The sequence below is a fragment of the Parabacteroides goldsteinii DSM 19448 = WAL 12034 genome (assembly GCF_000969835.1).
Classification (GTDB): domain Bacteria; phylum Bacteroidota; class Bacteroidia; order Bacteroidales; family Tannerellaceae; genus Parabacteroides; species Parabacteroides goldsteinii.
The window spans coordinates 2,503,373-2,964,745 of sequence record NZ_KQ033912.1 but is presented as its reverse complement, the minus strand read 5'-3'; the positions used below and the strand labels follow the sequence as shown (position 1 = coordinate 2,964,745).

At 43.2% G+C, this 461,373-nt stretch carries 333 protein-coding genes, 2 tRNA genes, 5 pseudogenes and 1 riboswitch (1 of these 341 running past the window's edge); of the genes and pseudogenes, 152 read left to right on the top strand and 188 right to left on the bottom strand.

What is annotated here, in order from left to right:
- On the top strand, positions 1-1,404 hold the 3' portion of the coding sequence (locus HMPREF1535_RS10745; RefSeq protein ID WP_046146107.1) for a sensor histidine kinase. Its footprint begins 507 nt before the window's first position; only the last 1,404 of its 1,911 coding nucleotides appear in the window; its start codon lies off the left edge, out of view; the stop codon is at positions 1,402-1,404.
- On the opposite strand, the gene ispF is transcribed toward HMPREF1535_RS10745, so the two are convergent.
- The 7 genes from ispF to HMPREF1535_RS10710 all read right to left on the bottom strand — a co-directional run bounded on the left by ispF (position 1,382) and on the right by HMPREF1535_RS10710 (position 10,481).
- The gene (ispF, locus tag HMPREF1535_RS10740; RefSeq protein WP_009859958.1) at positions 1,382-1,858 is read right to left on the bottom strand and encodes a 2-C-methyl-D-erythritol 2,4-cyclodiphosphate synthase; all 477 of its coding nucleotides are present in this window, start codon (positions 1,856-1,858) and stop codon (positions 1,382-1,384) included. The two genes, HMPREF1535_RS10745 and ispF, sit on opposite strands and share 23 nt — an antisense overlap.
- Before the next feature lie 30 nt (positions 1,859-1,888).
- Complete coding sequence (porV, locus tag HMPREF1535_RS10735; protein WP_010800828.1) at positions 1,889-3,082, bottom strand: type IX secretion system outer membrane channel protein PorV; 1,194 nt, start codon at positions 3,080-3,082, stop codon at positions 1,889-1,891.
- A gap of 68 nt (positions 3,083-3,150) precedes the next feature.
- Positions 3,151-6,543, bottom strand: coding sequence for a type IX secretion system sortase PorU (gene porU / locus HMPREF1535_RS10730; protein ID WP_046146106.1), 3,393 nt, complete (start codon positions 6,541-6,543; stop codon positions 3,151-3,153).
- 16 nt (positions 6,544-6,559) lie between these two features.
- The gene (locus HMPREF1535_RS10725; RefSeq protein WP_046146105.1) at positions 6,560-7,174 is read right to left on the bottom strand and encodes a fumarylacetoacetate hydrolase family protein; all 615 of its coding nucleotides are present in this window, start codon (positions 7,172-7,174) and stop codon (positions 6,560-6,562) included.
- Between the two features lies 1 nt (position 7,175).
- The gene (locus HMPREF1535_RS10720; protein WP_046146104.1) at positions 7,176-7,826 is read right to left on the bottom strand and encodes a redox-sensing transcriptional repressor Rex; all 651 of its coding nucleotides are present in this window, start codon (positions 7,824-7,826) and stop codon (positions 7,176-7,178) included.
- Between the two features lie 145 nt (positions 7,827-7,971).
- Complete coding sequence (locus HMPREF1535_RS10715; protein WP_046146103.1) at positions 7,972-9,426, bottom strand: aminoacyl-histidine dipeptidase; 1,455 nt, start codon at positions 9,424-9,426, stop codon at positions 7,972-7,974.
- 47 nt (positions 9,427-9,473) lie between these two features.
- The gene (locus HMPREF1535_RS10710) at positions 9,474-10,481 is read right to left on the bottom strand and encodes a lysylphosphatidylglycerol synthase transmembrane domain-containing protein (RefSeq protein WP_009859964.1); all 1,008 of its coding nucleotides are present in this window, start codon (positions 10,479-10,481) and stop codon (positions 9,474-9,476) included.
- Positions 10,482-10,577: 96 nt separating this feature from the next.
- On the opposite strand from HMPREF1535_RS10710, the gene rsmA reads away from it, so the two are divergent.
- Positions 10,578-11,381 (top strand): 16S rRNA (adenine(1518)-N(6)/adenine(1519)-N(6))-dimethyltransferase RsmA, encoded by an 804-nt coding sequence (rsmA, locus tag HMPREF1535_RS10705; RefSeq protein WP_010800833.1) that lies wholly within the window; start codon positions 10,578-10,580, stop codon positions 11,379-11,381.
- Positions 11,382-11,407: 26 nt separating this feature from the next.
- Complete coding sequence (gene mgtE, locus HMPREF1535_RS10700; protein WP_010800834.1) at positions 11,408-12,754, top strand: magnesium transporter; 1,347 nt, start codon at positions 11,408-11,410, stop codon at positions 12,752-12,754.
- 130 nt (positions 12,755-12,884) lie between these two features.
- On the opposite strand, the gene HMPREF1535_RS10695 is transcribed toward mgtE, so the two are convergent.
- Both HMPREF1535_RS10695 and HMPREF1535_RS10690 read right to left on the bottom strand, forming a co-directional pair.
- Positions 12,885-13,355 carry a glucosaminidase domain-containing protein gene (locus HMPREF1535_RS10695; protein WP_009859968.1) on the bottom strand — a complete coding sequence of 157 codons (471 nt, stop codon included), beginning with the start codon at positions 13,353-13,355 and terminating at the stop codon, positions 12,885-12,887.
- Between the two features lie 18 nt (positions 13,356-13,373).
- Complete coding sequence (locus HMPREF1535_RS10690; RefSeq protein WP_009859969.1) at positions 13,374-13,823, bottom strand: HU family DNA-binding protein; 450 nt, start codon at positions 13,821-13,823, stop codon at positions 13,374-13,376.
- Positions 13,824-14,015: 192 nt separating this feature from the next.
- On the opposite strand from HMPREF1535_RS10690, the gene HMPREF1535_RS10685 reads away from it, so the two are divergent.
- Complete coding sequence (locus HMPREF1535_RS10685) at positions 14,016-14,240, top strand: DUF4248 domain-containing protein (RefSeq protein ID WP_046146102.1); 225 nt, start codon at positions 14,016-14,018, stop codon at positions 14,238-14,240.
- A 252-nt stretch (positions 14,241-14,492) separates the two neighbouring features.
- Here HMPREF1535_RS10685 and HMPREF1535_RS10680 read toward each other — a convergent pair whose 3' ends face one another.
- From HMPREF1535_RS10680 to HMPREF1535_RS10660, 5 genes are all read right to left on the bottom strand, one after another.
- Complete coding sequence (locus HMPREF1535_RS10680) at positions 14,493-16,607, bottom strand: virulence-associated E family protein (RefSeq protein ID WP_046146101.1); 2,115 nt, start codon at positions 16,605-16,607, stop codon at positions 14,493-14,495.
- A gap of 118 nt (positions 16,608-16,725) precedes the next feature.
- On the bottom strand, positions 16,726-17,199 hold the full coding sequence (locus HMPREF1535_RS10675) for a hypothetical protein (protein ID WP_229102557.1): 474 nt from the start codon (positions 17,197-17,199) through the stop codon (positions 16,726-16,728).
- Positions 17,200-17,489: 290 nt separating this feature from the next.
- Positions 17,490-21,191 (bottom strand): DUF6383 domain-containing protein, encoded by a 3,702-nt coding sequence (locus tag HMPREF1535_RS10670; RefSeq protein WP_046146100.1) that lies wholly within the window; start codon positions 21,189-21,191, stop codon positions 17,490-17,492.
- 592 nt (positions 21,192-21,783) lie between these two features.
- Positions 21,784-22,104 (bottom strand): type II toxin-antitoxin system PemK/MazF family toxin, encoded by a 321-nt coding sequence (locus HMPREF1535_RS10665; RefSeq protein ID WP_009859974.1) that lies wholly within the window; start codon positions 22,102-22,104, stop codon positions 21,784-21,786.
- Positions 22,098-22,346, bottom strand: a complete 249-nt coding sequence (locus HMPREF1535_RS10660) for an AbrB/MazE/SpoVT family DNA-binding domain-containing protein (RefSeq protein WP_009859975.1) — start codon at positions 22,344-22,346, stop codon at positions 22,098-22,100. The genes HMPREF1535_RS10665 and HMPREF1535_RS10660 overlap by 7 nt, the downstream gene beginning before the upstream one ends.
- 190 nt (positions 22,347-22,536) lie before the next feature.
- Here HMPREF1535_RS10660 and HMPREF1535_RS10655 point away from each other — a divergent pair, with 190 nt between their 5' ends.
- The 6 genes from HMPREF1535_RS10655 (at position 22,537) to HMPREF1535_RS10630 (ending at position 26,224) form a co-directional block, all read left to right on the top strand.
- Entirely contained in the window at positions 22,537-22,887 is a 351-nt protein-coding gene (locus HMPREF1535_RS10655; RefSeq protein ID WP_009859976.1) for a CidA/LrgA family protein, read from the top strand.
- A complete protein-coding gene (locus HMPREF1535_RS10650) occupies positions 22,880-23,578 on the top strand; it encodes an LrgB family protein (protein WP_046146099.1) in 699 nt (232 codons plus the stop codon). Before HMPREF1535_RS10655 ends, HMPREF1535_RS10650 begins: the two co-directional genes overlap by 8 nt.
- 166 nt (positions 23,579-23,744) lie before the next feature.
- Positions 23,745-24,311 (top strand): elongation factor P, encoded by a 567-nt coding sequence (gene efp, locus HMPREF1535_RS10645; protein WP_009859978.1) that lies wholly within the window; start codon positions 23,745-23,747, stop codon positions 24,309-24,311.
- A 68-nt stretch (positions 24,312-24,379) separates the two neighbouring features.
- Positions 24,380-25,066 (top strand): RadC family protein, encoded by a 687-nt coding sequence (radC, locus tag HMPREF1535_RS10640; RefSeq protein WP_046146511.1) that lies wholly within the window; start codon positions 24,380-24,382, stop codon positions 25,064-25,066.
- A gap of 70 nt (positions 25,067-25,136) precedes the next feature.
- A complete protein-coding gene (locus HMPREF1535_RS10635) occupies positions 25,137-25,454 on the top strand; it encodes an SUF system Fe-S cluster assembly protein (RefSeq protein WP_009859980.1) in 318 nt (105 codons plus the stop codon).
- Complete coding sequence (locus HMPREF1535_RS10630) at positions 25,451-26,224, top strand: UDP-2,3-diacylglucosamine diphosphatase (RefSeq protein ID WP_046146098.1); 774 nt, start codon at positions 25,451-25,453, stop codon at positions 26,222-26,224. The genes HMPREF1535_RS10635 and HMPREF1535_RS10630 overlap by 4 nt, the downstream gene beginning before the upstream one ends.
- Positions 26,225-26,354: 130 nt before the next feature.
- On the opposite strand, the gene HMPREF1535_RS10625 is transcribed toward HMPREF1535_RS10630, so the two are convergent.
- From HMPREF1535_RS10625 to folP, 5 genes are all read right to left on the bottom strand, one after another.
- Positions 26,355-27,518 (bottom strand): hypothetical protein, encoded by a 1,164-nt coding sequence (locus tag HMPREF1535_RS10625; protein WP_010800840.1) that lies wholly within the window; start codon positions 27,516-27,518, stop codon positions 26,355-26,357.
- Between the two features lie 73 nt (positions 27,519-27,591).
- Complete coding sequence (locus tag HMPREF1535_RS10620) at positions 27,592-28,791, bottom strand: acetate/propionate family kinase (protein WP_009859983.1); 1,200 nt, start codon at positions 28,789-28,791, stop codon at positions 27,592-27,594.
- Between the two features lie 20 nt (positions 28,792-28,811).
- Positions 28,812-29,828, bottom strand: coding sequence for a phosphate acetyltransferase (gene pta, locus HMPREF1535_RS10615; RefSeq protein ID WP_046146097.1), 1,017 nt, complete (start codon positions 29,826-29,828; stop codon positions 28,812-28,814).
- A gap of 127 nt (positions 29,829-29,955) precedes the next feature.
- Positions 29,956-30,741: a diadenylate cyclase CdaA gene (gene cdaA, locus HMPREF1535_RS10610; RefSeq protein WP_044215084.1), complete on the bottom strand. Its 786-nt coding sequence runs from the start codon at positions 30,739-30,741 to the stop codon at positions 29,956-29,958.
- Between the two features lie 35 nt (positions 30,742-30,776).
- Entirely contained in the window at positions 30,777-31,631 is an 855-nt protein-coding gene (gene folP, locus HMPREF1535_RS10605; RefSeq protein ID WP_009859986.1) for a dihydropteroate synthase, read from the bottom strand.
- 119 nt (positions 31,632-31,750) lie between these two features.
- On the opposite strand from folP, the gene HMPREF1535_RS10600 reads away from it, so the two are divergent.
- Positions 31,751-33,034 (top strand): UDP-N-acetylmuramoyl-tripeptide--D-alanyl-D-alanine ligase, encoded by a 1,284-nt coding sequence (locus tag HMPREF1535_RS10600; RefSeq protein ID WP_010800842.1) that lies wholly within the window; start codon positions 31,751-31,753, stop codon positions 33,032-33,034.
- Positions 33,035-33,354: 320 nt separating this feature from the next.
- Here the strand turns inward: HMPREF1535_RS10600 and HMPREF1535_RS10595 are convergent, their stop codons facing one another.
- Complete coding sequence (locus HMPREF1535_RS10595; RefSeq protein WP_046146510.1) at positions 33,355-34,320, bottom strand: helix-turn-helix domain-containing protein; 966 nt, start codon at positions 34,318-34,320, stop codon at positions 33,355-33,357.
- 109 nt (positions 34,321-34,429) lie between these two features.
- Here HMPREF1535_RS10595 and HMPREF1535_RS10590 point away from each other — a divergent pair, with 109 nt between their 5' ends.
- A complete protein-coding gene (locus HMPREF1535_RS10590; protein WP_009859989.1) occupies positions 34,430-35,323 on the top strand; it encodes a PfkB family carbohydrate kinase in 894 nt (297 codons plus the stop codon).
- A gap of 94 nt (positions 35,324-35,417) precedes the next feature.
- Here the strand turns inward: HMPREF1535_RS10590 and HMPREF1535_RS10585 are convergent, their stop codons facing one another.
- Positions 35,418-36,617, bottom strand: coding sequence for an MFS transporter (locus HMPREF1535_RS10585; RefSeq protein ID WP_046146096.1), 1,200 nt, complete (start codon positions 36,615-36,617; stop codon positions 35,418-35,420).
- A 101-nt stretch (positions 36,618-36,718) separates the two neighbouring features.
- Between HMPREF1535_RS10585 and HMPREF1535_RS10580 the strand changes: the two genes are divergently transcribed.
- Together HMPREF1535_RS10580 and HMPREF1535_RS10575 are read left to right on the top strand one after the other, a co-directional pair.
- Positions 36,719-37,507 (top strand): DUF4846 domain-containing protein, encoded by a 789-nt coding sequence (locus HMPREF1535_RS10580; protein ID WP_392391963.1) that lies wholly within the window; start codon positions 36,719-36,721, stop codon positions 37,505-37,507.
- 149 nt (positions 37,508-37,656) lie between these two features.
- On the top strand, positions 37,657-38,217 hold the full coding sequence (locus HMPREF1535_RS10575) for a DUF4840 domain-containing protein (protein ID WP_009859992.1): 561 nt from the start codon (positions 37,657-37,659) through the stop codon (positions 38,215-38,217).
- A 75-nt stretch (positions 38,218-38,292) separates the two neighbouring features.
- On the opposite strand, the gene HMPREF1535_RS10570 is transcribed toward HMPREF1535_RS10575, so the two are convergent.
- The 4 genes from HMPREF1535_RS10570 to HMPREF1535_RS10555 form a co-directional block, all read right to left on the bottom strand.
- Positions 38,293-39,219 (bottom strand): Fic family protein, encoded by a 927-nt coding sequence (locus HMPREF1535_RS10570; protein WP_244275594.1) that lies wholly within the window; start codon positions 39,217-39,219, stop codon positions 38,293-38,295.
- Positions 39,220-39,388: 169 nt separating this feature from the next.
- Complete coding sequence (gene uvrA, locus HMPREF1535_RS10565) at positions 39,389-42,175, bottom strand: excinuclease ABC subunit UvrA (RefSeq protein WP_046146094.1); 2,787 nt, start codon at positions 42,173-42,175, stop codon at positions 39,389-39,391.
- A gap of 147 nt (positions 42,176-42,322) precedes the next feature.
- Complete coding sequence (locus tag HMPREF1535_RS10560; RefSeq protein WP_046146093.1) at positions 42,323-43,441, bottom strand: helix-turn-helix domain-containing protein; 1,119 nt, start codon at positions 43,439-43,441, stop codon at positions 42,323-42,325.
- Positions 43,438-44,637, bottom strand: coding sequence for a helix-turn-helix domain-containing protein (locus HMPREF1535_RS10555; protein WP_046146092.1), 1,200 nt, complete (start codon positions 44,635-44,637; stop codon positions 43,438-43,440). Before HMPREF1535_RS10555 ends, HMPREF1535_RS10560 begins: the two co-directional genes overlap by 4 nt.
- A 418-nt stretch (positions 44,638-45,055) precedes the next feature.
- On the opposite strand from HMPREF1535_RS10555, the gene HMPREF1535_RS10550 reads away from it, so the two are divergent.
- The 12 genes from HMPREF1535_RS10550 (at position 45,056) to HMPREF1535_RS10495 (ending at position 60,251) form a co-directional block, all read left to right on the top strand.
- Complete coding sequence (locus HMPREF1535_RS10550) at positions 45,056-45,655, top strand: DUF3575 domain-containing protein (protein ID WP_046146091.1); 600 nt, start codon at positions 45,056-45,058, stop codon at positions 45,653-45,655.
- 12 nt (positions 45,656-45,667) lie between these two features.
- Entirely contained in the window at positions 45,668-47,104 is a 1,437-nt protein-coding gene (locus tag HMPREF1535_RS10545; protein ID WP_187386424.1) for a DUF3868 domain-containing protein, read from the top strand.
- 48 nt (positions 47,105-47,152) lie between these two features.
- Positions 47,153-48,889, top strand: coding sequence for an Mfa1 family fimbria major subunit (locus tag HMPREF1535_RS10540; protein WP_187386423.1), 1,737 nt, complete (start codon positions 47,153-47,155; stop codon positions 48,887-48,889).
- Positions 48,890-49,095: 206 nt separating this feature from the next.
- Positions 49,096-50,130 (top strand): FimB/Mfa2 family fimbrial subunit, encoded by a 1,035-nt coding sequence (locus HMPREF1535_RS10535; RefSeq protein WP_044215082.1) that lies wholly within the window; start codon positions 49,096-49,098, stop codon positions 50,128-50,130.
- 14 nt (positions 50,131-50,144) lie between these two features.
- Complete coding sequence (locus HMPREF1535_RS10530) at positions 50,145-51,287, top strand: hypothetical protein (RefSeq protein WP_046146089.1); 1,143 nt, start codon at positions 50,145-50,147, stop codon at positions 51,285-51,287.
- 1 nt (position 51,288) lies between these two features.
- Positions 51,289-53,673 (top strand): DUF4906 domain-containing protein, encoded by a 2,385-nt coding sequence (locus HMPREF1535_RS10525; protein WP_232312343.1) that lies wholly within the window; start codon positions 51,289-51,291, stop codon positions 53,671-53,673.
- Positions 53,674-53,776: 103 nt separating this feature from the next.
- Positions 53,777-55,306: a glycoside hydrolase family 10-like protein gene (locus HMPREF1535_RS10520; RefSeq protein ID WP_009860003.1), complete on the top strand. Its 1,530-nt coding sequence runs from the start codon at positions 53,777-53,779 to the stop codon at positions 55,304-55,306.
- A gap of 9 nt (positions 55,307-55,315) precedes the next feature.
- Positions 55,316-56,167, top strand: coding sequence for an AraC family transcriptional regulator (locus HMPREF1535_RS10515; RefSeq protein WP_009860004.1), 852 nt, complete (start codon positions 55,316-55,318; stop codon positions 56,165-56,167).
- A 128-nt stretch (positions 56,168-56,295) separates the two neighbouring features.
- Positions 56,296-57,207: a DUF5119 domain-containing protein gene (locus tag HMPREF1535_RS10510; RefSeq protein WP_046146088.1), complete on the top strand. Its 912-nt coding sequence runs from the start codon at positions 56,296-56,298 to the stop codon at positions 57,205-57,207.
- A gap of 57 nt (positions 57,208-57,264) precedes the next feature.
- Positions 57,265-58,287, top strand: a complete 1,023-nt coding sequence (locus tag HMPREF1535_RS10505) for a fimbrillin family protein (protein WP_010800856.1) — start codon at positions 57,265-57,267, stop codon at positions 58,285-58,287.
- Positions 58,288-58,405: 118 nt separating this feature from the next.
- On the top strand, positions 58,406-59,338 hold the full coding sequence (locus HMPREF1535_RS10500) for a fimbrillin family protein (protein WP_010800857.1): 933 nt from the start codon (positions 58,406-58,408) through the stop codon (positions 59,336-59,338).
- A 7-nt stretch (positions 59,339-59,345) separates the two neighbouring features.
- Entirely contained in the window at positions 59,346-60,251 is a 906-nt protein-coding gene (locus HMPREF1535_RS10495) for a fimbrillin family protein (RefSeq protein WP_046146087.1), read from the top strand.
- A gap of 714 nt (positions 60,252-60,965) precedes the next feature.
- On the opposite strand, the gene HMPREF1535_RS10490 is transcribed toward HMPREF1535_RS10495, so the two are convergent.
- Complete coding sequence (locus HMPREF1535_RS10490) at positions 60,966-61,502, bottom strand: DUF3868 domain-containing protein (RefSeq protein WP_010800859.1); 537 nt, start codon at positions 61,500-61,502, stop codon at positions 60,966-60,968.
- Positions 61,503-61,509: 7 nt separating this feature from the next.
- Positions 61,510-62,070 carry a DUF3575 domain-containing protein gene (locus tag HMPREF1535_RS10485; RefSeq protein WP_010800860.1) on the bottom strand — a complete coding sequence of 187 codons (561 nt, stop codon included), beginning with the start codon at positions 62,068-62,070 and terminating at the stop codon, positions 61,510-61,512.
- A 118-nt stretch (positions 62,071-62,188) separates the two neighbouring features.
- On the opposite strand from HMPREF1535_RS10485, the gene HMPREF1535_RS10480 reads away from it, so the two are divergent.
- Positions 62,189-63,319, top strand: a complete 1,131-nt coding sequence (locus tag HMPREF1535_RS10480; protein ID WP_046146086.1) for a clostripain-related cysteine peptidase — start codon at positions 62,189-62,191, stop codon at positions 63,317-63,319.
- A gap of 64 nt (positions 63,320-63,383) precedes the next feature.
- On the opposite strand, the gene HMPREF1535_RS10475 is transcribed toward HMPREF1535_RS10480, so the two are convergent.
- The 3 genes from HMPREF1535_RS10475 to HMPREF1535_RS10465 form a co-directional block, all read right to left on the bottom strand.
- Positions 63,384-63,722 (bottom strand): hypothetical protein, encoded by a 339-nt coding sequence (locus HMPREF1535_RS10475; protein WP_010800862.1) that lies wholly within the window; start codon positions 63,720-63,722, stop codon positions 63,384-63,386.
- Positions 63,723-63,725: 3 nt separating this feature from the next.
- Positions 63,726-63,893, bottom strand: coding sequence for a hypothetical protein (locus tag HMPREF1535_RS10470; protein ID WP_154670872.1), 168 nt, complete (start codon positions 63,891-63,893; stop codon positions 63,726-63,728).
- Between the two features lie 121 nt (positions 63,894-64,014).
- Positions 64,015-66,396, bottom strand: a complete 2,382-nt coding sequence (locus tag HMPREF1535_RS10465) for a lamin tail domain-containing protein (RefSeq protein ID WP_046146085.1) — start codon at positions 66,394-66,396, stop codon at positions 64,015-64,017.
- Between the two features lie 129 nt (positions 66,397-66,525).
- Here HMPREF1535_RS10465 and HMPREF1535_RS10460 point away from each other — a divergent pair, with 129 nt between their 5' ends.
- On the top strand, positions 66,526-67,536 hold the full coding sequence (locus tag HMPREF1535_RS10460; protein WP_046146084.1) for an aspartate-semialdehyde dehydrogenase: 1,011 nt from the start codon (positions 66,526-66,528) through the stop codon (positions 67,534-67,536).
- Positions 67,537-67,698: 162 nt separating this feature from the next.
- Positions 67,699-68,976, top strand: coding sequence for an ATP-binding protein (locus HMPREF1535_RS10455; RefSeq protein ID WP_009860015.1), 1,278 nt, complete (start codon positions 67,699-67,701; stop codon positions 68,974-68,976).
- A gap of 198 nt (positions 68,977-69,174) precedes the next feature.
- Here the strand turns inward: HMPREF1535_RS10455 and HMPREF1535_RS10450 are convergent, their stop codons facing one another.
- From HMPREF1535_RS10450 to HMPREF1535_RS10430, 5 genes are all read right to left on the bottom strand, one after another.
- The gene (locus HMPREF1535_RS10450) at positions 69,175-70,731 is read right to left on the bottom strand and encodes a sulfatase-like hydrolase/transferase (RefSeq protein ID WP_046146083.1); all 1,557 of its coding nucleotides are present in this window, start codon (positions 70,729-70,731) and stop codon (positions 69,175-69,177) included.
- A 218-nt stretch (positions 70,732-70,949) separates the two neighbouring features.
- The gene (locus HMPREF1535_RS10445) at positions 70,950-72,137 is read right to left on the bottom strand and encodes a phosphoribosylaminoimidazolecarboxamide formyltransferase (protein ID WP_009860017.1); all 1,188 of its coding nucleotides are present in this window, start codon (positions 72,135-72,137) and stop codon (positions 70,950-70,952) included.
- Between the two features lie 20 nt (positions 72,138-72,157).
- Positions 72,158-73,045, bottom strand: a complete 888-nt coding sequence (locus HMPREF1535_RS10440) for an SDR family oxidoreductase (protein ID WP_187386432.1) — start codon at positions 73,043-73,045, stop codon at positions 72,158-72,160.
- Positions 73,042-74,265, bottom strand: coding sequence for a DcaP family trimeric outer membrane transporter (locus HMPREF1535_RS10435; RefSeq protein ID WP_046146081.1), 1,224 nt, complete (start codon positions 74,263-74,265; stop codon positions 73,042-73,044). The genes HMPREF1535_RS10440 and HMPREF1535_RS10435 overlap by 4 nt, the downstream gene beginning before the upstream one ends.
- Positions 74,266-74,280: 15 nt before the next feature.
- Positions 74,281-75,507, bottom strand: coding sequence for a hypothetical protein (locus tag HMPREF1535_RS10430; protein WP_046146080.1), 1,227 nt, complete (start codon positions 75,505-75,507; stop codon positions 74,281-74,283).
- A gap of 156 nt (positions 75,508-75,663) precedes the next feature.
- Between HMPREF1535_RS10430 and HMPREF1535_RS10425 the strand changes: the two genes are divergently transcribed.
- Entirely contained in the window at positions 75,664-77,028 is a 1,365-nt protein-coding gene (locus HMPREF1535_RS10425) for a TrpB-like pyridoxal phosphate-dependent enzyme (RefSeq protein ID WP_009860021.1), read from the top strand.
- 103 nt (positions 77,029-77,131) lie between these two features.
- On the opposite strand, the gene HMPREF1535_RS10420 is transcribed toward HMPREF1535_RS10425, so the two are convergent.
- On the bottom strand, positions 77,132-77,539 hold the full coding sequence (locus HMPREF1535_RS10420; RefSeq protein WP_009860022.1) for a DUF3836 domain-containing protein: 408 nt from the start codon (positions 77,537-77,539) through the stop codon (positions 77,132-77,134).
- Positions 77,540-77,907: 368 nt separating this feature from the next.
- Between HMPREF1535_RS10420 and HMPREF1535_RS10415 the strand changes: the two genes are divergently transcribed.
- Positions 77,908-79,116 (top strand): hexokinase family protein, encoded by a 1,209-nt coding sequence (locus tag HMPREF1535_RS10415; RefSeq protein ID WP_046146079.1) that lies wholly within the window; start codon positions 77,908-77,910, stop codon positions 79,114-79,116.
- 47 nt (positions 79,117-79,163) lie between these two features.
- Here HMPREF1535_RS10415 and HMPREF1535_RS10410 read toward each other — a convergent pair whose 3' ends face one another.
- The 3 genes from HMPREF1535_RS10410 to HMPREF1535_RS10400 are packed head-to-tail and all read right to left on the bottom strand — an operon-like array spanning position 79,164 to position 83,545.
- Entirely contained in the window at positions 79,164-79,835 is a 672-nt protein-coding gene (locus HMPREF1535_RS10410) for a DUF2461 domain-containing protein (protein WP_046146078.1), read from the bottom strand.
- A gap of 39 nt (positions 79,836-79,874) precedes the next feature.
- On the bottom strand, positions 79,875-81,284 hold the full coding sequence (locus HMPREF1535_RS10405) for a sialate O-acetylesterase (protein ID WP_046146077.1): 1,410 nt from the start codon (positions 81,282-81,284) through the stop codon (positions 79,875-79,877).
- A 50-nt stretch (positions 81,285-81,334) separates the two neighbouring features.
- A complete protein-coding gene (locus HMPREF1535_RS10400; RefSeq protein WP_046146076.1) occupies positions 81,335-83,545 on the bottom strand; it encodes a patatin-like phospholipase family protein in 2,211 nt (736 codons plus the stop codon).
- Positions 83,546-83,749: 204 nt separating this feature from the next.
- Here HMPREF1535_RS10400 and HMPREF1535_RS10395 point away from each other — a divergent pair, with 204 nt between their 5' ends.
- Positions 83,750-87,772, top strand: a complete 4,023-nt coding sequence (locus HMPREF1535_RS10395) for a glycoside hydrolase family 2 TIM barrel-domain containing protein (protein WP_046146075.1) — start codon at positions 83,750-83,752, stop codon at positions 87,770-87,772.
- A gap of 100 nt (positions 87,773-87,872) precedes the next feature.
- On the opposite strand, the gene HMPREF1535_RS10390 is transcribed toward HMPREF1535_RS10395, so the two are convergent.
- From HMPREF1535_RS10390 to HMPREF1535_RS10345, 10 genes are all read right to left on the bottom strand, one after another.
- Positions 87,873-88,463: a hypothetical protein gene (locus HMPREF1535_RS10390; protein WP_235438353.1), complete on the bottom strand. Its 591-nt coding sequence runs from the start codon at positions 88,461-88,463 to the stop codon at positions 87,873-87,875.
- Position 88,464: 1 nt separating this feature from the next.
- Positions 88,465-89,661: a 6-bladed beta-propeller gene (locus HMPREF1535_RS10385; protein ID WP_046146074.1), complete on the bottom strand. Its 1,197-nt coding sequence runs from the start codon at positions 89,659-89,661 to the stop codon at positions 88,465-88,467.
- Positions 89,662-89,675: 14 nt separating this feature from the next.
- Complete coding sequence (locus HMPREF1535_RS10380; protein ID WP_010800882.1) at positions 89,676-90,854, bottom strand: 6-bladed beta-propeller; 1,179 nt, start codon at positions 90,852-90,854, stop codon at positions 89,676-89,678.
- Between the two features lie 51 nt (positions 90,855-90,905).
- A complete protein-coding gene (locus HMPREF1535_RS10375; protein ID WP_235438470.1) occupies positions 90,906-92,420 on the bottom strand; it encodes a tetratricopeptide repeat protein in 1,515 nt (504 codons plus the stop codon).
- Between the two features lie 27 nt (positions 92,421-92,447).
- Complete coding sequence (locus HMPREF1535_RS10370) at positions 92,448-93,644, bottom strand: 6-bladed beta-propeller (RefSeq protein ID WP_046146073.1); 1,197 nt, start codon at positions 93,642-93,644, stop codon at positions 92,448-92,450.
- A 70-nt stretch (positions 93,645-93,714) separates the two neighbouring features.
- Positions 93,715-95,292: a tetratricopeptide repeat protein gene (locus tag HMPREF1535_RS10365; RefSeq protein WP_046146072.1), complete on the bottom strand. Its 1,578-nt coding sequence runs from the start codon at positions 95,290-95,292 to the stop codon at positions 93,715-93,717.
- A gap of 19 nt (positions 95,293-95,311) precedes the next feature.
- Positions 95,312-97,306, bottom strand: a complete 1,995-nt coding sequence (locus HMPREF1535_RS10360; RefSeq protein WP_046146071.1) for a M56 family metallopeptidase — start codon at positions 97,304-97,306, stop codon at positions 95,312-95,314.
- A 21-nt stretch (positions 97,307-97,327) separates the two neighbouring features.
- Entirely contained in the window at positions 97,328-97,690 is a 363-nt protein-coding gene (locus tag HMPREF1535_RS10355; RefSeq protein ID WP_009860035.1) for a BlaI/MecI/CopY family transcriptional regulator, read from the bottom strand.
- Between the two features lie 198 nt (positions 97,691-97,888).
- Complete coding sequence (locus tag HMPREF1535_RS10350) at positions 97,889-98,110, bottom strand: hypothetical protein (protein WP_009860036.1); 222 nt, start codon at positions 98,108-98,110, stop codon at positions 97,889-97,891.
- A gap of 51 nt (positions 98,111-98,161) precedes the next feature.
- Positions 98,162-99,940, bottom strand: coding sequence for a T9SS type A sorting domain-containing protein (locus HMPREF1535_RS10345; RefSeq protein WP_046146070.1), 1,779 nt, complete (start codon positions 99,938-99,940; stop codon positions 98,162-98,164).
- A 70-nt stretch (positions 99,941-100,010) separates the two neighbouring features.
- Between HMPREF1535_RS10345 and hflX the strand changes: the two genes are divergently transcribed.
- Together hflX and HMPREF1535_RS10335 are read left to right on the top strand one after the other, a co-directional pair.
- A complete protein-coding gene (gene hflX, locus HMPREF1535_RS10340) occupies positions 100,011-101,222 on the top strand; it encodes a GTPase HflX (RefSeq protein WP_009860038.1) in 1,212 nt (403 codons plus the stop codon).
- Between the two features lie 28 nt (positions 101,223-101,250).
- Positions 101,251-103,242 (top strand): DUF4954 family protein, encoded by a 1,992-nt coding sequence (locus tag HMPREF1535_RS10335; RefSeq protein WP_046146069.1) that lies wholly within the window; start codon positions 101,251-101,253, stop codon positions 103,240-103,242.
- 104 nt (positions 103,243-103,346) lie between these two features.
- On the opposite strand, the gene xerD is transcribed toward HMPREF1535_RS10335, so the two are convergent.
- Positions 103,347-104,252, bottom strand: coding sequence for a site-specific tyrosine recombinase XerD (gene xerD, locus HMPREF1535_RS10330; protein ID WP_046146068.1), 906 nt, complete (start codon positions 104,250-104,252; stop codon positions 103,347-103,349).
- 99 nt (positions 104,253-104,351) lie between these two features.
- Here xerD and aroQ point away from each other — a divergent pair, with 99 nt between their 5' ends.
- From aroQ to HMPREF1535_RS10305, 5 genes are all read left to right on the top strand, one after another.
- Complete coding sequence (gene aroQ / locus HMPREF1535_RS10325; RefSeq protein ID WP_009860041.1) at positions 104,352-104,789, top strand: type II 3-dehydroquinate dehydratase; 438 nt, start codon at positions 104,352-104,354, stop codon at positions 104,787-104,789.
- Positions 104,790-104,822: 33 nt separating this feature from the next.
- A complete protein-coding gene (gene pyk, locus HMPREF1535_RS10320; RefSeq protein WP_046146067.1) occupies positions 104,823-106,274 on the top strand; it encodes a pyruvate kinase in 1,452 nt (483 codons plus the stop codon).
- Positions 106,275-106,369: 95 nt separating this feature from the next.
- Positions 106,370-106,996 (top strand): O-methyltransferase, encoded by a 627-nt coding sequence (locus HMPREF1535_RS10315; RefSeq protein ID WP_010800892.1) that lies wholly within the window; start codon positions 106,370-106,372, stop codon positions 106,994-106,996.
- Between the two features lie 12 nt (positions 106,997-107,008).
- A complete protein-coding gene (gene rbfA, locus HMPREF1535_RS10310) occupies positions 107,009-107,344 on the top strand; it encodes a 30S ribosome-binding factor RbfA (RefSeq protein WP_010800893.1) in 336 nt (111 codons plus the stop codon).
- Between the two features lie 12 nt (positions 107,345-107,356).
- Positions 107,357-108,580 carry an ABC transporter permease gene (locus HMPREF1535_RS10305; RefSeq protein WP_046146066.1) on the top strand — a complete coding sequence of 408 codons (1,224 nt, stop codon included), beginning with the start codon at positions 107,357-107,359 and terminating at the stop codon, positions 108,578-108,580.
- On the opposite strand, the gene HMPREF1535_RS10300 is transcribed toward HMPREF1535_RS10305, so the two are convergent.
- Positions 108,573-109,655, bottom strand: coding sequence for a mannose-1-phosphate guanylyltransferase (locus HMPREF1535_RS10300; RefSeq protein WP_010800895.1), 1,083 nt, complete (start codon positions 109,653-109,655; stop codon positions 108,573-108,575). The genes HMPREF1535_RS10305 and HMPREF1535_RS10300 overlap by 8 nt on opposite strands.
- Before the next feature lie 176 nt (positions 109,656-109,831).
- Between HMPREF1535_RS10300 and HMPREF1535_RS10295 the strand changes: the two genes are divergently transcribed.
- A tRNA-Leu gene (locus HMPREF1535_RS10295) sits at positions 109,832-109,915 on the top strand.
- 120 nt (positions 109,916-110,035) lie between these two features.
- Here HMPREF1535_RS10295 and HMPREF1535_RS10290 read toward each other — a convergent pair.
- The 3 genes from HMPREF1535_RS10290 to HMPREF1535_RS10280 form a co-directional block, all read right to left on the bottom strand.
- Positions 110,036-110,797 (bottom strand): class I SAM-dependent methyltransferase, encoded by a 762-nt coding sequence (locus HMPREF1535_RS10290; RefSeq protein ID WP_046146065.1) that lies wholly within the window; start codon positions 110,795-110,797, stop codon positions 110,036-110,038.
- 961 nt (positions 110,798-111,758) lie between these two features.
- Positions 111,759-112,625, bottom strand: a complete 867-nt coding sequence (locus HMPREF1535_RS10285; RefSeq protein WP_046146064.1) for a hypothetical protein — start codon at positions 112,623-112,625, stop codon at positions 111,759-111,761.
- 116 nt (positions 112,626-112,741) lie between these two features.
- Positions 112,742-115,093 (bottom strand): ABC transporter permease, encoded by a 2,352-nt coding sequence (locus HMPREF1535_RS10280; protein WP_046146063.1) that lies wholly within the window; start codon positions 115,091-115,093, stop codon positions 112,742-112,744.
- Positions 115,094-115,294: 201 nt separating this feature from the next.
- Between HMPREF1535_RS10280 and HMPREF1535_RS10275 the strand changes: the two genes are divergently transcribed.
- On the top strand, positions 115,295-116,281 hold the full coding sequence (locus tag HMPREF1535_RS10275) for a sensor histidine kinase (protein WP_046146062.1): 987 nt from the start codon (positions 115,295-115,297) through the stop codon (positions 116,279-116,281).
- A gap of 10 nt (positions 116,282-116,291) precedes the next feature.
- Here the strand turns inward: HMPREF1535_RS10275 and HMPREF1535_RS10270 are convergent, their stop codons facing one another.
- The 3 genes from HMPREF1535_RS10270 to HMPREF1535_RS26100 all read right to left on the bottom strand — a co-directional run bounded on the left by HMPREF1535_RS10270 (position 116,292) and on the right by HMPREF1535_RS26100 (position 119,413).
- Positions 116,292-117,074, bottom strand: a complete 783-nt coding sequence (locus HMPREF1535_RS10270; protein WP_046146061.1) for a class I SAM-dependent methyltransferase — start codon at positions 117,072-117,074, stop codon at positions 116,292-116,294.
- Between the two features lie 94 nt (positions 117,075-117,168).
- Positions 117,169-118,815 (bottom strand): sigma-70 family RNA polymerase sigma factor, encoded by a 1,647-nt coding sequence (locus tag HMPREF1535_RS10265; protein ID WP_046146505.1) that lies wholly within the window; start codon positions 118,813-118,815, stop codon positions 117,169-117,171.
- Positions 118,816-119,092: 277 nt separating this feature from the next.
- Positions 119,093-119,413, bottom strand: a complete 321-nt coding sequence (locus HMPREF1535_RS26100; RefSeq protein WP_187386422.1) for a hypothetical protein — start codon at positions 119,411-119,413, stop codon at positions 119,093-119,095.
- 153 nt (positions 119,414-119,566) lie between these two features.
- On the opposite strand from HMPREF1535_RS26100, the gene HMPREF1535_RS10255 reads away from it, so the two are divergent.
- Positions 119,567-120,850 (top strand): hemolysin family protein, encoded by a 1,284-nt coding sequence (locus HMPREF1535_RS10255; RefSeq protein WP_046146059.1) that lies wholly within the window; start codon positions 119,567-119,569, stop codon positions 120,848-120,850.
- An 8-nt stretch (positions 120,851-120,858) separates the two neighbouring features.
- Positions 120,859-121,491: a DedA family protein gene (locus tag HMPREF1535_RS10250; RefSeq protein ID WP_010800909.1), complete on the top strand. Its 633-nt coding sequence runs from the start codon at positions 120,859-120,861 to the stop codon at positions 121,489-121,491.
- Positions 121,492-121,603: 112 nt separating this feature from the next.
- Here the strand turns inward: HMPREF1535_RS10250 and HMPREF1535_RS10245 are convergent, their stop codons facing one another.
- The 6 genes from HMPREF1535_RS10245 to HMPREF1535_RS25375 all read right to left on the bottom strand — a co-directional run bounded on the left by HMPREF1535_RS10245 (position 121,604) and on the right by HMPREF1535_RS25375 (position 125,739).
- On the bottom strand, positions 121,604-122,227 hold the full coding sequence (locus HMPREF1535_RS10245) for an LOG family protein (protein ID WP_046146058.1): 624 nt from the start codon (positions 122,225-122,227) through the stop codon (positions 121,604-121,606).
- A gap of 162 nt (positions 122,228-122,389) precedes the next feature.
- Entirely contained in the window at positions 122,390-123,910 is a 1,521-nt protein-coding gene (locus tag HMPREF1535_RS10240; RefSeq protein WP_082207515.1) for a BACON domain-containing protein, read from the bottom strand.
- An 84-nt stretch (positions 123,911-123,994) separates the two neighbouring features.
- A complete protein-coding gene (locus HMPREF1535_RS10235; protein ID WP_052716686.1) occupies positions 123,995-124,261 on the bottom strand; it encodes a GNAT family N-acetyltransferase in 267 nt (88 codons plus the stop codon).
- The gene (locus tag HMPREF1535_RS10230) at positions 124,243-124,488 is read right to left on the bottom strand and encodes an MBL fold metallo-hydrolase (protein WP_010800913.1); all 246 of its coding nucleotides are present in this window, start codon (positions 124,486-124,488) and stop codon (positions 124,243-124,245) included. Before HMPREF1535_RS10230 ends, HMPREF1535_RS10235 begins: the two co-directional genes overlap by 19 nt.
- Positions 124,489-124,499: 11 nt before the next feature.
- Positions 124,500-125,552 (bottom strand): winged helix DNA-binding domain-containing protein, encoded by a 1,053-nt coding sequence (locus HMPREF1535_RS10225; RefSeq protein WP_046146503.1) that lies wholly within the window; start codon positions 125,550-125,552, stop codon positions 124,500-124,502.
- Between the two features lies 1 nt (position 125,553).
- Positions 125,554-125,739, bottom strand: a complete 186-nt coding sequence (locus HMPREF1535_RS25375; RefSeq protein WP_010800915.1) for a hypothetical protein — start codon at positions 125,737-125,739, stop codon at positions 125,554-125,556.
- A gap of 107 nt (positions 125,740-125,846) precedes the next feature.
- Positions 125,847-125,973: riboswitch (FMN riboswitch) on the top strand.
- Positions 125,974-126,100: 127 nt separating this feature from the next.
- Here HMPREF1535_RS25375 and ribB point away from each other — a divergent pair.
- Positions 126,101-126,736 carry a 3,4-dihydroxy-2-butanone-4-phosphate synthase gene (ribB, locus tag HMPREF1535_RS10220; protein WP_046146056.1) on the top strand — a complete coding sequence of 212 codons (636 nt, stop codon included), beginning with the start codon at positions 126,101-126,103 and terminating at the stop codon, positions 126,734-126,736.
- A gap of 62 nt (positions 126,737-126,798) precedes the next feature.
- On the opposite strand, the gene HMPREF1535_RS10215 is transcribed toward ribB, so the two are convergent.
- From HMPREF1535_RS10215 to HMPREF1535_RS10190, 7 genes are all read right to left on the bottom strand, one after another.
- Positions 126,799-128,853, bottom strand: a complete 2,055-nt coding sequence (locus HMPREF1535_RS10215) for an alpha-L-fucosidase (RefSeq protein ID WP_082207512.1) — start codon at positions 128,851-128,853, stop codon at positions 126,799-126,801.
- 31 nt (positions 128,854-128,884) lie between these two features.
- Positions 128,885-130,345 carry a TolB family protein gene (locus HMPREF1535_RS10210; RefSeq protein WP_046146055.1) on the bottom strand — a complete coding sequence of 487 codons (1,461 nt, stop codon included), beginning with the start codon at positions 130,343-130,345 and terminating at the stop codon, positions 128,885-128,887.
- The gene (locus HMPREF1535_RS10205; RefSeq protein WP_046146054.1) at positions 130,342-132,102 is read right to left on the bottom strand and encodes a DUF6057 family protein; all 1,761 of its coding nucleotides are present in this window, start codon (positions 132,100-132,102) and stop codon (positions 130,342-130,344) included. The genes HMPREF1535_RS10210 and HMPREF1535_RS10205 overlap by 4 nt, the downstream gene beginning before the upstream one ends.
- A 97-nt stretch (positions 132,103-132,199) precedes the next feature.
- Positions 132,200-132,406 (bottom strand): DUF5011/hyalin repeat domain-containing protein, encoded by a 207-nt coding sequence (locus tag HMPREF1535_RS26095; protein WP_148499109.1) that lies wholly within the window; start codon positions 132,404-132,406, stop codon positions 132,200-132,202.
- Between the two features lie 37 nt (positions 132,407-132,443).
- Positions 132,444-132,635, bottom strand: coding sequence for a hypothetical protein (locus HMPREF1535_RS10200; protein ID WP_046146053.1), 192 nt, complete (start codon positions 132,633-132,635; stop codon positions 132,444-132,446).
- A gap of 76 nt (positions 132,636-132,711) precedes the next feature.
- Positions 132,712-134,466 (bottom strand): RagB/SusD family nutrient uptake outer membrane protein, encoded by a 1,755-nt coding sequence (locus tag HMPREF1535_RS10195; RefSeq protein WP_046146052.1) that lies wholly within the window; start codon positions 134,464-134,466, stop codon positions 132,712-132,714.
- A 21-nt stretch (positions 134,467-134,487) separates the two neighbouring features.
- Positions 134,488-137,808 carry a SusC/RagA family TonB-linked outer membrane protein gene (locus HMPREF1535_RS10190; RefSeq protein ID WP_046146501.1) on the bottom strand — a complete coding sequence of 1,107 codons (3,321 nt, stop codon included), beginning with the start codon at positions 137,806-137,808 and terminating at the stop codon, positions 134,488-134,490.
- A 1,440-nt stretch (positions 137,809-139,248) separates the two neighbouring features.
- Here HMPREF1535_RS10190 and HMPREF1535_RS10185 point away from each other — a divergent pair.
- From HMPREF1535_RS10185 to HMPREF1535_RS26220, 9 genes and pseudogenes are all read left to right on the top strand, one after another.
- Positions 139,249-140,292 carry an acyltransferase family protein gene (locus HMPREF1535_RS10185; protein WP_046146051.1) on the top strand — a complete coding sequence of 348 codons (1,044 nt, stop codon included), beginning with the start codon at positions 139,249-139,251 and terminating at the stop codon, positions 140,290-140,292.
- 8 nt (positions 140,293-140,300) lie between these two features.
- Positions 140,301-141,488, top strand: a complete 1,188-nt coding sequence (locus tag HMPREF1535_RS10180; RefSeq protein WP_046146050.1) for a DUF418 domain-containing protein — start codon at positions 140,301-140,303, stop codon at positions 141,486-141,488.
- 210 nt (positions 141,489-141,698) lie between these two features.
- Positions 141,699-142,268, top strand: coding sequence for an RNA polymerase sigma-70 factor (locus HMPREF1535_RS10175; RefSeq protein ID WP_046146049.1), 570 nt, complete (start codon positions 141,699-141,701; stop codon positions 142,266-142,268).
- Between the two features lie 118 nt (positions 142,269-142,386).
- Complete coding sequence (locus HMPREF1535_RS10170) at positions 142,387-143,328, top strand: FecR family protein (RefSeq protein WP_046146048.1); 942 nt, start codon at positions 142,387-142,389, stop codon at positions 143,326-143,328.
- A 141-nt stretch (positions 143,329-143,469) separates the two neighbouring features.
- The gene (locus tag HMPREF1535_RS10165; protein ID WP_046146047.1) at positions 143,470-146,940 is read left to right on the top strand and encodes a TonB-dependent receptor; all 3,471 of its coding nucleotides are present in this window, start codon (positions 143,470-143,472) and stop codon (positions 146,938-146,940) included.
- Positions 146,941-146,958: 18 nt separating this feature from the next.
- Positions 146,959-148,866: a RagB/SusD family nutrient uptake outer membrane protein gene (locus HMPREF1535_RS10160; protein WP_046146046.1), complete on the top strand. Its 1,908-nt coding sequence runs from the start codon at positions 146,959-146,961 to the stop codon at positions 148,864-148,866.
- A gap of 15 nt (positions 148,867-148,881) precedes the next feature.
- Positions 148,882-149,961: pseudogene (locus HMPREF1535_RS26230) on the top strand (BNR-4 repeat-containing protein); the annotation flags it as partial.
- A 324-nt stretch (positions 149,962-150,285) separates the two neighbouring features.
- On the top strand, positions 150,286-151,374 hold the full coding sequence (locus tag HMPREF1535_RS26225; RefSeq protein WP_187386431.1) for a glycoside hydrolase family 88/105 protein: 1,089 nt from the start codon (positions 150,286-150,288) through the stop codon (positions 151,372-151,374).
- Between the two features lie 42 nt (positions 151,375-151,416).
- Positions 151,417-153,885, top strand: a complete 2,469-nt coding sequence (locus HMPREF1535_RS26220) for a glycoside hydrolase family 88 protein (RefSeq protein ID WP_244275592.1) — start codon at positions 151,417-151,419, stop codon at positions 153,883-153,885.
- Positions 153,886-154,119: 234 nt separating this feature from the next.
- Here the strand turns inward: HMPREF1535_RS26220 and HMPREF1535_RS25790 are convergent, their stop codons facing one another.
- Positions 154,120-154,263, bottom strand: coding sequence for a hypothetical protein (locus tag HMPREF1535_RS25790; RefSeq protein WP_154670871.1), 144 nt, complete (start codon positions 154,261-154,263; stop codon positions 154,120-154,122).
- 140 nt (positions 154,264-154,403) lie between these two features.
- On the opposite strand from HMPREF1535_RS25790, the gene HMPREF1535_RS10135 reads away from it, so the two are divergent.
- From HMPREF1535_RS10135 to HMPREF1535_RS10115, 5 genes are all read left to right on the top strand, one after another.
- Positions 154,404-155,447, top strand: a complete 1,044-nt coding sequence (locus tag HMPREF1535_RS10135; RefSeq protein WP_010800923.1) for a sugar kinase — start codon at positions 154,404-154,406, stop codon at positions 155,445-155,447.
- A 33-nt stretch (positions 155,448-155,480) separates the two neighbouring features.
- Positions 155,481-156,149 (top strand): bifunctional 4-hydroxy-2-oxoglutarate aldolase/2-dehydro-3-deoxy-phosphogluconate aldolase, encoded by a 669-nt coding sequence (locus HMPREF1535_RS10130; RefSeq protein ID WP_046146045.1) that lies wholly within the window; start codon positions 155,481-155,483, stop codon positions 156,147-156,149.
- A gap of 3 nt (positions 156,150-156,152) precedes the next feature.
- Positions 156,153-157,556, top strand: a complete 1,404-nt coding sequence (gene uxaC / locus HMPREF1535_RS10125; protein ID WP_046146044.1) for a glucuronate isomerase — start codon at positions 156,153-156,155, stop codon at positions 157,554-157,556.
- Positions 157,557-157,691: 135 nt separating this feature from the next.
- Entirely contained in the window at positions 157,692-157,952 is a 261-nt protein-coding gene (locus HMPREF1535_RS10120; protein WP_010800926.1) for a hypothetical protein, read from the top strand.
- Entirely contained in the window at positions 157,949-158,251 is a 303-nt protein-coding gene (locus tag HMPREF1535_RS10115; RefSeq protein ID WP_010800927.1) for a type II toxin-antitoxin system RelE family toxin, read from the top strand. The genes HMPREF1535_RS10120 and HMPREF1535_RS10115 overlap by 4 nt, the downstream gene beginning before the upstream one ends.
- An 85-nt stretch (positions 158,252-158,336) precedes the next feature.
- Here HMPREF1535_RS10115 and HMPREF1535_RS10110 read toward each other — a convergent pair whose 3' ends face one another.
- Genes HMPREF1535_RS10110 through HMPREF1535_RS10095 form a run of 4 tightly spaced genes read right to left on the bottom strand, consistent with a single transcriptional unit; the run spans position 158,337 to position 165,878 of the window.
- On the bottom strand, positions 158,337-159,464 hold the full coding sequence (locus HMPREF1535_RS10110) for a DUF4998 domain-containing protein (protein WP_010800928.1): 1,128 nt from the start codon (positions 159,462-159,464) through the stop codon (positions 158,337-158,339).
- A gap of 27 nt (positions 159,465-159,491) precedes the next feature.
- Positions 159,492-160,679 (bottom strand): DUF5000 domain-containing lipoprotein, encoded by a 1,188-nt coding sequence (locus HMPREF1535_RS10105; protein ID WP_046146043.1) that lies wholly within the window; start codon positions 160,677-160,679, stop codon positions 159,492-159,494.
- 21 nt (positions 160,680-160,700) lie between these two features.
- Positions 160,701-162,617 carry a RagB/SusD family nutrient uptake outer membrane protein gene (locus HMPREF1535_RS10100; RefSeq protein WP_046146042.1) on the bottom strand — a complete coding sequence of 639 codons (1,917 nt, stop codon included), beginning with the start codon at positions 162,615-162,617 and terminating at the stop codon, positions 160,701-160,703.
- A gap of 18 nt (positions 162,618-162,635) precedes the next feature.
- A complete protein-coding gene (locus HMPREF1535_RS10095) occupies positions 162,636-165,878 on the bottom strand; it encodes a SusC/RagA family TonB-linked outer membrane protein (RefSeq protein ID WP_046146496.1) in 3,243 nt (1,080 codons plus the stop codon).
- A gap of 590 nt (positions 165,879-166,468) precedes the next feature.
- Here HMPREF1535_RS10095 and HMPREF1535_RS10090 point away from each other — a divergent pair.
- A complete protein-coding gene (locus tag HMPREF1535_RS10090) occupies positions 166,469-166,978 on the top strand; it encodes an RNA polymerase sigma factor (protein WP_046146041.1) in 510 nt (169 codons plus the stop codon).
- Between the two features lie 45 nt (positions 166,979-167,023).
- Here the strand turns inward: HMPREF1535_RS10090 and porW are convergent, their stop codons facing one another.
- From porW to HMPREF1535_RS09915, 36 genes and pseudogenes are all read right to left on the bottom strand, one after another.
- Positions 167,024-170,650, bottom strand: coding sequence for a type IX secretion system periplasmic lipoprotein PorW/SprE (porW, locus tag HMPREF1535_RS10085; protein WP_046146040.1), 3,627 nt, complete (start codon positions 170,648-170,650; stop codon positions 167,024-167,026).
- 47 nt (positions 170,651-170,697) lie between these two features.
- Positions 170,698-171,504, bottom strand: a complete 807-nt coding sequence (locus HMPREF1535_RS10080) for a metal ABC transporter permease (RefSeq protein ID WP_009860090.1) — start codon at positions 171,502-171,504, stop codon at positions 170,698-170,700.
- 169 nt (positions 171,505-171,673) lie between these two features.
- Complete coding sequence (locus tag HMPREF1535_RS10075) at positions 171,674-172,093, bottom strand: hypothetical protein (RefSeq protein ID WP_009860091.1); 420 nt, start codon at positions 172,091-172,093, stop codon at positions 171,674-171,676.
- A gap of 1 nt (position 172,094) precedes the next feature.
- On the bottom strand, positions 172,095-173,324 hold the full coding sequence (locus tag HMPREF1535_RS10070; protein WP_046146039.1) for a 3-phosphoshikimate 1-carboxyvinyltransferase: 1,230 nt from the start codon (positions 173,322-173,324) through the stop codon (positions 172,095-172,097).
- 29 nt (positions 173,325-173,353) lie between these two features.
- Positions 173,354-173,485: a hypothetical protein gene (locus tag HMPREF1535_RS26425; RefSeq protein WP_262362560.1), complete on the bottom strand. Its 132-nt coding sequence runs from the start codon at positions 173,483-173,485 to the stop codon at positions 173,354-173,356.
- Positions 173,482-173,793, bottom strand: coding sequence for a nucleotidyltransferase domain-containing protein (locus HMPREF1535_RS10065; protein WP_046146038.1), 312 nt, complete (start codon positions 173,791-173,793; stop codon positions 173,482-173,484). Before HMPREF1535_RS10065 ends, HMPREF1535_RS26425 begins: the two co-directional genes overlap by 4 nt.
- Before the next feature lie 202 nt (positions 173,794-173,995).
- Positions 173,996-174,451 (bottom strand): HU family DNA-binding protein, encoded by a 456-nt coding sequence (locus HMPREF1535_RS10060; protein WP_046146037.1) that lies wholly within the window; start codon positions 174,449-174,451, stop codon positions 173,996-173,998.
- A 259-nt stretch (positions 174,452-174,710) separates the two neighbouring features.
- Positions 174,711-178,106 carry an endo-alpha-N-acetylgalactosaminidase family protein gene (locus HMPREF1535_RS10055; protein ID WP_046146036.1) on the bottom strand — a complete coding sequence of 1,132 codons (3,396 nt, stop codon included), beginning with the start codon at positions 178,104-178,106 and terminating at the stop codon, positions 174,711-174,713.
- A 38-nt stretch (positions 178,107-178,144) separates the two neighbouring features.
- A complete protein-coding gene (locus HMPREF1535_RS10050) occupies positions 178,145-180,553 on the bottom strand; it encodes a polysaccharide lyase family 8 super-sandwich domain-containing protein (protein WP_052716685.1) in 2,409 nt (802 codons plus the stop codon).
- Positions 180,554-180,742: 189 nt separating this feature from the next.
- Positions 180,743-181,194: pseudogene (locus HMPREF1535_RS10045) on the bottom strand (HU family DNA-binding protein).
- A 255-nt stretch (positions 181,195-181,449) separates the two neighbouring features.
- Complete coding sequence (locus tag HMPREF1535_RS10040) at positions 181,450-183,843, bottom strand: glycoside hydrolase family 95 protein (RefSeq protein WP_052716684.1); 2,394 nt, start codon at positions 183,841-183,843, stop codon at positions 181,450-181,452.
- A 119-nt stretch (positions 183,844-183,962) separates the two neighbouring features.
- Positions 183,963-185,072, bottom strand: coding sequence for a DUF4998 domain-containing protein (locus HMPREF1535_RS10035; RefSeq protein WP_161799494.1), 1,110 nt, complete (start codon positions 185,070-185,072; stop codon positions 183,963-183,965).
- Between the two features lie 21 nt (positions 185,073-185,093).
- Complete coding sequence (locus HMPREF1535_RS10030) at positions 185,094-186,296, bottom strand: DUF5000 domain-containing lipoprotein (RefSeq protein WP_161799495.1); 1,203 nt, start codon at positions 186,294-186,296, stop codon at positions 185,094-185,096.
- A gap of 29 nt (positions 186,297-186,325) precedes the next feature.
- Positions 186,326-188,239 (bottom strand): RagB/SusD family nutrient uptake outer membrane protein, encoded by a 1,914-nt coding sequence (locus HMPREF1535_RS10025; RefSeq protein WP_046146033.1) that lies wholly within the window; start codon positions 188,237-188,239, stop codon positions 186,326-186,328.
- 11 nt (positions 188,240-188,250) lie between these two features.
- Positions 188,251-191,694 (bottom strand): TonB-dependent receptor, encoded by a 3,444-nt coding sequence (locus tag HMPREF1535_RS10020; RefSeq protein WP_082150332.1) that lies wholly within the window; start codon positions 191,692-191,694, stop codon positions 188,251-188,253.
- A gap of 135 nt (positions 191,695-191,829) precedes the next feature.
- Positions 191,830-193,020, bottom strand: a complete 1,191-nt coding sequence (locus tag HMPREF1535_RS10015; RefSeq protein ID WP_046146032.1) for a FecR family protein — start codon at positions 193,018-193,020, stop codon at positions 191,830-191,832.
- A 58-nt stretch (positions 193,021-193,078) separates the two neighbouring features.
- Positions 193,079-193,633, bottom strand: coding sequence for an RNA polymerase sigma factor (locus HMPREF1535_RS10010; RefSeq protein WP_161799496.1), 555 nt, complete (start codon positions 193,631-193,633; stop codon positions 193,079-193,081).
- A 586-nt stretch (positions 193,634-194,219) separates the two neighbouring features.
- Positions 194,220-194,675 carry an HU family DNA-binding protein gene (locus HMPREF1535_RS10005; protein WP_046146030.1) on the bottom strand — a complete coding sequence of 152 codons (456 nt, stop codon included), beginning with the start codon at positions 194,673-194,675 and terminating at the stop codon, positions 194,220-194,222.
- Between the two features lie 228 nt (positions 194,676-194,903).
- Complete coding sequence (locus HMPREF1535_RS10000; protein WP_228100051.1) at positions 194,904-196,376, bottom strand: TolB family protein; 1,473 nt, start codon at positions 196,374-196,376, stop codon at positions 194,904-194,906.
- Positions 196,363-198,045, bottom strand: a complete 1,683-nt coding sequence (locus HMPREF1535_RS09995; protein WP_229102435.1) for a DUF6057 family protein — start codon at positions 198,043-198,045, stop codon at positions 196,363-196,365. The genes HMPREF1535_RS10000 and HMPREF1535_RS09995 overlap by 14 nt, the downstream gene beginning before the upstream one ends.
- A 144-nt stretch (positions 198,046-198,189) precedes the next feature.
- Complete coding sequence (locus tag HMPREF1535_RS09990; protein WP_046146028.1) at positions 198,190-198,870, bottom strand: DUF4998 domain-containing protein; 681 nt, start codon at positions 198,868-198,870, stop codon at positions 198,190-198,192.
- Between the two features lie 24 nt (positions 198,871-198,894).
- Complete coding sequence (locus HMPREF1535_RS09985; protein WP_009860099.1) at positions 198,895-200,070, bottom strand: DUF5000 domain-containing lipoprotein; 1,176 nt, start codon at positions 200,068-200,070, stop codon at positions 198,895-198,897.
- Between the two features lie 32 nt (positions 200,071-200,102).
- The gene (locus tag HMPREF1535_RS09980) at positions 200,103-202,046 is read right to left on the bottom strand and encodes a RagB/SusD family nutrient uptake outer membrane protein (RefSeq protein ID WP_046146027.1); all 1,944 of its coding nucleotides are present in this window, start codon (positions 202,044-202,046) and stop codon (positions 200,103-200,105) included.
- 12 nt (positions 202,047-202,058) lie between these two features.
- A complete protein-coding gene (locus HMPREF1535_RS09975; RefSeq protein ID WP_009860101.1) occupies positions 202,059-205,280 on the bottom strand; it encodes a SusC/RagA family TonB-linked outer membrane protein in 3,222 nt (1,073 codons plus the stop codon).
- A gap of 725 nt (positions 205,281-206,005) precedes the next feature.
- A complete protein-coding gene (locus HMPREF1535_RS09970) occupies positions 206,006-207,253 on the bottom strand; it encodes a uroporphyrinogen decarboxylase family protein (RefSeq protein WP_046146026.1) in 1,248 nt (415 codons plus the stop codon).
- Between the two features lie 36 nt (positions 207,254-207,289).
- Positions 207,290-208,318: an L-rhamnose/proton symporter RhaT gene (locus HMPREF1535_RS09965; protein WP_046146025.1), complete on the bottom strand. Its 1,029-nt coding sequence runs from the start codon at positions 208,316-208,318 to the stop codon at positions 207,290-207,292.
- 5 nt (positions 208,319-208,323) lie between these two features.
- Positions 208,324-209,025, bottom strand: coding sequence for a vitamin B12 dependent-methionine synthase activation domain-containing protein (locus tag HMPREF1535_RS09960; protein ID WP_224264106.1), 702 nt, complete (start codon positions 209,023-209,025; stop codon positions 208,324-208,326).
- Positions 209,022-210,020, bottom strand: a complete 999-nt coding sequence (locus HMPREF1535_RS09955; RefSeq protein WP_046146024.1) for a methylcobamide--CoM methyltransferase — start codon at positions 210,018-210,020, stop codon at positions 209,022-209,024. Before HMPREF1535_RS09955 ends, HMPREF1535_RS09960 begins: the two co-directional genes overlap by 4 nt.
- 6 nt (positions 210,021-210,026) lie before the next feature.
- Positions 210,027-210,695, bottom strand: a complete 669-nt coding sequence (locus HMPREF1535_RS09950) for a cobalamin B12-binding domain-containing protein (protein WP_046146023.1) — start codon at positions 210,693-210,695, stop codon at positions 210,027-210,029.
- Between the two features lie 39 nt (positions 210,696-210,734).
- Complete coding sequence (locus tag HMPREF1535_RS09945; protein ID WP_009860107.1) at positions 210,735-211,058, bottom strand: L-rhamnose mutarotase; 324 nt, start codon at positions 211,056-211,058, stop codon at positions 210,735-210,737.
- 283 nt (positions 211,059-211,341) lie between these two features.
- Positions 211,342-213,603: a GH92 family glycosyl hydrolase gene (locus HMPREF1535_RS09940; protein WP_052716682.1), complete on the bottom strand. Its 2,262-nt coding sequence runs from the start codon at positions 213,601-213,603 to the stop codon at positions 211,342-211,344.
- Positions 213,604-213,610: 7 nt separating this feature from the next.
- Complete coding sequence (locus tag HMPREF1535_RS09935) at positions 213,611-215,602, bottom strand: beta-galactosidase trimerization domain-containing protein (protein ID WP_052716681.1); 1,992 nt, start codon at positions 215,600-215,602, stop codon at positions 213,611-213,613.
- An 83-nt stretch (positions 215,603-215,685) separates the two neighbouring features.
- Positions 215,686-217,443, bottom strand: coding sequence for a RagB/SusD family nutrient uptake outer membrane protein (locus tag HMPREF1535_RS09930; protein ID WP_046146022.1), 1,758 nt, complete (start codon positions 217,441-217,443; stop codon positions 215,686-215,688).
- A gap of 11 nt (positions 217,444-217,454) precedes the next feature.
- Positions 217,455-220,781: a TonB-dependent receptor gene (locus HMPREF1535_RS09925; protein WP_046146021.1), complete on the bottom strand. Its 3,327-nt coding sequence runs from the start codon at positions 220,779-220,781 to the stop codon at positions 217,455-217,457.
- 247 nt (positions 220,782-221,028) lie between these two features.
- Positions 221,029-222,039, bottom strand: coding sequence for a FecR family protein (locus HMPREF1535_RS09920; RefSeq protein ID WP_046146020.1), 1,011 nt, complete (start codon positions 222,037-222,039; stop codon positions 221,029-221,031).
- 68 nt (positions 222,040-222,107) lie between these two features.
- Positions 222,108-222,704 (bottom strand): RNA polymerase sigma-70 factor, encoded by a 597-nt coding sequence (locus HMPREF1535_RS09915; protein WP_046146019.1) that lies wholly within the window; start codon positions 222,702-222,704, stop codon positions 222,108-222,110.
- Between the two features lie 88 nt (positions 222,705-222,792).
- Here HMPREF1535_RS09915 and HMPREF1535_RS09910 point away from each other — a divergent pair, with 88 nt between their 5' ends.
- The 6 genes from HMPREF1535_RS09910 to HMPREF1535_RS09885 all read left to right on the top strand — a co-directional run bounded on the left by HMPREF1535_RS09910 (position 222,793) and on the right by HMPREF1535_RS09885 (position 233,949).
- Positions 222,793-223,770 (top strand): FecR family protein, encoded by a 978-nt coding sequence (locus HMPREF1535_RS09910; RefSeq protein WP_046146018.1) that lies wholly within the window; start codon positions 222,793-222,795, stop codon positions 223,768-223,770.
- Positions 223,771-223,926: 156 nt separating this feature from the next.
- Positions 223,927-227,400 (top strand): TonB-dependent receptor, encoded by a 3,474-nt coding sequence (locus tag HMPREF1535_RS09905; RefSeq protein ID WP_046146490.1) that lies wholly within the window; start codon positions 223,927-223,929, stop codon positions 227,398-227,400.
- A gap of 31 nt (positions 227,401-227,431) precedes the next feature.
- Positions 227,432-228,904: a RagB/SusD family nutrient uptake outer membrane protein gene (locus HMPREF1535_RS09900; protein ID WP_009860110.1), complete on the top strand. Its 1,473-nt coding sequence runs from the start codon at positions 227,432-227,434 to the stop codon at positions 228,902-228,904.
- A gap of 91 nt (positions 228,905-228,995) precedes the next feature.
- Complete coding sequence (locus HMPREF1535_RS09895; protein ID WP_046146017.1) at positions 228,996-230,168, top strand: family 16 glycosylhydrolase; 1,173 nt, start codon at positions 228,996-228,998, stop codon at positions 230,166-230,168.
- A 10-nt stretch (positions 230,169-230,178) separates the two neighbouring features.
- The gene (locus HMPREF1535_RS09890; protein ID WP_046146016.1) at positions 230,179-232,335 is read left to right on the top strand and encodes an alpha-N-acetylglucosaminidase; all 2,157 of its coding nucleotides are present in this window, start codon (positions 230,179-230,181) and stop codon (positions 232,333-232,335) included.
- A gap of 15 nt (positions 232,336-232,350) precedes the next feature.
- Positions 232,351-233,949 carry a glycoside hydrolase family 31 protein gene (locus HMPREF1535_RS09885; protein WP_046146015.1) on the top strand — a complete coding sequence of 533 codons (1,599 nt, stop codon included), beginning with the start codon at positions 232,351-232,353 and terminating at the stop codon, positions 233,947-233,949.
- Positions 233,950-234,099: 150 nt separating this feature from the next.
- On the opposite strand, the gene HMPREF1535_RS09880 is transcribed toward HMPREF1535_RS09885, so the two are convergent.
- The 5 genes from HMPREF1535_RS09880 to HMPREF1535_RS09860 all read right to left on the bottom strand — a co-directional run bounded on the left by HMPREF1535_RS09880 (position 234,100) and on the right by HMPREF1535_RS09860 (position 242,331).
- Positions 234,100-235,536 (bottom strand): Gfo/Idh/MocA family oxidoreductase, encoded by a 1,437-nt coding sequence (locus HMPREF1535_RS09880; RefSeq protein ID WP_046146014.1) that lies wholly within the window; start codon positions 235,534-235,536, stop codon positions 234,100-234,102.
- Positions 235,537-235,610: 74 nt separating this feature from the next.
- The gene (locus HMPREF1535_RS09875) at positions 235,611-237,212 is read right to left on the bottom strand and encodes a RagB/SusD family nutrient uptake outer membrane protein (protein ID WP_161799497.1); all 1,602 of its coding nucleotides are present in this window, start codon (positions 237,210-237,212) and stop codon (positions 235,611-235,613) included.
- 18 nt (positions 237,213-237,230) lie between these two features.
- A complete protein-coding gene (locus tag HMPREF1535_RS09870) occupies positions 237,231-240,518 on the bottom strand; it encodes a SusC/RagA family TonB-linked outer membrane protein (RefSeq protein WP_082207511.1) in 3,288 nt (1,095 codons plus the stop codon).
- Between the two features lie 166 nt (positions 240,519-240,684).
- Entirely contained in the window at positions 240,685-241,665 is a 981-nt protein-coding gene (locus HMPREF1535_RS09865) for a FecR family protein (protein ID WP_046146012.1), read from the bottom strand.
- 120 nt (positions 241,666-241,785) lie between these two features.
- Positions 241,786-242,331: an RNA polymerase sigma-70 factor gene (locus tag HMPREF1535_RS09860; protein WP_046146011.1), complete on the bottom strand. Its 546-nt coding sequence runs from the start codon at positions 242,329-242,331 to the stop codon at positions 241,786-241,788.
- 347 nt (positions 242,332-242,678) lie between these two features.
- Between HMPREF1535_RS09860 and HMPREF1535_RS09855 the strand changes: the two genes are divergently transcribed.
- Complete coding sequence (locus tag HMPREF1535_RS09855) at positions 242,679-244,649, top strand: TlpA family protein disulfide reductase (RefSeq protein WP_046146010.1); 1,971 nt, start codon at positions 242,679-242,681, stop codon at positions 244,647-244,649.
- Between the two features lie 1,078 nt (positions 244,650-245,727).
- Positions 245,728-246,192, top strand: a complete 465-nt coding sequence (locus HMPREF1535_RS09850) for a hypothetical protein (RefSeq protein WP_010800958.1) — start codon at positions 245,728-245,730, stop codon at positions 246,190-246,192.
- 141 nt (positions 246,193-246,333) lie between these two features.
- Here the strand turns inward: HMPREF1535_RS09850 and HMPREF1535_RS09845 are convergent, their stop codons facing one another.
- Positions 246,334-249,483, bottom strand: a complete 3,150-nt coding sequence (locus HMPREF1535_RS09845; protein ID WP_046146009.1) for a hypothetical protein — start codon at positions 249,481-249,483, stop codon at positions 246,334-246,336.
- Between the two features lie 103 nt (positions 249,484-249,586).
- Here HMPREF1535_RS09845 and ribF point away from each other — a divergent pair, with 103 nt between their 5' ends.
- From ribF to HMPREF1535_RS09830, 3 genes are read left to right on the top strand one after another with little or no spacing between them, the layout of a single operon-like run.
- Positions 249,587-250,549: a riboflavin biosynthesis protein RibF gene (gene ribF, locus HMPREF1535_RS09840; protein ID WP_046146008.1), complete on the top strand. Its 963-nt coding sequence runs from the start codon at positions 249,587-249,589 to the stop codon at positions 250,547-250,549.
- Positions 250,550-250,585: 36 nt separating this feature from the next.
- Positions 250,586-251,641 (top strand): M20 family metallo-hydrolase, encoded by a 1,056-nt coding sequence (locus HMPREF1535_RS09835; RefSeq protein ID WP_046146007.1) that lies wholly within the window; start codon positions 250,586-250,588, stop codon positions 251,639-251,641.
- A gap of 4 nt (positions 251,642-251,645) precedes the next feature.
- Positions 251,646-252,929: a lipopolysaccharide biosynthesis protein gene (locus HMPREF1535_RS09830; protein ID WP_046146006.1), complete on the top strand. Its 1,284-nt coding sequence runs from the start codon at positions 251,646-251,648 to the stop codon at positions 252,927-252,929.
- Positions 252,930-252,993: 64 nt separating this feature from the next.
- On the opposite strand, the gene HMPREF1535_RS09825 is transcribed toward HMPREF1535_RS09830, so the two are convergent.
- Positions 252,994-254,661 (bottom strand): nucleoside kinase, encoded by a 1,668-nt coding sequence (locus HMPREF1535_RS09825; RefSeq protein ID WP_010800962.1) that lies wholly within the window; start codon positions 254,659-254,661, stop codon positions 252,994-252,996.
- Between the two features lie 83 nt (positions 254,662-254,744).
- Between HMPREF1535_RS09825 and HMPREF1535_RS09820 the strand changes: the two genes are divergently transcribed.
- Positions 254,745-256,436 carry a Na/Pi cotransporter family protein gene (locus HMPREF1535_RS09820; protein WP_010800963.1) on the top strand — a complete coding sequence of 564 codons (1,692 nt, stop codon included), beginning with the start codon at positions 254,745-254,747 and terminating at the stop codon, positions 256,434-256,436.
- 51 nt (positions 256,437-256,487) lie between these two features.
- Complete coding sequence (locus HMPREF1535_RS09815; protein WP_009860126.1) at positions 256,488-258,293, top strand: Na/Pi cotransporter family protein; 1,806 nt, start codon at positions 256,488-256,490, stop codon at positions 258,291-258,293.
- A gap of 513 nt (positions 258,294-258,806) precedes the next feature.
- Here HMPREF1535_RS09815 and HMPREF1535_RS09810 read toward each other — a convergent pair.
- Both HMPREF1535_RS09810 and HMPREF1535_RS09805 read right to left on the bottom strand, forming a co-directional pair.
- The gene (locus HMPREF1535_RS09810) at positions 258,807-259,766 is read right to left on the bottom strand and encodes a helix-turn-helix domain-containing protein (protein ID WP_009860128.1); all 960 of its coding nucleotides are present in this window, start codon (positions 259,764-259,766) and stop codon (positions 258,807-258,809) included.
- 127 nt (positions 259,767-259,893) lie between these two features.
- Positions 259,894-262,071 (bottom strand): sensor histidine kinase, encoded by a 2,178-nt coding sequence (locus tag HMPREF1535_RS09805; RefSeq protein ID WP_046146005.1) that lies wholly within the window; start codon positions 262,069-262,071, stop codon positions 259,894-259,896.
- A 202-nt stretch (positions 262,072-262,273) separates the two neighbouring features.
- Here HMPREF1535_RS09805 and rpoN point away from each other — a divergent pair, with 202 nt between their 5' ends.
- The 11 genes from rpoN to HMPREF1535_RS09750 all read left to right on the top strand — a co-directional run bounded on the left by rpoN (position 262,274) and on the right by HMPREF1535_RS09750 (position 273,022).
- Positions 262,274-263,728, top strand: coding sequence for an RNA polymerase factor sigma-54 (rpoN, locus tag HMPREF1535_RS09800; RefSeq protein WP_009860130.1), 1,455 nt, complete (start codon positions 262,274-262,276; stop codon positions 263,726-263,728).
- Positions 263,729-263,740: 12 nt separating this feature from the next.
- Positions 263,741-264,361, top strand: coding sequence for a phosphatase PAP2 family protein (locus tag HMPREF1535_RS09795; RefSeq protein WP_009860131.1), 621 nt, complete (start codon positions 263,741-263,743; stop codon positions 264,359-264,361).
- A 16-nt stretch (positions 264,362-264,377) separates the two neighbouring features.
- The gene (gene gcvH / locus HMPREF1535_RS09790) at positions 264,378-264,758 is read left to right on the top strand and encodes a glycine cleavage system protein GcvH (RefSeq protein ID WP_009860132.1); all 381 of its coding nucleotides are present in this window, start codon (positions 264,378-264,380) and stop codon (positions 264,756-264,758) included.
- The gene (gene purE / locus HMPREF1535_RS09785) at positions 264,759-265,265 is read left to right on the top strand and encodes a 5-(carboxyamino)imidazole ribonucleotide mutase (protein WP_009860133.1); all 507 of its coding nucleotides are present in this window, start codon (positions 264,759-264,761) and stop codon (positions 265,263-265,265) included.
- A gap of 186 nt (positions 265,266-265,451) precedes the next feature.
- Complete coding sequence (locus tag HMPREF1535_RS09780) at positions 265,452-267,290, top strand: 4-hydroxy-3-methylbut-2-en-1-yl diphosphate synthase (RefSeq protein ID WP_010800966.1); 1,839 nt, start codon at positions 265,452-265,454, stop codon at positions 267,288-267,290.
- A gap of 39 nt (positions 267,291-267,329) precedes the next feature.
- Positions 267,330-267,764, top strand: a complete 435-nt coding sequence (gene dut, locus HMPREF1535_RS09775) for a dUTP diphosphatase (protein ID WP_009860135.1) — start codon at positions 267,330-267,332, stop codon at positions 267,762-267,764.
- Positions 267,765-267,894: 130 nt separating this feature from the next.
- Positions 267,895-269,655 carry a tetratricopeptide repeat protein gene (locus tag HMPREF1535_RS09770; RefSeq protein WP_009860136.1) on the top strand — a complete coding sequence of 587 codons (1,761 nt, stop codon included), beginning with the start codon at positions 267,895-267,897 and terminating at the stop codon, positions 269,653-269,655.
- Complete coding sequence (gene lolB1, locus HMPREF1535_RS09765; RefSeq protein WP_244275589.1) at positions 269,652-270,581, top strand: lipoprotein insertase outer membrane protein LolB1; 930 nt, start codon at positions 269,652-269,654, stop codon at positions 270,579-270,581. The genes HMPREF1535_RS09770 and lolB1 overlap by 4 nt, the downstream gene beginning before the upstream one ends.
- A 2-nt stretch (positions 270,582-270,583) precedes the next feature.
- Complete coding sequence (locus HMPREF1535_RS09760) at positions 270,584-271,882, top strand: murein hydrolase activator EnvC family protein (RefSeq protein ID WP_046146004.1); 1,299 nt, start codon at positions 270,584-270,586, stop codon at positions 271,880-271,882.
- Positions 271,883-271,938: 56 nt separating this feature from the next.
- Complete coding sequence (locus HMPREF1535_RS09755) at positions 271,939-272,469, top strand: chromate transporter (RefSeq protein ID WP_009860139.1); 531 nt, start codon at positions 271,939-271,941, stop codon at positions 272,467-272,469.
- 1 nt (position 272,470) lies between these two features.
- Complete coding sequence (locus tag HMPREF1535_RS09750) at positions 272,471-273,022, top strand: chromate transporter (protein WP_009860140.1); 552 nt, start codon at positions 272,471-272,473, stop codon at positions 273,020-273,022.
- Here the strand turns inward: HMPREF1535_RS09750 and HMPREF1535_RS09745 are convergent, their stop codons facing one another.
- The 5 genes from HMPREF1535_RS09745 to HMPREF1535_RS09725 form a co-directional block, all read right to left on the bottom strand.
- Positions 273,023-273,460 carry a DUF5053 domain-containing protein gene (locus tag HMPREF1535_RS09745; protein WP_009860141.1) on the bottom strand — a complete coding sequence of 146 codons (438 nt, stop codon included), beginning with the start codon at positions 273,458-273,460 and terminating at the stop codon, positions 273,023-273,025.
- Positions 273,461-273,496: 36 nt separating this feature from the next.
- Positions 273,497-273,661: a hypothetical protein gene (locus HMPREF1535_RS25780; RefSeq protein ID WP_154670870.1), complete on the bottom strand. Its 165-nt coding sequence runs from the start codon at positions 273,659-273,661 to the stop codon at positions 273,497-273,499.
- A gap of 313 nt (positions 273,662-273,974) precedes the next feature.
- Entirely contained in the window at positions 273,975-278,075 is a 4,101-nt protein-coding gene (locus tag HMPREF1535_RS09740) for a DUF6383 domain-containing protein (protein ID WP_046146003.1), read from the bottom strand.
- 485 nt (positions 278,076-278,560) lie between these two features.
- The gene (locus tag HMPREF1535_RS09730; protein ID WP_052716678.1) at positions 278,561-280,936 is read right to left on the bottom strand and encodes a DUF3987 domain-containing protein; all 2,376 of its coding nucleotides are present in this window, start codon (positions 280,934-280,936) and stop codon (positions 278,561-278,563) included.
- A gap of 70 nt (positions 280,937-281,006) precedes the next feature.
- On the bottom strand, positions 281,007-281,243 hold the full coding sequence (locus HMPREF1535_RS09725) for a DUF4248 domain-containing protein (protein WP_046146001.1): 237 nt from the start codon (positions 281,241-281,243) through the stop codon (positions 281,007-281,009).
- Positions 281,244-281,428: 185 nt separating this feature from the next.
- Here HMPREF1535_RS09725 and HMPREF1535_RS09720 point away from each other — a divergent pair, with 185 nt between their 5' ends.
- From HMPREF1535_RS09720 to HMPREF1535_RS09610, 23 genes are all read left to right on the top strand, one after another.
- Positions 281,429-282,526, top strand: a complete 1,098-nt coding sequence (locus HMPREF1535_RS09720; protein ID WP_009860146.1) for an efflux RND transporter periplasmic adaptor subunit — start codon at positions 281,429-281,431, stop codon at positions 282,524-282,526.
- A gap of 8 nt (positions 282,527-282,534) precedes the next feature.
- The gene (locus tag HMPREF1535_RS09715; protein ID WP_010800975.1) at positions 282,535-285,564 is read left to right on the top strand and encodes an efflux RND transporter permease subunit; all 3,030 of its coding nucleotides are present in this window, start codon (positions 282,535-282,537) and stop codon (positions 285,562-285,564) included.
- A complete protein-coding gene (locus tag HMPREF1535_RS09710) occupies positions 285,561-286,901 on the top strand; it encodes a TolC family protein (protein WP_046146000.1) in 1,341 nt (446 codons plus the stop codon). Before HMPREF1535_RS09715 ends, HMPREF1535_RS09710 begins: the two co-directional genes overlap by 4 nt.
- Positions 286,902-286,913: 12 nt before the next feature.
- On the top strand, positions 286,914-288,077 hold the full coding sequence (locus tag HMPREF1535_RS09705; protein WP_046145999.1) for an AraC family transcriptional regulator: 1,164 nt from the start codon (positions 286,914-286,916) through the stop codon (positions 288,075-288,077).
- A 122-nt stretch (positions 288,078-288,199) separates the two neighbouring features.
- Positions 288,200-289,417, top strand: coding sequence for an N-acetylglucosamine-6-phosphate deacetylase (gene nagA, locus HMPREF1535_RS09700; RefSeq protein WP_046145998.1), 1,218 nt, complete (start codon positions 288,200-288,202; stop codon positions 289,415-289,417).
- Positions 289,418-289,510: 93 nt separating this feature from the next.
- The gene (locus HMPREF1535_RS09695) at positions 289,511-290,851 is read left to right on the top strand and encodes a Gfo/Idh/MocA family protein (protein ID WP_046145997.1); all 1,341 of its coding nucleotides are present in this window, start codon (positions 289,511-289,513) and stop codon (positions 290,849-290,851) included.
- Positions 290,852-290,862: 11 nt separating this feature from the next.
- Complete coding sequence (locus HMPREF1535_RS09690) at positions 290,863-292,179, top strand: sugar MFS transporter (RefSeq protein WP_046145996.1); 1,317 nt, start codon at positions 290,863-290,865, stop codon at positions 292,177-292,179.
- Between the two features lie 17 nt (positions 292,180-292,196).
- On the top strand, positions 292,197-292,988 hold the full coding sequence (locus HMPREF1535_RS09685; protein WP_046145995.1) for a 6-phosphogluconolactonase: 792 nt from the start codon (positions 292,197-292,199) through the stop codon (positions 292,986-292,988).
- 11 nt (positions 292,989-292,999) lie between these two features.
- A complete protein-coding gene (locus tag HMPREF1535_RS09680; protein ID WP_046145994.1) occupies positions 293,000-293,995 on the top strand; it encodes a Gfo/Idh/MocA family protein in 996 nt (331 codons plus the stop codon).
- A gap of 30 nt (positions 293,996-294,025) precedes the next feature.
- Positions 294,026-297,196: a SusC/RagA family TonB-linked outer membrane protein gene (locus HMPREF1535_RS09675; protein ID WP_229102425.1), complete on the top strand. Its 3,171-nt coding sequence runs from the start codon at positions 294,026-294,028 to the stop codon at positions 297,194-297,196.
- Positions 297,197-297,223: 27 nt separating this feature from the next.
- Entirely contained in the window at positions 297,224-299,074 is a 1,851-nt protein-coding gene (locus HMPREF1535_RS09670) for a RagB/SusD family nutrient uptake outer membrane protein (protein ID WP_046145993.1), read from the top strand.
- Positions 299,075-299,101: 27 nt separating this feature from the next.
- Complete coding sequence (locus HMPREF1535_RS09665) at positions 299,102-300,682, top strand: family 20 glycosylhydrolase (protein WP_242507754.1); 1,581 nt, start codon at positions 299,102-299,104, stop codon at positions 300,680-300,682.
- Between the two features lie 10 nt (positions 300,683-300,692).
- Positions 300,693-302,060: a Gfo/Idh/MocA family protein gene (locus HMPREF1535_RS09660; RefSeq protein ID WP_046145992.1), complete on the top strand. Its 1,368-nt coding sequence runs from the start codon at positions 300,693-300,695 to the stop codon at positions 302,058-302,060.
- Between the two features lie 381 nt (positions 302,061-302,441).
- The gene (locus HMPREF1535_RS09655; protein ID WP_046145991.1) at positions 302,442-303,233 is read left to right on the top strand and encodes an O-methyltransferase; all 792 of its coding nucleotides are present in this window, start codon (positions 302,442-302,444) and stop codon (positions 303,231-303,233) included.
- 80 nt (positions 303,234-303,313) lie between these two features.
- The gene (locus tag HMPREF1535_RS09650; RefSeq protein WP_009860151.1) at positions 303,314-303,877 is read left to right on the top strand and encodes a cob(I)yrinic acid a,c-diamide adenosyltransferase; all 564 of its coding nucleotides are present in this window, start codon (positions 303,314-303,316) and stop codon (positions 303,875-303,877) included.
- 73 nt (positions 303,878-303,950) lie between these two features.
- On the top strand, positions 303,951-304,172 hold the full coding sequence (locus tag HMPREF1535_RS09645) for a DUF2795 domain-containing protein (protein WP_005633363.1): 222 nt from the start codon (positions 303,951-303,953) through the stop codon (positions 304,170-304,172).
- A 154-nt stretch (positions 304,173-304,326) separates the two neighbouring features.
- Positions 304,327-305,280 carry a PorP/SprF family type IX secretion system membrane protein gene (locus HMPREF1535_RS09640; RefSeq protein ID WP_009860152.1) on the top strand — a complete coding sequence of 318 codons (954 nt, stop codon included), beginning with the start codon at positions 304,327-304,329 and terminating at the stop codon, positions 305,278-305,280.
- A 3-nt stretch (positions 305,281-305,283) separates the two neighbouring features.
- The gene (gene porK, locus HMPREF1535_RS09635; RefSeq protein ID WP_044215073.1) at positions 305,284-306,711 is read left to right on the top strand and encodes a T9SS ring complex lipoprotein PorK/GldK; all 1,428 of its coding nucleotides are present in this window, start codon (positions 305,284-305,286) and stop codon (positions 306,709-306,711) included.
- Positions 306,712-306,731: 20 nt separating this feature from the next.
- Positions 306,732-307,838 (top strand): type IX secretion system motor protein PorL/GldL, encoded by a 1,107-nt coding sequence (gene porL / locus HMPREF1535_RS09630; RefSeq protein WP_224264082.1) that lies wholly within the window; start codon positions 306,732-306,734, stop codon positions 307,836-307,838.
- Between the two features lie 23 nt (positions 307,839-307,861).
- Positions 307,862-309,430 (top strand): type IX secretion system motor protein PorM/GldM, encoded by a 1,569-nt coding sequence (porM, locus tag HMPREF1535_RS09625; protein ID WP_010800989.1) that lies wholly within the window; start codon positions 307,862-307,864, stop codon positions 309,428-309,430.
- A 44-nt stretch (positions 309,431-309,474) separates the two neighbouring features.
- Complete coding sequence (porN, locus tag HMPREF1535_RS09620; protein WP_010800990.1) at positions 309,475-310,569, top strand: type IX secretion system ring subunit PorN/GldN; 1,095 nt, start codon at positions 309,475-309,477, stop codon at positions 310,567-310,569.
- A gap of 353 nt (positions 310,570-310,922) precedes the next feature.
- Entirely contained in the window at positions 310,923-314,147 is a 3,225-nt protein-coding gene (locus tag HMPREF1535_RS09615) for a SusC/RagA family TonB-linked outer membrane protein (RefSeq protein WP_052716677.1), read from the top strand.
- A 30-nt stretch (positions 314,148-314,177) separates the two neighbouring features.
- A complete protein-coding gene (locus HMPREF1535_RS09610) occupies positions 314,178-315,899 on the top strand; it encodes a RagB/SusD family nutrient uptake outer membrane protein (RefSeq protein ID WP_046145990.1) in 1,722 nt (573 codons plus the stop codon).
- A gap of 101 nt (positions 315,900-316,000) precedes the next feature.
- Here the strand turns inward: HMPREF1535_RS09610 and HMPREF1535_RS09605 are convergent, their stop codons facing one another.
- Positions 316,001-316,333 carry a hypothetical protein gene (locus HMPREF1535_RS09605; RefSeq protein ID WP_046145989.1) on the bottom strand — a complete coding sequence of 111 codons (333 nt, stop codon included), beginning with the start codon at positions 316,331-316,333 and terminating at the stop codon, positions 316,001-316,003.
- Positions 316,334-316,564: 231 nt separating this feature from the next.
- Positions 316,565-317,050, bottom strand: coding sequence for a glucosaminidase domain-containing protein (locus HMPREF1535_RS09600; protein ID WP_046145988.1), 486 nt, complete (start codon positions 317,048-317,050; stop codon positions 316,565-316,567).
- A gap of 88 nt (positions 317,051-317,138) precedes the next feature.
- On the opposite strand from HMPREF1535_RS09600, the gene HMPREF1535_RS09595 reads away from it, so the two are divergent.
- Positions 317,139-317,363 carry a DUF4248 domain-containing protein gene (locus tag HMPREF1535_RS09595; protein ID WP_044245457.1) on the top strand — a complete coding sequence of 75 codons (225 nt, stop codon included), beginning with the start codon at positions 317,139-317,141 and terminating at the stop codon, positions 317,361-317,363.
- Positions 317,364-317,397: 34 nt separating this feature from the next.
- Here HMPREF1535_RS09595 and HMPREF1535_RS09590 read toward each other — a convergent pair whose 3' ends face one another.
- On the bottom strand, positions 317,398-317,856 hold the full coding sequence (locus tag HMPREF1535_RS09590) for an HU family DNA-binding protein (protein WP_010800996.1): 459 nt from the start codon (positions 317,854-317,856) through the stop codon (positions 317,398-317,400).
- A gap of 252 nt (positions 317,857-318,108) precedes the next feature.
- Here HMPREF1535_RS09590 and HMPREF1535_RS09585 point away from each other — a divergent pair, with 252 nt between their 5' ends.
- From HMPREF1535_RS09585 to HMPREF1535_RS09575, 3 genes are read left to right on the top strand one after another with little or no spacing between them, the layout of a single operon-like run.
- A complete protein-coding gene (locus tag HMPREF1535_RS09585; RefSeq protein ID WP_010800997.1) occupies positions 318,109-318,462 on the top strand; it encodes a helix-turn-helix domain-containing protein in 354 nt (117 codons plus the stop codon).
- Complete coding sequence (locus HMPREF1535_RS09580) at positions 318,449-319,186, top strand: ImmA/IrrE family metallo-endopeptidase (protein ID WP_046145987.1); 738 nt, start codon at positions 318,449-318,451, stop codon at positions 319,184-319,186. Before HMPREF1535_RS09585 ends, HMPREF1535_RS09580 begins: the two co-directional genes overlap by 14 nt.
- Positions 319,149-319,673, top strand: a complete 525-nt coding sequence (locus HMPREF1535_RS09575) for a hypothetical protein (RefSeq protein WP_046145986.1) — start codon at positions 319,149-319,151, stop codon at positions 319,671-319,673. Before HMPREF1535_RS09580 ends, HMPREF1535_RS09575 begins: the two co-directional genes overlap by 38 nt.
- A gap of 171 nt (positions 319,674-319,844) precedes the next feature.
- Here the strand turns inward: HMPREF1535_RS09575 and HMPREF1535_RS09570 are convergent, their stop codons facing one another.
- From HMPREF1535_RS09570 to HMPREF1535_RS09550, 5 genes are all read right to left on the bottom strand, one after another.
- Positions 319,845-322,052, bottom strand: a complete 2,208-nt coding sequence (locus tag HMPREF1535_RS09570; protein ID WP_046145985.1) for a DUF3987 domain-containing protein — start codon at positions 322,050-322,052, stop codon at positions 319,845-319,847.
- Positions 322,053-322,239: 187 nt separating this feature from the next.
- Entirely contained in the window at positions 322,240-322,551 is a 312-nt protein-coding gene (locus HMPREF1535_RS09565; protein WP_148499106.1) for a hypothetical protein, read from the bottom strand.
- A 467-nt stretch (positions 322,552-323,018) separates the two neighbouring features.
- Positions 323,019-327,557 (bottom strand): DUF6383 domain-containing protein, encoded by a 4,539-nt coding sequence (locus HMPREF1535_RS09560; RefSeq protein WP_046145983.1) that lies wholly within the window; start codon positions 327,555-327,557, stop codon positions 323,019-323,021.
- A 517-nt stretch (positions 327,558-328,074) separates the two neighbouring features.
- Entirely contained in the window at positions 328,075-328,956 is an 882-nt protein-coding gene (locus tag HMPREF1535_RS09555) for an Rpn family recombination-promoting nuclease/putative transposase (RefSeq protein ID WP_046145982.1), read from the bottom strand.
- Positions 328,957-329,168: 212 nt separating this feature from the next.
- The gene (locus HMPREF1535_RS09550; protein ID WP_046146483.1) at positions 329,169-331,829 is read right to left on the bottom strand and encodes a transglutaminase-like domain-containing protein; all 2,661 of its coding nucleotides are present in this window, start codon (positions 331,827-331,829) and stop codon (positions 329,169-329,171) included.
- 141 nt (positions 331,830-331,970) lie between these two features.
- Here HMPREF1535_RS09550 and HMPREF1535_RS09545 point away from each other — a divergent pair, with 141 nt between their 5' ends.
- A complete protein-coding gene (locus tag HMPREF1535_RS09545; protein ID WP_009860174.1) occupies positions 331,971-333,488 on the top strand; it encodes a potassium/proton antiporter in 1,518 nt (505 codons plus the stop codon).
- A 157-nt stretch (positions 333,489-333,645) separates the two neighbouring features.
- Here the strand turns inward: HMPREF1535_RS09545 and HMPREF1535_RS09540 are convergent, their stop codons facing one another.
- Positions 333,646-334,863 carry a peroxiredoxin family protein gene (locus HMPREF1535_RS09540; protein ID WP_046145981.1) on the bottom strand — a complete coding sequence of 406 codons (1,218 nt, stop codon included), beginning with the start codon at positions 334,861-334,863 and terminating at the stop codon, positions 333,646-333,648.
- A gap of 218 nt (positions 334,864-335,081) precedes the next feature.
- Between HMPREF1535_RS09540 and porX the strand changes: the two genes are divergently transcribed.
- The 4 genes from porX to HMPREF1535_RS09520 all read left to right on the top strand — a co-directional run bounded on the left by porX (position 335,082) and on the right by HMPREF1535_RS09520 (position 338,345).
- Positions 335,082-336,632 carry a T9SS response regulator signal transducer PorX gene (porX, locus tag HMPREF1535_RS09535; RefSeq protein WP_009860176.1) on the top strand — a complete coding sequence of 517 codons (1,551 nt, stop codon included), beginning with the start codon at positions 335,082-335,084 and terminating at the stop codon, positions 336,630-336,632.
- Between the two features lie 79 nt (positions 336,633-336,711).
- Positions 336,712-337,131, top strand: a complete 420-nt coding sequence (gene tsaE / locus HMPREF1535_RS09530) for a tRNA (adenosine(37)-N6)-threonylcarbamoyltransferase complex ATPase subunit type 1 TsaE (RefSeq protein WP_046145980.1) — start codon at positions 336,712-336,714, stop codon at positions 337,129-337,131.
- A gap of 3 nt (positions 337,132-337,134) precedes the next feature.
- Positions 337,135-337,347: an immunity 17 family protein gene (locus HMPREF1535_RS09525; protein WP_009860178.1), complete on the top strand. Its 213-nt coding sequence runs from the start codon at positions 337,135-337,137 to the stop codon at positions 337,345-337,347.
- Positions 337,348-337,466: 119 nt separating this feature from the next.
- Positions 337,467-338,345 carry a hypothetical protein gene (locus HMPREF1535_RS09520; protein WP_046145979.1) on the top strand — a complete coding sequence of 293 codons (879 nt, stop codon included), beginning with the start codon at positions 337,467-337,469 and terminating at the stop codon, positions 338,343-338,345.
- 93 nt (positions 338,346-338,438) lie between these two features.
- Here HMPREF1535_RS09520 and rnr read toward each other — a convergent pair whose 3' ends face one another.
- Positions 338,439-340,619 (bottom strand): ribonuclease R, encoded by a 2,181-nt coding sequence (rnr, locus tag HMPREF1535_RS09515; RefSeq protein WP_046146482.1) that lies wholly within the window; start codon positions 340,617-340,619, stop codon positions 338,439-338,441.
- A 96-nt stretch (positions 340,620-340,715) separates the two neighbouring features.
- A complete protein-coding gene (locus HMPREF1535_RS09510; RefSeq protein WP_010801010.1) occupies positions 340,716-341,651 on the bottom strand; it encodes an SMP-30/gluconolactonase/LRE family protein in 936 nt (311 codons plus the stop codon).
- A 421-nt stretch (positions 341,652-342,072) separates the two neighbouring features.
- Here HMPREF1535_RS09510 and HMPREF1535_RS09505 point away from each other — a divergent pair, with 421 nt between their 5' ends.
- The 5 genes from HMPREF1535_RS09505 to HMPREF1535_RS09485 all read left to right on the top strand — a co-directional run bounded on the left by HMPREF1535_RS09505 (position 342,073) and on the right by HMPREF1535_RS09485 (position 348,244).
- Positions 342,073-343,203: a hypothetical protein gene (locus HMPREF1535_RS09505; protein ID WP_046145978.1), complete on the top strand. Its 1,131-nt coding sequence runs from the start codon at positions 342,073-342,075 to the stop codon at positions 343,201-343,203.
- 9 nt (positions 343,204-343,212) lie between these two features.
- Positions 343,213-345,078 carry a DNA topoisomerase IV subunit B gene (locus HMPREF1535_RS09500; protein WP_010801012.1) on the top strand — a complete coding sequence of 622 codons (1,866 nt, stop codon included), beginning with the start codon at positions 343,213-343,215 and terminating at the stop codon, positions 345,076-345,078.
- 23 nt (positions 345,079-345,101) lie between these two features.
- Complete coding sequence (gene coaD / locus HMPREF1535_RS09495) at positions 345,102-345,563, top strand: pantetheine-phosphate adenylyltransferase (RefSeq protein WP_010801013.1); 462 nt, start codon at positions 345,102-345,104, stop codon at positions 345,561-345,563.
- A 23-nt stretch (positions 345,564-345,586) separates the two neighbouring features.
- Positions 345,587-347,176, top strand: a complete 1,590-nt coding sequence (locus HMPREF1535_RS09490; RefSeq protein WP_046145977.1) for a S41 family peptidase — start codon at positions 345,587-345,589, stop codon at positions 347,174-347,176.
- 252 nt (positions 347,177-347,428) lie between these two features.
- Complete coding sequence (locus tag HMPREF1535_RS09485; RefSeq protein ID WP_046145976.1) at positions 347,429-348,244, top strand: hypothetical protein; 816 nt, start codon at positions 347,429-347,431, stop codon at positions 348,242-348,244.
- Positions 348,245-348,266: 22 nt separating this feature from the next.
- Here HMPREF1535_RS09485 and HMPREF1535_RS09480 read toward each other — a convergent pair whose 3' ends face one another.
- The 3 genes from HMPREF1535_RS09480 to HMPREF1535_RS09470 form a co-directional block, all read right to left on the bottom strand.
- Positions 348,267-348,578, bottom strand: a complete 312-nt coding sequence (locus tag HMPREF1535_RS09480; RefSeq protein ID WP_009860187.1) for a helix-turn-helix domain-containing protein — start codon at positions 348,576-348,578, stop codon at positions 348,267-348,269.
- The gene (locus HMPREF1535_RS09475; RefSeq protein ID WP_009860188.1) at positions 348,575-348,940 is read right to left on the bottom strand and encodes a type II toxin-antitoxin system RelE/ParE family toxin; all 366 of its coding nucleotides are present in this window, start codon (positions 348,938-348,940) and stop codon (positions 348,575-348,577) included. Before HMPREF1535_RS09475 ends, HMPREF1535_RS09480 begins: the two co-directional genes overlap by 4 nt.
- Positions 348,941-349,057: 117 nt before the next feature.
- Complete coding sequence (locus HMPREF1535_RS09470; protein ID WP_046145975.1) at positions 349,058-349,834, bottom strand: nitrilase-related carbon-nitrogen hydrolase; 777 nt, start codon at positions 349,832-349,834, stop codon at positions 349,058-349,060.
- 146 nt (positions 349,835-349,980) lie between these two features.
- Between HMPREF1535_RS09470 and HMPREF1535_RS09465 the strand changes: the two genes are divergently transcribed.
- Complete coding sequence (locus tag HMPREF1535_RS09465) at positions 349,981-350,619, top strand: HAD family hydrolase (protein ID WP_046145974.1); 639 nt, start codon at positions 349,981-349,983, stop codon at positions 350,617-350,619.
- 657 nt (positions 350,620-351,276) lie between these two features.
- Here HMPREF1535_RS09465 and HMPREF1535_RS09460 read toward each other — a convergent pair.
- Positions 351,277-351,693, bottom strand: a complete 417-nt coding sequence (locus HMPREF1535_RS09460; RefSeq protein WP_235438332.1) for a hypothetical protein — start codon at positions 351,691-351,693, stop codon at positions 351,277-351,279.
- A gap of 822 nt (positions 351,694-352,515) precedes the next feature.
- Here HMPREF1535_RS09460 and HMPREF1535_RS09455 point away from each other — a divergent pair.
- The 5 genes from HMPREF1535_RS09455 to HMPREF1535_RS09435 all read left to right on the top strand — a co-directional run bounded on the left by HMPREF1535_RS09455 (position 352,516) and on the right by HMPREF1535_RS09435 (position 362,674).
- Positions 352,516-353,889 carry an IPT/TIG domain-containing protein gene (locus HMPREF1535_RS09455; protein WP_046145973.1) on the top strand — a complete coding sequence of 458 codons (1,374 nt, stop codon included), beginning with the start codon at positions 352,516-352,518 and terminating at the stop codon, positions 353,887-353,889.
- 22 nt (positions 353,890-353,911) lie between these two features.
- Complete coding sequence (locus HMPREF1535_RS09450; protein ID WP_009860193.1) at positions 353,912-356,995, top strand: SusC/RagA family TonB-linked outer membrane protein; 3,084 nt, start codon at positions 353,912-353,914, stop codon at positions 356,993-356,995.
- Positions 356,996-357,006: 11 nt separating this feature from the next.
- A complete protein-coding gene (locus HMPREF1535_RS09445) occupies positions 357,007-359,028 on the top strand; it encodes a RagB/SusD family nutrient uptake outer membrane protein (RefSeq protein ID WP_046145972.1) in 2,022 nt (673 codons plus the stop codon).
- 38 nt (positions 359,029-359,066) lie between these two features.
- A complete protein-coding gene (locus tag HMPREF1535_RS09440) occupies positions 359,067-359,948 on the top strand; it encodes a BT_3987 domain-containing protein (RefSeq protein WP_010801020.1) in 882 nt (293 codons plus the stop codon).
- Between the two features lie 137 nt (positions 359,949-360,085).
- Positions 360,086-362,674 (top strand): hypothetical protein, encoded by a 2,589-nt coding sequence (locus tag HMPREF1535_RS09435; RefSeq protein ID WP_046145971.1) that lies wholly within the window; start codon positions 360,086-360,088, stop codon positions 362,672-362,674.
- Here the strand turns inward: HMPREF1535_RS09435 and HMPREF1535_RS09430 are convergent, their stop codons facing one another.
- The 5 genes from HMPREF1535_RS09430 to HMPREF1535_RS09410 form a co-directional block, all read right to left on the bottom strand.
- A complete protein-coding gene (locus HMPREF1535_RS09430; protein WP_046145970.1) occupies positions 362,675-363,766 on the bottom strand; it encodes a tyrosine-protein phosphatase in 1,092 nt (363 codons plus the stop codon).
- A 211-nt stretch (positions 363,767-363,977) separates the two neighbouring features.
- On the bottom strand, positions 363,978-364,865 hold the full coding sequence (locus HMPREF1535_RS09425) for a HEPN domain-containing protein (RefSeq protein WP_046145969.1): 888 nt from the start codon (positions 364,863-364,865) through the stop codon (positions 363,978-363,980).
- A gap of 57 nt (positions 364,866-364,922) precedes the next feature.
- Entirely contained in the window at positions 364,923-366,089 is a 1,167-nt protein-coding gene (locus tag HMPREF1535_RS09420) for a type II toxin-antitoxin system HipA family toxin (protein WP_046145968.1), read from the bottom strand.
- Positions 366,067-366,402 (bottom strand): helix-turn-helix domain-containing protein, encoded by a 336-nt coding sequence (locus HMPREF1535_RS09415; protein ID WP_010801025.1) that lies wholly within the window; start codon positions 366,400-366,402, stop codon positions 366,067-366,069. Before HMPREF1535_RS09415 ends, HMPREF1535_RS09420 begins: the two co-directional genes overlap by 23 nt.
- Before the next feature lie 107 nt (positions 366,403-366,509).
- On the bottom strand, positions 366,510-367,403 hold the full coding sequence (locus HMPREF1535_RS09410) for a HEPN domain-containing protein (RefSeq protein WP_046145967.1): 894 nt from the start codon (positions 367,401-367,403) through the stop codon (positions 366,510-366,512).
- 367 nt (positions 367,404-367,770) lie between these two features.
- Here HMPREF1535_RS09410 and HMPREF1535_RS26215 point away from each other — a divergent pair, with 367 nt between their 5' ends.
- From HMPREF1535_RS26215 to HMPREF1535_RS09395, 3 genes and pseudogenes are all read left to right on the top strand, one after another.
- Positions 367,771-368,028 (top strand): hypothetical protein, encoded by a 258-nt coding sequence (locus HMPREF1535_RS26215; RefSeq protein ID WP_244275587.1) that lies wholly within the window; start codon positions 367,771-367,773, stop codon positions 368,026-368,028.
- Positions 368,029-368,925: 897 nt separating this feature from the next.
- Entirely contained in the window at positions 368,926-369,504 is a 579-nt protein-coding gene (locus HMPREF1535_RS09400; RefSeq protein ID WP_010801028.1) for a GNAT family N-acetyltransferase, read from the top strand.
- 305 nt (positions 369,505-369,809) lie between these two features.
- Positions 369,810-370,118 (top strand): annotated as a pseudogene (locus HMPREF1535_RS09395) (hypothetical protein); the annotation flags it as partial.
- Between the two features lie 89 nt (positions 370,119-370,207).
- Here the strand turns inward: HMPREF1535_RS09395 and HMPREF1535_RS09390 are convergent.
- Positions 370,208-370,600 carry an ASCH domain-containing protein gene (locus tag HMPREF1535_RS09390; protein ID WP_010801029.1) on the bottom strand — a complete coding sequence of 131 codons (393 nt, stop codon included), beginning with the start codon at positions 370,598-370,600 and terminating at the stop codon, positions 370,208-370,210.
- 152 nt (positions 370,601-370,752) lie between these two features.
- Positions 370,753-371,331 (bottom strand): Crp/Fnr family transcriptional regulator, encoded by a 579-nt coding sequence (locus HMPREF1535_RS09385; RefSeq protein WP_010801030.1) that lies wholly within the window; start codon positions 371,329-371,331, stop codon positions 370,753-370,755.
- A 411-nt stretch (positions 371,332-371,742) separates the two neighbouring features.
- Between HMPREF1535_RS09385 and HMPREF1535_RS09380 the strand changes: the two genes are divergently transcribed.
- The 3 genes from HMPREF1535_RS09380 (at position 371,743) to HMPREF1535_RS09370 (ending at position 373,599) form a co-directional block, all read left to right on the top strand.
- Complete coding sequence (locus HMPREF1535_RS09380; protein WP_010801031.1) at positions 371,743-372,312, top strand: Crp/Fnr family transcriptional regulator; 570 nt, start codon at positions 371,743-371,745, stop codon at positions 372,310-372,312.
- Positions 372,313-372,407: 95 nt separating this feature from the next.
- Entirely contained in the window at positions 372,408-372,803 is a 396-nt protein-coding gene (locus HMPREF1535_RS09375) for a BSAP-5i family immunity protein (RefSeq protein WP_129698065.1), read from the top strand.
- A 280-nt stretch (positions 372,804-373,083) separates the two neighbouring features.
- Positions 373,084-373,599 carry a helix-turn-helix transcriptional regulator gene (locus HMPREF1535_RS09370; RefSeq protein ID WP_121719534.1) on the top strand — a complete coding sequence of 172 codons (516 nt, stop codon included), beginning with the start codon at positions 373,084-373,086 and terminating at the stop codon, positions 373,597-373,599.
- Between the two features lie 420 nt (positions 373,600-374,019).
- Here HMPREF1535_RS09370 and HMPREF1535_RS09360 read toward each other — a convergent pair.
- From HMPREF1535_RS09360 to HMPREF1535_RS09345, 4 genes are all read right to left on the bottom strand, one after another.
- Positions 374,020-374,101 (bottom strand) — tRNA-Leu (locus HMPREF1535_RS09360).
- A gap of 34 nt (positions 374,102-374,135) precedes the next feature.
- Positions 374,136-375,194: a S41 family peptidase gene (locus tag HMPREF1535_RS09355; RefSeq protein ID WP_010801034.1), complete on the bottom strand. Its 1,059-nt coding sequence runs from the start codon at positions 375,192-375,194 to the stop codon at positions 374,136-374,138.
- A 10-nt stretch (positions 375,195-375,204) separates the two neighbouring features.
- The gene (locus HMPREF1535_RS09350; RefSeq protein ID WP_046145965.1) at positions 375,205-376,074 is read right to left on the bottom strand and encodes a DUF3316 domain-containing protein; all 870 of its coding nucleotides are present in this window, start codon (positions 376,072-376,074) and stop codon (positions 375,205-375,207) included.
- Positions 376,075-376,077: 3 nt separating this feature from the next.
- Positions 376,078-378,801, bottom strand: a complete 2,724-nt coding sequence (locus HMPREF1535_RS09345; RefSeq protein WP_009860207.1) for a DNA gyrase/topoisomerase IV subunit A — start codon at positions 378,799-378,801, stop codon at positions 376,078-376,080.
- A 158-nt stretch (positions 378,802-378,959) separates the two neighbouring features.
- Between HMPREF1535_RS09345 and ilvA the strand changes: the two genes are divergently transcribed.
- The gene (gene ilvA / locus HMPREF1535_RS09340) at positions 378,960-380,159 is read left to right on the top strand and encodes a threonine ammonia-lyase (protein WP_009860208.1); all 1,200 of its coding nucleotides are present in this window, start codon (positions 378,960-378,962) and stop codon (positions 380,157-380,159) included.
- A 114-nt stretch (positions 380,160-380,273) separates the two neighbouring features.
- Here ilvA and HMPREF1535_RS09335 read toward each other — a convergent pair whose 3' ends face one another.
- Positions 380,274-381,992, bottom strand: coding sequence for a RagB/SusD family nutrient uptake outer membrane protein (locus HMPREF1535_RS09335; RefSeq protein WP_046145964.1), 1,719 nt, complete (start codon positions 381,990-381,992; stop codon positions 380,274-380,276).
- 13 nt (positions 381,993-382,005) lie between these two features.
- A pseudogene (locus HMPREF1535_RS09330) lies at positions 382,006-385,050 on the bottom strand (SusC/RagA family TonB-linked outer membrane protein).
- Between the two features lie 237 nt (positions 385,051-385,287).
- Between HMPREF1535_RS09330 and HMPREF1535_RS09325 the strand changes: the two are divergent.
- Positions 385,288-385,671, top strand: coding sequence for a helix-turn-helix domain-containing protein (locus HMPREF1535_RS09325; RefSeq protein WP_010801037.1), 384 nt, complete (start codon positions 385,288-385,290; stop codon positions 385,669-385,671).
- Positions 385,672-385,878: 207 nt separating this feature from the next.
- Here HMPREF1535_RS09325 and HMPREF1535_RS25775 read toward each other — a convergent pair whose 3' ends face one another.
- The 4 genes from HMPREF1535_RS25775 to HMPREF1535_RS09305 form a co-directional block, all read right to left on the bottom strand.
- Positions 385,879-386,046, bottom strand: a complete 168-nt coding sequence (locus HMPREF1535_RS25775) for a hypothetical protein (protein WP_154670869.1) — start codon at positions 386,044-386,046, stop codon at positions 385,879-385,881.
- On the bottom strand, positions 386,043-389,204 hold the full coding sequence (locus tag HMPREF1535_RS09315; RefSeq protein ID WP_046145963.1) for a GH92 family glycosyl hydrolase: 3,162 nt from the start codon (positions 389,202-389,204) through the stop codon (positions 386,043-386,045). Before HMPREF1535_RS09315 ends, HMPREF1535_RS25775 begins: the two co-directional genes overlap by 4 nt.
- Before the next feature lie 229 nt (positions 389,205-389,433).
- A complete protein-coding gene (locus tag HMPREF1535_RS09310) occupies positions 389,434-391,755 on the bottom strand; it encodes a TonB-dependent receptor (RefSeq protein WP_046145962.1) in 2,322 nt (773 codons plus the stop codon).
- A gap of 174 nt (positions 391,756-391,929) precedes the next feature.
- A complete protein-coding gene (locus tag HMPREF1535_RS09305; protein ID WP_046145961.1) occupies positions 391,930-393,813 on the bottom strand; it encodes a coiled-coil domain-containing protein in 1,884 nt (627 codons plus the stop codon).
- 186 nt (positions 393,814-393,999) lie between these two features.
- Between HMPREF1535_RS09305 and HMPREF1535_RS09300 the strand changes: the two genes are divergently transcribed.
- Positions 394,000-395,307, top strand: coding sequence for an ATP-binding protein (locus HMPREF1535_RS09300; protein ID WP_046145960.1), 1,308 nt, complete (start codon positions 394,000-394,002; stop codon positions 395,305-395,307).
- A gap of 44 nt (positions 395,308-395,351) precedes the next feature.
- Here the strand turns inward: HMPREF1535_RS09300 and HMPREF1535_RS09295 are convergent, their stop codons facing one another.
- The 3 genes from HMPREF1535_RS09295 to HMPREF1535_RS09285 all read right to left on the bottom strand — a co-directional run bounded on the left by HMPREF1535_RS09295 (position 395,352) and on the right by HMPREF1535_RS09285 (position 398,501).
- Positions 395,352-395,948, bottom strand: coding sequence for an HU family DNA-binding protein (locus HMPREF1535_RS09295; protein ID WP_046145959.1), 597 nt, complete (start codon positions 395,946-395,948; stop codon positions 395,352-395,354).
- A 436-nt stretch (positions 395,949-396,384) separates the two neighbouring features.
- Positions 396,385-397,821 carry a Gfo/Idh/MocA family oxidoreductase gene (locus tag HMPREF1535_RS09290; RefSeq protein ID WP_046145958.1) on the bottom strand — a complete coding sequence of 479 codons (1,437 nt, stop codon included), beginning with the start codon at positions 397,819-397,821 and terminating at the stop codon, positions 396,385-396,387.
- Positions 397,822-397,946: 125 nt separating this feature from the next.
- Positions 397,947-398,501 (bottom strand): NAD(P)H-dependent oxidoreductase, encoded by a 555-nt coding sequence (locus HMPREF1535_RS09285; protein WP_046145957.1) that lies wholly within the window; start codon positions 398,499-398,501, stop codon positions 397,947-397,949.
- Positions 398,502-399,079: 578 nt separating this feature from the next.
- Here HMPREF1535_RS09285 and HMPREF1535_RS09280 point away from each other — a divergent pair.
- From HMPREF1535_RS09280 to bamJ, 4 genes are all read left to right on the top strand, one after another.
- Entirely contained in the window at positions 399,080-402,370 is a 3,291-nt protein-coding gene (locus HMPREF1535_RS09280; RefSeq protein ID WP_046145956.1) for a SusC/RagA family TonB-linked outer membrane protein, read from the top strand.
- A 16-nt stretch (positions 402,371-402,386) separates the two neighbouring features.
- The gene (locus HMPREF1535_RS09275; RefSeq protein ID WP_010801045.1) at positions 402,387-404,048 is read left to right on the top strand and encodes a SusD/RagB family nutrient-binding outer membrane lipoprotein; all 1,662 of its coding nucleotides are present in this window, start codon (positions 402,387-402,389) and stop codon (positions 404,046-404,048) included.
- A 1,073-nt stretch (positions 404,049-405,121) separates the two neighbouring features.
- Positions 405,122-406,666, top strand: a complete 1,545-nt coding sequence (locus HMPREF1535_RS09270; RefSeq protein WP_010801046.1) for a glycine--tRNA ligase — start codon at positions 405,122-405,124, stop codon at positions 406,664-406,666.
- Between the two features lie 4 nt (positions 406,667-406,670).
- Positions 406,671-407,273, top strand: coding sequence for a BamJ family beta-barrel-assembly machinery protein (gene bamJ, locus HMPREF1535_RS09265; protein ID WP_010801047.1), 603 nt, complete (start codon positions 406,671-406,673; stop codon positions 407,271-407,273).
- 439 nt (positions 407,274-407,712) lie between these two features.
- Here bamJ and HMPREF1535_RS09260 read toward each other — a convergent pair whose 3' ends face one another.
- From HMPREF1535_RS09260 to HMPREF1535_RS09215, 11 genes and pseudogenes are all read right to left on the bottom strand, one after another.
- The gene (locus HMPREF1535_RS09260; RefSeq protein WP_046145955.1) at positions 407,713-410,055 is read right to left on the bottom strand and encodes an alpha-galactosidase; all 2,343 of its coding nucleotides are present in this window, start codon (positions 410,053-410,055) and stop codon (positions 407,713-407,715) included.
- A gap of 154 nt (positions 410,056-410,209) precedes the next feature.
- A complete protein-coding gene (locus HMPREF1535_RS09255; RefSeq protein WP_010801049.1) occupies positions 410,210-411,787 on the bottom strand; it encodes a RagB/SusD family nutrient uptake outer membrane protein in 1,578 nt (525 codons plus the stop codon).
- Positions 411,788-411,808: 21 nt separating this feature from the next.
- Positions 411,809-414,901, bottom strand: coding sequence for a SusC/RagA family TonB-linked outer membrane protein (locus tag HMPREF1535_RS09250; protein ID WP_046146481.1), 3,093 nt, complete (start codon positions 414,899-414,901; stop codon positions 411,809-411,811).
- A 21-nt stretch (positions 414,902-414,922) separates the two neighbouring features.
- A complete protein-coding gene (locus tag HMPREF1535_RS09245; protein WP_010801051.1) occupies positions 414,923-416,920 on the bottom strand; it encodes an alpha-galactosidase in 1,998 nt (665 codons plus the stop codon).
- Between the two features lie 23 nt (positions 416,921-416,943).
- A complete protein-coding gene (locus HMPREF1535_RS09240) occupies positions 416,944-419,148 on the bottom strand; it encodes an alpha-galactosidase (RefSeq protein ID WP_046145954.1) in 2,205 nt (734 codons plus the stop codon).
- Positions 419,149-419,326: 178 nt separating this feature from the next.
- Complete coding sequence (locus tag HMPREF1535_RS09235; RefSeq protein ID WP_046145953.1) at positions 419,327-420,547, bottom strand: hypothetical protein; 1,221 nt, start codon at positions 420,545-420,547, stop codon at positions 419,327-419,329.
- Positions 420,548-420,847: 300 nt separating this feature from the next.
- Positions 420,848-421,018 (bottom strand): annotated as a pseudogene (locus HMPREF1535_RS26210) (LytTR family DNA-binding domain-containing protein); the annotation flags it as partial.
- Entirely contained in the window at positions 420,975-421,289 is a 315-nt protein-coding gene (locus HMPREF1535_RS09230) for a hypothetical protein (RefSeq protein ID WP_046145952.1), read from the bottom strand. The pseudogene HMPREF1535_RS26210 and the gene HMPREF1535_RS09230, both read right to left, overlap by 44 nt.
- A gap of 2 nt (positions 421,290-421,291) precedes the next feature.
- Positions 421,292-422,041, bottom strand: a complete 750-nt coding sequence (locus HMPREF1535_RS09225; RefSeq protein ID WP_046145951.1) for a LiaF transmembrane domain-containing protein — start codon at positions 422,039-422,041, stop codon at positions 421,292-421,294.
- 405 nt (positions 422,042-422,446) lie between these two features.
- Positions 422,447-423,031, bottom strand: a complete 585-nt coding sequence (locus tag HMPREF1535_RS09220) for a DUF417 family protein (protein ID WP_010801057.1) — start codon at positions 423,029-423,031, stop codon at positions 422,447-422,449.
- A gap of 177 nt (positions 423,032-423,208) precedes the next feature.
- Positions 423,209-424,423: a radical SAM protein gene (locus tag HMPREF1535_RS09215; RefSeq protein WP_009860311.1), complete on the bottom strand. Its 1,215-nt coding sequence runs from the start codon at positions 424,421-424,423 to the stop codon at positions 423,209-423,211.
- Positions 424,424-424,663: 240 nt separating this feature from the next.
- On the opposite strand from HMPREF1535_RS09215, the gene HMPREF1535_RS09210 reads away from it, so the two are divergent.
- On the top strand, positions 424,664-425,509 hold the full coding sequence (locus HMPREF1535_RS09210; RefSeq protein WP_009860312.1) for a helix-turn-helix domain-containing protein: 846 nt from the start codon (positions 424,664-424,666) through the stop codon (positions 425,507-425,509).
- Positions 425,510-425,807: 298 nt separating this feature from the next.
- On the opposite strand, the gene HMPREF1535_RS09205 is transcribed toward HMPREF1535_RS09210, so the two are convergent.
- The 3 genes from HMPREF1535_RS09205 to HMPREF1535_RS09195 are packed head-to-tail and all read right to left on the bottom strand — an operon-like array spanning position 425,808 to position 429,293.
- Positions 425,808-426,563: a succinate dehydrogenase/fumarate reductase iron-sulfur subunit gene (locus HMPREF1535_RS09205; protein WP_009860313.1), complete on the bottom strand. Its 756-nt coding sequence runs from the start codon at positions 426,561-426,563 to the stop codon at positions 425,808-425,810.
- Between the two features lie 27 nt (positions 426,564-426,590).
- A complete protein-coding gene (locus tag HMPREF1535_RS09200) occupies positions 426,591-428,534 on the bottom strand; it encodes a fumarate reductase/succinate dehydrogenase flavoprotein subunit (RefSeq protein WP_009860314.1) in 1,944 nt (647 codons plus the stop codon).
- A 33-nt stretch (positions 428,535-428,567) separates the two neighbouring features.
- Complete coding sequence (locus HMPREF1535_RS09195; RefSeq protein WP_009860315.1) at positions 428,568-429,293, bottom strand: succinate dehydrogenase/fumarate reductase cytochrome b subunit; 726 nt, start codon at positions 429,291-429,293, stop codon at positions 428,568-428,570.
- Positions 429,294-429,531: 238 nt separating this feature from the next.
- Here HMPREF1535_RS09195 and HMPREF1535_RS09190 point away from each other — a divergent pair, with 238 nt between their 5' ends.
- Positions 429,532-430,929 (top strand): phosphatase PAP2 family protein, encoded by a 1,398-nt coding sequence (locus tag HMPREF1535_RS09190; protein WP_046145950.1) that lies wholly within the window; start codon positions 429,532-429,534, stop codon positions 430,927-430,929.
- A 3-nt stretch (positions 430,930-430,932) separates the two neighbouring features.
- On the opposite strand, the gene HMPREF1535_RS09185 is transcribed toward HMPREF1535_RS09190, so the two are convergent.
- The gene (locus HMPREF1535_RS09185; RefSeq protein WP_046145949.1) at positions 430,933-432,756 is read right to left on the bottom strand and encodes a heparinase II/III domain-containing protein; all 1,824 of its coding nucleotides are present in this window, start codon (positions 432,754-432,756) and stop codon (positions 430,933-430,935) included.
- A 730-nt stretch (positions 432,757-433,486) separates the two neighbouring features.
- Between HMPREF1535_RS09185 and HMPREF1535_RS09180 the strand changes: the two genes are divergently transcribed.
- Genes HMPREF1535_RS09180 through HMPREF1535_RS09145 form a run of 8 tightly spaced genes read left to right on the top strand, consistent with a single transcriptional unit; the run spans position 433,487 to position 442,007 of the window.
- Positions 433,487-433,963, top strand: a complete 477-nt coding sequence (locus HMPREF1535_RS09180) for a pyridoxamine 5'-phosphate oxidase family protein (protein ID WP_046145948.1) — start codon at positions 433,487-433,489, stop codon at positions 433,961-433,963.
- Between the two features lie 20 nt (positions 433,964-433,983).
- Positions 433,984-434,451 carry a hypothetical protein gene (locus tag HMPREF1535_RS09175; protein ID WP_046145947.1) on the top strand — a complete coding sequence of 156 codons (468 nt, stop codon included), beginning with the start codon at positions 433,984-433,986 and terminating at the stop codon, positions 434,449-434,451.
- A gap of 58 nt (positions 434,452-434,509) precedes the next feature.
- A complete protein-coding gene (locus HMPREF1535_RS09170) occupies positions 434,510-435,409 on the top strand; it encodes a serine O-acetyltransferase (RefSeq protein ID WP_046145946.1) in 900 nt (299 codons plus the stop codon).
- A gap of 25 nt (positions 435,410-435,434) precedes the next feature.
- Positions 435,435-437,033, top strand: coding sequence for a THUMP domain-containing class I SAM-dependent RNA methyltransferase (locus HMPREF1535_RS09165; protein ID WP_009860321.1), 1,599 nt, complete (start codon positions 435,435-435,437; stop codon positions 437,031-437,033).
- Positions 437,017-439,233: a S9 family peptidase gene (locus HMPREF1535_RS09160; RefSeq protein WP_046145945.1), complete on the top strand. Its 2,217-nt coding sequence runs from the start codon at positions 437,017-437,019 to the stop codon at positions 439,231-439,233. The genes HMPREF1535_RS09165 and HMPREF1535_RS09160 overlap by 17 nt, the downstream gene beginning before the upstream one ends.
- A gap of 60 nt (positions 439,234-439,293) precedes the next feature.
- Positions 439,294-440,562, top strand: a complete 1,269-nt coding sequence (gene purD / locus HMPREF1535_RS09155; RefSeq protein WP_046145944.1) for a phosphoribosylamine--glycine ligase — start codon at positions 439,294-439,296, stop codon at positions 440,560-440,562.
- Positions 440,563-441,573: a hypothetical protein gene (locus HMPREF1535_RS09150; protein ID WP_046145943.1), complete on the top strand. Its 1,011-nt coding sequence runs from the start codon at positions 440,563-440,565 to the stop codon at positions 441,571-441,573. It begins immediately after the preceding gene.
- Positions 441,558-442,007, top strand: coding sequence for a YqaA family protein (locus tag HMPREF1535_RS09145; RefSeq protein WP_010801064.1), 450 nt, complete (start codon positions 441,558-441,560; stop codon positions 442,005-442,007). Before HMPREF1535_RS09150 ends, HMPREF1535_RS09145 begins: the two co-directional genes overlap by 16 nt.
- 15 nt (positions 442,008-442,022) lie before the next feature.
- On the opposite strand, the gene HMPREF1535_RS09140 is transcribed toward HMPREF1535_RS09145, so the two are convergent.
- The 12 genes from HMPREF1535_RS09140 to HMPREF1535_RS09085 form a co-directional block, all read right to left on the bottom strand.
- The gene (locus tag HMPREF1535_RS09140; RefSeq protein WP_009860326.1) at positions 442,023-442,739 is read right to left on the bottom strand and encodes a DUF5036 family protein; all 717 of its coding nucleotides are present in this window, start codon (positions 442,737-442,739) and stop codon (positions 442,023-442,025) included.
- A 48-nt stretch (positions 442,740-442,787) separates the two neighbouring features.
- A complete protein-coding gene (locus HMPREF1535_RS09135; protein ID WP_046145942.1) occupies positions 442,788-444,077 on the bottom strand; it encodes a S28 family serine protease in 1,290 nt (429 codons plus the stop codon).
- Positions 444,078-444,080: 3 nt separating this feature from the next.
- A complete protein-coding gene (gene queG / locus HMPREF1535_RS09130; protein ID WP_046145941.1) occupies positions 444,081-445,100 on the bottom strand; it encodes a tRNA epoxyqueuosine(34) reductase QueG in 1,020 nt (339 codons plus the stop codon).
- A gap of 48 nt (positions 445,101-445,148) precedes the next feature.
- The gene (locus tag HMPREF1535_RS09125; RefSeq protein WP_009860329.1) at positions 445,149-445,760 is read right to left on the bottom strand and encodes a polysaccharide deacetylase family protein; all 612 of its coding nucleotides are present in this window, start codon (positions 445,758-445,760) and stop codon (positions 445,149-445,151) included.
- A 3-nt stretch (positions 445,761-445,763) separates the two neighbouring features.
- Complete coding sequence (locus tag HMPREF1535_RS09120; RefSeq protein WP_046145940.1) at positions 445,764-449,009, bottom strand: DUF2723 domain-containing protein; 3,246 nt, start codon at positions 449,007-449,009, stop codon at positions 445,764-445,766.
- 228 nt (positions 449,010-449,237) lie between these two features.
- On the bottom strand, positions 449,238-450,506 hold the full coding sequence (locus tag HMPREF1535_RS09115; RefSeq protein ID WP_046145939.1) for an ATP-binding protein: 1,269 nt from the start codon (positions 450,504-450,506) through the stop codon (positions 449,238-449,240).
- 295 nt (positions 450,507-450,801) lie between these two features.
- The gene (locus HMPREF1535_RS09110) at positions 450,802-451,512 is read right to left on the bottom strand and encodes a hypothetical protein (protein WP_046145938.1); all 711 of its coding nucleotides are present in this window, start codon (positions 451,510-451,512) and stop codon (positions 450,802-450,804) included.
- 326 nt (positions 451,513-451,838) lie between these two features.
- Positions 451,839-452,183 (bottom strand): hypothetical protein, encoded by a 345-nt coding sequence (locus tag HMPREF1535_RS09105; protein WP_010801071.1) that lies wholly within the window; start codon positions 452,181-452,183, stop codon positions 451,839-451,841.
- Positions 452,184-452,199: 16 nt separating this feature from the next.
- On the bottom strand, positions 452,200-453,312 hold the full coding sequence (locus tag HMPREF1535_RS09100; RefSeq protein WP_046145937.1) for a 6-bladed beta-propeller: 1,113 nt from the start codon (positions 453,310-453,312) through the stop codon (positions 452,200-452,202).
- Between the two features lie 91 nt (positions 453,313-453,403).
- Positions 453,404-453,634 (bottom strand): NVEALA domain-containing protein, encoded by a 231-nt coding sequence (locus HMPREF1535_RS09095; protein ID WP_010801073.1) that lies wholly within the window; start codon positions 453,632-453,634, stop codon positions 453,404-453,406.
- A gap of 19 nt (positions 453,635-453,653) precedes the next feature.
- Complete coding sequence (locus tag HMPREF1535_RS09090) at positions 453,654-454,082, bottom strand: DUF3244 domain-containing protein (protein ID WP_010801074.1); 429 nt, start codon at positions 454,080-454,082, stop codon at positions 453,654-453,656.
- Positions 454,083-454,244: 162 nt separating this feature from the next.
- Positions 454,245-456,032: a tetratricopeptide repeat protein gene (locus HMPREF1535_RS09085; RefSeq protein WP_235438495.1), complete on the bottom strand. Its 1,788-nt coding sequence runs from the start codon at positions 456,030-456,032 to the stop codon at positions 454,245-454,247.
- A 236-nt stretch (positions 456,033-456,268) separates the two neighbouring features.
- Here HMPREF1535_RS09085 and HMPREF1535_RS09080 point away from each other — a divergent pair, with 236 nt between their 5' ends.
- Complete coding sequence (locus tag HMPREF1535_RS09080) at positions 456,269-456,547, top strand: Fic family protein (protein ID WP_009860340.1); 279 nt, start codon at positions 456,269-456,271, stop codon at positions 456,545-456,547.
- A gap of 232 nt (positions 456,548-456,779) precedes the next feature.
- Here the strand turns inward: HMPREF1535_RS09080 and HMPREF1535_RS09075 are convergent, their stop codons facing one another.
- Positions 456,780-457,667 carry a Fic family protein gene (locus tag HMPREF1535_RS09075; protein WP_010801077.1) on the bottom strand — a complete coding sequence of 296 codons (888 nt, stop codon included), beginning with the start codon at positions 457,665-457,667 and terminating at the stop codon, positions 456,780-456,782.
- 274 nt (positions 457,668-457,941) lie between these two features.
- Here HMPREF1535_RS09075 and HMPREF1535_RS09070 point away from each other — a divergent pair, with 274 nt between their 5' ends.
- Together HMPREF1535_RS09070 and HMPREF1535_RS09065 are read left to right on the top strand one after the other, a co-directional pair.
- Entirely contained in the window at positions 457,942-460,755 is a 2,814-nt protein-coding gene (locus tag HMPREF1535_RS09070) for a M16 family metallopeptidase (protein WP_046145935.1), read from the top strand.
- A 326-nt stretch (positions 460,756-461,081) separates the two neighbouring features.
- Positions 461,082-461,373, top strand: a 292-nt coding sequence (locus HMPREF1535_RS09065) for an IS110 family transposase (RefSeq protein WP_046145934.1), incomplete at its 3' end; no start/stop codon positions are given.

Here is a 461,373-nt window from a genome sequence, read left to right as displayed (position 1 = left end):
ATTGAAACAATAAAGAAGCTACAGCCTGAACTGAAAAAAATAATCTTTATTTGCGACAACCGCTACATCAGTTTATATACCAAACAGGAGCTTTCAAAAACAATACAGGCAAATTATCCCGAGTTAAAACTGGAAGTGTTGTCCACTCCAGCCCTCTCTACCGAAAATCTGTTGGACAGCTTAAGTATATATGACCAGAAAGCAGGTATCATCTATTACTCCTGGTTTGTCTTCAAGAGTTCCAAAGAGAATCATTACCTGATCGATAACATGCAAAAGATGACCAACAGTTTTTCCCTGCCACCGGTCTATCTTCTGGCAGACCTGAACATCGAGACTGGTAATTTTGCCGGGGGACATTATATCTCGGAAAATGATTTCAGCGAATCTGTTATTACCACCGTCCGGTTAATATGGCAAGGAACCGCAGCCCGGGATATCCAAACCCATATCGGAGGGGAACCGCACACCTATCTCAATTACCAGCATCTGCTCAATCACGGCATCGAACCGTCCCGCTTTCCACCCAACGCCATTTATTACCAGCAGCCACCGACATTCTTTCAGAAATATAAAATACATCTGTTCAGTGCATTTGCAATCATTATCCTGCTGGCAACAATTGCCGTCCTGCGCTTCCGGCTTTATATCCAAAAACTGAAACAGGAAGACGAACGTCGCGAAAAGGAAAAAGCGGAAGAGGCTAACCGGCTGAAATCTGCGTTTCTGGCAAACATGAGCCACGAAATACGCACTCCGCTCAATGCCATCGTCGGCTTCTCCAACCTGATCGCCCATTCGGAAAGTCCGGAAGACACTGCTGAATTCTGTAATATCATCGAAACCAATAACGAGCTATTGCTCCAACTGGTCAACGACATACTGGATTTATCAAAGATAGAGGCCGGTCAATTGGATTTTACCTTCTCCAACATCAATGTTTCTTCGTTATTTACCACACTGGCACAGACATTCAAAAGCCGGACAAAAGAAGAAGTAACACTGGAATGTTCAACACCCGTACATCCCTGTTTTATCTATTCGGAAAAGACACGCCTGACACAAGTCATAACCAATTTTCTGACCAATGCCTGCAAATTCACTTTCAGAGGAACTATAAGAATGGGATATGAAGAAATAGAAGGCGGCCTGCGTTTCTATGTTTCCGACACCGGCAAAGGTATTTCCAAAGAAAACCTTCCGCACGTGTTCGAACGTTTTGCCAAATTTGACAATTTCATACAAGGTACAGGACTGGGATTATCTATCTGCCTGACAATTGTAAAACGTCTGAACGGAGAGATCGGAGTCGAATCGGAAGAGGGGAAAGGAAGTACCTTCTGGTTCACCATCCCCTGCGAAGTTCATCATAAAGACATTGTCATTTCTGAATCAAGACAGTAGCATAAGCGGCAATTCCTTCCTGGCGTCCGGTGAAGCCCAGCTTTTCTGTGGTAGTCGCTTTGATGGATATATCCTCTGCATCTACTCCCATCACTTCGGCCAATGTCTGTTTCATCAGCGGGATATGCGGATTCAATTTCGGTTTTTCAGCTGCGATCGTTGCGTCTATATTACCTAACGTATAGCCGGCATCACGAAGCAACTCCATTGTTTCATAGAGTAAAACTTTACTGTCAATACCTTCATACTCTTCAGCCGTATCAGGGAAATGATAACCGATATCACGCATATTGGCAGCCCCCAGCAAAGCATCACAAATGGCATGTATCAACACATCCGCATCGCTATGCCCTTGCAACCCCATTGAATGTTCGATTCGAATCCCTCCTAACCATAACTCACGGTCAGCGACAAACGCATGCACATCATAGCCGAAACCAACCCGTATCTTCATAATTTTCAGTTCTTAATATTCAATCTTCAATTATCTGAACAGGTTCTTTATCCCGTCCATATCAAACGACAGTGTGAAACGGAGTGTCTGGTCCAACGGGTTACTCTGAACGGTACTTACCAGATAGGCTGCATCCAACTGGAATACACTCATGCGGAAACCGGCTCCGACTGAGAAATACTGACGGTTACCCTTATTGGCATTCTCATAAAAATAACCTCCACGAAGAAAAAACTGCTCGTTATAACTATACTCGGCACCGATCGAGACCATCACTTCCTGCAATTCACCCTTGAAACCGTCAGGCGAATCACCGAAAGATTTGAAGATACCGGAGATACCGGAGACATTATTATATTCTTCTTTTTTCTTATCGTATTCGGCTTTTTCTTCATCCGTATACCCTTCCTGCAAATAAGGCAGACTCGGAACCAGATACTTACTCAAATCCAGATACAAACCGATCCGGTTATAATCATCGATCGGATACAGCAAACCGGTACCCAGACGAAGTGTTGTCGGAATAAATTCATTATGCTCTCCCCCGTCATAAGAGATTTTAGTACCAATATTAGACACATTGAAACCGAAACTCCACAAACATTCACTGTTACCCAGAATCACATATTTCTCCAGATAACCCGCAATATCCGCAGCAAAGGCATTACCGGGCACGCGGCTTTCATCAGCCGGGTCGGTTCCCATATCCGAACGGATATAACGCATGGCCACAGCCATCGAAAAAGATTCAGACAATTTACGGCTATAACTTACATCGAAAGCCATTTCATACGGACTAACGGAATAATTACCTGTCGACTCTCCGGTAATAGGATTATAGGGTACATCTCCCAACGAGAAATAACGCAAGGAAGCACCGACAGCCTGCAAATCGCTATCTCCGATTTTATAGTAACCGGACAGATTCGCCAAAGCCACATCATTGACCAACTTACGCAACCAGGGAGTATATGATAAAGAAACGCCTGCCTTACTATACATAAACGCATATTTAGCAGGGTTCCAATATTGAGAGTTTATATCGGGAGTAGTCGACGCCCCGTTATCACCCATACCACCACCACGTGCATCAGGTGCAATTGATAGCGAAGGCACTGCAGTATTAACCGGAGCAAATGTATTTTTCTTCTGAGCCCACACGGATAATACAGCCAAAAGGCTGAATACTACTATAAATGTACTGATTCTTAATTCTTTTATCATACTATATCTGTTAAAAACGCGGTAAATAAAATTTACCCTACCAACATATAAACTGATTTTATATTACTTTATTGTGCGAGGATTATTAATTTCTTTGCGTCTGTTGCCTCTTTGGAGCCACTCGAGCTGATCGCCGCACGATAAATATACACCCCGGGACGAAGGCGTCCTCCCCGGTTATTCGTCAGATCCCAGGTTACCGTATAGGACTTGAACAGTTCGGAAACGCCGGTCTCCTGATGCTTCCATTGCAGACGTCCCATCATATCGTACACCATGATACCGACTGTCAGCTGGCTTTCCGGACGATTATGGAACAAATGGAACTCCACCTGTTCACGTGCCGGACTGGGCGATGCCGTCAACTCCAACAGATAAGGCTTCAATCCCTCGACTACCTCAAATTCAAATTCATATGTCGTCGAATTGTTCTGTATATCCCAGACTTTAAACTCTGCGGTATGGATTCCCGGCGTTAAGGCAGGGATCAGGTATTTCGCGATCCCTTCTCCGTCACTTCCCGGAATCAGTTCATAATAACTGTTCAGATTAAAGCTGAACGAAGGATCGCCGTCGATAATCAGCATCATATCATGACCGATGCTGCTACCCGTTATATTCACGCCACTCTTATCCCAAAGACGCGCCACAAAGAACGGGGTTGTATTGACCTGGTCGCCACTGACGAATGTCGAATCGTTCAGGTATAAAGCACGGATTTCAGGACCATCATAATCGTCTTCCGCGTTATCATCGGTTCCCCCGACCCGATAATTCAGATAAGCACCCTGTGCCTCCAGATTATTTGTCTCATCCGATGCGTAGAGATTCATCTTACCGAACTCATTCGAATAAGAAATATCCTTCGGCACAGTAAACGTGAAACTGAACTTTCCGGCACGAACTGAATCATTGCCGATAAAAAGTATATTCGAATAATCTGTATATTTGAATTTCGTTCCGGTCTTATTATTATCCAATGTCTCATAAGATAGGCGGCTGTCCATGACGGTCGGGTTCAGCAGACCATTAAAGCCGGTTGCAATATTTCCTCCCGGATCCAATACTTCGCCTTCCACCGTTATCTTCTGCAATGCTTTAAAATCGACCGGTTCGTCCGTTACCGGATTCCCGTTTATAGCAGTCACCCGCATCCGGTACTCCGGATAAGCCAGCTTTAATGCGGGATCGCCGATCAAAGCGAATCCCAACTTATAGCGGCTGGAACCCAATGCCTGTTTGGTCGCTTTCATCACCTCACCCAACGTTAGCCGGCGTCCGTTCTTTTTCTCGAACAAGTTACGGATCAAGTTGTCATTAATAGAAAAGTTAGGACTGGAATAAGCCACACGAGTCGTAGTAAACAAACCGATACCACCACTTACCTTATTCAGGAACACCTGCTCGCCGGCGGAAGTAACCGGAGCATCAAAACGGCAGAAGTCACAAGTCGCCGTAATCCACACAGGCAGACGGGTATAAGTAGACTTCGTTATATCACTTTCTGTCAATACCTTTTCATCACTCCAGGATACAGTATTACCATGACCTGTATAATTGATCAGCAACAATCCGTTCTTAAGCTGTTTCTGAAGATTCGTCTTTACATCGGGATAGGTACTTAAACCTCCGGAAAAGTCCTTTTTATAAGAATCAAAATAAATCTTATTTACCATGAACTCCGGATGACTGGTATTTATATATTCGCCCAGATCATCAGCCTGTTGAGCATGCTGTATCATGTAACCGTCCGCATTACTTCCGTCATCTGCGACAAAGCAGACGTTATTCTTCCACGATCCGGTCTCTTTATTATCCATATAGTTGATAACCTTATCCACCATATCGGTCGCCTCAGTCAATGTCCGGACAGGGAAACGTCCGATACCGATATCCACTCTGGCTGACACTAACCCCTTTCCGTTATTGCTGTCATCCAGAAAACCGAAATAGTCATCTACCACATATGATTTATCATCCAAAGATTCCTCAGTCTGATAAGTCAGCAGCATATTGTTCTTTGCCACATTCTGCCAACTTGAAGTAATGAAGCGATTGTCAAATGCCCCGTCACCGAAAAGAAGCAGATATTTGGGAGCATCGGCCTCCGAAGTCTGCCGGTCATAAAACATCTTCATAAAACGACGGTAGGCTGTCGCATCCGGGGTTCCACTGGAAAATTCATTATAAATAGCATCCGGAGAAACGACCTGGACAGTCAACCCGTCGCGGGTACGATGTGCTTCGGCCAGACGTTCTGCCTGCGAAGCCAAACCTGACTGGGCGATAATAACCATATCTGTCTGCGGCAAAGCATGCAAATCCTGATTCGCCACATCGCCTATCACTTCGGGGGACGGCAATGTCTGGTTTCGCTGCACCAGGGCAAATTCCCTCAACGTTCCTGCCGGAATAGAGAAAGACAATTCGCTTCCGCTCAATTCCGTTTCCATCCGTTTCGGGTTCAACTTATCGGTCACATCAAAGACCAACGTATTCGCATTCGCATTCTGAATAACGAAACGGGAAGCGTTATTTACCGAAGCCAGGCTACGGAAAAAAGTACAGGCGCCATAGGATTGCAGTTCACGTTTCATCTGCAAACGGATAAAGTCCAGATGTACGTTCTTATGCCCTAACTGTCCGTATCTTACATTTACTTTTACATTTGTACTTTTGTCGCCTTTCCAATCGACGACCTCATATACCGAACGTGCCATAGTATACGTTTCACTACCACCCGTACTGCTATAAGAGATACTCCTTTCCAACACTTTGTTTCCATCCACGCTCATGGTCACACTTCCGTTACCACTTGTCGGCTTGGCGATAAAACGCAACGTTACCTTACCGTCATCATTGGTTATACCGGTTATACCGTTAAATGAAAAATCCCTTGAAAGGGTCATATCCATCGCTTCTCCAAAAAGCTCACGTCCTGAATTATTAACGGAAACAAGGTCTTTTTCATGCAGAAGATAATCATCATAAGTTGTCACTTTCAAAGAAGCACCGGCAGCAGACGCCACAGATTCCATTTCTTTTGTACCCGTCGCATCCGTCAGGAAGTAATAACCGTAATTGGAATAGGGATTATTGGTATGAATAAAACTTCCCGTACTTTTATCATAATCCCATTTGATAACCCCGCAACCATAGAATAGCAGATAATCGTCACCACGCCAGACCGGCACAGCAGGAACATCATCGATATAAAGAGTCGAGAAATCTTCATCCAACATACAACCGCCATACCCATGTACGGAAACCTTGGCAGGATCAGAGAACCCCATGCCACGCAGGTCGGCATATGTCAGTTTATAAAATCCTCTGTCTTCAACCTGTACCTTCACCCATTTGCCGGACGACAATGCGGAACTGGCTGCATATTTGCTACCATCCGCCCAGGCAGAAGTAAAAAAGCAGATACTTATTATTAATGTATATAGTATTCGTAGCATAGTCATTCATTTCCCGTTATCTCACGTGGAAATCCAAAAGCTTCCGCTCGCCGATATAGCCCTGCAAATGATCATCGATCTTAACCGGTCCTACACCCACCGGCGTACCTGTAAAAATCAAATCTCCTATCTTCAGGGTAAAGAAACGGCTCACATAAGCGATAATCTTGTCTACCGGAAAAAGCATATCCGAGGTATTTCCCTCCTGCACTTTCTGACCGTTTATATCCAGATGGAACGGGATACGGTTGATATCCCCTACTCTGTCCAATGGCACAAACGTTCCGATAACAGCCGAATTATCAAATGCTTTACTGATCTCCCAGGGTAATCCTTTCGCACGCAACTCTCTTTGCAGATCACGGGCGGTAAAATCGATACCGACTGTTACTTCATTATAGTAACGATGCGCAAAACGTTCGGCGATGTTCTTACCCAGCCGGTCTATCTTCACGACAATCTCCGTTTCATAATGTATCTCCGATGAAAAATCGGGAATGAAAAACGGTTTTCCATCCTTCAACAGGGAGGAATCGGATTTCATAAAGATAGTAGGCTCCGATAATTCTAACGAATGATGCAGCTCTTTATTGTGTTCTGCATAATTCATTCCTACTGCTATAATCTTCATTTCAGTGATTAATTGAGTTCAAGCGATTAAACATGACAGCCAGATGGGCATACATGGAAGTGTTCTGTACCACAATATGTTCCGGGACACGGATACGGAACGGGGTAAAATTCCATAAGGCTTTGATTCCTCCGGCAATGATCTGTTCGGTCACCTCCTGCGCTTTATCGACAGGCACGGTAATAACACCGATCGTCGCCCCGAATTCTTTTTGCTTGGCAGGAAAATCATCCAAATGAAATACAGGAATGCCATTGACAACCGTTCCGGCCAGTTCCTTGCGGACATCAAATCCGGCAACGATCTCCAGACCGTACTGATTCAACCCGGTGTCCTGCAATAAAGCAGCTCCCAGGCTACCAACACCAAATAAAAAGGCCTTGTGCTGCGCGGTAAAACCTAAAAAATCCTCCAACACATCCACAAGGGCACAAATATCATAGCCTACCCTGGTTTTCCCCGAAATATTTACAAACGAAAGATCTTTCGCCACCTGGCTGGGATCTACATTAATTTCTTTAGCAATCTGGGTAGATGATACAAACGTCTCTCCCTTACCTTTCATCAGTTTCAGAAAAGCAAGATACCAGGGCAATCTCCGAAGCGTCGGCTCCGGAATTTTCCAGGCTTGTTTCAAGTCATCATTAGCCATTTTCTTTACATTATTAATGTAGCCTACAAAAGTACAATTTTGTTCCTAATCCTAGGCAAAAGCATGAGTTTTTTGTTCCAAACTTATAAAAAAAAGGCAATCACTTTGCATTCAAAGGATTGCCTTTCTTTATTTCTATATTTTATTAAATTCTTTCCAGCGTAGCGACAATGAAGTCCCACACTTTTTGCACCGTCGCGATGTTCACCCTTTCATCCGGTGAGTGCGGGTGTTCCAGATCCGGACCGATAGAAATCATATCCATTGTAGGATAAGATTCCTGGATGATACCGCATTCCAGTCCGGCATGCATGACCTTTACCGAAGGTTTCTTTCCGAACAATTCCTCGTATGTCTGCTGCATTACGTTCAGAATCGGAGAATTGATGTTCGGCTGCCATCCGCCATAAGAACCGCCGTATTCCACCTTAGCTCCTGCCAAAGCAAATATACTTTCCAGGCTTGAACAAACAGAGGCCTTACGGCTCTCCGATGAACTGCGGACCAGTATCTTTATTTCAATCAATTCATTGGATGATTTGACGATGGCCAGGTTGGAAGAAGATTCCACCGTTCCGGGGAAATCACTCAACATGCTGATCACACCATTCTGGCAACCTTCGATCGCATTGATAATATCATCCTGAATCTCTTCCGGAATCAATGTGCCGGGCAGATCAGTCATATCGGCAACAAAGCTGATATTATTCTCAATGCCTTTATATTCCTCCCGGAACATATCCTGATAATCGCTCACCAGCTCCCATAAAGCCTCCACATTATCACCGGGAATGGTAACAACGGCAAATGCCTCACGCGGAATTGCATTACGCAACGAACCGCCTTCGATAGATGACAAACGAGCCCCATAGTCGCAAACGGCCTCTTTCAGGAAACGGAACATTAATTTATTGGCATTGGCACGTCCCAGATGGATATCCACACCCGAGTGACCGCCTTTCAATCCTGTCAGGCTCAACTTTACAGCCACATCCCCTTCAGGAATATAAGTATCTTCTTTAAACTGGATCGAAATATTCAGGTCTGCACCGCCGGCACAACCGACAAACAATTCGCCTTCTTCTTCCGAATCGCAGTTAATCAATGTTTCTCCTTTCAGGAAACCGGACTTCAAACCGAAAGCACCATCCATTCCTTCTTCTTCATCGATCGTGAAAAGAGCTTCTATCGGTCCATGCTTGATAGTCGTATCAGAAAGCACCGCCATAGCCAACGAAGCACCGATGCCATTGTCGGCACCCAATGTCGTTTCACGGGCTGTTACCCAGTCGCCATCTATATAAGCATCAATCGGGTCAGTCAGAAAATCATGTTTCACAGAAGAATTTTTCTGGGGAACCATATCCAGATGAGATTGCAGGATTACTGTTTTGCGACCTTCCATTCCGGGAGTGGCCGGTTTACGGATCAGAACGTTTCCTGCTCCATCCCGCAAAGTTTCCAATCCCAATCCTTTTCCAAAAGCTTCTACAAAACGAGTGACTGCTTCCATGTGTCCTGTCGGACGGGGGATTTGTGTGAGGTCATAGAAATAACCCCAGACATGCTGCGGGGAAAGATTCTTGATTTCTGCTGACATAGACTTAATGTTTAATTTTAAAAACTCTTATTTTATACATATAGTATCTATTCTGAAACAACGGCGGGTGTCTCTTTGTTCGTAAGCGGCAGAGCCACAATGCCGAACAGACCGCACAACACCGTCCATACCGTCTGCACCGTATGAACCACCAGGGCAAAAGCGGCAGCATCATTTTCGTTGACACCAAAGCAAACCAGCGTAGCGATCACCATGAAATGCCAGGCACCTATTCCCGCCTGTACAGGGACGGCAACCCCGATGCTACTCATGGTAAAAGCAATCAGTCCGACCGTTATTCCCAGATCACGGGTAAAGTCGAATGCATAGAACGTTATATAGAAATAACAGAAATAGCCACCCCATATCATCAATGTCTGTGCCACGAAACGTCCTTTCTGCTTCAGCAGCCAGATGCTCTTCATTCCGTCCCATACATTCAGCAACAACGCCTTTGCTTTCTGCACCAGCGTAAAGTTACTCATATATTTGAAAACAAACCAAATTCCGACCACTAAAATTACTGCACCGACGTAAATCCATATCGAATCGAACATTTTCTGAAAGCCTTCCAGCAATGCAGGGTTCTTCGCAAAGAAGCTGACAAAGAAGTCGAAATTGAAAATAAAAATCAACAAAGTAATCGATCCCACTACAATTGTATCGCTCACACGGTCGATCAGCAAGGTTCCCAGCAATTTGGTAAACGGGATCTTATCATACTTGGTGATAATACCGCAACGCCAGACTTCGCCGACACGCGGCAGCACCATATTCACGGCATAGTTTCCCAGCACGGCATAAATGATATTACTCATTTTAAAGCGCTCGCCCAATGAGGAAATCAACAACCCCCAACGCAATCCGCGAACCACATTGGCAAACAGGCCGAACAGTAAAGAAACCAATATGATATCATATCTTACCCCCTCACGGATGACACGCCATATCTCGGTGACATCCATATGACTATATAAAAACCAAAGCAGCAAACAGCCAAAAGCTAAGGGTAAAAATATCTTGACAAACGTTTGTAGGATACTCTTAAAATTCATTCTACGTAGGATACTTTAAATTATTTGTTGTATTTTTGTGCACCCGCAAAGATAAGCATTATATTTTAATACGAACATTTTACACCAAAGAACTGGATGAGATTAGTTAAGCCAAAGAAAGCATTAGGACAGCATTTCCTGAAGGATTTACAAATCGCTCAGCGTATTGCCGATACGTTGTCGGACTACAAAGATTTACCGGTTCTGGAGATCGGTCCCGGCATGGGGGTGCTTACCCAATACCTGCTGGAAGCGGGCCATGACCTGACCGTGGTGGAACTGGATATGGAATCGGTAGATTACCTGGAACAAAACTTTCCGGCGCTCGAAGGGCGTATCCTGGCAGAAGATTTCCTGCGATTGGATCTTTCCAAACTTTTCCCCGGCCAGTTCTGTGTGATCGGGAATTATCCTTATAATATTTCCAGCCAGATATTCTTTAAAGTCCTCGACTTTAAGGAACACGTGCCCTGCTGTTCGGGGATGATCCAGAAAGAAGTGGCCGAACGTCTGGCAGCCGGACCGGGCAGCAAGACCTACGGTATCCTCAGCGTCCTGTTGCAAGCCTGGTATACGGTAGAATATCTCTTTACTGTCAGTGAATTCGTATTCGACCCGCCTCCAAAAGTGAAAAGCGCAGTCATTCGCATGGTACGGAACGACCGGAAAGAGCTGGGATGCGACGAGAAATTATTCAAAACGGTAGTCAAGACCTCTTTCAACCAACGTCGTAAGACACTCCGGAACTCGATGAAACCACTGCTGGGAAAGGATTGTCCGGACTACGCCCTGCCGGTTTTCGACAAACGGCCCGAGCAGCTCTCGGTTGAACAGTTCGTCGAACTGACGTTGATTGCGGACCGGTGGCTGAAGCAGACGGGGACTATACAGAAGGAATAAAAACGGGGTTACAAACAACATGACCTATGATTGAACTGACGAAAGACTATATCGACAACCTGAAAAGTATCATCGCAGAAAAAGATGATGCCAAAGCACAGGCTTTACTTCACGATTTATATCCGGCAGATATTGCCGAACTATACCAGGAGTTGAATCTTGGGGAAGCAATCTATCTGTATTTGCTGATGGACGGCGACAAAGCCGCCGACGTCCTGATGGAACTGGATGAAGAGGACCGCCATAAATTACTGAAAGAACTACCCAACGAACTGATCGCCAAACGCTTCGTCGACAATATGGAAACCGACGACGCGGTAGACCTGATGCGTGAGTTGGACGAAGATACACAGGAAGAGATCCTTTCGCACATTGAAGACGTCGAACAGGCCGGCGACATCGTCGACCTGCTGAAATATGATGAAGATACCGCCGGTGGTTTGATGGGTACGGAAATGATCGTGGTCAACGAGAACTGGAGTATGCCTCAATGTATCGATGAAATGCGCAAGCAGGCGGAAGATATGGACGAAATCTATTATGTATATGTCATAGACGACGACGAACGGCTGAAAGGCGTACTTCCCCTACAGCGACTGATCACCAACCCGTCCGTCTCGAAGATCAAGCATGTCATGAAGAAAGAGCCGATCTCGGTCCGCGAAAGCGACAGTATCGAAGAGGTTGCCGAAACGATCGAAAAGTATGACCTGGTAGCCTTGCCGGTAGTAGACAGTATCGGTCGCCTGGTCGGGCGCATCACCATCGACGACGTAATGGATGAAGTCCGCGAACAGCACGAACGTGATTACCAGTTGGCATCCGGTATCTCGCAGGACGTGGAAACTTCGGATAATGTATTTACACAGACGGCCGCCCGCCTCCCCTGGTTGCTGATCGGTATGATCGGCGGACTGGCAAACTCAGTTATCCTCGGGGGGTTCGAAGGTAATCTGGCGAGTAATCCCAAAATGGCCTTGTTTATTCCCCTGATCGGCGGAACGGGGGGGAATGTCGGCATACAGTCGTCCGCCATCGTGGTACAGGGTCTGGCCAACAACTCATTGAAACAGGATAACATTCTTCCGCAGATATTAAAGGAAGGGATTGTTTCGTTGATCAATGCCAGCATCATCAGTCTGGTCGTATTCATATATAACTTCTTTATGCTGGGCGACAAAGGGATAACGGCTTCCGTCTCCCTGAGCTTGTTTGCCGTCGTTATGTTCGCCAGTATCTTCGGTACGCTTGTCCCGATGACGCTCGACCGCCTGAAGATCGATCCGGCATTGGCAACCGGACCATTTATCACCATCACGAACGACATTATCGGGATGATGATTTATATGTTCATCTCTTCCGCATTGACATAAGGGGCGGTTCGGTAAGGGCGGTTCGCGAACCGCCCCTACGGGGATCATCCTTGTTTCTTTCTTCCCAACAGGAACCCCAGCAGATCCATAATAAATTGCAGGATCGTTTTCACCTTGTTTGTCTTCTCGCTCATACACTGTCATTATTAAGATTATACACTATGGGAACCAGCGACTGTGCAATGCTCTCCAACATCTTGCAATAGGCCGCCCGGTTATCCCCGTTCACTTCACTGATATACCTGCTGTAAGCAATCTCACGGGCATACGCCCGGGGATAATGACTCACAGCTGCCGCCTGCTTATAGACCGTCGCTATCAGGCGGGCAAAATCCAGGAAACTGTTTTCAGGACTGTCGTAACGGCGAAACAGCAGACCGTCCGGTTTATCCAGATCAGTCTTGCCGCCATGCCAGTAAGCATTGGCTACACCATACCCCGTTAGTCCGAAAAAGTTATTGTAGCAGGTAGCCAGGGAACTCTCTCCCCAGCCGGTTTCGATAGCAGACTGAGCCAGGATCACTACCGGGTTCAATCCGTACAACTCACCCGCCATACGTGCGGCGGGGAGGTACTTACGGGTAAATGAATACTTATCCATACACAAAGGTTACAGAGATCATTCAATTTCAGGACGATCACTTCCACCGTCCGGTGTGGCAGGTTTCGATTCTTCGAGCTTGAAACGCTCGCTCTTGGCCGTCAGGATCAACTCACGCAACTTAGGACCGGGACGAAAGCGAAGGCGGGCGCGATACAACATATTCGAAGAGAACTCCTCAGCAGTCACACTCCCCGAACTGGTCTGCAACAGCTGGAAGGTACCCAGCTCGCCACACTGCACTACCTCCCCGCGGGCCAGGAACAGGAGCAGGAATTTGATCACACGGTCTATCACCACCTTCACATCACCGCTCGAAGCAGTGGAACTCTCTGCCACGATTTCGCACAACTCATCGAAGGAACACGTCCCCGTCGCCCGGGTCTGCGCATAGTAGAGTTTCTCTTTCCCCACCTCTACATTTTTACTAAGGTTCTTCCTCTGAACCAAATGAAACTGTAATGCCATACTTTATTCTTTTTAGTTGATTATTAATTACATATCAAAGATACGGCAAGCGCCTACCCACTTTGTAGACAGCGGTGACGTGGTGTGACGAAACGACATTTTATTTCCGATAAATATTGTAAAACCGCATTGAAATAATTTGACAAATCCATTGATTATTCGTATCTTAGATAGCACAAAAGCAATCTAACAATGAAACAAACAACCTTCGAAATACGAGCCTACGGAGTAGGTGAGCTGGCAGAGCTTTACAGCCCTCATATGAGTCACAGAGGAGCGATTATGCAACTTTGGCGGTGGATCAATTATCATGGCGTACTGAAAGCGAAACTGCTTGAACTGGGCTTCCGTCCCGGCATACGAAGCTTTACGCCCCGCCAGGTAAAATGTATTGTCGAACATCTGGGAGAGCCTTGAAGAAAAAGATAAGTGCCGCAGCTGTTTTTACCGGCTGCGGCAGCCACCGGAAATGGGTGCGGCAGCCGGTAAAAACAGCTGCGGCAGCCAATCTGTTCGGGGGCGGATGGGGGCGGCAAAAGGAGGGTTTTGAAAACTTTATAATAAGACGTTCCTTGTTCCTTCTACGATCTGATCGTAGAAGGAACAAGGAACACACTATACAGAAGTTTCCCAAAATGCCTTTTTGCCCCCCCCATCCGCCCCCGATCCTTAAAACGGAAGTGTTGGCTCAGGAGGTTCTTCCCCGTTATTATCCTCTCCGTCAGGCTGTTCCTCTCCATCTACCGGATCATACCCGAATCCCTTACGGCGGGCTTCTATCTGGTCATTCGTCAGTTCAATGACGGCAAAAAGACGCTTCCCATGTCTCTTTTGCGACTCAAAACCGGCACCTTTTAACACTTTTCCCAGTTGATTTACGCTCATTGTGGTCACGGAATAGCGTGTTCGTTCCGCTATTTGGGACATGATTTCGCTGGTGGAGAGCAAAATATACGCCTCGAAACGCACCGGTTTACGAAAATACGTGAAAAGCAATTCCGCTTCGGGACTCGATTGCTGGAAAGGTTCGTTGTTCTCGTTTATCTCCGTAATATCCTGGTCGGCAAACCAATAACGGAACCCCTGTTTATAAAGCGCCAGCGCCTGAGCATAAATGGCGGTATGATCTATCCCGGAAGTATAATCGATGCGGAGCGTTTCAAAACAAAGGAAACGGCGCGAACCGGTACGGTCGGTCAGTATCTGGCTGTCGTTCACCGTAGCGGCAAACGAAGCACGGCGCACGAACGTCTCCGCATTGCGGGCATACGGACGACGTTCAAGGATAGAGTCTTTCGTGATCAACGCCTTCAACTGGTTCAACTCCACGCGGCTCTGTCCCGACAGTTCATCGAGGATGATCAGGAAACAATCGCTCATCAGCAACGACGAGTCTTTTGCCGTAGGATCGAGATTGCCCGAATAGACATAGTTTCTAAGTGCGGGAGGCACCAGGTTACGCAACCAGGTAGTCTTGCCCAATCCCTGCGCTCCGCTCAGCAACAAGACCGTATGGTTTGCCTTCTGCTCGTTGATGGCACAGGCCACAACGGCCACCAGCCATTTCTTCAGGCACTTCCCCCAATATTCGGGGCAGGTGGTGGCGACAGTGGCGGCCAACTGCCCGATAGCGTCTGTCTTTCCGTCCCAGGCTGGCAGATTTTCAAAATAAGACCGGAATGGATTGTATTCGGGACTGAAATCGGAATGGATCACCGAACGCAGGTCAGACACACGACAAAACACATCCGCTTTCTGCAAGGCACACCAGACAGAGTTTTCCCAATAATCGGTGACAGGCTGATAAACATCGTGTTTCGTCAGGCTCCGATACTCCACTATACGCCGGACGATATTGCGGCGAAGCTTGAAACTTTTGTTTAGAAACTCCTGTATCTGAACGACAAAACTATCCCCACGATGCGAACGAAGCGCCGTTTTCCCCGCACCATGCTCCTCTGTATGCATATAAGCGCTATCCACAGCTTGCAGGCACTCTTCGGCCGGCAGGTCGGTAAAGGTTTTACAGGCATACTTCACAACTTCTTCTTTGGCCACTCCCAGACGGTTGCAGTTGGCGGCAAAGAGATGGACGTAATTGTTGCGGTTGCCCTCGGCATAAGCATACTTTCGGGTTGTCTGCTTACGGGCGGAAGAAATCAGTTGCATGACATCTTTTCCGATAACGACCTCTATCGGTGGCAGATCGCCGGGCCAAGTGCCCTCCCCTCTCAGCCAGGGTTCGAAACGGGGGGAAAGATAAAGTTGCGGATCGTACGAAACAATACAGAGACGCCCGGCATCGCTTCCCGAAGTATCGGCTTTAGTACCCAGCAGGCGTTGATACCAGTCTTTCACCCGCTTGTAGATAGCCGGATGACTCTGAGGCACCAGTTCAAGCCCGACCACCGGGTAGACAATGACTTTGATGCCACGCCCGCGCGGACTGATCCAGCAGGCCACCGTATAGACAGCCTCACGCACCAGAGCGAGCAGGTGGGGTAAATCCTCTTTTTTCAAGTCATCAAAATCGAGGATAATCAATGGATTGTAGGCTGTCATATATTCTACAAGGCGTTGCCCGCGATAGGTCGCGGAAATTGTTATAGCCGGCAATGCTTTTTTCTGCATATCGGCCGCTTCGAGATCACCCTTGTCCATACAGGCACGGATACGGTTAATAGACGTGGCATATTTGCCATTCCGGATATCAGAAAGGACGTCTATCAGGTTGACGTCGCCCATACAGGTTTTAAACCGGGCAAACACAGTTACTTTTATCATACCAGTTCGTTTAAAATTGAGGTTATTATTACTGCTTTCAAGGTCGGCAATTCTTTACAAAGGGGCCCGTTATTTTCTCTTTTATTATGATAAACACGGGCCCTGTAAATTCAAGCTCTTATCCGGGGAGATCGTCATCCCGGTGATTGTCGAGATATTCCTGTACGACATTCGTCAGTCTGCCCAACGCCAGGTAGTCTTTCTCCGGATCATAGCGTATATGAAAGACCGAGTCAAGCGAACGGAGGAAGGGTTGCACATCGTGCCGTCCGTTCACCGTCCATTTGCGGCTCATCAGCAAAGGGCCGATCAGTTCCACGAAATCGGCCGTCAGTCCGTTGAAGACGATAGGTTCTTCCGCTATCATATCTTCTTCCCAAACGGCATGTTCCAGCAGGTGTGCCAGTTTGTTACATTGTTTTTTCACTTCCCGAAGTTCGCCTTCGAGCTGCTCGCAGCGGAGCCTCAATTCTTGTGCCGCCTCTGTCAAAAGGCCGGCTTCCAGTTTTTTTTCATTTGGATTGTTTTTATTATTAGTGATTGACTGGTTGTAACTGGCTCCCCTCTTGAGAGGGGGAAGGGGGTGTGTCATAGTTTCGCCCTATAACTAGCTTTAACACACCCCTTATCCCCTCTCAAGAGGGGAATTGGTTACTCCCGGCACTATTAAGCAGATAGTTCATATTTTTCTAACAACGAAGCCCCGGAGGAAATCCCCCGGGGCTTGTTTTTGTCTGTCTTCGCTCTTCACAGAGATCGAACAGAAGAACTTTATTTCATTACTTTAGTATTAATATCGACCACTTGTTCACCCTCACGGGATAATTATCATTGTCCGAAGACAAGACACGCAGTCAAAATCTATTGATTATAAATAGTTTCTTATTTTACGATTGCTTTAACAGCAGGTTCACCTTCTACAGCTACAAATACTACACCTGCAGGAACAGAGATAGTAGCTTCGCTTGAAGTGATCACTGTGTTAGCTACTGCCTGACCAAGTACGTTGTTGATAACAACTTTCTTGCCCTGTGCACCCTTAACGATTACAGCACCATTAGTTGCTACTACGCTGATTGCAGAAGTACCGATAGTTTCGTTCTCTGTCGGAGTTGTAGCATTTTCAAAGTCAAATGTGAACGGAGTAGCCTGGTTGATACCTTCGTTGATTGCATCATCAGAACCTTCATGGTTACCGTTCTTGTTTGCTTTCTGAGCTAATACGGCAACACCGTCTTCTTCCTTCAACCAAGCAGCTGTTTCACCCTTGAATGCACCATAACCTGTTGCAGCTGTTTCGATATAGAACTGATTTTCTACAGCTGAACCGTCACCTTCGAAACCAACTCTTCTCAAAGCAAATGCAGCTTTGTTAGCATCGTCAGCCTTAGTTACATCAATTACAGCCAGGAATGCTTCGTTATCCTTGAAATATTTCGGATTGATATATTTGTGACCATCCTGTTCGATAGCGATAACAGTCTTGCTGTCTTTCTTTTCCCATGCTTTCAAACCTAATGTATAGTCAGATTTCAGGATATACAGCTTATCTCCTTTATGGATTGCTTCTACAAATGCCAAACGAGTTTTGTTGTTATGTTTGAAGACGCTGGCATTCTGGAGCTTATTGATGTTTTCATACAGGTCAACTGAATCCTGCAAGTTGATCATGAAACGACCAGCCAGGTAACCATCATAAGATTCTTCGTGTCCGCAAGAAGGATTCAATCCGTGAGGAGCTTCGATATTACCGTCTTTACAGAATGTGTAAGCAGGTACGCTATCCGGATCAACAACAAACATATACAACGGTCTGTAATCATCTTTCTTTGCAAGGTCGATATATACAGACGGAGCTTCCGGAGTTACATTCTTCGGCTGAACACCTACGAAATTCATACCTTTACCTGCTGAGTAAACAGAACCAGCATCTTCATACAAGAATGCCTGATACGGTTCTTTCTGGATATTAGCAGGAACATAAACCTGTTCGTCAGCCAACTGTACATAGATATGACTCTTAACCGGTTTGATATCGAAGATTGTAGTAGTCGTTGTACCCATTGATGTGCACAGATCATCCACTTTCATTTCATTGCTGATCGGTTGACGACGTAATACCTGCAGAGCTTCACCTTTTGCATTTGTGAGGATCATTGCATAATAATGAGCGCCATTTGCATGTGCATCTTCTTTGAATGCAAACCAAGCCATTGTCAAAGAAGGATCGCTTGTAACATCTTCTTCGTATTTAGCTACAAACTTATGATTCTGATCCAATGCGATATACTTGTAATCGTTATCGATCTGGTTAGCATCTTTAATCTTCAGTCTGTAGATAGTCTTCGTCCAACCGTTTGCCGTAACAGATTTTGCGTTATCCAACTGGAATTCCAATTGTTCTTTAGCAATTGTCAATGTGTCATTTACATCTGCTGTCAGGAACATTTCATTGTTCAAACCATCAATCAGGTTGAATACGTAAGTTGTATCGGTAACTTGTTTGCCGCTCAGGTCCAGATAACCTCTTGTAGCATCTTTTACATCATCGAAATAGATTGTATCGCCACAGTTCAGGAAGTTATAAGCTGCACCATGCTGGCTCAGACCTTCCAGATAATTTACATTAGCATCTTTTGTATGATCGATAAAGTAATATTTACCGGCAACAACATTACCTTCAGCATCTTTCACATTGTAAAGCTGACCTGTAAATGCTACATTTGCAAATTCGCGGTTAGTAATGCTTACGCGCGGAGTTTCATTGTCTTGAGGAGCAGTTCTGTTATCACATCCCAGTTGTTTAACCACCCACTGAGTTGCAGGCATATGATTGAAGTCCTGTTCGTTTTCTTTTACATCATAATACATATGTCCGGCAAAATCGGAAACGATATATGAACCGTCTACTCTCTTTTCACCCTGGCTAGCTGCTTTTGTTGTAGACAAACGAACAAAGTAAGTACCGTCCACTTTTGAAGCACGAGCCAAATAAGAATAATCGTGATCGAAACCGATACGGATCAGCATATCAGCCTGCTTGTTAGTTACATAAGCCTTACCATTTCCTTTTGAATTAATAGCCAGACCAGCATTAGCGAATGCACCTCCCTGATAAGTACGGGCACGGCCAACTGTAGGAACGACAGAACCATCAGACAAATAAGCGATTGTGATTGCAACCGGTTCGTTTTCGGCTTTCTTTACACCTGTATTATCTGCAGCTGTCATAGCACCTGTACCGCGGGCTTTACCTTCGTTTACAGAGTTATAGAACTGCTTAGTTGTAGCACTTGCCAATGATGTTGCAGTCCATGCAGTACCTGCCTGGTATTCAGCTACAGACATAGAAGAAGCATTCCACGGTTCGATAACCAAGCTATCCTGAGTCGGGAAATAAGTGAACTTAAAGATAGAACGTGCATTATATGCAGTCAGTTTTGTATAATCAGGAGCCGGAGCATTCACTAATTTCAGGTTGGGGCTCTTTTCCGGATTCAACTTATTTGCTTCATAAGCTTCTGTTGATACCATTAATACAGAATCAGGTTCAGTAATTGCAGCCTTCTTTACTCGCAATGCGATATTGAAACCTGCATAATCGGAGATATTTACATTACCTTCCAATCCGGAATAATCATGTTCTTCCGCAACATATCCTTTTTCTCTTACGAAATAATCATAATCAGCAGCAAGTTCCACTTCGTCTTTTGTTCCTGAATTGAATACATCAAAGATTGCCTTATTCCAATTATCTCCGGCAACACTATTACCGTATTCCCATGAACCATCAGCATCGATCATGCTATTGATATCATTAGCAGAAAGAACTTTAGCACCAGCTACAACCGGTGTCAAAGCAATTACATTCTGGTCTGCCATGTTTACACCGGCATCTGCATCTGAATATTCAACAGCAACAACGTCACCAGATGCATTCTGAGCTAAAGCAATTACTTTTTTAGAATTCGTATCATGTACAAAAGCCCATAATTTCTGTGCATCAAATGTACCAGTTGTTTTTTCTGCGATATTATACCAAGTCCATCTGTCGATACAACCGTCTACTAATGTTTTCTCTACAGCACCTGAGATCTTTGAATCAGCAGTAAGAGTTCCTCCTGCAACAGCATTCTCATGATCAAATGTCAGAGGATAGCCTGTTTCTTTATTGATGAATCTGAAGTTAACACCGTTAGAAGCATCTTCCTGCACATCGATTTTCCACAATGAAGAGGTTAATTTTGCGCCTATTTCTTGTGTTTCGTCAATGCTTACTACCTTTAAATACAATTTACCGGTTTTATAATCTCTAGCCTGCACAAGAACCTTCGGAGTTCTGATATACGCATTTTCGCCAAGTACATCAGTCTCTGCATTTTCATTTACCACCAATTGGTAGTACTTGTTTGAATCAAATTTATTGATTTTAGTAACAGCAATCTGATCCAAGCTTGCTGCAGTTACATCTTGGGTGCGAAACGGTACTTCCCAATCACTCTTATTCGCATGCTGAGCACTTGCGACAGTAATTGATCCTACCAATAACGCTCCCGTCATCAAAGTAGAAAACTTTTTGTTCATAATCTTTCGTTTAATATTAATAATAGTGTTATTTAAAAAGTCTTTTAACCTCAGATCAGGAACGTTTCTAAGAGCAGATGACTAGAGAAAACGTTCCTTTTTTCTAGTCATTGTTTTTTGCCCATTTTGTCTTTGTGGTCAAAAGGATGATTTTCGTACTAGTTTTGCTATTCTGTTGATAAGAAAGGATATAGGAAAGGAAAAAATATTTTGAAAAAGATTGGAGGATTAAAAGAATGTAGTAACTTTGCTGGCGAGAAAAAAGGAACGTTAAAATTAGTCATTCACTTTTTATATTCCATCCCTTATTATTCAATAGTTTATTTATCATTTTCCATCCTCTTCATATACATAAATATATACCCACGCACATTTCATAATACACTGTGTTCCAACACCTACTTTTTCAGTTTTTTGCCGAGAATTGTTAAAAGATAGGATTTAGCCTGTTTTAGGGGGGAATAAGCGGGGGATTTTCATTCATACAAAAAAGGCTATCGTTGAAACGACAGCCCCATCATTATTTTTAGAAAGGTTTTTACAGATTATTGATTTCTTCTCCAGGTTTATTCATATTTTTTTGATCCAAAGGCTACAGTATAAACATTTCTTCCAATACATCAATCAGGCTTTCTCTTTCATCTTCGTTCAATACACCTGCTTGCTTTCCTATCCTCAATTTATCGACAGTCCGAATCTGGTCGGTGGCTATCATACCCTCTTTTCCGTCTAAAGTACACTTCACCCGCCAAGGATAAGGAGTGAGTGTCGATGTCAAGGGAATAATTATAACCGTATTCAAATGGCGGTTCAACTCATCCGGTGATACGACAACTGCCGGCCTAATTTTATTAATCTCACTTCCTTTTGTCGGGTTAAAGTCGACCCAATAGATACCAAATCTTTCTACCATTCCAGTCCCTCCATCTTCTCATCCTCTAATATATCCGGCATAATCAGGTTATCATCTCCGGCTGCATGCATCTGTGATGCGGCAGCTTCCCAATTCCTACGCGGGACAGGCTTGATAATAATACTGTTGTTCCTATGTGTGATTGTTACCGGATCTTTAGCCGACAAATTCAGGCGCTTTAGAATACTAGCTGGTAATATAACGCCCATACTGTTTCCGATTTGTACGATATTTCTTTCCATACTACCACATGTTATAACATTTATACTACACAAATATAGTAATAAAGATACCGGGTTATAACATAGCCCTGTTAAAGGTTGTTATCTAGCAGCCTCATTCAACAAGTATTTATGTTAAATTACTATGTTGTAGAACATATTTCCTGCAAAGCTGTTATCTTTGCAGTGTCTATTTAAACAGTAAAGAGATATGCTAAAACAAGCATTTTACATTCTGTTCTTCTATTTTACCGGAGAGTTTATCAGCTCCTTTATCGACGGTTTCATTCCGGGAAGCGTGATCGGTATGATATTGTTATTCCTGGCATTGGTCTTTAAGCTGGTAAAGCCTGCCAACGTAAAAAAACTATCCACGATCCTCACTGAAAACATGGGGCTGTTCTTCCTTCCCGCAGGCGTCGGGCTTATGACGTCGCTGGGAGTCATATCACAATATTGGGCAGTTATTCTTACTGCCTCCGTGGTCAGTACAATCCTGGTGATAGCGAGTGTCGCACTTATCCAACAAAAACTCGGCAAGGAGGTCGGAAGCAATGAATAACCTCGCGCAATCGGAAATATTTTCACTCACATTGGTGATCGGTACTTATATGGCGGCATTGGCTTTGTATAAGAAAACCCGTATCAGCCTGCTGCATCCGCTGTTGACATCTATCCTCGTTATTATTGCCGTACTGAAAATGATGGGAATCGAATATGAGTCTTTCCAGCGGGGAAGCCATCTGATCCATTTCTTGCTGGGACCATCGGTTGTCGCATTGGGATTTGTCTTATACGAACAGATGCAATACCTGAAAGGGAATGTGATCTCTATCCTCACCTCCGTATTCGTCGGAGCCATTATCGGCATCGTGAGCGTGATCGTGATCGGCGACCTGATGGGAGCCGACCAGGCATTGATCGCCACCCTCCAACCGAAATCCGTTACAACTCCTATCGCTATGGGTATTGCCGAAAAGGCCGGAGGAATGCCTTCGTTAACAGCCGTTATCGTTGTAGCAGTAGGTATATTCGGCAGTATTGTCGGCCCGTTCGTGATGAAAGTATTAGGTATTGAAAGCCGGATCGCCAAAGGGCTGGCATTGGGAGCATCATCACATGGACTGGGAACTTCCGTTGCCATACAGATCGGAGCTGTCGAAGGTGCACTGAGCGGACTGGCTATCGGCTTGATGGGAATTATGACCGCCATTCTGGTCCCGGTAATCAGTTTTATCATTTCCCTGTTTTAGGATAACACCTTCTTCTGTGCCTTCTGAAATCATATCAGACTGATTTGCAACCTATTTCTGAATAAAAACATAGGCATATATTGGTACTTTAAGAGGAAAACACTACTTTTGTACCCGAAAATGACCGAAGACAATTCAAAAAAACATTATAAATAAAAATATTCATATGATTAATTCACAAGACATTAAAAAAGGGACTTGTATACGTTTGGACGGTAAACTCTATTTCTGTGTAGACTTTCTTCACGTAAAACCGGGAAAAGGTAACACAATTATGCGTACTACATTGAAAGACGTAGTAAAAGGAGGCCAGATCGAACGCCGCTTCAATATCGGTGAAAAACTGGAAGATGTACGTGTAGAACGTCGTCCTTACCAATATACTTATGCAGAAGGCGAACATTACCACTTCATGAATCAGGAAACATTCGATGACGTAATCATCGACAAAGACTTGATTAACGGAGTAGATTTCATGATCGAAGGTCAGATTGTGGAAGTTGTTTCCGATGCATCTACAGATACTGTTCTTTTTGCTGACATGCCTACCAAAGTACAGTTGAAAGTAACTTATACAGAACCGGGTGTAAAAGGCGATACTGCTACAAACACATTGAAACCGGCTACCGTGGAATCTGGTGCAGAAGTTCGTGTTCCGTTATTCATCAATGAAGGCGAAATCATCGAAATCAACACAACAGACGGTTCTTACGTAGGACGTATCCGTGAATAATATTTATATATTGTAAGGGCGGTTTTATGGACTGCCCTTCTATTTTTTCTTATCCAAAACATATTGCTATGAAAATAAAAGAATGGGCAGCAGAAGACCGCCCGCGCGAAAAAATGTTACTCAAAGGTGTCGCCTCTCTCAGTGATGCCGAACTTTTAGCCATCCTCATTAGTTCGGGTAACAGCAATGAAACAGCCGTACAATTGTCGCAGCGTATCCTCAACACGGCAGACAATAATCTGAATGCATTGGCAAAACTGACAATCCGGGAACTGATCTCCGGCTTCAAAGGTATTGGTGAAGCGAAAGCGATCACAATATGCGCTGCACTCGAGCTCGGCAAACGCCGCAACCTGTCCGATCCGGTCCTGTGCCAGTCGATCCGAAGTAGCCACGACGCCTACTCTTTGTTTCACCCCTTGCTCTGCGATTTACCTCACGAAGAATTATGGATTGCCCTGACAAACCGGGCCGGAAAAGTGACCGGAAAAACCCGGATCAGCCAGGGAGGAACGGCCGAAACCTCCGCCGACCTGCGCATCATACTGAAAACGGCTATCAATGCACTGGCTGCCGGTATTATTCTCTGCCATAATCATCCTTCGGGAAACACTCACCCGAGTTCGCAGGATGACTCCCTGACCAAACGCCTGCATAAGGCCGCCGAATTACTTGAAATAAACTTATTAGACCATATTATCCTTGCCGACGGCAGCTACTTCAGCTATGCAGACGAAGGACGACTGGGGTTGTAAACATTTTATCTTTTCTATGGTTTACTATATAGAAGATATTAATGTATATTTGCATTCAAATTAAAAGAAGATGAACAACGAATTCCTCCAAACAGAAGAAGCGATTGTCGCCATGCTGAAAACGGTATATGATCCGGAAATACCGGTCAACGTATTCGATCTCGGCCTGATTTACAAAGTAGATATAGACGACGAAAAGAACGTCCGCATAGATATGACCCTGACGGCTCCGAATTGCCCGGCCGCCGATTTTATTCTGGAAGATGTCCGCATGAAAGTGGAATCGGTAGATGGGGTGAACAACGTGGAAGTCAACCTCGTATTCGAACCGGAATGGGATAAGGATATGATGTCGGAAGAAGCGAAACTCGAACTAGGTTTCCTATGAATACATCCCGGAAGAAAATATATTTTGCCTCGGACGCCCATCTGGGCGCCCGTTTTCATAAAGACCCGCTGGCCGTTGAGAAAAAGTTGGTGCGTTGGCTCGACAGCATCAAAGACGAAGCTATGGCAATCTATTTTCTGGGAGATATGTTCGACTACTGGTACGAATATAAATATGTAGTACCCAAAGGATTTACCCGTTTCCTCGGCAAGCTGGCCGAATTATCGGACAGCGGCATCGAAATCCATATTTTTATCGGTAACCACGACATCTGGATGTTCGATTACCTGCCCAATGAAATCGGTGCAGTGATCCATCGGGACGTATTGACGACCGATCTGCTGGGCAAGCGTTTCTTTCTCGGCCATGGCGACGAAGTGGACTACCGCAGCAAAGCCTTCCGCTTTATCCGTGCCCTTTTCCGTAACAAATTCTGCCAGTGGCTTTATGCCGGCATTCATCCCCGCTGGACTTTCGGTTTTGCCCTCGGTTGGTCACTGAGCAGCCGTAAAAGCGGACTGGAAAAAGAAAATGCACTCGAATATAAAGGTGAGTCAGCTGAATATCTGGTTCTATTCGCTAAAGACTATCTGAAAACACATCCGGACATCAATTTCTTTATTTTCGGGCATCGTCATATCATGCTCGACCTGATGCTTTCACGCACCTCCCGCCTGCTGATCGCCGGCGACTGGATGACACTCTTTTCTTATATCGTATGGGATGGCGAAAATCTGTTCCTTGAACAGTTCGAACTAATTGAAGATTAAAAAAACTGCCCCAACCGGTGTCAGAGCAGTCTAAACACTAATCCTGTGTTTTGTAAGCTGTGAGGATTAGTTATTATTAACCGGATGCAAGTTACACAGTTTTCTCTAATTATAGACAAAAACAAGAGGATTATTTTTCCGAAGTCTTACCGGATAGCACAAAATCGCGTATCAGGCCAATGATTACCAACAAATAAAAAATAGTCATCGGTACTCCCAGATAATGAATCAATGTCTCGTTGAGCGAAGTACAAAGTGCATAAGAAAAGAAAGAGACAATAGGAATCCCCACTGCATAATAGAATTTCCGGGGGAAATACAACATATAAACAACAGCCAGCAAATCACCCGCATACATATATCGTTCATGCATTCCTGGCAAAATAAAAGGAAAAATCACAGCCGAAAGCAATGCCAACCGGACCAAATACTCGTTCGTCAAATTAACCGGACGTTTCCAGGCCAGATATCCACCTCCTATTAACGCGAACAAAAAAGTAAACAGTATTCCTATCCATTTTACCGGTTCGTAGTAATCATTGCTGATCCACATATAAATATTGGGAAACTGTAAAGAAAGTTCCTCATAATGCGATGACTGTTTTACAAACACAGACAATAAATCCATCAACGGCCGACCGGCTATATAAGAAGGAAAAACCGATACCAGATAAACAGCAGGAATCAACAAAAAATAATACCATTTAATCCTGTTCCTCAGCAACAAAACAAAGAAAAAAGGAAAGAGAAGTACAGCCTGTAATTTAAAGGAAAAAGAAATCCCCAGAAACAAAACGGAAAGAAGAGAGCGCTTCTTCATCACAAAATAAATACTTCCCAACAGGAAAGAGGCATAAATAGAGTCGCATTGAGCCCAGTAGGAACTATTAATCAGGACTGTCGGAAGAAGTGGCACCACGGCAAACGCACACCATCTCACCCAATTTTCCTTATATTTCTGATAAGCAATCGCCCCCACAAACCAAGCAGCCACATACTCAAAGAGAACAGACAACAATTTAATCCCCACTAAAGGAGCTACCCCAAGCTTAGCTATCAGTAATAAAAAATACAGATAAGCCGGTGTGTAATTAGCAAACGGATAACGGAAAGCCTCAAAATAACCGTTCGACTTGATAAATTCCACCCACGGCAGAAGGAAAAAAGTATAATCCCCCGGTTGAGGGTAAAAAGGAAGCATACATAATTTTACTACTATGCCGAACAAAATCAACAAAGCCAGAAACTTTTTGTTTCTGAAAAGAGAAAACAAAAAAGAGATAATTTTCTGCATAATAGTAGTCTTTAATGAAAAGACCGGAGAAAAGCTTTTACACCCTTCCTCGGTCTTTATCAATTACCAATATTTATTTACCTAATATATCCATTGTATCGGAAGCGATCATATATTCTTCGTCAGTCGGCACAACGATAATTGTTACCTTACTGTCCGGAGTGCTGATCACCATTTCTTCACCACGCATACCTTCGTTCTTTTCAACGTCGATCTTCATGCCCATGAATTCCATGTTTTCACATACAACACGACGAGTAGCCCATTGGTTTTCACCTACGCCGCCAGTCCATACCAGGATATCGCAACCACCCATAGCAGCAGCATATGCACCGATATATTTCTTGATGCGGTAGTTATAGATATTCAATGCCATGATAGCGCGTTTATCTCCTTCGGCAACAGCAGCTTCGATTTCACGCATATCGGAAGAAATACCGGAAAGTCCCTGTACACCGCTCTGTTTGTTGATCAGATCGGATAAACCTTTGGCATCCAGTTTTTCCTTATCCATGATGAATGTAAGTGCGCCGGCATCTACATCACCACAACGGGTTCCCATCAGTAAACCTTCTACCGGAGTCAGTCCCATAGAAGTATCTATACTCTTACCGTTTTTAACAGCAGCGATAGAACCACCGTTACCTACGTGAGCTGTAATGATACGCTGTTCTTCGTAAGGAACACCCAGGATATCGCAAGCACGTTTTGATACATAGCGATGACTGGTTCCGTGGAAGCCATAACGACGGATACCATATTTCTTATACAGAGAATAAGGCAGACCGTACATATAAGCATAATCCGGCATTGTCTGATGGAAAGCAGTGTCGAACACACCCACCTGACGGATTCCCGGGATCAATGCGCTCATAGCACGGATACCTTTCAGGTTTGGCGGATTATGAAGCGGTGCCAGATCAATACACTCAACCATCTTACCGATCACTTCCGGAGTAATTTCCACACTACTGCTGAATGCTTCACCACCGTGTACCACACGATGACCTACAGCATCGATTTCGTTAAACGACTTGATACAGCCGTATTTATCGTCAGTCAGCACACTCAGGATGAACTCGATAGCTGCATTGTGTTCAGGCATTTCTTTTTCAAGAATCACTTTCTTGCCATCCGGCTGAGTGAATTTCAGGAAAGAACCCGGCAAACCCAGCTTCTCTACGCCGCCCTGTGCCAGTACTTCGTGTGTGTCCATATTGAACAGCTTGTACTTAACAGACGAGCTTCCGCAATTTAATACTAATATCTTCATATCTTTCTTGTTGTGTCTTTTTACTTTTTAGCAGCTTTTAAGCCGATAGACTGATTGCTGGCGATAGCAACCATCTTATAAATATCATCTACTGAACAACCGCGTGACAGGTCGTTAACAGGAGCAGCCATACCCTGAAGGATCGGGCCTACAGCTTCTGCGTCACCCAGACGCTGAACCAGTTTATAAGCAATATTACCTACTTCCAGTGTCGGGAATACCAGTACGTTAGCCTTTCCTGCCACTTCGCTGCCCGGAGCCTTCAATGAAGCAACCGATTCTACCAAAGCTGCATCCGACTGCAGTTCGCCGTCGATCTTCAGTTCCGGAGCCATTTCTTTCGCCAGACGGGTAGCCTCAACTACTTTGTCTACCATTTCGTGAGAAGCACTGCCTTTCGTAGAGAAGCTCAACATGGCCACACGCGGTTCAACACCAACGATATCGCGGGCTGTTGCTGCTGTTGCTACAGCGATACTTGCCAGTTCCGGAGCAGTAGGATTCGGCATTACGGCACAGTCGGCAAAAACCAAAAGACCTTCTTTACCGTATTCCGGTTTCTTTGTAAACATAAGGAATGCACCTGATACGCAACTCATGCCCGGAGCAGTCTTGATGATCTGCAAAGCAGGACGAAGCACGTTACCTGTCGTATTCTGCGCACCGGCAATTTCACCGTCGGCATCACCGGCCTTGATCATCAGGCAGGCAAGGAATAAAGGATCTTCTACCGTAACGGCTGCCTTTTCAGGAGTCATGCCTTTTTTCTGGCGCAATTGGAAAAGCAGGTCGGCGTAAGCGGCTTTCTTTTCATGATTTTTGGGGTCAACAATAGTAGCCTGTCCGATGTGGTTCAGACCGTAGTTTGCTGCCAGAGAAGAAATCTCGGCAGGATTTCCGATCAAAATGATGTCAGCAACTCCATCGGCCAATAAACGGTCGGCGGCTTTTAATGTTCTTTCTTCTGTTCCTTCGGGAAGAACAATGCGCTGCTTGTCAGCTTTAGCGCGTGCAATAATCTCTTGCATTAAATCCATAGCGGAAGATATTTTTATAGAATTTAGTAATTGCTACTGTTTGCGGGTACAAAAGTAGACAAAATGCAACATAGAGTTTGCAAAAAGTGCAAAAGAATTGCATCCCGACCTGCCACTTTCAGAACATTTAACAGTAATTCACGACTTCACGCTCTCCGGAAAGGATTTGCTGAAGTTCTTCGGCTGAGATATTGATTGCCAACTTGCCGTTATGAGCCACAGATATCTTACCGCGCTCTTCCGATACGATAATAATCAATGCATCCGTATCCAGCGACATTCCCAGTGCCGAACGATGGCGCAAACCCAGGTCTTTCGGCAGATTGGCGTTCTGCGCAACCGGCAGGATACAACCGGCAGCCTTGATCCTTCCGTCTGCTATGATCATGGCACCATCATGCAAAGGACTGTTTTTGAAGAAGATATTTTCAATCAGACGGGCATTCACATCAGCATTGAACATTTCGCCGGTATGTTCATAAACCGACAGGTCCACATCTTGTTGGATAACGATCAGGGCACCGGTCTTTTTACGCGCCATATTCATACAGGCCAGAACCACCGGAGCGACAAACTTACCTTCACTCTCCTTATCCGCTCCTCTTTTTGAAAACAGTTTCCCCAGAAACTTCCAGCCGCGGTGCGAACCGAGGGCCAGCAGGAAACGCCTGATTTCATCCTGAAACAAAATAACCAGTACGACAAAACCGACACTGATAAACTTATCCAGTATGGCGCCCATCAAACGCATTTCCAACACCTGCGAAACCAGGATCCATACAACAATAAACGAAACGACCCCGCTAAAGATTGCCAGCGTGCCCGAACTTTTCATCAGTTTGTATGTCTGATAAAGGAAGAAGGCTACCAGCAGTACATCGATCAGGTCTTTTATTCCGAAATGCATCCACATAATTTAATTGAAAATTGAAAATTGAGAATTGAAAATTACGGATGAACGTGATCTTCGACTTTCAATTTGGTTATTATTTTAACTGTTTCTACAGCAGCTTTCACATCATGAACGCGGAGAATATCAGTGCCGTTCATTAGGGCAAAAGCATTCAGCACCGTAGTTCCGTTCAGGCTGTCGGCAGGTGTTCCTCCCAGGAAACGGTAGATCATACTTTTGCGGGATATACCGACTAAAAGGGGAAGATCGAACACGCCGAACTCCTGTAAACGATTCATCAAAAGGTAATTCTGATCGACCGTTTTACTGAAACCGAACCCTGGGTCAAGGATAATATCATTTACCCCCAGCAAACGAAGTTCACGTACTTTCGATGCGAAATACAGCATGATCTCTTCCATCATATCCGTATAACCGGTATGCTGCTGCATTGTCTGGGGGGTTCCGCGCATATGCATCATAATATAAGGTACATTCAGCCCGGCAACAGTACCGAACATAGCCGGATCCAGTTCGCCGCCCGATATATCGTTTATGATGGCAACACCATAATCCTCCACACATTTACGGGCCACATCAGCACGAAATGTATCGACCGATACGACAGCCTCCGGATAATGTGCGTTCAATATCTTTAAGGCAAAAACCAGCCGTTCCATCTCTTCTTCCGGCGAAACCTCCTCTGCATCGGGGCGGGACGAATATCCGCCGATATCAATGATCTGACCGCCTTCCGACAATATAGCCTGTATGCGTTCTTCGATATCTGCTTCCGTTTGTTTACGGCTTCCGGCATAAAAAGAATCAGGGGTAACATTCAGAATCCCCATCACTACCGGGGTAGAGAGCGACATGAGTGTTCCCTTAATATTGAGCGTTTTATCTGACATTCCAATTTTATATTTCCAGCAAAGATACACGATTCTCACTGAAATCTTCCCTCTTCATTCCTCATTCTTCATTTAATTACTACTTTTGCTCTCCAATAATCAGCAAACGAAAGAAAGCTATGAGTATTTCAGAACTGTATGAATTATTTATACACCATCCGAAAATAACGACAGACAGTCGCAATTGTCCGCGTGGTTCTATCTTTTTCGCCCTGAAAGGGGAAAGATTTGACGGAAACCAATACGCAGAAAAAGCACTGGCTACAGGTTGCTCTTATGCCGTGATCGATAACCCGGACTATGTCACAGGCGAACGCACCATCCTGGTCGACAATGTATTGACAGCCTTACAACAGTTGGCTCACCGCCATCGTAAAGTATTAGGTATTCCCATTATCGGTATTACCGGAACAAATGGGAAAACGACCACCAAAGAATTACTGGCGGCCGTATTATCCACCAAGTTCAACCTGCTTTATACCGAAGGCAACCTGAACAATCATATCGGTGTTCCCCTGACCCTGCTTCGACTGACACACGATCATGAGATGGCAGTTATCGAAATGGGTGCCAGTCATCCGGGCGATATCAAAGAACTGGTAGAAATCGTTTTGCCGAACTACGGAATCATTACCAACGTCGGACGCGCCCACCTGGAAGGTTTCGGTTCCTTTGAGGGTGTAATAAAAACAAAAGGGGAATTGTATGACTATATCCGCCGCACAAAGGGAAAGATATTTATAAAGAAAGAAAATAAAGACCTCCAGGGGATCGCTAAAGGGATCGAACAAATCACTTACGGGGCAGACGATACTTCGTTCGCTTCAGGTCATGTGATCAGCTGTAACCCGTTCCTCACTTTCGACTGGAAACAACAGGGGAAAATTCATACTGTAGATACGCACCTGATCGGGGCATATAATCTGGATAATGTGCTTGCCGCCGTCGCCATAGGCCGTTACTTTAAAATTCCGGCAGAACGCATCAGCCGCGCCATTGCCGCTTACGAGCCGACAAACAACCGGTCGCAGTTAAAAGAGACAGCAAGCAACACCTTACTGATCGATGCTTACAACGCAAACCCCAGCAGCATGAAAGTCGCGTTAGAGAACTTTACAGCCATGCCGGTATCCCCTAAAGCCGTCATTTTGGGTGACATGCGTGAACTGGGGCCGGCTAGCGACGAATTGCATGCCGAAGCGATAGAAGAAATCAAAGCCGGAAAATTCGATAAAGTATTCCTCTGCGGAGAACATTTCCAAAAAGCAGGCAAAGACTTTGACACCTATGCCACAACAGAGGAATTGATCGACGCATTAAAAGCCAACCCGTTAAAAGGATACCATATCCTGATCAAAGGTTCACACGGGATGGCATTGGAAAAGACAATAGAAGTTCTGTAATAACTGTCTGTCCTGTTTGCTTGCCGACAATTGTCGGCAGGCCTGCTCACAATTATCGACAGGTTTGCTCATAATTGTCGACAAGCCTGTCCATAATTATCGGTAGCCAATATGATCAAGTAGTTCCTTCCTCCTGATTATCCATAAACAATACCTTCTTCAGCTTCTGATACAGGAAAGACAATACGAGCAGGATAACTCCCAGCATGATAAATACAATGATCTTACCAACCGTCGGTAGTAACCACAGATCGACAACAGGAAAATCAATAAGATAATCTTAATTTAATGAACGCAACTAAGATACGGATTAATTTAAATTACAGGCTATCCATAATCCTTCTTTGTTTCTCAAAAAACAAAATACGCTGTTGTTCACCACTGACCGATATCATGGTAGAGGCTTTCAGCAATGACTGAAGCCAGTTACGGACAATCTCATAGGCCTTTTCGTCCTGCGAAACAACCGTATTCAAAATAAATGCCCGAATGATGCTGATCCGGAAATTCTGTGAATCCAGATAACTATAACTGGCATCAAAATTAATATTTGAAATATAAAACAAAACCGGATTACCAGTCTCATTATATACCCCACGGGTTGCCATTAATTCCATATTATCGAGGAAACGGAGTAAATCCTGTTTTAAAAGACGGATATTTTCAGTATCTATCAGATGGATACTGCGACAATATAATATATCATTCACTATGTATTGAAAAATCAACGGATCCCAGATATAAGTAGTCTTCCCAATATGTTTCGATTCCGCCGCAGTTATCCGCTGAACCTCCAACAGTTTCTCCGAAGGTTCTATATCGCAGAAATGAACCGCCCTATCCGAATGGCCATACTGATTATACCATTTACAGAGATAAAAACGGGTTATATAATCGTAATCAAGTAAGAAAGTGGTAGGAAGCACGTTCATACACTCCACCCCGCAGGAAGACGGATCGGTGCCAGCTTCCCGCAACCGTTCGTTATACATTTCCCACATTTTAAAATCATCCTCTATCGGTTCCACATACTCCACCAGACTCAGCTGATAAGGACGACTCTTTGCCGCACATCCTCCGACCAGATTATCCAACGAGACCCCAAACTTATTGCAGATCGCAGCTATCTCTGCAAAAGAAAAAGCCACATCGCCCCTCATACGGCGGTACACAGCTTCTCTTTCTATACACAGTAAATCAACCAAAGCATTGGTCAGGGTCGCTTTATGTGGCATTTTCTCTCTGATCGCGCTGATTAACTTTTCGTAAATCAGGTCTTTACTCATAATAACAATTTTAATGATTGCCAGTAGACAAAAATAATAAAAATAAAGAACCATTCCTACCAATACTCATTTTTGACTACTTTTGTACATTTATAAACAATATAATAATATGCACGATCTTTGTTGTATAGGTCATATCACACTGGATAAAATTGTGACCCCTAAAAATACAGTACACATGGCGGGAGGAACCGCTTTTTACTTCTCCCATGCAATCAAACATTTCAACGACATCGATTATTCGTTGATCACGGCTTTAGCCGAATCGGAGATGAAAGAGGTTGATAAGTTACGGTCGGAAGGAATCGATGTGGCGGTTATGCCCAGCAAACATTCCGTTTATTTCGAGAACATCTACGGAGAGAACCAGGATAACCGCACGCAGCGGGTTCTGGCGAAAGCAGACCCGTTCACAGTCGATTATCTGAAAGATATACAGGCCAAGATCATACATCTGGGAAGCCTGCTAGCCGACGATTTCTCACTGGATGTCGTGAAGTACATGGCTGAAAAAGGACTCGTATCCGCCGACTCTCAAGGTTATCTGCGCGAAGTCCGTGATAAGAAAGTCTACGCTGTGGACTGGACAGAAAAGGAAGAAGCATTAAAATATATCCATTTCCTGAAAGCAAACGAACATGAAATGGAAGTGCTCACAGGCCACGACGATGTTGTCGGTGCTGCATTGAAAATGTATGAATGGGGAGTAAAAGAAGTACTGATCACGTTGGGCAGCCTGGGCTCTGTTATATACGATGGAAAAACATTCCATAAAATACCGGCCTACAAACCCAGAGAAGTGGTTGATGCCACCGGCTGCGGCGACACTTATATGACCGGTTACCTGTATCAGCGTGCCAAAGGTGCTTCCATAGATGAAGCTGGCCGCTTTGCCGCCGCCATGTCCACCATCAAGATCGAAGCCTCCGGTCCCTTCAGCGGAAGCAAAGAAGATGTCATCCATTGCATGGAGACGGCGGAACAGAAGTTTCCGGAAATTTAGACGAGCCTGTAAAATTCCCCATATTTTTTATTGTGTGGGGAATTTTCCCCAACTAGAAAGGGGAATAATCCCCATTGCAATGGGGAAAATAGAATTATCTAAACGCCTTGCTGAACGTGGTCATCAACAGAATACAAAGTCCCAGCAAACCGACCACCATATAAGCATATTCCATATTAAAAGCCTGCGAGATTGCTCCGATCAGTAATGGTGCGACAAGCGAACCGATAAAACTGATACTTGAAAGAATGGTAAGCGCAATCCCTACCGGTGTTTTCGACTTTGCCCCGACAAGGCTATAAATAGTAGGAACCATACTCGAAATTCCCAGTCCGACCAACATGAATCCGAATGAGTTGACAATCACCTTCAAGGCCATCGAATCAACTGTACTGCCCAATAAGGCAGAAGTAAAAAAACCGATAAAAATAAAAGCGCCGGACAACTGCAACACCCGCTGCTTTCCCCATATCCGGTACGCATAATTAGCCAGGAAGCGACCGACAGTCATCATCACCATAAACACCAGAAAGCCAATCTGCAAAGATTTAGGTACCTGCAAAACCGATTCAAAATAGACACCGCTCCAGTCAAACATCGCACTCTCAACCACCAAAGCGAACAAACCGACCAGCCCCAACTTAATCAGCAACATCTCCGGTCTCTTTATATATTGCCATTTCTCCGACTTATCTTCTACAGCTTCCGCTGTAGATACATCATCCTGTAAATACCTGCGGCTCACCATGGTAAGCAACAGTATCAATGCAGCGATCAACGTAAAATGCCAAAACGGAGTAACATCCGAAACGATCATGATAAAACCGATCAACGCCCCCAGACAGGCAGCCAGACTCCATCCCCCATGAAAAGAAGCCATGATCGTCCGCCCGTAAAGCCGCTCTATCCCGATCCCCTGTGTATTCAACGATATATCACACAGATTCCAGAACACACCGAAACAAAACAGAAACACCCCAAGCATATAAATATTCAATGCCGTCCCAATCGCAAATAGAGAAAGGGCATATCCCATAATACTGATCTGCACCATAATACGACTTCCCAGCTTCGACACCAGATAACCCGCCAGCGGAATCGCCACAAACTTCCCCACCGGAATCATAAACAGCACAATCCCCCAATACAGGGCATCATTCACCGTAAAGATCTCCTTAATATCAGGAATACGACTTGCCCAACTTGAAAAGCAAAGCCCCTGAGCAAGAAAAAAGGAAAGAACCGCAAAACGTATATGTTCTTTCGAATAAGCTACATGGTTATTAGAATCCATTTCATCAGATATTTATTGAACAGACAAATATACTCATAAGAACAGGAAATAACAGAAAAAAAGGTATGTTTGTACAAAATCCGAAAGACATGAAAACCAGAATGCTAATTATTTTCCTGTTGTTTTTCTGCAAAACTTTACTTTCAGGACAAACTATTGCAGAACGAATAATGCCTCCCGAAGGATATGTCCGAACAGAGGTAGCAGCAAATTCTTTTGCTTCATATCTCCGTCGGCTACCTCTGCAACCGGAAGGAAGCAAAGTTTTGCTTTATAATGGAGAGACAAAGCGTAATCAGCTGCCTGCTTATGCCGTCGTCGATCTGGATATCGGAAAACGTGACCTTCAGCAGTGTGCCGATGCCGTTATCCGGTTGAGGGCAGAATATCTTTACGGACAGAAACAGTATGCAGCCATCCACTTCAATTTCACAAACGGATTCAATGCCGAATATACCAAATGGGCAAAAGGCAACCGTATCCGTGTGAACAGCAATACAGTGTCGTGGTATCCATCCAAAGGCGAAGATTATTCCTATAAAACATTCCGTTCCTATCTGGATATGGTATTTTCCTATGCAGGAACAACCTCCCTATCGAAAGAACTGGCTCCGGTCAACTACCTGGAGATGAAGATAGGTGACGTATTTATCCTGGGCGGTCACCCGGGGCATGCCGTTATTGTCGTCGATATGGCCGTTCACCCAAAGACAAAAAAGAAAGTATTCCTGCTGGCACAAAGTTATATGCCTGCCCAGCATATCCATATACTGACCAATCCGGTAAACAGGAAGAAATCCCCCTGGTACGAACTGAGCGACTCGGATGATGGAAAGGTCTACACCCCAGAATGGATCTTCAATAAAAAAGATCTGAAACAATTCAAATAAAAAAACGTTTCAAAAGTTACTATATATCAACGCCTTACATTTAAATATATTATTTTTCTCATTTATTATTCAATAAAGATGCAGCCTTTTTACAACTTCTACCATCTTATTAGTCGTACATAATTTATTAACACTAAAATAAAAGAAAAATGAAGAAGACGTTGAAATGGTCGCTTATGATGATGTTAGCAGTAGTTGGTTTAACTTTTGCTTCTTGCAGTGATGATGATGACACTCCAACAGTAGGAACTGTAGAAGATGTTAATGGCGAGTTTACAGGGAAGATGACTTATGCAAAAGAAGCAAAAGAAGCAGCAGCTACAGGTACGACTCTGGAACTGAAAGTTGCAAATGACTCAATTCAGTTTGAGAAATTCCCTTATCAAGCATTAGTTGTAGAACTTTTGGGTGAAGAAGCATCAAAGCCTATCATCGAAGCGATTGGCGATTCACTGAATTACAAAATAAACTATACAGCAACAATGAATGCGGCAAAAGATTCAGTTGTAATGACTTTAAAACCGGAACCATTAAAAATCGATGCTGCTGGTGTTGAAGTTACTATTGAAGCAGAAAAGACAGCTTCATATGCAGTTAAAGACAAAAACTTAAAGTTCACTATTAAAGCTGCTAATGTAAAAGTAGGCGGAATAGACTTCCCTGGTGGTTGGACTCCGATGGACTTGTCTTTCGATATGAAGAAGAAATAAGACTAATTCTATCCAATATAAACGGAGGATGTTTCATTGGAAGCATTCTCCGTTTTTGTATTCCAACAACAGGTCCTATATAATATATGTATAGTGCGTCAAACTTTTCTCTCCTTCTTTCCGCAACTGATTACTATCAACCGCCTCTTTTAAGTCCCTGCTGGCCGTAGCTGTTGATAACTCTTTAAAATATCTCAGATAGTCTTTACGGGTAAAAGAAGCATCTGCTATATAATCCTTAAACAAAGCAATTCTGTCACGCCCCGTAAGTGTTACATTCTGCGATTGCAGTAATTCTTCGAGCGACTCTTCTACTATTCTCAGCATAAATTCAACAAAGATAGTAGACTCCCCTTGTCTGTCAGCAACAGCCAAAATCCGATAATACTCTTCCTGATTTTCTTTAATGAGAGACTCTACCGGCAAATATTCAAACACCGGATTATACTTCATCAAAATAACACTTTGCCACAAACGTCCCATTCTTCCGTTTCCATCAAGAAACGGATGGATAAATTCAAACTCATAATGGAAAACACAACTCTTGACAAGCAATATTTCATCATCATTCTCCAAATAACCAAACAAGTCATTCAACAGCGATTTAACAAGAGTCCCTGAGGGAGCGACATGTGCCAGCTGTTTTCCTTTCATGATGCCAACTGATTTATTCCTCAGCCTCCCAGCGTTTTCTACCAGACCATCCATCAATATCCGGTGTGCCTCACATAAGGATTCTATGCTAAAAGGATCAAAAAGGCCAATATTTTCATAAACACGAATTGCATTTTTCACTTCGGTAATATCTTTTAATGGAGCTATTACACGTTTCTTTTCCAATAAAGCCGTAACTTGATCGAAAGTTAACGTATTTCCTTCAATAACAAGAGAAGAATGAATTGTGCGTATCCTGTTCCTTTTTCTTAGTTCAGTAGGAGGCCTATGCAAACGGGCCGCTTTAATTTCACCCAGTTTTTCTGAAATTGAAGCGACTTTAGCCAATATATAAGGTGTTATTTTATAAAGAGGTTTCATTGTGATAGTATCATTTGATAGTATCAAAGATAAGAAATATATTTATATAAACATAAAAAATCTCCTTCCGGTATGCGAATTAACATGTAACCGGAAGGAGATTCTTATATTCAACAATCTTTTCAGGATTGGTCTGCTACAATTTCTCTTTCAAATAATGCCCTGTATAAGACTCCGGGCACAAAGCCACCTCTTCCGGCGTTCCGGCACAAACCAGATAACCGCCGGCGTTACCTCCTTCCGGTCCTAAATCGATCAGGTAGTCAGCACATTTGATCACGTCCATGTTATGTTCAATGATCACTACCGTATGCCCTTTATCGATCAATGCATTAAATGCTTTCAGCAGGGTCTTTATATCATGGAAGTGCAAACCCGTAGTCGGTTCGTCGAATACGAACAAAGTCGGCTGCTGCTTTTCCTGCCCCAGGTAATAGGCCAACTTCACACGTTGGTTCTCACCGCCGGACAAAGTCGAAGAAGTCTGTCCCAGTTTGATATAACCCAGGCCGACATCCTGCAACGGCTTCAACCTTTTGACGATCTTCTTTTCCTGCGAACCGGTATGTGCTTCGAAGAACTCGATTGCCTGGTTGACAGTCATTTCCAGCATATCATAGATATTCACACCGTGATATTCCACATCCAGCACATCCTGTTTGAAACGCTTTCCATGGCAGCTTTCGCATTCCAACGTGATATCCGCCATAAACTGCATTTCCACCGTGATACGGCCGTCCCCTTTACATTCTTCACAGCGTCCGCCTTCCTTATTAAAAGAGAAATAGGCAGACGTATATCCCAGCTGTTTCGCCAGTGGCTGTTCACCGAACAATTTACGGATCTCGTCGTAAGCACCGATATAAGTCACCGGATTCGAACGCGAACTCTTACCGATCGAGTTCTGATCGACAAACTCGATACCCTGTATCATCTTCATATCACCTTCCAGGCCGGAACAATCCACCATCAGCCGGGCCGCATCATCCAGATAATGCTTTACCCCTTCATAAAAGATATCCCGCACCAGCGAACTCTTTCCCGAACCGCTGACACCGGTAACAACCGTCATCACGTTCAACGGAAATTTCACATCTACCCCTTTCAGGTTATTCTTACGGGCCCCTTTCACCTCTATATAATTATTCCACAGGCGCCGGAAAGCGGGGACTTCAATCTTATCTTCACCGGTCAGATAACGGACCGTATAACTGTCGCTGCTGGTTTGCAGGTTATTCACATCCCCCTGGTAGACCACTTCGCCCCCCAAACGTCCAGCCTTCGGACCTATATCTATAATATAATCGGCTGAACGGATAATATCCTCGTCATGTTCCACCACGACCACCGTATTACCCAACGCCTGCAACTGACGCAACACCTTTATCAGCAAATCGGTATCTCTCGAATGCAACCCGATACTCGGCTCATCCAATATATACAAGGAACCGACCAGGCTGCTGCCCAACGAAGTCGCCAGGTTAATACGCTGGCTTTCACCACCCGACAACGAAGCCGAAAGGCGGTCGAGCGTCAGATACCCCAACCCGACATCCAGCAGGAACTGCAAGCGGTTCATAATCTCCGTCAACAAACGTTTTGCCACGGCCGCATCCGTTTCGTCCAGCACCAGGTTGTCAAAAAAGGCTTTTGCTTCCGTGATAGGCAATGCCACCAGTTCAGCTATATTCTTACCGCCTACTTTCACATAGAGCGCTTCCGGTTTCAGGCGGGCCCCTTTACAGGAAGGACAGGTCGTCTTTCCCCGATAGCGAGCCTGCATGACACGGTATTGTATTTTATAAAGATTCTCTTCCACAAACTTGAAAAAGTCGTCGATGCCGTGCAAGCCGCGGGCACCATGCCACAACAGGTCTTTTTCCTTCTGCGTCAGGTCGTAATACGGACGATGTATCGGGAAGTTGTATTTCTCGCTCTTGGCGATAAACTCCTTCAACCACTCTCCCATCACTTCGCCTTTCCAGCAGACTACCGCCCCCTGAAAGACCGACAAGCTCTTATCCGGCACCACCAGGTTCTCATCAATACCCAGCACTTTTCCGAATCCTTCACAGACCGGACAGGCTCCCAGCGGATTGTTAAAGCTGAACATCATATCGGTCGGTTCGATAAACGTGATACCGTCCGCTTCAAATTTCTTGGAATATTCCTTTACCACCGTCCCTTCGGCAGCATAGATACGGATAATACAGGTATCATGCCCTTCAAAAAACGCCGTTTCCGCCGAATCGGCCAGACGGCTTTTCAATGTCTTGTCGTCCGAAACCGTCAGACGGTCGACCAGCAATTCAATAGTGGAAGAACCGAGCAATGCCTCATCCGCCAACACTTCCTGGATACGGTAAGCCGTGTCGTTGATTGACAAACGGGTATATCCTTCTTTCTGTAAAATCTCCAGCTGCTCCTTCATGCCACGGCCTTCCGGCAGGACTACCGGGGCAAACACGGCAAAACGGGTACCGGCCGGATATGCCAGAACCTCCTTCACGATGTCTTTCACCTGATGCTTTTTCACTTCCATCCCCGACACAGGCGAAATCGTCTTGCCTATCCGGGCATAAAGCAGCCGCAGGTATTCATATATTTCGGTAGATGTACCCACTGTCGAACGCGGATTGCGGGTATTCACCTTCTGCTCGATCGCAATAGCGGGCGGAATGCCTTTAATATAGTCGCACTCCGGCTTGCTCATACGCCCCAAAAACTGGCGGGCATAAGAAGAAAGACTCTCCACATAGCGGCGCTGTCCTTCGGCATATAACGTATCGAAAGCAAGGGAGGATTTTCCGCTGCCGGATAATCCGGTTATCACGACCAGTTTGTCGCGCGGGATCTCTACATCAATATTCTTCAGGTTATTAACACGAGCCCCTTTGATAAATATAGCATTATTTTCAGACATAAATCTTTTCCTAATAAGGATACAAAAATAGCAAAAAGAAACGAGAACCTGAATTTAGTACAGAGGTATTCGGGTTTGTTATTATTTATTATCTATTATCTTTGAACCGGATAAGAGACTTTCGCATATCTATCTGAATTACATTTTTTAATCTACGGAAACAGGATCGTTTTTTACCATTTTTTTAGCTCGGAAATAACTTCGATAATTACTGAATCCAGCATGAATAACAATCTCCATCAAAGATATTTTTTGCTTTCTTTGTACAGCTTCCGCCTGTAATCTTTCAACTTCCTTCAATCGGTAATTATTAATAAAACGATTGAAATTCATCTCATACTCTCTATTTATAAATGCTGATATATAAGTTCTGTTAGAGAAAAGATCCTTGGCCATGTCGGTTATTTTGAATTCCGGGTTTAGATAAGGTTTCTTATCCTCTAAATACTTCTCGACTCGCTCCCGCCCCAATTGCGCATAATTCCCCAACGCAGTCATTTCCTTTTCTTTGGCAGTAACAGGTTCGATAATCACATAATTCTCCGAAAGAATATTCAGGCACAGCACAATATGAGTAAAAACTGCCGGCAACGTTGTAAATATCCAAATAAACCCCAACTTATTGAATAGCCCGATACCCAATATCAATCCGGCTATCGGCAAGGTTTGCAGCAGGACCCTGAAAATAATGATAAAGGATAGCCAATCCAGCGACATCCGGTAAATATCAGCGGAATAATCAGTTACCTGACGTTTATAGGATTTTATGCGGAGCAAGCTCAATACAGAATATAAAATACTCAGCAAAATACAGACAATAAACGTGATGTCGATTATCGCACTTGTCAGGCTTACCTCATTATCATAAATAGCAGTCCATCGTTGCCGGAACGGCACTATTAAGGCAATCACGTAAATAGTTACAGTCAAACACGACGGAAGGATAAAATGGTATACCGGAAAACGCCTCTGCTCGCCTATTCCCGTAATAATATAGGTAATCAGGTACAGGAATATGGGAATAAAACTGAACGAGGAAAAGAAAACAGGTTGGTATGTTATAAAAGCGTCGCGGGCGACAGAATGCATAACCAGTCCACTCCAGTACAACATTATCAAACAGTATACAGTGATTATGCTGTAATGTATTTTCCGATTGATTGTATTGGAAGAACGAGTTATGTCGAGCGAAATCATGATTAAGCCGACCGCAGCGCTTACCACAGGTATTGAAAAAACTATTGCACGTCCGATATCTTGATTCATCCTTTTTTATTTATTGGTGATTCCTTGTCAGTCTGTTCTTTATATGTATTTTCCAATTGAATCGCACGCTGGAAATGCCTAGAGTCTTTGAACCCCGCCATGGTCATTACCTGATACGGATTTTTTTGTTCATTCGAAGGATGCGCTATCAGAGTCTGGTATTCCCTAATCCGACATTGGTTCAGGTAACGCCTGAAATTCACCCCATAAGTTTGATTGACAAAATTGGACATCACGGTACGGTTCACCCCCATCGCCTCGGCCATGTCAGTCAATTTGAAATCAGGATCGAGGAATGGTTTTTGTTGAGACAAATAGTTTTCGAACGCCGTCCTGTTCAATTGTCCGCGGGTGTCATCCGGCACAGGGTATTGTTTGGCGATCAAACCGTTGTTCCCAGTCTCATTTTCATTGCCTGAAAACAAATCAAAGGTCTTGTAAGAGAGATATTGCCTACGGATAACCTGATATGTAAGCAAGATTTCCTGAGCCATAATGCATAACGCGTTCAACCGAATAAGCCATTGACTTGCCCCGACCAACGAAGGCAAAAAAGCAATTAGAAATATAACGATGGAAAGTATAGAAAGCATGAAAAACATAATGAGCCAACGCGATGATTTAATACTGACATATTTTCGATCCGTATCGGCCATTTGAAGTACCGTCTGCCTATAATACCGCAGCAATAACAGGCCAGTCGGAACAATATAAGCTATTGCAGTGATAAACCGCAGTAAAGAACTGGATATAAAAAGCTCCGTATAGCGCTCAAATAACGACAGTCTGGTAAAAAGTCCTCCCTCGGGAGGTGACATCCAAGCTGTCGTTATCAGGATAATTGCCAATGTGGGTACCGGCCAAATGTAATTCAGTACGGGAAAGTTTCTCTTTTTCCCTAAATAGGCCAAGTAATAAACGATATTGTAAAACAATATGGGAATATAAATATACGACAGGGCAAAAGGAATATCGACCGGAAGGAATATCGGATCGTCAGAGAGCACATGCCATAAAGCAGATGACCACCATACGGCTATCAGGATACAATAAATGCTTACAACCCGCCTTAATTTCCTTTCGGCAAGATTGCGATAATTCCATATCAATAATAAAGTAAAGACCGAACATATGGCCGAACAAAATATCGGTAAAATATAGGTCATCAAGTTGCTGTATGTGACAAATGCTCCCATGTCAATCGAATTCAAATTATTTTTCTCGAGTGTGTGTTTCTGCTGGCTTTTTCCGATGCACTTAAATTGCTTAGGCAGACAGTCATAAACTCACTGACATTACGGTATACAAAGATAGCCTTTTTTACTGCACTTATTTGTATTACAACTGTTAATAATGACTCCGCGCACTTCTAAAATGAGTCAGACTTTGATGATTTGACATGCCCGTTACAAAATTGCAGCTTGTGTAAAATGGTCATTACGATTTTGCCGATATGATTTATACGTTTTGACACTATGCGATAACAAATACGCCGTTCCTTTGTGCAAAACAAAAATAAAGAAAGCGAGGTCACCGCAACTGACCTCTTGAAACTGTCTATGCAAGAACAGACTATAAAATTTACAACGGAATAATTAACTATAGCCATAAAATATGCACAATGGAATTATAAAACGAATATTGGTCCTGCTGGTAGTTACTACCGCCGGTATGATGCAGGATACCAAAGCCCAGAACGTGGCTGTCAAGAGTAATGTTCTGGCAGATGCTTTCCTGAATCCGAATTTGGGAATAGAGATCAGACTCGCACCTAAATGGACTTTGGACGCTACGGGACAGTTCAACGCATGGACACTCTCGCACGACCGGCGCTGGAAACACTGGGCCGTTCAACCTGAGGTCAGATACTGGTTCTGCGACCACTTCTCAGGGCACTTCGTAGGTGCTCACATCCATGGCGGACAGTATAACATCGGAGGTTTTGACGGAAAAATCAACTTTCTCGGAACGGATGCCCGCAAGCTGAAAGATACCCGTTATCAGGGCTGGTTCGTCGGCGCTGGTATCGCTTACGGTTATACGTGGATACTGGGGCGGCATTGGAACCTTGAGGCGGAAATAGGCTTTGGTTATTCCTATACACGCTATGACCGCTTCCAGTGTGCCGGGTGCGGCAGAAAGTTAGAAACGGACAAGCCGCACCACTATGTGGGGCCGACGAAAGCGGCAATCAACCTTGTTTATGTATTTTAATCGTGTGCAAAGATGAAAAAGACAATATATATCCTATCAGTCCTTTTGGGCATGGTTACGGTAACGGAAGCACAAACTGCAATCGACTTGCGGAAACAGGACATCGTGAACGGTGTTTCCGTGGAGAATCTAAAAATAGAACGCAACGGCGGGTACATCGCCATAGACATGCTTTGGGATTTGTCAGGGCTTGACGTAGACGATAATCGTGCCGTACTTCTTACACCATGGCTAGTCAATGGCAACGACTCGCTCGACCTGCAACCGATAGGGGTTTACGGCAGGCGCCGTTACTACTTCTATGTACGCAATGGCGAAAGCATGCTATCGGGCAAGAATGAAAAGAGCTATAAGGCCTCGGAAAAACCCGATACCCTCAAATACCACCATATGGTACCATACGCCGAATGGATGAACGGAGCCGTGCTGTCGCTTCGTCGTGACGACTACGGGTGTTGCAACACGTTGTTGGCAGAGCGGAATGACACGCTCGGACGACACACCGAAGCGTTTTTCCCCGAACTGGTATATATACGTCCGCAAGGGCAGATCGAAAAACAGGATTCACTCGAAGGTTCGGCGTTCATCGACTTCCCGGTGAATCAAACAGTGATTTATCCGGATTATCGACACAACACCGCCGAACTTGGGAAAATACAGTCATCGATAGACTCCGTGCAAGGCGACATGGACATAACCATTACTTCGGTATGGCTGAAAGGTTACGCTTCACCCGAAAGTCCTTATGCACATAACAAAGAGTTGGCTATCGGACGTACGGCAGCATTGAAGAAATTCATACAACAACTCTACCAGTTTGAAGACGAGGTAATAACGACTGACTACGAACCGGAGGATTGGGTAGGATTGCGCCACTACGTGGAACAGTCAGACCTTGAACATCGCACAGAAATGATTGCTTTGATAGACGGCAATTTGGAACCGGATGCCAAAGAGCTGAAAATAAAACAGACCTATCCGGCGGAATATCGCTTCCTGTTACAGAACTGTTATCCGGCGTTGCGCCACACTGACTACCGCATAGTCTACACTATCCGCAGTTACAGCGACGTGGAGGATATAAGGCGAATCATACGTGAACGGCCGCAGAAACTGAACCTGAATGAGTTCTACCTCGTCGCACAGGAGTATGAACCCGGTACGGATGAGTTCACTGAAGTGTTCGAGACAGCGGTACGCATGTTCCCGGATGACACCATCGCCAACCTGAACGCCGCCAACGCTGCCATGCGCCGTGGCGACCTCACGGCCGCAAAGCGTTACCTTGCCAAAACGGACAATTCGCCCGAGGCTGTTTATGCCCGAGGTGCACTGGCCATCCGGCAAAAAGATTACAACAGTGCCCGACGTTACTTGAACGAGGCGAAATCTCTCGGATCAGAACAGGCCGGCATCACGCTTGAACAGCTTGAAAAAGGGAAACATTAAGGATAAACGAGATAATATATTATTAACAAAATTAGATTACAAACATTTATGAAGATGAATAAATTATTTTTAGGTATGTTCGTATGCATCGCATTGTGTGCATGCTCGAACGACGAATCAGGAATTATTCCGGATGATACACCGAATGCCTTCACAGGAGACGAGGCGTACATCAATATCCGCCTCGCTGATGCAGGTTCACTTACAAAGGCGCAAGAAGGTGGCTTTGAGTACGGAACAAACGAACAGTCTGTAAAAAACGCCTACTTCTACTTTTACGATGCAGACGGTGTATTCGTGACACAAGGTAATGCTTGGGGAGGTGGCAACGCCTCAACGACTGCCCCTGCCGGAAACATTGAATTTGTGAGCAACAACGTCGTTGTACTGAAAGGACTGGACAAAAAAGACTATCCTAAATATATGGTAACAGTGCTCAACAAACCGACCAACTTCGTGTATGGAAAAACACTCGACGAAATGCAAACAGTGCTTGCAGACAATAACGCGGAAGGTATTTATTATCCGGAAACGACCAATAACGTCACTACCAATTACTTTACCATGAGCACTACGAGCTACACCGAAACCAATCGGACAAAATATTTCGTGACGGAAGTTAAAGAGGAAAATTTCTCTCTTGAACCGATAACAGATGTGAGTGCCATTAGCAATGCAGTGACTGTATATGTGGAGCGTCTGGCTGCCAAAGTAACCTTGAATGTATCCGATGAACTTCCAAAGGATGTAAATGGGCGTTATCCGATAAAAGTCACTGTAGCAGGCGAAGACAACCCAGCCGGAAGCGGTAATATCGCTTCGGAAGAGCTTTATGTGGAATTGCTCGGATGGAAATTGAACGCCACAGCGAAGAAATCGTACATGATTAAGAACATAGATGCAACTTGGACGGATAATGACTTGGGCTTTACATGGAACAGATGGACCGACCACCGCAGCCATTGGGGTAAGTCGTTCAACTACGGTTTGTCCGGCTATCCTGAAAATGCGGCGGGAGTTCCCGCCAATTCCACATATCTGAATTATGTCGATTTGGAAAGCGACTTAACCGCATTGGGAACCCCTGCCTATTGCGCCGAGAACACCAACACAAACACCATCGTGACTGGCAACTTTCCTTCTACCGTTACGAGTGTCCTGTTGAAAGCCAATATATGCGATGCAAGCGGCAATGCACTCGACCTCGTACGTTACAATGGTGTACTTTTCAAACAAGACTCCTTCCTCGAATATGTGCTCAACGTACTGAAGACGAAAAACCAACTGAACATGTGGTATGAAGACGGTCAAGACGATGGAGGTAATACAAAATATACACAGATTGGTAAAGAGTATGTGAAATTGGAGAATATGGGCGACGGAAAAGTAAAAGTGGTATTTACGAATGAGAATGAAACCTCATTATATACAGAGGACGGCGCCAACAGTTCGGATCAAATCATCGCCGCTCTTAACGAAAATCTGGCCGCTGCTTCAGCAGATGCCATCGCTTACAACGGTGGATCGATGTACTACAATATACCTATCGAACACCTCAACAATGGCGATGTCGCAAACGGGACTATTCCGGAAGCCAAATACGGTGTGGTGCGCAATCACCACTATGTAGTCACCATTGACAAATTGGAAAATATAGGCAAGGGGATTTTTGACGAAGACGAAAAAATCGTTCCCGGCGAAGATCCGGACGGTGACACTTATTACGTTGGCGCGAAAATCAATATCCTTTCCTGGAAGATTGTCAGCCAAAATGTGGAACTTTAATTTTTCTTGAAACAATCTTTATCTTATAAAACAACCATTCCATGAGGAATAAACCCCACATGGAATGGCTTTAGAAAAGCGCTTCCGCTCCGGCGCAAAGAGAGGACGGAACCGGAAAGGGCGCATCTGCCATTTCCCACCGAAAATGAAAATCCCCTGCGGTATTTTCCGCAGCATACATATATAAAATAAATAATATAAATCAAATGAATATACGATCTTACATAAGAAAAATAAACGTCAAGTCGATGGCGGTCATCGCTTGCACCTCGATGCTATATGCCTGCGACAGCTTAATCTATGACGATGAGGGCGACTGCTCGGTAAACTACCGTGTGAAATTCCGCTACGATTACAACATGAAGTTTGCCGACGCCTTTGCCCACGAAGTGAACGTAGTGACACTTTACCTGCTCGATGTCGACGGCAAGGTGGTTTGGCAACGTACCGAACAGGGAGAATCCCTTGCGGCTGATGATTATGCCATGACCATAGATGTAGAACCAGGCGAATACGAGCTGCTCGCTTGGTGTGGCACAACTGACAAAGGTTCTTTCTCAAGACCTGCAACAACCGTCGGCAGAGAACTGACCTGCACGCTTGACAGGCAATACGATGCCGGAAACAAGGCATTCGTCAACGAAGATCTCGACCGCTTATTCCATGGGCGACTGCCGGAACAGACGTTCGGTGAAACCGAAGGTACGTACACTTATACCGTACCATTGGTGAAAAACACCAACAACGTCCGAGTGGTGTTACAACACCTCTCGGGAGAGGCTGTGGACAAAGATAAGTTCGTCTTCACCATCACCGATACTAACGGAAGCATGGACTGGGACAACACATTGCTACCCGACGAGCCGGTGACTTTCTTCGCATGGCATACCGACGCCGGGGAAGCAGGCATAGACTCCCAGTCCGAAGAAATACAGACTGTGTCTCGCGCCATTTTCAGCGCAGCCATAGCCGAACTGACCATACCACGTCTTGTAAAAGGACAGAAAACACAGCTCACCGTGACCAACAAGGAAACAGGAAAACCAGTTTTCTCCATTCCTCTTATCGACTATGCCTTGCTTGTGAAAGGTTTCTATAACCGGGATATGGACGACCAGGAATATCTCGATAGGCAGGACGTATACGACATGGTGTTCTTCCTCGATAAAGGTGACCGTTGGCTCGATGCCTACATTTACATCAACTCTTGGAAGGTGGTGCTGCAAAACAGCGAATTATAATAAAAGGAATGCGAATGAAAAATGTGGTAAAACATATCATCACGGGGACTCTGATGCTCCTTGCGTTGTGGAGTACCTCGTGTAGCCATGAAACGGATGTTTTCGGCATATCCGAAAAAGAAACAGCTCTCAGCATCGGCTTCAGATTGCCCACAAGAAGCCCGGAGACCGGTGAAGGCTATGAAGTTGGCGAAACCTATGAAAACTACATAGACATAGAGAACAACAACTACAGGATTTATTTCTTCACCTTCGACAATAAGCTCATCGCTCGTTTTGAGCCGGACGGTTTCGTAGTAACTGAAAAAAGCGATTACAGGGATTATAGTGTACTTGGCAAGGCACCCGCCGCTTTGGCCAATCACAAAAACTTCAAAATGGTCGTGCTTGCCAACTGGCCGCAATATGGCGACGATACGATGAAGACCGGAGAAACGTTGCTTTCGGATATCTGCAATGCCGATTGGGGGCAGTTCGATAGTTTTTCTTCTTTCGAGTTGAAACCGGAACGACTGATTCCTTTCTATGGTGTCCATGAATACAACAATATAGAGTTCAAGTCAGGAGAGGTTACATTGTTACCTGAGCCTGTCACTCTACTCCGTGCCGTGGCAAAGGTGGAGATGATCCTCAAGACAGATGACTATTTTGACTTATCGATCAGTGAGGTAAAAGTTCGCCGCTATAATAAAAAAGGATATTGTGCCCCCAAAGATATTTTTTCACAGGACGACTACGACCACGGTGGTGAGTGGAGCAGCGATTACGTTAGCGGCTTGCACCTCGTAGGAAATAGCAACGATACGGAAGAAAAAATACAAAATTTCCGCTTTGTAAGCCGGTGGGTTGGTACTGACGGAAATAAATATGAGAAATGGATTGCCTACCTGACCGAATACCAAAATATTGACGCAGGCGACAAATACGCGTGCATTGAAGTAAGGCTCGATGCCCAGACCGGTGAGGACGAACCGTATAAAGTCTATTTCGCAAATTACGATGAGAGTGGAAAGACAGATAATAAGGACAATACCAAGCGTTTCGACATCAACCGAAACATCCTCTACCGTTTCACCATCACCGTCCGCGACAACAGGCTCACCGTGAACGTGCAAGAATGGAAATATACTTATGATAATGAATATACTTTTGACTGATATGAAACATTACTTTTTAATCATACTTCTATTGGTAACCATCGTAATGGGAGGTTGCACAGAAGAACTGCAACTGGAGACAAGTGGAACAAACGGGGCAGGTCTTGATGAAGGTGAACTGACGGAAGCCGTATTGAATTTGTCCGTCAATACATTTGCCGTTGAAGCACAAGCAAAAACAAGGGCGTCTCTACCGAGCGACACACCAGAAAAAGAGACTTCGGAAGAAAAAGAGATACATAACATCTGGGTGTTCCAGTACGATGCGACAACCAAAGAACTGCTGATAAAGCCGCGTTACTATACCATCGCCGATCAGGCAATGTTACAAGACCTACCCGTATATCTGAAAGCCGGAGTTCCGTCCATTGTATATGTCGTAACCAACACGAGCTATGACAACTGGGCCAACGACGGCACGGATACTTCATGGCAAAAGTTCAAGAATCTGGAACAACTGAAAAAACAAACCCTGCCTACCGCTTTCCCTTTACGATCGATAGATAAGGTGTCGATACCAATGGACGGAGCAAGCGAGGAGGTGGAAGTAACGACAGGTATTAAGGTCACAATACCGGTTACACGTATGTATGCCAAACTCAAAGTAAAAGTAGAGATGCTGAAAGCAGAAATGAAACTCAACAACGTCAATGTAAGGCAAATTCCGAATATTTGCCGGGTAGAGACATTGGCCGGCGACGGAAATGGAGAGCCAATGGATGCGGTTCCATTTCCTGTCGGAACGACATTCAGTTCGATAGCCTTTGCCGCCTCGGATTTGGAAAAGAACGAAGATAAAGAATGGGCTGTTTTCTATGTCCCGGAAAATCTGCAAGGAGAAATAGAGACTCAGGGCGGTAACAAGTCTGATGCAGCTCCTTCCAATGCACTTGTAGTCGATGTCACCACCGAAATCGGTGGTGAAAGGTATCTCTATGCAGCTTATCCCGGAGGAAACTCATTCAATAATTTTAATATACAACGTAATCAAGTTTACCGTATGACGGTGACTGTCACAGGAGAGAAAGGTCAAAACAATCCATCATCCAACTGTTTTGTTATAAAACCAAACGATTTCCTCTCTTTTGAGCCTTATTATCGTGTAGAGACAGGGGGCGGGTATAATTTTGCAGACTATTTAAACCCTCATGACGAGAATCTGAAAATAGCCCGTGTCGGTATTATCTGGCAAACCAAAGACTGCATTGGTAATAATACGAATGGAACGTTGGTTCAACTCGGTGAAAATACAGGCGACATTCATCAGAAAATCTATGTTAGAACGCAAAAGAAAGGTAATGCCTTGATCGGTGCTTACAATAGCAAGGGAGACATTATATGGTCTTGGCACATTTGGGTTACAGACCATGAACCGGACAATCTCGGTAAAGCTGTCACTTATTACACATACGACTGGGACAATAATGGTATACATCCTGAGAAACCGCGTATTCAAGGCTATGCTGTCATGTCATGCAATCTCGGTGCATTGGCAGATAATCAAAAAGGTATAGGAAATGGTCTCCATCGGTATCCGGATGAAATGACGCAGGCCTTCGGCATGTTGTATCAATGGGGACGAAAAGACCCGTTCCCTCCTTTACGCAATATTATAAATGAACATCAGGATTATAACGACGGACATACAGATCTGCATTATGACAACTCCAACCAAATTGAAGTGCATAAGACATCCCTTACCGATGAAAGCATGCTGTTCCATTCGGTAATCGGAAGCACCCTGACCGGGGCTGTCAGACACGCCATAGCTAATCCTACAATCTTTATCTGTGGGACGAACGAAGTCAACCGAGGCGAAAGTTATGTGCAAACAAAGAGTAGCTATTTCAATTATGGCGACTGGTGCCCGACAGGAGAAAGCGACAATAAGCTTTGGGGAGGACTGGAACCGGCTTCCGATGGAATGAAAGCCTACACGATTAATCAGAGTAATAATGTACATATATACGATAACTACGGAACGGAAAAATCCATTTTCGATCCCTGTCCCACAGGCTGGAGAGTTGCCTCGGGCGAATTGTGGTTCGAGTTTACAAATACAGGACTCAATCCAGGATCTATGAGCGGTATCAATTATGACGATGGATTTCCGAACGGATATGGAATGAATATGTATATGCAGAAATGGAAAGAGGGTCCGACATCTTATTTCCCGACACAGGGAACACGTGTAGGCGATGGAGGAGGTTTTCGTGCAAGTAGTTGTGGAAACTACCATAATGCAACCACGGACACGGACAATCGAGTGAATATTTTGCATATCCATAAGGATGCCGGTCTGTTCCATATATTCGAATACCAATTCTATTTTTATTATGTAAAGTCGGTCGCAGGACCAATCCGTTGTGTACGCGATTCGAAATGAAACAGCCCTCTTCTACCTCCTGCGCTCAGTCTCACTTTTATTTATTATCTTTGCCGCAGGAAATGAAGAAAGTGTTACAATAATCTCAAACCAGACAATATTCATGAACAATCAGTATATCCGCCTGCTTCTGGCAGTGGTCCTTTGTGTAGTTACCTCCTGTTCGACTACACGCCAACTACCAGTCCGCGAGACAGAAGGAAAAGACAAACGGGAATTCAGGGGAGCCTGGATACAAACAGCTTTCCAGGGAGAATATAAGGATATGACTCCCGCCCAGCTACGGAAAGATTTCGTGCGTAAGTTGAATTACCTGCAATCCTGCGGTATCAACGCCATCATCTTTCAGGTCCGTCCCGAAGCCGACGCTTTCTATAAATCGGACATCGAACCCTGGAGCCGTTTTTATACCGGACAGCAGGGCGTCGCTCCGGCAGGCAATTTCGACGTGATGGAATTTCTGATCGACGAATGCCACAAACGGAATATGGAGTTCCATGCCTGGCTGAACCCTTACCGCGCCAGCACGGCAGGCAACACCCGTTTTGCCGATTCACATATTTATAACAAACATCCGGAATGGTTCGTTACCTATAATAAACAGATTCTGTTCGACCCGGGACTGCCCGAAAGCCGCCAGTTCATTAATAAGGTAGTACGCGACATTGTCAGCCGTTACGATGTGGACGCCATCCATATGGACGACTATTTCTACCCCTATCCGGCAGCCGGCATGCCTTTCCCCGACGATAAGAGTTTCCAGAAATACGGACTGAACAAAGGATACACCAATGCACAGCGCAGTGACTGGCGTCGGGAAAACGTGAACACGCTGATCCGCGAACTGAAACGGACCATCCTGCTCACCAAACCCTGGGTGCGTTTCGGCATCAGTCCCTTCGGTATCTACCGTAACAAGAAAAGCACACCCGACGGTTCCGGCAGCGATACCAACGGCCTGCAAAACTATGACGACCTTTATGCCGACATCCTCCACTGGGTGAAAGAAGGCTGGATAGATTACAACATGCCTCAGATATATTGGGAAATAGACCATCCGGCAGCCGACTATATCACCCTGATCCAATGGTGGAATAAGAACGCAACCCTCGAAGGCCCCCATCTCTATATCGGCCAGGACGTGGCACGCACCATGAAAGCCAGCCAACTGACCCGCAAAATGCGTTACGAACGCGCTCTGTCGAAAGTCAAAGGCAATTGCTTCTGGCCTGCCAACGAACTGTTGTGGAACAACAAAGGCGTAGCCGATAGCCTGAAAAGGAACTACCACCGTTATCCGGCACTGATCCCGGCCTATACCCATATGCACAACCGGGCACCGCAGGAGGTGAAAAAACTGAAAAAAGAATGGACCGCCGACGGTTATATGCTGCACTGGAAGGCCGAACAAAGCCCGACAAACCCGGAGCTAGCCTCCTACTTTGTCGTCTACCGTTTCGAAGATAAAGAACCGATCGACCTCAGTAATCCGGCAAAAATCGTAAAAATCACCCGTAACACAAGATATTTAATGCCTTATGATAACGGAAAGAAAAAATATCGCTATATTGTGACCGCCGTAGACCGTTTTCATAACGAGAATACGGGAAAAAGTATAAAGGTAAAATTATAATGACCGTCTATGTTCTCTCCGGACCTTAGATACAGCAAATTTACGGATTGTGGCTCCTGTTCCGAATACAGGAGAAACATCTTTAAATATCGTTCCTATCCCAAAGGACTTATCATCCCACGGGAACGTTGTTTGCAGAATACATTGTATTTTCTGCTGAAAGGTTCCGTGCAGGTCAATAGCGAAGAACATCCCAATACCATTTTCAGTGCAGGGCAGTTCATCCTGCAACCGATCGGCTCGAAGGTCGAATTCAAGATCCTCGAAACCGCCGAATGTATCCTGTACCTGTTTGAACGCCCGATCAATATCTGCAACGAACGTTTCAATAAAGGGGCCAGCATAGCAGAGACCTCCCGTATCGAACCGATTGTAATGAATATGTGCCCACCGTTGCAGTATTTCGTGGAAGGGGTACGGATGTACCTGAACGACGACCTGCTGTGCGCCGGTTTCCTGAATGCCAAACGGACGGAGCTGGTCTACCTGCTCAATTGCTACTATACATTAAAAGAACTGGCCGCTTTCTACTCGCCGATCTACCGGTACAGCAAAAGTTTCCGTTACTTCGTCATGCAGAATTATATGAAGGCGAAAGATGTGGAAGCCTTCGCCCAGATGGGAGGCTACAGCACACCTACTTTCCGCCGCCTGTTCAAAGAGACATTCGGCGAACCCGCTTACCAGTGGATGCTGAAAAAGAAATGTGAAGACATCCAGAACGACTTAACCACTACCGAAATGTCTATTTCAGAGATCAGCTACAAATACGGTTTCGAATCGCTTTCCAACTTTTCCCACTTCTGCCGGACCAATTTCGGCATGTCTCCCCGTGCACTTCGCAATAAAAAAGACGAATAACCAGTAAAAATCAACAACTTTCGCAGTTTTTACAACTTATTGAATAGAAAAAGCAATTTTACGTCTGCTTTTTCCCGATACATTTGCGTCAGAAACAAGAAGAATTGACTTTCAACGTATATTAAATAATGATAAGAAGTGAACTAGGTTGCTCGTGCGGAATCGCAGTCTGTATATTAATGATCATTACATGTTTCATTAAATGCAGTTCGGAAGAAAAGCCAGAGCAGTCTTCCTACGGTTTCATTTGGTATTCGTTGAAATGGGAACAGGCCATGAGCGGCTATGAAAGTCCTAAAAAAGTTCGTTATTGCTTTTATCCTTTGGAAAAGGGTGCAATGATACAGATCGAGAGTGACACAAGCGGTCTGAAGTTCACACTGCCACCGGATACATACCGTTTACTGGTTTTCAATTGCGATGCCGACAACATCCAGTTCCGCAATATGAATTCATTTGAGACGGCAGAAGCATTTATCCCGGAAACGAAAGCGGCCGGGGGTACGACATCGGGACGCATTCCTTTATATGGAATAGCCATCGACAACCTGGAAGTGGAAGCCAACGACGGAGCAAATAATAAACGTGAGTTCAGTCCGGCTTCATTGATCCGCGAAGTAACGCTCGACATAAAAGTCGAGGGTATGGAGTATATAAAAGAATGCAAAGGGCAGCTGACAGGTGTACCTGCCGCTTTCAACCTGAGCAGACAAGAGATCGTACCGGACAAAACAACAGCAGTTAACTTTGAAACAACAACTTCAGCGGAAGGTATAAAAACAAATGTATTGATATTAGGCACTCCCCCCAAACAAGGAACACCCCCACCTGCCCTCCCTAAAAACGAAGTACAGCTGGATTTCACCCTCAATGACGGAAGTACCACCACTTCCACCCTCGACCTGGGCAACTCGATCGGAGAAACGGAAGGAAACAAAGTAAATGTAGACGTATCCGTAACGGTAGAAAAAGACGCCTCCTTCACTGTCACAATCAACAAGTGGGAAGTCTCTGCCGGCGATGACATGATCATCGAATGAATTGAATGATAAGTAATAAGCAACGAATAAAACAACAACAATTAAATTTTTATAATTATGAAAACATTAGTATTAAGTATGATTTCAATTGCTGCAACTGTTGCAGCAATGACCGCTTGTACAAGCGAAGGTGACCCAATAGATAATATTGATAATGGACAACCGGTGGAGATACAGTTGAATGCAGGGATTGGGAGTATTACGACAAAAACTCCTATAACCAGCGATGATCAAGGTAAATTGTCCAGCGCTTTACCAGGTATCCAATTCGTAAAAGCAGCAGACATTGCAGAATCTCCTGCATGGGGAGATGTAAGTAAAGTTGCATCTACTGCAGAAATAAAAACCGATGATATCTCAACAGGTAAAATCTCATTCAATACACCACTCTACTACAATGTCGATCCTACTCTCAAATCATGGTTAATTGGCTACTATCCAGTAGCGGAAGTAGAACCTGATGCTTCGACAAACAAAGGTAAATTACAATGGACAATAACAGGGAAAGAAGATATTTTATTATCAGCAGAAGTTTCAGGCAATAAAAGTAAAGACGAACAAATTAAATCCATAACATTCAATCACCAATTGCTCCAGATGCAATTTAAATTTGTTGCAGAGGATCCAGCAGCTATTGACACTTGGGGAAATGCCATTAGAAGCATTGCTATTAAAACAAAAGCTTCAGGTACACTTGCTAATTTACCATCCACTATAACATGTACATTATCATCTACTCCTTCATTAGCTTGGAGTAACCCAGCAGAACTAACAGCTTATGCAGTCACAGATGGAACATATAGCGACAATAAAATCACAGAAGCAAGTCCTATAACTCTAACTGAAACTGAAACTTTAGGTGGATACATAATGGTGCAACCTCTAACAGCAACAACTGATTATACTCTTGCAATTACGACAAACAAATCAACGGCAGAGGTTCCTATTACTTTAGGAGCTGCCCCTGCTGCAGGAAAAGCATATGAAATCATACTTACATTTAAAGCGAGTACTATAGCTACTACTGCAACCATTACAAAATGGGAAACAGTTACAGGAGGAACAGGAACGGTTCAATAATAGTAATATATACTGAAGACAAAATTAGAGTGTTTAAAAATATTTATATTGCATTACAAAACAATTATTACTTTTTTAAACACTCTCACTCTCTATTAATTTACTATCGTAGTATTACATGAAAAATTCATCTTCATACCTTTTGGCCCTCATTTTCATCCTAACCGGATGCAGCAATGAAATCGGGATAGAAGAGGAACCTCATCCGATAAACGAAGTTCCTGTTCCCATCCTGATTATGCCAAAAGGGATTGATGCTACAACTAAGGCATTAGTAGATGTATTCACAAATGATAATATTAATGAAATAGGTATTTACGGAACAAGTAGTACAAAAGTTATTTACAACGGAATCTCTCCCAGCCAGATAGGGAGCAATCAGGAATTAATCTTTACGAATCCATCATTGGTTTATCCGACAGATGGAAATTCAATCACTTTAGCCGGATATTATCCGCGCCAATCAAAAGGTACAGCCTATACAATCAATAATAACTCTTTAGAGTTCACATTGACCGGTGAAGAAGATTTAATGCATGCCGCTCCAATCAATGCCGGAAACCAAAAAACGCCGGAAGCTGTCAACCTAAACTTCACCCACAAACTAACTAATGTAAAATTCAACCTGGTAAACGGAACAGAAAATATATTGCCTGACGGAAATATATCCATTACAACCGATGCCCCCAATAGCGGAAGTCTGGATCTGTCGAATGGCATAGTAACAATCGACCAAACTTCCACAACAACATTCACATTATCGACCGACATCAATGCAAACACAATGGCTAGCAAAGAGACAATATCCGTAAACGGAAATCTATTGCTATTCCCTGAACTAGCCTACACCTTCAAACTAAAGATTGGCGATCAATCTTATAATATACAGATAGACACAACCAACTCACCAGCATGGGAAGAAGGCATTTCCTATCTGTTGACAATCACAATCAAGAAATTAAACACTCTAAAATCATTCACTAAATCGGACAACAAAGCCGAATCGTCATCCGATTCTTTCGTTCAAGGCAATATCATACAAATAAAATAATGACAAAATGAAAAATATAAAGTTATTACTCTCTGTTCTATTCTTTGCGACTTTCAGTTGCAACAATGATGGCGATGTTATAAAATCAACCGATGGTCAAGGGAGTATTATACGCTTTGGAGGTAATATTATTATGACGAAAGCAATTGTCGACAATACAGCTTTTCCCGACAACTCCCAGGTCGGGATATTGGGTTGGGGATATAATAAAAACAATTCCGGAGGAAATATGACTCTCCGCAAGGACCTCAACAACTCTCCCTACACCAAAACCACCGGTAGCAATGAATTTACCTGCGATACCCATGCCCATTACCCCATCAACCCCGACACCTTACTAAACTTTTACGCTTATTACCCTTACACCGAAGCAGCGACAGCCGCTCCGTTAAATATCCCCTTTGACCTGAAAAAACAAGACGACATCATGTGGGCAACTCCCGTACTGGACCGAGATAAAACAACAAGTGATGAACCAGTCAATCTCTCTTTCAACCATATCCTTTCCGCCATTACACTTAAATTCAAGAAAGCGGATGATATTAAGGAGGAGATGATCCTGCAAAGCATTTCGATGGAGAACTATCCGTCAACCATACAACTGAACGTACAAACCGGCAAGCTAAGTGTCGCTCCCTCAATTACGCCTTATACACTTATCGACAACCTGAATAAAGAAATAACTCCGAACGAAGAAACAATCGTTACCAACTATCTTCTTTACCCGGTAGAGAAACCTGTTTTCATTGTCCGGATGAGTAACAAAGATTACCGCATCGAATCGACAAAAGCATTCGAAGGAGGAAAAAAACAAACCTACTCTTTCACCATACAAGCCCAGGACATCAGCATCTCAGGCAGTATCAATCCTTGGCTGGACGGTGGCACCAGCGATGAAACAGTTTATTTCTAAGCATCATTTTTTACACACTCCAGAGTCACCCAACAATAAAACTCCTGGAATCCCTGTATTTATCAGCATCTTCAGGTGACGCTGTCCTGCAAAAGCAGCGTCACCCGAAACTATTTCGGATTCACCCCATGGCCTTATCCCTAAACAAGCTAAAACAACATCCTGTTTTGAATGCTTAGAGGAAATACTAGGAAATCTATCGGTTCAGAATTTGTCAAAAGTGAGCTATCTTGTCCCCGTGCTTGACACGGGGCCGCAGAAGAACCAGCAGTATCAAAAGATACATATAGGATACGGTCTGTGCCTTTGCGATCCCGTGTCAAGCACGGGAACGGGATAGCTCAATTATTTCTATAAGTAATCCTTTTATACTATATCACACTAATACAAAATATATAGCTAATTATCAACGAACAAGTAAGCCTTTAACCTTTCGACCAAGGGAAAACAACAAGTTGACCTAGGTCAACTACATATTTCACCCAGGTCAACTAATAGTTTCACCTGGGTCGAAAAGTTAGAAAGTAAGAGGATTTGAACTAACCTCCGCTTATATCTGCGGTAAACAATTATAAGCTTTCGGATAAAAACAGACAGTACCACCGGTGATCCCATTCCAACAGGGTGGCGTCACCTCAAAACCCTGATGAATACAAAGATAAAAGGCCTCACCCGGAGAGTGAAGTCTTATTTCGTAAAACTTTTTCAGGAAAACTATTTTTCCTGCTCCTGACGAATATACAAACGATCGGTCAAAACATTCGTATAAGTCTGAACCGGGATATCATCGTAATCTGTCAGTTCACCGAGAAGGAGCAACTCTGCATTCTCCATCCACGGACGAAAAGAAATCTCTTTTTTATAGTTTACCTCCTGCAACAAGGTTGGAGCACTTTTCAACACTACATAAGCATTTTTATCGGCCACCTGTTTGCCCTGAAAAGCAATCGTGCGCTCATACATTTTATGTTTATTCGCCCCGTTGATACGGATGGGTGACAAACGAAGCAGGTAATTGTCCTTGCGCAAAACGGGAGTCAGTATCAATGTCTGATAACGTCCGACAGACAGGCCGCTCAGCAAAATATCCATATCCAGTTTTAAAAGGTTACCTTCTACCTCAGCCTTATTCTGTTTGATATTAATCAGGCCGTTATAAGTAGTAGCCGGAGCTTCCGTCTGTGACTGTGCCTGAACCGGAAACAGCAGTGCGACCAGCAGAAAAATAAATATATAGACCGGAGTTTTCATCGTTCACTTATTTAATTATATATACAATACTGACACCGAGTTTAGTCGGTCCGAAATAGTTATTACGGTATTTATAAGCCGGTTCCTTATCCGCAGGGTAAGCCGACTTGTCATACTCAAAATGCAGGAAGCCGACTCCCGCCGAAAACTCGATGTTCCAATGCGGAGAAAGATACAACTGATATCCGTAAGAGATACCACCGCCATAGGCATTGCCGTCGTAAGCAAAATCCTTTTTCATCACCGACATGAAATTCACATGAGACATATCGTAGTCCATATAAACGCCATGAACTCCGAAATAATGGCCGTTAAACTTTTCATGCAGCCAGTAACGTGCCTCGGGTTGCACCATCCAATGCTGCCACGACTTGTCGCTCGCAACATCCCAGCCATTATAATTGCCGGAGATATCCAGCGACCAGTGTCGGTTGAAAGCAACTTCGGCACCCAGGTTCACTGTTGCAGTTGCATCATACAAAATATTAGACTTGACTGCCACAGTCTGCGCTTTCGCTCCCCACCCGATACCGCACAACAACAGTGCGATGAATAATACTTTTTTCATATCAGTGTCTTTTCTCTACATGCTTTAAAATCTATTAGCACACAAAGATAGAAAAAAGAAATATAAAACATTAGAGACAACCAAATTATACGTAACTTTGTAATTTAAATAATAAGGCATGAGAATCAAATATATTATATATAGCGTTTTGTTCGCGCTATTACTGGGAAGTTGCAGTAAAGAAGACATCGAGATAAAAGGACCAGCCAAACGAACAGTACTTGCCTATATGATTGCCAGTACCAATCTTGGTAGTGATATACGTGCCAATATCAGACAAATGATGACAGTCGCCTCCAACAAAGCACTCAACGGAGGAAATCTGGTTGTATATTATTCGGAAAGCAAAAGCAGATCTTATTTGTTCCAGATAAAAGAAGACAAGAAAGGGAATATAGTAACAGACACCGTCCGTTTTTACGAAAACCAAAGTGCTATCCTGCCGGAAACTATGTATAAGGTGATCAAAGAAACAACAGAATTGTTTCCAGCAGAAAGTTATGGTCTGGTATTATCCAGCCATGGCACATCGTGGCTGCCAGGTAATTTCAGTTCTTTACGTTCTTTCGGAGAAGAAAACGGCCAATATATGGAAATAACAGAAATGAACGAGGCGCTGGAAGGCTTTCATTTCGACTTCATGTTGTTTGATGCTTGTTATATGAGCGGCATTGAATGTGCTTATGAGTTGAAAGACAAAACGGATTATTTCCTGGGATCGCCGACCGAAGTCCTTGCCCGCGGATTTCCTTATGAAGATTTCCTGCCTGCCTTGTTTAAAGACAAAGCCGATCTGGAAGCAGTTACCAAAAGTTTTTATGAATACTACAGCAATAACGATTATGCTCCATACGGCACAGTATCTCTGATAAAGACAAGCGAATTGAACGAATTGGCACAAATTGTCAATGACATATTAAAAGACAAAACAGAAGAGGATATTTATGCTCTTTCTTTGTCGAATATGCAGATACTTGAATATCTTACTGTCAGGCAGCCGCATATGCTTTATGACTTCGATGATTTTATCAAGTATCTAGCAAACGACGAACAGTATCAACGTTTTACCGCTTGTATGGAAAAAGCGGTCATCAGCAAATATGCAACACCTTATTCATACTATGCAGCATTATATGGAGCAAGAAAAATCAAGCGTTTCTCCGGCCTGTCGGTCTTCGTGCCCCAATCCTCTCTGACGAAGTTGTCAGACTGGTACAAGCAGCTTGCCTGGTATAAGGCGGTTTATTAACTAAAAACAAAAGTAGCTGTGAAGGGACTATGGTTAAAGTCTCCTCATAGCTACTTTCACCCCATTATAGACTCGCTATATTATTCAGCTTTTTGCGTATATCATCCCAAGTTACCTTATTCTGCTTCTTCGAAGCTTCGATCATCTTCTTTTCATAAGCTAGTTTAGGTATTTCCACTTTGGCAAATTCGATCAACAACTCAGTACCTTTCACCAAATTATCCCAATCTTGTTTACGTTCTTCCGGAGACATAACATCCAATCTTGCCTTGTGTTCTTCAAAATAAACACGCCGCCCGTCTTCATCAAGATCCATAAAACGTACGAAATCCTCATACATTTCCTGCGTTGGAAATAAACTTCTATATTCCGGATGCGATTCTAAATATTCTTTATTATCCATAAATTACTCCTCCATCTCTTTAACTAAAGCATTATACCAATCAAGAATAACATCTATATTCTTCATTATTAAATCTTTTTCCTGATCAGAATGATCATTCATCTGTCCTGAATAGTTCATAAAAAGGCTTTCCAGGAATCCTTTTCTACGTTTAAATTCTTCTTCTTTCATAGGCATTACAATTATTTTGATTAATGTTCTATGCCCATTGGAGATATTACAAAGGTAAAGCATCCAAACATCTTCAACAAACATAAAGCGATTTATTAATAAACTACTTATCCACATTCTTTTACCGGACAAGGAATACCTGTTTATATCTTTTTACTGTGCCGCTGGTATGATACAATTCGGCATAGAAGATATAAACACCTGTCTGTAGTTGCCTCCCGGACAGGGCATAACCGTCCCAAGTTAATTTTCCCGTCAAACCCAGCAGTTCGTGATTAGCAATTTGTGCTACACGCTGACCGGCGATATTGAAGACAAAAGCACGGCAGTTATATCCCGGCTGGTCCAGATAATAGGATATAGTATAATGGCCGGCACTTTCATCCCACTGCGGTGTCTTGATGCCGGTCGGTTCATCCGGAGTATCCGGATCATCGGGCAGAGAAATATCCGATTGTGAATTAGGATAACCGGGAGTACCATAACCCACTGTAGCAGATGCAGAGGTCCAGTTCGAAGGCGATTGCGTTCCCGCATCGGGATCGATCCGTTCCAGGGAGACACCTTTCTGATCCTTTATCGAAGAGGCATGCCATTTGGAGGTATAGGAAACTTCATCGATCACTGTTCCGTCTTTGGTCCGGAACAGGACAAGCGTAGAGGAAGTATTCGCCAATATAGGAAGTTTGGGGACTTCAAACAATGAAGACGGAGACTGGATTGTGTAAAAATCGGTAACGCCCTCCAAGTTCTTCGTCAACAACACATAACCATCCGCCTCGATTGTTACTGTAATGGAGGATAACGGGTAGCGGGTATTCAATGTTCCATCGGCTTTCCTGACCGCGACCGATAAGCCGGATACCGGCAAGGCACGATCGGAACGGTTGTACAACTCGATATATTCGCTACCACCGGCAAAAGGGTTGGGAAGAAGTTCGTTAAAAACAAACTCTCCCGGTTCGACGGTAATATCAGGGAGAGACGGATCGTCAGGAATATCCGGCTCGTCGGGGTCGTCAGGTGTAACAGGTTTATCCGGTTCATTGGGTTTTTCCTCACCTTTACCGGACGAGTTAACAGAGCCGGGAGTTCCGCCACGCGGATCGGAAGAGAGATGCCAACCGGACGAAGAACGCTCCCAGGATTTGGCGGGGGTGGCTTTTTCATAGGTTACTTCATCAATCAGGTTATTATCGCCATCAAACAGCTGCAACAACTTTCCAGTATTAGCCAGTGCGGACGGGAAATTATCCAACGGGACCTTCACCGCTGAAAGATCAGCCACAATATCCCTGCCGGAGCGATAAAGTACCGCATACCCTTTTGCGGGAATTTCAAAGGTCGTCATAGGCTTCGCTTTTCCACCATATGAAAATTGCCAGTCTGTAAGCACTAATACATTCTCTGTAGTGTTATAAAGTTCTACATATTCTGTTTTCGGCAACTCTTCCAGTCCCTTGGGATCGGCCATTATTTCATTAATAAGAATAGAGCCTGATTCAGATGGTTCCTCACCTTCGTCTTCTTCCTCCACTTTTACTTTCTCTGAATAGCTGTCAAGTGTATTCCCTTTCTCATCCGTTACGCCGGAATAGGAAATTGTATAAATCTCTCCTGTCTTCATTTCTTCCGGATAATGAGTATTTACAACCTTCCGGCTTTCATCAGCATATACAATACGGTCAGCATTCCCTATGTCGGAAATAGAAAATGCAGCCTGCTCCGTTTTAACCGGAAGATCAAACACAAATTGTAAATCAGAGAGAGTCAAAGGTTCTATTGACAACAGTTTAGGCAAAGTGATATCGGGTTTTGAAGGATCTTCAGGTTCTTCAGCCGGATGCAGAGGCGTTTCCGTCAGCTCATGACGGACCAAAATATTATCAAAATAGAAAAACATGTTTTTAAGGGACTTAGCTTTGCAATAACAAATGATATTAAGACTACCGGAATCACGGATATCCTTCAAATTCTTATCATCCAACTCTCCTTCTTTTATATAATAATCTTCATCAGACATTCGAGTATAAAGAGTCCAACGGTTACATTCTTCCAAAACCAGCTTAATATGAACCATTCTCCCATCCATCCGGCGAGCACCTTTAATCAATCGCTGCGCATTCCCTTTTGGAGGCCATTTATAAAAAGATACATTATCATCATTACTTCCAACTTGAATATAATACAATAAATCACTTGGTTTATCAGTTCTATATAAATAAATACATGCTTTATTAAAATTAGACGGTTTAAAAGCTAATGTAATATCCATCTCCCACTCCATTGTCCGACCAAAAAGAATTGGTGTATGAAACGGATAATTACCGGTCAGACCAGAGCCGTCAAACGCCAATTGTCTTTCCTCATTAATTACATATCTACTAGAATCATCAATCCACGGATTATTCGAACCGATCTCCGGACCATCAAATGTTTCTGTAAACTGTGCGAATGCACAAACAGGAAGCAATACAAGGATAAAAAGAATAAATTGTTTCATAGTTATATAGTTTTGTTATAAAATTATCTATCTTTGCACGCTAATAGCTTACAACTATTATTGTGTTCGATTTTGGATGCGGTAAAGTTATAACAATTTTTTTATATTACAATTTAATTAGTGCTCAAAATGAAAGTAGCAATTGTTGGCGTGAGTGGTGCTGTAGGACAAGAGTTCCTGCGCGTGCTCGACGAAAGAAACTTCCCAATGGATGAGCTGGTGCTTTTTGGCTCATCTCGTAGTGCCGGACGTGTTTATACCTTCCGTGGTAAACAGTACACCGTTAAGGAGCTTAAGCATAACGACGACTTTAAGGGAATCGATGTTGCTTTTGTTTCGGCCGGTGGCGGTACATCTATCGAATTTGCAGAAACCATTACCAAACATGGTACTGTGATGATCGATAACTCCAGCGCATTCCGTATGGATAACGATGTGCCTTTGGTAGTTCCTGAAGTGAACCCGGAAGATGCACTGAATCGTCCGCGCGGTATCATTGCCAATCCGAACTGTACTACCATCCAGATGGTCGTTGCATTGAAGGCAATCGAAAAGGTATCGCACATTAAACGTGTACATGTATCAACTTATCAGGCCGCCAGCGGTGCGGGTGCAACAGCTATGGCCGAACTGATCAAGCAGTACGAACAACTGTTGAAGGGCGAAGAACCTACTGTAGAAAAATTCGCTTATCAGCTGGCCTACAACGTGATTCCTCATGTTGATGTGTTCACTGAAAACGGTTATACGAAAGAAGAAATGAAGATGTATAACGAAACACGCAAGATCATGCACTCCGATATCGAAGTAAGTGCTACTTGTGTTCGTGTTCCGGTTATGCGTGCCCATAGCGAAGCAACCTGGATTGAAACAGAACGTCCTATCAGCGTAGAAGAAGCACGCAAAGCTTTTGCTGAAGGCGAAGGAATCATCCTGCAGGACGATCCGGCAAAGAAAGACTATCCGATGCCGCTGTTCGTTGCAGATAAAGAACCGGTTTATGTTGGCCGTATCCGCAAGGATATCAGCAATCCGAACGGTCTGACATTCTGGACTGTAAGCGACCAGATTAAGAAAGGCGCTGCCCTGAACGCTGTTCAGATTGCCGAATACCTGATCAAGGTGAAGAATATAGGATAATAATCTTACAATCTTTCTATATAGAAAGGGACGGTCTGTTGGAGATCGTCCCTTTCGTTTTTTATCATGTTTATCTTTCATGAACGATAAAACAAATGCCATTTTATCTTTTATAATCGACAAAATAGGACTACATTTGTCTTGTACAAAAGATAAAATAGCATGGAAAAGAATGTAATAAAGTCTCTAATCATTGAATATCAGCAATTCGTTGAGAAAATAACACTGATTGAACGAGATATTCATTTATCAGATCAGCTAAACTATGTATTTGTTGGTCTTCGTCGTGCAGGTAAATCTTATCTGATGTATCAACAAATACAACATTTGTTGAGAGAAGGACACTCAATAGAAGAAATTCTTTATTTCAATTTTGAGGATGATCGCCTGATAAACCTAAGCGTTGAAGATCTCGATCTTATAAAAGTTTGTTATGAAGAGCTTTATGCACATCGTCCTATCTTCTTTCTGGATGAAGTTCAGATTGTGACGCATTGGGAGAAGTTTGCCCGTCGGCTAACAGATCTGAAATATCGGGTGTATATTACCGGAAGCAACGCCAAAATGTTAAGCAGTGAGATTGCAACAACACTTGGCGGCAGGTTTATTATACAGAATGTATATCCTTTTTCATTTCGGGAATATCTAAAAGCCAATGACATAACTGTTGAACCAGCCTGGTATTTCAAAAACCGCACGGAAATAGTTCGTTCATTCTCTGATTATTTTTATTTTGGCGGATTACCGGAATTAGAATTGATAGAAGAGATAGAAAAGCGCCAATGGTTAAGCAATTTATTCAATAAGATATTTTTTGGTGATTTGATAACACGCTATTCTATCCGAAACGATTTAGCCATGAAAGTCCTAATCCGTAAGTTGGCGGAAAGCGTAAAACAACCCTCTTCATTCAACCGGTTGTCAAACATCGTTTCATCCACAGGAGTCAAAGTCACCACAGATACCGTTATCGATTATCTGGAGTTTTTGCAAGCAACATGGTTGATCTTTTCTATTGAGAATTATGCCAGTAAATTAGTAGAGAAAGTATCCAATCAGAAATACTATTTCATCGACAATGGCCTGTTGAATCTATTTCTGATAGACCCGGAAACCTCACTGCTAGAAAATTTGGTAGCTATCAGCCTAAAAAAGAAATACGAAGAAGAACTTTACTTTTATCATCAGAACATTGAAGTCGACTTTTATATACCGACAAAGAATCTGGCTGTACAGGTATCATATAGCCTGAAAGAAGAGGCAACACGCAAACGCGAAATAACAGCGTTATTAAAAATAGCCAAAGTCATGGATGTTGACAAACTACTCATCATTACTCACGATGAAGAAGAAATGATTGTGGAAGACGGAAAAGAGATCGCTGTTGTTCCGATTTGGAAATGGCTACTTGAACAGGACAGTCTGTTGGAAAACAGGTAGTGTCGACAGACGCCCGGAAGGAATGGATTAGCCTCCTGAACGAACCGACGAAGCCAAATGTAGAGTCAGCAAAATGCCAAAGTTTATTCATATCACATCTGTGATACAAAAGAAACTCAACTGTGATACAAACGGAATCCATCTGTGATATGAAAGGAACACAGATGTGATATGCATTAATCTGTGTTCCCTGAATAGTTATCCGTATCTGTTTACCCCATTTTCCAGGTTTCCGTCACATTCCTTCAGCATAATAGCTTTCAGTTCTTCCGCTTTCTTCGGATATTTATCAATCACGTTCTTGCGCTCCTGCGGATCGTCAGACAAGTTGTACAACTCATAAACACCTTGTTTTCTGTAATAACGGAGTTTCCAGCCATCGTTCATAACAATGCCCGGTCCGAGATTGGAGCCATATACGACATACCGTTTCGGATCTGTTTGCTTCCCATTCAGCAAAGTAGGCAGGAAAGAGATACCGTCTTTCTTTACCGGGAGCGAAACGTTTAGCAGATCAGCCATCGTAGACAGGAAGTCGTAATTGGAAACCAATTCCTTGCTTTTCACGCCGGCCGGTATCAATCCTTCACCGTAAAAGATCAGCGGGAGATGTACGCCGCCATCCAGATTACTCCGTTTCAGTCCGGCCATCCCGGCATTCCCGTTAAAAATATCGCCTGCCAGGTCGCTGTAATACTTATCTGTATAGTCATCAAACAATTGGCCGGTTTGCAGGTTCTTATAAGGTTTTTCGCATCTTCCTTTCTGCGAATAATAAATCTCATGCCCGTTATCGGCGGCAAAGACTATAATCGTATTCTTATCCAACCCCAGATCACGAAGCTCATTCATAATTATCCCCACATGATCATCCAGCAACTTAATCATAGAAGCGTATTCTTTTTCTATCGGTGTTAACTCAGGGTTGGCTGCCAACTCCGGGTGAACGGCCGGGATAGCTACCGGACCATGCGGCAACTGGGTCGGATGAAACAGGAAAAAAGGCTTATCCTTATTCTCGCGGATAAAAGACAGCATCTTATCCAGAAAAAGGTCCTGCGAATAAACAGCTTTACCATTTCTTTCCCATCGCTCCCACAAAGTCTCATCTGTTTCATTTTCCGTACTCTTTCCGCAATTCGGGAGAGTATTCCCGTCAATCGTTACAATCTCACCGTTGTCAAACAGAAACGGCGGATAAAAACCATGGCAACGTACATGGTCGAGATAACCGTAATAATAATCCCACCCATGTTCCTTCATCTGTTTGCGGGTAGCCGTAAAACCCCATTCCAGCTTTCCGATCTCGGCGGTTACATAACCGGCTTTCTTGAATACCTGAGGAAGATAATAATCGCCTTCCCCAAGAAGAATATCCCCATCGTCTATCTCTTTCTCAAGAGCCGGAATCAATGAGAGGTTATCAGTCGGAGGAATAAACTGTCCTCCCTTCGATATCATCCATTTATCCGGATGGCAATCGTGATAACCGGTCAGCAGAGAGGCTCTTGCCGGAGCCGACAACATACAACCGTATGCATTATCGAAAGAAGTCCCCCGGGTAACCATCGCATCAATATGAGGTGTCGTGAAATGCCGTTGACCATAAGCGGACAGCATACCTTTTCCCATATCGTCGGCATAGATATAGATAACATTAGGTTTAACCGGCTGCTGCGCCTGTACATAATCGGATATGGAAACGCCTGCCAGAGACAAAACCGCTACAAATGAAGAGGAGAGAGTTTTATTCATAAATCGATCTTTAAAGCTATAGTATTGCGCCAAAGATACAAATTTACCTGTTAACTTTCACTTCATAAGGCATATCAACCGAAGTTTTCCCTGCCAACAGATAAAGCTGTTTTCCGAGAGTAAACCGTATAATAACCGTGATTTTTCTGTTCTATTATTTAAGGTAAACAGAATGGATAAGAATTCTTTCATCAGAAATCTTACCCATTCATATGCAATCAATGATGGAACAAACGTACCCCTGTAAACGCCATCGTTATGCCATATTTATCACAAGTATCGATCACATGGTCGTCACGAACGGAACCGCCTGCTTGTGCGATATATTCGACACCGCTTTTGTGAGCACGTTCGATGTTGTCACCGAATGGGAAAAAAGCATCTGAACCCAGTGCTACCCCTTTCAGAGTGTCCAGCCAGGCACGTTTCTCTTCGCGAGTCAGCACTTCCGGTTTTTCGGTGAAGAACTGTTGCCAGATACCGTCAGCCAAAACATCTTCGTGGTCATCGCTGATATATACGTCGATTGTATTATCGCGGTCGGCACGACGGATCTTTTCGATCCAGGGCAGGTTCATTACTTTCGGATGCTGGCGGAGATACCAGATGTCGGCTTTGTTTCCGGCCAAACGGGTACAATGGATACGGCTCTGCTGACCGGCACCGATACCGATAGCCTGTCCATCTTTTGTATAGCAGACAGAATTACTCTGCGTATATTTTAATGTAATAAGGGCAATGATAAGATCGCGTTTGGCAGCTTCGGAAAATTCCTTATTCTGAGTCGGGATATTTGTCAGCAGGCTTTCGTCTAGTTTAATCTCGTTACGTCCCTGTTCGAAAGTGATACCGAACACATCTTTATGTTCGATCGGAGCCGGCTTATAAGACGGATCGATCTTAATCACGTTATACGTTCCTTTTCGTTTGTTCTTCAGAATTTCTAAGGCTTCCGGGGTATAACCGGGAGCGATGACACCGTCGGAAACTTCACGGTTGATCAGGCGGGCAGTAGCTTCGTCGCAAGTATCGCTCAAAGCGATAAAATCGCCGTAAGAAGACATGCGGTCTGCACCACGGGCACGGGCATAAGCGGTTGCCAAAGGAGTAAGAGGCAGGTCGTCTACAAAATAAATTTTCTTCAGGGTATCGCTCATCTCGATTCCCACAGCGGCACCCGCCGGACTGACATGCTTAAAAGATGCGGCAGCCGGTAGTCCGGTAGCCTCTTTTAGTTCTTTCACCAATTGCCAGCTATTGAAAGCGTCCATGAAATTGATATATCCGGGACGGCCGTTCAATACCTCTATAGGCAATTCCCCCTGCTGCATAAAAATGCGCGACGGCTTCTGGTTGGGGTTACAGCCGTACTTCAGTTCTAAAGAGTTTTTGTTTTCTGTGCTCATATTGCTTGTTATATATGATTCTATCTCATCTCTGCCATTCCTTCTTCAAGGGTATGAGGAGTATAGCCTAATTCACGTTTTGCTTTTTCGATGCTCAGTCCGCTGAAACGGGGACGCGGAGTCGCTTCGTTCATTTCTTCGGTGGTGACCGGGATAATCAATGAACGGTCCAGCTTGAAATAATCGGCAACACGGTAAGCGATATCGGCTATCGAAAGGCATTCGCCTCCACAAATATGCCAGGTACCGTTTAGAGAAACATGCATCAGTTTTTCTACTCCGATAGCGATATCCTCTACCCAAGTCGGTGTACGGTACTGATCGGAAACGACCCGTATCTGCTGACCAGCTTCCAGGCGGTTCTTTACCAGTTGCAAAATATTGCCATGTTGCCCCGGCAATGCTTTTCCGTAGACAACGACCACGCGGACATTCGCATAATTACTGCAATTGGCAGCCACGGCCAATTCTCCCTGATATTTCGACAGGCCATAATAATTCACCGGAGCCGGAATATCTTCCTCGATGTATAAAGAACGATTCTTTCCGTCAAAGACAAAATCGGTCGACAGATGAATAAAACGGCTACCTTCCTGTTCACAGCAACGCGCCATATTTTCAACGGCAAGTACATTGGCGGCATGCGCCTCTTCATGATGGGACTCACAATAATCGGGTACGGAAAGTGCGGAAGCATTTATCACGACATCAGGACGCATCTCCCCGATCAATCGCCCGATGGCCGGATGATCATTGATATCCGCCTGAACGAAACGGGTATTACTCTCCGGCTGAATATCTTTATGCAGGGAGCATCCTGTCAGTTCATACCCACCACACAGGGACAGATGTTGCAAGATGCGTCTGCCTGTAAAGCCGTTTGCTCCAATTATCAGCGTTTTCATCAGAATGAATATATTAATACACCTAATATACGGTGATTGGTTACTGAATGGGTATCACGAATACGTCCGTCGGCAAGTGTACGGTCGCCATACCAGGCCAGAGACGGGCTGTACTCCACTCCTAGTTTCCAGTGAGGCAACACATACGACAGTTGCAAATTAGTGGTAAAGACCTGATCCACATCGAGTCCCACTCCATAAGTCGGTCCAACAATATCCTTGCCTGCCCCCAGGTTTTTCAAATACCCTACAAACAATCCGGGTTGCCATTTCTTGCCATACACCACGTTCAACCAGATCATTGAATGACGGTAAGACGTATACTCCTGTTCGCCGGTACGTTTGTCTATACTGCTGACGCCATAACCACCCAGCATACAGAGATGAGCCAGATTCTCTCCCATAATCGTCTTTGCCGAAATCTTCCAGTTATCATCCGTATAACGGGCATGCGCCTCGACAGAAACGGAGGTAACACGCTCTTTTACCTTATAAGTCTTATCACCGACTTCGGATTTTATACGTGGTGCCAACGAAATAAGATCGGCACCAATACCCACCATCCAATTGTTGGTTTTATAATCGACACCGGCATAAAATTCCGGTACACAACTATTCTTTATATATTCCTCGCTCTTTCCGTTCGGTCCGGTAGACAGATACTGCAACTGCCAGATAGCCGCCCCCGTCAGGCTCCACCCCTGATTGGTATAACGATAGCGAAGCATCGGGTTACGGCTGAACGGCTGGAAAGGTGCTCCGGTGGAAAGGTTCAACATTTGTGGAAAGATATCACCGAATAATGGGTGCCAGGTCTGTCCGATCAGGACAGCCGATTTTTCCCAATCCAGATTTACATAGGCATGCCGCACACGAATCATGGCAAAGTTACTTCCCGAACCACGGAAATCCACTTCCAATTTAGCGGTTGTCTTAGCTTTGCCAACACTCGGTCCTGCCACATCAATCCCCAAGCGGGAATACAACAGGTAAAAGCTACCGTTTGCCGTAGCATTCAAATCATTACCATCTGCATCCGGAGAGATATCTTTCGGATAGAGATGAAACAAACCGTCTACTATCTCGGAATTGGCCCGGGAATTATAGAACAAGTCACCACGAACCTGTCCGTAAAACTTATACGAAAAATTCTTCTTCTGTGCATAACCGGACGTTACAGCTAACAATCCGGCCAATAAAAACATACCTAGTCTCGTTCTCATTTAAAAGCGTTCAAATTAGAAATAATACATAACCAATCCCAATATGCGGTGATTGGTTATGGCGTGAGTGTTTCCCACTTTACCGTTCTTCTGGTCGATCGTTCCATACCAGGCCGTTGCCGGAGAATATTCCAGTCCGATCTGCCAGTGAGGCAGATTATAAGAGAAATTCATATTTACCGTCAGCAACTGATCGATATCCAGTCCCATTCCGTAGACTGTTTTCGAGGCTGTCAGCTCATCATCCGTCCCCAGGTTCTTGGTGTATCCCAGGAATAGTCCCGTTTTCCATTTCGTGCCATAGGTGAAATTCGCCCAGGTTGTCGAATGACGGAAAGGAGTATATTCCTGCTCGCCAGTCTTCGGATCGACAGAACTAATGCCATAGCCGCCGATCAGGGCCGTCTGGTCCAGACAGGAAGCCATCAGGCTTTTGGCTGCAAAGGTATAATTACGGCCGGTATATTTCAAGTGAGCTTCGTATGAATATGTCGTCATACGCTCATTTACTTTATATACTTTGTCATTTATCTCAGAAGTCGTACGGGGTTTTAAAGAAATAAGGTGAATACCGGCTCCTGCCAGCCAGCCATTGCCGGACGTATAATCGGCTCCTACATAAAACTCCGGCACACAACTATTCTTTATATAATCTTCGCTCATCCCTTTCGGACCGCTCGACGTGTATTGCAACTGCCATATAGCCGAAGCGGTTAGTTTTACATTACCTGCCTTGTATTGATAACGAATCTGCGGACTGCGGTTGAAAGGTTGGAAAGGTGCGCCTGTCGACAAATTCAACATATCCGGAAATACGGAACCGAATAACGGATGCCAGGCATGACCGATCAATACATTACTCTTATCCCAATCCAACGCTACCCATGCCTGGCGGATACGCAACATAGTCGTACTTCCCGAAAAGCCGCCGAAGTCAGTCTCCAGACAAGCTGAAGTACGAGCCGAGCCGACATTCGGGCCGGTCACACTCAATCCCAGGCGGGAAGTGAACGTATAAAAACTACCGTTGGGAGTCGCATTCAGGTCTTTCCCGTCAGCATCCGGTTTTTCATCCAAAGGGAAAAGGTAGAAGTTTCCGTCTACCGGAGCCATATTTGCACGGGTGTTGTAGAACAAGTCACCACGTACAAAACCATAAAACTTGTAAGTGAAGTTTTTCTTCTGGGCAGTTGCGGAAAACAAAGTCAGCATACTTACCAATAGCAGAGCCAGCTTTTTCATCGTTGTCGTTTGTTATCTATTTGTCTAGTTTGAAGGCGCAAAGGTATATATTTTTGTTTATTCAATTTGAAGAACGAAATATTATTTGTTACTTTGCTTCCAAGTTGTAAGCCTGAAAGGCCAAAATGATTAATAATGTAAACTACATAAAGAATTATGAGTACTAAAAAGTTTTTATTGGAGGAGAAAGACATACCTACAGCCTGGTATAACATTGTGGCTGACATGAAGAACAAACCACTTCCTATTTTAAATCCGCAAACAAAGCAGCCGTTGAAGGAAGAAGACTTGTATCCTTTATTTTCCAAAGGTGCTTCACACCAGGAAATGAACACGACAGATGCATGGATTGAAATACCGGAAGAAGTTCGCGAATTATATAAGGTATGGCGTCCGACTCCGCTAGTTCGTGCTTACGGGCTGGAGAAGATGCTGGATACTCCTGCACATATCTACTTTAAGAACGAAAGCGTCAGCCCGATCGGTTCGCATAAACTGAACTCGGCTATCGCACAGGCTTACTACTGCAAACAGGAGGGTATTACCAATATCACTACGGAAACAGGTGCCGGACAATGGGGTGCCGCCCTATCCTATGCCGCCAAGGCTTTCGGCCTGGAACTGGCTGTATATATGGTAAAGGTCAGCTATCATCAGAAACCTTACCGCCGCTCTATCATGCAGACATTCGGCGCACAAGTGATCGCCTCTCCGAGTATGAGTACGAAAGCGGGACGTAAGATTCTGACCGACCATCCCAACTATCAGGGTAGCCTGGGTACAGCTATTTCGGAAGCGGTAGAACTGGCAATGCAAACTCCGAACTGCAAATATACATTAGGTAGCGTATTGAACCACGTCATGCTGCATCAGACTGTAATCGGCCTGGAAGCAGAAAAGCAGATGGAAATGGCCGGCGAATATCCGGACGTTGTAATCGGTTGCTTCGGTGGCGGTTCAAACTTCTCCGGTATTACATTCCCCTTCCTGCGTCATAAACTGACGGAAGGAAAAGATGTACGCGTTATTGCCGCCGAACCTGCTTCCTGCCCGAAACTGACACGCGGACAGTTCCAGTATGACTTCGGTGACGAAGCCGGCTACACACCGCTCATCCCGATGTTCACGTTAGGACATAATTTTGCCCCGGCAAATATCCACGCAGGTGGTCTACGTTACCACGGCGCCGGTTCTATTGTCAGCCAGTTGATGAAAGATGGTTTAATGAGCGCATACGATGTAAAACAGTTGGATACATTCCAGGCAGCCACCCTATTTGCCCAGGCGGAAGGTATCATTCCGGCTCCGGAATCATCACACGCTATTGCCGTTGCTATCCGCGAAGCACTGGAAGCGAAAGAAGAAGGTAAAGCCCGTACGATCCTGTTCAACCTGTCCGGTCACGGATTGATCGACATGGCTGCTTACGACCAGTATCTGGCCGGCGACCTGACAAACTACGAAGTAACAGATGAGGAAGTTGCTAACAATTTGTCAGAATTGGAAAAGATCATCAAATAAGAGGACTATTTACCAAAATAAAAGTGGCGCTAATAACAGGGACTCACGTCTTTTGTTATTCGCGCCACTTTCGTGTGTGTCTATGAATGTTTTAAAATAGGTATTATGAGAAAATTTCCTCATAATTGGTTGCCGGAACAAGCATTTTCTGTGTGTTCAGGCTATAATCTTTCTTCTTTTTGTCCCACATTCCGTATTCGGAAGTGATATTTCCGTCTTCATTATACTGATATGTAATCAGATAATAAGGATCCCATGTCTCTTTTGCCTGATTCCAGCGGTACGCTTTTTTCTCAGCGACTTTGCCGTTATCATTGTAGGCGAATTCATATTTCACCTGTTTGTTCAAAAGCCCTTCTTCCTGTAGGAATATTACTTTTGAAACGATCTTTCCATTCTCTTCCTTCGTATCATACAGATAGTTTCTGGGAGAAGCGGCACTCATTGCCAAACTGCAAACGAACAAAACAACAAGTGACAAAATTTTTTTTCTTAAAATTGAAGCTTTCATAAATATATTACTTATAAGATTTACTTTCAAATTGCGTGCAAATGAACACAGTTTTCGGGTAATAACCAAATATATTCTGACATATTGATAGAATAATAGCCTTATTTAACTATTTTAAACCACAACCCAACACATACAAAACAGCACAAAGCTTACAATTTATAAGAAAAACGATTTACAACATCAAAATAACATTGTTTTCAGTCTCTATTTTCTTAATAAGCCAAAAGAAAAAGCCAACTCACTTACGAATTGACACTAATAGTTTTTTTCATCATCAGCTGCATTATTCAGAACTAAATATACACTCACGATTGTTATTTAGAAATAAAAGAAGGATATTAGCATCCAAATTAAATCGGTATATCATGGAGAGAAATATTTTTAAACTGGAAAATGACCAATTGAAAGAGATTGCTCTTTCATTGCGACAGAAAGTAGAAGTAGGTCTGGCAAAAGACGGCCAGGAGATACAATGTATCCCGACATTCATCACCCCCAAAAGTACAAACATAAACGGTAAAGCCCTCGTTCTCGACCTGGGTGGTACGAATTACCGGGTGGCGACAGTCAACTTTAATAACGACAAACCGACTATCCATCCTGAAAACGGCTGGAAAAAAGATCTGTCGGTAATGAAAACTCCCGGCTTCACCCGTGACGAGCTGTTCAAGGAACTGGCCGACCCTATCGGAGAGATCAAGCGGGAACAGGAAATGCCGATCGGTTACTGCTTCTCATACGCAGCCAAATCGCTTCCCGGCGGGGATGCCCGGTTGTTGCACTGGACAAAGGGAGTGCATATCAAGGAAATGCTCGGACAGCCGGTAGGGAAACCTCTGCTCGACTATCTGAATGACAGAAATACCCCCGGGTTTACAAGTATAAAGGTTCTTAATGATACAGTAGCCAGCCTGTTCGCCGGACTTACCGACAGTAGTTATGACGCCTATATCGGACTTATAGTCGGGACGGGAACCAATATGGCGACCTTTATTCCTGCCGAAAAGATTACAAAATTACCCTCTTCCGTACAGGCACACGGGCTAATCCCTGTCAATCTGGAATCAGGAAACTTCCATCCCCCTTATCTGACAACTGTCGACGACACGGTCGATGCCTGCTCCGACAGCCATGGCATGCAACGTTTTGAGAAAGCCGTCTCCGGCATGTATCTGGGAGAGATATTGAAATCGACCTTTCCGCTGGATGAATTCGAAGAAAAGTTTGATGCGCAGAAGCTGACGACTATCATGAATTATCCGGATATTCATAAAGATAAATATGTACAGGTTGCCCACTGGATATATAACCGTTCTGCACAATTGGTAGCTGCTTCGCTCGCAGGACTGGTCTCTTTATTAGTTTCTTATAATAAAGATATCAAAAAAGTATGCCTGGTAGCCGAAGGAAGTATGTTCTGGAGTATTAACAGGAAAGATAAAGATTACAATGTGCTCGTAATGGAAGAACTGGAAAAGTTACTGAATGAGCTTGGAATAGGCGATGTGAAAGTTCATGTGAACAAAATGAATAATGCGAATCTGATAGGGACGGCTATTGCGGCATTGTCTTGATAAGAAAACGAGGGTATATCAATCAGTTGAAATACCCTCGCTATTCTTTATACTCTTCCTAAAAATTCATCCACCGTATAATTCAGGAAATTATTAAACGGCAGTAACTCCTCGAATCGCTTTAAGGTCTGATCCATCCAGTCGTCCGCCATAAAGAACTCGTCCGGCAAGTTGGCCGCAAAACAGAAATCTTTATGCTTCATAATCTCGTCATATTTGAAATCGGTCGGATAACCGGCCGGCATACGCTTCAGAACCTCCCCTTCCATCACCGGGAAGGCTTCCTTAAAGGATGGCTTTTCAATGATACCGACAAACTCGTCGATGTGATCGTAAATATCCTGGCGAAGCATTTTCAATAATTTAGGCGGAGGACACCATACGCCACCGGACAGCATACAGGCACCCGGTTCGAGATGGATATAATATCCGCCCCGCTCGCTGGCACGTCCGCCCTGGGCCATATAAGCTGCAAAATGAACCTTATAAGGTGTCTTGTCCGGCGAGAAACGCAGATCGCGGTAGATACGGAACTGGCAATCCTTCGATTCCAGGCCTGCTACCTGCGGATCGAACAGGGCAATCCGGTTGATTACTTCCTGCACTTCGTCGATAAATCCTTTGTGCAGGACATCGAAGCGTTCCTTGTTTGCTTGGAACCACTCCCGGTTGTTGTTTACGCTTAATTCCTTCAGGAATTGTATAATCTCTTTATTCATATTGTCTGTCTGTTTTACCTACAAAGATAGGGAATAATATTATTCATTATTCCAGTTTCTGTCGGTACGGAAAGGAGCGACCGGCAAACCTTCCTTGCTGAACAGGTTGCCGATGGTCGCATCATCGAAACAATAGTGTACCACGACAGGCTTCTTCACTTTGGAAGAGGTTACAACAACCGTATTATCTTTGATCCGGACTTTGGCAGGCACAAAGACACCGTCTTCGCCGGCTATCATGAACCCGGTAATTTCTTTATCCTTACACATCAAACCGTTACCGGCATGCAGGAAAGAGATGACAGCTTTGTTCTTATCGATGGTCATACTTTCAAACAGAGGGCTTTCATATCCGGAATCGAGCCGGCCGTATATCTTGCCCAATGCCATATTCGCCAAACGTTGTCCTACACTTTGCTTATCGGTCGGATGGATATTCTTTACATCTGCCACGCAATCTGAAACAGCAACCATCCCGGCTCCCGGAACCGTACGGGCCACCCATTCCTGATGCTCGCGAACCAAAGCGGCACCATTATCACCTGAATTATAGGTATGAGGGGCGATCTGCACCAGATAGAAAGGGAAGTCTTTTTTGAAACTCTTACGCCAACTCTCGACCATCGTTTTCAGCAGGATTCCATACGAATCCGGATGATCGCGGTTGGATTCGCCCTGATACCAGATAGCGCCGGCAAGGGCATAAGGCACGACCGGACTAATCATCTGATTATACAGTACACCCGGCTCTACGGGCCACCAGGGATATGTTTTATCGGGCATCACATCACGTATCCGGGGATTGTTCATTACCTGTTCTTCGGGAACCCATACCTCGGCTGGAGTGCCTCCCCAGGCAGACACGATCAGGCCGACAGGGACATTCAAGTCTTTTTGCAAGTCACGTCCAAAGAAGTAAGCTATAGCGCTGGTGCTCTTCATTCTGTCTGGGGTACAGGGTGCCCACGACGCTTCGCAATTATTCTGCGGGGTTGCGGCCCCGCGTTTGGGGATATGGAAGAAACGGATATTCGGATAATTGGCGGCGGCGACCTCTTCTTCGCTGTTGTCGATACCGTGCATCGGAGTCCATTCCATATTTGACTGTCCACTACACAGCCATACTTCGCCCAGCATGACGTCTTTCAGTTCACGGGTGCCATCGCCCAGGACCGATAAAGTATAGGGACCGCCCGCCCCGATCGTTTTCAGGGTGGTATCCCAGGTTCCGTCCGAACGGACGACAGTCGTTGCCGTATCCAGCGGAGCCCAGCTTCCAACAACTTTGATGGTAGCACTTGCAGATCCCCAGCCCCACACGGGCACTTCACTTTTCTGCTGTAACACCATATGGTCGGTAAAAACAGCCGGCAGACTAACCTGTGCCTGCATACCGGCAACCAGAAGGGACAGACCGGCGACTATCCCTGTAATTCGTGTAAGTTTCATGTATCTCTTTGTATTTGATTGATTAACGGATAACAAATGTACAACAAAAACTAGAACGAGAATCCCAGATTCAAATAAAATTGAAGGCTGGTGTTTTGATTGGACATGCTGAAAGTTGCGCTTAGCGGTCCCGCAATGCTATTATACGCATATCCGAGACTTCCGCCCCATACGCTTTTCCCTTTCAGCAGGTGGAAGAAGTCATCATGATGAATCGCATAATTACCGATCAGGGAAATATAGTTATTCCCTGCAATACGCTGACGGAAATGCAGGCGGGCAACGGCTACCGAGTTGTCGAATATCTCCATCCGGTTGATTCCGGCAAACGGCAGCTGCTGGGGCACATACCGTCCTTCCACCTCGCCCCCGACTGCATTCAGGAAAGGATAGGCCAGGTTTCCACCGATCAGTACGCGGCCATACAGGGAAGGCAAGATACTGAAATGGGAAGTAACAGGTATGACAGATGTGAAATTCAGACCCACCGCAGAGAATGGTGCATGTCTGTTATAACTGACGAAATTGTCCGTATAAAAAGAATAGTCCGCTTTCAGAGAAACACCTTTGGTCGGGAAATACCGCTTATCGAACGTCTCCAGATGTGCCATAGCGAAATAACTGATAAAACCTTCCGGCTTTACCTCGTATTGGTTATTATCACCGGTATAGAGGAAGGAATTATAATCATAATATTCATAACGCAATCCCAGCTTGAACTTGAAATTCAGCCAGTTCATATCCGAATATCCGAACTCGGCAAAATGATGGGTATAGCTGGTATTGAATGTTTTATCGCCTTTCTTGTAGATATCCAGATCCTGGTAAGTGAACTGGTAGGCCAGGTTCAGGTTGCGCAAAGGATTCCTTTCGATGGCATAATCCAGGCGGGCAAACGAAGTCTTCCCCCCGACACGCCCGGTAAATCCCAGCTTCGAATGGTTGCGGGCCCGGTGATCGAAAGTGGCATTCACCAAGACGCCGATGACCTCTTCCGAATCGAAACGCACACCCAGGTTCACAGAGCTGACTGATTTCTTTTGTGCCGTCAGCACCAAATTCTGCTGTTGCTCACCGGTCAGCATATAATCTACATTCGAATAGGCATTGGAGCCGATCAGCACAGACATGGCATGATGGAGCTCGTGCAAGGTGATCCGGCTGTTTTCCCGCAAACCACTGATCTTCATCAGCCACTTTTCATCTCTCGGATCGGTACCGACAAAGGAGATCGTCCGGATATAGAAGCTGTCGGCAGGTAGCGCGGGGTAAGATTTCCGGACATGTCCATGCTCTTCGGGACAGGAATCTTCCGCTATTCCTATTTTCTCTTTCAGTGCAATGATCTCATCCCAATGGGCATAGGCTTCCTGCTCTCCGCGGCGGATCAGCGTATCGAGTGCAACCGTACTGAAGCTGGCAGCATTATAAGAAGTCATATTCGGGCGGAGCAACAGGTCGGTCTGTTCCTTATTACGTGCATATTTATCATGTCCGTGCAAGGCGATGATCTGCCCGATCACATCACCGGGACTGTTCAGCTTGTCAAGCGTCTTCAAATCACTGGTACCCAGGTCTACGCCGATAATCACGTCGGCACCCATCTCCCGGGCGACATCTACCGGGAAATTATCGTTCAATCCCCCGTCTATCAGCACCATACTATCCAGTCGGACAGGGGTAAACACTGCCGGGATCGCCATGCTGGCACGCATCGCCAGCGGCAGGCTGCCTTTACGGAACACATAATCCTTCCCATCGACTGCATCCACAGCAACACAGGCAAAAGGTATATTGAAGTTTCTGAAATCTACGGAATCATGATAACCGATCGTCAGGTTGGAAAAGAGGTTCATCAGGTTCTGTCCTTTTATCATCCCCTGGATGACACGGTCTTTTTTGTCCTTTCCAAAAGGCAGAGAAAGAATATACCGTTCGGAGTTTTCCTTTTCCGGAAAGGTAAGGCTGCTTCGTTTGATCCGGTCGCTGAGCAGCATGGTCCAGTCTTGCTCCAACACCATCGTATCTATTTCCGCCGGCGTATACCCGATGGCATATAAGCCACCGACAATGGCGCCCATACTCGTACCCGCCACATAATCAATCGGAATACCGGCTTCCTCCAATACTTTCAACACCCCAATATGAGCTACACCTTTTGCACCCCCGCCGCCTAATACAACTCCAACCTTCTTCCGTTGAGCTGTCAGGGAAGGCAAAGCGACCAGTAACATCAGCAAAAAGCAAAGTAACTTTTTCATCTGCACACTATTTACGGCAAATGTAGTTCGTTTACGCTAAAGATGCAAACGAATCGGAGTTTACTGCATTTACTATACCGGATTCATAATTTATCATACGGGAGGAAACGCAATGAGATAAATAAAACACGAAGTAAGCAACAGACTCTCCGATAAATGTATTAAATTTGAAGCCTATTTCTCACCTTAAGAAGAAAAACTCATATGCAAAAATCAGCATTCTGTCTATTACTATGCTGCTTGACATTTCAAAGCTATGCGACAGTAGATTTACTGAAAGGCTATCAGTATGCCTCAGAACAAGCGCCGAAAGGGAACGAGTGGGAATCACCCGAGAACCTTGCGCTGAACAAAGAACAACCCCGTGCCTGGTTCTTCTCCTTCCAGAATCTGGAGAGTGCCCGGAAAGTATTACCGGAAAACAGTGCCTACTGGCAATCTCTGAACGGAGATTGGAAATTTAATTGGGCCCGTACGCCCGAAGAACGTCCGAAGGATTTCTACCAGACCTCCTTCGATGTATCAGGCTGGGACAATATCCCCGTGCCATCCAGTTGGAACATAGTTGGTCTTCAGAAAGACGGGACACAGAAGTATGGTACCCCTATTTACGTGAACCAACCGGTTATCTTCCAACACAAAGTGGCTGTCGACGACTGGCGGGGAGGCGTGATGCGTACCCCACCTGAAAACTGGACGACCTTTAAAGACCGTAACGAGGTCGGTTCTTACCGTCGTGAGTTCACCATCCCGGAAGACTGGGACGGACGCAATGTATTTATCAGTTTCGACGGAGTAGATTCCTTTTTCTATTTGTGGATTAACGGCCATTATGTAGGTTTTTCCAAAAACTCCCGTAATGCAGCCAATTTCAACATTACTCCTTATCTTCAAAAAGGAAAGAACATCGTTGCTGCCGAAGTGTATCGTAGTTCCGACGGCTCGTTCCTCGAAGCACAGGATATGTTCCGCCTGCCGGGCATCTTCCGGACCGTTGCACTCTATTCGACACCGAAAGTGCATTTCCGCGATTTGGTGGTGACACCCGATTTGGATGCTACATATACCGACGGTTCGCTGACCGTCAAGGCAGACATTCGTAACCTCGATAAAAAAGCAATCAAGAATTATAAAGTGTATTATTCGCTTTATGCCAATAAACTCTATTCAGACGAAAATACACTTGTCGACGGATTCTTATCGCCTGTCATCGAACGGATCAACCCGGATGAAACAACGGAGAACCTGATGACCATCAAAGTGAAAGCGCCCAATAAATGGTCGGCCGAACAGCCCTACCGCTATACACTGGTTGCCGAACTGAAAGATAAAAAGAATAAAACGATCGATATGGTTTCCACCACTGTAGGTTTCCGCAAGGTAGAAATCAAGGATACACCGGCATCTGAAGACGAGTTCGGACTGGCCGGACGTTATTATTACGTAAACGGTAAGACTGTCAAACTAAAAGGTGTGAACCGTCACGAAAGCAATCCCGCCGTAGGCCATGCCATCACACGCAAAATGATGGAAGATGAAGTGATGCTGATGAAACGTGCCAATATCAACCACGTTCGTAACTCACATTATCCGGACGATCCGTACTGGTATTACCTATGTAACAAATATGGTCTTTATCTGGAAGATGAAGCCAATATCGAATCGCACGAATATTACTATGGCCAGGCCTCCCTGTCCCACCCGAAAGAATGGCGGGATGCACATGTGGCACGTGTCATGGAAATGGTAAATGCCCATATCAATCATCCGTCTATCGTGATCTGGTCGTTGGGTAACGAAGCCGGTCCGGGACACAACTTCGTTGAGGCCTACGATGCTTTGAAGAAAGCAGACTTGTCACGTCCCGTTCAGTACGAGCGCAACAATAAAATCGTAGATATGGGCTCCAACCAGTATCCGTCTATCTCCTGGGTGCGCGGTGCCGTGAAAGGCGATTATGACATCAAGTATCCGTTCCATATCTCAGAATATGCCCATTCGATGGGGAATGCCTGCGGTAACCTGGTTGATTACTGGGATGCAATGGAGTCGACCAACTTCTTCTGTGGTGGCGCTATCTGGGATTGGGTGGACCAGTCTCTCTACAACTATACGCCCGATGGCAAACGTTACCTGGCTTATGGCGGTGACTTCGGCGATACGCCCAACGACGGCCAGTTCGTAATGAACGGTATCGTGTTCGGCGACCTGGAACCGAAACCGCAGTATTATGAAGTAAAAAAGGTATATCAGCATATCGGCGTCACAGAAATCGATGCACAGAAAGGCCTTTTCGAGCTATTCAATAAATACTATTTCAACGACCTGTCCGATTACGATGTGAAATGGTCGCTTTACGAAAACGGCAAAGAAGTGGAAAGCGGTTCACTGAATCCGGGTAAAGTTTCACCACGTAAACGTGTGCAGGTAGCCATTCCTTATACGTACAGCCAGCTAAAAGCGGACAATGAATATTTCGTTAAAGTACAGTTCCTGCTGAAAGAGGACAAACCCTGGGCCCCCAAAGGTTATGTAATGGCAGAAGAACAACTTCCAGTCAAAGCGTCTGCCGGCAAACCTGCCATCAACGAAGTGGCAAATGCCTCTGCAGGAGAACTGTCTCTCGAAAAACAGTCGGACGCACGCTTCTCAACGATCAAAGGAGATAACTTCAATGTCACATTCGACAATGAAAGCGGTACGATCTATAATCTGAATTATGGTGGCGAAACAATCATTGCCGACGGCAACGGTCCGAAACTGGATGCTTTCCGTGCCTTCACGAATAACGACAACTGGTTCTACGGAAGTTGGTTCGAAAACGGCTTGCATAATCTGAAACATAAAGCTACCGCATCCAAAGTGATCAAGCGGAAAGACGGTTCCCTGGTATTGTTCTACACCGTAGAATCGCAGGCTCCCAACGCAGCCAAGATACTGGGAGGAACATCCAGCGGCAAGAACAAAGTGGAAGAACTGAGCGATAAAGCCTTCGGCGAAGACGACTTCAAGTTCACGACCGACCAGGCATGGACCATCTACCGTGACGGTTCCATCGAATTGCAGGCCAGCATCACCTCCAACAATTCAAGCCTGGTACTGCCACGTTTAGGCTACCGGATGATCGTTCCTCAGCGTTATGAAAACTATACATACTACGGACGGGGTCCGGTTGAAAACTATGCCGACCGTAAAGCCGGACAGTTTATCGAGCAATATAAATCGACCGTAGCCGACCAGTTCGTGAACTTCCCGAAACCGCAGGATATGGGTAATCATGAAGATGTGCGCTGGTGTGCACTGACCGACAAGGCCGGCAAGGGAGCTCTCTTTGTGGCAACCAACCGCCTTTCTACTTCTGCTTTGCAATATTCCGCACTCGATATGACATTGGCCGGACATCCTTATCAGTTACCGAAGGCCGGTGACACTTATCTGCATCTTGACCTTGCCGTTACAGGTTTGGGAGGTAACAGTTGCGGACAGGGTGGCCCGTTGATTCATGACCGTGTATTTGCCGGACAGAACAATATCGGCTTTATCATCCGCCCGGCCACACAAGACCTGTCGGCTGCCGCACAGGTATCGGCTGCCGGTGACATTCCTTTCTCTATCACCCGTTCTCGTGTAGGTATGGTTGAATTATCATCTATTGATAAGGATGCTGTCTTCTGCTACACGATCGGCAAAGAGAAAAAAGCGAAAGAATATACCGGAGCTATCCCGATGCGCGAAGGCGGAACAATTACTGCCTGGTTAAAGAACAATCCGGAGATCAAGTCGACAAAGACTTTCAATAAGTTGGAAAGCATCCAGACAGAGGTTATCTACGCCAGCAGCGAAGAGGTTGGCGAAGGCGATGCCAAACACCTGGTAGACGGCGATCCGAATACGATCTGGCACAGTATGTATTCTGTCACGGTAGCCAAATATCCACACTGGGTAGATCTGGATGCCGGCGAAGAGAAAGCATTCAAAGGCTTTATCTATATGCCTCGCAAAGACAGCAACAATGGTAATATCAAAGAATATTCCATCCAGGTCAGCTCCGATGGCAAGAATTGGGGTGAGCCTGTCTGCAAAGGCCAGTTCGCGAATAACCGGGACGAAAAGAAAGTCCTCTTCGACAAACCGGTAAAAGGACGTTACATCCGTTTCACCGCACTGAGTTCACAGAACGGACAGGATTTCGCAACGGGAGCGGAACTGACTATTTTGAGTGAATAAACTGGTTACATCTAAAATATCTCTAAAAAGGCGGACAAAAGCTGCCTTTTTAGAGATATTACACCATCATATTGTCATAAAATCATGCATGTATCGGGTTTTAGTTGACAGTTGACATATGACAAAAAAATAAATCAAACCATATATACTCTTTCATATTAAATGCTTCATGCCATTCCTTCGGAGGAAGTTTAGCATTACGGACATCACAATAGCTACCAGCCTGTTGTTTCTTTCCTTCAAGCATCACTTCATATAAAGCACCACTCGTATAACTGGTAAGAGGTATCGTATCATTGGGAGTATAGGTTCTTGTCGGATATGTCTCCAATAAAATACTGTGTAAGACATCTTCTACCTCCGCTTTTTCCACAATTTGCGTTTCACCTTCCACTGTAAAGTCCACTTCATGCGCATGGAGCGGCTCAACCGCGATACGAATAGAGAATACGGTATCTTTTATTACATAAGCCTGTTCATTCAGGATTTTATAAGACACTACTCCTTCTTTATAATGTGCCATCCGTATCTTATAAGTTTGTCCTTGCAAATCTCCGGACAACTTAATAACCTGTGCACCCGAGGGAGAAGGTGTCGTCTCATCATAATGAAGCCGGACAGGAACCGGTTGTTCAACTGAATAGTTGAACAGTAACGGAAACAACAAAAGAATTTGGATAAAATATATCATACTACTTCAAATAAACAATCATCAATACCGGATTATCATCCTCTTTGAGATTTTTCAGTTGTTCATATTCCAGGATAGAAGGATCATCTTCCGCCAACTCCATCACCTCGGGTGCTTCAAGATAATAAAGCAATACATCATCCGAAATGCGGGTCTCCGGATAGAAAGGTAAACTACCCTGCATATCATTTATGATACGATTGTTTTTCACCTTATAGCAAGCGCCTTTCTTCTTATCGTACATGGCCAGACGGGGTAACTCATCTTTGTTGGTAACATCCCAGGAGGTATAAGGGAGAAATACCCATTGAGACGTTTCATGGAAATCCGGTCGCAGATAGGCTTGTGCCGGTTCTGAATAGGCTTGCCAATTTCCTTCCAGAACTTCAAAACGCCTTTCTTTCGGTATCTTATACTTTCCCAAATCCAGGATATAGCGGGGTTCAAGCCGTTCCGGGATAACCGTAAAGACCGTATCATTATAATACTCTTTACAACAGGCTTCTTCCCTGAAAGAATAGAGATAACGGTCGTAATACCCCCACAAATAATAATTCAACCCATTGGCAATCGTAAACTGATCATATTGAGGAAAAGTATTCAGTGTCTCTCCCTGCCGGTCAACCAGGACAAGCCGGTCTTTCTTTTGGCCGGTATTGTTATAAATGTAGCCGACGTATGCACTATCTCCCAACAAAGTAAACTGCCAACAGAAAGGTATTTTAGACTCTCCTACATAGTCACCGCCTATTGTATAGGTAAGAATCCTTCCGTTATCCATTATATAAATTTGTTTCAGCCTGTCGTTAGCCGCTATAAACCGGATTATGCTGTATTCTCCCGGTCCTTGTCCCCGCTTGACTACCGAACGGACAAACTTTCCGTCATCTGTAAACTGCAATAACCCTTCGCTACATGGAATAAACAGGTTATGATCTACCATCTGTATCATACCCTGAGATACTTTGGCAACCAGACATTCGGGCTTTGTTTCCAACGGCACGACCTTTACTTCCCTGGCAATTTCACTCAACCGGACTTCCTGTTCCGTATCAATGCCCTTGGCAAAGGAGATTGTTATCGGATATTCAGGCACTTCCGATATATTTTCAACCGGCTGATCACCGGACTTCTTTCCTCCGCATGAGAGCAACAAAAGGGAAAATCCCCCTAAAAGCAAGTGTTTGATAGTTTTCATATTTGTGTATTTTGTTATTTATCTTTCAATAGAATGACCTGTATTACTTGATTATCGTCTTCTCGCAGGTTCGTCAAGAGATCTTTCAGAGAACCTTTGGCATTTTCAGGCTTTACTTTCTCCAAAAGAACAGAAGCAGAGACAACACCGATCATCTTATTGTTTTTGACAAAACGTGGAAAGATAGGACAACCACCTTCCATATCATCGGTAAAACCATCCCATTCGGCTTTCGGGGAACGGACACGGCAAACAGTTTCTTTCCCTTTGTCATACCAGGCTAAACAGCGACCTTGTCCCTGTGCATACTCCACACCTATCGCATGGGTTATCTCAAAGACATTGAAGAAACTGAATTTCTTTTCAGCGGCTTTATTGGGAAGGTTGGTTCCCGTATTCGTTTTCTTGTCTATAGCGATGATAGCATCATCTTCACCCGATAATTTTTCATATTGCGAAAGATCCAGTTTATATGCCGGAATTCTTTTTTTCCCTTCCAAGCGAAAGATTGTCGTTTCTAAAGGATTTTTATAATAGGTATTTTCCTGATAATCATAAAGAATACCATAACTGAAGATAATCCCCGGATAACGGACTCCTTGTTCCGGTCTGAAATGGTAGCTATACAATTCCTTTCCTTTAGTATTGTACACGAACAATTCTTTGCCTCTTTTGTCCTTCGTATACAGGTACTCATTGGTTATCCCAAACAGATTTCCGGTTTTATCTCTATAAGTAGTCATCGATCCACGTTGAGTATTGATGTCATACAAATATTTACCCTCAAAAGAATAGACCAGCACCTTGCCTTTTCTAAAATCAGATATAAAAATCTGTTTTGCATCTTCATCATAAGTAACAGCCAGAATAGATTTCGCATATTCCCCCGGCCCCTCTCCTGCCTTTCCTATCTTACGAATAAATTTACCTTCCGGCGTAAACTGGAACAGATTAACAAAATCACAGACAAACAGATAGTCACCGGCAAAAGTCACATTCAAAATATCTTTATCCAGCAACGATTCCGCTGTCGTCTCCAACGGAATATATTTCACTCCGGAAGCGACCTCACTTAACTTTATTTCTTTCTGTTCATCTACTCCTTCGGCAAAAGCAATCTTCTTTTGCGCCATAGCCGGACAAAAAAACAAAGCAAGTAATAATATTCCTATAATTCTGACGTGTTTTCCCATATCTATTTTAGTTTAAAGGTTATATTTCATTTTCTGCATCATTGGCATCCTCTATCGGCCGGTTTTTCCTTCGATATGGATGCCATTTGCCGAATCCCTTGCTGCTATCTCTTTTTTCTTATTTTTCTTTTCATATTCCTTCATGGCAGCTTTCATATCTTCACGACGTTTCCGTTCGAGGTCAGAGGGTTCGGGAAGCTGCTTGATTATGCTTTGCAAATCAGCCATAGAAAGTTCACTCTTTTTACCATCGGGAGCCAACATTGTGAGTTCAGTAATATCACGGAAGAAAGCCTCCTGATATAAGTCTTCAAAGAAATAACGAAAGCCAAACAAGTTCTCTTTAGATTCTTTCCGCTTCATCATTTCAGTCATGTAAGTGTATTTACTGAAAAGGGTTTTCTGTAACAACTTCTCATCCTTAAACATTTCCGACTCCCTTAGCCAGTAGTGCTTATTGATTTCATATAGTAAATTCAACTGTGTCGGATCTTTCTTCCATGCTTCATAATAGACTTTCTCCGCTTCATTGAAACGACCGTCCCGTTCGAGTGTACTTCCTCTGAAAGAGGCCAATAGATTGACATAAAACTTCTTTGGTTTCATACACTCTTCTGCCTGGTCAAATAATTGATAGGCACGTTTGCGGTCATAGGTTTTACCCAATGTAGCTCCGTACAACAAGACTGTTTCCACGTCTGTCGAATCTATTTCGTAAGCCAGCTCCAACGGTTCCACGGCATCTATTGCATGGCCGGACATATAGCGGGAGGCACCTGCATATTTCAGATTGATAAAAGACGAATCACCTTCCGCTAACAGGCCGCTGTAAACGGTATCCGCTTTCAAATAATTTTTAGTCATATACAAAGCCATTCCCTGGCTTTGCCGAATCTGCCGGTTATCGGGATTATAGTACAAGGCGGTATCACAGACCTGTAAAGCAGTTTTTCCATCTCCTTTCCATAATAATGAATTAATCAGGGAAGAGGCCACACGGATATTCTCCGGATTGATTTCCATAGCACGGGTATACAGTTCCAATGCGATCAGCATATTCATACCGCCTTTTTTCATATGGCAATCCGCCAAACCGGCCAGAATAGTCGGATTATCACTCTCGTAGGATGCTAAAGTCCGGTAATGATCCATCGATTTATCATAATCACCCAACTGATAATAAAGACGTGCCAACTGATTATTGGCGTAAAAATTCAGACTATCCGATTCCAGCACTTTTCCATAGCAACGTTTGGCTTCCGTAATCTTACCATAATTAATTGCAGCACGGGCAAGTGCATTCAAAGCATCCACATTCGTTGTATCCATTGACAAACAATATTGAAAACAGGTATAGGCTTCCTTATACCGGAACATTCCCTCATAAGCCTGACCGATAGCCGACATAGTCGTATAACTGGCCGAATCGGCTGCCGTAAGACTGTCCGCCCGAGCCAACACTTCCGGGAATTGTTTTCTGTTCACCAACTCCTGTAAAGAAAGGTTTTGCGCCTGTGCAACAAAAGAAAGAATACTGAAAAAAAGGACAATAGTATATTTCATCATAAACTCTTTTAATTTTCCTATTTAGCTCTACTTAAAATGAACGACCATCAGGACCGGGTTGTCATCTTCTTTCAATCCTTTCAACTGCGGATGTTCCAGAATAGAGGAATCTTTATCAGCCTGTTCTAATATATCCGAAGGAGTCCATATACTTAACAACAAATTATCACCTATTGAAGTATAAGGTATAAAAGGTAATTTCCCTTCCAGATCATTCTTGATTATATTGCCGGCGACTTTAAAGCAAGCCTGAGTATTCTTCTCATATATAAGTATTTCTTCCAAACGACTTTTTTCTCCTGCCCAATGGCTATAAGGCATAAAAAGGAAAGAGTCCGTTTCCATCACATTGACGCGAAGATAAGAAGAGGCTATCTTTGTAAATTTATTTTGATCGCCTCTTTGATTTTCCCACCGGGCTTCCAGCGGCATGGCATATTTGCCCAACTGAATAACGTATCTGGGCTGTAATTCATTCTCCGTAACAGTATATAAGGTATCACAATAATAATCTTTAAAACATAAATGATTATCATAATGAAACAGATAGCGGTCATTACTTCCCATCATCATATATGTGACCCCTTTTTCTATTGTAAACAGATCATGTCGGGGAAAAACTTTTACCTTATCGCCGGCTTGATTGAACAAGAGAATGCGGTCCTTCATTTGTCCGGAACTATTATAGATGAATGAAGCCAAAATACTGTCATTCAATATCGCTGCATATCTCACTTCGGGTAGAGGTATACTCTTTAAGTAATCACCGGTTAATGAGTATACGTTCACTTTTCTATTATCCAACAAATAAATCAGTTCATTCTCGCGGTCAACATCTAAAGATAAGACAAGGCTATATTCACCGGGACCTTGTCCTTGACGACCGATTCGACGGACAAATTTACCCTTACCATCAAACATATAAACGCCCCGGCTACATGGAATAATATAATTACCGGCTATATATTGAATATACCCTCTATAATTGGATAACAAACAATCAGCTTTTGTTTCAAGCGGAATATACTCGACTTTTTCTGCTATCTGGCTTAGAGAAACTTCACGCTCATTCTCTATCCCCATCTCAAAAGGGACAGTTATCGGAAATTCGGTTCCATGTTGTTCTTCCTCTAAAACAACAGTCTTTTCAGTCGACTGCTTTCCTCCGCATGCGCCCAATAACATACAGGTTATGACTAAATTATAGATACTCCATTTATTCATAATCGGATTATTTTAAAGTTATTACCTGTATAACGGAATAGATATAATTAGTCTATCCGTACTTATTTAGTTATTCCGACTTTTGCTCTTCTTTCTTTTGACTGTCAAGATACTTTTGAGCAGCCTTCATTCCTGCTTTAAACGCTTCCGAGTTCTCGTCAAGAGGCTCCGATTTTGTACTGCCGACTCCGTTTTCTTTCCTTTTTTTGAACACTTCTTCCATCTGTTGATAATATTTTCTTTCTACCTCCGGAAGTTGCGAGATATCCGGCAACCGGTCTATTATAGACTTTAAGTCTTCAGCCGATATCTTACTTTTCTTATTGTCCGGGGCAATCATCACCAGTTCTGTCTTATTCGTAAAGAAAGCATCTTCATACAGATATTGCAGTATAGAACGATACCGCTGGAATCCCTGCATTTTCTTTCCGGTCAGAAAATATTCTCTCAGGAATGTAACCTTGGCAAACAAAGCCCTGGCCAGATCATCTGCCGATTTATACTCCGGTCCCCAGTTGGAATACTCCCGTTCAATACGGAACAATAAGTCCAGCCGGTCCTTATTGGCAAGCCAGGCTTTATAAAGCAACCCTTCAGCTTCACGCTGACGCCCATCTTTGAACAAAGTCTCTGAACGGGAAGTCAACAACATATTCACCAACGCCTCATTCGGCTGCATCAACTTTTCTGCCTGATCGAACAACAGGAAGGCCCGTTTACGGTCATATGTTTTACCTAAAGCAGCACCCAACAACAGGTTCGTTTCTACATCCGTCGTATCTTTCCCATACGCCCATTCCAGCAGATCGATCGCATCCATGGCACGTCCGGCCAGATAACGCGAAGCACCCCCATATTTTAATGTAAGGAAAGAGGTATCGCCTTCTGCAAACAATTCTCCATATAACGTATCAGCCTGGGCATACTGTTTATTCATATAAAATCCCATAGCCTTACTGCGACGCAACGCATGATTTCCGGGATTATAAAACAACGCCGTATCACAAATGGATAATCCGTCCTGTATATTCGGACCTCCCATCCGGTACAGGCAATTCACCAAAGCACTGGCCAATCCGGCATTTTCACGGTTAACATTATAAGCCTGAAAATAGCAGATCGTAGCTGCCGGGATGGCATTCATTTTCATATAGCAATCAGCTATATTCCGGTAAATAACAGGATTTACCTTTGTCGTATCCTGATCGCGCAACACATTGAACTGCAACACGGCATTCTCATAATCGCCAATCTGGGAATACAGGCGGGCTAATTGATAATTAGCATAGAAATCGGTACTGTCGCTTTCGAGTACTTTCCGAAAACAATCCTGGGCTACGGAAGCTTTTCCCAGGTTCATAGCTACCCGGGCAACGGAACTTAAGGCATCGACATTCGTCGTATCCATTTGCAGACAATGCTGATAACACCGGTAAGCCTCATTATATTCCAATACACCTTCGTAAGCCTGGCCGATAGCCGACATAGTAACATAATCAGCAGAATCTGCCGGAGTAAGACTATCGGCCAGGGCGATCACTTCTGTGAACTTCTTTTTATTGAGTAGTTCCTGAAATGAAAGACTCTGTGCCTGCCCCATAAGGGACAGGACACTGAGAAGAAGCAAAACAGTATATTTGTGCATCATCTGCTCTATGTTTTAGTGATTACTGCAATGTGAAAGTAACAGGCATAGTATATTTAACACGAACCGCTTTTCCCCGTTGCGTACCGGGAGTCCATTTAGGCATTGCACTAACGATACGCAGCGCTTCCCTATCCAGAGAAGGATCAACACCACTAATCACTTCAGCATCTGTGACCGAACCATCCTGATTTATAATAAACGAACAAACGACCTTTCCCTGGATGCCATTTTCCTGTGCAATGACCGGATATTGCAACGTCTTTGAAATAAATTCATTGATCGCTTTTTCTCCGCCCGGGAACTGTGGCATCTTTTCCACTATTGCAAATACCTGGCCGGAAGTATCGGCTGATTTCTGTTCGCCATATCCCACAACAGTGATTTCATTATCGCCCTCTCCAGCAGGAAGAGGTGTCGGTTTATTGTCTTCTTTTCCTTGCAAACGGAAAGTCACCGGCACCGTATACTTCACACTGACCTCTTTCCCTTTCTGCATACCCGGTTTCCATTTAGGCATCATGGATATTACCCTGGTAGCCTCCAGGTCCAGCGACGGATCAACCCCGCGAATGACCTCGATATTCCGGATCACCCCATCTTTACCCACCACAAACGAACAGGTTACACGTCCCTGAATACCATTTTGCTGAGCAATTACCGGATATTTAATACTCTTTGCCAAAAATTGCAGTAAGGCACCTTGTCCGCCCGGAAATTCAGGCATCACTTCCACGACTGTGAAAACCAGATCCGAGGGGTCTGTCGATATCTGAGGTGACATAGGAGGAGGGGGAGGAGCAGACTGCGATCCCTGTGCACTTCCATCCGAGTACAACTGTACTTTCAACTTACCCTGCACATCCTTCACTGCGACTTCTTTCGCCTTCATACCCGGGAAAGAGAAGCGGAGAACAGCATTCTTTGTCGTTTCCAGCACAAAATAACCTTCCGTATCCGTAATGGTACCTACATTAGTACCCTTTACAATCACATTCGCGCCGATAACCGGCCCGTTAAAATCGTCAATTACCTGACCTGACACTTTCACATCATCCTCCGAAAGCACACTTATTTCAGTCGCTTCCTTTACTCCGGCAACAGCTTCAGCTGCGATTTCTCCCGTGATACGGGCAACCGCCTCAATGTTGCTCAACAGCATCAAAAATGCTGCTAGAGGGATGAATATCAGATATTTTGTTCTTCCGATCCCGTGGGATCTCTTTTTGTTCATCATACTGATTCTGTTTTTTAGATGTAATACGTTAAAACTATTATATAATGTTGCTGCAGCCTGATAATGGTGGGCAAGGCCTAACAGATGGTACTGATAGCTCTTGCAGTCGTATCCGGATTGGATAACGGTATTGTCTGCCAGGTATTCCAGGTTATGACGCACTTCGCGTTTCAAAAGCCACGCAAAGGGATTCACCCAACATATGACGGTAATCAGCTCGCAAATCATCACATCTACCGAATGCCACTGGAAAACATGGGTACATTCGTGTGTAAGTATCTCATCTATTTCTTTCTCCGAATGGCTTTCCGGATGTATGAAGATCATTTTGAAGAATGAAAAAGGTCCGGCAGGCTTATCCAGCCGGTAGACTGGTACGCCGTGTATAACAGTCCGTCTACTCCGGTAAGCCAGCAGCAGGATACTGCTTAACTGAATAAAAAAACGGACAAATAAAAGAGCCATGACACCCCAGTACATATATGAACTTGCCGAAAGCAGGATTCCTTTCCAGTCTGTTTTAACAACGACCTCTGGGGTTACTGTCATCTCCGGCAGCATAGCCGAATAAATCTGTATCACCTCCGTCATCGGCTCCTGCTCCTTCACCCATTCCTGAATATTCAACAATGGATAAAGCAACGCCAAACCAAAGAAAGCAAGGAGGGAAGCCCTGCGCAACTTAAAGAATGTGTCCTTATAAAAGAGCAGACGGTAGAAGGCGTAAAAGAGTACAAAGGCTACATTCACCTTCAGAAAGTAGGCAAATTCCGGTGTCATGGTAATAAGGTGTTAAAAGGTTTATTCTTTTCCTTTTTCTATCAAATCGATGATGTCTTTCAAATCTTCTGCCGAAATCTTCTGATCTTTGGCAAAGAAAGAAACCATTTCTTTGTATGAATCTTCAAAGTAGTTACGAACAACACCGCTCATAAAGGTACGTTTATATTCACTCTCCGGGATCAGCGGAGTGTATTCATACGTATTTCCATAGCGTTTGTTCTTCACGTACTTCTTACGTTCCAGATTTTTTACAATAGAAGCAAGTGTTGTATAAGGCGGCCTCGGATCGTCATACTTAGCCAGTATATCTTTAACGAAACAAGGCCCAATCTGCCAAATCAAGCGCATTACTTCTTCTTCCTGCATTGTTAATTTTTCCATGATCCCTATTTATTTACGATTATATCGCAAATCTACGAAATTATCGTATATCTGCAAATAGAAACAAGTTAAGAAGTATTAAAGATTAATACAAACGATTTCCTTTCGGTTCCAATCAATGTATCCGATAAATCTCGTTTAAAACGAATCCTACACCCGTTTTAAACAAGATTTCGCCCGTTTTAAACGAAATATATCCTATTTTTCTGTTGAATGCCGATTCTCTTCTTTCCATTTATCCCGCATCTTCATCCGCTTAACTTGCAGATAGCGCAGCAGGAGAATGACGAAGAGGGATACTCCCATTACCGAGAAATACTGTACCCAGTCCGGATCGGGCTGTTTTCCGGGCCATCCCCATACACTCATCACAATCAGATAGATCACCAGAACGCCAGTTGTAATATTAATCTTCTTCATACGGCTTTTTTATTGTTTTGAACAGACAAAGATACAAGATAGTTTATTCTTTCATTGGGTCAGAACGCATTTGTGTTGGGCATGATAATGACCTGCCTCCACATTTATTATATAGAATCCTGCCGGTAAAGAAAGCGGAAGGGTTGAAGAACCCGGTAATACCGAATGGACAGACACCACACGTCCGGTAAAATCAGATACCCGCACAGTTCCAGTCGACGGCAAATCTGACAGATAAAGTATCTTTCCTTTCAAATAGCATTTCTTCTCTGTTCCCGAAAATACAGAATTATGAACAGCCACTTCTTCCGGCTCTGTAGCCGCTACAGAGAAAGGATAACCTGTTTTCAGACGAACTGCATTTGTTGACAATGCAGCAGCCGTCAAATCAATCTCCGTATCTGCCGATGCTTTGACAAAGAAAGCCGAGAAAGGAGGAAGTACATACTCGCTGCCTATCGGATAGGACTCGTAGGCATTTCCATCATATATATAAATATTTCCATCCAGCGCCGGATTTGCTGATATCTGCGACAATGAGATAGGAGAAGGCAATGGATTTCCACAAAGATACCAACCCTCATGCGCTTTGTCCGTATTTCCGGCAGATGCCGCATAGACCGGAACAGATGCCGTTTTACCAAAACTTTCAGGAATATCGTTCCCTGCGGTTGAAAAGGTCAACGTATTATCGGATGCAGCTGCATCCAAAGCGACCAGATAACCTTTTCCTTTTTCAAAGACAAGACCATCGGATAGTTCCTCCGGGGAAAGCACCGTCCAGTTACCCGTCGCGTCATTGCTTTGGGCACGCTTCTTCCCGTCATAAACTTGCACGTACAGAAAATCACCTTTACCGGAAAAGGTTTTATCTTTCAACTGAAAACGTTTATCTATATCATTCAGATAGACATCAAAGGGGAAAGAGAGGAAATACCATTTACCTTTTTCCGGAAATGTATAACGGACTTCCAATTGCTTGTTAACCGCCAGTTTACCTGCCACTGTCAGTGAATTGTCAGTAGTTGTCAGTGCTCTGTCAGTGTTTGTCAGTGGATTGTCAGTGCTATAGAGAACAAGCTTATCCACGATGAAATGGCCCTTTTCTGAAATATGCAGACCACCGTTACCCAACAGGGCCTGCTCACACTGCACGGTAGAATTAATTTCTGCCTCACCACTAATCAGGGCACTTCGATGACGCAAGGGAGGAAGGTGAGACCAACGAATGGAATCATTCCAGTTGCCATTTCCGGAAAAAAGGGAATATTGGCGGATTGAGCCATAACTATACGCACTATCAATTTGAAAATACCCGTTTTTAGAACCATTGACAGGATCTGAAGCAGTCAGAGCTAAATAATAAGCATCATATCCTAACCTTCTGGAAAAATGTGACTGATTGGGATATTTGGGATCAGGACATAAAACACCTTTTCGCTTTGCTCCTAAAGTATTACTATATACGGCATATAAAGTATCCCCAGGGACTAAAGAATGAACCGTAATCCCCACAACTATATATACATTCTTATAACATGACAATAAATTTTTCTCAAAAATGACAGAGGAAGACAAGGGCATTTTCAACGTTTTCTGATCATTAGAAATGATAGCACCACCACCTAGAGTATAACTCCAATTATCATGCTCCGATGATGTGAACAACTGCCAGCGGAACGTATCCACCACCGACGGATTCGCACCACTTTCTACAAAACTGCTCCACGTTTCGGGATTTGTTACCTGTGCCTGAACAGACACCATACTTGTTAGAACCATAGTTCCGGCAAGAATATGCCGAAACATACGTAAATGTTTCTTTTTCATAGCTAAACTATTTTAGTCGTTATTGTGTTTGCAAATATAAAGAAATAATTGAAATGATTATCTTTGCCGCATGAAAGAATTTATTATATCAGAAGCACTGACAGAAAAAGCGGTGCTCGTTGGTTTGATTACCCCCGAGCAAAACGAACAGAAAGTTAAAGAATATCTGGACGAACTGGCATTTCTTGCCGATACGGCCGGAGCCGAAGCCGTCAAAAAGTTTTATCAGAAACTGGACTATCCGAATCCCGTCACATTTGTCGGAACCGGTAAACTACAGGAGATAAAAGAGTACGTGATCGAAAATGAAATCGGCCTGGTCATTTTCGACGACGAACTCTCGCCTAAACAGCTTCGCAATATCGAAAAAGAACTTCAGGTGAAAATACTCGACCGTACCAGCCTGATCCTCGATATATTCGCCAGTCGTGCACAGACTGCCAACGCAAAAACACAGGTCGAACTGGCACAATACAAATATATGTTGCCTCGCCTGACCCGTCTGTGGACTCACCTGGAACGTCAGCGTGGTGGTGTCGGCATGCGTGGCCCGGGTGAAACCCAGCTGGAAACCGATAAGCGTATCATCCTGGATAAAATAGCCAAGCTGAAACGTGACCTGGTGGATATCGACAAGCAAAAGAGCGTGCAACGGAAAAACCGTGGCAAGATGGTCCGCGTCGCCCTGGTCGGATACACCAATGTCGGTAAATCAACATTGATGAACCAACTGAGCAAAAGCGATGTGTTTGCCGAAAACAAGCTGTTCGCCACACTCGACACGACAGTAAGAAAGGTAATCGTTGAAAACCTGCCGTTCCTGTTGTCAGACACTGTTGGTTTTATCCGCAAATTGCCCACCGAACTGGTCGAATCGTTCAAATCGACCCTCGACGAAGTGCGCGAAGCCGACCTGCTGGTTCATGTGGTAGATATCTCCCACCCGACTTTTGAGGAACAGATCGAAGTGGTAAACAAGACCCTGGCTGAAATCGACAAGACCGAAAAGCCGATGATCATGGTCTTCAACAAAATCGACGCATTCACCTTCGTCCCGAAAGACGAAGACGACCTGACTCCGCGGAAACGGGAAAATATCGACCTGGACGAGCTGAAACGCACCTGGATGAATAAGTTGCAGGATAACTGCATCTTTATCTCCGCCAAGGAACGTACCAACATAGATGCGTTGAAAGCATTGTTATATGAACGGGTAAAACAGATACATATCACCCGTTTCCCATACAATGACTTTCTCTTCCAGCAATACGACGAAGAATAAAGCAATAGAAATACAAACAAGTTGACCAATGGAAAAAATCAGAAACCTACAACCCGAAGAGATTGCGGTATTGCAATCTCAGGGTTGTTATGCCGAAAACTGGGGACAGGTGCTAGTCCCTTTATCCTTCGAGACCAGATATATCCATCATGTACATTTCTCAGGCACAGTTATTTTAGGACATTTCGAGAAAGAGTTCACCCTCCCCGGCGGAATAAGAAAACATAGCGGACTCAGAAATACAACACTGCATAATTGCATGCTGGGCGATAATATCCTGATCGAGAACACCCACAATTACATTGCCAACTACCGTATCAAAGACAATTGTTATATAGAAAATGTCAACGTGATGGTCGTGGAAGGAGAAAGTACGTTCGGCAACAACGTACAGGTTTCAGTGCTGAACGAAACCGGAGGCCGCGAAGTCCCCATCTACAATCAGCTTTCCGCCCCATTGGCTTATGTAATCGCACTTTACCGCCACCGTCCGATACTGATCGAACGGCTACAGGAAATGATTGCAGATTATACCAAAAGCATCACCTCCGACTACGGGACGATCGGAGAGAACGTAAAGATAATCAATGCCGGGACAATCCGTAATGTAAACATAGGCCAACACGCTACCATCGAGAACTGTACACGCTTGGAAAACGGGACAGTGAACAGTAATAAAGAAGCCCCTGTATATATCGGTGACAGCGTGATCGCCCAGGATTTTATCATCTCATCAGGGGCAGTCATTGCCGATGCGGCAAAGATTATCCGCTGCTTTATCGGGCAGGCCTGCCACGTGTCGCATAATTTTTCGGCTCACGACTCCCTACTGCTCAGTAACTGTTCTTTTGAGAACGGGGAGGCTTGTGCCATCTTCGCCGGACCGTTCACGGTATCCATGCACAAGAGTAGCCTCCTGATTGCCGGCATGTATTCGTTCCTGAACGCCGGAAGTGGTTCGAACCAAAGCAATCATATGTATAAGTTAGGCCCGATTCACCAGGGTATTGTCGAAAGAGGTTCCAAGACGACCAGCGACTCTTATATACTTTGGCCGGCACGTATCGGTGCTTTTTCATTAATCATGGGCCGACATCACCATCACAGTGACACGTCCGATATGCCTTTCTCCTATCTGATTGAAAAAGACGACGAGACTTATCTGGTGCCGGGCATCAATCTGCGAAGTGTCGGTACCATCCGTGACGCCCAGAAATGGCCGAGACGTGACAAGCGAACCGATCCGAACAAGCTGGATATGATCAACTACAACCTGTTGAGTCCCTACACCATCCAGAAAATGATAAAAGCAGTCGGTATCTTAAAGAATCTACAAAGCCTTGTCGGAGAAACTTCCGAAATATATTACTATCAGAATGCCCGTATTAAAGGCTCTTCTTTACAAAATGCACTGAAACTATACGGAATGGCAATTAATAAATTTCTCGGTAATTCTCTGATAAAAAGACTGGAAGGCACACAGTTCCAGAACATAGAAGAAGTCCGCAAACAACTGACCCCAACCGCCAAAGAAGGAACCGGCGAATGGGTTGACCTGTCCGGACTGATCCTTCCGAAAGATCAATTAAATGGTTTGATAGAAGATATCGAGAGCCACCGGATAAATTCTTTGGAAAAGATTAATGCCTTCTTCCAGTACCAACATAATTCATATTATGAAATAGAATGGACATGGGCCTATCAGAAAATAGAAGAATACTACGGAATCAAGCTAGGTGAGATCACCCCCGGAAAGATCATCGAACTGGTTGAACTCTGGAAATCGTCCGTCATCGGTCTGGACGAGATGCTTTACAAAGATGCCCGCAAGGAGTTCTCCCTTACCTCAATGACCGGCTTCGGCGTAGACGGGACACGCAAAGAAAAAGAAGAGGACTTCGAAGTCGTACGCGGTGCTTTCGAACAAAACCCGTTCGTCACAGCCGTAAAAGAACATATCAGCACCAAACGGACACTGGGAGATGAACTGATCGGAAGGATAGAAAAGCTAATACAATAGTAGCAAAAGATTCGTATCATATATTATGAGAATATAATCTCACATATTATGCGAATCAAATATCATATATTATACGAATCCATTCTCATAATATATGATACATCTCATTCCCGCCGACGGCTCCGGGGATGGTGTTCCAGTATTTCCTTCCGGAGAAACTGCCGGTCGATATGTGTATAAATCTCGGTAGTCGTTATCTTCTCATGCCCCAGCATCTCCTGGATAGCCCGCAGGTTGGCACCGCCTTCCAGCAAATGGGTCGCAAAAGAATGCCGGAACGTATGCGGACTGACATTTTTATGAACGCCTGCCATCTCCGTCTGCTGCTTGATAATATGAAAAACCATGATACGGGAAAGAGCCGTGCCCCGGCGACTCAGAAATAAGATATCTTCGAATCCTTTTTTCACCACCATCAGATTACGATCCAGCAGATAATTCTTTATCTCCCGGATAGCCGTCTCAGAAATCGGAACCAGGCGTTGTTTGCTTCCTTTACCTTCCACCCTGATAAAACCTTCATCAAAATAAACATCCGAATAACGCAAAGAGATCAACTCGGAAACACGCAGGCCGCAGCTATACAACACCTCCAGCATAGCCCGATTGCGCTGCCCTTCCGGCAAAGAAAGGTCTATCGTATCCAAGATATCATTTATCTCATTGACCGTCAATACTTCGGGCAGCTTCAATCCGATCTTGGGCGATTCCAACAATTCTGTCGGGTCGGCTGTTATATACTCGTCGAGTAAAAGAAAGCGGTAGAACGATTTTATACCGGATATGATGCGGGCCTGCGAACGCGGATGGATTCCTATATCACGCAACTGGGCTACGAACTGCTGTAAATCCTGATAAGAGATCGTAGCAAAGTCTTTCCCTTCACTTTCCACGAAGCGAATGAGTTTGTCCAGGTCAGTCAGGTAAGCTTCTATCGAATTGGCAGATAGAGACTTTTCCAGCCGGAGCCAGGTCTTATATTTGTCGATTATATTATTTCCTTGTTGCATTGTACACAGGCAATTATGTATGTATCAAATAAAATCATTACCTTTGCCGGATATTTTCAGCCCGTACCAGGTGGTGCAAAGGTAATAAAGTTACAGCAAATGAAGAAGATTCAGATTATTAACGGTCCTAATCTTAACCTGTTGGGCAAACGCGAGCCAACAGTATATGGTAATGCTTCTTTCGAAGGTTATCTGGACGAATTACGCGCCCGGTATCCCCAATGCGAAATTGCTTACTTTCAGAGTAATATAGAAGGCGAAATGATTGACAAAATCCATGAAACGGGTTTTGAATACGATGGGATTATAATGAATGCGGGAGCATATACACATACATCCATCGCATTGCACGACGCCATAAAAGCAGTGACTACCCCGGTTATAGAAGTACATATTTCAAATGTACATGCACGCGAATCATTCCGTCATGTATCGATGATCTCTGCTGCCTGCAAAGGGGTTATACTGGGATTCGGTCTGGATTCATACCGGCTGGCGCTCGAAGCGCTTATGCAGCAGCCAACTGCCAACGACTAAAAAGTAAATAATAGGTTATAATATTTAAGGTATATGTTAAAGCATACGAAGATTGTTGCTACAATTTCTGATCAACGTTGTGATGTGGAATTTGTCCGCTCACTGTACAATGCAGGAATGAATGTTGTGCGCCTGAATACGGCCCACATGATGGAAGAAGGTTTAAACCGTGTTGTTACAAATGTACGCGAAGTATCCGACCGCATCGGTATATTGATGGATACCAAAGGCCCGGAAGTACGTACCACTACGGCAAAAGAGCCAATACCTTTTACAACCGGCGACACCGTTAAGATAATCGGTGATCCGGAAAAAGAGACAACCCGTGATTGCATTTATGTTTCATACAAAAACTTTGTCGGCGACCTGACCATCGGCAGCGACGTCCTGATCGACGACGGCGACCTGGAACTGAAAGTCATCGAGAAACAGGATGATTATCTGCTCTGTGAAGTGCAGAACGACGCTACATTAGGAAGCCGCAAAAGCGTGAACGTCCCCGGTGTACGCATCAACCTCCCTTCACTGACAGAGAAAGACCGTAAAAATATTCTTTGGGCGATTGAAAACGAACTGGATTTCATTGCTCACTCTTTCGTAAGAAACAAACAGGATGTATTGGATATACAACATATCCTGGACGAACATAAAAGTCCGATCAAGATCATTGCCAAGATCGAAAACCAGGAAGGTGTCGACAATATCGATGAAATCCTGGAAGTAGCTTACGGTATCATGATCGCCCGCGGTGACCTGGGTATCGAAGTTCCGGCCGAAAAGATTCCGGGAATCCAACGTGTGTTGATCCGCAAATGCGTGGAAGTGAAAAAGCCGGTGATCGTTGCGACCCAGATGCTTCACTCCATGATCAAGAATCCGCGTCCTACCCGTGCGGAAGTAACCGATATTGCCAACGCAATCTATTACCGCACAGACGCATTGATGCTTAGCGGTGAAACAGCTTACGGTAAATATCCGCTGGAAGCAGTCCAGACAATGACTAAGGTTGCCCGCGAAGCTGAAAAGACCAAGCTAGCCGCCAACGACATCCGTGTACCTATCGAAGGTAACGACCTGGACGTCACTTCATTCCTGGCAAAACAAGCGGTAAAATCTTCCAACAAGCTACATGTAAAGGCAATCATCACCGACAGCCACTCCGGACGCACAGCCCGTTACCTGGCCGCTTTCCGTGGTACCTCAACGGTATTTGCCATCTGCTATAACCCGCGTGTAACCCGCATGCTTTCTCTGTCATATGGCGTATGGGCCGTATATCAGCCGTGGGATGACAGCCGTCGCGGTTATTTCTACAGCGCACTGAACGAATTGATTAAGAGCGGACGTATCACCCGTAACGACATGGTTGCTTACCTGAGCGGTAGCTTCGGTGAAGGTGGCGGCACGACATTCCTCGAAATCAACAACGTCGGAAAAGTGTTGGATGCCGGAAGTAAATATTCACTCCCGACCTTTAAGGAATAAATAAAATAAAACAGGAAAAGGTGTCGCAAAAGTCGGTAAAACGCTTTTGCTACATCTTTTTTCGTATATTTGAAGCATAAACATTCTTTATTTAAATGACATTAGACGAATACATTCTCAATCACAGCGACGAAGAAGGCGCATTGTTATCCGCGTTAAACCGCGATGCCAATGTCAATCTCTTGCGTCCCCGTATGCTGTCCGGCCATCTGCAAGGACGGATACTGAAAATGTTTTGTCGCATGCTTCGTCCCCGCCGTGTATTGGAAATAGGGACCTACACCGGTTACGCCACGCTCTGCCTGGCCGAAGGAACCGAAGACGACGCCCTGATCCATACACTCGAGATCAATGATGAAATGGAAGATTTCATCATGAAATATCTCTCACGCTCTCCCCTGAAAGATAAAATAAAGCTGCATATAGGCGATGCGATGAAAATCATACCGGAACTGGACGAAACATTCGACCTGGTATTTATCGATGCCGACAAACGCTTGTATTCCGACTATTACGATCTGGTATTTCCCAAAGTGCGTCCGGGAGGCCTGATTCTGGCCGATAACACCCTGTGGGATGGTAAAGTTTTGGAAAAACCTCACCCGTCAGATAAACAAACCATCGGGATACTTAGTTTTAATGATAAAATAAAAGAAGACCCCCGGGTGGAGAAAGTGATCCTTCCGCTTCGCGACGGTCTGACAATGATATGGAAAAAATAAATTGAGAACGATATGGAAAGTACAAGACTGAACAAGATAGGTCGTCTGATCCAGAAAGAATTGGGCGATATTTTCCAGAAACAGACCCAGGGAATGCCGGGTATATTGATTTCTGTAAGTGCGGTACGCGTCAGCCCCGACCTGGGCGTTGCCAAAGCATACCTGAGTATCTTCCCTTCCGAAAAAGGGAAAGAGTTACTGGAATCGATCCGTGCAAATACCAAAGCGATCCGTTTCGATTTGGGTAAACGTATAGGAAAACAGGTCCGCATTATCCCGGAACTGAGTTTCTTCATTGACGATTCGCTGGATTATATTGAAAACATTGACAAACTGTTACAGAAATAAGAGAATCAAGCGTTGAACCTTTCGTTTTATATAGCCCGACGGTACCTCTTTTCGAAGAAATCCCACAATGCCATCAATATTATTTCGATGGTATGTGTCTGCGGTGTAGTCATTGCTACCACCGCAGTTGTTTGTGCACTGTCGGTCTATAACGGGTTCAATGACTTGGTAGCAGACATGTTCAGCAGTTTCGATCCGGAGTTGAAGATCACTCCCCGCACCGGGAAAGTGTTCGACCCGACAACTGCCGAATTCCAACAGGTAAAACAATTACCCGATATTGCCTATTTCGGAGAAGTTCTTCAGGATAATGCATTAATACGCTATCACGACCGTCAGGATGTGGCAATAATCAAAGGGGTGGACGACAACTTCAGCCATCTGACCCAAATAGACAGCGTACTGATAGACGGCAGCTTCATCCTGAAAGACGAAGTAACCGATTATGCCATTCTCGGAGTCGGACTGTCATCCAAACTGGGAGCCAAACCAAGATTCGCTTCTCCGCTGGAGATTTATGTTCCCAAACGGAATGAAAAAGTCAATTTATCCAACCCGGCTTCTTCATTCAGTCAGGAATATGCCTATATAGGCGGAGTCTTTATGATTAACCAGCAGGTATACGACGAAGGATACATGATACTCCCCCTTTCACTGGTACGTGAGTTATATAAATACGACAAGGAAGTCACCTCCATCGAACTGAAAATTGCTGACGGAGCCAACATATCTTCAGTCAAAAAGCAGCTCAAATCCATCCTGGGTGACCGGTTTATCATACAAGACCGTTACGAACAACAGGAAGCATCCTTCAAAATGATGCAGGTAGAAAAATGGATCACTTACCTGATACTTTCATTTATCCTGGCAATCGCCTTGTTCAACGTAGTCGGTTCGCTGTCTATGCTGATGATAGAAAAGAAAGATGACGTACATACCCTTCGGAATATGGGGGCTGACAATAAACTTATCCGTCGTATCTTTCTATTTGAAGGCTGGATGATCTCCGGATTCGGAGCTCTGATAGGGATTGTGATCGGTCTGGCATTGTGCTTTTTACAGCGACAATTCGGATTGATTAAATTGGGACAAACAGCAGGTGCTTTTATTATCGACGCATATCCGGTGCGGGTGATGTTCACTGATGCCCTGATTGCATTTATTACGGTAGCGGCCATTGGATTCATGGCCGCCTGGTATCCCGTGCATTATCTGGGAAAGAAATGGTTTAATTAAATTCTTTCCCGTATTTTATCTGTGCATCTGCCACAAACTGCTTAATACGCTGTTCGTCATCTTTTTTGCAGATAAGCAATACATTTCCCGATTCAGCCACGATGCAATCTTCAACACCCTGAATCACAGCCAGTCTTTTTGAATTACCTACGGCAATTACATTTCCTGAACTTTCATAAAGCAATGCATTACTATTCTTCAATACAGCATTATTATTTTCATCTTTCGGAGCCAAATCAAACAAGGACCCCCAAGTACCCAAGTCTGCCCAACCGAAATCAGTGCATAACATATACACATTATCCGCCTTCTCCATAATACCGTAGTCGATGGAAATCTTCAGGCAATAAGGGAAGTTCTCATGTATAAACTCACGTTCGTTTTCCGTATTGAACTTATCCTTACCCAGGTCAAACCGGACGGCAATATCCGGAAGATATTTGGCAAAAGCTTCCAGAATTGTATTTACGTTCCATACAAACAGACCTGAATTCCAGAAAAACTCACCACTTTCATAAAAGACTTTTGCCAGTTCCAGATTCGGTTTCTCCGTAAAAGTCTTCACCTTGGTAAATTCTCCCAGCATGGAATCGCTGCTCTGGATATAACCATAACCTGTTTCAGGACGGCTCGGTTTGATACCCAACGTAACCAATGCATTATTGTTCTTTACAAAATCCAATCCTTTCTGAACGTCTTTCAGAAATATATCTTCTTTCAGGATCAGATGATCGGAAGGAGCAACAACAATATTGGCATTCGGATTACATGCTCTTATATGGTAAGCAGCGTAAGCAATACAAGGAGCTGTATTTCTACGTGCCGGTTCCAGCAGGATCTGGTCTTCTTTCAATTCGGGCAACTGTTCTTTAATCAAGTCGGCGTAAGCTTCGTTAGTAACGATAAAAATATTTTCTACCGGGATGATTTTGGAAAAACGATCGAAAGTCATTTGCAACAGGGAACGTCCGGTCCCGAAAAAATCTAAGAATTGTTTTGGATAACTTTCTCTGCTAAAAGGCCAGAAGCGACTGCCAATCCCTCCACCCATGATAACGCAATAATTATCTTTCATGATACACAGGTTGTTTTTTAATTATACTCTTACAAAGTTAACGAAATAATCCGGTATTTATTCTCCTATCTTATATTATTCCCCGAAAGCTATAGATAATTTGAAAAAAAATTGCTGAACGCTTGCAGAAATAAAAAATATGCGTACCTTTGCAACGCATTAGCAAAAAAGCAAATGCCCAGATGGCGGAATTGGTAGACGCGCTGGTCTCAAACACCAGTGGATTCACTTCCATGCCGGTTCGATCCCGGCTCTGGGTACACTACTTTAAATTAAGTTCCTGATTATCTATAGATAGTCAGGACTTTTTATTTTAGTGCGGAATGAATTACGGAACGTTTGATACTTATTAACTTCGGTATAGAGCTAAATTGACTACATCACTTATCAAATGCTAATACGTATATCTGTTTTTCCGAATTATCGCCAAATGTTTCTTCTTCAAAGCCTCCAAACTTATGAATAATCTTAAATCCAGCCCATTCCAGATATGAATCCAATTCCTGAGGAAAAAACAATCTCATATCCAGATTTTGAATTGAATGAAACTCACCATTTATAAAGTAATGCCATTCTATGCGATTAATTTGAGTTGCGTTTTCATAACGCATTGTCTGCTTTATCAAGACTTCCCTCCCATCATCAGTTGTATATGCTGCAATTTCCTGTTGTTCCTTTTCACCTTCAACAATATATTGAATATTAGGGTTAAAACAATCTAACAGAAATAAACCTCCGTCTTTAAGATGATTTTTAACGACATTAAATACCTCAAATAAATCTTCATTTTTATATAAATGATGAATTGAATTAAATGGAATAAAAATAAAGTCAAATTTTTCATGCAAATCTAACGTTCTAATATCCGCTTTAATGAAATTAATCTCTACTCCTGCTTCAGAAGCTTTTGCCTTTGCTTGTTCAAGCATGGATGAAGTGTAATCGACTCCACAAATATTGTATCCATCCTTTGCAATTGGAAGCGTAAGTCTGCCTGTTCCACAACAAAGTTCAAGTATTTTAGCATCCCTATTTTTCGGCAGCCACTTTTTGTAAAACTGCAAATCGGATAGGAAGGTATTTAATCCATCATAAATACTTGCGTCATAAATCAAATCGCCCACCTTGTAATCTGTATTCATTCTGTTCTTTAAATTATATTTTTTGTGTATGGCCTCAGGTTAGTCTGTTTCCAATAAGACAAAATTAATATCTTTTTCTCTTCATGACATTAACCTTGCAAGTAATAAGTTCCATAACAAATCACAGCAATATCAAAAAGATAAAAAATTCCAGTTATCTGATAGGTAGATTTGGAAAGTTCCCATGATTTTATTTGATTATCAAAATGATATTTTATGTATATGGAGGATAAGCTATACAGTGGGGTGGAATGTCGATTCATTTTTATGGAATTCTCGCGAGGTTTCCTCTGCTGTCTTTGTTCTGATTTATGTCATATTTTTAGCGTAATGATATGTATTGCTTATGGTTTTGGGCAATATACCGCATATATATCTATTATTGTTGGTATTTTGACATTTATCGCTTATCTGGATAAATGGTTGCTCTGGAAATAAAAATTGCTTTAAAACATATAATTCCCTCTCTTAAAAGTACCGATTGACATCTTGCGCCATCGCAAATTAACAAATATTTGCAATAAATTTCTACTACAATAAAAAGACATCTCGTTTAAAATGAAAAAAATCTCGTTTTAAACGAAGTTCATGTTTGTTTATAGCAAAATAAAAAGTTGATATAAAACGCCCATCACGTTAATAAATGTATATACACCTCTTCCAGAATGACTGATTGAAAAATAAGCACGTTCTTATTCAGTGACATTTTCTATCATAATATTTGCATATGCCCTATTCGTCTGTCTTTTTGTCGTTTCATAAAACAAATTACAATTATAGAAAACAATTCTCTTTTCTTTTAAAAAAGCTTTGACATCGATCGCACATAATACACCTATCAGCCGCTAAAAAAATATTAAAGACTTCTGTTGTGCTTCTTTCAGGTCAATATTGATATTTAAATCCCGTACACTTATCACTTATTCATAGTGCTAAAAACATTTTGAACATCTTTTTGTGTCTATTCCAAGATATTTTCGGGAATTGCTGGTGTGGTATTAAGTACTCCCACTATCGTATAATTTGTATCATCTATCGTGGTTTTTAAAATTGGTTCTTCTATACCCACACTTCTGCTGAGAGTTTCATGTACAAGAGCTTTCCAATCCACACCTAAACAAACTTGTATCATATTGATGACAGTATTGCTACTTGTTTCTCCGTCAAGAAGTTCAAATCTCAGACTGTGAGGAGTATGTGCTATAGCTTCATCAGTAAAATTCCCATTTATGTCCGAAGCATAATTTAATGTTAAATAAGGTATACCATACGTATTTGATGAGTTACCTATACCATATTCTATCTTGACTGAGAATTCGTATGTTCCTTTTGCTATCAGGGTATTAGTGGCTCCTGTTCCAGAACCTGTGTTTCGGAAGAAATAACAATCTTTTGCTTCATTATTTATCAAATAGACTAATGTTCCCTGTGAAAGTGCCGGATGATTGCTATTTTTTATCGCATAAGCCAAATAAGAGTCTGTTACTTTTATTTTCAATCCAACCTCCTCATTAACAATATTGTCTTTTATGGTAACGGTGGTTTCTCCTTTTTGCTTCGGGGTGATAACTAAATTTCCCATATCTATCGAACTTGACAAATCCACAGACACATCCAAGATCTCTGTTTTTTCAACAGTTACAGAATAATTCCTGTTGCCACCTCTAATGGATATAGATTGATTTCCTAATAATGGAACCTCGTAATACTCTTTTTCAAACGATAGAGGGTATATTTCTTTTTTCTCATCATCATCACTTCCGCAACTACCAAATCCCATAGCCGAAAAAAACAGCAACAGTATTTTGAACAAAGTCTTTATATTCATGTTTTCTTTATGAATTTAGTTTATAGATTACAAATATACTTATTTCCTGAGATCCAGAAAGTAATATACTTTTTATTGAGAAGGATTTCAAGTGCTGTGCCCGGCAAAGCTGCTTTTTACTCATTCCTCAACGCTCTAACCGGGTTTCCGGAGGCTGCCTTGAAGCTATGCCAACTGACAGTTAATAACGTTATACCGACAACAATTAATAGAGACATAATATATGTCCAGACGCTAAAACTCGCCCGATAAACAAAACTTTGCATCCATTGATTAAGCAACCACCAGGTTATAGGGACAGCAACAACGAAAGCAATCCCAATCCATATAATAAACTGACGATTGAGCAGTTTTATAATCTGCCAGGTAGTCGATCCGTTCACCTTTCGGATTCCGATCTCTTTTGTACGTTGTTCGATAGCGTACAGCGTCATACCGAAAAGTCCGAAACACGTAAGCAGGATACTGATAACCGAATACATCATCAACAAATCGGACAATTCGAAAAGTTTCTTGTTATTACCCAAAACTTTATCATACAAGCTCTCATGTTCAAGGTAATCCCCAGGATAAAGCTGATCCCATTCCTTATAAATTTGTTTGATAACCGAAGCATTTCCGGGAGCTATGCGGACTTTTAAGTCAGTTCCATCCCTGGCAAAGCCAATAATACCTTTATCGACAGGCGTTTCAAGGCTATTAGAAATATATAGCTTAAAATAATCTTCAACAACCCCGGCAATAACATGATCATCACCAAAAGGAGGACGGTCCTTCAACCGGGGTTCGTATTCTTTTATAAGACTCCCGACAGGCAGTTCTCCATCCGGAAACAGGCTCTGAGCCCAGGTACGGTTCAGATAAACCGGATGTGGAAACCTTTCTATCGCTTCTTTCCAGGGCAGACCTTTCAATAGCTTATAGCCCATAACTTCCATTATTTCTTCATCGCCATCCTCTGATGTATAAGATTCATATGTACCATCCGGCGAAAACTCACCGAGAGGCCATTCATATATGGGATTGCTTAATGCCACAGCCTGTATGCCCGAAAGAGAACCGATATTTTCTTTAAGTCGTAACATAGATGTCTTGTTATCTCCGACTGAGAAAATATAAATACCTTTATAATTTTCTGCTTTATCATATAAAAGTGAGATTTGCCGCCGTACGGAAATATTACCGATTATCAGAATAAATGAAATAACGAACTGAACGATAGCCAGCGAGGTAATGATACGTCCCTTTGCTTTTCCCCGGTAGAAATTGTTATACATGGAAATCGACATTTCCGGCAAACGCCGGCTCATATACAAAGCAGGAATACATGCCAATAAAAGAATAAACCCGAATGTAACCGGCAGCATCTGACTACTATACAGAAAATTAACTGGAACCTGAATAGACATGATGCGATTCATTATCCCCAGCAGATCGAATTGTATCAGTTGTGCAATCAGGAAACCGAAACCAACAGTCATAAATGTATCAGCAAATAATTGCATGCTCAATTGTCCGCTTCCTGCCCCCATCAGTTTCTGTATATGCAGGGAGTATAACTGTTTAAATACACGTGAAAAGCTTAGATTAACATAATTGAAACAAGCTATGACCAATATCAGAATAGCTGAAAAAAGAGCAATAAACAGTAATGTCGTATTTGGTTTCTTCAACGATGACGGGAGCGTTACCGTATCAAAACAAGCCTGTTGAATAGTGAGGAGTTCATTCTTAAAATCCTGACCATCACTTCTCTGAAGAGCCAAACGCCCTGTTTTAGCCTGTAAGTCGGGAACGGAGACATTCTTTTTCAGCAGAAAGAAGTTTAATCCGGAAGAGGGATCGCCAAAGAATAAAGCATCAAAGCCGAAAGCCGCCTGGCTATTATCTTTTACCACAGCAGAAACAGTAAACGCCAATAAACCTTTTTCATCCCCGAAATCACCAGGGCCGAATAGCATCTGAACCGTTTGTCCTATCGGGTCACTCTCTCCGAACAAACGTTTTGAAAAAGATTCTGTCAGGACGATCCGATCCGGCCCCACCTGGGCATCCGCAAAACTCCCCCTTACAATTTTCTGAGGAAAGAATGAAAGGAAAGCACTATCCGACTCTATTACTTTGATGTCTTTGAAAAAGTTCTCTCCGGCTTGACAATAGGTAACCATGAAATAAGGATGTACACGGCACGCCTTATCCAATTCCGGGACACGCTCGAGTAACTGGGAAGTAATATCCCGTGAGACCGTATTGAAAGCAGTCATTCCTGCCCCCGAAATAGTTTGTTTAACCACTACCATCCTTACTTTGTTCGGATTCTCCTGTTCTATATTATACTCATGGATAACGAAAGCGGCCAGCAAATTGGTACAGGCGATACCGACTGCCAGGCTGAGGATAGAGATTACAGTAAATGTTTTATTACGCAACCAACTCCGAAATATAAGTTTGAATGATATGTTCCCCATGATATTTCTGTTTTGGGCCAAAACTAATCAGTCTCTGTCTGCCTGACAACAAAAATAGCATTCCTTTGTAACAACAAGATGAAATCGTCTAAATTTTAGACAACTCCGGGATTTGATTACTAAAAAACCATACATCCAATTAAAAGCAGACCACTTTACATTTACCTTGTCGGTTTAAATTGTACTTTTGTAACAAAGGATATGTTGAATCGCAAATTACATCGGATCATTATCGGAGGAATAACAGGAATCGTGTTATTCTCACTCATAGGTGCCTGGCTTTTAATCAGCCGGACTTCTCTTTTTTTTGCTTTTGTCTGTATCTGTATGATCATAGCTTTGGCTATTATGCTGATAAGGAAAATGGACAAGACAAACCGCCAGCTGGAAAGCTTCTTCAGCGCAATCAATAACAACGATTTCAACGCCCACTTCACAGAAAAAGGGGACGATAAATTCCTGAACGGGTTATTCCGGGAGATGAACCGGATTATCACACAATTTGAAAACAATCATACCGAATTAGAGGAACGGCGATTCTATTACGAGAGTATCATTCGGGTATTGACACATGAAATCAGAAACTCCATTACACCGATAGCCTCCTTGTCGGCCGACCTGATCAAATATAATGATGAATATGGTAAAGAAGGGACAATCGACGGGTTGCAAACCATTAACCAGCAAGTGCAGCAACTAAATATTTTCCTGAATGCCTATCACCGGTTAACCCATCTCCCTGACCCGGTCAAAGCAAAAGTTCAAATCAGTTCTTTGTTCGACAAGCTTGAACGGTTATTGAGTTCGGAACAAGGCAGTGAAAACATTCGCTATATTTCACCGGAAAACATAGAAATCCTACTGGATCAAAACTTAATAACACTGGCACTCATTAATCTTATCCGCAACGCCTTACAGGCCACAACCAATACCCCGGAACCACAGATTAGGATTGAGGCAGGGAAAAAAGCCACTTCTTCATTCATACAGATAACTGATAACGGGGAAGGCATTCCGGCAAACCGACTGGAAGATATCTTCATTCCCTTTTATTCCACCAAAAAAGAAGGAAGCGGAATAGGGTTGCCACTATCCCGGCGCATTATGCAACTCCATGGCGGAGAACTTCTTGTGAACTCAGAACCCGGAGAAGGAACAGTGTTCCGCATGACATTCCCCGGTCATTGACAGATCTGAATTATTCATCCCCTTTCTTCAACAAATAAAAGCAGCTTGTACTAAAGAAGTTTCTCAGATACGGAACGGAAGAAAGAACTTTACCCAGCTTTCGCGGTGATAATCCAAACTTAACCTCATAATGCGGATTTATAAAAAATAATTGCTGGTCAATAATCTGATATTTCGTTTGTTTTACAAGATTCCGGAACATTTCAATGGTGCATTTCGTTTCTTTAATACTCAGCAACTCCTTTATTGTATCTTCTTCTTCACCACCTGTATCCAGTATCCATTTATATAAAGTCCGTGGAAGCAAATGTATGAAAGGAAGATGGGAAACAACCCTGCCCCTTGCTATCTGCTGATGCCCTCCGAACGGCATCTGCCAAGCAGGGAAGGCAATAAAAATGACCCCGCCAGCCGACAGATAACTTTTCATACCGGATAGGAACTTGGATTTGGTTTCGATATGTTCAATTACATCATGTATCAGGATTAGAGGGAAATGTTTTTCCAGGTCTTTTAACCGAAAAATATCAGAAGCAATAAAGGTTCCTGTTTGATTCCTTTGGGCGAAGAATGCCCGGGCTTGTTTTATCCGCAGAGCGGCAATATCGACTCCAACGATTTCACAACCTGACTCGGCAAAAGGAAGCAGATTACCTCCTTCACCACATCCCACTTCCAAGACTTTCTCCGGAAGGTCGCCAACTATTCGCTTTATATACGGAATATAATATTTCCGAGTCGTTTGTGCCTGTTCTTCAAAATAACGGTCACGGTTGATATGTCGTTCCTGCATCTCTTTTCTGTTTTTAAATATCTATAAGTATGATATTCTTTCAGGCAAAAGACTGCGTGGTTAAATCATTTTATTGAGACTTATTGTTTTTTCCCTACCAACTGAAACGCAAACCGACAGGAACCGTGAATGTCACCGGGTGCTCTTTCCGGATAGTACGCAACCCGCTTCCGTCAGGAATATAATAATTGACAGTAGGCTCTATATAGAGACTGATGCGGGGAGTGAAATGATATTGTACACCTGTACTGGCATTAATCGACCATTGTAGAGGTACATTCAATGACTGACGCCCCATGCTCATAGGTATACTGTCCGTTATATGAGAAGTTTGAAGTGTCCCTTTTAACGGAATATCAAGTTGCATACCGGCTGTCGAGTAAAGCGAGAAATTCCTGAAATTACCCCAGCGATAAGAGACACGGAAAGGAATTCCTATATAATGGATTCTTTGTGTTTCCTGAATACGAAAATCATTACCTGTAGTAAAGTCGGATTTCAGGAAGGTGTACTGTAACCCCGTTTCAAGACTCCAGCGTTCGTTTAGTTTTTTGTTTACCGAAAGCCCAATAGTAACAGGAGAATAGTGATGTTGACTTTCTACAATATCTCCCTGATTGTTTTTTGCGATATTTATTATCGTAACTGAATCGCCCAAAGTACCTTCCTGATAACGGGTGTTCAGGTAAGTGTAATAATCCTCCCAGGTACTTACCTGCTGAGGAAGATCAGCCCCTACTCCACTGTCAGAATGGGGAGTAGCAATCAGTTTGTATATATTCTGAGCCAGTTGTGGACCCAACGAACCTGCCAGCATAAACTTCCAAACTCCTGCTTTCTTTTTACGTTGCACGGAGACAAAGTTTCCTTCCGGACACAAACCGGAGATAGTCGCACTTGGCAAATCAGAAACAAACAACGGTTTATTGACAGGTGGCACACTTATCGTAATATTTCCGACAGGTAAGATAGGCGGTACTTTTCCTGCATCCGCCAGTGGTGACGCACTAATCAGTTCTGGCAATTGTGAACGTTCTCCCGTACCGGGACAAACCTTCTGTTCCAGGGAATCGGTCTGCCTGTCTTCCTTCCTTTTTTCAGCTTTCGGCTGACGCATCGCCATCTTAGGCTGATGGCTTTGTTGTTTCTTTTTCCAGGGCAGATAATTGTAGAACAGCGGGACAAGAAGCAGCAGCAATATTATAATAACCAGGCGACAATCGACAATCATCTTTCTCAGCAACGCTTTCGCACGATACAATTGCGAAGATGATGAATGAGGAGCTATATGCAACAAGTCACCTATCTCTTTATGAGGCAACCCTTCAAGTACCGCCAGTTTGAACACCTTTGAATAACCATCAGGAAGCCCTTCCACCAATTCCATCAACCGGTCATACGATACCAAATCAGCCATGAAAGGACTTTCCGCCGGTTCATCTTCTTCAGACATTTCAGACAAAGGGATAGTATTAACCATATTGTTTTGACTGAGATAATGAAGTGCGATATTCTTCATCACGACTCCCATCCAACTTTCCAACCTCTCCGGATTACGCAATGAGCCGATGGAAGTAAAGATAACAATGAAACCGTCATGCAGCAGGTCTTGTGCAATTTGTCTGTCGGGCACATAACGAAGGCATATCTTCATCATCTTTCCCGAGTACGTTTTATAAAGCTGGTTTAATGCCTGCTCATCACCTTTTTTGCACAAATCTACGAAGTCCTCTCTGTCCATGTCCCACAACATCATATAACTATGATGCGCTAATATGGAAAAGACTGCATGGGGTTTGCACTTTTTTTATTCTCACATAAGAAAGATACTCAAATAGATGGATGTTAAAGCAAATTCGTTAAAGTAACTCAAAAACGCGTTGAATACTATGTACCGAACAGACGAATATGTATTTTCGTACCCAAATTCAGCTGTACATTATTGCATGGCATTTACGCAACATACGATTTATACTGTCAAAGCACGGGCAATCTGTATCATCATGTTATTCCTGGTGTTACTCGATGTATTCGGATACGTTGTGCCCAATTACGATACACAGACAGCAGACCAGACGGAAATTTCCAACCAGGCGGAAGATACCGATGAGCCGGGTAATACGGACGAACTGTTTTACCGCAACGGGAACCGTCCCGTTCATCCCCTGATTCCGGTTTGTTCCGTACCACTTCCCGACCTGTTCACACAACTGGTTCATATTGATTACTATATCCCCGTTAACAACAGACCTGCCCCACGGCAGATACATTCCTTGTTCTGTACGTTCCTTATTTAGTACACAGCCATATTCTTTCACCGGACGAAAGCATAATATCATATATTATAAGACTGCTGTATCATATATTATGATACTCCGTTCGCATATATTATAATATTCTTGTATCATATATTATGATACTACCACCGTATGCAAACTCTCCGGCCCCGCCCATAAGACATTTAAATAATAAACTAAAACAGTATCATTTTCATGAACGAAATAATAATAATCATTTCACTTATCCTATTGAACGGCATATTTGCCATGTCTGAAATCGCATTAATCTCCGCCCGCAAATCGAGCCTGAACACTGACGCAAAGAAGGGCAGTAAAGCGGCTAAACTGGCCCTGAAACTGGCAAATGAGCCGGATCGTTTCCTCTCGACCATTCAAATCGGCATCACACTGATCGGTATCCTGACCGGTATCTATTCCGGTGCAGCTTTGACGGACGACTTCTCGGTTATCCTGAAGAATTGGGGAGTATCCCCTCTTTACGCATCCCTCATTGCCCAGGGGTTGATTGTTGTAGCCGTCACTTACCTGACCCTGATATTCGGCGAACTTGTCCCTAAAAGAATCGGTTTGAGTATTGCAGAAAAAGCCTCCAAAGTTGTTGCCCGCCCGATGTATATCTTATCGCTGGTAGCCGCCCCGTTTGTATGGCTGCTGTCGAAAAGTACTTCCTGCATGTTCAACCTGCTGGGCATAAAGGACTCGGATAATAAGGTGACGGAAGAAGAAATCAAATCGATCGTACAGGAAGGAAAAGAAGGCGGAGAAGTACAGGAAGTAGAGCAGGACATCGTCGAACGTGTTTTCATCCTGGGCGACCTGAAGGTCAGTTCCATTATGACACAGCGGAATGAAATCATCTGGCTGGACCTGGATATGGATAAGAAGCAAGTGAAAAAGACTATCGAACAGGACTTATATGAAATGTATCCGGTGACCGGCAAGAAAAAGGGAGACGTGGAAGGAGTCATCTTTCTGAAAGACCTGGTTCTCCATCTGGATACACCTGATTTCAATCTGGAGTGCATCGTCCGTCCGGCTTTCTATTTCCATGAGAACATGAGTGTATATAAGGTACTTGAAGAAATGAAAGAACAGGGAATAAGCCGTGCTCTTATATGCGACGAATTCGGTATGTGCCAGGGAATTATAACACTCAGGGATATTCTGGAAGCCTTGTTAGGCACCATCAACGATACGCAGAAGGAACCGGAGATTATCCAACGGAGCAACAACGACGGCTGGCTGGTCGACGGACAGTGTTCTTTTTATGATTTCCTATCTTATTTCGATAAAGAAGATTTATATGAAAGATGTAACTATCATACGGTAGGAGGATTATTGCTGGAACAGTTGGGACATATCCCCCAATCCGGGGAACAAGCCGAATGGAACAACTTCCGCTTCGAAATTGTTGATATGGATGGAGCCAGAATAGATAAAATACTGGTTCAGGTACCCAACGATAATAATGCATAAAATACCCTATGGACTTTTCAGATCTGATCCAATGGTGCCTGGAACACCTCAGCTACTGGGTGATTTTAATCCTCATGATACTTGAAAACTCGCTGGTCCCGCTACCATCCGAGTTGATTGTCACACCTGCCGCCTACAAGGCGGCAAACGGTGAGATGAATATTTTCCTCGTGATACTTTTCACAACCTTGGGAGCGCTCATCGGGGCGTTGATCAATTACCATCTCGCCCTCTTCGTCGGCAGGCCCATCGTCTATAAATTTGCCGACAGCCGTTTCGGCCATCTGCTCGGCATAAACCGGCAAAAGATAGAGTATGTGGAGGCATTCTTCCTGAAACACGGCAAGATATCGACTTTCTTCGGGAGGTTAATACCGGCCGTGCGACAGTTCATTTCCATCCCTGCCGGACTGGCACGAATGCGGCTTCCCGCCTTCATCCTGTTCACAACACTCGGTTCGGCCATCTGGAACAGTATCCTGGTGCTGCTCGGATATTATCTGGCACAGATACTACCGGAAGACCGGTTGCTGGAAGAACTGGAGAGATACAGCAGGGAAATAAGCTATGTTTTTGTGGCATTGGTAACACTCGCCCTCATTACCTGGTATCTGAAAAGGAAACTAAAAGCATGTCGATAAAACCCTCGCTACACGTAAAGAAAAATATACGGCCGAAGCACGGGAGAACTTCTCCGGGAATATTTTCGTCCCTGAGGATATGGAGATAATCAAATTATAAAACCGGCAACGATCATTTATTCAAAAGTCCCGCCCTGTTCAGCCACTTACCGACTGACGGGGCTTCGTATTTTCTCATTTTATCCAGCAGGTCTTCTATATTGTCGCTGACCAGAAGCATTTCCCTGTTTTCTTTTCGGAGGAATCCTCTGTCGACCATTGTATCGACCAATGCCAGAAGGGCATCATAGAATCCGTCTACGTTCAAAAGAGCTACAGGTTTCCGGTGAAGACCTAACTGGGCCCAGGTCAGCATCTCAAAAAATTCTTCGAGTGTACCGAAACCTCCCGGAAGGGCAATGACACCATCAGAGAGTTCATTCATTTTCGCTTTCCTCTGATGCATGGTATCGACCATCACAAGTTCCGTCAGATTCAAATTGGCAATCTCCACTTTCTTCAAAAAAGCAGGTAAGACCCCGATGGCTTTGCCTCCATTTTCCATGACTCCGTTGGCAACAGTACCCATCAATCCCACATTGGCCCCGCCATAAACCAATTCAATGTTTTGAACGGCCAACGTCTTTCCCAATTCGTAAGCCTGTTCTTCAAATATCCGCTCTGTCCCACGGCTTGAACCGCAAAAGACGGCGATTCTCCTGATTACTTTCTTCTCTGCATCACTATTTTGTAACATACGTATATATTTCGTTTGTATCCGTTTATCCGGTCATCGGACAACTTACAAAGATAAACTTTTTCCGGCAGCCTTTTCTATGAAACAAATTCAATAGATTTCCATTATCTCTTTCCAACCTGCAACTCTCCGGTAGGCAGAAAATTAGAAAATGATAAAAGACTATTCTTCCGCCCTAAAAGTAAACGAGATATTACCTGGCGAATTATCCAGGTAGTTTGCTAATGTGAATTCGAGCGGATAAATATGATCGGCTACCGCATTAATTCCATCTTTGTAGGCATTCACTACATCCAGACTCCCTTTTTGGACCTGCACATTCTTATCTTCATCAAAATAAACATAGCAGAGATCCACTGTCGAAAGCAGACTGGTTTCTTCCGGAGACAACGGTTCATCAGCCAACACTTTATCTATCGCTAATTTAACATCGCGCGAATCTGTGTCCGATTCAACGATCAGCAATCCGACCCTGCCATAACCGACAGAAGAAACATACGAAGCGCCTTTTGCTTTATCTGCATCTTTCAGTTCTTCCTTTATAAGCTTTTTCGGAATATCTATATCTAACGTAAAGAAGGTCCGCTTGAATGAATAAATTAATCCATACTTCCGAGTCATTTCTTTTTCCTTGAAAGAAACATCCGACATGATTTCGTCCAGCTTCACTCCCAGGTTAACCATCCCGACAGTATGCAACTGCTTATGAGTATAAAATTCAAACTGACCTTTATCTTCAACCAAAGTACCACTTTGGGTGGATATATTCCCAACGATTTGGCGGGCAAATGCTTCTTGCTCTATCGGTGATGGAATATAGGTTTTCATAACTTCAGCAACAGGAGCAGATGTTGAAACGGTAATCGGATTGAAGGTATAACCAGTTAATTCAGGTATATTGGTATTGGATTGGGTTGTATGACAGACAAGGTTTCCTACATAAATCTCATCCCGGATAGCCGGATTTATAAATAAGTTGTTAGTCAACACTGAATACAGATCCTGATTGGATGACATTTGTTTAAAACGGAAAATAGGCAACCACGGTAACCGGATAACATCACTAAGTCCAAACTGATTGATAAGCAAATCACTCTGCATATTTTCCCCTATAATTGACACGTATAAATGCCTCATACCCGGATTACGATTTTCTTTCACCTCGATAGTTATTTCAGCAGAACCTTCACCTGAAGAAGGACTGACAGAAATCCACCTATAGAAATTCTCAGACATTTTCCATGGTCTGTTGGTGGTCAGCTTTATACGTTTTATCCCCGCACCAGTAAACATTTGTACTGGATTTTGACTCAGTTCAATAAAAGGATCTGCTTCTGCCAGGCTCAATTGTTCCACTTCCAACGTCTCCGTTGCTTTTCCATGGGAAAACCGCAGAGAAGCCTTTCTTCGCTCAGCCCCTTTATTTTCTGCCACCTTGATAGTCACCATGCCATAACCATCGCCCGATGTAGGGCTGGCCGAGATCCAATCCGGAATATCCTGAATCTCCCACAGACCATTCGCCATAAGATCTATGCACTCTTCCCCTCCTTCCTGATTTATTAAGAGAGAAGTTGTATACAATTCGAGCATATCTTTTTCTCTTTCCAGCTTACTACAGGAAATGGATAATGTCAGTAGAAAAAGATTGATTATTAAAAATAGAAACGGTCTGTTATTCATTGTTCCAAGAATTTATACATCACATAGATAAACAGGCGGCAAGTTATAAAAATATTTTGAGAAACATGATCTGACAGTAAAATATCAACGAATTATAACCTTTTCCATAAAAATCATAGAAAGACCTCCCATCTTTTCTTTCGAAACGATATGGTAACCTACTTTTTCATACAGATGTAAGGTATTGGGCGTTTCCTCTCCGGTAAACAACACTAATTTACAGCAAGCCGGAAAATACTTTTCAATTTCATACATCAGGGCCTTACCGATTCCCTGATTCTGATATCCGGGATGCACAATCAATTTACCGACATGGCAAACATCATTGCTATCTACATACCCCCGGACCAATATTGCAATCCACGGGTATGGTCGTTGTGCCCATGGGACAAAGCGATTACAGAGACCTGTGCCAGGTCTATCCCCAACGCCTTTGCATTACGGATGTAAACATCCGAATAACCGGTATCGAGCAACAAACGGGTTTCACCGTCTTCTATATAATAACAGACCGCCGGTTCCCCCAGATAATACTGATCTATATATGTATTATTATCTACCAATACCGTTAGTTTCATAAATTTCTCAATTAAAAATTATAAAAGGCCTTATATCTCTCCCCGGCCTCTTCCAATAACTCTCTATCCAAATCCGGACATTCGACAAAGAAGGATGTTTCAAACGAAATTCCACCTTTCTTTTTTACTTTTTTCCAGTTACCGACAATCTGCCCGTTATATAAAATGACCGGATAAAATATACCGAAATTATTAAAGGCCTTCGGATGGTGTTCTTTATCCATCGCAGCGGTACGATCTTTGTAACTGATAAGATATTCATCAAAAGGAGGCATAAAATGTAATACATTGCCAGTCCTGAACTTTTTGTCCCACAGCTGATGGAGAAACAATTCCTGCGAGGCAAATTTCTCTTTATTCAATTCACCGTCGATTGCAGCAATTGCCTGACGTGCCTCTGCCACAGGTAAGCCCGACCACCAGACAAAATCACTCAGGCTGGCCGGCGAATGGCTTCTGAAATATTTTCTCGCAAGCAAAGCCAATGCTTCCTCCTTATGTAATTCTTTAACCTTAGGAGCACGTTCTTCCAATAGAGCATAGGTCGCCTTTTCTTTTCTATCTGCTCCGCTGCATATAATACCTTCCTGTTCTGCCCGTGTGAAAAGATAACCTAATTTAGGAGAATCAGGCATAATACCAGCCTTCACAATCTCATCTTCCAATTCTTGTTTTGTAAGATGGTTATTACCCTCCAATACCTTTTGAAACAAATCATTCGCTTTGGTGTAGGTACTTTCAGGAATATCCACTCCGTTACCTTTAGCAAAGGAGTTGCACGCTGCTATGATCCGTTGCGACGATAACTTCAGCATCCAACGGATATCTTCCGCTGCTACCAGATGCCAGGTGGGACGCATCACATGAGTCCGCAGAATATTTCCCCGCTGATACGCATCGTTAATAGTCTGTAATGTAGCTGATTTCAGCCGTATTCCCAGCGCCCACTTAACCATTCTATACTCCTGTGCCTGGACAGCTCCCATCCAAGAAACCAAATCCTTGGGATCTTTAAATTCCGGACGAACTAATTGCTGACTTCGCAAACGGATATCGGTGAGCATCTTACTCATATTTTTTGAAGTTATACTTATTACGCAATAGCTGTTGCTCATCCGCATCCAACGACGTGAAATAGGCTTTCCAACCCGGACAATAATCAATGTGCCAACGCCAGAAACGACCTAATAACGACCGTGGATTTTTTTCAAATTTCGCCCGTATCGGGCATTTGCTGCAATTGTGTCCCATGATATTTTATTGATTAATATTTCTACAAATATAATTATTGTTTTCAGAATTGCACTTTTAATCTGTTTATCCTGTTTGTTTTCCTAATTCTTTCTATTTTTGTGACCAGTATTCTTCGGGGCAGGGCGTAACTCCCTACCGGCGGTGACAGTCCGCGACTCCTCTGCAAAACAGGGGACTGACCTGGTGGAAATCCGGGACCGACAGTTAAAGTCTGGATGAGAGAAGAAGACAATAACGATAGTACGACAATTCTACCGGCATAGTCATTATGCAGGAAAAATGTTGTATATAGTATTCCCTCCTGCCCTGTAGCAATATGTTAACGATTTAACAACTACTTAAATTACAGGGTTTGAAAATGAAAACGATCAAAAATTTCGGTGTTGACTACAAAGAACGTGTAGAAAAGGCGATCAGCTGTTTACAGGCAGGAAAAGGTATTCTGCTGGTCGATGACGAGAACAGGGAAAACGAAGGAGATATTATTTATTCCGCAGAAAAGATGACAGTAAAAGACATGGCTTTGATGATCCGTGAATGCAGCGGCATCGTATGCCTGTGCCTCACTTCCGAAAAATGCAGATCACTCGGTTTGCATCAGATGGTAGACGACAACACCAGTAAGAACCAGACAGCATTCACCATCTCGATAGAAGCCAAAGAAGGGATAACCACCGGAGTCTCGGCTGCCGACAGGATACAAACGATAAAAACGGCAATTGCCCTAGGTGCCAAACCGGAGGACTTATCCCATCCGGGACATGTTTTCCCCCTGCAAGCCAAAGATAACGGCGTTTTAGAACGAAGGGGCCATACCGAAGGAAGCGTAGACCTGGTGAAACTCGCCGGCCTGGGAGACACAGCCGTTTTATGCGAACTGACAAATGAAGACGGGACAATGGCACGCATGCCGGAAATCATTGATTTTGCAGAAAAACACGGGATGACAGTCGTCTCGGTCGACGACATATGCCGATTCAGGACAGAGGCTTAGTTTCGCAAAACAGCAAGGACCTTCACAAGCCCTTGCTGTCACCATCAATTATGTTGAATACCTCAATCTTCTGTAAGCACAGAAAATTCAGCAATTCCAACACGTTTAGCATTATCCACTATTCGTGTTGCCTTAAAGATTAATTTTTGACCTTTCACAGGATTAAAATGTATTTCCTGTTCTATCGGATTGTTTTTGATATTCGAAAATTCACCGGAAGCAACTATTTTACCATCTACCAGTAGCTGATAATTGGAGATATGACCACTCGCATCACGCCCTTGATTCGGAGTATAAACAAAACCTTTGATCACATGCGGTTCAGCCAGTTCAATCGCCAACTCATTTTTACCTTCCGGCAGATAATAAGTCGAATAACCGTTCCCGTCAAAGAGCAAAGACGTACGATCATCGACAGGGTTTACAACTTTATAATCAGTAGCCGGAAGATCGAAATATCGCATGCCGACTGGTCCCGTTTTACCCGATTGAGGATCGCAAGTAATGGCTTTTACGGTTCCTTTTGTATCCCATATAAACGGTGTCTCATATTTTGCAGATTGGGCAGTCGGTTCCGTTCCATCCGTCGTATAATAAATATCGGCACCTTCACTTTCTGTTCCGATGCGTACTTCGTTTTTGGCATTACGCATAATATAGGGTTGTTCCAACAACGGAGGGGCCAGGAAAGCCTCCACATTATTGATACACAACGGACCTTTCGATTCTGTAAAACTTATACGAAGGGCATCCGCCGGAGTTGTTTTAAAACGAACGATACGTTTATACCCGATCGTCGAAAGCGTATCGGCTGTTTCAACAGGCATCCATTTCCCGTCTTTCTCTACTTCCAACGTAAAAGCACAAACACGTTGCCCCAACGGGATATATTCCTGTATCAGCACCCGGTTCAGAGAAGTTCCGGCAGGTAACGGGAATGTCAACGTCCCGGTTGTCACCCCATCAGAGGTAGCCCAATAAGAATCCCAGTTACCATCCGTTACATTGGCAGCTTTATACGTTCCACCACGGGTTTCACTGGCTTTCGGTTTGATATCTTTCAGTAAATTATCTTTCAAATCTGCCGTGATGGTATGATACCAGTCGACAGCGCGTGCCGAATCGACCGGATGAATCTGCCCGCTCAAAGCGACCGGGAAATTCAACAGGAAATTGGCATTATGCCCGACACTGCGATAATAAAGATCCACCAGATTAGGAACGGTACGGACCTGATGGTCTTCGCGATGATGATAAAACCATCCCGGACGGATAGAGACATCGCATTCTCCCGGCAGCCATTTATCACCGTCTTTCATTCCCCACTGGGCCTGGCTGTAATGTTCTTCTTTATCGTATGAATAAGCAGACCAGTTCGTTTCGCCCGCCCAGCCCGACTCATTACCGATCCAGCGGATATCCGGAACGGTTCCACCAAAGATCATGGCATCCGGATGCTTGGATTTAATCATTTCGCGGGCCGTCTCATAGCCGTAATATTCTTTCGGATTAATGGAACGGCTTTCGTCGGCACCGCCGTACCATCCGTTTCCGCCATTCGCCCCATCGAACCAGAATTCGAACAGCGGACCATAATTGGAAATCAGTTCGTTGATCTGTTCATGATAAGTTTTCTGATAACCTTCCCGTCCATACTCGGCATTATGGCGATCCCAGGGAGAGAGATAAAGGCCGAATTTCAGTCCGTATTTCTTACAGGCATCCGACAGTTCACGGACCATATCGCCTTTTCCGTCTTTATAAGGAGAATTTGAAATATTATAATCGACCGTTTTTGTAGGCCACAGACAGAAACCGTCATGATGTTTGGCCGTCAGTATCACCCCTTTCAGTCCGGCCGCCTTAATGACACGCACCCACTGTTCGCAATCCAGGTCAGTCGGATTGAATGTTCCGGCAGGCGTATTCCCATATCCCCATTCCAGATCATTGAACGTATTCAGTCCGAAATGTACAAAAGCATAATTTTCCATTTTCTGCCAGGCAACTTGTTCCGGAGTCGGAACAGGCAAGACGGGAGCAGGCGGAGCCATTTCCTTACAAGACAGAAGTTGGCTGGCACAAAAAAACGTAATCAAAATGTGTTTCATGTTCATAACCTCTTTACTTTAATGATTTGTTTTCGTTTTATTTTCCCATAAAAGATACTTTACTGTTCTTTCCTTCTTTTATTTGCGATGCCAGTTCATACATATTTGTCTTCACCCTTCCTTTGATAAATTCCGGGATATTATATGACTGAGTCAGGAATGTATAATAATCTGTCGATTGTTGAGGCAACAGAAAGGGCTTTGAAAGAACACCATCTTCCCCAACATGAGCAATAAAAGGACGTGTATACAACCCGTCCAGACGGCGGCTGCTAAACACGACCCATTTGCTGTTGGAAGACCAGGAATGATAGCTGTCGGTTTCCGGACTATTTACTTTTTCCGTAGAAATCCGTTCACCGGTTGCCAGATCAAACATACACAGATCGGCATCCTTATGCCAAATTGGAAACGTCCCGTAATCGGTAGTCGTACAAAGTAAAAACTTTCCGTCCGGCGATACCCGGGGAAACAATATACTGTGTTGCTCGGTATCCGCCCGATAAATCGTATCGACCACAGAGCCGAATGTCCGGCTTTCCGGATCAAACGGAATACGGCAAAGACTATAACGGAGTTCTTTCAGACCGCCAGGTACTTTCAAGGCCGGAGCCGAACAGAAAAAAAGGAACTTCCCATCTGGAGAAAAAGTAGGGAATGTCTCAAAACGATTCTTTGAAAACAAATGCCCGGTTGTCAGGACAGTCTGTTTTTCCACATCATAAACAACAACGTCCGACGCTTTATCATATACCTCCGTCCGGTGGACCGGATGGGTATCTTGGGTTGTATTGTTAACCGAAAAAGCAACATATTTCCCTGACGGATGCCACGACGGATAAACCAGCGAAGAGATAGTCTTATCTGTCTTTGTATCCAACGTTTCTATTTTCTCCCCGTCAATCAACACCGTACAGCCATATTTAGAACGCACATGGAACAACATCTTATCCGGGTCCTGCATACAAAACGAATGGCAGTTCATGCAATTACTGTCCGTCAGACGGTTTTCAAGAATAGGATCTTGCCTGAAAGAAGCCAGTTCCCGCTGATAGATCCCCATCTTCCCCCATAACTGATATCCCGGATCAATCAAACGATAAGCGATATAAGGGTCGATCGGGTCCGTCGAAACCTGGATATGGAAGGGCAGAAAAGCATTCCACTTTCCTCCTTCTTCCAGCAAAACAGAAACCTCTATCCGTTTCCCGGCGGCTGAAGCCAACAACTTTTTCCAGTCTGAGTCCGGAATCAAGAATGTCCCATCCGAAGCATAAACAAAAAACAAATATCCCTCCGTATGAAACACAGCACAAGCCTTCCCAACTCCCCGGACCGCAAAATTAAGCGGGGCGATCGTTTCGGGAATCGTTACTCCGGTATAATCCGGATAGATCGCCGGCTGCTCGTTTATCTGCCCTGAAGCGACAGGGGACTGTTGGGAAGAACAACCTCCCAGCATTAATAAAACCAATATGTAGAATAGGAATTGTTTCATTTATCAATTGTATTAAACATATAATAAAACCAGTATGTCTTACCATATTCAGAAGCCAGCACAGTTGCCGGAGACTGCCCGAAACGGGAACTATCCTGTACCTTCTGCATAAAAGTGATCGCCTTGTTCCTAACCATCACACTGACTCCATGTTCCAACCAGAAATGCGGGTCATTCGGATTGCAAATCACAATAGCTTCCTGTTGGCTCTCAGTCATTTCAGGCCAGGCCGGAGTCCCGTAAAGGGTTTCCTGCAACGTTTTATATGTCCCGATGTCCTTATTCAGCAACAGGAACGATGTCAGATACTGGAGACCGGCCTTATTATCCGGACATGCCGGAACAAGATGTATCAGCGTACTGACCGGATCCGTATATAATTCAGGGATAGCCGCTTCCGCCTTCCAGCAACGACGCTTCAATCCTAAAACAGCATCTTGTTCAACCGCCCGGTCATCATATAGAAAACGCCGGTAAGAAGATGCCCATTCCTTATAATACCAGGTACTTTCCAGCAGACAGATATATTTTTCCGCTACCGGATAAGCTCCTGTAATAATATTTGTCTCCATCAGTCTTTTCAGCATCCGTGGATTACCTGACGGACGGGAACTGACCAGGGCCTCAAAAGCAAATTTCTGGGAAGTACTGATAATCCCCATACAATAATATAAATCACTATGTAGCTCAGCGGTAAAAACCGACTGATCCCAACGCAGCATTAATGACTCTATCCCCCGCTGAGGATATTCGAACAACCGTTCCGACAATTGCCCGGTATGGGCCAATGCCAGATTCAGGTTACACATACGGCGTTTAGACAATACGGTCTGATCAAATTCCGATATCACTTTTTCCCACTGCCCGGTACGGACATAATAATCCTGTCTAAATTGATCGAGAGCTGCCAACTGTCCAAAATGCGTGATCCCCTCATACGCAAGTAATAAAATAACCAGCCATTGACATCCTTCCAGCCAGCATCTTCCTTTTAATGATGCAGGTGTTTTATATTTCCTCAAATAAGCGGCCAGCAGCATTGCTACCGGAAGGGCATACCATGCATAATAGATCCCGGGAGCTTTCTGCAACGGATTACAATAAGCATCAGGGAGAAATGCACAAGTCAAATTCCGGCTAACTCCCAGATATACACCGACAACAGCCGACAATACAGCTATCAGCAAATAAACTATACTTGCGTATTTCTTCTTACCATTGGTTAGAAATTCAAACAATAATACGGAGATGGCAAACAGATGTACAACCGGTCCGGCCACTCCATACAAAATCGGGATCACACAAATCCCATAAATAAACCGTATCTGTGATTTCAGTCTTACATACAACCATAAAAAAAGTAATAGAAACAGATAGGCAATTGTTCCTTGCTCATAATAATCATAATTCAGATGCATGACCAGCAAAGAGAGCCAGGGAAGTAAATAAACAAGGGGAAGATCCCCCCGTAAACTAATCTTCTTTATAACCGAAGAAGATAACAGAACTATCCAGGTCAGAAGAAAAGCCGAAATAACAGGCCCGCCCCATAAAACGATATAAAACTGAGAAAGAAATTCTGAAATATAAAGTGCACCCCCCCCCGCCTGCTTCAATGTCGCAGCCGCATATTGCCACGTGAACTGAAACATTTGTAATTGTTCCTTAAATGGGAACAGGAAACAAAAGACAAAATAAAAGACTATCGCTTGCAAAAGAAACAAGAGAAGCCCGAATACTAAATATTTATGTTTCATTTATATACGACAAGTGTCTGTCTGAATGAATATTAATTATAAGGAATACGTAAAGTCACCTTTTATAACTCGGCGCATTCCTTATAGAATATCGTACTTATTCAAAAACCAATTCTCTTTCAACAACGGTAGTGTGTCCTGCTCCATCCCATAGTTGAACAGTTAAAGTATATCGTCCCGGCGTTGAAACATTGGCAATAAAAGTAGCTACTTGTATGCCACATCCTTCGAGTTTGACAGAAGATGTAACTCCTCCTGGTAAAAACCATGCAAAATCAAACATTTTAGAATCAAATCCCGGCACTGAAACTTTGGGTTGAACTATGAATCTATAGTTTGTATTACAATAAAAAGGGCCCATAACCAAACCCTAGTTCATAAGTTTGAATTTCCATTTCCGGAAAACCATTTTCCAATATATCTGAGTATCTTACTTGGGTCACATTTTCAGACTCTGTGCCTGTTGTTACAGCATAAATATTGGGGGTAAAACCTAGAAATGAGAACAGGAGTAAAAAATAATATGCTTTCATAATACACTATATTAAAGTTACCAATATTCTTTGTAAAGAGCACCTCAATGAATTTAAGGTGCTCTCTCGTATTTAATTAATTCCAACCCGGATTTTGTCCAAGATCAGGATTTAATGTTACTTCATCCATCGGAATAGGTTCAAGGAAACGCTTGTCATTCGCTGTCCATTTTCTACCATCAGGATACAGACCTCTCACTTTATATTGCATCAGATAAGTCTTACCTTCAAACTCCATAATCGGACGAGCATTTTCTCCGTCACCAAAAGTAATACTACTAGTTGCATACAAATCGCGAACTGCATCTGTAATACGAATACCAAACATTGTTTTGGGATTTTCGAAAACTTTCATAGCATTCCAACGCTTCAGGTCATCCAAACGGAAACCTTCTGAGATCAATTCAATACGACGCTCACGACGTATTTCATAAATCAACGGAGAAACAGAATAACCATAATCAATAGCTTTCGGATCAGCAACAGGATTAACTGTTAGATGGGCCATTTCCACACGATCACGTAATTGATTTATTGTTTTATCCAAAACATCCTGCGTACATTTTCCTAATTCTGCATTTGCTTCTGCATTAATCAGCAGCACTTCTGCATATCGGTAAACAAACCAGTCATAAGTTGTATGGTTTGCTTCAGCCTGTAGCAATAACGGAGAACGATATTTTACACATGGATAACCTGTAACAGCACTACTTCCATCACAATTAGGATATAAATTTACCTGACGTTCTCCATTTACAACCTGATAAGGTTTGTGGGTATTATCAATAATCTGATACATACGCGGATCACGATCTGTAAACTCATCATCCAAAGTAGCATCACCTTTATACTGATCACTTATAGAGATCGGTTTGCCATCTTTACAGAGAAATGACTCAACAAAATCTTTCGACAAACCAGTCCCCAAAGAACCAGCCTGACGGGCTGTTTGATGCATCAATACACCATCCAAATAAATACGAGCCAAAATACATTCTTTATTTGATGTCAAATCTTCCTGTATAAACTGATTAGAATAAGACAATGGATATCCTTCAAAAGGCATCTGTCCGCAACCAGCATCCGAGCCTTTCACAATGGCATAGTTACCTGTAGCCATTATAGTATTAGTAATATCAACAGCTTTTTGCAATAATTCTTCTGATGAAGGAGAACCTGATTCATTATGATATTTCTTATAAGTACCATAATACAAACAAACACGTGCTAATTGTGTACGAGCTGCATCTTTAGTTAAACGGCCGCTCACTGCCTGTCCATAATCAGGTAGCCATTGAATAGCAAACTCCAAGTCTTCAATCATTTTACCTAATACATAATCACGCGAATCTCTCTTTTTGTACAATTCTTCAGTATCCGAAGTCTGCAAATCTTTTTCATACCAAGGCACATCACCATAAGCCTTGATCTTATCAAAATAATCCAATGCACGGAAGAAGCGTACTTCTGCCACATAAGGATTAATTTCACTTTCAGAACCTTCTACCGAGCTATAACGTTGCATAAAGAAATTGCAAGCACGAATCTGAGTCCAATCCCATTTCGTATCTTTTGTTGTTGCAGGAATTACTTTTTCATTAAAAAGATAACTATCCGGATTAGTAACAACACAATTATCACTAACATTATCCTTTTCAACACTTGGTTGATCCAGCTTATCATACAATCCTGTTGTATAATATTCAAGATCCGACACTTTAGTCCAGTATGACTTATCAGTGAACGAATCAATTGGTGATTTATCTGTTACATCGCAAGATGTAATCAATCCTGCCAAAGTAACACCAAATAAAATATATTTTACTTTCATACGATTTTACTTTTAATTTAATTAGAACGTCAAGTTTAGTCCGACAGAGTATTTCCTTGAAATCGGATAAGTCATATTACTCAGTGTTTCCGGATCGTAAGAGTCAATCAACGGAGTGAACGTGAGTAGGTTTTCACCCTGAACATATACTCTCAGACGACTGATACCTACTTTATTCATTATCTGTTTCGGGAATGTATAACCTAAAGTAAGGTTCTTCAAACGGATATAAGCAGCATTTTGCAAATAACGATCTGATTTTTGACGGTTACCGCCATGAGTCCAAAGAGGGCGTGGGAAATAAGCACCTGTATTCTCTGGAGTCCAATAATCTAACGCTTGTTTCAAAGGCACATCCCATTGGCTTTTGAATCCCCAAAATGCATAATCGTCACAAAAATAATCACGTTTACCAATACCTTGCCAAAACATTTCAAAATCAAATCCTTTGTATTCGAAACCACCTGTCAAACCATAGCTATAACGCGGAGTCGTGTTACCAATGATCTTCTGGTCACCCATATCGTCCAATGTATTCTTTCCACGAGTGATCTTACCGTCACCATTTAAGTCTACATATCTTACATCACCTGCTTTCCACTGACCACCATAAAATTCAGACTGGTCGGCAGCAGCAGCTTCTGCATCAGATTGGAACAGACCATCCGAACTATAGCCATAGAGCGTATTTATTTTGTAACCTACGTAGTTTTGATTTACAGTATTACCATTTTTATCTGTTGTATACATGGAACCTGTCGGATTTTCAAACCGTGTTATTGTTGATTGATAATCAGCCAATACACCTTTCACCCAATAATTCAACCCATTTTCCAGACGATCATTCCAACTAAGCGATAATTCCCAACCAACAGTTTTCAAATCAGCAGCATTTTCAACTGGCACTTTTGTTCCTAGCACTGCAGGTAAAGCCTGTCCTGCCGTCAACATATCTTTTGTATTACGACGGTACCAGTCAAAAGAAGCAGCTAATTTATTATCCAAGAAAGAAGCATCTGCACCAAAGTCCATCTGATTAACAGTTTCCCAGGTAAAAGAAGAACTAACTAACCCGGAAGGAGTAACAGCAATAGGTCTTGCACCATCGAAAATAATACCATAAGAAGTATTAGTCCCATAAGAAGCCAGATAAGGAAAGTTTCCCAAATCACCTGTAACCTGATTTCCTAATGAACCGTATGAACCACGAAGTTTCATATCATTCCACCAACCTTTCATCGGTTCCCAGAATGATTCTTCAGAAATACGCCAAGCGGCTGATACGGATGGGAAGAATGCATAACGATCATCTTTGGGGAATTTTGAAGAACCGTCATAACGGCCATTGAATTCAAAGAGATAACGTTGTTTATAGTTGTAATTCAAACGGAAGAAGAAACCATTAATAGCCCACTGGCTTTCTTCATATCCTAAGTTCTTTTCACCAGAGGCCAGATTCAATGCAGGATTGCTGTCGTCAATCAAACCTTTACGACCAGCCCAGAAGCTCTTAGTATGCTTATATTCCTGGTTATAGCCGGCCATCACTTTAAAGTTGTGAGTGCTCTCATTAAACGATTTTGTATATTCAGCAAAAGCATTGAATGCTGTATAATAATCTTCCTGATTAGTCATTGTTGCACTACTCGGGTTTGTCCAGGGATAAACACCTTCAGTTCCAGCAACTGCCTTGTATTCAGTAAAACGCTGAACATGCTGTTTAGAGTTCTGGTTATAAACATTGAAAGTATAGTCTGCATTAATAACCAAACCTTCCAGCGGAGTCAGTCTGATTGCCCCCGTCAGCCATAAGTCATTCGTTTTATATTGATTCAAACCACCTTGTTTCTGCAATGCAATAGGATTTGTATTACCACCTTGGCCTGCAAAATAGCGTTGTCCGTCATCTCTATATTCCTTGCCTCCGGAAGTAGTTATACCTCCAGTATAATTAGGATCACTAATAGCCGCTGCCCCTGGAACATTATACAAACGACCGGTATGTCCATGATAAACAGGCATCAACGGACTCAAATCGTTCTTCATCATACCGCTATAAGCTTCAATGCCGGAATAAGCAGTAGTGTTCATCGAAGTTGTACCTCCGGAAGGATGAGCTTCCTTTGTATAAGTATCCATCATTTTGAAAGATACATTCAACCATTTTGTAACATCTGTTGAAACATTCAAATTAGCATTAAACTTTTTATAACTATCGTCAGACTCTTTCAACAAACCTCCAACATCATTAAATCCTACAGATCCATAATACGTAGTTTTTTCACTACCACCATTTACATTTACATTATACATCTGCGAAAAACTGGCTGTTTTATACAGTTCATCGAACCAATCTGTATTACCGCAATATAACCAGTTATTCTGACTTGATCCTTCATCATAGAATTCAGGGTAAGCGTATGTTCCATTGTAGTAAGCCTTTGCATATTCGACAACCTTGGGGTTTAGAGGCGAAGCACCATCACCATTGTTATTGGCATCTGTATACATATTTATATACTCCATGGAGTTCAGACCATGGATGCGTTTGGCCGGAGACTGCCAATATCCGTTTGCACTCAAAGAAACCTGAGGTGCACGTTCTTTCTTACCCTGCTTAGTCGTAATCAGAATAACACCATAGGCTGCCCTGGCACCATAAATAGCAGAAGAAGCAGCATCCTTCAATACAGAAATAGAAGCGATATCTTCCGGATTTACCAGATTCGCATCCATTTGAACGTTGTCAACCAAAACCAACGGACTACCTCCATTAATTGAAGTTGTACCACGTACGTTAAAATCAGAGCCTTTACCAGGGGCACCGCCCTTATTCATTGTAATATTCAAGTTAGGAACAACTCCCTGCAATCCCTGACCCACATTGGCAATAGGACGGTTTTCCAAAACATCGCCTGCAACCTGCGCAACGGCACCTGTCAGGTTTGCCTTTTTCTGCGTACCATAACCTACTACTACTACTTCATCCAAGGCTTGTGAGTCTTCGGCCAAAGATACTTTCAAAGCAATCTGTCCAGTGTACTTGATTTCCTGCGTAACATAACCAATAAAAGAGATCTGGATAATGTCTCCTTTTTTCACTCCTTCCAATGTAAAGTTACCGTCCATATCGGTAACATTTCCATTCGTAGTTCCTTTCACAATAACAGAAGCACCCGCAATCGGACCTAAGGCATCTTCCACCACACCACTAACTTTCCCGCTTTGCTGGGAAACGCTAACGCTTTGCTTTACAGGTGCAATTTCTGCAAAAGCACCAACAGGAACTGCTAAGGCCCCTGATAGCAAAATTAGACTTACTAACTTAGTTTTTTTCAGCATAAAGTTATAATTTAAAGAATACATCTTTTATAAAAAGGGCGACAGTCTTATAGGTAAGTAGATACATTCACTCTCAGGCAATAGAACTGGGCGCACTTTTCATAGTCATTTGCTTGTCATTATTTACATAAGTTCTGAAGGAACTCTGTTTTTCCTTTGTAATAATTCTGTACAAATACTTGATTCATGTTATATAAATAAAAAAAAATAGGATACTGTTTGAATTTTAACAAACTTTTATGGTGATTGTGACGCAAACACCAGTAATGATTTTGAAAATTCATACAGTATATGATAATTTTATACTTAAAGAACTTAATTACAGTTTTTTTTTGAAAAAATTAGAATGGGCTGACAGAGTTCCTTCAGAACTTAAATAACCTTACGACTATCACACTAATTCATACAAATGGAGATCTTCAAGGTTTCTTTGCATAGGTCAACAGGTTACGCCAGATAAGGTCATTCTTCTCTCTAAAAATTTTCAATATATAAATTTCAAACATAATTAACGGTTACATATTATCTATTTCACTTTAATGCGATACGGTTTTTGAGAAAATATTAATAACAACAACACTCGCAATAATCAATCCTACCCCCAGATTACCCTATGGTAGTTTCAAAAGATAATATAGATTGACTAGTAGATGTCAGTCATCATTCGGGATGTATTACGACAAGTATATAATAAATGAATCCCCATACCATCTTTTTCAATTTGATGCATTTAGCATCAATAATCTATCATATTGATCCATTTATAAACATTTTCATATCAGCCACATTACGCAAGACAACCAAAGCAGAGGGACTTGCTATACAATATTTAACACTTAATTCATCAAAGCCAAATTCAAATCACCGTTTTAAATAAATTGCAAGTTCGTTTAAAACGAGATTTTTTTCATTTTAAATGAATTGGAGATTTATTTAAGAGAAATTTTTTGTTAAATTCGGTCGAAGAGACCTCTTTTCAGAGTCTTTTTACCCTCAAAACACATGTTTTACAGCAGATTATTTTTCCAGACGGAGACAAATATCGTATCAGAGCCAAATAACACATTCATACAGATAATTCATATTCAATATCAATATTCAACAATATCAGCACAATGCAGACTAAAAGACAGTCGCAATAAACAAAAACCGACATAAAGACACACAAACATTGCTCATAAGAGCAATAAAAAAGGACATGCTTGAGTAAGGACACATACAGTTCACTGGCAACAGGGTTAATTTGACATTTTGACAAACAACATTTACCCTATAAATCAATAAACGGAAGTTTACGGGCCTTCTCCATTAGCTCATATGAAAGTCGCCCAGCATCTTCTGTCTACGAATTCCATGCTTACTTCCCTCCGATTTTGATCTATGTGAAGAAATGATTTTACTTTAATTCGTTACCTTTGCGGCAAATAACAGACTTTTACCATGATAAGCCCATTGACATCACTCCGTTTTTTATTTGCATTAATGGTTTTCGGAGCACATATTTACACTATCGATCCCTATTTCGACCATTTGTTCTATAAAGAAGGATTTGTGAGTGTAAACTTCTTTTTTATTCTTAGCGGATTCATTATCGCTTATACCTATCGCGACAGGCTTCTTGAACAAAAGTCTACTTTGCGGGAATTTTGGGTGGCTCGTATCGCACGCATCTATCCGCTCCATTTACTGACACTTGGCATATCGGTTTGTGTGGGTGGATATATATCGGGTGATCTTATTGACTGGATCAAACATTTTGTTGCCAATCTATTTCTTCTCCAACCGTTTATACCAGCTGCCGATTATTTCTTTTCATTCAACAGCCCGTCATGGAGTTTGGGATGCGAACAATTATTTTATTTCCTGTTTCCTTTTATTATCGGATGCCTGGGCAAAAAGAACCGGATTCTTTACCTTGCCGGGGTTCTGGTTATCGCAATCCCAATAGCTATGTACTTCACAATGGATCAAGATATAAAAGCGATATGGTATGTAAATCCGCTTACCCGTTTACCGGATTTTCTGATCGGAATGCTATTGTTCCACCTGTATGATAAATTCAAACAGAAAGAATGGACTTATAAACAGGCTTCGGTCTACGAAACAGCCGTTGTCCTGCTTTTCCTTCTTTTTTATCTGCCTGCGGGAGAATATATTCCCAAAGTATTTCGTTATTCCTGTTACTACTGGTTGCCTATCAGCCTGTTGCTGTACGTTTTTGCACACCAGAAAGGATATATATCACGTCTTTTATCCAATAAATATCTTGTCATTGGCGGTGAAATCAGTTTCAGTTTTTACCTGATACATCTCTTCATAATAGAAGGATATAACTGGATAATCCGTAGCTACGATCTCCATATCCCGTATCAACTGGGGATACCCGTCATATTAATTATCGTGACCGGACTAAGCCTGCTGTCATATTACTATTTTGAAAAGCCGGCAAACAAATTGGTAAAGAATTTATTAAACAAAAAATAATAATCGACATGCAACAAACTCCAACTTCCAAAATTCCCCGTATCGAGGTGGTAGATGCTTTACGAGGCTTTGCCGTTCTGGCAATTATTCTGGTTCATAACCTGGAACATTTTATCTTTCCGGTATATCCGGATGCGGCCAGCCAACCAGAATGGCTGAACATTCTGAATGAAGGCGTCTTCAGCGTCACCTTCTCGCTGTTTGCCGGGAAAGCATACGCTATTTTTGCTTTATTATTCGGCTTTACATTTTATATCCAATATACCAACCAACAGAAAAAAGGGAAAGACTTCGGTTACCGTTTCCTCTGGCGATTGTTTCTGCTGGTAGGTTTTGCCACATTGAATGCCGCCTTCTTCCCGGCAGGTGATGTGTTACTGTTGTTCTGCGTAGTGGGAATATTCCTTTTTCTGGTACGTAAATGGAGTGATAAAGCGGTCCTTATCACGGCAATCATTCTTTTATTGCAGCCTGTCGAATGGTTCCATTATATCGCCAGCCTGTTCAATCCTGAATATACGCTGCCGAATCTGGGCGTCGGAGAGATGTACGGCAAAGTTGCCGCTTATACCAAAGATGGTGATTTCTGGAAATTCATTCTCGGCAACGTGACACTCGGACAAAAGGCCAGCCTGTTCTGGGCAATCGGTGCCGGTCGCTTCCTGCAAACAGCCGGCCTGTTCATGCTCGGATTGCTTATCGGCAGAAAACAATTATTTGTTACTTCCGACACGAATACCCGCTTCTGGGTAAAAGCCCTGATCATTTCTGCGATTGTATTTGGCCCGCTCTACCAGTTGAAGGTCATGTTATACGATAACAGTGATGCGAATATGATCAAAAATACGGTAGGTGTAATTCTGGATATGTGGCAAAAGTTTGCCTTCACAGTTGTACTGGTTGCCTCTTTCGTTTTATTATATCAGAAAGATTCATTCAAGAAACTGACTACCTCATTACGTTTCTACGGAAAGATGAGTTTGACAAACTATATCTCCCAATCCATAATGGGAGCAATCATCTATTTCCCGTTCGGTTTATACCTGGCTCCTTATTGCGGATATACCGTCAGTCTGCTGATCGGTTTCATCCTGTTCCTGTTGCAGGTAAGTTTCTGTAAATGGTGGCTGAAAGGACATAAACAAGGCCCGCTGGAAAGCCTATGGCACAAACTGACCTGGATCAATTCAAAATAAACGAAACCGAGATCAGTTTTAAATAAGATTAAAAAATAAATACTTTCAAAGAACCAAAATAATATAAAGGGAGGTCGGAGCAGATAGCCGGTCTCCCATTGGGATAGGATTAAAGGTAACAAAAGAAGAAGCATTTCTATTGAATAAATCTGGCAAGTAAAGATAGGAAAGTCGGATTTATGTATATCTTTATCGTCGATATAACCATATATGAAAAGCGAATCTGAGATATATTCTTTTAATCAGTTGTATGCTGATTACAAAAGTCGTTTTGTCCATTTTGCCAATACATACGTCAGTGATAGTATGATAGCAGAAGATATTGCGATCGAAAGCTTGATGTATTATTGGGAAAATAGAAGAAATCTTGCACCCGATTCAAATATACAAGCTTACATCCTGACCACTATCAAACATAAATGTCTGAATTATTTACAGCGCTTACGTATGCAGGAAGAAATAGTCGAATATCTAAAGGATTGCGATACCTGGGAATTAAACCTACGTATTGCTACTCTGGAAGCCTGTGATCCGGAAAAACTGTTTTCCGACGAATTGCAAACTCTTGTAGACAAAGCATTAGAAACATTACCGGAACAGACACGCGATATCTTTATCCGTAGCCGTTACAACAACCAAAGCCATAAGGATATTGCAGAAGCCCTGGGTGTTTCGACAAAAACTGTAGAATTTCATATAACCAAGGCCCTTAAAGTCCTGCGCGTCGCCTTAAAGGACTATTTCCCATTATTGGCATTCATTCCTAAATTATTTTATTGATTATTTACCAGCCCTTTTACGAGTCCATTTTTTAACCCTGAAATTTTTTTTCAAAAAAGTCACATTTTTCGTTAGGGATATTCCTGGCTTATTTGCTTTATAGATAGAAACGAAAAAAATGGAAAAAGATACATTATACAAATTCTTTGACGGCAAAGCTTCTCAAGAAGAGAAAAAAGCAGTCCGTGCCTGGTTGGAAGCCACTCCACAAAACGAGAAAAGGCTTTTCAGGGAACGCGAATTTTTCGATGCGATGATCCTGTCAGGCAAAACGCGGACAGCCACCTCAAAGAAAAAATCCCGCCCATTCTATCTGGCTATTATGCAGGAAGCCATGAAGGTTGTTGCTATCTTTGCCATTGTCATTACTTGCGGAGTCTATTTCTATCAATCGGAAATCAGGAAGATTAACCAAAGTATAAGTACAATCACCGTACCAGCTGGTCAACGTGTAAACCTGGCTTTGCCGGATGGCACAAGCGTTTGGTTAAATGCTCGTTCCAAAATGAGTTATCCTGCTGCTTTTACAGGTGATAAGCGAGAAATAACTCTGGATGGGGAAGCCTATTTTGAGGTTAGCCATAATACGGAAAAACCGTTTGTTGTACAGACTTCAAAATGTAATGTGGAAGTGTTGGGCACGAAATTCAATGTTGAGGCATATAGCGATTCGGAAGACTTCAATGCTGCGTTGATGGAAGGATCGGTGAAGGTTATAAATAATAAAAATCCGTCGGGAACAGTCCTGCTGTCTCCTAATTATATGGCTTCTTTAAAGAATGGCAAATTGTCTGCTTCCCCAATATCGGACTTTGATATCTTTCGTTGGAAAGAAGGACTGATCTGCTTTCGTAATATGAATTTTGAACAACTGATGTTACGTTTTGAGAAATGTTATGGAATACGGATCGTTGTAGAGAACAAGAACCTTATTAAATATGTATGTAGTGGTAAATTTCGTATTTCAGATGGGATAGATAACGCGTTACGTATTTTGCAGAAAGATGCGAAATATTCTTTTGAACGGAACAAAGACGAGTCCGTCATTTATATTAAATGATGTCTAACTTTAAATAGATTGCCTATGATATGATAGCTTAGTTAACCTTTTCATAAAAATGCCGACCAGTGTCCCCACACTCATCGGCATTCTACTAACACAATTATTTAAACTGTATTAATAATTTTGATATACAAAGATATGAATAAAGAATCTTTGCCGGATATTCTTTTGATTAAAAGATTCCGACGTAAACAATTTTTTAGAATCATGAAAATAACCACTCTATTATTATTCATGTTCATCTTTTGTCTTCATGCAGAAAATTCTAACTCACAGAATATCAGTGTGACGATTCAAGAGAATGATGCCAGACTTGAAAATGTCTTAAATGAAATCGAGAAACAAACTGACTACTTATTCATATATAATAAGTACGTGAACGTTAATCGGAAAGTATCAATAGATCTTAACAAATCTTCTTTGGAAGAAGCTCTCAAAAACTTGTTTGACGGAACAAATGTAAAATATTCGTTTGATGGTTCGTACATATTACTTACCCAAAAAAATGATGCGCCAAACAAGACTATATTATCGAACGCACAGCAAAAGGATCTTATTTCAGGTAAGGTTACAGATAATCACGGCGAAACAATTGTAGGAGCAAATGTTGTTGTCAAAGGAAGTACATCCGTAGGGACCATTACCGATATCAATGGGAATTTTTCCATACAAGTACCTGATAAAGCAGTTTTGATAGTATCGTATATCGGCTATTTATCGCAGGAGGTAGAAATAAAGGGCCAACGTCCTATACGTGTTGTTTTAACAGAAGACACACAAGCCTTGGAAGAAGTGGTCGTAATTGGTTATGGGACGGCAAAACGCCGTGACTTAACAGGTGCCATAGCAAGCGTAAAAGCAGAAAAAATGGAAGTGGAAGCACCTCGTGATATTACCGACCTTATGCGTGGAACAGCTGCAGGTTTGAATGTCGGAATGTCTACTTCGGCAAAAGGCGACTTAACACCTCAAATCCGTGGTGTAAATACATTAACTGCCGGATCAAGTCCAACGATTGTTGTGGACGGAGTTATTTATTATGGTTCTTTGTCCGACATAAATACAAATGATGTTGTGAGCATTGATGTTTTGAAAGATGCAAGTTCTGCTGCCGTGTATGGTTCACAGGCAGCTAATGGCGTTATTGTTATCACAACTAAAAAAGGCAAAGGAAAATCTGATGGCTCCGCTACTGTTACATTCAATGCTAATGTAGGGTTTGTCCAATCTGCAAATCAAATGCCAATATTGGATGGCAAAAAATATTTAAAGTACAGACAGGATTATCAAATGGGAAATAGTTCAAGTGATTACCTGACGAAATTTCCAGAGATTTATACTAATCCTTTCGAGTTGAATGGTACAGGTGTCAATCCTTTGGATTGGTATAATTATAATCAAAAAACACCGGTGTCTTCTGTCTCAGATGAGGATCTGACACGCGCATGGCTTTCCAGGTTGCAACTTTACACTCCTGAAATAGATAATTATTTAGCAGGAATAGAGACAAACTGGGCAGATCTTGTTCTTCACAAAGGTTTGCAACAAGATTATACAGTCAGTGTTTCCAACCGGACGGATAAAGTAAATTATCACTGGTCACTGGGCTATGTGGACCGGGATGGTATCATCGTAGGAGACAATTATAAGAATCTTCGCACCCGCTTGAATCTTGATTCTAAAATAACAAACTTTTTAACAATAGGGATGAATGCGAATTTTGCTATCCGGGATGAAAGTTCACAGCCTGCAGACTGGAAAGCAATGGCAAAAAATTCACCCTACGCATCCAACAATTTAGATGATCCCGAAAGTTTGTATCGCTATTATGTAGCAGGAGATAATTCAACTACGAATCCTTTGTATGCACGTGAATACAGAGACCAAAGTCAAAAGTATTATTCATTGAATGCCAACTTATATGCAAAGGTTCAATTACCTTTTGGCATCGAATATCAGTTGAATTATACACCTTATTTACAATGGTATCATAAATTCTACCATCAGTACGCGGACAGCGAGGTGGAAACTAAAGGGGGAACCTCCGAACGTCAGCATGATATTAAGTCCCATTGGACCGTTGATAATATTTTGCGATGGAAAAAAGAATTCAATAAGACACACAATTTAGAATTAACATTGTTGGCTAATGCAGAGAAAAAGGAAACCTGGTCAACGATTGCTGCAACATATGGTTTTAACCCAAGCGATGTTTTAGGATATCATAATTTATCATCAGGATTAAACCCTACAAACCAAAGCTCCGATACCTATTGGACCGGAGATGCCCTAATGGCACGTGTTTTTTATTCTTTTCAAAATAAATATATGCTGACGGCTTCAGTCCGTCGAGACGGTTATTCTGCATTCGGCATCAATAATAAGCGAGCTACTTTCCCCTCTGTTGCATTAGGCTATGTCTTTACATCAGAGAAATTTATGGAAAATACAAATCATTGGCTAAATTATGGTAAACTGCGTTTTTCCTGGGGGCAAAATGGCAATCGTGATATTGGACAATATGCCGCATTATCAAATATGAAGACAAACCCTCTGACTTATATCGGACCGGACGGGACCGTTTATACTTCCACGTATATTTACGTGAATACAATGGCTAATAACAATTTGCGCTGGGAACGGACTGAATCCTACAATTTAGGGTTGGATTTTTCTTTATTCAATGATATTATCGGTGGTTCATTGGAAGTTTACTCCGGTACAACAAAAGATTTGCTTGTAGAACGTTCTTTGCCTAGCATTACAGGTTTCTCAAATGTTACTGCAAATCTGGGAAAATTGAGAAATAAAGGATTAGAACTGACCTTGAATGCAAATATTTTCAGAGAGGCTAATTTTGAATGGTCTGCATCTTCTACATTTTCTATGAACAGAAGAAAGATTGTTGCACTTTATGGAGATAAAGAGAATGTATCGGACGAAAATGGCAATATAATTGGCCAAAAAGAATCGGATGACCCGACAAACGGATGGTTTATCGGTCAGGATCCCGACCGTATATGGGCGTATGACCGTATAGGAGTATGGCAATTAGGAGAAGAAGAAGCTGCTGCTGTTTATGGCTGTAAACCGGGTGACTTTAAATACAAAGATCAAAATGGAGATGGCGTTATGAACACGGAAGATAAGGTTTTCCAGGGATATAAGACACCTCGCTATCGTTGGTCAATGAGAAATGATTTTACAATACGTAAAAATTTTACAGTATCTTTTACGATGTACTCTTATTTTGGTCATTATGGCGCTTTCGATGAAGCCGCAAATTATAACAGTGGTGCACCTTACAAATTCTCATCTTATGATATGCCACGTTGGACAAAAGACAACCCGACTAATGATTACGCAAGAATCAGTTCTTATAATGCAGGAACAAACTGGGTGAAAAAATCTTTTTTGCGTTTGGACAATATTTCTGTTTCGTATAATGTTCCTAAGACTTTCTTACAGAAGTTTGCCATTCAAAACATGAGATTTACCGTCACTGCCCGTAACGTTGCAGTTTGGTCTCCTCATTGGACATTCTGGGATCCGGAAAATGGCAGTTTGTCTCCGAGATCGTTCAATTTAGGTATAAACTTTACTTTATAACTTCAAATATAACACATCATGAAAATCAATAGATATAAAACAAGACTCTTGGTTTGTGCCATGATTTCCTTTTTGGGATGCAATGACGGTTGGTTGGAAACAAAACCGTTATCAATTTATACACCGGAAAATTCATATATTGATGCTGCTGGTTTTGAATCTGCTTTAGGAGCATGTATGCGGAATATTGTCAGTGAATTTTATGGTGACGGAGCACCTATTGTAACTGAAATGATACAATCAGATATCTGTGTAGACGGAACAACGAATAAGACCGGACCACAACAAGACATGGACCAGGCTCTTCTTCCCAGTGCAAAATTGACAGGAATAGACTATACGCAGGTCGGATGGTTTTGGACTTACACTTACAATGTCGTTAAATACTGTAATACTGTAATTTCGCGCATAGATGATATTGAATGGCAAAAACCGGAAGACCGTAATCATGTGTTAGGTTCTGCTTTTTTTCACCGGGCTTATCGTTACTACAGAGCTGTACACCAATTTGGGGATGTTCCTTTCTTAGAAGAAGAACTTACAGAACCTAAAACGGATTTTTATTCGAGTGACAGATGGAGTATTTTAGAACGCTTATATTCGGATATGGAGTTCGCTTATAAATGGGTACGGACCGGAGCAGAACGGGGAAAAGTAAATAAAGATGCCTGCGGCGTTCTACTGATGAAAATATGTATGAGTCTAGGGAAATTTGACCGGGCCATTGAAATCGGTAATGAGATTACTGCCAATCATCCGCTAATGACAGAACGTTTTACATCGAACAAGAATAAGGCACGAACTAACTTAATGCATGATTTGCATAGCATAGAAGCCAAATTAGACATGAGTAATACGGAAGGGATCTTTTATACGTCTTCTTATCCGGATATAGATGGTTCTGTCCGTATTTATACGATGAGATGCGGAGTTCCTTCCTGGAATACGGGAGGTCAGGGAACTGTAACTCCAGATGGAAAAACAGGTACAGCCTGGAATGTGTCGACTATAGCAGATGATGTACGGGAAGATCCGGATCTGGATATTAATCGTGTGTACGGACGTGGTACAGGAAAAGCGAGACCGACCAATTATTTTCAATATGAAATTTGGGGTGAAAAAGAAAAAAATGATTTAAGAGGAGTTTATAATCGCGATAGCTGGAGGCGAACAGAAGATTTGAAATACAACAATCCGGATTTAAAAAAATCAGGAAACTCCTGGTACAGGAAAAATTTACAGAAAAATGCGAATATCAGTGTAAACGATTCCATCATGTGTTGGTTTCAATGGCCTCACTATAAATTGTTTGTTCCGGAAAAGGAAACGGTTACACAGTGGTATGGAGGTGAGACTCCCTGGTATATCTATCGATCAGCAGAAGTATATTTAATGCTGGGAGAATGCTATTACTGGAAAGACCAAAAGGCTCAGGCAGCAGATATGTTAAACATAGTACGTGCTCGTGCTGGTGCCGATCCATTGACGGCTGCCGATATTAATATAGGAGAAATATTGGACGAACGTGCCAGAGAGTTGTATTATGAAGAATTACGCCATGTCGAGTTAGTGCGCATAGCATATACTTATGCAAAATTTGGTAAAACATGCGAAGTTTTTAACCGTACATATTCATTGGAAAATCTTTCTGGCCCCGGAGGAATAGGTGCTAATATAAAGGAATCAGGAGTTAATTTCTGGTGGGACTGGGTAATGGCTAAAAATAATTTTTACAGAGAACGTGTAACCACTTCATGGTACACATATCAAATAAGTGTTCATCATATTTTATGGCCAATTCCTGAAGAAGCGATCGTGTCGAATGTAAACGGAATGATCAATCAGAATATTGGATATCCCGGAGCAGAGAAAAATGTCGCTTTGTTAACCGTCGATCCTGTATCCCCTCAAACAGAAGGTTATTAATAATCCGGTATAGAGATGAAGATCAAATACATATTACTAATCGTAAATCTACTAAGCTTTTGTTTTAATAGTTTAGGGCAACAGTTTGTGAATTTGGATGCGAAAGCTACCGAAGCAACCTTTATTTACACAAAAGCGAACGGATATAAAGGGATATGGTATAGGAATCAGCTTTCCAATAACGAGTATATATATAAATACAGTGGAGGAATGGCTGTATATCCTGCTAATCACAGACCTTTTGCGATATATTCTCCAGAAGCAGAAAAAACTTTTTTCTGCTTCGGAGGAACTGATAGGGATAATATTTCTTTGTTACATAATGTGTCGTATTTTGATCACAAAACAAAAATGCTGGCAAATCCGACAACAATATTAAACAAAGAGACAACGGATGCTCACGATAATCCGGTCATTTCAATGGATGAACAGGGATATATCTGGATATTTTCAACCTCTCACGGTGTTACCAGACCATCGTATATCCATAAAAGCAGAAAACCTTATGACATAGAAACCTTCGATTTAATCCAGGCTACGGAAAAGGTGAATGGCAAAGATGTTCCATTTAATAACTTTTCATATATGCAGATATGGTATATAAAAGGGAAAGGCTTTTTAGGATTGTTCACAAAATATAAAGGCGGGTTTGGTGATCGTGTGATCGGATATAATACAAGTCGGGATGGTATAAAATGGAATGAATGGAAAGTTATTGCCCATATAGATAAAGGGCACTATCAAATATCAGCAGAAAAAGACGGAAAAATAGGAGTAGCATTCGATTTTCATCCCGCAGGAAAAGGATTGAATTATAGAACAAATCTATACTATATAGAGACTGATGATTTTGGTAAGAGTTGGCATTTGGCAAATGGGGAAAAAATTCAGTTACCATTTGATCAGATTCAAAATCCAGCTTTGATAAAAGACTATACAATTCTGAAGAAAAACTGTTATATCCTTGATATAGCATTTGATAAACGAAATCGCCCGATGGTTCTCACTATTTCCAGTAAGGGATACCAACCCGGTCCGGAAAATGATCCTCGAAGCTGGGAGTTTTTCCATTATGACGGAAATAAATGGAATAACACGGAACTTACAACATCTGATAGTAATTACGATATGGGATCTGTCTATTCAGATAATGACTTGATCCGGATAATTGCACCGACAGAAAAAGGACCTCAGGTATATAATCCAGGAGGAGAAATAGCTGTTTGGGAAAGTGATGATAACGGGATCAGTTGGAAATTGAAACGGCAATTGACAGTTGGAAGCACGAAAAACCATACTTACGTAAGAAGTCCTAAAAACTGCCATCCGGATTTCTATGCTATCTGGGCAGACGGGCATGGAAGGCAGCCTTCCCAATCAGATCTTCACTTCTGTGATAAGAATGGGCGTGTTTTTAAGATGCCACGCGATTTTAATACAAATGCTATCAACCCTATAGAAGTAAATATAGACTTAACCTCTTTTCCAGAAGGGTTTTCTCCTCAGGAAGTAGGTAACAAGTTGAGCAAACATTTTATTTCCAGCCCACATTTTCTTCATGGCAAAAAATGGATTCATTATGCTGAAGTATGTACCTGGTTAGGGGCATTACGTTATGCACAAGTGGCCGCAGACAATGAATTGCTCAATATGTTGAAAAAACGTTTCGACCGTTTACTTTCAACAGAGAAATTCTACCTACCCCCTAAAAACCATGTAGATTTGAACATGTTTGGGTGTTTACCTCTGGAATTCTACCGAGTTACTGATAATAAGGATTATTACGATCTCGGACTATCTTATGCTGATACACAATGGGAGCTGCCTCCGGAAGCGAAAGACGAAGAAAAAGCCTGGACACAAAAAGGATATTCCTGGCAAACTCGTCTTTGGATCGACGATATGTTTATGATCACTATTTTGCAAAATCAGGCATATCGCGTAACCGGTGACGAAAAATATATAAATCGTGCTGCAAAAGAGATGGTCTATTATCTGAATGAATTACAGCGTACTAATGGTCTGTTCTATCATGCTCCTGATATCCCGTATTTTTGGTCACGCGGAAATGGATGGGTAGCAGCCGGCATGACCGAGCTACTAAAAGTTTTACCGGAAAATAATCCGGATAGAAAACGGATATTTGACGGATACGTAAATATGATGAGTACTTTGAAAAAATATCAAAGAAGAGACGGAATGTGGAATCAGTTGATCGACCAGGCCGATTGCTGGGCTGAGACTTCCGGATCAGCGATGTTCATTTATGCAATTATTACAGGCATTAAAAAAGGATGGTTGGATCGAACCGAATATACACCGATCGCCCGCAAAGCATGGTTAGCGCTAGTTCCTTACATTAATGGCGAAGGAGATGTTACGGAAGTTTGTGTGGGAACTAATAAGAAAAATGATAAACAGTATTATTATGATCGTCCCCGTGCAATTGGTGATTATCATGGCCAGGCTCCTTATTTATGGTGTGCCGCTGCTCTTCTGGAAAAATAACTGTTTTCAGTATTTAATTAAACATATTAATACATTATTAAGATGAAAAAGATATTATTGTTTCTCTTTTTATTCGTTTTTTATTCTCTTTCTGCACAGAAGAAAGGTGAATATAATAACTATAAAATAGACGGATATCGACCCATATGGTTCGATTTAGGGCAAAAGTCCGAATATGGTTCTAAATACTCCGGTGGTTTGGGGACCTACACAGTCAAACATAATCCTATGGCAATATATTCTCCTGAGACAAACAAAACATTTTTTGTTTTCGGAGGAACGATCGATAAAAAAGAAAGATATTTGCTTTGCATGATAGGTTGTTATGATCATACAACCGGGAAAGTGTGTAAGCCAACGGTCGTATATGATAAGCAGGGAGTAGATGACCCACACGACAATCCTGCCCTTTTGATTGATAAGGAAGGGTATTTGTGGGTCTATATCGCCGGCAGGGGAAACCATCGTCCCGGATTTATATATAAAAGTCTGAAGCCTTACGACGTTTCTAAATTCGAATCGACCGGCTTTGAAGACATAATGGCTTATCCCCAACCCCGACTGGTTGAAAATAAAGGACATTTCATGTTTTGTACCCGTTATGACGGCGTACGAAGATTGTTCTACAGGACTTCACCGGATGGATTAAACTGGAGTGACTACCATCAGATCGCATCCATTATTCCGGAAGGTGAAAGCAAGTCCGGCCATTATCAGATTACAGGTCAATATGGGAACAAGTTAGTAACGACCTTTAATCGTCATAAAAACGGAGATTGCGATACCCGTACAAATATGTATTATTTAGAAACTACAGATTTCGGAAAGACCTGGACTTTAGCAGATGGTACACCAATTAAATTGCCGATAGTAGATAAAGATAGTCCTTGCCGGGTTATAGATGCCGAATCAAAGGGGCAAAATCTTTATATTAAAGATGTCAATTTTGATAAGAAAGGAAATGCAATTGTATTATACCTGACCAGTTATGGTCATTTGCCCGGTCCTAAGCATGGTCCCCGTGAATGGTTTGTCGCTCACTGGACCGGGAAAGAATGGGTACAATATCCAATCACAACATCAACCCATAATTATGATTCCGGAAGTCTTTACGTAGAAGGAAATCTTTGGAGAGTCATTGCTCCGACCGCAGCAGGCCCTCAACACTGGGGTACAGGGGGAGAAGTAGAATCCTGGATAAGTACAAATGCAGGGAAAACCTGGAAAAAGGAACATATATATACGAAAAACAGCCCGCGTAATCATTCTTATATGCGTCGTCCGGAAAATGCAACAGACCCGTTCTATACATATTGGGCAGATGGGAATCCTGATTGTCTGAGTATATCGAATTTTTATTTCGCCGATTCAAAAGGAAATGTTTTTCGTTTACCTTACAATATGAAAGAGGAATGGGAAAGACCTGAACATGTCGATTATACCTCTAATCTCTCGCCACAGGATTTTCAAAACTATGCGTATCTTTTTGAAAATAATTATATCAAGAAGATGATGGTCAAAACAACAGACTGGCAATTGGCACACCCCCGGCACGGACAAACGGACTGGACAAACGGTGCTTTTTATGCAGGGGTATATGCAGCATGGGAAACAACAGGCTCTAAAAAAATATATAATGCAATGATGGCAGTGGGAAATGATTCTACTCACTGGAAACCAGGTAAACGTTGGTTCCATGCCGATGATATCGCAATCAGCCAAATGTACATTGATTTATATCGCAAGGAAAAACGTCCTGAAATGTTAAATGCGACTATTGAGGCACTGGATCGTTTCTTAAAAGAACCTTATCCTACTTCCGGGAAAAAAGATATCATAAAATGGTGGTGGTGCGATGCATTATTTATGGCACCTCCTACTTTAATTAAATTGGGAATTGTCACGAATAATAACTCATATCTGGAATATAATGATAAATGCTTCAAAGAATGTTATGACCTACTGTACAATAAGAAAGAACATCTCTTTGCTCGTGATCTGGGATATGTCGTAAAAGGAAATAAAGAAGACAGAGTTGAAGCCAATGGCAAATTAATATTTTGGGGACGCGGTAATGGCTGGGTTATGGGAGGTCTGGTCCGGATTTTACAGGAATTACCGGCCAATTACCCGCAGAGAAGTTTTTATGAACAATTATTTAAGGAAATGGCAATTCGTATTGTCTCCTTACAACAGGCTGACGGTTTATGGAGGGCAAGCCTTCTTGATCCGGAATCTTATCCGGGAGGAGAGGTCAGCGGTTCCGGATTTTTGTGCTATGCTTTGGCGTGGGGTGTTAATAATGGTCTGTTAAAAGAAGAGTTGTACATAAATGCCGCTAAAAAAGCATGGATTGGACTGAATAAATGTGTAAATGAAGAAGGACGGGTTGGCTGGGTACAACCTATCGGTGCAGACCCCAGGAAAAACTTTTCAGCGGATAGCTGGGAAGTCTATGGCACAGGAGCTTTCTTATTGGCAGGAAGTGAAGTAATACATTTACCTAAATAAAGAATTTCACTTCTTAGCAGAAATGAGCTATCCTGTCGTCAACCTCACTTGGTTATTACAGGCTCATTTGTGGAATACAATAAGGTGTTTTCTATTAAACTAAAGGAAAAAAGTTGTTTTTGGCGTCCTCATAAATGTTTTTGAGGACGCCAAAAATATTTATGAGGGCCTCGAAAACATTTATGACGCCCTCGTGAACAAAAATCTACCTGTTCATCTCATACAATAATTCAATTATTTCTTTTCATTCAATAACTTTTCCAGTAAAGCAACCTTTTCTTTTTCATTACCCATCATCCGTTCATATAAGGATGTATTCTCTTTGGTCAGTTCGATGATTTTTTCAACAGGATGAATTATTCTGTTATCATTACTCAAATCCGAAATCGATTAATGATTGACAACATAAACAAGATATACCCGTTTTTATTCCATTTTATACAAATGTTTTCGCACACACATGTTAGGAAATTAAATATAAACTACTACTTTTGTACTGGAATATAAAAGTTTATGCCATGGATAAAAAAGTAATCACCTTTGGAGAGATAATGCTCAGACTGGCCACACCAGATTATCTCCGTTTCAATCAGACAAATCAATTGAATGCTACCTTCGGAGGTGGCGAAGCTAACGTTGCCGTATCGCTGGCAAATTATGGGATCGACACAGAGTTCGTAACCCGTTTGCCGAAAAATGATATTGCTCGTGCCTGTGTTATGGATTTACGTAAATATGGTGTCGGAACCTCCCACATCGTTTACGGAGGCGACCGCCTGGGTATCTACTTCTTGGAAACAGGAGCCGTAGCCCGTGCCAGCAAAGTTGTTTACGACCGTGCCCATTCTTCTATTGCTGAAATAGAAGCAGGAATGATCAACTGGGAAGAAGTGCTGAAAGATGCCTCCTGGTTCCACTGGACCGGTATCACTCCGGCTATCTCACAAGGTGCTGCCGACGCTTGTCTGGAAGCTATCCAGGCTGCCAATAAACTGGGTGTACCTGTATCCTGCGACCTGAATTATCGTAAAAACCTCTGGAAATACGGCAAAAAGGCTTCTGAAGTAATGCCTGAACTGGTTGCCGGTTGCGATGTGATTCTGGGAAATGAAGAAGATGCAGAGAAAGTATTCGGTATCAAACCGGAGGGCTTCGACGTTGCACAGACTGAAGGCCAGGTAAATGCTGCTGAATTCGAATCGGTTTGCACACAATTGATGGAAAAATTCCCACGTGCAAAGAAAGTGATCATCACTTTGCGTGGCTCTATCAATGCCAATCATAATACATGGGGCGGCGTTCTGTATGCCGACGGTAAATTATATCAGTCACGCCGTTACGATATTACCCATATCGTTGACCGCGTTGGTGGCGGCGACTCTTTCATGGGGGGCCTGATCTACGGTTTGCTGACTTATACTACAGACGACCAGAAAGCACTCGACTTCGCTGTCGCTGCTTCCTGCCTGAAGCACACCATCTACGGTGACTTCAACCAGGTAACTGTCGACGAAGTGGAAAAACTGATGGAAGGCGACGGATCGGGAAGAGTGTCGAGGTAATTGAAAATTGAGAATTGAAAATTAAAGAGAAAGATGGCTAGATTTAGTAAAATGCAGGTATTGGATGCGATGATCAGCACCGGAATGGTACCTGTTTATTATAATAAAGATATAGAAACGGCTAAACAAGTATTAAAGGCTTGTTATGATGGCGGAGTACGTGCATTTGAATTTACCAATCGCGGAGACTTCGCTCATGAAGTATTTGCCGAACTGGTAAAATATGCTGCGGTAGAATGTCCTGGAATGGTTTTAGGTATCGGTTCTATCGTCGATCCGGCTACGGCTGCCCTGTTCCTGCAACTGGGTGCCAACTTCGTTGTCGGCCCGTTGTTCAATCCGGAAATTGCGAAGGTATGTAACCGCCGCCTGGTTCCTTATACACCGGGATGCGGATCTGTTTCGGAAATAGGATTTGCACAGGAAGTGGGATGTGATTTGTGTAAAGTATTCCCGGCCGGGAATGTGGGTGGTCCTTCTTTTGTCAAGAATATCAAAGCACCGATGCCATGGTCTATGATTATGGCTACAGGAGCGGTCGAACCGACAGAAGAGAACTTGTCGGCCTGGTTCAAGGCTGGCGTTACTTGTGTTGGAATGGGTTCCAACCTGTTCCCTAAAGAAGCCATTGCAGCCAAAGACTGGAATGCCATCACTGCTCTTTGCAGCAACGCATTAAGCATCATCAAAAAATACCGTTGATATATGAAACCTTTTCTTGATTCAGATTTCCTGCTACAGACAGAGACAGCCCAAAAACTGTATCACGAACATGCAGCGAAGATGCCGATCATTGACTATCATTGTCACCTGATCCCGCAGCAGATAGCCGACAACTACCAGTTTGCCGACCTGACAGAGATTTGGTTGGGCGGAGACCATTACAAATGGCGTGCCATGCGTGCAAACGGTGTTCCCGAAGAATATATTACCGGTGACAAACCGGCATTCGAGAAATTCCAGAAATGGGCGGATACCTTGCAACATGCTATGCGCAACCCGCTTTACCACTGGACTCACCTGGAACTGAGCCGCATATTCGGTGTCGATAAGGTGTTGAATCCTTCAACTGCACGTGAAATATACGACGAATGTACAGCCAAACTGCAAACCCCGGAATTTCGTGCGCAGGCCATCATGGAACGCATGAATGTGGAAGTTGTTTGTACGACTGACGATCCGGTCGATTCATTGGAATACCATAAAGCGATCCGTAACACTTCGTTGAAGACGAAAGTTCTTCCTACCTGGCGTCCGGACAAGGCGATGGCTATCGAAAATGTAGTTGCTTACAATGAATACCTGACGAAGCTGGAAGCAGCTTCCGGCATGTCGATCCTTTCTTTTAAAGACTTGTTAGCGGCTTTACAGAAACGTCATGACTTCTTTGAATCTGTCGGTTGCCGCGTATCGGATCATGGTTTGAGTACATTCTACGCAACTCCTTATACCAATGCCGAGATAGAGGCTATCTTCATGAAAGCCCGAATGAATAAGGCATTGACCGGCGAAGAGATCGACAAGTTCCGCTCTGCCATGTTGTATGAACTGGCTGTTATGGATGCCCGCAGCAACTGGGCACAACAATTCCATATCGGTCCGACACGTAACAACAATGCCCGCATGTTCAAAAAGCTGGGTCCGGATACCGGATACGACGCTATCGGCGACCTGGAAGTGGCAGAACCGATGGTTCGTTTCCTCAGCCGCCTGGAAGAAGAAGGAGCATTAGCTAAAACAATATTCTACAACCTGAACCCGAAAGACAGTGCCGTAATGATGACTACGGCTTACAGCTTCAACGACGGTTCGCTACCGGGCAAGATGCAGTATGGCGCCGGCTGGTGGTTCCTGGATCAGATCCATGGCATGGAAGACCAGATGAACACGCTGTCCGATCTGGGCCTGCTGAGCCGTTTTGTCGGAATGCTGACCGATTCACGCAGTTTCCTGTCTTATCCGCGTCACGAATACTTCCGCCGTATCCTTTGCAATATGCTGGGTAAAGAAGTGGAAAACGGCGAATTGCCTGTTTCTGAAATTCCTTTCATCGGTAAGATGGTAGAGGATATCAGTTATAAGAATGCGAAAGAATATTTTGGATTTTAAGATCAATAATTTAAGAAATGACGGAAGCGAAGGTTCGTAGAAATGAATCTTCGCTTTTTTATGACATACATGATATATACCGTATATATTGTATATATCATATATATTCCATATCTTTACCAAAAATTCAAAGTGATGGATGCAGTAATACCAACAAATAAAAGAAAAGTAATCGATCTGAAAGACGATACCTTTAGATCATTATCCGTAATGGCAGCACAACAGGGTACTAATCTTAAAAGACTTATTGAAAGCCTTCTAGATCGTACTGCAGAAGAATATAATGATACGGCTATGTACCGAATGCTATCGGAACAAAGACCAGAGGGGAAAATCAAACTTAACCCACAGGAAAAGAAAGATTTTGAAAACTGGTTAGGATTGGATATCAAATGAATGTAGACTTCTCGAAAGACTTTGAAAAAAGTGTCCGGAAATTATCCGGAAAAATACTTTTGTCTGTAAAAGAAGTGATCCAGGAAGTCATCGATGCTAAAGATCTGGATGATATAACGCACTGCATAAGACTTACCGGCTATGATTATGTATATCGGATCAGGATCGGGGATTACCGAGCTTTCTTTGTGTTTCACGTTCAAATTATTGGCGATACGGTAATGTTTGAATATCTGGTATCCAGGGGAGAAGCATACAATAAGAAAATACAACAAAAGCTAAGAAGGAAAGATAAATAAAACAACCACTTATACGGGAAAGGATGTACCAACCGTCACTGATTGATACATCCTTAAATAAAATAATTAGTACTATGAAAAACGATCACTTGCCATAAATATACACTTCTGCAATGTTAGTAAAAGGTTCACGGTTACTATCCGGCAAGAGAATCTTCATGTAACGGCCCCGGTTTGTATCTATTGATGCGGGAACAGGCAATTCCAAACTATCACCATCACCGAACACTCCAGTTACCAACTGAATCCAATCTGTAGCGTTGGCATCCGGACTATTTCCTATATAAATTTCAACACTTTTCGTATCGGTGGTACCAGGACGGCGATAAACTTCTATTTTCGACATTTCTTTCGATGATTCCATATCTATCACAGCCCAATGCGGCAGAGGTGTATTTCCATCCGTATAATTGGAATGCCACCAGGTATCCAGTTTGTCATCAATGATCGCATCTTTCCCACCACCGTCACTAGCAGTTTCGTCGGAAACGGTTACCGTCCATCCGCTACGATCGAACTTGTATTCGGCAGGGAAAGCCTCATCATACTTACTCCATGCCGTATAAAAAGTATCGATTGACTCTTCTTCCGGAATAAATAAAGAACGGAACTCAAACTCTTCACCCGCCTTGGCATCCGGACAGAATGTCGTATATTCTGCCGACGACATCCGGATAATACTTTCCGTACCATCATTTTTTACGTATCTGACTTCATTGGCTAATAAGCCTTCTGCAGCAGAATACCATTCCACCGAACCGCCTTTGTCCGTAAGTGAAATATCCTTTATACGACGGTCCATTAGGGAAACCTGATAATTCTCACCATAGGAAGTTCCAAAATCTGTTACAGACAAAGAACGATGGTCGAAATTATCCACCAGTTGTACTGTGAATGTATATGACTTCTCTTCCATGTTATCCAATACGACCTCGATGCTGTCATAGCTTGAATTAAAGGATACCGGAATAAGCAATGAATCCAATCCGTCGTTCCAATACAGATTTACCGATTTCACATTTGGAGAATTATATGTCCTGCAAAAAAACAGAATACGCTCTTTTCCCGCAATAAACGCAATTGAATCCGGTTTAGGAGCATAAATGATCTCTCCGCCTTCAATATACTCTTTATGCACATCCATAAAATCTTCACAGGAAGTAATCAGGAGAGTGCATGCTATAAATACTAATAAACTATATATTCTTTTCATGGTTTATATATTCTTTTTTAATTTATACTATTCAACCACTTCCCCATACAGATCCACCTCTGCCGGATGAGTAAAGGCAGAACCACCCCAGGTACTCAATATCTTAAGACGGATATAGCGTATCGGTTCCTGTGACAATTCAAAAGCAAATTCATGTCCTTCTTCAGCAGCCGTAATATCTTCATCCGTCACTGTTCCGCTCGGAGATCCGGAAGGTTTGACAACCAGACAATCCATCACTTTTTCCCATTCACTCCAGTCACCGCTCTGCGAAGGTGTTCCCGTCCCTTTGAACACATACACCTCGAAATCCAACGGATTTCCCCAGTTATAATACGAATCGGAATATTTACGCTGGAACATCACAACACGGCTGGGTTTCGCAATACATCCCAGATCGATGGTAAATGCGGCAGGCATGGAATTGGATGCCGAATGGCCGAAAGTATCATGGTCGTCGTCGATCAGATAGCTGTCCATCCCCTCCCAATTGGTAAAGCTGGCATCAGAACCCAATTTCATAACGACCATTTTCTTTTTATTCAGTTTTTCTTCGAAAAGCGGTGTTATCTGACCTTCCGAAGGGAAAATAGTATCGGAAGCGTTGTCAAAGTTATCCCGCATGATCATCCCGAAATAACGAGGCTCGGCTTTATAGCCGCGCAAACTATAACGGTTCGAATCAGCTTCCGAAGTCATAATACGCATAGTCTGCATTTGCCCCAGCGAATCCTGTGCAAGAAACTCCATCGTCAAGGGAGCTTTGTCTTCATTCCGCCAGTTATATTGGGCACCGCCAAAATCCTGTACGATCGATATTGTCTTGATGGCTTTACTCAAAGAAGACTCCAATGGAGTAAAAGTCACTTCCACAGGATCCGACAATTCCTGAGCACGATTGATCACATAAATATTCGCTTTATTCGGGATAGTATCGTTATATCCTTCTATTTTGATCTTGTTCTCATAAAAAGAAGCAACTCTTTCCGTCTCTTTTCCATTCGTAAGCGTATAAACGGCTTTTACAGCCAGGATATCTTCCGAATTGGGAATGCGGTAGGAAACGACGGCACCACCGGCTATCGGTTCCACATTTACATCGGTCACCACTCCGGGTTTTCCCAGACTTCCGGTTATAGGTTCCAGTGTCTTTTCCGAACAAGAGCAAAGCAATAGAACCGAAGTCAGCATACTGAAATAATATTTCGTTTTCATAATTCTGTATTACATGATTAATTACCACCCCGGATTCTGTACCAATTGCGGATTATTCACAATATCAGACTCTGGTATCGGGGCAAAATAGTTTTTATAAGTAAATGACTGCGTATAGACCGTAGTCAAAGTATAATAATCCACGACCTCTTTGGCATTGACATTCCAACCCTGTATCAGACGGTTCTGCTCTTTCTGGGCTGTTTTCCAGCGGCGGCTGTCCCAATAATAAACACCTTCACAAGCCAGTTCGATTTTACGCTCACGCTGAATGATCTCACGCATGCCGACTTTCGTAGACGGTTTATTAGCCTGATTCGAATATTTCTGCCAGCTTTCCACCACTCCTTTCAAACCGGCACGTTCACGTACCATGTCCACATACTTATAAACTTCCGCGTCGGGAGCATCTTTCGATTCATTCAAAGCTTCGGCGCATAGTAAGAGAAGGTCGGCAAAACGCATATCCGGAAAAGCATAGTTTTCCCAGCTGATATCATTGGCATTACGGAAACTGGAATTGATCGAAACCAACTTTTTGGGCCAATAACCTGTCGCATTATAATTACCCGGATTGGCTACCGAAGAAAATTCACCGAACCGATTTTTGGGATATAGACATTCCGCATCGTCATCCGGTACGTTCTTATATGAGTTCCCATACCATTTACCACGGTCAAAACCTAATGTCGAATAAAAACGAGGCTCACGGTCAAAATTCATAGCGGCAGTCTGCTCACCTTTCTGAATATAATATTTATGATCCTCGTCTCCGGTCCGCACATTGAAGCGATTCGAATAATCATATTCTTTGTCTTCCTCAATAGGAACACCATTTTTAGAATAAAACTGTTCGACCGTCGCCATCGACACACTCATACGTGTTCCATAGTTTAAAGAGGTTGCCTGCTCCAGATAACAGATGCATTCTCCCTGCAAACCACTATTTACCGGATAAGAAGAATTTCCCCATACCAACTCACAATTCCAGCGGTCACTTACAGAACCACGCAATGTCTGTACCAATTGAGTTTCATCCGAAAGAGTTTTAGTAGCAATATAATCGGAAATCTGGTACAGACGGATACCAGCACTCTCACAAATATCGACAGCCTCTTTACAAGCCTCCGCAGCCTTTTGCCAACGTGTTTCATCATACGTCTGATTAAAGAACGGTTCCCCGTTATAATTACGGAAACTGTTATAATCCGTATTCCCGTTAAACAACGGGCTGGCCCAATAGACTAAAACTTTTGCTTTCAACATATAAGCTGCCGGACGGGCAAAACGGCCTAATTCACTAGTCTGGTTTTCAATCACCAAAGGAAGCGGATCGCCTTCTATTACTTCATCCAATAATTCCAGGATATAGGCAAAGCAATCATCGACTTTTTCACGATATACCCTGACACCTTGTGTTGATTCTTTCACCGGTATATTTTCACGCAAAGGACAGATAGGGCCGTAATAGGTCAGCAAGTAAAAGTGCATATAGGCTTTAATCAGTTTAACTTCTGCAATCATACGCTTAATTTCGTACTGGTTCAGATCTTTTACACCAACAATTCCTTCCATAAAAGTATTACACTCACGAATACCTGCATACAAAGAACGGATCATGCTACCTGTACCACCCCAATAATTGATCAAAGCACTGGTAGGACTATCGGTTCCCAGCCCGAATTTCATACCACCGGAAGTACTCCCTTCTTTATTAAAGATCATCTCTAACGATCCGAATATCCCCGGATTCTCATTCCATCCGGCCGACTTTGGCATTCCCCAATAACAGGTAGCCAGATATTGTTCAGCTGTATACCGGTCTGAAAAGGCATTATCCAATGTCGGAACATTGTCCGGAACAACATCCAGATAATTACAGGAGGCTATTGAAAAAGCCGTACATATATATATTAAATATTGATATATCGATTTCATATTTTCCGTTTTATTAAATTAGAATCCTAAATTAAGTCCCACATTGATCACACGTTGAACAGGATAACCTAATCCGTTACCTGCCATTTCAGGATCCCATAGTTTAAATTTGCTCCAACAAAGCAAATTAGTTCCACTCACATAAAAACGTAAGTTCTGAACCTTGAACTTCTTCACCAAATTTTTGGGTACAGTATAACCTATTTCCACAGATTTCAATCGAAGAAAAGTAGCATCCTGCATAAACCAGGTACTTGTCTGATTGTTATTTTCAACTGACTGATTTGCCAAACGAGGCCAGAAAGCATAAGGATTCCTGTTATTTTCCGACCAATAGCTATTAGCTATCACATCCAGCACTGCATTTTGTCCCAGCAAACCATCTTCACCATTCTCTCCGGCATCTCCATCTAAAAACGGAGTGATCTTTTTAAGATCCAGCCAGAAAGACTGGCGTCCCGACCCCTGGAAAAAGAAAGAGGCATCGAGTCCTTTGTAACCTACCGACAGACCGAAACCATAATTAATCTCCGGGGTTGTCGGATAACCGATAGGAACTTTATCCAATTCCGAAATTTTACCGTCACCGTTTACATCACGATATTTAATATCACCCGCCATATATTCACCGAATTGGGTAGGAGAATTTTTTACTTCTTCTTCATCAACAAACAAACGTTCTGCTATATATCCCCATGTCTGTCCCAACGATTTGCCAACTTTCGACAACCAAGGAGTTTCACTGTAATCCGGTTCTTCCCATTCCACAGCCTCGCTCGTTGCATACGTAAACGTTCCGCGTCCTGTGATCCATAAATCTTTATTGAAACTCTTCTCATAGTTCAGTTCCATATCCACACCTTTACCTTTCGCCTTTCCTAAATTAGCCTTTACATCAGGAATGATCCCCATTGTATTCGGGATTATACGGTTCAGCAAAATATTTTCCCGCCGTTCTGTGAAATATTCAACATTGGCTGAAAGCCCAAATACCGTACGCATTTCTGCTCCCACATTCAATTTATAGGATTTTTCCCATCCAATCTCATCATTGGCATAACGGTCTACAATAATTCCCCCCGGATTGTAATTCAATTGAGTACCCCAATTCACATTCCGGTCACTGCTATTCAATGTTACTTGCGACAGATAATAGAACCGGTCATTACCATCTCCAATCTGATCCTGGCCTGTCAAACCGTAAGAGGCCTTAAACTTAAACTGGTCAAACACTGTCGTCAGAGGTTCGAAAAAGCTTTCTTTTGAGAGCATCCAGCCACCGGCTACAGAAGGAAAGAATCCCCAACGATTATTTTTGGAAAAACGTTCCGAACCATTATATCCAAAAACGAACTCACCGAAATAACGCCCGTCATAATTATAGGCTGCACGTCCGGCTAACCCCATATTACGCCCGGGTAAAGACAATTGAAGATTATCGGCTATACCCGTCTTTTTACTTTGCATTGTATAAACTAACAAAGCATTTACCCCATGTTTGTCAAAATTACGGGTGTATTCTGCTGCTCCTTCCAGATAAAAATTCGTATTTACATATCTATTTCCCGGATTATAATTAATCCATTCCGTACCGGTAGCCGGATTCAAACGATTCAGTTTATAAGTATTATTCTGAAGATTATAAGATGATATATTATAAAAGAAAGGAGAATAAGCACGGTCTACCGAATATTCAGAATAACGGTCTATATTGATCTTTGCACGGATAGCAAGTCCTTCGGTCAACATATCCAACTTCTGCTTACCTTCGAATTGAACCAGCATCGTATTCTTACTATAATCATTATACCCCTTCAATGCCTGTGCATACGGGTTTACATAATTACCGGCACCATAGTTACCGAATAAGATATGCTTGGAATATGCGTACTGTTCATCCGGTTCATAATAAGGTTTGAATAATACGGGATTGGCCATCATCACTTCCTTGTACATAAAAGAACCGCCGCCGATAGGTCCTGTATATTCATCAAACGTTCCGCTCATACGCAATACCAACTCCGTTGTTTTTGTCAGGTTGATATTGATATTCGAACGGATCGAATATTTCATCAGGCTGATATTAGAATTAAAATTATTTCTTTTATCGACTTTCATGTTACCATTGTCTTTCGAGACATTGGCAGCCACATAATAACGGGCAACCGTTCCACCACCGCTAAGGCTCAGATTGGCACGCTGGTTGGAGATCACATCGTTGAACATGGTATCATACCAGTCCGTTGTCGGGAAAATATTCGGATATAATCCACGTTCGGTCATCGTTATTTTTTCTTCCGAATACAAAGCCAATCCCAGTGGGTCACGGGTTTTAATCGCTTCATTCTGCATCCGCATATAAGTAACAGGATCGGTCTGGCTGATTTTTTTGGTCGGAGATGAGAAAGAGTTTTCCACACGGGCGTTAATGGTTACTTTTCCTTCTCTACCTTCTTTCGTTGTAACAGAGATTACGCCATTCGCTCCGCGTGCACCGTATAATGCCGTAGCCGTAGCATCTTTCATGATCGAAAAACTGGCAATATCATCTGTATTCAAACGTGCCAGGTCATCCGTACTCAATTCAATACCGTCGATCAGGATAAGCGGATCTTTCTTTGCCTCAGCACCAAAAGTCGTAATACCACGGATAAAGAAACTGGCGTTATCCTGTCCCGGCTCACCACTTGTTTGATAAGAGATCAATCCGGCAACACGACCGGCAAAAGCCGTTGTCAGGTTACTGCTCGGGATTTTTAACTCCGTCGGTTTCACAGTCGTAATGGCGGATACCACACTTTCTTTTTTCTGTTTGGCGAAAGCGACTACGGTTACTTCTTCCAACTCATCCGTTTTTGCTTCCATTACAATATTCAGGAATTTCTGTCCGGTATACTTTATTTCCTTAGTTTCCATACCGATATACGAAACAACCAGGGTACTGTTAAGAAGACAATCATCAAACTCAAAGTTACCATCCATATCGGCAATAACTCCTTTCGTACTACCTTTTATCTGCACCGTAGCACCAGGTAAAGGATCTCCTCCCGTATCCGAGATTTTGCCTTTGAATTTCGACGATTGTTGAACTTTGGCTACCACGGGAAATACTTCAGCCCGAAGGTTTCTGCAAGGTAGTCCCACAACTGTTAATAAAAATGCCGGTAATATCCATCCATATGAATATTTTCCAGGCTTCGTGCTTTGAATCTTCTGAGGCTGACAGCATTGACCGCTACACCTCTTTCGCAATCTAATCATTACACTTGCTAATTTAAGGTTAATAAACAAAAACAGGTCTAAGAATTATTTAATATGAATAGTCGTTTTATCATCATAGTTCTTGGAGAACTATGGCTATATGATAAGTTGCTATGTATTACACATATAGACAAGTTGATTGATAAATAAGGACACTAATAAAAAAGATTGATAAATTACAAGAAGACTCAAATTGGTTAAATATAGTTATATTACCCTCTTGGGTTTTGTATTTATTTCCATTTTTATATAATTTTGTTTTCACAATGTGATATAGTCTTTAAATGAAATAGTTCTCCAAGAACTAATATCCGGAAAAATATTCTTTACCTTACCAATATCCTCTCCAATAGTAACTAGATAAGAACAAAAGGAGATCATTTCTATCCGATATTTACAATAAATCTATTCAGCATTCATCGAGAGACCATCTACTGTCTACCAAAAGTACGAAATCATCCGACAAATATGCTCTAACGGGTATGTAAAACAATTTCTGAATCTTTCCGTACGAAATCGAACACGCCATAATGAACATAAAAAATAGATTTGCAGCAGATAAAAACGTATATTAATAAACAACAAACATTATGAACAGAATACAATTTCAACAAAGATTACTCGGATTACAAGATCACATGATGAATTTCGCTATCAAGCTAACAGCAAACAGGGATGACGCTCTGGATCTGTTGCAAGATACTACGCTGAAAGTGTTGGACAATCAGGAAAAATTCGTAGACAATGTCAATTTTACAGGTTGGGTTATGACCGTAATGCGCAATCTTTTCATTAATAACTATCATAAGATTGTGCGTGAACAGACTGTAGTAGATCAAAATACTGATTTGTACAACTTAAACATAACCAATGACTCCATCTCTGGTTCTCCAGACAAGGTCTATCAAATTCAGGAGATCACAAAAGCTGTTACAGAATTGAACGATGAAGTAAAAATCCCATTTTCCTTATTTTTAAATGGATATAAATATCATGAAATTGCAGAACAACTAAATCTCCCTTTGGGGACAGTAAAAAGCCGTATTTTTTTCGCACGCAAAGAATTACAGCAAAAGCTGAAAGACTACCAATATGCATAAGAAAAACTGTTTTGTCATGGCAGACTCGAGCCATGACAAAGCTCATCACCTCTTACGTGCTGCCGCCTCTTTCGCTTTTTGTGCTTCGCGGCGGGCTTTTTCTTTTGCTTTCAGTGTTTCTTTATACTGTTTTTCCTTCTGCTTACGCTCTTTTTCCTTTTGTTTGAGCCTTTCCTTGTATTCGCGCTCTTTTTGTTTGCGAAGTTCTTCACGGGCTTTCAGCTTCGCTTTACGGTCGGCTTCAGCCTGTTTCAACTTGTTCTTACGATCCTGCTCAAGCTGCTTTTCACGGTCGGCTTTCGCTTTCAGAAGGGCTTTTTCTTCTTCTTCCTGCTTTTTTAGCAAGTCAGCACGTTCTTTGGCTTTCTGCTCCTGCAATTCTTTCTCGGCTTTTTGTTGTGCTTCGAATGCCTTGCGGTCGGCTTCCTTACGGGCTTCTTCCGCTGCGGCTTCACGTTTGCGGATTGCTTCTATTTCTTTTAATGTAAGCTCTTTCCGTTCTTCCGGTGCCTGGACGGCAGGGACAGTATCCTGAGGAGAAGCAACCGCAACAGTATCGGAAACAGCCGGCTGTACGGAAACCGTATCGACAGAAGCTTCAATTACCGGAACATTGACAACAGTATCCGGGACAGATATCTCCGGAATGACAGTATCTTTCGGAGCAACCTGTTCTACTGGTTTTTCAGCTTCTTCTTTCTTTTCTTCCCCGGCTTCTTTTCTACGTACCGACTTGATTTCTTTTGCCGGGGCTTCATCTTCCGGTTGAACAGCTTCGGTCGGTTGATCTTCGCCCGGAAGTTCTGCTTCAGTTTCAGCTTCTGCTTCGGCTTCTTTCACTTTTTCTTCTTCCACCAGCATACGATTCTTCCAACGTGTTGCCAGTTCCGGGGCTTTGTCGCCAAAGTTTTCTTCAAAGAAGTTGATATATTCTTCCAGTGTCTTACCTCGCATCAATGTCTCGTAATTGTCCTCGGAGATCGGAAGGATAGCAACATTTTTATCCAGAGCCTGAGCGTAACCATCTTTACCATAAATCATTTTATAGTATTGCAGGATTTCTTCAATACCTGTAAAGCCGATGATGTTCAGCATTGACATCGGGCCGGCTTCTTCAAAGGCCAAATCAAACTCCTTCACCATAAAGTTGGCAAAGTTGTAAGCTGCCACGGCAAACAGCAACTGGTTTTTATCCACACTTCCGGTCGGATACATCAGGATCATACGGTAAGGAGTATTCGGCTCGGCAGTAAATGTACGTGCAGAGTCGGCTGCCGACAAAGAACCGTCTTCACCCAGACCAAAACGCAGGTTCCAGGTCATACCGGTCACGCTGCCTTGCATCAGGGTACGGCCGCGAAGGATACCTTTCAGCATCTCACCTGCCAGTTCCGTCACATCGGCTGTCGGATATTTCTCTACCAACGCTTTCAAGGCCGTTTTGAAACCTTCGGCATCACCGGCCTGTACATAAGTCAACGCATCCAGGAACATAAATTTCGGCATCAGGGTTGCCAACGGATATTTGACACTGACATCGCGGAAATTCCGACGCACAGTAACAGTATCGCTTGCCAGATAACTATTATACGTCTGTTGATAGATCGAATCCTGTACGGAATCCATCATACGTATATTATATTCATAATTCGGATCAGAGATAGCAATCGTATAATCCTCATTCGGGAAGGCATTGATCATCTTCGTCTTGTACTCGGCGGCCAAAGAGGTATTACCCGTACGGAGCGCCATCAGATAGACCTGGTAATAACTCTCCAAGCGGTGCGAATTATCCGGAAAACGACGTTCCAGTTCTTCAAAAGCCTCGATCGACAAAGGCAAATCCTCCAGTTTATCTTTATAGATCATCGCCATATTATACAATCCGTCCTCAATAATTATATTCGAGGCATCCACATCTTCCTGCGTGAAAGGTAACTGCTGCAAATAATATTCGCGTGATTTCGGGTCATCGGCAGCAACCTCCGGCAAACCGGCCTCCAGCGAGTCGGTCGGCAAAGGCTGACCGTCCGGTCCAATGGCTCCGGCTGCTGTCTCCGCCAGTTCACCCTCTTCCAGAGCATCTTCGTTGAAGGTTGACATTTCTTTTTTACGGCGACGCCAGTTATCTTCCAGTGTACGACGTCCCCACTTGCGCTGGAACTGCGCCTTACCCTGCGATACGGTCGAAGGATTATAGAAGTAAAAAGAAGTCCCGCCCGATGCAGTCGGGAGAACGATACCGCCGGTTTCTGTCCCGGGACGGTTTATACCCGTTCCTTTGGCAGCCTGGTCAGCCAGATAAGCCTCTTTCTCAGCCAAAGCCTTGGCTTCTTCTTCCTCTTTCTTTACCTGTTCTATGATCTTGTCGATGACAGCCAAACGTTCCGTTTCCGGCATTTTTGCCAGGGTCTGTAAGCTATCCTGCAAATGGACAGCTTCCACATGTACGACCAGCTCGTCCAGGACTGCCGAAAGTTTCGACACACGCTTAAAGTCTTTGTATTCTTTCTGGATACCGGACAATGCGCCACTGAAACAGGGCTGAGCCTTTACATAATCACGCATGGTGAAATAGATATCGCCCAGTTTGATCTGGCAGATAGCTTTCTCCAGTCCGTTCTGTGTGCTCTTTTCGATACCCAATTCATAATTCTTTATGGCATTTGCCGTATCTTCCCGGTTCAGGTAAACATTTCCGAGGGCATAATAAACCTGATCCAGATAATCCTTATTCTTATCGCTCTTCGCCATACGATGAAGCATCTTGACTACCTTCTGATAGTTAGCACCGGAGAATACTTCCGTCTGACGGATACGGGCCGCAAATTCAAGTTCATAGGGAGGACTGGCTTTAGCTACTTCGTTGAACATTTTATAGGCAGGGCCGTCCTGTTCCTGCGCAGCATAGATTTGTCCCAGCAGGTATTTCATACGGGTACGCTGAAGTTTGCTTTTTTCCGATTTGATTGCCGTCTTAAAATAAGGGATAGCTTCTTCATACTGTTTGCTCTTGACCAGATAATCGGCATAAACGGCGGCATACTGATTCAGGTTCTTGCGGGGTATTCCATTGGTATTCAGCTTACCCAAAATATCTTCGGACTCATAGAACCAATCCATTTCCGAATAACAACGGGCCTGCCACAAACGGGCTTCGGCCACTACTTCCTCGTCATGGGAATAATGGCGGGCAATATAAGAAAAAGTGGCAGAGGCTTGCAAGAAATCAGCATTATAGAACTGTCCCTGCCCGATCAGCAGCCAACATTTCTTCAGGAAAGGGTTATATTCTTCCTGTTCCTGCAAAGCACGTTGTTTGGGATCGTTACGCCAACCCGGTTTCTTTGCCGGCTTGGCTTTGATGGAATGAAGTTTTATGGCTTTATTGCCTTTCTCGATGGCGCGGTCGAAGGGACCGCCGGTTTCCTTTTTATCTTTCGGCTGTGCACTGATCGGATACATGTGGATCATTTCGGAATAACTTTCCTTGTAGCCTGTCTCCATAGATTTCAGGGCTTCATCAAAAGAAGTTTTTCCGTTATAATAGATATTGTATCTGGATGTAAAGGAATGGTAGAACCGGCTTGCTTTGGTGTTTTTCTTCGTACTGCACGACCAAAGCAAGAGAACCACGAATATCGAAATTATATAGTAAAAACCTTTCTTCACGTATTATGTGCACTCTTTATCATATAATAAACTGAGAAGAACCTGTTTTATTGCCTCTTCGTAAAGAATAATACTCCTTTCAGGATCAAAAAGACCAGCACCAGCACCAGGATGATAAAAGCTCCCGACGGTACATTCAGGAAATAAGACAGAACCAGCCCCACCACACAACTCAGAAAGCCAAGGACAATACTCCCCCAGATGATCTTCTTAAAGTCGGAAGTAAACAGATTCACTGTAATTTGCGGCAAAGTCAACAAGCTCATCAGCAACATAATACCGACCAGCCGGATGGAAAGGACGATAGTCAGGGCAATAAAGAACATCATCATATATTCGATCCACTTTACATGGATATGCTGCGTCTTGGCAAAGTCGCTATCGAAAGCGACATAGACTATCTCCCGCAGATAGAGGGAAAATACTGCGATCAGCACCACCGCTAAAGCTGCTATCCAGATAATATCGGACAGGGAGATCGTCAGGATATTACCGAACAAATAGGCAGACAGATTAGGAGAATAGCCGGGAGTAAGAAATATAAAAATCACTCCGAGCGCCATTCCAAGCGCCCAAACACCGGCAATTGCCGAATCTTCACGCACATCCTGTGTCTTGCTCGCCCATTCCACCCCGAAAGCAGAAAGTACGGAAAAGACCATTGCCATCAAGATCGGATTTGTTCCCAGATAAAAGCCAAGCCCCAAACCACCGAAAGAGGCATGAGTTATACCGCCACTGATAAACACCAGCCGACGTGCGACAACGTATGTCCCGACAATACCACAGGTGATGGCTGTTAGCAAGCTGCCCAGCAAAGCATGTTGAAAAAAAGTATATTGTAATAGATCCATATTCATTCCATATGATGGTTCGTCTTATTTGTGCAATCTTATCTTTATATCCGATACGAGGTACAGAAAGTTTCACTGTAAAGAAACAACTGTTTCACCATATAGAAACAAATGTTTCATTAGGTAGAAACAATCTTTATGTCGAACACTGGTTGACGTTCTCTACCGTTTAATGTATTCTTCTCTCGCCAACAATAAGGAATGCTTCATCCTTCAGTGCATCCGGCAGGTTCACACCACGAAGTTGCAGGCTACGGAGCCATCCGGCCACCTCTTCCGACTGCAGGGTATAAAGTACCTCGCGAAACTCATCGACGGCATCCTCTTCATACTCATCTCCCTCCAGCCCCCGGAAACGATCCAGTTCCTCGTCATCATAATATTCAATCTTTTTGCTCACGGCAGCCAACAGACTGTCACGTTCACAAGTCTCATGCTGGCCGCAGCATTCTTCGGGAATTTCACGCGCTTCAGGTATCTCGCTGATCTCCCCGCGTTCCAGCATCTGCTGTAATTTTTTATTCCTGAAATAACCGGCTATGGCAGCAATAACGCCAAGCACGATAATACCAATGATAATGTACCACATGTTAATTTTCAATTAAAGCAAATCCTGCTTTGCGCAAGTCTTCCCAATAGGCAGGATAACTCTTTGTCACCACTTCCGGATCAGCCACTTTAAGACCTTTCGGCAATACCAGCGCAGCCGGGGCAAATGCCATTGCCATCCGATGGTCTTCATATGTGGCAATAATCGGATCAGCTTCCGGTTCGCAACGTTCCCCGTTCCATTCAAGGATACTGTCGTTGCTGTCGGTCAACAGATAGCCGAGTTTACGAAGTTCCGTTTTCAAAGCTTCGATACGGTCGGTTTCTTTTATCTTCAGCGATTGCAATCCGGTGAAGCGGAAGGGGATATTTAGTAACACGCAGGTGACAACAAATGTTTGCGCCAAATCGGGTTCGTTGACAAAATTGTAGATCAACTTTTTTGTCACGTTACCGTTATATTTCAGCATGACGCCCCGGTCGGTAAAGGTCGTACCAACACCCAGTTGGGCAAATAGTTTTGCTCCGGCGGCATCTCCTTGCAGGCTGTTCTTAAAAAGGCCCAGCAGTTCTATTTCGGCATTTTTCGACAAAGCCATGATAGAATACCAGTAAGAAGCGGCACTCCAATCCGACTCCACGGTAAAACGAATCGGTTTATATTCCTGGGGAAGAATCTTGATGGTTTGGCCGTTCCAGATAGCTTTCACCCCGAACTGCTCCATCAATTGTAACGTCAGATTGATATAAGGGCGGGAGATGATATTTCCTTCCAGATGTAATGTCAATCCCTTTTCCATCAAAGGAGCGATCATTAACAAAGCTGAAATATATTGTGAACTGACACCTCCAGCCAGAGAGATCTCACCTCCTTGCAACGCACTTCCAAAGATACGCAAAGGGGGATAACCTTCCTTCTCCATATATTCGATACGGGCGCCTAACGAGTTCAGTGCATCGACCAGCAGTTTGATCGGGCGATTCTTCATCCGCTCCGTTCCGGTGATCGTCCATTCACCCACTATTTTAGAAAGGAAAGCAGTAAGGAAACGCATAGCCGTCCCGGCAGCCTTAATATCGAAATCACGACTATCGGAATTCAGCGCCTTAACCATCACTTCCGTATCATCGCAATCGGAAAGGTTCTGTATATCATACGGACTATAACTTAGTGCATTCAATATCAAAGCACGGTTACTAATGCTCTTGGAAGCAGGAAGTTGCACAGAAGCCCGAAGTCTTTCTTCCGGGGCCTTTATCAGATATTTCATTGCTTTTGTCTGTTCGTTTTAAACATTAATTATTCTTCGTATGTTAATTTCTCTACTGCGTCAATAAATGCTTCAGCTCGTGGACGAAGAGTTTCTTTGGCACGTTCCAGACGGTAGTTCACTATCGATGCACGACTTTCAGGATCAAGCTTTTCTTTCATAATACAATCCCTTCCTTCATGACGTTGAGAGTAAATGGTGTAGTCATATTTTCCCACATTCGGCGAAGCATTACCATAGGACTTATAATAATGCCTGTATCTACTTCCACTTCATAAAGATGGCGAGTAATCTCCAACTCACGTTCGGCTGTCAATTGCTCGCTGTCATCCAGCAGAATAAGTACATCAATATCCGAGTCAGGACGTGCATCCCCTCGTGCCTCCGAACCATAAAGGATTGCTTGCGCATTAGGAGCAATGCGACGAAGTGTTTCAGCTATACGGTGAACTATATCAGGTCGTTTCATTTATTTTCCTCCTGTTTCGTTTTTAACTGATGACAAAAGTACGGAAATTTCCGGATAGTTAGGTGGTATTTTCATGAATAGGATTATTCACTTATGATACATTTGACTCCGATCAAAAAAAGAAAGTGTTGCAAGCACTTCTCCCGTCCCGACGGACAAGGCTGTTACTTTGCAACACTTTCATCATACATTCAGAGAAAGATCACTCGATCTCCGGACGATCTTCACCGCCTCCTTCTTCAGGAGTTGTCTCGGGTGCAGCGTTCAATTCCATCCAAAAGATGTTGTCGCTGATAAGCGAGCGGTTCATCGTCTTACTACCGCTGTTTTTCGTAGCTTCAGGGATAAAACGGACACGAACGCCAGCTATTTGCGAAACACTCACCTTATCTGCCGATTCGACCCCGTTACCTCCCGCAGTAAGGGTGTAATAGAAAGTGCCCAGGCCGTCAAGCTTTACGGTACGTCCTTGTGACATGTAATCAGCCAGCACGCCTGCCAGTTCCATGAGAACAGCATAGGTGTCGGCACGGCTCACAGTCGATATCTGTGCCAAACGGTCAGATACCTCTTTTGTTGTCACGGGTTTACCGACAGTAACAGACTTCGGATACCACTTTCCATTAATCTTCTGTTGAATTTTTTTGAAAAAAGCCATACAGTTTAGATTTAAGTTATTTCTGATGCCTCTCAAAAAGGGAAAATGACAGGTGACGGACCTGGCACGGTCTAGTGACGGACCTGATGCCCTCAGGTGACGCCCCCGATATAGCTCGATGCCGGACACTTGTTATTTCTTTCCGGAAAGTATCAGAATAATTCTATATGTCGGAGTTCCCGCGCCATCTCCGGCTTAGCGTGTCATGTTAGGATGAAGGATGACCTTTCCTTTTAATTCTAACGACGAATATGAATCGTCATTTCACAGAGTTCTGTACAAGTTTACCTTTGATTCCAAAGTCATCTATGACTAACATACCATTTCCCTGTTTAACAATGACAATATAAAAATCTGTACAGTCCGGTGTTGTAAAACAAACATTACACTTCCCTGTCCGATTCAAGTCATAAGAGAATATTTGTTCTCCTGTTAATAATGATTTACCAACCACTTTATAGACATCCCTATTATCGACTTTATAATTAAACTCGATTTCATAATTTTGTTTCGGAGCAAAACAAATCATTGCAGGAGACGTACGATACACTTCTCCGTTTTTTTCACGCCACGTAATTAGTGACCACTCTCCATGAATCGTATTATCCGTATAAACATCATGCCTCTGTGACAAATGCGTTGTAAAAGCACCTGGTTGACAAGGAATAAAAGGTCCCCATCCTTCATCAACATGTTCGAAGTCTTCAAAATAATCAAATCCAGCCTTTTCAGCATGTAAGCACTCAACCAAACGGACATCATCAAACCAAACAGCGACTGTATCGTTAGCTGCCATTCCCCCCTTCAAAGACAAAATAATATCATTTCTATTCGCTGGTAAACGAAATGGAACCTTCAATCGTTGCCAGGTTGTCCTAAATCGATCCGTATTATCCGTATAATTTTTAACTTTACTTTCTGAAATAGAAACTTGTTCATTTAGCTCTTTGCCGCTCTGTACCATCAGTATAGCCTTTTTTTCACCAATAACATTCACCCAAACAGAAGCAATATACTCTTTTCCTGGTGTAAGTCCGTTTATTATCTGGCTTACCCCAGCAGGTTCTTTCCCTTTTATTTCAAGATAGGCCTGCCCATAATCCGTTTCTTTAACTTCAAGTAACGCACTATCTCCCTGCACTTTCCAATTTTCAAAAGAACGGCTGTCAAAACCTGTATCTTTCACTAGACCACCTTCACTCCAAAGCATTTCAGGCAACGGTTTCATTTCCTGTTTATAAAGAACGTATCCTTTGCCTGGTTGAGCCTCTATTTCAACGAGTCCTCCACGAACAGTCAGCGATTCTATAAATCTACGTCCCTTACCACCCAACTCATACAAGTAAACAGAACTTTGCTCCTTCCATGAAAATGGTAATTGCCAAATTGTTTTTCCACCACGCACATTATAATGATAAATTTTTTCCTCCGTAATAGGATTCCAAGGAATAAATACACAATCCCCCGACATTAACGTCTGTTCTCCTCTTTTGATAACAGTTCCAATCTTTTTATCACCAACAGCAACCAAATTACTTTCCAAAACCGCCCGAGTCGTATCCAATTGTAGTATCGGATAATGCATAAGATAGCGATAGGGTAATTGTTTGATAAAAAAATTACGAATTACGCCATTAAAGTCTCGTCCTTTCTGCCACCCCATAAAACCGATTTCCGCCCCCCGGCTGTATCCGCCAAGCAAAGCCGGATGAGCAGCATAACCGTCCCGATACTGGTGATGGATAAAACGGTGTATCAGGCTTTTCGAGCTTGGGTTATAATGAATCCAAGTTGCTTCTTTGTCGAATACATCCGGGTCTTCTGTCCAGGTTGCCCAACCGTTGCGGGTGAATAAACGGGCTGTCTCGTGTGCCAACCAACGATGTTCGCGGTAGGTATCGATATAAATAAATGACAGATCGGGTATATCTTCTTTCAATTGGTTTAAGCGTTGTTCGAATGTCCCGGCAAGCACATCCGCTTCTTTATTGATAAAATAAGACTGGTCGAGCCAGCTCCAGGCAGGCATATCCGTTACGATCCGGTCATTGAAAGCCTTTGCTTCGGGATAGGATTCGCTGTGGTTGATGTGAACGCCGATATGTGCGTTATATTTCCGGGCTTCTTTTGCCAGAAAGGCCAAATCCTTTTTCCCTCCTGCCCGCTCGTTATAATTGCCGGCATAATCGGGATGAGCACTGTCGTGTCCTTCGCTCTGATATCCTTTCAGTTCGAGCATTTGCCCGAACCCGTCGGTTGCCAGATAGAACTTTTTAATGTTATCCAGCTGACGCAGGAAAGGATATTGGGCACAACTGGCAAAATTCATTGTAATGGTGGCATACGAATTATGAAGCATATCGACGCCGAATGGTTTAGGATATATCTCCTGAAGTGCAATCGCTCCGTCTTGCCAGTCGACTCTGTTATCCAAGTTACGGTCATTGGCCAGTATCACTTTGATGTAAGGTAAGGGCAGTATTTTTCCGTCATATCCGCGGTAAATCCATTCGTTTCCCCATATCCCTGTGACGATCGAATCGGCGATTTGTACGGATCGGTACAGAAACTGGCGGTTGTTATAGATAGAATTGCTTTCAAGCGTGGCTGCCAGCTTATCGGTGTTTAATAATAATATGGAGCCGTATTGCGAAGTACTGTCGGCAGCCTTGTCTTTTAAAGGATAAAATGTGTCGGAACGGACATTGTTGGCAATCGACAAGCAACCATCCGGAGATGCGTTGGATATAGATACTAAATTGTGGTCGGGAAAAGCCAACGTTCTAACCTTAAAGTCACCCTTTTCTTTTATATCTGTTACGGATAATTGCAGGACATTGTCTTTTACTTCGCAACAGACTTGAAGGTCTACTGCTATTTCTTTAATCTTCAAGGTATAAAGAACCCGGTTTGCTTCCGTCTTTCCAGTCACAGAAGGCCGGTAAGTATCGCCATTGATTGTTATCGTTTTTACGTCGAACGGCTGTCCGCCCAATTGCGAATGATCTTTTTTCCAGATATAGGACCGAACAGAAGGAAAGTCTTTATTCAACAGGACATCCATGCAGGAGGAAGATAATGTATAGTAGCTTTTCTTCTTAGCTGGAACGTTTGCGACTTCCTCTACCGTGCGACAAACCACATTCGATATCTGAACGTTTCCTTTATCGTGCACCCGGAAACCGATCTGTCCGGCAGACAAAGAAAGCTCAGGTATATATTGATGGACGATCTGTTCTCCATCTACATAGACTGTCAGGGTGCGGCCTATGCAATTAACTTTAATATGCCGCCGGTGGTGTGCATACAATTTGGATATATCGTGAGCGATCTCTTTCTTGCCTTTCGGTGTGCCTATGTACCAACGGGCAAAACCCAGATTGTCAGTAGCTTTGTCGCATCCAACATACACCCAATCGTTTTCATTTACATAACGGAACAACATTCCGACTTGTGCGTATGAGTTCTGAGGGATCAGATCAAACTCTACCGTGCTGTTGACAGCGGAAAAATCTTTTATCAATACCAGACTATCCGTTTTTGCGTTCAGCCGATAGACATGCGAAGAAGCTCTCTCCTCACTGCCGGAAGACGAAGATGCTAAAGAAACTGCGGAGATGAGACATACAGCCGCGATCGTAATAATTTTATTCATTGACAATAAGTTTTATATTCAATTATACCTAGTACAAATCATTTATTGACATCAGGAATCAGCCGGCACTCGGCATGAACGGGGGAGCCGGTGTAACGACCCGTCCTGACCTTCATGCGAAGCTGATAACAGTTGTTTGACAACTTATTTACATTATTCCCTTCTAAAGGAATAGATGTTTCTATCAGAATCTCCTGAAGCTCAGTGTTCATTAACCCGTCGGTAACGGATACAGATACCCTATCATCTATATACTCAACCAGCAGAGCACAGGGAGACGACACTTTCAAATATCCCCTGGAGCTTTTTATTCTTGCTCCTTCTTTATAAAAGACGGCACCTATCTTATTTCCGTTATAGCTTTCTGCTGCCTGAACCTGTCGGGTATTTGATAATACGCGTGGCATTTGATCGGCAGCGGCCTCATTGCATGCTACGGTATAAGCGTAAGATGCATCTTTCGGACTTCTTCCATGATTGATATATATATGGAATATATCTTCCTCCGTTTCTGGCAACTTGTTGGCAACACTCATCGATTGCCAATGTGTCTTCTTCTTTTCATGTTTTATGAGGACTTCTCCTTTAGTATGTTTTTCCAATACTTTATAATAAAATCCGTTATTCAGTACAGTACTTCCTTTTCTAAAATCGGATGCCAGCTCTGTTTGATCTATTGTTGTAACAATATCACCTTCTTGCTCCGGCATTTTATTTTCTATGCCACATCCCATTGCCAGGAAGAGGTCGTCGAACATAAAATAGCTTTTATAGGCTTTGATACCAAATGCCGAGGGGTTAGGATCGCTATAGGGTGAGATCGTATCGTGCGGCCAACCTACATCTCTCTTCTCGAATATAAAGCCTCCGGCAAAAGAATTACCTCCGCTGGTTGCTCCGGCGGCAAACGGATGCTTACTGTTGTAGCCTTTCCAGTTTTCTATCGGCACTAAGGGTTTCGGTGAGAGGCGGGATGTTGTTCCTGGCCAGGCACGCAAATTGAAGGCGCCCATTACTCTTCGATGTTCATAGCCGTCTCTGGAAAAGAGGGTGGTTCCGTCGCAGGTAAAGATATTGAATGCAGCCGCCATTGTGTTGGCACTTTCGAGGCCACTTACACGGTTGGATGCCATGTTAACCAGCATATAGTATTGGTCAGTCTTCTTTATTATATCGTCATTGTTGAAGAAATAGCGGGAGCCGGAATAGTATTGGTTCCATTTCCCGGGCATGTCGATCCGGAAACGCCGGGCATTGTCGAGAAATAGGCTAAACTCTTCTTTTACTTCGGGCGTTAAGAGGTCGGGATATTGTTCTAACAGCATCTCTATTATCCTGGCAGAAGGAATCAGACGGCGGTAATCGGCAGACCGACCGTTCTTTTGTGCGGTAAAGGGATGGACCAGCCGGTTCATATTACCTCGGTCCACTACCGGGGGGACATATCCTTTATAATAGTAATAGGATGATCCGCGTAGATAATCTTTCAGTACGTCTATCTGTTCCTGTTTTACTTCGAGTGGCAGCGGGTAGCGGCACTCTTTCATTATTTTGAGGATACGAAGCGATCCTCTTGTCCCGTCGATCGGGTATCCCCATACGAGGCATTGCCTTCCATGCCCCCAGCCAGCTCCGTCGGCGGTGATTCCTTCCTGCCAGAAATCATCCTGAATAGTTGCCTGCGATACGGAGGACAGAGATCTGACTGCGATCTCTCCCACTACATCTGCCATTTCGGGTGATGATAGCTGCGCTGCCGTTTCCAGCAACGGGCGATAATCCGTTGCATTTCCTCCGACCCACCAGACATGTTTCCTGAAACGCTCCACGTCTATTACATCTTTGTCGGTTTCATCCATGCGTGCAGGTACGGTCCAGCATTGCAGGGATAGTTTGCCCAGTATTTTATTTCCTTCGATGAACAAGGAGTCCCGGACTTGTCCGTTTTCAATACAGGTCATCAGATTAAATAAGGAATAGTAGGTTTGATAGGATATAGTAGGTATCGCGAAACAAGAGGCATGCCACCTGGAGGCAACGTTCAGCCGATCTGTCTCCAATTTCCCGTAATGCCGTATCGCTTCAAAGAGGGTTCGCACCTGCGTGTCGGAGGCAGACATTTCTTTATTTCCATAACACGCGGCAATCGCCCTGATACGCCCCAGGGCCTGAAGGGTCAGGGATGATATGAAAGGTTGTTTATCTTCTTGAGCGGCATAACGGTTTTGCGTAATTGTTTTTTCTTTGGGTATCAGGTCGGTAAATTGTCCCTTTTCATTCAGAAGAGCGGTATACTTTTTTACTGAATCTTCCAATATGCGTGTCTCCTTATTCCGCTTTTCGGCATAAAAGAGGCAGATATTGTGCAGAGCTTCCTGCTTGGTGGCGGGTTGTGCTCCTGCTAAAAAACAACTCAGAAAGAGTAATCCTACTATATATATTTTCATTATTATCCTGTATATGTTATATAACTCAATCAATTAAATAGGCCGGTATGCCTTAGATGCTACAAGGGTGTGACGAAAGCCGCTTCTCCTCATGGCTAGCATGGGAGGGGTAGTTTCGGCACACCCTATTTGTACGTTCCAGAGAATCACTTTATCGAAATAAAGAGATCATCGGGTAAGAAAGTGCGATCACTCGATTACCGGGTGGTCGCCTTCATCAGGACCAGGAGTTTCTTCGACTTTGCCGTTCCACTCCATCCAGAAGATGTTGTCGCTGACAAGTGTGCGGTTCATCGACCGGCTACCACTATTCTTCGTAGCTTCGGGGATGAAACGAACGCGAACGCCGGTGATCTGCGATGCATTCACCTTGTCGGCCGAGTCGACTCCGTTGCCACTTGCTGTGATAGTGTAGTAGAAGGTACCTAAACTATCGATCTTTACACTGCGCCCTTGTGCCATATAGTCGGCTAATACGCCAGCCAGATCCATAAGAACAGCGTAGACATCGGCACGGCTCACGGTAGATATCTGTGCCAAACGATCGGCGACCTCTTTCGTAGTCACGGGTTTGCCAACGGTAACTGCCGCGGATACCACTTGTTACTCATCCTCTTGAAAAATCGCTTAAAAAATGCCATACTAGTGTTTTTTTAAGTATATCCATTATATCCTGTCTGAAAATGTAGTTCAGAGATACCGACCTCACCTACCTAGTAGGTCGTCTTTATCTCCATAAATCAAATACATTTAGATCCAGAAAACATCAGATTTATTATTACCGGAGTTCCCGCACCATCTCCTGCTTATCGTGTCGTGTTTAGAATAAAGGATGACCTTTCCTTTTGCTTGTATTCATTCCAGTAGATATGATCTGTTCAATAGCCAGTTATTAGCTATATCATTTTAAAGTCAGAAGAAGATAATTCTACTCTCTTATTAGAAGAAAAATCAATCACCTTTACTGCATCTTTATACCGTATTGATACTGAGCCTTTCCCTTTAACAGAGCGAATCACAGCTTTAGTCAGCTTTCCATCGGTCCACTGCATGTCAACTTCATATCCTCCCCGGGCACGGAGGCCGGTTACTTTACCTTTCGGGTAAACGGCTGGCAAGGCTGGCAACAGACTGATTTCACCGGCATGGCTTTGCAATAACATTTCGGCAATAGTAGCCGTAATCCCGAGGTTACCGTCTATTTCCCAAAACTTAGTAAACTTGCAGGTAAAATTAGGATAGAGCGCCATAGCAAAATGACGGTTGATTACTTTCATCGCACTGTCTCCCTCTTCAAAACGAGCCCAATACATAGAAGGGAACACTCCTGTCCAACTGCCGCTATTATACGACATTCCCGGTTGCCTGTTTATAATTGTTTTCTTGAATGCCTCAGCCAATTCGGGAGTACCTCGCAGAGTGATCAAATTGCCGGCAGCGAATCCCCAGCCGTGCCCCACCTGTCCGTTATGGGGGTAAGCCGGTTTCCAGTCATCATTCCATTCCTGTAATTCTCCCGTGCTCGGACTAATCCGCATAGGCGGCAGCTTTGTATATACTTCTTTTATCTCTGCAATAGCTGGATCATTAGAGTCGATAATTTCGGCCGCCTTCATGGTGTTTTGCATGAGCGAACGGATAATCTGCATATCCTGTGCCGATCCCATGCAAGCCCAGCCTTTAAAACCGGCAGGATCGATATAACTGTTTTCAAACGATTCCGAAGGATTAGTTACTAAATAACCATCTTTATCCGGTTGTAGGCAATCTACATAAAATAGAGAAGCATCCCTCAAAAGGTCAAAGTTTTCATTCAGAAAATCCTTATCTTGCGTAAATTGATAATGTTCCCAGATATGATGACATAGCCACGCACCACCAGTCTGAAATATAGCCCATAGCCCTGAGCCGCCTACCGGCCAGGTTGTACGCCAGAGATCAATATTATGATGGGCCATCCAGCCACGTGAATTGTATAGGTTACGAGCCGTTTTAGCCCCATCGATAGACGATTCGCGTATCAGGTCAAACAGCGGCTGATGTAATTCCGAAAGGTTTACTACCTCTGCCGGCCAGTAATTGATTTGTGTATTGCAATTAATGGTCCAATTGGAGCTCCATCCCGGTTGTAAAGCATCGTTCCAAATGCCCTGCAAGTTAGCCGGCTGTGATCCTGGACGCGACGACGAGATCAGCAGATAACGCCCGAACTGGAAATACAGCCCTGCAAACGAGAAGTCTTGTTGTTTAGCATAGTTCCGAATCCTTTCATTGATCGGCGAAGATGCTTGTTCTTCATATCCCAAATCTATACTCACCCGCCCGAATAAGGCGGAATAATCGTTAACATGAGCTTTCAGTAATTTGGAGAATGATTTTCCCTTTATCTTTTTCGTATAATCCCGGCATAGCCTCTTTTCATCTTTCCCCTCTTTATAAGGGTCTTTGTCGAAGCCGTTAAAGCTGGTTGCTGCAACAAAACAAATTGTTACTTCATCGGCACCGGAAACCTTCAGCTTATTATCTGCCGCTCCAACCTTTCCTCCTTTGTTATCAACCACCAACCGGCCTTGAAATCTCATGCCATGTCCTTCTTGATAGGTAGGTAGGGAAAACCCGTTATACTCGGGATTCACATTTTGAGGGGCTTGTCCATCAATAATGACCTGCTGAGCGGCTTCATCTATCCTTACCGTATGATTAACCTTACTGCTTAATGTTGCATCAAAGGTTATACTCCTGGGCTTCTCTGATTTAATGCGCATCACAATCGTCTGGTCAGGATAAGAAGCAAATATTTCCCTGACAAAACCAACTCCTCCTTGTCTGTAGGAAACAGTGACTATTCCACGGTTCATATCCAGTTCCCGGTGATAGTCTGTAAAATCGCCTGACGGAAAATCCAATACAATGTCGGTCAATGGCATATAACTTTGATTGTTAGGTCCCAGCATCTTCGAGTTTATCAGCTTTTGCGCTTCGCTATGTTTTTGATCTATAAGCAACTGGCGAATCTCGGGAAGATATTGGGCTGCCCCGGGGTTTTGCACATTACGCGGTTCTCCCGACCAGAACGTATCGTCATTCGTCTGTATCCGTTCCTGTTTTATTCCACCCCATACCATACCTCCTAACCGGCCATTACCGATTGGAATGGCTTCGTTCCAGTTTTCAGCTGGCTTATTCATGTGGAAGATCGATGTATGAGGAACAGTTTTCGGCTTTCCTGAAAAAGCTACAGCAGAAGAGGTAAACATCAACAATAGGATACCGCCAATAAGTTTATTCATATTCAATGTTTATATTTATTTTCGTCATTACAAATAATAATATAAAGGAAGAGAATGATTAAAAGAGTTTTTTGTAACACTCTCTTCCTTCATCATTTAGAAAGCTGATAGATTATAAACTATCTCCCAAAAGCATAAACTTCAGAAATAGCTACATAAGGAGGATTATAACTTTCTTCCATTATCATTTTTATATATCTGGCCTTTTGTGGTTTTGTGAAATCAAAAATTGAACTCTTATCTGTTTTCAGACAATGCATCGTTCCTATTTCAACAAAAGACTCATCATCCTCATTCGTTTCAGCAACCAAAATTCGGGCAGATTTAAACGTCATACGAGCAGGATCTTGAAATACCTGTAACTGGTATAAATCAAATTCCTCTGCCATATCGATTACGATAGTATGAGGGAAAGGAGCTGGGGGTGAAGGAGTCCATTTACTATGCCAAAGAGAGTTAACATTTCCATCTAGAATATTCGTTATAGGATAAGTATCTTCTTTCTGAGATGAAACAAAAGGAATTGTCCAGTTTCCCCTGTTTATCTTTTCTACTAATGGGAATCGGCCTTTGTCTTCAACTTCAAAAATATCAATCGCGTTCTCTTCTGGTTTATAGTAACTCTTTATAGTAAAATCTCCTCCAAAAGTATAATTATCTATTGTTATAGATGTAACATCAGGTTCTACTCTTACAGTATTATCTTTTCCATTATTATCAGTATATAGCACTTCTGAATAATAACAGTTATCTACAGAACCGATAGTCAATGTAGCAACATTGTTTTCAATATCGACACTACGTGCCGAACGTGGTATTAATGATGAAATGTATTTATCACCATATACTTTTCCGATTACCTCCTGTGGAATGGAAGGAAATCCCTTTTCCCCCATTTGAATCAGATCAAAAACATATTCCCCTTCATTTTCAAAAGGTAACTCTACACTTGCATATCCATTAATCAAACTTTCTTTATCTATCGGATAAATAAGAGAATCTGCCCCCATATTCCAGAAGATCTTACAACTTTCAATGCGAACATCCTTACCGACTTTCCAGGTCAGTTTTACACGGTACAACCCACCGTCACATGTTACCGAATCAGGTCTCCCGATATAATTAATTTCACCTCTATCGAGATATTCTTCGATTATATCATTCATTCCAGAACAAGACGCTAAGGTTACAAATGAAACCAGCATTATAATGTTAACAATATATTTCATAACCATTTATTGATTTTATATTTACTTTTTATCGCTTCCCCAGAAAGTGATTTCACGGTAATTAACTTCCAGACCACCGCTCCATGTTTCATACTGTTCAAACCGCAGATAACGTACAGGAGGAAGTCCCAAATCAAACACAAACTCATGTCCGGCAAGCGCTACTTCCTTATCCTCGTTAGTAATTTGATCTCCAATTCCAGAGGGTTTGATTATTTCAAATTCGCCCATTAAAACCCAATCTTTATGATAATTATCTCCATCAAAATAGTCAAGAGTCATATTGGCCGGATCAATATGATCTGTTCCATAGATTTTCCACTTTTTAGGACTATAATGTCTATATTCATAATCGAGTCGCTGATAAACCTTATATCGACTTAACTTAGATGAAGCCCCCAAATCTATTGTATATCTGATAGGAGCCGGTTTTCCTGCGTTACCACCTATTGTAGACCATCCAAGATTATCTAATTTATCATCAAATAAACGCCTAAAAGCCCAACTATCATTTATTTCAGAGACGTTATCGCCAGGCAGTTTCCCTTGTTTGAATTTCGTTTTATCTAATTGTATTTCATATAATGGAGTAAATTTCGCAAGTACTGTATCAGAATAGTTATCCCATTTATCACGAAAACAAACCCCAAACGTCCTTTCAGTATCATCAAAACCTCTTAATGAATAGAGCCCGTTTTCCTGTTTAGTATAGAGAATTTCTGCTGTCTCCATTTCTCCCGTAAGAAAGTCCTCTGCAAGCAAATAAACCGCAAGTTCTGTACCCGATTCGTTTTCCCATTTTAATTGTACACCACCGAAATCTTCTCTCATAGACACACTTTCGGTTACTGCAATAACTGGTGGTGTTAATGGGGTGAACGATACTTTTATTGGGGCCGATTTCACAAAACTTCGAGTCACCGTATACAGATCGACTGTTTGTAACTCTGTATTACCGAATCCTTCTAATTTCAATTCATTCGAATAAATTGACACTTCGGTATTTACGGGCTTGCCGTTCAAAGTATACTCGGCTCTTACACTCAGCAAATCCGCATCATCCGGCAAATCATAAGAAATGATCGCACCACCGGGAATCGGAACTATCGTTGGATTTTTTATACTTTGAGGTTGATTATCATTTGTAGGAGGTTGTCCGACAAATGACTCGCTACAACTTATCATAATCAGTTGTAACAACAATAAATAAACTATCTTTTTCATAATATATCCATTATTTATATACAAATGTTTTACCATCCATAGTTTTGAATCAGGTTACTATTCACATTAAGCGACGATTTTTTTATCGGGAAGAAGTAATCCTTTGTTGCGAAAATCGGATAAGCAAGAACCGTTTCTTTATAATACTCATCTTCTGTTTCCCCATTGACATTCCAGCCCCTGATCGGGCGATTGCGATAATCATCAGCCTCACACCAGCGAAGGATATCCCAGTGGGTTTCCCCTTCAAATGCAAGTTCTATCAAACGTTCCTGATGAATGATCGCCCGACGCCCTTGCTGAGTGTTGATTTTTCCTGAATTAGTTGAATATTTACTCCAACTAGCTTCTACTCCTTCCAAACCGGAACGTTCTCTAACAGGGTCAATCCACTGGAAAATTTCTGATTTTTCAGCACCAGCCTCATTCAATGCTTCTGCATACATCAGATAAATATCTGCCAAACGTATAATCGGAAAAGAATAACGTTTCCTGGAAAAAGAGCTATTACTAACCACAGATTCCGGATTAACTAACTTCTTTGGTGTATATCCGGTAAGAGAATAACAATCTGTACCTAACTGACCACCGATTTGCTTCCGTTTCATTTGACCATAGGTAATTGAAGAACTATTATCGTCGACAACACCATTACCCCAAATGATACAACCGTCAAAAATAAGCGAAGCATAATAGCGATATTCACGATCAATATTCAATTTTGCAGTAGTATAACCTTCCTTTAATAAATACTTTTCGCTATCTCCAGCAACTTCCGTTTTATAACGATTATCATACCGTCCATTTTCCAGCCATTGTTTATCTTCTGAAATCGGAACTCCCCGCCGGGTATAAAAACGTTCTACAACATCTAAAGTTGGAGCAATTGTTGCAATAACTGTATTATTACTAGCCTCACTACTTCTGGTTCTAATCATACACGCTCCTTGTATAGGACTGTCACTTATGGTCGTTCCCCATATTATTTCAGGATTCCATTTTTCCGTTATAGCATAACGCAAATTCAACTTATAACGAGTTATATCAGATACCGGAAGAAAACCTTGATAAGTATAGAGTTTATGACCAGCTTCATGCGCACAGTCAATTGCATCCTTACAAGCTTTAGCAGCTTCATCCCAACGATTTTCATCATATTCCGGGAACAGACAAACTCCACGATTGTCTACTAAATTCTTATAGCGGTCATTTCCATTGAATAACGGACTTGCCATCGTCATCTTTACCTTTGCTTTCAGAGCCAAAGCCATCGGTTTAGTAATCCGTCCCATTTCCTCAATTTCATTTGTAATGACTTCCGGTAAATCTCCAGATGCTTCGTCAAGCAATTCACAGATATAATCAGCGACTTCATTTACGGGCTCCCGATATACTTTCACTTGTTCTGGAGTTGACGAAACAGGAAGATTGGTTTTAATAACAGGAATCGGTCCATACATGCGAAATAAAAAGAAATGATAAAAAGCTTTCAAGAACTTAGCTTCTGCTGTCCAACGACGGTTTTCATACTCTTCCAGATCAACTACTTTATGTATATTTTCCAGAAAAATATTACAGTCACGTATAGCAATAAATAAGTTTTTTCCACCTTTGTCTCCATCCCAATAATTCAGTAGAGGTGTGTTTGAGTTCTGTAATCCGCGAGCAACATCGAAAGCCGTATGATCTTTCCCAAACCAATAATTATCCCCAGACAATACCATCCAGGATTCGCCACTCATCAGGGAGACATTGTTACCACGCGATAACTGATCTACCGGCATATAAGAATAACAGGTAAAAAGATAAGTTTCTGCACTATTCCGATCACTGAAAGCATGATCTATAGTTGGCATATTATCAGGAATAACATCCAAATAGTCACTACATGCCGTCAATAGTAGGAATAAACTACAAACAATTACATTATATATTGATTTCATCTTATTATAACTTAGAGGTTTATATTTATACCAATATTAAATACCCGTTGAATAGGATAACCTAATCCATTTCCAGCCATTTCAATATCCCACATCTTGAAGCTACTCAGGCAAAATAAATTCGTACCACTTAAATAAAGCCGTAAGACATCCAACCCGACTTTATCTGTCCATTTCTTTGGCAATGTGTATCCTAATTCTACCGATTTGAGACGCAAAAAAGAACCGTCACGCATAAACCAGGTACTCGTCTGCGTATTATTGTCAATTATTCTGTCCGATAAACGAGGCCAAAACGCATGGGCATTTCTATTACTTTCCGACCAATAACTATCAGCTATTGCCTGAAGCAAAGCCGTTTGACCACCTTTATCATCAACAACAAACGGAGAAATTGTTTTTGGATCAATCCAAAATGACGATCGGGCAGACCCTTGAAAAAAGGCAGAAAAGTCCAAACCTTTATAGCCTAAAGAAAAACCAAATCCATATATGATTTCGGGATTAGTAGGATAACCTATAGGAACTTCATCATCCTCATCTATAATCCCGTCTTGATTGATATCCTTGTATTTAATATCACCAGCCATATACTCTCCAAACTGTTGTTTTGGCGAATTTCGTACATCTTCTTCATCAACAAATAATCGCTCGGCAATATATCCGTATTTCTGAGATATTTTATTGCCAGTCCATTTACGCCAGGGAGTATTTGTATAATCCGGTTCTTCATAAAGATCTAGTTTACTCGTTGCATAAGTAAAATTTCCGCGCACTGACAACCAAAAATCTTTATTGAATGACTGAGAATAATCCACTGACATATCATATCCCATAGCCGAACTTTTACCTACATTAGAACTTGGACTTGCCTGCAATCCCATAGTAGAAGGAATAAAGACTCGTTCCTGCAAAATATTTTTACGTTTCTCTCTAAAGAAATCACCTTGAATCTCCAACTTGTCAAATAGGCTAATTTCAAAACCATAATTCTGTTTGTAAGCAGTTTCCCAAGTGATAAAAGGATCTTCATAACGTGATATCGACACTCCCGGACGGTTGTATCCGAAATCAGTACCAAAATTATATCCTCTGCCGCTATCATTCAACTTGACATTTGATAAGAAGAAGAAGCGGTCTTCCTCTTTTCCTATCTCATCGTTACCAACCATACCATACGTCGCTTTCAACTTAAGTTTAGTGATATATTTTTTCAACGGTTCAAAAAAACTTTCATTGGAAATCATATACCCAACTCCTCCCGACGGGAAAAAACCATAACGTTCTTTCTTACTAAAACGTTCCGAACCGTTATAACCGAAATTAAATTCTGCAAAATACTTGCTGTCGTATGCATAAGTAGCACGGCCAGCTAATCCAACATTCCTATAGGGCAACGAAGCCTGAAGTGACCCGGCATTACTAATACGCGATTCACGGGTCGTAAACACCATTAAACCACTAACATTATGAACATCAGAAAATTCGTTATTATATTGAAGGGCACCTTCAAAGTAAGTTGTACTACTGATCTTTTTCGTTCCTTCACTATAAGAAAGCCATTCTGAACCTTTTAGCGGATTCAATGTTTGAAGTATGTATTCATCCTTTGCTTGATCATAACCGGCAAGTTCATAATAGAAGGGATTATAAGAACGTGACAATTCAGATGTGGAATAGCGCGAAGTATTAAACAAAACCCTGGCTGACAATCCTTTAATCAAGAAACTAAAATCTTGTTTCAATTCTAACTGAGCAAGAATCTGGGTAGTGGAATTTTCCTTGTACCCTTTGACCATATCAGCATACGGGTTAATATATTTTCCACCATCAGCATTACCAAAAAGGATGTGTTGAGTGAATATATTTCCTTTATCCGGAGTATAAAATGCAGGAAATAACACTGGGTTTGTTTTCATAATTTTATTATATACTCCTGATCCACCTTCAAGCGGACCGGAATAATCATCAAATGTTCCATGCATGCGCACAATCATTTCTGTAGTTTTAGTCAAATCAATATTTACATTTGAACGTAACAGGTATTTTTTCAAATCAATATTATTGTTGAAATTATTACGTTTATCCATTCGTAAATTACCATTATCCTGGCTGAAAGAAGCAGCAACATAGTATCTAGCCACTTTTCCTCCACCACTAATATTGATATTTGCACGATGATTTATCGTATTATCTTTCATCAACAAATTATACCAATCTGTTGCGGGATAAACATTAGGATTACCAATCCCTGTCATGGCAATTTTCTTGTTAGAGTAAGGTAATACCCCCAAGGGATCTCGCGTTCTTACCGCTTCATTATGTAAAAGCATGTAATCCAATGGATTTACCAACTCCACTCTCTCGGCGGGAGTAGACAATGAAGTTTCATAGCGGAATGAAAGTTTAGCCTTACCTTCTTTACCTTCTTTTGTTGTAACTAAAATAACACCATTTGCACCTCGAGCACCATACAGAGCTGTGGCATTTGCATCTTTCATAATAGAAAAACTGGCAATATCATCAACATTCAACCGAGCTAAATCCTGTGAGGTAAATTCTACTCCATCAATCAGAATAAGAGGATCTGCTTTCCCAGTCCCAAAGGTTGTCACCCCGCGCACAAAAAAGTCTGCATTATCCTGACCTGGTTCTCCACTTCGTTGATAAGAGATGATTCCGGACATTCTTCCAGCCAAAGCTGTTGTCAAATTACTACTAGGCACTTTCAGATCTGAAGGTTTTACCGTTGTAATAGAAGCTAATACACTTTCCTTTTTCTGCTTAGCAAACGCAACAACAGTCACTTCCTCTAATTCGTCTGTTTTCTCTTTTAATGTAATAAACAACTGCTTTTTATTAGCTACCGCTACTTCTTGGTCTTGCATGCCCAGATAAGTAAATATCAATATATCAGCATCTTTAACATCGATGGAGAAAGTTCCATCGATGTCAGTTGTTACACCACGTGGCGTACCTTTCACCTGGATAGCAACGCCTGGCAAAGGTTCCCCTAGTTCATCCATTACTTTACCGGTGATCTTTTTTTGCTGCTGAGCAGCAGAAAGTGTGATAGCTGTTTTTTCTTCTCCGCTCTTTTTAGTTATATAGATCTGCTTATCAACAATATTATAAGTATTGTCGGTTCCTTCAAACAGTTTGTCTAATATTTTATCGACTGTTTGTTGCTTTACATTGATTTTAACTCGTTTGTTAGCATCTACCACTCCTTCATAATAGAAAATGACGAATTCACTGTTTCGTTCAATCTCTTTGAAGACTTCTTTCAGAGTTTTATTGGTAAGATTTAAGGAAATCTGAGTCTTTTGTGAATAGGCTGGTTTTGCTGAAAAATCAACTGCCCAACAAGATGCCGCCATCAGACATGCGACTATAACACATTTTAATCTTCTGAATTCACGTATTCTAACGTTATTTATTCGTTTGTTTTCCATACATTTGTATTGATTTTTGATTTAACTGGAAAGAATTCTGCTAAAATTCTTTCTTTTAAATTTACGACCGGATAATACCCACTATTATCCGGTTTTGTTTTTCAATGCTTATTTATGTCATAATCTTTTATTTTTTTAAGGTTTAACATTAACTGATATATACTCACTCTCTATTGTAAAATTGACCGGCATGGTCGACTCAAGCCCTGTCAATACTTTTACCATATCGTCACCCAGATTCAGCGAGCCGGAGCAACGTAATGCTCCTACTTCGGGATCATAGGTAATTATTTTGCCATAATAATTGGACAGCTTATCCAGAACAATGGAGAATTGTTCATTATCAAATGTGTAATATCCGTCTTTCCAGGAAATATAGTTTTCTACATTTACTTTCTTTATATCGGTAGTTCCTTTTTCGTAAGTCAGCCGATCGGAAGGCTTCAAAACGGATTCGACACGGTTGTCTGTGCGTACATTTACTTTTCCTGAAACAAGAACCACAGAAACATCCTGACCGGCTTCATAAGCCGAAACATTAAATTTCGTTCCTAATACGCGGATATCCATTTTCTTGGATTTAACGGTAAACGGACGTTTCTTATTCGGGCTAACTTCAATATAGATTTCGCCATCTACATATATTTCGCGTTTCGTATCTTCAAAAGTAACCGGATAGACAACCCGGGTGTTTGCATTCACCCATATTCGTGAACCGTCGGCCAATTCCAAGAAGGAACGTTTCGCGACCGGTACGATGAGTTGGTTGTAAATGGGGTCATTTTTTTTATTCACTGTAGCGGTATTTTGGGAAGTTTCCACCTTTTGTGTGTTAATATGTAATTCGCCTTGCTTGCTATATTGCAAACGTGGATCTTCTTCCTCTATAGTCACTTTTTTCTCATCGGCTAGAATCAACTGGACAGTTTCTACCGGATGTGCGGGTTTTTGTACTTTCTCGATTGCAGTCAGGTTGTCATTCGCATAAAAACCGGTATAATAATATCCTCCCACTGCTAATAACAAAGCTGCCACAGCCGCCACTGAGGAATACCAATATCTGAAGAATCGTTTTTTATTATTAGTCTGGCAAATCTCTTTCCAAAGCAAGTCTTTGTCATCAGACGAGAAAGCCCGCTTACGATAAGGAATGGAAAGGAGGATGCCACTCGCAATCATAACTTCTTTAGCAAGAGCTTCATTTTCTTTCTTCAGTTCTTCCCAAAAAGATTGCGATTCAGGTGTAGGACTGGAAAATGATTTCAGAAAGAAGTCATCTTCCAAAAGCTCTTCTGCGGAATAATTTGTATAATCTTTTTCTTGCATTCAAATTGTATTAAATAGGTTTCCCTATAATGAATACAATCGAGCAGAAAAATTATACTCAACAAAAACATTCTTTTTTACACAAAAAGAAAAAAATAATAATTAATGGCAATGACTCCCTTATTCTTTTTAGAGAGCGCTGGATAGTATTTTGCACCGACTGGTAATTCATTCCCGTAAGAACAGCTATTTCTTCTATGGACAATTCTTCTATGTAGCTATAATAGATTATTTCCCGTTGCCGATCGGTCAGCAGGCTAAGCACTGTGCGTATAGTTTTCTGCATTTCGTCCTGATTTAACGCTGTTGTCACTTGGTCTTCGGCACCAGGGTCAATGTATTCATTATCCTCCAGGTCGATTTTATCAAAAAAGAGTTCTCTCTTTAATAGATTGTACAAACGATTTTTCAGGCAAGTAAACAAATAGAATTTGATATTGGCTTCTGCCTTCAAATGTTGTCTATCACTATGCAATTTCACAAAAACATCATGGATCGCATCCTTAACAAGATTCCCATCTGTGGTGAACTGAATACCATACCGAAACAATACATCTGCATATTTCCTGTATATAATCTCGAAACAGGCATCATTACCGTTTATGAAATTCATCCAAAGATCATTATCCGATGTTTTATGATTTTCTAATAGCATATTTTCTTTTCTCCTCTTTCTTCTTCTCTAAATGAGTTCTTAATTGTATAAAAACTTTTGAATCCAATAATCCCCTGGCTGGATAATAAATAAAAAGAGGCGTGAGGACTGTTGATATATCTAACATTGAGGCCTTCGACTGCCCTAACCATTGATATAAACAACAGCTCACACCCTTTTATTTTGAATATTCCTATATGTAAAAACACAGGGATACAACAAAAACAAGCATGTGAGCGTTCGCTGTCTACTATCCAAGGTTATGAAAGTGCGAAGTTCCAATGTTAGGATAATATCATAAAAACGCTTCTCGTAATTAATCCAATCATTTTATGACAGAATTTTACCAAAGATTGGATTACAAAAGTAGATAGAAGACTTTGGTTTCACAAATTATAATATACTTTTTTTCACCTATTACAATGAAGATGAAAGTCAATGTATCTGATTCCGATCAAAAAAAGAAAGTGTTGCAAGCACTTCTCCCGTCCCAACGGACAAAGCAGTTACTTTGCAACACTTTCATCATACATTCAAGGAAAGATCACTCGATCTCCGGACGGTCTTCACCGCCTCCTTCTTCAGGAGTTGTCTCGGGTGCGCCGTTCAATTCCATCCAAAAGATGTTGTTGCTGATAAGCGAACGGTTCATCGTCTTACTACCGCTGTTTTTCGTGGCTTCAGGAATGAAACGAACACGTACACCGGTGATCTGCGATGCATTCACCTTATCTGCCGAGTCAGCTCCATTGCCGTTAGAGGTACAGGTGTAGTAGAAAGTACCCAGACCATCGATCTTCACGCTGCGTCCCTGTGCCATATAATCGGCCAAAACGCCTGCCAGATCCGTCAAGACAGCATAGACGTCAGCACGACTCACGGTAGAAATCTGCGACAGGCAATCGGCTACCTCTTTCGTCGTTACGGGTTTGCCCACGGTAACTGCCTGCGGATGCCACTTGCCACCCATTTTTTTAAGAACCTTTTTAAAGAATGCCATAATTGAACATTTTTAAAAGCCTCCCCTTACTCTCTGCACATACAACAAGTCTGAGGATCGGTATAGCGACCTATAAGAAGTCACCATGTCACCTATAAGAAGTCACGATGCCACCTAAGATTAGTGGCATTACCGCCCTACAGAACTGTTCCAATACATCAAGTAACGGGATAAATCTGATTACCGGAGTTCCCACGCCATCTCCGACTTAGCGTGTCGTGTTTAAATTCAGTCATTTTGTATTTCGTATTTACTTTTTATTACAGGAGCTTCCATAACTGCTTTCCGAAGGTTATAGGGATTAATATTTACTTTTCCTTTTACCAATTCGGGAACATTATAAGAAGTCAGACAATAAATATAAAAGTCTGGGTTCTCCTGAGGCAAAAGAAACGGTTTGGAAGCCTTCCCGGCATCATTGATTTGTGTAAACCAAGGGTACGTATAATATCCGTCATTCCGACGACTACTAAATACCACCCATCCACCCACAGACGACCAGGAATGAAAACTATCCACATCCTCCGAGTTTATCTCGTCTAGCGTCCTATGTGTCTTATTTTTTAAATCATATAAAGCCAAATCAGATGATTTATGATAATTGGAAAACGAACCGTATTCCACCTCCGTATAAAGCAAAAAACGTCCGCAGGGAGAGACTCTCGGATGTAACATACTTTTATTAATCCGGGAAGCTGACACTAATGTATCCACCGTTTCCCCAAATTCCATTTTATCCGCATCAAAACGAATCGCACAAAGAGATAATTTTAAATCACTCTTATATTTAGGAACCTGAACAGCTTTACCCCCGCAATAAATCAAGGTTCTACCATCGGGCGTAAACACAGGATAATTATTATGCAATGAATCTGCAAATAGTTCCGGAATTGTATAACTTTTCTTGTCTTTCAAATCATATACTATCACATCCGCCCCCAAGTCAAAGACCTCTATGGGAGTCTTCCCTTCATAAAAAATTTGTCGCGTCTGACTAACAGAAAAAGCAATGTAGTTGCCCGACGGATGCCAAAAAGGATATCCGGCGGCCTGTGACATTTCTCCCGCCTGAGTATTCACTTTCTCTATTTCTCCATGTCGGATAAAATAAGTCCCCGGATTTTTCTGACGTGAATGAAACAGCATCTGATCCGGATCATTCTGACAAAAAGAATGGCAGTTTATACAGCCGGTTTCCGATTTCATATTATCGATTAAAACTTCATCATTAAAGTTTGTCAAATTCCGCTGGTTAATCGACATAGTATTAGTAGTTGTATACCCTGGTTCTATTTTTCGATAAACCAGTACCGGATCAATTGGAGCAATCGACACCTCCCAGTCAAACGGAACGTATTGATATGTCTTTCCATCCCATTCGGCTTTCAATGTCACCGATATATGACCTCCTTTAGCCTTTTCAAGCCATTGTTTCCACTTCTTTTCCGGGAAAATAATCTTTTCTTCTCCTGTAAGTACCCAACTCTCGTCAGAAAACCGCAACACAGCCTCAACTCGCTCAGGGCGACCAGTCACTTTAAAGTTCAACGGGGCAATATTGTAGGGTATGACAATATCGGTATAATCGGGAAACAACTGGGGTTTCTGCGACAGTTCCTCAGTTATATCCTTGGATACGGATTGACACGAAATGCATACCCATACCAATAAACAGAAATAACAATACCTATTTATGAACATCGACAGATTCATAATAATAAAAGTAACTGGATTTATAATCATTATTCATTACCAAATAACCGGATATCGTATTTAGCGGACGTTTTCCCTGAGTACAATACTCTTTGAAACGCGCCAATACGCCTTCATCATAGTTTATCTTTAATTTCCGGTCTTCACTGATTTTATTCCCTCGCTCATAGATTAAAATTCCTTCCTGACACAGGATCGGGATTTCCGAGTTCGGAGAAAAATCCAATTTATAGCGGACCATCCTAGCCACCCAATCAACCTTTTTCTCCAGTAATGCCAAATTCCAAGCATATTCCAAAGCCAATGTTTCAAATGGTAATTGGATAGCTAGGTTTGTTATATTTTCTAATGGCCTGTTCATGCCTATTTGGAAACCATATGAAGGAAGCATCTTCCGGAAACGAATGATCCAATCGACCTGTTCCAGATCTGGATCATGTTTCATCCGGTTCAACAAATCGACAGCCCAGCGATTATACATCACCGTTTTTTTCAATATACGCAGAAGTTTTATTGCCAAATCATTTTCCCGATAAATCAAATGGATCATCGCCAAGCGTTTAAGATGATAAGGGTTCACCCCCGTATCCAACATCGACATGGCTTCAGTCGAGAACACCTGACTAGCCCGAAAACAACCTAAGTTCCAATAGATATCGCTCAAACGAGTTTTCGAAACATACGATTGCTCACCCGCTGAAACCAATGACTTCGAATAAGGGAATCCATCCCGAAACAAGGCATTACTCAATTGTCCGGTTTGTGCCAATGCCATATAATAATAATTCAAGGTTCTAGAGTTCAGTTTTTCGGCATCACATATACTACCCAGCAATTTATTCCAATCACCTTGTTGCATTAGGTAAAACAATTTCATCTCAAACTCCCTGGTACGGTCGGTATTCACATGACAAGCATATACGGCCAACAGAAGATAACCGGAGGCAACAAAGAGATAACCGCGTGAACAACGTAATAAAAAGATACAACCGACAAAAGAAGTCATATAAATCAGATACCAAGGATACCAATCCAATTCCCATTCAGCAACAAACACTTCTTCCATCGGGAAACAATATTGGAGCAATAAAGTCGTGAACAATGCTGAAAAGGCAAAAAGAGAACAAAGAGAGATCAGGTAAGAATAATTTCTCATTCCTTTCAGATACTCATAAACAAATATATACAAACAAGCTACAAACGCTGCTTCTTTACAAATATACCAAAGAATACAAGCAAGGCAATAACTGAACAAAACACGTATGCGCTTATCGGATAGTCCGATATAAAGACGGCAACAGATAAAAGAAATCAATAAAGTTAGATCTTTCGACAAGGGATAATCGGAGAAACTATGTAGAGACCAAACAAATGTCGTCGAATATAAAAAAGATAAAAGAATGCGGTAACGAGATTCTGTAAAAGGTTTTAACAACATATTTATCAGAAGTCCCAAGAGAAAAGCCAGACTTATCAAGACTCCGATTCCGAAATACCTAATCACATAAAATTGTACCAGAAAAGAGGCTAGATAATCTACAATTCCTTGTATCCGAGGAAGAAAAGAGGTGAAAAAATCAGTTGTTGCTAAAAAATAACCAACCTGTCCAGATAAAATAATCCGGTAAGATTGGGTATAAAAGAGATATGTTACCATACCTACGAATAGAAACAGGACAAATAATATGTCCACAACCTTCCTGTTCATAATGAATTCACTTTAGAAGAAAGGAGGGTATGTTGTACCCCAACACACCTCTCCTTACATTCAACATGTTTATCTACAAGTTATAAAGACTACTTATTCAGGAAAATCCCTTGAATCTTCTTTCGTATTAAAGCTATCCGGTGAATTAGCCGCCGGCTTATATATTGTATAATACGTAAATGAAGATCCGCTTTGGACATTCTGAATAATATCTTCCGATACTGTAGCCAACACCTCACGAATCTGTTGTTGACCGGTTGCATCGGTGTAAGTCATCACGCATTTCTCCGCACCGTCATTTGCTGCGCCCCAGGTTATCAATATATTACCATCTTCCGTCTTCGAAATGTTTTCAATATGACGGTTAGGTAAGGTATTCCGATAATCTTCACCGCAAGCTCTACCTGTTGCTTCAAACGGAAGTGAACGATTTCCATATTTATCAAAACTGACGATTTGGAACAAGTATTCCCGTTCCGGCAGATTTTCAATCATAAGAGAGAATTCACCAACTTGTCCGCCGACATTGAAATCAATGGAATCCGTATAAGCATTCCAGTAAATACGGAGCTTCTCAATACGTTGGGCATTGATGAACAATTCCATCTTAACACGACCGTTACCCGGACCGACGGATGCACTATCCACTTTCGCCGCATAAATAGTTTCGCCTTCTTCCAGGAAACCAATATGTAAAGCGTCCATATCATCACAAGACGTAGAAAATACCCCAACACAAAAAATCAGCAGGGGAATAACATATTTTACTATCATACTTCTATACATTTAATAATTACCTTACTTATCCTCACCAACCTGTCCATAGACCTCTATTTCAGACATATGGAAAAAGTCACCATTAGACCAAGTTTGCAAAGCATGCAAACGGAGATAACGAACCTTAGGTTTACTTGGGTCACAAACGAACTCTTCACCCGCTTCGGCCCATTGCCTGTCTTCATCGGATATCTGCCCTAATGGTAATCCGGAAGGCTTAGTACTCTTACAATCCATCATCAAAGTCCAGACCGAAGGATCATTCAAATTTTCAGCATCTGAGGTTCCCCAGATTTCAAAATGTTCCAAATTTCCATGTTTATAAATCCAGTCACCCAAACGTTGCCATACTTTGATACGGCTGATCTTCCCGGTCACACCTAAGTCGAATGTAATCCATTGCGGCCAAACACCTGACCCATTAGCTGTATGAAATCCGTTACCGTCACTTTTCGTCCCATCAAACAAGTTTGCGAGAACCCATCCCCAAGCCGAAGGTTGGTCGCCTTCAATAGACATACCTGTGATTTTTGTTCGATCAAATTGTTCCTCAAACAGAGGTGAGATGGTCGTTTCCAAAGCTTCACTTACATTTCCCCAACGATCCTGTATATAAATTTTAAAATCTTTCGGATCAGTATCCATTCCACGAGTCGCGGCACTACCTTCTACCACCGTACTATAGTAAGCATCGATCCGGTTGAACTCATTGTTATTATCTTTTTGTTCCAAAATAACAGAAATTTCAGATCGCCCGGGATTATCCCAATAGGCATGTACACCACCAAAGTCGGCAATCAACTTTAAAGTACGTCCGATCGTAACAACAGGAGCCTCCAGTGGCTTCACGGTCACTTTTACAGGTGACGATTCATTCAGACTACGATCTATTGCTACCAGTTCCACGATACGTTCATCTTCCGTGCCGAAACCCTCGATCTTAAGAGTATCCACAAATAAGGAAGCTTTCACTTCACTTGAAACACCTGATTTCAATTCATAATTAGCTTTTACACAAAGTAGATCTTCATCGTCCGGCAAAGTATATTTCAAAATAGCACCACCCGGAATATTAGTAACTTCTACATTGCTGACAGGTTGCGGAGCGACAGAATCTGTTTTAACAAACGTACGTTCCTCTTCCGAACATGCAATCAGAAGCAAAACGGAAAGTATATATAATAAATTCTTTTTCATTGTCCCATTTATTATGATTACTAATTACCAACTTACCAATCAAAATTCTGAACCAGATTCGAATTTATCGAAATCTCTTTTTCATTGATCGGCCAGAAATAATCTCTTACTGAAAACTCAACTGGAGTCTGGGCCACTGAAGTCACTGTGTAGAAGAGATCTTGAGTATCTCCCTGAATGACATTCCATCCTTTTGGCTGTTCATTAAGATCCTGAATTCTCTTCCAGCGTCTGAGATCCCAGAAATGTTGTCCCTCAAAAACCAATTCGATTTCACGTTCATGCTGTATAATTTCCCGTAAGCCTTCTTTGGTTGCAGCTTTAGAAGGAGAAATGGAATATTTAGTCCAGGAAGCCTGAACTCCTTCCAAACCGGCGCGTTCACGAATCATATCTACATATTTATATACTTCACCGCTCGGACCGCTATATTCATTCAGTGCTTCAGCATACAACAAATACAGATCTGCCATACGCATGATCGGGAATGGATAATACTCTATACTATAATCGTTCGCCGTCATAGCATCTTTAAAACTATGCATTTTCTTAGCTCCGTATCCTGTAACAGAGAATGCCTCGGAAGCAGAAGCTACTCCTGAATATTCTTTCGCACAAAATTCGCAATGCTTTACATTATCCGGAAACTTATTATAACCGTTACCGAAATAGATACCTCGGTCAAAACCTATATTTGCATAGAATCGGGGTTCACGATTATAATGTAGATTAACAGTCTTCTGCCCCTCCTTTACATAATACTTTTCAGCACCGGAAGAGACTTCCGGACGAATTTCGTAACGTTGGCTATACCAGTTGTTCTGTACCCAGTCTCTATCTTCATTGATAGGTACGCCATGGGATGAATAGAATTTTTCAACCGTATTCAATGTTGGGGCCCACTCGGTACGAACTACTGTTCCCATTTCTGCACCAACACGCAAAACACGGGATTGACATCGTTGAACAAATGAATATTGGTCATTATTAGTACTCCCCCAAATCAGTTCACAATTCCAACGATCACAAATAGCCTGACGTAAAGTGGTTTGCAATTTGAAGGTATCGTTCTGCGTACTCAACAGTGGATCTACACTCGTATAAAGCCGTTTATTCTGTGCATGAGCCATATCAATCGCCTCCAAACAAGCATCTGCTGCTTTTTTCCATTTTTCAGGATCATACGTTTGAGGGAATAATTGTACTCCGCGATTATCGACCAAAGAGGCATAATCCGTATTTCCATTAAACAATGGACTTGCAGCATATGCCAGAACTCTAGCTTTCATTGCTTTAGCCACCAGATTATATACTCGTCCGGCTTCAGTGCCTTCCACCAAGTCGTCATTAGAAGGAAGATCTGCAGCCGCTTCATCCAGCAGATTTACTATATAATCAACAACATTATCTACCGGTTCACGATATACTTTTACCTCTTCCGGAGTAGCCGATACCGGCAGATTGACATCCATAATAGGTATAGGACCATACATTCGGAACAAATAAAAATGATAATAGGCTTTCAGGAATTTTACTTCTGCTATCCAACGGTCACGTTCATACGAAGGTAAATCTGTTACTTTATCCACATTCTCAAGAAAGATATTACAGTCACGAATACCATCCCACAAAGCCGGAATGACAAAGGAATCCCCTGATTTAGCTCCGCTCCAGAAGTTCATATAAGGATCATTCACTTTCTGCATGCCACGGGCAATATAACGCCCGGCAGAATTAATATAAGAATGGCACCAAACTTCATCTGTAGCAGCAATCGCCGGGTCCCACGAGAAATCGCCATGCCTCGGGCGATAGCTATAACAAGTATATAAATACTTTTCACATGCTGTACGATTACGGAATGCATAATCAATTGTCGCCATATTATCCGGAACAATATCCAAATAATTACAAGAGAGACATTCCAGTAATACGATACAGAACAGTAAGCTTTTTAATAATATATTTTTCATCATCTTATTTACATTTTAGAATGACAACTGAACTCCGGCATTAAATACTCTCTGGATAGGATATCCCAAACCATTTCCACCCATTTCCGGATCCCACAATTTAAATTTTGAGAAAGTCAGCAAGTTGGTTCCGCTTAAATAGAAACGTAAATCACTTATATGGGCTTTATCAATAATATGCTTCGGAATACGATAACCGAATTCCAATGATTTCAATCGCAAAAATCCGCCATTCTGCATAAACCATGTAGATTTCTTATTGTTATTTTCAACTACGGATGTAGACAGACGCGGCCACAATGCTTGTGTATTACGATCAGCTTCCGACCAATGGCTATCGGCATACGCTTGCAACAATGCACTTTGGTTTCCAATAAATGGGGAAGTTTTTTCTACATCAATCCAAAACGATTCCCTTGCCAATCCTTGGAAGAAACAAGAAAGGTCAAAATCTTTATATCCCATAGAAAAACCAAAACCGTACACAATTTCAGGACTGGTAGGATAACCGATAGCTGCCTGATCTAATTCCGTTATTTTCCCGTCACCGTTCAAATCCTTATATTTAATATCTCCAGCCATATAATTACCAAACTGAACCGGAGAGTTGCGGATATCTTCTTCATCAATGAATAAGCGTTCAGCAACATAGCCATATTCTTGAGCCAACGAATGACCGATACGTGATTTCCAAGGCGTACTACTATAATCCGGTTCTTCATATACTAAAAACTCACTGGTTGCATACGTGAAATTGGCACGCCCCGTAATCCACAAATCTTTATTGATCGAGTGATTATAATCAAGCGACATATCAATACCATGGCTCTTTGCTTCTCCAACATTTGCTCTCAAACTACTTTGAAGCCCCATCGTCTCCGGTATGGCAGCACGATCCATCAAAATATTCCAACGCTTTTCCGTGAAATAATCTGCCTGGATTTCAATTTTGTCAAATAAGCCTAATTCAATACCATAATTGGCCTTACGTGCAATTTCCCAAGTGATGTCTTCATTCGGATAACGACTAATGGAAATTCCGCTTAACCCACGACCACCTCTATTACCTAACGTACCGAAAGATGAGCCCAGATATGAGTTATTCATATTCACATTAGATAAATAGAAGAAGCGGTCGTCTTCACTACCGATTGCATCATTACCAACTAAACCATAAGTTGCTTTCAATTTTAACTTGGTTACTGTCTTTTTCAAAGCCTCAGGAAAAAAATTTTCATTGGAAATGAACCAACCTAAACCTCCGGAAGGAAAGAAACCAAAACGTTCTTTTTTTGCAAAACGTTCAGAACCGTTATACCCAAAGTTAAATTCAGCGAAATAACGTCCGTCGTAAGCATAAGTATAACGTCCTGCCAAACTGATATTTCGTGAAGGTAATGACTTTTGTAGGTCACTTTCATTTCCATTCTTCGATTCCCTCATCGTGAAAACCAACAAGCCGCCAACATTATGTTTTTCATGGAAAATACGATTCCAGTTCAATGCACTTTCAAAATAAAGAGCAGAATTAACCTTTTTTTCTCCCGGCACATAATTCAAATATTCCGTGCCGCTCTGTTCATTCAATATATTCAGTTTGTAAGTATCTGAGGCCTTGTCGTACATACCTGCCGAATAATAAAAAGGATTATAAGCACGTTTTACTTCAAAGTATGAATAACGACTCGTATTAAACAATCCCCTCAAAGAAAGACCTTCGGTTATGAAATCCAATTTTTGCTCCAATTCAAACTGGGCAAACATATTGGAAGTCGAATATTCTTTATACCCTTTTACCATCTCTGCATACGGATTCATATATTGTGCCTTATCTGCATTACCAAATAAAACATGTTGAGTATATTTATTCGCTTCATCAGGCAAATAATAGGGCGGAAACAACGCCGGATTGGCATTCATCACTTTCTTATACAAATCATCTCCGCCATCCAACGGACCACTATAATCGTCAAAAGTACCCTGCAAACGAACCTTTGCTGTTGTTGTAGGTGTTACTTTAATATTTACGTTGGAACGTAAAATATAACGATTCAAATTGACATTATTATTAAAGTTACTTACACCGTCTACTTTCTGATTTCCTTTATCTGAGTTATAAGTTCCTGTGATATAATAACTGGCAACTTTACCACCACCACTTAAGTTGAAATTCAAGCGACGACTATGAGCCTGTTTTTTAAACATAATATCATACCAATCATTAGCAGGGTAAACATACGGATTTCCTCCGGCAATCGTATTATCAATTTTCTGTTGTGAATACATGGTTGCTCCCAGTGGGTCACGTGTTTTAATGGCCTCATTGTGCAGCTTCATATATGTTACCGCATCTGCCAAATCAACCATACTTGTAGGGGTTGTGATAGACTCTTCATAACGGACATTCAGTCTGGCTTTTCCTTCAACACCTTCTTTCGTTGTAACCAAAATAACGCCATTTGCTCCACGCGAACCATACAGGGCTGTTGCTGCAGCATCTTTCATAATATTAAAACTGGCAATGTCATCTGGCTGGATTTTTGACAAATCTGAAGAAGATATTTCATTATTATCCAACAATACCAATGGATCTTTTTTATAACCGAATGTTGTTACACCGCGAACGAAGAATTCTGCATTGTCTTGTCCAGGTTCTCCACTTCTCTGATAAGCAATCAAGCCGGAAATACGACCAGCCAAAGATGTTGTCAAGTTACTACTGGGAACTTTTAAATCAGTAGGTTTAACGGAAGTAATAGAAGAAATAACCGATTCTTTTTTCTGCTTGGCAAAAGCAACAACTGTAACCTCTTCCAATTCGTCAACTTTAGGTTTCAATGTAACATTCAGTTCTTTTTTACCTATAACAGGAATTGTTTGCGTTTCCATTCCTAAATAAGTAAAGACCAATTTGTCTGATTCTTTTACTTCTATAGAATATGTCCCATCAACATCGGTAGTTACCCCCCTCGGCGTTCCTACAACCTGAATAGCAACTCCAGGCAAAGGTTCACCTAAATCATCTGTCACTACTCCACTGATTTTTTTCTGTTGTTGCATTGGAGCAGGAATAAGAGCCATTCCTGCTTTTTTGACTTTATTATCTGTAATAGTAGATTTTTCATCAGCTCCAGTGGCAAAAGCCGAATCTGCCAAAACAAATAAAAATGTCGTAAAAACGAATATAGGAAGGGATCTTTTAGCTACCATCCCTATTTCAATTCTTTTTTTATTCATAATAATTACTTAGTTTAAGAGTTTTAACCAGTTTTACATTTGGTTTAATCTTACGTGAACCGAATAATTGTGTAAACATTATCCGTTTTTAGCATACTGTCCTTTTCTTTATATCATAGGCATTAAATTTAGGTTTACAAATTCTTTTATATTCATTAATACTATAGCTATATCTCATCCACCTTCAATTCATATTGAGATTAGAGATAAGGTCAAACAAAAGTTAATACAAATATCAAACGACTATTCATAAGTCTAAACCATAAAAATCATCACCTTTGCAATCTATTATCGCATACTTATAAAAAAGTCTCTGAACCATAGTCTTTGTAGAACTATGGTCCAGAGACAATAATTATTCCGAGATAATCAGTAAATTGCGTCAAAAATATGCAGACAAAACTCAACAAACGTTTTGTTAAAGGTTAAAACTTCACCTTTTACCCCTCTATTATTAGTTTAATATCGGATTTTGCAAAAAAAAGAACGGATTTTTTAAACGATTTTATCGGATGTTTTTCTATTTTTGCAAAAAGATACGTAGTTCTACAAAAACTATGATCATTATTTAACTAATCATCAATCCCTGCCTATATATATTGAATCACATTTTATTCTTTAACAGACGGAGGAAACAGTGCTTTCGTTATTTTCCGACGTACAAGCCAAACAGAAAGTACACCCCCAAAAAGCATTGTTTTTTTTATATTTTCACATCATCAACTTCATTTATTATTAAACTTTTTCACCGCATCAAACATCGCGATAATATTCTCCGGCGGAACATCCGGAAGTATATTGTGCACGGTATTAAAGACAAAACCACCTCCGGACGACATGATCTCCAGACGCTCCAGGACTTGTTCACGAACTTGAGCCGGTGTGCCGTTGTTCAGTGTGCCGACGGTTTCTACACCACCGCCCCAGAAAGTACAATCCTGTCCGAACTCTTTTTTCAGAAATTCGGGAGACATATCTACGGCATTGGTTTGTACCGGGTTGAAAACTTCAATTCCAGCCTCGATCATATGGGGCATCAATGAAGAGATGGAACCGCAGGAATGGATAAAGGTATGCATCTGACTATGAGATTTTACATAATCACATAACTGTTTATGACGGGGTTTGAAAAGGGTTTTATAAGTATCCGGATCCATGAACGGACCGGTTGTCATCCCGAGATCATCCCCGAAGCGGATAATGTCAACTATATCGCCGACCGAAGCACAGACCTTTTCAAGTGTTGCCAGGTGACGTTCCAGCAACTCATCCAATACACGTTCCACCTGATCCGGATCACAAAGCAGGTCCATCAAGAAATTATCCATCCGGCGCAGGAAAGTTCCCCATTCAAAAAGATTGCAACCGCAAACGATCATCAACGCTTTATCCGTTGTCTCCCGCAAATGCAAGGCATTTGTTCTCAACTGTTCCCAGAAACCGTCATCGGCAGCATGGTCCCAGGGACTGTGTACATAACGCGACCACAGGACACGTCCCATCTCTTCATCCAGACCGTCGTAACTATCAGGATAGCCATCCACGTAAGGGAAATAGGACTGGTCGAAGAATGTGGCACCTTTCGGCATCATTGCTAACAGGCGTTTACCATCGGTATCATAACAATGCCAAGAACCGTTGGGTTGTTCTACAGGATTAAACCAGGCGGGATACAGGGCTTTATCGCCATTAGCCAGTATTGTCTCCTGCCAGTCGGACGGACTCACATTAAACGTACGGCCGATATCGAGGAGATCGATACCGAACTGATCGATAATCGACAGATCCGGCTGTGCCAGTTGCTGCACCACATCGTAAATCTGAACCGGGAGGTCGGTACGCCCCAGGTGTTTTAATAAATTGGAATAGGCAATTGCCGAAATACCCGAACTGGGAGTTGCTCCCATATCGACCGGAACACGGTCGGGCTCTTTATGAGCTATAGCTGATAAAACACGCTCTCTTGAAGTCATAATTTTCAATTCTCAATTTTCAATTTTTAATTATCCTCACTCTCCGCCACTCATTCCTATAATGAAAGAGGCAGCAACCAATACGACCAGTCCGACATACATCCATGCTTTTGTCTTTGTATCCGTAGCCTTCCATTCACCCCGGTACAATCCCCAAAGGGTAGCAAAAACAATGGTCAGCGACATCAATATCCCCCAGGCCGTAAACGAAAACTCTCCCATCCGGCTTTTCCCCATACCGTAAAAGATAAAGTTGACAAACCAAAGAAAACCCGCCAATCCGCAATACAGATAGTTGCTTGAAACAGCGATATCCTTTGTCTTTACAAAGACTTTCAGGTTATTATTCTTTTTCGACAGGAACAAGCACCAAATCGCAGTCGCCAGAAAAGAACCGCCGAACAATACGAAAAAGACAGGTAACGTCTGGAATAGCGGATCGATACCCGAAGCGACCAAAGCAGATGAAATCCCCGTGCCCTGTTCTATACCCAGGGCTTGCGAAGCACCGGTTATTCCGACAAAGAAAACCAGCACCAGTCCTTTTCCGAAATTAAGTTCCGGGTTCGCTTCCGGTCCGACACCTTTATCTTTCCGGTAACCGGCATATCCACTCAAAGCAATACCGACTGCGGCAATCAACAAACCAGCTATCAACATAGTCCCTCCGGATTGCTGCAAGAGAATATTCAACCGCCCGTCGATAGCCGGAGGAATGATCGTTCCTAATATCATCATCAATCCCAAAGAAAGCGAGAAGCCTAACGAAAGCCCCAGATAACGCAGGGAAAGTCCGAAGGTAAGATTACAAATACCGTAGATGATCCCCAGTAAAAAGATCCATCCCAACGTCTGTGCCGAGACACCGGACAGCACATTCATAAAGCCCGGACAAAAAACATAGCATGTCACCAACGGCACGATCACATAAGCAAACAAACTATATATCAGCCAATAGTTTTCCCACGCCCAGTTACGGGTCTTTCCAAAAGGGATCGAGAAACTTCCCGACGAAAACGCCCCGATAGCTATCAGCCCGATTCCGAATAATAATTCAAATGTCATAACTCTTAATGTTTTTTTCTTCTAATATTCCGATACGCACAAGAGGCACTGTTACAGATATCACAGCCATAAGGTCGCTTTCTGACCTCATCCCCTATTCCTATAATTCCGCTAACCGATTTGATCGGCTGCATCAGACAAGATTCATTGATAGTAATCCCGGTCGGGTGGTCGCCGATATAGGCAAACAGATCGCGCTGCCCTGACAGTGCCCATTCGCAATAGCCCGGACTGTAACGGTTCGTGATCTTCTTTCCCTGTTCTGTCATATCTTCTTCCAAATACTGCTGCACTTTATCCATTGCATTTTCAACGGTCGCCGAGCCGATCGACTCGACAACGAATGCCTCCAGAAAATCACCGTTCTGCTGATAAGCTTGTGACAACCCGGTAAAAATTTTCCCTGCCGTACAAAGAAATAAAGCTATCCGGCCGGATCCTTTCATATAACCGCTAATCTTACGCCCTGTATGCAAATACCCTGCAGAACAAGCGACTATTCCTTCTCTCATATTTACTTCCGGACAATCCAGTACGCGGTATCCGCCGATAATCTCTTTCGAATCTTTCAATTCGTCAAAGGTTTTCTCCACAATCTCCGAGACGAGTGCATAACTCTCTGAATCCGGGATTTGGAGGTACTCCATCAATACCGGTATTTCCGGACGAACCTCTTCAAACGAAAATGTGTATGACCGGAACATCATTTCCCTGTATTAAAATCGGCTATTGCCTGATAGAAGGCTTTGATATTTGCATCCGGGACCAAAGGCGGCATATCACAACCGGAAGATATAACAAAGTTTTTATACTGCGATGTCTTTGACAACAAATCAGCAGTAATCCGGTACACCTCTTCCGATGTGGCCTGTTTCAGAATGCCGACAGGGTCGATGTTTCCCATCACGATGAGGTCTGACGGGCATTGTTCCAGCGTCTCAACCATATTTACGGCATTTCCGAAATGTAAAGCTACAGCGCCGGAATCAATCATTGCCTGGGTACATTGTCCTTTATTTCCGCAATTATGTAAGATCACGGCAAAGTTCTCATCCTGTACCGCCTCCACTATCTGCCGGACATAAACGGTCGAATATTCCTGACAGTCTTCATTGGAAAGTAATCCGGCAGCCGGTTCGGCCATGATCACACCTGTTGCACCGATCGCTTTCAGCTCCCGGCAATAAGCTGTAATATAAGCTGTACATTTATCCAACAGCGTTTTTACCACATCCGGTTCGATATAAATACCGACCATGATCTCAGACATATCATAGAGTCTTCCCGCTAATGAGAAAGGGCCGATACAACCGGACAGGACAGGTTTGTCTTTTATGTTTTCCACTGCCAGACGGTTCGCTTTCAGATATTCCGGCATCCGGCCTGCAGACAAAGAAGGGACCTGCAGGCTATTCACGGTTTCTTCGTCATACACCAGACGCCCGGTAACACTGGGTACCTCGTGTTCCGGCATACTGATCGCACAACCAAAAGCCTCCGCCTCGACAGTCAAATCCATAATGACGGTACAAGCCGTTGTAGGATAGGTTTCCGTCACCTGTTTGATTGCCTGATAATGAACCTCGCCGTCCGTAACGGCATCGATCACTTTTTTCCCGATCGCTTCAATTCCGGGATGGGTCATGATAGGGATAGCGATCCGCTTGTCGCTATCCTGTAATTGCTCGATAAACTTATTCATACGCTATCAGGCTACGATTGATTCCAACCAGTTGATATTATCCTGCGGATCACGGGCATAAGCATCCGCCCCGATCTTTTGAGCAAATTCCGCATTCAACGGTGCGCCGCCGACAACTACTTTAGTTTCGGGATATTTTGCACGTATAGTGGCGATCATCGGTTGCATATTGCTCATGGTAGTAGTCAGCAAGGCAGACATGCCGCAGACAGCTCCGGGATGTTCGTCCAATGCCTGGATATATTTCTCGGCCGGCACATCTGTCCCCAGGTCGATCACTTCCCAACCGGAGCCTTCCACCATCATGCCTGTCAGGTTCTTGCCGATATCGTGCAAGTCCCCCATAACGGTACCGATAACAAATACACCTTTCCGTTTGATCTCGCCATTCTGAAAAAAAGGTTTCAGGTGCTTCATGGCACTGTTCATCGCTTTAGCCGATAACAACATTTGAGGTACGAATATCTTCCCTTCCGTAAACTTATTGCCAACCCGGTTCATTGCCGGGATCAGGGCGTCATTCAGTACGGATTGAGGAGATAAGCCGTTCTCCAATGCTTCCCGGGTCAATTCGTCAGCACCCGGTTGTCCTTTCATTGCCGGTGGATAGGGCGATGCAAGACTGATCTTGCCGAATTCCACGCATTCGCCAAGTTTAATAATAATGTCGTTCATGTTCAATAATATTTAAAGCCTATTCTATTTATATGCTATTCAGTCTGTATGGAAAACCTCTTCCATAGCAGCCCACCATTCGCCGGGAGCACGGTTCTCTACCGGTTGCTGGCAAGGGTCGGTGAGCTTCCACCATTCCTGTGTGGTCGGATCGGCAGCCATTCGCTGCATATCCTTTTCATAATCATTTCCGATATATTCATAATAACTATACAGCATTCCATCTTTGTAATAAATGGAGTAATTGCGGATATTACACTCACTGATCATAGCCAGCACAGCCGGCCATACAGCAGCATGCAATTTCTTATATTCCTCCAGTTTTTCAGGCTTTACGCCGATAACACTTCCATAACGTTTCATATTTTTCTGTTTATTAGATTAAGTATGAGCAAAAATAGCAGAAGTAAAAGAGTTGAAGTTTTCAATTTGCGTGGTTCTTTTGACTGTTTCCGAGATTTGAACAATACTATTCCTATAAGAGGATTAACTGTAAAAGAGGGAGTGACAGCGTATGACATCATAATGGCACAACAGTGCCACCCTATTGGCATTGTTGTGCCATAGTAGTGACACTGGAGTGCCAATACGGTGGCACTACCTTTAGCATAGGACAAAAGATTCCGTAAGTAGCAGACTTTCCGGTTTACAGCCCTACTTTATCTGTCATCTTAAAACGGAGCGTTCCCCCGTTCAATAATTCATCGAAAGTAATATATGTCCGATCGAGTGAACGATCATTCAACCAGACTTTCTCTACATAGATATTTTTATCGGACAGATTCTCGGCTGTTATGACAAATTGCCTGCCTGACGACAGGTTTATCACCGCCCGGTCAAATAAAGGAGCACCTAGTTCGTAACGACCGGATACCGGGTCCATCGGATAAAAACCTAACGAACTGAAAACATACCAGGCACTCATTTGCCCCGTATCTTCATTCCCGCAGATTCCCGTCGGAGTCGTATCATAAAGAGTTGTCAATACCTCATTGACATATTTCTGTGTCTTATGGGGTTGCCCAACCTCATTATACATATAAATAGTATGATGCCCCGGCTCATTGCCATGTGCATATTGACCGATCAGCCCGCTGATATCACCGGATACGGTTTCTCCTTCCAGCGAAGAATCCATCGTAAATAAGGAATCCAGGCGAGAAGCCAGCACCTCTTTGCCTCCCATCAATTTGGCCAGCCCGTCTATATCATGTGGGACAAAGAATGTCCACTGCCAGGCATTCCCTTCGCAATAATCATCCGACCGGTGTTCCGAGCGCAGAGGATAAAAAGGTGTACGCCAAAGACCGTCTTTAGTCTTTCCCCTTGCAAGCAAAGTGACAGGATCGATCACATTCTTATAATTCAGGGAGCGGGTCCGGAACTCTTTACAAATATCGGGATGATTTGTCAGAGAGGCGAATCGGACAATAGCCCAGTCGTCGAATGCATATTCCAACGTACGGGCTACCGACTCCATTTCCATATCACAGGGCACGTAGCCATATTTCTTATAATTCTCCAACCCGACAAAGTACCCCATCGAATAGCCGCACGTATCTTTCATGGCTGATTCGACCATTGCCCGCATTGCCAGTTCCGTATCAAAGTTCCTGACACCATTCATATAGGCATTAGTTATCAGGGGCATGGAATGGATACCCGTCATCTGGTAAGTCTCAACGCCTGCCAATGTCCAGATAGGTAACTGCCCGGCATATCTGAAATGTTCCAAAGCTGTCCGGATATAATCCTCCATCACGTCAGGACGCAAGACAGTGATCAAAGGACAAGCGGCACGAAACGTATCCCATAATCCGATAACTGCACCATAATAGGCAAAGCCATCCGTCTGATGTACCTGGCTGTCGGAACCACGAAACCGGTTATCCACATCAGAAAAAAGCATCGGATACATCATTACATTGTGTAAGGAGGTGTAAAAAAGTTCTTTCTTTTTCAAATCATTTGTCTCGACTTCTATCTGGCCCAATACCGGCGTCCAGCTCTCTGCCGCTTCTTTTTTCAAGGAATCGAAATCCTTATCCGCCGCTTCTTTCCGGTGATTATCCTCAGCACCCTTCATATCGACTGCAGATATACCTGTTTTAACATCCAGTATCTTTTCCGGATTCTCAAAGGTTAGGATCGCTTTCACATTACGTCCTTTCAGGGCAGAGGTCTCTTCTACACATTCGTTATCCAGGAATAACCGACACTCTTTTATCGGAGAAGAAAATGTCGTATAAAAATAAACATGTTGTTCCGGAGCCCATCCGTTAGTCAACCGGTATCCGCGGACCGTATAATCATCTACTTTTTCAAAAGACGCAGAAAAGACCGTATCCACATCGTGTTCACGCTGGATTGTACAAGCTCCCTGTGAGCCGTATTCCAGATCTATAATAACAGGGACGGAACCAGCAGACTTATATTTATATCGTTGCAGTCCACAACGTAAAGAAGCGGTTAGTTCCACATTCAGATCGCCGTTATAAAGATCAACCGAGTAATATCCGGGTTCCGCCCACTCTTTCTCATGGGAAAAATCAGCCTGATAATACTGGGAATATAACTCCGTAAGGCTATCTGTCTTATAGTTCAGGGGAAGAGGCAGAAATAAAATATCCAGAAAGTCGCCACAGCCTCCGCCGCTTTTATGCACATGGCTGAAGCCGACCAGACTCGTATGGTCATAATGATATCCTGAACTGTTCGCATGTGTATCAGCCCCTATCTGTACCATTCCAAACGGGACAGAAGCGACAGGAGTGACACATCCGTTCAGTCCGGTTCCAATAAATTTATTCACATACTGATTATTAGACTGAGGCTGCTCCGTTTGGCAGGAGAATAACAAGGTAACCAACAGTAGTGAGAATAATCCGTTTTTATTTAATTTATTCATAGTGCATTCATTTTATAATCTCCACAATATCATGTATTTTCAAGTCAGGGACTACAAAAGTAACCTTCCCGTCAACGTAATCGAACCGTAATGGCCGTCCATCCGGTTGTAACAATACCTTCTTCGGTCTTTCTTCCGACCGGACTACGACGTTGAAATCTCTTAATTCAGGTATCTCATCAATGCCCTTCACACTCCGGTTTGCATGATCGCCGGATGTATTAACCAATTGGATCAACATACGTCCGTCCTTTTCCGACGGGATCACATGAACCCGGTGAGAACCTTTCACAGAAACCAGAGGTTCAGGGAAGAGGTCACCGATCAGCTCTGACAGGAAGTCCCTGAATACAGGAGAAGTCGTTGAAAGATAAGATTCGCCGATATTCATATAAACACCGGCAACTTTGCCTTTACCGTATTTATGAATCGTTGCAGCACTACCCGATGGGAAACGGAAATCATTCGTCTGATACAGCCGGGCAAGTTCTTCAGTTCCCTGCTCACAACGAATCTCACGGAATTTACCTTGTATATCGACAAAACGGTTATCAAACCCCAGGCAGGATGCCCCTCTTTCACCGACTCCCTGCACACCTAATATATCGTCAAAAAGAACGGTCGCCTCCGAACCTATAACGAGTAGATTTCCTCCTTTTTTCACATATTCCTTCAACCTGGCGATCATTTCCGGTTCCATAACCTCCCACTCGGGAACAACAATGACCGGATATTCTTCCATCCTTTTTTCCATGTGGTGGGTCATTAAAACCTCAACAGCCTGCTGACCGTCCAGAAGAGCATTCATAATACCTCTGATCCCATTCACACCAAAAGGTCTGTAAATATCATTCACCTTTTGTTTCCAACCTGCCGTAGAATAGAACAAGGCGATTTGCGGGATAGGTTTTATTCCTTTACAATAGTCTCTTCTTGGCAAGACAAAATCAGCAACTTCCCGCATAATATCAAATGATGCAGGTTGAAAAGACATATCCTCGTTTTGCCTGAAATACATCTGGCAACCGCCCCCCAGACTGATTACGGCTGCCGCCTCCTGACAGAGCTGTAAGGCTGTTTTAGGAACTGAATGACGGACAAAACTCCATGCCATCAGGTCGTAAGGCAATCCTTGTCCGGCTAAACAACGGGCATTCCAATTGGCAGTGTTCAAGGCATCATCCGGATCATAATCGCCGGAGAGGAAGTCCAGTTTTATTCCGGCCGGAACCGGTTCCGGCATCAAGGCACTAAAAGCCCAATTCGAGCATAACTGGAATTGCGGAGCTACTTTTTTCAATTCTGCCGTATAATGGTCTATATAAGCTATAAACTTCTTCCGGTTGAATTCCAGCAGTATCTTGTAGTTCGGGTCTTCCGCCACAGTCGGCATATAACTCAAGCCAGTCACCTGTTTAAATTCCTCCTGAGCCTTCGGGTGGTAATCAGGATAAACCGCCCAGCTTTCTCCGTCGATCCATACACCATCCACTTTATATTTCAATGCCAGTTCCTTGAGCTGGGGGATCAATAAGCGGTCGGCATAATTACCCCAAAAGCTGGTATTTTGTCCATCCAGTTTACCGTCCGGTGCTCTTCTACCCTCTTCCGGATACAACCGTACATAGTTTATATCCATTACTCCTGAATGATGTACATACAATGCCACATTTCTTTTGAAGGTAACCTCCCGGATCAAAGCCAGAGGATCTTTATCATATCCGGCAGCCTGTTGTCCAACCACCGTCGGATAAGAAGAGACTCCCGGATGCCCTTTACTATCCACCTGAATATAGTCAGGCCGCACGGCCTTTAACATAGAGTCGATCATTCCTTCGGTCAATGTTTTCCCCAGATGTTCATCCGTTAACTGGGAGTGACGGTCGAAATGAACACCCCAAAATGATTCAGAACGTGTTTTTATCTTATCCTGTGCATTGAGCGGTAGTGTCAACGTCACAAAAATCAAGACATATATTATATTTTGCAGACTTCTCATGTTCTTTTATTTGATTAAAACAGACAATAAAAGGGCATCCGGGAACAGTTGTTCCCGGTACGCCCTCATATACTTTATAAATTTTAATAACCCGGATTCTCCGGAGCCAGGTTCGGATTATTGGATATCCTACCCGGAGTAATCGGGAAATAATAGTGTTCTTCCTTAAATACGGAAGGTACGCCCCCCATTGCATTCTCGTTCAATTCAATCCTGAACTTTCCGGTTTTCACATCATAGAATGTATAAATACCGGAAAAATTACGGGTTATAGCATCAACTGCCGTGCGCCAACGTCTCAAATCCCACCAGCGCTGGTCTTCAAAAGCAAGTTCCACTTTTCTTTCATGGCGGATCGCATCACGGGTTATATTCGTCAGCAAAGCGATACCGGCTCTTCCCCTTATCTGGTTTACAGCATCTAAAGCTTCAGAACTCTTACCTAACTCAAATGCTGCTTCCGCGTAGTTCAACAAAATCTCCCCGTAGCGGAAAACGATAAAGTCGACTTTTGTCTTGCCGGCATCTACCGGCACCAAACCGTCATCCAAATATTTTTTGACATTGAATCCGGTAATTGCTCCTCCTGCATATCCCGCAGCAGAGTAAGAACGGCCTTGAGCAGGTTTTCCCTGATAAAATCCTGTTGTAACCTTGGTTCCGTTTTCCGTGATAATACCGCCCCAGTTCTCTACGGCTTCTCCTTTCCAGATAGTTCCTTCATAATAAACGGAAGCAAAGAAACGGGGATCTTTATTCTTAAAGAATTCATTCAAATCCCAGGGCTGACTCAGAGCCAAGGCCCTGTCGAAAGTTCCCGGCGTTCCATCTATATTCTCAAAAGACTCTACCATTTCCAGATAAACGGACGTATTACTACCTCCCCATCCGGGACAGAACTGGAACGGAGACATGAACAAATCATAGTTGCTACCCACTTGTTCGCCTGTCAACTGTTTAGAGAATATTACTTCCACATTATTCTCATCCAGGAACAATTTTCTGAAATTCTCTGCCTTATCATTAGGTAACTGATTATATAACGCAAAAACATTCGAGTCGATAATCTCTTTGGATGCCTCGTAAGAGGCTTTCCAGAAACGTTCTGCCTCATTCGCCGGAATACCTACCAGGCCATCGATCTGAACTTTACCCCAGGTTGCAATACTGGCTGCATACATGGCAGCCCTGCTCTTCAATGCCAGTGCAGCATATTTAGTCGGATAACCGACCTCATCGCTACTATAACTCTCCGGCAAATCTTTTGCGATCTCATCCATTTCATTTATAATGAAATCATAAACATCGATCTCTTTATCCCTGGAAACCAGCAATTCTTCCATCGGAGCATCTATCGCCTGTGCCTTTGTAATAACAGGAATGCCACCGTACCTTTTTACCATGAAGAAATAGGTAATCGCCCTGGCAAAACGGATCTTACCGGACAACACTTTCTTTTCCGGTTCCGATACGGCTGCGGATGTCTCTATCTTTTCAAGAAATTCATTCGTTTTACGAATGGTTCCATAACGCCATTGCTCCAATAAACCGCCATCTTTATTCAGAAAACCGGCTTTCCATGTTGAATACAGAGGATGCCAGTCCCGCCCTTGACGTCCTTCGTCTGATAATCCGGAAGTAGGGTCTACCTCTTCATAACCGGAACCGTCACGGATCAGAAAATCCAATTCACTGTAGACTCCGCTGATGTATGAATTTATCAAAGCCTTATCGTTCCATACAGCCTCCTCGGATATGATATCCAACGGTGCCTTATCCATTATATCGCAGGAAAAACTTCCACAAAAAAGTAATAAGTAGATAAAATATTTTGCTTTCATAACCGTACTATTTAAAAAGTAACATTTAATCCTAAAGAGACTGATTTGGTGACAGGATATGACCAACCTCTGGTTGCATCCGGTGTTTCCGGATCCAATCCGTATTTACGCAACGGATTTATTGCAAATAAGTTTGTTCCGACAACAAACAGACGCAAATTCTCCATTCTTAAGTTACGTATCAGGCCCTTATCAAAAGTATACCCCAAAGTGAGATTTTTCAGACGCAAATAAGATGCGTTTTTATACCAATAGTCAGAATTCCAGTTATTGGTGGTCTGACCGATCTTTTGTCGCGGGATAATTGCGTTCCGATCATTATTCTCAGGCGTCCAACGTTCATTCCAGATAACTTTGAAAGGAGTTCTTACGCCATCGATATTGATATTACCGGATTGCAGTTGCACATAATAATCAGCAGCTCCCTGTGCAAAGACACTCAGGTCAAATCCTTTGTATTTCATATTAAGATTGATACCGTAAATGATATGAGGAGTACCGCCGCTTCCAATAGTGCTGGCATCCCGCCAGTCTACTTCTCCGTCATTATTCAAATCGAGTATCTTTATGTCACCCGGACGAAGGGAGGTGTTTCCCATGCCATCCATATCATATCCCAGATTGTCTATTTCTTCCTGGCTCGTAAATAAACCGTCCGATTTATAGGCATTATAGACATCGATCCATTGACCGGACTTTTTCTTCAGACGTATGTCATCCGGATCTGTATAATCAGGTTCATCATAATGGATCCATTTCGAGCGTGACCAGGAAACATTTCCACTGATGTCATAAGAGAATTCCCCGAAATTACCCCGGTGACCGATCAGGACTTCAAAACCTCTTGTACTCTGGCTATTGATATTCTCACTCGGAAGAGTCGCTCCAAAGGTATTGGGTAATGACACGACACGGGTTCCTAACATATCATCCCGCTTTCTATAAAAGACATCGATCTCCGAATACAATTTATTATTCAATACGGATAAATCCAATCCTACATTATATAATGTCATCGTTTCCCAGGATATATTTGTATTGGCAATACCAGTAGTTGTCAAACCGGGTACCTCTTTTCCTCCCAGTACATTATAGCCTTCAAACTTATACCCTGTAAGATACTGGAATGCACCGACGGAGTCAAAGCCTGTCTGGCTCACACCGGCACGTAATTTCAAATTATCGATCCAGGTCAGGTTATTCTTTATAAAAGCTTCTTCCGACATACGCCAACCGGCAGAAAGGCTGGGGAAGAATCCCCATCTTTTATCCTTCGGGAAGTTCGGAGAACCATCGTAACGAGCCGTGGCTTCCAACAGATATTTTCCCTGATAAGCATAATTCGCACGAGCAACGAAACTGGCTCTTCCGGATACCGAAGCACTACCGTTCGCCTGTTGATTGATGGTACCCCCTGCAAATAACTGGTCGATCGCACTTGTCACATAATTCTCCCTATAGGCCGAAAAGTTTCCATTATTATAATCTATAATCTCAACCAGTGCCAAACCATTTATTGCATGGTCTTTGTTAATCACTCTATCATAATTCAAAGAGAACTGGCCTGTTATAACCTGATTTTTATGAAACTCCTGTTTCAGGGATGTCGGCATCGACTTACCATATAAAGTATAAGTATCCGTTGCATAATCATAATCCCAGATATCATTTTGCTTCGTCCAGTTCTTCCGGTCGTAAGAGACCTGCTGATAGTTCAACTTCAACTTGGCACTCAATCCCGGAACAGGGTGCACTTTGTAATTAACCGTAAATGCTCCGTTCAATGTGTTCTTATATGTTTTATCATATCCACCCAAATCTTCATGTGTATTTATTATGGCATTGAACGGTCCCGGACCTATATGGGGAACCTTTGTCGGATCAGGAAATGAAGCATGAGAGGTCGGCGTACTATCGAAAAAGTCCATCCAGAACCACTCTTCAGAAGCAGGCCGGTTAGATTGACGGACATCGTCTTTAATCGCAGAAAGATCAAGAGAAAATGTCAGGTCGGAAGTCAGATTTACATCCAGATTCGAACGTACGTTGAATCTCCGGTAACCGGTATTTCCTCCTTTAAACATACCATCCTGGCTGAGATAACCTAAGAAAGTATAATACTTAACAACATCGGTACCACCTCTGATCGTCAGATTATACTGTTGTTGAAGTGCTGATTTTTTCATAATCTCATCGTACCAGTTCGTACTAGGATACTGAGGATCGTTCCCTGCAAAATATTTTGCAATATCTTCTTCGGAAAATTTAGTCTGATTCTCAGGGATACCTGAATTGATCTGGGCCTCCCTGAAAAGAGTTGCATATTGGCCGGCATTAACCGGTTCCGGGAAATTCGTATAACTTTGGCTGGTCAACGTTCCGTTAAACGAGATATTCGGCTTACCAGACTGGCCGCGTTTCGTAGTAACCAGGATAACGCCGTTTCCTGCTCTGGCACCATAAATAGCTGCAGATGCATCTTTCAATATAGAAACTGATTCTATTTCATTTGCATCTATATTATTGAACGATTGTTCTACGCCATCTACGATGACAAGTGCGCTTCCGAAAGAACGGATATTTATATCCGCAGCGTCAAAACCGGGTTGCCCGCTTTTTTGCTTGGCTATTAATCCGGGTAGGCGTCCGACTAAAGCGTTCGTCGTACTTGCCACCGGACTTTTAACCAGCTCTTCATTCTTTAAGGTAGCAACAGCACCCGTCACATTCAATTTTTTCTGTGTTCCGTAACCGACTACGACAACCTCATCCAATGATTGAGTATCTTCCGTCATTCTGATCGTAAACGATTTTTGACCATTCACCGGTATTTCCTGGGTATTGAATCCTATATATGAAATTTGTAGGGTTGCTTTATTCGGAACTTCCAAAGAAAATTCTCCATCCATGTTGGTGATAGTTCCGTTTGTCGTACCCTTCTCCATTACATTGGCTCCAATAACACCTTCACCCTGATCGTCAATGACCTTCCCTGTTATTTTCACAACATCTTTCTGTTGGTTAACTGTTGCCAGAGACAAGACAACCTGATGGTTCGCTTTCAAGACATAGGAAACAGCAGCCTGTCGTGCAATCAGTTCCATAATGTCTTTAATATCACCGTTCTTTACATCGATAGATATGATTTTATTCAAATCCGATAGTTCATCATTATAAAAGAAACGATAATCACTCACTTTTTCTATTTCTTTGATTACCTCACGTACCGGCCGGTTCTTCATTGTGAGGGAAATCTGGCTTATTGCTGCGATACTTGAAGAAACAAGTAGTATTCCACACAAAAAAGCCCGTATTAAAAACTGCTTGATGTTACTCATTTTTAAGTGTTTTTTTAATAGTAAATGGATTATAAATAGTAACTTTACAAGCTAAAATCGGATATAAAGATTCCCACGCGGTCAACCCGCCAGTTGACTGTGTAATAAGTATGATTTATAAACTCCGATTTAAGCTAAAAAACTTTGTATAAGGGGCAGCTTTCATTAGAAGTTGTCCCTTTCTTTTATTCTCTTTTCTATCTCATAAGCAATTCATTTAAAGTTAACAATACTCCGTTAATTCACTCTATTTTCTCTCACTCAGGAGAATCGTGTCTCCAAGTGATTCGTACATGATCGGGGATGTCAGGCTGATGATCTCAAATACGTTATCCAGGCTATTATTTTTAATGACACCGGAGAAGCGGTACTGTTTGATCTTTTCTGACTTGAATTCGATCTGCACATTATACAAGCGGTTCAAACGTATAGCAATATCATTCAATGTTTCCCCTTTAAATGCCAGTTCATTATCCCTCCACATGCTTGCATAAGCTATATTCTCCGGACTATCAACTACCAATGTTTCACTTTTCCGGCTAAAAGCAACCTGTTGGGCAGGAGACAATACAGCTGAGTGTTTTCCTGCCGTTGCCCGAATACTACCGGAAAACAATGTGGCAATAACATCGTCATCTTCTTTATAGGCTTTTACATTAAATGTAGTACCCAACGCTTCGACATCCAGTCCTCCGGCTTTTACGATAAAACGATGTTCCTTATCTTTTGCAACTTCAAAATAGGCTTCTCCACGCAAATCGACAACCCGGTCCTCCACACCATAATTACTATTATATATTATTTGTGTATGAGAATTCAGCCAGACTTTCGTACCATCCGGTAAAGTAACACTTGCCCGTTGTCCTTTTTCAGCTTCTACCATATACTCTTTAACCTCCGCCATAGACTGCCGAGTATATAATAGATGAGAGGTTATACCGACTACTACACATAAAATAACAGCCGCCGCATATTGTCCCCAACGAAGCAAACGTCTCCTGTTTTGTTTCCGATCGTTCTTCTGCAGTACAGTCTTATCTGTATTTATCCGGTCTCTTATCTGATTGAACATCCGGAGCTGAACCTCTTCGGAAATCTCCTTTGTTGCAGATTCATGCCAGCGCTGGCGATAGAAAGTCAAAATATCTTCCTGAGAATCAACCTCCCGGAACCAGGCCAACAACTGTTGTTCTTCTTCCGGCGAAGTTTCTCCCCGCATAAAACGATCCAGTAATAATATCTTAGTGTTATCCATCATCTTTATTTTATATTGTATATCCTAAAATCGTACTGTTCCCTTACAAGGGATATAAAAAAAGGATGTCTTTAACATCCTTTAATCATCAAAAGCATCAATATCGCCAAATTAGTATCGTCCGAAAGCTTTTGTTTTATAAAACGCAGCGCTCTATACAATTGCGTTTCAACTGTTTTTTCAGAAATAGACAAACGGGCTGCAATCTCTTTATTCGACAGATGATGACGTCTGCTTAAATGAAAAATATCCTTTCTGGAAGGGGGAAGTTGTTCAACCAATGTATCAATATATTCCTTTAGTGAGTCTGCATCTATATTCTCTTCCATCAGTGATTCGGTCTCTATAGACCGGTCTTTCAAAGCAATATTGACTTGTTCTGATTGCAGACGATTTTCTGTTTCTTTATATACCAGATTCCGGGCAATGGCAAAAAGATAGGAATCAAACCCCAGTTCAGGATCTATACTTGTGCGTTTCTCCCATATTTTCAGAAAAACAGTTTGCGTCAGATCTTCAGCCAGGGATTTATCATATAGAAGAGACTGGATAAAATTAAACACCCAGGAACTATATTTCCAGTAAACAACCTCAAACGCTTTTTCATCTCCCAGCTTCAAACGAAGCAAAACATCCGAGTCTATTGTGGCTATTGCGTGTTTTTTCATCTCTCCTCTCCGTTGACATTGACAAAGATAACATTTTATCCTTAGTTCATAAAGGACTAAGTCACTTTATATCTAACAGAGAAATTATATGGAAGACGGACGATCTGAATTGGTCATAAAATATCTGCAAGGGCAACTGGATACACAGGATATAAATGATTTTTACACCTGGGTGAATGAGAATGTCGAAAATAAAAAGGTATTCTTTGAAATCAAAGCGGTCTATGATGCCTGCTATACCAATAGAATGCAGAATGATATGGAAGGAAGTTGGGATCGCCTTCTGAAGAAGAGAAAGGTGTTTTATCCACGTAAGAAAAGCAGATGGCTGCAATTGGGTAATTATGCAGCAGTCTCTTTTATAACAGTATGTCTTACCTCTTTATTTCTGACTTTCAATAAGGATGAAGACAAAATAGCGACCCGATATATCGGTGGGGACGGTTTGGATGCTGATGTCGTTGAATTACCAGATGGAACACAGGTTTGTCTGGGATCGAAGACTGTCTTTCATTATGAAAATGATTATGGTCGAAAAGAAAGAATTGTCTATCTGGAAGGTGAAGCTTATTTTGAAGTCGCAAAAGATAAAGACAAGCCCTTTATCGTAAAGACAAAGGAACAGAATATCGAAGCCCTGGGAACAAAATTCAATGTTACAGCTTACGCTTCCGACTCACTGCTCACTACAACCCTGCTGGAAGGAGCCGTTCGTCTGAAGACAGAGAATATTCTGCATCAAACCATACTGAAACCCAATCAGCAGTTTATTTACAACCGGAATACACATGCTGGTGATGTCAGGAATGTGGATGCCAAACAGTTCACATCCTGGACTACCGGTTATTATTATTTTCCGGAACAAAGCCTGGAAGCCATACTTTACCGGCTAAGTCATGTTTATGGAGTACAATTTACCGTCACGTCCGAAGCTCTGAACAAACGAACTTTTACCGGAACTTTTTACCGGGGACAAAGTATAAAAGATATCATGGAAATCGTCAATCTTTCTATTCCAATCAAATATAGGATTGACGACCGTCATATAACCGTTTCTGAAATATAAATAATAGCTAATCTTAAAAATGTATTAATATGAGCGAGTAAAGAGGTAAAAAAGAAAAGAAGAGAAAATCTTGCCGGATTCTCTCTTCTAAAACGTGTGATTCAATTAAACTCCCATTGCCGTGGGATTATGTTTAATCTTAAAACATTCAAAAGTATGAATAATCAACGTATAGTTGTTTCTGTAAATCTGAAAAGAACTATAAAAATTATGAAATTAACCGTGTTAATGCTAACCGTTTGCTTGTCGCAAATAGTCGCCGCAACTTATGCGCAAACAACAAAACTAAATGTTTCCGCCAAAGAGGAGACATTAGAAAATGTGTTAAAACAAATAGAAAAACAATCAGAGTTCTTGTTTTTCTATAATCTGGAAGAGGTCAATAAAAATGAAAAGATCTCGATCAGAAAAAAGAATGCCAATATCCAGGACGTTTTGGATGCCATTGCCACCAAAACAGGCTTGAGATATACGATCAAAGACCGTCACATTGTGCTGACTACAGAACATGTTTCAAATGCTGCTATTTCACAACAATCACAGAAGGTAACAGGTGTTGTCAGTGATCTTATGGGACCGGTTGCCGGAGCCAATGTGATTCAGAAAGGAACAACCAATGGCACGACTACCGATCTCGACGGTAAATTCTCTATCGAAGTACCAGCCAATGCAACATTGCAGATTTCTTTTATCGGCTATATTTCACAGGATATTGCCGTAAAAGGACAGAGTGTTATTAATGTAACCTTGAAAGAAGATTCACAGGCGCTGGAAGAAGTTGTCGTTGTCGGTTACGGTACGATGAAGAAAAAAGACCTGACAGGTGCCGTTGCGTCTGTTAAAATGGACGATGCCCCCGTTGGTACGGTTTCAACCATCAGTCATGCGCTGGCTGGTAAAGCTGCCGGTTTGCAGGTAAGTACGATCAGTGCACAGCCGGGAGGTCAGTCAACTTTCCGTATCCGCGGTGCTGCCTCTTCAGACAAGGCTGGGAATGATCCGCTGATCATTATCGATGGTTTTCCGGTGAGCGATCCGGGATCATTGGACAGCGGAAACCAATATAAGGATGGAAATAAGGATAATATCCTGTCTTCAATTAACCCGAACGATATAGAATCTATCGAAGTACTGAAGGATGCAAGTTCTACTGCTATCTATGGTGCACGTGCCGGTAACGGTGTGATTATCGTAACGACGAAACGAGGTAAAAGCGGTGCAGCAAAAGTACAGTATTCCGGTTCTGCATCTGTTCAGGATATTTCAAAGTCTTATGAAATGTTGGATGCTTCAGGCTTTATGCAAGCGACAAACGATTACAGAAAAGAGCTTTGGCTGCGTACGAATGGCGTGGGCATTTATGGTGGTAAATCCGAATCAGAAGTGTCTTCACCTTTTGTTCCCGATTATACTGCTGAACAAATTGCCAATCCTACATATAACACAAATTGGTTTGACGAAATCTCCCGATTGGGATTCCAAACTTCACATAATTTATCCATTACCGGCGGTAATGAGAATACGAAATATCTGGTTTCCGGTAACTATTTCAAACAAGATGGTGTAATTAAAAATAATGCCATGGAGCGTTATTCTGCACGTGTAAATCTGGATCAGAAACTGAGTAAATATGTAAAGATGGGAGTAAACCTGAATGTATCCCGTAACCAATATGACAATATTCCTCTGGGAAATGGGCAGAATGAAAATGCAGGTATCCTGGTTTCGGCCGCTCAGTTTAATCCAACATTGCCTGTACGCGATGAAAACGGTGAATACTCAATGAATCAGGACGCCTCTTTCCTTCCCAACCCAGTTTCTTTATTGGATATTACAGATAAGACAACTAAAGAAAGATTACTAGGTACGGTCTTCTTTGAAGTTCGTCCGATTCAGGATTTATTGTTGAAAGCTAATTTCGGTATTGACCGTAACTATCAGAAACGTAAACAATACATGCCTACAACAACGTTGTACGGAGCAAGAGAAAATGGTTCAGGTTATATAGCACAGGCTGACAACTCAGACTATCTGATGGAATTAACAGCTAACTATACTAAACAATTTGGTGATCATAATTTAAATGCATTGGTTGGTCATTCTTATCAGTTGTTTGATTATGAATTTCTGTCAGGAAAGAGCAATGACTTCATTACAGATGGTTTCTTATATAATAACCTGGGAGCAGGCAATGCAAAACGTCCGACTGTAGGTTCAAGTGCAACAAAATCACGCATGGCCTCATTTTTTGGTCGCGTGAACTATTCATTCAAAGATCGTTATTTATTGACTGCCACTCTTCGTGCCGATGGTTCCTCTAACTTTGCAGACGGAAACCGCTGGGGGTATTTCCCTTCTGTTGCTGCCGGATGGAGATTCACGGAAGAAGAATTCCTGAAGCCTTTGACAAATATCTTATCAAACGGTAAATTACGTTTGAGCTATGGTGAAACAGGTAATGCCAATGTGGGTGACAAAGCATATAGCTACTATAAAGTGGGTAATAATAACTTCTTTGGCGGTAGTGCAGTCAATGGTGTTTACCTGGATCAGATGGGTAACAATGAACTTACCTGGGAAACGACACGTGAATGGAACCTTGGTCTGGATTTAGGTTTTCTGAACGGTCGTATTAATGTAACAGCTGAATATTTCCACAAAGTAATATCAGACCTGTTAAACGAACGGACTCTGTTATCTTACAACGAAGTGAATAAAATTATAGCTAACGTAGGTAAAACTCAAAGCCAGGGTTTTGAATTTACACTCAATACTACCAATATCCGTAACAAAAATTTTGAATGGACTTCCGATCTGACATTCTCTTTATACCGGGACAAATGGAAAGAACGCGATCCGAACTGGAAGCCGAGTGCATACAGCGAATACAACGGTTATATCCGTTCTTATGCCGGTTATCTGTCAGATGGCCTTGTACAACCGGGTGAAAAGATCGACCATATGCCAGGAGCTCTTCCCGGACAAGTAAAAATTAAAGATATCAACGGATATGTTTACAATGAAGACGGTTCGATTAAAGTTGATGAACACGGTATTCCAATGAAGACCGGTAAACCTGACGGCAAACTGGATGATGCTGATAAAGTGATTTATGGTTCTGCCGACCCTGGGTATCTGTTTGGTTTTAACAATACATTTCGTTATAAAAACTTTGATCTGAATGTTTATTTTTACGGACAATTTGATAAATTATCAGCCGGTAGCTATAAGAAAACCTGGATTAGTAATAACGTCAATGACTTACGCCGTGGTTACAACCAACCGGTTTCAGTAGGCGATATTTGGAGTTCAACGAATCCTAACGGCACATTGCCTGGTTATTTCCAAACTGAAAGCGCTTACGGAACGGGGGATTATTATTACGAAAAGACCTGGTTTATCCGTTGTCGCAATATTACGTTAGGCTATAATATACCGATCAAGACCAGCAAGCACATCTTATCTAATGTCCGCGTATATTTTGATGTGAACAACCCGTTTGTTATCACGCCGTATACAGGACTTGACCCGGAAACTGACATTTCAAGTTCAGAAAGTACTCCTTCAAGTCTGCAATGGGCTTATCCGAATGTCCGTACTTACAGCTTTGGTTTGGATATTACATTCTAATTTATTAATCAATAAAAGAAGATATAAGATCATGAAGAAATTATTATATACATTAATGTGCTGCTGTACATTAATCTCATGTACTGATCTGGAGCCGGAAAGATATGATGCCATCAACCCCGGATTTTTCCCAAAAACAGAGAAAGATGCGGAAGCATTGATCACAGGCGGAGTTTACGCCCCTTTTCGTTGCGATAACTATAGTGGTATCTTCAACGTGGCAACCGGTGTACAGATTATCGGAGATATGTCGACCGATCTGGCTGTTTGTTGTTGGGTGAATGATGCATGGATTCCTTTGACCAGTCACAACTGGACACCCAATCACCAGTATTCGACAATAAACTACACCAATTATGCCAAATATCTGGGGACAATGACATTGACGCTTGAACGCATTTCCGGTGTGGAAATGGCAGATAATGTGAAAGCACGTATGAATGCCGAAATCCATATGGGACGTGGTTGGCTAGCCTTCCTCTTATATGATTTCTATGGTCCCATGCCAATACCTACACTTGAACAGCTAAATAACCCGTTGGCAGAAGAGATCATTCCCCGGGCAAGCCAGGAAGAAATGACAACATTTATCGAAACAGAATTAAAATCAGCACTGGAAGGCCTTCCTACCCGCGCTTCTGCATTCGGACGTTTTGATAAAGGTCTAGCATATACAGTCCTGATGAAATTCTACATGCACGAAAAGAACTGGGCAAAAGCTGTTGAATGTGGTCGTGAGTTGATGAAAGCCGACTACGGATACGGATTAATGGATTCCTACCAGTCTATTTTCACCCTGGAAAACGAACAGAATAAAGAAATCATCTTTGCCTGCACCGAAGAAAGAGGTACCCAACTGGAATTATGGCACGACCATTGCCTGCCGGGTAACTATCCCTGTAAGAACAATTCTATCCAGCGTTGGGACGGCTTCAAGGTTCCCTGGCCTTTCTATCGCACATTTGACAAGAACGATGATCGTCTATCCGTATTGGTTGGCGAATATATGGGTAACGACGGCGTATTATTCAATGAAGAATCTGATATTATAAAACATGGTAATACCTATTCAGGCGCGGTTCCTGTGAAATATGGCGAAGATCCGGAATCAACAGGTGATGGCAGCCAGATCGATTGGATCGTTTATCGCTACGCAGATGTGCTGACTTTGCTTTCAGAAGCAATCGTCCGCCAGGGAAATTCGGTAACACAAGAAGCTGTCGATTTGTTAAATCAAATACGTGTACGAGCTAAATTGTCTCCATATACTATGGGAGACATAAAAGGCGTCGATGATTTTCTGGATAAGATGCTTCAGGAACGCGGCCACGAATTTTGGTGGGAAGGAAATCGCCGTGCAGACCTGATTCGACATGGTAAATTCATCCAGAACGCGATCGACCGTGGTTCAACGACGACAAAACCCGAATTTGTTCTCTTCCCGTTGCCACAGGCTGTCATCAACGAGGGGAAAGGAATTATCATCCAGAACCCCGGATATTAATTCGTTCCTCCAAAGAAAAAAACTATATTTGCATTTTAAGAAAAGGCCGCAGTTAAAAGCGGCCTTTTTTCTCTGATAAAAAATGAATATCATGAAACACTTGTTTTACACATTTATTTCCGGTTTACTTCTAATAGGTAATATACAGTCTTCCAATGCTCAAGATTATCCGCCTAACCCATTGGAAAAAGAAGGATACCGCTTAATTTTCCATGATGAATTTGATGGTAAAGAAATTAATACGGATAAATGGATTCCGGAGTATCTGCCGTCATGGCCCAAAGACAGATCTGTTTGTGCCCCGACTTATGAAATGAAAAATGGCATTATCAGACTTATCATTGACAAGAACTCAAAAAATGAATTTGATAAAGGAATGCATATATCAGGTTTCATGAGTGCCAGTCGTACCGGCCTGCATCACTATGACCCAAAGAAAAAAGCACTTCACCAGATAAAAACGGAAGCGACTCAAATCAATCAGTACGGATATTACGAAATGCGTGCAAAGATGCAGGATGGCGGAGGTGTTCATTGTGCCTGGTGGCTAATCGGTTTCGAAGACGACCCGAATCAAAGTTGTGAGATTGATATATTTGAAATACTGGGAACAGATATCAATCGTATATGGTCTACCGTACATAGTTGGAAAGATTCTACCATCCAGTATCACACCGAACATCCGTGGTTTGCCAATAAAAAGCTAGCCGAAGAGTTTCATATATATGGCTTCGACTGGACACCGGAAGGTGTCACTGTTTATGTCGATGGCATACAGGTAATGAAACACAAAGCAGCGATTACCTATCCGCTCATCCAAATCATTTCTTTTTATGATAACCGGAAAGCCAAAGATGGCTGGACAGGTACTTATGATCCAACCATTCCCTATCCTAAAAGTTTTGATATCGACTACATCCGTATGTACAAAAAAATACCGGAAGGATACAAGAGCATTCCGGAGAATGATTTGCGCATTACCTCTATCGAACCTGCCTGTTTACAAGTTGCCGAAGGGAAAGCGACTTTACGGAATATTGACGGACACATTACCCGCGAATTGTTATATACACCTTCGTTTGTCAATGTACATTATAATGACGGTACTACAACTCAACAGTTTGTAGAATGGGAGCCTTTAAATGAGGAAGCCTTTGAAAAAGTCCAAAAAGAAGGAACAGTTATTGTAGATGGCCAGATCAAAGGACTACCGGAGTCATTATTGAAAGGGCAAAAAGCTACGTTAATCATCACTATCAAATAAGATTAATTCTATGAAAATTATTCATCTCTTATGTTTACTATTCATCGCGGTGATAGCCAAAGCTGCATCACCCGTCGAGGCTTTGTTGGAACGCATTGACAAAAGAGCTTCCGATAAATTCATTATCGAACAGATCAAATCTCCAGTCGACTTTTTCGAACTGGATCAGAAAGGAAACAAAGTCGTCATCCGTGGAAATAACCCGGTAAATATAGCAGCAGGATTAAACTGGTATCTGAAATATCATGCAGGAATCAATCTTTCCTGGAATGGCATGCAAGCCAAGCTTCCGGAAGTTTTGCCGGCTGTCGTCCGAAAAGAACGTCATGAAACAGACATGAAATATCGCTACGATTTCAATTATTGCACCTATTCATATACCATGGCTTTCTGGGATTGGGAACGTTGGGAAAAGGAAATTGATTGGATGGCCCTACATGGAATCAACCTGCCGCTCGCCATGGTCGGGACGGACGGCGTCTGGTATAATGTACTTAAGAAGTTAGGATACAATAAAGATGAGATCAACGAGTTTATTGCCGGCCCCGGTTTTCAGGCCTGGTGGCTGATGAATAATCTGGAAGGCTGGGGTGGACCGAATCCCGACAGCTGGTACAAACAGCAGATCACCCTGCAACAGCGTATTGTAAAACGGATGCGCGAATACGGCATCGAACCCGTCTTCCCCGGTTATTCGGGAATGGTTCCTCACAATGCAAAAGAAAAACTGGGACTGAATGTTTCCGATCCCGGACTATGGTGTGGTTACCACCGCCCTGCATTCCTGCAACCGACAGATCCCCGCTTCCAGGAAATAGCCTCCCTGTATTACAAAGAGCTGAACAAACTCTATGGCAAAGCTAACTTCTACAGCATGGATCCCTTCCATGAAGGCGGAAGTGTAGCAGGAGTAGACCTGGATGCCGCGGGAAAAGCGATTATGCAGGCCATGAAGAAAAATAATCCGAAAGCCGTATGGGTGGCACAAGCCTGGCAGGCAAATCCACGCTCTCAGATGATTGAGAATCTGAAAGCCGGCGATATGATCGTCCTCGACCTGTTTTCAGAAAGCCGCCCGCAGTGGGGTGATCCCGAATCTACCTGGCATCGCAAAGACGGTTTCGGCCAGCACAACTGGATTTATTGCATGTTGCTGAACTACGGCGGCAATGTAGGCCTACACGGTAAAATGGCGCACGTGATCGACGAATACTATAAAGCTAAAGAAAGCTCTTTCGGCAAAACATTGCGTGGTGTAGGAATGACAATGGAAGGAAGCGAAAATAATCCGGTCATGTTTGAACTGTTGACGGAACTCCCTTGGCGCCCGGTACATTTCGATAAAAATGAGTGGCTTAAAAACTACACGGTAGCCCGTTACGGAAAAGTGAACCCAACCGTGCAGGAGGCCTGGATTCTCCTGAGCAATTCCATTTATAATTGTCCACCGGAAAATACGCAACAGGGTACCCACGAATCTATTTTCTGTGCCCGCCCTTCCGATCACCCTTATCTGGTATCGAGTTGGTCTGAAATGAGTGACTATTACAATCCGGATGACGTTATTCGTGCCGCAGCCATGATGGTTTCCGTTGCCGACCAGTTTTCAGGTAATAATAATTTCGAATACGATCTGGTAGACATCGTCCGCCAGGCCATCGCCGAAAAAGGTCGTTTGGTAGAAAAAGTAGTGGAAGCCTCCTTCGCCTCCGGTGATAAACAGCTTTACAATACAGCCGCCAACCGCTTTCTGCAACTTCTCCTGTTACAGGATGAGTTACTGGGGACCCGTCCGGAATTTAAAGTCGGAAATTGGATCGCCCAGGCCCGCTCTCTTGGAAATACCCCGGAAGAAAAAGACCTGTATGAATGGAATGCCCGTGTACAGATCACGACTTGGGGGAACCGCAATGCTGCCGATAAAGGCGGTTTGCGTGATTATGCCCATAAAGAATGGAACGGTATCCTGAAAGACTTCTATTACATGAGATGGAAAACATGGTTCGACTATCAGAACGAATTACTGGATGGCAAAAAGCCGACTGCAATCGATTTCTACGCATTGGAAGAGCCCTGGACAAAATTGACGGATTCTTATTCATCCGAACCGGAGGGTGATTGTATTTCGACTGTAAAACGTATATTTGCAGAAGTATTTGAACAATAACTTGAAGATAACACTATGAATCTCAAAAAAATCTGTCTTTTTTTGCTTCTCCTGGTAATAACTTCCCCTTGTTGGGCCGGAAGTAAATATGAATCAAAAATCAGTTCTCTGGAAGGAGAGAAATGGTGGGGAGGTATGGTTGGATTAGGCTCCCAAATGCCGTTCAAAAGCGATATGCGGCTGTTCGACCTGTCTGCCGAGAATCTGAACAATCAGAATGTACCTCTTCTTCTTTCTTCGGAAGGCCGCTACATCTGGAGTGACAAACCTTTCTCTTTCAAGATAGAGGGCGGAAATCTGCATCTGTTTTCAGATTATGAAAGCTTGGAACCTGTGTTGGCAGGAAATACACTGAAAGACGCTTATATGGCAGCCTCTACCAAACATTTTCCTCCTTCCGGACAGTTACCGGATTCTTTGTTCTTTTCAATGCCGCAATACAACACCTGGATTGAACTGATGTACAATCAGAATCAGGAAGATATATTGAAATATGCAGATAACATAATGAAAAATAACTTCCCGGTGGGTGTTTTCATGGTAGACGATAACTGGCAGAAGCATTACGGTAATTTTGATTTCAAACCGGAACGTTTCCCCGATCCGAAAGGTATGATCGACCAATTGCACAAAGACGGATTCCGTATCATGTTATGGATTTGCCCGTTTGTCAGTCCGGATAGTCCCGAATTCCGTGAGTTGCAACAGAAAGGCTATCTAATCAAAAAGAAAGGAACTAAACAGGCTGCAATCATCCCTTGGTGGAATGGTTATAGTGCTTGTTACGACTTAAGTAACCCTGCCGCTGCCGAACACCTGAAGAAACAATTGCGCAATATGCAGGAGCAATACGGAGTAGACGGTTTCAAATTTGACGCCGGTGACATCGGTCATTACAACGATCCGACTCTGGAGTTCTATGACAAAGCTGCCACCTCAGTGGATATGTGCGAATACTGGGCTAAGATCGGATTGGATTTCCCATTTAATGAATACCGTGCCGGCTGGAAAATGGGCGGTCAGGCTTTAGTACAACGTCTGGGAGATAAGGATTATTCCTGGAATGCAGTAGGACTCCTGATTCCTGATATGATTGCTGCCGGATTATTAGGATATGCTTATGCCTGTCCCGACATGATCGGCGGAGGCCAGTTCGGTTCTTTCCTGGGAGTAGACCAGACAAAGCTGGATCAGGAGTTGATCGTTCGTTCCTGCCAGGTACATACGCTGATGCCGATGATGCAGTTCTCGGTTGCCCCCTGGCGCATCCTGGATGAAAAACATCTGGCTATTTGCCGTGATTACGCTTATTTACATGAGAAAATGGGAGGTTACATTCTGGAACAGGCCCGCCACTCCGCAGAGACCGGCGAACCGATCCTCCGTCATATGGAATATGCTTTCCCGCACCAGGGATTTATCGACTGCAAAGACCAGTTTATGCTAGGCGACAAATATCTGGTAGCTCCCATCGTAACAAAGGAACATAAACGCAAAGTAATGTTGCCCAAAGGACAATGGAAAGACGACACCGGTAAAAAATTCCGTGGGCCTAAAATGATAGAGGTGGAAGCTCCGCTAGAGAGGTTGCCTTGGTTTGAAAAAGTGAAATAAGGAGAGTGTCAAAAGTCACACTATGGTACGCAGATGACGCAGATCGGGCAGATTAGCACAGATAAATAAATTGAAAATCAATAAATAATCTGTGCTCATCTGTTTAATCTGTATTATCTGTGTGCCTACCCTTGCCAGAGAACTTTGAAATCAGGATTTAGGTTGTTCAACAACATTCGTATTGCCTCCTCCCCGAAGTGTCAAATCCACAGGATGATTTTTCAGCCATGCTCCCCCTGTAAAATCTGGGATATCGATAGAGTTAGAACGATTGGCAACGGACCAATAGCTCAACGGAGTAATAGAACACCAGCTTGCCGCATCATACACATCCATATCGAGGGGAAGACCATTTCTCAAACAATCTATCATACGCCAATCCATAATAAAATCCATCCCTCCGTGTCCACCAATAATTTTGGCAACTTCAGAAATGTGTTTGACAACTTCAGGCGTATACTGAACTTCCAATTCCGCCAGTTTTTCCGGAGATATATAATCATGTCCGAACGCAATCTTACCCGGCTCCGGATATTTCCGGCATGATCCTTTTGTTCCCGTCAAAACATGTAAGCGATCGTAAGGATGTGGAGTACTTACATCATGTTGAATCATGATTGTTTTTCCTTTGGCTGTACGAACCGTTGTCGTATTCATATTTCCCCGGTACTTCATTTCTGCCATTGGTTTGTAATAATCATTTTGAGCGGCTAATTCTTTGGCTTTTGCTTCCATCAAGAAATCATCAGTCGACATAGAAGTCAAATATTCCATCTTATCTCCCCGATTAATATTCATTGCCCAACAAACCGGCCCCAGTCCATGGGTCGGATAAGGATTCCCACTTTTATGATTTTCATCCCATCGCCAGGTCGGCCATTGCGGTTCTCCGAACATACCACTCAATAACTCATGTATATAAGCCCCTTCCCCATGTATAACTTCTCCAAACAATCCCTGTTGAACCATATTTACAGTTAATATTTCAAAGAAGTCATAACAACAATTTTCCAACTGCATGCAATGTCTTTTTGTCCTCTCCGAGGTTTCTACTAATTGCCAACATTCTTCCAGAGTTTTTGCGGCAGGAACTTCCACTGCTACATGTTTTCCACATTCCATAGCATATACAGCGATAGGAGTATGCCATTCCCAGGGAGTTGCGATATAGATCAAATCGATATCTTCCTGTTCACATAATTTTTTCCAAGCATATTCATCTCCAAAATATTCTTCTGCCGGACGCTTATTAAAATTCTTCAAGGTTTCCTGATTCTTTTTTACCGCTTCTTCCCGGAGATCACACAGTCCTCTGATTTCAATCTCTTTGATATTGAGAATACGGGTAACCGCCCAACTTCCACGACTACCTATCCCTACATAACCTATACGAACAACCGGAATAGGGGCAGCGGCATAACCGCACATGTTAAATAACTGTTTTCTGTTTTTCCCTTTTTCAACACATTCTTTTACAACAGCTTCAACCTCCGATTTATTCGTTGAGGTACAGCCCGTAAAGCCGGTTAATGCAACACCGGCTCCCAGCAAAGAGCCTTTCAAAAAGTTACGACGATTTATACTCATGATAATAAGTATTTATTGGTTTGATAAAAATAATCCTGAATGATTTACCACTCAGGATTATAAAGTCTAAAGAATTAATCCCAACCTGGATTTTGTTTCATAATATCTTTGCCGATCAAATCTATTTCATCCTGTGGAATCGGGAACAGATAATGGTAAGATGGATCAAAACGACGTTCCATTACAAGAATATGCTCCTTTCCATCCTTTTCTATCGGAATTCCATAGCAAGCTCCATTCATTAGTTTTTCTGCGGTTCGCCAACGAATAATGTCGTCCCTGCGCTGTCCTTCAAAGCAAAGTTCTATCATTCGTTCATTGCGTACTATTTTTCTCAACTCTTCCTGGCTTCCCCCTGTTACAGCCGGATATTTATCCGTCTGACTGATGTCTACACCATAAGCTCTAGCTCTCAACATATTGATAGCGTCATAAACGGACTGATCGATTGAACCTGATTCGATTTTCGCTTCAGCATACGTCAAAAGGACTTCTGCATAACGCAAAATAATCACATTACTTTCCATGGGGATCAAAGCATACCTTGCAGCTCCTTCATCCAGGAATTTACGAGTATAATATCCTGATTGGGAAGAATTACCTGTTGCCCCCGGATAATCGACATCTCCGTAAACCGGGATCTCGACACCTCTATAAGTTGAACCGGGATAAATCACAGACATATAAAAACGAGGATCTCTGTTCTCGTAAGGTTTGTCCGGATTATAAACAGCTGATTCATTAGACGGTTTACCATCTGTACAAAGAATTCCGTCTACAAACTCCTGTAAAGGATTTGTTCCCCCCCAGCCTCCGAAACTTGGAAAATGCATGTATATCTGCGTATAATTGGCCATATTCTGACCGACATATTGCCAAGCATACAAAACTTCCTCATTATATTTATTGCTGATTTCAAATAAATCTTCATAACTGGAGAATAAAGAGTGTACTCCTAAATCCATCACGGCTTTTGCCGCAATTGCAGCTTCTTCCCAACGTCCGGCATATAATAACACACGAGCTTTCATTCCCAAAGCAGCTCCTTTAGTAATGCGTCCGGCATATTCGGAAGACCATGTTTCCGGCAATACTTTGGCAGCCTCATCCAAATCTTTCAATATAAAATCCAAAACCTCTTCTGCTGTATTTCTCGGGCGTTTCAACTCTTCCAGCGTTAAAGGTTCCTCAATAATAGGAACACCTCCCCAGTTGTTCAATAAGAAATGATAAGCGAAAGCACGTAAGAATTTTACTTCTCCTTTCATCTGTTCACGCTTTGTATCATCCATTTGAGGTTTATCTATGTTGGTCAAAAAGACGTTACATGTACGAATGATACGATAACGAATAGACCACAATTCTTTTGTATACCACATTGAAGGACTGTTATTTCCCGCACCTAAGTTATTATAATCATTACCTTTCCACACATTGACAGCTTCATCACTACGGGCAGGAAGTCCAAGAATATGATCATAATACATCCATACATTATCTCCATCCGTATAACGGGAATAAACACCTACCAGCGCATTAAAAGCATCCGTTTCCGTTGCCCAGAATGTCTGTTCTGATAACTGATCCCTTGGATTCAAATCCAGGAAACCATCATTACAAGCAGTAAATAAGGGAAACATTATCCCTATAATCCATATAAATATATACTTTTTCATGTTTGTCATCATTAATGATTAGAATACAAGATTTAAACCAAATGTATAAGAAGTAACCATCGGATAAATATTCCCTCCTCCCCAGGGTGTTTCCGGGTCAAACCCTCTGAAACTGGTTATTGTAAACAAATTGTCTGCATTTACATAAAAACGGAACTTTTCAACAAATAGGTTACTTAAGATAGACTTAGGCAGTGAATAACCTATTTGCAAATTCCTCATCTTTATATAACTTGCATTTTCCATAAAGAATGAATTTGTCTGAGTATAATTCCGGCTGGCATTATTCAGCGAAAGCCGCGGATAAGAAGCATTCAGATTATTGGGAGTCCAACGATCTTTTTGAGCTTCCAATGCACTAGCTCCATTAGCAAATGCCTGAGCAGCTGTACCTGTCAAATAACCCTGCACATCAGCAACAGCGTGAATAGTTGTCGCGATATCAAAGCCTTTGTAACTGGCCCCCAATTGTAAACCGAAAGTAACTCCAGGGAAAGTATTACCTAAATTAACACGATCTTCAGCCGTAATCTTTTTATCTCCATTCTGATCTTTATACCTGATATCACCAGGAGAGGCTCCTCCTGTATAGTCTTGATTAGGAGCATTTTTTATTTCTTCTTCTGAGGCAAACAAGCCAATAGCTTCTAAACCAAAAATATTATTAATCGGATCTCCCACGGAACGCCCCGGAGTATCAGCCCCCTTCAAGTCAGTAATTTTGTCTTTTACTCTGGATACACTTAAATTAGCATAATAATTAAAGTCTTTCAACTGATCATTCCACCCCAGTTGCATTTCAAAGCCTTTATTGCGCACGGCACCGGCATTAATTACCGGAGCATAAGCCCCTAAAATAGTGGGTTGAGGCAAGCTCATTAAAATATCACGGGTGTTTCTTACAAAATAATCGAAAGTGAATGATAATCGGTTATTAAGTATGTTCAAATCCAAACCGGCATTCACCATTTCTGTATTTTCCCAACCGATAGTGGAATTTGACATAGAATAATTTTCTGCGATACCGGAATACATTATATTTCCAAAGCCATATAAACGGCCTAAAGAATATTTGTTCTGATAAGCATAATTTCCAATTTCCTGATTTCCTAAATGTCCCCAGGAAGCTCTTAACTTCAAGTTGGATATCGGATCAAAATTGAAAAAGTCTTCCTCAGAAATACGCCATCCGGCAGAAACAGAGGGGAATAACTCAAAACGATTGTTTTTCGGGAAACGTGAAGATCCATCATATCTTAGTGTAACTTCAAGCAAATAACGTTCTGCGAAATTGTAATTTATTCTGCCAAATACTGAACGGATGCTATTCTCATCCATACCACCATCATTACGTTGATCAGATGCATCTCCCGCATTTATTTGGTCCAACAAGTTGTTCTCCGGAAGATCATAACGGGATGCAGCAATAGAAGAGTTTGTATATTTACGCTGTTCATAACCTAATACTGCTGCTACATTATGCATTCCGAATGTTTTGTTATAATTTAAAAATGCTTGTAGATTTATATCGGAAGACTCACCTCTATTTTCAAACAGATAGGGTCTGAACTTCATACCGACAACGTCCGGTGCATTATAAAGAGATAAATTATATTGCTGTCTTTTGGTATGAGTAAAATTACCATTCATCGCAGTAACCCCTTTTACAGACAATCCGTCTATAAGCTTTATTTCTAGTGTTCCAATTGCTGTCAGGAAGTTATCTGTATAATGGTCATATCCTCCATTTTCAGCTTCTGCCACCGAATTATGTTCATTCATAAAGGCTGCCCAATTTCCGTTAGACCATTTGATCGGAGTTACAGGAGTTTCACGGTATGAACGATGAACTAACTCACTAATACTTTGGTAGGGTTGTGATTTTTCCTGTCTGATATAAGAAAAATTCACCCCAAAGTTCACACGTTTACTGATATCAAAGTCAAAGTTTCCTCTGATAGAATATCTTTCCAGATCTGTTTGTGCTATCAAACCTTCTCTGTTCAGATAACCCAAAGAAAAATTATATCTTGTTTTTTCCGTTCCTCCATCTAACTGAATATGGTGACTGTGTTGAAAACCGTTTTTTGAAAACAAAGCATCTGTTTGATCGGAGTTTGGATATAAATCCGGATCAGTTCCTTTACGATAATTGTCAATATCGGTTTCTGAATACTTCGGAGCTAATCCGTCATTTGTCAAAGCTTCATTATATAGTGTAGCATAATCTGCTGAATTCACCCATTTAGGTAAACGTGTCGGATTTTGAAAACCGATATACCCATTGTAAGAAACTTTCATGCGACCTTCCTTTCCTTTCTTTGTGGTTACTAAGATAACACCGTTACCAGCACGTACACCATAAATGGCAGCAGATGCAGCATCCTTCAAAACACTGATATTTTCGATATCATTCGGATCTATTGCATTCAAACTACCGGGAATTCCATCGACTATAATCAAAGGAGATGTTGAATTTAATGTACCGGGACCACGAATAATAAATTCAGCACCATCAGCACCCGGCTGTCCGGAACGTTGAATGGCTGTTAATCCCGGAGCTATACCTGTCAGCAAATTTGTTGCATCAGAAGCTGCTCTATTCGCAATCTGTTCTGATCTTACGCTGGCCACTGCCCCCGTTAAAGTTGCTTTTTTCTGTGTACCATATCCAACAACAATAACCTCATTCAATCTCTGAGAATCTTCTTGTAATAAAATATTCAACACAGTTTTATTTCCTACGGTAACTTCCTGTGTATTATAACCGATATAAGAAATCTGTAAAACAGCCGATGAAGGTACACTCAAACTATATTCTCCATCTATATTTGTTACTGTACCATTCGTCGTACCTTTCACTACTACATTGGCCCCAATAACCGGAATTCCCGCTGCATCTTTTACAACACCTGTTACTCTATGTGATTGTTGTGCAACAGCAGGAGGTTCATTATTCACCATCAATACAATATGACGATCCCTTATTGCATATTTCAGTCCGGTTTTTTCAGCAATCGCATCCAGAATTTCTGAGATATTCGTATTTCTCTTATCAATTGAGATCCTTTCATTCTTGTTTATCTCTTCCAGATTATAGAAAAACAGGAATTCAGACTGTTTTTCTATTTGTTTCAATACATGCTCCAGTGTTTCATTTTTAACAGAGACACTCAATTTGGTGGTTTGTGCATAAGTTGCCGCTACCATTTGCGATAGACAAACAACAAGCATTAACACGGTTAGCTTCATAATTTTAATAGTTCTTTTCAGGTTTACGGAAACAACTATTCGTTGATTATTCATACTTTGATTGTTTTAAGATTAAAAACACATTCCACGGCAATGGAAGTTTAATTGAATCACACACTTTAGAAAAGAATATCCGGCAAGATATTTTCCCTTCTTTTTTTAATTTCTTACGTTATCCACTCATATTATTGAATTTAAAAGTTAACTACTCTATTATAACCTATTTTTCCGAAATCGTCACATGACGGTCGTCAATCTTATATTTGACCGGAATAGAAAGATTGACGATTTCCATAATATCTTTAATACTCTGTCCCCGATAGAAAGTTCCGGTGAAAGTGCGCTTATTCAATGTCTTAGAACTTACAGCAAACTCTACACCATAAACGTGACTAAGACGATCTAAAATTGCTTTTAGACTTTGTTCATGAAAATAATAATAACCGGAAGTCCACGATACAAATTGCCGGGCATCCACTTTTCGAAGGATAGCTGATTCTGTATTCCGGTTATATACAAACTGCTGGTTGGGTTCCAATATCGTTTGTTTAGCAATATGCATTGTTGTCAGACGAACTGATCCTTCCAGCAACGTAGTGATTGTCATAGAATCCATTGGATAAGCCATTACATTGAACTTGGTTCCAAGGGCTTCGATATCCTGTTCTTTTGTCTTTACAATAAAAGGTTTATTCTTTTGTTTGGCGACTTCAAAATATGCCTCACCTTCCAGATATACAATACGTTTATCTTTTCCAAAATTCTTATCATAATGGAAAGTCGTTTTTGAGCCAAGACTAACATGTGTACCATCTGGTAACTCTATTACATCTGCCTCCAGGCCGTCACCTCCTATATACTTAGAATATAAAGTCTTGTCGTCATCACGGATAAATAAAAAGAAAACAGAACTAATCGCCACAGCTATCAGGGCCACCGCTGCATAGCTACTTATTTGGTACCAAAGATTGAACCGGCGAGTTTGTGAATTTTTCTTTTTATTAAGCAAACGGTGCCAGCTGGAAGCCGTATCCAACGGTTTTCCTAAAAACAGACCGGCATCATATATTGCTTTGATTTCAAAGAATGTCTCTTTGTTGGAGGCACTCTCATTCACCCAATCGTAAAAAAGGTCTGTTTCTTCTTTGGAAAGATTACCTTGCAAGTAACCTATAACTAACTCTGTATAATCATGTTCCATACTTTTTCCCTGTAATTCGTCGTCTTTAGTGACTTAGTCCTTTATGAACTTATAACGAATGGGACATGAAAAGTACTCACACGAAAACAAACTTTTTTTAAAATAAAAAAATGCCCCCTTTTAAATCAAGGTAAAAAGATAAAAGAATAAATGAGAACAGTGCTTACGGAGGTAAAGCAAGGAACGATACAATTGGTTCTCTACCGTACGGACAGATAAACCCAGTTGTTCAGCGATCTCAGCAGCTTTCATTCCTTTCAGATAAGAGAGACGGAATATTTCCTGGCTTCGTTCTGGTAATTCCGTCACTTTCTTCATTAGAAGCTCCAACAAATCTTTCCGCATGAAAAGTTCGTCGGACGATTCGAAATAATCCAGTTCTTCCAATTTTAGCTGTACAGCACGGCGGTCAAGTATCTCCTGCTCCATGTTAGAACGACGCAGATGGTCGATGCAGGCATTACGCACAGCTACAAAAAGAATCCTTTTCAAATCGTCATCAGGAAGAAGGAAAACCTGCTTATCCCATAATTTCAGGAAAACATCATGCACAATATCCTCTGCAAAGAATCCGGAGACAAACTTGCCCGCAAAACGAAGCAACATAGGCGCATATTCCATATATATGCGCTGATAACAATTTGTCGTCTGATCTTTTACTTCCATTTTGCAAACTTATTAAAAATCTCGGAAAACGCCCTGTCCCAACTCTATTTTAACGCTATACCCTTTATAAAACACCTATATACATCTGCCGAAAAAATTATTGAATCCTCCAATCTGTACACTAATCGGGGCAATAGCAACCATCCATCAAAATATTCAACTACAGGAATTAAAATTCAAAGGCAGCAAGCAACTAAAAGATAAAATATCTGTTAAAGCCCCCATAGTAAACAATAAAATAGGATAAAAACAGAATAATACCATACCCAAACAAGCTGTTTATAACTACTAAAACCTATCTTTAGCCTTATAAATTAACGAAAGGATAACATTTAAAACATTCCGATATGAAAAAACAAACAGTCATCCTATTCTTACTTCTGGGTCTCAGCCATACAGCATTCGCCCAACGCGTCATTGAAAACCCTGCTTATGAATTTAAAAGCACAGGTATCAATACGATCACTCAGATAGAGCGAAACAAAGAAAACACACGGGTACAAGTACATTGCGAATTTATTCCCCACTGGTGGATTTCTTTCGACAGTACTACTTACATCAAAGATGCGGATACCGGAAAGAAATATTTTCCGACCGGAATCGAAGGAACCGAGTTCGGTAAAAAAACATTTATGCCTGATTCCGGCGACTCCACATTTGTCCTGATCTTTCCTCCTTTCGATAAAAAAATGAAGAAATTCGATTATATCGAATCAGATACTGGAGAAGGTTCAATCTTCGGAATCTCACTGAAAAAAACAAAAGATCAGAAAAAGAAACCGGTGGAAGAAAGCATATACGGGACATGGGAAGATATGGAAAAGCAGCTGGCAGCAGAAGCTGATCCGTCGACCGGTTACGGAACCGACTTCTTCCGGAAAGACACAGCCCATTTACGCGGTTTTCTAAAAGGATACGATCCCAGAGCCGGCTTCAGTACCGGCATGATTTATACTGGTAACGAACTAACCCGCGAAGACTATCCGACTGTCATACAAATCCATCCTGACGGACGTTTCGAGGCTGACTTTCTTTTAAATCATCCCTGGGAAGGTTATATCTCTTTCAAAAGGACTTCCATTCCATTTTATATCGAACCGGGAGAAACCTTATTTATTTCTCTCGACTGGGAAGACTTCCTGATGGCAGACCGATATCGCGATCGCCGGTATGAGTTTAAAAACATAGATTTCAAAGGAGCCTCAGCCGGAATAAACAAAGAACTTAACAAGTTTAAAGTGAATACTTTCAATTATCGGAATTTCGAAAAGCAACTAAAAACTCTTGCCCCGGCGGAATTTAAACAACAGCAATTGAACGCTTTGAAAGAGGCTGATAACTCACTGGCAGAAAAGCTGAAACAAAATACTATTTCAATCAAAGGCCAGCAATTACTGAAAAATAAAATACTTCTATCATTTTACGGAGCTTTGTTTGATTATGTTATGACACGAAGGTATTACGCCTCTCAGGACTCTACCAATGAAATCCTGAAACAACCGATTCCGAATGATTATTATAACTTCCTTCCGAAGATAAATAGTAACGACAAAAGTTTACTTGTCTCGAATATGTTCAGTTCTTTCATCAACCGTTATGAATATATGGGACCTTTCAACAACGCAGATATGACATTCACCCCCGAGAATAAGCTTGAAATGTTTAGCAAGGGATGGTTACGCAAAGATTCTGTCTTACGGAATGAATTGCAAGTCACGCCCGGTCTGCTGTTTGAGATTGCAAAAACCCGTTCGCTGAATTATGCACTAGAGATGCTTACACCCAAAGAAGGACATTTGCTGGCTGAAGAAATAAACAACAGTATCTCAGAGCCTTTCCTGAAAGAAGAAACGATGCGTATGTATGCCAAGAAATTTCCGGAAGGAGAAAAACAAGCCTATAAACTTCCGGAAGGGAAGGCCACGGATATTTTCCGTAAAATGACAGACCCGCACAAAGGAAAATTCGTTTTAGTCGACTTTTGGGCTACTACCTGCGGACCTTGTATTTACGGCATTAAACATATGCAGCCACTAAGAGACAAATATAAAGGAAGTCCGGACTTCGCCTTTGTCTATATTACAGATACAGGCGGTTCTCCTGAAGCCTCTTACAATAAATTTATTTCAGAAAATGATATGGGTGACAACCTGTTCCGTTTGCCGGAAGATGAATACAACTATCTGCGTCAACTATTCAAATTCAATGGCATACCTCGTTATGTCATGCTGGATCGGGATGGGAATGTGGTCGACGATAATTTCCCCGGACACAATGCAGAGTATGAAATACAAAAGTTATTCCCGGATAAAAAGTAAACTGCCCCAAAGAGTTCATCCTCTTTGAATATACCCGTTAAAAGGGTTTATCAGGGTTATTTTTATCAGAAATGAAACATTTCTGAAGTTGACAGTTGACTCACAAATAACAGTTATGTCGGCTTTCAATTGATTATCAATATATCATTATTCTATCAAATCAAACGATTAGATGTCTTTATGATAGCAAAATACTTATTTAAACAACCAGTATATTCATCCATATTGCCTATCTAGGATAATTTTATATACATTTATTAACAAAGCATCCGACTTTATCTGTTCTTCAAGCAAAATATATTTCATTTAAAACGGAATTTATATTCGTTTTAAATGAAGTATATTTTTATTATGGTTGAAAATTTACTCGACATAAGCTAAAAAAACGTTAATAAAACAAGAAAAAAACTCATTTTTCGAATTTTCGAGGGGATATTTTCATGCTAAAGAGCATGTTTTATTTCTGAAACAAGGAATATCACAGATACTTTTCCAATATCTTTTATTTTGCAAAATCACCATCAATACAGCAGATAGCATCCGCCATATGTAATACGATATTATTATAACGCATATCACACCATTATTCCGACTTTTTGCACATTCCATCCTTCCCCACAGTCGCATAAAAGCTAACTGTACAAAATACCACCCCATACAGCTTATTCAGAAGGTTCCTTATATAGCATTTTGTCAATTTAGGACTATCAGAGAAAGTTGTTCATATTTTATCAGAATTGAAATTATTTGCATCGAGACTTATCCTAAAAGCTCTAACTGCTATAAGTATCTCTACTACCAGTATCAATTCATCTACAAATTTTGAAGTGTATTTTATTGCATCCTTTAATTATTATCGTACATTTGTGATGCATTTCCTATATCTCAGGCGGGGAAACCTGCCAATTTCCGTGGCGGGCATTTTTATGTCCGCTCACGAGCATTCTATATGGCGGTTCCGTACCCCCGTGTAGAATGTTAATGCATCTACTCTGCCTGAGGTAGGAAATGCAACGGGACAGGCGGAACCGCTCTTATATTTAGAAAATCTTCGCCTTCACATCTAATATTAATATGTATGGAAACAGAATTGTTAACTGTCCAACAAAGTGAAGAGATGCAAAAAACAAGTGGCAACCCATCTCCTTTTTCCGAAGAAGAATTGAAAGAATTTTACCTTAAATTTGCCCGTCTGGTTAATCCGAATGCCTGTTCTGCCAATCGCAATGATTTTGAAGTGCTAAGTATCCTTCGTAAAGATTTAAAGAAAAATCTCGGAATACTTTGCAAGTATACACAGCATGCCTGGGATGAGGGAATGCCGGAAATACAAATGGCTTGTGGTGCCTATTCCGTACAGGATACCATACAAAAGAAAGAACGGATGGAAGTGAATGTTTCTTTGGGAAAACATTTACAGTTCCTTGCTCAGATGGCAGCAGCCAGTTCGGTTGTAAGAAGGATGCATGCGGAATACACCCGGCATTTTATTAATGTGGAATATCTTTTGAGGAAAATAGAGAAAGATAAGAAGAATAACTAAGTCTGCGTTTATTTAACAGAGGCTTGAGTGAACTTGTTCTACAAATGCTCAGGTATAAATATCCTCCGATGAATCGGTTTCTTTCCGGTTTCATCGGAGGATATTCTATTTTAAATCAACTTGACAGAGATACCTTATTTTTCAATACCCAATCGTAATCACATGAACAGAAGGGCTATCCAGCACAACAGTGGTTGTCGTTCCTGTTTCTGCATTAAAACAACGGATTGTATCTTTCTCCGTATTCTGTACGGTTACTTTCCAACTGTTACCTTCTTTATTTATGCTTAAAATATCCGTCGTATTACTACCGGGATTAATCGCTAAACCGTTAGCGCAATGAACAGTTTCGATATGATAACGTCTGACATCAACAGGGAATTTCTTTCCGTTATAGACGAAGGTTGCCGTATGTTGCTGTTCAGCACTTTGCCAGTCAGTGTTCAGCAGATAAATCGTGCGATGGTCTTTGTTATCCCAAACAGTAAAACCTACAGACGGAGCAGATTCGATCCAACCGGAGGGAAGTTCCTTGTTCACGGTTTCCGTAGCTAACTCACGCATTGTTTCTTCATACTGGCTTCTCAAAGACGATTCTGCCGGATAAGCTGCCTGCGGGAAGTAGATGATCTTTCCTGATCCGAACGGGATAATGGTCTTTCCATTCAAAGACTTGTAATTATCGCCCAACATTTCACGGATAACCGCATCGTTAGTTGGGAACTTTGCCGGTTGGTCAGGTTGAAGTTCGGCATTCAGATGGGCGGCCGTCAGGACAAGCGTTCCGCCGTCAAATACATAGTTGCGGATGCGGAGGAAGTCGCTTTCATCGAAACTGTTCCAGCCGAGGAATACCATTGCCTTATATTTATTCATCACATCTTGCGGAGCCTCGATAGGCAGAATGTCGATAGTCCCGTAAGGCGTAGAGGTAAACCAACCGTTAGGACCGCAACCATCCACGATATTATTGGGATAGAAGACTTTCAGGAGGTCAAAACTTTCCGTTGCCTTATTAAATTGCCACTTGTCACCCTTCTGTGACCATAAGCTGCCGCGACCGAATGACTTCCAGGCGTCATTCCTTCCCTGGATAACAGCGACGTTACTTTTCAATTCGCCGCGACGGGTATGTGTTTCTATGAAATCCAGCACACGGTGCTGTGCATATAAATGTTCTTTGCCCGATTGGGAATAACGGTCGTTGGCATATTCGTCCAGCCACAAGGCTTCTTCCGTATTCATATGGGAAGAACCGTGCATATAGGCTACGGCAAGCGACATATACAAACGTAAAGAATGTTTCGGGTCGGTAAAAGGCCCTGAACCCCATTGCATAGCATGCAACGTTCCGAAATCCCGCTTGCTGTAAGCACGTGAAGCACCGCGCAACGAAGACAGGATAATTTCTTCAGGGCCGTACATCTGCTCGGCTCCCAACCAGTTATAGCCTGCCTGATACAAATAACGGAACAACGTGGAAGGACCTGTATGGCGGCTGCTCTCTCCTTTTGAGTAACGGAAATTCTCAACCAGCTTGCGGGCACCGTCGGCCATATCCTTGACACCATACGGGTCATAATGGATAAAGGTTCCGTGGTCGGTATAAATCGGGCGATGTTTAGCAAAAATACCGCCATAAGGACGATTACGGGCAGCCATATCCGAGAAGACTCCCTGATACAGGAAATGTTGCCAGTAATAATAACCGCCGTCATTTTCGTGTGCCTGCTTTCCGCGGAACATCGGGGAAGCCAATGTTTCCAAATCCGGGTTGATACGTTTACCGGCCAATGTACGGCCTTCCACCTGCCAGGCATAAGGAACCTGGAGCTTATTCAACAAACCGGTATAATGACGGATCACTTCGGGACGGGCTACACGGAAACCGCTCCACTGATAAGAAGGACGAAACTGATACCAGTTTCCGACTCGCTGGGAGATATACCATTTAAAGAAATAATCATAAGGCGCATATTCCTTATCTATATAAATCTCATCCCCGGAAGAAATGTAAACCTCATCCGGTTCCTTTTCTATTATCTGACGAATTGTAACTTCCGCTTTACGGCTTCCGTCATCAAAAATCATCGGGACAGCTGAAGCATAATCGCCGGCACGAAACTCAATTACGTGCAAACCTGTTTCTTTTAATACCACTTCCTGATACGCCGGGATAACAGAAGACGGAGCCTGTACCTTCAAACGGACATCCGGCTTATTCGTTTCTACCAGTACACCGAAAGCCGCTCCGGCAGAAACATATTCAGGCACGGAAACAACCTCAAAATCACGGGCACTCTCTTCGATAATCTCCAGCGAACGGAGTTCATAAGAATACGCTGCACGGTTATCCTCTTTGAGCAAAGTCAGTTTCAAATCGCCGTTACCCTGCACGGATGCAGGCAGAAGGATATAAAAGTCCGCTATATCAGAAGCTCTGTCGAAAATATTTCCTTCGTAAACAGTCGTACCGTTGAAATCCAGTTTCCAACGCGGCCAGCTGCGGGTAGAAAGGTTACAACCGGTCCAGTAGTTATAATCGTCTGTCTTATCGGCAAACTTAGCAAAAGGTATGGAGCAGACCTGTTTCTTGTTCTGCACCAACCGGGGTGCCTCCACCCAGCACTCGCCGCTGAAATGAGTTCCCCCGATACGTAAAAAGGCACATGCGACGTTATCAGGAAGCACGAATGTTTGCGTTACTTGCTGATATTTACCGGAGCCTGTGGGTACCGGGAAGTAAAGCAGCGAATCAGGGCAGTCGTAAATATCGTCTTTATAGCGTCCGGGCTTTTTATAAAACAATTCTATCTGTACGCCAAAGTCACCACCCGCAGAAACAGACAGGTCCTGACGTTTCACAACCGGCAAGGTCACCGTCAGTTCACCGGGTTTCAGCAAGTCACCCGAAATACGGTAATAGGCATGCCGCTCGAAGTTATTGTCTTCTCCTTTAAAATATAAGGAATACTTATCTTTCTTCACATGGACGGAATCCAGATTGTCGTCGATATAAAATTCCGACCGCCTGAACATCTCCTCTCCCCTTTTCTCAAAAGGAGCCGGCATTTTTATTCCGCCGACAACACGAAGGAGTCTACGAACAGGATAGGCTTCCTGTTTAAAGGATACTGTTTCGGAAACACTGCTTCCGGGAGTTAACAAATGAACCTTTTCCCCACCGGAAGGTATGAAAATCACCGTTCTGTTCTCAGTCTGCACACCATCGGCAAAGAGATAGGAGACGGATAAAAGCTGGCAAATCAGAAGATAAAAGACTTTTTTCATAACTAATACTCAGAGATGTCTGTTAATAAATCAGGTCAAATGTACGACTAATTTCCATTGGTTTTATGTACTTTTGCCTTTTCATTGAATGAATAGAAAGAAAATGATCGTTATCAGAGATACGGATTTATTAAAAGGGAAAAGACTGGTTGCTACCATCGGTTTCTTCGACGGAGTTCATCTGGGACATCGGTTCCTGATCAATGAACTGAAGGAAGTCGCGAAGACGAAAGGCCTGCCTTCGGCCGTTATTACCTTTCCGGAGCATCCGCGTGCCGTATTGCATTCGGATTATCAGCCCAAATTACTTAATTCATTTGAGGAAAAACTGGAACAACTGGCTACCACCGGCATAGATTACTGCATCGTTCTCGACTTCACGGTGGAGCTATCCCGCCTGACGGCACAGGAATTTATCAGTTCCATACTGGCGGAGAAATTACATGTAGCCGCTTTACTGATCGGTTATGACCATCGTTTCGGCCATGACCGGAAAGACGGTTTTGAGCAATATGTTGTTTATGGTGCAGCCTGTGGGATGGAGGTAATCAAAGCATCGCCTTACGACGAAGGACGTACGGCAGTAAGTTCTTCCGAGATCAGGAAATTATTGACAGACGGTGATGTGGAAGATGCCGCCCGGTTACTCACCTACCCTTATCAGCTACGGGGAACGATTGTAAACGGTTATAAAGTCGGCCGCAAACTGGGATTTCCAACAGCCAATATACAGGTGAACGAACCTTTTAAAATTGTACCGGGGATCGGGGTTTATGCAGTCTGGGTCTATCTGAAAGGAGAGAAATATAAAGGAATGCTCTACATCGGCGACCGTCCTACGCTTCAGAATGGCGACAATATTACACTGGAAGTGAATATACTGGACTTCTCCGGAGATATCTATAATAATGAAATAACTGTTGCGTTTATATATTATGTACGGGGGGATGTCAAATTTAATTCCCTGGAAGAACTGATAGAACAACTCGGACATGACAGGGAGACGGTGGACAGGCTATTGACGGAATGTAACACACCCCCTGCCCCCTCTCAAGAGGGGAATTGAGATACAACCGGTAACTAAATTCAATAATCTGAATAGATGGAACTTTACTACGAAGCAATAGATACTTTGAAAGGGATGATCAGCCGTCCCTCTTTCAGCCGGGATGAAGCGGCTGTAGCCGACTTTTTACAACAGACATGGCAAGCTGCGGGACATACGGTACACCGTAAAGGGAATAATCTGTGGATCGTTTCTCCCGGTTTCGACCTGAATAAACCAACACTTTTGCTGAACTCACATATCGACACCGTAAAACCGGCCTCCGGCTGGACGAAATACCCTTTCAATCCCGAAGAGAGCGAAGATGAAAAGTTATACGGCCTGGGCAGCAATGACGCCGGAGCAAGCGTTGTTTCCCTGTATTCGGCTTTCACACTACTGACCGAAAAAGAACAGGCTTATAATCTGATTTTCCTGGCATCCTGCGAGGAGGAAGTATCAGGAAAGAACGGATTGGAAAGTGTACTGGCAGACCTCCCGCCCATCGCTTTTGCCATCGTCGGAGAACCGACCGGCATGCAGCCAGCCGTTGCCGAAAAAGGGTTGATGGTCCTTGATTGCGTAGCAACCGGAAAAGCCGGTCATGCTGCCCGTAATGAAGGAATCAATGCTATCACATTGGCTATAAAAGATATTGAATGGTTCAACACCTACCAGTTTCCGGAGAAGAGTGATTTCCTCGGACCGGTAAAAATGAGCGTTACAATTATCCATGCCGGCACACAACACAACGTTGTTCCTGACCGCTGCGAATTCACGGTCGATATACGTACAAATGAATTTTACCCCAATGAAAAACTGTTCGAGCTGATCAAAGAGCAAGTGAAATGTGAGGTAAAAGCACGCAGTTTCCGTTTGAACTCAACCCGTACGGAACTGGATCACCCATTTGTACAAAGAGCCATCATGATGGGAAAAAAGCCGTTCGGTTCGCCCACGCTCAGCGACCAGGCACTCATGCCGTTCCCTTCCGTCAAGATAGGCCCGGGAAACTCCGCCCGTTCGCACGCGGCAGACGAGTATATCGGCCTGATGGAGATCAGGGAGGCGATCGATACGTATGTCCGTTTACTGGATGGATTGAAATTATAATCGTATGTTGAAAAAAATACTGGGGACAATTGGAACACGCTATCTGATTGCCTTTCTTAATCTGATGCTCATTTTCATTAATGCCAAAGCATTGGGTGTGGAAGGGGTTGGCCTGGTGGGTATCATCCTGGCTTCAATAAATATAGCCGTTGTATTCAATGGGGTACTTTCAGGCAATACGATCGTATATTTTATGAACCGTTATTCCATACATACTATTTTGTTCCCGGCTTATGCATGGCCTCTAATAGGATCCGGATTAGCGTGCGCCTCCATGTTACTGTTCGGACTATTTCCAAAAGAGTACCTGACAGATATATATGTGCTGTCATTGATCTCCTCTTTTATTACAACCAACGCCCGCTTTCTGCTGGGCAAAGACAGGATTACAGGATTTAATCTGACTTATATGCTGCAAGGCGGATTATTGTTCTTCATCCTTTTATACTTTTATTATATAGCAGGAAAACAAGAAGTTTCATCCTATATTTACGGATTATACATCACTTACGGCATTGCTTTCATCGGCAGTCTGATATTACTTTTTCCCTTTCTGACCAAAAGAGAAAATAAGCCTACAAACAAACCGTTTATCGCAATCCTAAAAGAAATGTTTACCTATGGACTTTGGGGTAGTGCCGACAATATTGCCGAAGTACTGACCACCCGGCTGAACTATTTCCTGATCCAGAGGTTTGCCGGACTGGGTAGTGTCGGATTACTCGATGCCGGGACAAAAATATCGGAAAGCGTCTGGCACATCAGTCGGAGTGTCAGCTTCATCGAATACAGCAGCGTAGCACAAACGACCAATGCAGGAGAACAAAAAAGGACTACATTAAAACTATTCAAACTTACCTTCTGTGCAATTACATCTACAACCATCTGTATTCTGTTTATACCGGAATGGGTTTACACCAATTACCTGTTCAGTCCCGAATTTATCGGCATGCGAAAAATTATATTCGGCTTGTCCATCGGAATTATTGCATTAGGGTGCAACAGCATACTCAGCCATTATTTCATTGGAAGCGGGAAAATACGTTATAGTGCAGTCAGTTCATGCGTCGGCCTTACAACTTTATTCATAGCAGGTCACATACTGATACCTGTTTACGGTGTCGTCGGCTCAGCCATCAGTACCAGTATTGCGTTCTGTGCCATGTTGATATTCTCAGTTACAGTATTCTGCCGCCAAAACCAAACCAGGCTAAGCGAATTCATTCCCGATAAAGAAGATTTTCGGGAACTGATAAAACGGATACGGGAAAAACTCGAAACAAAATAAAAGGGCGGCATACAGATACTCTCTGCATACCACCCGCTTTTCTATTATAATTCAATCTGTTTTCTTAATACCGGAAACTTCCTCCCCCCAGGAACTCGCGTAAAAGCGAAGTGCCGGGCAGGCCGACGTCCGGAATATAATTAAAGTAACGGAGGAAACGCAACAGGCGGTAGGCTTCTGCGTTTTCCTCATCGCTCTCACGTACTTCGGCCAGGATCGGTTCGGCAAACTTGCGTAAAGCCGCCAACTCATACAGCATGGCACTGTTGAACATGGCGTCCGCATTTTCCTGGTAAGGGAAAATCCATTTGTCCTCTCCCCGCCGCACACTCGGCCAACGGGCAATCGTATCTTTGGCCGAATAACCGCGGAAACGGTAATCACGGATGATACGACGCAACAGACGGTTATCGGTAGTCGGTATCCAGTTATGGTTATCCAAAGAGATGGATGTCAGAACGGAAACATACACCCGGTATTTATATTTATCCTCGATCATGGATGTCAGTTCCGGATTCAACGCATGGATACCTTCAATCACCAGGACCGAATTTTCACGCATCTTCAGTTTCTTACCTTTATAGATACGTTTACCCGAACCGAAATCAAAAGTAGGCACTTCTATTTCTTTCCCCGCCAACAAATCCTTCATCTCGCTGTTAAAATAAGGCAGATCGAGAGCATAAAGCGACTCGAAATCATAATCACCCGTCTCGTCTTTCGGCGTATCTTCCCGGTTGAGGAAATAATCATCGAGCGAAATAGCCACAGGATGGATCAGATTCGTTATCAACTGGACTTCCAAACGCTTGCAGAAAGTTGTCTTTCCGGAAGACGAAGGTCCCGAGATCAGAACAATACGGACACCTTCTTCATATCTCTTCGCAATCTCTTCCGCAATCTTAGCAACCTGTTTTTCCTGCATTGCTTCCGAAACCATTATAATTTCGGAAGTATGCCCCTTCTCGATAGCCCGGTTCAGGTCGCCCACATTATTCAAATCCAATGTGCGCTGCAAAGTCAGATGCTCTTTATAAGCCTCGAACATCTTATCCTGCGTGATAGCCGGCTCCAGTTCCAGCGGATTACTTCTCTTCGGTATCTGAAGCAACACCCCGTCGAAATACGGAACGATATCGAACAACTGGATATAACCGGTGGAAGGCGTCAGACAGCCATAAAAGAAATTGATATAGCCATCCAGTTCATAATACGAAGTGTAAGGCATCCCGGCAGTCTCGATCAGACGCGCCTTGTCATTCATTCCCCGTTCACGGAAAAGGACAGCCGCATCCACCGTCCGGACTGTTTTATGCAGGAAAGGCATATCGGCATCGATAATTTCACGCATACGCTTCTTGATCTTGTCGATTGTTTCAAGATCGATCTTTTTGCCATTATGGATTACACAGTAGTAACCTTTCGATATCGGATGTTCCAGATTTAATGTTGCGGAAGGCAACACATCATTGACCGCCTTTGAGAAAATATGACAAAGGGAACGGACATACGTACGCAACCCGGAAAGCTGAGTATAATCCACAAACTCAACATCTTTCGGATGCCAGCAATGGAAATTCAGGCCTTCCACCTTGTTATTCACTTTTGCATTCATCGGGCGGTAACGCAGAGGCGCCCCCATCATCGTATAAATATCCAATAAAGAGGAGCCGATTGGTACCTCTTTATAAGTATTGTTATTTTTGCAATAAATTGTGATTGTTTCAGACATATTATATCAGTTATTATTTGTAGTTTTGCTGCCTAAAGTTAGGAATATTAATCGGATATACTTCCAGGTATAACTATTTTTTGATGGATAATACAATTTTTACCGTACTTAAACTGCTCGGTTCGCTGGCTCTTTTGATGTATGGAATGAAAGTTATGAGTGAAGGTCTCCAGAAGTTAACAGGAGACCGTCTACGTAATATCCTGGGCGCCATGACTACAAACCGGTTTACCGGATTGCTCACGGGAGCATTCGTTACAGCCGCTGTCCAGTCATCCACCGCTACCACCGTTATGACCGTTAGTTTCGTAAACGCCGGTCTTCTTACCTTGACACAAGCTATATCCGTTATTATGGGAGCCAACATAGGGACGACAGTCACTGCGTGGATTATGTCTGTCTTCGGTTTCCAGTTTAATATGTCCAATGTCATTTATCCCCTGTTTGCATTATCCCTCCCCTTAATATTCTCTAAAAAAAGCGGACGCAAGTCATTCGGTGAATTCGTTTTCGGGTTCGCTTTTATGTTTTTAGGACTAACGACTTTGCGGGAGAATGCGATGCATATGGACCTGGAACACAACCAGGTACTCCTGTCTTTTATCGCATCCTGCAAGGAATGGGGAATGTTTTCCGTACTGTTGTTCCTGCTGATCGGAGGCATTATAACAATGGCGGTACAGTCATCAGCGGCCGTTATGGCTATTACATTAATATTATGTTCAAGCGGCGTATTAGACCTGTATCTGGGTATTGCGCTGGTGATGGGAGAGAACATCGGAACGACGGTAACCTCCAATATCGCGGCTCTCACCGGTAATGCACAAGCACGAAGGGCGGCATTTGCCCATTTCATATTCAACTTTTTCGGGATTATCTGGGTGCTCTGCATCTTCCACCCGTTTATCGACGCCGTAACGAATCTTGTCAATTACCTTGCTCCCAATACGCCCAAAGACATTGCAATCACCTATATGTTGTCGGCATTCCATACCGCATTTAACATTTGCAATGTATTGATATTAATATGGTTCATTAAACCGATTGAACGATTGGTTTGTTTAGTGATCAAATCAAAGCCGGAAGACGAAGAGTACCGCCTGCGTTACATCACAGGAGGTTTGCTTTCTACCGCTGAACTGTCTATTCTGCAAGCGAATAAGGAGATATCCCTTTTTGCCGAACGGACAACACGCATGTTCAGCATGGTAAAAGATGTGTTTTACGAGAAGGACGAGGACACCTTCATGAAAACGTATAACCGGATTGAAAAATACGAGAACATCAGCGACCATATGGAGATAGAGATAGCCAACTATCTTACCCTCGTTGCAGAAGGCCGCCTGAGTTCGGAAAGTAAAGAAGAAATCCGTATCATGCTACGTGCCGTATCGGAAATAGAAAGTATTGCCGACTCCTGTAACAATCTGGCTCGTACCATCAAACACAGGAATGAAGGGAAGTCTGTCTTTACCGACAAACAGAACCACAACATAGACAAGATTTTCGAACTGGTGACGAAATCGTTGTATCAGATGAACTCGATACTGAAAAAGCCGGAATTGTCGCACGACGACATCAACCCGTCTTACAATATCGAAAACGAAATAAACAATTATCGCAACCTGTTGAAACAACATAATGTAGAAGATATCAATAATAAGGAATACCAGTATCAGGACGGGGTATATTATATGGATATCGTCAGCGAAGCTGAAAAGCTGGGAGATTATGTCCTGAATGTTGTACAGGCTGTTATTGAGAAGAAAATATAAGTATGCATACATTCATTTTAATCGGATATTTATCCACTTAAATTTACATAAATGGACTATTCTTTTTTTGATTTTCTTACGCTTGTAGGAGCATTAGGTATGTTCCTATACGGAATGAAAGTAATGAGTGAAGGTCTGCAAAAAGTCGCAGGAGACAAGTTACGCAGCATTCTCTCGGTAATGACAACTAACCGATTTACAGGTGTTCTGACCGGGATTCTGATCACAGCACTCATTCAGTCATCAAGTGCCACTACCGTGATGGTTGTCAGTTTCGTTAATGCGGGACTTCTGACGCTAACCCAGTCAATCAGTGTCATCATGGGAGCCAACGTCGGTACGACGGTTACGGCATGGATCATCTCCCTCTTCGGATTTAAAGTCGACATCAGTGTCTTCTCCCTGCCGCTCATCGGATTATGTATTCCGCTGATATTTTCCGGCAAGAGTAAACGAAAATCATGGGGTGAATTTTTAATGGGTTTTGCTTTCCTCTTCATGGGGCTATCCTATCTGAAATCTTCAGTGCCCGACCTGCAAAGCAATCCTCAAATCCTTTCTTTCTTACAAGATTATACCTCTTTGGGATATCCTTCCCTCCTTATATTCCTCCTTTTAGGAACCATTCTTACAGTTATCGTTCAATCATCCAGTGCTACCGTTGCCATCACATTGATTATGTGTACGCAGGGATGGATTCCTTTCGAGATGGCGGCAGCCATGGTACTGGGAGAAAATATAGGAACAACCATTACAGCGAATATTGCGGCTATTTCGGCGAACGTTTCGGCCCGGCGTGCTGCAATCGCCCACCTGATGTTTAACGTATTCGGGGTATGTTGGGTGATGGCACTGTTCTATCCGTTCACCAGCATGATCACCTGGATCGTTACAAACTATGGCCCGGGCGACCCGAACGAGATGACACAGTTCCTGAGCACACTCGATCCGAAGACGATCTCCCTGATCACTTCCAGCGCGCAGATCACAGACCCGCACCTGCTCGCTTTGCAAAAGCAATTACTCACATTACAGGTATCCGTTTCCTACGGCCTTTCCCTGTTCCATACCGTATTCAATATAACAAACGTTTGTATCATGATCTGGTTCGTGAAGTTCTACGTATATGTTTGTTCAGCCCTGATCAAACCGAAGAACGTAAGCGACGAAGAAGAGTTCCAGTTGAAATATATTCCTTCCGGCATGCTCTCCACTTCCGAGTTATCATTGATGCAGGCGAAGAAAGAGATTGCCGTATTCGGAGAACGTACACAACGTATGTTCGGCATGGTTAAAGACCTGTTCTATGAGAAGAACGAAGACAACTTCCTGAAGATATACAGTCGCATCGAAAAGTACGAGAACATCAGCGACCGTATGGAAATCGAGATTGCCAACTATCTGACATTCGTTGCTGAAGGACGCCTGAGTTCTGAAGGTAAGGAAGAAATCCGTATCATGTTGCGTACCGTGACGGAAATAGAAAGTATCGCCGACTCCTGCAACAACCTGGCACGTGGTATCAGACGCCGCAACGAAGGCAAATCCGAGTTTACCGACGAGCAGAACCACAACATCGACCAGATGTTCGCCCTGCTTGAAAAGGCCCTGACCCGGATGAATGAAATCCTCCACATGCAGGAAGTCGTTCACGACGATATCAACCAGTCTTACAACATTGAAAACGAGATCAACAATTATCGCAACCAGTTGAAGATACACAATATGGAAGATGTCAACAATAAGAAATACCAATATCAGGACGGTGTTTATTATATGGACCTTGTCGGTGAATCCGAAAAGCTGGGCGACTATGTATTAAATGTAGTACAGGCCGTTATCGAAAAGAAAATATAACCATAAACTTTTATGGTTACCAAGTAAAAGCTCTTTCCGTTTATCCGGAAAGGGCTTTTTCATTATCCGATAGTCCCCCGGAGAGAAAACTACCTTATTCTTCATAGTATCATATATTATGATACAACATTCTCATAATATATGCGATTATAATATCATAATATATGATACTTCAAATTCCTTATAGAGTAATCCCATACAGGTCAGGAGAGAAGTAAACAGGGAGAGTGGCAAAGGGAAGGAAAGGTCTATAAACAATTAAAGCCTGTCTCACGACAAGCCCTAACCAACTTTGTTAACCTTAAATCTAATACTATTATGAAAAAACCACAATGCAAAGATAAGGCTGTAACAAGCCTTTGTCAAGTCTTTTACAGACAATATATGTTAAGCTATCCGGGCATTGTAGCTAAAAATTGTTTTAGAACACAAAACTTTATACAATACAGACAAAAACTGCTAATTTTAACAGTTAAAAGGAGCATTTTCCACCCTTTTAGCACCCTGCAAAACTTATAGCATATCTACTATCCGCCGCTGCTCTTCAAAAAAGACGATACGGTCTTTCTCTCCGCTACGGGAGATCAGGGTAGAAGTACGGATCAGGGATTGCATCCACTGCTTCATCCGTTGGAATATAGCTTCGTCAGGAGATGTCGCGTCGTTCAGTGTGAAAGATTTAAGCATCGTCAGATGGCAATGTTGCGTTTCCACATAACTGTAACTGGTTTCAAAGTTAACACTGCTGACAAAAAAGTGGATATTCTTGCCTTCCTTCCAGAAACCTCTGGCAGCCAAAGTCTCCAGATCATCAATAAAGATCATCAGTTCCTTCTTCAGGACATTTATTTCCTCCCGGGTAATCAGATAGATGCTGGCAAAATATTTAATATCATTCACCAGGTACAGGAATGTCATGCTATCCATTATATGGTACGCATTGGCAGCCTGACAAACTTCCGTTACAATCTCGCTGTTAATCAGTTGCAGCCGGTCCGGTGGTTCAATCTGGCTGTACCGGGCAGGCATAACATTCCCACATTGATAAATCCATTTGAACAGGTAAAACCGATAAATATGTCTGTAGCCTAACACCAACGACTGAGGAAGAATATTCAACGCCCCGCCCACTTCTGAATTCGGATCATCCTTGAGATACCTCAACTCATTCACAAAGTTTTCGAGCATCTCATAATCCTCTTCGCTCGGATTCAGGAAATTTACCATTTTCATCTGGAACGGCCTGCTTTTACCCGAAGAACAGCCAATGATATGATCCAACGAAATATCCAGCTTGGCAGCAATGGTAGCAATTTCGAAGATGGTAAAAGGGACATCGCCTCTCAACCGACGATAAACGGCTTCCTTTTCCAGCATCAGAAGATCGGCCAACTTATTTGTCAGCACGCCTCGTCCCGGAAACTTGTCTTTAATAGCCGTTACAAGATTTTCATATAACAGGTCATTTTTCATACATAATCGTTTTTCAAATTTGGTCTTAGTTCCCGGCGTCTGTCCTAAAAACACGTTCTGTTTCCGACAAATATATGCAAAAACTTTTGATTATGTAGCTCTTATACCTGTTTCCTTTCTTTCTTTTTTATTCACAAGGCAGTGTAAACCAGAACCTTGATCCCACACCAGGCGTTGAATCCACACCGATCTCACCGCGTAAGGCATTGACGATCGTTTTACAAATAGACAAGCCTAAACCAGTACCTTGCTTGAAAGAATCGACTTTGGTAAACCGTTCGAAAATCGTTTCGATATGCCTGGCTGAAATACCGATACCGGTGTCGCTGACTTCAAACAAGACATGATCCTCTTCCACACGATAGGAAAGGGTGATAGATCCTTGTTCGGTAAACTTGATGGCATTCGACAGTAAGTTGGAGACCACTTGCGTAACTCGCTTGGGGTCGGTATGGAGTATTTTGTCCGGCAAAGCATTCAGGTCGCACCGCATGGAGACGCCTTCCTGGACTTTCAGGGAATGTACTTTATATTGTTCTGCACATATTTCCTTTATATTGACATCTGCCAGCGAATAATCCATCATTCCCGATTCGATCTTTGAGAAATCAAGGATATCGGTGACCAGACGAAGAAGCAGATCGCAATTTGTATTGATAATCTTCACATATTCATCCTTTCCCTCTTCATCATCCATTTCAGCAATGATACCGGAGAAACCGACAATGGCATTCAAAGGCGTACGGATCTCATGGCTCATATTGGCCAGAAACGTAGATTTCAGCATATCTGCCTCACGGGCCTTTTGCATTTCCAGTTCATTCTTACGCGATTCGTCACGGGCCTGCTGCAAATTCTCTTCCAACTGTTTCTCTCCCGTTATGTCCGTTATATAACAAACAACTTTGCAGGGATGCCCGTCTTTATTGATTTTGTGTGCCTGGGCATTTATACGAATCCAGGTGGGAACTGTCCGGACAAACATTTTACATACAAAACTACAATTATCAGTCTCTCCGCGGATAACCTGCAAAAGAGGTCCCATATCATTCCCGGGGATAGAACTGAATTGCCCCAAATCCCACAACTCCTGAATAGACAGATAATTATGTGTCTTCAGATAATTGAACAAAGGATTTGAACTGGAATGGTCATTCAACACAGGGTCTATATACAGTTCATCCTCCTCCACACTATACTCACCGACTATTGAACGGCCGGACAACAGAACGGCTTTCAAAATAGCCAGGTTGTTACGGGTCTGTTCCGCTTTAAGTTGCATATCCGTGTTATCTGAAATGATTAGCAGGTATCCGACCAGCCCGAACTCCGGATCATTCAGTCCTATTCCCTTTATCTGAAGATATTTGACCTGGTCTACGAATGCCGATGGATAATAGCTGGTATTCTGTATGATACTAAAATCATAGACGAATGGAAAACTAAACGCCCGTCCGCTCTTTATCCCCTTCAGTATTTTCTCCGGAATAGCCGGGTTCCTGAAAAGATTAATGCCTAAAAGATCTTTGCGGGCAGAGCCGAAAATACGGGCATCAGCCTCATTGAGATCGATCAGGTAACCTTCGGAGTCATATAGTTCCACCCCGATAGGCAAATTATTGAAGAACTGTTTAAATTTGATGCTGAGTTCCGCCAAATGTTTCCTCGATTCTTCCAGGCTGGCTTGTGTCTCCCGACGTTCGATGATCAGGGAAAAGATACTTGCTATAATATGTAAGTCTTCGATTTCCGTAGCAGTCCAGAAACGTTGTACACGAACAGAATCAAAACCAATAAACCCCTGTATTTTATTATGGAAAGAAAGCGGAATAATAAGCATGGATTTCAGGTGCTGCAACTCAAACAGCTTTTTATCCGTTTCCGCTTCCGGAGGCAGGTCGCTCATGCTGCACATGACGATATCACGTCCGTCCTTCACTGTTTCCATGATCCAGGGGATAGTCTCGTCCGTCAGTTCCGAATGGTTCTCTTTGGGGACTTCCACCCATTCGCTCATCACTTCGTAAGGGGAATAGGCTGTCCGCCCGTCTTTTTCAAAAATAGCTACATATCCCCAGTCTGCATTGAAAAAGTTCAGGAGCAAACTCATGGCCTTCTCTATCGGCTGGCGTTCTTCATTAAACAGCAATACAAGTACCTCGGAAATAATACGCTTGATATTGGAAGCTTCAGCAAAAGAACTGCCGGTATCGGCCTTCCGTTCATTGTCACGTGCTTCTAATAATAGTATCAGTTCCTCTTTGGATAATCGGTTATATTTGTTCTTTGTTAGTGTTGACATCATATGGTAATTCTTTATAAACGCAAAAATATTGAATAGTTTTGATTTTTAAGGCATTTCAAGGAACTAATTCACGTCGAGACATGTTAATATTCACCGGAAATCGCCCGGAAGGCCGTTTCTTTAGAACAATTATGCTTTTAATCATAAGCGTGTTCAGCGTAAAAAGTTATATTTGCATGTTCTAATGTAGACGATTTTAAATATGTTGAAGCAACAGTTACAACAAAAGTTACAGCAAAAGCTATCTCCGCAGCAGATCCAGTTAATACGGCTTCTGGAACTTCCCGCTATCGAGCTGGAAGAACGAATCAAGCACGAACTGGAGGATAATCCTGCCCTGGAGGAAGGAAAGGATATTGCGGACGACTTTGAACGGACTGACGACGAGGGTGTTGATGATATAACTACAAACGAAACAGATACAGACCTCTCACTCGGAGACTATATGAGTGAAGACGATATCCCGGATTACAAGCTCCGCGAGATAAGCGAGAAAACCGACCGCAAGGAAGATATTCCTTTTTCCGTAAGCCAGTCATTGAACGAATATCTGCTGCAACAGCTCGGATTGCGTGACCTGCCGGAAAAGGAAATGAAGATTGCCGAATATATTATCGGAAATATAGACGACGACGGTTACTTGCGTCGCGAACTCTCCGCCATTGCCGACGACCTGGTTTTCCAGGCCGGACAAGACGTTAACGAGAAAGAAATAGAAGAGGTGCTCACCATCATACAGGATTTCGACCCCGCCGGAGTCGGAGCCCGCAACCTACAGGAATGTTTATTGCTCCAACTCGACCGTAAAGAGTCGACGCCCGGAGTAAAGATGGCTATCCATATCCTCACGGAATATTTCGAGGAATTTACCCGCAAGCACTACGACAAGATCATGCGCGGCCTCAACATCAGCGAAGGCACGCTGAAAAAGGCTATTCACGAAATAATTGCTCTCGATCCTAAACCTTGCAGCAGCTGGGGTGGTTCTATGGAAGCAGCCATGAGCCAGGTCATTCCGGATTTCCTGGTCGAGGCGGTGAACGGCGAATTGATCCTGAGTATGAACAACCGGGATATTCCGGATCTGAAGATCAGCCGTGAATATGCGGAAATGTTTCAGGACTACACCGGCAATAAGGCCAACCAGACTTCCAAAATGCGTGAAGCAGTGCAGTTCGTAAAACAAAAGCTGGATTCCGCACAATGGTTTATCGACGCTATTAAACAGCGCCAGGAAACATTACAGCGTACGATGGAAGCCATCATCCTCCTGCAACGGGACTTTTTCCTGACGGGAGACGATGCGACCCTGCGCCCGATGATACTGAAAGACGTGGCCGAACGTGCGGGATACGACATATCGACCATTTCGAGGGTTAGCAACAGTAAATACGTGCAAACCAATTTCGGCATCTACCCTCTGAAGTTCTTCTTCTCCGAATCGATGCAAACCGACAGCGGCGAGGAAATATCCACCCGTGAGGTGAAGAAGATAATGAAAGAACACATAGACAGCGAGGATAAACGCAAACCGCTCACAGACGAGGAACTCACCACGATCCTCAAAGAGAAAGGTTATGTGATCGCCCGCCGCACAGTGGCCAAATACCGGGAACAACTAGACATTCCGGTTGCAAGGCTCAGAAAAGAAATATAAATTTGAAGCGTTATGAGATTGTTTTCAAATATAATATCCGGCATGTTCCACCCGTTACTAATGATAACGTATGGAGTCATTCTGGCATTGTCATTCACATACCTGGCGATCTACCCGCCCACCATGAAGTTGTTTCTGGTTGGCGGAGCCTTCCTGTCGACAGCCGTCGTTCCGGGAATTTTCATCTTTCTGATGGTTAAGAACGGGGCCGCCGGCGACCTGGAACTGACAGACCGCAAAGAACGGGTAGTTCCCTACCTGATCATCATCACCTCCATCATGGTCTGTATATTTTATATGTACAAGATGATGATCCCGTTCTGGTTCCTCTCGTTGCTGATGGGGGCCTGCGTAGCATTGCTCTTTTCCCTGTGCATTAACTTCTTCTGGAAGATCAGTGCCCATGCGCTGGGCATCGGAGGACTTCTCGGAGGAATCATGGGTGTTGCGCGCATCCACCTGATAAATCCTTACTGGGGATTCATTATCATACTGCTGGCAGCCGGGCTGGTCGGTACTTCACGTATCTTTTTAAAACGGCATACTCCTATGCAGGTATATGCCGGCTTTTGTCTCGGTTTTATATGTACCTTTGTAGCCTCATTATTGAGTTATATCTATTTATTCATCTAATAAAAACACTAAAGTTATGAACTTTCCTGCTGATTTAAAGTACACAAAAGATCACGAATGGATTCGTGTAGACGGCGAAGTTGCCTATATCGGTATCACTGACTATGCTCAGAGCGAATTAGGCGAAATCGTTTTTGTAGACATCACCACTGAAGGCGAAGTCGTTGCCAAAGAAGAAGTTTTCGGTACAATCGAAGCTGTAAAAACTGTTTCCGACCTGTTCATGCCGGTTAGCGGAGAAGTGATCCAGGCAAACTCCGAACTGGAAGACAAACCTGAACTGGTAAACGAAGATGTTTACGGAAACGGATGGTTGATCAAGATTTCCATGTCTGACCCTTCTGAACTGGACGACCTGCTGTCGGCTGCCGAATACGAACAACTGATCGCAAAATAAATGACACCGGTAGTAAGTATTATCATGGGCAGCACTTCCGACCTGCCCGTAATGGAAAAAGCAGCCAAGTTGCTGGACGAAATGGAGATTCCTTTCGAAATGCACGCCTTGTCTGCCCACCGTACTCCGGCTGAAGTGGAAGCCTTTGCCAAAGGAGCCAAAGACCGTGGTATTAAAGTTATTATCGCCGCAGCCGGTATGGCTGCACACCTGTGTGGCGTGATTGCATCCATGACTACCGTTCCGGTAATCGGTGTGCCTATCAACTCTACACTCGACGGTATGGACGCCCTGCTGGCTATCGTACAGATGCCTCCGGGAATTCCTGTTGCCACTGTCGGTATCAACGGAGCATTAAACGCCGGAATCCTGGCAGTCCAGATGCTTGCCGTAGGAGACGAACAACTCCAGGGCAAGCTGGCCGATTACAAGGAAAATCTGAAGAAAAAGATCGTAAAAGCCAACGAAGAGTTAGCTCAGGTATCTTTTAAATACAAAACAAATTAATCAGATTGTTGGAACATAGCCTGTTTTTAGCGACTGAAAGGTAACTTTTCCCCTCTTGAGAGCGGGCAGGGGGTGTGTTAAAGCCAGTAAATAAGGCGAAAAGATAACACACCCCTTATCTCCTCTCAAGAGGGGAAACAGATACCACCGGACGCTCCGGCCATGTTCCCCAAAACAAACTAGTAAATGGATTATTTTAATTACAGTCGCCGTAAATCATCTGTTGTCAATATAGGAAACACCCCGTTGGGGGGCGAGAACCCGATACGTATCCAATCCATGGCCAATGTATCCACCATGGACACCGAAGCCTCTGTCCGCCAGGCCATCCGCATGATCGAAGCCGGAGCCGAATATGTGCGTTTCACCGCACAGGGAGAACGCGAAGCCCGCAACCTGGGAGAGATCCGGAAAGAACTGAATGCCCAGGGATATACCACCCCGCTCGTTGCCGACATACATTTCAACCCCAGAGCAGCCGATGCCGCCGCCGAAGTGGTGGAAAAAGTACGTATCAACCCCGGTAACTACGTTGACAAAGTAAAAACATTTGACCTTCTGGAATACACCGACGAAGAATATGCCGCCGAATTGCAGAAGATACGCGACCGTTTTGTCCCTTTCCTCGACATTTGTAAAAAACACGGAACCGCCATCCGCATTGGCGTAAATCATGGTTCACTGTCCGACCGTATCATGAGCCGGTATGGTGATACCCCTGAAGGAATGGTTGCCTCCTGCATGGAATTTCTGCGTATCTGCCGGGACGAGAATTTCCCGGACGTGGTAATCTCCATCAAAGCATCCAACACGGTTGTCATGGTCCGCACCGTACGTCTGCTCGTCCGTACCATGGAGGCAGAAGACATGCACTACCCGCTCCACCTGGGAGTGACCGAAGCCGGTGACGGTGAAGACGGCCGCATTAAAAGTGCTGTCGGTATCGGCGCCCTGCTGACCGACGGAATAGGTGATACCATCCGCGTATCCCTCAGCGAAGACCCGGAAGCAGAAATACCGGTTGCCCGCAAACTGGTAAACTACATACTGGAACTCCGGGAGCACAGGCCGATTACCGCCCAGGCAGTTCCCGGATACGACCCGGTAACAGCCACACGCCGCATCAGCCGAGTAACGGAAGGCATCGGAGGCAATTTCCCTCCCGTTGTCATCTCCGACCGTAGCAACGGCTACTTTGAATTCGACTATTCTTCCCTACCCGATTACATATACATCGGCAAAGAAGACCCGGACAATCTTCCCGACAACTTCCGCATGCTGGTAGATGCCCATTTCTGGAAAGAACGTCCGAATGCCTACCCTTACTTCATCGCTTCCGAAATAGAGGAGATGAAAGAATACAACTCTCCGCTGAAATTCATCCGCCTGACATACAATGACCTGACGGACAAGACGCTGGAGATACTGAAACAGGATAAAACAGCCGTGGCAGTCCTGAGCACCCACCACCGCAACGGTGTCGGATCGCAACGTGCAGCCATGCACAAATTACTGGCAGCCGGCTGCGATATCCCCGTCATCCTTCACCGCGACTATCACGAACCGGACAAAGAAGCCCTGCAACTCAAAGCTGCGGCCGACTTCGGCACCTTGCTGCTCGATGGTTTCGGCGACGGTATCATGCTACATAATAACGATGAATGCGAAGCCCTGGTCACCGACAGTTACATGTTCGGCATCCTCCAGGCAACCCGTTCGCGCATCAGCAAAACAGAATATATCTCCTGCCCGAGTTGCGGACGTACGCTCTATGACCTGCAAACGACGATTGCCCGCATCAAAGAAGCCACTTCCCACCTGAAAGGATTGAAGATCGGCATCATGGGCTGTATCGTAAACGGTCCCGGCGAAATGGCTGATGCCGACTACGGTTATGTAGGTGCGGGACGCGGGCAGATCAGCCTCTACAAAGGCAAAGAATGCGTACTGAAAAACATCCCCGAAGAAGATGCAGTAGAACGTTTAGTTCAGTTAATAAAAGAGAACGGTGACTGGCAGAACTGATATTTGTACTATCTTCGTCCCTCAAAATCAAGATATAATATGGAAGTAAAGATAATTAATAAATCACATCACCCGCTGCCTGCCTATGCAACAGAATTGTCGGCAGGTATGGATATCCGTGCAAACCTGACAGAACCCGTAGTGCTGAAACCATTGGAACGCAAGCTGATCCCGACCGGATTATATATTGCCCTGCCCGAAGGTTACGAAGCACAGATGCGCCCCCGCAGCGGCCTGGCACTGAAACACGGTATCACTCTGTTGAATACGCCGGGAACGATCGATGCGGATTACCGGGGTGAGATCGGAATCATTCTAGTCAACCTCTCTTCCGAACCGTTCACCGTGAACGACGGGGAGCGTATCTGCCAGATGGTAATCGCCACCTACAGCCAGATCGACTGGAAGCCGGTAGAGGTACTGGACGATACGGAACGGGGAGCCGGAGGTTTCGGACATACAGGCAAGAAATAGACCCTCCTTTTGAAGGTGATCGTCAAAGGGCGTTGACGGAGGTCGTCACCCCTCGTTGACGGAAGCCGTCAGTTACCGTTGACGACTACCGTAACAAATCAGATTAAAATAAGAACATAGAATAAGATATATGTTGAAACAACTAATATACGGGATACTTTTTTCACTCCTCCTGCTGACGGGAATCAACCCCTTGCATGCAGAAGAGACCCGGAAAGACACTCCCACCAAGGCAAAAGAATTAAGTGAAGCCGAACAACGGAAATTCGACTATTTCTTTTTCGAAGGGCTGAACCTGAAAACAGCCGGAAAGTTCGATGCCGCTTTCGACGCTTTCAACCATTGCATGGCCATCGACTCGACGGCATCTCCTGTACTGTATGAACTTTCATCGTTCTATGTGCAGATGAACCGGCCGGAAAAGGCGGTCGAGATGTTGCAGCGTGCCGTAGCCAATAGTACGGACAACTTCACCTACCGGATGGCACTGGCTACTATCAGCCGCAACCTGGGTATGTACGGAGAAGCAGCCGAGGAATATGAGAAACTGGTAAAAGCCTTTCCCGGAAAACCGGAACTGAACTATTACCTGGCAGAAGCACTGACACAGGAAGGCGAAACCGGCAAGGCTATCGATGCCTACAACGCCCTCGAATCGTCCATCGGCATGAACGAGGCGCTCTCCATGCAGAAATACAAGCTCTACAACCAGCTGGAACAATCGGATGCCGCTTTCAACGAAATAGAAAAGCTGGCTATCAAATATCCGATGGAAGCCCGCTACCAAATCATCCTGGGTGACCTTCACTTGGAAAAGAACGACACGATAAAGGCGCGCGCCTACTACCAGAAAGCCCATGAGATCGACCCGGGTAACCCTTACTACATCGTCTCTATGGCCAACTACTACGAAGCGACCGGCAACAAGGATGCCGCCGAAACGCAGATACGCAACGCCCTGATCAATGAAAAACTGGACGTAGACACCAAAGTCGCCATCCTCTCCCGTTATATCCTGAAGTTGCAACAGACGAAGAAAGGGACGGACAGCGCCAACGCTTTGTTCCAGACATTGCTCGAACAACATCCGGAAGACACCGACCTGAAACAGATGTACGGCAGCCTCCTGATCGCGCAGGGGAAAACAGACGAGGCCCGTTTCCAGTTCCAGCTTATCACAGAGATGGAGCCCGAAAACGCCGCCGCCTGGCAACAATTGCTGAATATGTCGCTGAAAGCCGAAGATATTCCCGAAGTGATCCGTATCTGTACCAAATGCCAGGAACTGTTCCCGGATGCACCCGAATATTATTTCTATCTGGGTATCGCTTATTACCAGCAGGAGAAATACCAGGAAGCCCTGAACACCTACTATGCAGGTATCAACATCATCCCGACGGATAATCCCCGGCTTAAATCCGATTTCTACGGACAGATCGGCGACATCTACTATCAGATGAAACAAATGGACCAGACATACAAGGCTTACGACGAAGCACTGAAATACAACGACAACAACATCGTTGTCCTCAACAACTACGCGTATTTCCTTTCCCTGGATAAAAAAGACCTGAAAAAGGCGGAACGCATGAGCGCCCAGTGCATCAAGCTCGAACCGGACAATGCGACCTATCTGGATACATATGCATGGATATTCTTCGTACAGGGCAACTACACCCTGGCCAAGATCTACATCGAAAGCGCCCTGGAGAAAGACACGACGAAAAGTTCGGAACTGGTAGACCATTACGGCGACATCCTGTATATGATAGGAGACAAGGACAAAGCCGTAGAACAATGGAAAAAGGCCCGCGAAATGGGTAAAGAAAGCGAAATACTCGACCGCAAGATCATTGAAGGCAAATATATCGAAGAGGAGGAAGCAAAATGAGAAGGATGACAACTCTTGTCCCCGCGCCCGACGCGGGGCCGCAGAAGAACCAACGGTTAAAGGCCGGCACCTTTGCGATCCCGTGTCAAGCACGGGAACGGGTAAGTCTGGCTTTTATCTTATTGATCATCCTGTTCCTGTCCGGCTGTAAAACATCAAAGAAAGTCGGTACGGTAGCCTCCGGCAGTGCCAAGGCTCACGACGAGTTTTTCGAGGCCATGGAAGAACATTCTTTTCAGTTCAATACGATGACGGCACGCCTGAATGCGGAACTGAAAACGGCCAAAAACAACATGAGTTCGCGTGTCGACCTGAAGATGGTCAGGGACAGCGCCTTCCAGCTATCCGTACAGCCATTCCTGGGAATCGAAGTTTTCCGCGCCGAATTTACCGTCGACAGCATAAAGGTAGTAGACCGCATGAACAAGCGGTATGTCGCCGAACGTTATGCCGACCTGAAAGGCCAGACACCGATCGAATTTAACTTTTATAACCTCCAGGCACTGTTCACCAACCATATCTTCCTGCCCGGCAAACAGGAGATAGACCCCAAACAGTACAAACGTTTCAAGCTGAACCAGGAAGGTTCGACTGCCGAGATCAAGGTCAAAGACACGATGGGATTGCTTTACACCTTCTTTGCCGACGGCGAAGAGAAGTTGCTTTCCACCTATATCACCGATCCGTCCGAGCAATATGCCCTGCAATGGGACTATTCCGATTTCCGCGTGGCGGAAGGACAGCCTTTCCCGATGCTGATGGACGTACAGGTCCTGGCAAACGGTTCGTCGCAGGGAGGCATCGCTTTCCGTTTCTCCCGCATCCAGACGAATGTTCCGGTTAATCTGGACTTTTCCATTCCGGCTAAGTATAAACGTATTACCTTTGCACAAATCATAAAATCAATCAGTAACAGCCAGCAATAAAAATGAAGTACATTTGGTTTGTCATATTCACGTTATCTGCCCTGACCGCCTTCGGACAGAAGTCCGCCCGGGTGAGACAGCTTGAAGAACAGCGAAAGAAAGCGCTGGCCGAGGTCGAAATGACAAACCAGTTACTGCAAGAGACGACGCAAACGGCCCAGAACACCCTCAACCGGCTGAATCTGCTCTCCCAGCAGATCCTTTCCCGTAAAAAGGTGATCAGCCTGCTCAACCAGGAACTAGGCGAACTGGATAACCAGATAACCGCTTCCCGCCGTGAGATCAATAAGCTGGAAAAAGAACTGGACGGTAAACGTGAGAACTACGGCAAGTCTATGCAAAGCATGTACAAACGCCGCAGTTCGCAGGATAAACTGCTCTTTATCCTCTCCGCCGATAATTTCGCACAATCCATGCGCCGTATGCGTTACCTGCGTGAATATGCCGACTGGCAGAAGCTCCAGGCCACCGAGATCATCGACAAACAAACCGAGATAACACTCAAACAGAAAGAACTGGAAAAGACACGTTCCGAAAAGAACGCATTGCTGGGAACCCGCGAACAGGAGAGCCAAAAGCTCCAGACCGAGGAAAGCAGCCAGAAAGCCGAAGTACAGCAACTCAACAAAAAACAAAAGCAGCTGAAAGAAGAACTCCGGAAGAAGCAGCAGCAAGCCAATGCCCTGAACCGTCAGATCGAAAAGCAGATTGCCGAAGAGATAGCCCGTGCCGAAGCCGAAGCAAAGGCCGCCCGCGAACGTGAACGCCGTGCCCGCGAAAAGGCCAAAGCAGAAGGAAAAGAGCCGGTCAAAGAGCCCGTACAGGAAGAACGCGTAGCCGATACCAAAGGCGGTTATGCCATGACACGCGCCGAAAAGAAACTGTCCGACGACTTCGCCGGCAACCGTGGCCGCCTGCCCTTCCCGGTAGCCGGACGTTATACGATCGTCGGAACCTTCGGCGAACAACAGCATCAGGAACTGAAATACGTACGCACCAACAACAGCGGTATCGACATTCAGACAAATCCCGGAGCCGAAGCCCGTGCCGTCTTCAATGGCGAGGTAACCCGTGTATTCGTAGTGCCCGGCTACAATAACTCCGTCATCATACGTCATGGTAATTACCTGACCGTTTACAGTAACCTGAGCCAGGTATATGTAAAGGCAGGCGATAAAGTCAGCACCCGTCAGACTATCGGAAAGATATTCACCGATACGGAGAGTGGCAATGCCACCATCCTTCATTTCCAGCTTTGGAAAGAAAAGACCAAGCTGAACCCTACTCCGTGGCTGGACTGAGCAGTTGACTAAAAAAAGTTTCCTACCTTTGCCACTGACTTAAAAAAAAAATGACAATGTATTTGACACTCTTTCTTACTTTCCTGAAAATTGGTGTGGGGACGATAGGCGGTGGCTATGCAATGCTACCCTTGATACAACGGGAGGTAGTAGACCGCGGCTGGCTGTCGAAAGAAGATTTCATCGACCTTTTCTCCGTTGCCCAGTCGTTACCGGGTATCTTCGCTGTAAACATCTCCATCTTTGTCGGTTACAAGTTGAAAAAAAGTATGGGAAGTGTAGTTTGCGCACTTGGGACAATCCTGCCGTCTTTCCTGATTATCCTGCTGATCGCCACGTTTTTCACCCGCGTGCAGGATAATGAATGGATTGAAAAGATATTCAAAGGCTTACGTCCCGCCGTCGTGGCGCTGATCGCCGTGCCTTGTATCACTACGGCACGTTCCATCAAACTGAGTTATCTCACGATGCTTATTCCCGTTGCAGCCGCGTTGCTGATCTGGATAGGAGGCGTTTCGCCAGTATGGATCATCCTGGTTGCCATTGCAGGCGGGTTGGTATATGGTTTAAAGATAAAGAAAAATTGATATGATCTGGTTACAGTTACTTTACGTTTACCTGAAGATCGGGATCTTCGGTTTCGGTGGCGGATATGCCATGCTCTCACTGATACAGGCAGATGTAGTGGACCGCTACAAATGGATATCCTTGCAAGAGTTTACGGACATTGTCGCAATCTCTCAGATGACACCCGGTCCGATCGGGATCAACAGTGCGACTTATATCGGCTATACGGCCATACATAATGCCGGATATTCTCCTTTTATGGCAGTCCTAGGTTCCTGTCTGACCACATTTGCCGTATGTTTGCCGTCGTTCATACTGGTACTGGTCATCTCCTACTTTTTTGCCAAGTTCAAGAACAACAAATATGTCGTTGCCGCCTTTACGGGCTTACGTCCGGCCACAGTCGGACTGATCGCCGCCGCCGCACTCATGTTGATGAACAAAGAGAACTTCATCGACTACAAAAGTTTCCTGATCTTCGGTGCCGCCTTCATCCTTACCTGGAAGTTCAAGGTCCATCCGATACTGATGATTGCATTGGCCGGGGTTGCGGGGTTGATATTGTATTGGTAATTATGAGAAGTCCAATTGCATGGCCGTATGCTTTAATTTATCGGAGATATCGAGCAATGCAGACTTTAGAATATTAATTTCTTCCGGCTTCAAACTAACCCTGCGCCCACGAACCTTGTTTTCGTGCAATCTCTGTGAGAGCCATCCACGCGACTTACCAAAATAAGTTTTAGATATCTCTGACAGGGAAATGAAAGGTGAAACATTTTGGACTTGTTTAAGAATAAAAAGTTCCTGCAATTCCTCTACTGTATTTTCACCTGCTTTAATTGCATCTTCAACACGTCGCTTATGGATATCTGCAGGTTCTTGCGCAAACTGTTCTTGCTTTTCAGCCATAAATTTATCCCGGTCTGCTTCATTTAATTTCTCATATGTCAGGAAATCTTCCTGCATCTCTTTGGTGGGAAATATTTTTTTGATCAAATCTTCATTCATATTATTATGATATTTACTCCGTAAAGGAGTGTCGTTTCACTTCTTTAAATTTCTCAGCCGGATTATTTCTTCCAGCAACATATCCAGTTTTATTTGTTGTTCTCTCTCCGAAAGTCCAAGGGACTTATAATACCTCAAGAGATAAGGTATCAACTCTTCATTTAGATACCGGATCTGTTCGTCAATTTCTTCATTTATCATTGTATAATTTTTTATAGTTAATGTTTTGTTCTTTCAGACACTGCAAAGCTACATATACAATTGTATATACGCAAGTACTTTAGAACTTTTCTTCAGTGATCCTCCACTGTTTCCCTATTTCATACGAAAGCCCCGACAGGAAATTCTGCCGGGGCTTTGTTTTTGTCTGTTTTCACTCTTCACAGAGGTAGAACAGAAGAACTTTATTTCATTACTTTAGTATTAATATGACCACTTGTTCGCCTGTCGCAGGTTAATTAATTCCTTACGGAATCGCGCAGTCAACTCTAATTTATTGATTATAAATAATTTCTTATTTTACGATAGCTTTAACTGTTGTCTCTCCTTCAACAGCTACTACAACTATACCTGCAGGAGCTTTGATAACAGCGTCATCAGAAGTGATAACAGTATTAGCAATTGTCTGACCCAGCAGATTGTTGATAGCTACTCTCTTGCCTGCTGCACCAACAATTGTGATCTGACCTTCGCCAGCAACAACCTTCACAGCAGAAGCATTGATTTCATCGTTAGCTGTAACAGTACCTTCCTTGCCAACTTCGATTTCGATTTCACCTACATTGTCTCCAACGAACTGAGAAGTAGGAATGAACTCTTGTGCTAACAAAGTTTTACCATCAGCAAACAGACAAGGATGATAAGCTGTAACTGTTACATCATACAAGCTATTCGGCTTCATGTTCTTAACATTTACAGTTAAGTATTTGCCATCCTTCGTATAGTTAGCTTCGTTACCAGCATGAATTTTTACAGATTCCGCACCATCAACCAAGTTGAACTCTACGTTTTCAGGACCTTCCCACCAATAAGAAGCAATACCGTTGCCATCAACTAAAGAAGTATTGATAGTTTCCCAGTCAGTGATGTTGAATTCACCCTGGTTTTCAGGCATACCGTTATAAGCCTTACGTGCTAAGTGAGCACCAGCTTCACCGAATGTGAAGACGTCGATCTGATTTTCACCTTCCATCAGATATACATTATAACGATACTGATCGCTAATTGCGATGTTTACAAGGTTACCTGCGTTTTCATCTGTACCCTTCTTATCGCGGAATTCACTGATGATCACAGCACTGTTTGTCCAACCGCCTTGCAGATCGAATGTATTGATAGTTGTATTCTTGAAGTGACCATAATATACTTCTTCGTCACCAGCTTTATCTGTACGAACTACTTTCAGATAATAGTTAACAATCATTTTAGGATTGATTACTTTACCTGTACCGTTGAACAACTCTACAGACAAAATATCACTATTCTGGTTAGAACCTTTGCTCTTAGCCAATACTTCAGACATGAAGACATTCTTAGATGTATTCTTCGGAGCCAAGTGACCTACCTGTACTACATAATAGTCAGCACCCGGAATACCTTTCCATTTCAAGACAGCTGTTGCACCGTCGATATCACCGTGTACCATCGGTTGCAATACAGGAAGTTCATCTCCAACAGTCGGTTCTCCAGCAATTGCCAAATCATTCGTTAAGCAGTTAGCCTCTACGATCACTACATTTTCTTTTGCACAAGCAGTAGCAGCAGTCGGAGCATACTTAACAGTAGCTGTAGCAGTGAAAGAACCGTTCACATCAACTTTCACATTTGCCGGAGCTGTCAAAGTAAATGGATTATCATAATTTACTGTACCCAAAGAAACCTTAATAGCTTCTGTTGCAGTCAGCGGGTTGAATTCTTTACCTTCGATAACAACATTCACATTAGCTTCTTCATCTACATTAGCAGTGATGTCTCCAGCAGGAGTGATTGTAATTTCCGGTTTGTAAATGAAACCATATACTCCACCTTCATTTACATAATGCATATAATTAAACTGTTCTAACGGATTCAATTCACCGTCTGTCCAAGTCATTACATTTTCGTTAGACTTAACAGTGAACAAATCTTCAGCTCTATGCATAGCTCCGTTTTTAGTTGCTTGATTGAATGTTACAACCACTAAACCTAACACTTCACCATATTGGTTCGGAGTCAGTTTATCAACAGCTGCACCACCATTCAACATATCCTTGATTACATAAGTAAATGCATTCGGATATGCGTTTACATTCGCTTTACGAGTTACATTAACTACTTGTTCCAAGTTGTAACCAGCTACGTAGAATGAGTCTACTGCCAATGGGTTTACATAATCACATTCATCCTGATATACCTTACCAAAATACTTCTGGAATTCAGGATATACTAAGTTCGGTAAATTTGTTCCAAATGAAGGACGATAAGAATTGTGCATTTCTTCGATGAGGCTCAAGTTATTGATATTACTCCACAGATTAGCACGAGTATCACCATATAAACCAGCAACTACACCAACACCACATAACGGGCAATTGCTTTCAGACTCAACACCTACAGCCCAAACTTGCAATTCATATGTATCAGGATTCCATTCTTTTACATTTGCTTTTTCAGGATCCAAGAAGCCATCCTTATTCGGAACGAACTGTACGTAAATAGGAAGACCTTCTTCACGGAACTGCTTCATCTTAGCATCGTCCAATGTATTGATGCTGATTTCCAATGTATCCGTATTGTTATTTACCCAAGCACCATCTTCGCTCAATTTGAAACGGAATTCCTGGTTATCTGTATCATTCTGGTTTGCATTTGCAATATTCTGTAAAGTTACACGAATTTTAGCGATACCGTCATTTCCTGTAGGTTTCAATTCGCTACCATGCAACACCAATTTCTTAACACGTGAAGCATAACGAGAGTTATCCAATGCATCTTTCTTATTATAAGGAGCAAAGAATACATTGTCGGCAGTATAACGACCTACTGTACCGTCAAAGTTTTCGCCTTCATAAGTCAACCACAATGCGCCAACTCTAGCAGCAGCCAATGTCCAGCCGAATTTTCCATAAGCATCAAAACCTAATGGTTTGTAGTCTGCATTCACTGCGATTTTCCATGCTTCTTCACGAGTGATGTCGTTAGTCCATTCTCTCAACGCTAAAGTCAATTTAGAACCTTCTTCTATTACACCACATGAAGAATATTTAATACCGTCAGTTATTTTCACTTTACCATATGAAGTCCACTGATCAGAAGTCATCTTTTCATATGCCAAGAAATCCATCGGATATACTTTCTGATCAGGAATATTCTTACCCACAACTTCTACTTCTTGTGTCTGGCAATTTTCATTGAAAAAGATATGATCTTTAGCAAAAGCTAATTCAGGAACAGAGTTTGCAGAAATTAATCCTGTTTCAGCAGACAAACGGATAGGATTCAATACATCTGTTTCTGGTAACTTAGCAGCATATTTTCCAGAGAAAGTAGCGATTGATTTCGGTTGGAAATCATATGTTACTTCATCTTCCAACTTAACGCCATCTGATTCTTTTTCAAATTCAGCACGAACAACATCGTTGTTATTTGTTACGTTTGTCCATACAAAAGCATCTTCAGCAGTTGTTTGAGCAGGCAACTTAACATTTTCTGCGCTCAACGCCAAAGTACCAGATGTACAGCTCTTTAATCCTAAACCAGCTTCAAAAGATGTTACATCAGCAGTCAAAGCCAAAGTCGGTTCATCGAAATTCATAGCAAAACCGCTAACAACCAATGCCGGAGCAAAATGGCTCTTAGAACCAGTTTCTTCTACATCCTTAATTGCAACAAAATCAGACCACAAGGTCACCTGGATCAACTTATTATCCAAAGAACCTTCAATAAACATTCTTGCATCAGTAATCGGATCAGTTACAACATCGAACAAATTGATTACTTTATCTTCTACATCAGCAGCTCCTGTTTTAAAGATTGCACCGTCAGATTTAAATTCAGCATTAGCAGAAGCAGAACCATTTTTCAATATTTCACTTCTCTTTACTGGATTACCTTCCAAATCAAATACAGCAATTTTAATATGCCAATCAGCAGAAGAAGTTGCAGCCAAACCGAAGTTCTCAGCACTTAACTTAACTTTCAGTTCACGTACATTTGTCATGTATTTAGTAGACAAATCGAACATCAACTCACCACTCTGACTGTCACCCAAGAAGATACCTAAAGAATCAGTACCACTTTGCCATACTGTAGTAGTAGTATAATTATTTGTCGGCTTTTCGGTAATATTGGGATAATATACATTAGCTGTAGTAGCAGTTCCATTAAAAGCACGGAAATAAACACCATTACCCCAAACTTTCTTTCCATCTACAGTTTTTAAAGCCTTACCAGGGAAACCCGGCAGAACGTCATTACCTTCAGCTTCATACAAAATAGGTTTTTGAGCAGCAGTCAAACCTAGATATTTGGTGTTATCCCATGTAGGAGCACCATCTACCTGTCCAAATACCGATGCTGAGCCCAAAACCAACATAGCGCTAAGAGTTAGCACTTTTGTTTTAGTAAAGTTTCGCATACGAAAAAATTTAAAATTAATACTTTATTTATATGTCTCAAATTTGATTGATTCTATAAGAATGACTAGAGAAAACGTTCCTTTTTTCTCGCCATTGTTTTTCGCTTCTTTTATCTTTGTGTTCAAAAGAGCGATTTTCGTACTCACTTTGCTATTCTGTTGATAAGAAAGGATATAGGAAAGAAAAAAATATTTTGAAAATGATTGGAGGATTAAAAGAATGTGGTAACTTTGCTGGCGAGAAAAAAGGAACGTTTTTTTTAGTCATTCAATTTTCCACATATACTTTATATTTCAAAGCATACATAAATCTCACCTTTCAGGAATATCCTATCCGGTGCCTACCCATCAGAAATGGCTGCCTACCCGTCAGAACCCCGATGCCTACTCGTTTTCAGACCAGTTACTACCCGTTGGGAGAAAAGGGGGTTTTGGGAAAGTGATTGTTAACTACAGTTAATTGCGTCAAAAGCCTCAAAAATTCCCTAAGGTATTATCGGTACGGTAATCTCCCGGCCTTTGGTCGTTTTATGAAAATAACCGGCTCCTAATGAAATGATTAACCCGTTTTTCTCAGCCGAAGTCAATAAGCGGTCGACCGAAGATTTGCTAAGAAGGAGGACATGTCCCGCGTCACGAATCTCCGCACGCTTGAATTTTAGCGGCATCTCGGCAAAGATTTTCTGCGAAGTGAATGGCATTTTATAACGCAACTCCTTTTTATTCCTCTTCAGGGAAGTGCTCACCACATAGGTGTGTTGTAAACAGATCGTACCGATATGAAAAGCCACTTCGAAATCATCGTCACGGATCACCCAATCTTTTTCCTCACTCAGTGCCTCCCCTTTGCGAATCGCCGTGAGCACCATACCAATACGAAAGATAGCCAGCCGGTAACGCAACACGGCGGAAGCCACATCTTCATGCCCGAACACACGTACGTTATTATATTCTTGTTTGAAATAACGGTTCAGCCGTTTACGCTGCGTATCACTGAAATGAACCCAGGTAGGATGCTTGTCCAGATGCACGCCGATATCCAGTACCCGCTCCGCCAGGCTATCGAAATAATGGGCTGCCGCCGGAGTGTCATCTTCCGATGTAAGCGGACGGTATTCACCGTGCCCGGCAATCTTATAGACCATCAAACGGCTGAACAAACCGCTTTCCGCCGAAGGAACCAGACGACGGAACATCTCCGGCGTACCCGTCAGCAACATGCTCAGCAACGGATAAGAAGCCAGCAGGGAACCGTTCGTCTTGGTGGAATTGCCGATCCGTTCGTGATGGGCCGCCTGGTTCAGCAGATAACCATAGTTGCCATACTCCTGAAACAGTGTATTGGTCACCGCCTCCATCTCGGTTTCAAACAGGCAGGAAGCATAATGGCTGTTCGTTTCCAGTTGCTCGATCATACGCGCCAGCGAGGTATAACCGGAGATATTCAGGTTCATCTGTTTTATCGGTTCCGGATTTTCGGGAGCCAGTCCGGCCGGTTTCTTTCCTCCCGAACGCAACAGTAACTTCTGATACAATTCATACTCTTCCTTTTTCTTCAAATATTCCTTCACCTCGCAACGTGAATTGTCGTACACATAGCGTTGCCACGAAGCGATCAGCTTAAAAAGGGATGCGACACAGCCCTTCCCGCTTCCGGATTCGCCGATCACTACTCCGTAAAAAGGAGCCTGATACTCTTTCCGCGCAAAGGAACCCTGCACATGGGGCGTTACGCTGCTCAACATGGCCAGCGACGACAACAAAAGGACGCTTCGCTCGGTATCATCGCGGGCATACGTCAGAATGTCCCGGATAAGGGACGGTAACGACTGGAAAAACTCTTCCCGGAAAGGAGGAAGAAGGGTTCCATCCGGTTCTATATCAATGCCTCCATCATCAAATCCGTCCGTTTCTTCGCAATCGGGACGATCAGGTAAACTTTTGGGGCTTTTGAGTTTTTGATGCGGTTTCCGGTGCTCGGGAGGGCAATAAGGGTTGCTTCCGTGGGACGAACGATAACGGGTATAGATATCCGAAACGATACCGGCAACCTCTTTTTCCGTAAAACCCGGTTCCACGTAGCGGCTCAGGCATTCTCTTTTCACTTCGGACTCTTCGAATCCGGCAGCGTTCAAGGCCCCCGAAAGTTTCATGACAAACGTATGGCGATTGCCGGAAGAGAAAGAATTGTCGGTCTCAAACTTATCCATATAATTGCCCAGTGCTCCGTCGGAAGACGGGATGGCTGAAGCCGGAACATGTTTCTGCGGTACCGGAGGAGCTTCCACCCTGACAGGAACGACTTCGGACTTTTCCTTGTAAAAAGCAGTAGGGTCATAGCTGACAAAGCATCCCCTGTTAGGATCTTTCCCGCAGTAATCGATCACGATGCCGGACAGGTCGTTTTCCAACTTGCGGCAGACGGTTTCGAAAGCCGGCAAATGAAGATCAAGGTCGCTGTCCACCAATACGAAAAGTTTATCGCCTTTGCCCGAAGCACTGATATGCCCGGCTTTGACATAAGGCAACCCCTCTGCCCGGCGGAGAATATCTTCTGCCGAAGTCGGAACGCCGTCGATATCGACAATGATGCAATGGCTGTAGCGCACCAGGTGTTCGCGTTTTCGTCCCCCTTTCATGATTCCTCCGGCAACAAGCAACGGAAGTTTCTTTTTACGCTTATCCCCTTCTTCCGTATGCCCGGCAAGATATTCGGCACGGAGGCGGGTGATAGCGGAGGCATACTTTTTACTTCTGATCTGGTCGATGTACTGGTCTAAAGTTGTTATTTGCAGATCGTTGACGTTGAATGCAGAAGCAAAGAAAGTACATTCAACGGTTTGGTTTAATTCCATGTTCATAATACTAAGTGTTTAGGGCGGACAGGATGCCGCGATGATTATTGGCAACAGATCGTAAAAGGTCTGTGCATTAAGGCTCTCCCAGATGGTCGATCAATACCGCCACTTGCTTGGGTGTGTAAAGTTTCTGGAATTTCACCCATCCGGCAGCTTCCAGTTTCTCTTTCAGCCCGCGCGAAGTGCGTATCCATTCCCACATACGTTGATAGGCAACCATCGGTGTACGACCTGGAAAATACAATTGAGCGAATTCGGTCACTCCATACGCTCTTTTGTAATTTGTTTTTTCGCAATACATTTCTTTCATAAGTCTTAAATTTTAAGCGTTGTTCAATGGTATAAATATAGTGAATAATACAATAAGACGCAAGAAAAAAGAGATATTTATCACCCCCGATTAAACCTTTTTTTATTCCGTTTGTCTATATCTCGATTGAGTTGTGTATATTTACATGCCTATTGATAAGTTTTAAAGTAGATACCATTGAAAATATGACGAAGAGAGTGAAGTGGGGCGTTACCGCCGCAATCTTCCTGATGATTGCAGGAATGATTGTTTATCCACAGGTTAAGAACCAGTTGACAGCATCAGGCAAAGATTCCGTTGTAGCTCCCGCACCGGGAACAGGCGCACGGAAACAAGTGCTGAACATTAACGCCGAAGTGTTGAAATTCCAATCACTGACCGACAAAGTAATCAGTACTGGCAGTATCATTCCCGACGAAGAAGTAGACTTATCCTTCGAATCGTCCGGAAAAGTGGTGAACATCTATTTCAGCGAAGGAACGCATGTGAAAGCCGGCGACCTGCTGGCCAAGATCAACGATAAACCCTTACAGGCACAGCTCAGGAAGCTGGAAGCCCAGATCCCGTTGGCAAAAGACAGGGTATACCGCCAGCGCACCTTGCTGGAAAAAGATGCGGTCAGCCAAGAGGCCTACGAACAGGTAACGACTGAGTATGAAAAGCTGATGGCCGACATCGACCTGGTAAAAGCCAATATCCTGCAAACCGAACTGCGCGCTCCCTTCGACGGGATCATCGGTCTGCGCTCGGTCAGCGAAGGGGCCTATGTCTCTCCGACGACCGTCATTACCAAGCTGACTAAAATATCTCCGTTAAAGATTGAATTTTCCATTCCCGAAAGATATGCAAACGATGTGAAGAACGGAACGATGATCGTCTTCCGCCTGGAAGATTCGAACGGTATCATGCGCGATTACAACGCGAAAGTATATGCCGTCGAAAGTAAAATGGACATGACGACCCGTACCCTGAAGGTGCGCGCCACGTATCCCAATACGAACGAAAGCATTTTCCCCGGCCGTTACACTTCCGTAGAGATCACCAAGCGTGAGATCAAGGATGCGTTGGCTATCCCGAGCGAAGCGCTGATTCCGGAAATGGGCAAGAACGTTGTTTACCTGTATAAAGACGGAGTAGCCGAACCCGCAGAAATAGAGATCGGCCTGCGTACGGAAAGCCAGGTACAGGTACTTAAAGGCATACAGCCGGGCGACACCCTGATCACTTCGGGCGTGATGCAGCTACGCACCGGCATGCAAGTAACAATTGATAATCTGTATTAAATTCCCCTATGGCAAATATATCGGAAACCAGTATAAACAGGCCGGTACTTTCGACGGTAATGATGCTTGTCATCCTGCTGTTCGGTATGATCGGCTACAAGTTCCTGGGGGTTCGCGAGTTCCCCAGTGTAGACCAGCCCATTATCTCGGTCAACGTATCCTATCCGGGAGCGAATGCCGAGGTTATCATGAACCAGATCACGGAGCCGTTGGAGCAAAATATCAACGGTATACCGGGTATCCGTTCGTTGAGCAGTGTCAGTAGCCAGGGTAGCAGCCGTATTACCGTCGAATTTGAACTGTCGGTGGATATGGAAACGGCTGCCAACGACGTGCGCGACAAGGTGTCGCGTGCACAACGCTATCTGCCGCGCGACTGCGACCCTCCTACCGTATCGAAGGCCGACGCCGATGCTACCCCTATCATGCAGATCGGCGTACAGAGTAACAGGCGTTCGCTGATGGAACTGAGTGAAATCGCCGAACTGACGGTGAAAGAACGTTTGCAGACAATCTCCAATGTGAGTGGTGTGGATATCTGGGGACAAAAACGTTACTCCATGCGCCTGTGGCTCGACCCGATCAAGATGGCGGGTTACGGGGTCACTCCTTTGGACGTGAAAAACGCGGTAGATGCGGAAAACGTGGAGTTGCCCTCCGGTAGTATCGAAGGAAATACGATCGACCTGTCTATCCGTACACTGGGACTGATGCATACGGCAAAAGAGTTTGACGACTTGATTGTCAAGGAAGACGGAAACAATATCGTCCGCTTTAAAGATGTCGGGCGGGCGGAATTGGCACCGGAAGACTTACGCAGTATCCTGCGTAAGAACGGCGAACCGATGGTTATCTGCGTAATCGTTCCCCAGCCGGGAGCGAATCATATCGAGATAGCCGACGAGGCCTACAACCGTATCGAACAGTTAAAGAAAGACCTTCCCGAAGATGTGTCGATAGAAATGATCTACGACAATACCCGTTTTATCCGCGCCTCCATCTACGAGGTGGAAGAGACGATTTATGTGGCGCTGGCGCTGGTTGTGTTGATCATCTTCCTGTTCCTGCGCGACTGGCGTGTTACGCTGGTGCCCTGCGTGGTGATCCCGGTATCCTTGGTCGGTGCCTTCTTCGTGATGTATATCTCCGGTTTCTCCATCAACGTATTGACCATGTTGGCAGTCGTGCTCTCAGTCGGTCTGGTGGTAGACGACGCGATCGTGGTGGCCGAGAATATATATGTCCGTATCGAACAAGGGATGAATCCGAAAGAGGCGGGTATCGAAGGTTCGAAGGAAATCTTTTTTGCGGTAATCTCAACGACCGTTACGCTGGTATCCGTATTCCTTCCGATCGTATTTATGGAGGGGATGACCGGCCGGTTGTTCAAGGAGTTCAGTATTGTGATCGCCGGTTCCGTGACGATCTCTTCGTTTGTCGCCCTGACCTTCACGCCGATGCTTGCCACCAAATTACTGCGCAAGCGGGAAAAGAAAAACTGGCTGTATGTAAAGACCGAACCTTTCTTTGAAGGGTTGAATACTATTTATTCCCGGTCGCTCAATTATTTCCTGAGCCATAAATGGTGGGCTATCCCGATCGTGGTTGTCATGTTCGGTTCGATCGGATATTTCTGGAAAACGATCCGTTCCGAATTGTCACCGCTGGAAGACCGCTCTTCCATCTCCATCAATATGCGTGCCCAGGAGGGGGCCACCTTCGAGTTCATCCGCGATTATTCCGACCGGATAGCCGAACTGGCCGATTCCATTGCACCCGAACGCAAATTCCTGACGAACCGTGCTTCCAGCAGCAATGCCAATATCAGTGTAATTCTGCCGGACATCAAAGAACGCGAACGCTCACAGATGGAAATAGCCGAAAAACTATCGGCTGCCGTGAGAAAAGAGACTCAGGCACGTGCATTCGTTCAACAGCAGTCCACCTTCGGAGGACGCCGCGGAGGTATGCCGGTACAGTATGTACTACAAGCTCCCAGCCTGGAAAAACTGGCGGAACACTTGCCGACCTTCATGCAAAAGGTCAACGAAAGCCCTATATTCCAGATGGCGGACGTGAACCTGAAATTCACCAAGCCGGAAACGCGCATCGAGATCGATCGCGACAAGGCTTCTTCGCTGGGCGTCAGCACCCGCAACATCGCCCAGACATTGCAGTATGCACTGAGCGGGCAGCGCATGGGGTATTTCTATATGAACGGTAAACAATACCAGATATTAGGCGAAATCAACCGCCAGCAGCGTAACACGCCGCTCGACCTGAAGTCGATTTACGTACGCAGCGACAACGGTTCGATGATCCAGCTGGACAATATGGTGTCATTGCTTGAAGACGTGGCACCGCCCCAGCTATACCGTTATAACCGTTTCGTTTCGGCGACGGTATCCAGCGGTCTGAACAAAGGCTATACCATCGGCGACGGCCTAGACGAAATGGACCGTATTGCGGCTGAGACGCTCGACGGCAGTTTCCGTACCGCCCTTTCCGGCGAATCGAAGGAATTCCGTGAGAGTTCTTCCAGTCTGATGTTCGCCATGATCCTGGCGTTGCTGATGATCTATCTGGTGCTCGCCGCCCAGTTCGAGAGTTTCAAAGACCCGCTGGTGGTAATGTTCACCGTGCCGTTGGCTATTGCGGGTGCTTTGATGTTTATGAGTTATTCGGGTATCACGATGAATATATTCAGTCAGATCGGTATAATCATGCTGATCGGTCTGGTGGCGAAGAACGGTATCCTGATCGTGGAGTTTGCCAACCAGCGCCAGGAGGCGGGATTGAGTATGGCCGAAGCGATCCGTTCGGCATCCACACAACGTCTGCGTCCGATCCTGATGACCAGTGTGTCTACGATCCTCGGATTGGTTCCACTGGTATATGCCAGTGGCGAAGGGGCACAGGGACGTATTGCGATGGGTGTTGCCGTTGTCGGCGGTATGTTGGTTTCGACCTTCCTGACCTTGTTCATCGTCCCCGCCATGTATAGTTTTATATCAACAGACAGAGCAAAAAAGATATGAGAAGAATCCTAATAACGATACTGGCTGTTTCTACGGCTTTAGGTGCAAAAGCGCAGGAGGTGTACAGCCTGAAACAATGTATCGAAACCGGATTGGAACGGAACTATTCCATCCGCATCATACGTAACGAGCAACTGATCAGTGATAATAATGCCACACAAGGTAACGCCGGTTATCTGCCTACAATAGATTTAAGCGGCGGATTCAGTGGTACGGTCAACAATAACCGTAACAAACTATCTGACGGTACGACCGAAAAAGAAAACGGAGTGAACAGTGAAACGGAGAATATCGGATTGAACGTAAACTGGACGGTATTCGACGGTTTCGGCATCCAGACCGAATACGCCCGCCTGAAAGAACTGAAAAAAATGGGTGAACTGGATACCCGCCTGACGATAGAAGATTTTGTCGCTACGCTTTCCGGCGAATATTATAATATGATCCGCCAGCATATCCGTTTACGTAACTTGCGTTCATCCCTCGACCTTTCCCGCGAGCGTGTCCGTATTGCGGAAGAACGCTATCATATCGGTTCCGGTTCGCGAATGGACCTGCAACAGGCGCAGGTGGACTTCAACGCCGACAGTTCAAACGTGCTGAACCAGTTGGAGGTCGTACATACTTCCCGCATCCGCTTGAACGAGCTGATGGCATTGGATAATATCGACGAACAGATCGCTTTAAAAGATTCGGTGATACGCCCGAACATATTCCTGGACGAAATAGATCTCTGGCAAAGCACGCTGGCTTCGAACGCCTCCCTGCTGATCGCCCAGAAGAATCAGACACTCTCCGAGCTGGATTACAAGAAAGTAAAAAGCCGCGATTACCCGTATGTGAAGCTGAATGCCGGCTATGGCTACACAGCCAACTGGTACGAAGTGGGAGCAACCGACCTGCAACAGCGCCTAGGATTAAATTACGGACTGACTGTCGGATTAAACCTGTTCGACGGACTGAACCGCCGCCGCGAACGGCGCAACGCCCGCATCCAGATAGAAAACAGCCAGCTGAAAAAGCAGGAACTGGAACTGGGCCTCCGTGCCGACATGAGTAATCTGTGGATGGCTTACCGGAACAACCTCGACCTGTGGAGCCTGGAAAAGGAAAACGTAATTGTCGCCCTCGAAAACCATCGCATCGCAATAGACCGTTACAAACTGGGTGAGTTATCCGGCATCGAATTGCGTGAAGCCCAGATCAGCCTGCTGGAAGCCGAAGAACGGCAATCCATCGCCGAATATTCGACCAAACTCTGCGAAATCTCCCTCCTCCAACTGAGCGGCCAGATATTAACGTATGTGGCACCGGAGCCGGAGAAAGCTAGTTTTTAAAAACACCACAATATGATAAAAATACTTCTGTTAACCGATTTTTCCAGTGGCTACAGCCGGTCGCTTCTGGAAAATGTCGTTAGATATGCAAGGGAAGTCGGTCCATGGGCCTTTTACCGAATGCCCTTGTATTTCCGGGAACTTTATGGCGACGAAGGAGTTGTGGAATGGGCGAAAAAATGGGGAGCGGACGCAATCATCGCCCAGTTCTCGGATATAGACCTATCTGTTTTAAACCAGTTAAATATACCGATCATCGTTCAAAATTACAAAGAACGAAGCTCCGGTATTTCCAATCTGACGGGTGACTATTTCGGGACAGGTGTCATCGCTGCTAATTTTTTCCTGCATAAAGGCTATAAATCATTTGCTTACTATGGTCTGACAGATACAGTGTGGGGACGTGAACGTGGCGAAGGCTTCAAAAAGATCGTCAGCAACAAGGGGTATGAGGTTTATGAATTTAATAACCGGAAACGGGTACCCAGTGAAAAATGGTGTTTTGATGTCGAACAAGTAAGCAGATGGTTACTAAGCCTACCTAAGCCGATAGCCCTTTTTGCCTGTGACGACTATTATGCCTTACAAATCACCGAAGTCTGCAAGATGTATGATATCAGCATTCCCGAAGAAATCGCAGTGTTGGGTGTAGACAATGATAAATTATTATGTAATATCTCCGATCCTCAACTATCGTCCATTGAACTGGATATAGAAAATGGCGGTTATGAAGCAGGAAAACTACTTCATCAGTTTATAGAAAAGAAGATCATTGCACCAGTCGATATTATAATAAAACCTGTACGGATCGTCCCCCGTGCCTCTACGGAACGTTTTGCCGTATCCGACAGACATATAGAACAACTACTGCAATACATCGACAATAATTATCAGAATCCTTTATCAGTCGATGAACTGACTCAAATAGTACCTTTCTCAAGACGAGTGTTGGAAAAGAAATTTAAACGAGAAACCGGAACGTCCGTATACCAATACCTTCTGGATCTCCGCATAGAGAAATTCGCCGACCTGCTGATCACTACCGACCTGCCGCTGATCGAGGCTGCAACCCGGTCAGGCTTCACTGACTACAAAAATATTTCCCGTATCTTTACCAAAGCAAAAGAAATGACTCCTCTCCAATATCGGAAACGATTCACCCCTAAAAACAAATAAAACAAAGTCGACCCTTTATGAAGAGGTGTTCGTTTTTTAAGGTTTTTATTTCGCAATCGGTACCATGTGAGCTTATTTTTTATGCTTACTTTGTGTTGTTTGAACATTAAAACAGCACTATTATGAATGCAATATCATCATCAAACAGTAGAAAAGAGGTTAAGACAATCATCACTAACGGGAAATTGATCCTTTCGAGCGGAATCCTCGATAATGGTTATATCATTATCGAAAACGGTAAAATAACCGATATAGGGCAAGGTCAACCTCCATATAACGAGGCTAGTGAAGTCATCGATGCCAAACAACAGTATGTTTCCCCCGGTTTTATCGATCTGCACACCCACGGAGCCGGAGGCGCTGACTTTATGGACGGAACAGTAGAAGCTTATCTGACTGTGGCTAACACACATGCACGTTACGGTACAACCGCTTTATTACCCACTACACTGACTTGCCCCGATGAAGAACTTTTTCATACATTTGAAGTCTTCCGTAAAGCAAAGAAACAGAATAAAACCGGAGCAAAGTTCCTGGGTCTCCATCTGGAAGGACCTTATTTTTCTTATAACCAGCGGGGAGCACAAGATCCGGCAAACCTAAAAACTCCAACACCGGAACATTATACCAAGATATTGAATGCCACAGACGACATTGTACGCTGGAGCATAGCTCCGGAACTGGACGGTGCTATGGAATTAGGTCAATTACTCTGTGAAAAACAAATAATTCCTTCCATCGGGCATACAGACGCAATCTGTGAGGAAGTGATGGAAGCTCATAAATCCGGGTATTCCCTGATGACCCATCTTTATTCAGGAATGCAAACCGTTACTCGTCGTAACGCCCTCCGCTATGCAGGAGCCGTAGAAGCCGCATTCCTGATAGACGACATGGATGTCGAGATCATTGCAGACGGTATCCACCTTCCTAAAAGCCTGCTTCAACTCATTTACAAATTCAAAGGAACCGACAGGATCGCCCTGATAACTGATTCCATGCGCGGAGCAGGAATGCCAGAAGGTCAATACAAGCTGGGAAGCCTGAAAGAAGGACAAACCGTAATAGTAGAAGACGGCGTTGCCAAACTGCTTGACAGAAGTGCTTTTGCGGGTAGTGTAGCAACAGCCGACCGCCTTATCCGGACGATGGTGCAGCTTGCCGGAATCCCCTTAACGGATGCTGTAAAAATGATGACAGCCACACCCGCCCGTATCCTGCATATGGATGACAGAATGGGTTCCCTTGAGACAGGAAAAGAGGCAGATATCCTGTTGTTCGACGATCAGATAAAGATAACACGCACTCTCATAAACGGAAATACAGTTTATCAAATTTGACGTATTTTGAGGATTCTGTTTCGACAAGTGGGTAAAAATGAATAATTCATCTCCCTAAATTTGTCATATTGAGATTTACTAAAATTAAGTAATATGATAACAAGACGCAATTTCATAAAAAGAGCAGTAGCCGGAACAGCTATGCTATCATTCGGTGGCGTGTTACCGGAATTCAGTGCGAAAAGCTATGCGAACATAGTAGGAGCGAACGACCGGATTCAGATAGGATGTATAGGAGTGAATTCCCGTGGAGCCGCTTTGGCAAGGAATTTTGCCAAACAGGAGAACTGCATCATAAAACACATTTGCGATGTCGACTCCAGAGCTTTAAACAAATGTATTGCAGAAGTTTCCAAAATCAGCAATACGACTCCGAAAGGATATAAGGATTTACGTCTGTTGCTTGAAAAGAAAGATCTGGATGCAGTAGTGATAGCCACTCCCGATCACTGGCATGCTCCGGCAGCCTTACTGGCGATGAAGGCAGACAAGCACGTTTATCTTGAAAAACCATGTAGCCATTCACCGGAAGAAGGCGAAATACTGGTTCGTGCAGCACAAAAATACAATAAGGTAGTCCAGATGGGAAACCAGCGCCGTTCATGGCCTAATGTTGTGGAAGCTATCAATGAGATTAAAGCAGGAACCATAGGAAATGTCTTTTTCGGAAAATCATGGTACACTAACAACCGGGCACCCATCGGAACCGGGGAAAAAGCCCCCGTCCCTGACTGGCTTGACTGGGAGCTATGGCAAGGACCTGCTCCACGTACCGCTTACAGAGATAATATCATCCATTATAACTGGCACTGGTTTTGGCAATGGGGGACCGGAGAAGCCCTGAATAACGGCACACACATGATCGATCTGTTACGGTGGGGCATGGAACTCGATTATCCGACTAACGTACAATCGACCGGAGGACGTTACTATTACCAGGATGACTGGGAAGCACCCGATACACAGGTTATCAACCTGGACTTTGGCGGAAAGAAATCAATGATATGGGAGGGGCATTCCTGTAATTCTTTCAAAATAGAGGGGAACTCAGTCGGTGCACTTTTCTACGGGGAAAAAGCCAATCTATTGATAGGAGGCGGAAACCATTATAAAATCATGGATCATAAAAACCAGGTTCTCCGCGAAGTAGAAAGTAAAATACAGACTGACCCGCGTAACCGAATGGATCCGGCACAGCAACTGGATGCCATCCATATCCAGAACTTTTTTAATGCGATCAAAAAAGGAGAGCAACTTAATGCCGGGATAGAATCCGGACATATAAGCACGCTTCTCGTACAACTGGGAAACATCGCCCAACGTTCAGGAGAAAGACTGGAAACCGATCCTGAAAACGGGCATATCAAAAACAAGCTGATAGCAGATAAATACTGGTCGAGAAACTATCAGGAAGGCTGGGAAATGAAATTATAAATACAGTTTATATGTCAGAGAACAATCACACAACAGAAAAACAAAATGTCATAATCGGAATCGCCATCATCGGTGTCGTATTCTTTATTATCGGCTTTGTATCATGGGTCAATTCTATATTGATTCCTTATTTCAGGATAGCTTGTGAATTAACGAACTACCAATCGTATTTTGTTACGTTCGCCTTCTATATAGCCTATCTGGTCATGTCGGTCCCAGTGGCCTATTTACTGAAAAAAACCGGTTATAAAAAAGGAATGATGTACGGATTCTTCTGCCTGGCAGCAGGCGCATTGCTTTTTATTCCGGCAGCATTGAACAGGACTTACTGGATTTTTCTAATCGGTCTGTTTACTATGGGAACCGGATTGTCGGTCCTTCAGGCGGCAGCCAATCCTTATATCACTATTATAGGTCCCATTGAAACAGCTGCCCGTCGTATCAGCATAATGGGGGTATGTAACAAATTCGCCGGTATAGTCTCTCCTATCATATTTGCAGCAGTCGTACTAGGCAAAAGCCAGGATATCCTGGAATCCGTAGAATCAGGACTGTTGAGCGGGATAGCCAAGGAGGCAGCCCTCAATGAACTGATACGTGGAGTCATACTTCCCTACAGCATACTCAGTCTCTTACTCCTGTTTATCGGTCTATTCATCTATAAATCGAAACTACCCGATATCAACCCGGAAGAAGAGAATGAAGAGGTGGCGACCGCCAACTGCAATAAGACCTCTGTTTTCCAGTTTCCTTATCTGATACTTGGAGTATTGGCATTATTCCTACATGTCGGAACACAAGTCGTAGCCATAGATACGATCATCAGCTATGCAGGTTCCATGGGAGTCGGCCTGCTGGATGCCAAGTTCTTCCCATCCTACACACTCGGAGCAACTATATTGGGTTACCTGTTGGGAATAGTATTGATCCCCAGATATATTTCACAAAAAAATGCATTGATAGTCTGCACTGTATTGGGATTGATCCTCTCTTTCGGAGTCATTTTCGCTCATACGAACATTTCCTTGTTAGGTCATAATGCCGGTCTATCCATTTGGTTCCTGGCTTCCCTGGGACTCCCCAACTCACTGATTTATGCAGGTATATGGCCTCATGCTATACGTAATCTGGGACGTTTCACCAAAATAGGTTCATCCATGTTGGTCATGGCCCTCTGCGGGAATGCGATCCTCCCGCTCGTCTATGGCAAACTGGCAGATATAACATCCCTGCAAACCGGCTACTGGGTATTAATACCTTGCTATATATATCTGATCTGGTACGCCGTCTTCGGATACCGCATTATGAACTGGTCATTAAAGAAATAAATAAAAACAAAAGTAAAATGATACACTTTAAAAACAACAAGCTTACTGTACAGGTATTCACTGACAGGCAATCTATGGGAACGAACGCTGCATCGGATGTCGCACAAACGATCCGTGAGTTATTACGAAACAAAGACGAAATCAATATGATCTTTGCAGCCGCTCCTTCCCAAAATGATTTCCTGGCAGAACTTATTGCCGACAGCACGATCGAATGGAACCGGATCAATGCCTTTCATATGGATGAATATATCGGCTTAGAGCCGGATGCCCCGCAAGGATTCGGAAATTTCCTGGGAGAACATATATTCAGAAAAGTTGACTTCAAACAGGTCTACTACATACAAATGACAAAAGACCATTTCGAACAGGAATGCGAGCGCTATACCCGGTTACTTTCCGAAAGAACAATCGATATTATCTGCATGGGAATAGGCGAGAACGGACATATCGCTTTCAACGATCCCCATGTAGCCGATTTCAACGACAAAGCCTGGATGAAAGTGGTCGACCTTGCTCCTCAATGCAGGCTACAACAAGTGCACGACGGCTGTTTTCCATCACTTAACGAAGTTCCTCATCAGGCATTCACGCTCACCATCCCTGTCCTGATGTCGGCTACATATACTTTTTGCATAGTCCCGGCTACAACAAAGGCACAGGCTATCTACAACACACTGTACGCTCCGGTAAGTGAAAAATATCCATCTACGATTCTACGCAATAAAGAAAATGCCCGGCTATATCTGGATATGGACAGCGCATCTCTTTTACCTGAGAAATACAGGATAATAAATAATAACTCCTAAAAGATAATCCTATGAAACGAAATGTATTATTACTACTTGTTTTCCAATTGCTCACAGCTTTCGGACTCCAGGCACAGGAGACTATCAGGCTGGGCATTATCGGGTTAGACACCTCCCACTCCGAGGCTTTTATTAAGTTGATCAACGGAGAGAACCAGGCACCCGATTACGTCGGTTTTAAGATAGTAGCCGCTTATCCCTACGGATCGCAAACGATCGAATCCAGCTACAACCGCATACCTAAATATACGGAGACAGCTAAAAGTCATGGAATACAAATAACCTCATCCATAGCAGAACTACTAAAACAGGTAGACTGTGTCTTACTGGAAACAAACGACGGGACCTTACATCCCGAACAGGCAACAGAAGTCATAAAAAGCGGTAAATCGTTGTTCATAGACAAGCCTGTAGCCGCCCGTCTTTCCGATGTTCTGGCAATCTACAAACTGGCGGAAGAAAAACAAGTGCCCATATTCTCCTCTTCGGCACTACGTTTCTCTCCACGAAATTCAGAACTGAGAAACGGAAACGGCCCGGAAGGAAAGGTTGTCGGAGCAGACTGCTATTCACCCTGTACAAACGAACCTTCACATGCGGGATTCTTTTGGTACGGGATCCATGGAGTAGAAATATTATACACCCTGATGGGAGCAGGATGCCAATCCGTCACATGTACTTCCAATGAAGGTTCCGATGTCGCTGTAGGTGTTTGGGAAGATGGTCGCATAGGGACTTTTCGAGGACTAAGGAACAGTTCTCATTCCTATGGCGGTACGGTCATTTGTGAAAAGAAAGTTGTTCCTGCCGGAGGATACGAAGGGTATGAAGGACTATTAAAATCGATCCTCACATTCTTCCGGACAGGCAAAGCCCCCGTCAGCCCGTCAGAAACGATAGAGATATACACATTCATGGAAACAGCCAATGAAAGTATACGGCAAGGCGGCAAACCGGTAAATACAAAAGATATTTATAATAAAGCATTATCCCTGGTGAAAAATTAGGAAGTTTATTAATCTTAAAAGTACGATGGTATGAAAAAAATCAACAATGGAAAAAGACTGGCATTCGATCTATTACTTATGGCCTTCCTGCTTATGACCATAGTACCAGTTTTTGCAGCAGAGACAAATAACATTCCTTCTGCCACTCAACAAAAACAAGCAGTCACAGGTATCGTCACCGACAACAAAGGAGAAGTGATACCCGGTGTAAATGTAATGGAAAAAGGGACTACCAACGGAGTTATAACGGACGTTAACGGTCATTACACCATAACCGTTACAAATGAAAATGCAGTATTGGCATTCTCCTTTATCGGGTACGTAACGAAAGAAGTCCCTGTAAAAAGGCAAAAGACACTCAACATCAGCCTGGCAGAAGAGATCCTGAATCTGGAAGAGGTTGTCGTGGTTGGATACGGTGTACAAAAGAAAAGAGACCTGACAGGTGCCGTGACCCAGGTAAAAGCGACTTCACTGGAAAAAGAACGTCCCGCTACCGTTCAGGATATCCTTAGGGCAAACGTTGCCGGCTTGAATATCGGACTCGATAACTCAGCGAAAGGCGGCGGTAGCATGGAGATTCGCGGAAAACGTTCGATCAAAGCCAGCAACGAACCCTTATTGGTGGTAGACGGTATTATTTACTACGGAAGCCTCGATGAAATCAATCCGAACGATATCGCCCAGATCGACGTATTGAAAGATGCCAGCTCGGCAGCCGTTTATGGTGCCAAATCTGCAGCCGGAGTCGTGCTGATCACAACGAAAAAAGGATCGGCTGAAAAACCTACCGTCCAATTCAATGCCAGCGTCGGCATCTCCACCCTGGCGAAGAAGATGGATGTTTACAACCCACAGGAATACCTTGCATGGCGCGAAGATGTGCAGGAAAGTATCTTCGAAGATCATAAACCGGGAGAATTTTCAGACCCCAACAACCTTCCGGCAGGTGTAACCCTGGAAGACTGGATCTCCTATCGTCCCACTACCGGCAACTACACCTATGACTGGCTCGTCCGCCTGGGACTGTTCGAACCGGAGCTTGATAACTATTTTGCCGGAAGAACATTCGACTGGTATGATGAAACATATCAGAAAGCATTCCGACAAGATTATAATGTCAACATTTCAGGAAAGAAAGATAAAGTCAGTTATTACTGGTCATTGGGTTACCTGAACAATGAAGGTATTGTTATCGGTGATAAATACAAATCTTATAGAAGCCGGCTGAAACTGGACTTCGATGTAACCTCTTGGCTGTCAGCCGGTGTCAATGTACAATATTCTTATCGTGACCAGGGAGCTATCCCACGCAGTGTGAACCAGATATGGGCAAATACTCCCTATTCCACTCCGACAGATCTGGACGGTAACCCGATGCTGTATCCGACAGGTATAGACAATGCCAGTTCCATTAACTCGGCTTATAACGATTCATTCATAGACCGTTCGGCGATACGCAATTCCTTCACCGGAAGCATGTATGCCAAAATAAAACTGCCGTTCGGTATTTCTTATCAGGTAAATTTCTCTCCCCGCCTGTTACTGTACAACTACAGGAACCACCGCTCTTCACAACATCCTGTATGGAAATCATTCGGCGGAGATGCGCAGCGAAGAAGTGAAATGTCCTACAACTGGCAGGTGGATAACCTGATCCGTTGGGAACATACATTTGCCCAAAAACACCAGGTAGAAGTGACCTTGTTACAGAATGCTGAAGAAAACCAATCCTGGCAGGAAATACAGACTACTCAGCAATTTGCCCCCAGCGACATACTGGGTTATCACAGAATGCAGGCAGGTACGGTACCGGCAATCTCCAGCAACGACACCAGAAATACCGGCGATGCCCTGATGGGACGCTTGTTCTACTCGTTCGACAAAAAATATATGCTTACAGCATCCGTCAGACGGGACGGTTATTCGGCATTCGGCGTATCCAATCCGCATGCGACTTTTCCTTCTGTTGCTCTCGGATGGGTATTTTCAGAAGAACCGTTCTTCAAATTCCCCGCAATGGACTTCGGTAAACTGCGTGTATCCTGGGGACAAAACGGAAACAGGGATATCGGTATGTACGCAGCTTTAGCTGAAATGAAAACGGACCAGTACATTTATCAGACCCTGAATGGTAATATAGACCTGTCCAACTCCGTATACGTAAGCACAATGGCAAACAAAGACCTGAAATGGGAAACAACCAGTTCCTTTAACTTCGGTCTTGATTTCGGATTCCTCGACAGCCGCATTTCCGGTAATATCGACGTGTACAAAATGGTTACTTCCGACCTGTTGATCAACCGCAGCCTCACGGAAACAATCGGTTTCGGTGAAGTTATGGCCAACCTGGGCGAAGTTCAGAATACAGGTTTTGAACTTTCCCTAAGGACTTTGAATATCGATGCAAAGAACTTCCAGTGGAATACCACATTTAATTTCTCTTTAAACCGTAACAAAGTAAACCATCTATACGGCGATTATGAAAATGTACTGGACGACAACGGAAATGTCATCGGACGGAAAGAGATGGACGATATCAAGAACGAATGGTTCATCGGAAAGGATATCAGTTCCATCTGGACATACAACGTTATCGGTGTATGGCAGGAAAATGAAGCCGAACAGGCTGCTGAATATGGTCTTCGCCCAGGAGATATGAAGATCAAGGATGTGGACGGCAATAAAATCTATGATAACAACGATAAGGAGTTTATCGGATACAAAACACCGCGTTTCCGCTGGACCCTTCGCAACGAATTCACCTTGTTTAAAAACTGGAACCTGTCCTTTATGCTTTATTCTTATTGGGGACATAAAGCGCCTTACCAGCGTGCAAAGCATTTCGAAGCCGGTACATTGACAAAGACCAACTATTTCAAGATCCCTTACTGGACTGCGGAAAATCCGACCAACGAGTATGCCCGCTTATATTCGGATGACAAGAATATCGGAGCGAACTTCTATCGTTCCCTGTCATTCATCCGTCTGGATAATATATCCATAGGCTATACCGTACCTAAATCATTCCTGAACAAATTCAAAATAGAGGGAATGAACATCTACGGAACGATCAAGAATGTAGGTTGCTGGGCTCCGGACTGGGAATATTATGACCCGGAAGCATACAACGCCGACAGCCCCAATACCGTAAGCAGTACCAATCGCACCTATACACTGGGTGTCAATGTAACATTCTAATGTCTAACTAAATAATACTATTCAGTCATGAAAAAAATAATATATGCTATTCTGACAACAATGCTTCTGGCAACAGGTTGTAGCGAATCCTGGTTAGATCCGGATCCATTATCTTTCTACTCTCCGGGAAATACCTTGATCGATAAAGAAGGAATGTTGAGTTCCGTTACGGCATGCGACCGTTTACTTAGGGAAGAGTTCGTAGGACAACATTCTCCCATACTGACCGCTATGATCTTTTCAGAGCAATGCGTTTTGGGAACGACTGATATCTCCGGTCCCGCCCAGAACCTGAATGAAAAGATCCTGCCGACAGCAAATAATAACTGGGACCAGACAAACCGTATGTACTGGTACTGGACCAACGATTATCTCGGCATACGTTACGCCAATACTGTAATAACCCGAATAGACGATGCGACATACGAATCCGAAAGCGAACGAAACAATATCCTGGGTATGGCATTATGGCACAGAGCCTTCCGCTACTACCGGCTTTGTATGTTATTCAATGATATTCCCGCCGTCTTCACGGAGGTGGAAACTCCCGTTACCAACTTATGTTCGGTGGAGCGCGATGGTATCCTGAAGAAGATCAAATCGGATATGGAATTTGCAGTTCAATGGGTTGCGGAAGATAATAGCAGAGGACGCATCTCCAAAGGAGCCTGCTATCATCTGCTAGCCAAAATCTGCCTGACCCTGGGAGATTTTGATGAAGCCATAAAAGCAACCAATGCCGTTATCGACGGAGGACGTTACAGTTTAATGACTAATCGTTTCGGCGTTGACGTTACCGACAACACCAAAAATGTACTTTGGGATCTGCACCGTCCGCTGAATAAAAACAGCACAGAGAACAAAGAAGTCCTACTGGCAACACTGGACCGGTATGAATACCAGACAGCAAAATCATCCCAAAAGACACTGGCTATGCGTAACTTTCTCCCGTTCTGGGCCAACACGACCAATCGTATCCAAACTCCCGACGGCAAACCGGGTATGTCCGACAAACGCCTGAAAGAGCCGGAACTGGATTATAATGGTATTTACGGACGAGGTATCGGACGTTGCCGCCTGACATGGTACAGCTCCAATGCCGTCTGGGACGACAGCAACGACCTGCGGCATACCCCCGGAAACTGGATGAAAATGACAGATCTTGTCTATAACAATCCGGACCTGAAAGGTACACCGTACTACCATCAGCCAATACGCTTGTGGAGCGACGACGGACAATTATTATGTATCGACACCTTGAGGAACTGGGGAGAATGGGCACATTACAAACTCTACATCGAGGATCCCGATGCCGCCACAGCAGCCCAGTACAACGGTGGCTATTCGGACATGTATATCATGCGCCTGGCAGAGACTTATCTATTACGTGCCGAAGCCTACCTCTGGAAAGACGATCCGGCTTCAGCAGCGCGTGACATCAATATCGTTCGTGCCCGTGCCGGTGCAGCACCGCTAAGTCCGGGAGAAGTAAATATGGAAACCTTACTGGACGAACGCACACGTGAACTTTTATATGAGGAAAACAGGAAAATAGAACTGACCCGTATTGCACTGTTGTATGCAAGAACCGGCAAATCAGATTACAAAGGTCGGAGCTATAGTATGTCTACATTGTCACAAAATAACTATTTTTACGACCGGATCATGGACAGAGGTAATTTCTACAATAAAGGAGTGAAGGCACTGAATGGCGCTGAATTTAAAATGAGCCCTTATCATATCTGGTGGCCGGTACCACAGAATGATATCGACGGAAACTCATCCGGACGTATCAACCAAAATCCCGGATATACAGGTGCCGAACTAAACATAACTCCATTGGCAGAAGTTCCCGAATCCGGTTTATCTACCATGTAAACACATGACTAACAAATAAATATAAATATGAAAAATACATTCATTAAGTCTATACGCAGCTTGAAGACCATAGGTATACTCTTCCTGGCATTCTTCCTGCTATGTCCGTCTGTTTATTCATCGCCTTTGGCGATGAATAAACATGATTTTGCCATCAAAGGATTTCACATTGACCTCCGTTGCGAGGTAATGACAATGCCCGCCCTCAAGAACTTCGCGAAGGAACTGGCTGAATTCGGAATCAATACGATCATTATGGAATGGGAAGGTTCTTATCCTTATGATAAGCATGCCACCATCTCCAACAAATATGCCTATTCCCGCGAAGAGGTCCGGTCATTCGTCTCTTATTGTTCAACGCTCGGCATTGATGTCATTCCCCTGCAGAATTGCTTCGGACATGCCGAATACATTCTCCGCCACGACCGGTATGCTCATTTGAAAGAGGACAGGAAAGAAGTTTCCCAGGTTTGTCCCATGAAGATAGACGAATGCAAAGAAGTATTCACAGAAGTCTTCAAAGAAATGGCAGAGTTGCATCCCTCCCGTTATTTCCATATCGGAGGAGATGAAACTTATCTACTGGGCAGTTGTAAAGCCTGTGCAGAGAAAGTCAGGAAAGAAGGTAAATCGAAATTATTCGTCGATTACGTGAAAGCCATGTGCGAGATCGTTGAATCGATGGGTAAACAACCCGTCTTATGGGCGGATATTATCCTGAAATATCCGGAAGCATTGCATGAATTGCCCAAAGATATCATCTATGTGGATTGGAATTATGGATGGGATCGCGATCATTTCGGAAATATGGATAACCTGTTCAATGCCGGAGTCACCTTTTGGGGAGCACCTTCCATACGCAGCCATCCCGACAACATCTATCTGACCCAGTGGGAAAAGCATTTCAATAACCAAAAGACATTCATTCCTTACGCCCGTAAAGCTGATTATCAGGGAGTGGTTATGACATCCTGGTCCACATCGGGCACTTACGGATTCAGCTACGACACCAATTGGGAAGTCATCGGGATGTTTCCTGTCAGATATGTATATCCGCTTTCGGGCTTCCGCATATTAGTTGCCGCCTATGGAGAGTCCCTCAAAAATGAAGAACCGATCGACCCGCAAGCCTTCGTCGTGAAATATGGACAGGAACGTTTTGGCTTCACTCCGGAAGAAAGTAAACGAATGTGGCAGATATTAAAAAGTCCGCAGGAAACGATCGTCAGAGGAAAAGACCCGAAAGGTACATCCGTGAAAGAGGTAAAAGCAGAAACCATCGCCCTACAAAAACAACTGGCTTCCCTAAAACCGAAGAATAACATACCAGAGTTTGAACATCTGCGCTTAATGTTCGACCTGCGCGTACAATACCTGACATTCAAAGAGATAGAAAACAGATACGAATCCAGTCGGTTTGAACGGAACCAGGCGGAAACATTTATCAAAGAGCTCGAACCTCTTATCATCGAGGCCCGAAAACTGGATAAACGTTTCCTTACCCTGAACAAAGGCTTTCTCCATGATGAAGAAATTGCCGAGATAAACCGTACACGCAACAATAAACTGAACACGATGTACGAGACGCTGATTAAAATGACCCATTAAATCCTTTCTTATGGAACCAGAAGAGAAACTGACCAGACGCAACTTTTTATCCGGCGTAGCCACTATCGGTTTAAGTAGTACGCTCGGTTCCGGTCTGCTATTTACCTCTTGCTCAGAAAAGGGGAAGCAGGTGCCGTTACACCCTGTCGAAGAACTCTATATACCCGAACTACCGGACAAAGCGATCGACGGGAAACCAATCAAGGCAGCTTTGATCGGATGCGGCGGAAGAGGCATAGGAGCAGCTTTCAACTTTCTCGATGCAGGAAACGACCTGTCTATCGTTGCACTGGCCGATCTCTTCCCGGACAAACTGGAAGCCGGGAAACAACGGCTGAAGGACGGGAAAAACGTCCATATCCCGGACGAAATGTGCTTTACCGGTTTCGACGCCTATCGAAAAGTTTGTGAACTACCGATCGACCTTGTGCTGATCGCATCTCCCAACTGCTTTCATCCCGAGCACATGAAATATGCGATTGAAAAGGGAAAACATGTATTCGTTGAAAAACCGGCAGCCATCGATCCGGCAGGTTACCGTACGTTCGTAGCTGCGGCAAGACAAGCGGTGAATACAGGTATCAACGTCCTGCCCGGTACGCAATATCACTTCGACCGGCCGTTTGTCACCTCTTACCGCAAGGTACAGGAAGGACTTATCGGTTCTATTATATCGGGATATGCCTATTATCATACAGGACGTGACCAATATATCGTTCGTCGTCCGGAATGGAGCGATATGGAATATATGATCCGCGGACATTTCAACTGGAACTGGGTGAACGGCGACCAGATCAGTAACATGCTGATCCACTGGATAGATGTTTTCAACTGGTTCACGCAACTCAAACCGGTTAATGTCATTGCCTATGGTTCCAGGATTCGTAAGAATATAGGTAATGTATACGACAATTTCAGCATGCACTTCGAATATGAAAACGGAGTAATGCTGGAAGGAATGGTCCGAAGGATAGACGGTTGTGACAATGGTGCCGGGATTGTCATTCAGGGGGAAAAAGGCTCGTGGCATAGCAGTGACTTTTCCATCCGTAACAGGAACGGGGAAACAATCTGGCAATACGATCCGGAAGCTGCCAAGTCGAAATTCAAAGTACACGACATGTATACCCTTGAACACATCATGCTGGTCGATCATATCCGGAAAGGGACAGTGCTGAATATAGCCGAAACGGCTGCCACATCTGCCTTAACCGCCGTCATGGCACGGGAATCGGCCTATACAGGAAAAAGATACACATGGCAGCAAATTTCATCGTCTCCCCTGAACATGTTACCGGAACAAATGGCATTGGTCAACGTAGACTTGAAACAATTCGGCGTACCTCTCCCCGGCACCGCGTTCATTGCGGATGATTGACTGGTCATCATAAGCATAGAACACCTGACATACTCTTGTCTGGTTGCCGGGAAAAGTTGTTGCCGACAGTGTCGGCAAAATTATCGACAGCGTCGTCAAAGCTTTCGACAGTGTCAGCAAAATTGCCGACACTGTCGATAACAAATTACCTGCCTGAAAAAACAAAGAAACTATTAATACTCTCCAGCCTCCCGCCTTTACTCAGCACAATGTTTCTCGCTACATACGACTCGTTCCCGGCCGTATCCGTGCAATACACCATATAAACCTAAATCCGGTGACGGATATATAGATATTTTGTTTCTGACATGAATCTGTAGATACTAAATATTGCCAATAAACAAGAATATCTTACTTTTGTGTGACAAATACAAAAGAGAAATGCAGATTATACCCAAAGCTAATACCCTACGGAAAAGTGTACTTTTATACCGGGGCATCCGTTATCGTAAAGGATACGGTGTTCATTCTCCGTTCGTCTTCAACCTGATAACAAAGGTAATAGAAGAACGCTGTTCCTATTATAGCTTTTATGATATAGAACTGATCCGGAAACAACTGCTTTTCCGCGACGATAGCATAACCTATCCGGACAGACAACAGAAAAGGAAGCTCCGCCACCGTACGATCGGGGAGATTGTGGAACGCGAGGCAATCAAGCCCAAGCACGGAGCCTTGCTTTTCCGCCTGACGAACTATTTCAAGTCGCAAAACATCCTTCAGCTGGGGCCGTCGATGGGGTTATCCACCCTCTATCTGACCTCCTACGCCCCCGGATTGAGGTGTATTGCCCTCGAGAATATCCCGGAGTTCGCGTCCATCGCCCGGATCGCCTTCGAGAATGCGGCACATAACCCGATCGACCTGCGCACGGGAAACTATAAAGAGCTGCTTCCCCGCGCACTCGAAGACATGGGGAAAGTCGATTTTGTATTTTTTAATACAATCTATGAACAACAGAACAACGTTTGGTTGTTTAATGAATGCAGTAAACATGTTCACGACGGTTCAGTCTTTGTTTTTGAGGGAATCAAAGCAAGCCGTAAGATGAGGGAGTTCTGGAAAGAGGTATGCGCCCATCCCGAGGTGACGGTTACGGTCGACCTCTATTCGATGGGGATCGTATTCTTTAATAAGAAATTACATAAACGCGACTATATAGTCTACTTCTGACGGTGATGCTGTAAGGGTGGTTCGCGAACCGCCCCTACCAACGACACTATATTAAGAATATTGAATAAAAAAAGAAGTATATGAAGAAAAGCCTTATTTATACCGGTGGCGGCGACAAAGGAAAAACCTCCCTTGTAGGAGGCCAGCGGGTATCGAAAGCGCACCAGCGCATAGAAAGTTACGGAACCATCGATGAACTGAATTCATTCATCGGGCTGCTTATCACAGCCCTGGACGATCAGGCCGACATCGATTTCCTCTCTTTCATACAGCATAAACTGTTCACCATCGGTTCTTACCTGGCAACCGACCAGGAAACAACCGAACTGAAGATCGAGAGCAAGGTAACCCCCGAAAGCATCGAACGTATCGAACGGGAGATCGACCGCCTGGACAGCGAACTGCCGCAGATGAAAAACTTCATCCTGCCCGGAGGAAGCCGTTCCGCTTCGCTGGCACATGTCTGCCGTACCGTCTGCCGCCGTGCAGAACGCCAGATATACCGTTTGGCCGAAACAAATCCCGTCGAAGAGCCTGTACTTATTTTCGTCAACAGATTGTCTGATTATCTGTTTGTTTTGGCCCGTAAGGAGTGTATTAGGAATAATGGTAAAGAAATTATTTGGGATTATACTTGCATCTAAGAAATATTGTTTTATTTTTGCGGGAAATTTGAGAACCTGACTGTCTTCGGGCAGTTGTTAATACTAGATAACTATGTATTGGACATTAGAGTTAGCTTCGAAGTTGGAAGACGCGCCCTGGCCTGCAACCAAGGATGAATTGATTGACTATGCACAACGTTCTGGTGCGCCGTTAGAAGTAATAGAGAATTTGCAGGAAATGGAAGATGAAGGTGAGATTTATGAATGCATGGAAGATATCTGGCCTGACTATCCAAGTAAAGAAGACTTCTTCTTCAATGAAGAGGAATATTGATGTGCTTTAAAATAAAGTATTGAAATAAAGGCGAGGTAGCGGGCTTGCAGAAGTCCCCTGCCTCGTTTGTTTTTTGCGGTCCATACAATTTATACCTGTTTGCCGCGTTATTGTAGGGGGTGAAACATCTTTCACCCCGTTAGTTATAGTTTAGATGAAGAGAGTCTTCCTGTTTATTATCGCATTGATTACCTGCACGATGAGCGTGCGGGGTCAGATTGATATGCAGTTAAGCCAATACTTCCTGGGACTGGGATATTACAACCCCGCCTATGCCGGAACGACGGGAGATCTGAATATGCTCGGATTGTTCCGCCAACAGTGGATCGGCATGCCCGGAGCCAGTACCTCTTTCTTTGTTATCGCCGATATGCCCTTCAAATTAGGCAGTACGAACAATGGAGTCGGACTGGTTGTCAACACGGAAAGTATCGGATTATTCCAGTATACAAAAGTAGGGGCACAGTATGCCTATAAGCAGAAATTATTCGGAGGAACTTTAAGTATCGGGTTGCAGGCAGGCATATTCAATGTCGGCTTTGACGGGACAAAGATATATATCCCGGCAGATAATGACTATCACACTCCTGTAGATTCAGACCCCGCTTTGCCCTCAACAGCTGTGCAGGCAATGGCGATCGACCTGAATGCCGGTATTTATTATTCCCACAAACATTTCTATGCCGGTTTCGGAGCCACTCACCTGACAGCCCCCGAAATGGCACTGGGTGAAACGACTAATTATTATATCCCTATGGGATTAAATTTAGTAGGCGGATACAATATTCAGCTCAGGAACCCGTTGTATGAATTACAGCCCTCTGTATTCCTGAAAACAGACATGCAGAGTTTCCAGGCGGACATTACCGCCCGAATGGTATATAATAAAATGTTTAACGGAGGTCTTTCCTGGCGTATAAACGAGTCGGTAGTAGTATTATTGGGAGCCACATTCGGCAGATTTCAGGTTGGATATGCTTACGATTTCCCTACCACGGCCATGTTAAAAGGGAGTTCCGGTAGCCACGAAGTGTTGGTGCGCTACCAGTTGAAGTTGAAGAAGACAAAAACAGGAAAGAACAGACACAAAAGTGTACGTATATTATAGTATATGAAAAAAGTATTATTAGTACTTATGGCAGTAGCCTTGCTTACCTCATGTGGTAAATCCCTTTCCGGAGCGGGAGGAGAAGTTACCGGGGTAAGATCTGTGGCTTTTAACGAACCTTCGCCCTACGGCATGGTTCTGATCAAAAGAGGTTCGTTCGAAATGGGACCGGCAGACAAAGACTCCTTATGGGGAATTAACCCTGAAACAAAGGGAGTTTCGTTTGACGCGTTCTGGATGGACGAAACGGAAATAACCAACGCCAAATACCGCCAGTTCGTTTACTGGGTGCGCGACTCCATTATCCGCGAACGCCTGGCCGACCCGGCTTACGGTGGCAACGACCTGTTTAAGATCACGGAAGACCGTTACGGCGAACCCGTCACCCCGCATCTGGACTGGAGCCGTCCGATCCCCTGGAAACGGGCGAACGAAGATGAGCTACGTGCCATCGAAAGCGTTTACTATGTACACCCCATCACCGGCGAAAAACGTCTGGACGAAAAGCAGATGGTCTACAAATACGAATGGTATGACTACACCGGTGCCGCCCTGCGCAAAAACCGCCTGGATCCGGGCGAACGCGTACGTAACACCGATATACAGGTCGATATGAACGAGGTCGTTATGATCTCCAAGGATACCGCCTATATCGACGATGACGGCAACATCATCAACGAAACCCTTACCCGCCCGCTCAGCGGTCCGTGGGATTTCCTTCATACCCGCATCGTAAACGTTTATCCGGATGAAACCTGTTGGGTGAACGACTTCAATAATGCTTACAACGAGCCATACATGCGCATGTACTTCCAGCATCCGGGATATGACGATTATCCTGTCGTAGGTGTCTCCTGGGAACAGGCTACCGCATTCTGCGTATGGCGTACCGATATGTTCAAACAATCGTTGAACTTCCCGGCCGGACAAGCCATCGAGCCGTTCCGCCTGCCGACAGAAGGCGAATGGGAATATGCCGCCCGCTCCGGAAAGAACGAAAACAAATACCCCTGGTCGTCCGACGAACTTCAGAACGCCAAAGGTTGCTTCATGGCAAACTTCAAACCCGGAAAAGGGAACTATACCGAAGACGGTCACCTGATTCCATCCCGCGTAGGCTCTTTCGCCCCGAACCAGTTCGGCTTGTATGACATGGCGGGTAACGTGGCAGAATGGACTTCTACCATGTATTCCGAATCGGGCCCGAGCCAGATGAGCGATATGAACCCCGACCTGCGCTACAATGCAGCCAAGGAAGACCCGTATGCGATGAAGAAGAAAGTCGTACGCGGCGGTTCATGGAAAGACGTAGCACAATTTATCCGTTCGGATATGCGCACCTTCGAATATCAGAACGAAACCCGTTCCTATATCGGTTTCCGTTGCGCACGTACACAGATCGGTTTCTCCCGTTCAAAAGGTAAAAAATAATATAAGAAACATACAACATTATGGGAAAATATAGAAGATATAAAAACAGAATTGAAATGTTCCTTTCCAGCGACATGGGAAAGAGAGTACTGAACTTCTGTTACAGCTGGGGAGCATCTATCGTAATCATAGGTGCCATGTTCAAGTTGCTTCACCTGCCGTATGGTAACCAGATCCTGTTTATCGCCATGACGGTGGAAGCATTGGTATTCTTTATCTCCGCTTTTGAACACCCTTCAAACGAATATCATTGGGAAGAAGTATTCCCCGTACTGAAATCGAAGAACCCGATGGACCGTCCCGACTTTGCCGGCACAGGCATGTCCAACCTGATCAACTCATCGGACAATATGGATGACGACAATACCTCAGGCGGCATAAACATCCATGTAGGCAACGGCAGAAAAGCAGGTGTCGCAGGCAACCTGGGCGGAACCTCCGTACTGAGCAACCTCGATGTCAGCGAAGAAGATACAAAAAACCTGTCGGAAAGCATCAAGAAACTGAGCGGTGCTGCCGAACAGATCTCCAAGATGGCGGAACTGACCGAAGCTACCCAGAAATACCTGGAACAGCTATCCGGCATGTCCGAAAATATGGAACGTTTCAGCCACGTCACCAACTCGCTGACCAACGTATCCGACACATTGCTTAACTCTTATAAGAGCATCACAGACAACTCTGACGGTATCAACCAGAACTCACGCGGCTACGTGCAGCAGATGGAAATGTTGAACCGCAACATCTCCGGTTTGAATACTATCTACGAAATACAGTTAAAGAGTATCAGTTCGCAGATCGAATCGATCGAACATATCAACGGCGGCCTGAACCGCATCCGCGAGATGTACGACGGTTCGGTAACCGACAGCTCGGTCTTCCGCAACGAAACGGAAAAGATGACTCGCCAGCTGGCCGAACTGAACCAGGTATACAGCCGTTTGCTACAGGCAATGACGGTCAATATGGGTCCGGCAACCGCTTACCAGCAGCCTGCCCCCCAGCCGCAACAGCCCAATTACCAGCAACAGCAGCCTAACTATCAGCAGCCCTACCAGCAACAACCGTACGGCTACCAGCAGCAGGCTCCGTATACAAACAATCCCGGACAGCAATCCGGCAGATAATAAACAAACGAAACTGAAAGAAGATGTCCGGAATAGCAAATAATCCCAACTCGCCCCGTCAAAAGATGATCAACCTGATGTATCTGGTGTTCATCGCAATGATGGCACTGAACGTGTCGTCGGAGGTTCTCGACGGTTTCGAGCTAGTGGAAGACAGTTTACGCACCTCCATCAGCAACTCGGCTCACCGAAACGAGATCGTGGCAGGCGAACTGGATACCTACTACCAATCCAACCCCGAAAAGGTGAAGGAATGGTACGATAAGGGTAAACAGGTAAAGTCCGCTTCCGACAGCCTGTACAACTACGTGCAGGACCTGAAGCAACGTATTGCGGTAATTGCCGATGGGAAAGATGCCAACGTAAACAAGATAGAGCATAAAGACGACCTCGAAGCCGCTTCACGCATCATGCTGGGCCCGGTTACCGGAGAAGGAAAGAAGCTACGCGAAGCCATCGACGCTTACCGCGTAATGATGGGCGAAATGGTACAGGACAGTGCCAAGACCCGCATCCTGGAAGCAAGCCTGAGCACTACACCGCCTCACAAGGCAGGGATCAATACCCGCACCTGGGAAGAAGCGTTGTTTGAAAATATGCCGGTTGCCGCAGCCGTAACATTACTGACGAAACTGCAAAGCGATATCCGCTACGCAGAAGGCGAAGTGCTGAACAACCTGTTGAACAGTGTCGACGTAGGCGACTACCGCGTGAACCAGATGACCGCACAGGTCATACCGGAGAGCCAGATCGTCATGCGCGGAAGCCAGTACAAGGCGAACATCGTCCTGTCTGCCGTCGATTCAACCAAACGTCCGGCCGTATTCGTAAACGGCAAGCAGTTGCCGGAAGACAGCCGCGGACAGTTCACCGCCATAGCCGGTGCCCCGGGTACTTACCCGATCAAAGGGTACATCGAGATGCCCAATAACGACGGCAGCATGATGCGCCAGAACTTCGAAAGCGAATACTTCGTAACGGAACCGAGTGCAACCGTTGCCCCGTTACTGATGAACGTATTATATGCCGGAATCGCCAACGAGATGCGTATTGCCGTACCGGGCGTACCGAGCGGAAACGTAACGGCCACCATGACAAACGGAACCCTGACACGCAAAGGCGATATCTGGGAAGCCCGCCCCTCAAAGGTCGGCACCGACGCTGTTATATCCGTCAATGCCCGCATGGCCGACGGCCGCAGCGTGGAAATGGCCAAGAATACCTTCCGCGTACGTGCCCTGCCCGACCCGATGCCTTACATCGAGTATAAGGACCAGAACGGCAATATGCGTAAGTTCCGCGGCGGAAACATGACCAAGCGTAATCTGATCGAGACGGAAGTACTCCAGGCAGCTATCGACGATGAAATATTGAATATAAAGTTTGACGTACTACGTTTCGAACTGTTGTTCTTCGACTCCATGGGAAATGCAATACCTGAAGTTTCTCAGGGTCCCCGGTTCTCGGACAACCAAAAAGACAGGATACGTCGTCTGACAAGAGGAAAACGCTTTTTCATCAGAGGTGTAGTAGCCAAAGGACCTGACGGCCTGGAACGTACCCTCACCCCGATCGAAGTCATTGTAAATTAAGTAGGGGCGGTTCGCGAACCGCCCTCAAACTAAGAATATAAAATATGAAACGTTTTTATTACATACTGGCAATTGCAAGCGCCCTGTTCTTCACAGCTACCTCCATACAGGCACAGGAAGAAACAGGAAACACCCAGCAACGGGCAAGAAGAAGCCCGCAGGCCACCCGCGGAGAACGGGCTAATGATAAGAAAGACACCGGTATACCCGAACTGACCGTGCGGGCACAGGATATGAACGAGCGTATGACACAGGAAGTGGGCAACGCCCGCTGGATGCGTGTCATGTACCGGCAGATAGACCTGATGAAAGAGAAGAATGCTCCTCTGTATTATCCGGTCACCCCGATGAACGGACAGATGAACCTTTTCTCCATCATCTTCAGTCTGATCAGCGAAGGTAAAATAGATGCATACCAGTATGAAGACGGTTACGAAGATTTCAGCGACAACAGCAAGATCAATCTGAAAGACATGCTCGACCGCTTCGGCATCTATTATGAGGAAGTACCCGGACAAGGTAACCAGGGAACCACTTTCGTGATCAACGAAAGCGATATTCCTTCCGAAACCGTCCGCTCTTATTATGTAAAGGAAGCCTGGTATTTCGACCAGAATAACTCCGTATTCGATGTAAAGACACTGGCCATCTGCCCGATCATGACCACTTCAGGTGATGTCGGCGAGTTAACCATGCCCATGTTCTGGATTCCTTACGAAAGTATCCGCCCGTATATCAACACGGCATTTATCATGACATCGAACATCAACAATGCCATGACCTTCACGCTCGACGACTATTTCCGCCGCCGTATGTTCGAAGGCGAGATCTATAAGACACAGAACCTGATGAATCAGCCGTTGATGGCTTACTGCCCGACTCCCGATTCCCTCAAGAAAGAACAGGACCGCATCGAAGGCCAGTTGGTTGCCTTCGAAAAGTCACTCTGGTTCCAACCCGACACTACTCAGGTAGAAGACCCGAAAGCGGCTAAAAAAGCGAGAAAATCATCAGCCCGCGGACAAGGCGGAGCCACTACCGAAAAGGCTGTTAAAGAAACCAAAGAAAAAACAGTAAAGACAAAAGCGCCGAAAGCCGAGAAATCTTCTCCGGTTCGAAGCGTACGTCGCAGAAGATAAGAACATATAAACTCAAGAAAAAGTAAAGGCTATGTCATCACGATGTAGCCTTTACTTTTTTTATCAAATTCTATCTAACAAACCATAGTTTTTACAGAACTATGGCCTTTTGTCCTATAAGAAAGTAGGAGATAAGTAAAACAGGGGGCATTTAGCGTGCAAAACACTCTTCTTTAAAGAAAGAACAGAGATTCTATAACTTATTTTTCACAATTTAATACCTAATAAGAAAAATATTATTATTTTTGACACGATAAGATATCATAGTTCTGTAAAGACTATGTCTCTCATCTAAATTACAAGTTTTCACTAGTATAATATTGCGACTTATTAACCTCTTAAATCACAGGCTTATGTTAACTCAACTAAAACTGACCAAAGTGTTGATTATCCTGTCAGTATTCAATTTGTTTGGGAATATTCACACAGAAGCGAATACTCTTTCCCGACAAGCTGCGGTAACTCAACAAAAAAGCAAAGTGACCGGTATCGTAGAAGATGAAAACGGAACCGTTGTCGGAGCCTCCATTTTCATCAAAGACAGTTCCACCGGAACAATTACTGACTCAGAAGGAAGATTTACCCTGACCGATGTCAAAAAAGGCTCGACACTCGTATTCTCTTTCGTCGGTTTAAAAACCCAGGAAATAATCTGGAAAGGGGAAAGTATACTAAACGTCAAAATGGTCAGCGACACCCAGGATTTGGATGAAGTTATCGTAGTAGCCTATGGAACAGCCAAAAAATCAGCATTCACAGGTTCAGCCACAGTTATCAGCGCAGAAAAACTGACACAACGCTCAACCACCAATGTCGTACAATCATTACAAGGACAGGTTGCCGGATTACAAATGACAACTGGTTCCGGACAGCCTGGCGGAGGTTCTCCATCCCTTATCATACGAGGCATAGGTTCTATCAATGCTGATATCGACCCGTTGATTATTGTCGACGGCATGCCTTATGAAGGAGGTTGGAACAATATCAACCCTTCTGATGTAGAATCGGTTTCCGTATTGAAAGATGCTGCATCGAATGCTCTTTACGGAGCAAGAGGTGCCAATGGTGTTATTATTATCACCACGAAACAGGCAAAAGTGGGAGAAGCAAAAGTGACGGCTTCCGCCAAATGGGGCGTAAATACGCGTGGCACCATCGATTACGACTACATCAAAGACCCCGGAGAATACTACGAAGCTCATTATAAAGCATTATATAATCAACTAAGATACGTCAAAGGATTATCTGAAAATGACGCATATACGCAGGCGAATATCAATATGGTAGGCAATACCAAAGAAAACGGCGGCTTAACCTATAACGTATTCAACTATCCGGAAAACGAATACCTGATAGGAAAAGACGGAAGACTAAACCCCAACGCCAAATTAGGACGGGTAGTGAACGGATATACGTTATCTCCCGACGACTGGGTCGATGAAGCATATAGCAGCGCCTTCCGGCAGGAATATAACGTCAATATATCCGGAGGAACCAACAAAATGCAAATGTACGGCTCCTTTGGTTACCTGAACGACGAAGGTATTGTCCCCAATGCCGGATACGAACGCTATTCTGCCCGCTTCAAAGGTTCTTACCAGGCAAAGAGTTGGTTGAAATTCGGTGCTAACGTAAACTATACTCACAGCGAAACATCGACCTTGTCAGAAGACTATAGCACAGATATGGCAAGTGTCGTAGAACAAGTTGCCCCTATCTACCCGGTCTATATCAGAGATGAGCATGGAAATATCATGACCGATGAAAACGGCAAACTGTATGACTACGGAACAACAAATACCGCGTTGGGATTAGCCCGCCCCGTTCTTCCGAACTCATCCATACAAAGCTCCATTCTCAATCTGTCGGAAACAAATGCAAATACGTTTAACGGTAACGGCTTTGTCGATATCACCTTCCTGAAAGACTTCAAATTCACGTTCAACGCAGGAACGACAGTACGCGAACAAAGATATTTCACAACCAGCAACCCATTCTACGGTTTCGGGGCGGAGCAAAACGGTACCATATCCGTTTACCATTACCGCACAACCACACTAAACTTACAGCAGATCTTAAACTATAACCGCAGTTTCGGTAAACATAACGTATCGGCCATGTTGGGACATGAAAATTATAAATACAACTATGTCCAATTATCTGCCGGCAAAAAGAACATGTTCTCTTACTGGGAGAACCATGAATTGAACGGAGCCATCATTGACGCTGCTTCTGCCGACTCCTACGCAACGGATTACAATACGGAAGGATACTTCTTCCGCGGCCTCTACGATTACGACGGCAAGTATTTCTTCTCCGGTTCTTATCGCCGCGACGCTTCTTCACGCTTCCATCCGGATCATTGGTGGGGTAATTTCTATTCCATCGGAGCTGCTTATCTGATCTCGAGAGAAGACTGGTTCAAAACAAACTGGGTAGACTTGTTAAAAATCAAATTCTCGATCGGACAGCAAGGTAACGACAATATCGGTAACTTCCGGTATATCGATACCTATACCATTAAAAACAACAATGACGAGTTATCGCTCGCCTTTGCCAGCAAAGGAAATAAAGATATCACCTGGGAAACAAATACGAACATGAACCTGGGAGTTGAATTTGAATTATTCAAACATAAACTGACCGGTAGCTTCGAATTCTTCAACCGCAAGACGACCGATCTGTTAAACTGGTTCACCGTTCCTCTGTCGTTGGGATATGCAGGTTATTATGACAATATCGGAGACATGAATAACAGAGGTGTCGAACTCGATTTGAGATATACCCCGTTCAATAAAAAGAACTTCTCATGGACGATCAACTTCAACATGACTCATTATAAAAACAAGATCACCTATCTGCCTGCCGAGAAAAAGACGACAGAGATGGAAGGCCACGGCGGTTATATGGACGGAAGCAGGTATTATGGAGAAGGATTACCCATCAATACATGGTATATGCGCCAGTATGCCGGTGTGTCGGAAGAAGGTCTGTCCATGTGGTATTACACCGACAAGGAAACAGGAGAAAAAAAGACCACAACCACCAACTCCAGCGCAGACTATTATCTGTGCGGCGACCCCAACCCGGACCTGTACGGAGGTTTCGGTACGACACTGAATGTCTATGGTTTCGACCTCTCTGCCCAATTCAGTTATACGATCGGAGGCAAAACCTACGATTACGGATATGCAGGCATCATGGCTAATCCGACAGCCTCAAGCGTCGGTAACCGCTGGCACAAAGACATCGCAGACGCATGGTCGCCCGAAAATACAGGGTCAAACATACCGCGCTGGTATTTCAACGACTTATACACCACCAGCATGTCGGATCGTTTCTTGATGGATGGTAGCTACCTCAGCTTGCAAAACGTACAGGTAGGATATACCATTCCCAAGAAATATACCTCTTATCTGGGCATAGACAATCTTCGTTTATACTTTGTATGCGATAATGTATATTACTGGTCAAAGAGAAAAGGATTGGATCCCAGACGCTCCTACACAGGAGTCGGTGCTTCGGGAAAAATATCCCCGCTCCGCACTTTCACCGGTGGCATCAGTTTACAATTCTAAAATCACACAAATTCCATAAAGCATAAAACAATGAAAAAGAAAAATATATTTAAAACAGTAATTGTTTCCAGCGTGTTTTTCCTGGGATTGGGCATGAATAGCTGTATCGAACAAACATTTCCCGAAAGTTCTACGGCCACAGCCGATCAGGTAGCCAACTCGCCAGCCGGTATGCAGGCTATGATGAGTGCAATCGTCGGATATATCAACACGTATAATTCCTATGGTCAAGGTTATAACTTCGACTTCGGCTATAGTGCGTTCGGCATGACAAGAGAGACGATGTGCGAAGATTTCTTCGTCTATAATTCAAATTACGATTACTTCAGTTCATTCGGAAAATGTCTGGCATTGGCGGAAAACAGTACAGTAAACAGTCTGTATTACTACTACTACAAATTCCTCAATAACACCAACAACCTGATACGCCTGATCGACCCGGAAACGGCCACCGAAACCAACAGGCAGTATTTGGGGATCGCCAAAACATTCCGGGCTTTAATCTATATGGATATCTCCCGTTTCTTCGAGTATAAGAAAACAGGCATAGCCAAACTGGACAACGAAGCCGAAGCGAATAAGATATACGGCCTGACCGTTCCCATCATCTACGAGAATATAACGGAAAGCGAAGCCCGCGACAACCCCAGGGTCCCTTTCTACACCATGTATGAATATATCCTGAACGATCTCGACGATGCCGAAGAATACCTGAAAGACTACACCCGGCCTGCCAAGAATATGCCGGACCAGACAATCATCTACGGGTTGAAAGCACGCCTATGGCTGGAAATGGGTACGCGTTTCGAAAAATACCCGAATGATTTGTCAGCCCTCACCCAGAACGTCGACCTCGGTGTCAACTCTGCCAAAGATTGTTATGCAAAAGCTGCTGAATATGCCCGCAAAGTCATCTCAAACAGTGGAGCACAACCGTTATCGGAATCGGAATGGTTCGGAGGCAAAAACTATACGGCCGGATTCAATACCATCCAAACCGGCGCCTGGTTATGGGGTTCGATCATGAACCAGGAAAATATCCACAGCACATGGTTGAACTATGCCGGAAATATATGTACCGAACAGACATTCGGTGTAGGCAACTCCACCTACTGGGCTATCCGCACAATCAGCAAGGCCTTATACGATCAAATACCGGATACGGACTGGCGTAAAATTACCTGGATAGCCCCGGAAGATGCCGGAAAAGAACCGGGAAACAAATATCGTACCATATTATCCGATGTCAATTTCAAAAAGCTACCAGCTTACACGAACCTGAAATTCAAACCGAAAGAAGGCAACATGATCGATGCCAACATAGGAGCTACGATCGATTATCTGATGATGCGTGTCGAAGAGATGTACTTCATTGAGGCCGAAGCATTAGCTGCAAGCCAGGGAGTTGCAGCCGGCGTAAATGCCCTCAACAGTTTTATGACTACCTATCGCTATCCGGAATATAATTGCCAGGCGACTACATTGGATGATTTCCGTAAAGAACTCATACTGCAAAAACGGATTGAATTCTGGGGAGAAGGAATCATTTTCTGGGACTACAAACGTTTGGAATTACCTGTTAAAAGAGGATATCCCGGCACCAACGCACCGGTAGGCTACCGCATGAATTCTATTGAAGGGTATTGCGCCCCCTGGTTCAATATCTTCTTCAGTAAATTCGAGTCACTTAAAAACACAGCCATCGTTTTGAATCCGGACCCGTCGGCCGTTATTTCAGACTGGACCGAATAAAAGGGATGAAACGTTCTACTTTTGATTAACAGAAAAAATCGAACGCGGAAAACTCCTATCGTCCGCGTTCGATTCTTTTTTTAGTCTGCCCCTCTACGTTATCACCTCATCATCTTCACCAAACAACTCCCTACTGCACACAGCATCAGGGTATATCCGGCCGCGACGGTAAGCTGTTTCCGGAATCTTCCCCGGAATCGTTTCCGCACCCCGAGAGTGTCAACAGGGCCCCGATCGAGGCTAGGACGATTTCTGTACGGTCCGCCCACAAAGCCGTCATCCCCAGTATCACCAGGTAACACACGAGCCACCTCCGGCTGATTATCCGGCATAACCACTTTCTCTTTCTTCTCATCTTTCTCCTTCTTTTTCAGGTTCAACAAAAAGCCCAGCAGGGCTCTGATAAATTGCAGGATTTGTCTTAATTTATTCATTGTTTTAAATGTTTATGTTGTTATCAGAAGTGAACTATCTAATTATTGACTGGTTGTAACTGGCTCCCCTCTTGAGAGGGGGAAGGGGGTGTGTCATAGTTTCGCCCTATAACTAGCTTTAACACACCCCTTATCCCCTCTCGAGAGGGGAATTGGTTACTCCCGGCACTATAAACTGATAGCTCAATTATTTCTCTAATTGGCACATTGGCATATTATCCCATTAGCACATTATTTTGCCCTTCCCCGCATCCAATCATACATATCCTTTAATGTGATGATCTTCTCGGCTATGGCAATCAGGTTACGGCGGTATAACTCACGGTTATCTCCGTTCTGCTCGCTGATATAGGGGCTGTAGGCTATCTCTTTCGCATAGGCTTCGGGCTGGCGGCTGAAACTCCACGCACGGCGGTAACCGGTGCGGATCAGACGGGCAAAATCGAGGAATGAGAATTCCACACCGACATAATGACGGAAATAATGCACCCCGCCGGTCCCTTCCACCTTCGCCCGCTCGCCATGCCAATAGCCGTTGGATGCCCCGTACCCCATGATACCGAAATAGTTATGATGTTCCCTGGCCAAATGTGAAGTACCCCAACCGCTTTCGAGCGCACCCTGTGCCAGGATTACTACCGGGTTCATGTCATAGGTCCCACCCGCCTTCTCGGCTGCCGGCAGACATGTCTGCAAATACTGTATCTGTTTATCCATTTTATATGATATTAGTTATTGTTTTATTTGAATATGTACGTAATAATTCGTATCTTTATTGATATATAAACCTTCAAATACATGTCGTATGGAAAATTCATTCAATCAGAACAGAGTATGGGGATGGGGCGAGCTTGCCCTGCAATACTTTCCCAATATTTCACAGAAAAGTGCCACGATGCAATTGTTGAAATGGGTCCGCGTAAGCAGGACACTCGTCGACCAACTGGAAGAATCAGGCTGGCATCCGGGAAAGAAATACCTCACTCCCCGACAAAAGGACTATATCGTCCAGCACCTGGGTGAGCCGTAAAAATGGCTCTCTGCCAGGTTGCCGGGCTATCCCCCTATTCGATCTCCGGACGGTCGCTTCCTCCGCCTCCTTCTCCCCCGCTTCCTTCTTCTTTGTCCGACGGATCGGGAATCTTTTCAAAAGAATAATTGCTGATCGCATCGCGCAGCATCTTGCCGGGACGGAACACAATCCGTTTGCTTTTGATCAGCGCCTGGTTGAACTCTTTTTTCGTCGTCGTACCGGTACTGCCGAACTGCAACTGGAAATTCCCCAGTTCGCCCACCTGTACCACCTCCCCTTTACCCAGGCTGCGTTTCATCACCTCGATCAACGAATCGAGTATCAACCGCACGTCACCCGGTGAAGCGGTGGACGACAGCGAGATCAGATCGCATAACTCATACATACCACACGTCCCTGCCGCTTTCGCGTTCGCATAAAACAACTTGCTGCCTTCCGCAGCCCCTTTGCGCATGTCTTTACGCAATACCAATGTGTACTTTGCTGGCATAATCATACTTTTTAAAGTTAAACATCTTGTTTATTAATCACATAACAAAGATACAACCGGCATCATCCGGCCAACGGAAAGGGACGGAAGGAGGGGGACAGAGTGGAAAGAAAAGGAAAGTTACTGCTTACCCGTATAACCGGAAGGCAACCATTCATCTAAAGAACTATAAATGAATGAACTTTCTGTGGCAATATTTGTATATATAATAATTTAAAGGTAATTTTGCCACAGAATAAAAGAAGAAGATTCATGAAAACGACGAATCAGATCATTGGAGAAAACCTAAAGAAAATCAGAGAATTATCCGGATTCACACAAGATCAGGCAGCCAAATTTATTGGTGTTGAACGCTCTGCTTATAGTAACTATGAAGGAGGTACAAGAGAAGTCCCATATCATATCCTCGAAAATATTTCAAACCTATTCGGTTGTGAGCCTATTCTACTGTTTGAAGATAATATTCAGGCGGAGAATGAAATAATGGCTACAGCTTTCAGAATTTCAGATTTGGAAGACAATGATTTGAAAGCAATAGCAGCATTCAAAGATATTGTAAAGTCTTACCTCAAAATGGAACGTATAGCACAAAATGAAACCGAATAAATTTATCATAGAAAAGCAGGTTTCAGAGTTTCGGACGGACAACGGACTCAGTTCATCCGAACCCATAACCTTAAGAAGCTTACTTCTGAAACTAAACATACTTACGATTTTCAGACCTTTATCCGAAAACTTTTCAGGCATGTGCCTGAAAGATAGTTCAGCGCATCGTTTCATGCTCATTAACTCCAACCAGCCACAAGGCAGACAACACTTTACGATTGCACATGAATTATACCATCTTTATATAGAAGATAAACCGACCCCACACAAATGCAATCCCGGATATGGCAGTAAGAACCTGACAGAACAATGTGCCGACATGTTCGCTTCTTCCTTATTGATGCCGGAAGCAGGTATATGCCAGTTGATACCTGAAACGGAGTTGAAGACTAAAAACATTTCGATCGCTACGGTGTTAAAACTCGAACATTATTTTTCAGTTTCCCGACAGGCTTTATTATACAGATTATTGAACATCGGACTTATAGCGGAAAGCACACGCTCCAAATTAGCGGAAGCAGGAGTAAAATATTCAGCCAGATGTTTCGGATATGATACAGCTCTATACGAACCGGCAAACGAAGGATTAGTCATTGGTGATTTCGGAGAAAAGGCCCGCCATCTATTTGAACAAGAGAAAATTTCGGAAAGTCACTATATAGAGTTACTCCATAAAATAAATATCAATGGGACAGAAGAAAACGAAGATAGTACTCGACGCTGATGTGATTATTCATTTTATGGAGGCAGATTGCTTTTCGCTATTACCTGACATATTTCCGGAATATGAATATCTGATATTGGATGTAGTCTATAGTGAGGTCTCTAAAAACTCCAGAACCAGAGATTTTATAGACAATTACCTTCGATTCTTCCCTACATTGAGAAAAGAAGTTTTTGCTCCCCAAGGGGATTCCAGGAAAGAGTTCTTTTCACTACAACGCACATTAGGAAAAGGTGAAAGTGCATGTATGATTTATTGCAGAGATAATCAAGATGTTTTAGGGAGCAGCAATTTAAGAGATATAAAAGAATATTGCTCCAAAAATAATATTACCTATCTGACCACACTCGATTTTTTATATTATGCTTATTGCAGGAAGAAAATGACAAAAGAGGAATGTTCCGGATTTATGCAAGCTGTAAATAAAGCAGGAAGTAAACTTCCGATCATTGACATTACGCAGTATGCATGTACTGTACAAATCTGATTTTCGCCCTATAGGGAACCTTCTTCTCCCCTATATCCTACCCTTTGTTCCCCTATACCCTGTTGCACGGTAGACTACAGGGTAAAAGACTGAATGTCAGAGGGAAACAAAAGTTAAGGACAGAAAAGGACAAAAAGGACACCGCCACATTTTCAGAAAACACTCATCCGATCAGGCGGCAGGGGAAGTGTTTTTACGGTAGAGGCCGTGAGACAGACGGGTGATGAAGACCGGCTCCAAACGGGAAAGGTGGCGTCTGACGGAACGGTCGTTTATACCGGCTGCCTGGCTGAGCGCATACAAGTCGGACACGGTGAACTGATCGTCCAGCCGGTCGAATATTTTACGGAAATAATCCGGGCAGGTAAGCTCGGGGATATCTGCCGGGGCGGTAAGCTGCGTCATCAGCAAGCGGCTGTGTTCGAGGCAGACATCGACTATGGAAAGGGCCGCCCGGAAATGAACATCGTCACAGAAACGCTCGTCCACCCCGTAATCGAGCGAAGCGACATCGAGAGCGGTAAAGATCATGCAGAGACGGAAAGTCATCAGTCCGTGACGCTTCACGGCACCCAGGAAGTCTTCTTCCCCAAACAGGTCGGTTTCACGCAATAGCTGCGCAAAGTGACGGTTCAGTTCATCCCACTGCCGGAGAGTAAGGCGCACCTGCAAACGTCGTTTACGCAGCAACAGGGCTATATCACGCACACGTTCGGAGAGACTGTCGATCCAGACCTCAAAACCTTCCGCTCCATTCTGAGGCGAAACATCCTGCCAGACCGCCTTGCTGCGGCAGGTATACAGCAGCAGACGGCTTGCCAGCCCGTTCTCCGCACTCGGCACCAGGCGGGGAAATTGTCCGGGTGTACCCGCCAGCAAAAGAGCCAGACGCGGCTGGGGAACGCGGATCATCTCATTATCCACCTTACGGGAGGAGGCGACAGGTTCATGCTGGAAAGCCTTACGCAACAGATCGTCGAACTGCCCATAGTCCTGACGGCTGGCTGAGATCAGAGTATCGATCTCACTGTCGACCATCAGTCCGCCGACCTCGCCATTCTCAGCCAGGTGAACCAACAACTTGGCTTTCGTTATCTGGGTAGGGATGAAAAAATAGCAGGTAGAGGCTTTTACAGGGGCATCGGTCACTTTTACCGCCTGTTTCTTCTGATGGGCAGCCGCTTTCTTCAGTTCCCATTCTTCTAACGCCTGAAGATACTCGTCCTCCTTACGCTTCGTCTCGATCTCGATCAGTGAGGCATAGCTGTCAGCCAGGCGGCGCATGTCATTGATACACCCTTTGCCGTTGGCCGCCGGAGCCACTTCGACCGTGAAAAGATGGGGATAGACACGTTTTCGGTTATAGATACCCCATACTCCCGGGAGGCAGGCACTCAATACGGTACAGGCTGCCAGGAAAGCCATATCATGCTCGCGGCGGTCGGTGTAGAAACGAAGTGCATCGCCCAGCAAAAGGGGAAGACCGGTGGTTATATTTTCCGGTAGAAAAGGGGTTTGTTCGCGAAGCTCCTCACCCGAAAATGTGGCGGTGTCCTTTTTGTCCTTTTCTGTCCTTTTGCTTGGAGGACGGGTAGCCGACTCATCAGTATGTCCCTGATAGGCAGAAGATAAAGCCTGACGGATCTCTTCTTCAGGGAAGTCGTCACCGTGCAACAGGGGTATGCAAAAAGAGACCGTTTCATTGCGGTCAAAGCCTCTCCGGTTAGCTTCGCAACCCAGTCGGTAGACAGTCTGGTTGCGGCTGCCTTCGACGGCAGGATGGGCACGCAGCCAGTCGTGTACAAACACCTGGCCCTGCACAACAGAGGCAGGGGAGAATACCTGAGCTTTCGGATTATAGTAAGCCTCCGGATCATCGCTCACGTAGCAGCAACGACTGATGTCCTTACAGGCACGGTCGCAGAAAACGCCTGAGAGGTGCTCATAATGGGCGGCTACCGCTGCAAATGCAGCGGCATGCTCTTCGCGGGCGGTATCGACACGGACAAAGACTTTCAGCCCCTCACCTCCGGGACTGATAAATAAGGCCAGCGTAAAAGGCTGCCGGAGGAATAGAGCGATCAATGCAGCCAGGTCGGCCACATGATCGAAATCCAGTCCCACCACCTGGCTATAGGCTTCCAGCTGGTTGGCACGATGCCCTCCTTTGAACAGGCCGGAGGGAGTAAAGCCCGGAAGCTGTGCTTTCAGGGAGCGGGCAGCTTCTTTGTCACCGGAAGCCAGGGCAGTGCGGTAAGCGGTTATTTCATGTATCCAGCGTCGGGTACGGATCAGGATAATGATTTCTTCCAGGGTAAAGGACTGTGATGTCGACAGGTAAAGTTTCACGAAATAAGAGACTGAAGGTGTTGCGTTCATACTATTTAAATTTAGGCTGTTCAGCCGGTTAATATGGACGCAATATAGGCATTCCTTTCTTACACAAAAAGCAGTTAAAAAGACCGGTCATAGTCTTCACCAACGCAGTCTCAAGGCTTCTGGTGCGACTGAGCCACGAAAGCGAGCACTATAAACCGGTCAATTTTAAGGGGAATCGGGAGAAAATTTATTTCCCGTTTTCCTTTTCATCCTCCGACATATAGTAATATCTCAGGAAGGTTCCACGAGATACCTCAAATTCAAATATGTCGAAGAGCAGAGCGAGCAGCTTACCGTCATTGATTTCACCGAAATGTTCTTTCAACCGGTTATTCAATTCTCCCATATAGAAGGCCAGCAGCATATGTTCCTTTGCCGGAATATGCAGACGGTCTTCAGGAAAAAGAACGACTGCTCCCAGCAGCCCCTGCAGCCTCCGTTTGCAGGCTTTCAGTTTCCGTTCGTTACTACGCGACAGACAGCCGCTTTCTTCTCTCATCCCGTGCAGACGCTTTATCTCGTCGCACAGCGCATCCAAAGAGAGGATGACTTGTTGTTTTTTTTCATCTTTTTATTCTTTATAATTGTCCTGTGATGACACAGGGTTTTGTTAGTAGCAATAATATGCCAATGAGACAATGTGCTAACGAAGATAGCAAGAGGTTCAATTATTATCAGCTACAACCAGTTGCTAAACAGATAGTTCACTTTTTCTATATTGCCACATTGGCCCATTATTTTCTATATTGCCACATTATTTCTAACGACGAAACCCCGGAGAACGTATTCCCCGGGGTTTGTTTTTGTCTGTCTTCGCTCTTCACAGAGATCGAACAGAAGAACTTTATTTCATTACTTTAGTATTAATATCGACCGCTTATTCGCCTGTCGCAGGTTAATTAGTAGAGACAGACGTATCAATCCGTCTCTACCACGCAGTCAAAATCTATTGATTATAAAAATTCCTTATTTTACAATTGCTTTGACAGCAACTTCGCCTTCTACAGCTACAAATACTACACCTGCAGGAACAGAGATAGTAGCTTCGCTTGAAGTGATTACCGTGCTAGCTACAGCCTGTCCAAGAACATTACTAATAGTCACTTTCTTGCCTTCGGCCCCCTTGATGATTACAGCACCTGTAGTTGCGAATACCTTAACTGCAGATACAGATACTTCATCCGTTGATGTAGCATAATCTTCCGTTACAGTCATATTGAAAATCTGACCCTGGTTCAAACCTTCGCTAATATCTGTTGCACCCAGATCGTCATGATCACCATTTGTCGTTGTGATTCTGGCTAATACAGGAACATTGTTATCCAGTTTCACCCATGCACCTTTATAACCTCCTATCGAAGCATCACCTGCTACTCCATCTTTTTTATCGAAAGATTCCAACAAGAAGTCGTTATGGCCGCGACCTGTACCTTCACCAATAGACGGATCGGTAATTTCATCTTCTGTATAGCGCAATGCCCATACATAGTTACGATGAGTACCGTTCAGGTATTTCACGTCAATCTGTTTAGCGTTGATAGCATCATTCAACTTTTTAGGATTGATGAAGCCTTTTGTATCACGGATATCAGCCAAAGTTGTACCACGCAATACGTATACAAGTTCCTGATCTGTCAAAGAAGCCAAATTGCTCTTCAACTGTGCGAAATCTGCTTTCGGGAAGTACTTCTCTGCACCATCCTTGAAAGCTTTCTTATCAGCCGTCAGTAATTCATCAGCAGTAATAACCATATGGACACCTTCTACGAAGCCCAGACGGGTACGGTTGTTATATTTATAACGGCTTGCTTCATCCAGCTTGTTCAGGCCCGTATAAAGGGCAACAGAGTCATTGAAGTTAACCAACATACGGCCGGAAACATAACCATTATAATATACATAGTGTTCCATGTCTTCTGCATCTGCAGCATCCTGCTTGTCGAAATAACCGTGACCCGGTGCTTCCAGATAATCTTCGCAATAGAAACCGTCTGCAATAGTATCGTTTGCTACCCATAACATGTACTGAGGCATTGCAACCGGAGCAAGCGGTGAAGTAACTACAGAATCAACATAAATAGAAGTATTCCATTCCTTACCCGGCTTGATACCTTCAGAAGTTACACCGGCATAGTTGATGCCTTCTTTTGCATTCGTAATATCGGCATACTGATTTTTGGACATTTCAAACAACGCCTGTTTTACTCCGCCGATACCATCATTCACTACGATATTGATATTACCGTTTACTTCGCGGTCTTCAGCAACCGGTTTATACAACGGACGAATATTGCGAACCAACTGGAAGGCTGACCAGTCATAATTCGGTTCGTTATCCATTGCATACGGATACAGTTTGTCAGGATCATTTACCATTTCCAGAATCTGCCATCCGTTATTGATGAATTTACGATCTGCCGCATCATTATATAAAGCATGTGCTACAGGAGCATTTTCATCGAATACATGCAAATGAGACAATGTTTTGCTTACATCGGCATCCAGGTCATTCTTAACATTGAATATATCATTATTCAAGTTAATAGCATTGGCTGCATCCTTTCCGCTAACCTTGTCGTAAGAACGAACATCCACTAATACGTAGCAAGTATCAGTCTTATCGTTAGTCAGCTCGTCTGCTTTCAGATAGAACTCAGCGATCTTCACATCCTGACCGTTAATGTCTTTCAATTCGCGAACAGCATAACGCTGGTTGTTCTTCGCATCTTTCAATACCACAACATATTTGCGGTTGTTGTCGATAACATTGTTGTCACGAACCTTCAGGGCATAAACTGTTCTGTTCAACGGTTCCAACCCTTTAATATCGCTGTAACCGTATGGAACGTGTGATTTAATCGTTTCAATTTCGAACAAGTTCTTCTGGTTAATGAAGTCGGCATTATCCGGATTCGTTACAGCCAGATAACCGCTAGCATTCGAATACAAATATTTATCGGTATTTGTAGTCAGGTCATCACTATGCTTATCATTGTATTTCAGATAATACGGCTGATTAGCAGATTCTGCCAGACTGTGGAAATCCACATGTTTGTAACCATGATATTCGCTTTCATAAGCTTCGGCATACTTTTCAGGATCGACTTTCGAGATCAATAACGTATCCGAGCAAGTCAGCGTATTCATCGTGAATGTACCGTTTGCACGAGCCACATTATAATAATCGCGGTGGTTGATGATGTAGTTATATTTCACGCCATCGATAGTTGTCTGATACAACTGGCCTTCAAATACGGGAACTTCTTCGCCTTCCGCATAAGAACCCTTACCATATTCACGGTTGAAAATCTGTACTTCCGGAGTTCCATTCTTATTGATATCACTCTTGTTCAGGCAAGGTTTCTGTTTGATAACCCACTGAGCAGACGGCATGATACCGAAATCCTGGTTTTCATTCGGAGTTGCATACATCAGACGACCTACATGGTTATAAACCAAATAAGCATTATTAATACGGCTACCGTTACCTGCCAATGGCTTATCTGTCTTCAACTGTATAAAATACAGGGCATCTTCGTAAGAGTCACGGATAAGCGGAGTGTATTTTGAATCAAATGTCAGACGAAGCCACTGAGTAGCAGTGAGTGTCGCGGCATAAAGAGAATTGTAATCTACAGTTGTTGCATCAACATTAGCTCCCTGAGGAGATTCATGTGCAATATCTACATTCTTTACATCTTTTGCTTTAGCTCCAGTATACATGTCCACATAAGAAGCTCCGTTTGTCACATAAGCCGGGTTGTTACCGGCAACCATCCAAACAGTGTTAGCTTGTGTGGCTCCTGATAAATAAAGCTTTTCATTCTGTTCATCATCTGCATAGAAATACTTTTGAGGATAAGCAATTGTTGTTGCATCGAATTTCGGGGCAGCAGCATACTTCTTGTCTACATAAGTATTCAATCCATTCGGAGAACCTACAGTCAGATAACCTTTTACGTCACCGGCAGCCGGTCCCAGGTTTTGCAGATACAATGCAACCGGAACACCGGCAGCTTTGTTATAAGCATTAGACTCACCTGAATTCGAACTGAAGGCTTTAGCCTCATTTACAGTATTCAAATATTGGGCTACTGTAAGAGGTATCTGATCTCCTTCATAATTATGACGTGAAGCATTCAATGGTTCCAATACAAGGCTATCATTTGTAGCATAGTAAGTTGCTTTCCAATGATAACGTGCTTCATCAGAAGTCATTTCACGATTGCCTTTATATGTATAAGGTGCCCCCGCAACTTTCAGAGCATTATAGTTACCGCCTTCTTCCGTTTCATACAATTCATCCCAAACTTTCAAATATTTAGACTTATCATCATTACTTTGGAATAAAAGGTTATAGCCGGCATAGGCATTAGCATTATTATTAAAGTCAGCAGCTACTGTAGTAGAAGCGATTGTTTGAACCTTCGGATTGAAGTTTCTGCGATCCAACACACCGAAGTCACTGGTTTTAGCGATCCAGGCTACATCAAACGGATTGTTGTAAACAGTAATAGGTTGACCTGTCTTCGGGCTCAACAATGTGAACTTAGCAAAGTCACGTGTAACATTATCACGGTTATAGCCAGGATACTTAGCATTATTATTGGCTGCAAAATCCAAGCTGGTTCCGTCAGCATCGATCATTGAATTCACTTCATCAGCATTCAATACCTTTGCACCGGCTACTACCGGACGGATATGAACCAAAGCCAGGTCCTTATTGTCATCAAGATCATATAAATCGGCATCAGCAAATGCTTTAGCAGATGCTTTTACTGTTTTTACATAATAATGATCGGCATCGTAACGAACGTTTGCTTCCGGTCCTACTTTTACCATAGCCAATGCCATGATTGAATCCTGAGATGCGGTCTGATTATCTGCATGGAAATAAGTATACAGCAACTTAGAATCAAAGTTATGATTAGTCTGTTCCTGAGTTGTATACCAGGCCCAGTTGGTAGCACAACCTCTGATCACAGAAGGTATACCTGTTTTCAATGTTCTTACGATTGGCTCTGCAGCTTGAGCCGCAGCATCTGTGATAGCCTCCATATTTGCCAAATCCCCAGCCGTAAGAAGTTTCGCATCCTCATGATTGAATGTCAACGTATAACCGGTTTCTTTATTAGTAAAAGTATAAATACTTCCGTTTACTTCCTGACCAACACGTTGAATCTTCCATAAAGAATGAGAGAGCACAGCATCCTGAATCGGCTTAACAGCCAGATACAATCTGCCGGTTGAATAATCACGTTCCTGAGTCAACACATAAGTAGCTCCGTTAGCTTTAGCATCATCAGCCATATTAACCGCCAACTGATACCATTTGCCCGCTTCTATGTTTTTCACCCCGAAGAACCCCTGGTCCAAAGATGCACTTTTCACAAACTGAGAACGGTAAGTGACCTCTCCATTCTCCAGATGTGCATTCTGTGCCAGAATCGGAAATGAACCGGCCAGCAAAATACCGGCCACAAGTGTAGAAAACTTTTTGTTCATAATCTTTTGTTTAATATTAATAATAGTGTTACTTAAAAGCCTTTTAATCACAGAACAGGAACGTTACTCAGAAGCGAATGACTAGAAAAAACGTTCCTTTTTTCTCGCCATTATTTTCGGCATATTTTGACTTTGTGCAAGAAATAAGCAATTTTATACTTACTTTGCTATCCAATTGATAAGAAAGCACATAGGTTTAGGAAAAAATATTGAGGAATGTATTGCCCATTCAAAAGTTATATTTAATTTTGCTGGCGAGAAAAAAGGAACCTTTCTTTTAGTCATTACTATACATTCGTAATTACACTATAAAACAATATATTATCTACCATTTTACACCATAATTATATGTATGGATTTAAACACGCGTACATATATTAATATGCTGATACACAGCATACCTCTTTGTAGGAATTTGGCATGCAAATGTTAAAAGGGTTATTTCAGAGCATTTCAGGCACAAAAAAGGCCATCGTTAAAAACGATAGCCCTGACTCATTGATCCTATAAAAAGGACTCACAAACTATTAATCTCTTCTTCGGAAAGGCCCGAAGCTGTTGAAATAGCTTTAACATCTATCCCTTGTCTTTTCAAGTTTGCAGCCATAAGACGCATCCCTTCGAGCAACCCCTCGGCACGACCTTCCACACGACCTTCCGCCAAACCTTCAACCTTGCCTTCTGCATGTCCTTCATCTTTAGCATAATCAACAATATTCTTGCAGTCACGATACACCTTTAGCGCCTCATCATATTCCAGGCGCTCCTCTTTGGTGAGATTTCCTATACCGGCAATCTGTTCCAGTTTCTCGAATAGTTGTTTTTGTGCCTTAAAAGGCATACGCTCTAGCTTGTCCATATTCTTTAATATATATAACCACATTTCAAAAGGGGTTTCACACTCATCCTCCTCTTTCGTAAAGAAGGGCATCTCCAGGTAGACCTGACGGATCTTATCACTAAACAGCTTTCCTGTCTCCCTATCTGCCAGGATTATATCCGTTCGCAGTTTATCGGTTCGTCCGGACTTGAAGTTCAACAGAAATACTCCGTATACCGGACAGATACCGAATTTCCATTCCGGACCTCTTTCTCCCTGTTCACACACTGCTCTACAAAGATAGTATAATCCGCGTTCATGGAAATAACATTGGGAAGCATTTTGGACCTCTACGATAAATACGGCACCATCAGCATCCTTACATTTCAGATCAAATATGGCACCACGCCCTTCTATCGTCTCGGAAGGCAATTCCACATTCAGGAAAGTAAGATCGACAATACTGTGCTCTCCATCGAACAGATCATTCAAGAAATCTACCAGCAAATCTTTACTGATTTCACGGCCAAACAGGATTTTAAAACCCCTATCGACCCAGGGATTGATAAACTTTCCCATAGTTATTTACGATTTTAGTTGTTAATAATACTAGTGCTACAAGGATTTTCATATCCTTGCGGCAAATATAAAGTATTCACCTGGTATAAAAAAACTTTTATACAGATTATATTGTCCTTTTAATAAAATGCTAGCCCTTCCATAGAAAAGCCCTGTATCCGGGAGTTTCTTTACTACCGAATACAGGGCTGATTATTTATGCAAATTGTATTTTACAACTTATGTATCACCTTCATCAACTGTTCGCCCAGGCCGATGGTGTATCCCTGGGATACGAATACGACACGGTTGAAGGTATCGGCGATGATGAAGATCGGAAGCTGGCTGGCATTCTGTAACTTCATGGCCGATGCGATCTCTTTCTGGATATGACCATCGGCATCGATACCGTATGTGATTGTGCCCGGCAGGTCGCCGAACTCTTTCGGATCGAAGTTTTTGTAACCTTTTTCATCCGGGAACAACAGTACCATGCTACGGCCCCATTCTTCCAGATCCTTCTTCACGGCTGCGATATCGCGCATAGCGTGGTTGGTCGGTTCCTGACGGGCGCCCAGGATGGCTACAACGAAATAACCACGGCCGGTTGTTGCCAGTACGCTGGTTTCTTCACCGTTATCGGCACGTTTGAACTTGTTTTCCGAATTGAAGTTACCGATTACCTGTACCTCGTCGGTGTTCTCACGCATTTCCAGCTTAGTATCTGTTGTCTTGTCCGGTTCTACGTTGAAGAAAGATACTTCGGCCAGGACGCTACCGTTTGCCATACGGGTTCCGGTTACCATCATATAGTTACCTTCGTCCATCGACAACGGTTTCTTCAACATACTGCTCCAGGTATCGCCAACGCCCATATCTACATTGCCGGATCGTTCGAAGTTCAATGTCTGCAACTTCGCATCCGGAAGAATCTTGGCAATCGTAAAGTGGCTGTAATATTTCGGATCCTGCAAAGCCTTGATCGGACTGTAGGAAGCGACCACCTTACCTTGTTTGGCTGTAGTCTGAACGGCTGCTTCGAAGTCAACGTCCATCCAGTTGCCATCCTTCATATACTGTACCTTACGGGCTACCGGTTCGATACGTGCCGGGATACCCAGGCTACGGGCAACTGCGACAAAGAAGATATTACGTGAACCCTTATCGGCAATGCGGGCCTTGAACACACCCATCGGCATAACCGGAATACGCTGCGGATTCAATGCATCATTGATTGTGATATTCTTTTTCACCCACTCAACCAGAGCCTGCGGGTCCTCTTTTGCCTGTTTCGCCAGTGCAGCATCTACATTTGCCTGGAAATAGCTGCGATACGGAGTAAGGAATTCGTTAGCTACGCGCGGGTTCAATATATAATTATTGAACTGTTCGCTCTTTACTTCTTCCGTATTATTCAGGTGATCTGCCAGAACGGAAGCCGGCGTATCACGGAGGTCTTTAGCCGAAATCACATCCAGTAACGCCATAGCAACCGGACGTTTATCAGCCGGAGTTTCACGCAGGAACTTTTCGATTTCCATCCAGTTACCGCGGCTACCGATCAGAAAGTCGGAAGTCTTCAGCGGGTCGATACCGAGTTCTTTAGCCAATGCTTCGGCTTTTTCTTCGGTATAGAAAGTTGCTACATATTTGTTACGAATAGCATCTTCTTCCAACAGGCGTTTGGCGTTGGCCTCTTTCTGTTCCGGAGTTACTTCGGCAGGGATAGAGCCTTCTACCGGAGGAATAATGTCAAGAGTAACTGCTCCGAGTGCATCCCCCGGTTTCTTATCCAGCTTGATCGTCGCGTCACCTTTTCCAAAAGATACTTTATCGAAACCGAATTTACCGTCTTTGGTTGCCCATACGAACATATCACCTTTACCGGCGGTCAGGAAAGTCTTTCCTTCGGCATCGGTTTTCTTATTGGCTACGGTATAGAATTCTGCATAGTTGTAGATTTTAAATTCCACGTTTGCATCGGGGACAGGGTTACCGTCGGTATCGACTACGGTCACGATGGCTTTGCCTGTCGGTGCGTAGTTGTCGATCACATTGATTTCTGTGTAACCGTCTGTTTCAAGCATCACTTCTTCCGGACCGTTATATTTGCCGAATACCTTCGTATGCATCAGCATGCCCCGGTAAGCCGGACCGTTAAACCATCCCAGATTCAGGACCGGTTCCGGTTCGCAGGCACCCAGGAAATACCATTTGCCGTTCACCCAGGCTTCTACCCAGGCATGATTGTCGTCGGTATGTGCCCAACGCGGGGTATATACCTGGCGTGCAGGGATACCTACCGAACGAAGCGCAGCCACCGTAAAGGTAGACTCCTCACCGCAACGGCCGTAAGCTGTCTTTACAGAAGCCAACGGGGAGCTGGTACGGGCATCGGAAGGCGTATAAATTACCTTTTCATGACACCAGTGGTTTACTTCCAGCACGGCATCGTATAAGGACATGCCTTTCACACGGTCTTTCAGTTCGTCGAAGAAGACCATACGGCTTTCGTCCAGGTTCTCATTGTTTACACGGATAGGAAGAACAAAATGACGGAAGATGTCTTCAGGGATACTGTCACCCCACGGCATTTCCTGCTTTGCCTGGAAAGAACTGCGGATATTATCCAGGTAAAGTTTTCCATCATAGTCGGTAATGTCGCCGATCGGCATATAGGCGTACAGGAATGTAAGCGCCTCTTTTTCTTCCGGCGTCATTTGTTGATTGAAAACTGCAAACAGATCTCCGTCAGGCAGGGCTGCCTGTTTGGCCTGGAAATCTTTCTCTACTTCGGCTCTGAATGCATTGTCAGAGATGAAGTGCTTCTCTTTGTTACACGCCGTCCCTATCAGGAGAGCGAACAATAATACGAATAAATGTGTTTTATGCATAGTGTTTATTTTACGCCGGCAAATATACGTAATATATTCATTAATCAGTATATAAGCTTGTTTTTTCGGCATTCAAACCATTGTAGTTTCAGTTTTTTTTCGTTATTTTGAAAGATAATTTAGAGTAAACCGTTTCCGCTTATGTTCCACGACTTAGACATTTTACATAATGCGGAGGGAATCTTGTTGATTGCTTCCGTCATTCTTTTTTTCAGTATTTTCGCCGGTAAGGCAGGTTATCGTTTCGGACTCCCCGCCTTGTTATTATTCCTGGGAGTCGGTATGTTGTTCGGCAGTGACGGACTGGGTATCCAGTTCAGTAATCCCAATGCGGCACAGTTTATCGGTATGCTGGCTTTGAGTATCATCCTGTTCTCGGGTGGTATGGACACGAAGATATCAGAAGTAAAACCGATTGCTCCACAAGGGGTTATACTTGCGACGATCGGGGTATTGGCTACCACCTTTATAACGGGTGGTTTCATCTATTACTTGTCCAAACTGGTCACCGGCTACGAGACGCTGACACTTCCGGAGTCGCTGTTGATGGCGGCCGTCATGTCGTCAACCGATTCGGCTTCCGTATTCTCTATCCTGCGAAGCAAAGGGGTGTACCTGAAAGAACGGCTTCGTCCGACATTGGAGTTGGAAAGTGGTAGTAACGACCCGATGGCGTATATGCTGACTTTGTTACTGATCGCTTATATCCAGACGGCAGGGATGAACCTGGCTGATGCTGCCTTATCGCTGGTTATCCAGTTATCGGTGGGTGCTATTGCCGGTTTCCTGTTAGGAAAGATAGCTGTATTTATCATTAACAAGATAGATATCGACAACGAATCGTTGTATCCGATCCTGCTGTTGGCTACTGCATTCTTTACTTTTGCTGCCACTACACTATGTAAAGGAAACGGCTACCTGGCCGTATATATAGCCGGCTTGGTGGTAGGAAATGCCAAGATTGTACATAAAAAGAGTATCGGTACGTTCTTCGACGGTTTTGCCTGGTTATGGCAGATCGTGATGTTCCTTACGCTCGGATTGCTTGTCAACCCGCACGAACTGCTGCCGGTGGCCCCCATCGGGTTAACGATCGGTATCTTCATGATTATCTTCGCCCGTCCGATCAGCGTGTTCCTTTGCCTGATTCCTTATAAAAACTTCTCCTTTAAAGGAAAGTTGTATATATCGTGGGTAGGTTTGCGCGGCGCCGTACCGATCATCTTCGCCACTTACCCGATGATTGCGGGAATAGAACACGCCGGACTGATATTCAATGTGGTATTCTTTATCACCATCCTTTCGTTGCTGATACAAGGCACTACCGTAACACAGGCTGCCAAATGGCTGGATATGATCGACGAACCGGAACGAAAAGATGTATTCGGTATCGAACTGCCGGAAGGCATCAAGAGCGCGATGAGTGAAATCGACATCACTCCGGAAGTGCTTACGCATGGGAATAAACTGATGGAGCTTACCCTGCCCGACCATACACTGGCGGTTATGGTGATGCGCGACGGACGTTATTTCATCCCTAAAGGGAATACAGTCCTTATGGAAAACGATAAGTTACTGATGATCTCCGATAACGACGAAGCGTTGCTCCAGGCTTATGAGGCACTGGGGATTACGGATTATACGCTGACAAAGAATTAATATTACTATAATCTGAATCTTGTTTCTCCCGAGGAAACCTTTGTTTCTTACGGGAGAAACTTTTGTTTCACCTGGAGAAAATAGGTGAAACACCCGGAGAGGTATTGAACAACTTCCTGAAGACGTTTTCTCGTTCTCTAGTACTTTTTCAATGACACTAGTTCGATTTTAATAGCTCATCTATCGCTTGAGTTATTTCTTTCCCGGTATGTTCCAGATTATAACCTTTTATGATTCGTTTTATAACTCTGTTCTCATCCAGTATGAAGAAAAAAGGAACGCCTCGGTCGCCATTCAGATAAGTATTCACTATTTCATCGTTACCGGCAAGAAACAAGTAGTTTATATGTTGTCTATTTGCATAATTCTGAAGTGACGGCATTTTCCGATTCCAGATTTCAACGGCAAGAACCGTCAGTTGTTCTGCGCTGTATGTCTCTTTCAATTTATTCAGGAAAGGGATAGAAGCTGCGCAAGGGCCGCAACCGATTCCGGTAAATTCCATTACAATGACTTTACTACTCAGGTCCGACAATGAGACTTGCAGATCTTTGGTATCCGTCAAAGTCCAATCGGGAGCTTTTTGACCAGTAATATTTACCTCTGGCTTGGTGTCATATTTCTTGCCATATTCTCTGACCTCGTAATCTGCCGGGATGTAGTCGGAGGCAGTAATTCCTTTAGCGCTCAGTGTATTAAACTGGCCTTCTATATAAGTATATTCAGTTATGTTATGTGACATTTCTCTTCTGACCTTGTAGGGTAAATTATCCGATTTACGGATGTGTACCTCATATATGGAAGTCGGGTCTTGGTAGAACGGTGGCTTGGGAAGATGGTAAGGTCGTCCGAAAAATTCAACTTGTACATCTTCGTTAATAACCAAACTAAGCAGATATTCATCTCCGCAATCTTTCATGTCCACGGAGATACTGTCCTGGGTTGTCAGCACATATTTAATAATATTCTTCGCATAGTTGAAATAAGGAGTTCCTACGCCTACCAGTCTGAAAGGCAGGTTTCTGCGAGTAAAATCATCAACCATAACTCCGTGTTTGTCATGGTAAAAGGATAGACGTACATACCCATCATAACAGGAACTTATTTGCTTTTTCTCAGCATCCGAATAGTCCGCATAACTGGCACCTACCGCAGTGTCTGCCGGATTATCATATTCTTCTACAAATGTATAGACAGAATAGCCCGGTATTGTGTCGCCCGGTTCCCAAGCTTCACTCTGCAAACGGTAAGTAGCCGTTTTTATCTTCTCCAAATTATCTAATACTTTTCTTAAGTATTCACTCCTGTCTTCCGTTCCGTTCCCCGTCATTACTGCTGACAAAAAGAGAACGATAAATAACAATTTTGTTCTCATGGTATAATTATTAATACTATATGTTCTCTACTACGATATGTACGCAAATATACGACAACACCGTATTTACATGATAAATAAACAATTAAATTATATTAAACAGTACACCCAGGCTTAAAAGTTCGTAAAAAAGCAAGGATTTATATACAAAACCATAGCAAGTAGCGTTATTATATAACTATTCCGATTAAATTTGTAAGAATAATAAGGTAACAAATATGGCAGTAAAGAAAGACAGAGTACTTTGGGCAGATGATGAGATCGATTTGCTGAAACCTCACATTTTGTTTTTGCAGGATAAAGGGTATGAAGTGGTTCCGGTAATCAGCGGGCAGGATGCAATCGACTGTTGCAGGGAACAATCGTTCGATATTATTTTCCTGGACGAGAACATGCCGGGCCTGACTGGTCTGGAAACGCTTGCCCACATTAAGGAAATCAACCCTAACGTACCGGTCGTCATGGTTACTAAAAGCGAAGAGGAAAGCATTATGAACCAGGCAATCGGGAACAAGATTGCCGACTACCTGATCAAGCCGGTCAACCCGAACCAGCTACTCCTCTCCATTAAGAAGAACGTACATAAAAACGTCATCATATCGGAAACGACAACAGTCGGCTACCAGCAGGAATTCAACCGTATCGGCATGCAGATCAACGATTCGCTGACGACCGACGACTGGATGGAATTATACAAGAAACTGGTGTACTGGGAGTTGGAGCTGGAAAGCAGCCAGGTACAGATGACCGATATGCTGCGGATGCAAAAAGAAGAAGCAAACAACGCTTTCGGAAAATTCGTAAAAAAGAATTACGTAAACTGGATACAGAACCCTGCGGAACGCCCTCTGATGAGCCCGGATCTGTTCAAGAAAAAAGTATTCCCGTTGCTGGATAACAATGAAAAGGTTTTTTTCATCCTGATCGACAACTTCCGCCTGGACCAGTGGCGCGTGGTAAAAGACCTGCTGGCTGAATATTTCACTTTCGATGAAGGATTATATTACAGTATTCTTCCTACCGCCACACAGTATGCCCGCAACTCTATTTTTTCGGGCCTGATGCCTTTACAGATAGAAAAGATGTTTCCGGACTTATGGGTGGATGAAGAGAGTGAAGAAGGAAAAAACCTGAACGAAGAGCCTTTGATCCGGACACAGATCGACCGTTTCCGCAAGAAGTACACCTTCTCTTATAACAAAGTACACGACTCACAATACGGTGAAAAGCTGTTGAATATGATCTCTTCACTGACGCACAACCAGCTGAATGTCGTTGTCCTGAACTTTGTGGATATGTTATCGCATGCCCGTACGGAAATGAAGATGATCCGTGAACTGGCACAAAGCGAAGCTGCCTACCGCAGCCTGACCCGTTCCTGGTTCCAACACTCGACCACCCTGGAGTTGTTCAGACGCATCTCCGATAAAGGGTATAAAGTGATCGTTACAACCGACCACGGAACAATCCGCGTCAATAACCCGATCAAAGTGATAGGAGACAGGAATACCAATACCAACCTCCGTTACAAAGTTGGTAAAAACCTCAATTACAATCCAAAAGAGGTACTGGAGATACGCGATCCGGAAAAGATAGGCCTGCCCTCTCCCAACCTGAGCAGCAAATACATTTTTGCGATGAACGATGACTTCTTCGCTTATCCGAACAACTACAATTATTATGTTTCTTATTACAAGAATACATTCCAGCACGGAGGAATCTCGATGGAGGAAATGATGGTGCCGTTTATTACCATGATACCAAAATAATTGAAAATTGAGAATTGAAAATTGAAAATTAATATACCTTTGCGGGTAGATTACAAATGATCAATAATCAATAGACATCATGAGTATTATCAAAATTGAAAATTTAGATACCATCCGCCAGGCAGCCAAAGAATTCATTGCCGGAATGGATGACCGTACCGTCTTTGCCTTCTACGGAAACATGGGAGCCGGAAAAACAACATTTATCAAAGCGATCTGCGAAGAGCTGGGCGTAGAAGATGTGATCAACAGCCCGACATTCGCCATTATCAACGAATATCGCAGCGATACGACCGGCGAGTTGATCTATCACTTTGACTTTTACCGCATCAATAAGATCAGTGAAGCAGAACAGATAGGAACCGAAGATTATTTTTACAGTGGTGCCCTCTGCTTTATCGAATGGCCGGAAAAGATCGAAGAGTTGCTGCCGGGAGACGTGGTAAACGTTACGATCAGCGAAAATCCCGACGGATCACGAACCGTAGAAGTGAAATAACTGATGGAACCTACCGATTATTTCATACTAGCCATCTTCATTGCCCTGGGAGCATTTTCCCTGGTCGCTGCCATCTTTAACTTCGACTGGTATTTCGAAACCAGCGGAGCAACGACTTTCGTAAACAAATTCGGAAGAAAAGGAGCACGTATATTTTATGCTTTACTGGGATTAGCGCTAATTGGCTGCGGCACACTCGGTTTGATTTACTGGTAAAAAAATAATGCATCATAAACAAGGAACAGAAGTCTGTCTTAGGATTCCTATTCCTTGTTTTTCTTACCTTTGCACCCAACTAGTATTGCTATTGTATTTACCTGTCTAAATAAAAACTTATGAAGCGAATTAATTGTATCCATTACATCGTAGCATGTATGCTACTTATGTGTATTACTGCCTGTGATAAAGAGAACTCAACAATAGAAGATGAGATTCCCGCAGCAATCAAAAGCGACTTCTCCAAAAGATATCCATCTGCTGAGATCACTTCTTTCATGAATTATTCGGATGGCATCGACCAAATAAAATTTAAAGATCCGGAACAAAATGAGGCATTGATCTCGTATGTCAATGATAGCTGGAAAATGACCTATACAGAGATCAGCGATATCCAACAACTCCCCATTGAAGTTCAGACTTCTTTCCTGCAAGCCGGATATATTGGCGTACAGGACATTGAGATATTTAAAACAGAACGAGCAGGGATAACAAGGCCTCTCTACACGTTACATTTCACGTATCCCTGGAAAAAATACGACAACATGCAACATTATATTTATATCAATGACGACGGACTTTACTTGAGAACCCTTAGATGTACTCCAAACGATACACGCTGGTTTGTAAATCTGCCCGAAGACCATTTTAATTTTATACACGAAAAATATAAAGGGGCAGAGATAAGAGGATACATGAATGACGGAGAGCATGAATACTTCATCCTTCACAATGATACAATTAAACATGTTTTCTTTCATGGGGAAATAGCAACAGACAGAGGTTTCTGGAGAAGGACAATGTACGAATTAAGTAAGGATACTCCTATCCCGGACAATGTTGCCAAAGTATTAAAACATGACAACCCGGACTTTATCTATACAAACCTTTACTATATCGAATCTGAAGAAGGAAACTCATATCTTTTCCAGGATAAAAAACGGGATGACGAATTAGGATACACTATCGGCGAAAACCTCCAGCCTGTTGAAGAATAATACGACTTTATCACTTTCTATATAAAACAAAAAGAGACAACTGATGCATTAATGACCGGTTGTCTCTTTTTGTTTTATCCAATAATATCTTCTTTATTCCATCAACATAAAGTCAAGCTGCTTACGTTCCAGATTGGCATTTGCGATCTTCACCGTTACAGGATCACCCAGACGGAAGCGGCGTTTCTTACGACGGCCGATCAGGCTGTATGTCTCTTCATCCATATCGTAGAAATCATCTCCTAAGTCACGGATAGGAACAAGGCCTTCGCACTTGTTCTCATTCAACTCAACATACAATCCCCATTCGGTAACACCGGAGATCACACCGTCGAACACCATGCCTAACTTATCCTGCATAAACTCAACCTGTTTATACTTGATAGACGCACGTTCAGCATTTGCAGCAACCTGCTCCATCGTAGAACAATGGTCACATTTTTCTTCATATTTTGCCTTTACCACGCTGCGTCCGCCTTCAAGATAACGTTCCAGCAAACGGTGCACCATCATATCCGGATAACGGCGGATAGGAGAAGTAAAATGAGTGTAATATTCAAAAGCCAGACCATAATGGCCGATATTCTCTGTCGTATAACGTGCTTTCTGCATCGAACGGATTGCCAATGTTTCAATCAGATTTTCTTCCGGTTTATCATGTACTTCATCCAGCAAACGGTTCAGGTTGCGGGAGATATCGATCTTACTGCTGCCTTCCGTTTTCATCTTATAACCGAAGCGGCGGATAAAGGCGGCAAAATTCTCCAGTTTATCCGGATCGGGCAGATCGTGGATACGGTAGACAAACGTTTTCCTTGTCTTTCCTTTAGGCACTTTACCTACAAATTCTGCTACTGTACGGTTCGCCAGCAACATAAATTCTTCAATCAGTTTGTTGGCATCTTTCGATTCCTTGATATAAGTACTGATCGGTTTTCCGGTTTCGTCAATTTCAAACCTTACTTCAAAGCGGTCGAAGTTAACGGCTCCGTTCTTAAAACGTTTTTCACGCAACTTCTTTGCTAATGCGTCCAGGACCAGTATTTCGTCTTTATAATCACCTTCGCCTGTTTCGATCACCAACTGTGCCTCTTCGTAGGTGAAGCGGCGGTCGCTCTTGATCACGGTACGTCCGATACGCGACTTCTTCACGTTGGCCTCTTCGTCCAGTTCAAAAATAGCGGAGAAGCATAACTTCTCTTCGTCCGGACGCAAAGAACATATCTGGTTACATAACCGTTCGGGCAACATCGGAATCGTACGGTCCACCAAATAGACGGAAGTCGCACGGCTTTCCGCTTCACGGTCGATCAGACTTTCAGGTTTTACATAGTGAGTTACGTCGGCAATATGCACACCCACTTCCCAGTTTCCGTTATCCAGCTGGCGAACCGAAAGGGCATCATCAAAGTCCTTGGCATCTTTCGGGTCGATGGTAAAGGTCAGGACTTTACGGAAATCCTCACGCTTGGCAATTTCTTCTTCCGGGATAATCTCCGATATCTTATTTGCCGCCTTTTCCACATTTTCCGGATAAGTATACGGCAGGCCGAATTCTGCCAGTATCGCATGCATTTCGGCTGTATTCTGACCGGCCACACCCAGAATATCGACCACTTCACCCAGCGGGTTCTTGGCTTCGTCCGGCCATTCAACGATACGGACAATGGCTTTATCGCCATTCTTACCGCCTTTCAGTTTTTCTTTCGGGATAAATATATCGTTTGCCAGCGTCTTGTTCTCGGTGATGAGGAAGGCAAAGCCTTTCGTTACCTGCAATTTGCCGACAAATGTCTTTTTCTGGCTTTCCAGTACTTCGATCACTTCGGCTTCCGGTTCAGCGCCCTTGCGTTTGGCAAACAACTGCACCTTCACTTTATCACCGTCCATCGCATGTCCGGAATTCCGTTCCGCCACGAAAACCGGCGCACCCCCATCTTCCGGTATAAACGAGTTTTTCCCGTTGCTCCGGCGTCCGAATGTACCGATCGCAGTGGTACCCAGACCGTTATACCGATAACGTCCGCGGTCTATTTCTGTAATAAAATTTTCGGCAGAGAGATCATACAGCAGGTCTACAACCTGTAGCTTCTGCACCTGGCTCTCTACGCCAATCAGTTTGCTAATCTGTTTATAGTTAAATGGTTCCTTGGGAGAGGATTGAAAAACGGACATAACGGAGTGGAGCATGGCTTCTTTCTTCATACGTTTAGCCTTGTTCTTCTTCGGTTTGTTTTCTCTATTATCCTTCTTCCCGGATTTGTTTTTCGTCATATATTTTTTGTAATTAAATGAGAGATAAATCATCTCTCTCACAAAATAAACAAATATAATCGATATACTGTTTACAAACAGGTTAAATTATATTGTTCACTTTGCCGGTTGTTTAAATTTGTAAGGCTCCGGCCCGCTTGCTCCGGGTTTACAAACAAAAAGACTACCGCTAAGGGGATATTCTTCCAGTTGTTGTTCCGAAAGTCCGGCCCGTGCCGTTGTAATGTAGAGCGTATCCATATCCTTGCCGCCGAATGCACAAGAGGCCACATTGGGAGCCGGAACTTCTACTTTTCCCAGTAACTCACCCGTATAAGGATTGTAGCAGTACACACCGAAACCGCCCCACTGAGCTACCCATAAATTATCGTTGCTATCGATCGTCATCCCGTCAGGAGCCCCTGAACCGGGAGGTAAGGTGACAGCAACGCCATCAAACAGGATTTCGCCTGTCTTTTCATCATACCGGTAACGAGCTACCTTACCGGTCGGAGTATCATTGTAATACATGTATTTCTTATTGGCCGACCAGACAATCCCGTTAGAGATGGTAACTTTCTCCAACTTGGTCTCCACCGTTCCGTCAGGCACAACCGTATATAATGTTCCGGCACCTTTAGGCGCCCCGAATCCCATCGTTCCGATCCATAAACGGCCTGCCGGATCACATTTTCCGTCATTACATCTTACTTTTCCTTCATAATCGGGAATAGGTGCCACAGATGACAAACTTCCGTCATTCAAGTTCACCCGTACAATCTCATCCTGGAGAGAGACAACCACCGTGCTGTCCGTCTCCGGCACCACTGTCGAAACCATACGGTCGAACTCCCACGTTTTACAGTCCTGCTTGTCCGGATAATATTCATACAAGGTCTTTCCTTCGATATCAACCCAGAATAGGGTATTTCTGTCCGGATGCCAGATAGAACCTTCACCGGTTGTTGCTTCTGCTTTAAATGCCAGATCCGACTGGATCATTTTAGGAGCCGAGGAACATGATGTTCCTGAAAGAAAAGGGACTGTTAACATAAGGGTCACTATTAAATTTTTCATGGTAAATAATCAATTTCGCTGCTCATTATATCAATGCAAATATAAAGTATTTTAATCATTCATAAAGAATAGGCAGGAATTTATTCCTAAAGAAAAAAAGTATTCGTCCCGCCCGGTAACCCGCCGGCAACAGTGTTTTTAACCTGCAATCAGATTGTTTCACTTATTACCTTCAGGAGAAACAGTTGTTTCATCATAGTGAAACAACTTGTTCCTAGTAATGAAACAACTGTTTCTACCTAATGAAACTATATACACATGCCTAGGTAATACTATTTTCCTCCTAAAACAGATCCGAACAGGCACAGGGTATCATGTTAAAAGTCCTAATCTTAAGTCTAAAAGGTCGATGTAACGAATTTATTATGTAAATTTGCCGTTCTAATAAAAATAACCAATGGGTGTAGTAATTAAAGAAGTTACCAGCAAAAAAGAACTGAAGAAATTCGTTAAGTTCAATATTGATTTATATAAAGACAACCCCTACCATATACCGGGATTGATCGAGGAGGAGATGGTTACACTGGACAAGAAGAAGAATCCGGCATTCGAAGTTTGCGATGCCATCTATTTTCTTGCCTACAAAGACGGTAAAATCGTCGGCCGTATCGCCGGAATGATTAACCGCCGTAGTAACGAAGTGTGGAACCAACAGCGCGCCCGCTTCGGTTTTCTGGATTTCATCGATGACGCAGAAGTCGTAGACGCTTTGTTCAACGCCGTTGAAAAATGGGCTAAAGAACAAGGAATGAAAGAGATTCACGGCCCGCTGGGATTTACGGATATGGATCATGAAGGTATGCTGATCGAAGGATTCGACCAACTCGGAACCATGGCCGCCATCTATAACTTCCCTTATTACCCGCAGCATCTGGAACGTATGGGATACGAAAAAGATCAGGATTGGCACGAATTTAAAATATATATCCCGGAAGGTGTACCCGACAAACACCTGCGCATCGGAGAAATAGTAAAAAAGAAATATGGCCTTAAAACAATGAAGTTCAAAAAGACGAAAGAGATATGGCCGTATGCACAAAAGATTTTTGAAACACTGAACGAAGCGTATGCACCATTATACGGTTTTGCTCCACTGACCCAGAAGCAGATCGACTATTATGTAAAAATGTATATCCCGATGATCCGTCTGGATCTGGTGACTCTTATCATCAGGGAAGAGGATGACACCGTAGTCGGTTTCGGAATCTCATTACCCAGCCTTTCACATGCCATGCAAAAGGCAAAAGGACATTTATTTCCTTTCGGCTGGATACACCTGCTGAAAGCATTGAAAACAAAGCCCAAAGTAATCGACTTGTATCTGACGGGTGTATTGCCTGAATATCAGAACAAAGGGGTAAACGCATTGCTGTTCAACGACCTTATTCCCGTATATATCGGTTTGGGTGTCGAATATGCCGAAAGTAATCCGGAATTGGCAAGCAACAATGCCGTACAGGCCCAATGGGACTATTTCAAACGTGAACATCACAAAACAAGAAGAGCATTTATCAAAAAATTAAAATAAGGATTTTCTATGGAAGAACTGAATTCAACAATGCAACAACCGACAGCGTATAATGACGACGATATCAAGACGCTGGACTGGATGGAACATATCCGCCGGCGCCCTGGTATGTATATTGGTAAACTGGGAGATGGTAGCTATGCGGATGATGGGATCTATGTATTGCTGAAAGAAGTACTCGATAACTCCATCGACGAATATATGATGGGGTATGGCAAAACTATAGAAGTGACCGTCGAAGAAGGAACTGTTTCCGTCAGGGACTATGGTCGCGGTGTTCCGCTGGGAAAGGTGGTCGACGTATCCAGTAAAATGAACACAGGTGCCAAGTACGACAGCAAGGCATTTAAAAAGTCTGTCGGACTGAACGGTGTCGGTATCAAGGCTGTGAATGCCCTGAGCAGCTATTTCCTGATTACCAGCTTCCGCGAAGGAGAGTGTAAACGGGTCGAATACAGCAAAGCCATCATTACAGAGGAGTCTGGAATCCAACCGACTGACGAAGCAAACGGAACACTTATCTATTTCATTCCGGACAAGGAAATCTTCAAAGAATATCAATACAAGGACGAATTCATAGAAAGCCTTTTGAAGAATTACGTCTTTCTGAATTCGGGCCTGACCATTATGTTCAACGGCAAGAAATTCCATTCACGCAACGGACTGGTCGACCTGTTGAACGAAAATATGACCACCGAGCCCTTATATCCGATCATTCATCTGAACGGAGAAGATATCGAAGTGGTTATCACACACAGTAACCAATACGGTGAAGAATATTATTCGTTCGTAAACGGACAATACACGACTCAGGGGGGAACGCATCTTTCCGCTTTCCGCGAAACGCTGGGACGTGTCATCAAAGAATATTATAATAAAAACTTCGAATATTCGGACATCCGTGCCGGTATCGTTGCCGCCATCAGTATTAAGGTGGAAGAGCCTGTGTTCGAGAGCCAGACAAAAACCAAGCTGGGTTCGAAAGATGTCGGTCCCGAAGGTCCTACCGTGGCAAAATTCGTCGGCGACTTTATCAAGAAAGAACTCGACAACTACCTGCATAAGAACACAGATACTTCGGAAGCCCTGCTTCGCAAGATCCTCGAATCGGAAAAGGAACGTAAAGCGATTGCCGGTGTAACGAAACTGGCCCGTGAACGAGCTAAGAAGGCGAACCTGCATAACAAGAAACTCCGTGACTGCCGCATCCACCTCAACGATGCCAAAGGCGACCGGACAGAAGAAAGTTGTATCTTCATCACCGAGGGTGACTCGGCCAGCGGATCGATCACCAAAAGCCGTGACCCGAACTTTCAGGCTGTTTTCAGTCTACGCGGTAAACCGCTTAACAGCTACGGCCTGACTAAAAAGATCGTTTATGAGAACGAGGAATTCAACCTACTGCAAGCCGCCCTCAATATTGAAGACGGACTGGACGGTCTGCGATATAACAAAGTTATCATCGCTACCGATGCCGACGTCGACGGTATGCATATCCGGTTACTGCTGATCACGTTCTTCTTGCAGTTCTTCCCCGACCTGATCAAACGGAATCATGTCTATATCCTGCAAACCCCGCTTTTCCGTGTACGCAACAAACAAAAAACGTATTATTGCTACACCGAAGAAGAACGTCTGGCTGCAATCCAGGCAGTAGGAAAGAATCCGGAGATCACTCGATTCAAAGGTCTGGGAGAAATTTCACCGGACGAGTTCAGAAACTTTATCGGCAAGGACATGCGTCTGGACCCGGTAACGATGAAAAAAGAAGACTTGGTTAAAGATATGCTCGAATTCTATATGGGTAAAAACACCATGGAAAGACAGAACTTTATTATTGACAATCTGGTTGTAGAAGAAGACGTTGTCAATTGAAAATTAAATATTGAACATTGAAAATGAAAAAGCGTATCGCTTTGTTCCCCGGAACGTTCGATCCTTTTACGATCGGACACCAATCGTTGGTAAGCCGTGGGCTAGCCCTGGTTGACGAGATCATCATTTCTATCGGTATTAACGATAAGAAGCAGACTTACTTCACACTTGAAAAACGCTTGGAAGCGATCCGGTGTCTTTATAAAGACGAACCACGGGTAAAAGTGATGTCGTATAACTCACTGACTGTCGATTTTGCAGAAGAAGTCGGTGCCGAATTCATTATGCGCGGTATCCGTACTGTCAACGATTTCGAGTATGAAAAAAGTATTGCCGACGTCAACCGGAAGTTGAGTGGCATTGAAACATTCATACTGTTTACAGAACCCGAACATACACACATCAGTTCCAGTATTGTACGTGAATTGTTGCGGTATGGCAAAGATATTTCTCCCTTCGTTCCGAAGGAGACCAATTTATATTGACTATTTACGAAACAAAAATTAAAATGAAACGAATCGTAGTATCCCTGCTTGTTGCGATGATTGCCATCACAACGGCTGTGGCCCAGAAACCGAATCAGGATGCCCGCAAATTATCCATGGCTTTATATGCCATCTCGAATCTATATGTAGATCCGGTGGATGATTCCAAGCTGGTAGAAGATGCGATCACCGGTATGCTGGAAAAGCTGGACCCACATTCAAACTATATGGATCCGGAAGAGACAAAAGAGATGACCGAACCTTTGCAAGGCAACTTCGACGGTATCGGTATCCAGTTCAATATGCTGACCGATACCTTATATGTCATTCAGGTAATTCCCGGCGGTCCGTCCGAAAAGGTCGGCCTGATGGCTGGCGACCGTATCATCATGGTCGACGACACCCTGATAGCCGGTGTAAAAATGAAGACGACCGACATCATGAAACGTCTGCGTGGTCCGAAAGGAACTGAAGTGAACATCAAGGTATTGCGAAATAAGAATCCGGAACTGATCGAATTCAAGATCATCCGCGGAAAGATACCCGTAACCAGCCTGGACGCCGCTTATATGGCAGACAAACAGACCGGCTACATCAAACTGAACCGTTTTGCCGCCTCATCAGCCGATGAGTTCCGCGACGCACTTGCCAAGTTGCAAAAACAAGGTATGAAAAACCTGATCCTCGACCTGCAAGGTAATGGGGGCGGTTATCTAAATATTGCCATCGAACTGGCAGACGAGTTTCTCGATAAAGACAAACTGATCGTGTATACCGAAGGTAACAAACAACCGCGCGACGAAGCCAAATCGACAGCCAAAGGCAATTTTGAGGAAGGACGCCTGGTCGTTATGGTAGACGAATCATCTGCCTCTGCCAGCGAAATCCTTTCGGGTGCCGTACAGGATTGGGATCGTGGTGTCGTAGTAGGACGCCGTACATTCGGTAAAGGTCTGGTCCAGAAACCAATTCCGATGCCGGACGGTTCTATGATCCGTCTGACAGTAGCCCGTTATTATACGCCTACCGGACGTAGTATCCAGAAACATTACGAAAACGGTAAACTGGAAGATTACCAACACGACCTGATCGACCGTTATAATCGCGGCGAGCTAATGAGTGCCGACAGCATCCATTTCCCGGATTCTATGAAATACAACACACTGGAAACCAAACGTATCGTTTACGGCGGTGGCGGTATCATGCCGGACGTTTTCATTCCGGTAGACACAACCCGTTATACGGATTATCACCGCAATCTGGTTGCATCCGGTCTTGTAAACCGTGTTTCCATGAGTTACCTGGACCGTAACCGTGCGGCAATGAACAAGAAATATCCGAAATTCAGCCAGTACAAGAAAGACTTTGTTGTCCCTGAAGAAACTCTTCAGGAGTTAATTAATCTGGGTAAAGAAGATAAGATCGAATATAAAGAAGAAGAATACAACCGTTCAAAACCGCTTATCGCCTTACAGATAAAGGCTTTGATAGCCCGTGACCTGTATGATATGGCAGAATATTTCCAGGTAATCAATGATGATAATGCCAGCTTCAAAGAAGCACTCCGCATTATTAATGATGAAGAAGTCTATAATAAAGAATTGGGTAGGTAACACGTACATTAATATATATAAGAAGAGGTGGTACATTGGCTTGAAGCCTTTGCACCACCTCTTCCATTTTTTACCAGCCCGAAAAAAAGCCAGGAAACACCTCAAAAAAGTCAGGTCTTTACATTTCAAAACATAGGACCTTTATCTGACACTCACCACTTCACCACGTAAATACTTATATTTTTTCCAACAGATGCAACTATCCAAATTACTATCGCATCATATTTATAAAACTATAAACAACTAATTATTATGAAACTATTCATCCATACCCTTGTCTCGACAGCTCTGATTGCTGTAAGTTTTTGTCTGTTTTCTTGTGATGACAATACCGAAGGTTTCGGTTCGACAGGGAGAGACGGTCTCCCCAGTGCATTCAAAACAGAAAATCAAACAACCCATCTATCGTATTCCGGTAACCGGTTGCTGCAAATGATGAACCAAGACGGTTTCACCACTACTTTCAACTACGAAGGCAATGAACTTCGCGGTATCTCCTACGCTCCTCCTGCTGATCCCAATATAGCGGACGGACACGGCTATACAGGTTTCGAAAAGGAAGGAAATAAAATCATTGTAAAACAAAGTGGAGAACCAAGCATGGATATTTCCTATAATCAGGAAATTGAACTGGATGGAAACGGATTTCCTACAAAAATAACAGATCTGGGTGCATTTCAAATAACTAGCGAAGGGTATAAGAAAGTATGGGATGGAAAATATTACTATGCCTTAACTTTCGAGCCATCAACGAAAAACCTGTTAAAACTCGAAAAGTTCAACCTCAAAGATTCGACACTTATCACGACCTCTAGTTTTCAATACAGTGACCAACCCGGTTCAATGAGCCAAGTGGAATTACCATTATGGTTCTTCAGTTATCATTCACTTACATCAGGAATATCTTCCCGCCAGTACCTCAATTATCGGAACACACTTACGGAAGAAACCGTGACAGATGGAAAAACCGGCAACACCCATACGACTTATTACAAATATACTTATAATAAGAACGCATATCCGGTAGCTGTTGACAATGGAGAAGAGAAAATGGATATAAGATATTGACCGGTAATAACGAAGTTAATAATCATAAGAACGTAGGGGTAAACTCTATTCCAAGAGCACGAGCAATACGAAAAAAGCTCGAAATCTGAATATCAGTTTCCCCTTTTTCTACACGGGCAATATAACTTCTAGCTGTACCAACCTTTTCCGCCAACTCTTGTTGGGTGATCTTTAGCTGTTTCCGACGATCACGCAGTATCTCACCATAATACCATGCGATTGATTTCTCATGAAAAGCTGTACGGGATTCGGTTCCAAGTTCCCCATATTTATTATCCAATAATTCACCTGCTGTATGCAGTTTACTCAACTTATTTTCATCTAACTTTCTCATAACTCAAAGTCTTTTAATATCCGTTCTGCTATTTTTATTTGCTTATTATAGTCTTTCGTAGATTTCTTCAGAAATCCATTCAAAAGTAATATTTTCTTTGAAAGAATGATATTATCATCATCAACAGCAAAAAGAATAGTCCTATATTCATTAGTACTAACAGACACTCTCATTTCGTATAAATCTGTATTTTCCAGGTGTTTTACAAACTTCGTACTCAGCACATATTCAGTTCTGATAACATCCATCGTATGCTCAAACTTAGCCTTCACTTTATCCTGCAACATATCATAGAACTTTACAAACTCATCCGAGAAATATAATTCACGTATATCGTTATCTTTTTTACTTGTTGCTTTCATCTCGCAAATGTAACTAATTAGATACAACTAAACAAGCATAATATAAACTCTTGAAAATATTTAACTCTGATTATTATCTTAAAACTTACGAGATATCCGATATCAACCAACAATGAATCACAACTCTACAATCAGTATATCATCTTTGTAGGCTTCACATTCCCCGACAATCTTCCCTTCGGGAGACAAGAGGTAAGAATCGCCTGCATAGATGATACCTCCCAGATCAGTCCCGGCACAATTGACTGCGATAATATTGGCCTGATTCTCTATAGCCCGTTCACGAAGAAGACGATTCCAATCATCACGCCGGGACTCCGGCCAGTTCGCTATATAAATAGCCGTATCATAGCGGCCTTCATTCCGGCTCCAATCCGGGAAACGGAGATCGTAACAGATATAAGTAGCCAAACGGTGTCCTTTCCAGTTCAGAACCAACTGCTTTTCTCCGGGAGAAAAACTTCCTTTCTTAAAACAGTTATGTTTGTCATAATATTCATAATGCCTATCAGGAAAGACAGCAAGTAAGCGATTATAAAATTCCCCTTCTTCTTTATATATTGTAGAGCCGATTATCAAGGCTCCGCTACCAGCCGCCCATTCCTTCATTTTCTCAATGACAGTCGGGTAATAACCCGCTATTTCATCTTTCGTCTGTACAGCGACTTCCTTATCCTTCTTTTTCATTTCGCATCCGGAAACAAACAACTCGGGGAACACAATCATATCACATCCCCGGCATTTCTCTACCCGCTTCTGAAAAGCTTCAAGGTTTGCATCAACATCTCCCCATGCAAGATGTGCTTGTACCAAGGCGACCCGACAGGTTTCTTTCGTTTGTGCCTGAACGGCCATATTAGCCAATAAAATAAGAACAGTCAGCAGACATTTCATACATTCACAGGATTTAGAGACAGGCGCAAATATAAAAATAATGTACCACAACGCGACCGAAACAACCGGATTATATAAGAAATCTGCCTATCTTTGTCTACTATCTTTCTCCAAAGAAGACGAGTAAAAACACTTAAACTAAAAAAATGATTTTATCAGAAACAGAAACTTTAATCTGGGATTGGAACGGAACGTTATTAGACGATGTAGAAGTAAACGTCAAGGTTATCAACGAAATGCTCTCAAAAAGGGATTTACCCCTACTGGATATAAATACCTATAAAGAGATATTCTGCTTCCCCGTCAAACAGTTCCATATCCGGATAGGCATCGACTTCGAAAAAGAATCGATCGAAGAGATATCCGCAGAGTATATGGAACGTTATAAAAACTACGAGAAAGATATAAAGCTGCATGTTGATGTCCCTTTTATTCTGGATGCGATCAATGCAAAAGGCATCAGCCAATATATTCTATCTGCTGCCGGGACAAACGATCTACTACGTATACTTGACCGTTTCCACCTGACGGATAAATTCAAAGGAATATACGGTTCAGATAACATCTGTGCTACCGGAAAAATCGGAATCGGCCAAAGACTGATAAAAGAGAACTCCCTGGATCCGGGAAAAGCGCTCATAATAGGAGATACATTACACGATGCGGAAGTGGCAAAAACTTTGGGAATAAACTGTATTCTGTATTCGGGAGGACATAACAACTACAATTTGTTAACGAACAAGTCTAAAACAATCAGAAATCTGAAAGACATCCTACCTCATTGAATAGCATGCAGAAAATCCAGCCTATAGCAATGTAATTTTCAAAGCTCACCTTTCAGGCGTCAGTCGTAATCTCCCATTGAAAGATAAACGGTCCGACTGAAAGGTGATATAACCGGACTTAGATTCCGCCAGATAGTTATCCGTTTGCCAATCAATAGTTATCCATTCTCCAACCAATAGTTATCCATTTGCCTGCAGGTAATTATCCTGCTCGTAAAACATAGGTGTTTCGAAATGTTAAGTCAGGACCTTTGACGACAAAACATATATGCTTTGAGGACAAAAGTCATATGCTTTGCTGGAAGTTATTTTACCTCGAATTTCCGTATACACTTTTTCACGGTTTCATCCCTTCAGCCGGATAGATTGAAAAAACAGGCCATCCCGAACAACTGAAAGCTGAAAGCAGTAGTCTGAAATGACATAGAGAACAGCCCAGACATACAAACTGATTTCAGCTATATAGTATTAATTCTAAAAAACAATTGTTTTTGATCCCGAAAATAGTTGTTTTAATTTTGTGTTAGAATTCCGAACGCACAGTAGTTGTTTCAACACCAGGCTGAAAGGAGTTGATAAAAACATTTTCGTAGAGGATTCCGAGTGTGCCGGAGACTACACAGACAGTCTTGTAAATAGTGCCATCGCATGTCCACTCTAATTCCACCTCTTCCAATCCAATCCAAGCCGCAACCGCAACAATTGATCCAAAGTCTTCCTTACATCTTTCCTCATATTTTCTGCCTTTTCTTTGTCGATGGAAGAGAACTCTTTCAAACTCATCAATTTTGTTTTTCCATACGCAACAGCAGGATAGCCTGTACCATCAAGTATAGCAAGCTTTGCCCTCTCCAGCTCCTCTTCCGTAGAAATCTTGCCGATGTATTTATAACCTGTAAGGACATACCCCAGATGATATTCAGCCGTATTTTTCTTTATCATATCCAGTTGTTGTTTCCATAAAACGGAATCGGCCGGTTGGCCACCGGAGAGATAGGGCGTAGCTCCACACAAAAAGGATGCGCCCATGAACAAGCAAAAAAAGAGACTGATAATAATTGCTTTTGTCTTCATGATGTTAGAGTATATAAAAAGTATGTCATGCACAAATGTAACAAGATTACAGACTAATAAGCAAAACGCCCCTGTGTTTTAATTAATTTTAATCAATTTATTTAAGAAATGAAAGCAAATATAGGAAACGACAGCATTGAGGCTCTCTTTTAGTATGTAGTTAAAAGTAACAATACAAACAACGCACCAGACATTTTACGAATAAACGATTAAATAACAAGGATTATATAAATAAAAAAATAAAATTTAAAGGAACAGGTCATTCTTCATACCCAATTCAAATTAAGTAAAAACTGAGACAAATTAATTTGATACAGCATAATTCTTGTTGATAACAACACCATAGTCTTCGTAGAACTATGGCACTATTTCTCATATTATTTAATTAATAATACAAAAGAACAAGCTTTTTAAAGGCATAAAAATGGACAATATCACTACAATGATGGATAATATTTCGATTTCTCATAAATAAATGAAATAAATTGCCATTTATGCCCCCCAATTCTTCGCCTAATGCCATAGTTCTACGAAGACTACAGCATTAAAGTTAACGTATACTAATTACAAACCAGAAAGACTACAGTCTTTCACAAATAACATTATAACATGACCTGAAATACCCTTAGTCGCATTATTCAATTACATACTCTAAGAGAATGTGTAATCTTTATTTGTTAAATTAGATCTAATATGATCCTCTTTTGCTATACCATGCAAAAGCCTGCTTACATACAATCATCATTATTCAGTTGCAAATGAATAATTACTGATTGTACTAACGATACTTTGCACCTAGTATTAAACATAGTACATTAGACAATGAAAACCTCAAAAATTAATGTAACCTTATTCTATCTATTTACCGCATTTCTTTTCATAGGAGGACTTACAGCTTGTAATGATGACAACAGTTCTTCTGAAGATAATCCGTATTCCCCTGATAAACCGTTGGTTGTATCAAGCATAGGTCCCGAAAAAGGAGGAATAGGAACCCGTGTAGTGGTGAGTGGCTCCAACTTCGGAAACGATATATCCAAAGTAAAATTGTTTTTCAATCAAAAAGAGGCCTTGATCCTTAAAGTACAAAACAACGCTATCTATGCCATGGTCCCCAAACAACCCGGAGAACATTCTACCATCAAAGTTGCAGTAGAAGATGGAGTAAATTCAGACGGATCACCCAAATACAGGGAAGAAACGCTTAAAGATAAATTATTTAAATACAACATTAAAGCCACCGTTACTACTGTAGCCGGACAATTAGACGTGAAAACGGCTAAAGACGGCCCAGCTTTGGAAGGTTCATTCGGACGTCCCGTCATGCTGGCTGTCGATGATGAAGGGACTGTATTGATTGCTGACGATGGAGGCAAGATGGTTAGGATGCTTTCCATCCAGGACAACAAACTTAGCACTGTACTTTCCGGGATGCATGAGCCCTGGCAATGTTCATTCAATCTGGACTTTACAAATTATTATGTACTGGAAAGACGTACATCCATGCGCCCACTTCTTTTCTACGGATTGTATAAATCGAGCAACTGGCAGGAAGCTGAAGCTTATTATGATCAAAAAAACGACAAAGGTGACTACATCGCCGGAGCCATGGATTATTTTGGGCTGGCTGCCGACAATGACTATGTTTTCCTGTTATCCTCTTCAGGTAAACGCCTGATCCGTGTAAGCATTGCAACAAAAAAGGTAGAGCTGATCGGAGAGAATCTGAATATGGATTCATGGGCACACATCGCCTATAATAAGAAAAACGGATATCTCTATATCACTTCCGAAGCCTGGGGACGCCTCTATCGCCTGAATCCTTATCATACTCCTGCCGGACATTCTACTCCATGGATTACACAAAACGAGATAGAACATATCGTTGGAACAGGTAAAGGCGCGGCTAAAGAAGGAAACGGAAAAGCCGCACAACTCGGAGAGATCGAAGGAATGACCGCCGACCAGGAAGGAAACGTCTATCTGGCAGACTACACCAACCATGTAATCTGGAAAGTAGATGAGGAGTTCAATGCAACCATCTTCGCCGGAGTTCCGGGAGAATCCGGATATAAAGACGGTAAACCCCAGGAAGCACTTTTCAATAAACCTTATGATGTAGCAGCTACCCCCGACGGTATCCTATATGTAGCCGACACCTACAATTATTTGATCCGTTGTATAGCTATTCAATAACCATAGATTAAAGTACATAAAAATGAAAAAATATATAGCATTGATCGTCTTGTTTTTGACGATGCTGCCGGCTTTTGCCTCAGCGCAAAAAACAATTAATATTCAGGGAGTAGTCACCGACTCTAATAATGAGACCCAGATCGGTGTAAACATATATCCGCGAAACGACCAGTCGCATGGAACCGTTACAGATATAGACGGCAAATATACCATTCAGGTCAAACCTGGCACAACGCTCGTTTTTTCTTATATCGGATTCAAAACACAAGAGATCAAAATCGGCACGGCCAAGGAACAAACAATCAATGTGGTATTGGATGCCGATGCACAGCAACTGGAAGAAGTCAGTATCGTAGGATATAGCACACAACGAAAAGTCAGCGTAGTCGGAGCCATTACAAGTATTAAACCGACGACATTGAATGTGGGCGGTGTAACTTCAGTCAGTAATGCGCTAGCCGGACGTGTAGCGGGGCTGATCGGCGTTCAGCAGAGTGGCGAACCGGGCAGCGATGTATCCGAATTTTGGATCCGGGGTATCAGTACATTCGGAGCCAATAGCAGTGCCTTAATACTGATAGACGGGATAGACCGCGGAAGTTCCAGCCTGAACGAACTGGCTCCCGAAGATATCGAGAGTTTCTCCGTTCTGAAAGATGCAACAGCAACTGCCGTATATGGTGCCAAAGGAGCGAATGGTGTGGTACTGATCAATACCAAACGCGGTGTTGAAGGAAAAGTTTCGATCAACGGCAGTGTTAAGACGATGATAGAAACACTCCCCAGACTTCCCAACTATCTCAGAGCTTACGACTATGCCAGACTGGCCAACGAAGCCAAAGTAGTGAGAGGCGATAAATCGGTTTATTCTCCCGAGATTTTTGATATCATAAAATACAACATGGATCCGGACCTCTATCCGGATGTTAGCTGGCAGGATGAGATATTGAAAAAACGGACACTGGGTGTACAGGGCAATATCAATATTTCCGGCGGTAGCAAACTGGCCCGTTATTATATGAGTGCCTTTTACCGGACCAACGATGCCATTTACAAACAAACCGGCATGGAACGCTATCACTCGAATGTAAGACGTAATCAATATACTTTCAGAAGCAACATCGATGTCGATCTGACCAAAAGTACACTGATTAGTTTACTCTTATCCGCCAAATTGGTTGATATGAACCGTCCGGGCATGGGCACGACCAAAGAGATATGGGGTGCACAAGCATCCTTAACCCCGTTGACTGTTCCGGTACGCTATTCGAACGGACAGCTTCCCGCTTACGGAAAAGGAGACATGACCTCTCCTTCCGTATTGCTAAATGAAACCGGCTTCCTCACTGACCGTGATAATTCTATAGAATCTTTATTGAAAATAGAACAATCGCTAGATTTTATCACGAAAGGCTTAAAAGCGACGGCATCTCTGTCGTTCGACAACTACAACAATCATCTTACCAGCCGTACCAAAATGCCGGATCTGTATAAAGCGACTGATCGCAACTGGAATACCGGGGAACTGATGACACTCAAAACTGTTGTTGCCGAGCCAATGACTTTCAAAAGTACTTCGTACGGTATCCGTACGATTTATGTCGAAGGTAAAGTGGAATACAACCGGTTATTTGCCGAAAAGCACCGTATCGGCGGACTGTTCCTCTACAATCAAAAGGACTACCAACGCACGGATGCAGACGGTGAACTGGCATCTATCCCGCATCGTAATCAAGGGATAGCCGGACGCCTTACTTATTCTTATAATGATATCTACTTTATAGAAGGTAACTTCGGATATAATGGTTCCGAAAATTTCCCGAAAGGAGAACGCTTCGGATTTTTCCCTTCAGCCGCTTTGGGGTATGTTATTTCCAACTATCCGCTGGTGAAAAAGAAATTACCATTCATCACGACCCTAAAACTCCGCTATTCATACGGATTGGTAGGAAACGACCAGATCAGTAACGATGTCCGTTTTCCTTATCTTACAACCGTAAATATGAGTGCACCCGGATATGTCTTCGGCGACCAGTACCAAAATTCGGGAGGTGGAGTAACCGATGCCGTACTGGGTTCCACCGGCCTTGTCTGGGAAAAAGCGATCAAACAGAATTTCGGTATCGACCTTACCCTTTGGGAAGCGCTTGACATCACGGTAGATGCTTTTATCGACAAACGAAATAATATCTTCATGGAACGTGCCACACTGCCCGGAACCATCGGCGTAGGCACAAAACCCTGGGGAAACGTGGGCAAGATGAAGAGCTGGGGAGCAGACGGTACAGCCTCTTATACCCATCGTTTTGGTAATGTAGACGTTGAATTGCGCGGAAACTTCACACTGACAAGAGATAAGATCATCGATTACGACGAGGTACCTCCCCGCTACCCTTATCTGGCTAAAAAAGGAACCAGCTATGGTGTGACCCGTGGTTTAATCGCTCTGGGGCTCTTCAAAGATGAAGAGGATGTTAAAAACAGTCCTACCCAATTCGGCAAAGTTCTCCCCGGAGACATTAAGTATCAGGACATAAATGGCGATGGCCGTATCGACGATTATGATATTGCTCCTATCGGTAATTCCAACATACCAAAAGTTCAGTACGGATTTGCGACCAGTGCCAAATGGAAAGGTTTCGACATCAGTGTATTTTTCAGAGGAGCAGCACAGGTTGATTATTTCATGGGAGGAAACGGATATTACCCGTTTGCCGGAGGTGTGACCGGCAACGTTCTTTCCATCGTGAACGATCAGAAAAATCGCTGGACACCGGCTTCTTACTCAGGAGACCCGTCGACGGAAAACCCTAACGCCCGTTTTCCCCGCCTTACCTACGGAGAAAATGTAAACAACAATCGGCCCTCTTCTTTCTGGCTTGCCGATGCAGGATATCTCCGTTTAAAAACTCTTGAAATAGGATATACGATCCCTAAAAAAATATTATCGAAAATAAACATGAGCAATTTACGTATATCTGTGCTCGGAGATAATTTATGTGTCTGGGATAAAGTAAAATTATGGGATCCCGAACAAGCAAGCGACAACGGTGCCGTTTATCCTATTACCCGTTCTTATTCAATGGTCTTACAAGTCTCATTTTAATTCATCGAATCATGACAAGCAAAAAAATAAAAACAAGTCTATTTGCCTTCTTATTCGTTATCCTCAACAGTGCAGGAATTACTTTCCAATCGTGTAACTTTTTGGATATAGATCCGTATGTAGCCGATCTGTTCACCCTTGACACTGTGTTTGCAAAAAAAGAATATACACAGAAGTATCTGAATAACGTATATAGTTACCTGGTCGACTACGGTTCGCCAAGTGCATGGACAGACAATGCGCAACCCTGGGTTCTAATTAGCGATGAAGGTGTAGCAGGCTACAAGAGAAACAGACACAACTACAATTATTTCTGTAACAATGAAATGAAAGCGGAAGATCTGGACCTCTTCGACTATTGGAATTATTTTTATGAAGGAATCCGCAAAGCCAATACTTTTATTCAAAGAGTAAATGAATGTCAGGAAGTAAGCGCTTTACAACGATCGGAATGGATCGGACAGGCGACATTCGTTAAAGCGATGATCTATTTTGAACTGATGCTGGCCTATGGTCCCGTCCCCATTGTCCCTGATACGCCTGTCGACTTCGACACACCTATCGACCAGATGATGGTCGAACGCAACACATGGGATGAATGCAGCGATTATGTATCTGCCTTGCTGGAAGAAGCAATCAAACTATTACCCACACAGGTCAGGGATAATTCAGAAATCGGCCAGGCAGTAAAAAATTCTGCACTGGCAGTACTGTCACGCCTGACGCTTTATACGGCCAGCCCGCTTTATAACGGTGAAAATTCAGAATTCAGCGATTTTATAAACAATGAGGGAGTACCTTATCTCAATCCGGTAAAAGACATAAAAAAATGGGCCATCGCTGCTGCCAATGCTAAACGATTGGTCGACATCAAACCCAACGATCTCTATACTGTTCCCAAAATGGAGAATACTCCGACTTTCCCTGTACCGGCAGCCGAACAAGGTGATTTCCCGGATGGCGTAGGAGGTATCGATCCTTACCATTCTTACATAGATATGTTCAATGGCGAATGTGTATTAGCATCATCTAACCGGGAGATACTTTTTAGCCGCCAAAGTACGGGAATCAACGGCATGAATAAATATACCGCCCCGGGTGTACTGAATGCCTGGAATGTATTCTTCGTACCGCAATCACTGGTCGATGCTTACTACATGGCCGACGGACGTACCATCAATAATGCAAGTGAAGCCTATCCTTATGAAGAAGGTTACACAAATACGGATCTGGTATTTTCCGGAGAGAAAAACAGTAATGGCTTTACGCTGCTGAGCGGAACTCATAAATGGTATGCGAATCGTGAAATGCGCTTTTATGCAACGATTGCCTTCAATAACTCCTACTTCCCCTCCACCTCAACTCCTCCCGACAAAGTGGACCAGCAGGATGGCAAAGTGGCCAAATATTTCAGCGACTCAAAAAGTGGACGGGACTATGCCCTGAACCGTCCCCAAGGCGAAGCCGAAGAATACCCAATGACCGGATATCTCTGCCGGAAATTCCTTCATTACGAAGATTCATGGATCAGCGGCGGAAGGCAGAAAACCAAATATTGTCCGGCCTACCGTATGGCCGAAGTATATTTAAATTATGTAGAGGCGATGAATGAACTGGATCAGGCATATACCATCAACGACATTACAGTGACACGCAACACAAGCGAAATGAAACGTTGTTTCAACCTGATCCGTTACCGGGCCGGATTACCGGGCATCACCGATGCCGATGTTGCCAATGTAGAAAAAATGAGGGAGTTGATTGCACGGGAACGTCAGATCGAATTTGCCTGGGAAGGACGTAGATATCATGACCTGCGACGTACTAAAAAAGCAATTATCTACGAGAACGCACCGGTTATGGGATGTGATGTAAGCGCAACAGAAGCAGAAAAGGATAAATTTTACAACATTATCCAGGTAAAAGAAAGAGACTGGATCTACAAGGTCTTTACCCGCAGACAGACTTTCTTCCCCATACCTAAAAGTGAAGTGGATAAAAATCCTAATCTGGACCAGATGCCCGGATTTTAATAACATGTTTTTAGACAAATACATTAATACAGTTTATTATGAAACCAGATAAATTAAAGCTCATATTATTTTCCCTGTCAGCCTTCATATTTTGGAGTTGTTCAAGTGAACCGGCTGATTTTGGTGAACAATATAAAAAAACACTCTATATCGTAAACAGCCGTGATATGCTCTACGTGGGTGAACATGCGTATGGAAGTGAAAACAATTCCATGTCATTTTCAATTTATTGCGCCTCTTCCGAACCTATCAAGTCCGACCTGACGGTTCAACTGGCAATCAACCCGAATGCGCTTGACTCGCTCAATAAAAAAAGTGCATTGGGGAACCCTCTATACATCGACAAAAAATTGTTACCGGAAGCAAATTACACATCGACGGATTTATCGGTGACCATTCCGGCAAATGCTCAATACGGAGTACTTCATATCCCCTTAAAGCCACAAGGGCTTGATCCCGACATCTCGTATGCCCTACCTCTCACGATCGTCTCAAACAGCGAAGGGTATGATGTGAACGAAGAATTGAAAACAATGGTTTACGAAGTTAAAATGGTCAACGGATTCTCTGGAAATTATGCGGGTAGTTCTATTGAGTTACCTAAAACAATCCGTTCGGTACAGCCAACCCTGAAAGCCATGTCTTCCAATTCTGTACGGATGCCTATCCATTCATTGTCCGGAGAAGCCAGATACATAAAAACCAATTTTATGCTTCTCACTATCGGCGCGGATAGCACATCTGTTACTATAAAACCCTGGCTGGATGCCCAAATAACTGATCTGGGTAAAAGTACTTACGATAAAACAAGACAAAGTTTCTATCTAAGATACAGTTACACAGATGCAGACGGCAAAACATTCGATATAGAAGAGAAAATAACGAATCTCGACGCTCCTGTAATCGATACGGAGGAATAAGGAAGATTGAAGAAAAAGGGCACATGCTATTCCGAAAAAGCATGCGCCCTTTCTAAAAAAAGCCTGCATCCCTTTGCAACATTTTTATTTATCTGTAACTTCGTATATTCTTCCATATAAGGGAAGTACGAAGTCGCATGAAAACACATTACAACGTTATCAACTATATTTTTCTCTTACTATTTTGCCTTAAAGCATCGGGGCAGGAACCGGACATTGTACTCAATAAACTAACCCAGTTTATTCGTGCGACCGATCAGTTTTCCCAATATATTCCCCACGAAAAAGTCTACCTGCATTTCGATAACACCAGTTACTATCAGGGCGATAATATTTGGTTTACATGTTACGTCGTAACCTCCAAATTGCACCAGGCAACCGAACTGAGCAAAACCCTGTATGTCGAACTGCTCAATCCCGGAGGAGAAATAGTGGACAAGCGTGTCTTGAAAATAGAAGACGGCCGGTGCCATGGTGATTTCACGCTAGGCCAGCTTCCCTTCTATTCCGGATTTTATGAAGTCCGTGCCTACACGAAATATATGTTGAACTTCGGCGAAGACGTTATCTTCTCCCGGCTACTGCCCGTATTTAACAAGCCCAAAGAAGAGGGAAACTTCGAAGAGAAAAACATGCTGAAATACGGATACGGCAAATACCCGAAGAAACGGGAGAAGCCTCAAAAAGACAAGAAAGTAACCTTGAAACTCTATCCGGAAGGAGGAAACCTGATCCACGGCATCACTTCACGGATTGCATTCGAAATAACCGATGCATTCGGTAACCCGCTGGAAGCCTCCGGAAAGATCATCAATGAAGACAAAGAAGATATCTCCACCTTTTCAACAGTTCACGAAGGACGAGGTTTCTTCGACTATACACCTGACGAAAGCAAACGAAAAGCAATAGTCGACTACAACGGCAAACAATACCAATTTGATATGCCCAAGCCATTACCACAAGGATTCACCTTCCATGTGGACAACTTGTCTTCTCCTGACAGTCTCGAAATCTCCCTACAGAAAAATAAATATACTCCCGCCGAGAAACTGGGCCTGGTTTTTATCAGCAGAGGACAACTACATGGCTACAGCCTTATTAATGTCATCCATAATGAAACAATCCGGTTCAAAGTAGATAAAACAAACTTCCCGGCAGGTGTTGCACAAGCCATATTATTCAATTCCGATGGAGAAATACTTTGCGACCGCCTCCTATTCAACAACAAAGACAACCAATTTAGTATTCAGTCAAAAACCTCGAAAGAGACATACGAGCCTTACGAAGCAGTCGATATGGAATTTACCCTAACCGACCGGGAAGCCAATCCCGTACAAACGCCATTCTCCTTATCGGTGAGAGACGGCATGAACGAAGTTGCGTGGAATCATACTATCCTGACCGATCTACTGCTGATGTCCGAAATCAAAGGGTACGTCCGCAACCCGTCTTACTATTTCGAAGCGGACGACTCTACCCATCGCTCAGCTCTCGACCTTCTTATGATGGTGCAAGGCTGGCACCGTTATTCCTGGAAGCAGATGGCAGGTATAGAACCATTCGACTTGAAATACAGGCCGGAACAAGGTATCGAAATGCACGGCCAGGTAGTTTCATTTGTCAGGAAAATACCCAAACCGAATGTCACCGTCTCTTCCTTCCTGCTCAAAAGGGGCGAAGAGGAAAAGCCCGGCAATGCGTTCGATGTATTTGTTACAGACAGCCTGGGACGTTTCGCTTTCCGTACAGATATTACCGGGAAATGGAATATGATACTGGCTGTAAGCGAAAAAGGGAAAAAGAAAGACCACCGGATCATACTGGACAGGCTTTTCACTCCGGAACCTAAGAGATACCGCTATGCCGAGATGCAAGTGAATATCGCCGATAGAGCGGAAGGAGATAAAGAAGAAAAAACTGAGCTGGAAGAAGTTCCCGATATTCAGGAACCGGAAGAAGATATCAACGCCCTGCTGACTTCTTACGAAGATTCATTGGCCAAAGCGGGAAACAAAGAAAAAATCCTCCGCCTGGATGAAGTAACCGTTACCGCTAAAAAGAGATCACGTGAAAAGGATATCTACAACAACCGATCGAAATCTATCGCCTATTATGACGTTCAGTCAGAATGGGATGATATCACGGACCAGGGCAAATACATCGGAAAAGATATCCATGAACTGATGATTAATATGAATAATAATTTCAGAAAAGCCTTCTCCAGACAGGACGAATATCTGCAATACAAAGGCAGAATGCCTCTTTTTGTAATCAACTATGAACCGACGATGGCTACTGAAATGGATTACAACAAATACAAACTGATCCGGCTCGAAGCCATCAAGTCTATCTACATCAACGAGGATATCTCCACTATGTGTAAATATGCAGACCCAAGAATATCTCCGCTGGAAATAGATAAGATATATGGTTGTGTCGTTTTTGTTGAAACATACCCGGAAGACAAGATTCCGACAGATGCAGGTAAAGGGGTACGAAAAACCTGGCTGGAAGGTTACAGCCAGGTCAAAGAATTTTATAGTCCCGATTATTCAGTGCTTCCTCCCGAACCGGATTACCGACGCACTTTATACTGGAATCCCTCCGTTATTCCGGATGAAAAAGGCAAAGCCAGTATCCGGTTCTACAATAACAGCAGATGCCGGAAGTTCAAGGTAAGTGCCGAGACAATTACAGCAGATGGAATAATCGGGGTTTACAAGTAATCAATACAAGTATAACTGTTTCATTTTCTGGATATCGACTCCTAACGTTTCTGTCAGGAACTTAGTCATGGAGCCATACTTTTCGTCTATCTTATCATAGGCGGCATTCAGATATTTTTCATCGACAGTTACTAACGGGGCGATCTGAGGATAATATTTCAAATACGAATCATATTTACCCTTAATATATTCTTTACTAAGCAAATAATCCTTCATAATCGTCGCCTTATCCACATCGAGAGCCGACAGGATAAGCATGGTCGCAACCCCGGTACGATCTTTACCAGCTGAACAATGATAACTTAACGGTAAAGAATTTTCATCCTGAAGATATTTAAAGAACTCTTTGTATTTGGCCACATAATCATCATAACTGATCATTTCGATATACCCGTCAATCATGATCTGTGCAGTTTCTTCCTCACTAAGTCCCTTAGATATACTTCCGATAATTTCATCAGAAAATATATTACCGGCATTGATCTCTAAATTATAAGGATTCTTTACAGTAGAAGGCAATTTATCCGGAGCAGCCGGCATCATACCGCCAAATCCACCTTCTTTTTCTGTTGCAGTACGAAAATCGACAACGGTTTTCAGTCCCGTACTTGCCAGATATGTCAGGTCGGCATCAGTCATCTTATTCATTTCGTCCGTACGGAACAATTTTCCCCAACGAACAAACTTCCCCTCTTTATTTTTTATACCGCCCAAATCCCTGAAGTTATACGCAGTGACCGGCAACAATCTTTCTGCCAATAAAGCCTGACCTTCAGCCGTCTTAAACAAGAATACGGATCTTTTTCCGGCATCAACGCTCAAATCGAAAGAGCCTTTTCCGTCACCGGTCAGACAAGGTGTATTCATATCGATATCTTCAGCTGTAGAACCGGCATATAATTCCCAGGCTTTATCGGTATCCACACTCAGCACAGCCTTTTTCGTCTCTTTATCACGGGTAATCCCAGCATCTTCGCTTATATCCTTACCCGAATATCCAACAGTCGTTTTCTCATCATCGTCCCCACAAGAAACAAATACTCCGGAGGCACAAAATAGTAGCAATAAACAGCTAAACAAATTCTTCTTCATAACACGCTTTTACTCATTAATAAATATTTTAAAAGGCGCGCAAGATACAGGTTTAAAACCAATTACACAAAAACAGAACCGGTTTTAGCCCCATAAATGAAATTTAGAATATCGTTTATTTATTTTGGAATATAAAAAAAGGTAACCTCGTTTGTCATCTTATTTTATCAATGCAAAGCATTCATTAAATTGCAATATAATTGATTTCTGGTCAATCAGTATTTCCATATTCCTTAATTTTCTCCTCACAAATCCGCATTGTAATATCTCGAAGCATTTCCACCTTTGGTATAAGTGCATCAATATCTTCTTTTGTGACTACAAAATGAGGATTATAGCGGGCATCCACATAGGCAGCTTTTAATAGTTTAAAAAATCGTTTCTCTTCGGAGGTGTTTTGAGGAAATACATTATTCAGATCATCGGAATAACGTCTTACAGAAGATATTAATTTGGAAAGGTTATGCTGTTTACTGTTTCGTAGTGTATGTGTTAAACGGATAGCATAGTAATAATTTTCACAGGATTGATGAAGAAAAAAAGATGCCTCTTTATAATCTGTCTCTTTGTCAGCCATTATTGCATACTTTAAAAAGTTATTTGCTCTCACACACTTTTCATCAAAATACTCTTGTGCCTGCTCTCTGATCTCTTCAAAGTTTAATTTCCGACGACGAGATAATTTATATCTCCCACTATCATAAAGAATAATTCCTTCCTGCTTTATTTGTGTATAGAAATACCGCCCCTCTTCAATGAACTTATTAAGCTGCTTAATATCATCATTGATAAACTCAACAGGGGTATCGCGGTCAAAATCTTTTCCGGCAAAGAAGATATCTTCTACGTTATCCAAGATGGTTTCCGCCTTTTTACTGTTTATTCCGCTTGTTATCACGTAGATGTCATAATCTGATATTTTAACGGTAGGAATACCGCCGTCTTCAATCCGTATACTACGGCGAACATAATTGCCCCTCGCATAACTTCCATACAGAATAATAAACTCCGTCTGAGGTAAGCGACGAAGTATCTCCGTTATAAGAAAATTCAGTTCTTCCTGTTTGTCTTTAGGCAGATAAGCGATCGAGTCTTTCATTATGCTTGATTATGTACAACGTTAAAATACAAAAGTACATTATTATGTGAACAACTGCTACTTATTGGATCTTTCTTTGAATCTGTCGGCAAGAATTTCTTTGCAGACTTCTTTAAGCTGACCGATAATCTCTTGTCCTCTTTTACGGGAAATACGGATACCCTCGCCCACGACAAGCATGTCTTCAATAGTTGGATTTCCGCTGCCGTTAGCAGTTGTAGCGTGTTCACCATTATAACCGCCACTACATCTTGTCAAATCGTAGGCTGGTGCCAATTCCCATTGGGCGTTCCTATAATAAAAACTGAAGTTTTTAACATGGTCGTCTTTGTTTTCAGCCAGTATATTAAATACCATTCTTCGGAACATTTCTTCCACCTGAACAGGGTCTTGCGTGATGACTCCGGTTAAAGCCAATAAATTCTCATAAGTCAATGCCGGATAATGGATAGATTGATTAAGTAAAGCTCCGGCTGTTGCGGTGTGTAAACGTTGACCATCTTCTATATCAAATCGTTTTGTAGCAAAATATTTATTTTTAATAAGTTTAAAGTCAGGCACATTGATACCTGATGCACGAGCAGCTTTATTATATTGATATTCCATTTTACCCATATCTTTCGGATCATTGATATGACGGAATTTCAATATCCAATCTCCTTCCTCATCTTTATAAAGTGATTTTGGGCGACAGCCACCTGAATTACCACTATTAAAATAAAGAACATCGACATCCTTATCCGTTTTCTCGGCAAGCACCTCGAGAGCTAAATTTTGCATATAATCTAATTCCGGTAGACCTTTTGGCTCACCGATATATAATTCAGGCACATACGATAAGGCCCCCATTCCGGAAGCGCCAACAATACTTAAACGTTGCACAGGAGTCAAGCTGGTATCATCTATCCCCTCTTTTTGCAATATTCTGTTTAAAAGATAACGCCCGTACCCGTCAGGCAGGCTGTCTTCAAAAATTCCAAAATTGCCATAGAAAGGTTCTATGGGGGCAATAAACAAACCTTCTTTCAAGTCTAATTGCCTTGGAGCAATAGAAAAACCGGACTTTAGCCATTCTTTATCATATTCAAAAGCACACCTTTGAGTAGGAGTCATAGCAAGTTCACCCACCTTTTTGTCTCCATAGAATACAGACACTTTATTTATCTGTCTGATTTTCTCCAAAGACCTTATTTTCCTGGTTTCACTCTTTTTCTTTCCTGACATTACGGCTTCCTCTTTTCCTGTTTAAATTCCTGTTTATCTCATCCAGTTCAGCCATTGTGTTGTATAATGGTTCTGACAATAATTGTTTCAAATCATTGGTATACCCCAACGCTTTTGCCAATGCAACAAAAGAAACTAAAGATATGACATGCTTCGTTTCAAATTTCGCGATTGTAGCAGCAGGAACCTTACTCAAATCTGCCAAAGCATCTCGTGAGAGGCCTTTTTCCAAACGTCTCTTCTGACAGTTTTGTGCCAGAACCTTCATTATGGCTTCTGTCTTATCTTCGTCGAATGTATATAATAAAGTCATACTATAGTAGCAATAAACGGCTTAATCAATATTATTGTATTAGTTACAAAGATAATATTTATTTCCAGTAAATACAAAAAGGACAACTATCGAAAGTGTCGATGTATCTATATACCACTCTGCTCCCCATACTCCTTAATTTTCGCCTCACAAATCCGCTTCGTTATATCCCTAAGCAATTCGACTTTTGGGATAAGCGCATCGATATCCTCTTTAGTCACGACGAAGTGAGGATTATACCGGGCATCCACATAAGCGGCTTTTAATAGTTTAAAAAGTCGTTTCTCTTCAAGTGTGTTTTGAGGGAATACAGTACTCAGATCATCGGAATAGCGCCTGGTGGTAGAAGATAATTTGGATAGATTATGTTGTTTGTTATTTCGCAAAGTAAATGTCAATCGGATAGCATAGTAATAATTTTCACAGGATTGATGAAGATAAAAAGATGCCATTTGATACCTATCTCTTTCTTTATTTGTTATGGCATCATCAAAAAAGAAATTTCCTTTTTCAAACTTCTCATTAAAATAGTCCTGTGCCTGTTTCTTTATCTCATCAAAATTGAGTTTTCTCCTACGGGACAATTTGTATTTTCCACTATTATAAAGTATTACTCCTTCCTGCTTTATTTGTGTATGGAAATACCGGCCCTCTTCAATAAACTTATTAAGCTGCTTAATATCATCGTTGATAAACTCGACCGGAGTGTCGCGGTCAAAATCTTTTCCGGCAAAGAAGATATCTTCTACGTTATCCAGAATGGTTTCTGCCTTTTTGCTGTTTATTCCGCTTGTTATCACGTAGATGTCATAATCTGAGATTTTAACGGTAGGAATACCGCCGTCTTCAATTCGTATGCTACGGCGAACATAATTACCCCTCGCATAACTTCCATACAGAATAATAAACTCCGTCTGAGGTAAGCGACGAAGTATCTCCGTTACAAGAAAATTCAGTTCTTCCTGTTTGTCTTTGGGCAGATAAGCGATTGAATCTTTCATTATGCTTGATTATGTACAACGTTAAAATACAAAAGTACAAAAAAAGCAGAATTGCCTTTAGCTTTTTGATTCTAAATCATATATTTGCACAACGTTCCTGTTTTTATTTGTTTTGTTTGATAGTACAGAATGAATAAGTCTATATAATACAGGTAATTAAAATATCATAGTATTAATATAGGCTCGATTCCTCCGAATCAGGCTTAAAAAGGAACGTATTCATATGGACAATAATAATATAACTGGAATAAAAGGCTATTACTATCTGCTACAACAAATTACTTCTTTATTAAATCTGTCATTACCAGAAATTAGACAGAAATATATAAACTATCCATATTGCTTGATAGACTATTTCGAAAAAAATGTGGAAGAAAAATCGATCGAGATACGATTTGACCAGGAAGCATTTACGATGACTTGTCTTTTCAGCAACGAAGGTAAATGTGAGTTTGTTTATTTATTCCCTGATAAAAATGAGTATGTAAAGGGATTCATCTCTTATCTGGAGATAACCCAAAACTACGACTATTTAATGAATAGATGGGTGATACCAGGTTGTTACATAAAAGCGAAGGCAATAGAACATCTATCCAATAATATTTGCCTGATGTTTTATAATTAACCGGTAGTCCCTAAACCATAAGAAGACTATAGCAAAAGCCTTTTTATATTTTCTTACAGGCACGGATTATACGGATTTGACAAATTGCTTATTTATCTAAACAATGAAATCTGTATAATCCGTACTTGAATTATATTATTATGAAGAACTCACGAATATCAAACTGTCAATTCAACCCTCCTATGAAAAGGCTGCACGGGAGAGAATCAAGACATGCTACCTTTTACACCACCGTCAGCAACTTAAGAAATAACATATCATCTTGCCTGAAGCAACCAAAACAGCATTATGCTGCCCATATCAAATAAAACAAAACAATCGACCAAATATTTATCGTATACACTACATATTGTCAATCCACTTACAACACTCATCTGCCTTGTTATAGAACACAAAAAGTGTTATTCAACATGCTTTTATACTACAAAATAGCTTCAAAAGAGGCCATAATCAACACTTATTAACAAAGAATTTCCATTTAAATAAATCCCTATCTCATTTAAAATGAAAAAAAATTCGTTTTAAACGAGATGGAAAATCCTTTTAAACGAATTGCAAAAGTCATATACCTAAAGGATATTGTTAAATATTGTATTTAGCGCTCTTCTGTAACACCAATTTGACATAACATACAAGTTAGCAAAAAGACTATAATAAAATCTTTTAATTCAAAAGAAAAGCAATATTGCCTCATTTTGTCAAATTCCATAATTTCACTTCAAAAGTTCGTGTTGTCATCTTATCATTTCACGTAATATCCCACTTTAACACATTGCATTAAAGGATAAAACGGCTGTTTTCCAAATATTTACTATCTTTGGAGATGAGTAAAAATTGTATTCTTAGAAAATACAATTGCCACAATGGAGTCTTAAATCAAATAAAAAGAAAAGACATATGCTTGAATCCAAAAACGTTGATAGAGCAGGTACTACTTTCGGCAATATTCTGACCGACAGGTTGATCATACGGTTAGCAAACCCGGATGATGCGGAAGAAATATACGCTTACCGCTCTGATACTATTGAAAACCAATATCAGGGCTGGTTCCCCGAATCTGTGGAGGAAGTTCGTAATTATATAACCAATATGCCGGTGACTATAGATATAGCCGACATATGCTTTCAATTTGCCATTCTTACCAAGAATGAAAACCGTCTGATCGGAGATTTGGGAATAATCTTCACAGGACACGAAAGAATGCAGGTAGAGGTCGGTTGTACGTTGAATAAAACTTTTCAAGGTAAAGGATATGCCACCGAAGCATTAACGGCAATGGTAAACTATTTTTTCACAATCCTAAAGAAACATCGTATTGTAGCATCTATTGATCCAAGAAACACCGCCTCTATCCGACTTATCGAACGACTGGGATTCAGGAAAGAAGCTCATTTCAAAGAGAGTTATTTCCTTCGTGGCGAATGGGTAGACGATATAATTTATGCTATGCTCGATAAGGATTGGGGTAACAAATGAATACTTACACTTTTTCCAATGCTGCGATCATATTTTTCTTCGCTTATATGTATCTCTATATTCCCGGAGCAATTGATTGACCATAGCATCACCACCTTCAAATGTTCTCATCCGCTTCAACATGCGGGCTACACAATCATAAGCAGAGGAATGAGTTATTAAAGCCTCTTCCTCTACATAGTCATGGTAAATATCCAATATCTCTTTTTCGAAATGTGGCTTTAGAGAAAATTCTCGAACGAGCCAAGTATTTTAAAGAAAAGCTAAAGGTATTGTTTCCGGCTGATACGCAGCAAACGGAAAGGGCAGGAATAATCATTTGCCTTACGTCGTTAGTCCTGAATATTCGTTTTGCGGAACGGATGCAGCAGTTACAAGACAATGATATGAAATACCGTTATCTCCTGATGAAATGAAAAGCGGACGGGAAAAGCCTTGATTTGCTGGAGATGAATTTTAACCGGAAACGGGATAATGTATTTATTCAAAGCGTAACAGATACGGTTATAGATTTTGAATATCGTAGCAGGTTGTCATCTTCAGGCAGCACCTTGAAGAGGTGGTTTATCAAGTTGCCGTTTAAACTGCTCGGGATATTTTATTTGCTATTCTAAAATGTGTATTTCATTATTTATTAGTCCTATTGCTTCATCAATGAGATACCAATAAGACATTTTCACTTATATTTCAGTGAGAAAGTAGTTTATTCTTGTGTCTTGGGTACAACAACAGTAAACCATTCACAAAGCAACCTTGTTTCTCCTGTGAGTTTTAACCCAATTTTCTTTAATATAGAAGAATAGTATTCTGTATGAATTCTTTTCCAATTTTCTAAACTTACATCTCCTTCTTCTATTGAAAATTTTTCTGTAATACTTTCGAATTTTACAATTTCAATTTTAGTAATTTGTATTATACAGATTTCTTTATTGTGTGAATCAAGTATAGAAGCAAATTCATTTACTTTTATTATATCTTTGTATTCATTGTAGTGATAATCATATAAAGATGAAGTCGCTGTTTTTTTTCCTGATAATACTTTCATTGCTAATTCATCAGCATTACATCCAAACTGAATTTTATGTTTTATATCCATTTTAATTGTGTTCTTAGTTGATTGATATTAAAAATCGCAGATAATCTAATCAGTATACAACCTGTGTTATAGTTCATTTGCAGTTAGCAGAAGGCATTATATAATAAAGATGCAAAGTAAGGCAGAATGCAGTAAAAAAGTCTTGAAAAAATTCAAGACTCTTTTAATAATATTTTTTTTCGGATATGGCTGACGGTCTCAGGAGTAACACCAATAAAAGACGCAATTTCTTTTAGAGAGACTTCTTCTTTCAAATTGGGACACCGCTGCATTAACGTTATGTACCTCTGTTCTGGAGAATCACAATATGCCTGCAGCATTCGTTTGTATGCCATTTTAAACATAGACTCTGCTACATTACGCCCCAATCTCTGTGTATCTGCGTTCATTTCTAAGAAATCAATTAATTCTTTATATGTTAGTTGATAAACTACACAATCTGTAATGGCTTGAATGCTTACAAGTGCTGGTTCTCTATGGATAAAAGAAGCATAATCACAAACAAATTCTTTCTCGAACGAAAAACAGACAATACGTTCATTTCCAGCTTCATTCATGTAAGTATATCGAAATGAACCATTTTCTATCCATCCAGCAATTAGAGATGGAAAATTTTGTTGCAAGAAGTATTCCTTTTTTGTGTATTCAACTCTTTTGCCTTTTTCTAAGAAAAACTCTTTGAGAATTGTGTAACTATTTAAATGTGATATTGATAAATTGACCTCTGACATAGTATTTCTTTTTGCCTGATGCACAAAGATATAAAGAATATCCTATAAAAGCCTCTTTTTTAGAACAAGTGCGTACATTCCTTTTTCCTAAAACATCTTTTTTAATTTAGAATTATCCAAATCATTTATATGGGATTAAAAATTTCATTTCTATATTGACTTTGTTTACTTCAAAATTAGAAAAAACATATAAAGCAAAGTTCAAAAATTGTTGAATACTCGTTCCACATCCCCATGAACAAGAAAGATGTTTCGAATTTTCCATTGGTGAATTGTTCGATCTACCTTTTATTCCCAATAGTACCAACCCCAAAGAGGAGGAGTTCAGAAAAAGGTAACCACTTCTTTGTGTATGTTCAAAATAATTACCGCCTAAAAATCATATCTTTGCAAATATAAGCGGATTATAAGATGGTGAACTTCAATGAATACATAAATGAGATTGATTTCTCAGAATTCAAAAAGCACTTTTTAGAAAAGGGAAAGTCAATCGAGATTAAAAAGAAGGATTATTTTGTTAGACAAAATGAGCCATGTAAATATGTGGGATTTGTCGAAAGTGGCATTTTTAGATATACTCGTATTGATAATGCTGGTAACGAACCTATTGTCGGTTATAGTTTTACCGAAGATTTTGTGTGTGATTACCCATCACTGATTAAGCACATGGGGTCATTAACCAATATTCAAGCTGTTACAGATTGTTCTGTGTACGTGTTATCTATGAAAGAACTGAATGATTTTTGGGAAACAAGCATAAATACTCAACGTTTTGGTAGATTGGTAGCAGAAGAAATTTTTGTAGAAATGTATCAACGGCTACTTGGCTTTTACTGCGACACAGCAGAGCAGCGTTATGTTGCGCTACTAAAGCGCTGCACAAACCTCCCCCAGCATATTACTTTAAAAGAGATAGCCTCGTTTCTTGGTGTGACACCTGAAACCGTCAGCCATATACGAAGAAAACTACGGCAAAAATGAAAGTCTTGAAGTATTTCAAGGCTTTTTTTATTCATGTTCTCCAACTTTGCACGTATTATTATTCCCTGAATTATTATCAATTAAAATATAGTTATATGAAAAATTTATTCAGAACATTTGTAATACTGTTTTTGGCAATCGTATCCACTTCTTGCAGTAATGATAATGATGATTTTAGATTTGACTCTGAATCATTGAAACAGACGACATGGGAGGGAGTTAATCTCGTAACCGATGGAGATAAAACTATAAGGACAATTAACGTAGAGATGCAATTCTTTGATACACAGAATGGTCAATATATTCTTAGGGAAGACGGATTCGGAGCTGAGGTATATAAGTTTAACTATTCCATTGAAGGTAAAATTATGAATATAGAGGACGGACCTCTTTTTAGTAAACGTACTATGTTAGAATTTGCTAAAGATAGGATGGTATTAGAAGCACTTAGTTCATACAAGTCGACACTTACCTTAAATCGACGATATTAACGAAACTGTTTATCACCAATTATTACTGACATTTGATAATTAAAGGAAATTATAAGCAAGGGGGGACTTATTCTCAAATTGGAGTGAAGTACCCCTTTGCTTGTTTTCAGAAGTTCGTAAAATTGGGGTTCAGGAAAGAAGCACTATTTCCTTCGTGGCGAATGGGTAGACGATATAATTTATGCCATGCTCGATAAGGATTGGGGTAATTGAGTAGGGGGAGCTAAATAAATATCCACATATTGTATTTCTAAACAAATTTGTTTATTTTTGTAGTGATATGAAAGATCAATTAGAAATATTGAAAGGTGTTCACCCTGGCTTATTTTTAAGCAGGGAGTTACGAAATCGTCAATTAAGAAGTGGTGCATTTGCAGAATCCATAGGAGTTCATCCTCAAACGTTAAGTGCCATCATTAAGGGACGAAGAAATATGAACATACCTTTGTCTCTAAAGATCGAGAGATCACTCCATTTAGACGAAGGACTACTAATGACCTTACAGGTTTATTATGATATTGAATTGGAAAAGAAGAAAGAAGCTCAATCATATCATCCTGATCTTTCTATATATCGTAAGATCTTGTTTTGGGATACAGACTTTGATAAATTAGATTGGAACACCAATAAACGGTATATCATTAATCGTATTTTTGAACGGGGAAATGAAAAAGAAATACTTGAAACAATTCGTTTCTATGGTAAAGACACAATCCTGTCGTTGCTGGACTTAAATAATAAGTATGCAGTCAATCTAAAATCTAACATTCAAAAATATCTGAATTATGCCAACTAAACTCAAATATCAAACAGTAACGCCATTACTAATACAGATCCTTTTATTCGTCCTGCAGAAGTCATTGATAATATACGTCTAACGTCTTTTGAGGCTATTATAGCCATGAAGCTAGATATCATCGGACATGGTGGACGGAAAAAGACTTTTGGGATATTCACGAATTACATAATACATATTCGATAACTGAAATGTTAAACTTATATGTAGAACGTTTTCCTTACAATCATACGAAAGAAGAAATTATTCAAGGTTTCACTAATTTTGATATTGCAGATTCCGACCCCAATCCCAAATGCTTAAAAAAGAAGAACTGGCAACTGATAAAATTAGATTTCATTGATTGGCTAAAACAAACCTAGCAACCAGCACAAATCAAAAAATCCCTCTAAGAACATCTTAGAAGGATTTTGCATTTTGTGCGGCTGAAGGGACTCGAACCCCCACGCCGTGAAGCACCAGATCCTAAGTCTGGCGTGGCTACCAATTACACCACAGCCGCATTTGGTTTGCGGTGCAAAGGTAAATCTTTTTTATTAATCTGCAAGTATTTCGGGGGAGATTTTATTTATATCAGGCTCTGACAGTTCTGAGCCGGACAAAAGGCGCGAGATAGCAGCTTCTATAATAGTGTCTTTTCCTTTCTGCATATCTTCTTTGGTCATAGCCACTTCCTGATCCGGATCAATACCAAACTCTGTATGTTTCTTGTCTGCATCAAGGATCGGGCAAGCGGAAAAACGGACACTCCACCCTATGGGTAACTCCGTTGTAAAAGGGAAACCGCTACCACCTCCGGTACGGTCACCCATAATCATTACGTGGGGTAATAAACGCATCGTACTCACAAAATTATTCGTGGCACTGTAACAATGACGGTTCGTCAAAACGATAACCGGTTTCTGCCAGCGAAGCCGGTCGGACGGAGAAAGATATAAAGGATAAGGAGTGGAAAAGTCATTATGCCCATTCCCTTTTTTATACATGACATAGCCGGTCAATATCTTTTCTTCCAGGAAACGTTGGGTGATCCGGTCCGAATTTGACATCGCACCTCCCCCGTTATTTCGTACGTCAAAGATGATACCTTTACAGTCTTTGAAATGCAGGAACATATTATCCAGATTACTTTCGCCTACCCCGCTGGAGAAATTACCATAGTAAACATAACCCACCTGGTTATCAGACAGACATTTATATTTCAGTCCACCGGCAATTTTATAATCTGTCCCCAGATAATTCTTCTGTATGTCCGAATCGAAATTAGCCGGATAATCCTCATACCAAGCCCAGTAACGGGCCACATCGAATGAAGAAAACAGATTCGTATGCCCGTCCTTCAGTTCCGCCAGCATTTTACCCAATACATCAAACAGGTCGTACTGGCTCATCTTATCATCGATCTGAACACTGTAACGGTCGTGCACTTCATCCCAATCGATATTCTTAAATTCGAAGAAACAATAATTCTCATCCAGAATCCGCCAAAGCGCCTCAAAGTTATCCCTGGGAGACGGATTATACTTATCCGCCTTCTCGCAAGCCGAAAGAAGGATACCCGTCAGGAATAAATAATATAGAATATGTAATTTCATTTTTTCGCTTTCAATAGTAGGCACTGCTGTACTTATGCCTCTGTTTCAGGCGTTTCCCTCCAAAGGAATAAAATTCCTTCACCAGGCCGATCATAAAGGAGTTGGATAAAACATGCATCTTAATCCCGTTCACATCTGTCCGGTACATGCTGTTCAGATAGCCGGCCCTCACCGTAAAATTTGCTATCGGAAAGTCGAAAGTGAAATAATTCCTCATGGCAAATTTATTATGAAGCGAACTGAACTTTATCACACCGCTACGGTCTCCCTGGCTGAGATAATAATAAGGTTGACCTTTATGGATGGCAAACAGGACACCGATAAACGGTATTTCCATCTGGTAACGGAAAGTCACCGGATAATTCCCGAACTTAAAACCATAAATCCCCATCGCCGAGAAGTTCAAATCCAGATCAGCCTTGCCCGAAGCCGGATTGTTCGTGTTACGAGTATTATAAATAAAACCACCCGACAAACGACCTGAAAGGCCTGTCAGAACTTTCAGATTCGGCAACAGGTTGGTAAATCGGTAGTGATATCCAAGCGAATAGTCCACAAAACCCACATAATCGGTTGCCACGTCCGCAGCATTCCGGGTAGATGCAAACTCGACATTGAGAAACTGCTGGCGCGATACCTTATAATCCGCCAGCCGGACAATCTTCATCCGTTCATTCTGTATCCGTACACCCCATCCCGTATATTTCGTTTCTATCCCGGGAGTCAGGTAGGTATCCATGACATTGTAACCGCCTATTCCTATCATCGTCGCCTCATTGACCGATCGCGGAATTTCGTCTTCCACATTTTTGTCTGTCTGAGCCGCAAGCGGAAACACCAGACAAAACGACAAAATCATCAGAGAGGCCAACGTCTTCATAGGCTATTCATCAAACAACTTCATCTGCCCGGTTATTTCGTCTATAATATCCGAATCACTCTCTGTTTGCCCGGTATCGTCATTATCCGGATTACCTTCTCCACTCGTATCTCCCGGCTGTTCCGCAGGAGCAAAGCGGGTTGGTTCAAGCTCATTGACCGTTTCCACCTCAAAGGTAGAGATACGTTTGCCTTTCGCTTTGAAGCCTTTCACTGCGATAAACTCTTCCGCATCCAGCACAAGAGGCTCGCGGAAAGCGTCATGACCACCGAATACCACCTCAATACGGGGATAAACCTCATCGGTAAGCAACATCAGGCGGCTCTTCGGATTCTCACCCAGGAAGTTCTGCTTCTTGCTACCGGCTTCCAGCACGAAACGTTTCAGATACGGATATTTCTGGTCGGCATCATATAAAGCGGCCGTCCAGACTTTATTCGAGTTGAATTTCTCTATAATCTGTATATTGTCGTCGTAGTGATTGCTCAGATCAAAGTTCGTCGTATAGAAATCCCCGTTGCGTAAAACTACCAGGATCAGGTCATCGCTCTGGAATTCGCCCAGTTCGTCACCGCGACCGTCATAGTTCAGGCGCAGCACATCCCAGTCGAACCAAACCTGGCGTCCTCCCAACGTAGAACTACCCTTCTGTTTCAGGCTGATCTTATGCACATCCGCCTTTGTCAGGATATTTCCCATCGAGCCACGTCCCTTAATGGCGATCTCGCTGAAATCTTTTTCAAACACAAGCAGTTTCTGGCGGGGTTTCGGTTTAAGGATCACCTTGACCGTTTCAGCTTCCCCATTGGGGTTCGCACTGAAATATAACACCCGTGAACCCTCCGTTCCTTTCGTCACGTCATACTCCTTATCACGTGTCACACCGGTGACGGCAAAGCGTTTGATGTAGTTATAACCGACTTTTCCATCACGGTAAATAACATTGTAAATAGTGCGGGTATCGTTACGTTTGAATACATTCACATACAAAACATCTTTCCCGACAAACATTTTATCGCTGACCTTCACGATCTTATACGTTCCGTTACGATAGAACAGGATGATATCGTCTATATCCGAACAGTTACAAACATATTCATCTTTCTTGAGGCTCATTCCCATGAAACCTTCCGCACGGTTGATATAGAGCTTTTCGTTTGCTTCCACCACCTTCGTTGCTTCGATCGTGTCGAAGTTACGGACTTCGGTCATACGCGGATAATTCTTGCCATATTTTTCCTTCAACATGGTAAACCAGTTGATCGTATAGTCTACGATATTATCCAGATGATGATTGATGCGCTCGATCTCTTCGCGAATCTGGGCAATCAATGCATTGCTCTTTTCCGAGTTGAATTTAAGGATACGTCCCATCTTGATCTCCATCAGTTTAAGGATATCTTCGCGGGTTACTTCACGGATAAAATCAGGCTTGAACGGAGTCAGGCGCAAGTCGATATGAGCCACGGCCTCATCCATATCCTTCGAGTTTTCAAACTCTGCATCCTTATAAATACGTTCTTCAATAAATATCTTTTCGAGGGAAGCGAAGAAGAGAGTTTCTTCCTGCTCGGCTTTCTGTATCTGTAATTCGGTACGCAACAGATGCAGCGTATCGTCTGTCGAATGACGCAACACGTCGCTCACTTTGAGGAAGTGAGGTTTGTTGTCCATGATCACACAACAGTTGGGCGAAATGCTGATCTCACAATCTGTAAAGGCATACAAGGCATCGATCGTTTTGTCTGACGATACGCCCGGAGCCAGATGCACCAGGATTTCTACATCTTTCGCCGTATTGTCATCGACTTTCCGGATCTTGATCTTTCCCTTGTCGTTTGCTTTCAAGATGGATTCGATCACGGAAGAAGTCGTTCTTCCGTATGGAATTTCGCTGATTACCAATGTTTTGTTATCCAGCTTGGTTATTTTAGCACGGACTTTTACCGAACCACCGCGCTCACCGTCATTATATTTAGAGACATCGACATAACCTCCTGTCTGAAAATCAGGATATAAAGCGAAGTCTTCCCCCTTCAGGTAAGCTATCGAAGCGTCCAGTAACTCGTTAAAATTATGAGGAAGTATTTTAGAAGAAAGACCGACGGCAATACCTTCCACTCCCTGGGCCAGCAGCAAAGGGAATTTCACCGGCAAAGTAACCGGTTCTTTATTACGCCCGTCATAAGATAGCTGCCAAAGAGTAGTCTTCGGATTAAAGACTGTTTCAAGAGCAAATTTGGAAAGACGTGCTTCGATATAACGGGGAGCAGCGGCACCGTCACCAGTAAGGATATTACCCCAGTTTCCCTGGCAATCGATCAGCAGGTCTTTCTGTCCCAACTGTACCAGCGCATCCCCGATAGAAGCATCTCCATGAGGGTGGAACTGCATGGTATGCCCCACGATATTGGCGACCTTATTATACCGTCCATCATCCAAACGCCTCATCGAGTGCAAGATACGACGTTGCACAGGTTTCAGACCGTCATTGATATGCGGCACTGCACGTTCCAGGATCACGTACGAAGCGTAATCCAAAAACCAATCCTGATACATCCCCGACAGATGATAGGATACGCGGCCTTCTCCCTTCCCGGGTATTTTATATTCCGAATGTGTAGTAGAATCAGATTGCTCACCATTTTCCTGTGAGTCTGTATTTGTCTGTTCTATTTCCTCGTTCTCGTTTTCTTCTGTGAAATCTTCAATATCCTCTGGTTTCATATACTTATATGGTGCTCTATCTTCTTTTTCAGCCTCTGCCGGAAAGTAAATTCCAGCGTGTAAATATACGAAATATTGGCGAGATAATAAAAAAGCATTATTGTTTCGGTGAGATATCTGAATTCTCCCTATATTTGTCTCCTCAAAAATTTAGCGTAATGCTCACACTCGATAAGATTTATCAGGCATCTTTTGCCTTGAAAACAGTTATCCGTCGCACCGACCTGATCAGTGCGCCCAACATCAATCCGGATTCTCATATCTATCTGAAACCGGAGAACTTACAGATTACTGGATCATTCAAAGTCCGCGGTGCCTGCTTCAAAATCGCCCAACTGACAGAAGAAGAGAAGGCCAAAGGCGTCGTAGCCTGTTCCGCCGGTAATCATGCACAGGGTGTCGCCCTGGCTGCCACCACCCATGGCATCAAGTCACTGATCTGCCTGCCGGACAATGCACCGATCTCCAAGATAGAGGCTACCAAATGGTACGGTGCCGATGTTTGCCTGGTCGAAGGCGTGTACGACGACGCTTATCAGAAAGCCCTGAAGCTGAGAGATGAAAAAGGATATACGTTCGTTCATCCTTTTGATGACGAAGACGTTATTGCCGGACAAGGGACTATCGGACTGGAATTATTGGAACAGTTGCCCGACCTGGATGCCGTAATCGTTCCGATAGGCGGAGGGGGACTTATCTCCGGCGTCGCCTTTGCAATCAAACATCTGAATCCGAATGTAAAAATATACGGCGTACAGGCCAGCGGTGCACCAAGCATGCTGAACTCCATCGAGCACAATAAAATCGAACGGATGGGATTCGTCCGCACCATCGCCGACGGTATAGCCGTAAAAGAACCGGGTGAACATACATTTGAATATTGTAAAAAGTATGTGGATGAAATTGTTACAGTCAACGACGATGAGATTTCGACCGCTATCCTGGCTCTGATCGAACAGCACAAATTAATCGCCGAGGGAGCAGGGGCGGTAGCCGTAGCGGCAGCCATGTTCAATAAAGTTCCCATAAAAGGTAAAAAAGCGATCTGCCTGGTATCGGGAGGAAATATCGACGTAACGATCCTCTCTCGCGTTATCGGACGCGGCTTACAGAAATCCGGCCGTTCCTACACCATGACGATCGAACTGGTCGACAAACCCGGACAGTTACAGCACGTTTCTGAAATTATTGCCCGCACCGGAGCCAATGTGGTATCCGTCCATCACGAACGAGTTAGCCATACCGCCGACATCAACGGCTGCTATCTCCGTCTGGAAATGGAAACACGTAACCAGGAACATATCGACCAAATACAATATACGCTGACGGCAGCGGGGTATAAGATTATTCCGGGATAACGTTAAGAGGCTGTCACAAAGACCTGAATCAAAGAAACAGATAACTTTTGACAGCCTCAAAACACGAAAAACTATATTTAATTAAAACACAACATTCTTTCGAATCTTTTCTTATTACTCACCATAGCCAGGATTTTGCTTGATCAGGTTATTAGCACCGATAATACTGTAATGTATCGGGAAGCGATTCAGATTTTTATTATTGGTTGCCTGATGATCCCACCAGCTTTCCGTCACATAAGCATCCCACCGGACCAGATCAGTACGTCTCCGTCCTTCACCCAGAAATTCCAGTTGCCATTCATCCAACATACGATATTTATCCAAATTGGCAGACGTGACAGGATCAGGATCGTTCCCGCCCTCAAAATAACGCTTCCGGACAGTATTGATCAGATCAGCGGCTCCCTCTTTGTCACCGGCACGCATCTTACACTCGGCCAACGTATAATAAATCTCAGCCAAGCGGATGACAGGAACATCCGGATCAAACTTACGTTTCATCTCATCCTGGTTGGGACGCGGACTGAATTTTACCAGCCGGACACAAGAGTTTTCTTCCGCCATGCCCACATTAGACGGGAGCGATTCGAGATCCGGATACTTCGCATCTTTACCCACTTTGGCAAAATAAGCGACCTGATCGACTACCGTAATTACTTCCCCTTTATATTCACGGCTTCCCGTACAAGTCCATTCCGGATGAATCGGATTAACTAACTTGCCAACAATGAACATGCCTCGATATTTACCGCTTCCTTCATATACATACGGTTGTTTGCGTACATCCCGATCGTGAAATTTTCCATAAGCACCTCCGAGTTTATACGGATACTTCTTACCTGTCGGATCCAGACTCGGTATCAATCCTATTCCATTGTTGGATCCGGAACCTTCCAAACCACCCAGATAATTTTTGTAATTATAAGGGACAGACCAATCCCAATAGCCGGCATCCGTCTCCAGTTTTGCATTCTGGCTCGGGATAGACCAGATCAGTTCCGGACAGGCTTCATTGTCGAAACCAAAAATATTTGTCCAGTCGGAAGCCAACGCATACTGCCCATATTTCCCATCGATGATATCTTTACAGATACCGGCAGCTTCAGCAAACATATCTTTACCGATATAAGATTTGGCATTGAAATAAAGACGCACTTTCAACGCTGCTGCGGCAGCTCTGTTGATACTTCCGGTCTCTTGCGCTCCCAATTCCTCCTTTAGCGGAAGTTCGGGAATAGCCTCCGTCAATAAAGAATCGATAAAATTAAATGTTTCCAAATCAGTCGACCGCCCTTTGATATCACTTTGCGTCGTCGTATAGAGCGGAACACCGCCAAACAAATCAAGCCCGTCCAAATAAAGCGAAGCCACCAACACTTTCTGCTGGTTCAGCATCGACTCGCGTGTCCCGTCGGCAAAACCCAAAGCATCGAAATCGATTTTAGCCAAATCCTCCAAAGCATCCCAGGCCAAAGCTACCCCCATGGAAAAGCCATACCATCCGTTGTTGACAAATGCCATATCTTCGGTATAAGCATGATGATGCACTTTCTGGTAATAGGCTCCGTCATACCAGTCGCTGCCACGGGTTGGCAGGCAAAATTCATCTGTGCCAATTTCCTGCAAAGCCCAACGATCATTATTGGACCCGACAAACCAACGCCAATGTGTAAACGGACGGTTAAAGCGCTGCCACACGGCATCCTGAGAGGTATAAAACGTTTCAGGAACCGACTGCGAATAAAATGTCGGATCTATATCACAAGACGTAACAGCCAACAGGCTTATGATTCCTGATAAAAACAAATGGATTATATTTCTTTTTTTCATCTTACAATCTGTTTTAGAAGTTAAACTGCATGCCTAATGTATATGTGCGAACCATCGGATAAAAGCGTTCCGTATCCCAAAACTTCTCAGTACCCTGATCTCAGCCGGTAATGTTTACCTCCGGATTCATTCCACTGTAACCGGTAATCGTACAGACATTGCCGACTGTGCCGTAGATACGTATCCGATCGATCAGATTCTTCGTATACTTCTTCATCGGCAACGTATAACCCAACGTAATAGCGTCGATCTTCAGGAAAGTACCGTCTTCCAGATAATAATCGCAAATCTGCTTTTCCCCTTTGATATGACTGAACTTGCCGTAAGCGTCTTTCAACACATTGAAATTACCTTGTCCCTGTATACCATAGTACATATTAATTGTGTTATAGACATCGAAGTCTATCCAGCTACGGAGGTTGACACCCAGATCAAAATTCCTGTAAGTAAATGTATGACTCCAGCCGACAATCAACTTTGGGGTATAGTTTCCGACATAACGTTTGTCATTCTCAGTCTTATCCTTTGCAGGAATCACATTGTTGTCTTTGTCGTACAACAAAAAATTGCCCTCATCATCGAAACCGGCAAACTTCCAGATATAAAAAGAACCGATCGTCGATCCCTCTTCCATGCGTGCCGCATCACCCGGTGAACCCGGGGCAACGAAACCGTTACCGTTTTTATAAGTATTATTTCCCCAAAGCGTAGCAATCTTGCCCGAATTATGGCTAAGATTTAAGTTGGAAGACCAAACAAAATCCTTTGTGCGGATGATATCTCCTCCGACTTCAAACTCCCATCCCTTGACTTCCATACTACCGATATTCTGCCACTGCGTGTTCTGTGTATAAGGAGGCTGAGGCACGGCCACTTCATAAATCAGATTGTCGATCGTACGTTTGAAATAGTCGAATTTTCCATATAGCCGGTTGCCAAATAAAGAATAATCAACCCCTAAGTTCCATTCTTTCTTCTCTTCCCATCCTAAATTCCGGTTCACATTCTGCGTTTTACCAAAAGAATAAGCCCATTCGCCATTCGGAAGCATCCAGTATGTATCAGAGCCCAGCATATCGGCCATATAAGAGGCATCGAAATCGTTATTGCCTGTCACACCATAACCAAAACGGACCTTCAGGTCATCTACCCATTTTACCTCTTTCATGAAGTTCTCTTTAGAAATACGCCAACCGGCACTGGCAGACCAGAAATTAGCCCAACGATTGTCTGCAGAAAACTTGGAGGAACCCTCATGACGGATGGAAGCAGATAATAAGTACTTATCCCGATAAGCATAGTTAGCGCGGGCAAAGACAGAGAACAGACGTTCCGTGATATTTTTACCGGAACTCATGCCAGCCTTACCGTCACTCAGATAACTACCTTTGCCGATATCCCAATATTTCAGACCATCGACAGAGAAATTATAGTTATCCATACCGAAATTCTCGCCGTTATGCTCGAAATAAGAATAACCGGCGGTAACATTCAAGTTATGATCTTCCTTAAAATCCTTTATATAAGAAAAATATCCCTCGGAAGTCAGATTCTCAGTCTTGCTGAATGCGAGATGCGCATGTCCTTTACGTGATTCGTTCAACTCAGAACGATGCGTCCGCGGCCAATATTGATGCAACTCCCACTGGCGGTTTTCATACCCCAGGATCTGCTGGTAAGAGAGGCCTGGAACCGGTTTGATATTCAATTTCATATTCACCTCCGGCTTAAACCATTTGTCCACTCCGTAGTAATCCTCCAGCATAGCATCGGCCACCACGTTATAATCAAGCGATTCGTTCAACCACACATTATATCCGGTTTCATTTTCCGGATCATAAGGAGAACGTGTCGGATTATTACGCATAGCCTGCTGGAAATTTGGAAAATGGTTGTTACGTGCAGCCTGCCGATAATCGACAGACGGATGTATCTCCAACCAATCGTCAAACAGTTTGAAATTAGCATTCACACGCCCTCCATAATCCTGACGTCCATCCTGCTTGGCCACTCCCTGGTTCTTTTCATAGAAAAAAGAAGTATAGACCTGCGCCTTTTCGGTTCCGAACTCCAATGCAAGATGATGCTTTTGCGAAAAATTACCATGATTCAGCAATTCATCCCACCAATCCGTATCCTGTCCATAATCGGTACCGATTTCATAATCTGCATATTCACGTCCGGAGAGCATTTCCGGAGCATTATATCCCTGTTTTTTCGTGAATTCGTTACTATAGGTTAGTTTCACTTTTCCATTCGTGTCCGAACCACTTTTGGTCGTAATCAGAATCACACCGGAGGCAGCCCGTGTACCGTAGATAGCTCCGGCAGAACCATCTTTCAAAATGTCGATCGACTTGATGTCGTCTTGCGTCAAAGATCGGATATCACCCCCCGGAAAACCATCGATGACGATTAGCGGAGCTTTGCCGGCATTGATGGAAGTCATGCCACGTAACTGGAATGTGGTGCCTGCATTGGCACTTCCAAGATTATACATCACCAGACCACCAATTTTGCCTTGCAAAGATGTAGAAATGTCGGCACCACTGACACCGACCATCAGGTCGTCAGCTTTCAAAGAGGTGATAGCGCTGGTGACTTGCTTTTTATCCAGTGAGCCATAACCGATAACTACAACTTCTTGCAGGGTCTCGGCATCTTCTACCAATTTCACTTGAATTGAATGCTGTTTCCCGACTTTCACTTCCTGGCTTATATAACCTATATAGGATATAACCAAGGTCGAATTATCCGGGATATTTTGCAGGATAACCATTCCATTATCATCTGATATATTCCCTATTGTCGTTCCTTTTACCACAACATTAGCTCCTATGACAGGCCCGGTTTCATCCCGTACCATAACAGTCACTGTTTTTTCCGCCTGATCAGGTATCCTGTTCTCTATCCAACTTGAGGTTAACAATTCAAGATTCTCATCCATAGCAAAAACTTCTGTCGGCAAACATAAAAACAAGCCACACATAATCTTTATTGCCTGGGAAATCGAATCCTTTCTTCCCGGGAGAAAATCACAATTCTTTTTTTGTTGCATTTTCTTGTATTATTTTACAGGTTAATAATAATTTGACAAGTCATAATTTTGACACGTCTAATGCCGAAGCATAAGACTTTACGGTCTCTATACCATTCACTTCACAGGCCTATTGATCTAAATGATTTTAAGAATTATTGACTTTACAAAGTTAAATTGAAAAGAGGTTACATTATATCCACATTATTTGTTACTTTTGACCGATAAAATAAGAATATTAATCAATTATTTACGAGTATGGAAACAGATTTGAAAAAACTGGTAGGACAACGCCTTCAATTACTTCGTCTGGAAAGGAATTTGACACAAGAACAAATGAGTGAAAAACTCAATCTTTCTACGAGTGCCTATTGCAAAATTGAATATGGCGAAACCGACCTCACCCTTACTCGTCTGAACAAAATAGCGGATATACTCAACATGTCCGCAGTTGAACTATTCACGCGAATAGAAGGAGATACCTATAATAACTATCCTAAAGATTATGGTCGCGTATGGATTACGCGTGACAGTAGTATTGTAAATGTAGACAATAGCGATGACCTCCGCGAATTGGTTAAATCTAATTCCCGTCTTATCGATGTTCTTTTGAAAAGGATTGAAGAGCTTGAAAAGAAATAAAGGAATTTACTTGCTCCTATTCAGGGCAACCACACCAAAATAACTCGTTTCAGATTTTGTCAGAAGCGAACTATCTTGTCCCCGTGCTTGACACGGGGTCGCAGAAGAACCGGCTGTATCAAAAAATACATACAGGATACGGTTTGTGCCTTTGCTATCCCGTGTCAAGCACGGGATAGCTCAATTATTTCTACATTGGAACATCCTTTAGCTGCGGTTACTTTGTTTACTATTGAGAACTCGCTTTTCACGTGCTGCACGAATTTTCACACCGACACGAAGAGATTCCAATTCTCTTTCAAGCTCATTGCGCTCCGGTGTCCCTATTTCACCATAATAACGATCTTTTATCTGATCTAATGATGTTACGTTCATTTCTTTGCCTCCTTCCCCATCTCAACTACAATCTTTCCCCCTTTCAACACTTCATCCTGTGGTATTTTAAAACCATCGACTGGCTTTCCATTCAAAGTCACTGATTGAATGTATTTATTTTCCTTAGATGCACCGGGAGCTTCGATCACAAAAGTTTTTCCCCGACCATACTTACCGTCCAGGCGGATCGTTATTTTCGGATAACGGGGGGATGCCAGTTCATAGAAAGGCTTTTCCGAACAACCGCCCTCCATCTGAAACAGACCGATGGCACTCATAACAAACCAACTACTCATCTGCCCCAGATCCTCATCACCCGGATAAGCGTCATAAGGGGTAGTCCCGTAATACTGTTCCTGTATAGCACGTATCCATTTCTGTGTCAGATGGGGAGCACCTGCCCAATTGAAAAGATAAGCCACTTCCATAGATGTCTCGTTGCCATGATTAATCGGAAAGGCCGAAAAATTATCGCCGGCCGCATTGAAATTGGCATGCGACGACTGCTCCATCGCCTTATCCAGGCGGCTTATAAAGCGTTCTTTACCGACCTCACGAATTAACTTTTCGGGGTTATGAGGAACAAACCAGGAATAATTGAAAGCATTCCCTTCCGTAAATCCGGGAGTATGATACGGATCGAAAGGTTCCACCCAGTTTCCATGTTCATCTTTGGGCCGCATAAAACCGGACTCAGGATCAAACAAGTTACACCAATTGTTCGAACGTTTATCAAATAATTTAAAATCATCGGTCTTCCCCAGGATCTTAGCCATCTGCCCCAGGCACCAGTCATCATAAGCATATTCCATCGTATTAGAAACCGTCCCTTTTCCTGCAGGAATATACCCATACTTCATATAGGGAACTAAATTCTCAACACCAACAGTTCCACCGCCTTCGTATTTCTGAGGAGGTGTCGTCATCATCTTTTTCAAACCATCATACGCAATATTCAAGTCAAAATCACGTATACCACTTTGCCAGGCTCCCAGAATCTGAGAGATCGGATGCATGGCAACCATAACACCGGTATGTTCGATTCCGGCAGGGTCCGTATTGAACCATCCGCTATTCTGGTAAAGCTGAATAGCCGAACGTGCCCATTGGCTGGATATTTCAGGAGCCATCAGATTAAATAACTGCTGATTATTCCAGAATGTATTCCAATATTCACCGCTCATGATACAATCGTCTGGTTTCTCCAACTGCCTGATCCGCTCGTCTTCATCTACAAAACGACCATCCGCATCGCTCCAGGTTGCTTTAGCAGCCAAGGCACGATAAAGATTCGTATAGAATTTTTTCTTTTGCAGGTAATCATCTGTTTCAATCGCTATCCTGCCCAGATATTCATCCCAGACAGAACGGGCGTTATCCACGACTTTCTCAAAATCCCAACCAAACGGATCAGCCAGTTCCTGTTTCAGGTTATTCCGTGCCCCAGCCATATCAACCAGAGAGACACCCGAACGGACAAGAATCTCTTCATTCTCCTTCGTCTTATAATTTAGGAATATACCGACATCACCTTTGCCATCTATCTGCGTGATATTCTGTTTTATTTCAGCAGGAGTCTCAAACTCGTGATTCCTGTTCCATCCAGGGATATAACCGGTTACCGGTTTAACACCTTCGTTCACCCATCCCCCCATCGAGTCAAAAGGCTTACTAAATTGAAGGACAAAATATAACGTATAGTTCTGCTCCAACGTATAACCGGTAAAAGCATTATAATAAGTCGCATACCCTTCTATCTCAGTATCATTTACTTTCGTGATATGCGCATTCACCAGATTATGCGGATACTCGTTGGGAGTAAACATATCGATCAGAATCCGGGCATCTTCCCTGGCCGGGAAAATATACCGTTGCAGGGCTGCACGACGCGTTGCCGTAATCTCCGCTTTGATCTTTGTGTCGGTCATATAAACGGAATATCTGCCTATTTCAGCTTTTTCGGAAGCCTTATCGATACGCGAACGATAACCTTCATCAGGAAAATCCTCCCGGCCGGGATTTACTTTCAGTTCCCCACAGGTAGGCTGCATCAGGAATCCGGTCATGGTCCAGTCGCTGAAATGATTGAAGCCCATGATATTTTCAATCGTATATTCATATCCGGCTTTCCATATCTCATCCTGGTTATCAGGGGCGATCTGCACCATACTCAGCGGGAGACTCGATCCGGGTTTGAACATCCAGCGTGAATTACCGGTACCCATCAGCAGGTCGACATCATCCGAATAAGAATGAAGAGGCTGCCGGCTACGGGTAATTTCTCCTTTATAAACAATCTCCTTGCCATCCTGAATCGTGAACTGCAAAGTTTCCTGTTTGTCATTGGTCTTGGCAGCAGGCATCCATATCTCCTGGATACTCTCACCCGTTTCAATCACACGCGAAACCGGCTGGCATCCCTCTATCCGGAATGTCAGTTCCCGGGAATGGTCAAACTGGTCCATATCCACCAGGACCGGTTGCATACGTTCCCCGTTTTCTTTCCGGTATTCGAACGGAGCTGCTTTGACAGAACGTATCAGGGAAGAAGAGGCTTTCCCCAGCCGGATGCCGGCCGGTGTTTCCAAACGGATACAATCGAAAATCGCCCAGGTTCCTTTGATTGTTCCCAACTGGATTTTATTCATCCCGGCAGTAAGCCACGCAGCAGGAAACTGTATTTTTATTTCTTTCGCCTTTCCAGTCTCCTTGTTCGTAAGTAACTCTCCTGAGTTTTCTCCGTTCAACTCTTCCTCAAACCGGTTACCGTTTATCTCCACCCGTATCTTCACAGGATGGCTGTTATGAGCCCCGGTAAAGAAAAAAGTCAGGGAACATTCTCCCTGCGCAGAGACCTTATCCAGATTAAAAAATACAGCAGGGAAATGGCGGGGATGAAACCCGGCCCAATATCCGCCGCCGGCCCAGCTATCCAGCGGCCCCGGCAAAACATAAGGCCAGTGCTTACCGGCCGACGAATAACCGACATAAAAAGATTTCTCCCCTCCGAAATTAGCCAGAAAACTATTATAGTTATCGGGATACAAAGCAAACTCGGCAGCTGAATTATCCTGCTTGCCTATTTCAAAAAGGACCTTGTTCCCTGCGTACGTACCGGAAGACAATAGAATAAAAAGAAGAAAGAATAGATGTTTCATTTTTATTAATCAAATTAGCATACAAAAATAAAAGAATCCATGGACAATCTATTTATACATTTTTTCTATTGAGTTATATTATCTTACGTTTAAAGGAGAGTCATAATTGAGAAAACGTACAAATACTCAATGGCGATGGCGGGCCAACCTGCACCTGCGGGGCGAACAGGTTTTGCAGATGTAACTGATACGAACAGGAATAACAGCCGGCAATCCGCCAGACAATCATTTATTTGCCGGCATTCATTATTCCCGAATCATTATCCTGGTTATATATCTTCTTCCCATCACTCTGGTATTTGCGACCGAACCGGAAATTCCAGGCAAAGGTCAGGAAAAAGGCATGAGAGCTTTCATTGATATAATTCTCCTTGTACGAGGAAACATACTTATTCCAGTTTTCATAAATCCGTTTATAGTTATTGGCAAAAGGATTGATCATACCGGCTCCGACTGAGAACTGTTTATAATTATACCGGACCATCAGCATATGAAGATTCTCTCCGCTCGACATTTTCTCTCCCCAGAAACTATTCCGGCGGTTGTAAATACTGAACATAGCCGTCAAATGTTTATACTGCCCCATTATCTCTGCACGATAATACCAGTTCGTATAGGTATGCCGGTAATCTTTCCCATCACTCCAGTAACGGTTCACGCCTCCGCTGAGAGAAAATTGCAGGATATTCCATAACATACCGGCCCGCAGGTTCAACTCGCCATTCAAGGACTGAAAACCATCCTGATTTTCATAAGTATGAATAAACATGCCATCCTCAATAAAAGTAGATTCCATTATCGCTTTCGGAGCATTCCGATAACGGGAAGACAAGCCGACAGAAACTTTCCCCTTCCGATATTCCATATATAAATCGGCCTGGTAACGGTTGTACGGATTCAGGTCCGGATTTCCCCGCTGTATCTGCATCGAATCGATCAGTTGCTCGACAGCACTCAACTCCGACAGTGCCGGCGGATTGTTCGTCAGGCTGCCATTCAGGCGCGCATAGAAATTATCAGAGAAAGCATAACGGAAAGAAAAACGAGGCCAGAACGTATAGGTCTGATAACCATCTTCCCCTTCCTGTTTCAGCCATGAACGGGTAACACCCACACCCAACGAATAATTGAGCTTTTGCCATTTGCCCTGAAACTCGGTATATAAATAGGTATCCGACTGTTTCATCTCCGTTTTATATGTCATATTTCCATCATAGGTATTCTCCGAAAAGGCTTGTGAATGTTTCAGTCCTGCACTTAACCGGCCTTTTTCAAAACCTTTTTCATAAATACCTTCACCAATCACGGAATATTTATTCCCTTTTACACCGGAGTAGATATCAGTCAGCAACAGATCGTTCTGCTTTTCCTGATAAGTACGCTTGGAGTCGGTGTAGATATATGTTCCGACCAGGTTGAGCGCCAGAAACTGTTTGTGCTTCAGGTTCTGCTGATAATATAAATCGACATACGGACGATGTGTTTTTTTATCATTGTTATCCCGCATATCCGTTACATGGTCCGGATACTCAACGTTATACAACTCACTTCTGTAATCCGTATGTGGTTGCAGATACCCCCAGTAACCCAGCTTTGCATTCAGCAGGTATTTATCCGGTTCTTGATAATTATAGGTGAAAGAACCGCCATGATTCAGCTCCTGAAAATGTCCGGGCTGCCCTTTTTCATACCGGTGCAGGGAGGTACCATCTTCAAAGAGGAAAGATTCTTCATTCGTGCGCCAACATTTGTAAAAGTCACGCGGACTGGCATAATAACTCAGGCCAAACTCCGATTTCTTATGATTCAATTTAGCTGATATTTCATCATTATGGAATACTACATGCGGGGAATTCATCATATCCAGGCTGACGGAGCCACCCGTTTCGTACCGGCGGGTGATATAATTCAATACGGCTTCGGCATCTCCGTAACGCAAGCCGGGATTCTCCAGATATTCAATACGTATGATATCGTTCGGCTGTAATGCGGAAATATCCTTTGCATCCACTTTCGCTCCATTCAGACAAAGCTGTACAGAGCCGCCGCCGGAAACACTGATATCCCTTGTCATCGGATTCACCTGAATGCGCGGTAACATCAGGGCCTGAAGCAAATTCACCCCATTTGTAGAGGCTGCCAGCTGTTGTTTATTGGGAAATACGATCTTACGGTCCGCCCGGTTGACAATATTGGCAGCTGTAACTGTCACCTCATCGAGTTGTTCCGCAGCTTCATTCAATGTTAGTTTTCCCAAATCAACTGACTTGGAAAGGCCATTCAGATCGGTTATATTATCTGTATACCCAATAGCGGAAATAATCAGACGATAACTGCCTGTTTCTATTTTTTCCAACTGAAAACGTCCCTTCGTATCAGTCGATACACCTGTGACAAAAGTTGAATCGAGCGTTTGCAACACGACATTGGCAAATTCAACAGAGGCATCCGTACTTCCATCTGTCACCATTCCGGAGATCTTTATCTTTTGCGCATAACATAGACTGACTGACAGAACAGCACCTAAAATAAATAGATATATTCTTTTCATATAACATAGAATTTGAGTGATTATCTGAAGGCAAAGGTAGAGCCTCCGCAGTAGACAACCTTGAATTCCATGTGGACAAAGAATATCGGATACCTGTACAATGACGAACAGTTAAACTATTAATAAACAATCAAATAAAAGAATCTGTATTTTTCAAGTGGACAAATCACGCCATCAAAATCCCCACAGATAGACATCGGTCGGCTGATCCTTCCCGATCAACTCATTTTTTCCCTGATTAATCCGCTCCTTTATACGCTGTTTCCGTTTGGTGACAGAAGAGGGAGCAATACTATACAACCGGGCAATAGCCGAAGTGGACAGCTGTAATTTAATCAGGCAGCAACACTGAATATCTTCCTCCGTCAGCAACGGGAAAGAAGCACGAAGCCGCCGGGTGTAATTATTAAATATCTTATCTATCAATTTATAAATGGCAGGCCAGTCTATATCCGACAGATTACGGACTTCTCCTTTGTACAAACGTTCCAACTCTTTATATTGCAAGATAACCTGAAGAGACAATTGTTTCGTGCTGGTTGTAAGTGCTTGGTTTTGTATGACCATCCGCTCATACGAATCCATTTCAACGTTTTTTTCCGGGATATTCTGAGCATATCGGGCCATTTCCTGTTGCAGCTGCTTCTTTTCCCGGTTCAATAGCTCATTCTCCTGACGAATCCGTTCAATTTCAGAGAACTGGTCGTTCAATTGCTGTTCGGCTATTTCCTCCTGCTCCGACTGGCGGGCTGACAATTGTTCGATCGCCTCCTCATTTTGCCGGATCAGCTGTTCCTTTTCGCTTAATGCAATTTGATGCAGTCGCATCTGCTCTCTCATCTGCCGGATAAAACGTTCCTTCTTCAACAATTTACGTTGGTATAAATAAGCCAGGAAGAAAATCAGGCAAGCGGCTGCCGACAGAATATAAAGAGCCAGGCGGTGGTTCCGGTCTTTTTGAATCTTCAGATTCAGATTCCTCCGTTCCAGTTGGTTCTGTACAAACAACCGCTCTTTTTCTATTGCCACATTCCTTCTTTCCACCGATGCCACCTTTTCACAAAAATCATAGACAGCAATGATATTCAGAGCATTATTCTTCTTTACATCATAAACACTACGAAGCAGTTTCTCCACATAAAAAAAAGAGGTACGATATCCGTTCCCGTAATAATCCCGGGGGATTAAATCGCAACAATATTCCAATTGTTTCAGGTAAACCTCCGCAGAATCCAATTTCCCCAGATTTAACCAAAGACATACATAAGTAGCAGTCTTCACAATACTATCATGCAGATGTTTCGGAGGATATTCCCGATCAAACTTCCTCATCAGCGGCAAAGCCTTTTCACTCTGATGGAAAGCATTCAAACCATCTATATAATTACGGAGAATCGAACTGTTATCAACTCGCAGCTCTTCCGCCAGTTTTAGTGCCCGTATCATATAATGCTCCATTGAATCCGGTTCCTGCCGGGAAGCATAATAACAACCGAGACCATACAAACAATGAATCATCTGCAACGAATCTAAAGCATAATAATCGAATATAATGTGCTTAACGTCTTCAGGTACCAGAGAAAGATTCCCCGGAAGCAGATCATGATAACCCAGAGTCGAAGCAAGCTCCACCAGCAAAGTGGTATCTTTATTGTTTGCTGCAATCTGTATTCCTTTTGAAATAAACTCTTTAGCCTCTTCCCTTTTATCTCCCGAATAGTTCACCTGCATAGCAGCTAACATATATGCTTCTGTCAGACGAGGGGATTGTTGTTGCTCATAACAACGAAGTGTATAATGAATCAGCGAATCATTCACCATATTCCGTCCCTGTCGTTGATGCAGCCGGGTGATCCACCAGCCATATTCCGCCCGAAGGCTATCCGAGAGTTCAGCTGGAACGACCTGCTCTTCCAGTATCATCGCCAGGCTGTCCGGATTTTCCCGCAACAGACGTTCAGCCAAACCTTCATCCGGAAAGAAAGCCTCCTGCCGTCCCCACTGACAGGAAGGTAAAAGGACAGTAAAGAACAAGATCAGACAGCAGATGTATTTCATACGAGCGTTATTATAAAGGCTACAAAGATAATGATAATACCCCGGCAAAAGAAGCCTGTGAATAAAGTCTGACCGGTTTACCTCAAAAATATCATTATAATTATTTCATAATAAGCATATTATAACTACATTTGCATTATTGTAGCGAAAGTTACAGTAATATTGACTACAATAGAAGGATAGCTTATGAAATTTTACAATAGAAATAAAGAATTACAATTACTACATGACTGGGAAGAGTTGTCTGCCGAAGCAGCACAAATGACAATTGTAATCGGGCGCCGGCGTGTCGGAAAGACTACATTGATTAAGAAAGCTTTCGAAAACAAAAAGATGATTTACTTCTTCTGTACTAAAAAGAATGAAGTACTTCTCTGCGAAGAATTTGTAGCAATTGCCAAAGACATATTAGGTACAGATATCCTTGAATACCGTAACTTCCGGGATTTATTCCGATATCTGATGCGCATATCAACTGAACAAAACTTTACATTGGTAATAGATGAATTTCAGGAATTCTATTATATTAATCCCGCCATTTACAGCGAAATGCAAAATGTATGGGATGAAATGAAAGATCACGCAAAAATAAACTTAGTACTTTGCGGCTCGATCTATTCACTCATGAAACGCATATTCGAAAACTCCCGGGAACCACTATTCCAACGAGCCGATCATCGCATTGTGTTACGCCCATTCACAGTAGATGTGATAAAAGATATCATAAGAGATCATTTCCCATCTTTCACTCCGGAAGATTTACTGGCTTTTTATACAGTAACCGGAGGTGTTGCACGGTATATAGAACTATTAATCAAGAGCAAAGCTTTTACAAAAGAGAAAATACTGGATACTATTTTCAGCGAAAACTCTTTCTTTTTAGAGGAAGGGAAAAATGTTCTCATAGAAGAATTTGGAAAGGATTATACTGTTTATTTCTCTATTCTTTCCCTAATAGCCTCTTCTAAAACATCCCGGCCGGAAATCGAAGGCGAATTAGGTGTTTCAGTCGGTCCCCAATTAAAAACATTGGAAGAAGACTTTAATGTCATTACCCGTACCAGTCCAATATTTTCAAAGCCGAATACCCGGCAGATCCGTTATTATATTGATGACAATTTCCTGAACTTCTGGTTTCGCTTTATTTACAAATACAGAAGCGCAGTAGAAATATCCAATCTGGGATTCATTCGACAGGTGGTAGAAAGAGATTACAACACATATATAGGACGAATACTTGAAAGATATTTCCGAGACCAGCTAATCTTATCCAAAGAATGGTCTGCTATCGGTTCTTATTGGGAAAACGGAAATAAAAACGAAATAGATATCGTTGCCGTAGACGAATTCAATAAGAGAATGGTCATCGGTGAAGTAAAACACAATCCTAACGAGATCAACTTAGGGACATTAGAATATAAAGCCAGAAATATTGCTGCAAGCCATAAAAAGTACACAATAGAATATAAAGGTTTTTCTCCTGATGACATGTAAGGTAAGTCTGCTCCCGGGAAAACATGCGAAGGGAAAAAAGTACTTTACTCTTTCGCGGCCAACACATAAACCCTGTGCGTTTTATATCCCATCTCACGGATGATACCTTCTTCCAAAAACTGTTTCAGCTCTTTGCCTGCCCGGTAACGAGTACAATTGTTCAACTCTGCATAATCCGATTCATTGATGCTTTCATGCTTGCGGATATATTCCAACATCTTTTCTTTCCGGGTTTCGATGGGTTCAGAAGAAATATTTTCTCTTTTTACTTTCTTGGGACGTTCTTCTTTAACCATCTCCTTCAAACGGTTGGAACAGCGAAAATTCACCCCGTCGACAGAAACACTAAACCTGATTCTTCCGTTTTCCTCGGAAATTTTCCGGGTACGCAACGCCGGGGAGAAATGCCCGATCCCCTCCAACTCGATACTATATCCATAGCCAAGCTCCCTGCCCATATATACGGTCAATGCTTCCAGCACACCTTTTATATCGGCCGAATTAACCGTGCAAGCATCCGAGAGATCTCTGCATATCTCTTCAAGACCTTTTGTTCCTCTCGAAACAAGACGTGCATGTTCTAAGTTATCTTTACTCCCTTTAGGCCGGGGAGTCTTATAAACACTGAATTTGATACTCATGGGAATTTGATTTAAAAGGTTACGTACGATATTTTTCGGGATGCCATACTGTACTAAATTTTATGCCTTACTAACTTATTGCCGACAGCCATCAGTAATATAACTGATAGCTGTCCGTAAAATTACTGATGGCTATCGATAATCTTATCGAAACCAATCGACAATCAGTTTGTTGCGGTACAAATATACGAAGGAAAGGGATAAATTATTCGCCGGAACAGGATATTTTTAGGTTAAATAGACTACCCCTGTTTCAATCCCGCAAATTACGAACTAAATTTCATTCATTCATAATGAGTAAAAATATCGTTTTTTATTCATTTGCAATGAACAAAATATTATTATAATGATACAGAGTCATGAAAGAATCAGTAGCCAAAGCAGAATCTGAGTGATCTACTTTGGCTACTAACTAAATTATTCTATATAACCAACACTATACATTATAATACTCTTCCCATCCTTTGCGTGGCGGCTGTCCGCTCAGCATCTGGTTGGCGAAGCTGTCGTTGACGATCTCTTTGGTGGTGCGGTCGAGAACTAACTTACGGTTCAGGCGCTGTGCCAATACACCCAGGCAGAATACCTGGCTCAGCGGACCGGCGATAGAGAACGGTGAACGGGGCTTTTCCTTGCCCTGGCAAGCCAACAGGAAGTTCGCGTAATGGTTGGAAGGACTCTTCTGGTATTCGGGAAGGGTTGGATTCATTTCCTTGGCAATCTTATCCGGGATGACAGACAATGTACTTCCATGAGAACCTCCTTTGAATGTCAGCGTCTTCGTATAAATTTCCTTACCCGGATTCAGTTTCATCAATTGCAGTTTGCCACCGGCTACAGTCGGAATATTCGGATCGACATCCGAAGAACCGAAGTTTTCAGGAACAGGAGGGATATTATCCAGACCATCGTACCAGGTAACATCTATTCCCGGCATATCGCCTCTTTCGGGGAATTTGAACAGGATAGTCGACGACATCGGGAAGAAGAATTTATTATGATCTTTCAGATACAACGGGTTGATCTCTGTAGGCAATCCCATATCCAGGAATTCGTGTGCCGTATCCAGAATATGTGCACCCCAGTCACCCAGCGCGCCCATACCGAAGTCATACCAACAACGCCATTGTCCCATATGATAATCATGGTTATAGTCATGATGCTGCACTACCCCCAGCCAGGTATCCCAATCCATTGTTTCAGGAATCGGTTCTCCCATCGGCATATGCTTGATATTCGGATTCCATCCGTGCCAACGACGCGGAGAGTTCATATGAGCGGTGATAGCTGTTACATCCTTTATCAGACCAGCTTCTTTCCATGCCTTGAACTGGAAATAATTGGCTTCGGAATGTCCCTGGTTACCCATCTGTGTGACCACGCCATATTTCTTTTCACCGCGCATCATCAGTTCTATTTCCTGGAAAGTACGCGCCATCGGTTTTTCAACATATACATGTTTGCCGTGGGCCATTGCCTCGATTGTGATCGGGAAATGGGCATGGTCGGGAACCCCCACCGTCACAGCATCGATCTTATCCGCCATCTGATCGAACATCTTACGGAAATCCTGATAACGGGGAACTTTCGGGAACATGGAGATCAGTTCCTGCGTATGCTTCGCCCCCATATCCACATCGCAAAGGGCTACAACATTACACAATCCGGTCTTATACAATTCCTTGGCAATTTCACCACCCCGGTTACCAATGCCAATAAATGCGATATTAACTTTCTCGTTCGCACTAACGAACGGTACACCCGGCATTGCACCAGCCTTCGAAGGGATCCAAAACGAAGGTATTACAGTAGCTGCCGATAATGCCAATGCCCGTTTCAGGAACGAGCGACGTGAGATGTCTTCTGATTTCATGGTATTCTATTTAGATAATTAATATTGTCTGCGCAAACATTAAAAACATCAACTTCGCAAAAATAGATATTTTTTGTTGATTTGAAAGGAATTAAGGCAGAAAGTTCATTAATTATCCGAAAACTTTACCAGGCATTATTCACCGTATGATCAGCCAGTACCGTTTCCACCATCTTTCTGTAAACCTCGACACCCGTTGCTATATTCCTGGAAGCATCGGCACTTCCCATGCCATAAACCACCAATGGCGTCTGCCAGGTCATTCCGGCATGTATTGCACATCCCTGATAAGGACGCAGAAGTTCATCCATCGTGAAACAATTCCTGCCTCCGCTACGGTAAGCGGCATATTCCGAACCTGTTGTAGTGACGATCTGCAACGGCTTGCCGGCTACAGCTGGTGTCTTTGCCAGGGAAGTAAAGACCTCGTCCAGCCATCTTTTCAACAACGAAGGTGCTGACATCCAGTGGAAAGGAAATTGAAAGACCACCACGGAAGCATCGGATATAATCGTGCTCCACACATTTACATCAAAAGACTGATCCTGATATTCATACAGATCGTATACCATCACGCCATCGATATCTTTTACCGCATCGGCTAAAGCCTTGTTAGCCTGTGATTCTTTCAGATTGGGATGAGCCAAAAGAACTACTACTTTTTTTGAAACGTCATTCATATTATTGTGTTTTATAATGTAAAATCGTATTAAAACATAAGCTTTCACAAAGCTAAACAAATCCATGAAAATACATCAGGGAGATTTAGATTAAAATTACCACCATTATCTAAATAACAATTGATTACATAAAAAAGCATTTCAGCAGGAGAGAAAAATAGCAGACAATAGAATATTTAACATATCGAAACATTCAAAAAAGACTCGATACTGTAAATTAAAAATTAAGGCAAACAAATGAACTATAAATATATAGTCAGCATTTTACATTTTTCTAAATGATATTGTTCTAGTAGAACTAATTCATAATATCTATCAAAAAATAGATTAGCAGTTAACATCTCATTTCTGACCTCATTTTTTATAATTAATTACAACTAATTTGTGACAAAATTAACCATTTTAGCGCACACAAGCTGGCGGTTAACTAATTTAAAATAGATTTATCCTATTTTAAGCAATTCATCATACTTTCTTTTTGACATAATTCCATAGTTCTACTAGAACTATGATAATAATTTAATTGATGCTGAAACACATTATACACACATCTATTTTTACTTATAAATCAAACGCTTATGTCTAAAAAATTGAAATTTCCAAGCTTGATTTTGCTTGCCGGTGCATTAGCATCTCCGATAGGAGTCTACGCCGACGTATTGCCCGACAGGCAAAGTGTAAACATTTCCCAACAGAGTGGGAAAGTAACCGGAGTCGTAGAAGACGCATTAGGTCCGGTAATTGGAGCTTCTGTGGTAATCAAAGGCACCACTAATGGTATTATGACTGATCTTGACGGTAAATTTACACTGGATAACGTCAAAAAAGGTCAAGTCCTACAAATCTCTTTTGTCGGATACAAAACAAAAGAAATCGCCTACACGGGACAAACGACAATGAAAATTCTTCTGGAAGAAGATTCACAAGCCCTGGATGAAGTTGTAGTAACAGCCCTGGGTATGTCGCGTGACAAAAAATCACTGGGTTACGCCATGACAGAACTGAAAGGAGATGAAATCGCCAAAGTAAACTCTCCTAACCCGATCAATGGTTTGCAAGGTAAGGTTGCCGGTGTACAGATTAACATGGGTAACTCCGGCCCGCAATCTTCACAACGCATCATTATTCGTGGTAACACCTCATTGGGCGGTAACAACCAGCCGATTTTCGTTATCGACGGTATTATCATCGACAATGAAGTAACAAAAACCGGCCAGGGCCAAGACTGGGGTAATGACCTGAAAAACTTGAACTCCGACGACTTCGAGTCTATGTCTGTCTTGAAAGGTGCCGCCGCTACTGCCCTTTACGGTTCACGTGCAGCAAACGGTGTGATCTTGATCACCACCAAGAAAGGACGCAAAGGAGAAGGTATCGGTATCTCTGTTTCTCACACGCAACAGTGGGAAAAGATCTATGCAACCCCTGATTTGCAAAACGAATTCGGTTCCGGTTCATCCCCCGTTTGGGCGTTGAATGATGACGGTTCTGAAAACCGTTATACCTCGGCCGGACGTAGTTTCGGACCGCGTTTCGACGGCAAGCCGTTCTATGTGGACGGTCAGGAAATGATCTATTCTGCAAAAACAAACAACTTGCAGAATTTGTATAAGACCGGCCGTTACATGAACACAAATGTGGCATTGCAAGGTGGTTCTGAAAAAAGTGCATTCCGTTTTTCTTATTCAAACTTGAATTCCGATGGTTTGACTTTCAATAATGAGTTCAAACGTAATTCATTCAGCTTAAACGCCTCACACGATATCAGTTCTCGTTTGAAAGCAGAAGGCGGTTTCTCTTATATCGAATCGAAGGCGCAAAACCCGACTCGGCAGGGTGGTTCAGGTTCACCGATCTACGACTTCATGTACAGCATCGCCCGTGAATATGATACAGACTATTGGCTGAAAGACAAACGTTACATCAGTCCGGCAGGCGACGGCTACAACTCGATGGACCCATACGGTTACTCTAAAACCATCTACGATTACTTGGAAAACATCTACACACAAGATGAAATGAGTGTACGCGGATACTTGAACCTGGATCTGAAACTGTTGGATTGGTTATCTGTAAAAGTAAAAGGTGACATCTATAAATTGTACACTACCAACGAGTCAAAAGTAATGGCAACAGGTGCCAGCAAGTACGATGGGGCAGCTTACAAGATCCATGAAAACAAGAAAGACCAGTACAAAATTACCGGTATGTTGACAGCTAACCATTCGTTCGACGACTTCAACATCAGTGGTAGTGTGGCTGTTGAGCAGTGGGACACAAAGAGCGGTTATCATAAAACCGACTCAAAGAACGGTTTACGTGTACCTGGTCTGTTCGACATGACCAACTCCGTACAACGAGCTGAAACAGAAGTGAGGTATAACACCAACCGGAAACGTATCAATTCTATCTATGCTTTCGCCAATATGGACTATAAAGGCGTTTACTTCCTGGATATCACTGGACGTAACGACTGGTCGTCTGCATTGATCTACGAAAACGGTACAGGTAATACTTCTTACTTCTATCCGTCGGTAGGTGCCTCTTGGTTGTTTGTTGAAGGTCTGCGTGAACACATGCCGGAGTTCATCTCTTTCGGTAAGTTAAGAGCTTCTTACGCCATTGTGGGTAATGACTGTGCACCGTATTTAACAACAGGTACAGGTTACTATGCTTTCGACAATACATTCGATAATCAATTAAGTAGCGGAACTTATCCGTATTACAAATTTGACAAGGATGAATTGCCTAACTTGAATTTGAAACCTGAAAAACAACACTCCATCGAAGTTGGTTTGGATATGCGTTTCTTAAAGAACCGCTTAGGTTTCGACTTTGCCTGGTATAAGACCAATACAAAGAACCAAATCCTGGGCTTGCCGATCGCATCCGAGTCAGGTGTAGGCAAACGCTGGATCAATGCCGGTGATATCCAGAATAAGGGTATCGAGTTATTGATCACCGGTACTCCGATCGAGACAAAAGATTGGCGTTGGGACTTATCATTCAACCTGACACGCAATACAAATAAAATTGTTTCCCTGTTTGAAGGTGTTGACAAATATCAGTTGTTAGGTGGCGGTACAGATACGCAGGGATGGGCAACCGTTGGCGGTTCTTACGGTGATATCTATACTTCATACGGTTACACACGTAATGAAAAGGGCGAAAAACTATTAAATGCAGACGGTTCTTATCCTCGTTCAAACGAAAGTGTAAAGATCGGTTCCTTGCAACCCAAATTCTTGTGGGGTGCTAATACTTCCGTAAGTTGGAAGGACGTTACGTTGAATGCTGTAATTGATGCCCGTTTCGGTGGTGACATCTTCTCTGCAAGTTATTACTATGGTATGAATTCCGGTAATATCAAGTCTTCACTGGCTGGTCGCGATACACAATATGGCGGTCTACCTCGTACATTGGCCGACGGGAGAACCGTTAACGATGGTGTCATTCCGGAAGGTGTATTCATGCCCGGCACAGAAATCAAGGGACAGGATGTATCCGGCATGAGCTATCAGGCTGCTTACGAAAAAGGATTGGTTGAACCGCTGTCGGCCTACAAGTATTACGACAATGTATATAGTTGGTCTGGCGGTATCCGCGAAGAAGGTATCCACAAATGTTCATGGATTGCGCTGCGTGAAGTCTCCGTACATTGGCAATTACCTAAAAAATGGGTAGAAAAAGCATATATGCAGAATGTCAGTGTAGGCTTGATGGCACGTAACCTGGGTTTCCTGTATAACAGCTTGCCCGACAACATTCACCCGGAAGGTTTGAATACAACTTACAGTTCCGAATATATGGAAAGTGGTGGTGCGGTATTCTCACGTAACATCGGCTTCAGTGTTAATGTTTCATTCTAATCAAACGTATAGTCAAATGAAAAAGATTAAATATTATATTTTCGGTGCTTTAGCATCTATGGCTGCATTGACCTCTTGCGATGCAGATTTTACCGAAATCAATAAAAATCCCGATACGGTGTATGAGGTCGATCCGGAAGTATACCTCTATCAGGTAGAAAATGCGATGCTCAATGCCGGAGAAACCTGGGCAGATTCTTATGCCTGTCGTTTACGCTGGATGCAGTATTGTACAGGTATCTGGGGGTACGGAACGACAAACTTTACAGAGTGTGCCGGATGGGGTGGTACAGTCTATGGCAACTATAATACTGCCGGAAAGTACGCAACACATATCCCTTATTACATCCAAACAAATTTACCGGAACAGGAAGCTGCTTATAGCAACTTGATAGAAGTGGCTCGTGTCCTGCTGATCACCAAAGGTATCCAGACCTCCGATGTATACGGTTCATTGGCTTATACAGATGCCTGGGGAACACGTAACGGACGTCCGGAAATCCTCGAACCGGCATTTCAAACACAAGAAGAGTTGTACACCATCTGGAATCAGGAACTGAAAGAAGCTGCTAATAAGCTGGCTACCGCTACGAACCAGATTTCTTTCAAAAATTACGACCTGGCGTATAATGGCGATATGACTAAATGGGTGAAAGCCGTTAACGCTGTACGCCTGCGCTTGGCATTACGTCTGTTGAACCGGAAACCGGAAGAGGCTAAAGCCATTGCACGAGAAATATTGTCATCCGGTAATATATTCGACAACATTGACGATAGTTTCGTCCTTTATTTCGATAATCACTGGACTACATTGGGCGACTGGCATTCAGTCATTGACATGGACCGTGCTTCTGTCTGCTTCATGAATTATCTGAAAAAATACAACGACCCACGTAAACGTCTTTTCTTCCAGATCAACAACCTGACTCCGGAAAATGTCGCTGCATTCAACGCACTGGAAACAACAACTCCCAAACAAATCATTCCTACCAATTTGAGCCGTTGGGAAGGTGGTCACGTAAGCTATGATTTGCAGGCAGAAGATGTTTGTCGTACTTCGCGTTATCTGGATGATATCGATATGCGCCCGATGAACAGACCACAGACTCGTCTGTGGAAAGGGGCACAGGATGAAGGTACAGCAGGCGGCTGGGTGCCATTGGTGACTTATGCAGACTTCTGCTTTATGGCTGCCGAATTTACATTGGAAGGTGTGGCTAATACGAAAAGCGCACAGGAATGGTACGAAGAGGGTGTAAGAGCTTCTTTGAAATTCTGGAGCAAGATTGCCGACTACTGCAAAATCAACAACTACGAAGCCATTACAGAAGCTGAAATCGACGAATACATGGCACAGGAAGGAATTGCTTGGAACAGCGCTATGGCTAAAGAACAGATTTATTGCCAGACTTGGATAGAACACTTCAAGAACAACAATGAATCGTGGGCGATGTACAAACGTGTAGGCTATCCGAGTACAACCTCTACTTTGGTTACTTGGGAACCGATCCATGTGTACGGCGAATTACAACAAGTTCCGCGTCGCAAAAAATTCACTATGCCGGCAGATGGTTCTCCTAACTATGCTAACCAAGTAAAACGCTTGGAAGATATGCAAAAGGAATCTAACTTCGGTCGTTTGGATAGTGAACATGGCCGTGTTTGGTGGGAAAATTAGAAAACTCCAAACTAAATATTCAACATAATGATTGGTGAAACGAGAGAGGTGACCGTGATGGCCACCTCTCTTTGGTTATTGACTCTACACATTAACTTTATAGTGTTATAATCATGAATAGACATAACCTCAAACAGTTACTTTATATAGTCTTCATACTTCTTACAATATCCCCGATCTATTCTCAAACAATAAAAGAGGGAATCATGATACAAGGAAACATTCAAATCAAGATACCACGTTAATAAACTGCAGGGCAACCGCACTAAATTGTTTGAAAAAGGGCAGCAAAGACTTTTGGAGCTTCAAAAAGTCCTCGTTTTTTGTAAAAAATCAATCTCCCAATGGAGTTTTATAAATTTAATTTCACCTTTCACCGTCTATAACATATTATAAAACAGTTATTTGTAGTGAAGAAAGAGTAAAGGGTGATAAAATGTTGTTCGAACAAATGCGTACGGCTTTTCCCAAGAATACGTACGGTTTTTCCCCTATATTCCGGCAGATTATACCCTGTAAAGTAGCGTCCGGTCCCCTATATCCTATTGGTATGTACGTTATAAGGTAGGTGTACCGTCATGCCGGTACTACTATCCCATCCGCGGTCAGCATCGTAGTGTCAGCACTACTTACATGACTGTATGAAGGCGGGTGGTTCTTCCCCAACGGACAGGCATTGGTTGCCCAACGGATAACTATCCGTCCCTAAACGGATGCCTACTCACCGGAAGGTTTTTCTGTTACGGTTCCCCAAGCAGTAGTGAAAAGGCAGGGTTCACCACAATAAACTATAATACAGCGTGTTACATGTGTGAAGGCAGAAGTATGAAAATCATGGAGGGGGAGGATTGTTTCCGTCACGGACTTTCATGACTTTAAACTACCATTTCAATCATGTAAAACGGTGTTTTGTGTCGGCCAAAATGGTACTTATCAAAAAAGAACAGTTCCCCATCCGTTTTCTTTCGGGCGAGAACTGTTTTGGGGCGGTTGCCCTGAATAAACTGTCAGACATGCCATAACTTACAGAAAAAATCATTTACTTTGCAAGTTGATAATAATTACATATAGTTATGGCACAAGAAGATGTTTTCAAGAAATTAGTTTCACACTGCAAAGAATACGGATTTGTATTTCCTTCTTCAGAAATATATGACGGTTTGGGAGCAGTATATGATTACGGACAGTATGGCGTAGAGCTGAAAAACAATATAAAGAAATACTGGTGGGACAGCATGACGCTGCTTCATGAAAATGTGGTAGGCATCGACTCCGCTATTTTTATGCACCCGACCATCTGGAAAGCATCCGGCCATGTGGACGCATTCAACGACCCTTTGATCGACAACAAGGATTCAAAGAAACGCTATCGCGCCGACGTACTGATCGAAGACCACTTGGCAAAAATTGAAGAAAAGATAAACAAAGAGGTGGCAAAAGCCGCCAAACGTTTTGGCGAAGCATTCGACGAAGCGCAGTTCCGTACCACCAATGGCCGTGTATTGGAATACCAAGCCAAATGGAACGAGATACACGAACGTTTCTCTAAAGACATGAACGATTCCAATTTCGAAGACCTGCGCCAGTTGATTCTGGACTGCGAAATCGTTTGCCCGATTTCCGGTACACGCAATTGGACGGAAGTACGCCAGTTTAACCTGATGTTTGCAACCGACATGGGATCGACTGCCGACGGCGCAATGAAAGTGTATTTGCGTCCGGAAACGGCACAGGGTATTTTCGTTAACTTCCTCAACGTACAGAAGACCGGCCGTATGAAGATTCCTTTCGGTATCGCCCAGATCGGTAAAGCGTTCCGTAACGAGATCGTTGCCCGTCAGTTCATCTTCCGTATGCGTGAGTTCGAACAGATGGAAATGCAGTTCTTCGTTCGTCCGGGAGAAGAAATGGAATGGTTCAAGATGTGGAAGTCTACCCGCTTGAAATGGCATAAGGCTATGGGATTAGGTGACCAAAAGTATCGTTACCACGATCACGAAAAGCTCGCCCACTATGCCAATGCCGCTACCGACATCGAATATGAAATGCCGTTCGGTTTCAAGGAAGTGGAAGGTATCCATAGCCGCACAGACTTCGACCTGAGCCAGCACGAAAAGTTCTCAGGAAAGAAAATACAATATTTCGATCCGGAATTAAATAAAAGCTATACTCCGTACGTTATTGAAACATCTATCGGTGTTGACCGCGTATTCCTGAGCGTTATGGCAGGTTCATACTGCGAAGAGACACTTGAAAACGGTGAAACACGCGTTGTTTTGAAATTGCCGGCAGCCCTGGCTCCTATCAAACTCGCCGTATTGCCACTGGTGAAAAAAGACGGGCTTCCTGAAAAGGCTGAAGAGATCGTCAACATGCTGAAGTTCGACTTTCGTTGCCAGTATGATGAAAAAGATTCTATCGGTAAACGTTACCGCCGTCAGGATGCTATTGGAACTCCGTACTGTATTACAGTTGACCATGATACTTTGAAGGATAATTGTGTAACGATCCGTTTCCGTGACACCATGGAACAGGAACGTGTAAGCATCGACAAGCTGCACGATATTATCTCTGAAAAGGTAAGCCTGAAGACTTTATTAAAAAAGATAACTGAATAATTAAATGAAGAAGTACCTGCAATTCGCGTTGATGATTTTTTGTATGTCTGCCGTCTTTACTTCCTGTAAAGATGACGATGATAGTGATGATGTAGCCGTTGAAGCCTACAAGCTGGAAAACGAACAGGCTTTCGCGGCGAAGGCTAATGACCCGGATTTCTTTAAGGTAAGCATACAGGGAGCCGGAGAAGATTTCATTTATGCTAAAAGGCTCAAAGAAGCAGATAAACCTGAAATTCCAATCTATTACAACAGTCGTGTCACTGTTTATTACAAAGGATGGTTCCCTAACAGCGAGGATGGTGAATATTTCGATAAGAAAGAATTAGAAGACGGATCACCTTCCGAATGGGCTGTCAGTACAGCCTCTTCAAACTACAATAGTTATTATGGAACAGGAATTCCCAGTCCCATATCAGGATGGACTATCGCTCTGCAAAATATGAAAGTAGGCGAGAAATGGGAAGTCTGGATTCCTCAAAGACTAGGTTATGGTTCGGTTGACAAAAAAGACAGCGCCGGGAATGTTACTATCCCTGCCTACTCTACTTTAGTTTTTGAAATTGAAGTAGTAGAGCGGACAGCCGAAGTTGCCGGTACAACTTAATCCGTTCTTATATAAAAAGAAAGGGAACATCAGGTCAATTGATGTTCCCTTTTTTATTGTCTGTTAGTTTGATATAATAAGGCTCGCATAAAGCAAACCCCTATAAACAATTAAAGCCTGTCTCACGACAAGCCCTAACCAAACTTTGTTAACCTTAAATCTAATACTATTATGAAAAAACCACAGTACAAAGATAAGGCTGTAGAGGCCTTTTGTCAAGCCTTTTCAGACTAATAAACGTTAAGCAAAACACTTATTCCAGTCAAATTTTGTTACTGAACACAAAACTATATAGATTACAGCCAAATTCTACTAAAATTAACAGCCGGAGAGTAACTTTTCCCCTCTGGAGAGGGGGCAGGGGGTGTGTTATCATTCCGCCTTATAGCTAGCTTTAACACACCCCTTAATCCCCTCTCCAGAGGGGAAACAGATACCATTATTTCACGAACTTCAAACATTCTGACTCCTGCACGGAAGTGACTGCCTGGACAAGAAACATGCCTTTAGGCAAATCAGCGATATTTATATCATAGCGGGCCTGCGGATATAAAGCCGGAAGTTGCTTTACCAATGTTCCCTGCGCCGAGTAAATGAAAAGACCATTCAAGGTCTCTTCACTCTGAATGAACAAATGATCATCCTTCACCCAGCCTGTAATCTTTTTATCCGGCGCAGTAAGACCAGTTAGTCCGGTACCGGTACCTTTCTTCTCTATCTTATATAGTTTCACGCCATACTTGGGTAAGGATACAGGGATTTCTTCGTCTTGCAATGACACATCCTGCCCGGTCCACAATTCCTTAATTCCTTTTACATCGGAAGAGGCGATTCCCAGTCTCGACAATTTTATATTTTCCGAGAAGGCCAGGTCTTTATAGTTGAAAGCCGCAACATACAAATAATCTTCCGTATCCAGCATAAAGAGATTCTCGCCGCGGTTACGTCCCCAACTATTCTTTCCCGAAGCCTTTGCCCCTTCTACCGGATAAAAAGATTTACCGATACGGGCAACTTCGTTTACTTCCGCATTCGTTGCAAACTTTTCTGCTTTCTGTCGGGCTGCCAACTCCCCGACACATGTTCCCTTCTGGCTGAAGTTATCACCCAGGATATATGTTCCGGTAATCACACCGGAGGTAATACGCATACGGTTCTCATCCTCGTTATAATCGTCTCTATGAAGCACCAGGTGGTCGGCATCATTAAAGTTATACACCTTGTCGAGCCACCAACCATAAGAAAGGCCGTTCATAACATATTCCGTATCCTCTTTGGCTCCCCAGGCATCACAACTGATACGACGGGAATTGCCGTATTGAGCCGGAAATGCAGGCGCAATGGATAGAGCCATAAACAGATCGTCTCCGCACAATTCCGTCAGATATTTCATTCCGCTGTTGTAAGCCTGAACGCCAGTCGTTACATTCTTATCATAATAAGAGTCCGCTTCAAGGATCGCATTATTCAGGAAATCGAACTTGATATATTTATAACCTAAATCTTTAAAGCGGTTGATGAAATAACTCATCCGCTGGCGGGTTCCGGGATGCGTGGGGTCCAGGGCACGGGAAGCGATCTTTTTAGGCTGTCCGTTTACATATAAATAGGCTTCCCCGTATTTATAGTTACTCCCTTCCATCGTTCGGCTGCCGTTTTCCCCCCAGTCGGAGAAAGGAGCCCAGTAAATGCCGGGAACCTGTCCGTTGGCAACACATCGTTCGGCGAATGATTTCAACTGGGTATCAGTCAGGTTATCCCAATAAGAATCGAGGATGACATAGGCCGTGCCGTCATTGGTAAAATTGTTCGGTTGCAGGTTCGTACTGATATAATCAGAGACATCCAGCACACCTTCGTAGTTCAGCTTCTCAGCCATGGCGCCCCAGCTGTTCCAACCGAAGATATTTCCTTTCGACCATTTACGGGGAGGCGCGATCAAGGCATTGGCCTCGCCATAGGCTTCCAACCCTTCGCGCCAATCGTCGAACATACCGATTAAGAGCTTCGGAGATTTCAGTTTAGTGCCGGAAATGCTGCCGTGGGCTTTTGCTCCGGTAGCATCTATATCGTGGGTCACGCGATGGCTTATGCCGCCAAAACATTCGAGACGGTTTACCTTCTGGTTGCCGGAAGTGGAATAACGGACTCCGGTCTTCCAGGTATCGTGTTCTACCGAGCCGATTACCAACCCTTCGCGGGTATCGCCACAGTAGAAAGAAGTAACCTCGAACGATACGGAGTCGACCGACAAGGCCAGGGAGGAATAGCCGATCCAGGCATCGTTATCGAAGGGGACGGATAACACGCGGTTGGAGGTATTCGTATTCAGGAAAGAGTTGACTGTTTCGGTAACAACCGGAGCGATATAATTACTCGACGTACCGGCTTCTGAAAGGATAAAAGCCTCTGTCAGGAAATAACTTTTATCGGGATAGAAATAAAACAGCTGTTGCAAGGAAGGCGCTCCCTCCTGTCCAGCATAGGTAAATGTATATTTATGGCCGGCACCGAAAACGTCGTCGACAGCTTCTTCCGAGAAGGTCGGCTGCCCGTATTCCGTACTGCGCAGCAGTTGATCTTTATCTTTGGCCTGGACGAAGACACCCGCCAGGATTGTTTTTCCTTTATGGATAAAATCACAGGTTTTCGTATCGTTGTTATAAACGATCTTCCAGTCACCGGAAGTTATCGTCTGCTGGTCAGCCGCAAACGTCTCCCTCTCCATGAACAGGCTGATGAAACAAAAAAGCAGGGTAATTCTTAGTAAATTCTTTTTCATGATCCTTGTATATTAGTTTAATTCGGTTAGTAAATAAAACACCGGGCAAAGACATGCCTTCCCGGTGTTTTTCTTCTTACAATCTTTTTGCCATTACCGACTAGTGCTTAGTCGATTACAGTTTCCAAAACAGGAAACGGGGGCAGCCCTACTATTATCTGTAACCCGGGTTCTGATCGTCCTGCGTCATGTCCGGATTCTGTTCGATCTCTTCGTTAGGTATCGGATAACGGACATTATAATCCTGTATCGTACCCGAACGTTTCGCCCATTTATTGCGTTCCTTAATATACTCGACAAACTTGCCTGTACGGATCAGGTCGGCACGGCGCCAGTTCTCACCCAGAAACTCACGGATACGTTCATCCAATATCTTTGTACGGAAAACATCTTGCGACATGCCTGCATCCCATTTCTTATCAGCCGGGATACTAAAGCCCCACGCACGGTTACGCACTTCGTTTACCTTTTCGACAGCCTGCCCGGTTTGTCCCAATTCATTCAGACATTCAGCATAACTGAGAAGCACATCGGCATAACGGATAGCCGGGATATTCTTACCCGAGTTCCACATATTATTGATACCCAGTCCGGAATGCTGGTCGGTACGGAAATCTTCATATTTCTTTACATGCGGTTTCAACTCGTCATGGTCTTCACCCAGGTCTTCCCAGGCTACACATTCATAGTTGGGAACTTCGCCATAATAAGTGAAATCGTAGCGGATACTTTCTTCTTTACGAACATCTCCGTCTTCCCAAATACCGCCGTTCTCTACGGTTTCATAAGCATATTCAGTAACAACTACATGGTCGTAGCCAGCAAAATAACAACCATCGGTCCACCAGTTCTGTGCTACACGCGAACCGATCTGAAACTGAATCTGATTACGGTTCGGGTTATTGTTGAACTGAAATTCGTAGATAGACTCGGCTGTATTCGGTTTTTCGTAATTCCACAGATCGGCATAAGGAACCAGTTGGTATCCCATACCTATTACTGCTTCAAAGCATTCCTTTGCCTTATTGAAGTCACGGAGTCCTGTTTCAACCGGGGCGGACATATAGGCTTTACCCAGCATAGTGTAACCGGCACCGGAAGTAGCACGACCGGCGGTATTGGTTTTCGGAGCATACTTAGCAGCCTTTTCCAGGTCGTTGATAATGAATTGCCATACATCGGTCAGCGGCTGCCGGCCATAACCCGTTTCATCCAGCTTATCCAGGTCGATGATAGGAATTTCACCCCAGTACATAGCCAGTTCATAATCGACGAAACCACGGACGAAACAGGCTTCACCCAAAAGTCCGGCTTCTTTCGATCCCTCAACCAGTTCAGGAGTATCCAATGCACGGATAATCTTGGCAGCGGCGGTAACAATCGGGAAACGTTTGTTCCACTGATCTTTTACCTTACTATGCAATGAATTCATATTAGCATCGTAACGGTCCATTGCCGCGCCTTCACCGCCTCCTTTATTCTGAAGGGCTCCACGTTGGATTTCGTCAGTACCGGTCATCAGGAACCAGGCCCGTTCATCCTGGCGGGTGTTATCACGCCAGGTATTGTATATACCTTTCAGATTCAGTTCGATAAACTCGACATCCGAATAGATCTGCTCTTCTGTCAGTGCTTTCTTGTTCTCCTGTGTCAGGAAATCGGAACAAGATGTGGTGATCCCGGCTGTAAGCGCCAAAGCCAGTAATCCGATTAAATTATATCTCTTTTTCATAATTGTTTCCTATTTATTCCATTAAAAACTAAAGTTCAAACCTAACACATACATCTTTGTCGGAGGATAACCGTAGTCGCCTGTTTCAGGATCGAATCCCTTATATTTGGTGATACAGAACAAGTTGGATGCAGTAAAGTAAACACGCAGGTTTTCCACTTTGATCTGGCTCAACAGAGGCTTCGGGAATGAATAAGCCAATGTCAGGGTAGACAAACGCAGATAAGATGCATTCTGGATCGTGTAATCCATATCCGACGGGTTGTAACGATTGTAACCGCTGCTGGTATTGGCGATCACGCGGGGAACGGAAGCTCCTGTATTTTCCGGTGTCCAACGATTCAGCAAATCTTCGGAAGCCATGCTTGTACCTGTACTGTTAATCAATGTTTCATAATAAGAACTGATCTTCTTCGCTCCATAAGAATAGTTGAAAACAGCATTCAGGGTGATACCTTTATAGTTGAAGTCTGTTGCAAATCCGCCATAGAATTTCGGGTCTTTCTTACCCACCACTACGCGGTCAAGCTGGTCGACTACGCCGTCGGGCACACCGTCAGGACCGGAAACATCCAATGGGAACAAGTCACCCAAGCTGACATGTTTACCGTTGAAATCCAGATTTTCCCATTGGCTACGGTTCGACTCATTGGCAATACCGCCTGTTTTATAAGTATAAATGTTATTCAGCGATTCGCCCAGGAAGATGTTCTTCTCACGGTCGGAACCGTTCAGGATTTCCTTTACATCGCCATACAGTTTCGAAACCTCGTTCTTGTCAAAGGAGATGTTAGCATTTACATTCCAGGTAAAGTCTCTTGTCTGTATCGGGGTTGCGTTGATAGTCGCTTCGAAACCTTTATTCTTCACAGAACCGATATTCTCCCATGTTTCACTGTAACCGGAAGTCAACGGCAATGAATGTTTCATCAGCAAGTTATCGTTCTTGATAAAGAACCCGTCCAGAGAAACGTTCAAACGATCGTTCAGAAATGCCATATCGACACCGATATTCGTTTGTTTCTGTTTTTCCCAAGTGATGGCAGGCGTACCTCTCAAACCACTGGTCGCGTAAGAAGCCTCACCGTTGCTGACAGAAGAGAAATAAAGCGTACGATACGCATAGTTTTCGATATCCTGGTTACCAACCACACCGTAACCGACACGCATTTTCAAACGGTCAAAGATTGTCTGGTCTTCCATAAACGCTTCATTCGTCACATCCCATGCAGCAGAGAAAGAAGGAAGAATACCCCAACGGTGGCCTTCGGCAAATTTGGAAGAACCGTCATAACGGGCCGTTGCCGTCAGATAATAGCGCAGGTCATAATTGTAGTTCACTCTACCCAGCACAGAAACGAGGGTATTGCCCTTGAAATCTGAATCAAGTTCTTTTTTATCGTTAGCGGCAGCACCTTTTAGGTCGTTCCACAACAGGTCATCGCTAGCGAAACGGTCGCCCTGCGCTTTCGTATAGTTTTCGGTATTCTTAGTCGTACTTGTACCGAACAGGAAGTTCATGCGGTGTTTGTTGATCGTCTTATCGTAAGTGATCGTGTTATCCCACTGCCAGTTCAGCTGTGACCATCTTTCATGTTTTGCTCTTGCATCACCGTTATAATGGCGGATCGCTTCCTGGATGTAGCTCGGTGTATATTCGAACCATGTCTGTGAAGAAACGTCCAGCGCGAAAGTTGAACGGATATTCAGTCCTTCAATCGGATTGATATTGATGTAATTGGATGAAAGGAAACGGTTACGGGCACGTTCGCGGGCTACTTCCTGTGAGTTGAACGGGTTATAATCGTTGTTGTTTCCTTCATTGTGGACACGGTAATACAGTGTCAGATAATCCCAGGTATAGCGGGTCGACGGATCGCGGAACGGTTCCGGATTCAGCAACGGGTTTGCATTCAGCGCCTTGTCGTACACGTCGTCTGTCGGCAAATTGTTTTCCGTACGTGAGAAAGAAGAGTTCGTACCGATCTTCAACCATGGTTTGATCATCGATTCCGCATTGACACGACCGGAATATTTCTTTTCTTTCGAATCACCGATCAATCCATCGATATTGGCGTAATCGAAACTGATATAAACGTTGTTCTTTTCCGTTGCATTGGAGAAACTTACGGAATGGTTCTGCTGGAAACCGCTGCTGATCACTTCGTCGAGCCAGTTGTAGCTCTTGCCCGAACGATACGTTTCAAATTCAGCATCGGAGAAAGCCGTATTGGTTTTCATCAGCGTATTGTCGATATAATCCTGGCGGTTTGCCGTTGGATTATCATGCATGTAACCATTGGCAAAAGCATCCACACGCAGGTCGAACAACTGCTGCGCATCCAGTGTCTTCGGACGCTGGGTGATTTTAGAGAAACCTACCCATCCGTCATAGGTTACGCGTCCTTCGCCAATCTTACCTTTCTTGGTCGTGATAAGAACTACACCGTTAGCACCACGAGAACCGTAAAGAGCCGTAGCCGAGGCATCTTTCAATACTTGTACCGAAGCGACATCGTTTACATTAATCGCATTAAAACCACCATAACCATTGCCCATCACCAAACCATCGACAACGTAGATGGGGTCCGAGCCTGAGTTAATCGTATTCACACCACGGATCTTGATGCTGGAATCGTCGCCCGGACGGGTTCCCTTAGTGATCAAGACACCGGCAACACGTCCCTGAAGAGCCTCGTTGACGGTTGTTACCGGTCTTTCCTCCAACACCTTGGCGTCGACGTGGGAGATAGCACCGGTCAGGTCGCTTTTCTTCATGGAAGCACCTACAATCACAACTTCGTCGATAGATTGCGAGTCTTCCGAAAGAGTTACGTTAATAACATGCTGGTTTCCAACTTTTACTTCTTTGGTGTCATATCCGATATAGCTGATCACCAGTGTGGCACCCGGTGTTGCAGAGATGGAATATTTTCCATCCATATCCGATATAGTCCCTTGCGTTGTTCCCTTGAGAACAACGCTCGCTCCCGGGAGCGACTCCGACGTTTTAGCGTCGGTGATTGTACCTGTTATCGTTATGCCTTGTGCGAAAACGGTACCGCAGCATAACACAAGCATCATCAAAATACTAAAAAGCTTGATCTGTTTCATAATTGATAAATTTAAGAACATTTAGTTGTTTCTGATTTTATAAAGCAACGCATCCTTGGCAGGGACCGTCACAGTTAGTTTTTCCTTTACCGGTTGTTCATTTCCACTCCAGAGCTCTTTTGCCTGATAGTTTGCCGCAGGGTCAAGTCCCATACGTTCCAGTGAAATAGTGGCATTCATCTCATCTTCCGAATAATTAAAGATAGCAAAATAAGATGTACCATCTGCATCATGATGAATAAATTGATGTTCCGATTTTTCACCGTTTCCTTCTACCGGAGAGAAAGAAACCCCTTTGGCTACGGCATTCACATCCGGGTTCGTCAGGAATTTCAAGGCACGATCCTTGTCGATCTGTTTGCCGCCTTTGCTGAAATCGTCGCCAACGATATAAAGTCCGGTAATGGCACCGGAAGTGATACGGGCACGGTTTTCGCCTTCGGTAGCTTCGCGCAACACCAGGTGGTCGGCATCATTATACTGATACACCTCATCCTGCCACCATCCGTAAGAAAGGGCATTCAGCGTATACTCGGTATCCTTGATCTTGTTCCAGGCATCACAGGCGATACGGCGTGAGTTGGCATAATGGGCCGGGAATACAGGCGAGATGGATAAGTTAAGATACATATCACCGAAATACTTATTCAGCAACTGCATACCGTAATTATATCCCTGGATACCTGTACGGATTTCCGGGTTATACCATTTGTCGGCTTCCATCGCACCATGCGTCATAAAGTCCATCTTTACATACTTGAAACCACAACGGCGGAAAAGATCGGATGTTTTCTTCATCATCTCCTCGATAGCCGGATGGGTCGGGTCGATAGCATAAGCACCGTCCAGTTCCTGCGGCTGACCGTTGGCGTAGAGGTAGACATCCTGGAATTTATAGTCAGGAGCGTCTTTGATCGTCCGTTCGGGATGTTTTCCCCAATCGGTGAAAGGCGTCCAGTATACACCTGGAATCTGGCCGTTGGCAGTACAATGATTCACGAAGTCTTTCAACTCTTCTTCCGTGAAACTGTTCCAGCCTGAATCAAGGCCGATCGTCACATTCCCGTCTGTATTGACGAAATGGTTATTTTGCAGGTTTTCTTTGAAAAAGTCGGACACTTCAATTGCATTCTGATGATTCAGCCTGAACTGTAACGCGCCCCAGCTGTTCCAGCCAAAGGTAACGGCACCCGGCCATCTCTTTACAGGGGCAACCACCGCATTCGCTTTTCCATACTCTTCCAGTCCGGCACGCCAATCGTTGAAGATACCGAAAAATACCTTAGGAGACTTTACCATTTTTCCTTTCAAAGCACCGTGTGCCTTAGAGTCGCGTGTCAACGAATCGGCAACGCCGCCGAAGCAAACCAATGAACCGATATTATTACGGTCGCCTTTCCCCATATCGATACCGGTCTTCCAGTCGGAGTGTTCCACTGAACCGATGACAAAACCTTTACGGTCGTCGTTGTTGAAGACAGTCGCTACTTCATAGCTACGTAATTGATCGAAAGTGAGCGGATGAGACTGATAACGTATCCAGCAATCGTTATCGAAAGGCTGGAATAACGCGCGGTTATCACCTTCAGCCAACACGGCCGGCATGCGGTCGATAGTAACCGGGGCCATATAATTCGATTCAACGTCAGCGGCTCCTCCCTGAAGAGTAAATTCCGTCAGCAGATAATCTTTCTCCGGATAGATGTAGAAAGATTGTACAAGCGTAGGCAGGTTGCTATCCGTGTAGGTCACCTGCAACAATGAACCCTGACCGAAAGCATCGCTGATAGCGGTGACTTTCGAACTGCTCTTTTTGTAGTCACGGGTCGTGACCAACTTATTACCCAACTTGTAGGAGGCATAAACCCCATCGGAAAGAAGCTGGTTCTCCTTCTCGATACGGTGGCCTTTCTGCACCTGGTCATAGCTAACCGTCCACTTTCCCGAAGAAACGGATGATTCGCCGCAGGATACAAGCAGGGCGAGCAATAGCAGCAGATTTAAATTGATGAGTTTCATGTATTGATAATTTATAGATAGTTTCATTGTTCCGTTATCAACAGAACGGTACTTTCATAAGTATTCCCTATCGTCAGGCTGATTCCGGCTTTCATCAGATAATCACCGGGGAAAACCTGACCGTCGCCATAGAAGGTGCTGTTCCCGGCTTTGTTCAACTCTGTGATCTTATACATTTTAGCCGGGTCCAGTCCTTTCAATCTGGTCTCAAAGAATGTTGTACGTCCGTGATATTTCAGGCTATAAGCAAAAAACACCGATTCCTTTTTATCCTTAGATATATACATATGTGAAGCCCAGCCGGTTCCGTCGTAAGGAGATTTCAGGCGATAGAGGTCTCCAAGCTGTACGATCGGGCGGATACGTTTATAATTCTTTATAGCTTGCTCAGCGAAAGGTAGTTCGTCGCCGGTCAAGTCTTTGGGTTGCAGCTCCATGCCCAGGCGGCCTGTCATAGCCACATCAAAACGGAACTTCAGCAGCGCCATCATACCCGTCTGATGATTCGGAGTAGTCGAAACATGGGCGGCCGTAGCCTTTGCCGGGAAGAAAAGATTTGTGCTGTATTGGATGAATATACGGTCAAGCGAATTGGTGTTATCGCTAGCCCAGAACTCGTCATGATATTTCAATGCACCGAAGTCGAGACGGCCGCCACCCGAAGAACACAACTGAATAAGAACATCCGGGTGTTTTGCACGAATCCGTTCGTAAACACTGTACAAGCCCTTTGTATAGTCAATCCAGAAATGAGTCTGATTTTCTTTGGACAGATATTCGGAACCGAAATTGTCCACATGACGGTTTGCATCCCATTTTATATAAGAGATATCAGGAGACAAAGCGATCACTTCATCAAACGTCTTTACAACAAAGTCCTGTACCTCCGGATTACTCAAATCGAGTAACCACTGGTTACGCATCGGGATTATATCACGTTTACCGCTCTTGACGATCCATTCCGGATGCTTCTCTGCCAGTTCACTCTTGGGACTTACCATTTCAGGCTCAATCCAGATACCGAACTTCAATCCTTTACTTACCGCATGCTTCGCCAGATAATCGATTCCGCGTGGCAGTTTTTTCCTGTTCACCTGCCAATCGCCCAAACCAACCTTATCCGAATTGCGGGGATATTTATTTCCGAACCATCCGTCATCGAGTACGAACATTTCAACACCGAAAGCAGCAGCGTCATCGATCATATCCGTAATCGTTTTTTCATTAAAATCGAAATAAGCGCCTTCCCAGCTATTCAGGACGATAGGCAATTCCTGATCTCCATGGGCCAATGCATAGTTACGCGACCAGTCGTGGAGGTTTCTCGATACCTGTCCCTTACCGGTAGAACTATATGTCCAGACCATTTCCGGAGTCTGCAACGTTTTACCCGGTTCCAGATTATAAGTAGAGGCAAAATCATTCATCCCGCTCATGACATGCAACAAACCGCATTCGTCTATCTCAAAGGAAGACAGATAGTTACCCGACCAGGCCAGGGAGCCGGCATACACTTCGCCCATGTCTTCATTGGCAGGGCCATTCAGGGAAAGCAGGAAAGAAGAGTTTTCAGACTGGGTAGTACGTATCCCCTTCTTGGATTCCACCCGTTTCACACCCGGTGTCAGTTGTTCTTCTACCAGTTGCATTTCGGAAGCCCAGGCCCCGTGGAAATGGGTCAGATAATAAGAATCTGCATGAAGGGGAAGATAAGCGGAGGCAATATTCTCGACAGCCAGCTTGTTTTTCTCCTGATGGGATATGGAGACTGACTGGCAGATTACATTTTCTTTCTGATAAGCCGTGAAGTTCAGGTTAACGAAAACCGGATACAAAGGATCTTTCAATTGTATCACTGTTTCTATTCTATTATTATCTATATTCTTTACCTGATGAGCTGCATATATTAATTCGGTTGTCTGAACGCCGTCGTCATGGGTCAGTTTCAATGCCGGATTCAGGAAGAAACGTCCTCCGTAAGCCGGATAGATTACCGGAGCATAACCGATTCCGTTATCCGGTTGTTCTTTATACTTCTTATGAAGGAAAGGGGAAACGTCCTGGAATTTATCGCCAAAATAGTTATACACTACTTTCTTATCCGGAGAGATCGAAAAGACCATACTCAGATCGTTTGTAGAGACGGTAATTATCCCCGTATCTTTATCCTGTGAGGAAACGGTTACGCACCCCAGCAGCAGGGCAACAGTTAACAATAGTGCTTTCATGTCTATCAAATTTATTTTACTTATTCAAGGTTGATGGTGCAAACTAAATCAATAAACAATAGCACAAAAAGCACGAACTCGCCAATTATTTGTAATTATGCGCTTAATTCATAGAGGTTTAATAAAAATGCAACATTTACGTCATTTTTTGACGCATCTGTTACAAAGGGATGATCGATCACTGATCCTTTTCTCGAGAGGCTATCAGGTCAGCTAGCCTTCTGGTCAAATAGGTTAATATATAAGTATCCACATTATCGACCGTCAAAGGCGGGTCTGCCGTCCAGAAATTTTGTTCTCCTGTTTCATCCAATGCCCTTTTAGCTTTATATAACAGATCATATTCTTGCAACAGAGGCAGCCTGGAAGATTGATAGAGACTGGCCAGACATTGTATAATCTCCAAAACAGACCTTCGTTCTTCCTGTTCTTCCAGTATAAGGAATATCAAATAATTATTTAATGCAGTCTCTTTAGAGAAATACAAATTAAACTCCAGGAAAATCACCTCCACTCTTTTCTTCAATTCTTTTTGAGGGAGAGTCAGAGATGCTTGTTCAGCCATAATTTTCATATTATCACTCACAAATCCGGCATCAAGCATCAGGTTAGCCCAATTCAGAAACCTTTGGTCTATTTTTTGACCGAAAATAAACAGTGCCTGTATTTCCAGTGTTTCAGGAACTTTCAAAGTTATATCCTGCGCCTTGAAGAGTGTTCCGGGGCGAAGGGAAAAACGTTTCATCACATAAATCAACTGATCAATATCTTCACGCAAATCCAGTTTCTGAAACATTTTAAACGACATTCCCAAACATGCCATATCTGGCTCAATCACGAAAAGAGACTTGCCTTTCAGATAAGCAATTATATCTTCGGCATGTATCAGCTCCTTTTCTATCGGTACATAGAAAGGAACGGATATGAAAATCAAAGACACATTACGCCCTTTGGGATTCATTTGCCGCAAAACTTCCGTTCTAAACAGAAAATGGTCCTTCCTGCATTCCAACTGCAACCGTCCGGTTTGATTGATAGGACCATCCCATTCGTAACGCATCAAAACCGTCTGCATTAGTTCCCTCAACTTTTTAGGTTTTCTGTAATTGTTGATGAAAGTCAATAACAATGTCAAAGGCAAAATAAAGAGGAAAGGGATAAAAGAAACAGCCCATAATAATCCGCTATCTATATTTCCGGATAAAAGACCTGTTATTAATAAAATGATTACACAAGGTATACACAACAAAAGAACTAATGACAAAGAATAAACCAACCAACCTTTAATGGTTTTGAATTCAAGCAAATTCAATTCATCCATATTACCTTTCAAAAGAGAAAGATATTTTATAATATCAGCAAGTGATATTTTATCTTCATGCAGTCCTATATATTCCATAGCTTGCAAAGATAACACCTCAAAATCAAAGATTCATACAAAATGATGAGAATAGCCCCCCCTATAAACAATTAAAGCCTGTCTCACGACAAGCCCTAACCAACTTTGTTAACCTTAAATCTAATACTATTATGAAAAAACCACAATACAAAGATAAGCCTGAAACAAGCGTTTGTCAAGTCTTTTACAGACAATATATGTTAAGCCTTTCGGGCATTGTAGCTAAAAATTGTTTCCGAACACAAAACTTTATACAATACAGACAAAAACTGCTAATTTTAACAGTTAAAACAGCCAAATCTATAGAGAAAGACGTTCTTTAAGCAACTTGTATCCGGTCAGGCTGGCACGCAGACAGACACCTGTTTTAAGACGAACCTGGTAACTTTCCTTGCCGAACAGTTCCACACGCATGATCTGTTCGCTATTAACGATACAGGAACGGTGAATACGGATAAACCAGCGCCCCGGCCATATATCCTCCGGTAACGGATATGATAAGGACGCCAACAGCCAATGCAATCTGGGCCTGTAATGGCCGCAATATGCCTGTTACATACCAGAACAGGAAACCGGAGACACAGAATATACCGACCGAAACCAGACTATCCAACCATGCGACAAGCCATCCCGTATGTCCGTAATAATAGAGGAACAAGGCGCTTATGCTGCAACTGACCACAGCCAAAGCCACACCAGCCATTCTACACAGGACAGAATTTATAAACGGATGTGTCTGCATAATCAACTCTTAAATTCAATGCCACCGAACATAACAATTCCCCGTACAACCAGTATATGTTCTTTATCCATTTCCATAGAGGCATTAAAACGTTTATCCTCGCATGCCCCCATGATCGGACTGCCATGAAAATTGACCGCCCAATCCCCAGGAAGATAGATTTCCACACCGGCAAACTTACAATCGATATCAATATAGGTTTTAGCACTATCCAGCTTCGTTTTCCGCAAATCCAGGACCGTTCCCCCAAACACAGTCCTAATCCTGGCTCCTTTAAATACCGGATCTAAAATAATTTGTTCCACATAGCCAAATGTATTATCCGATTCCACATATCCGTCCGTATTAATAAAATCACTTTTTACTTTACCGGCAACGGCATTTCCCCGGATATCTTCTCCACCGGTATCCTCTCTCCGGCTATTATAATGATAGGAGTTCTTTTTACGCGGTTCGAAGATCAGCATTAAACCGACAACGACAAAAGCAGCCGGCCAATAGACCTGCAACCAATCGCTATCCATCCACCCCAGTCGTGGCAGTAAAAATGCCGCACCAACCAAAAAGGTAATCAAACCGCCTATATAATGTCTCCGGGAAATACTCCCTATACCTATATACATTACAAGCATCTGCCAGGATACAATGATATGAAAAAGATCATCCGTGATCATGCCTGTGTTCCTCATGATCCATACGACCCCCACTACAATAAACGGGATGGCCCAAAATAAGTTTTTCCTAAGATTCATACGATATACAGTTTAATTGTTTGAGAGCAAAAGTATGCTCCTGTCAGCCTTCCGGCAATAGAAATACGTCCTATTACAGTCAAATATCGGTGAATTGCCGAATATTACCGATAAAAAAGGGAGTTATTTTTCAGAGAATGCCATATTTAAAAGAAAAAAGGCTTGCATTTCCGAATGCAAACCCCTATAAACAATTAAAGCCTGTCTCACGACAAGCCCTAACCAACTTTGTTAACCTTAAATCTAATACTATTATGAAAAAACCACGATGTAAATATACTGCTTAATCCAAACCTGTCAAGAGGTTTTATGCTAAATGGTGTTTCATACACTATAAGAAAAGCTAACAAGGTTCAATATGTTTGTTTTTTGCTTCCAAAGTGTTAAAATAAACACTTTTTGTTCCTATTTCTTCTTTAATATACGTTGTGCACAGTCGGACAATACCACGATCGCTCCGGCTATGATTGCCGTATCTTTTATTACCAGCCGACCTGCTCCGGTCAGTAAGGGGAAACCATGTTCTCCGCTTCCCAAATCGGGCACCCATACTTCAGGTGTTGTCACCAGGAATGAAAGCGTACCCAATGTCATTATGATCGCCAGTCCGGAACCTATCAAGCCAATTTTCGGAGAAAAGATACCCAGGAAAGTCAGGATACCGATCGCCATGATCATAATGCCTAGTCCATGTGAAAAAATATAGGTATTGTTTTCTACATGCCACTGATGCTTGGCTTCATTGAATTCACCTTCTTTCAACTTATATTCTTTGTATTCCGGTGCACTCTTTGCATAGAAAAAGCTCATAAACGGACTGTTTGCCACAAAAGGAACGATCCCTTCCGCTTCATAATTATAGAATTTCAGCCCGCCGATCCATACGAATATAATCAGGATAGCTACGCGGATCAGGTTAATACCCAGTTTCTGTGAAGAAGCTGCAATGTTCAGAAATGTGTCGAATAAATCTTTTAATTTAGTAGTCATGTCTTTCTTTGTTTATCAGTTTAACTTATGATGCAAAGATCCGACATTTTTCCCCTATGGGAAATGGCAATTCTACCAGATAATTTGACAATTATTCCCTTAAACACAATAAAGCCGGTTAACAGAGGTATATTTCCCGTCAACCGGCTTTATAAATGATCCGTTATCGGAACTATTTTAATTACGAACCCCCAGCTCCACCAGTTTCTGTTCGTCCAAGGCATATTTGCGTTCGATGCTCTGCAAAAGCTCTTCACTGATATTCAGAGGACGGTTCAGCTTCTTCATCTCCCGGTATCCTTTATAGACCTGCGTGATCATCTTGCGGGGATTGAAAACAAGCGATGAAGTGATCCAACACCCATGCGTACACCAGCAGTTAGCCTTGTCACCATGACCGATAGCGGCAATCTCCTGTTTCATGGCATCGCTCTCCATAATCTTTGCGATATTGCAATCATAATCCTTTACATTACCGAGCGGTTCGCGAAGTTCGCAGGCACGGAAACGACCGTCATAGTCTATTACCAGTGTTGTTTCGCCGGCCGTACAATCCATACCCCAGGGGGTCGGATGATCGATATTGGTCGCACGTACATTATATAATGTACGTATGAAACCCAGGTAGAAGAAACGGGCGATAGGTTTTCTGAACCCACCGGTTTCCTCCGCCATACGCTCTCCATATACATTATAAATAGGAACAACCTTATCCTGCAAGGCGCGTAAAGTAGGCTCGGTAAGAACCTTCACTCCGTCGTCGCGGGTCATGCCGCGTGCAGCTTCGATAATATGATTGGAAAGATGGAAACGTCCCAGCATCCATATCATCAGATCCTCGACCTCATTCTCGTTATATTTGGTGATTACGGTGGCCAGGTTTTTCAACACCCTGCCGTCGTCAGCAAAGTTTTTTTCAATCAGCTTCAGTGTCCCCATCGCTTTGTAGAAATTGCCGGGAACGCCGCGCTGTATATCATGCGTATCACCGAAACCGTCCAAAGAAAGGCTCAGGTTGATATTCAGTTCCGGACAATTCTGGCGGATCTGTTTTACCCAGGCGACGATCCGGTCAGGCTTCAATCCGTTGGTAGGGATATTCACGTCCTTTATCTCGTTATTCTTGTAGAACATCTCTATAATTTCAGGTAACTCCTCACGCAGTGTCGGTTCACCGCCGGATACCCACAAACGGTTGAACTGCCCGGCTGTTTCGGAGATTGTCTTGATTTCTTCAAAAGTCAGGTCTTTCTCCTTTTTATCCATGTCTTCTGCATAGAAACACATTTTACATTTAGCATTACACCGTCCTGTGACAAACAGGAAAACAGATTCTAATTTTCTGTTTGTGCTCATTGTCCTGAAAGAGCTCTTTGTTCTTTTCGTACTCATTGTTATTATCGATTAGATTTCTCTATTAGTATTAGCTCCCATATCTTATTTAGCAGATAGACAAATATATACCATCCCAACAAATCTATCAGCAAGACTTGAAAACATTCGCAAATTTCAACTATTATACAGCACAAAACAATCTCCATTTGTGGGATTCGATGTTCTATATTTAAGATTATCGACTAACTTGTCTCAAAAAAACTATCTTTGTACATTCAATTAAGTGTATATAAAAGTATGGAAGACAATATTCCTAAATTCGACCTCCCCGTAGATTTTATTGTAGGAAACAGTATTACAGGTGAAATACTGAACCAATACGGACGTTTCCCGTGCAAGATCAAGGCAGGCATATTCGTGCTTTGCGTACAAGGGACAGTCCATGCGACTGTAAACTTAACTGAGTTTACCATCCGGAAAAACGACTTTATCACCTTGCCCCCGGGTTGCTTCATTCAGATACATGAGGTTTCCGATGATGTAAAACTGTGTTTTGCAGGCTTTTCTTCCGTATTCGTCAGCCATATCAATTATATAAAGACGATTACGAACTATCTGCCTGTCATATTCGACAGTCCGATCATGCCTTTGCCGGAGCATATATCCTTACTCTACCAACAGGCTTTCGACTTGCTGATCAATGCTTATTCCATGCCTAAAACCATCGAAAACAAGGAGATTATCAAGGCTATCTTTACTATCTTCATGCAAGGGGTTATTGAATTATACAGGAATCATACGCCATATAGCAATGCTCCCATGACGCGTAATATGGAAATATGCCGGGAGTTCGTACAGCTGGCGATGGAAAACTACACGAAAGAGCATAGCGTGTCTTATTACGCCAAAAGGCTCAACATCACCTTGCAGCATTTCTGTTATGTGATAAAAAAGGTCAGCGGACGGACTGCATTGGATATCCTGAGCAATATCATCATTATGGATGCCAAAGCGCAGCTTAAATCGACCGATATGCCGGTCAAGAAAATTGCATTCGCCCTGGGCTTCGACAACCTTTCGTTCTTCAACAAATATTTCCGGCAACATGTAGGAATGACTCCGCAGGAATACAGGGAGAGCTAAAAAAAGGGATATGCCGGACGCAAACCCCTATAAACAATTAAAGCCTGTCTCACGACAAGCCCTAACCAACTTTGTTAACCTTAAATCTAATACTATTATGAAAAAACCATAGTACAAAGATACAGGTATTCTCCAACTTGTCAATAGTTAAAATGCTAATTAGTGTTGTATAGCATATAAGAAACACTAACAACATTCAAGATATTTATCTATGACTTCAGAAATGTTAAAATAGGGGCAAAAAAGAAGAGGCGCCGCCATAAGCAACGCCTCTCCGGACATACATATATAATGTATATTAGTCTTGCAATTTAGCACAAATGAACTCGCGGTTCAAACGAGCGATGTTGCTGACAGAGATGTTCTTCGGACATTCCATTTCGCAAGCACGCGTGTTGGTACAGTTACCGAAGCCCAGTTCGTCCATCTTGGCAACCATTGCTTTCGCACGACGAGCAGCTTCTACCTTACCCTGAGGCAACAGAGCCAACTGGCTAACCTTTGCAGAAACGAACAACATAGCCGAACCGTTCTTACAAGCAGCAGCACAAGCACCGCAACCGATACATGCAGCAGCATCCATAGCCATTTCAGCATCTGCACGAGGAATAGCGATTGAATTGGCATCAGGTACACCACCTGTGTTCACTGATACGAAACCACCTGCCTGGATAATTTTATCGTAAGCATAACGGTCTACCATCAAGTCGCGGATTACCGGGAAACCGGCAGAACGCCACGGTTCGATTGTAATAGTTTCGCCATCATTGAAGCGACGCATATAAAGCTGGCAAGTAGTTGCGCCGGTTGCAGGTCCGTGCGGATGTCCGTTTACATACAAAGAACACATACCGCAGATACCTTCACGACAGTCGTGATCGAATACGATCGGCTCTTTACCTTCACTGACCAAACGTTCATTCAAAATGTCTAACATTTCCAGGAAAGAAACACTCTGATTGATTTTGTCTATTTGGTAAGTCTCAAATTGTCCTTTATCTTTCGGACTTTTCTGACGCCAAACTTTAAGTGTTACTTTTATATCTTTATCCATGATTCTAATTTTTGTGATTGATGATTATTACTTCTTGTAGTTACGTGTTTGAGGAACAACGAACTGATAGTTCAAATCTTCCTTCAGCATAACCGGATCTTTGTCTTCACCCTGGTATTCCCAACAAGATACGTACATGAACTTATCGTCATGACGCAGGGCTTCGCCTTCCTCGGTCTGGTGCTCTGTACGGAAGTGTCCTCCACAAGATTCGGCACGGTCCAATGCATCGTGTGCCATCAATGTACCAATCTCAATAAAGTCAGCCAAACGCAATGCCTTATCCAACTCTACGTTCAGGTTATCGGCTTCACCCGGAATATATACATTACTCCAGAACTCTTTCTTCAGCTCTTTCAACATCTGGATCGCTTCCTGCAAACCTTTTGCATCACGTGCCATACCTACATGTTCCCACATGATATGACCCAGTTTCTTATGGATAGAATCTACCGACTCTTTACCCTTGATACTCATCAATTTCTTGATGCGGTCTTTGATCCCCTTTTCAGCTTCTGCAAACTCAGGCAGGTCGGTACTGAAACGCGGAACCTGGATCTGGTCTGACAGATAGTTCTGGATTGTATAAGGCAATACAAAGTAGCCATCGGCCAATCCCTGCATCAACGCAGAAGCACCCAGACGGTTAGCTCCGTGGTCAGAGAAGTTAGCTTCACCGATAGCGAACAGACCCGGAATAGAAGTCATCAATTCATAGTCAACCCACAGACCACCCATCGAGTAGTGCAATGCAGGATAAATCATCATCGGAGTTTCGTATGGATCGTCGTTGGTAATTTCTTCGTACATGTCGAACAAGTTACCATATTTAGCTTTTACAACATCTTTACCCAGACGGTTGATGGCGTCGGAGAAGTCGAGGAACACGGCCAGACCTGTGTTGTTCACACCGAAGCCGGCGTCGCAACGTTCTTTAGCGGCACGTGAAGCCACGTCACGCGGAACCAGGTTACCGAATGCCGGATAACGGCGTTCCAGATAGTAGTCGCGGTCTGCTTCAGGAATGTCTTTCCCTTTCTTAGTTCCGGCCTGTAATGCTTTTGCATCTTCCAGTTTCTTCGGAACCCAGATACGACCGTCGTTACGCAATGATTCAGACATCAAAGTCAGCTTAGACTGGTAGTCACCTTTCACCGGTACACAAGTCGGGTGGATCTGCACCATACAAGGGTTAGCGAAGTAAGCACCTTTCTTGTAGCACTGCCATGCAGCAGAACCGTTGGAAGCCATTGCGTTAGTAGACAGGAAGAAAGTATTTACATAACCACCTGTTGCCACCACTACTGCGTGAGCAGAGAAACGTTCGATCTGACCTGTGATCAGGTTACGTGCGATGATACCGCGGGCACGGCCATCCACCTTCACAACGTCCAGCATTTCGTGGCGGGTATACATCTTTACTTTGTTCAAACCGATCATACGGCTCAAAGCAGAGTAAGCACCCAGCAACAACTGCTGTCCGGTCTGACCGCGGGCATAGAACGTACGGGATACCTGAGCACCACCGAATGAACGGTTATCCAGCAGACCACCGTATTCGCGAGCGAAAGGAACACCCTGTGCTACGCACTGGTCGATAATAGAGTTGGAAACTTCAGCCAGACGATAAACGTTTGCTTCGCGGGCACGATAGTCACCACCTTTGATTGTATCGTAGAACAGACGGTAAACAGAGTCACCATCATTCTGATAATTCTTTGCAGCATTGATACCACCCTGTGCGGCGATTGAGTGTGCGCGACGGGGAGAATCCTGGATACAGAAGTTCAATACGTTGAATCCCATTTCTGCCAGAGAGGCAGCAGCAGAAGCACCGGCCAGACCAGTACCAACTACAATCACGTCCAGACGACGTTTGTTCGCGGGGTTCACCAGTTTCTGATGATCTTTATAATTTTTCCACTTCTCAGCCAACGGGCCCTGAGGGATTTTAGAATCTATTTGAGTCATAATGATTTATTTTCAATATTGTTACACCTTAAATTAATGTCCTGCACAAACAGCTACATAGTCACCACCTACACCATTCAGGTAGAAAACGATAGTAATGATAGCAAACACTACGCAAATAACGGTTGCTACAATCTTGGAAATGCAGATCCAACGGTTCATCCAGATCGTGTTACTCCAACCGATAGTCTGAATAGCGCTCCAGAACCCGTGAGTCAGGTGGAACCACAAAGCTACGTACCATACCAGATACAGCACTGTATTCAGGATATTACCCTGGAAATAGTAGTTGATAAACGCTGCACCGTCCTGAGGAGATACGGTTGTTGTTCCGTCGCAAAGTGTTACCATGTGATTGCCTAGGAGTTCGGCGAACATCATCTTATACCAGAACTGGCTGAAGTGCAACACCATGAACAGGATAATGATAATACCCAGTACCAGCATGTTCTGAGATGCCCATTCCACACCTTTCGGACGAGCGTTAATTGCATAACGGTCGTTACCGCGAGCCTTACGGTTTTGCAGTGTAAGGAGAACAGCATACACAAAGTGAATCACAACGCCTGCTGCCAGCACCAATGTTGCTGCCACGGCATACCAATTTGCTCCCAACAATGAACAAATCATGTTATAGGCTTCTCCCGAGAAAGCAGCCGCCACATTCATTGACAAGTGGAACAATAAGAACAAAACAAGAAAAAGGCCTGATACACTCATTATCAGCTTCTTCCCGATAGAAGAATTAAGTAACCACATAAGATAATAATTTAAGTTATTTAATTGTTTTTAGAAATTCATATCAATATACTCAATTATCAGGCAAAGGTATGCTAAATACACGTATCACGCAAACGATTAAAGAAATATTTCGTCAATCAAACCTATACATTTCAGGAGGGACAAACGGTAAATCCTATTCAATAAATAAATTAACAAAAATGTAACCAGTACTAACCGGCATTTTTATATCTTCGTGGCATAATCAGGGGATCGTATGTTACAACGTAAAATGCTGAGCTTCTTATTTATGATGATTTTTATACCGTCTGTTCGTGCTCAGTGGAAAGATAGTACGAGATCCATAAATAAAGAACATGAATTTGAAACCACTTACAACAAAATATCAGAGAATAAGGTATACCAGATGCTGCGTGTCCCTGTTCCTCTTTTCGCCATTTCAGCCATAACATATGGGCAGGGTGATAAATTCCGGACATTGCGCAATACGCATACGCCCAACTTCCACTACAGATACGATGATTTTCTGCAATATACTCCGTTGCTTGCTGTTTACGGGATGAAGCTCGGCGGTGTGGAAAGTCGCAGTTCATGGCCCCGGATGATCGTATCGAACGCTTTTTCGGCAACAATCATGGCCGCTACCGTCAACAGCATGAAATATACGATCAAACGGGAACGCCCCGATGGCTCAAAGAACAACTCATTCCCTTCGGGACACACGGCAACCGCTTTCATGGCTGCCACCATCATGCACCGGGAATATGGTCTGACCCGCAGCCCGTTATATAGTATCGGGGGATATACAGTCGCCACTGCCACCGCTTTCAGCCGGCAACTGAACAACCGCCACTGGCTGAGCGACGTACTGGCCGGGGCCGGTATCGGCATTTTATCCACAGAGTTAGGGTATTTTCTGGCAGACCTGATCTTCAAGGACAAAGGATTGAATCTCCCTGACAAGCTCAGGGAGTCTGCCCCCAAAGGAGGACGCCCTTCTTTCCTGGAGTTCGCCGTAGGATACAGTATCATCAACGGAAGTATCGAGGTAGGTAAAAATATACGCCTGAGCTCGCCGGGAGCAACCAATGTCAGCGTAAAAGGCGGTTACTTCTTCAACCCCTATTTCGGTATCGGCGGCGAAATAACAGCGCTGGCAAGCCCGATGGCATTCGACATGTCGCTTTATACAGGTACAACCCCTTCGACCAGATATGACATCACCCGCGTCCATGCCGATCCGACCGGCGTTTTCACTTTTACGGCAAGGCCTTATTTTTCGTTACCTGTAGCCAGTAAATTGCTTTTAGGAACAAAGTTCCAGGCCGGATATTCCTATCTGGTGAAAAATGAAGTGGAAATGGACTTACAGGAAAAGCACCCCCCATATGGAACCATAAATAATATTGCTTTTATGAAAGGCAACAGTAGCAGCAACTATGTTTTACGCACAGGCATTTCAGCGACCGGGATTGTCAGCCGCAACCTGGGTATCCGTATGTTCGTAGATTACGATTATACGTTCCTGAAAGCACCTTACGAAATCTTAACCAGCCTCAGAGACAGCCAACCAGTCTACGGTGAGAGCCATTTAAGCAAGCACAAAATACACTATTTTACAATAGGGGCAACCGTAACGGCGCTGTTCTGGTAATTATCAGTCAGCAGCAGGAACCAGCCGGACTTTAATATCGCTCTCCTGCCCGCTTTCCAGACTCACATCGAAAACGATACGGCAGGTTCCCTCATTGGAAGCATCATAGCTATTCTTCGATACATTATCAAGGACGGATACAGATGTTACGGACGGACTATCGACGATCAGTTGCATACATTTGCCGTCTTTTGTCAGTTCCACCATATGACTGTCCAATACACGGGGAATGGCCCCGGTTACAATCGTCCATCTGACAGTTACCGGTTGACTGCCGGCTTTTACACGATCAATCACCGACAGATATTTTTCATTGATCAGAGCAACTTCACGGACGGCATTTTCCAATTCTCCGCCGAACAAATCCGTCATATTCAGAGAGGCTCCGAGTTTATGCGCTTCCGAATAGATATTTGTCACAGGTACAAAACCTTTTACATCATGGTATTTACCGTTTACAGTCAGTGTATTATGCGCCAGGTTATTATAACGGAACACATTCCAGCGCTGCCCGTTCTGCGACATATTCCATAAATCTACATTTTCCTTTTCCAGCGAATAATATTCCTGCATCCCCAGGTCCTGCACCCAGCGAACGCCCAAAGCGTCGAAAACGAACGATCCGGCATCCATATGGGCATGGCTGGTCGAAGCCGTTCCGCCTTTTATTCCCAGATAGAAACCTTCTCCATTTTCCCATCCCGTACGGACCAGCACGACAGGCGTCTGTCCGTTAGCCGCCCACAATTTCATGGCAGGAGGTACCAGTTCATTCATTTTATATTGTGAACCATAAATCGGAATCAACGGAAGAAAACGGCTCTCCTCATCCGAAAAGGACAACTCCGCCCGACTCAACATATCCTTTTCATTCCAAAGCAGTGTAGGGTCTTGCAGCTTGTCGGCAAACCAGTACATAGCCGGCAAAGCAAAGACACTCTCACGGGAATCGCTGAAGTTAAAGCATCTACCGGTCGTTCCGGTCATAAACTGCATAAAACGGGCAGAAGCCAGAAAACCTTCAGCTGAAGAGAGACCGCCGTCAGTCTCCAAGGCGGATTCCAACGCTGCATTCAAAAGAACCTGGAAGGTAGTCCCGTATCCCCAATAATTATATCCTTCGGGATAAGCGCCATCGGGACCATAGCCTTTCAAAGTCAAGCCGACTGTAGATAAAGCACGTTCAATAATTTCACGGGCCTCTTCCGGATGATCTTCCAACACAGCCAGCGCACCGTAAACCAGTCCGGCATTACAGACCTGGTTCCAGTTATTGGTCGCCCTCAGAAACCAGTTATATTTTTTATCCCTCGACGGGGCAAAACCTTTATTCAGAATAGCCTCCTGCACCAGCCTCCGGGCATCCGGAGATAACCGATCGAACAACCAGTCATAACCAATTGCAACAGCCATAGTCATTTCTCCCGTATCCAGAAAATGGGACGGGTTCCAATCGGTAAACGAACACACGGCAATCATCTCCTGCTCTGCCCGCAAACGATACTTATCCTCTCCTGTCATCCGGTAAGCATATGAAAGATAGAAGATACGCCGCAAAGCTTCACGCGATACGGCCAGCAACCGTTTCCCTTCTTTTTTATATGCCAGCACAGGCGTCGTGATCAGATCGTCGCATTGCCCAAGTAGATAGTTATGCAACCGGAGCATTTCCGGATTAAGAGCCAGATCGGATTTAATCTTTTGCTCCTCTCCTTTCTTTACCAGCAACCGGGGATGAGAAGGGTAAGAATCAAAGCGTATTCCCTGTGAATACCCCGAAACGAACAGGGAAAAGCAAAACACAACAAGCAGGATAGTCTTATTCATACAGGTATTATATTTAATTGGAGTTACAAATATAGGAAATCGCTTGAAAAAGTGTTTTCTTATCCGGAATCCTTTTAACAGACAAGAAAATACCATTTTGCTGCAATTTTCGACGATAGCAGATCATTTTGTGTATTTTTTCCGCATATACATATCTGCTATATTTCACAAAACAGTAGAAATAGAAGATCCGAAAACACAATATTTAACACTTAGCGTATTCATATAGATTTTCACTCTTCATTTTAAACAAATTGTAATCTCGTTTAAAACGAATTTTTTTTCATTTTAAATGAAATAGAGATTTATTGCAGATGAAAAATTTGTTAATTCTGTCCAAAAAAGTTATTTCAAACAGGCTTTTGGGCCTCAAATCACATGCTAAACAACACATTTTATCTCCAGAACGAGTAAATATCCAAACCAAACCCGAACAGCACATTCATATATTTCAAATATATTTTACGACATTTATCAACAACTACCACACATCATCAAACATAAAGCCACATTTATTAATCAACAATTAAAATAAAGACATTCGCAATCATTCCGTAGAGCGAATAAAAACAACAAACCCGATTTAGGACACGTACAGCCCACTGACAGAAGGACTATTTGACATTTTGACACATTGACGAAAACAGTACATATATAATAAAGTCGCAAAAGTAAGTCCGAGAAGTTGAACTTTTTTACTATGTTTGCAAAAGCATAATTAAAAATAGTAATGAAGACACTGGTACACACAGAGAAAGAACATATCGAGGAGATTATCCGTAGTTGCGATGTCTGTTTCGTCGGACTGGCTGATACGGATGGTACGCCTTACGTTATTCCCATGAACTTTGGCTATCGGAACGGTGTTATCTATTTACATTCAGCGCAGGAAGGCCGAAGTATCTCAATCTTGGAACGTAACCCGAAGGTTTGCATCACCTTCAGCACCGACCATGATCTGGTATTCCAGCATCCCGAAGTGGCTTGCAGTTACCGTATGCGTTCCAAAAGCGTTATCGCATGGGGCGAAGTGCGGTTTGAAGACGACTTCGACAAGAAAACGGAAGCGCTGGATATAATTATGAAACAGTATTCGGACAAGGAATTCCGTTATTCCGACCCGGCTGTGAAAAACGTAAAAATATGGCTGGTAGACCTCGATGAAGTAACATGCAAAGAGTTCGGGGCACCACACAAGAAATACTAAACATTTAAGAGAGTGAATATATGAAAAATCTGTTAGCAATATTTTTAATGGTGTTCCTGTTCGCTTCGTGCGAAGGACCGATGGGACCTCCGGGATTGGACGGACAAGATGGTACTAAAACTTATTGGATATTTGACAGGGATATACCTGTTATGCCTGGTGACTGGGAGTTAGTCGAAAATAAAGGCGAACCTTTCTACATGTACGAGTACAAAATCAGTGATGAGGATTTCGACCTATATAAGGATGCTTATGCCGAAGGACTAATTACCTGTTACATGTACCTAGATTATGACACAAGTAAAGAAGCACAAACTGCATTACCCAATCCTGTAAATCGTTTGGATAGTGAGAATAACATATGGACGGAAACCTATGCAGCCGAATATACAAAAGACGGATTTATCATCTTCAAGGTGACATTCTCCGATTTCTTTACTAATCAACGGCCGCCGGAAACGCATTTCAAAGCAGTTATAACCTATTAAAAGTACACATATATCAGATATTTAATGTACTTTTGCCCAAAATAAGACTTTCAAAATAATGGGATTGCAAAAGCATAGCAAGGTATTGAATGAAACAGTAGAAAAGCTGTCGGACGAATGTTCATACAAACAACTGTTTCATGCCTACCGCGATGAAGAGGCATTGCCTTCAGGTGAAGTACTGGAGGAGATCATTGACTTGTGTCGTGCAATCCTGTTTCCAGGCTATTACGGGAATGCGCGGATCAGTACACAGACGATCCGTTTCCATACCGGGGTCAATATTGAAAAGTTGCACGAGCTGCTCAGCCGTCAAATCTATGCGGGCCTTTGCCTGGCCGACACCAGCTGTACTTCCTGCGCGGAAGAGCAGATCCTCAGCCAGGCAAAAAAACTTTCCGAAGCATTCATTTCCACACTGCCGGAAATGCGCTGTCTGCTTGCCACCGATGCCGAAGCCGCCTACAACGGCGATCCGGCAGCACAAAACATCAATGAAGTTATCTTCTGTTACCCGGGCTTCCGGGCAATAGGCAATTATCGTATAGCGCACCAGCTTTATAAGCTGGGCGTTCCTTTTATACCCCGGATGATCACCGAAATGGCTCATTCCGAAACCGGTATCGACATTCATCCGGGAGCTCAGATAGGACATTATTTCTCTATCGACCACGGTACGGGTACCGTGATCGGCGAAACCAGTGTGATCGGGAATAACGTACGCATCTTCCAGGGTGTCAGCCTTGCCGGAGAAAAGCTGCCGCCCGATGAGAACGGGAACGCGATCCGCGGTGTCCCCCGCCATCCCATCCTGGAAGACAATGTGACCGTCTACTCCAACGCGACGCTATTGGGGAAAATACGGATCGGCAAAGGTGCCACGATATGTGGCAACGTCTGGATCACCGGAGATGTTCCCCCCGGTGCTGTCATTACACAAAATAAAGTAACTAAATAAATATCTTTTCTTACAACGCACGCAAATGAATAACGAGACATTTGAAATGGTGGCCAAAACCCTGTACGGGTTAGAAGAAATACTGGCCGGTGAGTTATTAGCTATAGGCGCCAACGATATAGAAATTGGCCGCCGGATGGTATCCTTCACAGGAGATAAAGAAGTGCTTTACAGAGCCAACTTCTGTTGCCGCACCGCCTTACGCATCCTGAAACCGATCTATCATTTCAAGGCAAAAGATGCCGATACGGTTTATAAGGAAGTGAAAAAGGTCGTATGGGAAAACTATATGTCACTGGACAAGACGTTCGCGATCGACTCCGTGATCTATTCAGAAGATTTCAATCACTCTAAATTCGTGGCTTACCGTACAAAAGATGCGATCGTTGACTACTTTATGGAGAAGCACAACAAACGTCCTTCCGTACGTGTGAACAATCCCGACTTATACATCAATATACATATCTCGCACAACGACTGTACCTTGTCTATCGACAGTTCGGGCGAGAGCCTTCACAAACGCGGATACCGCGTGGAACAGACCGAAGCACCGCTGAACGAAGTGCTGGCTGCCGGTATGATCCTGAAGACAGGCTGGAAAGGCGAATCCAATTTCGTCGACCCGATGTGCGGTTCCGGTACGCTGCTGATCGAAGCGGCTATGATCGCCCTGAACATCGCCCCGGGTATCCACCGCAAGGAATTCGCTTTCGAGAAATGGATCGACTTCGACCAGGAACTGTTCGACCGCATCTATAACGACGAAAGCCAGGAACGCGAATTCACTTTCAAATGCTACGGTTCGGATATCAACCCGGCCGCTATCGAGATCGCCCAGAAGAATATCCGTAGCGCAGGCCTGGCCAAATACGTCGAACTGAAAACGATGCCTTTCCAGCAATATACGGAAGCACCGCAACCGGGTATCCTGGTAACCAACCCGCCTTATGGCGAACGTATCTCCTCCCGCGACCTGCTGGGACTTTATAATATGATCGGCGAACGCGTCAAACATGTGTTTACCGGATATAAAGTATGGATACTCAGCTACAAAGACGAATGTTTCGACAAGATCGGCCTGCGTCCCAGCGAACGGATGAAGCTGATCAACGGCTCGCTCGACTGCGAATACCGTTGTTACGAAATATTTGAAGGAAAGAACAAAGACTATAAGAAAGCATTGAACGAGGAAGGCGCGGAAAGAACGGAAGATTCCGCCTCACGCCCAAGGCCCTCGTTCCCTGAAAAAAGATATGACACCCGTCCTGCAGGTCGCCCGAACTTCAAGACCGACCGCATGGACCGCCCCGACCGTCGTTTCGCCGCTGCTCACAGTGAAGACGAAAACGAACGTACATCCGCAGCACCGGGAAAACGTTTCTTCGGTGAAGAACGCGGTGACGGCCGTCCTGCCCGCAAACAGTTCGGAGGCGAACGTGGTGAACGCCCGGTTCGTCCGATTTTGCACAAAGCCGGTGAAAAACGCCCCGTCAAAATGCGTTACAAAGACGAAGACGACAGGTTCTCTAAAAACAGAAAGAACTTCGGAGACAGAAAACGCGGAGAAGGCCGTCCATTCAAGAAACCATTCAGAAGAGAAGACAACGATGACTTTGAAGATTAAACACTTCCTGGTTCTTTGCGTGTTCGCTTTATCTACATCCATGACGCTGATGGCACAGGACAAACAACTCACATTACACGACCTGCTTCCGGGAGGGAAGACACACAATAAGTTCGTCCCGGCCAGTCTCAAACAGCTACAATGGTGTGGGGACACTTACCTGTATGTCAAAGGAGACAGTATGATATGCGGCGTACCCGAAAAGAAAGAGCAGGTTGCCTTTACACGCAGCCGACTCAATGAGGCGCTTTCGGCAGCCGGACTTCCGACGGTAGGCAGCCTGCCCGGATTTTCGGTTCCCTATAAGGACCAGCCGGTACTGGCTTTTACCAGTAAAGGCCACCGCCTGCATTACAATTTTGCCGAAAACAAGATAATTGGCAATTATCAGCTGGACAGCAAAGGATCGAACTATAACTTCTGTCCGGCCAATAACTGCCTGGCATTCACGGTGGGGAACAACATACAGATTCTTTCACCGGAGAATCAGACGAGTATTGTTACACGTGAAACAAAAGATGGAATCGTCTGCGGACAGGCAGTCCATCAACGTGAATTCGGCATCAGCAAAGGACTGTTCTGGTCACCGGCAGGTTCCGCCCTGGCTTTCTACCGGATGGACGAGAGCATGGTCACAGACTATCCTATCGTCAATATCGACGCCCGCCAGGCAAAAGCCGAACCGGTTAAATATCCGATGGCCGGCATGAAGAGCCATGAGGTAACAGTCGGTGTGTACAACCTCTCGACAGGCGAAACCGTCTGGCTGGAAACCGGAACCCCGAAAGAAAAGTTCCTTACCAACATCGCCTGGAGCCCGGATGAAAAGAGTATCTATATTGCCGAACTGAACCGCGAACAGAATGAGATGAACCTGGTTCGCTATTCTGCCCTGACCGGCAAGAAAGAAGCCGTCCTTTTCACAGAAACGAACGAACATTACGTTGAACCGCAATATTCGGTACTCTTCCTCCCGAACGATCCCGGCAAATTCATCTGGCAAAGCCAGAAAGACGGATACAACCACCTGTATCTGTATGACACCACCGGCAAACAACTAAAGCAACTGACACAGGGAGAATGGGTAGTCACCCAGGTAATCGGTTTCGATGCCAAAGGCGAGAACCTGTTTATCACTTCCACCCAACCGCACATACGGAGTTCGTTCAATTACGGCACTCCGATGAATGTAAACGGCTGGAAGCTGAATCTGAAGAAGGGGGAGACATCCCTGCTGACACCGAATGCCGCCCTGGAAAGTGTACATAACCTTTCGGTCAGCGCCTCCGGCAAATATGCGATCGACAGTTACGACGCTCCGAAAATCCCGCGCATCATCAACCTGATCCGGACCAAAGACGGCAAGGAGATCAAAAACCTCCTGACCGCCCGGGACCCATACAAAGGCTACACACTGCCGGAAATAGAAGCTGGTACCATAAAATCTGCCGACGGTACAACCGACCTGCATTTCCGCCTGGTCAAACCTGTCGGACTGGATGAGAACAAGAAATACCCGACCATCGTCTACGTCTACGGTGGCCCCCACTCACAACTGGTAACGGGCGGCTGGCAGAACGGCGTAAGAGGCTGGGATATCTATATGGCACAACGCGGCTATGTGGTTTTCACGGTCGACAACCGCGGCACATCTAACCGGGGATTCGCTTTCGAAAGCGTGATCCACCGCAACCTGGGTGTCAACGAGATGGCCGACCAGATGAAAGGCGTGGAATACCTGAAATCGCTTCCTTACGTGGATGCCGACCGTATCGGTGTGCACGGATGGAGCTACGGCGGCTTCATGACGACCAACCTGATCCTGACGCATCCCGATGTTTTCAAAGTCGGTGTTGCCGGCGGTCCGGTGATCGACTGGAGCAACTACGAGATCATGTATGGAGAGCGTTATATGGACCGTCCGCAAGATAATCCGGAAGGGTATAAGAACGCCAACCTGAAGCTGAAGGCAGGCAACCTGAAAGGCCATCTCCTCCAGATACACGGCGACATCGACCCGGTAGTAGTATGGCAACATAGCCTGGGCTTCCTGAAAGCCTGCGTGGATGCAGATACCTATCCCGATTATTTCGTCTACCCCCGCCACGAGCACAACGTGACAGGCAAAGACCGCCCGCATCTCTACGAGAAGATAACACGGTATTTCGATGACTACTTGAAGAATACGAACAAAGAGTAACTGTTTCCCCTCTTGAGAGGGGAAACAGTTACCATCAGATAATATAATAAACATAACGATATGAACATTCTATTATTAGGCTCCGGCGGCCGCGAACATGCAATAGCCTGGAAGATTTCCCAAAGTCCGAAAGTGGATAAGTTATTCATTGCCCCCGGCAACGCAGGTACTGCACAGGTGGGAACCAATGCATATATCAAGGCGGACGATTTCGCCGCCATCAAAGATTTTGTACTGGCTAACGATGTGAACATGGTTGTTGTCGGTCCGGAAGATCCGCTGGTAAAAGGTGTTTACGACTTCTTCAAAAACGACGCCTCGCTGGCCGGCATCCCCGTGATCGGTCCGTCCAAAGCCGGAGCGCAGCTGGAAGGCAGCAAAGACTTTGCCAAAGCATTCATGATGCGCCATAACATACCGACCGCCCGTTACAAGAGCATCACAGCCGAAAATATCGCCGAAGGATACGCCTTCCTCGAATCGCTGCCTGCCCCTTACGTGCTGAAAGCCGACGGACTGGCTGCCGGAAAAGGCGTACTCATCCTCGAAACGCTGGAAGAAGCGAAAAAAGAACTGGGTGACATGCTGAACGGTATGTTCGGCGATGCCAGCAAGACAGTGGTTATCGAAGAGTTCCTCACAGGTATCGAATGTTCGGTATTCGTCATGACCGACGGCACGAACTACAAAGTACTCCCCGTAGCCAAAGACTACAAACGGATCGGCGAAGGCAATACCGGCCTGAACACCGGCGGTATGGGTGCCGTTTCCCCTGTTCCATTTGCCGACGAGGGGTATATGGCCAAAGTGGAAACACAGATCATCCGTCCGACCATCGAAGGTCTGAAAGCGGAAGGTATCGACTATAAAGGCTTCATCTTCCTGGGCCTTATCAATGAGAACGATCCCAAGGTGATCGAATACAACTGCCGTATGGGCGACCCGGAAACGGAAGTAGTCATGCTCCGCATCCAGAGCGACCTGGTAGACCTGCTGGAAGGCGTGGCCGAAGGCAACCTCGACAAGCGTACCCTGACAATAGACCCGCGTGCAGCCGTTACGGTCATGCTGGTAAGCGGCGGTTATCCCGAAGCCTACGAAAAAGGCAAACTGATCTACGGACTGAACGACATCACCTCCGACAACATCATCTTCCACGCCGGCACCGTCTCCGCCAGCGACCGGATCATGACCAACGGCGGACGTGTCATCGCTGTCAGCTCTTACGGAGCCAATAAGGAAGAAGCCCTGGCCAAATCATTCGCCGGAGCAAAGACCATCATGTTCGACAAGAAATATTTCCGAAGCGACATCGGGTTCGATTTGTAAATGAACAATACATACAGCTATTCTCGCAGACACACCATTTCGGGACCGGCAACTTTTGCCTGTACCCTGATGGCCTGTGTCGCCTGCTGGATCGTGAGTTACCTGAACTCGGTCGGCTATCCGGTGTATGGAGAAGTGACGGCACCGCCCCTGTGGAATGCCATCTGCCAGGTATTGCCCGGCAAGGCTTTCACCTATGCCATCGGCATGCTGCTGATGTTCGGGGGCGCCTTCCTGCTCCACCGTGCCAACTATGTCCTGGTGCTGATCCGCGAGAAGACGTTGTTGCCTTTCCTGTTTTATGTACTGTTCATCAGTACCAACCCGGATTTCCTGCCGCTGAAATCCACCTCAGTCGGCGTATTCTGCCTGATTCTGGCCATTTATCAGCTATTCACCTCTTACCACGACCCCGGTGCCAAGAGCAAAGCCTACAATGCCTCTCTGCTGATCGGGATCGGAAGCCTGCTATGGGTACATATCCTCTGGTTCATTCCTCTGTTCTGGATAGGGATGTATAACTTCAGGAGCTTGAGTATCCGTACCTTTCTAGCCTCCCTGCTCGGTGTAGGTACCGTCTACTGGTTCCTGCTGGGCTGGTGTATCTGGTTCCGCGACTTCACGCCGTTCACGATTCCGTTCGCCACGCTGTTCAAGATACGCATCCTGGCCGCTGCCGGTATCGGGATGCTTGATTGGGTCGGCATCATCGCCATTGCCATACTGACGGCTGTATCCGCTATCAACATCATCACGCACGAATACGAAGATGTGCTGCGTACACGCCAGTTCCTGTCCTTCCTGATCTGTATGTCGGTGTGGGCCTTTGCGCTCTATTTCCTGTACGAGCAGGCATCGGAAGAGTTTCTGGAGACAGCCTGTATCCCTTCCGCCATACTGATCGCCCATTTCTTCACCGTCATGCGGGGTAAGATAGTTTTCTGGACCTTCTATTCCACCATTGTTCTATTTATCGCTCTCTTGTTTCTACGCCTATGGAATTTCTTATAGAATACGGATATATCGGGGTGTTCATCGCCTCTTTCCTCGCAGCGACGATCCTGCCTTTCAGCAGCGAAGTCGTCCTGACCGGTGTTTTACTGGCTGGTTCTGCCTACTGGCCCTGCATGGTCGCCGCCACACTGGGCAACTTCCTGGGCGGCATGAGTTGTTACTGGCTCGGCATGCTGGGAAAAGTGGAATGGATCGAGAAATACCTCAAACTGGATGCCAAAAAGCTGCAAAAGGTACAGGACTGGATTGCCGGTAAAGGCTCCTGGATGGGTTTCTTCGTCTTCCTCCCCGGCATCGGCGACTTTATCGCGGTAGCGCTCGGTTTCCTGCGCGCCAACGTCTGGATCGTCGCCATCTCCATGTTCCTGGGCAAAGCCATCCGCTATTGGGTATGGATGGAGTTTGTTTATAAGGTACAGGGAATGTTTTAAACTTTCTTTCCCTTATTATACTACCTGAATGATGACTTCCGTAAAGATACTACCGCGGCGCACATAGATGGAGTATTCTTTCGAATCGGTCCAATAATAATAGGTAACAGTCAATTTACCACCATCGGTCGTTATCTCGAATCCATTGGATGTTGAGTATAAGAACTCGACATCTTTCGGAAAATCCATTTCCACCACATCACCGCTGTTACTCACCTCACCGATCACGCTGCCGTATTCCGGCAAGCCTTGCGGATCGGGATAGACGGGGGCATATTTAACTACGGCTCCCACATTGACTGCCGTTCCCGTATTCGCTATATCCTTCACGATTTCAGATTCAACATAAAACTGGTAATAAGAGGCTTCGAGAGCAATCGCAGGTTTTCCGGAAGGAAATTCGAGTATCGAATTGCGATTGAAGGCCTGATAAAGGCATCCCGGTAACACGGCCGCCTTCCGCACGAGTCCGTCTCCGACCCTGGGAGGAACAACCTTTCCAATCCCGTTTGCACCACCGAGTTCCACAAGCAGGCACGACGAGCCACTGAAATTGTTTTCATCCGTGATATAAATGTCCGAATTGCCCAGATACGTTTTTCCGTTATCCTCATTGAGCATATTCAATGTGGTGACATCCTCCAATTCTACTGAATCATCATCGGAACAAGATGTTGCGAAAAATACATTCGCAACAAACAGAAGTTGAAATAATAGCTTCTTTTTCATCATTTCTTAATTAATAGTTTTACAATAGGAAACACACACAAAGTATTTATGTTATTCCGCCAGCCACTGATTCAGCTGCGTCAAGATCTTTTCCTTCATATCTTCAGGCATATTACCGATGCGGGCACGATGGCTGCCGCGAGGCTGGAAGTAGACTTGTTCATTCTTCTTTCCTTTGAAAACCGGAGCATGGGCGGCACTCCACGGGTCGATTTCACCGTAAATAAAGATCATCTTCGGATCATTGTCCTTCAGAAAATCATAAATCTTATGATAAAGGGCAGGGCGGAACTCGACCTTGCCAACCAGCTCTTTGGGCAACATGATGCGGTTCAGATAACCTTTACTGCTGTCGATAGTCAGGTATTTACGGAACGGCTTCGTGTCATATCCGTAATAACCCAGTTCACGAGCGGCCTGAACAAAGAAAGAAATATTCGGTTGGTTCTCCGCAAAATAGTCAGGACTGCTGATATCCATCAGGTGTTTGAACAGCGTCGGGGTATCGGAATGGAGAGAAGGAATAACAGATACGGACGTTCCCCACTGCCATAAGGCAAAGGGATACTCCAGCACGCAATAATCGAGTACTTCGGGCATCGGGATACGGTATTCCAGGTTCTTTTCTTTGGAAAAAGCCTCCAACAAAGGAAGAATCTCTTCTTTGCGTTTCAAGACCTCCTTTTGGAACGCTTCTATCTTGCGGCGCTCCTGTTTCGTACCGACCTTACGCAGGAACGGTTCGTGGCGACCGTCTTCAACGCCTTTGCACAGCGGGCCGACGTAAGGGACGGAGATATCCACATCGTCCGGGAAAAAGGCACGGTAAAGCATGGTCGTCTGGCCACCTTTGCTGATACCGGTGCTGATCCATTTGCCGGTATAAAGCTGCTTGAAAGTCTGGTTGACATTATGCAGGTCGTAAGCGGAATTTTCGGCAGTCAGATAATCCCAGTTACAGGGTTCGGGTGTGGATTCCAGGAAATAACGATACTCCACAAAGACCAGGTTGGCATTCAGCAGCTTGGTCAGTTCCTCCTCGTATTTGGGATTCAGGGCATAAGCGCCGCCATATCCTTCGGTGACAATAACGGTCGGACGGTCGAAACCGACATGGCCAACAACAACGCGCTGCGTGAAAGTGCCGGCCTCCGGATTCTTAGGGTCGACAAGCTGGGTGATACGTACAAGATACTTTTCGGGATAAACGTCCGATTCCAGTTGTTCGACACTGGTGATCCCTTTCAGGGCGGCAAGCTTCTCCTTCAGTTCGCCCGGCGCGGCAAAGGCAGCCAGGGTACAGAGAAAAGAGAGAAGCAGAAGATTGAATGTTCTTCTCATGGCTTATTCTTTTTTGTTATTTATTGTTCTTATCAGTCCTTCATATTTGGCTCGTTTCACAGCCGACCCCGCAAAGATACGATTATAATCGTCGCGGGTAAAGCAGCGAAGGTCTTCTTTTTTCAAAGACAGGAAAGCCGGGGAAGGAGAAAAAGCCGCTTCACGGGTAGGACTGGCAAAACGGTTCCAGGGACAGACCTCCTGGCAGGTGTCGCAACCGTAGAGGCGGTCGCCCAGGCGGGAAGCCTGTTCGGAAGGGATATCGCCTTTATGCTCGATCGTAAGGTAAGAGATGCACTTGTTTGCGTTCAGGTGGCCGGGACGTTCCAGGGCACCTGTCGGACAGGCATCGAGGCAACGGCGGCAGGCACCGCAACGATTCTTCTGAGGGGTGTCGTAATCCAGTTCCAGGGTTGTGACGATCTCTCCGAGAAAGAAAAAGGAACCTTTGCCGGGGATGATCAGGTTGGTATTCTTCCCGATCCAGCCAAGGCCGGCTTTCCAGGCCCAGTAACGTTCCAGGATGGGAGCGGAGTCGGTGAAGAGGCGAGCGGCAGGAAGGGTAGAGTCAGCCTGTCCCCGTGCTTGACACGGGGCCGCCGAGGAACTGGTCTCCTCATTTTCCGGTCGAAACGGCCTGCTCACTTGCGGCCCCGTGTCAAGCACGGGGACAAGGCTTGTTATGTACTCCCAGAGCTGCCGGAGTTTGTCTTTCACAACGATATGATAGTCCTTTCCATAAGCATAATAGGAAATGCGCGGGGAACCGGGAAATTGCTTCTGTGGCGGATAGTAATTAAGAGCCACGGAAATAACGGAACGGGCACCTTCCACCAGCCCTGCAGGATCAAGCCGGATATCACGGTAGTTCTCCATATATTTCATGCCGGCATGACATCCTTCGGCTATCCACCGGTCAAAAAACAAAGCTTCGGTGTCTGCGGAAGCCACTTCAGCTATTCCGCAGGCATCGAAGCCTAATTCCTTCGCTTTGTTCTTTATTAATATGGATAAACTATGCATCTCAACTAAATGGGAACCTCAACATTCTGTCATGGCGGACTTGACAGATTATTCAAACACCTTAAACACATACCCTTCCTGCTGCAACCACTCGATAGCGCGGGGCATGGCTTCGCGCATGTTCGTTTCGGCTTTCAGGGAGTCGTGGAAGACAATAACGGAGCCGTTGCGGGTATAGTTCTTTACCACATTGAAGACACCGTTCGGGGTCATGTGAGGACTGTAATCGCGGGTCACCACGTCCCACATGATGATCTTGTACTTCCGGCGCAAGGCGACAACCTGCGGAAAACGCATATGCCCGTGGGGAGGACGATATAAATCGCTCTGAATATATTCGGCAGCCTTCTCTATGTTATCCAGATAATTCTTCGTCCAGTATTGAAGTCCCTGGATATGATTGTAAGTATGGTTCCCTACCCGGTGGCCGCGATCGAGCACCATCTGATAGATATCCGGATGTTTGCGGACATTATCCCCCACACAGAAGAAGGTAGCCTTCACTCCATATTTATCGAGTATATCCAAAACCCAAGGGGTAACCTCGGGAATTGGGCCGTCGTCGAAGGTGAGATATACACACTTCTCCTTGGCCGGTATCCGCCAGATTACCCCTGGGAACAGGACCCTGTAGAACCAGGGCGGTTGTTCTATAAACATACGTTATTTATTTCCACGCACCGAACCCCAAGCCATCCGGTAGTTGTCAAACTCTTCCTGATACTTAGCAGCGAATTCGGGATTATAATGTTTGCTGACCGTCAGCACTTGATTCATGACAGCCAGGTTATGTTCCAACTCTCTCGTTACAGAAGCCAGTTGAGAAGGTCTCAGACGGAAGAACCAGTCGATATTACGCATTGCATTCTCTGCAATTCCGGTAAAGACCTCTTCTGCCTTTTCCGTCTCATCGAGTGCATAATACAACTCTCCGGTAGAAAGAGCAGTCCAATCCAACGGTACATTTTCCGGAGGCAGTACTTCCATACATTTGTTCAGTACATTCAACGCCTTCTCCTTCTTACCTTCCTTCAACAGGTCTTCAGCCAGTTTATTGAACAATGCTCCACGGTAGCTCTTGCACATACGCATCACGTTTTCGTCGATGTAAACGCCCGGTTTGTCTACGCCACCCCATTTGAACTTGTTCATCACGTTGTCGTACATCTTTTCCGTGTTGGTGCCTTTGTTCGCCTGCTTCGGAACGATCTGGTAAGCCAGACCGGTCTGTTCGAAGTAACCGTCCAGACCGACAAACTGGTCAGGATTTACGGTGATCGCATAATAAATAGGACGTTCCCAGTTATTGGTCTGCAACATATCCAGAATCATCAGTTCCTGTTTGCCCAAAGCAGTCTTACCTTTCAGGCTGATTGTCATTTCCTTCAATAAACCGGTCGAATCGGTAGCCAGGCCTTTAGCAACGGCTGTCGCCGAATCCACCTTATAAACAAGCGTTTCCGAAGGGATATAGTCGAGTTCCTGATTGAAACCAGGTATCTTCTTGAATTTCGGATCATTGCTACGTACAAAGTTCAGCCCGGTACTCAGGTCGATAGGTTTATCCATCATCGGGACAATATAGGCAGCATCACGCGTACCCTGTATGTAATCGGCACGGTCCCATGAAATAGGCAGCGGAGCCGATTCGTACGCCTGTTTCTTCATCTGGTCGATATACCAGTCTGTCTGCAAATAACTGGTGTTACATACGCGGACATCGGTACGGATACCCTCCACTTCCTGCGCATACCACAACGGGAAAGTATCGTTATCGCCATTGGTAAAGATCACGGCATTCGGTTCGCACGATTCCAGGTAGTTAGCACCGAAATCACGGCAAACATAACGTCCCGAGCGATCATGGTCGTCCCAGTTCTGCCCCGCCATCTGGATAGGCACGAACAGGCACAGTACTGTCGCAACAGAACCTGCCACCACCGGAGACAACTTGCCGTACTTCTGCATCAGCTTCGCCAGGGCCGCGACACCGAACCCGATCCAGATACAGAAGGCATAGAAGGAGCCTGCATACGCATAGTCTCGTTCACGCGGTTGATAAGGCGTCTGGTTCAGATAGAGCACGATAGCGATACCTGTCATGAAGAACAGGAAGAAAGTGATCCAGAAACTCTGGATACCACGCTGTCCGGAATAAGCCTGATACAAAAGTCCCAGGATACCGAGCAGGAGCGGTAACATATAATATACATTATGTCCTTTATTGTCAGCTATATCGGAAGGCATGTTGTCCTGCGGACCTACAAGCACCTCGTCGATTGCCTTGATACCGGTAATCCAGTTACCGTTCATCACTTCACCATTTCCCTGGATATCATTCTGACGGCCGGAGAAGTTCCACATAAAGTAACGCCAGTACATGAAGTTCAGCTGATAGGCAAAGAAATAACGCAGGTTTTCGGCAAACGTCGGCTTCATCACCGTCACGTTCTCACCACAACGGTTGAACTTCACAGGTTCTCCCTTAAACTGCGACCATTCCTTATAAGCTCCCACATGCGCATCCACATTGCTGTACATACGTGGGAAAAGCATATTCAGTTCGTCTACATATTCATATTCCACATCGTGGCGCGAAACAAAATATTTGTCTTTTTCACTCGGATCTTTCTTGATGACGCGGCTCCATACAGCTTCACCTTCCTTGGTTACAGGAGCGCAGTTACCGCCCTGGTTCTCGCGCTGTACTTCCGAAGCAAACGTCTGTCCGTACAACAACGGTGTTTTACCATACTGTTCACGAGCCAGATAAGAACGCAAAGTGAAAATATCGCTCGGTGCATTCTGGTTCATCGGCGTATCGGCCGTCGCACGGATCATCGTCAGTGCATAAGAAGAATAACCGACAACGATCACCATCAGGCAAACCAATACGGTATTCAGCATCTTGATATTCACCTTCTTGCTCATAAACAAATAAGCAGTCAGGGCACCTGTCAGAATAACCGCCAGCACATAGCCGCTTCCGATAAACGGCACACCCACCAATACGATAGACAGAATAAACGCCACCTTCATGCGCACCGGATTAATTTCATCGCGCATCGTTTCCCAGATAGACCAGATCAGCACGGCGGCCAATACAATCACATAGGCAAATACACCTGAATTGTAAGGCATTCCCAACACATTGACAAACAACAGTTCGAAATAACCGCAGACTTCAACCAGTCCCTGTACGACACCATACATCATCAGTCCGACGATCGCGAACGAAACCAACAACGCATAAATAGTTCCCTTCATCGTAGGATTCGGGAATTTCTTATAGTAATAAACCAGCACGATAGCCGGGATACAAAGCAAGTTCAACAGGTGGACACCGATACTCAACCCCATCAGATAAGCGATCAGTACGATCCATCGGTCGGCATGCGGACGATCAGCCGCCTCTTCCCACTTCAGGATCAGCCAGAAAACCAATGCAGTAAACAGAGAAGAATAAGCATATACTTCACCTTCTACGGCACTGAACCAGAATGTATCGCTAAATGTATAGGCCAATGCTCCTACCAGACCGCTACCCATAATTGTGATCATCTGACCCAATGAGATTTCACTCTCATCGTCCACCATGATCTTACGGGCCAGGTGTGTGATACTCCAGAACAGGAACAGGATCGTCAGCCCGCTAAAGAGTGCCGACATCGAATTGACCATTTTAGCCACTGAGGAAGCATCGGATGCAAGCTGCGTGAACAGGTTGGCCGTCAACATAAAGAACGGTGCTCCGGGCGGATGCCCAACTTCCAGTTTAAAAGCAGAAGAGATGAACTCACCACAATCCCAGAAACTGGCAGTGGGTTCGATAGTCATCAAATAAACGGTTGAAGCGATCAGAAAAACGATCCATCCCAACACGTTGTTGATTAGTTTATACTTTCTCATGTTTGTATAAAGTGTGATAATTAGTTGTCAAAATACGCCATCCTCACACGGACAGTCGGCCGCAAAGGTAAGCATTTACGTTTAATACCAACGCCTTAATACTCCATAAATTGTATTGAAGAGATTAGAATTATATTAAAAAAAGTCTGATTTTTAGCTGACTGAAGATGACAATAATATGACACGGATGTCATATAGCAAAAACCGCCTTTTCATCGGTTACTTTGATCAGATTACCTCTGCCAGTTTCCAGGCTTGAATATGTTTTATGCCCTTATTGGAAGGATACGAAATCTCATCAAAAGAAACTACATACTTATCATAATTATCCTGAATTGCTTCCAAAGGCGCATATTCACGACGGACCGTTTGCTCATCTGACAACAAGTAGGTACTTTGCAAATAAAGAATATGATCCCCTTTCATAGCGACAAAATCAACTTCTTTATCCCGCATAGCACCGACATACACATCATATCCGGAACGCCGCAATTGTAAATAGACAAGATTTTCCAGCTTATAACCGATTCCGTAGGCAAAACCCGGATAAAGATAATTTTTATAAGCAAGGTCATTAATGTAATATTTGCAATTGCCGGAAATCGTCTCCTTTCCTCTTATATCATAACGTTCAACTTTATGAATAAGAAACGTATCTTCTATATAGCCAATATAGTTAGAAATAGTATCATAGGTTGTTTTCCGCTTCTTGCTTTTAAAGAAATTCAAAATATTGGTTATCGAAATCAGGTTAGAGGCATTGTTCACAAGATATATAAAAATATCTTCCAATAACTTAGGGTCCTTTATGCTATTTCGTTGTATAATATCCCTTAATAATACGGTATCTTTAATTGCCGCAACATAATTACGCCTCGTCTCATTGTTAGGTAAGATAAATAATTCAGGTAACGCCCCACTTTCCATATAGTCTAAATAACTTTGCCTGTGATCGTCTTTTCCGGTTATCCCGATATATTCCTGATAACTAAACGGAAATATCTCAAAATTCACATATCGTCCGGACAAAAGAGTGGCAAGTTCTCCTGATAACATCTTTGAATTAGAACCACTTATAAAGATTTCATAATTATCAGCAAAATTCTGAGAATAAGAATTCACAAAATGCTCCCATCCTGTAACATTTTGTATCTCATCAATAAACAACCAGACTTTTCCTACAGGTTTTAATGCTTCTTTATATTGTTTCAACAAGATTTCCAGATCATGATAATCTTTTACGCAATCAAAATCCGTAAACTCTTTATTGATATAAAATATATTCTGAGGATTAATACCGTCCTGAACCAATCTGTAAGCAATTTGCCTAAGTATATAGCTTTTACCAGCACGACGTTGACCGACAAGCACTTTGACTAACCTGTTTCCTATATAATCAAAAATTTTATCTGTATAACCAACCCGTATAAAACCTAATTCAGGAACATTCCCATTCCAAAAATTATACTTTGTCAACAATGCAAAATTTTCTTCCATACTCGAAAATATTTCTTCAAATGTAAGAATATTCTTCCACACTCGAAAATTTCGCACTACTAAAATCACATTTTCGGTCTTACTCTTTTGATTAGACTATTTTATAAATCCTTTTTCTTCAAAAAATCCGATAAAAGGTTTTATCCGTTTGCTATAAACAGGTCGTTCAATTATCTTCATAATTTTATAAGTCATAACTTATAAACATCAGAAAATATCATCCTGTATAAGTTATGTTTGATAACCTAATAATGATACAACATATTCTATTACAAAGACCGGGGTGAGTGCGATTTTATCGCGATTGGAAAGAGACATATCCGCGAGCTCCATTGCTTAAACCATTCGCACTGAAACTCCACTGAGTATTATTTCCGTTGGGGTTATTGGCATGCCACCAGTTTGTAAGTGTTGCACCGACTGTACCCACCCAATAAATATAATCCTGATCATTACTTAGCTTCCCGGTACTGCAATCAAAAGTCAACACATAGGGAGAATTCCGACCCGGAGAAATGGAAATATCTGTCCTTACCTGAGTTCCTCCGGTGAAAGAGGCACTTCCTCCCTCTTCGGAATCAATAACCATAGAAGCATCGGCCCGCGTGGCTATCAGACCCGGATCATTCGAACCAATCTCATATGCAAGGTTAAAAGCTGTTTTCTTAACCAGGACGCCCTGGCGTTCCGTAACCATCAGAACCTGCGAACATTGGTAATCGTTCAATGCTTTTTTCGTTTGTAGATTTATACTATGCAAATCACCTTTTAGTCGTGCAATATGTCCCGGATAAATTCTCAACGGATCGGTAACCTCTTTAGTTGCACTAAGCTCAAACTCATCATATTCATTCACGATTATATAAGGACGTAGCAATGCATAAGTCTCATCATAACTCCTCGAAGAGTACATCTTTTCATCGTCATCATATGCGCATGAACCTAAAACAGTACCTACCGTAACCAACAAAAGCAATAAACGAAATTTTAAATTCAGAGTATCCATAATCGTATTTTCTTAAATTAATACTTTTCTTACTTCCACCTACAAACCTTATCTTTCATTCGTTCCGGAGCAAAGATACACCAATGTTAGAATTCCCGGACAGATAATGCCCGAATTATGAGAACGTTTCGTATTTTTAAGAGATTCTCATTCGGCAATACAATAGATCACTACCAATGAGTACTTATCATTTAACAATAATAAAAGGAAAGACAGCATAACAATCAGGGTGATATCCATCTCCAGCTTATTAGATGTCTCGCACGATCGTTGTAAATAAATTAAACACTTCGATTTATATAAAAATATAAACTATGATTAAAAAGCTATTCACAAAGATCAGGAAATACCTGGACATTATAACCATCTTTCACCGGAGATATAACCCGAACAACTGCTTCTCCTTCAGCCTTGACAATCATACTATTATCTATAGCAAATAGATAAATCATCTTCCCCGTTTTGTTTTTGAGTAATCTAATAACAGCTTCCTTCCCACTATCCTTCTCATTTTTCACATACAACAGATAATAGTCATCTGTCTTTTCTTTTTTTATAAGTCCTCCTTTAATGGACATTGGCACCAATGTCTTCTCATAAAACATCTTACAATCAAATTCTTCATTTGTAACCCCTTGCATCAAAATAAATAATAACAGTAATAATTTCATATCAATAAATTTATAATCAGAACTTTTTGAAAGTCACGAACATAAGTATAGGATTATTATCTTCTGGTAGTTGAATAGCTTCATCTCCAATCATTGAATTATACTCAAAAGGAGTCAGAGGAATAACAAACTTATTTCCGATGCAACACATTGGAATTTCAGTATAATGACATTTATAAGCCTCAGTTTCACGTTGTAAAAATAAATGATCCGTTTCTTTATCTATCACCAAACGATACTTATTTTCTTTGTACATAAACTCAGCATAAATATGCGATCCTGATTCTAACAAATTGAAATAGTAGACATACTTTGTCCTACTTAACTTATTCATAAACTCTCCAGCGTCTTTCCACTCAATATCTACAAAATCTTGATCCACCCATTTATCTCCAAAATCAAAAGTATAACGAGGTTTCAATTCAAAAGAGTCAATAGTATATATAGTAGGACTATACAATGGGATATATAAAACTTCATCATCTATCTCTTGAAGGGTAACCCTTGGAGAAAAACAAACATCCAAAGGCTTATCATAAGGTAAAAATTTGCTTATTTCTCCTGATAAATACTCAGAACTTATAAACAAATTATATTGCCATTCCTTTTCCGAAGAACAACGCTGAAAATCGAATGCATACTTTTCTTTCTCAACCTGGCAGAAATGAAGAGGAGCCGGGACTACAGGTAATTTCGTTTCTCCAACAGAATACCCTTCCAAATCATAAGAAACAATTTTACCTTGCATAGCATCCAACACTTTAATTCTCTCATTATATTTATCTATAGTGATATCGGTAATCTGTACATATTCTTCTGGGCCATTGCCAATCGCATCTATTTTTGAGTAATATTTCCCATCTTCATTAAAAATAAAAACTCTATTTGTCAACATATCCGTAACAATATACTTTCCATAATGATATAAAATACGACTAATTTGACCGATTTCATTATCACTTTGCGTCTCTAAAGAGATATAAGTTACACTATCAAACATTGAGTAAAAATCATTATTGTTGGCCTCATCTAGATTTAAAACATACACATTTTCTAAATTTCTATTCTGAGGCAAACTACATGAAAATAAGAAACAAATATTTAACAGTATAATAATTAATGTTTTCATGAGATCAGAGAATAATTAATTTAAATCCAAAACCAATTTGAACTTTCACCGAAAATTCAAATTGGTCTTTCCACATTTTATTAAAGAAATATCAATATGGACAATTAAAATATCCACCACTTCTACAACTCCAAGAACAGCCATAAACAGTTACTCGATAATCACCTGATATCCAACCAATCACTTCACAACCAGCTAAAGCATCAATATTCTCCAACGCCAACTCTGATAATTCAATATCATTGTCTTGCTGAACAATATTCCATCCTGCTAAAAATGCAATCGCAATCATAGCAATAACACCAATCATTTTCTTTCTCATCTTTCAATAAATTTATTATTTAACAACCAATACAATTTTGATCATAAGACCATTTTTTATCATAATTAGCATAAAACTCTCCCCAAAGACAATCATCCCATTGATTTTTCAATCCAACGGTATAAGTTCCAGGTTCAAATTCACTCAAATCAATTGTAACACAATCAGTTTTCGATGCCGGGATCATTTTTTCATAAAGAACCTTTCCGTCTTTCAATATACATATAGTTATATCGGAACGTTGAGTACTACTATGAATGGATAAAACACCATCATTAACAAAAGCGGAGATTGGAATTGAAGAAGAAATGGAACGTGCACCTTCTTCCCATCTTCCATAAAATGAAACACTATTGTTTCCCTTCGCCGAAACACTCTGCAGTAATAGACTACTGAAAACAAAAAATACGCATATTGCCCACGTAAGCTTTTTAAAGATCTTTTTCATAACGATAATTTTATAAATTTCTACCCTGTAAAGGTATGCGGTTTACAATAGAAACAGGTAAAAACTAGTGGACAGTAGGGTGGACAGATAAAAACGCTCTAAAGCCTAATAATAAGCACTTTAAAAACGTGAGTCAAAGGTAAAATGTGGACAAGGACTTTCTCAGTACTTCCAAAGATAAGTATCAATGGAAGTTTCAACCCCTAGCGGAGTCTTTAGATGCTGATTGATCCGTTCTTTCAAACGTTGCTTGCGTTTGGTTACGGAAGAGGGAGAAATGGCAGTCAATGCAGCTATAGTAGAATTATTCAATTGCAACTTTATCAAGCAACACATTAGGAGATCACTATCTGTTAAAAAAAAGTCTTTCCTCAAACGCCCAATCAGATTCGGATAAACGATATTTATTGACTCAAAAATTTCAGGCCATTGAGATTCTTCTATATATTTTGGATCAGACTTTAAACAATCGAGTATATTTATATGCTTAATTAATTGAAAGCACAGGTATCTTTGTCGTTCAAATAAATAAGTATTTTCTGCAGTCAGCCGTTCATACGTTTTTAGCACCTCTCCTTTTTCCTTCAAACTAGAAATATATTTCTTTATATCATTCTGCAATATTTCATTTTGAGTCTGTAATGTTGCATTATTCTGGCGGATTCGTTCCATTTCCGCCATTTGATCATTTATATGTTCCTGCGAACCTATATTCTCCTCTATTTGAGAAGATAAGACTCCTATAAGATTTTCATTCTCATGAATTATAAATTCATTTTCATGTAATTGTGTTAAACGCACCTGTAACAGATCTTTATGTTCTTTAATTATACGTTCTTTCTTTACCAATTTTTGCTGATAACTATATATCAGTACACATATTATTATTAATAATGCAATCACTCCCCATAATATACTATTCTCTAATTGATTATTTATATTCAATAGTTTCTCCTGATCATACTTTGCCTGAATTTTTGCAATTTCAGAAGTACGATTTATGTTATCTATAGAATCCTTATAAACCCAATATTGCTCATTATACTTAATCGCATCCTCATATTTTCCTAAGTCCCTACATAAATAATACAAAATATGTACTGCATCTTGCTTTGTATAAGGATTAATAGTATTTAATGCTTTTTCCAAATAACAGTAAGCAGAATCAGATAATCCCATATAATAATAGGTTTCTCCGATTCCCAAATAGGTTTGTGATAAAGCAGAAGCATTATATATCTCTTTTATCTCCTTTGATTTCTGTAGATAGTACATAGAAGAATCAAGCATAGATAAGGCTTGATATACCGTCGATATTTCCCCATAAGCCAATGTTAAAGCATTTAAACTCCCTGACTGCTCCGCAATCTCTATCGCTTTTTTATAATAATCCAACGCCTCTTGCGGATTATTGTTAAGCATTGAAACACGCCCTAAATAGGAATAAGAATTTGAGATGAGCGCACTATCCTTCAATTGAATTGAATAATTCTGTGCATTCACATAGGTATCCAAAGCCAAATCGGGCAAATTACGATAAGCATATAATGTCCCCAAATGATTATTGATCAAATACAACAACCTATAATCCGTCGTATTCTTCGCCACATCCCTAGCCCGTAAATAATAATCAGTTGCCTCTTCCGCATTATGCAAATCATGGTTAACCCGTCCTTCATAATATAGAGTTGACGCTTTCCGTACCGGATCATCCTGTTTTTCAAAATAATCCAATGCAATATTGATCAAGGAATCAGAAGTATGCTTTATATAGTTTTTATCACGTGCCTGAGTAATCAACAAACACCACGTAGCATATTGAAATTTATCTGACGGAGAGGGTACTTCCATTGAATCCAATACCACCAGAGCACTGCTCGGGCAACGTTGCATAAGCGACTCTGCATAAGACAGTTCCGGCAATAACTCTTTTGGTTGTTCAGTACACATCGCGAAAGAGAACAGACAGAATATTATGTAAGATAGGTATCTCATCGCTGCATGGCATAATTGTTATAGCCTCAAAGATAATGAAACAATTCAATCCAAGGCTATTAATAATCAATTTTTTTATACGAAAAGGCGTTGAACCGGATATGAGTTTCTTAGTTTTGTTTTTCAGGAATCTGATGATGGGAGAAAATAACGAATTGAAAAAAGAACTATGATTATCAATCCCTCTTAGCATGTTGACCGAACAAGCACCGAACAAGCTAACCGAACAACTTAACACACAAATTTCAGTAATCGTAAAAGCTATTGGAACCGAACAACATTCTTTAAAAACATTAATGGAGAAAATGGAATTAAAGCATCGTCCCACTTTTATTGCTAATTATCTGACACCGGCTATTCAAGGGGGCTTTGTTACTCCTCTTTATCCTAATAACTCCAAGCATCCTCGACAAAAGTACCTGTTAACGGCGAAGGGGCTGGCTGTTTTTAATTCAAACAAAACAACATAAATCGCAACTAATCGTAATTCTTATAAAAGATTCCCTCCATTATCAAAATGTCACTACTCTACCAGATAAATCGGATTAATATACCGGGTAAATAAAAATACCCCAGCGGGTAATATTTTTTAACATATCAATCCGTTTACAAAACACTTAAATAATAATCATATTGTCATTTGTAAGAAATATAGCGAAAAGGGACTTTACGCCATCCGGTATTCCATAAAATATTCGAATCTCAATACTTAATCCTATACTTATCCAATACCTCTTTATAATTATCCTGCGCAGTCAAACAAGTATCCCGCAAATAGTCTTTGATATGATTCCACTGTTGTAATCCCCGATAATAGAACATTTTCAACTCTTCGGTGATAATAAAGGGGACATATCCGTTTGCAAGGCATTCTTTAAACAGGATCAGGCGACCGACACGTCCATTACCATCCTGAAAAGGGTGAATCGCCTCAAAACAATAGTGCCAGTCCAAAATGTCATCAAAAGATTTCTGTTTTTTCGAATTATAGGCTTTCAGCAGTGCCTTCATCTCCTTATGAACGTTCTCCGGCAGTGTTGTATCAGCACCGCCAACCTCATTTGGCAAACGTTTATAATCGCCTACGGCAAACCAATCTTTCCGGCTATCCGATGTGCCGGATTTCAGAATATTGTGCAATTCTTTAATGAAAGTCTCAGATAAATTCTCCTCAGCCCTGTCAAGGATAAGATCAATACACCGAAAATGATTGGTGGCCTCGATAATATCGTCCACATTGATGCTTTCATCAGTTACTCCGATGGTATTGGTCTCAAAAATATAACGGGTTTGGTCATGAGTCAGACGACTGCCTTCGATGTGATTCGAGTTATATGTAAGATCGATCTGCGTTTTGTGATAGATACCGCCTTTCAATTTCATCTGCTTTTGTTCGCGCAACACGGCAAGCAAAGGCATAATCTTCACTTTCGACTTTTTCTGTGAAGGCAATTCCGCATCTTCCGGTATGTTCCATGTCTTGCCAGTAAGGAATGCACCCTCGATTTTTCCGATAGCGCAATAATTACGTGCCGTACGCTCTGAAACACCGTACTTTCCTGCAAATTCTCCGACTGAAATATATTTCATATTCAAATTCTATCGGCAAGTTTTACACCGATTTTCACTTCAAAGATAGCACATCTTGCCGATATCGGCAAGATATAGAAATAAAGTATAGTATAAATATTCCATAATTATACCTACCCTGAGTACAATTCCTGCTATTGCATCGTATATTTGCCCTCAACCTTTTTTCCTGCCGATAATTGTCGACAGGCAATTCCGTCGGCAGGAAAACGGGAAGGCTACGTGCTGTTTTTTCAGGTACACCAGTATAAAACAAAATAAATAAATATCCCAAATGAGACAAAAAAGATTTTTAAGTTTATTCCTGTTGAGCTTCTTCTGCCTTTTCCAGCTGGCTGCCCAGCAACAGGAATTGCAACCGTTACCTATCGACCCGCAGGTTCGTTATGGAAAGTTGCCGAACGGATTAACCTATTACATCCGTCATAATGAACAACCGAAAGAACGGGCTGACTTTTATATCGCCCAAAACGTAGGCTCCATGCTGGAAGAAGAGAACCAGCGCGGACTGGCACACTTCCTGGAACATATGGCCTTCAACGGCTCGAAAAACTTCCCGGACAAAGGAATGGACGAATTTACCCAAAGCATCGGCATGCGTATGGGTGAAAATTTCAATGCCTATACCAGTTTCGACGAAACGGTCTATATGATCATGAATGCCCCGGTGACACGCGAAAGCGTGGTCGATTCCTGCCTGCTGATCCTGCATGACTGGTCTGGCTTCATCACGCTTGCCGATTCTGCGATCGACAAGGAACGCGGCGTGATCCGCGAGGAATGGCGCACACATCAGGACGCACAGGCCCGCATATGGGAACAACAGCTTCCGAAAATCTATCCGGACAGCCGTTATGCCCACCGGATGCCGATCGGCACAATCGACGTGATCGACAATTTCAAACCGGATGAACTGCGCGATTATTATCACAAATGGTACCGCCCCGACCTGCAGGCGATCATCATTGTAGGCGACATCAATGTCGACCAGGTAGAAACAGCCGTCAAACGGATTTTTGCCGACATCCCGGCACCGGTAAACGCGGCTCCGCGACCTCTGTTTGAAGTGCCCGACAATGACATGCCGCTGATCTCCGTGGCTACGGACAAAGAGGCTTCGAACACGATCCTGTCCATCTCCTATAAACACGACAAGATGCCGCAGGATATGTACGGAACGATTGCCGGATTGGTGAAAGATTATATCCAGAGCGTAGCAGCCACGATGATGAACGAACGCTTCAACGAGATGGTACAGAAAGCAAATCCTCCGTTCGTTGCCGCCCAGGCTTCCGACGGCGATTTTATGATCTCGAAAACGAAAGGTGCCTGGTCGGTAGCCGCACTGGTGAAAGATAACGAAGTGGATTCGGCCATGAATGCGCTGGTAACGGAGACGCAACGTGTGAAACAATTCGGTTTCACCCCATCGGAATACGATCGCGCCCGCATCAATGTGTTGAAACAATATGAATCCCTTTACAACGACCGCGACAAACAAAGGAACAGCACATTCACCAAGGAATACGTACGCCACTTTACCGAAGGCGGTTACATCCCCGGAATCGAAACGGAATACGCCCTGATCGGCCAGGTTGCACAGGCTGTACCGGTAGAACAGGTCAACAAGTATATCCAGGATATGATCGGCGATACAAACATCGTGATCAGCCTGACCGGTCCGGAAAAGGAAGGCCTCTCCTATCCTACCGACGAAGAACTGCTCCGCGACTTTATGAAAGCACAGCAGATCCCTGTCGAACCTTACCGGGAGACCTTATCGGACGAACCGTTGATCCCCTCATTGCCGGCACCCGGCAAGATCACGGAAAGCAAGGAAGATCCGCTCTTCGGCGCTACCGTCCTGACATTGAGCAACGGCATCAAAGTCGTGTTGAAACACACGGACTTCAAAAAGGATGAAATACAAATGACGGCTACCAGCCCGGGAGGAAGCACACTGTTCGGCAACAAAGACATCGACAATCTGAAAGTGTTCAATGAGGTAATCGAACTGGGCGGCCTGGGCAATTTCTCGGCTACCGACCTGGGCAAGATGCTGGCCGGAAAGAAAGTATCCTGCTCCACTTCCCTGGGACTGGACAGTGAAAATGTGAACGGCTCCTCCACCCCGTCCGACCTGAAGACCTTGTTCGAACTGATATACCTCAGTTTCACCGCTCCGCGCATGGACGAAGAGGCATACGCTTCCTTCGAAAACCGTATGAAAGCGCAACTGAAGAACCTGGAACTGAATCCGATGGTTGCCTTCAGCGACTCGCTGACGAAAGCCATTTACAACAACAATCCGCGTGCGATGCGCATCGATCCGGCCGATTTCAAAAATATCAGCTATCCGCGTATCATGGAAATGTATAAGGAACGTTTCGGCGACGCCTCCGGTTTCGTCTTTACCTTCGTAGGAAACATCGACACCGACAGTATCCGTCCACTGGTAGAACAATACCTGGCTACATTACCTGCAAACGGCAAGATAGAGCAGGGTAACCCGAAAGAAGTACCCGCCATCCGCAAAGGCGACTACGTAAACCGTTTCAAACGCCAGATGGAGACGCCGAAAGCCTCCGTCGTGAATTTCTATTCCGGGCAAATGGACTATAACCTGGAAAATATCGTTACAGCCACCATGTTGAAGCAGGTGCTCGACCTTATTTACACCGAAAAGGTCCGCGAAGACGAAGGCGGAACGTACGGCGTACAGACATCCGCCCGCATCTCTTCCTTCCCGGAAGGACAAACATTCCTGCAAGCCTATTTCGACACCGACCCGGATAAACGGGAAAAGATGAACACGATTGTCCGCAACGAATTGAAACGCATCTCCGACATCGGCCCGACCCCGGAAGATTTCAAAAAGACGCAGGACAACATCCTGAAACGTCACGCAGAAAGCCTTCAGGAGAACGGTTACTGGTTAAACACGCTGGATAACTATTATTACAAAGGCTTCGACGGCTCGACCAAATACGTCGAAACAGTCAACAGCATCACTCCTGCCCAAATACAGGCCTTCGCCAAAAAGTTACTCAGCCAAGGAAACAGTATCGAGGTGGTGATGGAGCCATAAAACGATAATAACATATACGCCAAATTTAAAATATGACAAAACTCGTATGAGATACTATCTTATTTTAAATTTGGCGATTTTATTGGAATATCACTCGGCTTATTTTACTTTTGTACCGAAAACTAAAATAACGTATTAGCTTATTTTACTTTTGTACCGAAAATTAAAATAACGCATCAGCTTATTTCAATTAGATGGTAAATCCTAAAATTAGTTTATTCCCCCGATATTATCATGAAACATCCATGAAATAAATTTCGTCCAAGAGAATGTAAATAGGGGGGTATTGTTTACTTTAGTGTCATTCACTCGAAAAAACGAATGCAATGAAAACAGTACCTTTTGAACAAGTCATCCTCCGGGGTTGTGGAATAGATGTCCACAAGGACATGGTAGTTGCTACGATAAGTGGCGAAGGTCTCAAAACTGAAACCCGCAGTTACAAGACCTTCAGTAGTTCTTTGACAGAATTAAAAGAATGGTTATTATCCAGTGGCATTACGCATGTAGCCATGGAAAGTACCGGTGTTTACTGGAAGCCGGTTTATAAGATTCTTGAATGTCCTGATATGAAAGTCTGGATCGTGAACGCACGGCACATCAAGTATGTTCCCGGGC

Coding starts and splice junctions, on each gene's coding strand:
- HMPREF1535_RS09575 (WP_046145986.1), top strand. CDS start 319,149: ATGGGACAGAAGAAAACGAAGATAGTACTCGACGCTGATGTGATTATT.
- HMPREF1535_RS10230 (WP_010800913.1), bottom strand. CDS start 124,488: ATGAAACTAACGGTATTGGTAGATAATAATACATATATAGATCAGTAT.
- HMPREF1535_RS09295 (WP_046145959.1), bottom strand. CDS start 395,948: ATGAGTATCAAATTCAGTGTTTATAAGACTCCCCGGCCTAAAGGGAGT.
- HMPREF1535_RS09895 (WP_046146017.1), top strand. CDS start 228,996: ATGAAACACTTGTTTTACACATTTATTTCCGGTTTACTTCTAATAGGT.
- HMPREF1535_RS10525 (WP_232312343.1), top strand. CDS start 51,289: ATGAAACATTACTTTTTAATCATACTTCTATTGGTAACCATCGTAATG.
- tsaE (WP_046145980.1), top strand. CDS start 336,712: ATGAGTATTATCAAAATTGAAAATTTAGATACCATCCGCCAGGCAGCC.
- HMPREF1535_RS09970 (WP_046146026.1), bottom strand. CDS start 207,253: ATGACTTCAAGAGAGCGTGTTTTATCAGCTATAGCTCATAAAGAGCCC.
- HMPREF1535_RS09420 (WP_046145968.1), bottom strand. CDS start 366,089: ATGTCAGGAAAGAAAAAGAGTGAAACCAGGAAAATAAGGTCTTTGGAG.
- HMPREF1535_RS10005 (WP_046146030.1), bottom strand. CDS start 194,675: ATGGCATTCTTTAAAAAGGTTCTTAAAAAAATGGGTGGCAAGTGGCAT.
- HMPREF1535_RS09955 (WP_046146024.1), bottom strand. CDS start 210,020: ATGAATAAGTTTATCGAGCAATTACAGGATAGCGACAAGCGGATCGCT.
- hflX (WP_009860038.1), top strand. CDS start 100,011: ATGAAAGAATTTATTATATCAGAAGCACTGACAGAAAAAGCGGTGCTC.
- HMPREF1535_RS09225 (WP_046145951.1), bottom strand. CDS start 422,041: ATGAATCTTAGGAAAAACTTATTTTGGGCCATCCCGTTTATTGTAGTG.
- HMPREF1535_RS09215 (WP_009860311.1), bottom strand. CDS start 424,423: ATGAGTACGAAAAGAACAAAGAGCTCTTTCAGGACAATGAGCACAAAC.
- HMPREF1535_RS10715 (WP_046146103.1), bottom strand. CDS start 9,426: ATGTCAGCAGAAATCAAGAATCTTTCCCCGCAGCATGTCTGGGGTTAT.
- HMPREF1535_RS09695 (WP_046145997.1), top strand. CDS start 289,511: ATGATAACAAGACGCAATTTCATAAAAAGAGCAGTAGCCGGAACAGCT.
- HMPREF1535_RS10385 (WP_046146074.1), bottom strand. CDS start 89,661: ATGAAAACTATCAAACACTTGCTTTTAGGGGGATTTTCCCTTTTGTTG.
- HMPREF1535_RS09105 (WP_010801071.1), bottom strand. CDS start 452,183: ATGAAATTATTACTGTTATTATTTATTTTGATGCAAGGGGTTACAAAT.
- HMPREF1535_RS25780 (WP_154670870.1), bottom strand. CDS start 273,661: ATGATAAATGAAGAAATTGACGAACAGATCCGGTATCTAAATGAAGAG.
- HMPREF1535_RS09085 (WP_235438495.1), bottom strand. CDS start 456,032: ATGTGTACTGAACAACCAAAAGAGTTATTGCCGGAACTGTCTTATGCA.
- porX (WP_009860176.1), top strand. CDS start 335,082: ATGGCAGTAAAGAAAGACAGAGTACTTTGGGCAGATGATGAGATCGAT.
- HMPREF1535_RS10270 (WP_046146061.1), bottom strand. CDS start 117,074: ATGCAGGAACGACATATCAACCGTGACCGTTATTTTGAAGAACAGGCA.
- HMPREF1535_RS10590 (WP_009859989.1), top strand. CDS start 34,430: ATGCACGATCTTTGTTGTATAGGTCATATCACACTGGATAAAATTGTG.
- HMPREF1535_RS09590 (WP_010800996.1), bottom strand. CDS start 317,856: ATGCCAGCAAAGTACACATTGGTATTGCGTAAAGACATGCGCAAAGGG.
- HMPREF1535_RS09200 (WP_009860314.1), bottom strand. CDS start 428,534: ATGACTCAAATAGATTCTAAAATCCCTCAGGGCCCGTTGGCTGAGAAG.
- HMPREF1535_RS10275 (WP_046146062.1), top strand. CDS start 115,295: ATGTTGAATCGCAAATTACATCGGATCATTATCGGAGGAATAACAGGA.
- ilvA (WP_009860208.1), top strand. CDS start 378,960: ATGCTCACACTCGATAAGATTTATCAGGCATCTTTTGCCTTGAAAACA.
- HMPREF1535_RS09070 (WP_046145935.1), top strand. CDS start 457,942: ATGAGACAAAAAAGATTTTTAAGTTTATTCCTGTTGAGCTTCTTCTGC.
- HMPREF1535_RS09220 (WP_010801057.1), bottom strand. CDS start 423,031: ATGACTACTAAATTAAAAGATTTATTCGACACATTTCTGAACATTGCA.
- queG (WP_046145941.1), bottom strand. CDS start 445,100: ATGCATAGTTTATCCATATTAATAAAGAACAAAGCGAAGGAATTAGGC.
- HMPREF1535_RS09165 (WP_009860321.1), top strand. CDS start 435,435: ATGAATAACGAGACATTTGAAATGGTGGCCAAAACCCTGTACGGGTTA.
- HMPREF1535_RS09930 (WP_046146022.1), bottom strand. CDS start 217,443: ATGAAAGCAAAATATTTTATCTACTTATTACTTTTTTGTGGAAGTTTT.
- HMPREF1535_RS10450 (WP_046146083.1), bottom strand. CDS start 70,731: ATGAATAAAACTCTCTCCTCTTCATTTGTAGCGGTTTTGTCTCTGGCA.
- HMPREF1535_RS10710 (WP_009859964.1), bottom strand. CDS start 10,481: ATGAATTTTAAGAGTATCCTACAAACGTTTGTCAAGATATTTTTACCC.
- rbfA (WP_010800893.1), top strand. CDS start 107,009: ATGGAAAGTACAAGACTGAACAAGATAGGTCGTCTGATCCAGAAAGAA.
- HMPREF1535_RS09280 (WP_046145956.1), top strand. CDS start 399,080: ATGTCTAAAAAATTGAAATTTCCAAGCTTGATTTTGCTTGCCGGTGCA.
- HMPREF1535_RS09690 (WP_046145996.1), top strand. CDS start 290,863: ATGTCAGAGAACAATCACACAACAGAAAAACAAAATGTCATAATCGGA.
- HMPREF1535_RS10665 (WP_009859974.1), bottom strand. CDS start 22,104: ATGGTAGAAAGATTTGGTATCTATTGGGTCGACTTTAACCCGACAAAA.
- rsmA (WP_010800833.1), top strand. CDS start 10,578: ATGAGATTAGTTAAGCCAAAGAAAGCATTAGGACAGCATTTCCTGAAG.
- HMPREF1535_RS09730 (WP_052716678.1), bottom strand. CDS start 280,936: ATGAACATGGAATTAAACCAAACCGTTGAATGTACTTTCTTTGCTTCT.
- HMPREF1535_RS09135 (WP_046145942.1), bottom strand. CDS start 444,077: ATGAGAAGAACATTCAATCTTCTGCTTCTCTCTTTTCTCTGTACCCTG.
- HMPREF1535_RS09720 (WP_009860146.1), top strand. CDS start 281,429: ATGACGAAGAGAGTGAAGTGGGGCGTTACCGCCGCAATCTTCCTGATG.
- HMPREF1535_RS09675 (WP_229102425.1), top strand. CDS start 294,026: ATGAAAAAAATCAACAATGGAAAAAGACTGGCATTCGATCTATTACTT.
- HMPREF1535_RS10370 (WP_046146073.1), bottom strand. CDS start 93,644: ATGAATAAATGGAGTATCTATAATTTAGTCATAACCTGTATGTTATTG.
- HMPREF1535_RS09140 (WP_009860326.1), bottom strand. CDS start 442,739: ATGATGAAAAAGAAGCTATTATTTCAACTTCTGTTTGTTGCGAATGTA.
- HMPREF1535_RS09900 (WP_009860110.1), top strand. CDS start 227,432: ATGAAGAAATTATTATATACATTAATGTGCTGCTGTACATTAATCTCA.
- HMPREF1535_RS09445 (WP_046145972.1), top strand. CDS start 357,007: ATGACAAGCAAAAAAATAAAAACAAGTCTATTTGCCTTCTTATTCGTT.
- HMPREF1535_RS09470 (WP_046145975.1), bottom strand. CDS start 349,834: ATGAAATGTCTGCTGACTGTTCTTATTTTATTGGCTAATATGGCCGTT.
- HMPREF1535_RS09770 (WP_009860136.1), top strand. CDS start 267,895: ATGTTGAAACAACTAATATACGGGATACTTTTTTCACTCCTCCTGCTG.
- HMPREF1535_RS09455 (WP_046145973.1), top strand. CDS start 352,516: ATGAAAACCTCAAAAATTAATGTAACCTTATTCTATCTATTTACCGCA.
- HMPREF1535_RS10690 (WP_009859969.1), bottom strand. CDS start 13,823: ATGGCATTACAGTTTCATTTGGTTCAGAGGAAGAACCTTAGTAAAAAT.
- HMPREF1535_RS10225 (WP_046146503.1), bottom strand. CDS start 125,552: ATGCTCACCGATATCCGTTTGCGAAGTCAGCAATTAGTTCGTCCGGAA.
- HMPREF1535_RS10380 (WP_010800882.1), bottom strand. CDS start 90,854: ATGGGAAAACACGTCAGAATTATAGGAATATTATTACTTGCTTTGTTT.
- HMPREF1535_RS10670 (WP_046146100.1), bottom strand. CDS start 21,191: ATGAACAAAAAGTTTTCTACTTTGATGACGGGAGCGTTATTGGTAGGA.
- HMPREF1535_RS10055 (WP_046146036.1), bottom strand. CDS start 178,106: ATGAATAAAATTATTACGATCGCGGCTGTATGTCTCATCTCCGCAGTT.
- HMPREF1535_RS10050 (WP_052716685.1), bottom strand. CDS start 180,553: ATGAAAATATATATAGTAGGATTACTCTTTCTGAGTTGTTTTTTAGCA.
- dut (WP_009860135.1), top strand. CDS start 267,330: ATGGAAGTAAAGATAATTAATAAATCACATCACCCGCTGCCTGCCTAT.
- HMPREF1535_RS26220 (WP_244275592.1), top strand. CDS start 151,417: ATGAAAAAGATATTATTGTTTCTCTTTTTATTCGTTTTTTATTCTCTT.
- HMPREF1535_RS09100 (WP_046145937.1), bottom strand. CDS start 453,312: ATGAAAACATTAATTATTATACTGTTAAATATTTGTTTCTTATTTTCA.
- HMPREF1535_RS09610 (WP_046145990.1), top strand. CDS start 314,178: ATGAAAAAGAAAAATATATTTAAAACAGTAATTGTTTCCAGCGTGTTT.
- HMPREF1535_RS10185 (WP_046146051.1), top strand. CDS start 139,249: ATGATAAGCCCATTGACATCACTCCGTTTTTTATTTGCATTAATGGTT.
- HMPREF1535_RS10400 (WP_046146076.1), bottom strand. CDS start 83,545: ATGAAAAAGTTACTTTGCTTTTTGCTGATGTTACTGGTCGCTTTGCCT.
- aroQ (WP_009860041.1), top strand. CDS start 104,352: ATGAAGAAGATTCAGATTATTAACGGTCCTAATCTTAACCTGTTGGGC.
- HMPREF1535_RS09975 (WP_009860101.1), bottom strand. CDS start 205,280: ATGAATAAAAAAAGAATTGAAATAGGGATGGTAGCTAAAAGATCCCTT.
- HMPREF1535_RS09460 (WP_235438332.1), bottom strand. CDS start 351,693: ATGAAGACAAAAGCAATTATTATCAGTCTCTTTTTTTGCTTGTTCATG.
- purE (WP_009860133.1), top strand. CDS start 264,759: ATGACACCGGTAGTAAGTATTATCATGGGCAGCACTTCCGACCTGCCC.
- HMPREF1535_RS09290 (WP_046145958.1), bottom strand. CDS start 397,821: ATGAAATCAGAAGACATCTCACGTCGCTCGTTCCTGAAACGGGCATTG.
- HMPREF1535_RS10505 (WP_010800856.1), top strand. CDS start 57,265: ATGAAAACATTAGTATTAAGTATGATTTCAATTGCTGCAACTGTTGCA.
- HMPREF1535_RS10115 (WP_010800927.1), top strand. CDS start 157,949: ATGAATGTAGACTTCTCGAAAGACTTTGAAAAAAGTGTCCGGAAATTA.
- HMPREF1535_RS10070 (WP_046146039.1), bottom strand. CDS start 173,324: ATGAAATATCTGATAAAGGCCCCGGAAGAAAGACTTCGGGCTTCTGTG.
- HMPREF1535_RS09925 (WP_046146021.1), bottom strand. CDS start 220,781: ATGAGTAACATCAAGCAGTTTTTAATACGGGCTTTTTTGTGTGGAATA.
- HMPREF1535_RS25775 (WP_154670869.1), bottom strand. CDS start 386,046: ATGAACGTAACATCATTAGATCAGATAAAAGATCGTTATTATGGTGAA.
- folP (WP_009859986.1), bottom strand. CDS start 31,631: ATGTCAGATAAAACGCTCAATATTAAGGGAACACTCATGTCGCTCTCT.
- HMPREF1535_RS09500 (WP_010801012.1), top strand. CDS start 343,213: ATGGAAGAACTGAATTCAACAATGCAACAACCGACAGCGTATAATGAC.
- HMPREF1535_RS10600 (WP_010800842.1), top strand. CDS start 31,751: ATGAGTATTTCAGAACTGTATGAATTATTTATACACCATCCGAAAATA.
- HMPREF1535_RS09685 (WP_046145995.1), top strand. CDS start 292,197: ATGATACACTTTAAAAACAACAAGCTTACTGTACAGGTATTCACTGAC.
- HMPREF1535_RS09860 (WP_046146011.1), bottom strand. CDS start 242,331: ATGGAAGTAAAAGATCAGACGACAAATTGTTATCAGCGCATATATATG.
- HMPREF1535_RS09305 (WP_046145961.1), bottom strand. CDS start 393,813: ATGAAATACATCTGCTGTCTGATCTTGTTCTTTACTGTCCTTTTACCT.
- HMPREF1535_RS09375 (WP_129698065.1), top strand. CDS start 372,408: ATGAAAAATTTATTCAGAACATTTGTAATACTGTTTTTGGCAATCGTA.
- HMPREF1535_RS10695 (WP_009859968.1), bottom strand. CDS start 13,355: ATGGATAAGTATTCATTTACCCGTAAGTACCTCCCCGCCGCACGTATG.
- HMPREF1535_RS10350 (WP_009860036.1), bottom strand. CDS start 98,110: ATGAAGAAGATTAATATTACAACTGGCGTTCTGGTGATCTATCTGATT.
- HMPREF1535_RS10130 (WP_046146045.1), top strand. CDS start 155,481: ATGGCTAGATTTAGTAAAATGCAGGTATTGGATGCGATGATCAGCACC.
- HMPREF1535_RS09760 (WP_046146004.1), top strand. CDS start 270,584: ATGAAGTACATTTGGTTTGTCATATTCACGTTATCTGCCCTGACCGCC.
- HMPREF1535_RS09565 (WP_148499106.1), bottom strand. CDS start 322,551: ATGAGAGAAGAAAGCGGCTGTCTGTCGCGTAGTAACGAACGGAAACTG.
- HMPREF1535_RS10655 (WP_009859976.1), top strand. CDS start 22,537: ATGCTAAAACAAGCATTTTACATTCTGTTCTTCTATTTTACCGGAGAG.
- HMPREF1535_RS09350 (WP_046145965.1), bottom strand. CDS start 376,074: ATGAAGACGTTGGCCTCTCTGATGATTTTGTCGTTTTGTCTGGTGTTT.
- HMPREF1535_RS09505 (WP_046145978.1), top strand. CDS start 342,073: ATGGGTGTAGTAATTAAAGAAGTTACCAGCAAAAAAGAACTGAAGAAA.
- HMPREF1535_RS09210 (WP_009860312.1), top strand. CDS start 424,664: ATGGAAGACAATATTCCTAAATTCGACCTCCCCGTAGATTTTATTGTA.
- HMPREF1535_RS09910 (WP_046146018.1), top strand. CDS start 222,793: ATGGAAGACGGACGATCTGAATTGGTCATAAAATATCTGCAAGGGCAA.
- HMPREF1535_RS09095 (WP_010801073.1), bottom strand. CDS start 453,634: ATGAGAAAGAAAATGATTGGTGTTATTGCTATGATTGCGATTGCATTT.
- HMPREF1535_RS10200 (WP_046146053.1), bottom strand. CDS start 132,635: ATGAAAGCATATTATTTTTTACTCCTGTTCTCATTTCTAGGTTTTACC.
- porN (WP_010800990.1), top strand. CDS start 309,475: ATGAAACGTTTTTATTACATACTGGCAATTGCAAGCGCCCTGTTCTTC.
- HMPREF1535_RS10500 (WP_010800857.1), top strand. CDS start 58,406: ATGAAAAATTCATCTTCATACCTTTTGGCCCTCATTTTCATCCTAACC.
- HMPREF1535_RS09850 (WP_010800958.1), top strand. CDS start 245,728: ATGGAAACAGAATTGTTAACTGTCCAACAAAGTGAAGAGATGCAAAAA.
- HMPREF1535_RS09875 (WP_161799497.1), bottom strand. CDS start 237,212: ATGAAAAAGTATATATTTATATGGATTATAGGGATAATGTTTCCCTTA.
- HMPREF1535_RS10360 (WP_046146071.1), bottom strand. CDS start 97,306: ATGACACCGGAATTTGCCTACTTTCTGAAGGTGAATGTAGCCTTTGTA.
- HMPREF1535_RS10035 (WP_161799494.1), bottom strand. CDS start 185,072: ATGAAATATATTGTTAACATTATAATGCTGGTTTCATTTGTAACCTTA.
- HMPREF1535_RS09525 (WP_009860178.1), top strand. CDS start 337,135: ATGGAACCTACCGATTATTTCATACTAGCCATCTTCATTGCCCTGGGA.
- HMPREF1535_RS10100 (WP_046146042.1), bottom strand. CDS start 162,617: ATGAAATCGATATATCAATATTTAATATATATATGTACGGCTTTTTCA.
- HMPREF1535_RS10430 (WP_046146080.1), bottom strand. CDS start 75,507: ATGAAAAAGCTGGCTCTGCTATTGGTAAGTATGCTGACTTTGTTTTCC.
- HMPREF1535_RS09235 (WP_046145953.1), bottom strand. CDS start 420,547: ATGGAATATATAGGACTGCATGAAGATAAAATATCACTTGCTGATATT.
- HMPREF1535_RS10410 (WP_046146078.1), bottom strand. CDS start 79,835: ATGAATAAAGAGATTATACAATTCCTGAAGGAATTAAGCGTAAACAAC.
- HMPREF1535_RS10475 (WP_010800862.1), bottom strand. CDS start 63,722: ATGGATAATAAAGAATATTTAGAATCGCATCCGGAATATAGAAGTTTA.
- HMPREF1535_RS09820 (WP_010800963.1), top strand. CDS start 254,745: ATGGATAATACAATTTTTACCGTACTTAAACTGCTCGGTTCGCTGGCT.
- HMPREF1535_RS10265 (WP_046146505.1), bottom strand. CDS start 118,815: ATGGACAGAGAGGACTTCGTAGATTTGTGCAAAAAAGGTGATGAGCAG.
- HMPREF1535_RS09680 (WP_046145994.1), top strand. CDS start 293,000: ATGAAACGAAATGTATTATTACTACTTGTTTTCCAATTGCTCACAGCT.
- bamJ (WP_010801047.1), top strand. CDS start 406,671: ATGAAGAAGTACCTGCAATTCGCGTTGATGATTTTTTGTATGTCTGCC.
- HMPREF1535_RS10210 (WP_046146055.1), bottom strand. CDS start 130,345: ATGAAACAATTCCTATTCTACATATTGGTTTTATTAATGCTGGGAGGT.
- HMPREF1535_RS09180 (WP_046145948.1), top strand. CDS start 433,487: ATGAAGACACTGGTACACACAGAGAAAGAACATATCGAGGAGATTATC.
- HMPREF1535_RS09190 (WP_046145950.1), top strand. CDS start 429,532: ATGTTACAACGTAAAATGCTGAGCTTCTTATTTATGATGATTTTTATA.
- HMPREF1535_RS09270 (WP_010801046.1), top strand. CDS start 405,122: ATGGCACAAGAAGATGTTTTCAAGAAATTAGTTTCACACTGCAAAGAA.
- purD (WP_046145944.1), top strand. CDS start 439,294: ATGAACATTCTATTATTAGGCTCCGGCGGCCGCGAACATGCAATAGCC.
- HMPREF1535_RS09935 (WP_052716681.1), bottom strand. CDS start 215,602: ATGAGAAGTCTGCAAAATATAATATATGTCTTGATTTTTGTGACGTTG.
- HMPREF1535_RS09615 (WP_052716677.1), top strand. CDS start 310,923: ATGTTAACTCAACTAAAACTGACCAAAGTGTTGATTATCCTGTCAGTA.
- efp (WP_009859978.1), top strand. CDS start 23,745: ATGATTAATTCACAAGACATTAAAAAAGGGACTTGTATACGTTTGGAC.
- HMPREF1535_RS09650 (WP_009860151.1), top strand. CDS start 303,314: ATGAAGAAAAGCCTTATTTATACCGGTGGCGGCGACAAAGGAAAAACC.
- HMPREF1535_RS09745 (WP_009860141.1), bottom strand. CDS start 273,460: ATGAATGAAGATTTGATCAAAAAAATATTTCCCACCAAAGAGATGCAG.
- HMPREF1535_RS09825 (WP_010800962.1), bottom strand. CDS start 254,661: ATGTCTGAAACAATCACAATTTATTGCAAAAATAACAATACTTATAAA.
- HMPREF1535_RS09170 (WP_046145946.1), top strand. CDS start 434,510: ATGGGATTGCAAAAGCATAGCAAGGTATTGAATGAAACAGTAGAAAAG.
- HMPREF1535_RS10425 (WP_009860021.1), top strand. CDS start 75,664: ATGAGTACTAAAAAGTTTTTATTGGAGGAGAAAGACATACCTACAGCC.
- HMPREF1535_RS09915 (WP_046146019.1), bottom strand. CDS start 222,704: ATGAAAAAACACGCAATAGCCACAATAGACTCGGATGTTTTGCTTCGT.
- HMPREF1535_RS09370 (WP_121719534.1), top strand. CDS start 373,084: ATGAAAGATCAATTAGAAATATTGAAAGGTGTTCACCCTGGCTTATTT.
- HMPREF1535_RS10355 (WP_009860035.1), bottom strand. CDS start 97,690: ATGGAAAAATTAACAATGCAGGAAGAAGAAGTAATGCGCTTGATTTGG.
- HMPREF1535_RS10165 (WP_046146047.1), top strand. CDS start 143,470: ATGAATAAAGAATCTTTGCCGGATATTCTTTTGATTAAAAGATTCCGA.
- HMPREF1535_RS09540 (WP_046145981.1), bottom strand. CDS start 334,863: ATGAGAACAAAATTGTTATTTATCGTTCTCTTTTTGTCAGCAGTAATG.
- HMPREF1535_RS10215 (WP_082207512.1), bottom strand. CDS start 128,853: ATGAACATGAAACACATTTTGATTACGTTTTTTTGTGCCAGCCAACTT.
- HMPREF1535_RS09580 (WP_046145987.1), top strand. CDS start 318,449: ATGAAACCGAATAAATTTATCATAGAAAAGCAGGTTTCAGAGTTTCGG.
- HMPREF1535_RS09080 (WP_009860340.1), top strand. CDS start 456,269: ATGTTGACCGAACAAGCACCGAACAAGCTAACCGAACAACTTAACACA.
- HMPREF1535_RS09510 (WP_010801010.1), bottom strand. CDS start 341,651: ATGTTAACAGTCCCTTTTCTTTCAGGAACATCATGTTCCTCGGCTCCT.
- HMPREF1535_RS09245 (WP_010801051.1), bottom strand. CDS start 416,920: ATGAAACTCATCAATTTAAATCTGCTGCTATTGCTCGCCCTGCTTGTA.
- HMPREF1535_RS10580 (WP_392391963.1), top strand. CDS start 36,719: ATGCTAATTATTTTCCTGTTGTTTTTCTGCAAAACTTTACTTTCAGGA.
- HMPREF1535_RS09815 (WP_009860126.1), top strand. CDS start 256,488: ATGGACTATTCTTTTTTTGATTTTCTTACGCTTGTAGGAGCATTAGGT.
- HMPREF1535_RS10495 (WP_046146087.1), top strand. CDS start 59,346: ATGAAAAATATAAAGTTATTACTCTCTGTTCTATTCTTTGCGACTTTC.
- HMPREF1535_RS10725 (WP_046146105.1), bottom strand. CDS start 7,174: ATGAAGATTATAGCAGTAGGAATGAATTATGCAGAACACAATAAAGAG.
- HMPREF1535_RS10485 (WP_010800860.1), bottom strand. CDS start 62,070: ATGAAAAAAGTATTATTCATCGCACTGTTGTTGTGCGGTATCGGGTGG.
- HMPREF1535_RS10420 (WP_009860022.1), bottom strand. CDS start 77,539: ATGAAAGCTTCAATTTTAAGAAAAAAAATTTTGTCACTTGTTGTTTTG.
- HMPREF1535_RS09380 (WP_010801031.1), top strand. CDS start 371,743: ATGGTGAACTTCAATGAATACATAAATGAGATTGATTTCTCAGAATTC.
- HMPREF1535_RS10520 (WP_009860003.1), top strand. CDS start 53,777: ATGAACAATCAGTATATCCGCCTGCTTCTGGCAGTGGTCCTTTGTGTA.
- HMPREF1535_RS09950 (WP_046146023.1), bottom strand. CDS start 210,695: ATGAACGACATTATTATTAAACTTGGCGAATGCGTGGAATTCGGCAAG.
- uvrA (WP_046146094.1), bottom strand. CDS start 42,175: ATGTCTGAAAATAATGCTATATTTATCAAAGGGGCTCGTGTTAATAAC.
- HMPREF1535_RS09160 (WP_046145945.1), top strand. CDS start 437,017: ATGACTTTGAAGATTAAACACTTCCTGGTTCTTTGCGTGTTCGCTTTA.
- HMPREF1535_RS09905 (WP_046146490.1), top strand. CDS start 223,927: ATGAATAATCAACGTATAGTTGTTTCTGTAAATCTGAAAAGAACTATA.
- HMPREF1535_RS09755 (WP_009860139.1), top strand. CDS start 271,939: ATGTATTTGACACTCTTTCTTACTTTCCTGAAAATTGGTGTGGGGACG.
- HMPREF1535_RS09250 (WP_046146481.1), bottom strand. CDS start 414,901: ATGAAACAGATCAAGCTTTTTAGTATTTTGATGATGCTTGTGTTATGC.
- HMPREF1535_RS09945 (WP_009860107.1), bottom strand. CDS start 211,058: ATGAAACGTTATGGAAGTGTTATCGGCGTAAAGCCTGAAAAACTGGAG.
- HMPREF1535_RS10660 (WP_009859975.1), bottom strand. CDS start 22,346: ATGGAAAGAAATATCGTACAAATCGGAAACAGTATGGGCGTTATATTA.
- cdaA (WP_044215084.1), bottom strand. CDS start 30,741: ATGTGGATGCATTTCGGAATAAAAGACCTGATCGATGTACTGCTGGTA.
- porV (WP_010800828.1), bottom strand. CDS start 3,082: ATGATAAAAGAATTAAGAATCAGTACATTTATAGTAGTATTCAGCCTT.
- HMPREF1535_RS09605 (WP_046145989.1), bottom strand. CDS start 316,333: ATGAATAAATTAAGACAAATCCTGCAATTTATCAGAGCCCTGCTGGGC.
- HMPREF1535_RS09725 (WP_046146001.1), bottom strand. CDS start 281,243: ATGAAAGAAATGTATTGCGAAAAAACAAATTACAAAAGAGCGTATGGA.
- HMPREF1535_RS09865 (WP_046146012.1), bottom strand. CDS start 241,665: ATGGAACATGATTATACAGAGTTAGTTATAGGTTACTTGCAAGGTAAT.
- HMPREF1535_RS10375 (WP_235438470.1), bottom strand. CDS start 92,420: ATGATGAAATATACTATTGTCCTTTTTTTCAGTATTCTTTCTTTTGTT.
- HMPREF1535_RS10550 (WP_046146091.1), top strand. CDS start 45,056: ATGCACAATGGAATTATAAAACGAATATTGGTCCTGCTGGTAGTTACT.
- HMPREF1535_RS10020 (WP_082150332.1), bottom strand. CDS start 191,694: ATGGAAAACAAACGAATAAATAACGTTAGAATACGTGAATTCAGAAGA.
- porL (WP_224264082.1), top strand. CDS start 306,732: ATGGGAAAATATAGAAGATATAAAAACAGAATTGAAATGTTCCTTTCC.
- HMPREF1535_RS09520 (WP_046145979.1), top strand. CDS start 337,467: ATGAAGCGAATTAATTGTATCCATTACATCGTAGCATGTATGCTACTT.
- HMPREF1535_RS10290 (WP_046146065.1), bottom strand. CDS start 110,797: ATGAATACAGATTACAAGGTGGGCGATTTGATTTATGACGCAAGTATT.
- HMPREF1535_RS10090 (WP_046146041.1), top strand. CDS start 166,469: ATGAACAGAATACAATTTCAACAAAGATTACTCGGATTACAAGATCAC.
- HMPREF1535_RS09885 (WP_046146015.1), top strand. CDS start 232,351: ATGAATCTCAAAAAAATCTGTCTTTTTTTGCTTCTCCTGGTAATAACT.
- HMPREF1535_RS25375 (WP_010800915.1), bottom strand. CDS start 125,739: ATGGGACACAATTGCAGCAAATGCCCGATACGGGCGAAATTTGAAAAA.
- HMPREF1535_RS09345 (WP_009860207.1), bottom strand. CDS start 378,801: ATGAAACCAGAGGATATTGAAGATTTCACAGAAGAAAACGAGAACGAG.
- HMPREF1535_RS09715 (WP_010800975.1), top strand. CDS start 282,535: ATGGCAAATATATCGGAAACCAGTATAAACAGGCCGGTACTTTCGACG.
- HMPREF1535_RS10060 (WP_046146037.1), bottom strand. CDS start 174,451: ATGGCTTTTTTCAAAAAAATTCAACAGAAGATTAATGGAAAGTGGTAT.
- HMPREF1535_RS10680 (WP_046146101.1), bottom strand. CDS start 16,607: ATGATAAAAGTAACTGTGTTTGCCCGGTTTAAAACCTGTATGGGCGAC.
- HMPREF1535_RS10180 (WP_046146050.1), top strand. CDS start 140,301: ATGCAACAAACTCCAACTTCCAAAATTCCCCGTATCGAGGTGGTAGAT.
- HMPREF1535_RS10515 (WP_009860004.1), top strand. CDS start 55,316: ATGTTCTCTCCGGACCTTAGATACAGCAAATTTACGGATTGTGGCTCC.
- HMPREF1535_RS09985 (WP_009860099.1), bottom strand. CDS start 200,070: ATGAAAAAGAATTTATTATATATACTTTCCGTTTTGCTTCTGATTGCA.
- HMPREF1535_RS09120 (WP_046145940.1), bottom strand. CDS start 449,009: ATGAGAAAGTATAAACTAATCAACAACGTGTTGGGATGGATCGTTTTT.
- HMPREF1535_RS10555 (WP_046146092.1), bottom strand. CDS start 44,637: ATGGGAGCATTTGTCACATACAGCAACTTGATGACCTATATTTTACCG.
- HMPREF1535_RS10025 (WP_046146033.1), bottom strand. CDS start 188,239: ATGAAATCAATATATAATGTAATTGTTTGTAGTTTATTCCTACTATTG.
- porM (WP_010800989.1), top strand. CDS start 307,862: ATGTCCGGAATAGCAAATAATCCCAACTCGCCCCGTCAAAAGATGATC.
- HMPREF1535_RS09440 (WP_010801020.1), top strand. CDS start 359,067: ATGAAACCAGATAAATTAAAGCTCATATTATTTTCCCTGTCAGCCTTC.
- HMPREF1535_RS09145 (WP_010801064.1), top strand. CDS start 441,558: ATGGAATTTCTTATAGAATACGGATATATCGGGGTGTTCATCGCCTCT.
- HMPREF1535_RS10240 (WP_082207515.1), bottom strand. CDS start 123,910: ATGAATAACAGACCGTTTCTATTTTTAATAATCAATCTTTTTCTACTG.
- HMPREF1535_RS10160 (WP_046146046.1), top strand. CDS start 146,959: ATGAAAATCAATAGATATAAAACAAGACTCTTGGTTTGTGCCATGATT.
- HMPREF1535_RS10510 (WP_046146088.1), top strand. CDS start 56,296: ATGATAAGAAGTGAACTAGGTTGCTCGTGCGGAATCGCAGTCTGTATA.
- HMPREF1535_RS10480 (WP_046146086.1), top strand. CDS start 62,189: ATGAGAATCAAATATATTATATATAGCGTTTTGTTCGCGCTATTACTG.
- HMPREF1535_RS09465 (WP_046145974.1), top strand. CDS start 349,981: ATGATTTTATCAGAAACAGAAACTTTAATCTGGGATTGGAACGGAACG.
- HMPREF1535_RS09855 (WP_046146010.1), top strand. CDS start 242,679: ATGAAAAAACAAACAGTCATCCTATTCTTACTTCTGGGTCTCAGCCAT.
- HMPREF1535_RS09830 (WP_046146006.1), top strand. CDS start 251,646: ATGTTGAAAAAAATACTGGGGACAATTGGAACACGCTATCTGATTGCC.
- HMPREF1535_RS10040 (WP_052716684.1), bottom strand. CDS start 183,843: ATGAATAAACTTATTGGCGGTATCCTATTGTTGATGTTTACCTCTTCT.
- HMPREF1535_RS09990 (WP_046146028.1), bottom strand. CDS start 198,870: ATGATAGTAAAATATGTTATTCCCCTGCTGATTTTTTGTGTTGGGGTA.
- HMPREF1535_RS10245 (WP_046146058.1), bottom strand. CDS start 122,227: ATGTTACAAAATAGTGATGCAGAGAAGAAAGTAATCAGGAGAATCGCC.
- HMPREF1535_RS09845 (WP_046146009.1), bottom strand. CDS start 249,483: ATGAAAAAAGTCTTTTATCTTCTGATTTGCCAGCTTTTATCCGTCTCC.
- HMPREF1535_RS09965 (WP_046146025.1), bottom strand. CDS start 208,318: ATGACATTTGAATTATTATTCGGAATCGGGCTGATAGCTATCGGGGCG.
- HMPREF1535_RS09425 (WP_046145969.1), bottom strand. CDS start 364,865: ATGAAAGACTCGATCGCTTATCTGCCTAAAGACAAACAGGAAGAACTG.
- HMPREF1535_RS10595 (WP_046146510.1), bottom strand. CDS start 34,320: ATGAGTAAAGACCTGATTTACGAAAAGTTAATCAGCGCGATCAGAGAG.
- HMPREF1535_RS10630 (WP_046146098.1), top strand. CDS start 25,451: ATGAATACATCCCGGAAGAAAATATATTTTGCCTCGGACGCCCATCTG.
- HMPREF1535_RS09485 (WP_046145976.1), top strand. CDS start 347,429: ATGAAACTATTCATCCATACCCTTGTCTCGACAGCTCTGATTGCTGTA.
- HMPREF1535_RS09940 (WP_052716682.1), bottom strand. CDS start 213,603: ATGAATAAATTAAATAAAAACGGATTATTCTCACTACTGTTGGTTACC.
- HMPREF1535_RS09880 (WP_046146014.1), bottom strand. CDS start 235,536: ATGAGTATAAATCGTCGTAACTTTTTGAAAGGCTCTTTGCTGGGAGCC.
- HMPREF1535_RS10120 (WP_010800926.1), top strand. CDS start 157,692: ATGGATGCAGTAATACCAACAAATAAAAGAAAAGTAATCGATCTGAAA.
- HMPREF1535_RS10080 (WP_009860090.1), bottom strand. CDS start 171,504: ATGGATCTATTACAATATACTTTTTTTCAACATGCTTTGCTGGGCAGC.
- HMPREF1535_RS09125 (WP_009860329.1), bottom strand. CDS start 445,760: ATGTTTATAGAACAACCGCCCTGGTTCTACAGGGTCCTGTTCCCAGGG.
- lolB1 (WP_244275589.1), top strand. CDS start 269,652: ATGAGAAGGATGACAACTCTTGTCCCCGCGCCCGACGCGGGGCCGCAG.
- HMPREF1535_RS09390 (WP_010801029.1), bottom strand. CDS start 370,600: ATGGATATAAAACATAAAATTCAGTTTGGATGTAATGCTGATGAATTA.
- HMPREF1535_RS09655 (WP_046145991.1), top strand. CDS start 302,442: ATGCAGATTATACCCAAAGCTAATACCCTACGGAAAAGTGTACTTTTA.
- HMPREF1535_RS10575 (WP_009859992.1), top strand. CDS start 37,657: ATGAAGAAGACGTTGAAATGGTCGCTTATGATGATGTTAGCAGTAGTT.
- xerD (WP_046146068.1), bottom strand. CDS start 104,252: ATGCAACAAGGAAATAATATAATCGACAAATATAAGACCTGGCTCCGG.
- uxaC (WP_046146044.1), top strand. CDS start 156,153: ATGAAACCTTTTCTTGATTCAGATTTCCTGCTACAGACAGAGACAGCC.
- HMPREF1535_RS10300 (WP_010800895.1), bottom strand. CDS start 109,655: ATGAAAGATAATTATTGCGTTATCATGGGTGGAGGGATTGGCAGTCGC.
- HMPREF1535_RS09780 (WP_010800966.1), top strand. CDS start 265,452: ATGGATTATTTTAATTACAGTCGCCGTAAATCATCTGTTGTCAATATA.
- HMPREF1535_RS10095 (WP_046146496.1), bottom strand. CDS start 165,878: ATGATTAGATTGCGAAAGAGGTGTAGCGGTCAATGCTGTCAGCCTCAG.
- HMPREF1535_RS09560 (WP_046145983.1), bottom strand. CDS start 327,557: ATGAACAAAAAGTTTTCTACACTTGTGGCCGGTATTTTGCTGGCCGGT.
- HMPREF1535_RS10455 (WP_009860015.1), top strand. CDS start 67,699: ATGGAAAAGAATGTAATAAAGTCTCTAATCATTGAATATCAGCAATTC.
- HMPREF1535_RS09415 (WP_010801025.1), bottom strand. CDS start 366,402: ATGACTTTATTATATACATTCGACGAAGATAAGACAGAAGCCATAATG.
- HMPREF1535_RS10175 (WP_046146049.1), top strand. CDS start 141,699: ATGAAAAGCGAATCTGAGATATATTCTTTTAATCAGTTGTATGCTGAT.
- HMPREF1535_RS10170 (WP_046146048.1), top strand. CDS start 142,387: ATGGAAAAAGATACATTATACAAATTCTTTGACGGCAAAGCTTCTCAA.
- HMPREF1535_RS09480 (WP_009860187.1), bottom strand. CDS start 348,578: ATGAGAAAGTTAGATGAAAATAAGTTGAGTAAACTGCATACAGCAGGT.
- HMPREF1535_RS10015 (WP_046146032.1), bottom strand. CDS start 193,020: ATGCAAGAAAAAGATTATACAAATTATTCCGCAGAAGAGCTTTTGGAA.
- HMPREF1535_RS09805 (WP_046146005.1), bottom strand. CDS start 262,071: ATGATGTCAACACTAACAAAGAACAAATATAACCGATTATCCAAAGAG.
- HMPREF1535_RS09240 (WP_046145954.1), bottom strand. CDS start 419,148: ATGAAAGCACTATTGTTAACTGTTGCCCTGCTGCTGGGGTGCGTAACC.
- HMPREF1535_RS09795 (WP_009860131.1), top strand. CDS start 263,741: ATGAGATTGTTTTCAAATATAATATCCGGCATGTTCCACCCGTTACTA.
- HMPREF1535_RS09665 (WP_242507754.1), top strand. CDS start 299,102: ATGAAAAATACATTCATTAAGTCTATACGCAGCTTGAAGACCATAGGT.
- ispF (WP_009859958.1), bottom strand. CDS start 1,858: ATGAAGATACGGGTTGGTTTCGGCTATGATGTGCATGCGTTTGTCGCT.
- ribB (WP_046146056.1), top strand. CDS start 126,101: ATGAAAACGATCAAAAATTTCGGTGTTGACTACAAAGAACGTGTAGAA.
- HMPREF1535_RS10395 (WP_046146075.1), top strand. CDS start 83,750: ATGCAAAAATCAGCATTCTGTCTATTACTATGCTGCTTGACATTTCAA.
- coaD (WP_010801013.1), top strand. CDS start 345,102: ATGAAAAAGCGTATCGCTTTGTTCCCCGGAACGTTCGATCCTTTTACG.
- HMPREF1535_RS26100 (WP_187386422.1), bottom strand. CDS start 119,413: ATGATATTATGCTTTCGTCCGGTGAAAGAATATGGCTGTGTACTAAAT.
- HMPREF1535_RS10470 (WP_154670872.1), bottom strand. CDS start 63,893: ATGAAAGAAGAAGAATTTAAACGTAGAAAAGGATTCCTGGAAAGCCTT.
- HMPREF1535_RS09980 (WP_046146027.1), bottom strand. CDS start 202,046: ATGATGAAAAATATATTATTAAAAAGCTTACTGTTCTGTATCGTATTA.
- HMPREF1535_RS10000 (WP_228100051.1), bottom strand. CDS start 196,376: ATGTTCATAAATAGGTATTGTTATTTCTGTTTATTGGTATGGGTATGC.
- HMPREF1535_RS10445 (WP_009860017.1), bottom strand. CDS start 72,137: ATGAGCACAGAAAACAAAAACTCTTTAGAACTGAAGTACGGCTGTAAC.
- HMPREF1535_RS09260 (WP_046145955.1), bottom strand. CDS start 410,055: ATGAAAAAGAATTTACTAAGAATTACCCTGCTTTTTTGTTTCATCAGC.
- HMPREF1535_RS09385 (WP_010801030.1), bottom strand. CDS start 371,331: ATGTCAGAGGTCAATTTATCAATATCACATTTAAATAGTTACACAATT.
- HMPREF1535_RS09710 (WP_046146000.1), top strand. CDS start 285,561: ATGAGAAGAATCCTAATAACGATACTGGCTGTTTCTACGGCTTTAGGT.
- HMPREF1535_RS10490 (WP_010800859.1), bottom strand. CDS start 61,502: ATGAAAACTCCGGTCTATATATTTATTTTTCTGCTGGTCGCACTGCTG.
- HMPREF1535_RS09595 (WP_044245457.1), top strand. CDS start 317,139: ATGGAAAATTCATTCAATCAGAACAGAGTATGGGGATGGGGCGAGCTT.
- HMPREF1535_RS09890 (WP_046146016.1), top strand. CDS start 230,179: ATGAAAATTATTCATCTCTTATGTTTACTATTCATCGCGGTGATAGCC.
- HMPREF1535_RS09430 (WP_046145970.1), bottom strand. CDS start 363,766: ATGAAGAAGAATTTGTTTAGCTGTTTATTGCTACTATTTTGTGCCTCC.
- HMPREF1535_RS09315 (WP_046145963.1), bottom strand. CDS start 389,204: ATGAAACATCTATTCTTTCTTCTTTTTATTCTATTGTCTTCCGGTACG.
- HMPREF1535_RS09310 (WP_046145962.1), bottom strand. CDS start 391,755: ATGAAAAGAATATATCTATTTATTTTAGGTGCTGTTCTGTCAGTCAGT.
- HMPREF1535_RS09835 (WP_046146007.1), top strand. CDS start 250,586: ATGGAACTTTACTACGAAGCAATAGATACTTTGAAAGGGATGATCAGC.
- HMPREF1535_RS09705 (WP_046145999.1), top strand. CDS start 286,914: ATGATAAAAATACTTCTGTTAACCGATTTTTCCAGTGGCTACAGCCGG.
- HMPREF1535_RS09960 (WP_224264106.1), bottom strand. CDS start 209,025: ATGATGTTCCGGTCATACACATTTTCGTTTGAAGAGGTTCGTCCGGAA.
- HMPREF1535_RS10415 (WP_046146079.1), top strand. CDS start 77,908: ATGGAGAGAAATATTTTTAAACTGGAAAATGACCAATTGAAAGAGATT.
- HMPREF1535_RS10620 (WP_009859983.1), bottom strand. CDS start 28,791: ATGAAGATATTAGTATTAAATTGCGGAAGCTCGTCTGTTAAGTACAAG.
- HMPREF1535_RS10255 (WP_046146059.1), top strand. CDS start 119,567: ATGAACGAAATAATAATAATCATTTCACTTATCCTATTGAACGGCATA.
- HMPREF1535_RS10105 (WP_046146043.1), bottom strand. CDS start 160,679: ATGAAAACGAAATATTATTTCAGTATGCTGACTTCGGTTCTATTGCTT.
- HMPREF1535_RS09450 (WP_009860193.1), top strand. CDS start 353,912: ATGAAAAAATATATAGCATTGATCGTCTTGTTTTTGACGATGCTGCCG.
- HMPREF1535_RS09175 (WP_046145947.1), top strand. CDS start 433,984: ATGAAAAATCTGTTAGCAATATTTTTAATGGTGTTCCTGTTCGCTTCG.
- HMPREF1535_RS26425 (WP_262362560.1), bottom strand. CDS start 173,485: ATGAAAGAAAAGCTTGATCCTGAAAGTCGTGCATCGATAGTGAACTAC.
- HMPREF1535_RS09110 (WP_046145938.1), bottom strand. CDS start 451,512: ATGGATACTCTGAATTTAAAATTTCGTTTATTGCTTTTGTTGGTTACG.
- HMPREF1535_RS09230 (WP_046145952.1), bottom strand. CDS start 421,289: ATGCAGACACATCCGTTTATAAATTCTGTCCTGTGTAGAATGGCTGGT.
- HMPREF1535_RS09870 (WP_082207511.1), bottom strand. CDS start 240,518: ATGAATAATCAACGAATAGTTGTTTCCGTAAACCTGAAAAGAACTATT.
- pyk (WP_046146067.1), top strand. CDS start 104,823: ATGTTAAAGCATACGAAGATTGTTGCTACAATTTCTGATCAACGTTGT.
- HMPREF1535_RS09285 (WP_046145957.1), bottom strand. CDS start 398,501: ATGAATGACGTTTCAAAAAAAGTAGTAGTTCTTTTGGCTCATCCCAAT.
- HMPREF1535_RS10365 (WP_046146072.1), bottom strand. CDS start 95,292: ATGATGCACAAATATACTGTTTTGCTTCTTCTCAGTGTCCTGTCCCTT.
- HMPREF1535_RS10030 (WP_161799495.1), bottom strand. CDS start 186,296: ATGAAAAAGATAGTTTATTTATTGTTGTTACAACTGATTATGATAAGT.
- HMPREF1535_RS09750 (WP_009860140.1), top strand. CDS start 272,471: ATGATCTGGTTACAGTTACTTTACGTTTACCTGAAGATCGGGATCTTC.
- HMPREF1535_RS10285 (WP_046146064.1), bottom strand. CDS start 112,625: ATGAATATAAAGACTTTGTTCAAAATACTGTTGCTGTTTTTTTCGGCT.
- HMPREF1535_RS10205 (WP_046146054.1), bottom strand. CDS start 132,102: ATGAAACATAAATATTTAGTATTCGGGCTTCTCTTGTTTCTTTTGCAA.
- HMPREF1535_RS10190 (WP_046146501.1), bottom strand. CDS start 137,808: ATGCTGAAAAAAACTAAGTTAGTAAGTCTAATTTTGCTATCAGGGGCC.
- HMPREF1535_RS10650 (WP_046146099.1), top strand. CDS start 22,880: ATGAATAACCTCGCGCAATCGGAAATATTTTCACTCACATTGGTGATC.
- HMPREF1535_RS10435 (WP_046146081.1), bottom strand. CDS start 74,265: ATGAGAACGAGACTAGGTATGTTTTTATTGGCCGGATTGTTAGCTGTA.
- HMPREF1535_RS10720 (WP_046146104.1), bottom strand. CDS start 7,826: ATGGCTAATGATGACTTGAAACAAGCCTGGAAAATTCCGGAGCCGACG.
- HMPREF1535_RS10195 (WP_046146052.1), bottom strand. CDS start 134,466: ATGAAAGTAAAATATATTTTATTTGGTGTTACTTTGGCAGGATTGATT.
- HMPREF1535_RS10560 (WP_046146093.1), bottom strand. CDS start 43,441: ATGAATCAAGATATCGGACGTGCAATAGTTTTTTCAATACCTGTGGTA.
- HMPREF1535_RS10110 (WP_010800928.1), bottom strand. CDS start 159,464: ATGAAAAGAATATATAGTTTATTAGTATTTATAGCATGCACTCTCCTG.
- mgtE (WP_010800834.1), top strand. CDS start 11,408: ATGATTGAACTGACGAAAGACTATATCGACAACCTGAAAAGTATCATC.
- HMPREF1535_RS09995 (WP_229102435.1), bottom strand. CDS start 198,045: ATGGTAACATATCTCTTTTATACCCAATCTTACCGGATTATTTTATCT.
- HMPREF1535_RS09550 (WP_046146483.1), bottom strand. CDS start 331,829: ATGCATAAAACACATTTATTCGTATTATTGTTCGCTCTCCTGATAGGG.
- HMPREF1535_RS10075 (WP_009860091.1), bottom strand. CDS start 172,093: ATGTGGTACATTATCATTGGTATTATCGTGCTTGGCGTTATTGCTGCC.
- HMPREF1535_RS10545 (WP_187386424.1), top strand. CDS start 45,668: ATGAAAAAGACAATATATATCCTATCAGTCCTTTTGGGCATGGTTACG.
- HMPREF1535_RS09275 (WP_010801045.1), top strand. CDS start 402,387: ATGAAAAAGATTAAATATTATATTTTCGGTGCTTTAGCATCTATGGCT.
- HMPREF1535_RS26225 (WP_187386431.1), top strand. CDS start 150,286: ATGCCACGCGATTTTAATACAAATGCTATCAACCCTATAGAAGTAAAT.
- HMPREF1535_RS09640 (WP_009860152.1), top strand. CDS start 304,327: ATGAAGAGAGTCTTCCTGTTTATTATCGCATTGATTACCTGCACGATG.
- HMPREF1535_RS09400 (WP_010801028.1), top strand. CDS start 368,926: ATGCTTGAATCCAAAAACGTTGATAGAGCAGGTACTACTTTCGGCAAT.
- ribF (WP_046146008.1), top strand. CDS start 249,587: ATGATCGTTATCAGAGATACGGATTTATTAAAAGGGAAAAGACTGGTT.
- HMPREF1535_RS09490 (WP_046145977.1), top strand. CDS start 345,587: ATGAAACGAATCGTAGTATCCCTGCTTGTTGCGATGATTGCCATCACA.
- HMPREF1535_RS10585 (WP_046146096.1), bottom strand. CDS start 36,617: ATGGATTCTAATAACCATGTAGCTTATTCGAAAGAACATATACGTTTT.
- HMPREF1535_RS09115 (WP_046145939.1), bottom strand. CDS start 450,506: ATGGAAGAAAATTTTGCATTGTTGACAAAGTATAATTTTTGGAATGGG.
- HMPREF1535_RS10685 (WP_046146102.1), top strand. CDS start 14,016: ATGAAACAAACAACCTTCGAAATACGAGCCTACGGAGTAGGTGAGCTG.
- HMPREF1535_RS09205 (WP_009860313.1), bottom strand. CDS start 426,563: ATGGATAAAGATATAAAAGTAACACTTAAAGTTTGGCGTCAGAAAAGT.
- porK (WP_044215073.1), top strand. CDS start 305,284: ATGAAAAAAGTATTATTAGTACTTATGGCAGTAGCCTTGCTTACCTCA.
- HMPREF1535_RS09670 (WP_046145993.1), top strand. CDS start 297,224: ATGAAAAAAATAATATATGCTATTCTGACAACAATGCTTCTGGCAACA.
- HMPREF1535_RS09660 (WP_046145992.1), top strand. CDS start 300,693: ATGGAACCAGAAGAGAAACTGACCAGACGCAACTTTTTATCCGGCGTA.
- porU (WP_046146106.1), bottom strand. CDS start 6,543: ATGCTACGAATACTATATACATTAATAATAAGTATCTGCTTTTTTACT.
- HMPREF1535_RS10280 (WP_046146063.1), bottom strand. CDS start 115,093: ATGGGGAACATATCATTCAAACTTATATTTCGGAGTTGGTTGCGTAAT.
- HMPREF1535_RS10345 (WP_046146070.1), bottom strand. CDS start 99,940: ATGAAAAAGAAACATTTACGTATGTTTCGGCATATTCTTGCCGGAACT.
- nagA (WP_046145998.1), top strand. CDS start 288,200: ATGAATGCAATATCATCATCAAACAGTAGAAAAGAGGTTAAGACAATC.
- HMPREF1535_RS09475 (WP_009860188.1), bottom strand. CDS start 348,940: ATGAAAGCAACAAGTAAAAAAGATAACGATATACGTGAATTATATTTC.
- HMPREF1535_RS09600 (WP_046145988.1), bottom strand. CDS start 317,050: ATGGATAAACAGATACAGTATTTGCAGACATGTCTGCCGGCAGCCGAG.
- HMPREF1535_RS09810 (WP_009860128.1), bottom strand. CDS start 259,766: ATGAAAAATGACCTGTTATATGAAAATCTTGTAACGGCTATTAAAGAC.
- HMPREF1535_RS09740 (WP_046146003.1), bottom strand. CDS start 278,075: ATGCGAAACTTTACTAAAACAAAAGTGCTAACTCTTAGCGCTATGTTG.
- HMPREF1535_RS10465 (WP_046146085.1), bottom strand. CDS start 66,396: ATGAAACAATTTATTCTTTTTATCCTTGTATTGCTTCCTGTTTGTGCA.
- HMPREF1535_RS10535 (WP_044215082.1), top strand. CDS start 49,096: ATGAATATACGATCTTACATAAGAAAAATAAACGTCAAGTCGATGGCG.
- HMPREF1535_RS09585 (WP_010800997.1), top strand. CDS start 318,109: ATGAAAACGACGAATCAGATCATTGGAGAAAACCTAAAGAAAATCAGA.
- HMPREF1535_RS09545 (WP_009860174.1), top strand. CDS start 331,971: ATGTTCCACGACTTAGACATTTTACATAATGCGGAGGGAATCTTGTTG.
- HMPREF1535_RS09150 (WP_046145943.1), top strand. CDS start 440,563: ATGAACAATACATACAGCTATTCTCGCAGACACACCATTTCGGGACCG.
- HMPREF1535_RS09570 (WP_046145985.1), bottom strand. CDS start 322,052: ATGAACGCAACACCTTCAGTCTCTTATTTCGTGAAACTTTACCTGTCG.
- HMPREF1535_RS10625 (WP_010800840.1), bottom strand. CDS start 27,518: ATGCAGAAAATTATCTCTTTTTTGTTTTCTCTTTTCAGAAACAAAAAG.
- gcvH (WP_009860132.1), top strand. CDS start 264,378: ATGAACTTTCCTGCTGATTTAAAGTACACAAAAGATCACGAATGGATT.
- radC (WP_046146511.1), top strand. CDS start 24,380: ATGAAAATAAAAGAATGGGCAGCAGAAGACCGCCCGCGCGAAAAAATG.
- HMPREF1535_RS09300 (WP_046145960.1), top strand. CDS start 394,000: ATGAAATTTTACAATAGAAATAAAGAATTACAATTACTACATGACTGG.
- HMPREF1535_RS10250 (WP_010800909.1), top strand. CDS start 120,859: ATGGACTTTTCAGATCTGATCCAATGGTGCCTGGAACACCTCAGCTAC.
- HMPREF1535_RS09325 (WP_010801037.1), top strand. CDS start 385,288: ATGGAAACAGATTTGAAAAAACTGGTAGGACAACGCCTTCAATTACTT.
- pta (WP_046146097.1), bottom strand. CDS start 29,828: ATGGATTTAATGCAAGAGATTATTGCACGCGCTAAAGCTGACAAGCAG.
- HMPREF1535_RS09075 (WP_010801077.1), bottom strand. CDS start 457,667: ATGAAATATATTTCAGTCGGAGAATTTGCAGGAAAGTACGGTGTTTCA.
- HMPREF1535_RS09185 (WP_046145949.1), bottom strand. CDS start 432,756: ATGAATAAGACTATCCTGCTTGTTGTGTTTTGCTTTTCCCTGTTCGTT.
- HMPREF1535_RS10390 (WP_235438353.1), bottom strand. CDS start 88,463: ATGATATATTTTATCCAAATTCTTTTGTTGTTTCCGTTACTGTTCAAC.
- HMPREF1535_RS10675 (WP_229102557.1), bottom strand. CDS start 17,199: ATGACACACCCCCTTCCCCCTCTCAAGAGGGGAGCCAGTTACAACCAG.
- HMPREF1535_RS10460 (WP_046146084.1), top strand. CDS start 66,526: ATGAAAGTAGCAATTGTTGGCGTGAGTGGTGCTGTAGGACAAGAGTTC.
- HMPREF1535_RS09920 (WP_046146020.1), bottom strand. CDS start 222,039: ATGATGGATAACACTAAGATATTATTACTGGATCGTTTTATGCGGGGA.
- HMPREF1535_RS10405 (WP_046146077.1), bottom strand. CDS start 81,284: ATGAAACTTACACGAATTACAGGGATAGTCGCCGGTCTGTCCCTTCTG.
- HMPREF1535_RS09435 (WP_046145971.1), top strand. CDS start 360,086: ATGAAAACACATTACAACGTTATCAACTATATTTTTCTCTTACTATTT.
- HMPREF1535_RS09335 (WP_046145964.1), bottom strand. CDS start 381,992: ATGAAAAAAAGAAATATAATCCATTTGTTTTTATCAGGAATCATAAGC.
- HMPREF1535_RS10065 (WP_046146038.1), bottom strand. CDS start 173,793: ATGAAACGACCTGATATAGTTCACCGTATAGCTGAAACACTTCGTCGC.
- rpoN (WP_009860130.1), top strand. CDS start 262,274: ATGTTGAAGCAACAGTTACAACAAAAGTTACAGCAAAAGCTATCTCCG.
- HMPREF1535_RS09195 (WP_009860315.1), bottom strand. CDS start 429,293: ATGTGGTTACTTAATTCTTCTATCGGGAAGAAGCTGATAATGAGTGTA.
- rnr (WP_046146482.1), bottom strand. CDS start 340,619: ATGACGAAAAACAAATCCGGGAAGAAGGATAATAGAGAAAACAAACCG.
- HMPREF1535_RS09555 (WP_046145982.1), bottom strand. CDS start 328,956: ATGGGAAAGTTTATCAATCCCTGGGTCGATAGGGGTTTTAAAATCCTG.
- HMPREF1535_RS10635 (WP_009859980.1), top strand. CDS start 25,137: ATGAACAACGAATTCCTCCAAACAGAAGAAGCGATTGTCGCCATGCTG.
- HMPREF1535_RS09355 (WP_010801034.1), bottom strand. CDS start 375,194: ATGAAATTACATATTCTATATTATTTATTCCTGACGGGTATCCTTCTT.
- HMPREF1535_RS10335 (WP_046146069.1), top strand. CDS start 101,251: ATGGAAAAAATCAGAAACCTACAACCCGAAGAGATTGCGGTATTGCAA.
- HMPREF1535_RS09255 (WP_010801049.1), bottom strand. CDS start 411,787: ATGAAAAAGAGATATAATTTAATCGGATTACTGGCTTTGGCGCTTACA.
- HMPREF1535_RS09090 (WP_010801074.1), bottom strand. CDS start 454,082: ATGAAAAAGATCTTTAAAAAGCTTACGTGGGCAATATGCGTATTTTTT.
- HMPREF1535_RS09410 (WP_046145967.1), bottom strand. CDS start 367,403: ATGAAAGATTCAATCGCTTATCTGCCCAAAGACAAACAGGAAGAACTG.
- HMPREF1535_RS10010 (WP_161799496.1), bottom strand. CDS start 193,633: ATGAATTTCATAAACGGTAATGATGCCTGTTTCGAGATTATATACAGG.
- HMPREF1535_RS10530 (WP_046146089.1), top strand. CDS start 50,145: ATGAAAAATGTGGTAAAACATATCATCACGGGGACTCTGATGCTCCTT.
- HMPREF1535_RS10540 (WP_187386423.1), top strand. CDS start 47,153: ATGAAGATGAATAAATTATTTTTAGGTATGTTCGTATGCATCGCATTG.
- HMPREF1535_RS10135 (WP_010800923.1), top strand. CDS start 154,404: ATGGATAAAAAAGTAATCACCTTTGGAGAGATAATGCTCAGACTGGCC.
- HMPREF1535_RS09645 (WP_005633363.1), top strand. CDS start 303,951: ATGTATTGGACATTAGAGTTAGCTTCGAAGTTGGAAGACGCGCCCTGG.
- HMPREF1535_RS10315 (WP_010800892.1), top strand. CDS start 106,370: ATGACATTAGACGAATACATTCTCAATCACAGCGACGAAGAAGGCGCA.